The organism is Frateuria sp. GZRe14, assembly GCF_051900395.1.
In the GTDB taxonomy this organism is placed as follows: domain Bacteria; phylum Pseudomonadota; class Gammaproteobacteria; order Xanthomonadales; family Rhodanobacteraceae; genus Frateuria_A; species Frateuria_A edaphi.
This window is the reverse complement of the sequence record NZ_JBHZGJ010000001.1, coordinates 2,477,266-2,921,221: the sequence shown is the minus strand read 5'-3', so window position 1 is coordinate 2,921,221 and position 443,956 is coordinate 2,477,266. Positions and strand designations below refer to the sequence as shown.

At 67.8% G+C, this 443,956-nt stretch carries 406 protein-coding genes, 3 tRNA genes, 2 pseudogenes and 3 riboswitches (2 of these 414 running past the window's edge); of the genes and pseudogenes, 228 read left to right on the top strand and 183 right to left on the bottom strand.

The genetic code is table 11. From position 1 onward, the window contains the following. The 8 genes from ACFWZ1_RS13375 to ACFWZ1_RS13340 form a co-directional block, all read right to left on the bottom strand. Positions 1-705 carry the 5' portion of a M16 family metallopeptidase gene (locus tag ACFWZ1_RS13375; RefSeq protein WP_231321228.1) on the bottom strand. Its footprint begins 669 nt before the window's first position, so 705 of the gene's 1,374 nt are visible here — the first part of the coding sequence; it begins with the start codon at positions 703-705; the stop codon falls past the left edge of the window. A gap of 147 nt (positions 706-852) precedes the next feature. After that, on the bottom strand, positions 853-1,629 hold the full coding sequence (locus ACFWZ1_RS13370) for a lipoate--protein ligase family protein (protein WP_231321227.1): 777 nt from the start codon (positions 1,627-1,629) through the stop codon (positions 853-855). Further along, a complete protein-coding gene (locus ACFWZ1_RS13365) occupies positions 1,626-1,916 on the bottom strand; it encodes a biotin--protein ligase (RefSeq protein ID WP_231321226.1) in 291 nt (96 codons plus the stop codon). Before ACFWZ1_RS13365 ends, ACFWZ1_RS13370 begins: the two co-directional genes overlap by 4 nt. A 52-nt stretch (positions 1,917-1,968) precedes the next feature. Next, positions 1,969-2,385: a hypothetical protein gene (locus ACFWZ1_RS13360; RefSeq protein WP_439666759.1), complete on the bottom strand. Its 417-nt coding sequence runs from the start codon at positions 2,383-2,385 to the stop codon at positions 1,969-1,971. 275 nt (positions 2,386-2,660) lie between these two features. Next, positions 2,661-4,901: a DNA topoisomerase IV subunit A gene (gene parC / locus ACFWZ1_RS13355; protein ID WP_439666758.1), complete on the bottom strand. Its 2,241-nt coding sequence runs from the start codon at positions 4,899-4,901 to the stop codon at positions 2,661-2,663. Positions 4,902-5,086: 185 nt separating this feature from the next. Next, positions 5,087-5,956, bottom strand: coding sequence for a TraB/GumN family protein (locus ACFWZ1_RS13350; RefSeq protein ID WP_439666757.1), 870 nt, complete (start codon positions 5,954-5,956; stop codon positions 5,087-5,089). A gap of 7 nt (positions 5,957-5,963) precedes the next feature. After that, positions 5,964-6,989: a proline iminopeptidase-family hydrolase gene (locus ACFWZ1_RS13345; protein ID WP_439666756.1), complete on the bottom strand. Its 1,026-nt coding sequence runs from the start codon at positions 6,987-6,989 to the stop codon at positions 5,964-5,966. A gap of 81 nt (positions 6,990-7,070) precedes the next feature. Then, a complete protein-coding gene (locus ACFWZ1_RS13340; protein ID WP_439666755.1) occupies positions 7,071-7,763 on the bottom strand; it encodes an FMN-dependent NADH-azoreductase in 693 nt (230 codons plus the stop codon). Between the two features lie 127 nt (positions 7,764-7,890). On the opposite strand from ACFWZ1_RS13340, the gene gcvA reads away from it, so the two are divergent. After that, positions 7,891-8,832: a transcriptional regulator GcvA gene (gene gcvA / locus ACFWZ1_RS13335; RefSeq protein ID WP_439666754.1), complete on the top strand. Its 942-nt coding sequence runs from the start codon at positions 7,891-7,893 to the stop codon at positions 8,830-8,832. Here gcvA and cfa read toward each other — a convergent pair. The 3 genes from cfa to crcB all read right to left on the bottom strand — a co-directional run bounded on the left by cfa (position 8,783) and on the right by crcB (position 10,743). Continuing rightward, on the bottom strand, positions 8,783-9,907 hold the full coding sequence (gene cfa / locus ACFWZ1_RS13330) for a cyclopropane fatty acyl phospholipid synthase (RefSeq protein WP_231321219.1): 1,125 nt from the start codon (positions 9,905-9,907) through the stop codon (positions 8,783-8,785). The two genes, gcvA and cfa, sit on opposite strands and share 50 nt — an antisense overlap. A 28-nt stretch (positions 9,908-9,935) precedes the next feature. Next, positions 9,936-10,271, bottom strand: coding sequence for a DUF190 domain-containing protein (locus ACFWZ1_RS13325; RefSeq protein ID WP_439666753.1), 336 nt, complete (start codon positions 10,269-10,271; stop codon positions 9,936-9,938). A gap of 82 nt (positions 10,272-10,353) precedes the next feature. Then, positions 10,354-10,743: a fluoride efflux transporter CrcB gene (gene crcB, locus ACFWZ1_RS13320; protein WP_231321217.1), complete on the bottom strand. Its 390-nt coding sequence runs from the start codon at positions 10,741-10,743 to the stop codon at positions 10,354-10,356. A gap of 71 nt (positions 10,744-10,814) precedes the next feature. Then, positions 10,815-10,895, bottom strand: a riboswitch (Fluoride riboswitch). A gap of 94 nt (positions 10,896-10,989) precedes the next feature. Between crcB and ACFWZ1_RS13315 the strand changes: the two genes are divergently transcribed. The 4 genes from ACFWZ1_RS13315 to chaB all read left to right on the top strand — a co-directional run bounded on the left by ACFWZ1_RS13315 (position 10,990) and on the right by chaB (position 15,592). Next, positions 10,990-12,246, top strand: coding sequence for a multidrug effflux MFS transporter (locus ACFWZ1_RS13315; protein WP_439666752.1), 1,257 nt, complete (start codon positions 10,990-10,992; stop codon positions 12,244-12,246). A 135-nt stretch (positions 12,247-12,381) separates the two neighbouring features. After that, a complete protein-coding gene (locus ACFWZ1_RS13310; protein ID WP_439666751.1) occupies positions 12,382-14,601 on the top strand; it encodes a DUF5916 domain-containing protein in 2,220 nt (739 codons plus the stop codon). 81 nt (positions 14,602-14,682) lie between these two features. Beyond that, positions 14,683-15,297 (top strand): DNA-3-methyladenine glycosylase, encoded by a 615-nt coding sequence (locus tag ACFWZ1_RS13305; protein ID WP_231321214.1) that lies wholly within the window; start codon positions 14,683-14,685, stop codon positions 15,295-15,297. A 67-nt stretch (positions 15,298-15,364) separates the two neighbouring features. Further along, positions 15,365-15,592: a putative cation transport regulator ChaB gene (gene chaB / locus ACFWZ1_RS13300; protein ID WP_231321213.1), complete on the top strand. Its 228-nt coding sequence runs from the start codon at positions 15,365-15,367 to the stop codon at positions 15,590-15,592. Between the two features lie 134 nt (positions 15,593-15,726). Here the strand turns inward: chaB and ACFWZ1_RS13295 are convergent, their stop codons facing one another. The 5 genes from ACFWZ1_RS13295 to ACFWZ1_RS13275 all read right to left on the bottom strand — a co-directional run bounded on the left by ACFWZ1_RS13295 (position 15,727) and on the right by ACFWZ1_RS13275 (position 18,790). Continuing rightward, positions 15,727-16,188: a hypothetical protein gene (locus ACFWZ1_RS13295; protein WP_231321212.1), complete on the bottom strand. Its 462-nt coding sequence runs from the start codon at positions 16,186-16,188 to the stop codon at positions 15,727-15,729. A gap of 66 nt (positions 16,189-16,254) precedes the next feature. After that, positions 16,255-16,524 (bottom strand): cell division topological specificity factor MinE, encoded by a 270-nt coding sequence (gene minE / locus ACFWZ1_RS13290; RefSeq protein WP_231321211.1) that lies wholly within the window; start codon positions 16,522-16,524, stop codon positions 16,255-16,257. Between the two features lie 5 nt (positions 16,525-16,529). Next, positions 16,530-17,345, bottom strand: a complete 816-nt coding sequence (gene minD / locus ACFWZ1_RS13285) for a septum site-determining protein MinD (RefSeq protein ID WP_231321210.1) — start codon at positions 17,343-17,345, stop codon at positions 16,530-16,532. A 39-nt stretch (positions 17,346-17,384) separates the two neighbouring features. Further along, positions 17,385-18,152 carry a septum site-determining protein MinC gene (gene minC / locus ACFWZ1_RS13280; RefSeq protein WP_425600791.1) on the bottom strand — a complete coding sequence of 256 codons (768 nt, stop codon included), beginning with the start codon at positions 18,150-18,152 and terminating at the stop codon, positions 17,385-17,387. Between the two features lie 8 nt (positions 18,153-18,160). Beyond that, a complete protein-coding gene (locus tag ACFWZ1_RS13275) occupies positions 18,161-18,790 on the bottom strand; it encodes a GNAT family N-acetyltransferase (protein ID WP_439666750.1) in 630 nt (209 codons plus the stop codon). A 195-nt stretch (positions 18,791-18,985) separates the two neighbouring features. Here ACFWZ1_RS13275 and ACFWZ1_RS13270 point away from each other — a divergent pair, with 195 nt between their 5' ends. From ACFWZ1_RS13270 to ACFWZ1_RS13235, 8 genes are all read left to right on the top strand, one after another. After that, the gene (locus ACFWZ1_RS13270) at positions 18,986-20,215 is read left to right on the top strand and encodes a sensor histidine kinase (RefSeq protein WP_231321207.1); all 1,230 of its coding nucleotides are present in this window, start codon (positions 18,986-18,988) and stop codon (positions 20,213-20,215) included. Between the two features lie 96 nt (positions 20,216-20,311). Then, positions 20,312-20,953, top strand: coding sequence for a response regulator (locus ACFWZ1_RS13265; protein WP_231321206.1), 642 nt, complete (start codon positions 20,312-20,314; stop codon positions 20,951-20,953). Between the two features lie 330 nt (positions 20,954-21,283). Then, the gene (locus ACFWZ1_RS13260) at positions 21,284-22,696 is read left to right on the top strand and encodes a polyketide cyclase (protein ID WP_439666749.1); all 1,413 of its coding nucleotides are present in this window, start codon (positions 21,284-21,286) and stop codon (positions 22,694-22,696) included. Between the two features lie 273 nt (positions 22,697-22,969). After that, positions 22,970-25,495 (top strand): TonB-dependent receptor plug domain-containing protein, encoded by a 2,526-nt coding sequence (locus ACFWZ1_RS13255; protein WP_439666748.1) that lies wholly within the window; start codon positions 22,970-22,972, stop codon positions 25,493-25,495. A 126-nt stretch (positions 25,496-25,621) separates the two neighbouring features. Then, positions 25,622-26,548: an ABC transporter ATP-binding protein gene (locus ACFWZ1_RS13250; RefSeq protein ID WP_231321203.1), complete on the top strand. Its 927-nt coding sequence runs from the start codon at positions 25,622-25,624 to the stop codon at positions 26,546-26,548. Continuing rightward, positions 26,548-27,282 (top strand): ABC transporter permease subunit, encoded by a 735-nt coding sequence (locus ACFWZ1_RS13245; RefSeq protein ID WP_231321202.1) that lies wholly within the window; start codon positions 26,548-26,550, stop codon positions 27,280-27,282. The genes ACFWZ1_RS13250 and ACFWZ1_RS13245 overlap by 1 nt, the downstream gene beginning before the upstream one ends. A 1-nt stretch (position 27,283) precedes the next feature. After that, positions 27,284-29,155: a Gldg family protein gene (locus ACFWZ1_RS13240; RefSeq protein ID WP_231321201.1), complete on the top strand. Its 1,872-nt coding sequence runs from the start codon at positions 27,284-27,286 to the stop codon at positions 29,153-29,155. A gap of 411 nt (positions 29,156-29,566) precedes the next feature. Further along, positions 29,567-30,439 carry a cytochrome c oxidase assembly protein gene (locus tag ACFWZ1_RS13235; protein WP_439666747.1) on the top strand — a complete coding sequence of 291 codons (873 nt, stop codon included), beginning with the start codon at positions 29,567-29,569 and terminating at the stop codon, positions 30,437-30,439. 68 nt (positions 30,440-30,507) lie between these two features. Here the strand turns inward: ACFWZ1_RS13235 and ACFWZ1_RS13230 are convergent, their stop codons facing one another. Continuing rightward, positions 30,508-30,948, bottom strand: a complete 441-nt coding sequence (locus ACFWZ1_RS13230; RefSeq protein ID WP_439666746.1) for a copper chaperone PCu(A)C — start codon at positions 30,946-30,948, stop codon at positions 30,508-30,510. Beyond that, complete coding sequence (locus ACFWZ1_RS13225) at positions 30,945-31,544, bottom strand: SCO family protein (protein ID WP_231321198.1); 600 nt, start codon at positions 31,542-31,544, stop codon at positions 30,945-30,947. The genes ACFWZ1_RS13230 and ACFWZ1_RS13225 overlap by 4 nt, the downstream gene beginning before the upstream one ends. A 71-nt stretch (positions 31,545-31,615) precedes the next feature. On the opposite strand from ACFWZ1_RS13225, the gene ACFWZ1_RS13220 reads away from it, so the two are divergent. Then, positions 31,616-32,011, top strand: coding sequence for a DUF423 domain-containing protein (locus tag ACFWZ1_RS13220; RefSeq protein ID WP_439666745.1), 396 nt, complete (start codon positions 31,616-31,618; stop codon positions 32,009-32,011). A gap of 486 nt (positions 32,012-32,497) precedes the next feature. Here the strand turns inward: ACFWZ1_RS13220 and ACFWZ1_RS13215 are convergent, their stop codons facing one another. The 3 genes from ACFWZ1_RS13215 to ACFWZ1_RS13205 form a co-directional block, all read right to left on the bottom strand. After that, complete coding sequence (locus tag ACFWZ1_RS13215) at positions 32,498-32,701, bottom strand: Arc family DNA binding domain-containing protein (protein ID WP_231321195.1); 204 nt, start codon at positions 32,699-32,701, stop codon at positions 32,498-32,500. Between the two features lie 95 nt (positions 32,702-32,796). Further along, positions 32,797-33,663, bottom strand: coding sequence for an SPFH domain-containing protein (locus ACFWZ1_RS13210; RefSeq protein WP_231321194.1), 867 nt, complete (start codon positions 33,661-33,663; stop codon positions 32,797-32,799). A gap of 61 nt (positions 33,664-33,724) precedes the next feature. Then, positions 33,725-35,251, bottom strand: coding sequence for a transglutaminase-like domain-containing protein (locus tag ACFWZ1_RS13205; protein ID WP_439666744.1), 1,527 nt, complete (start codon positions 35,249-35,251; stop codon positions 33,725-33,727). Positions 35,252-35,362: 111 nt separating this feature from the next. On the opposite strand from ACFWZ1_RS13205, the gene purT reads away from it, so the two are divergent. Together purT and ACFWZ1_RS13195 are read left to right on the top strand one after the other, a co-directional pair. Next, positions 35,363-36,544, top strand: coding sequence for a formate-dependent phosphoribosylglycinamide formyltransferase (gene purT / locus ACFWZ1_RS13200; protein WP_439666743.1), 1,182 nt, complete (start codon positions 35,363-35,365; stop codon positions 36,542-36,544). 103 nt (positions 36,545-36,647) lie between these two features. Then, positions 36,648-38,183: an FMN-binding glutamate synthase family protein gene (locus ACFWZ1_RS13195; protein WP_439666742.1), complete on the top strand. Its 1,536-nt coding sequence runs from the start codon at positions 36,648-36,650 to the stop codon at positions 38,181-38,183. 9 nt (positions 38,184-38,192) lie between these two features. Here the strand turns inward: ACFWZ1_RS13195 and ACFWZ1_RS13190 are convergent, their stop codons facing one another. From ACFWZ1_RS13190 to ACFWZ1_RS13175, 4 genes are all read right to left on the bottom strand, one after another. After that, the gene (locus ACFWZ1_RS13190; protein WP_231321190.1) at positions 38,193-38,900 is read right to left on the bottom strand and encodes an arginyltransferase; all 708 of its coding nucleotides are present in this window, start codon (positions 38,898-38,900) and stop codon (positions 38,193-38,195) included. Positions 38,901-38,968: 68 nt separating this feature from the next. After that, complete coding sequence (locus ACFWZ1_RS13185; RefSeq protein ID WP_231321189.1) at positions 38,969-39,361, bottom strand: hypothetical protein; 393 nt, start codon at positions 39,359-39,361, stop codon at positions 38,969-38,971. 42 nt (positions 39,362-39,403) lie between these two features. Beyond that, entirely contained in the window at positions 39,404-40,270 is an 867-nt protein-coding gene (gene tesB / locus ACFWZ1_RS13180; protein WP_231321188.1) for an acyl-CoA thioesterase II, read from the bottom strand. A 476-nt stretch (positions 40,271-40,746) separates the two neighbouring features. Then, positions 40,747-41,301 carry an N-acetylmuramoyl-L-alanine amidase gene (locus ACFWZ1_RS13175; RefSeq protein WP_439666741.1) on the bottom strand — a complete coding sequence of 185 codons (555 nt, stop codon included), beginning with the start codon at positions 41,299-41,301 and terminating at the stop codon, positions 40,747-40,749. 66 nt (positions 41,302-41,367) lie between these two features. Here ACFWZ1_RS13175 and ACFWZ1_RS13170 point away from each other — a divergent pair, with 66 nt between their 5' ends. Further along, on the top strand, positions 41,368-41,886 hold the full coding sequence (locus ACFWZ1_RS13170) for an alpha/beta hydrolase (RefSeq protein WP_439666740.1): 519 nt from the start codon (positions 41,368-41,370) through the stop codon (positions 41,884-41,886). Further along, positions 41,883-44,072: a bifunctional 23S rRNA (guanine(2069)-N(7))-methyltransferase RlmK/23S rRNA (guanine(2445)-N(2))-methyltransferase RlmL gene (rlmKL, locus tag ACFWZ1_RS13165; RefSeq protein ID WP_439666739.1), complete on the top strand. Its 2,190-nt coding sequence runs from the start codon at positions 41,883-41,885 to the stop codon at positions 44,070-44,072. The genes ACFWZ1_RS13170 and rlmKL overlap by 4 nt, the downstream gene beginning before the upstream one ends. Before the next feature lie 3 nt (positions 44,073-44,075). Here the strand turns inward: rlmKL and ACFWZ1_RS13160 are convergent, their stop codons facing one another. Further along, positions 44,076-45,107 (bottom strand): YncE family protein, encoded by a 1,032-nt coding sequence (locus ACFWZ1_RS13160; protein WP_439666738.1) that lies wholly within the window; start codon positions 45,105-45,107, stop codon positions 44,076-44,078. Positions 45,108-45,224: 117 nt separating this feature from the next. Here ACFWZ1_RS13160 and chrA point away from each other — a divergent pair, with 117 nt between their 5' ends. The 3 genes from chrA (at position 45,225) to ACFWZ1_RS13145 (ending at position 47,702) form a co-directional block, all read left to right on the top strand. Further along, positions 45,225-46,616: a chromate efflux transporter gene (chrA, locus tag ACFWZ1_RS13155; RefSeq protein WP_231321180.1), complete on the top strand. Its 1,392-nt coding sequence runs from the start codon at positions 45,225-45,227 to the stop codon at positions 46,614-46,616. 61 nt (positions 46,617-46,677) lie between these two features. Further along, complete coding sequence (locus ACFWZ1_RS13150; protein WP_231321179.1) at positions 46,678-47,172, top strand: GNAT family N-acetyltransferase; 495 nt, start codon at positions 46,678-46,680, stop codon at positions 47,170-47,172. A 32-nt stretch (positions 47,173-47,204) separates the two neighbouring features. Continuing rightward, positions 47,205-47,702 carry an acyl-CoA thioesterase gene (locus ACFWZ1_RS13145; protein ID WP_231321178.1) on the top strand — a complete coding sequence of 166 codons (498 nt, stop codon included), beginning with the start codon at positions 47,205-47,207 and terminating at the stop codon, positions 47,700-47,702. Here ACFWZ1_RS13145 and ACFWZ1_RS13140 read toward each other — a convergent pair. The 3 genes from ACFWZ1_RS13140 to ACFWZ1_RS13130 form a co-directional block, all read right to left on the bottom strand. Continuing rightward, entirely contained in the window at positions 47,674-48,762 is a 1,089-nt protein-coding gene (locus ACFWZ1_RS13140) for an acyltransferase family protein (protein WP_439666737.1), read from the bottom strand. The genes ACFWZ1_RS13145 and ACFWZ1_RS13140 overlap by 29 nt on opposite strands. An 89-nt stretch (positions 48,763-48,851) precedes the next feature. Next, entirely contained in the window at positions 48,852-49,457 is a 606-nt protein-coding gene (locus ACFWZ1_RS13135) for an NADPH-dependent FMN reductase (protein ID WP_439666736.1), read from the bottom strand. Positions 49,458-49,475: 18 nt separating this feature from the next. Beyond that, a complete protein-coding gene (locus ACFWZ1_RS13130; protein WP_439666735.1) occupies positions 49,476-50,066 on the bottom strand; it encodes a LysE family translocator in 591 nt (196 codons plus the stop codon). A 95-nt stretch (positions 50,067-50,161) separates the two neighbouring features. On the opposite strand from ACFWZ1_RS13130, the gene ACFWZ1_RS13125 reads away from it, so the two are divergent. Beyond that, positions 50,162-51,052 (top strand): LysR substrate-binding domain-containing protein, encoded by an 891-nt coding sequence (locus tag ACFWZ1_RS13125; RefSeq protein WP_439666734.1) that lies wholly within the window; start codon positions 50,162-50,164, stop codon positions 51,050-51,052. Positions 51,053-51,058: 6 nt separating this feature from the next. Here the strand turns inward: ACFWZ1_RS13125 and ACFWZ1_RS13120 are convergent, their stop codons facing one another. The 4 genes from ACFWZ1_RS13120 to ACFWZ1_RS13105 form a co-directional block, all read right to left on the bottom strand. Next, a complete protein-coding gene (locus ACFWZ1_RS13120; protein ID WP_439666733.1) occupies positions 51,059-52,357 on the bottom strand; it encodes an amino acid permease in 1,299 nt (432 codons plus the stop codon). Further along, entirely contained in the window at positions 52,354-53,433 is a 1,080-nt protein-coding gene (locus tag ACFWZ1_RS13115) for an aromatic ring-hydroxylating oxygenase subunit alpha (protein WP_439666732.1), read from the bottom strand. Before ACFWZ1_RS13115 ends, ACFWZ1_RS13120 begins: the two co-directional genes overlap by 4 nt. A 59-nt stretch (positions 53,434-53,492) precedes the next feature. Beyond that, positions 53,493-54,983, bottom strand: coding sequence for a S10 family peptidase (locus tag ACFWZ1_RS13110; protein WP_439666731.1), 1,491 nt, complete (start codon positions 54,981-54,983; stop codon positions 53,493-53,495). Between the two features lie 142 nt (positions 54,984-55,125). Beyond that, on the bottom strand, positions 55,126-57,000 hold the full coding sequence (locus ACFWZ1_RS13105) for a 3'-5' exonuclease (protein ID WP_439666730.1): 1,875 nt from the start codon (positions 56,998-57,000) through the stop codon (positions 55,126-55,128). A gap of 179 nt (positions 57,001-57,179) precedes the next feature. Here ACFWZ1_RS13105 and ACFWZ1_RS13100 point away from each other — a divergent pair, with 179 nt between their 5' ends. Beyond that, the gene (locus tag ACFWZ1_RS13100) at positions 57,180-58,373 is read left to right on the top strand and encodes a GGDEF domain-containing protein (protein ID WP_439666729.1); all 1,194 of its coding nucleotides are present in this window, start codon (positions 57,180-57,182) and stop codon (positions 58,371-58,373) included. A gap of 41 nt (positions 58,374-58,414) precedes the next feature. Here ACFWZ1_RS13100 and ACFWZ1_RS13095 read toward each other — a convergent pair whose 3' ends face one another. After that, positions 58,415-58,840, bottom strand: a complete 426-nt coding sequence (locus ACFWZ1_RS13095; RefSeq protein WP_439666728.1) for an OsmC family protein — start codon at positions 58,838-58,840, stop codon at positions 58,415-58,417. Between the two features lie 142 nt (positions 58,841-58,982). Here ACFWZ1_RS13095 and ACFWZ1_RS13090 point away from each other — a divergent pair, with 142 nt between their 5' ends. Together ACFWZ1_RS13090 and ACFWZ1_RS13085 are read left to right on the top strand one after the other, a co-directional pair. Next, entirely contained in the window at positions 58,983-59,258 is a 276-nt protein-coding gene (locus tag ACFWZ1_RS13090; protein ID WP_231321165.1) for a GNAT family N-acetyltransferase, read from the top strand. 73 nt (positions 59,259-59,331) lie between these two features. Continuing rightward, the gene (locus ACFWZ1_RS13085; protein ID WP_439666727.1) at positions 59,332-60,012 is read left to right on the top strand and encodes a DUF1345 domain-containing protein; all 681 of its coding nucleotides are present in this window, start codon (positions 59,332-59,334) and stop codon (positions 60,010-60,012) included. A gap of 84 nt (positions 60,013-60,096) precedes the next feature. On the opposite strand, the gene ACFWZ1_RS13080 is transcribed toward ACFWZ1_RS13085, so the two are convergent. Beyond that, entirely contained in the window at positions 60,097-60,579 is a 483-nt protein-coding gene (locus ACFWZ1_RS13080) for a YajQ family cyclic di-GMP-binding protein (RefSeq protein ID WP_439666726.1), read from the bottom strand. A gap of 90 nt (positions 60,580-60,669) precedes the next feature. Here ACFWZ1_RS13080 and ACFWZ1_RS13075 point away from each other — a divergent pair, with 90 nt between their 5' ends. Continuing rightward, positions 60,670-61,845 carry an NAD(P)/FAD-dependent oxidoreductase gene (locus tag ACFWZ1_RS13075; protein ID WP_231321162.1) on the top strand — a complete coding sequence of 392 codons (1,176 nt, stop codon included), beginning with the start codon at positions 60,670-60,672 and terminating at the stop codon, positions 61,843-61,845. A gap of 88 nt (positions 61,846-61,933) precedes the next feature. Further along, a complete protein-coding gene (locus tag ACFWZ1_RS13070; protein WP_231321161.1) occupies positions 61,934-62,809 on the top strand; it encodes an NAD(P)-dependent oxidoreductase in 876 nt (291 codons plus the stop codon). A 63-nt stretch (positions 62,810-62,872) separates the two neighbouring features. Here the strand turns inward: ACFWZ1_RS13070 and ACFWZ1_RS13065 are convergent, their stop codons facing one another. Together ACFWZ1_RS13065 and ACFWZ1_RS13060 are read right to left on the bottom strand one after the other, a co-directional pair. Further along, entirely contained in the window at positions 62,873-63,337 is a 465-nt protein-coding gene (locus ACFWZ1_RS13065; protein ID WP_439666725.1) for a YaiI/YqxD family protein, read from the bottom strand. Then, complete coding sequence (locus ACFWZ1_RS13060) at positions 63,334-64,215, bottom strand: PhzF family phenazine biosynthesis protein (RefSeq protein ID WP_439666724.1); 882 nt, start codon at positions 64,213-64,215, stop codon at positions 63,334-63,336. The genes ACFWZ1_RS13065 and ACFWZ1_RS13060 overlap by 4 nt, the downstream gene beginning before the upstream one ends. 138 nt (positions 64,216-64,353) lie before the next feature. On the opposite strand from ACFWZ1_RS13060, the gene ACFWZ1_RS13055 reads away from it, so the two are divergent. The 8 genes from ACFWZ1_RS13055 to pncB all read left to right on the top strand — a co-directional run bounded on the left by ACFWZ1_RS13055 (position 64,354) and on the right by pncB (position 71,061). Beyond that, on the top strand, positions 64,354-64,956 hold the full coding sequence (locus tag ACFWZ1_RS13055; RefSeq protein WP_439666723.1) for a rhomboid family intramembrane serine protease: 603 nt from the start codon (positions 64,354-64,356) through the stop codon (positions 64,954-64,956). A 7-nt stretch (positions 64,957-64,963) separates the two neighbouring features. Then, positions 64,964-65,908, top strand: a complete 945-nt coding sequence (locus ACFWZ1_RS13050; protein ID WP_439666722.1) for a diacylglycerol/lipid kinase family protein — start codon at positions 64,964-64,966, stop codon at positions 65,906-65,908. Next, complete coding sequence (locus ACFWZ1_RS13045; RefSeq protein WP_439666721.1) at positions 65,905-66,708, top strand: metallophosphoesterase family protein; 804 nt, start codon at positions 65,905-65,907, stop codon at positions 66,706-66,708. The genes ACFWZ1_RS13050 and ACFWZ1_RS13045 overlap by 4 nt, the downstream gene beginning before the upstream one ends. Before the next feature lie 141 nt (positions 66,709-66,849). Further along, positions 66,850-67,683, top strand: coding sequence for a hypothetical protein (locus tag ACFWZ1_RS13040; protein WP_439666720.1), 834 nt, complete (start codon positions 66,850-66,852; stop codon positions 67,681-67,683). A 113-nt stretch (positions 67,684-67,796) separates the two neighbouring features. Beyond that, the gene (locus tag ACFWZ1_RS13035; RefSeq protein WP_231321149.1) at positions 67,797-68,195 is read left to right on the top strand and encodes a hypothetical protein; all 399 of its coding nucleotides are present in this window, start codon (positions 67,797-67,799) and stop codon (positions 68,193-68,195) included. 50 nt (positions 68,196-68,245) lie between these two features. Next, positions 68,246-69,322: an aminopeptidase gene (locus tag ACFWZ1_RS13030; RefSeq protein WP_439666719.1), complete on the top strand. Its 1,077-nt coding sequence runs from the start codon at positions 68,246-68,248 to the stop codon at positions 69,320-69,322. 127 nt (positions 69,323-69,449) lie between these two features. Then, the gene (locus ACFWZ1_RS13025; protein ID WP_439666718.1) at positions 69,450-69,836 is read left to right on the top strand and encodes a thioredoxin family protein; all 387 of its coding nucleotides are present in this window, start codon (positions 69,450-69,452) and stop codon (positions 69,834-69,836) included. Between the two features lie 43 nt (positions 69,837-69,879). Beyond that, positions 69,880-71,061 (top strand): nicotinate phosphoribosyltransferase, encoded by a 1,182-nt coding sequence (gene pncB, locus ACFWZ1_RS13020; protein WP_439666717.1) that lies wholly within the window; start codon positions 69,880-69,882, stop codon positions 71,059-71,061. A 4-nt stretch (positions 71,062-71,065) separates the two neighbouring features. Here the strand turns inward: pncB and ACFWZ1_RS13015 are convergent, their stop codons facing one another. Next, complete coding sequence (locus ACFWZ1_RS13015; protein ID WP_439666716.1) at positions 71,066-71,197, bottom strand: hypothetical protein; 132 nt, start codon at positions 71,195-71,197, stop codon at positions 71,066-71,068. A 100-nt stretch (positions 71,198-71,297) separates the two neighbouring features. Here ACFWZ1_RS13015 and ACFWZ1_RS13010 point away from each other — a divergent pair, with 100 nt between their 5' ends. Beyond that, the gene (locus tag ACFWZ1_RS13010; RefSeq protein WP_439666715.1) at positions 71,298-71,783 is read left to right on the top strand and encodes a glutathione peroxidase; all 486 of its coding nucleotides are present in this window, start codon (positions 71,298-71,300) and stop codon (positions 71,781-71,783) included. 32 nt (positions 71,784-71,815) lie between these two features. On the opposite strand, the gene dacB is transcribed toward ACFWZ1_RS13010, so the two are convergent. Beyond that, positions 71,816-73,321 carry a D-alanyl-D-alanine carboxypeptidase/D-alanyl-D-alanine endopeptidase gene (gene dacB, locus ACFWZ1_RS13005; protein WP_439666714.1) on the bottom strand — a complete coding sequence of 502 codons (1,506 nt, stop codon included), beginning with the start codon at positions 73,319-73,321 and terminating at the stop codon, positions 71,816-71,818. A 100-nt stretch (positions 73,322-73,421) separates the two neighbouring features. Between dacB and ACFWZ1_RS13000 the strand changes: the two genes are divergently transcribed. Beyond that, positions 73,422-73,904 carry an FKBP-type peptidyl-prolyl cis-trans isomerase gene (locus ACFWZ1_RS13000; protein WP_231321143.1) on the top strand — a complete coding sequence of 161 codons (483 nt, stop codon included), beginning with the start codon at positions 73,422-73,424 and terminating at the stop codon, positions 73,902-73,904. A gap of 51 nt (positions 73,905-73,955) precedes the next feature. On the opposite strand, the gene ACFWZ1_RS12995 is transcribed toward ACFWZ1_RS13000, so the two are convergent. Both ACFWZ1_RS12995 and ACFWZ1_RS12990 read right to left on the bottom strand, forming a co-directional pair. Continuing rightward, positions 73,956-75,044, bottom strand: coding sequence for a phospholipase A (locus ACFWZ1_RS12995; RefSeq protein WP_439666902.1), 1,089 nt, complete (start codon positions 75,042-75,044; stop codon positions 73,956-73,958). Between the two features lie 211 nt (positions 75,045-75,255). After that, positions 75,256-75,933: a hypothetical protein gene (locus ACFWZ1_RS12990; RefSeq protein ID WP_439666713.1), complete on the bottom strand. Its 678-nt coding sequence runs from the start codon at positions 75,931-75,933 to the stop codon at positions 75,256-75,258. A 121-nt stretch (positions 75,934-76,054) separates the two neighbouring features. On the opposite strand from ACFWZ1_RS12990, the gene ACFWZ1_RS12985 reads away from it, so the two are divergent. Continuing rightward, on the top strand, positions 76,055-77,329 hold the full coding sequence (locus ACFWZ1_RS12985) for a winged helix-turn-helix domain-containing protein (protein WP_439666712.1): 1,275 nt from the start codon (positions 76,055-76,057) through the stop codon (positions 77,327-77,329). Positions 77,330-77,384: 55 nt separating this feature from the next. Here the strand turns inward: ACFWZ1_RS12985 and ACFWZ1_RS12980 are convergent, their stop codons facing one another. Continuing rightward, entirely contained in the window at positions 77,385-77,873 is a 489-nt protein-coding gene (locus ACFWZ1_RS12980; protein WP_439666711.1) for a hypothetical protein, read from the bottom strand. 318 nt (positions 77,874-78,191) lie between these two features. On the opposite strand from ACFWZ1_RS12980, the gene ACFWZ1_RS12975 reads away from it, so the two are divergent. The 6 genes from ACFWZ1_RS12975 to ACFWZ1_RS12950 all read left to right on the top strand — a co-directional run bounded on the left by ACFWZ1_RS12975 (position 78,192) and on the right by ACFWZ1_RS12950 (position 82,435). Beyond that, positions 78,192-78,401 carry a cold-shock protein gene (locus tag ACFWZ1_RS12975; RefSeq protein ID WP_209614482.1) on the top strand — a complete coding sequence of 70 codons (210 nt, stop codon included), beginning with the start codon at positions 78,192-78,194 and terminating at the stop codon, positions 78,399-78,401. A 259-nt stretch (positions 78,402-78,660) separates the two neighbouring features. Continuing rightward, positions 78,661-78,870, top strand: a complete 210-nt coding sequence (locus tag ACFWZ1_RS12970; protein WP_091333775.1) for a cold-shock protein — start codon at positions 78,661-78,663, stop codon at positions 78,868-78,870. Between the two features lie 96 nt (positions 78,871-78,966). After that, positions 78,967-79,824 carry an alpha/beta hydrolase family protein gene (locus tag ACFWZ1_RS12965; protein ID WP_439666710.1) on the top strand — a complete coding sequence of 286 codons (858 nt, stop codon included), beginning with the start codon at positions 78,967-78,969 and terminating at the stop codon, positions 79,822-79,824. 103 nt (positions 79,825-79,927) lie between these two features. After that, a complete protein-coding gene (locus ACFWZ1_RS12960; protein ID WP_439666709.1) occupies positions 79,928-81,001 on the top strand; it encodes an NADH:flavin oxidoreductase/NADH oxidase in 1,074 nt (357 codons plus the stop codon). Positions 81,002-81,019: 18 nt separating this feature from the next. Next, complete coding sequence (locus ACFWZ1_RS12955) at positions 81,020-81,895, top strand: pirin family protein (protein ID WP_439666708.1); 876 nt, start codon at positions 81,020-81,022, stop codon at positions 81,893-81,895. Positions 81,896-82,132: 237 nt separating this feature from the next. Then, on the top strand, positions 82,133-82,435 hold the full coding sequence (locus ACFWZ1_RS12950; RefSeq protein WP_439666707.1) for an Mpo1-like protein: 303 nt from the start codon (positions 82,133-82,135) through the stop codon (positions 82,433-82,435). Positions 82,436-82,575: 140 nt separating this feature from the next. Here ACFWZ1_RS12950 and ACFWZ1_RS12945 read toward each other — a convergent pair whose 3' ends face one another. The 3 genes from ACFWZ1_RS12945 to ACFWZ1_RS12935 are packed head-to-tail and all read right to left on the bottom strand — an operon-like array spanning position 82,576 to position 85,373. Beyond that, positions 82,576-83,592, bottom strand: a complete 1,017-nt coding sequence (locus ACFWZ1_RS12945; RefSeq protein ID WP_439666706.1) for a response regulator — start codon at positions 83,590-83,592, stop codon at positions 82,576-82,578. Further along, on the bottom strand, positions 83,589-84,947 hold the full coding sequence (locus ACFWZ1_RS12940; protein ID WP_439666705.1) for a sensor histidine kinase: 1,359 nt from the start codon (positions 84,945-84,947) through the stop codon (positions 83,589-83,591). Before ACFWZ1_RS12940 ends, ACFWZ1_RS12945 begins: the two co-directional genes overlap by 4 nt. Before the next feature lie 30 nt (positions 84,948-84,977). After that, a complete protein-coding gene (locus tag ACFWZ1_RS12935; protein WP_231321133.1) occupies positions 84,978-85,373 on the bottom strand; it encodes a cytochrome c in 396 nt (131 codons plus the stop codon). 137 nt (positions 85,374-85,510) lie between these two features. Here ACFWZ1_RS12935 and ACFWZ1_RS12930 point away from each other — a divergent pair, with 137 nt between their 5' ends. Continuing rightward, entirely contained in the window at positions 85,511-86,296 is a 786-nt protein-coding gene (locus tag ACFWZ1_RS12930) for a tRNA threonylcarbamoyladenosine dehydratase (protein ID WP_231321132.1), read from the top strand. Positions 86,297-86,438: 142 nt separating this feature from the next. Here ACFWZ1_RS12930 and phbB read toward each other — a convergent pair whose 3' ends face one another. Both phbB and gluQRS read right to left on the bottom strand, forming a co-directional pair. Further along, positions 86,439-87,179, bottom strand: a complete 741-nt coding sequence (phbB, locus tag ACFWZ1_RS12925) for an acetoacetyl-CoA reductase (protein WP_231321131.1) — start codon at positions 87,177-87,179, stop codon at positions 86,439-86,441. A 161-nt stretch (positions 87,180-87,340) separates the two neighbouring features. Beyond that, the gene (gene gluQRS / locus ACFWZ1_RS12920) at positions 87,341-88,201 is read right to left on the bottom strand and encodes a tRNA glutamyl-Q(34) synthetase GluQRS (RefSeq protein WP_439666704.1); all 861 of its coding nucleotides are present in this window, start codon (positions 88,199-88,201) and stop codon (positions 87,341-87,343) included. Positions 88,202-88,291: 90 nt separating this feature from the next. Here gluQRS and ACFWZ1_RS12915 point away from each other — a divergent pair, with 90 nt between their 5' ends. From ACFWZ1_RS12915 to htpG, 4 genes are all read left to right on the top strand, one after another. Beyond that, positions 88,292-88,507, top strand: a complete 216-nt coding sequence (locus ACFWZ1_RS12915; RefSeq protein WP_439666703.1) for a hypothetical protein — start codon at positions 88,292-88,294, stop codon at positions 88,505-88,507. A 3-nt stretch (positions 88,508-88,510) separates the two neighbouring features. Then, complete coding sequence (locus ACFWZ1_RS12910; RefSeq protein WP_439666702.1) at positions 88,511-89,254, top strand: hemerythrin domain-containing protein; 744 nt, start codon at positions 88,511-88,513, stop codon at positions 89,252-89,254. Positions 89,255-89,368: 114 nt separating this feature from the next. Continuing rightward, on the top strand, positions 89,369-90,262 hold the full coding sequence (gene htpX / locus ACFWZ1_RS12905) for a protease HtpX (protein ID WP_439666701.1): 894 nt from the start codon (positions 89,369-89,371) through the stop codon (positions 90,260-90,262). Between the two features lie 148 nt (positions 90,263-90,410). Further along, a complete protein-coding gene (gene htpG / locus ACFWZ1_RS12900) occupies positions 90,411-92,279 on the top strand; it encodes a molecular chaperone HtpG (RefSeq protein ID WP_439666700.1) in 1,869 nt (622 codons plus the stop codon). A gap of 67 nt (positions 92,280-92,346) precedes the next feature. On the opposite strand, the gene ACFWZ1_RS12895 is transcribed toward htpG, so the two are convergent. From ACFWZ1_RS12895 to ACFWZ1_RS12885, 3 genes are all read right to left on the bottom strand, one after another. Further along, positions 92,347-93,231 carry an EamA family transporter gene (locus ACFWZ1_RS12895; RefSeq protein WP_439666699.1) on the bottom strand — a complete coding sequence of 295 codons (885 nt, stop codon included), beginning with the start codon at positions 93,229-93,231 and terminating at the stop codon, positions 92,347-92,349. Between the two features lie 326 nt (positions 93,232-93,557). Then, positions 93,558-94,499, bottom strand: a complete 942-nt coding sequence (locus ACFWZ1_RS12890) for an oxygenase MpaB family protein (RefSeq protein ID WP_439666698.1) — start codon at positions 94,497-94,499, stop codon at positions 93,558-93,560. A 78-nt stretch (positions 94,500-94,577) separates the two neighbouring features. Then, entirely contained in the window at positions 94,578-94,733 is a 156-nt protein-coding gene (locus ACFWZ1_RS12885) for a hypothetical protein (RefSeq protein ID WP_231321123.1), read from the bottom strand. 273 nt (positions 94,734-95,006) lie between these two features. On the opposite strand from ACFWZ1_RS12885, the gene ACFWZ1_RS12880 reads away from it, so the two are divergent. Together ACFWZ1_RS12880 and ACFWZ1_RS12875 are read left to right on the top strand one after the other, a co-directional pair. Beyond that, on the top strand, positions 95,007-95,468 hold the full coding sequence (locus ACFWZ1_RS12880) for a metallophosphoesterase family protein (protein ID WP_439666697.1): 462 nt from the start codon (positions 95,007-95,009) through the stop codon (positions 95,466-95,468). A gap of 445 nt (positions 95,469-95,913) precedes the next feature. Next, complete coding sequence (locus tag ACFWZ1_RS12875) at positions 95,914-97,482, top strand: DUF4034 domain-containing protein (protein ID WP_439666696.1); 1,569 nt, start codon at positions 95,914-95,916, stop codon at positions 97,480-97,482. A gap of 153 nt (positions 97,483-97,635) precedes the next feature. On the opposite strand, the gene ACFWZ1_RS12870 is transcribed toward ACFWZ1_RS12875, so the two are convergent. The 4 genes from ACFWZ1_RS12870 to ACFWZ1_RS12855 all read right to left on the bottom strand — a co-directional run bounded on the left by ACFWZ1_RS12870 (position 97,636) and on the right by ACFWZ1_RS12855 (position 102,321). Beyond that, on the bottom strand, positions 97,636-97,782 hold the full coding sequence (locus ACFWZ1_RS12870) for a hypothetical protein (protein WP_439666695.1): 147 nt from the start codon (positions 97,780-97,782) through the stop codon (positions 97,636-97,638). A 351-nt stretch (positions 97,783-98,133) separates the two neighbouring features. Further along, entirely contained in the window at positions 98,134-98,718 is a 585-nt protein-coding gene (gene pnuC, locus ACFWZ1_RS12865) for a nicotinamide riboside transporter PnuC (RefSeq protein ID WP_439666694.1), read from the bottom strand. Beyond that, positions 98,718-100,880 carry a TonB-dependent siderophore receptor gene (locus ACFWZ1_RS12860; RefSeq protein ID WP_439666693.1) on the bottom strand — a complete coding sequence of 721 codons (2,163 nt, stop codon included), beginning with the start codon at positions 100,878-100,880 and terminating at the stop codon, positions 98,718-98,720. Before ACFWZ1_RS12860 ends, pnuC begins: the two co-directional genes overlap by 1 nt. Before the next feature lie 61 nt (positions 100,881-100,941). Next, positions 100,942-101,039: riboswitch (TPP riboswitch) on the bottom strand. A gap of 148 nt (positions 101,040-101,187) precedes the next feature. After that, positions 101,188-102,321 (bottom strand): phosphotransferase enzyme family protein, encoded by a 1,134-nt coding sequence (locus ACFWZ1_RS12855; protein ID WP_439666692.1) that lies wholly within the window; start codon positions 102,319-102,321, stop codon positions 101,188-101,190. 84 nt (positions 102,322-102,405) lie between these two features. Here ACFWZ1_RS12855 and ACFWZ1_RS12850 point away from each other — a divergent pair, with 84 nt between their 5' ends. Both ACFWZ1_RS12850 and ACFWZ1_RS12845 read left to right on the top strand, forming a co-directional pair. After that, positions 102,406-103,305, top strand: coding sequence for an AEC family transporter (locus ACFWZ1_RS12850; protein WP_439666691.1), 900 nt, complete (start codon positions 102,406-102,408; stop codon positions 103,303-103,305). A 36-nt stretch (positions 103,306-103,341) separates the two neighbouring features. Further along, positions 103,342-103,746: an RNA-binding S4 domain-containing protein gene (locus ACFWZ1_RS12845; protein ID WP_439666690.1), complete on the top strand. Its 405-nt coding sequence runs from the start codon at positions 103,342-103,344 to the stop codon at positions 103,744-103,746. Between the two features lie 72 nt (positions 103,747-103,818). On the opposite strand, the gene mutS is transcribed toward ACFWZ1_RS12845, so the two are convergent. Further along, positions 103,819-106,392 (bottom strand): DNA mismatch repair protein MutS, encoded by a 2,574-nt coding sequence (gene mutS, locus ACFWZ1_RS12840; RefSeq protein WP_439666689.1) that lies wholly within the window; start codon positions 106,390-106,392, stop codon positions 103,819-103,821. Between the two features lie 238 nt (positions 106,393-106,630). On the opposite strand from mutS, the gene ACFWZ1_RS12835 reads away from it, so the two are divergent. The 6 genes from ACFWZ1_RS12835 to ACFWZ1_RS12810 all read left to right on the top strand — a co-directional run bounded on the left by ACFWZ1_RS12835 (position 106,631) and on the right by ACFWZ1_RS12810 (position 112,227). Continuing rightward, positions 106,631-107,140 (top strand): CinA family protein, encoded by a 510-nt coding sequence (locus tag ACFWZ1_RS12835; RefSeq protein ID WP_231321112.1) that lies wholly within the window; start codon positions 106,631-106,633, stop codon positions 107,138-107,140. A 131-nt stretch (positions 107,141-107,271) separates the two neighbouring features. Then, positions 107,272-108,306, top strand: a complete 1,035-nt coding sequence (recA, locus tag ACFWZ1_RS12830) for a recombinase RecA (RefSeq protein WP_231321110.1) — start codon at positions 107,272-107,274, stop codon at positions 108,304-108,306. A gap of 104 nt (positions 108,307-108,410) precedes the next feature. Then, positions 108,411-108,905: a regulatory protein RecX gene (locus ACFWZ1_RS12825; RefSeq protein ID WP_439666688.1), complete on the top strand. Its 495-nt coding sequence runs from the start codon at positions 108,411-108,413 to the stop codon at positions 108,903-108,905. Positions 108,906-108,958: 53 nt separating this feature from the next. Next, positions 108,959-111,586: an alanine--tRNA ligase gene (alaS, locus tag ACFWZ1_RS12820; protein WP_439666687.1), complete on the top strand. Its 2,628-nt coding sequence runs from the start codon at positions 108,959-108,961 to the stop codon at positions 111,584-111,586. A gap of 271 nt (positions 111,587-111,857) precedes the next feature. Beyond that, positions 111,858-112,064 carry a carbon storage regulator CsrA gene (gene csrA, locus ACFWZ1_RS12815; RefSeq protein ID WP_231321105.1) on the top strand — a complete coding sequence of 69 codons (207 nt, stop codon included), beginning with the start codon at positions 111,858-111,860 and terminating at the stop codon, positions 112,062-112,064. Between the two features lie 70 nt (positions 112,065-112,134). After that, a tRNA-Ser gene (locus tag ACFWZ1_RS12810) sits at positions 112,135-112,227 on the top strand. 114 nt (positions 112,228-112,341) lie between these two features. Here ACFWZ1_RS12810 and ACFWZ1_RS12805 read toward each other — a convergent pair. The 6 genes from ACFWZ1_RS12805 to ACFWZ1_RS12780 form a co-directional block, all read right to left on the bottom strand. Next, positions 112,342-112,806: a hypothetical protein gene (locus tag ACFWZ1_RS12805; RefSeq protein WP_439666686.1), complete on the bottom strand. Its 465-nt coding sequence runs from the start codon at positions 112,804-112,806 to the stop codon at positions 112,342-112,344. Then, positions 112,803-113,969 (bottom strand): sialidase family protein, encoded by a 1,167-nt coding sequence (locus tag ACFWZ1_RS12800; RefSeq protein ID WP_439666685.1) that lies wholly within the window; start codon positions 113,967-113,969, stop codon positions 112,803-112,805. The genes ACFWZ1_RS12805 and ACFWZ1_RS12800 overlap by 4 nt, the downstream gene beginning before the upstream one ends. A gap of 15 nt (positions 113,970-113,984) precedes the next feature. Then, positions 113,985-116,210, bottom strand: coding sequence for a TonB-dependent receptor (locus ACFWZ1_RS12795; protein WP_439666684.1), 2,226 nt, complete (start codon positions 116,208-116,210; stop codon positions 113,985-113,987). A gap of 213 nt (positions 116,211-116,423) precedes the next feature. Then, complete coding sequence (locus ACFWZ1_RS12790; RefSeq protein WP_231321075.1) at positions 116,424-117,002, bottom strand: response regulator transcription factor; 579 nt, start codon at positions 117,000-117,002, stop codon at positions 116,424-116,426. 70 nt (positions 117,003-117,072) lie between these two features. Further along, positions 117,073-118,341, bottom strand: coding sequence for an ATP-binding protein (locus ACFWZ1_RS12785; RefSeq protein WP_439666683.1), 1,269 nt, complete (start codon positions 118,339-118,341; stop codon positions 117,073-117,075). A 44-nt stretch (positions 118,342-118,385) separates the two neighbouring features. Then, entirely contained in the window at positions 118,386-119,942 is a 1,557-nt protein-coding gene (locus ACFWZ1_RS12780) for a peptide MFS transporter (protein WP_439666682.1), read from the bottom strand. A gap of 252 nt (positions 119,943-120,194) precedes the next feature. Here ACFWZ1_RS12780 and ACFWZ1_RS12775 point away from each other — a divergent pair, with 252 nt between their 5' ends. The 4 genes from ACFWZ1_RS12775 (at position 120,195) to ACFWZ1_RS12760 (ending at position 122,747) form a co-directional block, all read left to right on the top strand. Further along, positions 120,195-120,581: a diacylglycerol kinase gene (locus ACFWZ1_RS12775; protein WP_439666681.1), complete on the top strand. Its 387-nt coding sequence runs from the start codon at positions 120,195-120,197 to the stop codon at positions 120,579-120,581. A 134-nt stretch (positions 120,582-120,715) separates the two neighbouring features. Continuing rightward, positions 120,716-121,339: a LemA family protein gene (locus ACFWZ1_RS12770; protein WP_231321069.1), complete on the top strand. Its 624-nt coding sequence runs from the start codon at positions 120,716-120,718 to the stop codon at positions 121,337-121,339. A gap of 1 nt (position 121,340) precedes the next feature. Then, complete coding sequence (locus ACFWZ1_RS12765) at positions 121,341-122,243, top strand: TPM domain-containing protein (RefSeq protein WP_439666680.1); 903 nt, start codon at positions 121,341-121,343, stop codon at positions 122,241-122,243. After that, positions 122,244-122,747 carry a TPM domain-containing protein gene (locus ACFWZ1_RS12760; RefSeq protein WP_439666679.1) on the top strand — a complete coding sequence of 168 codons (504 nt, stop codon included), beginning with the start codon at positions 122,244-122,246 and terminating at the stop codon, positions 122,745-122,747. 60 nt (positions 122,748-122,807) lie between these two features. Here ACFWZ1_RS12760 and ACFWZ1_RS12755 read toward each other — a convergent pair whose 3' ends face one another. Further along, entirely contained in the window at positions 122,808-124,754 is a 1,947-nt protein-coding gene (locus tag ACFWZ1_RS12755; RefSeq protein ID WP_439666678.1) for an alpha/beta hydrolase family protein, read from the bottom strand. 184 nt (positions 124,755-124,938) lie between these two features. On the opposite strand from ACFWZ1_RS12755, the gene lgt reads away from it, so the two are divergent. Then, positions 124,939-125,817, top strand: coding sequence for a prolipoprotein diacylglyceryl transferase (lgt, locus tag ACFWZ1_RS12750; protein WP_439666677.1), 879 nt, complete (start codon positions 124,939-124,941; stop codon positions 125,815-125,817). A 69-nt stretch (positions 125,818-125,886) separates the two neighbouring features. Here lgt and ACFWZ1_RS12745 read toward each other — a convergent pair whose 3' ends face one another. Beyond that, the gene (locus ACFWZ1_RS12745) at positions 125,887-126,894 is read right to left on the bottom strand and encodes a TIGR00266 family protein (protein ID WP_231321060.1); all 1,008 of its coding nucleotides are present in this window, start codon (positions 126,892-126,894) and stop codon (positions 125,887-125,889) included. 131 nt (positions 126,895-127,025) lie between these two features. On the opposite strand from ACFWZ1_RS12745, the gene ACFWZ1_RS12740 reads away from it, so the two are divergent. After that, entirely contained in the window at positions 127,026-127,820 is a 795-nt protein-coding gene (locus tag ACFWZ1_RS12740; protein WP_439666676.1) for a thymidylate synthase, read from the top strand. Positions 127,821-127,879: 59 nt separating this feature from the next. On the opposite strand, the gene ACFWZ1_RS12735 is transcribed toward ACFWZ1_RS12740, so the two are convergent. Genes ACFWZ1_RS12735 through ACFWZ1_RS12725 form a run of 3 tightly spaced genes read right to left on the bottom strand, consistent with a single transcriptional unit; the run spans position 127,880 to position 129,884 of the window. After that, the gene (locus ACFWZ1_RS12735; protein ID WP_439666675.1) at positions 127,880-128,452 is read right to left on the bottom strand and encodes a GNAT family N-acetyltransferase; all 573 of its coding nucleotides are present in this window, start codon (positions 128,450-128,452) and stop codon (positions 127,880-127,882) included. Between the two features lie 4 nt (positions 128,453-128,456). Continuing rightward, the gene (locus ACFWZ1_RS12730) at positions 128,457-128,945 is read right to left on the bottom strand and encodes a GNAT family N-acetyltransferase (protein WP_439666674.1); all 489 of its coding nucleotides are present in this window, start codon (positions 128,943-128,945) and stop codon (positions 128,457-128,459) included. 36 nt (positions 128,946-128,981) lie between these two features. Beyond that, positions 128,982-129,884: a hydroxymethylglutaryl-CoA lyase gene (locus ACFWZ1_RS12725; protein ID WP_439666673.1), complete on the bottom strand. Its 903-nt coding sequence runs from the start codon at positions 129,882-129,884 to the stop codon at positions 128,982-128,984. Between the two features lie 226 nt (positions 129,885-130,110). Between ACFWZ1_RS12725 and rpmI the strand changes: the two genes are divergently transcribed. The 7 genes from rpmI to ACFWZ1_RS12690 all read left to right on the top strand — a co-directional run bounded on the left by rpmI (position 130,111) and on the right by ACFWZ1_RS12690 (position 135,122). Next, on the top strand, positions 130,111-130,308 hold the full coding sequence (gene rpmI / locus ACFWZ1_RS12720) for a 50S ribosomal protein L35 (protein ID WP_026635107.1): 198 nt from the start codon (positions 130,111-130,113) through the stop codon (positions 130,306-130,308). A 12-nt stretch (positions 130,309-130,320) separates the two neighbouring features. Further along, positions 130,321-130,680 (top strand): 50S ribosomal protein L20, encoded by a 360-nt coding sequence (gene rplT, locus ACFWZ1_RS12715; RefSeq protein ID WP_091333679.1) that lies wholly within the window; start codon positions 130,321-130,323, stop codon positions 130,678-130,680. A 263-nt stretch (positions 130,681-130,943) separates the two neighbouring features. Next, entirely contained in the window at positions 130,944-131,939 is a 996-nt protein-coding gene (gene pheS, locus ACFWZ1_RS12710) for a phenylalanine--tRNA ligase subunit alpha (RefSeq protein ID WP_439666672.1), read from the top strand. Between the two features lie 21 nt (positions 131,940-131,960). Then, the gene (gene pheT, locus ACFWZ1_RS12705) at positions 131,961-134,339 is read left to right on the top strand and encodes a phenylalanine--tRNA ligase subunit beta (protein WP_439666671.1); all 2,379 of its coding nucleotides are present in this window, start codon (positions 131,961-131,963) and stop codon (positions 134,337-134,339) included. Between the two features lies 1 nt (position 134,340). Further along, positions 134,341-134,640, top strand: coding sequence for an integration host factor subunit alpha (gene ihfA, locus ACFWZ1_RS12700; protein WP_091333672.1), 300 nt, complete (start codon positions 134,341-134,343; stop codon positions 134,638-134,640). Next, positions 134,621-134,977: a MerR family transcriptional regulator gene (locus ACFWZ1_RS12695; protein WP_209618439.1), complete on the top strand. Its 357-nt coding sequence runs from the start codon at positions 134,621-134,623 to the stop codon at positions 134,975-134,977. The genes ihfA and ACFWZ1_RS12695 overlap by 20 nt, the downstream gene beginning before the upstream one ends. Before the next feature lie 68 nt (positions 134,978-135,045). Beyond that, a tRNA-Pro gene (locus tag ACFWZ1_RS12690) sits at positions 135,046-135,122 on the top strand. 233 nt (positions 135,123-135,355) lie between these two features. Here the strand turns inward: ACFWZ1_RS12690 and serA are convergent. Beyond that, positions 135,356-136,588: a phosphoglycerate dehydrogenase gene (gene serA, locus ACFWZ1_RS12685; protein ID WP_439666670.1), complete on the bottom strand. Its 1,233-nt coding sequence runs from the start codon at positions 136,586-136,588 to the stop codon at positions 135,356-135,358. A 122-nt stretch (positions 136,589-136,710) separates the two neighbouring features. Here serA and ACFWZ1_RS12680 point away from each other — a divergent pair, with 122 nt between their 5' ends. Beyond that, entirely contained in the window at positions 136,711-138,096 is a 1,386-nt protein-coding gene (locus ACFWZ1_RS12680; RefSeq protein WP_439666669.1) for an FAD-binding oxidoreductase, read from the top strand. A 97-nt stretch (positions 138,097-138,193) separates the two neighbouring features. Next, positions 138,194-139,150 (top strand): prolyl aminopeptidase, encoded by a 957-nt coding sequence (pip, locus tag ACFWZ1_RS12675; RefSeq protein WP_231321048.1) that lies wholly within the window; start codon positions 138,194-138,196, stop codon positions 139,148-139,150. A gap of 116 nt (positions 139,151-139,266) precedes the next feature. Here pip and upp read toward each other — a convergent pair whose 3' ends face one another. Together upp and ACFWZ1_RS12665 are read right to left on the bottom strand one after the other, a co-directional pair. After that, positions 139,267-139,905 (bottom strand): uracil phosphoribosyltransferase, encoded by a 639-nt coding sequence (gene upp / locus ACFWZ1_RS12670; protein ID WP_231321047.1) that lies wholly within the window; start codon positions 139,903-139,905, stop codon positions 139,267-139,269. Between the two features lie 112 nt (positions 139,906-140,017). Then, complete coding sequence (locus ACFWZ1_RS12665) at positions 140,018-141,514, bottom strand: aminotransferase class III-fold pyridoxal phosphate-dependent enzyme (RefSeq protein ID WP_439666668.1); 1,497 nt, start codon at positions 141,512-141,514, stop codon at positions 140,018-140,020. Positions 141,515-141,783: 269 nt separating this feature from the next. Here ACFWZ1_RS12665 and ACFWZ1_RS12660 point away from each other — a divergent pair, with 269 nt between their 5' ends. The 5 genes from ACFWZ1_RS12660 to ACFWZ1_RS12640 are packed head-to-tail and all read left to right on the top strand — an operon-like array spanning position 141,784 to position 146,516. Further along, on the top strand, positions 141,784-142,710 hold the full coding sequence (locus ACFWZ1_RS12660; RefSeq protein WP_439666667.1) for an ATP-binding cassette domain-containing protein: 927 nt from the start codon (positions 141,784-141,786) through the stop codon (positions 142,708-142,710). A gap of 1 nt (position 142,711) precedes the next feature. Further along, positions 142,712-143,497: an ABC transporter permease gene (locus ACFWZ1_RS12655; protein ID WP_439666666.1), complete on the top strand. Its 786-nt coding sequence runs from the start codon at positions 142,712-142,714 to the stop codon at positions 143,495-143,497. Between the two features lie 39 nt (positions 143,498-143,536). Further along, positions 143,537-144,730 carry a sensor histidine kinase gene (locus ACFWZ1_RS12650; RefSeq protein WP_439666665.1) on the top strand — a complete coding sequence of 398 codons (1,194 nt, stop codon included), beginning with the start codon at positions 143,537-143,539 and terminating at the stop codon, positions 144,728-144,730. Then, complete coding sequence (locus tag ACFWZ1_RS12645) at positions 144,730-145,917, top strand: sensor histidine kinase (RefSeq protein WP_439666901.1); 1,188 nt, start codon at positions 144,730-144,732, stop codon at positions 145,915-145,917. Before ACFWZ1_RS12650 ends, ACFWZ1_RS12645 begins: the two co-directional genes overlap by 1 nt. Next, the gene (locus tag ACFWZ1_RS12640) at positions 145,914-146,516 is read left to right on the top strand and encodes a response regulator transcription factor (RefSeq protein ID WP_231321041.1); all 603 of its coding nucleotides are present in this window, start codon (positions 145,914-145,916) and stop codon (positions 146,514-146,516) included. The genes ACFWZ1_RS12645 and ACFWZ1_RS12640 overlap by 4 nt, the downstream gene beginning before the upstream one ends. Positions 146,517-146,588: 72 nt before the next feature. Here the strand turns inward: ACFWZ1_RS12640 and ACFWZ1_RS12635 are convergent, their stop codons facing one another. Then, positions 146,589-147,374 carry an enoyl-CoA hydratase-related protein gene (locus ACFWZ1_RS12635; RefSeq protein ID WP_439666664.1) on the bottom strand — a complete coding sequence of 262 codons (786 nt, stop codon included), beginning with the start codon at positions 147,372-147,374 and terminating at the stop codon, positions 146,589-146,591. A gap of 129 nt (positions 147,375-147,503) precedes the next feature. Between ACFWZ1_RS12635 and ACFWZ1_RS12630 the strand changes: the two genes are divergently transcribed. The 3 genes from ACFWZ1_RS12630 to ACFWZ1_RS12620 are packed head-to-tail and all read left to right on the top strand — an operon-like array spanning position 147,504 to position 149,895. After that, positions 147,504-147,746: a FeoA family protein gene (locus ACFWZ1_RS12630; RefSeq protein WP_231321038.1), complete on the top strand. Its 243-nt coding sequence runs from the start codon at positions 147,504-147,506 to the stop codon at positions 147,744-147,746. Beyond that, complete coding sequence (gene feoB / locus ACFWZ1_RS12625) at positions 147,743-149,593, top strand: ferrous iron transport protein B (RefSeq protein WP_439666663.1); 1,851 nt, start codon at positions 147,743-147,745, stop codon at positions 149,591-149,593. Before ACFWZ1_RS12630 ends, feoB begins: the two co-directional genes overlap by 4 nt. After that, a complete protein-coding gene (locus tag ACFWZ1_RS12620; protein WP_439666662.1) occupies positions 149,590-149,895 on the top strand; it encodes a DUF6587 family protein in 306 nt (101 codons plus the stop codon). Before feoB ends, ACFWZ1_RS12620 begins: the two co-directional genes overlap by 4 nt. 112 nt (positions 149,896-150,007) lie before the next feature. Here ACFWZ1_RS12620 and ACFWZ1_RS12615 read toward each other — a convergent pair whose 3' ends face one another. From ACFWZ1_RS12615 to ACFWZ1_RS12605, 3 genes are all read right to left on the bottom strand, one after another. Then, positions 150,008-151,615 (bottom strand): carboxyl transferase domain-containing protein, encoded by a 1,608-nt coding sequence (locus ACFWZ1_RS12615; RefSeq protein ID WP_439666661.1) that lies wholly within the window; start codon positions 151,613-151,615, stop codon positions 150,008-150,010. A gap of 212 nt (positions 151,616-151,827) precedes the next feature. Next, on the bottom strand, positions 151,828-152,244 hold the full coding sequence (locus ACFWZ1_RS12610; RefSeq protein ID WP_231321030.1) for a hypothetical protein: 417 nt from the start codon (positions 152,242-152,244) through the stop codon (positions 151,828-151,830). 158 nt (positions 152,245-152,402) lie between these two features. Then, on the bottom strand, positions 152,403-153,581 hold the full coding sequence (locus ACFWZ1_RS12605; RefSeq protein WP_439666660.1) for a thiolase family protein: 1,179 nt from the start codon (positions 153,579-153,581) through the stop codon (positions 152,403-152,405). Between the two features lie 198 nt (positions 153,582-153,779). Between ACFWZ1_RS12605 and ACFWZ1_RS12600 the strand changes: the two genes are divergently transcribed. Then, positions 153,780-156,602, top strand: coding sequence for a S8 family serine peptidase (locus ACFWZ1_RS12600; protein ID WP_439666659.1), 2,823 nt, complete (start codon positions 153,780-153,782; stop codon positions 156,600-156,602). A gap of 59 nt (positions 156,603-156,661) precedes the next feature. Here the strand turns inward: ACFWZ1_RS12600 and ACFWZ1_RS12595 are convergent, their stop codons facing one another. The 4 genes from ACFWZ1_RS12595 to ACFWZ1_RS12580 all read right to left on the bottom strand — a co-directional run bounded on the left by ACFWZ1_RS12595 (position 156,662) and on the right by ACFWZ1_RS12580 (position 160,764). Beyond that, positions 156,662-157,819 (bottom strand): isovaleryl-CoA dehydrogenase, encoded by a 1,158-nt coding sequence (locus ACFWZ1_RS12595; RefSeq protein WP_439666658.1) that lies wholly within the window; start codon positions 157,817-157,819, stop codon positions 156,662-156,664. Positions 157,820-157,997: 178 nt separating this feature from the next. Continuing rightward, the gene (locus ACFWZ1_RS12590; protein ID WP_231321024.1) at positions 157,998-159,101 is read right to left on the bottom strand and encodes a Glu/Leu/Phe/Val dehydrogenase dimerization domain-containing protein; all 1,104 of its coding nucleotides are present in this window, start codon (positions 159,099-159,101) and stop codon (positions 157,998-158,000) included. Between the two features lie 224 nt (positions 159,102-159,325). Further along, on the bottom strand, positions 159,326-159,658 hold the full coding sequence (locus ACFWZ1_RS12585) for a hypothetical protein (protein ID WP_231321023.1): 333 nt from the start codon (positions 159,656-159,658) through the stop codon (positions 159,326-159,328). Between the two features lie 308 nt (positions 159,659-159,966). Beyond that, the gene (locus tag ACFWZ1_RS12580) at positions 159,967-160,764 is read right to left on the bottom strand and encodes a M48 family metallopeptidase (protein ID WP_231321022.1); all 798 of its coding nucleotides are present in this window, start codon (positions 160,762-160,764) and stop codon (positions 159,967-159,969) included. Between the two features lie 166 nt (positions 160,765-160,930). Here ACFWZ1_RS12580 and ACFWZ1_RS12575 point away from each other — a divergent pair, with 166 nt between their 5' ends. From ACFWZ1_RS12575 to ACFWZ1_RS12555, 5 genes are all read left to right on the top strand, one after another. Beyond that, entirely contained in the window at positions 160,931-161,533 is a 603-nt protein-coding gene (locus tag ACFWZ1_RS12575; protein WP_439666657.1) for a TetR/AcrR family transcriptional regulator, read from the top strand. A 10-nt stretch (positions 161,534-161,543) separates the two neighbouring features. After that, positions 161,544-162,467 (top strand): alpha/beta fold hydrolase, encoded by a 924-nt coding sequence (locus tag ACFWZ1_RS12570; RefSeq protein WP_439666656.1) that lies wholly within the window; start codon positions 161,544-161,546, stop codon positions 162,465-162,467. Positions 162,468-162,607: 140 nt separating this feature from the next. Beyond that, a complete protein-coding gene (locus ACFWZ1_RS12565) occupies positions 162,608-162,952 on the top strand; it encodes an EF-hand domain-containing protein (RefSeq protein ID WP_231321019.1) in 345 nt (114 codons plus the stop codon). A 37-nt stretch (positions 162,953-162,989) separates the two neighbouring features. Then, positions 162,990-163,328 (top strand): hypothetical protein, encoded by a 339-nt coding sequence (locus ACFWZ1_RS12560; protein WP_231321018.1) that lies wholly within the window; start codon positions 162,990-162,992, stop codon positions 163,326-163,328. Between the two features lie 260 nt (positions 163,329-163,588). Further along, entirely contained in the window at positions 163,589-163,924 is a 336-nt protein-coding gene (locus ACFWZ1_RS12555) for a hypothetical protein (protein WP_439666655.1), read from the top strand. A 35-nt stretch (positions 163,925-163,959) separates the two neighbouring features. Here the strand turns inward: ACFWZ1_RS12555 and ACFWZ1_RS12550 are convergent, their stop codons facing one another. After that, positions 163,960-165,435, bottom strand: a complete 1,476-nt coding sequence (locus ACFWZ1_RS12550) for a PLP-dependent aminotransferase family protein (protein ID WP_439666654.1) — start codon at positions 165,433-165,435, stop codon at positions 163,960-163,962. A 121-nt stretch (positions 165,436-165,556) separates the two neighbouring features. Here ACFWZ1_RS12550 and ACFWZ1_RS12545 point away from each other — a divergent pair, with 121 nt between their 5' ends. The 6 genes from ACFWZ1_RS12545 to ACFWZ1_RS12520 all read left to right on the top strand — a co-directional run bounded on the left by ACFWZ1_RS12545 (position 165,557) and on the right by ACFWZ1_RS12520 (position 175,343). Further along, on the top strand, positions 165,557-166,504 hold the full coding sequence (locus ACFWZ1_RS12545) for a transporter (RefSeq protein ID WP_439666653.1): 948 nt from the start codon (positions 165,557-165,559) through the stop codon (positions 166,502-166,504). Positions 166,505-166,772: 268 nt separating this feature from the next. Then, positions 166,773-167,111 (top strand): hypothetical protein, encoded by a 339-nt coding sequence (locus ACFWZ1_RS12540; protein ID WP_439666652.1) that lies wholly within the window; start codon positions 166,773-166,775, stop codon positions 167,109-167,111. A 208-nt stretch (positions 167,112-167,319) separates the two neighbouring features. Next, on the top strand, positions 167,320-170,805 hold the full coding sequence (locus ACFWZ1_RS12535; protein ID WP_439666651.1) for a methylmalonyl-CoA mutase family protein: 3,486 nt from the start codon (positions 167,320-167,322) through the stop codon (positions 170,803-170,805). Positions 170,806-170,841: 36 nt separating this feature from the next. Next, positions 170,842-172,011: a DUF262 domain-containing protein gene (locus ACFWZ1_RS12530; RefSeq protein WP_439666650.1), complete on the top strand. Its 1,170-nt coding sequence runs from the start codon at positions 170,842-170,844 to the stop codon at positions 172,009-172,011. 110 nt (positions 172,012-172,121) lie between these two features. Then, positions 172,122-173,459, top strand: a complete 1,338-nt coding sequence (locus ACFWZ1_RS12525; protein ID WP_439666649.1) for an AAA family ATPase — start codon at positions 172,122-172,124, stop codon at positions 173,457-173,459. Positions 173,460-174,608: 1,149 nt separating this feature from the next. Further along, positions 174,609-175,343 (top strand): hypothetical protein, encoded by a 735-nt coding sequence (locus tag ACFWZ1_RS12520; protein ID WP_439666648.1) that lies wholly within the window; start codon positions 174,609-174,611, stop codon positions 175,341-175,343. Between the two features lie 133 nt (positions 175,344-175,476). On the opposite strand, the gene ACFWZ1_RS12515 is transcribed toward ACFWZ1_RS12520, so the two are convergent. Continuing rightward, on the bottom strand, positions 175,477-176,076 hold the full coding sequence (locus tag ACFWZ1_RS12515; protein ID WP_439666647.1) for a transposase: 600 nt from the start codon (positions 176,074-176,076) through the stop codon (positions 175,477-175,479). A gap of 233 nt (positions 176,077-176,309) precedes the next feature. On the opposite strand from ACFWZ1_RS12515, the gene ACFWZ1_RS12510 reads away from it, so the two are divergent. Beyond that, positions 176,310-176,567 (top strand): hypothetical protein, encoded by a 258-nt coding sequence (locus ACFWZ1_RS12510; RefSeq protein WP_439666646.1) that lies wholly within the window; start codon positions 176,310-176,312, stop codon positions 176,565-176,567. Between the two features lie 472 nt (positions 176,568-177,039). Here ACFWZ1_RS12510 and ACFWZ1_RS12505 read toward each other — a convergent pair whose 3' ends face one another. Next, positions 177,040-177,555: a hypothetical protein gene (locus tag ACFWZ1_RS12505; protein ID WP_439666645.1), complete on the bottom strand. Its 516-nt coding sequence runs from the start codon at positions 177,553-177,555 to the stop codon at positions 177,040-177,042. An 11-nt stretch (positions 177,556-177,566) separates the two neighbouring features. Beyond that, positions 177,567-178,289, bottom strand: coding sequence for a type II TA system antitoxin MqsA family protein (locus ACFWZ1_RS12500; RefSeq protein WP_439666644.1), 723 nt, complete (start codon positions 178,287-178,289; stop codon positions 177,567-177,569). Between the two features lie 1,203 nt (positions 178,290-179,492). Between ACFWZ1_RS12500 and ACFWZ1_RS12495 the strand changes: the two genes are divergently transcribed. Together ACFWZ1_RS12495 and ACFWZ1_RS12490 are read left to right on the top strand one after the other, a co-directional pair. Then, positions 179,493-179,639 carry a hypothetical protein gene (locus ACFWZ1_RS12495; protein ID WP_439666643.1) on the top strand — a complete coding sequence of 49 codons (147 nt, stop codon included), beginning with the start codon at positions 179,493-179,495 and terminating at the stop codon, positions 179,637-179,639. Positions 179,640-179,671: 32 nt separating this feature from the next. Then, positions 179,672-180,145, top strand: coding sequence for a transposase (locus tag ACFWZ1_RS12490; protein WP_439666642.1), 474 nt, complete (start codon positions 179,672-179,674; stop codon positions 180,143-180,145). A gap of 33 nt (positions 180,146-180,178) precedes the next feature. Here the strand turns inward: ACFWZ1_RS12490 and ACFWZ1_RS12485 are convergent, their stop codons facing one another. Together ACFWZ1_RS12485 and ACFWZ1_RS12480 are read right to left on the bottom strand one after the other, a co-directional pair. Continuing rightward, positions 180,179-181,498 (bottom strand): PQQ-dependent sugar dehydrogenase, encoded by a 1,320-nt coding sequence (locus ACFWZ1_RS12485; protein WP_439666641.1) that lies wholly within the window; start codon positions 181,496-181,498, stop codon positions 180,179-180,181. Next, the gene (locus tag ACFWZ1_RS12480) at positions 181,495-182,868 is read right to left on the bottom strand and encodes a transposase (RefSeq protein ID WP_439666640.1); all 1,374 of its coding nucleotides are present in this window, start codon (positions 182,866-182,868) and stop codon (positions 181,495-181,497) included. The genes ACFWZ1_RS12485 and ACFWZ1_RS12480 overlap by 4 nt, the downstream gene beginning before the upstream one ends. Here ACFWZ1_RS12480 and ACFWZ1_RS12475 point away from each other — a divergent pair. Together ACFWZ1_RS12475 and ACFWZ1_RS12470 are read left to right on the top strand one after the other, a co-directional pair. Continuing rightward, complete coding sequence (locus ACFWZ1_RS12475; RefSeq protein WP_439666639.1) at positions 182,761-184,122, top strand: GlxA family transcriptional regulator; 1,362 nt, start codon at positions 182,761-182,763, stop codon at positions 184,120-184,122. The two genes, ACFWZ1_RS12480 and ACFWZ1_RS12475, sit on opposite strands and share 108 nt — an antisense overlap. A 208-nt stretch (positions 184,123-184,330) precedes the next feature. Further along, positions 184,331-184,972, top strand: coding sequence for an HD domain-containing protein (locus ACFWZ1_RS12470; RefSeq protein ID WP_439666638.1), 642 nt, complete (start codon positions 184,331-184,333; stop codon positions 184,970-184,972). Between the two features lie 202 nt (positions 184,973-185,174). Here the strand turns inward: ACFWZ1_RS12470 and ACFWZ1_RS12465 are convergent, their stop codons facing one another. Then, positions 185,175-185,876 (bottom strand): hypothetical protein, encoded by a 702-nt coding sequence (locus ACFWZ1_RS12465; RefSeq protein ID WP_439666637.1) that lies wholly within the window; start codon positions 185,874-185,876, stop codon positions 185,175-185,177. A gap of 42 nt (positions 185,877-185,918) precedes the next feature. Beyond that, positions 185,919-186,725, bottom strand: a complete 807-nt coding sequence (locus ACFWZ1_RS12460) for a DUF3883 domain-containing protein (RefSeq protein ID WP_439666636.1) — start codon at positions 186,723-186,725, stop codon at positions 185,919-185,921. A gap of 184 nt (positions 186,726-186,909) precedes the next feature. Here ACFWZ1_RS12460 and ACFWZ1_RS12455 point away from each other — a divergent pair. Next, a pseudogene (locus tag ACFWZ1_RS12455) lies at positions 186,910-187,292 on the top strand (transposase); the annotation flags it as partial. Positions 187,293-187,399: 107 nt separating this feature from the next. Here the strand turns inward: ACFWZ1_RS12455 and ACFWZ1_RS12450 are convergent. Beyond that, a complete protein-coding gene (locus ACFWZ1_RS12450) occupies positions 187,400-187,747 on the bottom strand; it encodes a zinc ribbon domain-containing protein YjdM (protein ID WP_231320991.1) in 348 nt (115 codons plus the stop codon). A 211-nt stretch (positions 187,748-187,958) separates the two neighbouring features. After that, positions 187,959-188,780: a class I SAM-dependent methyltransferase gene (locus ACFWZ1_RS12445; RefSeq protein WP_439666635.1), complete on the bottom strand. Its 822-nt coding sequence runs from the start codon at positions 188,778-188,780 to the stop codon at positions 187,959-187,961. 444 nt (positions 188,781-189,224) lie between these two features. Here ACFWZ1_RS12445 and ACFWZ1_RS12440 point away from each other — a divergent pair, with 444 nt between their 5' ends. Further along, positions 189,225-190,301 (top strand): GGDEF domain-containing protein, encoded by a 1,077-nt coding sequence (locus ACFWZ1_RS12440; protein WP_439666634.1) that lies wholly within the window; start codon positions 189,225-189,227, stop codon positions 190,299-190,301. 88 nt (positions 190,302-190,389) lie between these two features. On the opposite strand, the gene ACFWZ1_RS12435 is transcribed toward ACFWZ1_RS12440, so the two are convergent. After that, positions 190,390-191,727, bottom strand: a complete 1,338-nt coding sequence (locus ACFWZ1_RS12435; protein ID WP_439666633.1) for a TolB family protein — start codon at positions 191,725-191,727, stop codon at positions 190,390-190,392. 279 nt (positions 191,728-192,006) lie between these two features. Here ACFWZ1_RS12435 and ACFWZ1_RS12430 point away from each other — a divergent pair, with 279 nt between their 5' ends. Together ACFWZ1_RS12430 and ACFWZ1_RS12425 are read left to right on the top strand one after the other, a co-directional pair. Further along, on the top strand, positions 192,007-192,840 hold the full coding sequence (locus tag ACFWZ1_RS12430) for an alpha/beta fold hydrolase (protein WP_439666632.1): 834 nt from the start codon (positions 192,007-192,009) through the stop codon (positions 192,838-192,840). 72 nt (positions 192,841-192,912) lie between these two features. Further along, a complete protein-coding gene (locus ACFWZ1_RS12425) occupies positions 192,913-193,515 on the top strand; it encodes a 2'-5' RNA ligase family protein (RefSeq protein WP_439666631.1) in 603 nt (200 codons plus the stop codon). Positions 193,516-193,623: 108 nt separating this feature from the next. On the opposite strand, the gene ACFWZ1_RS12420 is transcribed toward ACFWZ1_RS12425, so the two are convergent. Beyond that, positions 193,624-194,370 carry a lysostaphin resistance A-like protein gene (locus ACFWZ1_RS12420; protein ID WP_439666630.1) on the bottom strand — a complete coding sequence of 249 codons (747 nt, stop codon included), beginning with the start codon at positions 194,368-194,370 and terminating at the stop codon, positions 193,624-193,626. A 244-nt stretch (positions 194,371-194,614) separates the two neighbouring features. On the opposite strand from ACFWZ1_RS12420, the gene ACFWZ1_RS12415 reads away from it, so the two are divergent. Then, on the top strand, positions 194,615-196,696 hold the full coding sequence (locus tag ACFWZ1_RS12415; protein ID WP_439666629.1) for an alkaline phosphatase D family protein: 2,082 nt from the start codon (positions 194,615-194,617) through the stop codon (positions 196,694-196,696). Positions 196,697-196,769: 73 nt separating this feature from the next. Here the strand turns inward: ACFWZ1_RS12415 and ACFWZ1_RS12410 are convergent, their stop codons facing one another. Beyond that, positions 196,770-197,330 (bottom strand): hypothetical protein, encoded by a 561-nt coding sequence (locus ACFWZ1_RS12410; RefSeq protein WP_439666628.1) that lies wholly within the window; start codon positions 197,328-197,330, stop codon positions 196,770-196,772. A 239-nt stretch (positions 197,331-197,569) separates the two neighbouring features. Between ACFWZ1_RS12410 and ACFWZ1_RS12405 the strand changes: the two genes are divergently transcribed. The 4 genes from ACFWZ1_RS12405 (at position 197,570) to ACFWZ1_RS12390 (ending at position 204,366) form a co-directional block, all read left to right on the top strand. Continuing rightward, complete coding sequence (locus tag ACFWZ1_RS12405; protein WP_439666627.1) at positions 197,570-198,103, top strand: winged helix-turn-helix domain-containing protein; 534 nt, start codon at positions 197,570-197,572, stop codon at positions 198,101-198,103. Between the two features lie 110 nt (positions 198,104-198,213). Continuing rightward, positions 198,214-201,252 (top strand): TonB-dependent receptor, encoded by a 3,039-nt coding sequence (locus ACFWZ1_RS12400; RefSeq protein ID WP_439666626.1) that lies wholly within the window; start codon positions 198,214-198,216, stop codon positions 201,250-201,252. Between the two features lie 63 nt (positions 201,253-201,315). Beyond that, on the top strand, positions 201,316-202,833 hold the full coding sequence (locus ACFWZ1_RS12395; RefSeq protein ID WP_439666625.1) for a tryptophan halogenase family protein: 1,518 nt from the start codon (positions 201,316-201,318) through the stop codon (positions 202,831-202,833). Positions 202,834-202,908: 75 nt separating this feature from the next. After that, entirely contained in the window at positions 202,909-204,366 is a 1,458-nt protein-coding gene (locus ACFWZ1_RS12390) for a glucoamylase family protein (protein ID WP_439666624.1), read from the top strand. An 84-nt stretch (positions 204,367-204,450) separates the two neighbouring features. Here ACFWZ1_RS12390 and ACFWZ1_RS12385 read toward each other — a convergent pair whose 3' ends face one another. Then, positions 204,451-206,304: a family 43 glycosylhydrolase gene (locus tag ACFWZ1_RS12385; protein ID WP_439666623.1), complete on the bottom strand. Its 1,854-nt coding sequence runs from the start codon at positions 206,302-206,304 to the stop codon at positions 204,451-204,453. A 104-nt stretch (positions 206,305-206,408) separates the two neighbouring features. Here ACFWZ1_RS12385 and bglX point away from each other — a divergent pair, with 104 nt between their 5' ends. Both bglX and ACFWZ1_RS12375 read left to right on the top strand, forming a co-directional pair. Continuing rightward, the gene (gene bglX, locus ACFWZ1_RS12380) at positions 206,409-208,790 is read left to right on the top strand and encodes a beta-glucosidase BglX (protein ID WP_439666622.1); all 2,382 of its coding nucleotides are present in this window, start codon (positions 206,409-206,411) and stop codon (positions 208,788-208,790) included. A gap of 21 nt (positions 208,791-208,811) precedes the next feature. Next, a complete protein-coding gene (locus ACFWZ1_RS12375; RefSeq protein WP_439666621.1) occupies positions 208,812-209,708 on the top strand; it encodes a hypothetical protein in 897 nt (298 codons plus the stop codon). Positions 209,709-209,775: 67 nt separating this feature from the next. On the opposite strand, the gene ACFWZ1_RS12370 is transcribed toward ACFWZ1_RS12375, so the two are convergent. Further along, positions 209,776-210,642: an endonuclease/exonuclease/phosphatase family protein gene (locus ACFWZ1_RS12370; RefSeq protein WP_439666620.1), complete on the bottom strand. Its 867-nt coding sequence runs from the start codon at positions 210,640-210,642 to the stop codon at positions 209,776-209,778. Positions 210,643-211,253: 611 nt separating this feature from the next. On the opposite strand from ACFWZ1_RS12370, the gene ACFWZ1_RS12365 reads away from it, so the two are divergent. Continuing rightward, positions 211,254-211,853: a hypothetical protein gene (locus ACFWZ1_RS12365; protein ID WP_231320968.1), complete on the top strand. Its 600-nt coding sequence runs from the start codon at positions 211,254-211,256 to the stop codon at positions 211,851-211,853. 69 nt (positions 211,854-211,922) lie between these two features. On the opposite strand, the gene ACFWZ1_RS12360 is transcribed toward ACFWZ1_RS12365, so the two are convergent. After that, complete coding sequence (locus ACFWZ1_RS12360; protein ID WP_439666619.1) at positions 211,923-213,614, bottom strand: TPR end-of-group domain-containing protein; 1,692 nt, start codon at positions 213,612-213,614, stop codon at positions 211,923-211,925. A gap of 375 nt (positions 213,615-213,989) precedes the next feature. On the opposite strand from ACFWZ1_RS12360, the gene ACFWZ1_RS12355 reads away from it, so the two are divergent. Further along, positions 213,990-214,496, top strand: a complete 507-nt coding sequence (locus ACFWZ1_RS12355) for a hypothetical protein (protein ID WP_439666618.1) — start codon at positions 213,990-213,992, stop codon at positions 214,494-214,496. A 277-nt stretch (positions 214,497-214,773) separates the two neighbouring features. Here the strand turns inward: ACFWZ1_RS12355 and ACFWZ1_RS12350 are convergent, their stop codons facing one another. Continuing rightward, on the bottom strand, positions 214,774-215,184 hold the full coding sequence (locus ACFWZ1_RS12350) for an ExbD/TolR family protein (protein WP_439666617.1): 411 nt from the start codon (positions 215,182-215,184) through the stop codon (positions 214,774-214,776). A 151-nt stretch (positions 215,185-215,335) separates the two neighbouring features. Between ACFWZ1_RS12350 and ACFWZ1_RS12345 the strand changes: the two genes are divergently transcribed. Beyond that, positions 215,336-216,097 (top strand): hypothetical protein, encoded by a 762-nt coding sequence (locus ACFWZ1_RS12345; RefSeq protein WP_439666616.1) that lies wholly within the window; start codon positions 215,336-215,338, stop codon positions 216,095-216,097. A gap of 134 nt (positions 216,098-216,231) precedes the next feature. On the opposite strand, the gene ACFWZ1_RS12340 is transcribed toward ACFWZ1_RS12345, so the two are convergent. The 3 genes from ACFWZ1_RS12340 to ACFWZ1_RS12330 all read right to left on the bottom strand — a co-directional run bounded on the left by ACFWZ1_RS12340 (position 216,232) and on the right by ACFWZ1_RS12330 (position 218,200). Continuing rightward, on the bottom strand, positions 216,232-217,137 hold the full coding sequence (locus tag ACFWZ1_RS12340) for a hypothetical protein (protein ID WP_439666615.1): 906 nt from the start codon (positions 217,135-217,137) through the stop codon (positions 216,232-216,234). A 46-nt stretch (positions 217,138-217,183) separates the two neighbouring features. Continuing rightward, complete coding sequence (locus ACFWZ1_RS12335; RefSeq protein WP_439666614.1) at positions 217,184-217,528, bottom strand: 5-carboxymethyl-2-hydroxymuconate Delta-isomerase; 345 nt, start codon at positions 217,526-217,528, stop codon at positions 217,184-217,186. A gap of 153 nt (positions 217,529-217,681) precedes the next feature. Next, positions 217,682-218,200, bottom strand: coding sequence for a lipocalin-like domain-containing protein (locus tag ACFWZ1_RS12330; RefSeq protein WP_231320961.1), 519 nt, complete (start codon positions 218,198-218,200; stop codon positions 217,682-217,684). A 117-nt stretch (positions 218,201-218,317) separates the two neighbouring features. Between ACFWZ1_RS12330 and ACFWZ1_RS12325 the strand changes: the two genes are divergently transcribed. The 4 genes from ACFWZ1_RS12325 to ACFWZ1_RS12310 all read left to right on the top strand — a co-directional run bounded on the left by ACFWZ1_RS12325 (position 218,318) and on the right by ACFWZ1_RS12310 (position 221,382). After that, on the top strand, positions 218,318-219,211 hold the full coding sequence (locus tag ACFWZ1_RS12325) for a LysR substrate-binding domain-containing protein (protein ID WP_439666613.1): 894 nt from the start codon (positions 218,318-218,320) through the stop codon (positions 219,209-219,211). A gap of 142 nt (positions 219,212-219,353) precedes the next feature. After that, complete coding sequence (locus tag ACFWZ1_RS12320; protein WP_439666612.1) at positions 219,354-219,794, top strand: barstar family protein; 441 nt, start codon at positions 219,354-219,356, stop codon at positions 219,792-219,794. A 159-nt stretch (positions 219,795-219,953) separates the two neighbouring features. Further along, a complete protein-coding gene (locus ACFWZ1_RS12315; protein ID WP_439666611.1) occupies positions 219,954-220,847 on the top strand; it encodes a DUF5996 family protein in 894 nt (297 codons plus the stop codon). 64 nt (positions 220,848-220,911) lie between these two features. Further along, positions 220,912-221,382, top strand: coding sequence for a DUF1456 family protein (locus ACFWZ1_RS12310; RefSeq protein WP_439666610.1), 471 nt, complete (start codon positions 220,912-220,914; stop codon positions 221,380-221,382). 12 nt (positions 221,383-221,394) lie between these two features. On the opposite strand, the gene ACFWZ1_RS12305 is transcribed toward ACFWZ1_RS12310, so the two are convergent. Continuing rightward, positions 221,395-222,117 carry an rRNA pseudouridine synthase gene (locus ACFWZ1_RS12305; protein WP_231320955.1) on the bottom strand — a complete coding sequence of 241 codons (723 nt, stop codon included), beginning with the start codon at positions 222,115-222,117 and terminating at the stop codon, positions 221,395-221,397. Between the two features lie 370 nt (positions 222,118-222,487). Here ACFWZ1_RS12305 and ACFWZ1_RS12300 point away from each other — a divergent pair, with 370 nt between their 5' ends. Beyond that, positions 222,488-224,098, top strand: coding sequence for a S53 family peptidase (locus ACFWZ1_RS12300; protein ID WP_439666609.1), 1,611 nt, complete (start codon positions 222,488-222,490; stop codon positions 224,096-224,098). 90 nt (positions 224,099-224,188) lie between these two features. On the opposite strand, the gene pyrC is transcribed toward ACFWZ1_RS12300, so the two are convergent. After that, complete coding sequence (pyrC, locus tag ACFWZ1_RS12295; protein ID WP_439666608.1) at positions 224,189-225,229, bottom strand: dihydroorotase; 1,041 nt, start codon at positions 225,227-225,229, stop codon at positions 224,189-224,191. Positions 225,230-225,296: 67 nt separating this feature from the next. Then, on the bottom strand, positions 225,297-226,052 hold the full coding sequence (locus ACFWZ1_RS12290; protein WP_231320950.1) for a zinc-dependent peptidase: 756 nt from the start codon (positions 226,050-226,052) through the stop codon (positions 225,297-225,299). Positions 226,053-226,276: 224 nt separating this feature from the next. Here ACFWZ1_RS12290 and ACFWZ1_RS12285 point away from each other — a divergent pair, with 224 nt between their 5' ends. From ACFWZ1_RS12285 to ACFWZ1_RS12255, 7 genes are all read left to right on the top strand, one after another. Next, positions 226,277-226,948, top strand: a complete 672-nt coding sequence (locus ACFWZ1_RS12285; protein WP_439666607.1) for a glutathione S-transferase family protein — start codon at positions 226,277-226,279, stop codon at positions 226,946-226,948. Between the two features lie 201 nt (positions 226,949-227,149). After that, positions 227,150-230,059, top strand: a complete 2,910-nt coding sequence (locus ACFWZ1_RS12280; protein ID WP_439666606.1) for a PAS domain S-box protein — start codon at positions 227,150-227,152, stop codon at positions 230,057-230,059. 84 nt (positions 230,060-230,143) lie between these two features. Further along, positions 230,144-230,701 carry a DUF3228 family protein gene (locus ACFWZ1_RS12275; RefSeq protein ID WP_439666605.1) on the top strand — a complete coding sequence of 186 codons (558 nt, stop codon included), beginning with the start codon at positions 230,144-230,146 and terminating at the stop codon, positions 230,699-230,701. 84 nt (positions 230,702-230,785) lie between these two features. Beyond that, entirely contained in the window at positions 230,786-231,340 is a 555-nt protein-coding gene (locus tag ACFWZ1_RS12270) for a YdeI/OmpD-associated family protein (protein WP_439666604.1), read from the top strand. Positions 231,341-231,589: 249 nt separating this feature from the next. Further along, positions 231,590-232,408, top strand: a complete 819-nt coding sequence (locus tag ACFWZ1_RS12265) for a class I SAM-dependent methyltransferase (protein WP_439666603.1) — start codon at positions 231,590-231,592, stop codon at positions 232,406-232,408. Positions 232,409-232,532: 124 nt separating this feature from the next. Then, positions 232,533-232,772 carry a hypothetical protein gene (locus tag ACFWZ1_RS12260; RefSeq protein ID WP_231320944.1) on the top strand — a complete coding sequence of 80 codons (240 nt, stop codon included), beginning with the start codon at positions 232,533-232,535 and terminating at the stop codon, positions 232,770-232,772. Positions 232,773-232,843: 71 nt separating this feature from the next. Continuing rightward, positions 232,844-233,197, top strand: a complete 354-nt coding sequence (locus tag ACFWZ1_RS12255; RefSeq protein ID WP_439666602.1) for a hypothetical protein — start codon at positions 232,844-232,846, stop codon at positions 233,195-233,197. Between the two features lie 303 nt (positions 233,198-233,500). Here the strand turns inward: ACFWZ1_RS12255 and ACFWZ1_RS12250 are convergent, their stop codons facing one another. Beyond that, positions 233,501-234,220 (bottom strand): hypothetical protein, encoded by a 720-nt coding sequence (locus tag ACFWZ1_RS12250; RefSeq protein ID WP_439666601.1) that lies wholly within the window; start codon positions 234,218-234,220, stop codon positions 233,501-233,503. Between the two features lie 232 nt (positions 234,221-234,452). Here ACFWZ1_RS12250 and ACFWZ1_RS12245 point away from each other — a divergent pair, with 232 nt between their 5' ends. The 5 genes from ACFWZ1_RS12245 (at position 234,453) to ACFWZ1_RS12225 (ending at position 241,023) form a co-directional block, all read left to right on the top strand. Further along, positions 234,453-234,896, top strand: a complete 444-nt coding sequence (locus tag ACFWZ1_RS12245) for a lysozyme inhibitor LprI family protein (RefSeq protein WP_439666600.1) — start codon at positions 234,453-234,455, stop codon at positions 234,894-234,896. A gap of 27 nt (positions 234,897-234,923) precedes the next feature. Further along, positions 234,924-236,438, top strand: coding sequence for an XVIPCD domain-containing protein (locus tag ACFWZ1_RS12240; RefSeq protein WP_439666599.1), 1,515 nt, complete (start codon positions 234,924-234,926; stop codon positions 236,436-236,438). Positions 236,439-236,631: 193 nt separating this feature from the next. Further along, entirely contained in the window at positions 236,632-238,602 is a 1,971-nt protein-coding gene (locus ACFWZ1_RS12235; protein ID WP_439666598.1) for a M61 family metallopeptidase, read from the top strand. A gap of 214 nt (positions 238,603-238,816) precedes the next feature. After that, positions 238,817-239,914 carry a CapA family protein gene (locus tag ACFWZ1_RS12230; RefSeq protein WP_439666597.1) on the top strand — a complete coding sequence of 366 codons (1,098 nt, stop codon included), beginning with the start codon at positions 238,817-238,819 and terminating at the stop codon, positions 239,912-239,914. Between the two features lie 206 nt (positions 239,915-240,120). Further along, positions 240,121-241,023, top strand: coding sequence for an ATP-grasp fold amidoligase family protein (locus ACFWZ1_RS12225; RefSeq protein WP_439666596.1), 903 nt, complete (start codon positions 240,121-240,123; stop codon positions 241,021-241,023). Positions 241,024-241,099: 76 nt separating this feature from the next. Here ACFWZ1_RS12225 and ACFWZ1_RS12220 read toward each other — a convergent pair whose 3' ends face one another. Then, entirely contained in the window at positions 241,100-242,758 is a 1,659-nt protein-coding gene (locus ACFWZ1_RS12220) for a S8 family peptidase (RefSeq protein WP_439666595.1), read from the bottom strand. A gap of 330 nt (positions 242,759-243,088) precedes the next feature. Between ACFWZ1_RS12220 and ACFWZ1_RS12215 the strand changes: the two genes are divergently transcribed. After that, the gene (locus ACFWZ1_RS12215; protein ID WP_439666594.1) at positions 243,089-243,568 is read left to right on the top strand and encodes a hypothetical protein; all 480 of its coding nucleotides are present in this window, start codon (positions 243,089-243,091) and stop codon (positions 243,566-243,568) included. 88 nt (positions 243,569-243,656) lie between these two features. Here ACFWZ1_RS12215 and ACFWZ1_RS12210 read toward each other — a convergent pair whose 3' ends face one another. Further along, on the bottom strand, positions 243,657-244,223 hold the full coding sequence (locus tag ACFWZ1_RS12210) for a general stress protein (RefSeq protein WP_231320930.1): 567 nt from the start codon (positions 244,221-244,223) through the stop codon (positions 243,657-243,659). A gap of 12 nt (positions 244,224-244,235) precedes the next feature. Next, a complete protein-coding gene (locus ACFWZ1_RS12205; RefSeq protein WP_439666593.1) occupies positions 244,236-244,676 on the bottom strand; it encodes a BON domain-containing protein in 441 nt (146 codons plus the stop codon). Positions 244,677-244,890: 214 nt separating this feature from the next. Here ACFWZ1_RS12205 and ACFWZ1_RS12200 point away from each other — a divergent pair, with 214 nt between their 5' ends. From ACFWZ1_RS12200 to ACFWZ1_RS12185, 4 genes are all read left to right on the top strand, one after another. Then, the gene (locus tag ACFWZ1_RS12200; RefSeq protein ID WP_231320928.1) at positions 244,891-245,352 is read left to right on the top strand and encodes a helix-turn-helix transcriptional regulator; all 462 of its coding nucleotides are present in this window, start codon (positions 244,891-244,893) and stop codon (positions 245,350-245,352) included. Further along, entirely contained in the window at positions 245,349-245,795 is a 447-nt protein-coding gene (locus ACFWZ1_RS12195; protein ID WP_439666592.1) for a VOC family protein, read from the top strand. Before ACFWZ1_RS12200 ends, ACFWZ1_RS12195 begins: the two co-directional genes overlap by 4 nt. Positions 245,796-245,879: 84 nt before the next feature. Then, positions 245,880-246,278, top strand: coding sequence for a DUF1801 domain-containing protein (locus tag ACFWZ1_RS12190; protein ID WP_439666591.1), 399 nt, complete (start codon positions 245,880-245,882; stop codon positions 246,276-246,278). A 410-nt stretch (positions 246,279-246,688) separates the two neighbouring features. Beyond that, complete coding sequence (locus ACFWZ1_RS12185; protein ID WP_439666590.1) at positions 246,689-247,855, top strand: ScyD/ScyE family protein; 1,167 nt, start codon at positions 246,689-246,691, stop codon at positions 247,853-247,855. 240 nt (positions 247,856-248,095) lie between these two features. Here the strand turns inward: ACFWZ1_RS12185 and ACFWZ1_RS12180 are convergent, their stop codons facing one another. After that, positions 248,096-248,641 carry a peroxiredoxin gene (locus ACFWZ1_RS12180; protein ID WP_439666589.1) on the bottom strand — a complete coding sequence of 182 codons (546 nt, stop codon included), beginning with the start codon at positions 248,639-248,641 and terminating at the stop codon, positions 248,096-248,098. A 191-nt stretch (positions 248,642-248,832) separates the two neighbouring features. On the opposite strand from ACFWZ1_RS12180, the gene ACFWZ1_RS12175 reads away from it, so the two are divergent. Continuing rightward, positions 248,833-249,411 (top strand): redoxin domain-containing protein, encoded by a 579-nt coding sequence (locus ACFWZ1_RS12175; RefSeq protein ID WP_231320922.1) that lies wholly within the window; start codon positions 248,833-248,835, stop codon positions 249,409-249,411. Positions 249,412-249,518: 107 nt separating this feature from the next. Here ACFWZ1_RS12175 and ACFWZ1_RS12170 read toward each other — a convergent pair whose 3' ends face one another. After that, a complete protein-coding gene (locus ACFWZ1_RS12170; RefSeq protein WP_231320920.1) occupies positions 249,519-251,147 on the bottom strand; it encodes a S8 family peptidase in 1,629 nt (542 codons plus the stop codon). 518 nt (positions 251,148-251,665) lie between these two features. On the opposite strand from ACFWZ1_RS12170, the gene ACFWZ1_RS12165 reads away from it, so the two are divergent. Beyond that, positions 251,666-253,528, top strand: coding sequence for a hypothetical protein (locus ACFWZ1_RS12165; protein WP_231320919.1), 1,863 nt, complete (start codon positions 251,666-251,668; stop codon positions 253,526-253,528). A 63-nt stretch (positions 253,529-253,591) separates the two neighbouring features. On the opposite strand, the gene ACFWZ1_RS12160 is transcribed toward ACFWZ1_RS12165, so the two are convergent. Then, the gene (locus tag ACFWZ1_RS12160; protein ID WP_231320918.1) at positions 253,592-254,248 is read right to left on the bottom strand and encodes a helix-turn-helix transcriptional regulator; all 657 of its coding nucleotides are present in this window, start codon (positions 254,246-254,248) and stop codon (positions 253,592-253,594) included. A 229-nt stretch (positions 254,249-254,477) separates the two neighbouring features. On the opposite strand from ACFWZ1_RS12160, the gene ACFWZ1_RS12155 reads away from it, so the two are divergent. From ACFWZ1_RS12155 to ACFWZ1_RS12140, 4 genes are all read left to right on the top strand, one after another. Beyond that, the gene (locus tag ACFWZ1_RS12155) at positions 254,478-255,287 is read left to right on the top strand and encodes a hypothetical protein (RefSeq protein WP_231320917.1); all 810 of its coding nucleotides are present in this window, start codon (positions 254,478-254,480) and stop codon (positions 255,285-255,287) included. A 96-nt stretch (positions 255,288-255,383) separates the two neighbouring features. After that, on the top strand, positions 255,384-256,214 hold the full coding sequence (locus tag ACFWZ1_RS12150; protein WP_439666588.1) for an SAM-dependent methyltransferase: 831 nt from the start codon (positions 255,384-255,386) through the stop codon (positions 256,212-256,214). A 97-nt stretch (positions 256,215-256,311) separates the two neighbouring features. Beyond that, on the top strand, positions 256,312-256,584 hold the full coding sequence (locus tag ACFWZ1_RS12145; RefSeq protein WP_231320916.1) for a hypothetical protein: 273 nt from the start codon (positions 256,312-256,314) through the stop codon (positions 256,582-256,584). A gap of 14 nt (positions 256,585-256,598) precedes the next feature. After that, positions 256,599-258,377 carry a tetratricopeptide repeat-containing diguanylate cyclase gene (locus ACFWZ1_RS12140; protein ID WP_231320915.1) on the top strand — a complete coding sequence of 593 codons (1,779 nt, stop codon included), beginning with the start codon at positions 256,599-256,601 and terminating at the stop codon, positions 258,375-258,377. 51 nt (positions 258,378-258,428) lie between these two features. On the opposite strand, the gene ACFWZ1_RS12135 is transcribed toward ACFWZ1_RS12140, so the two are convergent. Beyond that, a complete protein-coding gene (locus ACFWZ1_RS12135) occupies positions 258,429-259,271 on the bottom strand; it encodes a class I SAM-dependent methyltransferase (protein ID WP_231320914.1) in 843 nt (280 codons plus the stop codon). Positions 259,272-259,584: 313 nt separating this feature from the next. Between ACFWZ1_RS12135 and ACFWZ1_RS12130 the strand changes: the two genes are divergently transcribed. Next, positions 259,585-260,268 carry a hypothetical protein gene (locus tag ACFWZ1_RS12130; RefSeq protein WP_439666587.1) on the top strand — a complete coding sequence of 228 codons (684 nt, stop codon included), beginning with the start codon at positions 259,585-259,587 and terminating at the stop codon, positions 260,266-260,268. Between the two features lie 38 nt (positions 260,269-260,306). Here ACFWZ1_RS12130 and ligD read toward each other — a convergent pair whose 3' ends face one another. After that, positions 260,307-262,865 (bottom strand): DNA ligase D, encoded by a 2,559-nt coding sequence (gene ligD / locus ACFWZ1_RS12125; protein WP_231320912.1) that lies wholly within the window; start codon positions 262,863-262,865, stop codon positions 260,307-260,309. A gap of 263 nt (positions 262,866-263,128) precedes the next feature. On the opposite strand from ligD, the gene ACFWZ1_RS12120 reads away from it, so the two are divergent. Together ACFWZ1_RS12120 and ACFWZ1_RS12115 are read left to right on the top strand one after the other, a co-directional pair. Further along, positions 263,129-264,124 (top strand): alpha/beta fold hydrolase, encoded by a 996-nt coding sequence (locus tag ACFWZ1_RS12120; protein ID WP_439666586.1) that lies wholly within the window; start codon positions 263,129-263,131, stop codon positions 264,122-264,124. 140 nt (positions 264,125-264,264) lie between these two features. Next, the gene (locus ACFWZ1_RS12115) at positions 264,265-265,059 is read left to right on the top strand and encodes a hypothetical protein (protein WP_439666585.1); all 795 of its coding nucleotides are present in this window, start codon (positions 264,265-264,267) and stop codon (positions 265,057-265,059) included. Here ACFWZ1_RS12115 and ACFWZ1_RS12110 read toward each other — a convergent pair. The 3 genes from ACFWZ1_RS12110 to ACFWZ1_RS12100 all read right to left on the bottom strand — a co-directional run bounded on the left by ACFWZ1_RS12110 (position 265,030) and on the right by ACFWZ1_RS12100 (position 266,787). Continuing rightward, a complete protein-coding gene (locus tag ACFWZ1_RS12110) occupies positions 265,030-265,215 on the bottom strand; it encodes a hypothetical protein (RefSeq protein ID WP_231320907.1) in 186 nt (61 codons plus the stop codon). The two genes, ACFWZ1_RS12115 and ACFWZ1_RS12110, sit on opposite strands and share 30 nt — an antisense overlap. Positions 265,216-265,397: 182 nt before the next feature. Beyond that, positions 265,398-266,108, bottom strand: a complete 711-nt coding sequence (locus ACFWZ1_RS12105) for a DUF899 family protein (protein WP_439666584.1) — start codon at positions 266,106-266,108, stop codon at positions 265,398-265,400. A 16-nt stretch (positions 266,109-266,124) separates the two neighbouring features. Next, a complete protein-coding gene (locus ACFWZ1_RS12100) occupies positions 266,125-266,787 on the bottom strand; it encodes a glutathione S-transferase family protein (protein ID WP_439666583.1) in 663 nt (220 codons plus the stop codon). A 127-nt stretch (positions 266,788-266,914) separates the two neighbouring features. Between ACFWZ1_RS12100 and ACFWZ1_RS12095 the strand changes: the two genes are divergently transcribed. From ACFWZ1_RS12095 to ACFWZ1_RS12085, 3 genes are all read left to right on the top strand, one after another. Continuing rightward, the gene (locus ACFWZ1_RS12095; protein ID WP_231320902.1) at positions 266,915-267,463 is read left to right on the top strand and encodes a hypothetical protein; all 549 of its coding nucleotides are present in this window, start codon (positions 266,915-266,917) and stop codon (positions 267,461-267,463) included. 165 nt (positions 267,464-267,628) lie between these two features. Then, positions 267,629-268,267 (top strand): glutathione S-transferase family protein, encoded by a 639-nt coding sequence (locus tag ACFWZ1_RS12090; RefSeq protein ID WP_439666582.1) that lies wholly within the window; start codon positions 267,629-267,631, stop codon positions 268,265-268,267. Positions 268,268-268,348: 81 nt separating this feature from the next. Continuing rightward, positions 268,349-269,074, top strand: coding sequence for a glutathione S-transferase family protein (locus ACFWZ1_RS12085; RefSeq protein ID WP_439666581.1), 726 nt, complete (start codon positions 268,349-268,351; stop codon positions 269,072-269,074). A 25-nt stretch (positions 269,075-269,099) separates the two neighbouring features. Here the strand turns inward: ACFWZ1_RS12085 and ACFWZ1_RS12080 are convergent, their stop codons facing one another. From ACFWZ1_RS12080 to ACFWZ1_RS12070, 3 genes are all read right to left on the bottom strand, one after another. After that, positions 269,100-269,654: a sugar O-acetyltransferase gene (locus ACFWZ1_RS12080; protein WP_439666580.1), complete on the bottom strand. Its 555-nt coding sequence runs from the start codon at positions 269,652-269,654 to the stop codon at positions 269,100-269,102. Between the two features lie 8 nt (positions 269,655-269,662). Further along, a complete protein-coding gene (locus ACFWZ1_RS12075; protein ID WP_231320895.1) occupies positions 269,663-269,959 on the bottom strand; it encodes a hypothetical protein in 297 nt (98 codons plus the stop codon). Positions 269,960-270,021: 62 nt separating this feature from the next. Next, positions 270,022-270,573, bottom strand: a complete 552-nt coding sequence (locus ACFWZ1_RS12070) for a hypothetical protein (protein ID WP_439666579.1) — start codon at positions 270,571-270,573, stop codon at positions 270,022-270,024. A gap of 86 nt (positions 270,574-270,659) precedes the next feature. Between ACFWZ1_RS12070 and ACFWZ1_RS12065 the strand changes: the two genes are divergently transcribed. From ACFWZ1_RS12065 to ACFWZ1_RS12035, 7 genes are all read left to right on the top strand, one after another. Next, on the top strand, positions 270,660-271,934 hold the full coding sequence (locus ACFWZ1_RS12065; protein WP_439666578.1) for a nucleotide sugar dehydrogenase: 1,275 nt from the start codon (positions 270,660-270,662) through the stop codon (positions 271,932-271,934). A gap of 90 nt (positions 271,935-272,024) precedes the next feature. Then, complete coding sequence (locus tag ACFWZ1_RS12060; RefSeq protein ID WP_231320890.1) at positions 272,025-272,480, top strand: SUF system Fe-S cluster assembly regulator; 456 nt, start codon at positions 272,025-272,027, stop codon at positions 272,478-272,480. Between the two features lie 23 nt (positions 272,481-272,503). Further along, entirely contained in the window at positions 272,504-273,940 is a 1,437-nt protein-coding gene (sufB, locus tag ACFWZ1_RS12055; protein WP_439666900.1) for a Fe-S cluster assembly protein SufB, read from the top strand. After that, on the top strand, positions 273,937-274,356 hold the full coding sequence (locus ACFWZ1_RS12050) for an ACT domain-containing protein (protein ID WP_231320888.1): 420 nt from the start codon (positions 273,937-273,939) through the stop codon (positions 274,354-274,356). Before sufB ends, ACFWZ1_RS12050 begins: the two co-directional genes overlap by 4 nt. Positions 274,357-274,367: 11 nt before the next feature. Then, positions 274,368-275,135 carry a Fe-S cluster assembly ATPase SufC gene (gene sufC, locus ACFWZ1_RS12045; RefSeq protein ID WP_439666577.1) on the top strand — a complete coding sequence of 256 codons (768 nt, stop codon included), beginning with the start codon at positions 274,368-274,370 and terminating at the stop codon, positions 275,133-275,135. Beyond that, complete coding sequence (gene sufD, locus ACFWZ1_RS12040; protein ID WP_439666576.1) at positions 275,132-276,436, top strand: Fe-S cluster assembly protein SufD; 1,305 nt, start codon at positions 275,132-275,134, stop codon at positions 276,434-276,436. Before sufC ends, sufD begins: the two co-directional genes overlap by 4 nt. A gap of 138 nt (positions 276,437-276,574) precedes the next feature. After that, the gene (locus ACFWZ1_RS12035; RefSeq protein ID WP_439666575.1) at positions 276,575-277,828 is read left to right on the top strand and encodes a cysteine desulfurase; all 1,254 of its coding nucleotides are present in this window, start codon (positions 276,575-276,577) and stop codon (positions 277,826-277,828) included. A 66-nt stretch (positions 277,829-277,894) separates the two neighbouring features. Here ACFWZ1_RS12035 and ACFWZ1_RS12030 read toward each other — a convergent pair whose 3' ends face one another. Then, on the bottom strand, positions 277,895-279,211 hold the full coding sequence (locus tag ACFWZ1_RS12030) for a PQQ-dependent sugar dehydrogenase (RefSeq protein WP_439666574.1): 1,317 nt from the start codon (positions 279,209-279,211) through the stop codon (positions 277,895-277,897). Between the two features lie 112 nt (positions 279,212-279,323). Here ACFWZ1_RS12030 and ACFWZ1_RS12025 point away from each other — a divergent pair, with 112 nt between their 5' ends. The 4 genes from ACFWZ1_RS12025 (at position 279,324) to ACFWZ1_RS12010 (ending at position 283,674) form a co-directional block, all read left to right on the top strand. Then, positions 279,324-279,872 carry a GNAT family N-acetyltransferase gene (locus tag ACFWZ1_RS12025; protein ID WP_439666573.1) on the top strand — a complete coding sequence of 183 codons (549 nt, stop codon included), beginning with the start codon at positions 279,324-279,326 and terminating at the stop codon, positions 279,870-279,872. Next, positions 279,869-280,195 carry a non-heme iron oxygenase ferredoxin subunit gene (locus ACFWZ1_RS12020; protein WP_231320878.1) on the top strand — a complete coding sequence of 109 codons (327 nt, stop codon included), beginning with the start codon at positions 279,869-279,871 and terminating at the stop codon, positions 280,193-280,195. Before ACFWZ1_RS12025 ends, ACFWZ1_RS12020 begins: the two co-directional genes overlap by 4 nt. 351 nt (positions 280,196-280,546) lie before the next feature. Continuing rightward, positions 280,547-282,766 (top strand): M1 family metallopeptidase, encoded by a 2,220-nt coding sequence (locus ACFWZ1_RS12015; RefSeq protein ID WP_439666572.1) that lies wholly within the window; start codon positions 280,547-280,549, stop codon positions 282,764-282,766. Next, positions 282,766-283,674, top strand: coding sequence for a hypothetical protein (locus ACFWZ1_RS12010; RefSeq protein ID WP_231320875.1), 909 nt, complete (start codon positions 282,766-282,768; stop codon positions 283,672-283,674). The genes ACFWZ1_RS12015 and ACFWZ1_RS12010 overlap by 1 nt, the downstream gene beginning before the upstream one ends. Before the next feature lie 72 nt (positions 283,675-283,746). On the opposite strand, the gene ACFWZ1_RS12005 is transcribed toward ACFWZ1_RS12010, so the two are convergent. From ACFWZ1_RS12005 to ACFWZ1_RS11995, 3 genes are all read right to left on the bottom strand, one after another. Beyond that, entirely contained in the window at positions 283,747-285,216 is a 1,470-nt protein-coding gene (locus tag ACFWZ1_RS12005; protein WP_439666571.1) for a sensor histidine kinase, read from the bottom strand. A gap of 167 nt (positions 285,217-285,383) precedes the next feature. Then, complete coding sequence (gene murU, locus ACFWZ1_RS12000; RefSeq protein ID WP_439666570.1) at positions 285,384-286,106, bottom strand: N-acetylmuramate alpha-1-phosphate uridylyltransferase MurU; 723 nt, start codon at positions 286,104-286,106, stop codon at positions 285,384-285,386. Next, on the bottom strand, positions 286,103-287,197 hold the full coding sequence (locus ACFWZ1_RS11995; protein WP_439666569.1) for an aminoglycoside phosphotransferase family protein: 1,095 nt from the start codon (positions 287,195-287,197) through the stop codon (positions 286,103-286,105). The genes murU and ACFWZ1_RS11995 overlap by 4 nt, the downstream gene beginning before the upstream one ends. Positions 287,198-287,366: 169 nt before the next feature. Between ACFWZ1_RS11995 and ACFWZ1_RS11990 the strand changes: the two genes are divergently transcribed. After that, the gene (locus ACFWZ1_RS11990) at positions 287,367-288,647 is read left to right on the top strand and encodes a DUF763 domain-containing protein (protein WP_439666568.1); all 1,281 of its coding nucleotides are present in this window, start codon (positions 287,367-287,369) and stop codon (positions 288,645-288,647) included. Positions 288,648-288,763: 116 nt separating this feature from the next. Here the strand turns inward: ACFWZ1_RS11990 and ACFWZ1_RS11985 are convergent, their stop codons facing one another. The 4 genes from ACFWZ1_RS11985 to ACFWZ1_RS11970 all read right to left on the bottom strand — a co-directional run bounded on the left by ACFWZ1_RS11985 (position 288,764) and on the right by ACFWZ1_RS11970 (position 293,312). After that, on the bottom strand, positions 288,764-289,870 hold the full coding sequence (locus ACFWZ1_RS11985; RefSeq protein ID WP_439666567.1) for a DUF1615 domain-containing protein: 1,107 nt from the start codon (positions 289,868-289,870) through the stop codon (positions 288,764-288,766). A 121-nt stretch (positions 289,871-289,991) separates the two neighbouring features. Further along, on the bottom strand, positions 289,992-290,312 hold the full coding sequence (locus ACFWZ1_RS11980) for a hypothetical protein (protein WP_231320867.1): 321 nt from the start codon (positions 290,310-290,312) through the stop codon (positions 289,992-289,994). 437 nt (positions 290,313-290,749) lie between these two features. Continuing rightward, on the bottom strand, positions 290,750-291,922 hold the full coding sequence (locus ACFWZ1_RS11975; protein ID WP_439666566.1) for a hypothetical protein: 1,173 nt from the start codon (positions 291,920-291,922) through the stop codon (positions 290,750-290,752). Then, positions 291,897-293,312, bottom strand: a complete 1,416-nt coding sequence (locus ACFWZ1_RS11970; protein WP_439666565.1) for an MBOAT family O-acyltransferase — start codon at positions 293,310-293,312, stop codon at positions 291,897-291,899. Before ACFWZ1_RS11970 ends, ACFWZ1_RS11975 begins: the two co-directional genes overlap by 26 nt. A gap of 202 nt (positions 293,313-293,514) precedes the next feature. Here ACFWZ1_RS11970 and ACFWZ1_RS11965 point away from each other — a divergent pair, with 202 nt between their 5' ends. The 3 genes from ACFWZ1_RS11965 (at position 293,515) to ACFWZ1_RS11955 (ending at position 297,648) form a co-directional block, all read left to right on the top strand. Next, positions 293,515-295,215 (top strand): AsmA family protein, encoded by a 1,701-nt coding sequence (locus tag ACFWZ1_RS11965; protein ID WP_439666564.1) that lies wholly within the window; start codon positions 293,515-293,517, stop codon positions 295,213-295,215. Positions 295,216-295,217: 2 nt separating this feature from the next. Further along, positions 295,218-296,813: a GMC family oxidoreductase gene (locus ACFWZ1_RS11960; protein WP_439666563.1), complete on the top strand. Its 1,596-nt coding sequence runs from the start codon at positions 295,218-295,220 to the stop codon at positions 296,811-296,813. Between the two features lie 385 nt (positions 296,814-297,198). Then, positions 297,199-297,648, top strand: coding sequence for a GNAT family N-acetyltransferase (locus ACFWZ1_RS11955; RefSeq protein WP_439666562.1), 450 nt, complete (start codon positions 297,199-297,201; stop codon positions 297,646-297,648). On the opposite strand, the gene ACFWZ1_RS11950 is transcribed toward ACFWZ1_RS11955, so the two are convergent. Continuing rightward, complete coding sequence (locus ACFWZ1_RS11950) at positions 297,638-299,137, bottom strand: diguanylate cyclase (protein WP_439666561.1); 1,500 nt, start codon at positions 299,135-299,137, stop codon at positions 297,638-297,640. The two genes, ACFWZ1_RS11955 and ACFWZ1_RS11950, sit on opposite strands and share 11 nt — an antisense overlap. A gap of 164 nt (positions 299,138-299,301) precedes the next feature. On the opposite strand from ACFWZ1_RS11950, the gene ACFWZ1_RS11945 reads away from it, so the two are divergent. After that, positions 299,302-299,874, top strand: coding sequence for a Maf family protein (locus tag ACFWZ1_RS11945; protein WP_439666560.1), 573 nt, complete (start codon positions 299,302-299,304; stop codon positions 299,872-299,874). Positions 299,875-300,106: 232 nt separating this feature from the next. On the opposite strand, the gene ACFWZ1_RS11940 is transcribed toward ACFWZ1_RS11945, so the two are convergent. The 5 genes from ACFWZ1_RS11940 to ACFWZ1_RS11920 all read right to left on the bottom strand — a co-directional run bounded on the left by ACFWZ1_RS11940 (position 300,107) and on the right by ACFWZ1_RS11920 (position 304,156). After that, positions 300,107-300,679, bottom strand: coding sequence for a hypothetical protein (locus ACFWZ1_RS11940; protein WP_439666559.1), 573 nt, complete (start codon positions 300,677-300,679; stop codon positions 300,107-300,109). Positions 300,680-300,698: 19 nt separating this feature from the next. After that, positions 300,699-302,132: a phospholipase effector Tle1 domain-containing protein gene (locus ACFWZ1_RS11935; protein WP_439666558.1), complete on the bottom strand. Its 1,434-nt coding sequence runs from the start codon at positions 302,130-302,132 to the stop codon at positions 300,699-300,701. A gap of 21 nt (positions 302,133-302,153) precedes the next feature. Beyond that, entirely contained in the window at positions 302,154-302,759 is a 606-nt protein-coding gene (locus tag ACFWZ1_RS11930; RefSeq protein ID WP_439666557.1) for a hypothetical protein, read from the bottom strand. Positions 302,760-302,867: 108 nt separating this feature from the next. Continuing rightward, positions 302,868-303,596: a lysostaphin resistance A-like protein gene (locus ACFWZ1_RS11925; RefSeq protein WP_439666556.1), complete on the bottom strand. Its 729-nt coding sequence runs from the start codon at positions 303,594-303,596 to the stop codon at positions 302,868-302,870. A gap of 164 nt (positions 303,597-303,760) precedes the next feature. After that, on the bottom strand, positions 303,761-304,156 hold the full coding sequence (locus ACFWZ1_RS11920) for an MAPEG family protein (RefSeq protein WP_439666555.1): 396 nt from the start codon (positions 304,154-304,156) through the stop codon (positions 303,761-303,763). A gap of 114 nt (positions 304,157-304,270) precedes the next feature. Here ACFWZ1_RS11920 and ypfJ point away from each other — a divergent pair, with 114 nt between their 5' ends. Next, positions 304,271-305,137, top strand: a complete 867-nt coding sequence (gene ypfJ, locus ACFWZ1_RS11915; protein WP_231320850.1) for a KPN_02809 family neutral zinc metallopeptidase — start codon at positions 304,271-304,273, stop codon at positions 305,135-305,137. A 240-nt stretch (positions 305,138-305,377) separates the two neighbouring features. Beyond that, positions 305,378-305,764 (top strand): YkgJ family cysteine cluster protein, encoded by a 387-nt coding sequence (locus ACFWZ1_RS11910; RefSeq protein ID WP_439666554.1) that lies wholly within the window; start codon positions 305,378-305,380, stop codon positions 305,762-305,764. Between the two features lie 5 nt (positions 305,765-305,769). Here ACFWZ1_RS11910 and ACFWZ1_RS11905 read toward each other — a convergent pair whose 3' ends face one another. Next, a complete protein-coding gene (locus ACFWZ1_RS11905) occupies positions 305,770-306,540 on the bottom strand; it encodes an anti-sigma factor family protein (protein WP_439666553.1) in 771 nt (256 codons plus the stop codon). Continuing rightward, positions 306,527-307,096 (bottom strand): sigma-70 family RNA polymerase sigma factor, encoded by a 570-nt coding sequence (locus ACFWZ1_RS11900; protein WP_439666552.1) that lies wholly within the window; start codon positions 307,094-307,096, stop codon positions 306,527-306,529. The genes ACFWZ1_RS11905 and ACFWZ1_RS11900 overlap by 14 nt, the downstream gene beginning before the upstream one ends. Before the next feature lie 151 nt (positions 307,097-307,247). Here ACFWZ1_RS11900 and ACFWZ1_RS11895 point away from each other — a divergent pair, with 151 nt between their 5' ends. Both ACFWZ1_RS11895 and ACFWZ1_RS11890 read left to right on the top strand, forming a co-directional pair. Continuing rightward, positions 307,248-308,186 carry a metallophosphoesterase family protein gene (locus ACFWZ1_RS11895; RefSeq protein WP_439666551.1) on the top strand — a complete coding sequence of 313 codons (939 nt, stop codon included), beginning with the start codon at positions 307,248-307,250 and terminating at the stop codon, positions 308,184-308,186. Beyond that, positions 308,183-308,521, top strand: a complete 339-nt coding sequence (locus ACFWZ1_RS11890) for a cupredoxin domain-containing protein (protein ID WP_231320843.1) — start codon at positions 308,183-308,185, stop codon at positions 308,519-308,521. The genes ACFWZ1_RS11895 and ACFWZ1_RS11890 overlap by 4 nt, the downstream gene beginning before the upstream one ends. Before the next feature lie 4 nt (positions 308,522-308,525). Here ACFWZ1_RS11890 and ACFWZ1_RS11885 read toward each other — a convergent pair whose 3' ends face one another. Then, on the bottom strand, positions 308,526-309,308 hold the full coding sequence (locus tag ACFWZ1_RS11885) for a dioxygenase family protein (RefSeq protein WP_231320841.1): 783 nt from the start codon (positions 309,306-309,308) through the stop codon (positions 308,526-308,528). Positions 309,309-309,387: 79 nt separating this feature from the next. Beyond that, the gene (locus tag ACFWZ1_RS11880) at positions 309,388-310,998 is read right to left on the bottom strand and encodes a sulfotransferase (RefSeq protein ID WP_439666550.1); all 1,611 of its coding nucleotides are present in this window, start codon (positions 310,996-310,998) and stop codon (positions 309,388-309,390) included. A 135-nt stretch (positions 310,999-311,133) separates the two neighbouring features. Here ACFWZ1_RS11880 and cysD point away from each other — a divergent pair, with 135 nt between their 5' ends. Next, positions 311,134-312,036, top strand: coding sequence for a sulfate adenylyltransferase subunit CysD (gene cysD / locus ACFWZ1_RS11875; RefSeq protein ID WP_439666549.1), 903 nt, complete (start codon positions 311,134-311,136; stop codon positions 312,034-312,036). Continuing rightward, positions 312,036-313,862, top strand: coding sequence for an adenylyl-sulfate kinase (gene cysC / locus ACFWZ1_RS11870; protein WP_439666548.1), 1,827 nt, complete (start codon positions 312,036-312,038; stop codon positions 313,860-313,862). The genes cysD and cysC overlap by 1 nt, the downstream gene beginning before the upstream one ends. Before the next feature lie 141 nt (positions 313,863-314,003). Here cysC and ACFWZ1_RS11865 read toward each other — a convergent pair whose 3' ends face one another. Beyond that, positions 314,004-315,851: a DEAD/DEAH box helicase gene (locus tag ACFWZ1_RS11865; RefSeq protein WP_439666547.1), complete on the bottom strand. Its 1,848-nt coding sequence runs from the start codon at positions 315,849-315,851 to the stop codon at positions 314,004-314,006. 152 nt (positions 315,852-316,003) lie between these two features. Between ACFWZ1_RS11865 and fghA the strand changes: the two genes are divergently transcribed. Further along, positions 316,004-316,843 (top strand): S-formylglutathione hydrolase, encoded by an 840-nt coding sequence (gene fghA, locus ACFWZ1_RS11860; protein WP_439666546.1) that lies wholly within the window; start codon positions 316,004-316,006, stop codon positions 316,841-316,843. Between the two features lie 80 nt (positions 316,844-316,923). On the opposite strand, the gene ACFWZ1_RS11855 is transcribed toward fghA, so the two are convergent. From ACFWZ1_RS11855 to ACFWZ1_RS11845, 3 genes are all read right to left on the bottom strand, one after another. Then, the gene (locus ACFWZ1_RS11855; protein ID WP_439666545.1) at positions 316,924-318,246 is read right to left on the bottom strand and encodes a DEAD/DEAH box helicase; all 1,323 of its coding nucleotides are present in this window, start codon (positions 318,244-318,246) and stop codon (positions 316,924-316,926) included. Between the two features lie 175 nt (positions 318,247-318,421). Then, the gene (locus ACFWZ1_RS11850; protein ID WP_439666899.1) at positions 318,422-319,108 is read right to left on the bottom strand and encodes a class I SAM-dependent methyltransferase; all 687 of its coding nucleotides are present in this window, start codon (positions 319,106-319,108) and stop codon (positions 318,422-318,424) included. A 216-nt stretch (positions 319,109-319,324) separates the two neighbouring features. Next, the gene (locus ACFWZ1_RS11845) at positions 319,325-320,878 is read right to left on the bottom strand and encodes a M4 family metallopeptidase (RefSeq protein WP_439666544.1); all 1,554 of its coding nucleotides are present in this window, start codon (positions 320,876-320,878) and stop codon (positions 319,325-319,327) included. A 222-nt stretch (positions 320,879-321,100) separates the two neighbouring features. Here ACFWZ1_RS11845 and ACFWZ1_RS11840 point away from each other — a divergent pair, with 222 nt between their 5' ends. After that, positions 321,101-322,330, top strand: coding sequence for an MFS transporter (locus ACFWZ1_RS11840; RefSeq protein WP_439666543.1), 1,230 nt, complete (start codon positions 321,101-321,103; stop codon positions 322,328-322,330). A gap of 36 nt (positions 322,331-322,366) precedes the next feature. Further along, complete coding sequence (locus tag ACFWZ1_RS11835) at positions 322,367-322,852, top strand: FKBP-type peptidyl-prolyl cis-trans isomerase (protein WP_231320831.1); 486 nt, start codon at positions 322,367-322,369, stop codon at positions 322,850-322,852. A gap of 151 nt (positions 322,853-323,003) precedes the next feature. Here the strand turns inward: ACFWZ1_RS11835 and ACFWZ1_RS11830 are convergent, their stop codons facing one another. Both ACFWZ1_RS11830 and ACFWZ1_RS11825 read right to left on the bottom strand, forming a co-directional pair. Continuing rightward, positions 323,004-323,561, bottom strand: coding sequence for a C40 family peptidase (locus tag ACFWZ1_RS11830; RefSeq protein WP_231320830.1), 558 nt, complete (start codon positions 323,559-323,561; stop codon positions 323,004-323,006). Between the two features lie 77 nt (positions 323,562-323,638). After that, the gene (locus ACFWZ1_RS11825) at positions 323,639-325,081 is read right to left on the bottom strand and encodes a hypothetical protein (RefSeq protein ID WP_439666542.1); all 1,443 of its coding nucleotides are present in this window, start codon (positions 325,079-325,081) and stop codon (positions 323,639-323,641) included. Between the two features lie 133 nt (positions 325,082-325,214). On the opposite strand from ACFWZ1_RS11825, the gene gorA reads away from it, so the two are divergent. The 3 genes from gorA (at position 325,215) to ACFWZ1_RS11810 (ending at position 327,749) form a co-directional block, all read left to right on the top strand. After that, positions 325,215-326,558: a glutathione-disulfide reductase gene (gene gorA / locus ACFWZ1_RS11820; protein WP_439666541.1), complete on the top strand. Its 1,344-nt coding sequence runs from the start codon at positions 325,215-325,217 to the stop codon at positions 326,556-326,558. A 30-nt stretch (positions 326,559-326,588) separates the two neighbouring features. Further along, positions 326,589-327,365, top strand: coding sequence for an N-formylglutamate deformylase (gene hutG / locus ACFWZ1_RS11815; protein WP_439666540.1), 777 nt, complete (start codon positions 326,589-326,591; stop codon positions 327,363-327,365). Positions 327,366-327,551: 186 nt separating this feature from the next. After that, positions 327,552-327,749: a hypothetical protein gene (locus ACFWZ1_RS11810; protein ID WP_231320825.1), complete on the top strand. Its 198-nt coding sequence runs from the start codon at positions 327,552-327,554 to the stop codon at positions 327,747-327,749. A 53-nt stretch (positions 327,750-327,802) separates the two neighbouring features. Here the strand turns inward: ACFWZ1_RS11810 and ACFWZ1_RS11805 are convergent, their stop codons facing one another. The 7 genes from ACFWZ1_RS11805 to asnS all read right to left on the bottom strand — a co-directional run bounded on the left by ACFWZ1_RS11805 (position 327,803) and on the right by asnS (position 333,943). Then, on the bottom strand, positions 327,803-328,228 hold the full coding sequence (locus tag ACFWZ1_RS11805; protein WP_231320823.1) for a RidA family protein: 426 nt from the start codon (positions 328,226-328,228) through the stop codon (positions 327,803-327,805). Continuing rightward, positions 328,225-328,893: a carbonate dehydratase gene (gene can / locus ACFWZ1_RS11800; RefSeq protein WP_231320821.1), complete on the bottom strand. Its 669-nt coding sequence runs from the start codon at positions 328,891-328,893 to the stop codon at positions 328,225-328,227. Before can ends, ACFWZ1_RS11805 begins: the two co-directional genes overlap by 4 nt. 12 nt (positions 328,894-328,905) lie before the next feature. Continuing rightward, positions 328,906-330,372 (bottom strand): aldehyde dehydrogenase, encoded by a 1,467-nt coding sequence (locus ACFWZ1_RS11795; RefSeq protein WP_439666539.1) that lies wholly within the window; start codon positions 330,370-330,372, stop codon positions 328,906-328,908. 122 nt (positions 330,373-330,494) lie between these two features. Further along, complete coding sequence (locus tag ACFWZ1_RS11790; RefSeq protein ID WP_439666538.1) at positions 330,495-331,283, bottom strand: SDR family oxidoreductase; 789 nt, start codon at positions 331,281-331,283, stop codon at positions 330,495-330,497. Positions 331,284-331,401: 118 nt separating this feature from the next. Further along, positions 331,402-331,734 (bottom strand): hypothetical protein, encoded by a 333-nt coding sequence (locus ACFWZ1_RS11785; protein ID WP_231320818.1) that lies wholly within the window; start codon positions 331,732-331,734, stop codon positions 331,402-331,404. Next, entirely contained in the window at positions 331,731-332,522 is a 792-nt protein-coding gene (locus ACFWZ1_RS11780; RefSeq protein WP_439666537.1) for a hypothetical protein, read from the bottom strand. The genes ACFWZ1_RS11785 and ACFWZ1_RS11780 overlap by 4 nt, the downstream gene beginning before the upstream one ends. Positions 332,523-332,527: 5 nt before the next feature. Next, positions 332,528-333,943 carry an asparagine--tRNA ligase gene (gene asnS, locus ACFWZ1_RS11775; RefSeq protein WP_439666536.1) on the bottom strand — a complete coding sequence of 472 codons (1,416 nt, stop codon included), beginning with the start codon at positions 333,941-333,943 and terminating at the stop codon, positions 332,528-332,530. A gap of 128 nt (positions 333,944-334,071) precedes the next feature. On the opposite strand from asnS, the gene ACFWZ1_RS11770 reads away from it, so the two are divergent. The 4 genes from ACFWZ1_RS11770 to rplI all read left to right on the top strand — a co-directional run bounded on the left by ACFWZ1_RS11770 (position 334,072) and on the right by rplI (position 335,850). Further along, positions 334,072-334,398, top strand: coding sequence for a HesB/IscA family protein (locus ACFWZ1_RS11770; RefSeq protein ID WP_439666535.1), 327 nt, complete (start codon positions 334,072-334,074; stop codon positions 334,396-334,398). Between the two features lie 219 nt (positions 334,399-334,617). After that, positions 334,618-335,052 (top strand): 30S ribosomal protein S6, encoded by a 435-nt coding sequence (rpsF, locus tag ACFWZ1_RS11765; protein WP_439666534.1) that lies wholly within the window; start codon positions 334,618-334,620, stop codon positions 335,050-335,052. 17 nt (positions 335,053-335,069) lie between these two features. Further along, positions 335,070-335,300, top strand: a complete 231-nt coding sequence (gene rpsR, locus ACFWZ1_RS11760) for a 30S ribosomal protein S18 (RefSeq protein ID WP_209619137.1) — start codon at positions 335,070-335,072, stop codon at positions 335,298-335,300. A 100-nt stretch (positions 335,301-335,400) separates the two neighbouring features. After that, a complete protein-coding gene (rplI, locus tag ACFWZ1_RS11755; protein ID WP_231320812.1) occupies positions 335,401-335,850 on the top strand; it encodes a 50S ribosomal protein L9 in 450 nt (149 codons plus the stop codon). A gap of 213 nt (positions 335,851-336,063) precedes the next feature. On the opposite strand, the gene ACFWZ1_RS11750 is transcribed toward rplI, so the two are convergent. Further along, positions 336,064-336,408: a hypothetical protein gene (locus tag ACFWZ1_RS11750; RefSeq protein WP_439666533.1), complete on the bottom strand. Its 345-nt coding sequence runs from the start codon at positions 336,406-336,408 to the stop codon at positions 336,064-336,066. A gap of 169 nt (positions 336,409-336,577) precedes the next feature. On the opposite strand from ACFWZ1_RS11750, the gene ACFWZ1_RS11745 reads away from it, so the two are divergent. After that, the gene (locus ACFWZ1_RS11745; RefSeq protein WP_439666532.1) at positions 336,578-337,276 is read left to right on the top strand and encodes a VIT1/CCC1 transporter family protein; all 699 of its coding nucleotides are present in this window, start codon (positions 336,578-336,580) and stop codon (positions 337,274-337,276) included. 84 nt (positions 337,277-337,360) lie between these two features. Next, positions 337,361-338,206 (top strand): DUF3014 domain-containing protein, encoded by an 846-nt coding sequence (locus ACFWZ1_RS11740; RefSeq protein ID WP_439666531.1) that lies wholly within the window; start codon positions 337,361-337,363, stop codon positions 338,204-338,206. 36 nt (positions 338,207-338,242) lie between these two features. Here the strand turns inward: ACFWZ1_RS11740 and ACFWZ1_RS11735 are convergent, their stop codons facing one another. Then, complete coding sequence (locus ACFWZ1_RS11735) at positions 338,243-339,142, bottom strand: NAD(P)/FAD-dependent oxidoreductase (protein WP_439666530.1); 900 nt, start codon at positions 339,140-339,142, stop codon at positions 338,243-338,245. 345 nt (positions 339,143-339,487) lie between these two features. On the opposite strand from ACFWZ1_RS11735, the gene ACFWZ1_RS11730 reads away from it, so the two are divergent. Then, the gene (locus ACFWZ1_RS11730) at positions 339,488-342,082 is read left to right on the top strand and encodes a response regulator (RefSeq protein WP_439666529.1); all 2,595 of its coding nucleotides are present in this window, start codon (positions 339,488-339,490) and stop codon (positions 342,080-342,082) included. Between the two features lie 14 nt (positions 342,083-342,096). Here ACFWZ1_RS11730 and ACFWZ1_RS11725 read toward each other — a convergent pair whose 3' ends face one another. Next, the gene (locus ACFWZ1_RS11725) at positions 342,097-344,127 is read right to left on the bottom strand and encodes a diguanylate cyclase (RefSeq protein WP_439666528.1); all 2,031 of its coding nucleotides are present in this window, start codon (positions 344,125-344,127) and stop codon (positions 342,097-342,099) included. A gap of 155 nt (positions 344,128-344,282) precedes the next feature. Between ACFWZ1_RS11725 and ACFWZ1_RS11720 the strand changes: the two genes are divergently transcribed. Next, positions 344,283-345,551, top strand: a complete 1,269-nt coding sequence (locus tag ACFWZ1_RS11720) for a diguanylate cyclase domain-containing protein (protein ID WP_439666527.1) — start codon at positions 344,283-344,285, stop codon at positions 345,549-345,551. 44 nt (positions 345,552-345,595) lie between these two features. Here ACFWZ1_RS11720 and ACFWZ1_RS11715 read toward each other — a convergent pair whose 3' ends face one another. Together ACFWZ1_RS11715 and ACFWZ1_RS11710 are read right to left on the bottom strand one after the other, a co-directional pair. After that, positions 345,596-347,809, bottom strand: a complete 2,214-nt coding sequence (locus ACFWZ1_RS11715; protein WP_439666526.1) for a putative bifunctional diguanylate cyclase/phosphodiesterase — start codon at positions 347,807-347,809, stop codon at positions 345,596-345,598. A gap of 76 nt (positions 347,810-347,885) precedes the next feature. After that, positions 347,886-350,765, bottom strand: a complete 2,880-nt coding sequence (locus ACFWZ1_RS11710) for a PAS domain-containing protein (RefSeq protein ID WP_439666525.1) — start codon at positions 350,763-350,765, stop codon at positions 347,886-347,888. 200 nt (positions 350,766-350,965) lie between these two features. Between ACFWZ1_RS11710 and ACFWZ1_RS11705 the strand changes: the two genes are divergently transcribed. Then, complete coding sequence (locus ACFWZ1_RS11705) at positions 350,966-351,553, top strand: YceI family protein (protein WP_439666524.1); 588 nt, start codon at positions 350,966-350,968, stop codon at positions 351,551-351,553. A gap of 188 nt (positions 351,554-351,741) precedes the next feature. Here the strand turns inward: ACFWZ1_RS11705 and ACFWZ1_RS11700 are convergent, their stop codons facing one another. Beyond that, on the bottom strand, positions 351,742-352,191 hold the full coding sequence (locus ACFWZ1_RS11700) for a cupin domain-containing protein (RefSeq protein ID WP_439666523.1): 450 nt from the start codon (positions 352,189-352,191) through the stop codon (positions 351,742-351,744). Positions 352,192-352,264: 73 nt separating this feature from the next. On the opposite strand from ACFWZ1_RS11700, the gene thpR reads away from it, so the two are divergent. After that, entirely contained in the window at positions 352,265-352,846 is a 582-nt protein-coding gene (gene thpR / locus ACFWZ1_RS11695) for an RNA 2',3'-cyclic phosphodiesterase (protein WP_231320794.1), read from the top strand. A gap of 65 nt (positions 352,847-352,911) precedes the next feature. Beyond that, positions 352,912-353,061 (top strand): hypothetical protein, encoded by a 150-nt coding sequence (locus tag ACFWZ1_RS11690; protein WP_439666522.1) that lies wholly within the window; start codon positions 352,912-352,914, stop codon positions 353,059-353,061. A 2-nt stretch (positions 353,062-353,063) separates the two neighbouring features. On the opposite strand, the gene ACFWZ1_RS11685 is transcribed toward ACFWZ1_RS11690, so the two are convergent. The 4 genes and pseudogenes from ACFWZ1_RS11685 to ACFWZ1_RS11670 all read right to left on the bottom strand — a co-directional run bounded on the left by ACFWZ1_RS11685 (position 353,064) and on the right by ACFWZ1_RS11670 (position 358,744). Next, on the bottom strand, positions 353,064-353,483 hold the full coding sequence (locus ACFWZ1_RS11685) for a PepSY domain-containing protein (RefSeq protein ID WP_231320792.1): 420 nt from the start codon (positions 353,481-353,483) through the stop codon (positions 353,064-353,066). A 212-nt stretch (positions 353,484-353,695) separates the two neighbouring features. After that, the gene (locus ACFWZ1_RS11680) at positions 353,696-356,419 is read right to left on the bottom strand and encodes a M14 family zinc carboxypeptidase (RefSeq protein WP_439666521.1); all 2,724 of its coding nucleotides are present in this window, start codon (positions 356,417-356,419) and stop codon (positions 353,696-353,698) included. 189 nt (positions 356,420-356,608) lie between these two features. Then, positions 356,609-357,394 (bottom strand): annotated as a pseudogene (xth, locus tag ACFWZ1_RS11675) (exodeoxyribonuclease III); the annotation flags it as partial. Between the two features lie 12 nt (positions 357,395-357,406). Further along, complete coding sequence (locus tag ACFWZ1_RS11670; protein WP_231320789.1) at positions 357,407-358,744, bottom strand: phospholipase D-like domain-containing protein; 1,338 nt, start codon at positions 358,742-358,744, stop codon at positions 357,407-357,409. A 186-nt stretch (positions 358,745-358,930) separates the two neighbouring features. Here ACFWZ1_RS11670 and ACFWZ1_RS11665 point away from each other — a divergent pair, with 186 nt between their 5' ends. After that, complete coding sequence (locus ACFWZ1_RS11665; RefSeq protein ID WP_231320788.1) at positions 358,931-359,983, top strand: mechanosensitive ion channel family protein; 1,053 nt, start codon at positions 358,931-358,933, stop codon at positions 359,981-359,983. Between the two features lie 30 nt (positions 359,984-360,013). Here the strand turns inward: ACFWZ1_RS11665 and ACFWZ1_RS11660 are convergent, their stop codons facing one another. From ACFWZ1_RS11660 to ACFWZ1_RS11650, 3 genes are all read right to left on the bottom strand, one after another. Further along, a complete protein-coding gene (locus ACFWZ1_RS11660; protein WP_231320787.1) occupies positions 360,014-360,328 on the bottom strand; it encodes a hypothetical protein in 315 nt (104 codons plus the stop codon). Between the two features lie 244 nt (positions 360,329-360,572). Further along, positions 360,573-362,402 carry a translational GTPase TypA gene (gene typA / locus ACFWZ1_RS11655; protein WP_231320785.1) on the bottom strand — a complete coding sequence of 610 codons (1,830 nt, stop codon included), beginning with the start codon at positions 362,400-362,402 and terminating at the stop codon, positions 360,573-360,575. A 212-nt stretch (positions 362,403-362,614) separates the two neighbouring features. Then, the gene (locus ACFWZ1_RS11650; protein WP_439666520.1) at positions 362,615-364,012 is read right to left on the bottom strand and encodes a GntP family permease; all 1,398 of its coding nucleotides are present in this window, start codon (positions 364,010-364,012) and stop codon (positions 362,615-362,617) included. Positions 364,013-364,275: 263 nt separating this feature from the next. Here ACFWZ1_RS11650 and ACFWZ1_RS11645 point away from each other — a divergent pair, with 263 nt between their 5' ends. The 3 genes from ACFWZ1_RS11645 (at position 364,276) to ACFWZ1_RS11635 (ending at position 370,994) form a co-directional block, all read left to right on the top strand. Further along, positions 364,276-366,444 carry a TonB-dependent receptor gene (locus ACFWZ1_RS11645; RefSeq protein WP_439666898.1) on the top strand — a complete coding sequence of 723 codons (2,169 nt, stop codon included), beginning with the start codon at positions 364,276-364,278 and terminating at the stop codon, positions 366,442-366,444. A gap of 175 nt (positions 366,445-366,619) precedes the next feature. Next, positions 366,620-367,642, top strand: coding sequence for an extracellular catalytic domain type 2 short-chain-length polyhydroxyalkanoate depolymerase (locus tag ACFWZ1_RS11640; RefSeq protein WP_439666519.1), 1,023 nt, complete (start codon positions 366,620-366,622; stop codon positions 367,640-367,642). A 46-nt stretch (positions 367,643-367,688) separates the two neighbouring features. Beyond that, positions 367,689-370,994, top strand: coding sequence for a PAS-domain containing protein (locus ACFWZ1_RS11635; RefSeq protein ID WP_439666518.1), 3,306 nt, complete (start codon positions 367,689-367,691; stop codon positions 370,992-370,994). Between the two features lie 84 nt (positions 370,995-371,078). On the opposite strand, the gene ACFWZ1_RS11630 is transcribed toward ACFWZ1_RS11635, so the two are convergent. After that, a complete protein-coding gene (locus tag ACFWZ1_RS11630; RefSeq protein WP_439666517.1) occupies positions 371,079-371,633 on the bottom strand; it encodes a YaeQ family protein in 555 nt (184 codons plus the stop codon). A gap of 60 nt (positions 371,634-371,693) precedes the next feature. On the opposite strand from ACFWZ1_RS11630, the gene ACFWZ1_RS11625 reads away from it, so the two are divergent. Next, entirely contained in the window at positions 371,694-372,569 is an 876-nt protein-coding gene (locus ACFWZ1_RS11625) for a pseudouridine synthase (RefSeq protein ID WP_439666516.1), read from the top strand. Between the two features lie 56 nt (positions 372,570-372,625). Here ACFWZ1_RS11625 and ACFWZ1_RS11620 read toward each other — a convergent pair whose 3' ends face one another. Beyond that, a complete protein-coding gene (locus ACFWZ1_RS11620) occupies positions 372,626-373,285 on the bottom strand; it encodes a response regulator transcription factor (protein WP_439666515.1) in 660 nt (219 codons plus the stop codon). A 204-nt stretch (positions 373,286-373,489) separates the two neighbouring features. Here ACFWZ1_RS11620 and ACFWZ1_RS11615 point away from each other — a divergent pair, with 204 nt between their 5' ends. From ACFWZ1_RS11615 to ACFWZ1_RS11565, 11 genes are all read left to right on the top strand, one after another. Then, positions 373,490-375,322, top strand: a complete 1,833-nt coding sequence (locus tag ACFWZ1_RS11615) for a 3-hydroxybutyrate oligomer hydrolase family protein (protein WP_439666514.1) — start codon at positions 373,490-373,492, stop codon at positions 375,320-375,322. A gap of 77 nt (positions 375,323-375,399) precedes the next feature. After that, entirely contained in the window at positions 375,400-376,407 is a 1,008-nt protein-coding gene (locus ACFWZ1_RS11610; protein WP_439666513.1) for a LacI family DNA-binding transcriptional regulator, read from the top strand. Positions 376,408-376,599: 192 nt separating this feature from the next. Next, complete coding sequence (locus ACFWZ1_RS11605) at positions 376,600-379,146, top strand: TonB-dependent receptor (RefSeq protein ID WP_439666512.1); 2,547 nt, start codon at positions 376,600-376,602, stop codon at positions 379,144-379,146. Between the two features lie 112 nt (positions 379,147-379,258). Then, complete coding sequence (locus tag ACFWZ1_RS11600; RefSeq protein ID WP_256445224.1) at positions 379,259-379,390, top strand: hypothetical protein; 132 nt, start codon at positions 379,259-379,261, stop codon at positions 379,388-379,390. After that, entirely contained in the window at positions 379,387-381,633 is a 2,247-nt protein-coding gene (locus tag ACFWZ1_RS11595) for a glycosyl hydrolase family 95 catalytic domain-containing protein (RefSeq protein WP_439666511.1), read from the top strand. The genes ACFWZ1_RS11600 and ACFWZ1_RS11595 overlap by 4 nt, the downstream gene beginning before the upstream one ends. Beyond that, complete coding sequence (locus tag ACFWZ1_RS11590; protein ID WP_439666510.1) at positions 381,630-384,008, top strand: glycoside hydrolase family 65 protein; 2,379 nt, start codon at positions 381,630-381,632, stop codon at positions 384,006-384,008. Before ACFWZ1_RS11595 ends, ACFWZ1_RS11590 begins: the two co-directional genes overlap by 4 nt. After that, a complete protein-coding gene (locus ACFWZ1_RS11585) occupies positions 384,005-385,081 on the top strand; it encodes an alpha/beta hydrolase (RefSeq protein ID WP_439666509.1) in 1,077 nt (358 codons plus the stop codon). The genes ACFWZ1_RS11590 and ACFWZ1_RS11585 overlap by 4 nt, the downstream gene beginning before the upstream one ends. Beyond that, positions 385,078-386,763: a trehalase family glycosidase gene (locus ACFWZ1_RS11580; RefSeq protein WP_439666508.1), complete on the top strand. Its 1,686-nt coding sequence runs from the start codon at positions 385,078-385,080 to the stop codon at positions 386,761-386,763. Before ACFWZ1_RS11585 ends, ACFWZ1_RS11580 begins: the two co-directional genes overlap by 4 nt. Before the next feature lie 76 nt (positions 386,764-386,839). Continuing rightward, positions 386,840-387,349: a peptidylprolyl isomerase gene (locus ACFWZ1_RS11575; protein WP_231320762.1), complete on the top strand. Its 510-nt coding sequence runs from the start codon at positions 386,840-386,842 to the stop codon at positions 387,347-387,349. A gap of 337 nt (positions 387,350-387,686) precedes the next feature. After that, a complete protein-coding gene (locus ACFWZ1_RS11570; protein ID WP_439666507.1) occupies positions 387,687-388,886 on the top strand; it encodes a pyridoxal phosphate-dependent aminotransferase in 1,200 nt (399 codons plus the stop codon). Positions 388,887-388,948: 62 nt separating this feature from the next. Next, a complete protein-coding gene (locus tag ACFWZ1_RS11565) occupies positions 388,949-389,935 on the top strand; it encodes a malate dehydrogenase (RefSeq protein ID WP_439666506.1) in 987 nt (328 codons plus the stop codon). Positions 389,936-390,271: 336 nt separating this feature from the next. On the opposite strand, the gene ACFWZ1_RS11560 is transcribed toward ACFWZ1_RS11565, so the two are convergent. After that, complete coding sequence (locus ACFWZ1_RS11560; RefSeq protein WP_439666505.1) at positions 390,272-391,288, bottom strand: MerR family transcriptional regulator; 1,017 nt, start codon at positions 391,286-391,288, stop codon at positions 390,272-390,274. 121 nt (positions 391,289-391,409) lie between these two features. On the opposite strand from ACFWZ1_RS11560, the gene prpB reads away from it, so the two are divergent. From prpB to ACFWZ1_RS11545, 3 genes are all read left to right on the top strand, one after another. Continuing rightward, positions 391,410-392,294, top strand: a complete 885-nt coding sequence (gene prpB, locus ACFWZ1_RS11555; protein ID WP_439666504.1) for a methylisocitrate lyase — start codon at positions 391,410-391,412, stop codon at positions 392,292-392,294. A gap of 123 nt (positions 392,295-392,417) precedes the next feature. Next, positions 392,418-393,563: a bifunctional 2-methylcitrate synthase/citrate synthase gene (gene prpC, locus ACFWZ1_RS11550; protein WP_439666503.1), complete on the top strand. Its 1,146-nt coding sequence runs from the start codon at positions 392,418-392,420 to the stop codon at positions 393,561-393,563. Between the two features lie 297 nt (positions 393,564-393,860). Beyond that, positions 393,861-394,634 carry a porin family protein gene (locus ACFWZ1_RS11545; RefSeq protein ID WP_231320751.1) on the top strand — a complete coding sequence of 258 codons (774 nt, stop codon included), beginning with the start codon at positions 393,861-393,863 and terminating at the stop codon, positions 394,632-394,634. A 39-nt stretch (positions 394,635-394,673) separates the two neighbouring features. Here the strand turns inward: ACFWZ1_RS11545 and ACFWZ1_RS11540 are convergent, their stop codons facing one another. Beyond that, positions 394,674-395,351 (bottom strand): TerC family protein, encoded by a 678-nt coding sequence (locus ACFWZ1_RS11540; RefSeq protein ID WP_439666502.1) that lies wholly within the window; start codon positions 395,349-395,351, stop codon positions 394,674-394,676. A 361-nt stretch (positions 395,352-395,712) separates the two neighbouring features. Here ACFWZ1_RS11540 and ACFWZ1_RS11535 point away from each other — a divergent pair, with 361 nt between their 5' ends. Continuing rightward, positions 395,713-397,164, top strand: coding sequence for a bifunctional 2-methylcitrate dehydratase/aconitate hydratase (locus ACFWZ1_RS11535; protein WP_439666501.1), 1,452 nt, complete (start codon positions 395,713-395,715; stop codon positions 397,162-397,164). A gap of 344 nt (positions 397,165-397,508) precedes the next feature. Then, on the top strand, positions 397,509-398,645 hold the full coding sequence (locus tag ACFWZ1_RS11530; RefSeq protein ID WP_231320748.1) for an OmpA family protein: 1,137 nt from the start codon (positions 397,509-397,511) through the stop codon (positions 398,643-398,645). A gap of 263 nt (positions 398,646-398,908) precedes the next feature. Here ACFWZ1_RS11530 and ACFWZ1_RS11525 read toward each other — a convergent pair whose 3' ends face one another. From ACFWZ1_RS11525 to ACFWZ1_RS11495, 7 genes are all read right to left on the bottom strand, one after another. Then, complete coding sequence (locus tag ACFWZ1_RS11525) at positions 398,909-399,991, bottom strand: SAM-dependent methyltransferase (protein ID WP_439666500.1); 1,083 nt, start codon at positions 399,989-399,991, stop codon at positions 398,909-398,911. Continuing rightward, entirely contained in the window at positions 399,981-400,778 is a 798-nt protein-coding gene (locus tag ACFWZ1_RS11520; protein WP_439666499.1) for a DUF1295 domain-containing protein, read from the bottom strand. The genes ACFWZ1_RS11525 and ACFWZ1_RS11520 overlap by 11 nt, the downstream gene beginning before the upstream one ends. Then, complete coding sequence (locus tag ACFWZ1_RS11515; protein WP_439666498.1) at positions 400,765-401,310, bottom strand: DUF2878 domain-containing protein; 546 nt, start codon at positions 401,308-401,310, stop codon at positions 400,765-400,767. Before ACFWZ1_RS11515 ends, ACFWZ1_RS11520 begins: the two co-directional genes overlap by 14 nt. Next, on the bottom strand, positions 401,307-402,560 hold the full coding sequence (locus ACFWZ1_RS11510; protein ID WP_439666897.1) for a class I SAM-dependent methyltransferase: 1,254 nt from the start codon (positions 402,558-402,560) through the stop codon (positions 401,307-401,309). The genes ACFWZ1_RS11515 and ACFWZ1_RS11510 overlap by 4 nt, the downstream gene beginning before the upstream one ends. A gap of 106 nt (positions 402,561-402,666) precedes the next feature. Further along, positions 402,667-403,437: a DUF1365 domain-containing protein gene (locus ACFWZ1_RS11505; RefSeq protein WP_439666497.1), complete on the bottom strand. Its 771-nt coding sequence runs from the start codon at positions 403,435-403,437 to the stop codon at positions 402,667-402,669. Continuing rightward, a complete protein-coding gene (locus ACFWZ1_RS11500) occupies positions 403,437-404,681 on the bottom strand; it encodes an NAD(P)/FAD-dependent oxidoreductase (protein WP_439666496.1) in 1,245 nt (414 codons plus the stop codon). The genes ACFWZ1_RS11505 and ACFWZ1_RS11500 overlap by 1 nt, the downstream gene beginning before the upstream one ends. A gap of 3 nt (positions 404,682-404,684) precedes the next feature. Further along, positions 404,685-405,629: an acyl-CoA desaturase gene (locus tag ACFWZ1_RS11495; protein ID WP_439666495.1), complete on the bottom strand. Its 945-nt coding sequence runs from the start codon at positions 405,627-405,629 to the stop codon at positions 404,685-404,687. A gap of 106 nt (positions 405,630-405,735) precedes the next feature. Between ACFWZ1_RS11495 and ACFWZ1_RS11490 the strand changes: the two genes are divergently transcribed. Continuing rightward, positions 405,736-406,494: a pseudouridine synthase gene (locus ACFWZ1_RS11490; RefSeq protein ID WP_439666494.1), complete on the top strand. Its 759-nt coding sequence runs from the start codon at positions 405,736-405,738 to the stop codon at positions 406,492-406,494. 137 nt (positions 406,495-406,631) lie between these two features. On the opposite strand, the gene kbl is transcribed toward ACFWZ1_RS11490, so the two are convergent. The 3 genes from kbl to ACFWZ1_RS11475 form a co-directional block, all read right to left on the bottom strand. After that, positions 406,632-407,825, bottom strand: a complete 1,194-nt coding sequence (kbl, locus tag ACFWZ1_RS11485) for a glycine C-acetyltransferase (RefSeq protein WP_439666493.1) — start codon at positions 407,823-407,825, stop codon at positions 406,632-406,634. A gap of 170 nt (positions 407,826-407,995) precedes the next feature. Beyond that, positions 407,996-409,030, bottom strand: coding sequence for an L-threonine 3-dehydrogenase (gene tdh / locus ACFWZ1_RS11480; protein ID WP_231320738.1), 1,035 nt, complete (start codon positions 409,028-409,030; stop codon positions 407,996-407,998). A gap of 79 nt (positions 409,031-409,109) precedes the next feature. Further along, positions 409,110-409,361: a hypothetical protein gene (locus ACFWZ1_RS11475; RefSeq protein WP_439666492.1), complete on the bottom strand. Its 252-nt coding sequence runs from the start codon at positions 409,359-409,361 to the stop codon at positions 409,110-409,112. A gap of 163 nt (positions 409,362-409,524) precedes the next feature. On the opposite strand from ACFWZ1_RS11475, the gene miaA reads away from it, so the two are divergent. The 7 genes from miaA to ACFWZ1_RS11440 all read left to right on the top strand — a co-directional run bounded on the left by miaA (position 409,525) and on the right by ACFWZ1_RS11440 (position 416,147). Beyond that, complete coding sequence (gene miaA / locus ACFWZ1_RS11470) at positions 409,525-410,463, top strand: tRNA (adenosine(37)-N6)-dimethylallyltransferase MiaA (protein ID WP_439666491.1); 939 nt, start codon at positions 409,525-409,527, stop codon at positions 410,461-410,463. A gap of 237 nt (positions 410,464-410,700) precedes the next feature. Then, positions 410,701-410,967, top strand: a complete 267-nt coding sequence (gene hfq / locus ACFWZ1_RS11465; protein WP_231320735.1) for an RNA chaperone Hfq — start codon at positions 410,701-410,703, stop codon at positions 410,965-410,967. A 166-nt stretch (positions 410,968-411,133) separates the two neighbouring features. Continuing rightward, positions 411,134-412,468 carry a ribosome rescue GTPase HflX gene (gene hflX / locus ACFWZ1_RS11460; protein ID WP_439666490.1) on the top strand — a complete coding sequence of 445 codons (1,335 nt, stop codon included), beginning with the start codon at positions 411,134-411,136 and terminating at the stop codon, positions 412,466-412,468. Positions 412,469-412,703: 235 nt separating this feature from the next. Further along, positions 412,704-413,744: an FtsH protease activity modulator HflK gene (gene hflK, locus ACFWZ1_RS11455; protein WP_231320731.1), complete on the top strand. Its 1,041-nt coding sequence runs from the start codon at positions 412,704-412,706 to the stop codon at positions 413,742-413,744. After that, a complete protein-coding gene (gene hflC, locus ACFWZ1_RS11450; protein ID WP_231320729.1) occupies positions 413,741-414,604 on the top strand; it encodes a protease modulator HflC in 864 nt (287 codons plus the stop codon). Before hflK ends, hflC begins: the two co-directional genes overlap by 4 nt. Before the next feature lie 4 nt (positions 414,605-414,608). After that, entirely contained in the window at positions 414,609-414,794 is a 186-nt protein-coding gene (locus tag ACFWZ1_RS11445) for a DUF2065 domain-containing protein (protein ID WP_439666489.1), read from the top strand. A 60-nt stretch (positions 414,795-414,854) separates the two neighbouring features. Further along, a complete protein-coding gene (locus tag ACFWZ1_RS11440) occupies positions 414,855-416,147 on the top strand; it encodes an adenylosuccinate synthase (protein ID WP_231320727.1) in 1,293 nt (430 codons plus the stop codon). A gap of 205 nt (positions 416,148-416,352) precedes the next feature. Here the strand turns inward: ACFWZ1_RS11440 and ACFWZ1_RS11435 are convergent, their stop codons facing one another. Continuing rightward, the gene (locus ACFWZ1_RS11435; protein ID WP_231320726.1) at positions 416,353-416,580 is read right to left on the bottom strand and encodes a hypothetical protein; all 228 of its coding nucleotides are present in this window, start codon (positions 416,578-416,580) and stop codon (positions 416,353-416,355) included. A 260-nt stretch (positions 416,581-416,840) separates the two neighbouring features. On the opposite strand from ACFWZ1_RS11435, the gene ACFWZ1_RS11430 reads away from it, so the two are divergent. Together ACFWZ1_RS11430 and ACFWZ1_RS11425 are read left to right on the top strand one after the other, a co-directional pair. Beyond that, positions 416,841-417,596 (top strand): histidine phosphatase family protein, encoded by a 756-nt coding sequence (locus ACFWZ1_RS11430; protein ID WP_231320725.1) that lies wholly within the window; start codon positions 416,841-416,843, stop codon positions 417,594-417,596. Between the two features lie 50 nt (positions 417,597-417,646). Beyond that, positions 417,647-418,474 (top strand): NAD(P)H-hydrate dehydratase, encoded by an 828-nt coding sequence (locus ACFWZ1_RS11425; protein WP_439666896.1) that lies wholly within the window; start codon positions 417,647-417,649, stop codon positions 418,472-418,474. A gap of 15 nt (positions 418,475-418,489) precedes the next feature. On the opposite strand, the gene ACFWZ1_RS11420 is transcribed toward ACFWZ1_RS11425, so the two are convergent. Beyond that, positions 418,490-419,002 carry a cupin domain-containing protein gene (locus ACFWZ1_RS11420; RefSeq protein WP_439666488.1) on the bottom strand — a complete coding sequence of 171 codons (513 nt, stop codon included), beginning with the start codon at positions 419,000-419,002 and terminating at the stop codon, positions 418,490-418,492. Between the two features lie 144 nt (positions 419,003-419,146). On the opposite strand from ACFWZ1_RS11420, the gene ACFWZ1_RS11415 reads away from it, so the two are divergent. The 5 genes from ACFWZ1_RS11415 to ACFWZ1_RS11395 all read left to right on the top strand — a co-directional run bounded on the left by ACFWZ1_RS11415 (position 419,147) and on the right by ACFWZ1_RS11395 (position 428,578). Beyond that, complete coding sequence (locus ACFWZ1_RS11415) at positions 419,147-419,566, top strand: hypothetical protein (protein WP_439666487.1); 420 nt, start codon at positions 419,147-419,149, stop codon at positions 419,564-419,566. Positions 419,567-420,012: 446 nt separating this feature from the next. Continuing rightward, complete coding sequence (locus ACFWZ1_RS11410) at positions 420,013-422,991, top strand: PAS domain-containing protein (protein WP_439666486.1); 2,979 nt, start codon at positions 420,013-420,015, stop codon at positions 422,989-422,991. 119 nt (positions 422,992-423,110) lie between these two features. Then, on the top strand, positions 423,111-425,189 hold the full coding sequence (locus ACFWZ1_RS11405; RefSeq protein ID WP_231320720.1) for a putative bifunctional diguanylate cyclase/phosphodiesterase: 2,079 nt from the start codon (positions 423,111-423,113) through the stop codon (positions 425,187-425,189). Between the two features lie 178 nt (positions 425,190-425,367). Next, entirely contained in the window at positions 425,368-428,142 is a 2,775-nt protein-coding gene (locus ACFWZ1_RS11400) for a TIM-barrel domain-containing protein (protein ID WP_439666485.1), read from the top strand. A 34-nt stretch (positions 428,143-428,176) separates the two neighbouring features. After that, complete coding sequence (locus tag ACFWZ1_RS11395) at positions 428,177-428,578, top strand: VOC family protein (RefSeq protein WP_439666484.1); 402 nt, start codon at positions 428,177-428,179, stop codon at positions 428,576-428,578. 81 nt (positions 428,579-428,659) lie between these two features. Here the strand turns inward: ACFWZ1_RS11395 and gcvP are convergent, their stop codons facing one another. Further along, positions 428,660-431,548, bottom strand: a complete 2,889-nt coding sequence (gcvP, locus tag ACFWZ1_RS11390; RefSeq protein WP_439666483.1) for an aminomethyl-transferring glycine dehydrogenase — start codon at positions 431,546-431,548, stop codon at positions 428,660-428,662. Positions 431,549-431,586: 38 nt separating this feature from the next. Next, positions 431,587-431,681: riboswitch (glycine riboswitch) on the bottom strand. Positions 431,682-431,883: 202 nt separating this feature from the next. On the opposite strand from gcvP, the gene ACFWZ1_RS11385 reads away from it, so the two are divergent. Then, on the top strand, positions 431,884-432,303 hold the full coding sequence (locus tag ACFWZ1_RS11385) for a VOC family protein (protein ID WP_439666482.1): 420 nt from the start codon (positions 431,884-431,886) through the stop codon (positions 432,301-432,303). Between the two features lie 102 nt (positions 432,304-432,405). On the opposite strand, the gene ACFWZ1_RS11380 is transcribed toward ACFWZ1_RS11385, so the two are convergent. Next, a tRNA-Leu gene (locus ACFWZ1_RS11380) sits at positions 432,406-432,490 on the bottom strand. Positions 432,491-432,626: 136 nt separating this feature from the next. Between ACFWZ1_RS11380 and rnr the strand changes: the two genes are divergently transcribed. The 3 genes from rnr to ACFWZ1_RS11365 are packed head-to-tail and all read left to right on the top strand — an operon-like array spanning position 432,627 to position 436,503. Next, entirely contained in the window at positions 432,627-435,476 is a 2,850-nt protein-coding gene (rnr, locus tag ACFWZ1_RS11375; RefSeq protein ID WP_439666481.1) for a ribonuclease R, read from the top strand. After that, positions 435,473-436,225: a 23S rRNA (guanosine(2251)-2'-O)-methyltransferase RlmB gene (rlmB, locus tag ACFWZ1_RS11370; RefSeq protein ID WP_231320713.1), complete on the top strand. Its 753-nt coding sequence runs from the start codon at positions 435,473-435,475 to the stop codon at positions 436,223-436,225. Before rnr ends, rlmB begins: the two co-directional genes overlap by 4 nt. After that, positions 436,222-436,503 carry a CBU_0592 family membrane protein gene (locus tag ACFWZ1_RS11365; RefSeq protein ID WP_231320712.1) on the top strand — a complete coding sequence of 94 codons (282 nt, stop codon included), beginning with the start codon at positions 436,222-436,224 and terminating at the stop codon, positions 436,501-436,503. The genes rlmB and ACFWZ1_RS11365 overlap by 4 nt, the downstream gene beginning before the upstream one ends. Before the next feature lie 125 nt (positions 436,504-436,628). Here the strand turns inward: ACFWZ1_RS11365 and phoU are convergent, their stop codons facing one another. From phoU to rnt, 6 genes are all read right to left on the bottom strand, one after another. Further along, positions 436,629-437,348, bottom strand: a complete 720-nt coding sequence (phoU, locus tag ACFWZ1_RS11360) for a phosphate signaling complex protein PhoU (RefSeq protein ID WP_231320711.1) — start codon at positions 437,346-437,348, stop codon at positions 436,629-436,631. A gap of 92 nt (positions 437,349-437,440) precedes the next feature. Beyond that, positions 437,441-438,247, bottom strand: coding sequence for a phosphate ABC transporter ATP-binding protein PstB (gene pstB / locus ACFWZ1_RS11355; protein ID WP_425600786.1), 807 nt, complete (start codon positions 438,245-438,247; stop codon positions 437,441-437,443). Continuing rightward, positions 438,240-439,103: a phosphate ABC transporter permease PstA gene (gene pstA / locus ACFWZ1_RS11350; RefSeq protein ID WP_231320710.1), complete on the bottom strand. Its 864-nt coding sequence runs from the start codon at positions 439,101-439,103 to the stop codon at positions 438,240-438,242. The genes pstB and pstA overlap by 8 nt, the downstream gene beginning before the upstream one ends. Beyond that, the gene (gene pstC / locus ACFWZ1_RS11345) at positions 439,103-440,110 is read right to left on the bottom strand and encodes a phosphate ABC transporter permease subunit PstC (RefSeq protein ID WP_439666480.1); all 1,008 of its coding nucleotides are present in this window, start codon (positions 440,108-440,110) and stop codon (positions 439,103-439,105) included. The genes pstA and pstC overlap by 1 nt, the downstream gene beginning before the upstream one ends. Before the next feature lie 153 nt (positions 440,111-440,263). Further along, a complete protein-coding gene (pstS, locus tag ACFWZ1_RS11340) occupies positions 440,264-441,301 on the bottom strand; it encodes a phosphate ABC transporter substrate-binding protein PstS (protein ID WP_439666479.1) in 1,038 nt (345 codons plus the stop codon). Between the two features lie 131 nt (positions 441,302-441,432). Further along, positions 441,433-442,092 (bottom strand): ribonuclease T, encoded by a 660-nt coding sequence (rnt, locus tag ACFWZ1_RS11335; protein WP_231320708.1) that lies wholly within the window; start codon positions 442,090-442,092, stop codon positions 441,433-441,435. Positions 442,093-442,286: 194 nt separating this feature from the next. On the opposite strand from rnt, the gene ACFWZ1_RS11330 reads away from it, so the two are divergent. Further along, a complete protein-coding gene (locus ACFWZ1_RS11330; protein WP_439666478.1) occupies positions 442,287-443,540 on the top strand; it encodes a porin in 1,254 nt (417 codons plus the stop codon). 281 nt (positions 443,541-443,821) lie between these two features. Then, positions 443,822-443,956, top strand: the 5' end (the start) of a protein-coding gene (locus tag ACFWZ1_RS11325; protein ID WP_231320705.1) for a TIGR01244 family sulfur transferase. The gene runs 291 nt beyond the window's last position; the window shows 135 of its 426 coding nt (coding positions 1-135); its start codon is at positions 443,822-443,824; the stop codon falls past the right edge of the window.

Genomic DNA, 443,956 nt, shown 5'->3' with positions numbered 1-443,956 from the left:
GTATTGCTGCGCCAGCGCGAAGGCCTGCTCGGGCGTGACGTCGCCGGCAATGCCCAGCACCGCGTTGGCCGGCTGGTAGAACGTGTCGTGAAAGGTCTTAACGTCCTCGATGGAGGCGTGGTCAAGGTCCTTGAACGAACCGTAGCCGTCGTGCTTGTTGGCCCACTTGTCGAAGGCCAGCGCGTTGAGGTCGGTCCAGAAGAACAGCCCATAGGGCTGGTTCTTCACGTTGACGCGGATCTCTTCTTTCACCACGTTCTGCTGGTTGGCCAGGTTCTTGGCGCTGAAGTCGAGCGACTTCATGCGGTCGGCCTCCAGCCAGAGGATCGGCGCCAGCGCGGAGGAGGGTGCCGAAGCGATGTAGTTGGTGTAGTCGGCGCGGGTCGATCCGTTGAACACGCCGCCGCCGCCCTGGATCACGCGCTCGAAGGTGCCCTTGGGCGCGTCCGGCGTGCCCTCGAACATCAGGTGCTCGAACAGGTGCGCGAAGCCGGTGCGGTTCTGCGGCTCCAGCCGCATGCCCACGTGGTAGACCATGCTGATGCCCACGGTGGGCGAGCTGTGGTCCTCGGAGACCACCACGGTCATGCCGTTGTCCAGCTTCTTGACGGCGACCGGCAGCTTCCATGTATCGGTGTCGGCCGCCTGTGCGGCCAGGGCCATGCCCAATCCCGCCACCAGGGCGGCCGTGCGTAAAACGCGCATCTGCATCTCCTTGTCCACGCGAATGGAAGCCCGATCCTGCGGCGGCGGGCGAGGGGGTGCAAGTGACGTTTGGGATGGCCGGAACGTAGGGCGGGCTTCAGCCCAGCGCATCCGGTGGGCGGCGGTGGGCCGAAGCCCACCTGCGCATCACGGGACGTCGGCGGTCCAGGCGGCGCTTGAAAACTTTTCCTGCGCCAGGACTTCGGCCTGCGCCAGCTCGCCGGCGCGCAGCGTGTCCTCGGCCAGGCCGTGCCGGTGGCGGAAGGTGGCGATCATGTGTCCGATGATCGCCGCGCGCGCCAGGCCGGTCTGGCTGCGCAACGGATCCACGCGCTTGCCGGCGCTCTGCGTGCCCTTGTCCGAGAGCTTCTCGCGGCCGATGCGCAGCACCTGGAGCATCTTGGTCGCGTCGATGTCGTAGGCCATGGTGACGTGGTGCAGCACCGCGCCGCCGCGATGCGCCTGCGCCGCGCCGGCGATCTTGCCGCCGGCGGACGTGATGTCGTTGAGCGGCTGGTACCAGGCTTCGATGCCGAGCTCCGCCAGCGCCTCGAGTGTCCAGGCGTCCATCCAGGCGTAGGCCTCCTGGAAGCTCATGCCCTTGATCAGCGACAGCGGCGCATAGATCGACCAGGTGATGGTGTTGCCCGGTTCGATGAACATGGCGCCGCCGCCGGAGACGCGGCGTACGACTTCGATGCCGTGGCGTCGTGCGGCCTCGGCGTCGACTTCATTGCGCAGCGACTGGAAGCGGCCGATCACCACCGCCGGTCCGCCCCATTCCCAGATGCGCAAGGTCGGCGGCCTGTGGCCGGCGCCGACTTCGTGGGTGAGCACCTCGTCCAGCGCCATGTGCAGCGCGGGCGGTTGCGGTTCGGTGTGGATCAGATGCCAGGCGTGGTCGCGCCAGAGCGTGCGGGTCATGGGGCCGTTCCCTGGTCGATGGCGCGGCGGACCGCGATCGCGATGGCTTCGGGGGAGATGCCGTACATCATCACGCCGGGCACGAGCTGGGCGCGGACCGCGGCGGCGAGCATGTGTTCGTCCGCGTCGGCGCTCTGGCCTTCCAGCGCGGCGTCGATGGCGCGCAGGGCGTCGTCCGGTTCGAGGAAGAAGTCGCCGCTGACCTGCACCCGGGCCAGGCAGCCGTCGAGGAGGTCAAGGTCGACCACGATCAGCTTGCCGCCAGGCATCTTGTATTCGCCGTGCATGGGTCCCTCCGCTCGGGCCGGCGGCAAGGCTAGCGCAGGGGCGCGCTGCGCGTCAGTGACCGCGACCGTGGAAATGCCCGCTGTCTGCGCCGATCGAGACGCTGACACCGCCGGTGGGGTGGTCGCAGCTGCCGAACGCCTTGCCGAGCGTCACCGTGCCTCGCTGGTAGTTGCCGTCGATGTGACGGCCGCTCATGACACCCACGCCCACGCTGCCGTGGACTTGCGGCTGGTTGAAGGTGGCGTCGTCGCAGTGGTCGGCGGCGACTTCGTCATCGGCAGCGGTGCTGCCGCTGGTGTCGCCGTAGTAGACGCCGGGCGCGGTCGCCGGTTTTGGAGCGGTGCTTGCCGGCGTCGGCAGGTTGCTGGGCGGGAGCTTCAGGTTGAGCGGCTGGTTGGCGCTCTGCGCCCACGCCGGTGCGGTCAGCAAGGAAGCGAGCAGGGCGGCGGCGGGAAGCAGGGGGAGCATGGCGGAATCCGGTGGGGCGGTGCCCATATCAACGGGCGGGGCACGGTCGCGTGTACCGGAGTTGGAGTGGTGGTGGGCGTGAAAGTTCTTGGTGAAACGAGCGACCGCTTTGCTTCCTCTCTCCTCAGGGGAGAGGGCCGAGGTGAGGGGCTGGGGCTCGTCGGACGGTCGATCGGGCCGCGCTCCGGCTCGAGATGGTCGCAAGAGTGACCCCTCACCCCAGCCCTCTCCCCGCGGGGGAGAGGGGGCCGGCGGGCGGCAGCTTGCAGTGCCCATCAACCGGTGGTTTCGATCCGCTCCACGCGCCGCAGGCCGCGCGGCAGCAGACCGCCGCGGGTGGCGCGGTTGCCGCCGTACTCGACCAGGTCGTTCCAGCGCAGGGTGAGCTTGCGCTGGCCGGCGTAGAGCGTGACCTCGCCCTTGCCCTCGGCCACCACGGCAATGCCGGCCACGCGCTCCTCGCCGCTGGCGAGCTTGGCCTTGGGCACCTCGATCAGCTTGTTGCCCTTGCCCTTGTCCAGCTCGGGCAACTCCGCCACCGAGAACATCAGCAGATGGCCCTCGGTGGTGACCACCACGATGCGGTCGCGCGCCGGGTCCGCGCTGGCCTGTGGCGCGAGAATCTTCGCGCCCTCGGTCAGGCTGATGATCTGCTTGCCGGCCTTGTTGCGGCCGGTGAGCGCCTCGAAGCGGGTGACGAAGCCGTAGCCGAAATCGGTGGCCAGGATCAGCCGCGTGTCGTTGTCGCCGGCCGTGAGCGCGTCGAAGCTCGCGCCGGAGGGCGGGCTGAAGCGTCCGGTGAGCGGATCGCCATTGCCACGCGCCGAAGGCAGGCTGTGCGCGGGCGTCGAGTAGCTGCGGCCAGTCGAGTCGATCACCGCGACCTGCTGGGTGGTGCGCGCCTTCACCGCCGTGAGCAGGCCGTCGCCTTCGCGGTAGTTCATGCTCTCGGGGTCGACGTCATGGCCCTTGGCCGCGCGGATCCAACCCTTCTGGCTCAGCACCACGGTCACCGGCTCGCTGGCCACCAGCGCGCTCTCGTCCAGCGCCTGCGCCACTTCGCGTTCGACGAGCGGCGCGCGTCGCGCGTCACCGTACTTGGCGGCGTCGGCCTGCAACTCGCCCTTGATCAGGGTCTTCAGCTTGGCGGGGGACTTGAGCAGCACGTTGATGCGCGCACGCTCCTCCTCCAGTTGGTTGCGCTCGGCCTCGATCTTCATTTCCTCGAGCCGCGCAAGCTGGCGCAGTTTGGTTTCGAGGATGTAGTCGGCCTGTTCATCCGACAGCTTGAAGCGCTTCATCAGCACCGGCTTGGGCTCGTCTTCCGAGCGCACGATGCGGATCACCTCGTCCAGGTTGAGGTAGGCGATGTGCAGGCCTTCGAGCAGGTGCAGGCGTCGCTCGACTTTTCCCAAGCGATGGGTCAGGCGCCGGGTCACCGTGTCGGTGCGGAAGGTCAGCCATTCGGCGAGGATCTTCCTGAGGTCCTTCACCTGCGGGCGGCCGTCCAGGCCGATCATGTTGAGGTTGACGCGGAAGCTCTTTTCCAGGTCCGTGGTGGCGAACAGGTGCTGCATCACCTCGGCCGAGTCCACGCGGCTTGAGCGCGGCACCACGACCAGGCGGATCGGGTTCTCGTGGTCGGACTCGTCGCGCAGGTCCTCCACCATCGGCAGCTTCTTGGCGCGCATCTGCGCGGCGATCTGCTCGAGGATCTTGGACGGGCTGACCTGGTGCGGCAGCGCGGTGATGACGATGTTGCCGTCTTCGACCTGGTACACCGCGCGGGCCCGCAGCGAACCGTTGCCGGTGGTGTAGATCGACAGCAGTTCCTTGCGCGGGGTGATGATCTCCGCCGCGGTCGGGTAGTCCGGCGCGGGAATGTGCTGGGCCAGGTCGGCGACGGTGGCGTCGGGGTTGTCGATCAGGTGGATGCAGGCGGCCACTACTTCGCGCAGATTGTGCGGCGGGATATCGGTGGCCATGCCCACGGCGATGCCCATCGAGCCGTTGAGCAGCACGTGCGGCACGCGCGCGGGCAGCCAGGAAGGCTCCTCCAGCGTGCCGTCGAAGTTGGGCACCCAGTCGACCGTGCCGTGCGCCAGCTCACCCAGAAGCGCCTCGGCGATGGGGCTCAGCTTCGACTCGGTATAACGCATCGCCGCGAAGCTCTTCGGATCGTCGGGCGAGCCGAAGTTGCCCTGGCCGTCGACCAGCGGGTAGCGGTAGGAGAACGGCTGCGCCATCAGCACCATGGCCTCGTAGCACGAGGTGTCGCCATGCGGATGGAACTTGCCGATCACGTCGCCGATGGTGCGGGCGGATTTCTTCGGCTTGGCGGTCGCGGCCAGGCCCAGTTCGCTCATCGCGTAGATGATGCGCCGCTGCACCGGCTTGAGGCCGTCGCCCACGAACGGCAGGGCGCGGTCCAGCACCACGTACATCGAGTAGTCGAGGTAGGCCCGCTCGGCGTATTCCTTGAGCGGGATCTGTTCGAAATTGGCTTGCAGATTCATGCGGGGGTTTCTTGCACGGGTAACCGGCCGATGGTGCCAGATCGGCCGCGGGCGGGACAGCAGGGAGGCCGGGGCAGGCGCCTGGACCGCACGCCTGCGGTGGTTGCCTCCCGCTACCTCGGGTGCGCTCCTGCGTGCGCTATCCGAGGTTTGCGCGGACTGCGGCGCCGACCGGGCACTGTCCCCTACAGGCGCTCGACGCTCTCGCCCTGTCTTTGTAGCTGTCGCTGCAGGCTGTCCGGCCCGGCCAGGTGCGCGGCACCCACCGCGATGAACACGGTGCCCGGTTGCTGCAACAGCGCAGCGACCTGCCTGGCCCAGGCCTCGTTCCGCTCGACCAGCAGGCGCTGGTAAAGCTCGGGCTCGTCGCGGCGCATCAGCTCGTTCTCAAGGCGGGCGAGTGCTTCGTCGTCGCCGTTCTTCCAGGCCTCGATGATCGCCTTGAGATCCACTGTCGCCCGATCGGTGTCGCGCAGGGTCGAACGCAGCATGGCCAGTTGCATCGCCTGTGGCATCCCGGCGAGGAAGCCGATTTGCTGTTCGGCCGTCTCCAGCGCGCGCACCGGCTTGCCGGCCTTCTCCATCGCTGCGCGCAGCTGCCTGTCCACGCCCTGGGCCGGGTCCAGCCCGGCCTGGGTGAGTGGCGCCACCGTGAGCGTGAGCGCGGCCAGCCACGGACGCATCATGTTGAGTGACGCGACGCCGCCGGGCACGTTGGCCAGCCGCGCTGCCCGTTCAAGCCTGCTACGGTCGAACGGCGAGAGCAGGCCGGTCAGCGGGTGCGTCATGTCCATTCCGTAACGCAGCACCAGCGCGGCCATGTTGGCCTGGTCGTCGTCCACGATTTCCACGTACAGCGTCTGGCTGTCGGCCAGTGCCCTGTCCAGCGCCGGGAAATGCCAATCGGTGTCCTGCGGCAGCAGGTGCACGGTGCCGAAGAGATAGATGGTGGTGTCGGCGTCCTTGACCACCCAAAGCCCTGGGTGCGCCAGCGCGGGACCGGCGAACAGGCCAAGCAGGAGGGTGAGCAGGAGGGCGCGGATGCGCGTGGCCATCAGTGGCTCACTCCACGCCGCGCAGGAAGCGGATCAGTCCATCGAAATACGCCTGCTGGTCGTCGTACATGGCCATGTGGCTGCCCTTGGGGCACAGCAGGAACTGGCCTTCGGGCAGGCGTTTGGCCATGCCGGCCATGTATGCCGGATCCATGGTGTCGTACTTCGCCGCGATCACCAGCGTGGGCACCCTGATGCGGTGCAGGTCGGCGCTGCGGTCCCAGTGTTCCAGCCGGCCGCTGGCGCCCAGTTCGCTGGGCCCCTGCATCAACTGGTAGATGTGCTCGTTGACGTGCCCGAAGGCGCGCAGCACGGGCTCGGGCCACTGTGCCGCCGGCATGCGCAACAGGTGCTTCTCGTAGTGCATCGGCATCAGGATCTGCATGTAGCGCGGGTCATCGGTGCGATGTTCCGCCTCCAGCTTCTGCACCTCGGCCAGCGCCTTCGGATCCATCGATGGCATCAATACCTTGTGCGCGTAGTCGTTGTACGCGGGGATCGAATCGACCATGTTCGAGATCACCAGGCACTTGAGGTGCTGCTGGTATTTCAGCGCGTACTCGATCGCCAGCACGCCGCCCCAGGAGTGGCCGAGCAGGCAGAAGTCGTCCTTGTCCAGGTGCAGCGCCTGGCGAACCTGCTCCACTTCCTCGACGAAGCGATCGGTAGTCCACAGGTCGTCGCTACCCGGGCCCTTGGGCTGGTCCGAATAGGCCGAGCCAAGCTGGTCGTAGTAGTAGTACTCGATGCCGGCGCCGGGGAAGTAACTGTCGAACGCCTCGAAATATTCGTGGGTCATGCCCGGGCCGCCGTGCAGGAGCAGGACCTTGAGCCGCGGGTTGTTGCCCACGCGCTTGGTCCAGACCTTGAAGTGGCCCCTGGGCGTGTCGATGGTGATCATCTTCACGCCGCCGCTCAGCACGTCGTCGTGGCCGGCGTGGGAGAAGTAGGCGGGAACGCCGTCGGCGGCGCGGCCGGTGCCGGCAGACGCGAACGCGAGGATGGCGAGCAGGCAGAGCAGGTAGTGCTTCATGGCGGGCCCCCGGTGATTTGCCGCACTATCCCCCGCCACCCGTGCCGCTTCAACCGGCGGGCCTCACGGCCCGCCGGGTTCTCATGCGGCCCGGCAGGGTGCCGGAACAGCATCCCGCATCAGCCGATCCGCCAGCTGGTCGACCTGCGCTTCCGCCTCGGTCAGCGAGCGGGCCAAGGACGGCCCGCCGAACTCGTCGTACTCGACGGCGACACCGTGCACGTCGGTGATGCCGATGTAGCCCAGGGCGGTCCGGATGCCGTCCTCGACGTGGTTCATCGCGCGCAGCCGGTCGGCGTAGCCGTAGTCGCCGCGCGAACTCAGGATCACCAGCCTTCGCGGCCGATCGGCCAGCAGCGGCCAATAGGGCGCGCCTTCGCGCGAGCGGTCGAACCCGAACGTGCGGCCGACGCGCACGATCTGGTCGATCCAGGCCTTGAACGCGGCCGGCATGCCGAAGTTGTACATGGGCACCCCGGCGACGATCAGGTCGGCGCCGATCAGCTCATCCACCAGGATCTCGCTGGCGGCCAGCGTCTCGTCCATCCAGGGCTCCCGCCGGTCGGGTGGCGTAAACGCGGCGTGGATCCAGTCGCCACTGACCGGTGGCGGGGGATTCGCTCCGACGTCGCGGTAAACCACCGGGTCGTGCGGGCGTGCCGTCTTCCAGCGCTCCACGAACCGGGCGCTCAACCGGCGTGTATGGGAGCCATGGGGTTGTTGATCGGAACGACCGGAGCGGGCGCTGGCATCAATGTGGAGCAGGGTGGTCATGCGACCTCGTTGGATGAGGCAGGCTCAGCTGCCTGCGTTGAACGCCAGCTTGAAACTGGAAAGTTCAACGGACAAACGATAGTTTTTCGCGCTATGGGTGAATTGAACTCACCCAGAGGGAGCGACCATGCGAAAACTTCCGCCGCTGGCTTCGCTGCGTGCCTTCGAGGCGGCGGTGCGCCACCTGAGCTTCAAGCGAGCGGCCGAAGAACTGGCGGTAACGCCCACCGCCGTCAGCCACCAGGTGCGCCAGCTGGAGGACCGGCTGGGCGTGCGGCTGTTCGAGCGGCATCCACGCCAGGTGGTCGCTACTGCCGCCGCGATGGAGCTTTACCCCGTGCTGCGTGATGGCTTCGATGCTTTTGCGCGCGCGTTGGACTCGGTGGCCGACCGCCGCGCCCGGCGCAGCCTGACGCTGTCGGCGACCAGTGCGTTCGCCGCGCGCTGGCTGGTGCCGCGCATTGCTTCGTTCCGCCGCGCCCACCCGGGACTCGACCTGCGCCTGCATGCCTCGGACGAGCCGGTACGCCTGGAGGGCCGCGACATCGACGCCGCCATCCGCTACGGCCGCGGGCCGTACCCAGGCCTCGTCGCGCTGCCGCTGGCGGCCGACCACTTCGCCCCCGTGTGCAGCCCCGCGCTGCACCTGCGCCGGCGCGCCGACCTCGCACGGTGGCCGCTGCTGCATTTCGAATGGCGGCACCGGCGCGCCGACAACCCGACGTGGCGGCGCTGGCTGGAACAGGCAGGCATGCGCGGCGTGCTGCCGGAATCGGGCGTGGTCTTCAGCGACGAGAACCACGCGATCCAGGCGGCGCTGGCCGGCCAGGGCGTGGCCTTGCTCAGCCTTCTGCTGGTGGGGCCGGACTTGCGCAGCGGTGCGCTCGTGCAGCCGTTCGGGCCGGTGCTCGAGGGCTACCGATACCATCTGGTCCATGCACCGGATGCGCCCAGGCGCGACGAACTGGCGGCGCTGGCGGACTGGTTGCAGGCCGAAATGAACGCCGAAGCGGTCGCTCCTACCGTGGCACGCGGTAGCCGCCGGGCACGCCGCGCGGGCTCAGCGTGAGCTGCCAGAGCTGGTCGCGGCGGCTGCGGAAGACCGCGGCGGAGACGGCCAGGTAGTAGTGCCACATACGGCGGAAGCGGTCGTCGTAATGGTGCGACAGCGCCGGCCAGGCGGCATCGAAGTTGGCGCGCCAGGCGGTCAGCGTCCTGTCGTAGTCGGCACCGAAGTTGTGCCAGTCCTCGACCACGAACAGGTCTTCGAGCGCCGTGGCGGTCTGGCTCATCGCCGGGATCATCGAATTGGGGAAGATGTATTTCTCGATCCACGGGTCGGGCCGCGATGGCCGGCCGTTGCTGCCGATGCAATGCAGCAGGAACAAACCGTCCTCGCGCAGGCAGCGCCGCGCGACCTCGAAGTAGCCGCGGTAGTTGAGCGCGCCCACATGCTCGAACATGCCGATCGACATGATCGCGTCGAACGGCTCGTCCAGCTCGTGGTAGTCCTGCAGGCGGATTTCCACCGGCAACCCGGCGCACAGCGCCTGCGCGTAGGCCGCCTGCTCCCGCGAGACGGTGATGCCCACGCCTTGGACACCGTAGGTCTCCGCCGCGTACTTGAGCGCCTCGCCCCAGCCGCAGCCGATGTCGAGTACACGCTGGCCGGGCTTGAGCTGCAGCTTGCGGCAGATCAGGTCGAGCTTGGCGACCTGGGCGTCGTCCAGGTTGGTCGCCTGGGCCCAGTAGCCGCACGAGTACACCAGCCGTTCCCCCAGCATGGCCTGGAACAGATCGTTGCCCAGGTCGTAATGCGCCTTGCCGATCTCGAAGGCGTGCTCGCCGCGCTGCAGGTTCACGAAGCGGGCTTTGAGGTGGGCGATCAGGGTGTCCAGGGTGCGCAGCTCGTCGTCGATCTGTGCGCGCAGCAGTCGGGTGAACAGGCCGGACAGGTCGTCGCTGTCCCACCAGCCGTCCATGTAGGCCTCGCCCAGACCGAGCGAGCCGTGCGCGAACACGCGGGCGTAGAGGCGATCGTCGTGTACGCACATGTCACAAGGCGGCTTGTCGGCCGCACGGACACCGGCCAGCGCGAGCAGATCGATCGCGCGCTGCTTGATGGACTGCTGGCGGAAGGGCATGCGGCGCTCCTTCAGATGGCGGCACGCCTCACTGCGCGCCCAGAACCCCAAAGCGTATGGTCGAGGTTGCATAGACCGCGTGGACGCCGGCCTCACGCACGCGAGCGAGCAGGGCGTCGGCCTGCGCCGGCCGGAGCAGGAACTCGACCTTCACCGGGAGGTCGTCCGCAAGGTCGAAAAACGCTTCCTCGTGCAACACGCCGTGGCGGCCGAAGCCGGCGGTGGCGCGGAATACCGAGCCGCCACCGATGCCCTGCTGCCTGGCCTGTTCCAGCAGCCATTCGGACAGCAACCTGCCGTCGTGGCGTGCACGCAGATGGACGTAGAAGCACAGCTGTACGCCTTCGATTGTCGTATCGCTCACGTTGGTCCTCCGTCGGATCTGCACGAACGCCCTTGGCGCGACCCACTGGCGGGCGTGTCTGGCGGTCACGCCGAGGCAGCTGCTAAAAGGCGCGCAGCAGCCCGCGGGTGAGTGCAATGCCGAGCAGGGTCAGGCCGATCGAGCCCACCAGGTGCACCATCAGATGCCCGCCGAACCAAAGGTACTGCTGGCGCAGCAGCAGGGTGGAGGATTCGGCCGAAAAGGTGGAGAAGGTGGTAAGGCCGCCCAGGAAGCCGGTGAACACGAACAGGCGCAGTTCCGGTGGCAGCGTCTGGAAGTGGTCCCACACGCCCATCGCGCCGCCCATCAGCAGGCCGCCGAGCAGGTTGGCGAGCAGCGTGCCTGGCGGAAGCGTGGGAAAGAGGTGGTTGAGAAGACTGCCGAGCAGCCAGCGCAGCCAGCAGCCGAGCGCGCCGCCGAAGCCGATGGCAAGGAATCCGATGTAACCCACGAGAGCGCCTCCCTGAAAGGTCGAAATCCCGGACCTCCGCGCCGCGGGCACGCACCCGCACCCGGGGCGTCCGGTGTGCAGGCATCATCAACCCCTCGCTCGGGGCGGTTCGTTCCGTGAAGAACGGGAGGCATGCCATCTCCCATCCGGCGGATGCTAGCCGATGGCCGTGTGCCAGGCCAACGGCGTCCCACGGGAGCAGCCGGGGAGCGTGGCATACTCGCCGCCGCTTCCCGGCGTGATCCGATGACCACGACTCCTCCCCCCATCCGGCGCAGTCTGCCCTGGCTGTTGGCCGGGCTGTCGATGATCGGCCCGTTCTCGATCGACGCGGTGTTCCCGGCCTTTCCGCTGATCGGCGCCCGCTTCGGTGTTGACGAGGTGGCGCTGCAGCAGCTGCTCAGCATGTACTTGCTGACCTACGCGGTGATGAGCCTGTTCCATGGCGCGATCTCCGACGCGATCGGGCGCAAGCCGGTCATCGTCGCGGGCATGCTCGGTTATGCGCTGGCCTCGGCCGGGGCGGCGCTGTCGACCTCCTTCGGCATGCTGCTCGTGTGCCGCGGCATCCAGGGCGCCTGCGCCGGCGCCGGCCTGGTGGTGGGCCGCGCGGTGATCCGCGACAGCCTCGAGGGGGAGGCCGCGCAGCGGCTGATGTCGCAGGTGATGATGATCTTCGGCGTGGCGCCGGTGATCGCACCGATGGTGGGCGCGCAGCTGCTTGGCCTGGGCGGCTGGCACGGCATCTTCTGGGTGCTGACCGGCTTCACCCTGATACTGGCGATGCTGCTGGTGTGGCAGCTGGACGAAACCCACCCGTTGGCGGCACGCAGTCGCTTCGCGCTGAAGCCGCTGCTGGCCGGCTACATCGCGTTCGGGCGCGACCGGCCGTTCTGGCCATTGCTGATTTCCAGTTCGGTCAACTTTGCTGGGCTGTTCCTGTTCATCGCCTCGGCGCCGCGGATCATCCGCGAGCTGCTGGGCCTGTCGGCGCAGGGCTTTCCCTGGTTGTTCATCCCGGTGGTGGCCGGCCTGGTCGCCGGCGCCTGGTTGTCCGGGCGGCTGGCCGGCCGGCGCGGCGTAGGCTTCACGGTAAACCTGGGCTATGCGGTGATGCTGCTGGCCTGTGCGCTGCATGTGGTCCTCGCACTCGCGCTTCCGCAACCGCGGCTTCCCTGGTCGATGCTGCCGCTGGTGCTGCACGGCGTGGGCGTGCAGCTGGCCTTCCCGACGCTGACCCTGCTGCTGCTGGACCGGTTCGCGCACAGGCGGGGCGGCATCTCCTCGGTGCAGGCCTTTGCCAGCCTGCTCCTCAACGGTGCCGTGGCCGGTGTCCTTTCGCCGCTGCTTTCGAGCGACCTGCTGCACCTGGCGCTGGGGGCGAGCGTGCTGACGACGGTCGGCGCGCTGTCGTGGGGCTGGTACCGGCGCGTCACGCGGACGCCGCGCACGCCGCCGCCGCGCGACATCGAACTGCAGGCGCAGATCGCCGAGCCACGCTGAGCGGCGCCGGCCTGTCCGCGGACAGGCGCGCCGCCATGACTTCCGCCAGTCGGCCGTATCGCGATGGCCCTCTATCCTGCGCGACATCCCTTCGCTTCCCGCCTCCCGATGCGCCCTTCCGCACGCCATTGCGCCATGCGCGCCCTGATCGCCTCGTTCGCCCTGCTGGCCCTGCCCGCCATGGCGGTGGAAGTGGACGGCCACATCGACCCGGTCGAATGGCAAGACGCCCGGCACATCACCGACTTCCGCAAGGTGCAGCCGCTCAACGGCGAACCGGGCAGCCTGCCGACCGAGGCATGGGTGCTGTCCACGCCGGATGGCCTGGCGATCGCGTTCCGCTGCATCCAGCCGCCGGGCGTGCCGCGCACGCACCAGCGCATCCGCCGCGATGAGCAGGCGCAGGTCGATCGCGTGAACCTGATGGTCGACTTCGACGGCGACGGGCGCACCGGCTACAACTTCATGGTCACGCTTGCCGACGACATCAACGACGCGGTGGTGACCCAGGAAACCCAGTTCAACACCGATTGGGACGGCAACTGGAAGCACGCCTCCAGCGAGGATGCGCAGGGCTGGAGCGTGGAGATGCTCATTCCCTGGTACATCGCGCCGATGCGCGGCGCGGTCGGCGGCGAGCGCACCATCGGCCTGTACCTGGATCGCGTGATCGGCTCGACCGGCGAGCGCGACGCCTGGCCGGTGGCCAGCTTCAACAAGCCGCGCTTCGTCTCCGACTTCAAGCCGGTGACGCTGCCGGCCTACACGCAGTCGCTGTTCGCGATCACGCCCTACGTTGTCGGGCTGCGCGACCAGGTGCACGGCGCGAACAGCTTCAAGGGTGGCGCGGACATCTTCTGGAAGCCGAACGGGCAGACCCAGCTCACCGCGACGATCAACCCCGACTTCGGCCAGGTGGAGAGCGACGACCTGGTAGTGAATTTCGGCGCCGAGGAAACGTTCTTTACCGACAAGCGGCCATTCTTCACCGAGAATCAGGGCATCTTCGACTTCGGCCTCCTGATCGACAACAGCCAGCTGATCTACACCCGCCGCGTGGGCGGCCCCGCCGACGATGGCAACGGCTCCGGCGACGTGACCGGTGCGGTCAAGCTCAACGGCAGCGTGGGCGGCACCCAGTATGGCGTGCTCGCGGCGCAGGAGAGTGGCGAGGCGGGGCGCACGTTCTCGGCGGTGCGCCTGATCCATGACTACGGCACGCAGACGCTGGGCATGATGGCCACGCGCGTGGAGCGCCCCTGGCTCGACCGCGATGCGGACGTGCTGGGCATCGATCACAAGTGGCAGCCGAACGCCCAGCTTACGGTCACGAGCAACGTGGTCGGCAGCGCGATCGACCAGCGTGGAACCACCGTACGCGGCATCGGCGCCACATCGATTGTCGAGTACGAAATGAACGAGCGCTGGAGCCAGCAGTGGATCGCCATGCACTTCGACGACAAGCTCGATCTCAACGACTTCGGCTACCTGCCACGCAACAGCCTCAACTACGTGCACTACGAGGTGCGCCGGCGGTTCGCCGAGCTGCCGGCCGGGTCACGCTACGCCTCCCATCTTTGGCATTGGCGCATCATCGGCATGGACAACGACCACGGGCTGTCGCTGCAGCGGCAGTTCCGCGTGATCCGCGAGAGCCAGCTGCGTGACGGTGGACAGGAAGACTGGCAGCTCAACCTCGATGCACCGGCGCACGATGACCTTCTCACCCGCGGCCACGGGGCGCTGCGCATTCCGCACAACGCGCTGCTGGACTGGGAGCGCCAGAGCCCGCGCAAAGGCAACTGGGCGTGGGAGTCGGAGGTGACGCTCAAGGGGAGCGATCGTGTCGGACTGAAACGGGTGGGCTATGCCGCGCAGTTCCAGCCAACCTATTTCATCAATGACGCCTTCAGCCTGTTCACCGGCATGACCTACGAGTTCGACCCGGATTGGCTGGTGTGGCAGCACGACAACCTGATCGGAAGCTTCGACAGCCACCAGATCCTGCTCGACGCGGGCGTCAACTGGAACATCGGCAACCGCCAGGAGCTGCGCGTGAAGCTGCAGGCGCTGGGCCTGGACGCGCGGCTGCTGCAGGCCTATCGCGTCAACGGCGACATGCGCGCGGTCCCGGCGGACGACCCCGTGAACGACTTCAGCGTGCGCAACCTTGGGTTCCAGATCCGCTACCGCTACGAGCTGGCGCCGCTGTCGGACCTTTACGTGGTGTACGGGCGTGGCGGCTATGCGCTCGACCCGCGCTACAGCGAAGCCGGTAGCCAGTTCAGCCGCAGCTTCGACCTGCGCGACAGCGAACAGTTGCTGGTGAAGCTCGCCTATCGGTTCGAGCTTTAACCTTGGGGCGAGGCGCCGGACGTCATGGCGCGCGTGTTGCCATGGTTGGCCCGTTGACGCTCCGCGCCGCATGCTGTGCGCATGACACCCGACTTCATCGCGTCACTGCTTGGCCGCCCGGCTACCGTGCTGCCGCGGGCGTTCTATGCGCGCGATCCGCGCGTGGTGGCGCCTGATCTGCTCAACAAGGTGCTGCTCGGCGCCGACGGGCGCAGTGGGCGGATCGTCGAGACCGAGGCCTACTGCGGCGCGATCGATCCGGCAGCGCACTCCTGGCGCGGGCGCACGGCGCGCAATGCGACCATGTTCGGGCCGCCCGGGCGGCTCTATGTGTATTTCACCTACGGCATGCACTGGTGCTGCAACCCGGTGTGCGGCGAGGAGGACCAGGGCGTAGCGGTGCTGTTGCGCGCACTGGCGCCTCTGACCGGGCTCACCGCCATGCGCGCCGCACGTCCCCGCTGCCGGCATGACCGCGACCTCTGCCGTGGCCCCGCGCGGCTCTGCCAGGCACTGGGCATCGGCGGAGCGCAGGATGGCGTCGATCTGGTCGAGGGTGCCGGTGGCTTCGTCTTGCTGGATGACGGCGTGGCGCCGCCAGCTGCCCCGGGGGTATCGACGAGGATCGGCATCACCCGCGCCGCCGAAGCGCCATGGCGCTGGTACGTGCAGGGCGATCGGCATGTGTCGCGCTAGGGCGGGGTTGACGCCCGCTTGATCCGCGCGGGCGGACGGTGAGGTGAGTCCACCGAGGAGAGCTGCCATGCCTTACAAGTCCACCAGCGATCTGCCCGACGCCGTGCGCGACAACCTGCCCGAGCACGCGCAGGACATCTTCAAGGAGGCGTTCAACAGTGCCTGGGACGAGTATGCGGATCCGGACAAGCGCCGGGGCAAGGAATCGCAGGAGGAGGTTTCGTTCAAGGTCGCCTGGTCGGCGGTGAAGAACGAGTACGAGAAGGGAAGCGACGACAAGTGGCACCGGAAGTAGAGCGTGCCGCTTGCTGCCCCTGGGACAGGGCAGGCAAAGGCGCGGGGCTTGCGGGAAAGGCCGCTGCCGGTTGATCTTCTTCCAGAAGGGATCGAGAGCTTTCCGCGAGCCTCGCCCCTCGTCAGCCGATTTGTTCAGGCCAGTCCACGGACCTTGAGGAACGCCAGCGCCTCGGCCGCGTCCTGCTCGAACCACGCCCGCGTCGATCCCAGCCGGAAGCTGTAGCCCCAGGTGTCCATGTCGGCCATCAGCCGTGCGCGACCGACGCCCGGCAGTTCGTCGGCGAGCAGGATCTGCAGGTAACAGGTGGCGTCTTCCTCTTCCACCGAATCGGTGGCGTCGGTATGTACCCGGGCGCGGCGATCGGACGGAAGCACCAGCAGGTGGCAGGCCTCGTGCAGCAGCGAGTGCACCGGCGTGTCGTCGCGTGCGTAGACGGCCGTGCCGATGATCCCGGCCTCTTCGTCGCCCCAGTAGCTTCCGGGGATGGGCTCGCCCGCAGGCACACAATGCAGCGCCAGGCCGTGGCGTGCGAGCAGGGCGGTGGGTGCGTCGAAGCCGATGTCGGCCAGGCGCAGGACGTCGGGAGTATTCATGGGCGTAGGGTGGGCTTGAGCCCACCGCTCCGGTGCCGCAAGGTGGGCTGAAGCCCACCCTGCGGGCTAGGGTGTGCTGGCGGCCTTGCCGTCGGGCAGGGCGACGGAAAGCTCCAGCACCTCATGGCCGCTGTCGCGCTCGACGTTGATGTTGATCGCGTCGATGTCGACGTGAACGTACTTCTTGATCACCTCGAGCAGCTCGTTGCGCATCAGCGGCAGGTAGTCCGGCGCGCCGCGGGTGGAGCGCTCCTGCGCCACGATGATGCGCAGGCGTTCCTTGGCGACCGAGGCGGTGGGTTCCGGCTTGCGCTTCAGGAAATCGAGAATACCCATCACCGTCAACCTCCGAAGACGCGCTGGAGAAAGCCCTTCTTGGCCACTTCCGTGAAACGCAACGGACGCTCCTCGCCAAGGATGCGCGCCACGGTGTCGCGATAGGCATGGCCGGCGTTGGAATTCTCGTCCAGGATCACCGGCACGCCGGCGTTGGAGGCGGCCAGCACGTTCTCCGATTCGGGGATCACGCCGACCACGAGTATGCCCAGGATTTCCTCGACGTCCTTGACGCTCAGCATCTCGCCCAGGGCCACGCGCGCGGGGTTATAGCGGGTCAGCAGCAGGTGCTGGGTGATCGGGCCCTCGTCGCGTTCGGCGCGGCGGGTCTTGCTGGCAAGCAGGCCCAGGATGCGGTCCGAGTCGCGCACCGAGGAAACCTCGGGATTGACCACCACCACGGCGTGGTCGGCGAAGTACATCGCCAGGTGCGCGCCTTTCTCGATGCCGGCGGGCGAATCGCACACGATGTAGTCGAAGCCGTCCTTGGAAAGGTCGTCGAGCACTTTCTCGACACCTTCCTGGGTCAGCGCGTCCTTGTCGCGGGTCTGGCTGGCGGCCAGCACGAACAGGTTTTCGTGGCGCTTGTCCTTGATCAGCGCCTGCTTGATCGTGGCCTCGCCGTGCACGACGTTGACGAAGTCGTACACCACGCGCCGCTCGCAGCCCATGATCAGGTCCAGGTTGCGCAACCCGACGTCGAAGTCGATCACCGCAACCTTCTTGCCGGCCATCGCCAGCCCGGTGGCCAGCGAGGCGCTCGTGGTGGTCTTGCCGACGCCGCCTTTGCCAGACGTGACGACGATAATCTCAGCGCTCAAGGGCTCTTCTCCGGAATGCTTGGGTGGGAATCGCGCCGGTCACAGCCGGGCGATCATCAATTTTTCACCATCGAGCCAGCATTGCACAGCCTGGCCTTCGAGGTCCTTGGGGATCTGTTCAAACACGCGGTAATGGCCGGCGATGGCCACCAGTTCGGCACGGAAATCGGAAACGAAGATGCGCGCCTTTTCGTCGCCCTGCGCTCCGGCCATCGCGCGCCCGCGCAGGCTTCCGTAAACGTGGATGGACCCGTCGGCGATCACCTCCGCGCCGTTGGCGATCGCGCCGGTGAGCACCAGGTCGCGGTCGCGCGCGTAAACCTGCTGGCCCGAGCGGACGGTGCCGTCGTGGTGTTGCGCGCCCAGTGCCGGTCCCGCGGGGGGCGCGGCGTGGATCGGTTCGCGCACCGGTTCGGCACGCGGCGCGGGGGCGGCCGCCGGCGCCGGAGCGGGCGGCGCAACACTGCCGCCATCGGCCGGCTCGTACGCGGCGCGGAATTTGGCGATCAGCGGCAGGCCCATGCGTTGGGCCAGCGCCTCGGTGGCGCTGGTGCCATAGGCCAGTCCGACGGGCAGCATGCCGGCGCTGCGCACCGCCTCGAGCAGCGCATCGACGGTGCCGTCGTCAGGCAGGTCGAGCAGGTGAGAAAGATCGAGCACCACGGCGGCGCGGGAGAACAATTGCGGCGCCGAGCGCACGCGGCGTTCGAGTTCTTCGCAGAGTGCAGCGGCATCCACGCGCCGCACGCGCACGCAGGCGATGCCGACCTGGCCGAAGCGCAGGTCGCAACTTTCAGTCGTATCCATCTTTACGGTCACGGGTGCCGCTCTCCGGCAAGGCGGCGCGGCTGGGAGGGGAGGGAAGAGTGGGGAGGCGGCAACTGGCGCTCGGCGAGCCAGGGTTCGTCCGGCAGGCCGCCGTTCTCGAGCCAGGTCTGGCGCACGTAGGCGTAGCTGGGCAGGTCCTTGGCCAGCAGGCTGACCTGCGGACCGGATTCGCCCATGCGCTGCTGGCCGACTTCCTGGAAGCCATAAGTGCCGTGGAACAACACGACCACGTCGTCGCGTGGCTCCAGGAACACCTCGCAGGTCAGCAGCGGCACGCGCACCTCGGCGTAGCTGGTGACGTCGCAATAGAGGATGCGGCCCAGGCCGTGGCGGCGGTACGCGTTGCCGATCACGATGCGGTCGATGTAGACGAAGGACTCGTAATGATCTGAAAACCAGCGGTAGTTGGGGCTGTCGTAGCTGCCGCCGTCGCGCAGGGCCATCAGGAAGCCGGCCAGCTGGCCGTCGATCTCGGCGACGCGGAAATATTCGGCACGCTCGAAGAAGTAGCGCAGCTGCGCGGCGTCCAGGGCGAGGATGGAGCGGCCGGCGGCGTTGTTGAGCGCCAGCACGGCATCCAGATCGTGCTCGCGCACGTCGCGGATGGCTAAGGCCATTCGTTGCTCCGCAGATAAACAGTCAGATCGGTGGGCCGCCGAGGGCGTCCCGCAAGGGCGCATTATGGCATGCGGGGGCGGGGCGCACACCCTGCGCGCGGCTGTAAAACCTTTGTAAAACGCGAGCCTGCGTGACCGGTGGCAGGGTGACTTTCCGCGCATTGCGCCGGGCTGGCGTGGGCCTATGATGCCGGTATGTCCTGGACCAATTTCAACCATATCCGGCTGCTGCGGCTGACCGGGCTGTTCACCTACCTCTGCGTGGCGCTGCCGCTGCTGCCCGGCAGCTGGAGCCTGGCCCAGGTCAACGCGTGGTGGAGCAATCCGAACATCTCCGGCTGGATCCTTTCCTACCTGGTGTTCGGACTCACCTACCTGCTGCTGACCGGCCGCTCGGGCATGAGCCGGCAGAGCGGTCGCGCGCAGGTGCTCAAGCTGTTCGGCCTGGTGGTGCTTACCGGTTCGGCGGTAGCGATGGGCTGGTTCAGCCAGAGCGGCTTGTCGGCGATGCTGATGCTGGTGATCGCGGTGGTCTTGCCCTGGCAGCTGCCGGTGGTGGCGGGGCTGGTGTGGATGCTGGCGCAGAACCTGATGCTGATTCCGATCATCGCCAGCTATATGGGCTGGACGATCGTCACCGCGTTCCTGCAGGTATGCATGTACCTGGGCATCTCTGCGCTGGCGTTCTTCACCTCGATGGTGGCGAGCCAGCAGACCGAGGCGCGCGAGGCACAGCGGCGGCTCAACTCCGAACTGCGCGCCACCCGCGCGCTGCTGGCCGAATCGACCCGCATCGCCGAACGCATGCGCATCGCGCGCGAACTGCACGACCTGATCGGCCACCACCTGACCGCCCTCAGCCTCAACCTGGAAGTGGCCAGCCATCTGGCCAACGACGCCTCTGCCGAGCACGTGCGCAAGGCGCAGGCGACCGCGCGGCATCTGCTGTCGGATGTGCGCGAGGCAGTCAGCGAGCTCCGCCAGGACGACGCCATCGACCTGACCCAGGCGCTGCGCAGCCTGATCGAGGGCGTGCCCGGGCTGTCCGTGCACGTGGACACGCCGCCGCGTTTCAGCGTGGAGGATCCGCGTCGCGCGCAGGTGCTGCTGCGCTGCGCGCAGGAGATCATCACCAACTGCGCCAAGCATGCGGGCGCGCGCCAGCTCTGGCTGACGTTCGCCTATGCCGATGCCAACCAGATCGGGTTGCACGCGCGCGACGATGGCCGCGGGTCCGCGCACTTCAAGCCTGGTAACGGCCTTTCCGGCATGCGCGAGCGGCTGGCCGAGTTCGGCGGCAGCGTGGCGGTCGATACCGCCGTCAGCGAGGGATTCGCGCTGACCGTGCGGCTGCCGCTGGGCGAAGCGCTGGAACTGGCCCATTCGCCCTCCCGGCTCGAACCGCCGGCGTTGAGCATGTCATGACGCCGGGCTGGCGTGTCCCATGCCAGAATGGCGGGCAGCGCCCGGCGCCACGGTCGCGCGGAAAGCGCACCATCACCGCACTATCGAGGAACCGCGATGATTTCCGTCTGTCTCGTCGATGACCAGAACCTGGTGCGCCAGGGCGTCCGTTCGCTGCTGGACCTGGCCGAAGACATCCGCGTGGTCGCCGAGTGCGTCGACGGCGCGCAGGCCGTGGCCGACATTCCGCGGATCAAGCCCGATGTCGTGCTGCTGGATCTGCGCATGCCCAACATGAGCGGGCTGGAAGTGCTGCAGGCGCTCTCGGCGCGCGGCGAGCTTCCGCCGACCATCATCCTGACCACCTTCGACGACGACCAGTTGGTGCTGCAAGGCCTGAAGGCCGGCGCGCGCGGCTACCTGCTGAAGGATGTCTCGCTGGAGCAGTTGGTCGAGGCGGTGCGCACGGTCGCGGCCGGCGGCTCGCTGGTCGCGCCGATGGTCACCCAGCGCCTGCTGGCCGGGGTGGGGCGCATGCAGAACCAGTTCACCAGCCTGGAGCAACCGGACCCGCTGACCGAGCGTGAGACGGAAATCCTGCGCCTGCTGTCGGGTGGCTACTCCAACAAGGAGATCGCCAACTCGCTGAAGGTCGCCGAGGGGACGGTGAAAAACCACGTCTCGAACATTCTTTCCAAGCTCGGCGTGCGCGACCGCACCCGTGCAGTGTTGAAGGCGCTGGAGCTGGGGATCGTCTGATTCATCAGGCTGCGCCGAGCGTGCAGGCGCAGCCCGTCGTTGGGAGCCGGGCGCGACGGGCCGGCGCTGCACTGGACTGGCCCCGGGGTCCTTTGCGTTCGTCCCGGGAAAGCGATCCTGCGAGCCGCCGGCAGCCCGCCCCAGGCCGTTTTCACGGCGCCCAGACAGGCCCCTGCGCGCCCGATGGCGTTCCAGCCCGCGAGCAAGTACCATCCCAAGCTTCGGTATTTCGCCGACCCTCGCCGTGCCTTCCTCCGGGGTCAAACCCGTGGTGCGGATCCGACGGGAACCTTATAGCGCTGCGCGGAAAACGCTCGGAGAACCCAGGTAATGATGCGTGTTCTTGAATTCATTGTGGCCCTGATCATCGTCGCCGTGGTCGGTGTCGTGGTAGGCGTGATCATGCCCGGCAGCGGCCATGTGGAACGATCGCTCGTCTTCGGCAAGGACATGCGCCAGGTCTACGACGTCCTCAACAACTTCCGCCGCTTCGAGGACTACTCCTCGCTGCGCCAGGAGGACCCGAAGATCCAGTTCAAGCTTTCCGGCAAGGCCTATGGCCCCGGCGCGGAAATCAGCTGGACCAGTGACAACGACCGCATCAGCGATGGCAAGCTGACCATCGCCAGCGCCGACCCCGATTTCTACAAGGTCGACAACACCGTCAACGAAGCCAAGGTCGTCTGGAACCTGGACAACGACTGGCGCGGGCAGGACAAGCACTTCACGCTGGACCTGGAGCGCCAGGGCAGCCGCCATCAGCTGACCAAGGTCACCTGGTCCTACGACGTGGCCTACGGCTTCAACCTGGTCAACCGCTACTCGAACCTGTACATCCACGGCGATCCGGATTCGTTGATCCAGACCAGCCTGGGCAACCTGCAGAACGTGCTGGCGGCGGTGCCGAACATCGACTACGGCAACCTGGTCCCGTACATCCGCCCGACCCAGCCGACCCCGATGTTGGTGGTTTCCAGCTCGATCCCGCGCAGCGGCGGCCTTGCCGCGCTGGACGATGCCACCGCCACCGCCGTCAAGCAGATCCAGGACGCTGCCAAGAAGCTGGGCGTCAACGTGGTCGGCCCGCGCGTCATCTTCACCACCAACTTCGGCGACCAGAACTACACCTTCGATGTCGGCATGCCGATCGACGCCACCAGCCTGACCGTGGCTGGCCAGAGCCAGGAGCTGACCGCACCGCAGCCGCCCAAGCTCGGCGACGAAGATGCGCCGGCAGAAGCTTCCAGCGCGCCGGCGAGTGCCAGCAGCGCCGCTGGCGCCAAGCCGGCCGGTCCGCAGCCGGGCGACCATGACCGCTTCGGTCGGCTGATCGTGGACAACAACGTGCGCGCCATGCTGGCCTTCGGCGGCCCCGCCCTGGTGGGCGTGTGGAACGGCACCGCCGCCGGCGTGCCGCAGACCCGCGAAATGCTCAAGGCCTACGCGCAGACCCACGGCTACAAGTTCGACGAAGTGACCAACCGCCTGTACGACATCGAAGTGCAGCCGGAGGCCAAGGACAAGGGCGGCAACATCACCACCTACGCCAAGTACGACGTCTACCTGCCGCTGCTGGGCGACGATGTGCCGGAGCAGACCCCCGAGCAGGCCGCTGGCATTCCGCAGCCGACCCTGGAGCCGGCGCCGGCCACCAGCGCTTCGGCGCCCGCCGCCAGCGCTTCGGCGCCTGCCTCGTCCGGCACTGCCACCGCTCCGGCCGAGGCCGCCAGCGCAGGCCAGTAAGCCCACGCGGTTCGTCCCTCGAAATCCTGCCCGCCTTGCGCGGGCAGGATTTTTTTTGTCCGCGAAGACGGCGCCTGGGCCACCCGCCTCCGTAGGTCGATGCGCGGCGCGTGGCGGCGCATAGACAGGGCCTCGGCGGGCATGGGTCAGTAGCCGCGTCAACCTGCCGAACCGCGCGGCAGGACACAACGCTCCCGCATGCCGCATGGCAGCCTGCTTCACGCAGGGGAAGCAGCGCCGCCTGGAGGCGGCCATTCGGGAGGGAGTGAACGCATGTCGCATCACCATCACGTGGCCCACAAGGGACGCGCAGGGTCTGTCGTGCCGCGCACGGGCCTGGCCGTCCTCGCACTGGGATTGTGTCTGCCCGCGCTGGGCCAGCAGGCGCCCCAGGGCGACGCGAAGGACAAGGGAAAGATCACCGAACTGGACAGCGTGCAGGTGATCGGATCTCGCGCCAGGGACCGCACGGCTGCCGAGGCGGTCGCGCCGGTCGACGTCATCAGCGCCGAACAGCTGCAGAACGCCGGCGTGGTGGAAGTGGGACAAGCGCTGCAGATGCTCGAGCCGAGCTTCAACTTCTCGCGCACATTCGTCAGCGACGGCACCGACATCCTGCGTCCGGCCACGCTGCGCGGCCTCGGTCCGGACCAGGTGCTCGTGCTGGTCAACGGCAAGCGCCGCCACCAGCAGGCGCTGGTGAACGTGCAGCAGACCGTCGGCCGCGGCTCGGCCGGCACCGACATCAACGCCATTCCGATCTCGGCGATCGAGCGCATCGAGGTGCTGCGCGACGGTGCGGCGGCACAGTACGGCTCCGACGCGATCTCCGGGGTGATCAACATCGTGCTGAAAAAGCAGACCGGCCAGACCAACGTCTCGCTCGAAAGCGGCCAGACCTACAAGGGCGACGGCCTGATGCGCCAGGGCAGCGTCAACACGGGGTTCAAGCTCGGCAGGGACGGATACCTCGACCTCACGCTCGAATACCGCAAGCGCGACGCCACCAACCGCGCCGGGCTGGACACGCTGCGCGTAGATCCGCCGCGCGTCACCCAGCGCCTGGGCGATGCCGACGCCAAGGATGCCTACTTCTGGCTCAACGGCGGCCTGCCGGTGGCCGGTGGCGAGCTGTACTGGTTCGGCGGCGTGTCCAAGCGCGACGGCAGCTCGTACGGCTTCTTCCGCCCGGCCGGCGACAACCGCACGGTGCCGGCGCTCTATCCGGACGGCTTCCTGCCCAACATCGTCACCACGGTCAAGGATGCCTCGCTGGCCGTAGGATTTCGTCATCCGCTCGGCGACTGGGACATGGACGTGTCGGTCAACCGCGGACGCAACCATTTCGGCTTCCACGAGGCCGACTCGGTCAATGTGAGCTGGTGGTACGAACCGGCGCCGGCCGGCGGCATCTACGCGCAATCGCCAACCGAGGCCGACACCGGCAAGCTCAAGCTTACCGAGACCACCTTCAACCTGGACCTGCGCGGCCCGGTCGACTGGGGCGTGGGCGCCAATCCACTGGACCTGGCCACGGGCGTGGAGTGGCGCAAGGACGAGTACGCGATCACCCCGGGCGATCCGGTGACCTACACCTACGGGCGGACCAACGACCGCGGCATTCCGATCTTCGGCCAGACCGGCGAGATCGCGCAGCCGGGCATGCAAGGCTTCCCCGGCTTCTCGCCCACCGAGGCGGTAAATGATGGCCGCCACAACTGGGCCTTCTACCTCGACGCCGAATCGCAGCTCACCGACCGCCTGCTGCTCGGCGCGGCGGCGCGCTACGAGAAGTACTCGGACTTCGGCAGCACCACCACCGGCAAGTTCTCGGCGCGCTTCGACGCAACCGACAGTTTCGCCGTGCGCGGCACGCTGGCCACCGGCTTCCGCGCCCCGGGCGTGCAGCAGATGTTCTACAGCCAGCGTTCGACGAACCTCGATCCGAGCGGCGTACTGGTGGACACGTTGACCGCGCGCCAGGACAGCCCGGTCACGCGCGCCTTCGGCATCCAGCCGCTGAAGCAGGAGACCTCGCGCAGCGGCACGCTGGGCATCGTCTACAAGCCGATGGGGGACTTCACGCTGACCGCCGACGTCTACCGCATCGACATCGACGACCGCATCATCTTCTCCAGCAACATCGTGCCCGAGACGGTCGGTACCGACGGGCTGGCCTGCGCGCCGGGCAACGCCAACTGCCCGATCCGCGCGATCCTCGATCCGCTGGGCGTGGGCCAGGTGCTGTTCTTCACCAACGCGATCGACACCCGCACCGAGGGCGCCGACGTGGTGGCACAGAAGGGTTACGCCTTCGATGGCGGCAGCAACATCGATCTCACCGCGTTGCTCAGCTACAACCGCACGGAGGTGACCGGGCGCAAGTCGCAGTCGGCCATCCTGCCGCCGGAGAAATTGTTCGACGACACCCAGGTCACCCTGGTCGAGCAAGGCCAGCCGCGCGTGCACCACATCCTGCAGGGCGTGTATCGCACCGGCGCCTGGGACTTCACGCTGCGCGGCAACTATTTCGGTCCGGTCAGCGGGCAGGGCTTCACGCCCGGCATCAAGCAGACCTGGGGCGGCAAGTGGCTGGCCGACGTGGCGCTGGGCTACCGCTTCTCCGACGCGGCCAAGCTCACCGTGGGCGCCGACAACGTGTTCGACACCTACCCGGACAAGTGGGATCCAGACACGGGCGCGCCGTTCCCGCAGCTGGGCTTTACCTATGGCTGGGAAACCATGCCCTTTGGCATGAACGGCGGGTTCTACTACGCGCGGCTGGATTTCCGGTTCTAGGCGAAGGCATGCCCGCCCGTCCTGGGCGCCTTCCCCCGTTCGCGGGGGAAGGCGCCGGGGGGGATCGACCTGCCGCAGCTGCGTACCGTGCGCTAGAGTGACGGGCCAGTCCAGGCCCCGCACCGCATGATCGAAGCCGACCGACTTACCCGCTGCTATGGCCGCCTCATCGCGGTGGACGCGCTGTCCATCCGTGCCGAGCCGGGCCAGGTGCTGGGGCTGCTCGGTCCCAATGGCGCCGGCAAGTCCACCGCCATGCGCATGATCGCCGGCTTCCTGACGCCCACCGCCGGCACCGCGCGCGTGTGCGGCCACGACGTGCAGCGCGAACCGCTCAAGGCCAAGCGCGCGCTCGGCTACCTGCCCGAGGGTGCCCCGAGCTACGGCGAGATGACAGTGCGCGAGTTCCTGACCTTCATCCTGCGCGTGCGTGCGCTGCGGGCCGAAGCAGGCTTCCGCCGCTTCGACGAAGTGGTCACGCACCTGCAGCTGGAGGACGTGCTCGAGCAGTGCATCGACACGCTATCCAAAGGCCTGCGCCGGCGCGTGGGCCTGGCGCAGGCGATCCTGCACGATCCGCCGGTGCTGATGCTCGACGAACCCACCGACGGCCTGGACCCGAACCAGAAGCACGCCGTGCGTCGCCTGATCGACTCGATGGCGCGCGAACGCACCATTCTGATCTCCACCCACCTGCTGGAAGAGGTCCACGCGCTGTGCAACCGGGTGGTGATCATCGCCCGCGGCAAGCTGCTGGCCGACGCCACGCCGGCGGAACTGGAAGCGCGCTCGCGCTACCACGGCGCGGTGTCCTTCAGCGCGCCCGGCAGCGGCGTGTCCCAGGAAATGCTCGGCCGCCTGCCGCAGGTGGCGGCGATCGAGGTCGATCCGCTGGACGGGCGCATCACCGTGTTCCCCAAGCCCGGCGCGCGCATCCTGGAACCGGTCGAGGACCTGCTGCGCCAGCAGGGCCTGGAGGTGTCGGAAATCCAGCTCGAGCGCGGCCGGCTGGACGAAGTGTTCCGCCAGATCACGATGGGGGAGGACGCCTGATGCACCCCGTCGCCGCGATCATGCGCCGCGAATTGCGCAGCTATTTCGTCACGCCGGTGGCGTACGTGTTCCTGGTGATCTTCCTGGTGCTGGCCGGGCTGCTCACCTTCTACGCCGGCGACTTCTACGAGCGCGGGCTGGCTGACCTGCAGCCGTTCTTCGTGATCCACCCGTGGCTGTACCTGATCCTGGCGCCGGCGCTGTCGATGCGCATGTGGGCGGAGGAGTCCAAGGCCGGCACGCTGGAACTGCTGCTCACGCTGCCGGTGACGCTGGTGCAGGCGATGCTGGGCAAGTTCCTCGCCGCCTGGCTGTTCCTCGGGCTGGCGCTTTTGCTGACCTTTCCGATCTGGGTCACCGTCAACTACCTGGGCGATCCGGACAACGGCGTGATCTTCGCCGGTTACCTGGGCAGTTGGCTGATGGCCGGCGGGTTCCTGGCGATCGGCGCCTGCCTCTCCACGCTCACGCGCAGCCAGGTGGTGGCTTTCATCCTCACCGCGCTGGTGTGCGTGCTGCTGATCCTGGTCGGGCAGCCGCAGGTGCTGGATTTCTTCCAGGGCGCGCTTCCGCGCAAGCTGGTCAATGGCGTGGCGCACCTGTCGATGCTGCGGCATTTCGAAGCAATCGCGCGCGGCGTGCTCGATGTGCGCGACCTGATGTATTTCCTGCTCACCATCCTCGCCTGGCTTACCGCCGGCGTGCTGGTGCTCGACCTGAAGCGGAACCGCTGACATGCGCCGCCTGCACATCGGTCGCCGCACCTGGCTGGTCACCGCGCTGGTCGCGCTGACCCTGGCTTTCATCGGCATTACCCTGGCCAGCAGCCGGTGGCTGCAGACGGCGCGCGTCGACCTGACCGCCGACCACCTTTACACGCTCACGCCCGGCACGCAGCACATCATCGACGACCTGCACCGGCCGCTGAAGCTCACGCTGTATTTCTCCGAACACGCCACCCGCGACCTGCCGCAGCTGCGCAGTTACGAACAACGCGTGCGCGAGATGCTGCAGGAGATGGTCGCCCGCTCGCGCGGCCGCGTCCGGCTGGCGGTGATCGACCCGGTACCGTACTCGGACGACGAGGCCAGCGCCGAGGGCGGCGGCCTGACGCCGATCAACGGCGGCAGCAACGGCGAGCGGGTGTTCTTCGGCCTGGTCGGCAACACCGTGCCGGGCAGCGAGGGCGAAGGCGAGGATCGCAACCTGTCGATCCCGTTCTTCGACCCGGCACGGGAGACCTTCCTCGAGTACGACATCGCCAAGCTGCTCTACGAACTGGACCAGCCCAGCAAACCCCATATCGGGCTGATCAGCTCGCTGCCGCTGGCGGGCAATCCGGCGATCGGCGAGCCGCCGTGGGCGGTCGTGCAGCAGCTGGAGCAACTGTTCGATGTCAGGACGCTCGACGCCGACACGCTCAACCGCGTGGGCGACGACATCCAGGTGCTGCTGCTGGTGCATCCGAAGCGGTTGCCGGACGCCGCGGTCTATGCGCTGGACCAGTACGTGTTGCGTGGCGGGCACCTGGTGGTGTTCGTCGATCCGGATGCCGAGCTGGACACCACGCCCTACGTAGACAGCAACGGCATGACCGACGACCACAACTCCGACCTGCCGCGGCTGTTTGCGGCGTGGGGTGTGGCCTTCAATGCGAGTTCGGTGGTACTGGATCGCTCGCGAGCGCTGCAGATCGAGCTGGCCGGCACGAACCTCAACCATCCGGCGATGCTTGGCCTGGGTCCGCAGGAGCTCAACCACAACGACGTGGTGACCGCCAGCCTGCAGCGCATCAACGTCTCCACCGCCGGCAGCTTCGACCTCGCGCCCGACGCGCAGACGCGCCTGCTGCCCTTGATCCAGAGCAGCGCCGAGGCCGAGAAGGTGCCCTCGCAGCGCGTACTGGAGGCGGTCAGCGACCCGACCTCGCTGCTGCAGGGTTACCAGCCGGACAACCAGCATTACGTGATCGCGGCGCGCCTGCGCGGCACCTTCCACAGCGCCTTCCCGCAGCGTGCCGGTACCCCGGGACACCTGGCCGAATCCAAACCCGATTCCGAAGTCGTGCTGGTCGCCGACACCGACATCCTCAGCGACCGGCTGTGGGTCGAGATGCAGAACTTCCTGGGCCAGCCGATGCTGTCGGCCTTCGCCAACAACGGCGACTTCGCCACCAACCTGGCCGACAACCTGAGCGGCTCCTCGGCACTGCTTTCCATCCGCGGGCGCTCGGCCTCGCAGCGGCCCTTCACCCGCGTGCGGGCGCTGCAGGCGGCGGCGGACCAGAAGTTCCTCGTGAAGAAGCAGGAGCTGGAACGGGAGCTGGCCGAGACGCGGCAGCGGCTGGACGAGCTGCAACCGGTCAAGGGCGGGCGGTCTGGTGGGGCCAGTGCGCAGCAGAAAAGCGAGATCGAGCAGTTCCAGCAGCGGCGGCTGGCGATCAACAAGGAGCTGCGTGACGTGCAGCACCAGCTCAATGCCGAGATCGATGCGCTCGGGTTGCGGTTGAAGGTGATCAACATCGTGCTGGTGCCGGCGCTGGTGACCCTGATCGGGCTGCTGTACGGCTGGCGACGTGTGCGCCAGAGCCGGTCGCGGCCGGGCTAGAGGCTTTAGGGACTCGTCGGAGGCGGAGCGGGTTCTTTCGATTGCCCCTCGGCTCGGAGCAAGAGCTTTCGGACACCTGTCGGCGCCCGAGTTACTTCTTTGCTTGCCCAAAAGAGAAGTCACCAGGAGAAAGGGCACCTCGATGGCGCGCCCTGCGGGCCTTCGGCCCTCCGGGTGCGCGTGCGGGCGGTGGGGCTTTTCGACGGAACTCCTGTCCCGACGAAAAACCGGCCGGCGTCCTGCCGGCCACCCTTCGGGCTGATCCGCCACCCATCCGCCGCGCCATAGGGGACCCGGAAAAGCAGCGCGCTTTCTGCGCGCTCTGACCGCCGCCAAAGCGGCAATCTGCCGCAAGCGCCCCGGCATCGTGCCGCGGGGACTATCCTTGCAGGCTGGTGGTCGTGCGGGCCGGTGATGGCGCTGTTGCTCAAGTGGATCGTGCCGTGGGAGTTCTCGTGGGTGTTCCTCGCGAGCTTCCTCGTGGCCGCAGTACTGTACTGGCGGGGTTCCCGCGCGCTCGGCGTGAGCCTGGGGCGGCGCCTGTCGTTCTGGAGCGGCATGGCGATCATCTACCTGTCGCTGCACACCTACCTCGACTACTACGCGGAGCACGAGTTCTTCATGCACCGCATCCAGCAGGTGCTGCTGCACCACCTGGCGCCTTTGCTGGTGGTGGCGTCCTACCCGGTATCGGTAATGCGGGCAGGCCTGCCGCTGGAGTGGCGTACGCGGTTGCTGCGGCCGGTGCAGCGATCGGCGCCGTGGCGGGCGGCGAGCGCCGTGCTGTTCAATCCGGCGCTGGCGACGTTCCTGTTCATCGCCTTCATCCTGGTCTGGCTGATCCCGTCGATGCAGACGCTGGCGATGCTGGACTGGCGCATCTACCGCTTCATGAACTGGACGATGCTCGGCAGCGGATTCATCTACTGGTCGCTGGTGCTGGATCACCGGCCGCGTCCGCCGGGACGGATGATCCCGGGCCTGCGCGTGCTGTCCCCGGCCATCACCATGACGCCGCAGATACTGGCCGGCGCGATCGTCACTTTTTCCAAGACCGACCTGTATCCGATCTTCGAGATCTGCGGGCGCGCGTTCACCTTCAACGTGCTGACGGGGCAACTGGTCGGAGGCGTGATCACCTGGGTGCCGGCAGCGATGATCGAGTCGATCGGCGCGTTGCTGGCGCTGCGCCAGTGGCTGGCGCTGTCGCGGCGCGGCCGGATCCGCCGCGAGCATCGCGTGCCCGCGCGGCCGGTCGCGCGCGATACGCAACGCGCATCGTAGGGTGGGCTTCATCCCACCGGCTTCTGCCGCGAACGCGGCGAGTGGGCGAAAGCCCACCCCACGTGGGTTTACAGCGCGTTGGCCGGTTTGGCGAGAAAGTCGGCGGCCAGCGTGCTGCCGTCGGCGAACTGCAGCGTGATCCGCACCGTCTGGCCTGGCTGCACCGCTTTGGCCGCGTCCATCAGCATGAAGTGGTAGCCACCCGGCGCCAAGGCGACCTGGCCGTGCGCGGGCACGGTCAGGCGATCGACCATGCGCATGCGGCCCATGCCGGTGTCGGTGGAGCTCTCGTGCAACATCACGCTGCCGTAGGCGGCGCTGCTCGCGCCATCGAGCACGACGGGCTGGTCGCCGTCGTTGCGCAGGGTCACGTAGCCGCCGGCCGGCAGGCTGGCGGGCATCACGCGGATCCAGGCGTCGCCGGCATGCACTTGGTCGGCCTGGCCCGCGTGGGCGGCGCCGGCGCCGAGCAGTCCGGCAAGCAGCAGGGGCAGCGAGCGCAAGGTCATTTTCCGGCTTCCAGCAACAGGTAGAGATCGTGGACGAGGTCGTCCTGCGACGCGGCGGGCGTGGCGAGCAGGCGCGCCTGGCCCTGGCGGTCGAACAGATAGATCGCCGAGCTGTGGCTGACCTCGTACTGGCCGTTGGCTTGCGCCGGCTCGCGAGTGAACGCGGAGCGGTAGCGCTTGCTCAGCGCCTCCAGCGCGCGCGGCGCGCCGGTCAGGCCGACAGCCCGCTTGTCGAAGGCATTGACGTAGGCATGCATGATCGCGGGCGTGTCGCGTGCCGGATCGACGCTGACGAACAGGATGCGCGCGCCGTCCGCCTTTGGACCGACCCTCTGCAACACCGCGTGCAGGTGCGCCAGCGTGAGTGGGCAGACGTCCGGGCAGTGCGTGTAGCCGAAGTACAGCAGCACCACCTTGCCGCGGTAGTCCTCGGCGGTCACCGGCTTGCCGTTGTCGTCGGTGAGCTGGAAGGCGAGGTCGGGCATGTGGCCGCTGATGTCGGTCAGCCGCCAGGGCAGGGCCTCCTCGCGGTGGCAGGCGGTCAGCAACACGACGCCGAGCAGCAGGACGAGGCGGGCCAGGCGCGAGGGCTTCATGCAAGAATCCGGGCGATGCATCCCGCCAGCATACGCCACGCGGCGATGCGGACGCCCGCAACGAGGAGCTTATGCGACAACCTGTCCCTCCCACGACGCGCGCGCTGCCCTGGCTGGTGGGCGCAGCGGGTGCCAGCGCGGTGCTGCTTGGCGCGTTCGGCGCGCACGCGCTGCGCGGCGTGCTCGATGCCGGCGGCCGCGAGGTGTGGCACACCGCCTCGCAGTACCACTTCTGGCACGCGCTGGCGTTGGCGATCACCTGCCAGGCGCCGCCGGGCAGGCCACGGCGCTGCGCGCTGGCGGCATTCGCGATGGGCATCGTGCTGTTCTGCGGCAGCCTCTATGCACTGGCGTTGGGTGCGCCGCGGTGGTGCGGGGCGATCACGCCGTTGGGCGGACTCGCCTTCATCGTCGGCTGGATCGCGCTGGGCCTGGCCCTTCACCGCACGGACAAGATCGCGTCATAGCCCCGTCATGCCCGCGCGCGAAGCTGCGGGCATGCGCCGATACATCTCCCTCAAGCAGTCGTTGCGTCGACTCGACGGTCGGGCAGGGTTTGCCGCCACCTTCCTGGCGGCGGCGACGCTGACCGGCGTGATCATGCCGCCATCGCCCGCGGCGCCGCCGAAACAACTGGTGCGCTGGACGGACGAAGGCCACGACTGGCTGCTGGTGGCCGACCGCCAGCACGATCGAATCCAGGCCTACGACGCGCGCGATGGACGTCCGCTTGGGACGCTGGACCGGCGCTCCGGCCTTGCCGATGTCGACCGGCTGGTGCTCGAAGGGCGCTGGCTGGTCGTGCTGGGGAATGACGGGCCGACGAGGGTGCGGTTGCCGGGATTGCGGCCGCAGCCCTGGCGCAGGCATCGCGCTGAAACTCGCGGTAGGAACGCCCCTGGGCTCGACCGTGATGCTCGCGGTCGAGCCCAGGCGCTCTCCAAAGCCGGTATTCAACGGCTATCCGCGTCCGGCTCGTCGTCCACTACCGGCTTGCTGGTCCCGGCCTTCAACCGCCCCGACTTGCGCAGCGCCTCGCGCAGCACATATTCGATCTGCGCGTTGACGCTGCGCAGCTCGTCGTCGGACCAGCGCTGCATGGCTTCGAGCACGCTGGCGCTGATCCTCAGCGGATAGGCCTTTTTCTCGGCGGGCATCGACTCAGTCGCGCTTGCGCCGCGCGGCGACGGCCACGGCAATGATCAGGATCACGACGATGACGGGAATGGCGTAGCTCATCACGTTGCCTCCTTCAGCCGTAGAGGGTGCCGGTGTTGACCACCGCCTGCGTGCCGCGCTCGCCGCACAGCACCACCAGCAGGTTGCTGACCATGGCCGCCTTGCGCTCTTCGTCCAGTTCGACCACGCCGCGGCGGCTCAACTGGTCGAGCGCCATTTCGACCATGCTCACCGCGCCTTCGACGATCCGCGTGCGTGCAGCGATGATCGCGCCGGCCTGCTGGCGCTGCAGCATGGCCTGGGCGATTTCCTGCGCATAGGCCAGGTGGCTGATGCGCGCCTCGATCACCTGCACGCCGGCCTGTTCCAGCCGCGCCTGGATCTCGTCGCGCAGGTGGTTGTTGATCACCTCGCCATGGCTGCGCAGCGACGGTTCGCCGTCATCGTGCGCGTCGTAGGGATAGCTCTGCGCCATCTGGCGCAGCGCCGATTCGCTCTGGATGTGCACGAAATTCTCGTAGTCCTCGACGCGAAACACGGCCTCTGCAGTGTCGACGACCTGCCACACGACCACCGCGGCGATCTCGATCGGATTGCCGTCGTTGTCGTTGACCTTGAGCTTCCCGCTTTCGAAATTGCGCACGCGCAGCGACAGCCGGCGCTTGGCATAGAACGGGTTGGTCCAGCGCAGGCCCTCCTCGCGCACGCTGCCGGCGTAGCGGCCGAACAGCTGCATCACCTGGGCCTCGTTGGGCGCGACCTGGAAAAACCCCTTGAGCAGAAACCCGGTAAACGCCAGCAGCAACATGCCCGGGACCACGTGCGGCGCCGGCTGCGCTCCATCGGTGCTCACCAGCAGCAGGACGCCAATGGCCGCCAGCACCAGGCAGACCCCGATGAAGGGGATGCCGGCGATCGAAAAACCCTTGCGTTCGTTCATGACGCTACCTCCCTCAGTTGCGGGAAGTAGATATCAAAAACATATCACCATGCAAGTGTCGTCAGTGGCCAGTGCTGCCATCGCTCCCGGTGTTGCCTCCCGGGTGGCCGGCGGGCGCCGCCTGACCGCCGCCGGCCGGCAGGCTCAGGTCGGCCCCGGGCTCGGCCTGGCGGATGTGCAGGTTGCCGAACAGCTGGGTGGTGGCGGCGAAGTGCCAGGGGTCGCCGTCGCCGCTGGCCAGCGCCAGGTGCGTGCTGTCGAAATGCCGCAGTGCGGCGTCGAAGCTCTGCCAGCGGCCGTGCACCCAGGCTTGGACCCATTCGTGCGGAATGAACAGCTGCGAGGCGCCGGCAAAGCGGTCGGCGTACACCATGCCGGTCACCACCCGCGCCGGGATGCCCTGCGCGCGCGCCATCGCCGCCAGCAGCACCGCATATTCGGTGCAGTCGCCCGCGCGGCTGTTCACTACTTCCAGCGCGGAGGCATAGCCGACGTCCAGGCCGTGGCCGGTGATGTAACGGCTCACGAACTCCCGCAGCCGGCGCATGCGCTGCAGGTCGTCGTGCGCACCGCCCACCGCCTCTACGGCCAGCCGGCGGATCGCCGGTGCGTCGGATTGCAGCCAGGCGTTGGGCTGTGTGTCGGTCGGCCGGGGCGGCGCCTGTCGGCCGACGTGGGAGTTGCCCACGTCCAGCATCCAGTCGGTACCGCCCAGTGGCGTGACCTGCTGTTCGTCGGTAGTGATGAAGGGCTGCCCGATGTTGCCGCTGATGCGGATGCGGTAGCGCATCGGCACCGCGCGCACATAGCTCGGCAACCAGCGCGGCGAATCGATCGTGGCCGCGCGCAGCATGTCCACCGGCTGGTTCGGGGCCAGCGCGCAGGCGCGGTCGCAGGCGAGCATTTCCAGCGGCTGGCCGAGCAGGCTCATCAAACCCTTGCGGGCAATCCCGCGGTCGTCGACCCACAGGTCCAGGGTCTGGCGTCCGTGCGCCAGCGAGAGGACCTGGCGCTGATGGCTCAGGCGCATGGCGCCGCCTGGCAAGGTCACGGTTTCGTCGCCAAGCACATCCACCCGCACGTGGACGACCTGCTGGCTGGACGGATCGAACTCGTGCAGCTGGTAACTGGTGCCCGGCGTGCGTCCGGCGGCGAGGGTCGCGAGGCGTTGCCCCTCGGCGAGCAGGGCGTCGCCGGGCCAGTCCATCAGCATCGTGCGTGTCTGCCCACCCACCGTGGTGGTGACTCGATAGCGACCGGCAACGTCCGGCATGGCATCGACCGTGCTGTCCATCGAGGACATCCGCGTGCGCGCCGCGAAGCCGAGCGGCTCACCTTCCGGGCCCTCGACGCTCTGGCTCATGTTGCCCAGGTGCATGGGCTTGCCCGAGCGGCTCAGGTCCAGCGACAGCGTCTGCGTGGTGGTGAGGATGTCGCCCTGGCGCTCGCGGTCGATCTGCACATGCCCGACCTTGCGCCCGCCGAGCAGCACGGTCATCCAATCGGTCTGGACCGGCACGGCCGCTTGCGCGGCACCCAAGATGCCCAGCCAGATCGCAGGCACCAAGCTGAGCAGGACGCGTCGCATGGTCAACCCCGGGGACGGATGACGAGCCCAGTGGAACGGTTGGCGGGGCCGGCGTCAATGCGCACTGCAGCGTAGCCCTACAATGCGCCCCATTCTTCCAGGGAGCTTTCCATGAAGCCTTTCGGCACGCCGCTTTCCGACCACGCCGTGCGCGTCCTGCTGCTCGGCTCGGGCGAGCTGGGCAAGGAGGTGGCGATCGAGTTGCAGCGTTTCGGCGTGGAGGTGATCGCGGTCGACCGCTACCCGGACGCACCGGCCATGCACGTGGCGCACCGCAGCCATGTGATCGACATGCTCGACGGCGCCGCGTTGCGCGCGCTGATAGCGCGCGAGAAGCCGGACCTGGTCGTGCCCGAGATCGAGGCCATCCACACGCCGACGCTGGTCGAACTGGAGAAAGAGGGGTTGCGCGTGATCCCGACCGCACGCGCCGCGTGGCTCACGATGGATCGCGAAGGCATCCGGCGCCTCGCCGCCGAGGAGCTGGGCGTGCCCACCTCGCCCTATCGCTTCTGCGACACGCAGGCGGAGTACCGCGCGGCAGCCGAGGCGATCGGCTACCCGTTCGTCATCAAGCCGGTGATGAGTTCCTCGGGCAAGGGACAAAGCACGGTGCGCGATGCCGGCGAGCTCGACGGGGCCTGGGACTATGCACAGTCCGGCGGGCGCGCGGGGCAGGGGCGGGTGATCGTCGAGGGTTTCGTCGACTTCGATTACGAGATCACCCTGCTCACCGTGCGCCACCGCGATGGCACCAGCTTCTGCCAGCCGATCGGCCACCGCCAGGAACACGGCGACTACCGCGAGTCGTGGCAGCCGCAGCCGATGAGCGAAGCGGCGCTGGCCCAGGCGCAGCGCCAGGCCGCGGCGATCACCCAGGCGCTGGGCGGTTGGGGCGTGTTCGGCATGGAGTTCTTTGTCCGGGGCGACAGCGTGATCTTCTCCGAGGTCAGCCCGCGTCCGCACGACACCGGACTGGTGACGCTGGTGTCGCAGGAACTTTCGGAATTCGCGCTGCACGCGCGGGCCATCCTCGGCCTGCCGATCCCGGTGATCCGCCAGTGGGGGCCATCGGCCTCGTGCGCGGTGCTGGTCGAGGGCGAAGGCCGTCATCCGCGCTACCACGGCGTGGCCGACGCGCTGGCCGAGCCCGACACGCAGTTGCGCATCTTCGGCAAGCCGGAGGTGAAGGGTCGCCGGCGGATGGCGGTGACGCTGGCGCGGGACGTCGATGTGGAGGCGGCGCGTGCCAAGGCGGTGCGGGCGGCGGGGTGCCTGAAGGTAGAGCTTTGAGAATCCGCATACTCGCCTGATGAAGCTCCCTCGCCCCTCAGGTGAGAGGGAGCTTGTCCGCGCGATGGGCTAGGCTCGTGGCTTCACCGGAAGGAGAGCAAATATGGCATCGGACGGCTTCGCGCACTGGCTGATCGTGCTGGTCGAAACATTGGCGGCATTCTTCGTGCTGATGCTCGCGCTGGCGGTAATGCTCGTGCTGGCCGTATGGATTGCCGACCGCTACCAGACCGGCAACGCGGTGCTGCGCAACTTCCCGGTCATCGGGCATTTCCGCTACGGATTCCTGCGCCTGGGCGAGTTCTTCCGCCAGTACCTGTTCGCCAGCGATCGCGAGGAGCTGCCGTTCAACCGCGCCCAGCGCGTGTGGGTCTACCGCGCAGCCAAGAACGCCGATACCACCATCGGCTTCGGCACCACGCGCGATCTTTCCGCCGAGGGCGTGCCGTTCTTCGTCAACGCGCCATTCCCGCGGCTGGAAGGCCACCATGTCGATCCCAAACCCGTGCGGATCGGCCCGTACGCGCGCGAGCCCTACGATCATGCAGCCTTCTTCAACATCTCGGCGATGAGCTACGGCGCGCTGTCGGCGCCGGCCGTGCGCGCGCTCTCGCATGGCGCAGCCAAGGCCGGCATCTGGCTGGATACCGGCGAGGGCGGGCTGGCGCCCTACCACCTGGAAGGCGGCTGCGACCTGGTGTTCGAGATAGGCACCGCCAAGTACGGCGTGCGCACCGCCGACGGCCAGCTCGACGACGAGCGCCTGCGCGCGATCTGCGCACACAAGCAGGTGAAGATGGTCAGCATCAAGCTCGGCCAGGGCGCCAAGCCCGGCATGGGCGGCCTGTTGCCGGGCATCAAGGTGACGGCGGAGATCGCGGCGATCCGCGGCATCCCGATTGGCGTGGATTCGCAGAGCCCCAACCGCCACCTGGACATCGCCAACGTGCCGCAGCTGCTCGACGCCATCGCACACGTGCGCGAAGTCGGTGGCAAGCCGACCGGCTTCAAGGCGGTGCTTGGCGACCCGGCGTGGATCGAGGAGCTGTGCGACGAGGTGTGGAGGCGCGGGATCGAGAGCGCACCCGACTTCATCATCGTCGATGGATCCGAAGGCGGCACCGGCGCGGCGCCGCAGACGTTGATGGAGGGCATGGGCCTGCCGTTGCACGAGGCGTTGCCGACGCTCATCGACACGCTGATCGCCAAGGGCCTGCGCGAACGCATCAAGGTGATCTGCTCGGGCAAGCGCATCACCGCCTACGACGTCGCCTGGGCGCTGTCGATGGGCGCGGATTTCGTCAATTCGGCGCGCGGCTTCATGCTCGCGCTCGGCTGCATCCAGTCACTGCAGTGCAACCGCAACACCTGCCCGACCGGCATCACCACGCAGAACCCGAAGCTGCAGCGCGGCCTGGTCGTCACCGACAAGAGCGAGAAGGTGTACCACTACGCGCGCAACCTGATGTACGAGGTCGGCATCATCGCCCACAGCTGCGGGGTCGACGATCCGCGCCAGCTCGATCGCACGCACTGCCGCGTGGTGGGGGACGACGGCCTCTCGGTGCCGCTGATCAAGCTGTTCCCCTATCCGGACGTCGGCTCGACGCGACGGGTCGAGCCACGCCCTTCAATCTGAAGCCCGGACCTATGACGCCAGCGGGGCCCAGCCCTCGCGCGTTCGCACCTGCAGCGGATGGAAGCGCCGCTTGTAATCCATCTTCTCGTGGCCTTCGATCCAGAAACCCAGGTACAGCCACGGCAGGCCGCGGCGCCGGGCCAGCTGCACCTGTTGCAGGATGGCGTAGGTGCCCAGGCTGCGCGCGCTCTCGTCGGGGTCGAAGAAGGTGTAGACCGCGGACAGTCCGTTGGCGCACACGTCGGTGACGGCCACCGCAAGCAGCCGCGCGTCGAGGCGGAACTCCAGGAACAGCGTGGGGCTCCACGGCGCGGTCAGGAAGCGGCGGAAGTCGCTGGCGTCGGCCTCGTCCATGCCGCCGCCGGCGTGGCGGGTGCGCAGGTAGCGCTCGTACAGCGCGTGGCGCTCGGCGTTGTAGCCGGCCATGCATTCGACCACCGTGAGATCCGCGTTGCGCTTGAGGCATCGCCGCTGCCCGCGGTCGGGCACGAAATGCTCCACATCGATGCGGCAGGGCGTGCAGGCGCGGCACTGCGGGCAGTTGGGGTAGTAGAGATGGCCGCCCGCGCGGCGGAAGCCACGCTCCAGCGCGGGACCGTAGAGCTGGTCCAGCCGTGGCGCGGCCGGGTCGATCACCAGGTTCTGCGCCGTGCGCTCGGCGTAGTAGCCGCAGGCATGCGGCAGGGTCTGGAACAGGCGGACGCGTTCGGAGCGCATGAGCCCGATTCTATGACCGAGCGCGCGGGCGGTTGCAAATATTCCGAGAAGACCGCCTTGATCGGGCGCTAGATCTTGCCCATGTAGCGCAGCATCAGCACGATGAAGGCCGCCGCCAGCGCCAGCAGCACGATGCGGCGCACGCGCGTGGCCACGCCCGAACGGCGCGACTCCGGTGTCGGATTGCGCGCCGCGGCCAGCTCCTCGCCGTGGCGTACCATCGGCTCGATGCCCAGCCCGCGCATCAGCGTGCGCGCCTGGGTGTAGTCGTCGGCGCGGTTGACCCACACCTGCGGCCAACTCTCGCGGCTTTCGTTGCGCTGGGCATAGCTGAAGCGCTGGTAGCTCGGGCGATTCCAGTTCGACCGCCCGGTGACGGTCGTTTCGATGCCGTGTTCGGCCAGCAGCGCGACCACGCGGTCGATGTTTTCCTGGCGGGGAGAGGTATAGAGCGGACGCATGGATGGAGTCTAGCCGTTCGCCGGGCTTCCCTGTGGGAAAGGCTAGCCGTTGCGCAGGCGGATCAGGCCTTCCTGCGCGGTGGAAGCGACCAGCCGGCCGTCGCGGCTGTAGATCTGTCCACGTGCCAGGCCGCGGCCGCCCTGCGCGGTGGGGCTGTCGAAGGAATACAGCAACCATTCGTCGACGCGGAACGGCCGATGGAACCACAGCGCATGGTCGAGGCTGGCCATCTGCACGTTGTGGGTGAGGTAGGAAATGCCGTGCGGCAGCGTGGCGGTGCCGATCAGGTGGAAGTCCGAGGCGTAGGCGAGCAGGGCGCGGTGCAGGATGGCCGAGTCGCCGATCGGCGCGGTCAGGCGGAACCAGATGTGCTGGATCGGCGGGCGCTTGGCCGGGTGCAATTCGTCGCGCGGCCAAACCTGGCGGAACTCGAACGGGCCATCGATGCCGAGCCAGCGCTGCAGCTTCACCGGCAGCTTGGACAACTCGTCCGGCGGCAGGTGGCGCATCGGTTCGAGATCCTCGGGCGAGGGCACTTCGGGCATGGCGCTCTGGTGCTCGAAGCCCTGTTCCGGTACCTGGAAGGAGATCGCGCCGTTGAGGATCGGCTGGCCATGCTGGATCGCCACCACGCGACGCGCCGAGAAACTGCCGCCGTCGCGCGCGCGTTCCACCGAATAGACGATCGGCGCGTCGATGTCGCCGGCACGCAGGAAGTAGGCGTGCAGCGAGTGCGCCTCGCGCTTCGGATCCACCGTCTGCTGCGCGGCTGCCAGCGCCTGGCCGAGCACCTGGCCGCCGAACACGAAGCGCGTACCGATGTCGCGGCTCTGGCCGCGGAACAGGTTGTCTTCCAGTCGCTCGAGCTGGAGCAGGTCGACCAGTTCCTTGACGTGTTCTTCCCGCATGGGGTGTCCGAGGTGCGTGGAGGGATGTGGATTATAGCTGTGCTCCCTCTCCCCTCCGGGGAGAGGCTGGGGTTGGGGGCGGGGGTTGCCTCGTGGCTTGAGAGCAAGAGCTTTCGGACGCCTGTCGGCGCCCGAGTCACTTTCTCTTGCTTGCCCAAGAGAAAGTAACCAAAGAGAAGGGCACCCCGATGGCGCGCCCTTCGGGTGCGCGTGCGGGTGTCGGGGTTTTTCGACGGGGCTTCCTGCCCCGACGAAAAACTGGCCGGCCTCCTGCCGGCCACCCTTCGGGCTGATCCGCCACCCGCCCGCCGCGCCATAGGGGACCCCGGTAGAGCAGCGCGCTTCCTGCGCGCACTTTTCAGATGAAGCTACGCAAAGCGGAAGGCCGGAGCGGAAGGCGGGGGCGTGCGCTGAAGTAGCTCCTCCCCCGCGGGGAGATGGGTGGGGTGAGGGGCGGGGCTCGCGGGACAGCTCGCTCAGGCCCTGATCCGCTCCAGCCCGCAGGAGGGAACGATCGCGTCCCACGGGAACAACGGGCCTGGATCGAGCTTGCGCGGAACCATCACCGCCGGGTCGTCACTGGCCGGCACGCGCGCGGTGTCCAGGTCCTCGTGCCCGGCGATGCCGCGCAGGTTGGGAAACTCCCGCCGCAGCTGCGCGAGCAGACCGCGCAGCGCTTCGATCTGCCCTTCGGGATAGGGCTCGCTCATCGACTGGTTCCCAGCCAGGAACCAGTCCGGATAACGGCCGCGGTTGACCAGCTCGATGCCGATCGAATCCGCATTGCGCCCCCGCACGTGGTGCGCGATGCGCGTGCCGGGCACGTAGCGCAGGATCGTGCCGTCGCGGTCGATGTAGTAATGCCCGCTGTTGCCGGCGCCGCTCTCGTACAGCACCTTCTCGCCGTACTCGCGCGCGGTGAGCAGGTCCGGCAGCTCGGTGCAGTGGATCACCACGAGCGTCACCGCCTCGGCGGGACGTTCGGGCAGGGAGTCGACGTAGGGCAGTGGCTGGTCGGTGATCGCGGGCATGTGAGGGAAGTCTCGCACGGCACCGGCTATCATGCCCGGTCCCACGGCGGTCCGGAGTTCCGAGCGATGCGCGGCACGATCCTTCTTTCGCACGGCTCCGACTCCAGCCCGGAAGCCACCAAGGTCAGCGCCCTTGCGGCGCTCGCCGAGGCGCGCGACTGGCGCACGCAGCGGCCGGACTATCGCGAGGACGACGCGCGCGGACACGCCGGCTCGGTGGCGCCGCGGCTGGCGCGCCTGAATGCCGCGATCGCGGACTGCAAGGCCCCGCCTATCCTGGTCGGTTCCAGCATGGGTGCGTTCGTCTCGGCGGTGGCCTCGCTGGAGCATCCGGTCGCAGGCCTTTTCCTGCTTGCCACGCCGGAAGCGATCCCGGGTGTCGAGACCGCGCTGGATGTCCGCCAGGACGTGCCGACCCTGCTGATCCACGGCTGGCGCGACGAGGTCTGTCCGCTGGATGGCGTCTACAGCTTTGCCGCCCGCCGCCAGCTGCCGCTGCTGGTGCTCGACGACGACCATCGACTGGGCAGCAGCCTGCCGGCGATCGAACGCCAGTTCGCCCTCTTTCTGGACACACTGGCATGAGCAACTTCTTCGCCACCTGCCCCAAGGGCCTCGAATACCTGCTGCGCGACGAGCTGCTCGCACTGGGCGCCGCCGAGGCGCACGAATCGCTTGCCGGCGTGCGCTTCACCGGCACGCTGGAAACCGCCTACCGCGCCTGCCTGTGGTCGCGACTGGCCAGCCGCATCCTGCTGCCGCTGGCCGAGTTCGATGCGGCGGACGACGAGGCGCTCTACGCGGGCGTGCAATCGATCGACTGGTCGGCGCACCTCGCGCCGCACGGCACGCTGGCGGTCGATGCGCACACCGCGCTGAGCAAGCTCACGCACAGCCAGTTCATCGCCCAGCGCGCGAAGGACGCCGTGGTCGACCAGTTCCGCCAGCGCGAGGGCGCGCGCCCGGGTGTGGATACGGAGGAGCCGGATGTCCGCCTGAACCTGCGCCTCAAGCGCGACCGCGTGACGCTCTCGCTCGACCTGGCGGGCACGCCGCTGCACCGCCGCGGCTGGCGCGAACAGCAGGGCGAGGCGCCGCTGAAGGAAAACCTCGCCGCCGCGATGCTGCTGCGCGCGCGCTGGCCCGAGGTATACGCCCAAGGCGGGGCACTGCTCGACCCCATGTGCGGCTCCGGCACGCTGCTGATCGAAGGCGCATTGATGGCCGCGGACTCGGCGCCGGGCCTGCGTCGCGAGTATTTCGGCTTCCTCGGCTGGAAGCAGCATGACATCGCGCTGTGGCGCGGCCTGCTGGAGGAGGCACGGCAGCGCGCCGAGGCGGGCCTGCGCAACCTGCGCGCAACCTTCTTCGGTTCCGACGCCGACCCGCGCATGGTGCAGACCGCCAAGCGCAACGCGCAGGAAGCCGGGGTGGCCGGCTTCCTCACGCTGGAGAAGCACGACGTCGCGCACGCCGCGCCGCCCCCGGGGCAGGAGCGCGGCCTGGTCATCACCAACCCGCCCTACGGCGAGCGCTTGGGCGACCGGGCGCAGATGCCGCAGCTCTACCGCGCGCTGGGCGATGCGCTGCGCGCGCGCTTCACCGGGTGGCGCGGCGCGGTGCTGGCGGGCGACGCCGAACTCGGCCGCGCGCTGGGCCTGCACGCGGACAAGCGCTATGCGCTCTACAACGGCGCGCTGGAAACGGTGCTGCTCACCTTCGACCTGTCCGCGAAGGAGACCGCGCCACGCGAGCGCAAGCCACTCTCGCCCGGCGCGGAGATGCTGAAGAACCGCCTGGAGAAGACCGTGCGCCACCAGCGCAAGCGGCTGGCGCGCGAGGGCATCTTCTGTTGGCGCGCCTACGACCAGGACCTGCCCGAGTACGCCGCGGCGATCGACGTCTACGGCCGCGCGGGCGAGGAGCCCTGGCTGCACGTCCAGGAGTACCGCGCGCCCGCCGACGTGCCGGTCGAGGTGGCGCGCACGCGCCTGCGCGAGATCGTGCGCGTGGCCGGCGAAGTGCTTGGCGTGCCGCGCGAGCGCATCGCGCTGAAGACGCGCGAGCGCGGCAAGGGCGGCGCCAAGTACGGCCGCTTCGACCAGCGCGGCGAGTTCCATGAGGTGGAGGAGGGCGGCCTGCGCTTCCTGGTCAACCTCACCGACTACCTCGACACCGGCCTGTTCCTCGACCACCGGCTGGTACGCGCGAAGCTGCGCGAGCTCTCGCGCGACAAACGCTTCCTCAACCTGTTCGCCTACACCGCCACGGCCAGCGTGTACGCCGCCGCCGGCGGCGCGCGCGACACCACCAGCGTGGACCTCTCCGGCACCTACCTGGAATGGGCCTCGCGCAACCTGGCGCTCAACGGTTTCACCGGCGCGGCGCACCGGCTGGTGCAGGCCGACGCCACGAGCTTCCTGCGCCAGGATCGCGGCCATTACGGGCTGATCTACGTCGACCCACCGACCTTCTCCAACTCCAAGCGCGCCGAGGACTTCGACGTGCAGCGCGACCACGCGGCGCTGCTGCTGGCCTGCGCCGACCGGCTGGCGAGCGACGGCGTGGTGGTGTTCTCCAACAACTTCCGCCGCTTCAAGCTCGACGTGGCAGCGCTGGAGGAGCGCTTCACCATCGAGGACTGGAGCGCCCCGAGCATTCCGTTCGACTTCGCCCGCCGCGCCGACATCCATGGCTGCTGGCTGCTGCGCCTGCACGCGCAGGCCTCGCCGTGGGAGGACAGCCTGCGGCACCTCCACAACCGCCGTTGAGGTTTACTTGCGCGGGGCGGCGGACGCCGGTTCGGTGATCCGCAACACGGGCCTGCCCTTCAAGTCATTCAGCGGGAAATAGGCCCGGTGCGTGGCAGGGTCCACCGCGACCACGTGCGCGTTCGGGCCCAGCATGCCCCGTCCCGATGCACGTACGGCGCGACCCTTCACTTCGAACAGCGCCAACTCGCCCGACTCGCTGGCCACGTAGAGCCAGCCTGGCCCCGGGTCGAAGGCGAGCACGTCGGGTCTTTCGCCCACCGCGAAAGAAGCGACCACGCGACGGTTGCGCAGGTCGAGCACCAGCAGCCTTGCGTTGTCCTCGCACGCGATGAAGGCGAGCCGCGCGGGAGCGTCGATGAGGAGGCCGTGGTTGCCTTCGGCGCCGGGCAACGGAATGCGCGCGACGACCTTGTCGGTGGCCGGATCGATTTCGGCCAGCACGCGACGCGTCTGCACGTTGGCGAAGACGTGCCCGGAAACCGGATCGTACTGCGTGTTGCCTACCTCGCCGCCGAGCGGGATGGTGGCGATCCGCCGGTTGCCGCGTACGTCGATCACCGTGTCGCTGCCGCCGTGCTCGTTGGAGACGTAGAGCTTGTGCGCACCCGGTGCGTAGGCCATGCCGTCGGGATAGTCGCTCGTGGGCATCCGGGCGATGACCTTCAGGCTCGTGGCATCGATCGCCACCACCTCGTCCGTGCCGGTGGCCGAGGCGTAGACGCGATTCAGCTCGGGAATCGCCAGCACGCCATGCACGCTGCTGACGCCGGATACGTCGGCGACCACCCGGTTGCCCCGCGTATCGAACGCGGTGACCACGCCGTCGCCCAGGTGGGCCAGGAACAGACGGTGGCGCACCGGGTCCAGGCTGGCGTAGTCCCAACGCGTGGCGCGGCCGGTCAGCGGTACATCGGCGACCGTGGTGAGCGGCAAGGGCGGTGTCGCTTGCCCGCCGGCGTTCGAGGTGACGGCCAGCAGTACGGTCACCAGTCCGGCGACGATGGGCCGGCACCGAAGGCTTCCAGGCGTCATGGCTCGCGTTCTCCGGACTTCACACAGGCGTAGGATGCGGCGCTTATAACACTGCCGTCGTGCACCTTTCGGGGGCAGGCAAACGGCGTCTCGAAAGCAGGCCAGCGGCATGGTGAAATGAACGAGCGGGCTCACACGGAAGCCGAAGACCTTTCGCCGGTTTCGTTGCGCGAAGCCACCCGCGTGTGGGCGAAGATCGGCCTGCTCAGCTTCGGCGGGCCGGCGGGCCAGATCGCCCTGATGCACCGGGAACTGGTGGACACGCGCCGCTGGATCAGCGATGCGCGCTTCCTGCACGCCCTCAACTACTGCATGTTGCTGCCCGGGCCGGAGGCGACGCAGCTGGCGATCTACATCGCCTGGATGCTGCACCGGACCGCCGGCGGACTGGTCGCTGGCGTGCTGTTCGTGCTGCCGGGTTTCGTCACGATCCTGGCGCTGAGCATCGTCTACGCGCTGTACGGCCAGGTCCCGCTGGTCCTGGCCGTCTTCCTCGGATTGAAGGCCGCCGTGCTGGCGGTCGTGGTCGAGGCGGTCATCCGGATCGGCCGCAAGGCGCTTAAGAACCGCGTCATGGTCGCGATCGCTGCGCTCGCCTTCGTGGCGATCTACTTCTTCCGCGTGCCGTTCCCGCTGATCGTGCTCGGTGCGGGCCTGTGTGGCCTGCTGGGGCGCTGGTGGGCGCCGCGAGACTTCCCGGCACCGGCGTCGTCCGCGGCCGATGCATCGTCCGACTTCCTCATCGACCGCCTGCTGGGCCAGGGGCGGCTGACGCATACGCGACCCTCGGCGCGACGGGCATGGCGGGTGTTGGTGGCCTGGCTGGCGATCTGGTGGATACCCGTGCTTGCGGCGATTGCCGCGTTCGGGCGCCAGAGCGTACTGGCGCGCGAGGGGTTGTTCTTCAGCCAGACCGCGGTGGTCACATTCGGTGGCGCCTACGCGGTGCTGGCCTACATCGCGCAGCGTGCCGTGGTCGGCTTCCACTGGATCACGCCAGGGCAGATGCTCGATGGCCTGGCCTTGGCCGAAACGACGCCCGGCCCGCTGATCATGGTGGTGCAGTTCGTCGCCTTCCTCGGCGCCTACTACCACCAGGCCGGCCTGTCGCCGCTGGCCGCCGGCGTGGCCGGATCGGTGCTCACCACCTGGGTGACCTTTGCGCCGTGCTTCCTGTGGATCTTCCTTGGGGCACCCTACATCGAGGCGTTGCGCAGCAATCGCGCGCTGCATGCGGCACTGTCGGCGGTGACAGCCGCGGTGGTGGGCGTGGTGTTGAATCTGTCGGTGTGGTTCACCGTGCATACCGTGTTCGGTCGCGTGGACGAGCGCCACTACGGCTGGTTGCGGCTGGAACACCCCGACTGGTCCACGCTGCAGTGGCCATCGGCGCTGATTGCCGCCGCCGCGATGCTTGCCATGCTCCGCTTCAAGGTGGGCATGGGAAGGGTGTTGCTGGGAAGCGGCGTGGTCGCGCTGCTCTGGCGATGGCTTGCCGGAGCGCTCTAGCCGCCGTGGCGTTCCGTCGACCGACCGAGCAAACTGCCGCCCATCGATGACAGGATTGCGCATGCCTGATCCAGCCCTGTACCTGCGCCTGGGGTGTCCCGACGATGCGCCCGCCATCAGCGCGCTGGCGCGACGCGTGGCCCGCCGGTGGATCCTGCCCGACCAGTCGCACGAGGCCGGCCAGGCATTGCTGGCGCGGCTGGGCACGCGCTCGTTGCGCGAGCGCATGCGGGATGGCCAGCGCTTCCACCTGGCCTGGCTGGACGACGTACTGGTCGGTATCGCCGGGATGCGCGACGACTGCCACCTGGTGCAATTCTTCGTCGGCACCCGTTACCAGGGCCGCGGGATCGCCACCCGGCTCTGGCGGCGGGCGATGGCCGACGCCGTGCGCCGCGCCGGCACGCGCCGCTTCACGCTCAATGCCACGCGCGTCGCGGTGCCGGTGTACGAACACCTGGGCTTCGTCGCGACCGGACCGGAAGGCTTCTCGCCCGCCGGTGTCCGCACCACGCCGATGGTGCTGGAACTCGCCGGCGAGTCGAGGCGGGCATAATCGACCGCTGCCACCGACACCACAGGAACGCCATGCCCGGCCAGCAGAACGAAGTCACTTTCCGCTTCCTCGCCCAGCCCACCGACGTCAACTTCGGCGGCAAGGTGCATGGCGGCATGGCGATGAAATGGATCGACCAGGCCGGCTACGCCTGCGCGGTGGGCTGGAGCGGCGCGTACTGCGTGACCGTGTCGGTCAGCGGCATCCAGTTCATCGCGCCGATCCTGATCGGAGATCTGGTGACGGTGCGCGCGCGGTTGATCCACACCGGTACCAGCAGCATGCACCTGGCGGTGGACGTGCTGGCGCAGGACCTGCGCAAGGGCGAGCAGCGCCTGGCAACCAGTTGCGTGATGGTGTTCGTTGCGCTGGACAGCCCCGACGGCAAGCCCACGCCGGTGCCGCGCTGGGAGCCGCAGACGGACGAGGACCGGCGCCTGCAGGACTACGCGCGCCGGCTGATGGAACTGTCCAAGACGATGGAGCAGCAGGTCGCCGTGCTCAGGCCCGCGGCCGCACCGGTGACTTGAGTTCCTCGGCGGCCGGCACCCGCCACAGGAATCGCTCCAGCCATTGCGGGCTGGTCAGCGGACTCAGCAGGCGGACGGCCGGCGCGCTGGCCAGCAGGCGCACCAGCAACCAGGCGACCAGCAGCAAGACCAGCGCGTTGACCAGCGGCGGCTCGCTGCCCTCCAGCCAGGCGAACAGCCCTGCGGCCGCCGCGAATTTCACGATGAAGCCGTGGGCGAGATACGCCTGCAGGCTGCGCCCGCCCACCGCCGTGGCGTCGAATTCGCGGCGCGGGACCAGCGCAAGGAAGGCGGCGCTGCCGGCGACGCCCGCGCCCAGCCGCAGCATGCGCCACAGCGTGCCGGCGGCGTCGTCCACGCCAAGCGCGGCGTAGCCGTTGCTGCCATAGAGCCAGCGCGGATCCGGCACGGCGCTGGCCGCCCAGCCCAGTGCGAGCAGCATGGCGAGCGCCAGTGCGCACACCAGCGGACCGCGCAGGCGCTCGCGCCATGCCGGCGCGTACACGTGTCCGATCAGGAAGAACGGGAAAAACGAGGCCGTGCGCGAGAGCGACATGCGGTACCCCACGTCGTCCGCCCAACCGGCCATCAGCGCGAACAGGCAGGCCAGCAGGAGCGGATGGCGCAGGCGCACGAACAACGGCAGCAGCAGGCGCCAGGCCGCCAGGCTCGGCAGATACCAGAGCAGCCAGTACGGCGTGGTCACGCCCTTGGGCCCGGCATCGGACCAGCCGGGTGCCTGCGCGGCCAGCGCATACAGCGCCTGGAACAGCAGGTAAGGGAGCAGCAGCTGGAACGTGATCCGCTTGAGCAGCTTCACGTCGACTTCCGTCCGCGCCACGGCACCGGACAGAAAAGCGAATGCCGGCATGTGGAACAGGTAGAGGAAGCGGTACAGCGCATCGATCGAGGCGACGCCGCGCAACGGCTCCAGGCTGTGGCCGAATACCACCAGCGTGATCAGGGCCAGGCGGGCGTTGTCCTTCCAGGCATCGCGCACCGGCCGGACGGGCGATGCGCTGGCGGGAACGTTGTCGATGGCGCGGGCAGATCCATACATCCCTCGCAGGCTAGCAACGGCTTTGTTCACGAGACGTCCCCGTCGCCCCTTCTGCGCGCCCGCCGTTCACCGTACGTTGCGTTGCCGGCTCACGCAGCGCCCGCTTCCACGGCGCCCGCTTCCACGCTGGGTGGCGCGACGCGATGGACCCAGCCGGCGAAAGCACCCATGAATCGTTGCAACGCCGCACGCGTCGCCTCATCGGCGAGCACGCCGTGTGCATCGAAGCGTTCCGCCGCGTGGGCGATGAACAGCGTGGGCGAGGGCATCACCAGCGCACCGCAGGTATGCAGGACCTGGCGCAGCGAGGCCTGTGCCAGCCGCGTTCCCCACGGGCCGCTGCTGGCGCCGAGCACGGCGACCGGGAGATCGGCCAGGGTCGCGTCTTCGCGCGAGAGCCAGTCCAGTGCGTTCTTCAGCACGCCGGGCAGCGCGTGGTTGTACTCCGGCGTGGCGATCACCAGACCGTCGGCCGCGGCGATCGCCTCGCGCAGCGCGCGTACGCCGGGCAGGCCGTCCGGAGAAGCGCGTTCCAGGTCTTCGTCGAACAGCGGCACGCGGCCCAATGCGTCGTAGACCTCCATCGTGGCGCCGGTCGGTGCCAGCGCGGCGGCGGACTGCAGCAGGCGGCGGTTCCACGAAGCGCGGCGCAGGCTGCCGGCGAGGCCGAGAAGTCGAAGGGATCGGTGGGTCATGGACGTTCTCTCCAGGAGTCAAAGGTCGATGAGCAGCAACGCCGCGCTGGCAAGCAGCAGCACGCCCATGGCGGCATCGATGCGCCGCCGCGAACGCGGACGCGCCAGGTGCACGGCCAGCCGTCGGCCAGCGAAGCTCCACAACAGCAGGCAGGCCAGCGGGATGGCGGTGAAAAGCACGACGAGCGGCAGATAACCGGCCGCATCGGCGGCGGGCCGGGCGGCGACGACCGTTGTCACCATCGCCCAGCCCTTGGGGTTGAGGAACTGGAAACCGAACAGGCCGAGCGCGCTTGTCGGCAGCGTCATCGCGTCGGCCGATGCGCGACCGGACGTGCTCCCCAGCAGGCGCACGCCAAGCCATGCCATGTAGGCCGCCCCGAGCGCCGCGAGCGACGCGCGCAGCGTGGCGTGCGTCGACAGCAGTGTCCCGGCACCGGTCGCGACCACGGCAAGCAGGGCCAGTCCGCCGAGCACGATGCCACCGATCGCGCCGGCGGCCGCGCGCACGCCGCCGTGGCCGGCCTCGTGCAGCACGACCAGGTTGTTCGGTCCGGGCGTGATCGCGGCGGCTAGCAGCAGGCCGGCGCAGGCGAACAGGTCGTGCATGGCGTTCCCGTGGCGTCGCTGCCATCGAGCAGCATCCATAGCCTGGCGCTTTTCGCTGGTCGGAAGGGTGCCGGCTATGGTCTAGAATTCCGACCATGGATCTGCCCCTCAACGCCCTGCGCGCCTTCGCCCTGGTCTACCAGCACCGTGGCGTGCGCGCCGCGGCGCGCGAGCTGGGCATGGCCCATTCGTCGGTGAGCCGTCATCTGCGCGAGCTCGACCGCTGGCTGGGCGTGCCGCTGCTGCATGCCGGCGCAGGCCGCGCGGGACTGGCGTTCACGCCGCAGGGCGAGGCGCTGGGGCGGGCCGTATGCGCAGGCCTGGGCGAGATCGAACGTGCCGTGGCGGTGTTGCGGGAGGCGCGCCCGGCGCATGCGGTCGCGCTGTCGACCACGCCCTCGTTCGCGATCCGCTGGCTGCTTCCCCGGTTGCCGGCGTTCGAGAAGGCGCATCCGAAGATCGAGCTGTCGGTGCTGGTCGACCAGAAGCTGGAGGGTTTCACCGATGGTCGCATGGACGTCGCGTTGCGCATGGGGCAGGGCCCCTGGCCGGAGCTGCACTGCGAGCCCTGGATGGGCGACACGCTGTACCCGGTGATGAGCCCTGCCTACTGGCAGGACCACGGCCGCCCCTCGCGGCCCGCCCAGCTGGCCGGATTGCGCCTGCTGCACGACCGCGACCCGCAGGCGGCGTGGGAATCGTGGCGTCGGGAGCACGGGCCGTCCCGGCTGTCGCTGCACGGTGGCGCGCGCTATGCGTCCTCGGACCTGGTACTGCGCGCCGCGCAGCAGGGACAGGGCGTGGCGCTGGCGCGCCATCGCCTGGTGGCCGAAGAACTCGCGGCCGGGACCCTGGTGCGCCCGTTTGGTGCGCTGGAGATACCGCTGGATGCCGCCTACTGGATCGTGCGCGCCGACGGCACGCGACCGCGCCCCGCGGTCGCGGCGGTCATCGACTGGCTGCGCTGGCAGGCCGCGACGCCATAGCGTCGCTTACGGGATGGCCGAGCGCCGGCGCTGCCACAGCAGCACCGGCAGGCCCATCGCCACCAGCACGCCCGCCCACATCAGCGACTCGATGCCCGTGCCGGCCAGCGCCCACAGCGCATAGGCGAGCGCGCCAGCGGCGACCAGCCGCCGCCACCACCGTGCGGCGGGCTCGATCCGCCACCATGCCAGCACGCTCACCACGTAGGGCAGCAGCGTGGTGGCGGTGGACAGCAGGATCGAGAAGGTGAACAGCGCGACCAGCGTGCGGCTGTAGTTGGCCACGATCAGCGCGCTGGCAAGGCCGCTGCCCACGACCAGGCCAAAGGCCGGCGTGCCGCGCGCGTCGAGCCGGGCGAAGCGCGCCGGGAACAGGCCATCCTGGGCCGCAGCCATTGGCGTCTGCGCCTGCAGCAGGACCCAGCCGTTGAGCGCACCGAAGCAGGAGATCGTCGCCACGGCGGCCAGTGCGAGGCCCGCGGCCGGTCCCCACACGCGCGCCGCCGCGGCGACCATCGGTGCGGCGGAGCGGCGCAGTTCGTCCGGCGGCAGCAGTCCGATCACCACCGTGCAGGCGAGCATCGTGGCCAGCCCGGCGACCAGCATGCCGATCACGGTGGCGCGCGGCACCGTGCGCTCCGGGTCGCGCACGACGCCGGTCGGCACGGTGGCCGCCTCGAAGCCGAGCATGGCCCACAACGTGAGTGCGGCCACCGAGGTGGTGACGCCCAGCAGCGGCAGGCCGCTCGGATTGAACGGCCGATAGGCGCCGGCATGCACCCAGCCCAGCCCGACCACACCGAACAGCACCAGCGGGACCAGCTTGAGCAGGGTGGTGAGCATCTGCATGCGCGCCGCCTCGCGCACGCCGGCCAGGTTCACCCCGGTGCACAGCCACAACGCGCCCAGCGCGCAGCCTGCGGAGAGAGCCGGCGTGGCGGTGGCGGCCGGCCACAGCGCGCCGAGGCTGCCGGCGAAGGCCACCGCGATCGCCGCGTTGGCGCTCCAGGTGCAGACCCAGTAGCTCCACGCGACCACGAAGCCGATGCCGTCGCCGAACGCACGTCGCGCATAGCCGTAGGCGCCGCCGTGGTTGCGGATCGCGCGCGCCAGCCAGGCGTACACCAGTGCCAGCAGCAGCGCGCCGGCGAGCGTCAGCGCCCAGCCCAGCAAGCTCGCCGCGCCGTACGGCGCCAGCGCCGCGGGCAGCAGGAACACGCCCGAGCCGATCATGTTGCCGACCACCAGGGCGATCAGCGCCAGCTGGCCGAGCGGTCGTGAAGCCGCGGCGGAGGGGTTGCTCACGCGTGCTCGCGGTAGGCGCGGCGCAGCAGTTCGTGGAAATGGTGGACCGCGTTCTCGCGCAGCGGATTGAGGCGACCGCTTTCGTAGGAGCCGGATGCCAGCCCGCGCTGCACGTCCTCGCAGATGGTCACGTCCTCGTCCTGTACCTCGTCGCTGAAGGCGATGTCGCGCTCGCGCCGGGCGCGGCCTTCGTCGCTCGTGTCCGGGGCATAGTAGAAGTCGAATTCCACGCGGCAGCGGTCCACGCCCAGCGGCAGCACGCGGTTGGTCTGCAGCCGGCCGGGCAGGATGTTGAGCATCGTGTTGGGATAGAGGAAGTAGTACAGCGCCTCGCCACTGCCGTAGAGCTCGTCGGCGCTTTCCAGCGGGCTGAACTGGTAGGAGTACCACCCCGCGGTCTCGGTGACGTAGCTGCGGTAGTCCAGCACGCTGTTCAGGCCCGGATGGATGTGCGGCACGTGGTAGCCCTCCAGGTAGTTGTCCACGTACACCTTCCAGTTGCAGGCCACTTCCCAGCTGGCGCGGTGGTGGAATTCGAAGCCGGCCAGCGAGCGGCCTTCGCCCAGGCGCTCATCGATGCCTTCGACGAATTCGGCGAACGGCGGCGCCTCGCCAGTGGCGACGAAGACCAGGCCCTGCCACACCTGCACGCGTGCCTCGGGCAGCCGGATCGTCGAGGGATCGAAGTCGGGCGTGCGACCCATCTCCGGCGCACCGCGCAGGACCCCGTCCAGGCCGTAGGTCCAGCCGTGGTAGCGGCAGCGCAACGCGGTCGCGCCCTTGCCATCGCAACTGGCGACCGGCCCGGCGCGATGGCGGCACACGTTGTGGAAGGCGCGGAGGGTGGTCTCGTCGCTGCGCACGACGACGATCGGCAGGCCGGCGATGGCGGTGACCAGGTGGTCGCCGACGCCCGCCAGCTGCGACTGGTGGCAGACCAGCTGCCAGCTCTTCGCGAACACGGACCGGGCATCGAGCGCCGGCATGCGCGGATCGGTGTAGCAACGCGCCGAAAGCGCGCACGCGTGATCGAGCGGCTGGGCGGCGAGGAGGTCGGGCGTGAGCAGCTCGGTCATTGGCAGGGCACCGATGGTGGTTGGGATGCGCTCGTCTGGCGCACCCCAAGCTACATCAATCAGCGGGCGCCGTAGAGCGCCTTGACGTCCTTCAGCAGCGCCGCCTGGCTGTCCGGACGGGCGTAGAACATGTGGCCGCCGGGGTACTCCCTGACCTGCACGCGGGTTGGGTCGCCCATCGGCGGCATCTGGTCGACGATCAGCACCGAGGCCATGAACGGGCAGGAGAGATCGTCCCACCCGTGCGCGATCAGTACGCGCAGGCCCGGATCGTTGGCCACGGATTCGCGCAGCTGCGAGACCGAGCCCTCGATGGCGTCATCGTCCTCGTGCCACAGGCGGTTCACGTCGTAGCTGAGCGCGTTGTAGCGGCCGGAGTACTTCCAGCCCACCGTGCGGGTGACGAAGTCGACCATCGCTGTGGTGGTCGGCGCGATGATGCCGTTGAGGATCGGGTCGCCGGTGCGCTGGCGAGGCGCGTAGGGGAAGGGATCCCACGCGGTGACATTGGAGTCGTAGCGGCTGCCCAGCTTGCCCTGCGCGCGGTAGACCTCGCGCAGGTAGGCCTGCGTCTCCAGGCGCCCACCGGAGCGGCGCACGAACAGCGGGTCCAGGCCGGTCAGCTCGGTGACCTTACTGATCACCCGCTCGGTCGCCTGCGGATCGGAGCGGCCGCGCATCAGGTCGGTGGCGTATTCGCCGCGGGTGTACTCGATCACCTGCGCCATCGCTTCGGGGCTGAATTTGTGCTCGCGCTCCAGGTGCGCCGCCGCGATCGAAGGCAGGGTCAGCATCCACGGCAGCGGCGAGACGTTCTCGTCGTTGGAGGCGGCCGGGTCCAGGTAGGGCGAGACCAGCACCACGCCCTTCATCGCCACGCCGAGCTGGGTCTGCAGGTAGTCGGTGATGCGCGGACCGCGGAAGCCGCCGTAGCTCTCGCCGACCAGGTACTTGGGCGACTGCAGGCGGCCGTTCTTCACCAGCCAGTCGTAGACGATGCGCGAGAGGTACTTGATGTCGTTGTCGGTGCTGTAGAAGAGCTCGGTGGCCTTCTTGTCCTCCACCAGCGCACGGCTGAAGCCGGTGCCGACCGGGTCGATGAACACCAGGTCGGTGAAGGGCAACCAGCTGCCGGGGTTGTCGTGCAGGGTGGCCGGATCGGACGGGTTGTCGCCCTCGACGCCGAAGTCCACGCGCTTGGGGCCGATCGCGCCAAGGTTGAGGTACACCGACGAGGCGCCCGGGCCGCCGTTGAGCGCGAAGGTCACCGGACGGTCGGCGCCGCCCATGGTGTAGGCGGTGTAGACCACCTCGGCCACGGTGTTGCCCTTCTCGTCGCGCACCGGCAGCGAGCCGACGGTGACGGTGTACCTGAGCGCGCGCCCGTCGATCTGCGCGGTCTGCTGCACGTGCGCGTCGGCGGGGAAGGGCGGCAGGTGGAAGTCGTCGTGGCTGGCGTCGGCGGCAGGCTTGTCGGCAGCGAAGGCAGGGACGGTAAAGCCGGCCAGCAGCGAGGCGGCCAGCAGGGTGGCCTGGAGGGTCTTGCGCACGGTGATTCCCCTGGGGCGAAAGCCCCAGCCTAGCGGCTGCCAGCTGGGCGGGAGTGTGCCCAAAGGCATGGGAGCCCCTGTAGGAGCGCCGTTGGGCGCGACCACCATCTTCCGGTCGTGCCCAAGGCGCTCCTGCAACCGGTCAGGCCGGTAGCGCCACCAATTGGTCCTGCACCTGGTTGATCGCGTCGCGGATGCGCTTGCTGAAGACCGAATCGTCGTGGTGGATCAACAGCAGCCGCTCGGTCGCGCGGGTCATCGCCACGTAGAGCAGGCGCGCTTCCTCGGCCTCGTCCTTGCCTTCCTTGGGCAGCGAGCCCAGGCCGGGGATGATCACGAACGGGAACTCCAGGCCCTTGCTCGAATGCATGGTCACCAGCTTGACCGTGTCGCCGACGGCGAACAGCGCGCCTTTGCCGCGGCCCTCGGCCAGCCGGCCGGGAATGTCTTCGCGGGCCAGCGCCTCGGCGAGCTTCTCGCCCTCCCACTGGTTGCGGAAGATCACCGCCATGTCCGACCACGGCCGCCCGTGCGCGTGTTCATCGCGCAGCTGGGCGATCAGCACGGTGAGCTGCGCCGGTGCGGTTTCCACGCGGATCAGCTCCGGCACCGCGCCGCGGCGGCCGGCGCTCTCGGGGGCAATCAGCGGCACGCCATCGTCGTCGTCGGCGCGGGCATCGAGCAGCTCGTTGGCGAAGCCGCGCGCGACGGCCAGGATTTCCAGCGTGTTGCGGTAGTTGAGCTTGAGGATGGTGGTCCGGCCCTGTGCCTGCACGCCGAGGCTCTTCCAGCTGACCTTGCGACGGTCGGCCTTGCCATAGATGTTCTGCGCGTCGTCGTAGAGCACCAGCAGCGAGTTGGTGGCCGGGTCGATCATCTGCACGATCAGCTTGTACCAGTCCGGCTCGAAGTCGTGGCCTTCGTCGACGAGCACCGCACCGTACTGGAAGCGCGGGATCTGGCCCTTGTCGACGCCGGCGATCACCCGCTCGACCATCTGCTCGAAGAAGCCGTCCGAGCCTTTCGGCGGCAGCTCCACGTGGTAAGCCGTGAGCATCTTGTGGCACCACTTGTGGAAGTTGTAGACCTGCACCTTGTCGGCCAGGCCGCGCTCGCCGATCAGCTGCTCCAGCCGCGCGGCCAGCGTCTTGTTGTAGCAGAGGATCAATATCGGCCGGTTCATCGCGCGCGCCAGCTGCATGGCGCGGAAACCCAGGATCATGGTCTTTCCGGAGCCGGCCACACCGTGGATGATCCGGTGCTCGTCGCCCAGCGAGCGCGCCAGCTGTTCCTGCTGCGCGTCCATTACCTTGACCAGCTCGGGAATCTGCAGCGGACGCACCGCCGCCTCGGTCGGGCCGAACAGGCCGAATTGCCCGCTGCCCGGTTCCACCCGCAGTTCGGGAAACAGGTGCCAGCGCACGCGGTCGATCTGCGGCAGCGTGAGGGCCACCGGGAAGGCGTAGGGGAACATCGCCCACAGCCGCTCCTGGAAGTCCTCCGACTCGACCGATTCGTAGAACTCGTCGCGGCAGATCGCCAGGTGCGGCGGGATTACCGCGTCCAGCCCGCCATCCTCGAACTGCTTGCGGCTGATGTTGGCCAGCACCACGCCCCAGGCCCACGGCATGATGATCTTGCCGGCATGGCGATGGCCTTCCGGGAAACGCAGCGCGGGGTCGCGCTCGAGCACCACGCCGATCTCCAGCGCGTACGCACGCGCCTGCAGGAGCGGATGGTTCTCCTTCACCAGGCCGCGGTCGGTGACCAGGGTGAACTGGGTGCTGTCCGCGTGCTGGATCGTCTCGGCCTTCCAGTCCTTCACCTCCAGCACCAGCAGGCCCCGGCGCGGGTGGAATACCACGAAGTCGGGGCGGCGCTGCTTCAGGCCCACCGGCACGTCGTACCAGAGCAGGTAGTCGTCCTCCAGCTTCTGTTCCAGCCGCTGGGCGAAGCGCTTTTCGCCCGCGGTCATGCGGGGCAGGCAGCTGTTGAGGGTCGGGATCTGGGTGGCCATCCGGCATCCGTTTGGGCGTTTTGCGTGGAAAGTAACGGACTCGGCCTCGCTGTCAACGCTAAAGTCGCGCCAGCCAGCGCCGATACGACGGGCGACGACCAAGCCGGGACGCCCATCGCGGAGACGCGACATCCACGGCGGGAGCCATCGTCACGTTCGGGCGCGGGGGAGAGCCCAGCATGCCCATGCATATCGAAACGCTGTCGCTGATCAGTGCCGTCCAGTCGCTCGTGCTGGCCGTCCTGCTCTGGGCCGGCACGCATGGCGGCCCGGGCTCGGCACGCACCAGCCTGAAGCTGCGTGCGGGCGCGCTGGCGGTCGAATCGGCCGGCTGGAGCATGCTGGCGGCGCAGGTCTGGCTGCACCCGGCGCAATTGGTGCTGGGCGGCAACGCGCTCAACCTGCTGGCACAGGGCATGTCGGTCGTGGCATTGCGCATGCTGCTCGGCGCGCCGCTGCGTTGGCGAACGGCGCTGGCGATCGGCGTGATCGGCTGGCTGGGCGTGGCCTGGTTCGGCGTGGTCGAGCCGGACTACCGTGTGCGCGTGCTGTGGGGATCGGCGGCGATCATGGCCGACATCGCACTGCGCATGTGGGCGCTGCTGAGCGGCGGCCCCAGCCGCAGTTCACGGGCGCGAGTGGTGCTGCTGGTCATGTGCTCGGCCTCGGCGCTGCTGCTGGTGTGGCGCAACGGCCAGCTATGGTTCGACCTGAACCCGCCGGCCGACATCATCCAGCCGGCCCTGGTCAATTATTTCTACGTGCTGCTCTCGGGCATGCAGCCGCTGTTCCTCAGCATCGGTTTCCTGCTGCTCTACAACGAGACGCTGCAGCGCGAGCTGCACCTGCTGGCAAGGGTCGATTCGCTGACCGGCGTGAAGAACCGCCTGGCCCTGACCGAAAGCGCCACCCGGATGCTGTCCCAGGTCAACCGCGGAGGACGGCCGTTGGGCGTGCTGATGATCGACGCCGACCACTTCAAGAGCGTCAACGATCGCTTCGGCCATGGCGGCGGCGACAAGGTCCTGCTGGCACTGGTCGCCAGCATCCGGGCCACGCTGCGGGCCGGCAACGTGATCGGGCGCATCGGCGGCGAGGAATTCGTGGTGCTGGCGCCCGATACCAGCCTGGAGCAGGCGCTGGTGCTGGCCGAGCGCATCCGCGGCACGGTCGAGTCCACGCCGTTGATGGTCGACGGGCATCTGCTGCAGTTGACCGTGTCGATCGGTACCGCCGCGGCCGAGCCGGGCGAGCACGATGTGGCGGCCCTGCTGCGGCGCGCGGACGCGGCGCTGTACGCGGCCAAGCATGCCGGCCGCAACCGGGTCATGGCAGCCGATCCGGAACTGGCGGTCCGACGCCTGCTGGCCTGACTCGCGGGATGGGCCGGAGCCCATCCTGCGCATCCCGGCAGTCAGCCCTCCAGCGCGGCGTCGAGCGAAATGTCGGCGCGCAGCACCTTGGATACCGGGCATCCCTGCTTGGTCTCCTGCGCGATGCGCTGGAAGGTGTCGGCGTCGGCGCCGGGCACGCGGGCGCGGCAGTTCAAGGCAATGGTGGTGATGGCGAAACCCTCGCCCTGCTTGTCCAGCGTCACCTCGGCCCGTGTCTCGATCCGCTCCGGCGTCAGCCCGGCATTGCCCAGGCCCAGCGACAGCGCCATCGAGAAGCAGCCGGCCAGCGCCGCGCCGACCAGTTCCTCCGGATTGGTGCCGGGGCCGTCCTCGAAACGCGACTTGAAACCGAACGGCGCCTCGCGCATCACGCCGGTCTGGGTGGAGATGGTGCCCTGGCCGTCCTTCAGGCCGCCGGACCATGTGGCGGAGGCGGATTTCTTCATGGGGTTCTCCCGTTGTTCGGATGGACGAACCAGTGTGGGCCTGCTGTCATTCAGGACGCGCGAACGCGCGCCCGCGCCCGCTTCACGCGCGTTTTGCCGCCGTCAGTCGTAAGCTCGCGGCTTTCCCTTCCCGAGCATCGGCATGAGCTTCGACATCCGGCACGACCCTGCCGCGCAGCGCTTCGAAACCGTGGTGGACGGCCAGCATTGCGAGCTGGATTACCGCCTCGCCGGCAAGGTCATGACGATCACCCACACCGGCGTGCCGGGGCCTGTGGAGGGCCGTGGCATTGCCTCGGCGCTGACCCAGGCCGCGATGGAAACCGCGCGGGCCGAGGGCTGGTCGGTGATCCCCGCCTGCGCCTATGCCGCCTCGTGGCTGCGTCGGCATCCGGAGTTCGCCGACCTGCGCGCCTGATTCCGCGCCCGATCGTTGTGTCCGCCTCGCCGCATCGGCCACACTGGGTTGACGCAACGACGGCGAGAGACCGATGAGTGGTTCCGATCCCCACGGCATGCAGCATCGTCGCCGCGGTCTCGTTCATGCCTTGCGCGCGCGTCGCTCGCTGGCCGTCGGTGGCGCGCTGCTGCTGATGGTGGCCGTGGCGGCATGGAGCCTGGGCATGCATCCGGCGCCGGCGTTCCTGCTCGGTTTCGATGCCGGCGCGCTGGCATTCATGGGCCTGCAGCTGTGGGAGTTCAACACGGCCACGCCGACCAGCATGCGCAAGAAGGCGCGCCACCAGGACGCCGGGCGCTGGGGCATCCTCTGGAGCGGCGTGGCGATCTCGACGGTGGTGCTGGTGGCGCTGGGCACCGAACTGGAGGCCGGCAAGACCGGCGGACTGGTCGCGATCGTGGTTTCCGCCGCGAGCATCATGCTCAGCTGGGGCTTCCTCAACACGCTGTTCGCGCTGCACTACGCGCACGGCTATTACGGCGACTACGGCGAGGAGCACAGGGGTCTGGACTTCCCCGGCGGCGGCGAGCCCGGCTATTGGGACTTCGCGTATTTCGCAGTGGTGATCGGCATGACCTTCCAGGTTTCGGACGTCCAGGTGACCAGCCGCGAGTTGCGCCGGATGGTGCTGGTGCACGGTGTGATCGCGTTCTTCTTCAACGTGTTCATCGTGGCGGTCAGCGTGAACATCCTGGCGGGGCGAGGCTTGTAGGCGAGGCTCCGCAAGGTGGGCTTCAGCCCACCCATCCTGGCCGGGGATCAGGGCGGTGGGTCGGAGCCCACCCTTCGCGCCACGTCAGTCGCGGAAGTTGTCGAACTGCAGCGGCAGCTCCACCTCGGACTTGCGCAGCAGCGCCATCGCCAGCTGCAGGTCGTCACGCTTCTTGCCCGTCACGCGCAGCTTGTCGCCGTTGATCTGCGCCTCGACCTTGAGCTTGGCGGCCTTGAGCTCAGCCACCAGCTTCTTGGCCATCGCCTGCTCGATGCCCTGCTTGACGGTGACCTTCTGCCGCGCACCGCCCAGGTTCACTTCCGGCTCGGCCACGTCCAGCGCGCGGATGTCGATTTTCCGCGAGGTCAGTCGTCCGCGCAGGATGTCCAGCATCTGCTGCAGCTGGAAGCCGCTCGGCGCGCGCTGGGTGATCACGTAGCCGTCCAGTTCGAACACCGCATCGGTGCCCTTGAAATCGAAGCGGCTGGCCAGCTCGCGGTTGGCCTGGTCGACCGCGTTGGTGAGTTCGTGCTTGTCCACTTCGGAGACGACGTCGAAGGAGGGCATGGTGGGGCACCTTGAGGGTTGGAAAGCGGAAAGTGTAAGCGCTCGGCCATAATGCGCGACCGGCGCCCGGTGCGCGCTCCCTGCCGATCCATGAAAACCGACGTCCTCATCATCGGCGCGGGTGCCGCCGGCCTCATGTGCGCGATCACCGCCGGCCAGCGCGGAAGGCGTGTGCTGGTGCTCGATCACGCGAACAAGCCAGGCAAGAAGATCCTGATGTCCGGCGGCGGGCGCTGCAATTTCACCAACCTGGGCGTGACGCCGGCCAATTACCTGTCGGCCAACCCGCATTTCGCCAAGTCCGCGTTGGCGCGCTACACGCCGGCCGACTTCATCGCACTGGTCGAGAAGCACCGCATCGCCTACCACGAGAAGGAGCTCGGCCAGCTGTTCTGCGACGACTCCTCCAAGCAGATCGTGCGCATGCTGCTGGACGAGTGCGCGGCCGCCGGCGTGCGGGTGGAGACCGGTTGCGCGGTGGAGCGCGTGCGCCACGGAGAGACCGGTTTCAGCGTGACCACCGCGCGCGGCGAGGTGCACGCCGAGGCGCTGGTAGTCGCCAGCGGCGGCCTGTCGATCCCCAGCATGGGCGCGACCGGGTTCGGCTACGAACTGGCGCGCCAGTTCGGCCACGCCGTGCGGCCCACGCGCGCGGGCCTGGTGCCGCTGACGTTGAGCGGCAAGCACCAGGAGCGCTACGCCGACCTGGCCGGCGTGGCATTGCCGGCCGAGGCGCGCTGCGGGCGGCAGGCGTTCCGCGCCGGGTTGTTGTTCACCCACCGGGGCATCAGCGGGCCGTCGATCCTGCAGATCTCCTCCTACTGGCAGCCGGGCGAGGAACTGCGGCTGGACCTGCTGCCCGACCGCGACGCCGCCGACTGGCTGCCCGGCCAGCGCGTGGCGCGTCCGGCGGCGGAACTGAAGACCGTGCTGGGCGACGCGCTGCCCAAGCGGCTGGCGCAGCGGCTGTGCGAACTCGACTTCGGCAACCGCCCGATGCGCCAGTACCGCGAGGCGGAGCTGGCCGCGATCGGCGCCCGCCTGAACGATTGGCCGCTGGTCGCCAGCGGCACCGAGGGCTACCGCACGGCGGAGGTGACGCTGGGTGGCGTGGACACCGACGGGCTGTCCTCCAGCACCATGCAGTCCAGGCTCGTGCCGGGGCTTTATTTCATCGGCGAGGTGGTCGATGTGACCGGCTGGCTGGGCGGCTACAACTTCCAGTGGGCGTGGGCTTCTGGGCATGCGGCCGGCGAAGTGGCGTGAGCCGTGCGCCGGAACCGGGGGCCGGCTTTTGCGCGCCTTCAACACCGCCGGTGTTCCATTACCGGGTCGCGCCAACAGGAGAACTTCCTTGAACATCGGCTTCCTCGGCCTGGGCGCCATGGGCAGCGCCATGGCCAGCAACCTCCTCGCGGCGGGCCACACGCTGACGGTGTGGAACCGCTCCGAAGGCCCCACCGAGCCATTGGCCTCGCTCGGCGCCAGGGTCGTCCGCACGCCCGGGCGGGCGGTGCAGGGCCAGGTCGTGCACAGCATGCTGGCCAACGACCAGGCGGTGCGGGAGGTGTTCCTGGACGGTGGCGTACTGGACGAAATGGACCGGGGCACCGTGCACGTCAACCACGCCACCATCTCCGTGGCGCTGGCGCGCGAGCTGGCGGTGGAGCACGCGCGGCGCGGGCTGGGCTACGTCGCCGCGCCGGTGTTCGGCCGACCGGACATGGCTGCGGCGGCCAAGCTCAACATCGTGGTGGCCGGGCATGCGCACGTGGTCGAGACCGTGCGCCCGTTGCTGGAAGCGCTGGGCAGTCGGCTGTGGCCGGTAGGCGAGGCGCCCGAGCGCGCGAACGTGGTCAAGCTCGCCGGCAACTTCATGCTGGCCTCGGCGATCGAAAGCATGGCCGAAGCCAGCGCGCTCACGCGGGCGCATGGCGTCAGTGCCGCCGACTTCCTGGAGATAATGACAAGCACGCTGTTCGCCGCGCCGGCCTACCAGGGCTACGGCCGGCTGATCGCCGAGGAGCGCTACACGCCGCCGGGCTTCGCGCTGCCGCTGGGGCTGAAGGACGTGAACCTCGCGCTCGCCGCGGGCGAGGCGGCACGCGTGCCGTTGCCGTTCGCCGGCGTGGTGCGCGATGCGCTGATCGAAGCGCTCGCGGGCGGCGGTGAAGGACTGGACTGGGCGGCGCTGGCGCAGGTGGCCGCGCGCCGCGCGCAACTGGAGTGACCGCAAGGCGAGCCTACCGGCACGGGTGGCGATCCGGGCCGCCCCCTGCGACCGCTACGCCACCTACGGATGCTTCGGGCGCTGTTGCAGCCAGCGGTCCAGTTGGTTGGCGAACGCCTGCCGGTCGCGCGCATGAAATGTCGCCGGCCCGCCGGTATCCACGCCTGCGCCGCGCAACTCGTCCATGAAATTGCGCATCGACAGGCGCTGGGCGATGGTCTCGCGGGTATAGAGCTCGCCGCGCGGGTGCAGTGCCAGCGCGCCCTTGTCGATTGCCTGCGCGGCCAGCGGGATGTCCTGCGTCACCACCAGGTCACCTGACGAGAGGCGCTGGACGATCTCGTTGTCCGCCACGTCGAAGCCGCCGGCGACCTGGATCGCGCGCACCCATCGCGTGGGCGGCGTGCGCAGCATCTGGTTGGCGACCAGCGTGACCATCACCTGTGCGCGCTCGGCCGCGCGGAACAGGATCTCCTTGATCGGCCCCGGGCAGGCGTCGGCATCGACCCAGATCTGCGCCGCGCTCACCCGCGGTTCCAGTGCAGCACACCATCGACCACCGTGCGTGCGCGGCCGCCGACCCAGATCGCGTCCGGTTCGATACGCGCCAGCAGCCGCGCGTCATGGCCCATCTCGCGGCCCTGGCTGATCGCATAGCCGCGCGAGAGCGCACCCTGCGGTTCGGCCTGCGCGATGTAGGCGGCGATCAGGCCGTTGGCGGCGCCGGAGGCCGGATCCTCGACGATGCCGACGCCGGCGGGAAACGCGCGCACCACCAGCGGGTAATCCTCCGACGAACTGCGCGCGAACACGCACAGGCCCATGCTGCCGGTGGCGCGTGCGAGCGCGCCGATGGCGCTATGGTCGGGCAGCCAGCCGCGCAGGCCCGCTTCGTCCGCGACTTCGGCCAGCCACCAGCGGCGGCCGCCATCGACCAGCGCCGGTGGCAGGGTGCCCAGGTCGATGCCGGCGAGCGTGGCCGCAAGCAAAGGGTGTGCGTCGCGCCCGGTGGCGAGCACTTGCTCGCCGGGCGACTTCAGCAGCAGGTCGCGCGCCTCGCCCTCGCCCTCGACGCGGATCGGCAGCACGCCGGCGCCACATTCCTGCCAGAGCACGCCATCGACCGGTTGTGCGAGTCCGCAGGCCAGCACCGCGTGCGCGCTGCCGATGCTCGGGTGGCCGGCGAACGGGATCTCGTGCTGCGGGGTGAAGATGCGCACGCGGTAGCTCGACCGCGGCGTCGAGGGCGGCAGCAGGAACGTGGTCTCCACCAGCGCGGTCCAGCGTGCGAAACGTTGCATCTCCTCGTCGCTCCATCCACGCGCGTCGGTGACCACGCCAAGGTGGTTGCCCCCGCCACAGGTGGCGGCAAAGACGTCCAGATGCAGGTAGCGGATCGGTGCCATGCGTTTCCGTGGGGAGCGGGGCGGATAAGGGCGCGCATGATACGCCCTGGTGTCGCACCGGTGGCCGCGCGAGTCGACAAGGGGCATGGGTGACGCCAAGATGGACGGTCCGCCGTTCATCAGGAAGCCCCAGCGATCATGATCACCCTGGCCATCATCGCCGTCACCTGCGTCGTCTCGTTCCTGGCTTTCAACAAGCCCAAGCTGATGGACGACCTGATCCTGTGGCCGCCGGCGATCCAGCGCCATCGCGAATACCACCGGCTGGTGACCTACGGGCTGGTCCACGCGGACTTCGGCCACCTCTTGTTCAACATGCTGACGCTGTTCTTCTTCGGGCGCGCCATCGAGAGCGTGTATGCCGAGGAGCTTGGCCGGTTTGGTTTCCTGCTGTTCTACATCGGCGGCCTGGTGGTCTCGATCCTGCCGACCTACATCAAGAACCGGCGCAACCCGAACTATCACAGCCTGGGCGCCTCGGGGGCAGTCTCGGCGGCGTTGTTCGCCTTCATCCTCTTCGCGCCGTGGGCCCGCATCATCGTGTTCGTGCTGCCGATGCCGGCCATCCTCTACGCGGTGCTCTACGTCGGCTACTCGATCTACATGGACCGGGCCGGCCGCGACAATATCAACCACAGCGCCCATCTGTGGGGCGCCGCCTACGGCGTGATCTTCACCTTGCTGATCAAGCAAGGGTTGTTTACTTACTTCCTTGCGCAGCTCGTGAATCCACGCATGTAGGAGGCCAATGCCCGCGCCAGGGAACAGCCAGCGACGACCCTTCTTCGTGGTGCTCAACCGCCGCTCCGGCAGCGGCGATGGCGGTGCCACGGAAGAGGCCATCCGCGGCGCACTCGATGCCACGGGGCATCCCTACCGGCTGTTCTGCGCGAAGCACCCCCGCCACCTGGGCGAGCTGGCGGGGCAGGCGGTGGAAGCGGCCCGGGCGCAGGGGGGCGCAGTGGTCGTCGCCGGCGGCGACGGCACCATCAACGCGGTGGTGCAGGCGGTGCTGCCCAGCGGCCTGCCGCTGGGCGTGCTGCCGCAGGGCACGTTCAACTTTTTCGGCCGGTGCCACGGCCTGCCCGAGGGCGATGCCGGCGAGGGGATACGCGGCCTGCTCGGCGCGCAGGAAAGGCCGGTGCAGGTGGGGCTGGTCAACGATCGCGTGTTCCTGGTCAACGCGAGCCTGGGGCTCTACCCCGAGCTGCTGGAACGGCGCGAACAGGACAAGCGCCGCTTCGGACGCCACCGCCTGGTCGCGCTGCTGTCGGGCCTGCGCGCGCTGCTGGGCAGCTACCCGGACCTGCGCCTGTCGCTCTGCGAGGACGGCCAGTGGCAGGTGCGGCGCAGCACCACCCTGGTCGTGGGCAACAACCGCCTGCAGCTGGAGAGCATCGGCATCCCCGAGGCCGACGCCGTGACCCGCGGCGCGCTGGTCGGCATCGTGCTGCCGCCCCTTGCACGCTGGCACATGATCCTCACGGCGATCCGCGGCCTGTCCGGCCATCTGGGCGACGTCGAGAAGGTCGACAACTTCGCCTTCACCGAACTCGAAGTGGCCTTGCCGCGGCGGCGGGAGCTCAAGCTCGCGATCGACGGGGAGATCGTCCGTCTGCCGTTGCCGCTGCGTTTCCGGGTTGCGCCGCAGGCGCTCCGGCTGCTGGTGCCGCGGAACCGGAGCGACCGGTGAGCGTGTTGTTGCACATGTCCGATTCGCATTTCGGCACCGAGCGCGCGGCGGTGCTGGATGCGCTGAGGGGATTGATCCGGGACAGCCGACCGGCACTGGTAGTGCTCTCGGGCGACCTGACCCAGCGCGCACGACCGGCGCAGTTCGCCGCCGCGCGCGACTTCGTCGCAAGCCTGCCCGCGCCGTTCCTGGCGATCCCCGGCAACCATGACATCCCGCTGTATGCCCTGGGCACCCGCCTGCGGGCACCGTACGCGCGCTATGCAGCGGCGTTCGGCAACGAGCTGGAGCCGGCATGGTCGTCGGCGGAATGGCTGGTGCTGGGGGTCAACACCACGCGTTGGTGGCGGCACAAGCAGGGCGAGGTGTCGCCGGCGCAGATCGAGCGGGTGGCGGCGCGCCTGCGCCAGGCCGCTCCGGGGCAGACGAGGGTGGTGGTCGTGCACCAGCCGATGGCGGTGATCGACGAGTCCGACCGGCGCAACCTGCTGAGAGGACACGCGCAGGCGGCCGGCGCCTGGGCAGCCGCTGGCGCGCAACTGGTGCTGGGTGGCCATATCCACTTGCCCTACGTGCGACCGCTGCCCGAACCGGGCGGCCGCCCCCTGTGGGTCGTGCAGGCCGGCACCGCGGTTTCGCACAGGGTACGGGGCGACATCCCCAACTCGGTCAACCTGCTCCGCCGCGATGGCAGCTCCGATACCTGCACGGCGGAGCGCTGGGACTACGACGCCAACTCCGGGGCGTTCGTCTGCCACGAGCGGCAGCCACTCGCGCTGCGCGTCCCGCATGCATCCTGAATTGCCAGGCGCTTCATGCCGCAATCGCGCATGACAGCGGAAGATGCCCGCGCAATACTGGACGTGCAGGTCTTTCCGCCGCGTGCTGGGAGCATGTCAACGCGGGCAAGGCTGCACTGACCACCGCAGGAGTGATGACGCATGGCAACGACCCGCACGTCGGCCGCGAAGAAATCCGCGGCCAAGAAGGCAGCCGCCGGCAGCAAGGCGACCAAGAAGACCGCCGCCGCGAAGGCCGGCATCAAGACACCGATCAACCGCACCGCCGCCCGTCCGGCCGCAAAGAAGGCCGCGGGCAAGGGTTCGGCCTCCCGGTCGGCAACCGCATCGAAGAAATCGCCGGCCAAAAAGGTGACGGCGAAGAAGGCGGCTCCGAAGAAGGCATCCGCCAGGAAGGCGGCTCCGAAGAAGGCAGTCGCGAAGAAAGCGGCACCGAAAAAGACCCTCGCCAGGAAGGCGGCACCGAAGAAGGCCATCGCCAAAAAGGCAGCATCGAAGAAGGCCATCCGGAAGCCGGCGGCGAAGAAAACCGCATTGAAAAAAGCGGCCACCAGGAAGAGCACGCCAGCGTCGGCCAGCAAGAAGGTCACCAAGCCCTCGCCGACCAAAGCGGCCACCCGCACCGGCGGCATGGCGGCGAAGGCCACGGGCAAGCCGGTGGCGAAGAAGGCCTCCTCCGCGTCGAAGCCCAGCCGGCCGGGCAGCGCCAAGCCCGCCGCCAGCAAGGCAGCGGCGCCGCGCAATGCCCCCCCCGCGATCCAGCACATCAGCCCGGAAGAGGCGGTGGCGCACATCCAGGCGCTGCTCGATGCGAAGCAGGAACGCACCCGGCAGGCGTCGAGCCGTCCGGCGGATGGACAGCCGAGGCCACACGGCGAATCGGCCATCCATACGCCCGAGAGCCCGCAGCTGCCCAGCGATGCGCCCAAGACCACCATTCCGGTGCACACCGGACAGCGCGGCGCCAAGGTCTGACGCCAGGTCACCCTGCCGCCGCGCCCGCGCATCAGCCGGGCGCGGCGCTCAGGGCGCATTCAAACCGCCGCGACTAGCGTGATCCCCGTGACAGCAGTCACGGAGGTGAGCCCATGAAACGCATGCTTGCAGGACTGGCGCTGGTGCTTGGCACGGCGGCGCTGTCGGGTTGCTATTACGACCCCGGTTACAGCTACGTGCGCAGCAACGGCTATCAGGGCGATGCCTACTACGGCGAGGGTCCCTCGGTGATCTACGAGCCGGACTACTACGGTTACGGCGGCTACTACGGGCCCGGCTGGGGCTATGGCTGCTGCTATTCCTCCGGCGTGAGCGTCGGCATCAGCGGTACCTGGCGCGGCGATTCGCACCACTACCGTGGCCGCGACTGGAGCCGCGAGCGCCATGACTACCGCGACGACAGGCATGATCGTCGCGAGTGGCGCGGCCGGGAAGACCGCGGCCATGACCGCGGCGACTGGCGCGGGCGACGCGGGCACGATCGCGACTGACCGGCGCGCCGCGACTCGTGCCCGAAGCGTCCGCTTGGCACAATCGCGGCATGCCTTCTCCAACCCTTCGCGGGCGCCCTGCGCGCCTGGCTACTGTCGCGTTGTGCCTCCTGCTCGGCGGCTGCGGCAGCCTGCGCTATTACGCCCACGTCGCTCATGGGCAGGCGTCGTTGCTGATGCACCGCCGCCCGATCGCCAAGGTGCTGCAGGACCCGGCCACCGACCCGACGTTGGCCCGTCGCCTGCGCCTGGCGGCCCAGGCGCGGCGGTTCGCTTCCGCGGCGCTGGCGCTGCCGGACAACCGCAGCTACACCAGCTACGTGGACCTGCACCGCCCTTACGTCGCCTGGAACGTGTTCGCCACGCCGCCGTATTCGGTCGAAGCCCTGCCGCAGTGTTTTCCCATCGCCGGTTGCGTGGCCTACCGTGGCTATTTCGACCAGTCCCGCGCGCGGGTTCGCGCGGCGGAGCTGAAGGCGCAAGGCGAGGATGTGTGGATCGGGCCCGTGCCGGCGTATTCGACGCTGGGCTGGTTCGCCGATCCGATCGTCTCCAGCATGCTGCGCTGGGACGACGACGACGTGGCCGGCACCATCTTTCATGAGCTCGCGCACCAGCGGCTGTACGTGAAGGGCGACACGGCGTTCAATGAATCCTTCGCCAGCTTCGTCGAGCAGGAGGGTCTGCGCCAGTGGCGCAAGGCGCGCGGCTTGCCGCCCCCCGGCTCGCGCGATCAGGCGATGGAGCACGGCTTCACCGCACTGGTGCTGGACCTGCGCGAGCGGCTAAGGCGGCTGTACGCAAGTCGGGACGATCCGGCCAAGCTGGCGCGCGGCAAGCAGGCGCAGGTCGACGCGTTCCGTCGCCGCTACGCGCAGTGGCGCGACAGCCGGTGGTCCGGCGACCGCCGCTACGACGCCTGGGTGGAAGCGCCGATCAACAACGCCAAGCTGTTGCCCTTTGGCCTGTACGACCGCTGGACGGGCGCCTTCGCGGTGCTGTTCGAACAGGCGGAACGGCAGTGGGGCGCGTTCTATGCCGCGGTCGGTACGTTGGCGGAGAAGCCCGAGGCAGAACGGACGCGCGAACTCGAGCATCTGGCTGCTGCGAAGAACCATGCTCCCTGATCGGCCCGCCCGCCGGCCGGCCCGCTCCGGCCTGCGGCCTGGCCAGGCGGTGCGGGCGGAGCAGGATGCCTGAGGCCTGCATGGCGCTGCGCCTTGCACCCGCCCGCCACGCCCCAACGTCGAAGCCATGGCCGATACCACCGTTCCCCACTTCTTCGAGCAGTTCCCCATGCGCCGCGTGCTCGAGTCGGAACTCGATGCCGCGCTGTCCGAATCCGCCCGGGACCTGACCGTCCTGTTCCTGTGGGGCCGCGATTGCCCCAATTGCGATATCGCCAAGCGAGCCATGCTGCTGGCGCGCGAACGCTTCCAGTGGTCGCGCGTGCAATGGCTGCACGACAACGTCTACGAGGATCCCGGCATGGCCACCCGCTTCGGCTTGCACGGCATCCCGGCGTTCTTCGTGTTCGCCGGTTCCCGCAAGCTCGGGCGCATCACCAGCTGGCCGGGCGCCGACGCCTTCGTGCATGCGATCGACACCCAGCTCGCCGCGCTGGCGTCGCCGCAGGGATAATGCGTCCGATCCGGCCATGTGCCGGTTCCCGCCAGGCCAGCGCATGATCGTCCAGTCCCTGCTCGACACCGACCTGTACAAGTTCTCGATGATGCAGGTGGTGTTGCACCACTACCCCGCGGCGCACGTCGAGTACCGCTTCAAGTGCCGTACGCCGGGCATCGACCTGGTGCCGTGCATCGACGAGATCCGCGCCGAGCTCGACGCGCTGTGCGGCCTGCGCTTCACGCGCGACGAGCTCGACTACCTGCGCGGCTGGCGCTACATCAAGAGCGACTTCGTCGACTTCCTGGGCTTGTTCCAGCTCAACGCCAAGTACGTGGAGATCGCCCCTTCGCCGGCGGCCAACGGCGAGATCGATATCCACATCCGCGGACCGTGGCTGCACACGATCCTGTTCGAGGTGCCGCTGCTGGCGATCGTCAACGAGGTGTACTTCCGCCGCACCCGCCCGGGCCTAGATCTCGCCGAGGGCCGCGCGCGGCTCGAGGCCAAGATCGAGCTGCTGCGCGCGGACCGGGAGTACGCCGACTGCCGCATCGCCGACTACGGCACGCGCCGGCGCTTCTCGCGCGAATGGCACGAGGAAGTGGTGCGCACGCTGCGCGACGGCCTCGGCGAGCAACTGGCCGGCACCAGCAACGTGTGGATGGCGTGGAAGCTCGGGCTCACTCCGCTGGGCACGCTGGCCCACGAGTACTTGCAGGCGCACCAGGCCCTGGGCCCGCGGCTGCGCGATTCGCAGCGCGTGGCGCTGGAAACCTGGGCGAAGGAGTACCGCGGCGACCTCGGTATCGCTCTATCGGACGTTTACGGTCTGGACGCCTTCCTGCGCGACTTCGACATGTATTTCTGCAAGCTCTTCGACGGTACCCGGCACGATTCGGGAGATCCGTTCGTCTGGGGCGAAAAGGTGCTGGCGCACTACCGCGCCAACCGCGTCGATCCGCGCACCAAGATACTGGTGTTCAGCGACGCGCTGGACATGCCACGCGTGATGCAGCTCTACCGCCACTTCCACGGACGCTGCCAGCTGGCGTTCGGCGTCGGCACCAACCTGACCAACGACGTGGGGCCCACGCCGCTGCAGATCGTGATCAAGATGGTCCGCTGCAACGACCAGCCGGTGGCCAAGCTCAGCGATTCGCCGGGCAAGAACATGTGCGAGGACCCGGCCTACGTGGCTTACCTGCGGCAGGTGTTCGACATCCCGCCGGAAGCCTGAGTCGCTACAGCCCGATGTGGCGCTCGCGGCGCGCACGCACGCGCACATGCCGGCGCGGCGCCTCGCGGCATGCCGCGTAGGCCAGCAACACGAGGGTGGCGAGCGCAACCAGGGCGGAAAGGACGAGGTGCATCACGGCAGCATCGCCTCCGGACCGCACGTCGGGAAATGACCATCGCTCATGTGCATATGCCGCTGGCGGCGTAGACTCGCCGACACCTTACGGGAGCCCGTGCATGAGCAGCGTCTACGACTTTTCCGCCCGCGACATCGATGGCCAGGAGCGCTCGCTCGCCGAGTGGCGCGGGCGCTGGCTGCTGGTCGTCAACGTCGCTTCCAAGTGCGGCTTCACCCCGCAATACACCGGACTGGAGGCGCTGTGGCGGGAGTGGCGCGAGCGTGGACTGACGGTGCTCGGTTTTCCGTGCGACCAGTTCGGCCACCAGGAGCCAGGCGACGGGGCGGAGATCCGCCAGTTCTGCAGCCTCAACTATGAGGTGAGTTTTCCGCTGTTCGCCAAGATCGAGGTCAACGGCGCCGATGCGCATCCGCTCTACCGCTGGCTCAAGCGCGAGGGCAAGGGCGTGCTCGGCAGCGAGGCGATCAAGTGGAACTTCACCAAGTTCCTGGTCGATCCCGAGGGGCAGGTCGTCAGGCGCTACGCGCCGACGGATACGCCGGAGAAGATCGGCGCGGATCTGGCGAAGCGGGTCAAGGGCTGATTCCTCCGCCGCGGTCGCGCCCGAGGGCGCTCCTACTGGGATCGTTCGCTCAGCTCGGCAAGCAGGACGGCGATCGCATCGACGTCCGCGCTGGCCGATACCCCCTGCGGCGGCACGTAGTCGTTGAGCAGGATCGCGAACGCCAGGTGTTCGCCCGCCGCGCTGGTGACATAGCCGGCCAGGCAGTTCACGTACGTCATGCTGCCGGTCTTGGCGTGCACGTTGCCTGCGGCAAGCGTGCCGCGCATGCGCCCGGCCAGCGTGCCGTCGACGCCGGCCACCGGCAGCATGTCGCGCAGGTGGCCGGCGCCCGCCCCGTTGGCGAGGAAGGCTAGCAGTCGCACCAGCGCGTTCGGCGTGGCGAGGTCGCGCCGGGACAGTCCGGTGCCTTCGCCGATCAGGCTGACCGAGGGCGGGATGCCGATGCGATCGAGCAGCTGATGCAGCGCGTGGATGCCCCAGTCGGCCGCACTGAGGAACCCGGTGGGTGCGGCCGGGTCGTTAGCCGCCGCGGCGTGGGCACGCGCGCCGGCCAGCTGCAGCAGGTTCTGCAGATAGAGGTTCTGCGAGCGCTTGAGGCCCTCGCGCAGCAATGTCGCCAGTGGCGGCGACTCCAGCTGGGCCAGCACGCGCGTGCCCGCCTGCAGCGTCGCATCCTGCTGCGGCCAGTAGAGCACGCGCACTTCGCCATCGACATCGATGCCGCGTCGCTCCAGCGCCCGCAGGAGCGTCTGGCCGGCCAGCCGTGCCGGGTCGGCGATGGCCAGATGGAAGCTTCGCGGTGATGACTGCGCCGGTACCGAGCCGAAGGCGTGCAGAAGCAGGTCGCCGGGATCGCGGTAAAGGTTGACGTCGCTCGCGGTGCCGGCCGGTACAGTGAGCAGGCGGTTATCCAGCGGCATCGCCGCGCCGGCGGGATCGAAAGCCAGTCCGGCCGGCTCGCCTGCGCGTGCCGCAGGCGTCACCGTCAGCTGGAACTGGTTTTCGTACACGCTCAACGCCGAGGCCGGGGCGGCGAAGCCGGCAAGCAGGTCGAACGCTTCCCAGCCGTTGCCGATCGCCGGTCCGGCGAAATAGGTGGCATCGGCCACCAGGTCGCCGTGTACGCGGCGTACGCCCTTGGCCGCCAGCTGATCGGCCAGCGCGTCGGCCCAGCCCGCGGTGGACGGATCGGTGCCGAGCGACGGATCGCCCATGCCGTAGAGCACCAGTGGCCCCTGCACGCGCCCGCGTTTTTCCGGGGTGGCGCCCAGCACGCGGGTGGGAATGCGGTAGCCGGCATCCAGGCTGTTCAGTACCAGCGCCGCGGTGAACAGCTTGGTGGCCGATGCGGGCTGGAAAAGCTTGTCGGCGTCGTGCACGTACAAGGTGCGGCCGCTGTCCAGCGAGACCACGGCGATGCCCCAGCGCGCGGCGGCGAAACGCGGTTGGGCGATGTGCGCATCGATGGCCGCGCGCGTGGCGTGCAGGTCCATCGCCATGGAGTGCAATGGCAACAGGACGAGGGCGAGCAGGAAAGGCAAGCGGGCAATCTTCATGCCCGAAGTATCGCAACCACGGCGCAACGGCGCAGGCCGGTGTGACAGGCCCTCGACCGTGAGCTGTTAAACTGGCCCATTCACCGACAACGAGAATGCCATGCAGATCGCAGACAACACCGTCGCCTCCTTCCACTACACGCTGACGGACGACGAAGGACGCGTCATCGACAGCTCCGAAGGGCGCGAGCCGCTGTCCTACCTGCACGGTACCGGGCAGATCGTCCCGGGCCTGGAGAAGGTGATGGCCGGCCGCCAGGCGGGCGATCAGTTCAAGGTCGACGTATCGCCCGAGGAAGGTTACGGCGCGCGCCATCCGGAACTGATGCAGGAAGTGCCGCGCGAGGCCTTCCAGGGCGTGGAGGACATCCAGCCGGGCATGCAGTTCCAGGGCCGCGGCCCGCAGGGCGCGATCAATGTGACCGTGGTGCGCGTGGACGACGACAAGGTGCACATCGACGGCAACCACCCGCTCGCGGGGCAGACCCTGCATTTCAACGTCGAGGTGACCGACGTGCGTGAGGCCAGCGCGGAAGAACTGCAGCATGGCCACGTGCACGGCCCGGGCGGCCACCACCACTGAGCCGGACCACCATGCAGGAGCCTGCAAACGGGCTCCTGCATGGCGTGAGGCTCAGTACCAGTCGAGCAGCGAAACGCCCAGCCCCAGGTACGTGGCGTTGTGGTTGTAGTCGATCAGGCTTTCGCCGTAGCCCTTGAACACTTCCATGTAGCCGCGCAGGTTGCCAGCCAGCGGGAAGCTCCAGGTGAACCGCGCCGCGCCGTGGCTGCGGCTGCCGCCCCGGAAGGAATGGCGCAGCATCATGCCGAACTCCTGGCCGTTCCACTCGCGCACGATCTGGACGTCGCCCCGACCCATGTAGTCGCTGATGTCCGGGTTGTTGTCGTCCGTGCCCCCCTCGGGAATGCGCCACCAGGGACGCAGCATCACCGTCCAGTCGCCGCGCTCGAAGCCCACGTTGGCGACCACGCGATTCCAGCTGCGCGAGAGCGGGTTGGATTGGCCGTTGGACTGGTGGTTGATGCCGATGCCGAGCAGGCGACCGTCCCATCCGAACACCTGGTAGTGGGTGTCGAACACGAGCATCGCCTCGGGCTCGTAGTTGGTCTCGCGGAACGGCCGCGAGGCATGGTCGTTGTAGACCTGCCAGCGCGAGGACTGGGTATAACCCAGCCACAGGTCGCCCGCGTCGCCGAACACGCCCTGCCATAACTTGGTCTTGAAGCTGATCTGGAACTTCGCCTCGATGTTCTCCAGCTGCTCCGGGTGGGTCACGGTGTTGAGCGGGTTGGGGCTTTGCGGGCGCTCGTTCTGGTTGCTGGTGGCGAAGACCGGCATCAGGAACACCGGCTTGTAGCCGCGTACGTTGTACGTCCCCAGCTTGGCTTCCGGCGCCAGTTCCCAGCGACTGTCCAGCAGTGACATCGGCGTGGACACCTCCGGATTTCCGCGTGCGGCGACCTGGCCCGGGAGGCGGTCGTGCCCGAACACGCTGGGCAACCGGGTTTCCTCGTCCGCGCGCTTCTTCGCCACAGGCAGGTTCACTCGGCCGGTGGCGTGGTCGTAGCAGGCCAGCCGCTGCGCGTCGCTTTCGATGGCGGTGCAGGCGCGGATGTCCATCGGATCGGGGTTCTGCGCGTGCGCCGCGCAGGCCCACAGGCCACCAAGTACCGCGACTACCGCGGCCGTACCGTGCTTGATCAAGGACGTCGCTCCCTACGGCAAAGGCGCGAGTCTAGCGAGCGGCATCCCAACCGGTCGTGACGGGAGGCAGGGGCCCACGCGGGAGATTCACGGCAACGCGGGAGGCGTCGCCCCATCAGGCACATGTTTCGCGCCGGCCGCGATCGGCCAAGACCGGCCAAAAAAAAGCCGGCTGCAGGCAGCCGGCGAGGGGAGTGTCGAGCGAAACTCAGTGCGACTGCCAGGCTTCGTACTCGCGCTGCGTGACGCGACCGTCGCGGTTCTTGTCGGCATAGTCGAAATCGTTGGCCAGCGGCGGATAGCTGGCCGCTTCCTGCAGGGTGATGGATTTCTTGCCGTTGGCCAGCTGGCTGAAGTCCGGCGCCGGGCCGGCGGAGGAAGCCGGCGGCATCGAGGACTTGAATTCCACGTTGGCGTTGCCACCGGCATTCATGCCGGCACCGTTCGCCTCGCCATTGGAGTTCATGTTGCCGTGGGAGTTCATGCTGCCGTTGGCATTCGCGTTGCCATTGGCATCCATGTTCCCGCTATGGTCCATGCCGCTTTGCATGCCCTGGTTGCCATTCATCCCGCCTGAATCGTTGCCCATCGGCGGAGGAGCGCTCGACGCCGGCGGCGGCATGGTCTGCATGCCGGAGCTGGTCGGTGGGGCAGGCGGCGTGGAATTCGGGTCGGGCGGCGGTGGTGGTGTCGGCGGCATGTTCGACTGCGGCGAGCCGGCCGGGGGAGGCGGCATCGGGGTGGTCGGCGGCGGGGGTGCGGGGGTCCCCGGATCCGTCGGCGGCGGCGGTGTCGGGGGCGTCGGAACGTCCTGCGCCATCAGGACCCCGGACGCCAGCAGCGAGCTGGCGACGAGGGCGGACAGCCATGGCTTGCGGAATTTCATTATCGATACTCCATGCCAGAATGCGGGTGCGCGGGTTGAACGCATTCGATGGGGTCGCCGCGCTTCCGGCACGCTAACAAACGATTTGTAAACGCGGCCTCATCTTGCGCAGCAGGGTTCCGTGAAGTCCCAGACCACGTTGTCTTCCGCTTTATCCAGCCAGATCGCGCCGTTGAGCCTGTCGCAGGCCCGTCGGCTGCACCTGGCCGCCCAGGGCCTGCTGCAGCCATTCGATCGCCGTCCGCGGCCCGCCGACGTGGTCGGGGCGATCGAGCGCATGCGCTTGCTGCAGATCGATTCCATCCATGTGGTGGCGCGCAGCCCTTACCTGGTGCTGCATGCGCGCCTGGGCGACTACGACGGCGCCTGGCTCGACGACGCGCTGGCCCAGGGACGCATCGCCGAGTGCTGGGCGCACGAAGCCTGTTTCGTGCCCGCGGCCGACCTGCCCATGCACCGCGCCTGGCGTGAGCGCGGCGCGCACTGGGCGCACCGCCATGCCGCGCGCATGCATCGGGACCACCGCGCCGACATGGACGAACTGCTCGAGCGGATCCGGGCGCAGGGCGCGGTGCGCGCGGCCGATTTCCCGCGCGCCGACCGCGGCGTCAGCGGCTGGTGGGAATGGAAGCCGGAGAAGCGCTGGCTGGAGGCCTGGTTCGCGCTGGGCGAGCTGATGATCCCCCGGCGCGAGCGTTTCCAGCGGGTCTACGACCTGGCCGAGCGCGTCCTCGCCAGGCTCGATCCGCCGTTCGTTGCGAGCCAGCTCGACACATCCGGCCTCCGTCGGCGCTTCATCCTCGACAGCGTACGTGCGCTGGGCATCGCCCAGGCACGCTGGGTCGCCGATTACTATCGGCTCAAGCCCGCGGTGGACGAGGCGGAACTGGCGCCTCTGGTCGCGGCGGGCGAACTGCTGGCGGTACCGGTGCAGGGCTGGAGCGTGCCCGGCTACGTGCATCGCGAGCATGCGCCATTGCTGGACAAGGCGCGCGCCGGCCGGTTGCGTGCCACCCATACGGCCTTGCTCTCGCCGTTCGACCCGCTGGTGTGGGACCGCGCCCGCGCGCAGGCCATGTTCGATTTCGAGTACGCGATCGAGTGCTACACGCCCGCGCCGAAGCGCCGCTACGGCTACTACGTGCTGCCGATCCTGCATCGCGGCAGCCTGGTCGGGCGACTGGATGCCAAGGCACACCGTGGCGAGGGCGTATTCGAGATCAAGGCGCTGTTCCTGGAATCGGGCCAGGAGGTTACCCCGCGCTTGGTTGCGGATGTGGGCGATGCGATCGCGCGCACGGCCACCTGGCATGGGACGCCGGAGATTCGGCTCGAGCGTAGCGAGCCGGCAGCATTCGGACGGGCCCTGCGGGCAAACTGGAAGGCGGCGCGTTAAGCGACCGGCGAAACCTCACCCGCCGGAGGACGGGCGGGCGAGCGATCAGGACAGATCAGTCGCTGCTGCGCGACGCGGCCGGCGCGCCTTCGCAGGACTTGCCGTGCAACGCCTGGCGCAACTGGCTCGCCAGCGAGTTGCAGCGCGTGGCCAGATTCGGGCGGATGGCCGGATCCTGCGAGTCGCGCAGCAGGCTGGTGCGCATGGCTTCGTAGCGCCCCTGGATCTCGTTGGGCTTGTAGACCTGCGCGGCGCGATGGCAGGCCATGTAGCTGGCGAGATAGTCGTCGCACGCCGGAATCCCGGTACTGTCGGGCAGTTTGCTCGCCTGTTCCGGTGTGCCGGCCGCGGCGGCGTGGTTGCCATGGCTGGCGTGTCCCGCACCGCGGCTTTCGCTCGGCTGGGCGCGGGGTGTCGCCGGGGTTTCCGATGCCGACTGCGACCCACTGGTCCCGGTCGAGCCGGAACGGGCCGGATGGTTTGCGCAACCGGTCAGCATCAGGCCGAGCAGGGTAATGGTCAGGCGTGGAAGGGCGAGCTTCATGGCGGGCGTTCCTCTGGCGACAGGCAAGGCCGGCAACGAGGCTGGCGACCTCTACACTAGACAAACGGCACTGTGAAGAAAATCTGAAATTTCCCGTGCTGGCGGGCCTTCCGCCGTTCAGCCATGTCGGTCGCACAGGGGATCGGTACCGGCTATGATGCGCCCACTGCGTTTGCCGGGGTCACCAGAGTCACGTGGCCCGATGCCGCCGACCGGCGCTTCATCGAATCACCCCTAGGGTTTTCCTTGCACACCAGTAAGTCGGCCCCGCACGTTGCGGCGGTCGAGTCTCTTTGATTAAACCTAGTGGAGTGTTTCATGTCTGATCGTCAGATCGGTACCGTCAAGTGGTTCAACGACGCCAAGGGCTTCGGCTTCATCAGCCGCGACAACGGTCCGGACGTGTTCGTGCATTTCCGTGCCATCAGCGGCACCGGCTTCAAGAGCCTGCAGGAAGGCCAGAAGGTCAGCTTCAAGGTCGTGCAGGGCCAGAAGGGCCTGCAGGCCGACGAGGTCATGCCGGCCTAAGCGGTTCCTCCGCGAAAGCTACGAAAGCCGGGCAGCGATGCCCGGCTTTTTTGTGTCCGAAAGGTCGGTTTCGCGGCCCGCTTGCCTTGGCGAAATTTCCGTTATGCTTGGGGCACTGTGTCTGCTCGGTCCACGTGCGTGCCCCGAAGCGGGATTCGTCCGAATCGCGCCTCGCTCCACCCGCTCCCTGCATGCCCAGTAAGTCGTCGGCCAAAGGGGAGGTCGACTTGTCTCAGCATCGTGCAGAACGGAGTGAGTCATGTCGGATCGTGAGATTGGCACCGTCAAGTGGTTCAACGACGCCAAGGGCTTTGGCTTCATCAGCCGGGAGAGTGGCCCCGACGTCTTCGTGCATTTCCGTGCCATCAGCGGCACGGGCTTCAAGAGCCTGAAAGAAGGGCAGAAGGTCAGCTTCAAGGTCGTGCAGGGCCAGAAGGGCCTGCAGGCCGACGAGGTCGCACCAGCCTGAGACAGGCGGAGTCTTTTCAAAAGGGCCGGCGCAAGCCGGCCTTTTTTTGTGCGTGCGCCGCGGCCTCGCTAGCCTTGGACTTTTCGGCAGGTTTTCATGGACGCCAATCCGACCGCTGCTGTGCGGGTCATCCGCGTGACTGCCTCCGACGGCGCGGCCAGCGAGTTGTTGCTGGTCGGGAAGCCGATGGGCGGGCGATGGCTTTACTGGTTGCCCGCGATGGGTGTGCCGGCGAAGCATTACCTACCGCTGGCCCAGGCGCTGGCGGCGCGCGGCCTCGGCGTGGCGCTTCACGAGTGGCGCGGCATCGGTTCCAGTGACCGGCGCGCGTCCAGGCGCCAGGACTGGGGCTACCGCACCCTGCTTCAGGACGACCTGCCGCAAGGATTCGCCGCCGTGGGCGCCGCCTGGCCAGGAACCACCGGCTACCTGGGTGGCCACAGCCTCGGCGGGCAACTGGCGACGATGTTCGCCGGAAGGCATTCCGCGCAGATCGCGGGACTGGTGCTGGTGGCCAGTGGCTCGCCCTACTGGAAGAACTTCCGCCGCGCCTGGCTGATCGCCACGGCATACGTGGCGGCGCCCGTGCTGGCCCGACTGTTCGGACATTTTCCCGGGCGTCGGATCGGCTTCGGCGGCAACGAAGCGCGCGGGGTGATCGTCGATTGGGCGCGCAGCGGACGCACCGGCCGTTACGCCGCCGCAGGCGTGGGCGACCTGGAGCCGGGCATGGCAACGTTTGCCAACCCGCTCCTTGCCCTGCGTCCGAGCGACGACTGGCTGGGTCCGGCAGCCTCGTTGGAATGGCTGCTCGGCAAGCTGTCCCGCGCGCGCATCACGCGCGGGGTGCTCACACCGGATGACCTGCATGGGCCGGCCGACCATTTCGGTTGGATGAAGACGCCCGAGCCGGTCGCCGCGCGCATCACGGGCTGGCTGGAATCGCAAGTCTAGGAGCCACGATGGGCCCGCACGAAGAGTGGGCGGCGGCCCTGCCTCTTGAAGCCCAGCCCACACGGCGTCATCTGATGGCATTGTCTTTCGACAAGGCCACCGCATGAAGCTGTTCACTTCCTTTGTGCAACGCAGCCTGACGCTGCGCAACCGCATCGTCGTCGCGCCGATGTGCCAGTACTCGGCGACCGACGGCGTGCCGCATGACTGGCACCTGGTGCACCTGGGCAGCCGTGCGGTGGGCGGTGCGGCGGCGGTGGTCGCCGAAGCCACCGCGGTCTCGCCGGAGGGGCGCATCTCGCCCGGCGACACCGGTATCTGGAATGACGCACAGGTGGCCGCCTGGAAGCCGATCACCGCCTTCATCCGCGGCCAGCACGCCGTCGCGGGGGTGCAGCTGGCGCACGCGGGGCGCAAAGCCAGCGCGCAGCGTCCGTGGGAGGGCGGCGGTCCGCTGGCGGCAGGGCAGGGCGACTGGCCAACGGTGGCGCCTTCGGCGATCCCGTTCGATCAGGGCTGGCATACACCGCAGGCGCTGGACGACGCAGGGCTGCGCAAGGTGGTGGACGACTTTCGTGCGGCCGCCAGGCGCGCGCTCGCCGCGGGCTTCCAGCTGGTCGAGGTGCATGCGGCGCACGGTTACCTGTTGCACCAGTTCCTCTCGCCGCTCAGCAACCATCGCACCGATGCCTATGGCGGCAGCTTCGAAAACCGCACGCGGCTGGTGCGCGAGGTGCTGGCGGCCGTACGCGAGGTTTGGCCGGACACGCTACCGCTATGGCTGCGCGTCTCCGCAACGGATTGGGCACCGGAGAGCGAGGGCGTACAGGGCTGGAACGTGGAGGAAAGCGTGCGGCTGGCGCGCGAGGTCAAGTCGCTGGGCGTGGATCTGATCGACGTGTCCAGCGGCGGCGTGGTGCCGCACGTGAGGATTCCGGTCGGCCCCGGATACCAGGTGCCGTTCGCCGCGCGGATCCGGCGCGAGGCGGAGATCGCCACGGGCGCGGTGGGCTTGATCACCGAATCCGCCCAGGCGGCAGGCATCATCGAGAAGGGCGAGGCGGATCTGGTGCTGATCGCCCGCGAGAGCCTGCGCGATCCGTACTTCCCCCGCCGCGCCGCACAGGAGTTGGGCGTGTCGCTGGTCGCGCCGGTACAGTATCAGCGCGCCTGGTAGCGCCCGGAGGACCGACACATGGACCACACGCCACGATTGATCGAAGGACGCAAACACGACCTGGGCGACGGGTTCACGGTGCGACGCCTGCTGCCCGCGCTGCTGGCGCGGCACGTCGGCCCGTTCGTGTTCTTCGATCACATGGGACCGGCCGACTTCGCGCCGGGCAAGGGCATGGACGTGCGACCGCATCCGCACATCGGCTTGGCCACCATCACGTGGTTGTTCGAGGGGGCGATCCGCCACCGCGACAGCCTGGGCAGCCTGGCCGACATCCGCCCGGGCGAGGTCAACTGGATGACCGCCGGCCGCGGCATCGTGCATTCCGAACGCACGCCGCCGGACGAGCGCCGCGACGGCCAGCGACTGCACGGCATCCAGCTGTGGGTGGCGCTGCCGCGCGAGGATGCGGAAGTCCCACCGGAGTTCCACCACCACGGCGCGGGGGAGCTGCCGCGCATCGGCCGGGATGGCGCCGAACTGCTGTTGATCGCGGGCACCGCCTACGGCGAGCGCTCACCGGTTAAGGTGTTCGCACCGATGTTCCTGATCGAGGCCAATCTGACCGAAGGCGCCACGCTGGAATGGCCGCGCGAGCACGCCGAGCGGGGCGTGTACGTGGTCGAAGGTGAAGTGGAAATGGGCGACGTCGTGGTCGGCGCCGACCGCATGGCGGTGCAGGGCGGAAACGCCGCGGTGCCGTTGCGCGCGCGCGCGCCAAGCCGGCTGATGCTGTTCGGCGGAGCGCCGCTGGATGGCGAGCGGCATCTGTGGTGGAACTTCGTGGCCAGCTCGCGCGAGCGCATCGAGCGTGCCAAGGCCGACTGGGCGACCGGGCACTTCGGCGTGGTGCCGGGCGACGACAAGGAATTCATCCCGCTGCCGGAGCACTGAGGAGACCGAGCGCTGGTTTGCGCTACCTGAACGACCGCTCGCGCCGTGCGTAGCTCGCCAGCGAGCGAAGTCGAAGCGCACCTGTGCGAGCGGTTCCAGGGCCTGGCTTGCCCTTCAACCCCTGCGCCGCGCCTTTGCGCTCCTGGCGATCGGAAATTTCGGAACACGGGTTGGCTTGTACCCGGTGCCGGGTAGGCGCACGCTCGTGGCATCGCTCGCCGGATACCGTTCTGCGCCATGTCCGAGTTCACCCGTTTCCGCGATTTCTACCCTTACTACCTGGGCGAACACCGCAATCCCGCCTGCCGCCGGCTGCATTTCGCCGGCAGTACGCTGGTGTTGCTGGTGATCGCCGTGGCGCTCGTGACCCGCGACGCACGCTGGCTTTGGTTGGCCCCGCTGGCCGGTTATGGCTTCGCCTGGGTCTGGCATTTCGTGTTCGAGAAGAACCGCCCGGCGACTTTCCGCCATCCGCTCTACAGCCTGGCCGGGGACTGGGTGATGTACTGGCAGATCCTGCGCGGCCGCCAGCGGATGTAGCGAACCGCCTGCGGAAACCGTTGTGGACCCTCGGGCGCGACCGCCGCCTCCTGGGTCCGGCCAAGAAAGTTACTGCAGGCTAGGATGGGCCTCGACCCGGCGCTTCGATGCCATGGCGGGCTGAAGCCCCTGCCAGGTCATCAGGCCCCCAGGGCCTGGTCCTGCTCACCCAGCCAGTCGTGGTAATTGCGCAGTTTGCCGAGCTGGAAGCGGGAGACGTCCTCGATCACCGCCAAGTGGTACCACTGCTCGCCGCGCACGGTCACGGCCGGGTGCAGCAGCGCTTCCGGTTCGCGGATGCCTTCGTGGAAGTAGCCGTCGCCCTCGCCGAACCATGGCAATCGGTCGCCTTCGCGCAACGCGGCCAGCAGTACTTCCGGGGCACCCAGGTCGCTGGCGATCTCGTAGTGCGCCCGCAGGTCCTCGTCGGTCTGCACCAGCACGAAGCGGCCGCGGCCGCGCTCGTCCAGCAGCAGCAGGCCGGTGGGGTTGACGTGCAGGTAGCACTCCACCGCCGGGAAGTCGCCGACCAGGCCGCGGAAGGCCTGCTGGAAGGCGCGGTCGCGCAGGAAGCGCACGTTGCCCAGCGCCAGTGCTTCGGCGACGAACCCGCCCACGCGCTCGAAGTAGCGCCGCTGCAGCGCGCGGATGGCCAGTTGCAGCTTGTCGATCGCCTGCGGATCGCTCTTGCGGATGAAGCGGTCGATCACGCCGGCGTTGAAGGCTTCGATGGCGGTGCAGTCGTCAGCGGTGCCGGTCAGCAGGATCTTGCCGATGTGGGGATTGGCCAGTTCGCGGCAGAACGAAATGCCATCCATCTCGGGCATGGTCAGGTCCACGACCACCACCGACACCTCGGCGAAACGCTCCGGGTCGAACATCACGCGGTGGATGGAATCGATGTCCAGTGCGACCAGTTCGCGCGTCTGCGAGGAGCGGTCCTTCCAGTGGTACATCCAGCCGCCACCCGGCACGGCGCGGATGCCGTGGCTGCCCAGTTCGGCCAGCGCCTTGCGCGGCGAGCTGTAGCTGCGCAGGCGCAGGGCCGGATCGAGCAGCAGGGGCATGCTGTCGAGGTATGTCTCGTGGTCGTCCACCAGCAGCGTGGTGGTGGGAAAGTGGAACGGCAGGATGTCGCCGTGAAAGTCGATGCTCATGCCGGAAGTCCCTGTCCTGTTGGCACGCATGGCGGGAACGCCACGAAAAACTCGGTGTATTCGCCCCAGCGCGAGCGGCAGCTGATTCGACCGCCCATGCGCTCGACGGCACTTTGGGAGAAAGCCAGGCCGATGCCCAGCCCGGTGCCGTCGCGGCTTTCGCTGTAGGAATAGAAGCGGTTGAAGATGCGCGGCAGCACGTCGGGCGGGATGCCGGGCCCGGTGTCCCGCACGCGGATGCAGTGGCAGCCCGCATCGCTGTCCAGGCTCACGTGGATCTCGCCCTTGCCGGCCCGGCCGGTGTGGAACAGCGCGTTGCGCAACAGATTGAAGAGCACGTGCGTAAGCAGCGTCTCCGAACCCATCAGCACGAAGTCGGTGGGCTCGGCCGACAGCTGCACGCGCTCGCGCTCGGCCTGCGAGGCATATGGATAGCGCGCCAGCGCCTGCGCCACGCAGGCGCGCGCCTGCAGTGGCTCAAGCTGCAGCGTACCCATCGGCCTGGCCGCCATCAGCAACATGTCGATCACGGTGTGCGCGTGGTTGACCTCGTGTTCGATCACCGAGATGCCGCGCTGCAGGGCCTGCAGGTGCGGGTTGCGCAGCGCGGCCACGGGCAGTCCGGCGCGCTCGGCCACGCGGTGGCTCTCCAGCAGGTTGGGCAGGTACCGGCCAATCGCGCGACCGGCCATCTGCACCGAGCCCAGCGGCGTACGCAGCTCGTGCGCGATGTTGTTGGAAGCGCCGATCAGCGCCTTGACCTTGGCCTCGTCGGCGAACTTCTGCGAGAGGCTGGCCAGCGGCCCAAGGATCAGCGTCAGCGCCAGCAGCGGTGCGTATTGCAACAGCGCGTGCCACGGCCAGGCCCCGTGCGGCCCGAGCTGGAACGCCAGCGCGGCCAGCGCCGTGCCCAGGCTGCAGATGAGCGCGAAGCTGGCCAGGTCGAACAGCATCATGGTGATGAAGATGGAGAACAGGTGCGCACCCATCCAGACGATCGTGCCGCCGTTGCGCAGCCACAGGTAGCCGAAGAAGAACGGCAGCACGAATGTGATCACCGCGTACCAGTACAGCGGCAGCCACGGCTTGAACGAGCGCGGCCACCAGCGTTGCCACGCCAGCGGCAGCAGCGCCGCGCAGCCGGCGAGGTGCAGGCCGAGGTTGCTGTAGGGCTGCGGCAGCACATAGGTCCACAGGAACCAGTACAGCGGCATGAACAGCCCGCCGAGCAGGCACATCACCGGCATCATCGGCTGCGAGTAGCGCGCGCGGGTGAACATCGCATTGTCCACCCGCCGCCGCAGCTGCTGCAGCCGCGAGCGGCGGCGGTGCGTCGTGTCGGTCGTCCCTGGCATCAATATGGCATCCGGCCGTTGGCGTTTGGCTTACCGGTATTGCTCGTGGCAGGACTGGCAGGCGTCGCCGACCGGCTTGATCGCCTGGGCGAGCGCCGCGCAGTCGGTCGGATGCGCCTGCACCGCGCCCTGCAGGGCCGTACGCAGGCGACCTGAATGGTCGAGGAAATCCTGCTCGGCGCCCGGGAAGGCGACGGGGATGTCCGATGCGGTCGACTGCAGCCGCAGCAAGTGGTCGTTGACCTGCGCGGCGTCGCACTGCTTGGTCTTGACCGCCTGGCCGAGCGCGCCCATGTGGTGGCCCATCACTGTCATCACCGCGTGCGGCATGGGGTTGCGATTGCCCAGCGCCTTCATGGCGAAGACGGTGCCGAGGACGCCGATGACCAGGCCGAGCAGGATCAGGAGTGCGGAACGTGCATTCATGGTGGACCGCCCTTGGAAGTTGTGAACAGCCAGAATACCGAAGCATTGGCGGCTTTCGTAGCCGTAAAATGGGCTTTTCCGCGTAGGAAACCGCACGCGATGGCAGGCAGCATCCACCTCGTCCCCGGGCAGGCCGCATGACCGGGCCGCACTATCCGGTCGAACGCTTCGAAGGCGTCGAGCGCCTGTACGGACGTGGAACCATCGAGCGACTGATGGGCGCCCACGTCTGCGTGGTCGGCATCGGGGGTGTCGGTTCCTGGGCGGTCGAGGCGTTGGCGCGCAGCGGCGTGGGCCGGTTGACCTTGATCGATGCCGACGATGTCTGCCTGTCCAACACCAACCGCCAGCTGCACGCGCTGGACGGCCAGTGGGGCAAGCCCAAGGTCGGCGTGATGGCCGAGCGCGCGCATGCGATCAATCCGCGCATCCGGCTGGAGGCGATCGAGCGCTTCCTCACCACCGCCACGCTGGACGACTTGCTGGACCGCGGCTACGACGTGGTGCTCGATGCCTGCGACGCCTTCCGCGTCAAGCTCGAGGCGATCGCCTGGTGTCGCCGGCGCAAGCTGCCGATGGTCACCGTCGGTTCGGCCGGCGGCCGAACCGATCCCACGCAGATCCGCGTGCGCGATCTTTCGCGCACCGAGCACGATGCGATGTTCAGCCTGATCCGCAAGAAGCTCCGGCAGGATTTCAATTTCCCGCGCAATCCGGACCGCTATTTCGGCGTATCGGCGGTGTATTCGCTGCAGAACGTGCAGTACCCGCAGCCGGACGGCTCGGTCTGTGGTTTGCGCCCGCCCGGTGGGGATTCGCTCAACCTGGCCTGCGGCGGCGGGCTGGGGGCGGCCACCCACATCACCGGGGCGTTCGCGTTTGCGGCGGTGGGAAAGGTGCTGGAGAAGGTGCTGGAGAAGTAGCTTGTCTTCCGCCTCCCTCGCTGGGAAGCGGACCGAGGTGAAGCGCCGTGGCTCGGGGGAAGCGCGCATAAGAGCGGCCGCTTTGCAGCTTTCCGTAAGAGTGGCCCCTCGCCCCAGCCCTACTCCCGAAGAGGGAGCTACATCACCACCCCATGTAATGCCCGCCGTTGATCGCCAGGTTCGATCCGGTGATCCAGCTGGCCTCTTCGGTGGTGAAGAACGCCACCGCGTGAGCGATCTCCTCCGGCTTGCCCAGTCGCCCGATCGGAATCTGCGCCACGATCTTCTCGCGCACCTCCTCGGGCACCGCCATCACCATGTCGGTCGCGACGTAGCCGGGCGAAACCGTGTTCACCGTGATGCCGAACTTCGCATTCTCCTGCGCCAGCGAGATGGTGAAGCCGTGCATGCCCGCCTTGGCCGCGGCGTAATTGGCCTGGCCGTACTGGCCTTTCTGGCCGTTGATCGAGCTGATCTGCACGATGCGGCCCCAACGGCGCGCGCGCATGCCCTCGATCACCGGACGGGTGACATTGAAGCAGGCGTTGAGGTTGGTGTTCACCACCTCGGTCCACTGCTGGTAGTCCATCTTGTGGAAGGTGGCGTCGCGGGTGATGCCGGCGTTGTTGACCAGGATCTGGATCGGGCCGCACTGCGCTTCCACTGCGCGCACCATGGCTTCGGCCGAGACCGGGTCGGCCACGTCGCCCGGCACCATGCACACGTCGATCCCTTCGGCTGACATGCGGGCGCGCCAGGCCTCGGCCCGGGTCGCGTCGCGGTAGTTGGTGGCGACTTTGTGTCCCTGGCGCGCCAGGTTGCGGACGATCGCGCTGCCGATGCCGCCCGTGCCGCCGGTGACCAGTGCGGTGCGTGGGTTCATTGCGTGCAGTTCCCGGTGAGAACACGCCGGTGCTGGCGTGCCCTTGCATGTATACCCCAACTTCATGACAACTGCTGCCGGCCTGCCAGTGAATCCAGTCGCGGCTGCTTTCGGCAAACGCTTCAGCCCCCGGCATCGGGGACGGCGGGCTGAAGCCCTCCCTACAGGGTGCGCGCAGCCAGGCGGGGCAGGCGGGCCGGGTCGAAACGCTCGAGCGCGGCCTGCAGAAGGGCTGCGGGGCTGTCCGCGCCCGCGGCCGTCTGGACGTCCAGGAATGCCAGCGCACGCCGCAGCGCCGGCAGCGGATCGCCCGGGTCCACCGGATGCGCCTGCCCGGATTTGGAAAGCTTGTGACCCTGCCCGTCCAGCGCGAGCGGCAGATGGCGATAGGCCGGCGTGGGATAGCCCAGGCAGCGCTGCAACAGGATCTGGCGCGGCGTGGAATCGAGCAGGTCGGTGCCGCGCACCACCTCGGTGATGCCCTGGAAGGCATCATCCACCACGCAGGCCAGCTGGTATGCGTAGTAGCCCTCGACACGGCGGATGACGAAATCGCCGGCTTCGTCGCGCAGGACCTGCCGCTGCGGGCCCTGCAGCGCGTCGTCGAAGGCGATGGTCCCGTCGGGAACGCGCATCCGCCAGGCCGGCGGACGGTCGGGGTCGGGCAGGGCGATGCAACGACCACGGTGCAGCCCGCCTTCGGCCGCCAGTTGTGCCCGGCTGCACCAGCAGGGAAACGCCAGGTCCGCCGCGCGCAACCGGTCGAACGCCACGTCATAGGCAGCCTGGCGCTGCGACTGGAACAGCGCGGGCGCATCGGCCACCAACCCGAACGCCGGCAGCGCGTCCAGGATCGCCTGCGCCGAGCCCGCCACCTCGCGAGGCGGATCGATGTCCTCCACCCGCAGCAGCCATCGCCCGCCCGCATGGCGCGCGCACAGCCAGCTGCCCACCGCGGCCACCAGCGAGCCGAAGTGCAGCAGGCCGGTGGGTGAGGGGGCGAAGCGGCCGCAGTAGGTCATCGCACGATTCTAAGGGCGCGGGCACCGGTTCACCCGCCGGCAACGGAAGCGGCGCGAGCATCCGTCCGTCCGGTGCCGAAGGAGAACGCGATGACCGATGCAACCGAGGGCCATGACGATCCGCGCGAGCACACCCGCAAGATCAAGGGCATGCTGCGCGAGGCCATGGATCACGTGCGCGGGGACGTGCCGAAGGTTTCCGATCCCAAGGCGCAGGCGCTGTTCGAGACTTCCGCCGAGGTGCTCGGCGGCTTGATCGCCGCCTACGAGCATTTCGAGCAGCGCAGCGAAGCGGCCTGGCGCTGAGCCATGGAAGGGCCCGAGCCCGGGAATGAAGCAACCGATCCGCGGCGCCGCCGCTGGCTGGCAGGCGCAGGCCTGGCCGCGCTCGGCGGCCTCACGGCCGCCCTGCCGCTTGCCGCCCGGGCGGAGGAGGAAAAATCCACCGACGTGCTGGCCGTGGAGGACCTGATGCGCGAACACGGCGTGCTGCGCCGCGCGCTGCTGGTCTATGCGCAGGCCGCCACCCGGCTACACGCCCGCGAGACGATACCCGCCGACGGGCTGCACCGGACGGCTGCACTGTTCCGCCATTTCGGCGAGGACTATCACGAGCACAGCCTGGAAGAGCGGCACGTCTTTCCCGCCGTGGTGGCGACCGGCGGCGAACCGGCGACGATTTGCCGCATCCTGGCCACGCAGCACGAGCGCGGCCGGCAGATCACCGATTACATCCTGGCCTCCAGCGCCGGCAAGGGCATCGACCAGGCCGACATGGCGCCGCTGGCCGAGGCGCTGGACGGACTGGTACGCATGTACCAGCATCACACGGCGATCGAGGACACGATCGTCTTCCCGGCCTGGAAGCGCATCCTGACGCCGGCCCGATACAGCGCGCTGTCCGAAACGTTCGAGGCGCTGGAGCGGCGCATGTTCGGCCATGACGGCTTCGAGGACGCGGTCGACGAGATCGGGCGCATCGAACGGGCCTTCGGCCTGGCCGACCTGGCCGCGCTGACAGCTCCGCCCCCGCCGGCATCGCCGGCGCGCTGAGCCTCCCGTCGCGCCGGCAAGCCTCTCGCCGTCCTCTTGAAACCATGGCACGCCGCCCCGAGTCTCAGGCTGCGGCGAAAGCCGCTTTTCCATGACTGCCAAAACGAGACAGCCGTGCGTCGAATCGTCCTTTTCCTTGCCACCAACATCGCCGTCCTGCTGCTGCTGAGCATCGTCTGCCGCCTGTTCGGCATCGACCAGTGGGCCGCCGCCCGCGGCTACGGCGGCATGACCGGCATGCTGGTCTTCGCCGCCGTGTTCGGCATGGGCGGCGCGTTCATTTCACTGGCGATGTCCAAGACCATCGCCAAGTACTCCACCGGCGCCCGGGTGATCGAGCAGCCGGGCACCGAGGCGGAGCGCTGGCTCGTCGACACCGTGCGCCGGCACGCCCAGGCCGCCGGCATCGGCATGCCCGAGGTGGCGATCTACGACGGGCCGGAAATGAATGCCTTCGCCACCGGCATGACGAAGAACAGTTCGCTGGTGGCAGTCAGTTCCGGCCTGCTGCAACAGATGGACCGCGAGCAGGTTTCGGCCGTGCTCGGCCACGAGATCGGCCACATCGCCAATGGCGACATGGTCACGCTGACGCTGATCCAGGGCGTGCTCAATACGCTGGTGATCCTGGCCGCGCGCGTGGTCGGCAGCCTGGTCGACAGCTGGCTTTCCGGCGGGCGCGACAATCGCGGCGGCGGCGGCATCGGCTACTTCGTCACCGTGATGGTGCTGCAGGTAGTGTTCGGCCTGTTCGCCTCGATGATCGTGGCCGCGTTCTCGCGCTGGCGCGAGTTCCGCGCCGACCGCGCGGGCGCGCAGTTGGCCGGGCGTGGATCGATGATCTCCGCGCTGCAGCGGCTCAAGAGCGACCACGGCGCCACCACGCTGCCCAAGGCCATGGCCGCGTTCGGCATCTCCGGCCACATGGCCGCGGGCCTGCAGCGGTTGTTCATGAGCCACCCGCCGCTGGACGAGCGCATCGCCGCGCTGCAGGCGGCCCGCGCCTGAACTTGAGCCCCTCTCCCTGGGGAGAGGGCTGGGGCGGGGTTCGTTGGCGCCGGGCAGATCGCCTGCCCGAGCCCTTTCCCGCCTTTGGCACCCGCTCCCCGGTGGGAGGGGACATGTCTTTTGTCGTTACCTGGGAAGCATCACCGCAATGACCGCATCCACCGAAACCCGTAAGTTCGAAGCCGAAGTCAGCCAGGTCCTGCACCTGGTCACCCACTCGCTCTACTCGCACAAGGAAATCTTCCTGCGCGAACTCGTCTCCAACGCCTCCGACGCCTGCGACAAGTTGCGCTTCGAATCGATCGCGCATCCGGAGCTGCTCGCCGGCGAGGGCGAACTGCACATCGACGTGAGCTGGGACGAGCAGGCGCGCACCGTCACCGTGCGTGACAACGGCATCGGCATGAGCCGCGACGAAGTAGTGGCCAACATCGGCACCATCGCCAGTTCCGGCACCCGGCGGTTCCTCGAAGCGATGAGCGGCGAGCAGAAGGCCGACGCGCGCATGATCGGCCAGTTCGGCGTGGGCTTCTACTCGGCTTTCGTGGTGGCCGACCGGGTTACGGTGCTTACCCGCCGTGCCGGCGCGCCGGTGGAAGAGGGCGTGAAGTGGGAGAGCGACGGCAAGGGCGAATATTCGCTGGAACAGGTCGAGCTCGGCGAACGCGGCACGACCGTGGTCCTGCACCTGAAGGCCGACGAGGACGAATTCCTCAAGCGCTGGCAGCTCGCCTCGCTGATCCGCAAGTACTCCGACCACGTCGCCTTCCCGATCCGCATGCCCAAGGAAGAAGCGGGCAAGCCGACCGCCGAGTGGGAAACCGTCAACGACGCCGGCGCCCTGTGGACCAAGCCCAAGAGCGACATCAGCGACGAGGACTACCAGAGCTTCTACAAGTCGCTCGGGCACGACTTCAACGATGCGCTGGCCTGGACGCACAACCGCGTCGAGGGCAGCCAGAGCTTCACCACGCTGCTTTACCTCCCCGCGCAGCCGCCGTTCGACCTGATGATGGGCGGCCGCGACGAGCGCAAGGGGCTGAAGCTCTACATCAAGCGCGTCTTCATCATGGACGCGGCCGAGGAACTGCTTCCCAACTACCTGCGCTTCGTGCGCGGCGTGGTCGACGCCGATGACCTGCCACTCAACGTCAGTCGCGAGATCCTGCAGCACAACCGCCAGCTCGACCGCATCAAGGCCGCCTGCGTCAAGCGCGTGCTCGACCTGATCGAGAAGCTCGCGAAGGACGAGCCGGAGAAGTTCGCCACCTTCTACAAGGCGTTCGGCAACACGCTCAAGGAAGGCATCGCGGAGGACGCCAACAACCGCGAGCGCATCGCCAAACTGCTGCGCTTCGCGTCCACCCGGGGCGAAGGCGCCCAGCAGGCGGTGGGTTTCGACGACTACATCGGCCGCATGAAGGTCGGTCAGGACGCCATCTGGTACATCACCGCCGACAGCTACGCAGCCGCCGCCGGCAGTCCGCAACTGGAAGCGTTCAAGGCCAAGGACATCGAAGTGCTGTTGATGTCCGACCGCATCGACGAGTGGATGCTCGGCTCGCTGAGCGAGTACGACGGCAAGAAGCTCCAAAGCGTCGCCAAGGGCGAGGTCCCGCTGGACGAGGCCGACAGGAAGAAACAGGAAGAAGCGGCCAAGGCTGCCGAGCCGTTGCTCGCGAAGCTCAAGGAACTGCTCGGCGATCGCGTCGGCGACGTCAAGGTTTCCGCCCGCCTCACCGACAGCCCTTCGTGCCTGGCGCTGTCCGACTACGAGATGGCGCCGCACCTGGCCCGGCTGCTGCGCGAGGCAGGCCACGACATGCCCGAGAGCAAGCCCACGCTGGAGGTCAATCCGAAGCACCCGCTCGTGAGGCGCGTTGAGACGGAGGGCGACCCGGCCAAAGCGAACGATCTGGCCATGTTGCTGCTGGACCAGGCCGAGATCGCGGCCGGTGCGCAACTGCCCGATCCGGCAGCGTTCGTGCAGCGGATGAACCGCGTTTTGCTCGGCTGAGCACCGCGACCAAAAAAAAGCCCGCCACATGGCGGGTTTTTTTTTGTTCCCGTACCGACCGAAACGATCAGTTCGCCAGCGGTTCCACCACCGTGGGTTGCTGCACGCTGACCGCCGTACCGGCCGCCGCCACGATGATCGCCAGGATCGCTGCCCACTGCATCGGGCTCAGCTGCTGGCCCAGCAATGCCGCGCCCGCCATCGCCGCGATGGCCGGTTCCAGGCTCAACAGCGTGCTGAAGGTGCGCGCCGGCAATCGGGTCAGTGCGACCATCTCCAGCGAATAGGGCAACGCCGAGCTGAGCAGCGCGACGCCCAATGCGTACGGCAGCAACGTCGGCGACAGCAACGCGGCGCCGGCGTGCGCGACACCGAACGGGATCACCAGCAGGGCGCCGATCGAAATACCCAGCGTCACCGCGTCTGCGCCGTGACTCGCGCCGACTTTTTTCCCCAACACGATGTACAGCGCCCAGCCCACGCCGGCGGCCAGCGCATACATCACGCCGACCGGATCGAGCGCCTGGGCCTGCGCCCGCAGCGGGAGCAGGAGCAACAGGCCGCCGACCACCAGCGCGATCCAGACGAAATCGAGCGGCCGGCGCGAACCGAAAAGCGCCAGCGCCAGCGGCCCGGTGAACTCCAGCGCGACCGCGATCCCCAGGGGGATCGTGCGCAACGACATGTAGAACACCAGGTTCATGGCGCCCATCGAGAGTCCGTAACCCCACAGCGCGCGCCAGTCGCGCCCGCTGCGCGGGCGCCGCCACGGCCGCCGCCACAGCAACAGGATCGCTGCGCTGAGCCCGAGCCGGTAGGCCGTCGCCCCCTGCGCGCCGACCTGCGGGAACAGATGCTTGGCCAGCGACGCACCGCATTGGTACGACACCATGCTGATCAACAGCGCGCCGATCGCAAGCACGACGGGCGCAATGGCGGAGCGGGAGAACATCTGGGCACCGGGACGGGGAAAATCACTCCGACCATGATGCGCGCCGGCCAAGTCAAAACCCACCGCCTTGGGCACGCTGTCGGCGCCATTGCTGACAGCATGCTGGCAGTAGAAGCAAAAGCGGAAGGTCCGGCACGTAACGCTGCCCGTGCAGTGGCGTAGCGCGAGCAGTGGCCGGCAGTGGCAGGTGACCGCCCAGGTGCAACGGCGGGCGCCGGCCCCGGGACCAGCTCGATGTCGCTCCTGGCGCCTGCTGCCTGCCGCGCAAGGGCGGCCGCTGGCAAGCGCGAAGGCAAGCTTGCATGGGCCGGGGCCTGAGCGGCGCGCTACCGATCGTCCGGCGCGGGCCAGCGGCGCATCGCCTCCGGCGCCACGCCAACGCGACGGCACGAGCGGCTGACCACGCCGCTCTCCTTCAGGGCGGCGCGGAAGGCCGGGGCCATCGACCACAACAACCGTGCGGCGACGCGGGCCTGCTGGCGCTGCCGGGGCGTATGGCGCAGCAGTTCGCTGGCCCATGGGGGCAGCAGCGCGATGCCGGCGTTGAGGAACACGTCGCGCGAAAGGCCGGCGAGCGGGACGGGCAGGCGCACGTCGGCGAGGATACGCAGGACCTCGCGCGAGCGATCGGTATAGGCCAGTTGCGGCCGGATACCGGCGAAGTAGTCGTTCGCCTCGCCCTCCGACGCCGGCACGTTGCGCGCGCCGAGCGCTTCGGCAACGCGCCGCACTTCGTCGTAGTAGCGGTCGGCGATCGCGCGGGGAACGGCGCGGTGGGCAAAGCGGCGATAGCCGGCAAGGAAGCTGTGCGCTTCGGTGACATGCACCCACGTGAGCAGGGCCGGATCGTCGGCCGAGTACGGTGTGCCGTCCTCGCCCGTACCTCGCACGAAACCGTGGATGTGGCGCACGCGCTCGATCAGCCCTTGCGCAGCCGCCCGCGGCGCGTAGGTGGTGGCGCCAACGAAGGTGGTGGTGCGGCGCAGGCGGCCGACCAGGTCGCCGCGGAAGTTGGAGTGGTCCCACACGCCTGCCAGCGCCAGCGGATGCAGGGTCTGCATCATCAACGCGGCCAGGCCGCCGGCGAGCATGCCGGGGAAGTCGGCGTGGATGCGCCAGGTCACGCTGTCCGGGCCGAACAGCCCGGGATCGCCACGCGGGTGGTCATAGTCCAGCGAGCCGCCGGGATCGCGCGGGAAGGCGCCCAGTACCCAGCGGCGAATCGGTTCGTGCGTGGCGCGGCGAAGCAGGTGCAGTGGCGAAGCCATGGGCGCAAGTATAGGGATGCGCCCTTCATGGAGGCCTTCGGTCGGTCTTGTCCGACTGGCGAAGGCTTCGCTTCGGCTTCAGCCTTCCGCGTTGGCGACCGCTGCGGCGTGCGCCTGGCTGGCGGCCGCCACGGCGGTCGGCGTCGGCAGGACCAGCATCGCGCTCATCACGGCCAGGCAAAGCAGCATGCAGGCGGCAAAGAAGCTCTGCAGCAGGATGGTTTCGAATTTCATGGTGGTTCTCCGCGTGGTTGAAGGGAAGCTTTCGCGGATTGGATGGCACGAGGCGTGCCAACGTTTAAAAGCACGGCGCCATGCGGTTTTCCAGGCACCGAGCCGGCGCGCAATGGCCGTCCGCGGACACCGGCTTCCGCGTCCGGACACACTCGCGGACGGACACGAACGCCTTTCCCGTGCGCTGCCGGTCCGTGACGGCACGGTCGCGCCGGGCGAGCTAGCGTGGAGCCATCGCCACCGAGGTCGGCAGCGCGAGAGGTGCCCGATACGATGTTCCGCGTAGGCCTGATTTCCGATACCCATGGCCTGCTGCGCCCCGCAGCGATGGATTTCCTGCGCGGGTGCCAGCGCATCATCCACGCCGGGGACATTGGCGGCGTCGCGCTCATGGAAGCGTTGTCGGCAGTGGCGCCGGTCACCGCCGTGCGCGGCAACAACGACCGCGGCGAGGCATTCGCCGACCTGCCTCCAACGGCGACGATCGAATTGAGTGGCGTGCGGGTGCACGTTCTGCATGACCTCAAGGAACTGGCCATCGATCCGCGCGCGCAGGGCGTGCACGTGGTGGTCTCGGGTCACTCGCACAAACCGCTGGTCGAGGAACGCGAAGGCGTGCTCTACGTCAATCCCGGCAGCGCCGGGCGACGGCGGTTCAGGCTACCGATCAGCGTGGGCGAGCTGCTCATCGACGGGTGCGAAGTGATGCCGCGCGTGGTTGAACTGGATGGGTAGCGCGAGTTGCCCTGAAATCCTACGAACCTGAAGCCAGGCACCTTGCGGGTGCCGCGCATCCGGGTAGTGCGCACGCCCCGGCTGGCGGAAGCCACCTCCGGGTCATTTTCCGCTGGAAGTCAAAGCTGCCACGGCGCTGACTTCCACGTGGCTCCTCGCACGCGTACCAGGGGACCACGATCGGCCCGGCGCCGTGCATCTGAAGATCCCGGCGCACGCAGACAGGCTTCCGTCCGCGTGTCGTTCCTGGAAGCCGCGGACCATGGCGCGCTGCTGCTTGACGGCCAGGGCGAGGCGCGGTGGAAGTCTGGCGAAGGGGACCGACCAGGCGCACGCCGCCGAGGATGCACAGGGCCCGCCACGGGACGGGACGCGGCAGGGATTGCGTCGGCGTGCATAATCCAAGATCACACCTGCGTTGGCAGGTGGATGCCGGAGGGGGCTCATGGACGTGAGGGGAAAGCGGCAGTTTCGAGCGGTCTTGCGGGTGATTTTGAGTTTTGTCTCGTGCGTGCCGATGGCGCACGGCGCCAGCGGGCCTTCGCGTCCACGTGCCTATCCCGGCGCACCGGATCAGGTGCGCGTGTTTCTCGCAGAGGCCAAGCGCGCTGAGGCGCTGCACGACCCGTTGGCGCGCTGCCTGGCCTATCCGGACTATCCGGGCAATGCCTGGCCCAAGGGCCTGGTCGTGGCGTATTGCCATTACGAGCACGACCCCGCCGTGACCCTCGCAATGGTGCGCCAAGCGCTGGACAAGCACGCGCTGATCGGTCTGGAAGCGCGCTTCAAGGCGGACCTCGATCGGCATTTCGCCAAGGAGGATTTCAGTGAAATCATCCATCGCGATTTCGACAGCTTCGATGATTCACAAGAGGCCGGCCAACTGAGCCAGCAGTGGCTGGAGCAGTCGCCACACAGCGCCTACGCGTTGACCGCGCGCGGCGAATACTTCCGGCACAGGGCCACGACGGCACGCGGGTACGCCTGGGCTAGCGATACGCCTTCGGAAAACTTGCGACTAATGTCGGCATTCGCGGCCCAGGCGATTCCCCTGTTCCAGCAGGCGATAGCCATTGAGCCGCGCCTGCAGGAAGCGTATGCCGGGCTGGGCGACGTCGCTACGCTCGAAAGCGACCATGCCGACATCGCACGACATGCCTACGAAAAAGGCATGGCGATCGATCCTGGCTGCCAGGTGCTCACCGCCTACTACCTGTCGGCACTCAGCCCTCGATGGGGTGGCAGCTATCCGCAGGTGGTCGTGTTGGCAGAAAAGCTGAAGGCACACGTTTCCGAGCGTCCGCTGTTGGCGCTTAACACCGACTGGCCGCAGGTGGACCTGGCCGACACCGTGAGTCGGACCAGTTACGAGCAAGCGGTGAACTTGATCAGGCCAGTAGTGTTGAGGACCGCCAGCGCCGACGTGCTCGCGACCGCTGCACTGTTTTCCGACCACGTCCAAACGTCCGATCGCTGGGAGCAACTGATGATGTTGCTGGAGGCTGGCCGTTTCGAGGATATCGGTCGAAGGGCGACGCTGTTGCGCGATCGACTCCTCGTGTCGGTGGCGCACGAACCGGCCTGGGCCCAGCCCAGCTTGGCCGCCTTGGTGCGGAAGGATCCGAACGATAGCTACGCCCGTATGCTGCTTGCGACCTCGTATGTCGAGGGCGGAGAGCCGGCGCGTGCGGAGGAGGACTTTGTAAAGGTGATGGAAGATGCTTCGATGCGTCACGATGCGTTGTACGACGTGACCGTGGCGATGCTACAGGCCGGGCGCGCGGCCAAGGCGCGCGGATACGTGGACCGGTTCAACAGAGAGTACCCGGGCGACGGCCCAGGCTGGTTTCTGCGGGTGGGGGTGCTGAGGGCGCAGGGCGTCAATGCCGACGATCTCAACGCTGCCCTGCGCAAATTTGTGGAAACCGCCGACCGAAGCGATCCCAAGCAGGCCATGGAAGTGCAATACGCGCAAAGCGTGCTGGGGCAGCCCGAGGGTTCGCGGAGGGATTGAAAGCCAATCCCTGAGCCACGACTGCCCCGAGGCGCCGCGCATCGAGCGCATGCGGCGTGTTTGCGCGTTGCCAGTAACGGCTGTCGGTTCCCGCTTGAGACCCTGCCATAACCCAGGGTCCGCCGTCCGTCCGTGCCGGCCAGGACAATCCGATCAGGCAGCGGCGTACGCCACCGTAGGCGCATGGGCAGCCGCAGTGGCCGTGGGCATCGGCAGCACCAGCATTGCGCTCATGACGGCGACGCACAGCAGCAGGCAGGCGGCGAACAGGCTGTGCAGGATCAGGGTTTCGAATTTCATGGTCGTGCTCCGCGGGCTTGGAAGAGACGTTCGCGGGTGAGATGGCAGGAATCGCGCCAAGGTTTGAATCCGCACAACCACGCCGGCTTCCAGCCGTCGCGTCCGTTGGAAAAAGCTGTCCGCGGACGAATGGACGTCTGCCCGGACGGCGGACACGGGTCTTGACGGTACGTCGCCGCCCCGCCCGGCGGCGCTGAATTTCCTGCGCGGCGTGTGCACACGCCCATCGTGGCGACATCGGCGATCGGGGTCGCCGGAAGCCTTGGGAGACCCGGACGCTGTAACCGCCGTCCGCGGCAAGGGGACCGAGTCACGGACGCGAGGGGCTGCCGATGAGCCGGATAGCGGAGCTCAGCCGGCGACTGGATGCGCTCCGGGTGCACTCTGCGACACACGGCGCCAGTCGCGCAGGCCGATGGCGGCCAGCACCACGAAGCCGGCATACAGCACGGCGGTGATCAGCAGGTCCTTGTAGACGTATTCGCCCACGTAGATCACGTCGACCACGATCCACAGCCACCATGCGGCAAGGTGGCGGCGGCCCTGCCACCACTGCGCGACCAGGCTGAAGGCGGTAAGCGCGGCATCCAGCCAGGGTAGGGCGGCGTCGGTCCAGCGGTGCATGGCGTAGCCGAGCGCGAGCGCGCCGGCGATGCCGAGCATCAGGTGCACGACGAACTGGCCTGGCGGGAGCGCCGCGATCTGTACGCGGCCGTCGCTGCCCAGGTGCTTGAGCCAGCGCATCCAGCCGTACACGATCAGCACGGCGAATGCGCCCTGCAGCAGGGCGTCGGAGTAGAGCTTCGCGTCGATGAAGATCCAGCTGTAGACCATCACCGAGGCGAAGCCCACCGGCCAGCACCACGGGCGACGCCGGGCGGTGAGCCATACCGCCCACGCGCTCAGCGCCGCGCCGATGAGTTCGACCGCGTCCATCAGAAGGCGAACGTCGCGGACAGCCGCGCGAGGCGGGGCGCGCCCGGGAACAGGTAGCTGTCGCCGTAGGCGCTGCCGGTGTCACGCCAGTAGAAGCGGTTGAATACATTGTCGATCGACAGGCGCAGGGTGAGCGCATGGCCGTCCAGCGTCGTGGCGTAGCGCACGCCGGCGTTGAAGACGTTGTAGGCAGGAACGCGCACGCGACCGTCCGGGATGGCGACGTTGGGCGAGGTGTAGCGCCAGCCGCCGAGCAGGCTCAGCTGTGGTGCGAACGGCAGGCGGTAGTCGGCGTACACGGCGGCGCGCACCCGCGGCACGTTGGCGACCTGGTGGCCTTCGTAAGAGGGCGTGCCGGTGTCCCGGGCGCGGGCGCGGATGAAGCTGGCGCTGGCGGTGACTTCGAGGTTGTCGCTGGCGTGGCCATGGGCACCCAGCTCCAGCCCCGTATGCACCTGTTCGCCTTGCTGCACGAAGGTGAAGCCGTAGGCGGAATCGTCCGGCTGCGCGAACTGGTAGGGCTGGCGGATGCGGAACGCGGCCGCGCTGACGTCGAGCGTGCTGCTCAGCGCGTACTTGACGCCCGCCTCGAGCTGGCGCGACAGGCGCGGCGCCAGCATCTGGCCGTCGTTGCTGGTCCAGTACGGCGCCTCCTGGCCGAGCGAAAGGCCTTCGCTGTAGCTGAGGTAGGTGGTGAGTGCTTCGCTCGGCTGCCACAGCACGGCCGCTTGCGGCAGCGCCTTGCTCAGGCGGGTATCGCGTTCGGGCAGGCCGTCGCCGTCGTACGCGCGCTCGTGCAGGCGTACGAAGCGGCCGCCGGCGATGAGCTGCCACTGCTCGCCCAGGTGCAGGCGATCGAGGGCGAACAGCGAGCGCTGCCAGCTGGTGAGCCGGCGCGCGGATGGGCCGGGCTGGTTGGGCGAGGGCGCGAAGTAGGGCGGGTCCACGTCATCGATGTTGGCGGTGCCGACGTAGTCGTAGACATCGGCGCGCTGGTCGTTGAGGCGGCGGAACGCACTCGCACCCAGCGTGAGCTGGTGGCTGACCGAGCCGATGGCGAGGTGGCCTTCCAGCGTCGCGCGAGCCTCGTCGTCGATGCGCGTGTCATCCGGGCTGCGGTAGTCGTAAACGTCGTAGTCGCCGTTGGGCGCGAAGAAGTTGCCCGGCGCGCCGTTGGCACAGGCGGGCGAGTAGAAGCAACCGTAGGCGAACGCCACGTTGTCGTCGATCACGCTCCGGCTGTGCCCGGCGGCCAGGCGCAGGCGCCAGTCGTCGTTGAAGGCGTAGCCGAAGCGCGCGCTGGTGTTGGCCGCATGGATGCTCACCGGCTGCTGCCACGGTTCGAAGCCCAGCATGCGGGTGGCGTCGGCACGTTCCGGGAGCGTGTCGCCGCCCAGCAACTGGTAGCCGGAGACCGAGCGTTGCGCGCTGGCCTGGTAGTCGCTGTCCAGCTCCAGCGTAGCGTCGGGGGTGAGGTGCCAGTCGGCAGCCAACGCGTAGAAGTTGCGCCGGCCGTCGGCGTGATGCACGTAGGAGTGGACGTCTTCCCAGGCCAGGTTGGCGCGCACCCCGAAGGTTGGCGAGAGCCAGCCGCCGAGATCCAGCGCGCCGTAGCGTGAGCCGTGCGAATCGGTGCCCAGCGTCACCTCGCGCACGTTCGCCGGGCGCTTGCTGACGAAGTTCACCACTCCGCCCGGCTCCATCACGCCCGCCTGCAATCCGGCCAGGCCCTTGAGCACTTCCACACGCTGCTTGTCCTCCAGCGCGACCGGATGTTCGCCGGCGATCGTGAGGTTGTTGAAGCGCAGGCCGGTGGCCAGGTCCAGCGGATAACCGCGGATGGCGATGTCCTGGTAGTAGCCGACCGGGGCGTAGTTGTCGCCCAGTGACGCGTCCTCGCGCGCCAGTTCGCTCAGCGTGCGGATGTGGCGATCGTCGATCTGCTTGCGCGTGACTACGGTGACGGCCGCGGGAGTGTCCTGCAGCGAGGCGTTGCCGTACGCGTCGATGGCCGTGCCGTGGCGGTCGTCATGCGTCAGGCCTTCCACGCGCACGGGCGCGAGTTCCTTGGCCTGGGTGGCGTCGGGCAGATCGGCGGCGTGCGTGGCCGGAGCCAGCGCAGTGATCAGTGCGAGCAGCAGGGGCGTGCGGGGAAAGGTCATCGTCGGCTCGTCGGCAAGGGAAAGGACGAAGCGACGGCGAGGCGCACGCCCGGACGGACGCGCGACTGCTTATCAAGCTCCCTACGCCGGTACAAACCGGATCAGGTTCCAAGGGACTCTCTCAGCCCGGCGTTTTGCCGGGCACCCCCGCTTCAAGACCGGTATTGAAACATGGAATGGACGTCCAACCCAAACTGTTCGCGCTGAGCGCAGGCCGCAGGCCGGCGTCGCAAGGGCACGCGCGCCTGCGTGGCCTGTCGACTTCGCCTGCTGGCGCGAACAATGGCCGCGCAACCGTCTCGGCGGATCAGGCGAGCGCGCGGATGGCATCCAGCAGCGCGCGTCCGGGCGGGGTGGCGAACCACGCCGCATGCCCGCGAAGGAACGTGTGGTACGCCACGTCGGCGTTGGCCGGCGAGCGCGTGATCGCGCTGAAGTACTCCACTTCCGACAGCGCGAAGTCCACGTGCACCAGTGGCAGCAGGTCGGCCAGCAGATGGACGTCCGCGGCGGACAGCGGCCGCTGTTCGCGGTAGCCGGCGATCAATGCACGCGCGGTGTCGGGATAGGCCGCATCGCCACGATCGAGCGCCAGCCAGGCGATCGCGTTGCGTTCGATCGCCGTGGCCAGGTCGAACAGCGCGAACGTGCGCGCCGCCAACCCGAAATCGAGCACGGCGGTGATGGACGCCTGCGAGCCCGCATCGCGCCAGCACAGGTTGGAAACGTGCCAGTCGCCGTGCGTCCACAGCGCGGGCTGCGCCGCCAGGCGGGGCTGCACCTGCGCATGGAAAGGGCCAAGCGTCTGCTCGAACTCCGTGCGCCAGTCGCGTTGCGCCAGGTACGCGGCCAGTCCTGGCCGTGCCGGCAACTGCGCGGCCAGCGTGTCGAGCGGATGAGCCGATGCGATCAGCTCGCTGCGGGCAACCAGCAGGTGCGTGTGGCGTTGTTCGGCCGGGTAGCCTTCCGCCGCTGCATGCAGCCTTGCCAGCATGGCGCCGGCGGTCCGCGCGTGCCCCAGATCGAGCAGTGGCGACCACGAGGTGGTTTCGCGGTAGAGATCCAGGCCTTCGGCGGCCGTGTGCACCTCGTACGTCCATTCGCCACGCGCGACGGCAGAGTTTCCAGCCGCATCGGCAAACACCGCCGGCACGGGCAGGCCGGCCGCCCGCAGCCGGGCCATGTAGGCGTGCTCCTCGGCCAGCGTAGCCGGCGTGCGGACACTGCGGTGGTGACGTTTGACGAACACCATGCGCCCGGCGACATCGACCAGCGCGGCGGCCGAAAGCGGGCGGGGGCTGCACCACCGGATCACGCCGGCCGAGCCGATCGATGGATAGCGCGCGAGGAGCGCGGTCACCTCCGCCGGAGCGATGGGGGGCCAGTCGGGCGGGACATCATCGGCGGCCAGGCCGTGGACGCGGTGGTCGGTGTCGTTCATCCGGGCATTATCGCGTCGGGAGCCGGAACCACAGCAGCATCCCGCTTCCGGCATGCTAGGCGCCCTTTCCCACCGGCCAGCTCGATGAGTGCCTTGCTGCTGCTGTTCACCTGCCTGGTGCTGGGCGCACTGGTGGCGCGCCTGGCGCGACCGCCGGCCGGGCTTGCGACGGGGCTCAACTGGTGGGTGATCAACGTGGCGCTGCCGGCGCTGGTGCTGGAACTGATTCCGAAGCTGCGTTTCGATCCGCAGCTGTGGTTCCCGATCGTCGCGATGTGGCTGACCTTCGGTGGGGCCTGGCTGCTGTTCGGGTTGCTCGGGCGGCGGCTGGGCTGGTCGCGCGGGCGCACCGGGGCGCTGATCCTGGTCTGCGGGCTGGGCAACACCTCGTTCATGGGCTACCCGCTCATGCAGGCGCTGTACGGCCAGCCGGGGCTGACGCTCGCCGTCGTGGCCGACCAGCTCGGTGCGTTCCCGGTGCTCGCCTCGATGGGTATCGTGGTGGCCTGCCTGTACGCCGGACGCGCGCCGGAGCCGGCGATGATCGTGCGACGTATCGCGACGTTCCCGGCATTCGTCGCATTGCTGGTCGGCATCGCCGTTGCCGTGTTCGGCGGCTGGCCGCGTGTCGTGGAGGGCGTGTTCGCGCCGCTGGGCGCGACGCTTACCCCGCTTGCGCTGTTCTCGGTCGGACTGCAGTTCCGCTTCCATCCGGGCGAGCGCCAGCTTGCGGCGGCGGGCCTTGGCCTGGGCTGGAAACTCTTGCTGGCGCCGCTGGCGTGCTGGCTGCTCGGTATGGCCACCGGCGTGGGCGGACTGGTGCTGACCGTGGGCGTGCTGCAGGCGGCGATGGCGCCGATGGTTTCGGCCACGATCCTGGCCGACGAATACGGGCTGGATCCACCGCTGGCCAATACCATCCTGGGCGCGGGCATCGTGTTGTCGTTGCTGACGGTGCCGCTGGGAAGCGCGTTGCTGGGATGATGCGCGCGCCTCACTGCAGCGCGGGATAATGAGGCCATGAACGACACGCAGAACAATCCGCCGGCCGTGCGGGCCGACGTGTGGCTGTGGGCCGCGCGGTTCTTCAGGACGCGCAGCCTCGCCAAGCAGGCGATCGACGGCGGCAAGGTCGACGTCAACGGCAGCGGCTGCAAGCCGGCGAAGGCCTTGCACGTGGGCGACCGTTTGCACATCGGCCGCGGCGAGGAGCGGCTCGAGGTGGTGGTGCTGGCTTTGTCCGAACAGCGCGGCCCGGCACCGGTGGCGCAGGCGTTGTATCGCGAGACCGCGGAAAGCCTCGTCGCGCGCGAGGCGGCGCGGGCGCAGCGCAAGCTGGGAGCCGCCGGCCTGCTGCGTCCGCCGACACGGCCGGACAAGCAGGCCCGGCGGCAGATCATGCGGTTCAAGGACGAGCAGTCGTAGGGCAGGGATCGCTTACAAGGCGCGCGCGTTCGGCTTCTCCCCCTTCACGGAGGCACTGGGATGGGCGTCCGCTCAGCCCGCCGCCTTCAGCCGGTACAGCGCCTCCAACGCCTCGCGTGGCGACATCGCATCCGGATCGAGCGCCTTCAGCGCTTCTTCCACCGCGGAAGGTTGTGCCGCGAACAGCCCGAGCTGGGGCGAGGCCGTGGGTGCGGGCGTCGGAGTGGCGGCGTGCCCATGCATCCCTCGCTCGAGTTCGGCCAGCGTGCGCCTGGCATCGGCGATCACGCTCTTGGGCAACCCGGCGAGCGCCGCCACCTGCAGGCCGAAGCTGCGGTTGGCCGGGCCTTCCTTGACCGCGTGCATGAACACCAGCTGCTCGCCGTACTCGACCGCGTCCAGGTGTACGTTGGCGATGGACGGATACTCGCCGGCCAGTTCGGTCAACTCGAAATAGTGCGTTGCGAAAAGCGTGAAAGCGCGGCTGGCGACAGCCAGGTGCACCGCGGCGGCGCGCGCCAGCGCCAGGCCGTCGTAGGTGCTGGTGCCGCGGCCGACTTCGTCCATCAGCACCAGGCTGTGCTCGGTGGCGTTGTGCAGGATGTTGGCCGTTTCGCTCATCTCCACCATGAAGGTGGACTGCCCGCGCGAGAGATCGTCGCCGGCGCCGATGCGGGTAAAGATGCGATCGACCGGACCGATGCACGCGCGCGATGCGGGGACGTAGCTGCCGATGTGGGCGAGCAGCACGATCAACGCGTTCTGGCGCATGTAGGTGCTCTTGCCGCCCATGTTCGGGCCGGTGATCACCAGCATGCGGCGCGCGTCGGTGAGGTCCAGGTCGTTCGGCTCGAACGGCTCGTCGCGCACCTTCTCCACGACCGGATGACGGCCGCGCTCGATGCAGACGCCGGGCGCGTCGGTGAGGTCGGGCGCGCGCCAGTCGAGTGCGTCGGCGCGTTCGGCGAAGTCGGCCAGCACGTCCAGTTCGGCGATGGCGGCGGCAGCGTCCTTGAGCGGGGCGAGGCGTTCGATCAGCGTGGCGAGCAGATTTTCGTAGAGCGCGCGTTCGCGCATCAGCGAGCGCTCGCGCGCCGAGAGCACCTTGTCCTCGAACGCCTTCAGCTCTTCGGTGATGTAGCGCTCGGCGTTCTTGGTGGTCTGCCGGCGGGTGTAGTGCGTGGGCGCCTTGTCCGCCTGCGCGCGGGTGATCTCGATGTAGTAGCCGTGCACGCGGTTGTAGCCGACCTTGAGCGTGCTGATGCCGCTGGCGGCCTTCTCGCGTTCCTCCAGCTCGACCAGGAACTGGTCGGCGTTGGTGGACAGGCGGCGCAGTTCGTCGAGCTCGGCGTCGTAGCCTTGGGCGATCACGCCGCCGTCGCGCTGCAGCACCGGCGGCTGCGCGACGATCGCGCGCTGCAGAAGCGCGGCCGTTTCGGCATGGTCGCCGATGCGCGCAACCAAGGTGTGCAGCAGCGGGCTGTCCAGTGCGGCCAGGCGTTCGCGCAAGACCGGCGCCGCGGCGAGGCCGTCGCGTAGCGTGGAGAGATCGCGCGGACGCGCCGAGCACAGCGCCACGCGGGCCAGGATGCGCTCCAGGTCGCCGATGCCGCGCAGTTGCTCGCGCAATGGCTCGCAGGCGCGCGCCTCGATCAGCGTGGCGATCGCCTGATGCCGAAGGCGCAACACGTCGCGCGAGCGCAGCGGGCGGTTGAGCCAGCGGCGCAGCAGTCGCGCGCCCATCGGCGTCACCGTCTCGTCCAGCACGCCAAGCAGGGTGTACTCGACGCGCCCGCTCGGATGGGTATCCAGCTCCAGATTGCGCCGGGTCGCCGCATCCAGCGCGATGGTCTCGCCGGCGTTTTCCACCGCCATGCCGGTGAGATGCGGCAGCGCGCTCTTCTGGGTTTCCTCGACGTAGCCGAGCAGGCAACCAGCCGCGGCGATCGCCAATGGCAATCCGTCGACACCGAAGCCGGAGAGGTCGCGTGTGCCGAAGAAGCGGTTGAGCTCGCGGCGCGCGGCGTCGACGTCGTAATGCCACGGCGGACGCTTACGCAGGCCGGGCAGGGCGGTGACCAGCTTCGGCCAGCCGCCGTCCTCGCCGACCAGCGTTTCGGCCGGCTGCAGGCGCGCGAGCTCGGCGGCGAGCGCCTCGGCGCTGGGCACTTCGCTCAGCAGGAAGCGACCCGAACTAAGGTCCACCCACGCCAGCCCGAAGGCGCCTTGCGCGCCGGCGTGGATCGACAGCAGCAGGTTGTCGCGCCGCTCTTCCAGCAGCGCCGAGTCGGTCACCGTGCCGGGCGTGACGATGCGCACCACCTTGCGCTCGACCGGGCCCTTGGAGGTCGCCGGGTCGCCGATCTGCTCGCAGATCGCCACCGACTCGCCGAGTTTCACCAGTCGCGCCAGGTAGTTTTCCGCCGCGTGGTAGGGCACGCCGGCCATCGGGATCGGCGCCCCGGCCGACTGCCCGCGCTGGGTCAGCGTGATGTCGAGCAGACGCGCCGCCTTGCGGGCGTCGTCGTAGAACAGCTCGTAGAAATCGCCCATGCGGAAGAACAGCAGCACGTCCGGGTGCTCGGCCTTGTGTGCCAGGTACTGGCGCATGAAGGGGGTATGCGAGGCGGAATCGTTGAGGTTCATGCAGGGAGTTTGGTCAGGCGGTCGCCGGCGGCGGTGATCGCGCCGGGAGGCTTAGGAGTGTACACGGCGTCGCCCTTGGCCCGGCGGCATGGGAACCGCGAACGGCCGCACTTCCCGTGGGAGCGTTCCGTGCGCGCGGCCGGCTGCGCGCATTCAAGAGGCCACGCCAGGAGGCATCGCTTGCCGCCGCCTCGCCCCAGCGGGTAGAAGGGGCCTTTGCACCACCGGGAAGCCCATCGTGCCCCTGTCCTCCTCACCCACCGATGCCGAGCTGTCTGCCCTGGCCGCCCAGGTCGCCATGGAAGTCCAGCAGCACAAGCTCATGCTGGTCACCGCCGAGTCCTGCACCGGCGGCTGGATCGCCAAGACGCTGACTGACCAGCCGGGCAGTTCGGCCTGGTTCGATGCCGGCGTCGTGGTGTACAGCTACGAAGCCAAGGAGGCCCTGCTGGGCGTCAATCCGCGCACGCTCGAACACGCCGGCGCGGTGAGCGAGGAAACCGTGCTCGAAATGGTTTCCGGCGCCATGGCGCGCTACGGCGCGGGTGTCGCGGTGGCGGTCACCGGCATCGCCGGGCCCTCGGGCGGCACGGCGGACAAGCCGGTCGGGACGGTCTGGATCGGCTGGAAACGCCGAGGCGGCTACGCCCACGCGCAGCTGTTCCATTTCGATGGCGATCGTGAGGCGATCCGCCGTCAAAGCGTGGCCGCCGCGCTCAACGGCGTGCGGAAAGCGCTGACGGGCTGAAGCGCCCTGCGCCGGCGGCGGGCCTTGACGGCTGTGGGATAATCAACGCCTTCGCAGACTTATCGCAGCCCGTGAGATTCGGACCGGGCATCATCCCTTCATTCCTAGCCACACCACCCGGGATTCCCACGATGGACGACAACAAGCGCAAAGCGCTGGCCTCCGCCCTTGGCCAGATCGAGAAGCAGTTCGGCAAGGGTGCCGTGATGCGCCTGGGCGACCGGAGCAACGAGGCCATCGACACGGTTTCGACCGGCTCGCTCGGCCTGGACATCGCGCTGGGCATCGGCGGCCTGCCGCGCGGCCGCGTGGTCGAGATCTACGGCCCGGAATCCTCCGGCAAGACCACGCTGACCCTGCAGGCCATCGCCAACTGCCAGAAGAGCGGCGGCACCGCTGCCTTCGTCGATGCCGAGCACGCACTCGACCCGACCTATGCCGAGAAGCTTGGCGTCAACGTGGCCGATCTGCTGATCAGCCAGCCGGATACCGGCGAGCAGGCGCTTGAGATCGCCGACATGCTGGTGCGCTCGGGCGCGGTGGACATGGTGGTGGTCGACTCGGTGGCGGCGCTCACCCCGAAGGCTGAAATCGAGGGCGAGATGGGTGATTCCCACGTCGGCCTGCACGCGCGCCTGATGAGCCAGGCGCTGCGCAAGCTCACCGCCAACATCAAGAAGACCAACTGCCTGGTGATCTTCATCAACCAGATCCGCATGAAGATCGGCGTGATGTTCGGCAGCCCCGAGACCACCACCGGCGGCAACGCGCTGAAGTTCTACGCTTCGGTGCGCCTGGACATCCGTCGCATCGGCGCGGTCAAGAAGGGTGACGAGGTGATCGGTTCGGAGACCCGCGTCAAGGTGGTCAAGAACAAGGTCGCGCCGCCGTTCCGCCAGGCCGAGTTCGAGATCCTCTACGGCGAGGGCACCTCGCGCGAGGGCGAGATCATCGAACTGGGCGTCAAGGAAAACCTGATCGACAAGTCCGGCGCCTGGTACAGCTACAACGGGGACCGCATCGGCCAGGGCAAGGAGAACGTGCGCCAGTTCCTGCGCGACAACCCCGCCATCGCCGACGACATCGACCAGCAATTGCGCGCGCGCCTGCTGGTCAGTGGCGGCAAGGCCGCGCCGGCCTCCGAAGAGGCGCTCGAAGAAGCGTGAGTCGTGCTCTTTCCTGATCGACGCTGCCCCTGCCTCGGCCATCGGCCGGGGCAGCGGGTTTGGGAGGGAGCCCGTCCTGCCGCTTTCGATGCGCATCGCGCGCCATGAGGCGTCGCCCGGATAACCCCGACAAGCCCAAACGCACCGCCTACGACAAGGCGCTCGGCTTGCTCGCCCGCCGCGAGCACTCGCGGCGCGAACTGAAGACCAAGCTGCGCCAGAACGGTTATGAGGGCGACGAAGCCACGGCGGCCGTCGACCGCCTTGGCGAACAGCAATACCAGGACGATGACCGCTTTGCCGAGATCCTGGTGCGCAGTCGCGCGGGCCAGGGTTACGGGCCCCAGCGCATCCGCGCCGAGCTCAAGACCCACGCCGTGCCCGATGTGCGCATCCGCGAATTGCTGGATGCGGCGGACGTCGATTGGGAAGCCTCGGCCGTGGACCAGCTGCGCCGCCGCTATGGCGGCAAGGGCCCGGTGGACCATGCCGAACGCGCACGGCGCGCGCAGTTCCTCTTGCGTCGCGGCTTTGCCGCCGCCACAGTACGACGTGCTACCCACGCCGAAGTGGACGACGCTGCCGACGAAATCGACTGATTTCGCGGCGGTGGCCGCCGGCGTGGCCTTTTTTGTCTAGCCGCCCGCCGCCCATGAAAACCGCCGAAATCCGTTCGACCTTCCTCGAATTCTTCCGCGCCAAGGACCACGCCATCGTGCCGTCCAGTTCGCTGGTGCCAGCCAGCGACCCGACGCTGTTGTTCACCAACTCGGGGATGGTGCAGTTCAAGAACGTGTTCCTGGGCAGCGAAAAGCTGCCGTATGCGCGTGCGGCCGATGTGCAGCGCTGCCTGCGTGCAGGCGGCAAGCACAACGACCTGGACCAGGTCGGTTACACCGCGCGCCACCACACCTTCTTCGAGATGCTTGGCAACTGGTCGTTCGGCGACTACTTCAAGCGCGACGCCATCGCCTACGCATGGGAACTGCTCACGGTCGTGTTCAAGCTGCCCGCGGAGCGGCTGTGGGTGACGGTCTACCAGACCGATGACGAGGCGTACGACATCTGGAACCAGCAGATGGGTGTGCCGGCCGAGCGCATCGTGCGCATCGGCGACAACAAGGGCGCGCCGTTCGCCTCGGACAACTTCTGGCAGATGGCCGACACCGGGCCCTGCGGTCCCTGCACCGAGATCTTCTACGACCACGGCCCGGGCGTGGCCGGCGGTCCCCCCGGCTCGCCCGACGAGGACGGCGACCGCTACATCGAGATCTGGAACCTGGTGTTCATGCAGTTCGACCGCGCGCCGGACGGAACGCTCTCGCCGCTGCCCGCTCCGTGCGTGGACACCGGCATGGGCCTGGAGCGCCTGGCCGCCGTGTTGCAGCACGTGCATTCCAATTACGAGATCGACCTGTTCGAACACCTCATTCGCGTGGCGGGCGAACTGACCGGCACAAAGGATCTGGGGAACAAGTCCCTGCGCGTGATTGCCGACCATATTCGCGCCTGCTCGTTCCTGATCGTCGACGGCGTGCTGCCGTCCAATGAAGGCCGCGGTTACGTGCTGCGCCGGATCATCCGTCGCGCCTTGCGCCATGGCTGGATGCTCGGTGTGCGCGGGGACTTCTTCTGGAAGATGGTCGCGCCGCTGGTCGAGGAGATGGGCGCGGCCTATCCGGAGCTGGCCGCCAGGCAGGCCTTCGTCGAGGACGCCCTGCGCACCGAGGAACAGCGTTTCGGCGAGACGCTCGAACACGGCATGCGCGTGTTCGACGAGGTCGCGAAGAAGGCCGGCAACACCATTCCCGGGGCCGATGCCTTCCGCCTCTACGACACCTACGGCTTCCCCGTCGATCTGACCGGCGACATCGCGCGCGAGCGTGGCCTTTCCGTCGACATGGCCGGTTTCGAGCAGGCCATGAACGAGCAGCGCGAGCGCGCCCGCGCGGCCGGCCGCTTCGAAGCCAAGGGCCAGATGCCGGCGGAACTCGCCAGCCGTCTCGCGCCGACGGTGTTCCTGGGCTACGACGCGCTCGTGGCCAGCGGCTGCAAGGTGGTGGGCATCGTGCGCGACGGCAGGCAGGTCGATGCGCTGGACGATGGCGAAAATGCCCTGGTGATCCTCGAGCGCACGCCCTTCTACGCCGAGTCCGGCGGCCAGGTGGGCGACACCGGCGTGCTCAGCCGCGCCGATGGCCGCTTCGAGGTCAGCGACACGCTCAAGATGGGTGGCGTGTTCTTCGGCCACGCAGGTCGCTGGCACGGCGTGGCGCTGCGCACGGGCGATACGCTGGCCGCCCACGTCGATACCGGCCGCCGACAGGCCACCGTGTTGAACCACTCGGCCACGCACCTGCTGCACGCGGCGCTGCGCCAGGTGCTTGGGGAGCACGTCACGCAGAAGGGTTCGCTGGTGGCACCCGAGCGCTTGCGCTTTGATTTCTCGCACTTCAAGCCGGTCAGCCGCGACGAGCTTGCCGCGGTCGAGGCCCTGGTCAACGCCGAGGTGCGCCGCAACGCGCCGGCGGAAGTCCATCAGATGGCCTACGACGAGGCGATTGCCTTCGGTGCCATGGCGCTGTTCGGCGAAAAGTACGGCGACGAAGTCCGCGTGCTGAAGATGGGTGATTTCTCCACCGAGCTTTGCGGCGGCACGCACGTGAACCGCACCGGCGACATCGGGCTGTTCAAGATTGTCAGCGAAGCCGGCGTGGCCTCGGGCGTGCGGCGCATCGAGGCGGTGACCGGTGACGGCGCGCTGGCCTACGTTGCCGACGAGGAGCGTCGCCTGGGCGAACTCTCGCACCTGCTTTCGGGCAGCGGCGATGACGTCGTCGAGAAGCTGCGGCAGCTGTTCGACCGCCAGAAGAAGCTCGAGCGCGAGCTCGAATCGCTGCGCAGCAAGGCAGCCGGCAACGCCACTGCCGACCTCGCCGGCCAGGCGCTCGAAGTGGGCGGCATCAAGGTAGTCGTGGCGCGCCTGGAGGGCTTCGATGCGAAGTCCCTGCGCGACAGCGTCGACCAGCTCAAACAGCAACTGGTCGATTGCGTGGTCCTGCTGGCTGGCGCGGCCGACGGTCGCGTGTCACTGGTGGCCGGTGTGCATGGTGCGGCGCTCGGTCGCATCAAGGCAGGCGACGTCGTGTCGCACGTCGCCGGGCAGATCGAAGGCAAGGGCGGCGGCCGTCCGGACATGGCCCAGGGCGGTGGCCTGGACACCGCCCAGTTGCCGGCTCTGCTGGCCTCTTTGCCGGACTGGATCGGCCAACAGATGTAGGCCTTCAGGCCTTTGTGAATCGCGGATTTATCGCCCTCGAAATGCGTTGCGCACGGCGCTCGCGCTCGGCTAGTATCGGTTGACTGTCGGCGGCATGGACCCACGATGTCGCCGCGAGGCAAGGGCATTCATGGCGAATGTCTTGGCTGTAAGCCGGGGAAGGCGGTAGGGCCTTCGACGGACTTTCGTCGAACTGACTGACGGGGAGCTCAGGGGTGAAGCTCCAGCGGCAGCAGGCCTGTGACCAAACAGCGTAATGGAGTAACACAACATGTTGATTCTGACCCGCAGGGTCGGTGAAACCCTGATGATCGGTGACGAGGTGACCGTTACCGTTCTCGGCGTGAAGGGCAATCAGGTGCGGATCGGCATCAATGCGCCCAAGAACGTGGCGGTGCATCGCGAAGAGATCTATCAGCGGATCAAGGGCGAGCACGAGTCCGGTGGCGGCGCGTCCGGCGAAGCCGGCGAGCACTGATCACCGACGCTTTACCTCGGCGGCGTCGGCCGGTATCCTTGCCGGCTCCGCGAAAGCGCGGAACATACCCGGAGAGATGCCCGAGAGGCCGAAGGGGCTCCCCTGCTAAGGGAGTATAGGGTCAAAAGCCTTATCGAGGGTTCGAATCCCTCTCTCTCCGCCAGACATGCAAAACGCCCCGTTCGGGGCGTTTTGCATGTCTGGCCACGGCTTTCCCAGGACGGGCTTCGGCCCTCCGACCTAGCCACGACGGAGGGCAAGGTGGGCTGATGCCACCCTATGGGTTGGGGGTGAGGGCTTGCAGCTGTTTTGTGGTCAGTTCGCCGCTGTAACCGTGGCGTGAGCCATCGGCGCGGATGACCAGCACGCGCGGTGTCTCGCCGCCCCATTCGGGATCAAGCAGATAGTTCAGACGCTCGGGCGTGGCGTCGGCGTAGGCGCGAGCGGGCCAGGCGGTCATGCCGGCGGCGGCGAGGCGCTTTTCGATGGCCGCTTCGTGCGTCATGTCGTCGGTGGCCACGGTGACCAGCTCGATCGCCTCCGGATGTGCCTGCTGCAATCGCGCGAGGGCCTGCAGGTTCGGTTCGCAATACGCGCAATCCAGCGCCCAGAGCGCGATCAGGCGTTCGCCGTGCGCGGGTGGTGCGAGCAGGGCAGGGACGTCGGCGGCGGCCAGCGGCTTCAGCGAACCGGCGGTCGCGAGGGCGGGAGCCAGCAACAGGATGGCGAGCCAACGCTTCACGGCGTGTCTCCCGCGGGCAGCAGGCGGAAGCCCGCTGCGGTATTCCAGGCGACGTAGGCGCGGCCGTCGTGCTGCAGCAACTGTGGCGAGCCGACTGCCGCGGTGCTGTTCGCCAGCGCGTGCGGCGGGCCGAAGTGCAGGCCGCCGTCATCCGAGCGTCGCAGCATCAGCGCTTCCCCCTGTGCGTCGACCTGGTTCCATGCGATCCACACGGAGGCGTCGTGCACGGCGACGTCGGCATGGCTCGCGCCTGCGCCGGCGATCGCCTGCGCGTGCGCCGCACGCTGGCCCGGCTGCAACTGGCCGTACCAGATCGTCGGCTTGCCGCTGGCCTCGTACCAGACCGCGTGGCGTGTGCCGTCGCTGCCGATCGCCAGGCCGGGACCGTGGTGCGGGCAGCCGGCGATGTGCCAGCCGCTGAAGGTGGCGCGTTCGGCTCGGGCTGGGCCGTCGTCCGTACGCAGCGTGGCATAGGCGTGATCGCGGATGTTGTCGCCGTAGATGGCGCGGAAGAACGCGACGACTTCACCGTTCGGGGTCTTCGAAAGCGCGATGCGGCAGCACTCGCAGCTGTGTGCGGCGAGCTTGCGTTCGGGTACGAAGCTTGCACCGCGGTCGCCGGACCAGGCGTAGTACACCGCGGCGCCCAGGTACGGCTTGCCCGCCGCCTCGGCCGCGGCCTGGTCACGCTTGTCGATCCAGGCGACTACGACGCGTCCCTTGCCGTCGACCGCCAGCGCATCGAAGCGATGGGTGATCTCGGCGCGGTCGCGGTGCACGGTGATGGGGATGGAGAAATGCGTGCCGCCATCCAGCGAGCGGGCGAAGCGCACGAAGCCGGTCCACGGTTTCGCGCGCGGCTGCGACCAGCTCACGTAGATCTCGCCATCAGGGCCGAACGCCAGCTTGGGCCGGTTCTCGCCTTCGGCGTAGATCGGCTCGGGCGTCGCGTTGACCGGCACCGGCGCGCTGAAGGTCTTGCCCAGGTCGTCCGAATGGCGCAGGCGCACGTGGCCGTCGGCCGCATCGACCACCCATAGCCGGCCCTGCGTGTCGAATGCCGCGCTGGCGCCGAGCGGCGGCTCCTTGGACATGGCCATGTGCTCGTGCGCGACGACCGGCGCGACGGCAAGGCAAAGCAGCAGGAGCAACAAGCGGCGCATGGCAGTCCTTCCTGTTTACATATCCCAGCGCACGCCACCGACCCAGGTGCGACCGGCATACGGGTGGTAGACCCAGTAGCGCGCGTTGGTGAGGTTGTCCACGCCCAGCGATGCGGTCCAGCGCGGGGCGAAGTGCCAGCGCAGTTTCGCATCGGCGACCGTGAAGGCACTGACGGCGCCGTAGGTATCGACGAAGTCGCTGTTGTCCAGCGTGCCGTACTGGCGCCCGGAACGGCGGATGCCGAGCGACGCCTCCCAGCCGTCGGCGAAGCGGTAATCGGCGAAGAGGCTCGCGCGCAGGCGCGGGATGCGCGGGAACCACTTGCCCTCGGCCAGCGGGTAGCGACGGTCGCGCAGGGTCTTGGCGTCGTTGAGTGCCACACTCGCGGTCAGATCCAGCCCGCTCGTCCACAGGTCGGTCAGTGCCAGCTCACCCTCGATGCCCCGCACGCGGGTGAGGTCGATGTTCTGCACGTTGGTGACGGTGGGCGTGACGGTGATGTCGGTCTGCGTGTAGAGCGCATCGGCGATGCGGTCCTGGAACAGCGAGATGCGCCAATGGCCGTTGGCGAGTTGCCGCTTGAGCGTGAGGTCGAGCGAGTTGTCGCGCTCGGGCTTGAGGTTGGGATCGTTGCCGACGATGGCGTTGTCGGAGAGGGCGCCCTGGAACAGTTCGGCCACGGTCGGATAACGCACCGCCTTGCCCCAGGCCAGGCGCAGCTGCCAGTCGGACGCAAAATCCCATTCGAGCGCGGCCTTGGGCGAGAGATCGCTGCGCTGGCGGTCGGCGTAACGCACGGCGTTGGCGGCATCCGAACGGCGTCCGCCGTAGGCGCGCCATTGCTCCCAGCGCGCGCCGAGCGTCAGCGCCCAGGCGTCGGCGAAGCTCCATACGTCCTGCAGGTAGCCCGCGCGGGTCTGCGTACGGCCGGCGAAAGCGGCGGTCAGCGGTCCGTCGGGAGCGCCACGCCAGTCGCTGGCCGCACGGGCGCGCGAGTCGAGCACGTAGCGGTCGCCGTGCAGGCCGGCGTAGAGCATGTGCGTGTCGGCCAGCGGGCCGGAGCTGCGCAGGTCGAACGTGTCCCAGCCCGAGCCTGCGTTGTCTGCCACGGTACCGGGGCCGTCGAGCGGACCGGCCGGCGGCAGCGACGCGCTGCGTGCCAGCGCGCGCGCGAAGTCGTAGTGGCTGGCGACGGCGGTCCAGCGCCAGTCGTTGGACCAATGGCCATTGAATTCGGCACCGTAGAGCAGGTGCGTATCTTCGCTGGCGGCCGGTGCCAGGCCGCTGGGCGGCAATGTCCAGAGGCCGCCGTAGGCGCTGACCGTGCCGGCGGTTACCGCTCGGCCATCCGCGCCGTGCAGGAAGCTGCGCGTGCGGTCCTCTGCGTGGTTGTGCCACCAGCCGAGCGTGAACAACGCGGCCACCCGATCGGTGAGGTCCACGCCGACCTTGAGCTTGGCCTGGGTCTGCACGGTGTGTTCGATGCTGTTGGCGCCATACACCAGGCGCGGGCTGCCGTTGGGGTTGCGGTCGAGCGCGGCGCCGTCCACCGCGATCGCCGTCGAGGGATCGCCGCCGGGCCGCGCCGTGGCGTACTGCATCGGCTGGCCGTGGTTGTCCAGGCGGTCCAGAGTGAGCAACCAGCTCCAGCGGCCCTGCCGGTCGCCGAGCGAGGCGGCAGCGTGACGGCCGTTGTAGTGACCGTCGGCGCCATAAGCGTCATGGAAATCCTGGCTCATCAACTGCACGCTCGCGCTGGCGGTCAACCGTTCGGGCAGGCGCGTGTGGATCAGCACCGTGGTGCCGATCGAGTTGCCGGGATAGAGCGCGGAGTAGGGCCCGTACAGCACGTCGACCGCGCCGATCTCCTCGGGCGTGACCATGCCCCAGCGCGGCGCGCCGTCCCAGCCGTTGGTCATCAGGTTGGAGAGCAGCAGGCCGTTGGAATAGACCAGGCTGCGCGCGCTCTGCAGGGTGCCCGCGTTGCGGCCGCTGATGATGGCGTTGGGGTCGCCGATGTAGCGCGCGCGCACCTGCAGGTTGGGAGCGAAGCGCAGCGCGTCCGCGCTGGTGGTGACGTTCTGCCGCGCGAGCTGCGCGCGGTCGATGCGCACGCTGACGGCCGGCGTCTCGGTCACGTGGGTGTCGCTGGCGTGCACCATCACCGGGGCGAGCGTGGTCGCCTGCGGTGGCGCGTCGACGGCGTGCAGCAAGCCCGGGAAAGACAGGATGGCGAGCACGCGGAGACCGGGCGATCGGGGCTTCACAGTCAACTCTGGACGTGGGTCGAGGCTTCGCAGCATAGCGGCGCCAATGTGCACGGCCAGATGACGCGTTGTCGCACGGGAGTGTGGAAAGCGCCTCTCGCGGGGAAACCGTGGGGTGGGCTCCGGCCACCATCGTGTGCGACGCGGACGGTCGGTGGGCTCCAAGCCCGCCTTACGATGGCACGATCACTCGCCCGCGTCGGGGCGTTCGCGTACCGGATGCTTGCTCAGTTTGCGCTGCAGCGTGCGGCGATGCATGCCCAGGCGCCGCGCGGTTTCGGAGATGTTGCCGTCGCATTCGGTGAGCACGCGCTGGATGTGCTCCCATTCCAGCCGGCGCAGGGCCAGCGGTGCCTCGGGCGCTTCCGGCGGCTCGTCGTCCACTGCCGAAGGGCCCTCGCCCTCGAGCAGCGCGCGCACTACCGCGTCGGCGTCGACCGGCTTGGCCAGGTAATCGTGCGCGCCGCGCTTGATCGCTTCGACCGCGGTAGCGATCGACGCGTAGCCGGTCAACAGCAGGATGCGCATCTCCGGCACCAGCGCGTGCAGTTCGGAGATCAGCTTCAGGCCGTTCTCCTCGCCCAGCTTGAGGTCCAGCACGCAGTAGCGCGGCTGGTGACGCCGGGCCAGTTGCCGCGCCTCGTCGGCGCGAGTGGCGCCGATCGCCTCGAAGCCGCGCGAGCCCAGCGCGCGTGAAAGCACGCGGACGAAGGTGGCGTCGTCGTCGACGATCAGCAGCTGGCGGGGAGCGTTGGCGTCGGTCATGGGCATGGTGGGAGCAAGGTCGGGAAAGACATTCTTGCCCGAGCGCGCCGCAGTTGCACGTTTCGCCGGATCAGCCGGCGCCAATCGCGGCCAGCGGCAAGCGCAGGCGCACCTGGGCACCTTGCCCGGTATTGCTCGCCATCAGTTCGCCATCGAGGCGTTCGGCGGTGGCTTCGGCCAGCGCCAGCCCCAGCCCGAGGCCGCCCTGCTTGCCGCTGCGGCCAAGTTCGCCCAGTTCGGCCTGGGTGTCGAAGCCGGGCCCGTGGTCGCGCACGGTCAGTTCCAGCCAACCGTGTTCACAGCGGATCTGCAATTCGACCGCATCCGATCCGCACGATTCGGAGGCATCGGCCGCGTTGTTGAGCAGGTTGATCAGCGCGTGGCGCAGGCCCGCCGGCACGCGCAGCACCAGTCGCGCGGTGGCGTCCGGCAGGTCCAGCGCCAGCTCGGCCTCCGGGCGGAGCAATTGGAAGCGCTCCAGGCAACCGTGCACGAATGCCTGCAGCGGCATCCGCTCGGCCTCCTGCGACAGCTGCGCCTGGCCGAAGGCGACCATCTCGCGCAGGATCGTGCGGCAGCGGTCCACCTGCTCCTGCAGCAGCGCGAGGTCCTCTTCCAGCAGGGCGTCCTGCGCATGTTCGCGGCGCAGTTCAGGCAGCAGCGTGCGCATGGTCGCGAGCGGCGTGTTGAGTTCGTGCGCGGCGCCGGCGGCCTGGGTGGCGATGGCGAGAATGCCTTCGTCGCGCAGCGCGCGCTCGCGCACGCGCTGTATCTCCATCTGCTGCATGCGCAACGCGCGCGCCAGGCGGTTGATGAAGAAGCCCAGCAGCAGCGCGGTGATCACGAAGTTCACGCCCATGCCGAGGATGTGCAGCGGGAAGCCGCCGCCGTGCATTGGCAGCGGCAACGGCTCGTAGCGGTAGAGCAGCAGCAGGTAGGCCACGCCGGCCAGGGTCGCCACCGCCAGCACGGCGGGCACCGACAGCGCGGCAGCGGTCAGCGCGATCGGCACCAGCAGCAGGGTCACGAACGGATTGCTGGCGCCACCGGTGAAGTAGAGCAGGTAGCCCAATACCAGCGTATCGATCGCCACGTGCAGGATGGTTTCCCACTCGCGCACCGGCCAAGGCTGGCCAAGGCGCCAGGCGGCGAACACGGCGAAAACCGCCAGCGCGCCGATGCCGGTCAGCAGCGGCAGCAGCGGGATGGGCAGGTGCATCCACAGCGCGCAGACCAGCACCGCCACGCTTTGACCGGCGATCGCGCACAGGCGCAACCACGCGAGCATGCGCGTGAGCGCGAAGGGTCCGATGCGTCGGTTGGCGTGCCGGTGTGGCATGGCGCAAAAAAGGGCGCCGCGGTGGTCCGCGGCGCCGTCTCAGATCAGCCCGGGAGTTCCCAGCCTTCTTCGCTGCGAACCGGTGGCAGCGGATCGGCCGCGGCGGCATGTTCAGCGTGGCTGTTGGAGAGCTTCTTCATCAGCGGCAGCACGGCGACGGCGATCGCCGTGCAGCCCAGGCCGACCCAGCCCAGCTTGGTGAACAGGCTGGTGTAGATGTCCAGGGACTGCAGCGGGTCGTTGAGCCCTTCGGGGATGTGCGCGAAGTTGGCCACCACGCTGCCCAGGTACTGCGAAATGCCCGAGGCGACGTAGTAGGCGCCCATCATGAAGCCGCCCATGCGCGCCGGCACGTAGCGGGCGATCATGGCAAGGCCCAGGCCGGACACCAGCAGTTCGCCCAGCGAGTAGAGGCCATAGCCCCAGACCATGGTCCACGAGGACACCTGGCCGGCAACGGCCCAGTGTGCGCCGATGCCGTACACGAAGAAGCCCGCCGCCACCGCGGCGAAGCCCAGTGCGAATTTGGCGGCAACGGACGGATCCTTGCCGACGCGGCCCAGCGAGTTGTAGATGAACACCAGCACAGGGCTGAGCAGCACGATCCAGATCGCGTTGAGGTTCTGGTACTGCTCCGGGATCCAGGTGAACAGGTGCATGCCGAACACGCTGAAGTCCAGGTTCACGTTCTTCTGCGCGAACAGGTTCAGCGAGGTGGACATCTGCTGGTAGAAGATGAAGAAGAAGATCGTCTGGACGGTGAGCACCAGCGCCGCGACCAGCCCGGCCCGCTCGCTGCGCTCGCTGGAGCGGATCAGGTGGATGAAGATGCCGAGGATCACCACGCCCGCGGCATACACGCAGATGCGCGCCACCGTCTGGCTCTGCAGAATGAAGGCCGAGACGAACACCATGCCGACGGCAGCGAGCATCACCATGCCGAAGCGTGCGAGGTTGAACGGCTTCTGGTCCGGCGCCGAGCCGATGTGCCGCAGCGTGCGGCTCATCAGCATGTAGTTGACCAGGCCCAGCAGAAGGCCGATCGCGCAGATGCCGAAAGCGGTGTGCCAGCCCCACGCGTCGCCGTAGCGCTCGCCCACGTAGTCACGCACCCACGGGGTCAGCGTCATGGAGATCATCGAGCCGACGTTCACCGCCATGTAGTAGATGGTGAAGGCGCTGTCGATCTTGGTGTCGTCGCCCTCGTAGATCTTGCGCACGAGATTGCCGGCGTTGGGCTTGAAGAAACCGTTGCCGACGATGATCACGCCTAGCGCGACGTACAGCAGGTAGGGGTTGTCCGTGGGAATCCACAGCATCGCGTAGCCCAGGCCCAGCACCACCGCGCCGGTTAGCATCGTGCGGCGGGTGCCGATCAGCTTGTCGCCGACCCAGCCGCCGATGGCGGGTGTGGCGTAGATCAGCGCGGCGGCCGCGCCCCACACCAGGTTGGCGTGGGTGTCGATGAAGCCGAGCTTCTTCATCATGTAGGTGACCATCAGCACCTGCATGCCGTAGAAGCCGAAACGCTCCCACATTTCGATCAGGAAGACGGTACTGAAGGAACGGGTTTTCGATACGGGCGGATTCTGGATTGCCATGAAATTTCCGAGCGGTTGAACACTGACTGCCGCGGCGCGGCCTGCTCTGCAACCCTGAACCGGGCTACAACCATTCGAGGGTAACCCATCCGGCACATGGGTAACGTTGCACTGCGGCATGCCGTCCGGCGACGGTCGCTGTGGCATCATGGCGCGCTTGCCGCCGACCGAATCGCGAGTAGCCGCCCATGTCGACAGCCCACTCTCCGCTGCCCGCCGACTCCGCCTCCGCGCGGACGGGCGCCTGAGCGCATGGCCGCCGAAGGCTTCCGCGGACCGCGGCAACTGTGGAACGCGATGCGCTGGTCGATGAAGGGCCTGCGCGCGGGCTGGCGCCACGAAGCGTCGTTCCGCTTCGAGGTATGCCTGGCCATCGTGGTGATTCCGCTGGGCCTCTATCTGGGCCAGGGTCCGCTGGAAAAGCTGGCGCTGGTGCTGCCGATGTTCCTGGTGCTGTCGGCCGAGCTGCTCAACTCGGCGATCGAGGCGGTGGTCGACAAGGTCAGCCCCGAATTCCATGAACTGGCCGGGCGCGCCAAGGACATGGGTTCGGCCGCAGTGTTCGTGCTGCTCGTCTTCATGGGTTTGAGCTGGGCGCTCATCGTCGGCCCCCGGTTGCCCGCGATCCTGACCATGTAGCGTGAAAGGGCGGGCTTCGGCCCGCCGGCTTTCCCGCGAACGTCATGCTGGGCTGAAGCCCACCCTATCGGGCTCGTTGACGCTGGCCGGAGCCTGACCCTACGCTGGCGTTCCCACCCATCCGGAGCGCCGCCATGAAGACCCTTCGCGTGATCGTGCTGTCGCTGCTGGCCGTGCTGCTGAGCGGCTGCGGCTACAACGCCATCCAGCGCCAGGACGAGGCGGTGAAGGCCGCCTGGTCGGAGGTGCTCAACCAGTACCAGCGCCGCGCCGACCTGGTGCCGAACCTGGTCAATACGGTCAAGGGCTATGCCCAGCACGAGGAGCGCGTGCTGACCGAGGTCACCAACGCGCGTGCCCGCGTGGGGAGCGTGCAGGTCACCCCGGACACCATCAACGATGCCCAGAAGCTCAAGCAGTTCCAGCAGGCGCAGGGTGAGTTGTCCAGTGCGCTGTCGCGGCTGATGGTGGTCAGCGAGCGCTATCCGGACTTGAAGGCCAACGGGTTGTTCCAGAATCTCCAGGCGCAACTGGAAGGCACCGAGAACCGCATCACCGTGGCGCGCAACCGCTACGTCCAATCGGTGCAGCAGTACAACTCGATGATCCGCACCTTCCCGAACAACCTCACAGCGAAGATGTTCGGCTACCAGGTCAAGCCGAACTTCACGGTTGAGAACGAAAAGGCGATCTCCACCGCGCCGACCGTCGACTTCGGCACGCAGGCACCGGCGCCGGCCGGCTCGGCCGCGCACTGACATGGCCCATCGCCTGCCACGGCTGGCGTGGTTGCTGCTCGGCCTGCTGCTCCTGGCGGCAGGCTGGGCGGCACAGGCCGCCGAGGTGCCCACGCTAAAGCGCCACGTCACCGACCTGACCGGCACGCTGAGCGCGCAGCAGGTCGATGAACTCGACGGCCAGTTGGTGGCGCTGGAAGAGGGCAAGGGCGCGCAGCTGGTCGTGCTGATGATCGGCAGCACCGGTGAGCAGGACATCGAGAGCTACTCGCTGGCGGTGGCCGAGCAGAACAAGGTCGGCCGCAAGGGCACCGACGACGGCGTGCTGCTGCTGGTGGCCAAGGACGATCGCCGGGTGCGCATCGAGGTCGGCTACGGGCTGGAAGGTGCGATTCCCGACGCAGCCACCGCGCGCATCATCCGCGAGTACATCGCGCCGAAGTTCCGCGAGGGCGACTACTACGGTGGCATCCGTGACGCCGTGGGAGCGCTTACCCAGCTGATCGACGGCGAGCCGCTGCCGCCGCCGGTGCAGGGCGCGCCGCGCGAGCACCGCGGCATAGGCTTCCAGCAGGCGCTGTTCATCGGCATATTCATCGCCTTCTTCCTGCGCAACCTGTTCGGCCGCGCCAACCTGTTCGTGCGCACGCCGCTGGGCGCCGGCATTACCGGCGGCATCCTCTGGCTGGTCGCTGCCAGCCTGGGGGCGGCGGCGCTGGGCGCACTCATCGGTGGCATATTCATGCTGCTGCCCGGCGGCGGTGGACGTTCGATCGGGCGCGGCGGATGGGGTGGCTGGGGCGGCTTCGGTGGGGGTGGTTTCGGCGGAGGCGGCTTCGGTGGCGGTGGTTTCGGCGGGGGTGGCGGCGGCTTCAGCGGTGGAGGCGGCAGCTTCGGTGGCGGCGGTTCGTCGGGGAGCTGGTAGATGACGCTCATGCAGCGATTGTTCGCCAACCTGTTCGGCGGCTGGTTCCAGCTGCGCCAGCGCTTTCCCGCGATGCTGCTGGACGAGCTGGCCGACGCGGTGACCGTAGGCGAGCGGGGTCACCTGGGCGAAGTGCGCTTCGCGGTCGAATCGCGCCTGACCGTGCGCGCCGTGTTGGCTGGCGTGGATGCACATTCGCGCGCGCGGGAGGTGTTTGCCCAACTGCGCGTGTGGGACACCGAGGACAACTGCGGCGTGCTCGTTTACCTGCTGCTGTCCGAGCAGCGGATCGAGATCGTTGCCGACCGGGGCATCGCGCGCCGCGTGGCGCAGGTGCAATGGGATGGCGTCTGCTCGCTCATGCGCGATCACTTCTCGGCTGCACGCTGGCGCGAGGGAAGCCTGGCGGGCCTGGCCGCCATCAACGCATTGCTGAGTGAGCATTTCCCGGCGGGCGATCGCGACAATCCCGACGAGTTGCCCGATCGGCCCGTGCTGCTGTGACGAAAACGGCCGCCCGAAGGCGGCCGTCCGGTTAGCGGGATCGCTACTGCGCGATACGCGTCAGGCACCTTTGCCGATGTGCTTCTCCAGAAACGCCTGCAGCGCGTTGTAGAAGTCCACGCGATTCTTCTCGTCGTAGAAGCCATGGCCTTCGCCCGGCTTGCTCATCCATTCGTATGGCTTGTGCGCAGCATCCAGCGCGGCGCGCATGGCCTTGGCCTGGGCGAATGGAGCGCGCTTGTCGTCCTCGCCGTGGATGAGCAGCACCGGGACCGAAATCTTGTCGGCAAGCTTGTCCGGCGAGTTGGCGTCGAGTTCGGCGTCGTTGCGGCCGATCACGGTGGTGAGGTAGCTGAGACCGCTCTTGCTCGACTGGATGTCCCCCTTTTTGTACATCATCTTCAGGTCGTAGATGCCTGCGTAGCCGACGGCGCACTTGAACATGCCCGGCGCGCGGATCACCGTCATCATCGCCGAATAGCCGCCGAAACTGCCGCCGTAGACGCACACGCGCGCCGGGTCGGCATAGTGTTCTGCGATCGCCCATTTGACGCCGTCGGTGAGGTCCTGCTGGATGCGCGTGCCCCACTTGAGGTAGCCGGCTTCCTGGAAGTCTTCTCCGCGCCCGCCCGAGCCGCGGTAGTTGACCTGCAACACCAGGTATCCGCGGCTGGCCAGGAACTGCGCGTCGTCGTCGTAGAACCAGTCGTCGCGCACGCCGATCGGGCCGCCGTGCGGCAGCAGCACCATCGGCAGGTTGGTTTCGGGGCGACCCGGCGGCAGGGTGAGGATCGCTTCCAGCTCCGTGCCGTCGCTGGCCTTGAAGCGCAGGGGACGGCGTTCAGCCATCTTGGTCGGATCGATCCATGGCGCCGCGTCGAACAGCTTGCGCACCTTGTAGGTATGCGTATCGATCAGGAAATACGAACCCGGGGTGCGGTCGCTGGCCACGCTGAAGAGCAGTTGCCCGCCATCCTCGCTGTAGTCGACGAAGTGCACGTACTGGCCCGGAAACTTCATTACCAGCGCGCGGTGCAGTTTGGCGGCCGGCAGGTTGGGATCGATGTAGCTCAGCTGCGGCAGGCCGGTATCGGGGATGGTGGCGAACGGCTGATGCGGCAGCGGCGTCCACTCGATGCCGCCGATGTCACCGAAGCCCGCGGCGGCAAGCAGCTTGCGGTTGCCGCCGTTCTCGTCCTGCTCGACCAGCGAGGAAGGGCCGCCGCCGGCGTCGTACATGGCATAGATGCGCTGGTGGTCGGGCGTGTAGTCGATCGGGGCGAAGGTGCCGCCGATCTGCTGCGCGCTCAGCGACTGCCAGTGGCCGTCCTGATGGTGGTAGACCACGTAGTCGAAGTTCTCGTTGCGGCCGTAGGCGTAGTGCGCCTGGCCATCGGCGCCGACCATGAAGGTCATGCCGCCCTCGCCGATGTCACCGATCAGGCGGCGGGTGTTGGCGCTCGCGTCGACGTCGTAGATATAGCTGTGGTCGGAGCTGTCCCACGGCGTGGCTCCCATGTAGAAGTGCCCGTTGGCGTGCTCGGGCATGCCGTCGACGGTGCCCCAGCCGCGGTCGGTGCCCCGCGTGGCGGCGCGCGAGCTGTACTTGACATCGTAGCCGTACAGGTAGTCCTGGTTCTTGCCATCGACGTCGGTGGCGATGATCTCGCCCGTCATGGACGGCTTGTCGATCGAGCCGTATTCCTTGCCTTTTTCGACCACCAGCCGCGTGGGGCTGACCCAGGTGATGCCGGCCGGCAGTTCGTATTTGGGCATGCGCAACATGCTGGCGGGCCGCGACATGTCGTCGACGTGATAGACGACCAGTGCGTGAGAGCTGCCATCGTCCCAGCGCACGGCGAGGTACTTGCCGTCCGGCGACAGCCGCGGCATCGACAGCGACGGGTGGCGTGCGAAATCCTCCACCGGCAGCAGATCGGCTGCGGCGACGATCGCCGACGCCCCTAACAGGGCCGCGCACAACGCGGCCCGCGTGAATCGGTTCATCATCCCTTCCCCCGTAAGCTCCCTGTGGCAGGCGCGGCCGCCGGGAGCGCGGCGGCAGGCCGGGCGGCGTCCCCCGCCGCATGCATTCGCCGCGATTCTAGTGAGAGTGGATCGCGGGCCGGAAGGGCCTGCGCGGGCCGGTCGGGCCCGGCTACACTTGGTCTTTGTCCGCCAGCCCTCCATCATGACCCAGCCTTTCACCGTCCACTTCGATCCGGTCGCCTTCCACATCGGGCCCGTGCAGGTGCACTGGTACGGTCTGATGTACCTGCTCAGCTTCCTGAGCGCGGGACTGCTCGGCGAGCGGAGGCGCAAGCAGGGACGGTTGCCGGTGAGCCGCGACGCGCTGAGCGACCTGGCGTTCTACGCGATGCTGGGCATCATCGTGGGCGGGCGCGTGTGGTACATGCTGTTCTACTACGCCGGCGGGCTGCACTGGATCTGGACCGACCCGCTGGCGCTGTTCAAGGTATGGGACGGCGGCATGAGCTTCCATGGCGGCCTGATCGGCGTGCTGGTAGCCGCCTGGTGGTGGTCGCGGCGGCATCGGCTGCACTTTTTCGACACCATGGATTTCGTCGCGCCGCTGGTGCCGCTGGGCTTGGGTCTGGGGCGGCTGGGCAACTTCATCAACGGCGAGTTGTGGGGCAAACCCAGCGACGTGGCCTGGGCGATGATTTTCCCGAACGCGAAGCTGGAAGACGTGCAGCTGGCGCACGGCCAGCCGGCGCTGGCCCAGCAACTGGCGCAGTTCGGCGGCATTCCCCGACACCCCTCGCAGCTGTACGAGATGGCGCTCGAAGGCCTGGTGATGTTCGCGGTGCTGTGGCTGGTATCGATGAAGCCGCGCCCGCGCTACCTGGTCTCCGGGCTGTTCGCGCTCATGTACGGCTGCTTCCGCTTCGCGGTGGAGTTCGTGCGCGTACCCGATCCTCAGCTGGGTTACCTGGCCTGGGGTTGGCTCACGATGGGGCAGGTGCAGTCGCTGCCGCTGATCGTGATCGGTCTGGTGCTGGTGGCGATGTCGCGCCGGGCGCCGACACTGGCGCCCGCCGCGCACTGAGTGTTTCCGCAGGGGTGGGCTCCAGCCCACCCTGCGTTCCGGCCTGGGGCCGATGGGCCTAAGCCCGCCTTAGAAGTTATTGTCACCGCCGATCAGATCGCCCAGACCACCGAGGATCGAGCCCTCGCCGCGGCGCTGGCCACCGCCCTGCGGCGCGGCGGCCAGCATGCGGCCGGCCATGCGCGAGAACGGCAGCGACTGGAGCCACACCTTGCCGGGGCCGGTGAGCGAGGCCAGGAACATGCCTTCGCCGCCGAACAGCATGCTCTTGATGCCGCCGACCGTATGCACGTCCATGTTGATGGTGTCGTGGAAGGCGACCACGCAGCCGGTGTCCACATCCAGCCGTTCGCCCGCCTTGAGCTCGCGCTCGACCACGGTGCCGCCGGCGTGCACGAAGACCCAGCCGTCGCCCTCGAGCTTCTGCATGATGAAGCCCTCGCCGCCGAACAGGCCGGTGAGGATCTTGCGCTGGAAATAGATGCCCAGCTGCACGCCGCGCGCGCCGGCCAGGAACGAATCCTTTTGGCAGATCAGGCGCCCGCCGTGTTCGGAGAGCTTCATCGCCATCACGGTACCGGGGTAGGGCGCGGCGAAGGCGACCTTGGCCTTGCCGCTCCCGGTGTGCGTGAACACCGTCGTAAACAGACTCTCGCCGGTGATCACGCGCTTGCCGGCGGACATCAGCTTGCCCATCAGGCCGCCGCCCTGGCTGGCGGTGGAACCGTCGCCGAACACGGTGTCCATCTGCACCGCCGACTCCTTGTACATCAGCGAGCCGGCTTCGGCGATCGCGCTCTCGCCCGGATCGAGCTCGACTTCGACGAACTGCATGTCGTTGCCGACGATGCGGTAGTCGACCTCGTCGGCGCTGCCGTAGCGGCCGGCCGGCACGGGCGGCGGCGCCACGGCCATCGCGGTGGCCGGCTGGAACACGCTGTGGATCGGCCGCCATTCGCCGAAGCCTTCTTTCCAGCAGTAACCGTCGGGACGGCTGCGCGCCTGCGCACGGGCGGCCTCGTCGTCCATCGGGCCGATGCGTTCGTTGTTGCCGTAGCTGAAATACCACTGCGTCATGTTGGCCGTCCCTTGGTGGAAGGGCACGAGTCTAGGCCGGCGCGGGGCGCGTGTGGGAGTGACGGATGTCACCGGGTGCGGCTGGGAGCCGTTGGGAAAACGCTGCGCCGGCGGTCCGCTAGAATCGTCCCATGCGCACCTACCTCGACCTGCTCGACCACGTCCTCCACCACGGCACGGAAAAAACCGACCGCACCGGCACCGGCACGAAAAGCGTGTTCGGCTGGCAGATGCGCTTCGATCTGGACAAGGGCTTCCCGCTGGTCACCACCAAAAAGGTGCACTGGAAGTCGGTGGTGCACGAGCTGATCTGGTTCCTGCGTGGGGACACCAACGTCGCCTACCTGAAGGAACACGGAGTCAGCATCTGGGACGAGTGGGCCGACGCGGAGGGCAACCTGGGCCCGGTCTATGGAAAACAGTGGCGCGCCTGGCCGACCGCCGACGGCGGCACCGTCGACCAGATCCGCTGGGTGGTCGACGAGATCCGTCGCAACCCCGATTCGCGCCGCCTGATCGTCAGCGCCTGGAACGTGGGCGAGCTGCCGAAAATGGCGCTGATGCCCTGCCACACGCTGTTCCAGTTCTACGTCGCCAACGGCAGGCTCTCCTGCCAGCTCTACCAGCGTTCGGGCGACATCTTCCTCGGAGTGCCCTTCAATATCGCCAGCTACGCGTTGCTCACCCACATGGTGGCGCACGTGTGCGGGTTGGGCGTCGGCGATTTCGTGCACACGCTGGGCGATGCGCACCTGTACAGCAACCACGTCGAGCAGGCCCGGCTGCAGCTGGGTCGCGAACCCAGGCCGTTGCCGCGCGTGGTGTTGAACCCGCAAGTGCGGGCGCTGGAGGATTTCCGCTTCGAGGACATCGCGCTCGAGGGCTACGTGCCGCATCCGGCGATCAAGGCTCCCGTCGCGGTTTAGGCGCGGCGGGGAGGGGCTTGGGTAAGCTCCAGTCCGCCATGGTTCCTGCGCAAGCCCGCCTACGGTTCGCGCGCCAGCAATGCCTCCAACGCAGGGCTGTCGCGCAACACCGCAAACGGCACCACCGGCGCCGGCGGCTCGGCCGGCGGTTGCAGGGTCTTCTGCCACACGCCCACGTCCCACCAGCGACCAAGCTTGTAGCCGCTCTGCCGCCACACGCCGGCGGGCGTGAAACCCATCGCCTCGTGCAGCCGCACGCTGGGCTCGCCCGGCAAGGTGATTACGCCGACTGCCTGATTGATACCCTGCAGGCACATCGCCTCGAGCAGCGCGCCGTACAGGCGCCGCGCGAGCCCCGAACGCTGCGCATCCTCGCGCACGTAGATCGAGGTCTCGGCGATCCAGTCATAGGCGGCGCGATCGCGAAAGCGGCTGGCGTAGGCGTAGGCCAATACCGCGCCTTCGCTTTCCCATACCAGCCAGGGGTAATGCGCCAGTCGCGTTGCGATGCGCTCGCGCATCGCCGGTACGCCGGGCGGCACGGTTTCGAAGGTGGCGACGCCGTGGGTGACCGATGGGGCGTAAATCGCATGGATCGCCACGGCATCGTCGGGATGGGCGATGCGGATCATGGCGTCAAAGATCGCGCAGGTAATAGCGGTCGCAGCCGTGGTGCCCGGTGCCGCCCATCGCCTGGCAGATCGGCGCGAAACCGCTGCGCCGGTACAGCGCCTGCGCGGCGTCCATACCGGTGAGGGTTTCCAGGTAGCAGCGGCGATGGCCCAGCGCGCGCGCCGCGTCCAGGCAGCGCTGCATCATCGCCGTGCCGGCGCCGATGCCGCGGGCCTGTGGCAGGAAGTACATCTTGCGCAGCTCGCACACGTCCGGTTCGCCGCCGTCCAGCGGCGCCACGCCAGCGCCGCCGATCACCACGCCCTCGCGTTCGACCACGAAATAGGCGCAGCCGGGGCGTGCGTAGGCTTGCGACATGTGGTCGACCTCGGGATCGTGGATGGCGAAGCCCGGACCGTCGGCGCCGAATTCGGGCATCACGGTGCGGATGATCGAGGCCACGGCAACATCGTCGCGCGGTTCGATAGGGCGGATCAGGAAGTTGGTGGTCATGATCTTGGATCTGGCGGTCGTCGAACTTGAGGGGTTTCAGGCGGCCGTGCGCGCACGGGTGACACGGCTGGCCGTTTCCTTGTGCAGTTGCGCCGAGAGCCAGGCCCCGGTGGCGATGAGCAGGTCCAGATCGACCCCGGTATGCATGCCCATGCCCTGGAGCATGTAAGCCACGTCCTCGGTCGCGACGTTGCCGGTGGCGCCCTTGGCGTATGGACAGCCGCCGGTACCGGAGACCGCGCTGTCGACCACGCGCACGCCTTCCTCCAGGCAGGCCAGGATGTTCGCCAATGCCTGCCCGTAGGTGTCGTGGAAATGCACGGCCAGCGCATGCATCGGTACCGCTTGTGCCACTGCGCGCAGCATCGTCCGCGCCTTGGCTGCGGTGCCCACGCCGATGGTGTCGCCCAGCGAAACCTCATAGCAGCCCAGCGCATGCAGCCGCTGCGCCACGCGCACGACGTCGGCGACCGGCACCTCGCCCTGGTAGGGGCAGCCGAGCACGGTGGAGACATAGCCGCGCACGGCCACGCCGTCGGATTTGGCGCGCTCGATCACCGGCATGAATCGCTCGATCGACTCGTCGATCGACGCGTTGATGTTCTTGCGGTTGAACGCCTCGCTGGCCGCGGTGAACACCGCGATCTCCTGCGCGCCCACTGCCCGCGCGCGCTCGTAGCCTTGCAGGTTCGGCACCAGCACGGGATAGCGCACGCCCGGCACCTTGCGGATGCCGCTGAAGACCTCCGCAGCGTCGGCCAGTTGCGGCACCCACTTGGGACTGACGAAGCTGGTCGCCTCGATGGTGGTCAGGCCGGTGGACGAAAGCCGGTCGATCAGCGCGATCTTCACCTCGGCCGGCAGCAGGGTCTTTTCGTTCTGCAGGCCGTCGCGGGCGCCGACTTCGACGATCCGGACGGTATCGACGGGGGCGGTCATGGCGGCTCCGGGTGCGGGGAAGCGCCCACTTTAGCCGGTCGGCCGCCCGACGAGGACAGATCGCCCGGCAGGCTGGCTTTGCCCCGAACTCCTCCGTATAATCGCCGGTTCGACCCACACGGACGGGTCGTGAACCGATGTCGGCAGGATGGAAAGCGTGGTTCCTCGGACCCACCGCCGAATCAGTCAGAAACCGGGCAACCAAGCCCACTCATGGAGCATTCCCATGCCCAAGATCAAGACCAACCGGGCGGCCGCGAAGCGTTTTCGCAAGACCGCGTCGGGCAAGTTCAAGGCCGGTCACGCCTTCAAGTCGCACATCCTGACCAAGAAGTCGACCAAGCGTAAGCGCAACCTGCGCGCGACCAATCACGTCAAGGCGTGCGACACCAAGGGTGTGGCTCGCATGTTGCCGTACGTCTAAGGGGAGAACACCATGGCTCGTGTAAAGCGTGGCGTTACCGCCCGTCGTCGTCACAAGAAGATCATCGGCCGCGCGAAGGGTTACTACAACGCCCGTCGCAAGGTCTTCCGCGTTGCTAACCAGGCCGTCATCAAGGCCGGCCAGTACGCCTACATCGGTCGCAAGCAGCGCAAGCGCCAGTTCCGCGCGCTGTGGATCGTGCGTATCAATGCCGCCGCCCGTCAGTTCGGCCTGTCCTACAGCCGCCTGATCAATGGCCTGTCCAAGGCCGGCATCACGATCGACCGCAAGGTGCTGGCGGACATCGCCGTGCACGACATCAAGGCGTTTGGCGCCATCGCGGAAAAGGCGAAGGCCAGCCTGGCCGCTTGATCGTCGTCACCGACGGTATGCTGTAAATCAAGCGGGGAGAAGGCCAACGCCTTCTCCCCGTTTTTATTTAATGATGTCGCTTTTCGCGTTCGCTTCCTCTCCCCATTTTTGATCAATGACGGGGGAGAGGATTGAGGTGAGGGGCCGAGGCTTGCCTTGGGCATTATCGAAGCCCGCTTCGAACCCGACTCCAACGCAAGAGCGACCCCTCACCCCGACCCTCTCCCCGGAGGGAGCCGGAAGCCAAAGCGGAAAACGCACCGATGGATGATCTGGAAAGCCGCGCAACCCAGGCCTTGGCCGACATAGCCGCCGCCGCCTCGCTCGACGCGCTCGAAGCCCTGCGCGTGGGCCTGCTCGGCAAGAGCGGCATCGTCACCGCCGCCCTGAAGTCGCTGGGCGCGCTCGCCCCGGACGAGCGCAAGGCCCGGGGCGCCGAGGTCAACCGCGTCAAGGACCGCCTGGCCGATGCGCTGTCGATGCGCAAGCAGGCGCTGGAACAGGCTGAACTCGACCGCCGCCTGGCTTCGGAGAAACTCGACATCACCCTTCCGGGTCGCGACGGCGAGCGTGGCGGCATCCACCCGATCACCCGCGCGCTCGAGCGCATCGCGGCGATCTTTGCTCGCCTGGGCTACCAGCGCGCCGAGGGTCCGGAGATCGAGGACGACTGGCACAACTTCGAGGCGCTGAACTTTCCACCGCACCATCCGGCGCGCGCCATGCACGATACCTTCTACTTCGGCGACGGGCGCCTGCTGCGCACGCACACCTCGCCGGTGCAGATCCGCTCGATGCAGGGTCGCCAGCCGCCGATCCGCATCATCGCGCCAGGCAAGGTCTACCGCAGCGATTCGGACCAGACCCACTCGCCGATGTTCCACCAGATCGAGGGGCTGCTGGTCGACGAGACTTCGAGCTTCGCCGACCTCAAGGGCACGCTGGCCGAGTTCGTGCGCGCGTTCTTCGAGCGCGATTTCGAGATGCGCTTCCGCCCCAGCTATTTCCCCTTCACCGAGCCGTCGGCCGAGGTGGACATCCGCTGGGAGACCGAAGACGGCCAGAGCCGCTGGCTGGAGGTGCTCGGTTGCGGCATGGTCCATCCGAACGTGCTGAAGAACTGCGGCATCGACCCGGAGCGCTACACGGGCTTCGCCTTCGGCCTCGGCGTCGAGCGCTTCGCCATGCTTCGCTATGGCGTCACGGACCTGCGCGCGTTCTTCGAGAACGACCTGCGCTTCCTCAAGCAGTTCGCGTAAGCCGGCAAGGAACCTAGTACCATGAAATTCTCCGAGAACTGGCTGCGCGAGCTGGTCGAGATCCAGGCCGACCGCGCCGAGCTGGCCCATGCGCTGACCATGGCCGGGCTGGAAGTGGAAGAGCTGACCGTGCTGGGCGAGGGCCTGGACGGCGTGGTGGTGGGTGAGATCGTCGCCGCCGAAAAGCACCCGGAAGCCGACCGCCTGCAGGTGTGCAAGGTCGCGGTCGGGCAGGGCGAGCCGCTGCAGATCGTCTGCGGCGCACCCAACGCCCGGGTGGGGCTCAAGGCTCCGCTGGCGATGCTTGGCGCCGTGCTCCCGGGTGGCATCACGATCAAGGCGGCCAAGCTGCGCGGCGTGGAATCGTCCGGCATGCTTTGCTCGGCGAAAGAATTGGGCATCGACACCGACGCTTCCGGCCTGATGGAGCTGCCAGCCAATGCGCCGGTCGGCCAGCCCCTCGCCCGGTTCCTTGGCCTGCCCGACGCCAGCATCGAACTCAAGCTCACCCCGAACCGCCCCGATTGCCTGGGGCTGGTCGGCCTGGCCCACGACGTGGCCGCGCTGTTCGGCAGCCGCGTGCTGGTGCCGGTGCAGGATCCGGCGCCGGTCGCCTCCGATGCGCGCCGCGGCATCCGCCTGGACGCGGGCAGCGACGCACCGCGCTACCTTGGCCGTGTCATCGAAGGCATCGACGCGTCGGCACGCTCGCCGCTGTGGCTCGCCGAGCGCCTGCGCCGTGCCGGCCTGCGTCCGATCAGTGCGGTGGTCGACGTCACCAACTACGTGATGCTGGAACTGGGCCAACCGCTGCACGCCTTCGACAATGACACGCTGGACGGCGACATCGTCGTGCGGCATGCGCGCGCGGGAGAAACGCTGAAGCTGCTCGACGGCAGTGACGCGAAGCTCGACGAGGGTTTCGTTTTGATTGCGGACGAACGCAAGGCGCTAGCCGTCGCCGGCGTCATGGGTGGCCACCACTCGCGCGTGACCGATGCGACCCGCAACATTTTCCTGGAGTCGGCGCATTTCGCCCCGTCGGCGATCATGGGCCGCGCGCGCAAGCTCGGCCTGCACACCGATGCCTCGCACCGCTTCGAGCGCGGCGTCGATCCGGAGTTGCCGAACCGCGCGCTGGAGCGCGCCACCGAACTGCTGCTCTCGATCGCCGGCGGCAAAGCCGGTCCCGTGCTGGTTGCGGAGAACCCGGCCGACCTGCCGAAGTCCGCCACGGTCGCCTTGCGGCGCGCACGCCTGGCCCGCGTGCTGGGCGTTGCCGTGCCCGACGAGGAGGTCACGCGCATCTTCACCGCGCTGGGCATGACCGTGCAGGTCACGGCTGATGGCTGGCGGATCACCGCGCCGACCAGCCGCTTCGACATCGACCGCGAGGAGGACCTGATCGAGGAGATCGCGCGCGTCCACGGCTATGACCGCATTCCCACCCATACGCCCGCCGGCGCGCTGTCGCTCGCGCCCGAGCCCGAGGCGCGCATTGGCGAACTCCCGCTGCGCGAACAGCTCGCCGCGCGCGGCTATTACGAGGCAGTGAACCTGTCTTTCGTCAGCACCGAACTGCTCGCGCGCTGGGGCCATGCCGAAAACCTCGTGCCGCTGGCCAACCCGCTGTCGGCCGACCTGGCCGTCATGCGCCCGTCACTGCTGCCTGGCCTTGTCGAGGCGCTGCGCCACAACCGCGCCCGTCAGCAGGAACGCGTGCGACTGTTCGAGGTCGCGCGCGTCTTCGCCGCCGGCGATCCGCCCGTGGAAACCCCGAGCCTGGCGATCGCCGCCTGCGGCGCCGCGCGCGCCGAACAGTGGGCCGAGCCGGGTCGTCCGTACGACTTCTTCGATCTCAAGGGCGAGTTGGACGCCCTGCTGGCCTGGGGTGGCGAGCCGGGGCGGTGGTCGCTGCATGCCGACGGGCTGCCGTCCTGGTTGCACCCGGGCCGCAGCGCCCGCGTCGCTCGGGACGGTGAGACTGTCGGTCACCTCGGCGCGCTGCATCCCCAATTGGCCAAGGCGCTCGACCTGGGGCCGGATGTGCACGTCCTGGAAATCGCCCTGGCGCCACTGCTGGACCGCCGCCTTCCCAAGGCCCGGCCGGTCCCGCGGTTTCCCTCGGTACGCCGGGATATCGCCGTGGAGGTGCCTGAAGAGGTGCGCTGGTCACAGATCGAGCAAACCGTCCGAGGCACGCTTGGCAGCGTGCTCAAGGAGCTCAAGCTGTTCGACCGTTACAGCGGCAAGGGCGTCGATATAGGCCGAAAGAGTCTCGCTATGGGCTTGATTTTGCAGGACGCTTCACGCACGCTTACCGACGACGACGCGGACCGCTGCGTGCGCGATGCGGTGGCTGCGTTGGAGTCGACATGCAAGGCAAAGTTGCGAGGCTGAGATGGCGCTGACCAAGGCGGAAATGGCCGAGCGCCTGTTCCTCGAGGTGGGCCTCAACAAGCGTGAGGCGAAGGAATTCGTGGATGCCTACTTCGAGGTCGTCCGCGAAGCGTTGGAAAGGGGCGAGCAGGTGAAGCTGTCGGGTTTCGGCAACTTCGACCTGCGTCAGAAGAACCAGCGACCGGGTCGCAACCCCAAGACGGGCGAGGAGATTCCGATTTCCGCCCGCCGCGTGGTGACGTTCCGTCCGGGGCAGAAACTCAAGGTGCGAGTCGAGAGCTATGCTGGACCAAGGGAATAACACCGAACTGCCCGCCATCCCGGCCAAGCGCTACTTCACCATCGGTGAGGTCAGCGAGCTTTGCGGGGTGAAGCCGCACGTGCTGCGGTACTGGGAGCAGGAATTTCCCGCGCTCAACCCGGTCAAGCGCCGTGGCAACCGTCGCTACTATCAGCGCCACGACGTGCTGATGATCCGGCAGATCCGTGGCCTGCTGTACGACGAGGGCTTCACCATCACCGGCGCCCGCGCGCGGCTGGAAGGCCCGCAGGCGCGCATGGAATCGAGCATGTCCCACCAGATCGTGCGCCAGGTGCGCATGGAACTGGAAGAAATCCTGACCCTGCTGCGTCGCTGAAACACGCGGGCATCTGTTATAGTTCGCCGCCTGTTTCATCGCGAACGCGGCGAACACACGAGTCACGTCGGGGCGTAGCGCAGCCTGGTAGCGCATCTGCCTGGGGGGCAGAGGGTCGTCGGTTCGAATCCGGCCGCCCCGACCAATTCGGTAACTGAAAACGGCGCCTTAGGCGCCGTTTTTGTTTTCGGGGCGCGGAGGTGCTCGAGCTGACCCAGATGCGCAGCGGCGAAGTCGCAGCGCCGTCTCTCAAGCTCCGCATTCGAATCTTCTTCCTTCCTGGGCAAGGGTGCTACAGGCGGGTGAGGGCACGGCCCGAAGAAGCGCTCACGAGGACAAAACGTCGTCGAGCCACGAGGCGACGGAGGTTTGTCTGGCTCAATAGAGCACGCGCGTCTTCAGCGTCCCCGGAATCGCCGCCATCCGCTCCTTCAACGCCTGCGCCTGGGCAACGTCGGCCGAAACGTCGATGACCACGTAGCCCACTTCACCATCGGTCTGCAGGAACTGCGCGTCGATGTTGATGTTGCCGGCGGTGAACAGCTCGTTGATGCGCGAAAGCGTGCCGGGCACGTTGCGGTGGATGTGCAGCAGGCGGCGGCTGCGCGGATGTTCGGGCAACGACACTTCGGGGAAGTTTACCGCCGAAAGCGTCGAGCCGTTGTCGCTGTAGCGCACCAGTTTGCTCGCCACCTCGATGCCGATGTTGTCCTGCGCTTCGAGCGTGCTGCCGCCGATGTGCGGGGTGAGGATCACGTTGTCCATCCCCACCAGCGGGGACACGAACGCGTCGTCGTTGCCCTTGGGTTCGGACGGAAAGACGTCCACCGCGGCACCGGCCAGGTGTCCCCTGAACAATGCCGCGGCCAGCGCGTCGATATCCACCACGCTGCCGCGCGAGGCATTGACAAGGAGCGAGCCCTGCCGCATGCGCGCGAGTTGTTCGGCACCGATCATCAACCGCGTCGCTGGCGTGTCGGGCACGTGCAGCGTGACCACGTCGGCCGCCTCGAGCAGGTCGTCCAGGCTCGCCGCGGCGCGCGCGTTGCCGAGCGCCAGCTTGGCCTCGATGTCGTGGAATACCACACGCATGCCCATGCTCTCGGCCAGTACGCCGACCTGCGTGCCGATGTGGCCATAACCGACGATGCCCAGCACCTTGCCGCGCGCCTCGTAGCTGCCGGTCGCGGATTTCGACCAGCCGCCGCGATGGCATTGCATGTTCTTCTGGGGAATCCCGCGCAACAGCATGATCGCCTCGGCCACCACCAGCTCGGCCACGCTGCGGGTATTGGAGTAGGGCGCGTTGAACACCGGCACGCCCAGCCGGCGCGCGGCGCCCAGGTCCACCTGGTTGGTGCCGATGCAGAAGCAACCGACCGCGATCAGGCGCCGCGCGTGTTCGAGCAGCGCGGGCGTGAGTTGGGTGCGCGAGCGGATGCCCACGATATGCGCCTCGGCCAGGCGCGCCTTGAGCTCGGCCTCCGGCAATGCCTTGGGGTGGACCTCGACCTGGGTATAACCGGCGAGGCGGAAGCTCTCCTCCGCGCTGCGGCTGACGCCTTCGAGCAGCAGCACGTGGATGTCCTGCCTGGGAAACGAGGTCTTCATCGGCGCAAATCCATGACGGGGCGTCGGGCTACTATGCCAGAGCTCCCGTGTTTTTGCGGCACTGCAGCACTGGACCGCGCCGGTCCCGCTCTGGCAGGCTGGCGGCTTCCCCCGGAGCCCCCATGACCGACCCCCGCCTCACCGAACTGACCGCCCGCGCGCCCTCATTGCGCCTGCTGACCGAACTTGCCGACCTGATCCACTACGGGCGCGACTGGACGCGCCGCTGGGGTCCTGCGCCGCTGGCCGTGGCCTTGCCTGGCTCGATCGAGGAGGTCCAGGCCATCGTGCGCTGGGCCAACGAGCGACAGGTCGCGCTGGTGCCCTCGGGTGGCCGCACCGGCCTGTCCGGCGGTGCCGTGGCGGCACGTGGGGAACTGGTGCTGAGCCTGGAGCGGATGAACCGCGTCCTCGGTTTCAGCGACACCGACCGCCTGCTCGAGGTCGAGGCCGGGATCACCCTGCAGGCGGTACATGAGGCGGCGCGCTCGCACGGCTTGCTCTACCCGGTGGACTTCGGCGCCCGCGGCTCCTGCACGATCGGTGGCAACATCGCCACCAACGCCGGCGGCATCCGCGTGATCCGTTACGGCACCACGCGCGAGTGGATCGGCGGCCTGACCGTGGTCGCCGGCAACGGCGAGCTGCTGGAGCTCAACCGTGGCCTGGTCAAGAACTCCAGCGGCTACGACCTGCGCCAGCTGATGATCGGGTCCGAAGGCACGCTGGGCGTGGTGGTCGGTGCGCAGCTCAAGCTCACCGATCCGCCGCCGCCGGCGCAGACCATGCTGCTGGCGCTGCCGCACATGGATGCGCTGATGAAGGTTTTCGCACTGTTCCGCGCGCAGCTGAAGCTGCAGGCATTCGAGTTCTTCACCGACGTGGCGCTCCGGCACGTGCTGGCGCATGGCGCGCAGCGCGCGATCGACGCCGACCAGCCGTACTACGTGGTGACCGAGTACGACGCGCTCGACGACGGCGACGAGCAGACGGCCCTGCTGGCGTTCGAGGACGGCGTGCGCGAGGGCTGGATCAGCGATGGCGTGATCGCGCAGAGCGAATCGCAGGCGGCCACGCTGTGGCGGCTGCGCGAGGGAATCACCGAAAGCCTGGCGCCGCGCAAGCCCTACAAGAACGACATCGCGCTGCGCATCGGCGCGATGCCCGCGTTCCTGCACGAGATGCAGGCGCTGCTGGCGCGCGAATATCCGCAGATGGAGGTCGTGTGGTTCGGCCACATCGGCGACGGCAACCTGCACATCAACGTGTTGCCGCCCGAGGACATGCAGCAGGCCGAGTTCATCGCCCATTGCGAACGCGTCACCCGCCTGCTCGCCGATACGCTGCAGCGCCACGGCGGCAGCATCTCGGCCGAGCACGGCATCGGGCTGGTCAAGAAACCGTATCTGGAAAGCACGCGCAGCGAGGCGGAGATTGCCCTGATGCGCGGGGTACGCACGGTATTCGACCCTAACGGCATCCTCAACCCGGGCAAGCTGTTCGATTGATCCGGTTACGCGATCCGCGGGAGCCCGCGCGCAGGCTCCTGCAAGGGCGGCGCGGGTGCTAGCCTTGAGGGCTTCCCATCCCCACGGAGAACCAGGCATGACCGAGGAACGCCGCGCGCTGTATCCGGAGATCGAACCCTACGACAGCGGCATGCTGCCGGTGTCCGGACTGCACACGATCTACTACGAGCAGAGCGGCAATCCGAACGGCAAGCCCGTGGTCTTCCTGCACGGCGGACCAGGCGCCGGGGCCAGCCCGCGCTGCCGGCGCTTCTTCGACCCGGCGGCCTACCGCATCATCCTGTTCGACCAGCGCGGCTGCGGACGCTCCACGCCGCACGCCGAGCTCACCGACAACACCACCTGGGACCTGGTCGCCGACATCGAGCGGCTGCGCGAGCACCTCGGGATCGCGCGCTGGCAGGTATTCGGCGGTTCCTGGGGTTCCACGCTGGCGCTAGCCTACGCGCAGACCCACCCGGACAAGGTGACCGAGCTGGTCCTGCGCGGCATCTTCATGCTGCGTCGATGGGAGCTGGAGTGGTTCTACCAGAAGGGTTGCGATGCGCTCTATCCGGATGCCTGGGAGCCCTACCTGGCGGCCATTCCCGAGGCCGAACGCGGCGACCTGATGAGCGCCTACCACCGGCGCCTCACCAGCCCGGATGCAGCGACGCGGCTGGAGGCCGCGCGCGCCTGGTCGACCTGGGAAGCCGGCACCAGCTTCCTGTTCCAGGACCCGGGCTACATCGCCAGCAGCGGCGAGGATGAGTTCGCGCTCGCGTTCGCGCGGATCGAGTGCCACTACTTCGTCAACGGCGGCTTCTTCGAACACGACGACCAGCTGCTGCGCAACGTCGACCGCATCCGGCGGATACCGACGGTGATTGTGCAGGGCCGCTACGACGTGGTGTGCCCGCTTCGCAGCGCGTGGGACCTGCACCGCGCCTGGCCGGAGGCGGACCTGCGCATCGTGCAGGACGCGGGGCACTCGGCGTTCGAGGCGGGAATCACGCACGAGCTGGTCGAGGCGACCGACCGCTTCAAAAGCTAGCGCCTGAGGCGCCTGAGCTTGCATCGACGCCCACGGTGCGACGTAGGGTGGGCTTCGGCCGGCGGGCAACCTCGCCGGCCAGCTGAGGTGGGCTCAAGCCCTGCGAAACGCGCCTTTCAACCCGGCAACTGCTTGGTGCCGAAGATCTTGTCGCCCGCATCGCCCAGGCCGGGAAGGATGTAGCCCTTCTCGTTGAGCCGCCGGTCGATCGAGGCGGTGTAGATCTCCACGTCCGGATGAGTGGCCGTGATGCGCTGCAGGCCTTCGGGCGCGGCGACCAGGAACAACCCCTTGATCCGCCGGCAGCCGGCCGCCTTGAGCATGTCCACCGTCGCCACCAGGGTGCCGGCGGTGGCGAGCATGGGATCGACGATCAGCGCGGTGCGCTCTTGCATGCTGCCGCTGAGTTTCTCGTAGTAGGCCACCGGCGCCAGCGTGGCTTCGTCGCGCTGCACGCCGACGACGCTGACCTTGGCCGAGGGAATCAGGTCCAGCACGCCCGGCAGCATGCCAAGACCGGCGCGCAGGATCGGCACGATGGTGATCTTCTTGCCCTTGATGCGCTCGACCGTCACCGGACCGGCCCAGCCCTCGATCGTCTCATCGAGCGTGTCCAGGTCCTTGGTCGCTTCGTAGGTGAGCAGGGCGGCCACTTCGGAAGCCAGTTCGCGGAATTCCTTGGTGCTGATGCCGGCGCGGCGCATCAGGCCCAGCTTGTGGCGGATCAGCGGGTGACGGACTTCGGTGACAGGCATGGTGGTTCCTTCTTGCATCGCGGTCGCGCCCGGGGCGCTCCTGCAGGAGTGTGTTCGCCAGGCATGAAAAAGGGCGCGCCGTTGCCGACGCGCCCTTCGATCAACCTGCCGGTCAGGCCGCCTCGGCGGTCTGCTTGCGCGGGCCCTTCAGCAGCGCCTGGCGCACGTGGTCGACCACCAGGTCCACTTCGGCGCTGGTCACGTTGAAGTGCGGGGTGAAGCGCAGCGAATTGGCTCCGCCGTGGATCACGCCCACGCCGTGCTCGCGCATGTACTCCTCGGTGGAATTGCTGCCATAGCACTTGAACTGCGGCGCGAGTTCGCAGGAGAACAGCAGGCCGGTGCCCTGGACCTTGGTGATCAGTCCACCCAGTTCGTCCTTGAGCTTCTCCAACTTGGCCACGAATTCCTCGCCGCGCGCCTTGATGTTGCCGCGCACCTCGTCGGTGAGCAGTTCCATCGTGGCCAGCGCCACGTCCAGCGCACGCGGGTTGGTGGTCATGGTGTTGCCGTAGATGCCCTTGCGGTACAGGCCGGCGGTGCGGTCGCTCACCGCCAGGACCGACAGCGGGTACTGGCCGGCGTTGAGCGCCTTGGAGAAGGTCTCCATGTCCGGCGCCGGCAGGTTCTCGAAGCCGGGGTAGTCGATGATCGACAGCACGCCGTGCGCGCGCAGGCCGGCCTGGATCGAGTCGACCAGCAGCAGCGTACCGTGCGCCTCGGTCAGTTCGCGCGCGGCCTTGTAGAACTCCGGCGTCACCGCGCGGCCCGGGTCGCCTTCGCCCATCACCGGCTCCAGGAACATCGCCTCGATGAACCAGCCGTGCTTGTCGGCGTCGGCGAAGGCCGCTTCCAGCTGCGCCACGTCGTAGGGCGCCACGGTGATCAGCGTGTCCTCGTGGCGGTAGCTCGCCAGATGCTGCTGGTAGGTCTTGCGCGAGGAATCGGAGTACAGCGCCGGCTTGTCGGTGCGGCCGTGGAACGCGCCGCGCACGGACAGGCGCTTGATCGTGCGGTTGGCGTAGCGGCCGCCGGCGTCGGTCATCAGCTTGGCGTTGACGTCGGCGATGCGGCAGGCGAGGCCCACCGCTTCGGAACCGGAGTTCAGGCACAGGTAGTGCTTGTACGGATTGGCGCCGCGGCTGCGGCCCAGTTCCTTGTCCATCGCGCGGGTGAAGCGCAGCTGCGAGACGCTGGGCGACATCACGTTGGCCATCACCTGCGGGCGGGCCAGCGCCTCCAGGATGGACGGCTGGTTGTGGCCGAAGCCGAGCATGCCGTAGCCGCCGTTGTCGTGCAGCACGGCGCCCTTGAGCGTCACGATCCACGGACCGCGCGCGGCGGCCGGCAGGTACGGATTGATCGCGTCGTCGGGATAGAAGTTGACGTAGCCGGCCTGGGCCTTGGCCAACTGCTCGGATTCGTCCAGCTTCAGGAAGTCGCCAAACTCGCCGCGCAGCTCGCGGTGACGGGCCAGGGCCTCGTCGATCGCCTGCACCAGCTCGGGCGCCTTGGCCGCCATGCGCTCGATGTTGGCGTCGTCCAGGCCAACGGTACGCGGCTTGCCGCCGAAATCGCGCATCTCGCGCAGCTGATCGATCACACCCATGGCAGTCCTCCTCGTGGCCGGCCGGCGCCCGATGGCGCCGCTGGCGGTGATTGCGGGCACGCGCGACCTGAAGGCGCATGCGGTTGTGCGGACCCGCCTTTTCGCGTCGAAAAGCGCGCCAGACGGGCCGGGGATAAACCCAAGGATACCGTGCGCCCGGCTCCGCCGTAACCCCGCATGACGGCTGTCACCAGCGCGGGCTGACGTCGACCAGTGTCCGCAAGGCCTTGCCGCGCCTAACGTTTGCGTCCATACCAAGGAGGCTGCCCATGGACATGTCCGCAATCCCGGTCGCGCGTTTGCGCGGTGCGGTCAAGCGCTACGGCGCGCTCGCCGCCGTCGATGGCCTGGATCTCTCGCTGCACCGGGGCGAGCTGCTCGCCCTGCTCGGGCCCAACGGCGCCGGCAAGTCTTCCGCCATCGGTCTGCTGCTGGGTCTGCACCGCGCCGACGCGGGCGAGGTCGAGCTGTTCGGGCTGGACCCGCAGCGCATCGAGGCGCGCCGGCGGATCGGCGTGATGCTGCAGAGCGCCACGCTGCCCCAGACCCTGCGCGTGCGCGAACTGCTGCGCCTGACCGCCAGCTACTACCCCAACCCCCGCGTGCTGCAGGAATCGGCCGAGCTGGCCGCGGTGGAGGATCTGCTCGACCGTTCCTACGGCAAGCTCTCCGGCGGCCAGCAGCGACGCGTGCAGTTCGCGCTGGCGTTGTGCGGACGGCCGCGGTTGCTGTTCCTGGACGAGCCCACCGTCGGCATGGATATCGAAGCGCGCCAGGCGCTTTGGGCGGCGATCCGGCGGCTGGTCGGCGAAGGGTGCTCGGTGCTGCTGACCACGCACTACCTGGAAGAGGCCGAGGCGCTGGCCGACCGCGTGTGCGTGATGGCGCGCGGTCGCGCCATCCACGAGGGCACGGTGGACGAGCTGCGCGCCCGCGTCGGCGTCAGGCGCATCCGCTGCATCAGCACCCTGTTGCCCGAAACGGTCGCCGCATGGCCCGAGGTGGCCGAGGTGCGCGTCGAAGGCGGTCGCCTGCAGCTGACCACCGCCGAGGCCGAAGTGGTGGTCCTGCGCCTGCTGCAGAACGACGCCTGGCTGCGCGAGCTGGAAGTGCAGCGTGCCGGCCTGGCCGAAGCCTTCACCGAACTGACCCGCGATCCCGAAGCATCGCCCACCGACCAGCGCGAGGCGGCCTGACATGGACACCCTTTCCTTCGATCCGTCCGTCGACAACGACGCGATGCCACCCGGCCGCGTGCTCGGCGCCTACCTGGCCGAGGCGCGCAGCGAATGCCTGCGCTACCTGCGTGCACCCAGCTTCATGCTGCCGATCACGCTGTTCCCGGGCATGTTCTACCTGGTGTTCGGCGTGCTGATGGCCAAGGGAGGCGGCACCGACACGGCGCGCTACCTGCTGGCCAGCTATGCCACCTTCGGCGTGATGAGCCCGGGCCTGTTCGGCTTCGGCGTATCGCTCGCGATCGAGCGCGACGGCGGGCTGCTCACGCTCAAGCGCGCGCTGCCGATGCCGCCGGGCGCCTACCTGATGGGCAAGATGCTGATGGCGATGGGCGCGGCGGCGTTCGTGGTGCTGCTCCTGTTGGGGCTGTCGCAGATCGCGCACGTGTCCCTGTCGCTGGCGCAGGCCGCGGCGCTGCTGCTCACCGGCGTGCTCGGCGTGCTGCCGTTCTGTGCGCTGGGCATGTTCATCGGTACGCTGGTCAAGGGGCAGGGAGGGCCGGGCGTGCTCAACCTCGTCTACCTGCCGATGTCGTTCCTGTCGGGCCTGTGGTTCCCGCTGCCGATGCTGCCCAAGGTCCTGCAGCAGATCGCGCCGCTGTGGCCCAGCTACCACTTGGACCGCCTCGCGCTCGCCGCGGTGGGCATGCGCCAGGACGCCTTGGCGGCGCACGTACTCGTGCTGCTTGGTTTCACCGTGGCGTTCCTGCTGCTCGCTGCCCGGCGGCTGCGCCGGCACGGTTGAAGTAGCATGGCCGCGTTCGTGTCGTGGGGACCCGGCTGGATGAACCGTCTTGTTACCTGGTTTGCGCCCGAGCCGGGCTCGCGCATCAGCGAGATCATCCAGCAGGGCAAGTCGCCGCGGATGGAGTCCGTCCACTTGTTGTGGTCGGCATGGATCTTCGTTACGCCCCTGTTCGACCGCGGATATACCTGGCGCTGGGCGATCCTGACCGCGCTGACCTATCCACTGTTCGTGGCACTTTTCGCCAAGTCGATGCTGGTTTCCCGCAACGTTGCCTCGCGCTACGGCGCGGCCCTGGCGGTGTTCGGCATCGCGCTGGTGCCGTTCTATTCGGGCAGCGTGAGCTACTTCATCTACGGCTGCGTCTCCTGCAGCGTGAACAGCCGGCGCCTGGCGCCCTTCCTGCTGCGCCTGCTCGCGCTGAACGCGCTGTTCCTGCTGGTCGCATGGAAGGTCGGCTATCCGTGGCAGGCGCTGGTCGCCTTCCCGCTGATGACGTTCATCATCGGGATGGTCACGCACGTGGAGCGGATCGGGCATGAGCGGGACGCGGCCCTCAAGCTTTCCCATGACGAGGTTCGCCGGCTCGCGGCAACCGCCGAGCGCGAGCGCATCGGTCGGGACCTGCACGATTTGCTCGGCCATACGCTTTCGCTGATCACGCTCAAGCTGGAACTCTCGCGCAAGCTGTTCGATCGCGATACCGAGGCGGCCCGGCGCGAGGTGATCGAGGCGGAGAACGTCGCCCGTCACGCGCTGGCGCAGGTGCGCGCGGCGGTCACCGGGATCCGCGCCACCGACCTGGCTGCCGAACTGGCCTCCGCGCGCCTGCTGCTGGAATCCTCCGGCGCGCACCTGGACTACGGCCAGCCGCCATGCCTGCCCGCGGAAACCGAACGAGGCCTGTCGCTGGTGCTGCGCGAAGCGGCCACCAACATCGCCCGGCATGCGGCCGCGACGTGCGCCAGCGTGGCGTTCGAATGCATCGACGGCGGCCTGTGCCTGACCATCTCGGACAACGGCCGCGGTGGCGTGCTGGAGGAGGGCAACGGCCTGACCGGCATGCGCGAGCGCGTGCGAGCGCTGGGCGGCCGCCTGCAGATCCATTCGCAGCAGGGGCAGGGCACGCGCCTGCGGATCGTGGTGCCGCTTCCGGCGTCGGCGATGCAGGTCGCAGCGGCGCCGGCCTTGCCGGCCGACGGGCTGACGCTCACGGCGGAAGCGTGCCCGTGATGCAGGTGCAGTGGTTCACGCCGCGGCCGGATTCGCTGCTGGGCCAGCTCCGCTCGCCGTTGTACATGCGCTGGCAGGCCGGCCTTTCGCTGTTCGCGCTGGTGGCGCTGTTCCAGGGACCGGCCTCGCTGCATCGCGCCCCCGGATCATGGCTGGCGCCCACGTTGCTGGCCGTGCCGGTGTTCGTGTACCTGTACTCGCGGGTCTACGTGGGCCCGCGCCGGCGCGTGGACTGGTACGTGGCCGGCATGGTCGCCACCGCACTGGCGCTGTGGGCGTGCAACCCGTTCGGATTCATCCTGCTGATCCTTGCCGGCGTCGTTTCGTCCTTCTCGCTTTCGTGGCGGCGCTGGCTGGTGAGCGTGGCGGTGATGGGCGCGCTCGCGCTGGCCAAGGCGTGGACCTTCGGCGATCCGCTGAGCGTGGCGTTGTGGGTCGTAATGTCCGGCCTGTTCGGCGGCTTCAGCAACGTTGCCTACATGCACAGCGCCCGCAAGGACGCCGAACTGCGCCTGTCGCAGACCGAGGTGCGGCGCCTGGCGACGCTGGCCGAGCGCGAGCGTATCGGCCGCGACCTGCACGATCTGCTCGGCCACACGCTGTCGCTGGTGGCGCTTAAGTCGGAACTGGCCCGGCGACTGGCGCTGGACGAGCCGGCGCGTGCGCAGCGCGAAATGGCCGAGGTCGAGCGCGTCGCGCGCCATGCGCTCGCGGAAGTGCGCGCGGCGGTGACCGGCATGCGCCGCAGCGACCTGGCGTCCGAACTCACTTCGGCGCGGCTCATGCTAGAAGCCTCTGGAGTGGCCTTCGAGGGCGGGTTGCCGGACGGCCTGGCGCTGCCCGATGCCATCGAGGCACCGGTCGCGCTGGTCCTGCGCGAAGCCGTCACCAACATCCATCGCCACGCGGGCGCTACCCAGGCCAGCGTCAGCGTTTCCTTCGAGGACGACATGCTCCAGATGCGTATCTGCGACAACGGACGCGGCGGTTTGGCCGCCCATGGCAACGGCGTGAGTGGCATGCGCGAGCGGGTGCGCGCGCTGGGCGGGACGCTGGCGATCGACTCGCCGCCGCGGCGCGGCACGGCGCTGTCCATCCGCGTGCCAGGTGCGGTGTCGGCGAGCGTAGCCGCGGAACGCGATGCGACGGCAACGGCCCTGGTTCCGGCCTCAGGGAGCGCCGCATGATCCGGGTGCTGCTGGCCGAAGACCAGGCGATGGTACGTGGCGCGCTGTCGGCGCTGCTCAACCTGGAAAGCGACATCGAGGTACTCGGCTCGTCCGCCGACGGCGAGGCCGCATGGCGCGACCTGCAGCGGCTCAAGCCCGACGTGCTGGTCACCGACATCGAGATGCCCGGCCTGACCGGACTGGAGCTGGCCCAGCGCATCCAGCGGCAGGAGCTGCCGATGAAGGTGATCATCGTGACCACCTTCGCCCGTCCCGGCTTCCTGCGACGCGCGCTGGACGCGGGCGTATCCGGCTACCTGCTCAAGGACGCGCCGGCCGAGAACCTGGCCGAGGCGCTGCGCACGGTGCATCGCGGCGGACGCGCCATCGATCCGCAGCTGGCACTGGAAGCCTGGACCGAAGCCGACCCCCTCAATGATCGCGAGCGGCAGGTGCTGCGGCTGGCGGGCGAAGGCCTTTCGGCCGGCGACATCGCCACAAGGCTCAACCTTTCGCACGGCACGGTGCGCAACTACCTGTCCGAGGCGATCGGCAAGCTCGGCGCCGGCAACCGCATCGAGGCGTTTCGCCTCGCGCGGCAGAAGGGGTGGTTGTAGGCCGGCGTTCCATCCAACCGACCCGGTAGGGCGGGCTCGCGCCTACCTGCCGACGATGGGCTCAAGCCCACCCTACGCGGTCCAGGCGGGCGCGCGCTTGTCGAGGAAGGCGCCGAGGCCTTCCTGGCCCTCGGCCGAAACGCGCAGACGCGCGATCAGTTCCGCGTTTTCCGCATCGATGCGGCCAGCGTCCTGTTCGTTGATGCCGCCCATGCGCAACGCCAGTTGCTTGGCCTCCCGTTGCGCCTGCGGGCCGGCCTTGGCCAGTAGCTTCAGCGCGAAGTCGACCGCCTCGTCCAACGCATCGGCCGCCACCACCCGGTGCAGCAGCCCGATGCGGCTGGCCTCGGCCGCGTCGATGATTTCGCCCGTGAGGAACAACCGCCGCGCCTGGCGCACGCCGATGGCGGCGACCACGTAGGGCGAGATCACCGCGGGCACCAGCCCGAGCTTCACTTCGGTCAGGCCGAATCTGGCGCCCTCGGCGCCGATGGCGATGTCGCAGGCGGCGATCAGTCCCACGCCGCCGCCGTAGGCAGCGCCATTGACGCGCGCGACGGTCGGCTTGGGCAGGAACTGCAGCGTGCGCACCAGTGCGGCGAGGCGCAACGAATCCTCGCGGTTCTCCTGCTCGCTCGCCGTCGCCATGCCGCGCATCCAGTTGAGATCGGCGCCGGCGGAGAAGCTGGCTCCGGTGCCAGTCAGAACCACGGCGCGCACCGCCTCGGCGCGGCCGGCCTCCACCAGCGCGGAGGTCAGCTCGGCGATCAGGCCGTCATCGAAGGCGTTGTGCACGTCCGGGCGGTTGAGGGCGATCTGGCGGACGGCGGCGCGGTCGGTGACGAGGATGGCGGACATGCGCGAGGTTCCCTGCTTGAAAATGGGAATTGTACGGGCGTGGCGCGTGGTCCCGTTCGGGTGCCGGGCTCAGCGCGGGCACAGGCTTTTGCCTTATAATGCGAACCATTCTTGTTTGAGTTGCCATCCGTGCGCCTCTCCGACTTGCCCAAAGGTTCGCCCGCCGTGGTGGACCGCGTGGACGATGCCCACGCCGGCGATCCCATCGCGCAGCGCCTGCGCGACCTCGGTTTCGTCGACGGCGAGCCGGTGCGCGTGGTCGCCCGCGGCCCGCTCGGCGCCGACCCCCTGCTGATCCAGATCGGCTCCACCCGCTTCGCGCTTCGGCGCAGCGAGGCATCGCGCATTTTCGTCAGGGCGGAGGCGGCATGAGCGCACAAGGTCTGCGCATCGCGCTGGTGGGCAACCCCAATTGCGGCAAGACGGCGCTGTTCAACCAGCTCACCGGTGGGCGCCAGAAGGTGGCCAATTACGCCGGCGTCACTGTCGAGCGCAAGGAAGGCCGCTTCGTCGCGCCGTCCGGTCGCGTGCTGCAATTGCTGGATCTGCCCGGCACCTACAGCTTCGATGCGGCCAGCCCCGACGAACAGATCACCCGCGACGTCTGCGAGGGCCGCTATCCGGGCGAGCCGGCGCCGGACCTGATCGTCTGTGTGGCCGATGCCACCAACCTGCGCCTGCACCTGCGCTTCGTGCTCGAGGTCAAGCGACTGGGGCGGCCGGTGGTGCTGGCGCTCAACATGATGGACACCGCGCGCCGGCGCGGCATCGTGATCGACGTGCCCGAACTGCAGCGCCGGCTCGGCGTGCCGGTGGTGGAAACGATCGCGGTCAGGCGCGGTGGCGCGAAAGCACTGATCGAGCGCGTCGATGGCGAAGTCCCGGTCGCCGCGCCGGTGCAGCCGGACGATCCTGCCAGCCGCCACGACCTGCATGCACAGGTGCGCGCGCTGATGGCTGCCACGGTGATCATGCCGCGTGCCACCGATGCGGTGGACGACGCGATCGACCGCTGGGCACTGCATCCGGTGTTCGGCCTCGGCATCCTGGCGGTGCTGATGTTCCTGATCTTCCAGGCGGTGTTCTCCTGGGCGCAGCCGATCATGGATGCGATCGAAGCGGGCGTGGGCACGCTGGGCACCTGGATGACCGCGGCGTTGCCGCCGCACAGCGCTCTGCACAGCCTGCTCAACGACGGCATCTTCGCGGGCCTGGGCGCCGTGCTGGTGTTCCTGCCGCAGATCCTGATCCTGTTCCTGTTCATCCTGGTGCTGGAGGAATCGGGCTACCTGCCGCGCGCCGCGTTCCTGCTCGACAAGCTGATGTTCAAGGCGGGCCTGACCGGACGCGCGTTCATCCCGCTTCTGTCGAGCTTCGCCTGCGCGATCCCCGGCATCATGGCCACGCGCAGCATCACCGATCCGCGCGACCGCCTGACCACCATCCTGGTCGCGCCGCTGATGACGTGCTCGGCGCGGCTCCCGGTCTACACGTTGCTGATCGCCGCGTTCATACCCCATCGCACCGTGTGGGGCGTGTTCAACCTGCAGGGCGTGGTGCTGTTCACGCTGTACGTGGCCGGCATCGTGAGCGCGCTGGCGGTGGCGTTCGTGATCAAGCGCTTCCGCAAGGACAAGAGCGAGCACGCGCTGCTGATGGAGCTGCCGTCCTACCGCCTCCCCAACGTGCGCGACGTGGCACTGGGCCTGTGGGAGCGCGCCAAGATCTTCTTGAAGCGCGTGGGCGGCATCATCCTGGCGCTGACCGTGATCCTGTGGTTCCTTTCCAGCTTTCCGGGGCCGCCGCCGGGCGCCAGCGGGCCGGCGATCGACTACAGCCTGGCCGGGCGGCTAGGCCACGCGCTGCACTACGTGTTCGCGCCGATCGGTTTCAACTGGCAGATCTGCATCGCGCTGGTGCCGGGTCTGGCCGCGCGCGAAGTGGCCGTGTCGGCGCTGGGTACCGTCTACGCGATGTCCGGCAGCGACGACACCATCGCCAACCAGCTCGGGCCGCTGATCTCGCACCAGTGGTCGCTGGCCACGGCGCTCAGCCTGCTGGCCTGGTACGTGTTCGCGCCGCAATGCATGTCGACGCTCGCCGTGATCCGCCGCGAAACCAACTCCTGGCGCAACGTGGCGATCACCGCCGGCTACCTGTTCGGCCTGGCCTACCTGGCTTCGCTGGTCACCTACCAGATCGCGCGGGCGCTCTCGTGAGCACGTTCGCCGTCGTGCAGGCGGTGGTGTTGATGCTGGTGCTGCTGGCCAGCCTGGTTGCGGCCTTCCGCAAGCTGCTGCCGCAGACGGCCAAGCGCGTGCAGGCCGGGGTGTCGGCGGCGCTGGACCGACCTGGCCGTGCCAGGGCCGTGCGGCGCTTCGGTGGCTGGCTGCAGCCGGCCGAGGCGAAAAGCGGGGGGTGCGGTAGCGGCGACGGCTGCTCCAGTTGCGGCGGCTGCGCCCCGGCACCCGCGTCGCGGGAGCCTTCCACGCCACTGCACTTCCGCCCCCGCGAGCGCTGAGCAGCGCTCCGATCCTTGCGTATCGCGCAGGGTGGGCTTGAGCCCACTGCCCCGTTTCCTCGCAGCGGAGCTGGTGGACTGAAGCCCACCCTGCGTGTGACCGCCTGGAGCGCTACATGCGGAACACGCCGTAGCGCTGTGGCTCGATCGGCGCGTTCATCGACGCCGAGATCGCCAGGCCGAGTACGCGGCGGGTGTCGGCCGGGTCGATGATGCCGTCATCCCACAGCCGCGCGCTGGCGTAGTACGGATGTCCCTGGCGTTCGTACTGTTCGCGTATCGGCGCCTTGAAAGCCTCTTCGTCCTCCGCGCTCCAGCTCTTGCCGGCCGCTTCCAGGCCGTCGCGCTTGACCGTGGCGAGGACGCTGGCGGCCTGCTCGCCACCCATCACGGAAATGCGCGCGTTGGGCCACATCCACAGGAAGCGTGCGCCGTAGGCGCGACCGCACATCGCGTAGTTTCCGGCGCCGAAGCTGCCGCCGATCACCACGGTGAACTTGGGCACGTGCGAGCAGGCCACGGCGGTGACCATTTTGGCGCCATCCTTTGCGATGCCGGCCTGCTCGTACTTCTTGCCGACCATGAAGCCGGTGATGTTCTGCAGGAACACCAGCGGCACATTGCGCTGGTTGCACAGCTCGATGAAGTGCGCGCCCTTGAGCGCGCTTTCAGCGAACAGGATGCCGTTGTTGGCGACGATGCCCACGGGATAGCCGTGGATGCGCGCGAACCCGGTGACCAGTGTCTTGCCGTAGCGCGCCTTGAACTCGTGGAACTCCGACCCGTCGACGATGCGCGCGATGACCTCGCGGATGTCGAAGGGACGGCGGGTGTCCTGCGGGATGACGCCGTACAGCTCTTCGGCCGCGTACTTCGGTTCGACCGGCGTCTCGAGCGCCAGCGGCATGTGCTTGCGGCGATTGAGGCTCGCCACCACGTCGCGCGCGATGGAAAGCGCGTGCGCGTCGTTTTCCGCGTAGTGGTCGGCGACGCCCGAGACGGAGGTATGGACGTCCGCACCGCCCAGCGTTTCGGCATCGACCACCTCGCCGGTAGCCGCCTTCACCAGCGGCGGGCCGCCCAGGAAGATGGTGCCTTGCTCGCGCACGATGATGGTCTCGTCGCTCATCGCCGGCACGTAGGCGCCGCCGGCGGTACAGCTTCCCATCACCACGGCGATCTGCGGGATGTTGAGCGCGGACATGCGCGCCTGGTTGTAGAAGATGCGGCCGAAGTGTTCCTTGTCAGGAAAAACCTCGTCCTGCAGCGGCAGGAACGCGCCGCCGGAGTCGACCAGGTAGATGCACGGCAACCGGTTTTCCAGCGCCGCTTCCTGCGCGCGCAGGTGCTTCTTCACCGTCATCGGGAAATAGGTGCCGCCCTTGACCGTCGCGTCGTTGGCGACCACCACCACCTCGATGCCGTTGACGCGGCCGATGCCGGTGATGATGCCGGCCGCCGGCGCGGCGTCCTCGTACATGCCGTGCGCGGCCAGCGGGGAGAGTTCGAGAAACGGCGAACCCGGATCGAGCAGGGCGCGGATGCGTTCGCGCGGCAGCAGCTTGCCCCGCGCGGTGTGCTTCTCGCGCGCCTTGGCGCCGCCGCCTTCGGCGTTGCGCGCCAGCTGTGCCTTCAAGTCCTCGACCAGCGCGCGCAGCGCGGCGCTGGAGGCCTGGAAATCGGGCGAACGGATATCGATCTGCGAAGCAATGGTGGTCATCGGGCTGAACTCTGGCTCATTCGTTCGGGACCGCCCGCGGCGGCGTTTCGTCCATGGGCGCGATCGCGATACGAAACCAAGCGCGCCGGCCAAACACCCGATGATAACCGGCCACTGCGGCCCGTGCGGTCAAGGTGTGCGACACGCAAAAAACGCGCATAAAAAAACCGGCCGCAAGCGGCCGGTTTTTTCCGATCAGACGAACCGAAGGATCAGTGACCCTTGTTCTTGTCGTCGGCAGCATCCTTGGCATTGTCGGCGGCGTCCTTGGCAGCGTCGGCAGCCTTGTCAGCCTGGTCCGAAGCGTTGTCGGCGGCGTCCTTGGCCTGCGACATGGCATCCTTCGACATGTCGTTGTTGGCGGGGGCGGCAGCCGAAGCAGCGGTGGCGGCCTGCTGGGCCTGATCAGCAGCCTGGCCGGCGGCGTTGGCAGCCGTGGTGGCCTGCTGGGCAGCCTGGTCGGCGGCCGGGGAGCCGGTCTGCGCGGCAGCCTGCTGGGCCTGGTCAGCGGACTGCTGAGCCTGGTCGGCGGACTGCTGGGCGTCCTGCGCGGAATCCTGCGCGCCGTTGCTGCAAGCCGCCAGCAGCGCGACGAGCGCGGAGGCGAGTAGGGTACGCGTCAACTTCATGGTGGATCTCCTTTGCCGTGGAATGCCGTTTTGGCCGCGTATTAATAGCGCTTTCGCCGTACACGCGCCATATGTTTTACCAACTGCCCTTCAGTACATATTAAAAAGCCGGTTAACAGGCTTTCATTCGTTCCGTCGACAGAAGGTGACGGGAAGCTTTAATCCAGTCGCTCCACCGCGATCGCCGTCGCTTCGCCACCGCCGATGCACAGGGACGCCACGCCGCGCTTGCCGCCGCGGGTCTTCAGCGCGTTGAGCAGGGTGACTACCAGGCGCGCGCCGCTGGCGCCGATCGGGTGCCCCAGCGCGCAGGCGCCGCCGTTGACGTTGAGCTTCGCGTGCGGCACGCCAAGCTCGCGCATCGGCGCCATGGCGACCACGGCAAAGGCTTCGTTGACTTCGAACAGGTCGACGTCCTCGACCTTCCAGCCGGCCTTGTCCAGCACCTTCTGGATCGCGCCGACCGGAGCGGTGGTGAACCACTCGGGCTCCTGGGAATTGGTGGCGTGGGCAACGATGCGCGCCAGCGGCTTGATGCCGCGGGCCTTGGCGTCGTCGGCCGAGAGCAGCACCACCGCGGCGGCGCCGTCGGAGATGCTGGACGAACTGGCCGCGGTGATGGTGCCGTTTTCCCTGCGGAATGCGGGTTTCAGGGTCGGGATCTTGTTGATGTCGGAGCGGCCCGGCTGCTCATCGGCGTCGACCACCACGTCGCCCTTGCGGCCCTTGACCGTCACCGGGACGATCTCGTCGGCGAATGCACCGGAGGCCTGCGCCGCCTGCGAGCGCTTGACCGATTCGATCGCGAAGGCATCCTGGTCCTCGCGGCTGAATTGGTACTTGTCGGCGCACAGCTCGCCGAAGATGCCCATCGCCTTGTTGTCGTAGGGGTTGGTCAGGCCGTCGTAGGCCATGTGGTCGACCAGCTGGCCATCGCCATAGCGGATGCCGGTGCGGGCGGCGACCATGTGCGGGGCATTGGTCATCGACTCCATGCCGCCGGCGACCACCACCGCGGCCGAGCCGGCCTTGATCAGGTCGTGGCCGAGCATGATCGCCTTCATGCCCGAGCCGCACACCTTGTTGATGGTGGTGCAGCCGACGGCGGGCGGCAGGCCGGCGCCGAGCGAGGCCTGGCGGGCCGGCGCCTGGCCGAGGTTGGCGGTCAGCACGCAACCCATGATGACTTCGCTGACCTCGGCAGGTGCCAGGCCGGACTGCTCCAGCGCCGCACCGATCGCGGTCGCGCCGAGGGTGGGCGTTGGCACGCCGGTGAACTGGCCGAGGAAGGAGCCGATGGCGGTGCGCTTGGCGCCCGCAATGACGACGTCGGACATGGGGTTTCTCCGCGAGGCTTGGGGGCGCGCGGCCTGCGCGCCGTGGACGATTGCCCATTATCGCAGTCAATGCGGCAGTGCGGCAAACCACGTCGCGCACGCCTCGCGTGCCCGCCGTTGTGGGAAACTGGCGCCGGGTTGCAGGCCGAGCCCGCGATCGCGGAAGCCTGCATGGGAACGGGTGTGGGGAGAGCGAGCATGAATACGCAGGCATTGCGCCACCGGGACGTGGCGTTGGGCATCCTTGTCGCATTGGGCCTGAGCGCCTGCGGGGGAGGCGGCGGCAGCAACGTCCGTCCCACCCCAGCACCGCCTCCGCCGCCACCCACCACGCCCTCGGACCAGCCGCCGGTGGATGCGCAACTGGCGTTGACCAACACCTACGCCGCGCACGCGCAAGGCTTTACCGGCCAGGGCATCACCATCGGCATCGTCGACAGCGGCGTGATGCGCAACCATCCCAGCCTGAGCGGGCGGGTGACCGACGAGCTGATTTACGTCGACCCGCAGGCCAACGACACCAGTGTCGACGACGTGGTCGGCCATGGCACCTGGGTATCGGAGATCGCCGCCGGCAAGGCGTTCGACCAGTTCCCCGGCGGCATCGCGCCAGGGGCTTCGCTGGTTTCGGCGCGCATCATCGCCGACAAGGAGCCGGTCGACGACGGTTCGGGCCAGGGCAACGCCGTTGGCGCCTCGGACGCCGATTTCTTCGGCCAGTACCTCAACCCGGCGCTGATCGCCGACGGGGTCAACATCCAGAACAACTCCTGGGGCGGCATCTACTGGGACACCACCGACCCGACCATCAACCAGGCCTTCGGCCAGGCCTACGACGACTTCGTGCTCAACCACGACGGGCTGGTGGTGTTCGCCGCCGGCAACGACGGGCGCGCCGATCCCAGCGATATCGCCGCGCTGCCCTACCTGGCCCCCGAGCTCGAGCGCGGCTGGCTGGTCGCGGTAGCGGCCGACAGCAACAGCGCCGCCGCCGGCGCCACTCACCTGGCCGACTATTCCAACGCCTGCGGCAAGGCCATGGACTACTGCCTCACCGCGCCGGGTGACGTGATCGTCAGCGACAAGGACGCCACCGCCACCGATCCGAAGGATTACTGGATCGTCACCGGTACCTCGTTCGCGGCACCGCAGGTGTCCGGCGCCGCCGCACTGGTGTGGGAGGCGTATCCGTATTTCAACAACGACCTGGTGCGCCAGACGCTGCTCGGCACGGCCAACGACCTCGGTGCGGCCGGCCCGGACGAGGTGTTCGGCTACGGCATGCTCAACGTCGGCAAGGCGGTCAACGGCCCAGCCAAGTTCGACTGGGGCGACGTCACCGTCAACTTCACCGGCGAATCGCGCTGGAACAACCCGATCTCGGGTGCTGGCGGATTGATCAAGCAGGGCACGGGCACACTTAGTCTCGGCGGGGTAAATACCTACATGGGCCTTACCCAGGTCCAAGGCGGCACGCTTGCCGTAACCTCGTTGGCCGGTGCCGTCGAAATCGGTGCGCAGGGCACACTGGTGACCTCCGATCCGGCCATTGGTTTGGTGATCAACAACGACATGACCAACGCCGGCGTGCTGGTGGCAGGCCCGGGCGGCGTAAATCTGCTCGGCAATTATCTGCAGCAGGGCAACGGCCGACTGGCGGTATCGCTGGGATCGCAGTTATCTGTCAATGGCACCGCGACGCTGGCGGGCGGCGATCTCTATGTGTACAGCGCCAATTCCAACTACACCATCGACTCGCACACGACGGTATTGTCGGCTTTTGGCGGCCTTACCGGCACGTTTTCAGCCCTGGATACCGCCCCTAGCGTGGCGCTTCAGGCCACCCTGAACTATGACGCCAACAGCGCCTGGCTCGACGTGCAGCAGGTGAACCTGAGCCAGATCCAGGGCCTGCCGTACACCACCGCCAGTTTCAGTACCGCACAACGCACGCAGCAGGCGTTCGAGCAGATCAACACCCAGTTGCAAGGCGGCAGCGGCTCGCCGGTGAGCGCAAGTTTCATCGCGGGGGCCGCCAACCTACAGCACACGGCGTCGACCGATGCCATGCAACACTCGCTTGAGAGCCTCTCCGGCCAGTTGCATGCAGCCAGCGCGGCGATGACCTTCGAGGCGATCGATGCGGGCACGCGTGCACTGTCGGATCGCTTCGACCGCCTTATCGACAGCAGCGGAACCGGTGGCTGGACGCAGAATCTCGGCTACCGGGGCGACATGGCGCGCAGCGGTTATGCGAGTGTCGGCGTGGACCTTTCCGGCACCCTGGTCGGACAGGACATGCGCATCGGCAGCAACGGCGTGGCCGGCTTCGCACTGAGTCAGTCCCAAGGCCTCGGCCGGCTGGTGGAAACCGCCGACCAGGGCCGCAGCCACGCGATGGAGGGCATGCTCTACGGTGGCCTGGTGCAAGGCAACGCGTACCTGCTGGGCCGCGTGGGCATGGGCAGCTTCCGCGAAGCGATGCGCCGCAACGTGCTGCTGGGTCCGGCCTTCGCGGGCGTGGCCAGCGACAGCCATGGCCGCTACGACGTGGCCTACGGCGAGAGCGGCTATCGCACCTCGGCGGGCCGGTTGACGCTCACGCCGTACGCCAGCCTGCAGTACGCGCGAATCCACAGCAGCGGCTTCAACGAGCCGGGCGCGTGGGGTTTTGGCCTCAAGGCCAACGCGCATGCGATCGAGCGCTGGCGGGCCGGGCTAGGCCTGCGCGCGGCGCGGCAGTGGAACCTCGCCGGCGGCGGCAGCCTGGATCTGCAGGGCCGGGTGGCGTGGCAGCGCGCATTAGTCACCCGTGGTGACGTATTCGAAGCGAGCTTCACGGGTATCGACCAGTGGGCGCCGCTGGGTGGCATCGGGCTGTCACGCTACGGCGGCGTCGCGGGCATGACGTTGGACTGGACGATGTCGCCTCGGGCGGGGCTCACGTTCGGCATCGACCACCGCTTCGCCCAGCGCGAGCAGGGCAGTATGGCGACGCTGGCGTACCGGTTGTCGTTCTGACGGCCGAAACACCCGCAAACGATCCAAGAAAAAGGCCCGCATCGCGGGCCTTTTTTTCGTTATGCCTTGCCGTGGAAAAGCTCGCGCCCGATCAGCATGCGCCGGATCTCGTTCGTTCCGGCGCCGATCTCGTAAAGCTTGGCATCGCGCAGCAACCGCCCGGCCGGGAACTCGTTGATGTAGCCGTTGCCGCCCAGCGCCTGGATCGCCTCCAGCGTCACCCTCACCGCGTTGGTGGACGCGTTGAGCAGGCAGGCCGCCGGATCGATGCGCGACTTGATGCCGGCATCGAACTGCTGCGCCACCAGATACGCGAAGCCACGCGAGGACTGCAGCGCGGTGTACATGTCGGCGACCTTCGCCTGCATCATCCCGAACGTGCCGATCGGCGCGTTGAACTGCTTGCGCTCGCGCACGTAGGGCAGGGTGAGGTCCAGCGCCGCCTGCATCAGGCCGAGCGGGCCACCGGAGAGCACCAGGCGCTCGGTGTCCAGGCCGCTCATCAGCACGCGCACGCCTTCGTTGACCTCGCCCACGATGTTCGCGGCGGGGATCTCGCAGTTGTCGAACACCAGCTCGCAGGTGTTGGAGCCGCGCATGCCGAGCTTGTCCAGCTTCTGGGCGGTGGAGAAACCCTTCATGCCCTTCTCGACGATGAAGGCCGTCATGCACCGGCTGCCTGCCGCGCGTGGGGCGGTACGCATGTAGACCAGCAGCACGTCGGCATCCGGGCCGTTGGTGATCCACATCTTCGAGCCATTGGCGACCCACACGTCGCCTTTCTGCTCAGCCTTGCAGCTCATCGAGCCGACCACGTCGGAACCGGCGCCCGGCTCGCTCATCGCCAGCGCGCCCACGTACTCGCCCGAGCACAGCTTGGGGATGTATTTGCGGCGCTGGTCCTCGTTGCCGTTGTGGAAGATGTTCTGCACGCAGAGGTTCGAATGCGCGCCGTAGGACAGGCCCACCGAACCGGACGCGCGCGAGATCTCCTCCATCGCCACCATGTGCGCCAGGAAGCCCATGCCGGTGCCGCCGTATTCGGTCGGGATGGTCATGCCGAGCAGACCCATCTCGCCGAACTTCAACCACAGGTCGTCAGGGAAGGCGTTCTCGCGGTCGATGCGATCGGCGCGCGGGGCGATCTCCTTCTCCGCGAAGGCGTGCACGCTCTCGCGCAGCAGGTCGATGTCTTCTCCGAGCGGGAACGGGCGCATCCGGGAACTCCTAGAGGTTGGGTGTCGATTTTAGCGCACAGATGTGTGGCGGCCGGTGAGACCCGGAGGTAGTTCTTTGCAGGCGCGGGGAAGCAGCGCCTGCTTCTTCTGTGCGGGGTCGAACAGAAGGCAAAAGAAAAGGCCGCCTCGCGGCGGCCCTTTCCCTGTGCTGCGATGCTTACTGCCCGCGCATGCGGCCCTGGAAGCGCGTACCGCCATTGCCCATGTGCGGCAGCTTGATCTTGCCGATGGACTCGATGCGCTCCTCCGCCAGGCGGTCGGCCGCCTTGTAGGTCGGCACGCCCTGCGTCTTGGAGATCTCGAAGATGCGGCCCAGGTTGTAGTAGATCGTGCGCATCATGCGCATCGCACGCTCGCGGTTGTAGCCGTCGATTTCCAGCGAGACATTCATCACGCCACCGGCGTTGACCGCGTAATCCGGCGCGTACAGCACGCCGCGCTTGTTCAACTCGTCGCCGATCGCGTCGGTCGCCAGCTGGTTGTTGGCCGCGCCGCAGATGATCTTGGCCTTGATGCGGTCGATGGTCTGCTCGTTGACCGTGCCGCCGAGCGCGCACGGCGAGTAGACGTCCGCGTCGACATCGTAGATCTCGTCCAGGCCCACCGCCTCGCAACCCAGCTCGTCGACGCAGCGCTGCACCGCATCCTTGTTGATGTCGGTGACGAACACCTTGGCGCCCTGCTCGCGCAGCAGCTTGATGAACTCCGAACCGACGTGGCCGGCGCCCTGCACGGCGTAGCTGTACTTGCCCACGTCCTCGTTGCCGTGCTTGAAGTTCAGCGCGGCCATCAGGCCCTGCAGCGTACCGAAGGCGGTGAACGGCGACGGATCGCCCGAGCCGCCGTGCACCTGGTGCACGCCGGTGACGTACTCGGTCTCGCGGAACACGTATTCCATGTCGTTGACGTCGATGCCGACGTCCTCGGCGGTGATGTAGCGACCGCCCAGCGAGTTGACGAAACGACCGAACGCGCGGAACAGGGCCTCGGACTTGTCCTTGGACGGATCGCCGATGATCACCGCCTTGCCGCCGCCCAGGTTCAGGCCCGCCACGGCGTTCTTGTAGGTCATGCCGCGCGACAGGCGCAGCACGTCGTTGACCGCGTCCTGCTCGGTCTTGTACGGCCACATGCGCAGGCCGCCGAGCGCGGGGCCCAGCACCGTGTTGTGGATCGCGATGATGGCCTTCAGGCCGGCGTCCTTGTTGTGGCAGAAGACGACTTCTTCGTGACCCGTCTTGGCGATGGTTTCAAAGATCATTGGAACGATGACTCCACGAGTTTGGCGGATGCCACGGGGATGGCATCCCGCAGAAAGGTGGCGGGCCGATCCAGTGCGGACCGCCTCAGCGGCAGAAAACGCTTGAAAGTCAAAGCCCCGGCAAGGGCCGGGGCGGTGAATTCAGTCCGCTAGTTTAATACGTCGGCGCTCCAGCCGTTTCCGCGGCGCAGCAAGCCGGGCGCGAGCGGCGCCCGGCTCCGCCCTCAGCGGTGCCAGTGGCCGCGGTGGAAACGCCAGTCGTCGCCGTGCCGTTCCCAGCGCGCCGGGCGGTAGCGATAACCGGGGCGCTCGCGCACCCAGTAGCCCTCGGTCCACAGGTGCCGGTGGATGCGCGGACTCCAGCGCCAGTAGCCGGGCGCCCACACGTAGCCGCGGCGCGGACGCACGTGCACCACGCGCACCGGCGGGGGCGGCACGCCGACGCGGACGCCGATCGTCACATGGGGGCTGGCCTGCGAGGCCGGCGCGTAGGCGGCAGCGCCCAAGGCCAGGCCGAGGCCGGCGAGCAGGGCGAGGGGGCGGGTGATGGCGGTCATCGTGTTCTCCGGTGAGCGCCGCGTGGGCGGCGTGCAACACGGAAAACGGGGTGGCCGGCCTGGTGTTGACGCGTTGCTCACGCGCATTCAGCAGGCAGCTGGCTTACCGCAAGGCACCCCGTCCGACCTCGGGCACCTTCCGCTATGGACGGGGGAAGGACCCCGGCTGCAACCCGTTGATCCATTCGCGAAAGTGATGGGGGAGAAGCGGACTTCGGCCCGTTGAGCCTTCCCCACAAACGCGGGAAAGGCGCCGACAGGTGGGCGGGGCGCTTCTGCCACGGCCCGCAATGCGGGTCGAAGACGCTTTACAGCTTGCAGTTGGGCGAATGCCCGCCCGCCCGCGCCTGCTGGTACGTCGGCATCAGCTTCTGCGCCTGCTCGCCCAGCACCTGCGCGCGCTTGTCCGGGGCCGGATGGGTAGACAGGAACGTCGGCGTGCCGCCGCTGCCCTGCTTTTCCATCTTCTCCCACAGGGTTACCGCCGCGCGCGGATCGAAACCGGCCTTGGCCATGTAGCGCTGGCCGAGCGTGTCGGCTTCGGATTCCTGCGTGCGCGAGAACGGCAGCAGCACGCCCACGGTGGCACCGGCACCCAACAGCGCCGCGACATTGCCGGCGTCACCGCCACGCGTACCGGCGTAGATGCTGCCGGCGGTTACCGCCGCCTGCGCGGCCATGTTGTCGGACACACGCTCCGCGCCGTGGCGCGCCACCACGTGCGAGAGCTCATGGCCGAGCACCACCGCCAGCTGGTCCTGGTTGCTCGCCACCTTGAACATGCCCTGGTTCACGCCGATGCGGCCGCCGGGAAGGGCGAAGGCATTGGCCGTGTTGTCCTCGATGATCTGGACTTCCCACTGCTGGGTGTTCCACGGCGGCGGCAGCACCGAGATCAGCGCCTGCGCGACACAGGTGGCGTAGGCGCGCTGTTTCGGCGCGTTGGCGAACTTGCCCTGTTGGCGCATCTGGTTGAACGAGGCCAGTCCCATCTGGCTCATCTGCGCATCGGACACCACCATCAGCTGCGAGCGTCCGGTCGGCGAGGTGGAGCAGCCGGCAAGCAGCGCGGCGAGGGCGGCGGCGGTCAGCAGGCGGGGCTTCATGGGCGTCTCCTTTGCGAATGGCAGCGGCCAAGCTTAGCCGCTGCGCCCGCCTAGGCCGCATGAAAGCCCGAGGCCCGTAGGGTGGGCTTCAAGACACCACCGTGGCGTCGCCGCGGCGGGCCGAAGTTCACTACAAAAGAACGAACGGTCGTGCTATTTTACCTGCATGACTGCCGCCACCTCACCCGCCAAGGGCCTCGCCACCCGCGAACTCATCCTGGAACACGCCTACGAACGGGCCTGTGTGGGCGGGCTCGAAGGCCTGTCGATCGGCACCCTCGCCACCGACGTGGGGATGTCCAAAAGTGGCCTGTTCGCCCACTTCGGTTCACGCGAGGACCTGCAGCTGGCGGTGCTGGACTCCGCGGCCCGCCGCTTCATGGCCCACGTGCTGCTGCCAGCGCTCTCCGCCCCGCGCGGCCTGCCGCGCCTGCGCGCGATCGTCGCCCAGTGGTGCGAGTGGGGCCGCATGCACAAGAGCGGCTGCGTATTGCTCACCGCCGCGGGCGAATACGACGGCCGCGAAGGCGCGCTGCACGACGCCGTGGTGGCGCAACAGGCCGGCTGGCGCGGCGAGCTGGAAAAGGCCATCGGCCAGGCCGTCGCCGCGGGCCACCTGCGGGCCGACACCGACGCGGCCCAGCTCGCCTTCGAGATCTACGCGCTGATGCTCGGCCTGCACCACGACGCCGGCCTGTTCGGCTTCGAGCAGGCGAGCCAGCGTATCCACGCTGCATTCGAGCGCCTGTGGCGCAGCTGGCAACCTTGAGGATCGACCCATGTCCACCGTGATGCGCCGCCCGGGGCTGGCCGCCCGTTTCAAGCTCGCCACCGTCCGTACCAGCTTCGCCCTTGGCGGTCGCCTGGCGCCGGGGCGCACTGCCGATCGCGCCGCGCGGCTGTTCGCCACGCCGTTCGCCAGCAGCCGCGTTCGCGCCCAGGCCGCCAGGCCCGATCCGGCCATGCGCCGCGAGACGCTGTCGATCGCCGGCCAGTCCATCGCCACCTATGTCTGGGGCGATCCGGCCACGCAGCCATACGTGCTGCTGGTGCACGGCTGGTCGAGCTTCGGCCTGCGCTTCCTGCCCTGGGTCGGACGCCTGCGCGCGCTCGGCTACGCCGTGGTGACCTTCGACCAACCAGGCCACGGCCTGAGTACCGGCAACTACTGCACGCTGCCGGAGTTCGCCGACACCGTGCGCGCCGTGGGCCGCCATTACGGCGGCGCCGAGCTCGCGATCGCCCATTCGCTCGGCGGCGCCGCCGTCGCGCTGGCCCAAGGCGAATGCTGGCGCGCCCGCAAGCTGGTGCTGATCGCGCCGGCCGCCGACATGCACGCGGCCGCCACCCGCTACTTCCGTTTCGTGCGCCTGGGCGAACACCTGCGTCGTCCCTTCTACGCCTGGCTGGTCAACCGCACCGGCGTCAGCGTGGACGAGTTGCAGATGCACCGCCACGTCACCGCACTCGGCCAACCCGGCTTGATCGTGCACGACCTGGACGACGCCGACGTGCCCTGGGAGGAGGGCGAGCGCTACGCCCGCCACTGGCCCGGCGCGCGGCTGCTCACCACGCAGGGCCTGGGCCACCACCGCGTGCTCGATGCGCCGGAGGTGATCGAATCCGTGCTCGCTTTCGCCGGTGGGGCAGTCGTGGGCGAGCGGATTGTTGCGTCCGTGAACCTCCCGTTCGGGATCGCCTGATCAGCCGACCGCACAAGCATCGTTCTGGCGGTGGCGCGCCAGTTCAATTTGACAATGGACGGTATCGGGCGCAGAAATGCGAACGGCTGGAGAGGATTTTGTCCAGCGTAGGGGACCCAAGGCAAAAGGGAGACAGCCTCATGCGTATGTGCACAGCTTTCTGCACGACAGGGTTGCTTGCAATTTCCACCCTGGTGTTCGCCGCGGACGAGCAGAAGCATCTGGACTTCCAGTCGTTGGACAAAAACCACGACGGTCGCCTCAGTCGCGGCGAGATACCCGACGATCTGGCACTTCTCAAGGCACGTTTCGCGTCCTTCGACCACGACAGTAGCGGCCGCCTGGACCAGGGCGAATTCATTGCCGCGATACGCAGCGTCGATCCGGACGGCAGCGATCCACGCCTCTATTTCTCGTCCAGTCCAGATCACGCCGCGCCGCCGAAGGATCCGATCGTTCGGATACCCAGTTCCAACGGCAATTAGCAGGAAGGTCCCACCCCCTAAAGCTAAGGAGAAGGAAATGCGTTTTCTTACATGTTCGATCGCGGGCCTGCTGGCGGGCATGGTCCAGATGGCGACTGCAGCTTCCCTCCCCGCGGATTTTCGCGGGTTCGACGCCAATCACGACGGCTTCCTGAGTCGTCCGGAACTGCCTCCCGCATCGCCCCTCAAAACGTACTTTGCCAATTTCGACCGGAATCGGGATGGGCAACTGGACACCGCGGAATTGGACAGCGCCAAGCAGGCGGTGCAGGTGCGCGGAGCCACCAATCCGACGCTGGTCGGTCTTCACACGACGCATGATGGCCCGGCGCTTGGACATCCGGTCGGTTACATCAACAACGAGCGCGGGCAATAGCTGCGCCCGTTGTTGTCAGGCAGTGCCATCAGACGCCCCCGGTTCCGGGGGCGTCGCCGTTTCGGGGCTCTCGATAACGTCCCGGGCACTTTCTCGTGTCGAGGTGTTACCGAATCGTCGACTCGGCCTGGCTGAACAGCCCTTCGCCCGTGTCGGATCATTGTCTGCGGCTAGAGCTGTGCTTCACCGCAGCCGGCGCAGAGTCGGGCCGGTGCCGCCCTCGTGAAGCGCGCCTTGCCCAGCTGCAGAGGAGATGTCCGGTGAAAAGCGAAAAATCGTTCCAGATCAGGTGTGGCGTCCTAGCGTTTGCGCTGTGCGGAATCGCGACCGTCGTGTCCGCGCAGCAAGCCCCAGCGCCGGCAACGGTGGACGCGGATTTCCAGGCGATGGACCAGGACCACGACGGTCGCCTGACCCGCTCGGAATTGCCGAAAGACATGGTGCTGTTGCGGACCCGGTTCTCGACATACGACCAGAACCACGACAACAAGCTCGACGCCCAGGAGTTCGCCGCGGCCCAGCTCGCCATGAAGGGAAGCGACAATGCCGCGGGCGGGGACGCGCCCGCGCGGCACGAACCGCCGCCGTCGCATTGATCCCGGTCGAGAGCCCGGGGAAGGGTTCGGCGGGCCTACAGGCAGTGCGCGAGCCTGCGGATAGCCTCGTCGACCGCGCGTGCATCCACGCCACCGTAGCCCAGGATGACGCCGCTTCGACACGCGGCTCCCCGGTAGCACTGCGATAGCGGTCGGATCGATACGCCGACCTGGGCGGCGCGACGCGAGAGTGCGATGTCGTCCATGCCGTCCGGCAGCAGCGCTGCCAGTTGCATGCCTGCTTCCGCGCCGACGACCCGCAGCCGGCCAGGCAGGTGCCGTTCGATCGCCTCCAGCAAGGCGGCCCGCCGCGCCGCATAGAGCGCGCGCATGCGCCTGGTGTGGCGCGCGAAATGCCCTTCGCGGATGAAGTCGGTCATCGCCCGCTGCGGCAGCATCGGCGAGCAGGTGTCCAGCGCATCGCGCGCGGCGCAGAACGCGGGCACCAGGTCCTTCGGCACCACCAGCCAGCCCAGCCGCAGAGCAGGGAACATCACCTTGCTGAAGGTGCCCACGTAGATCACCCGCCCGTCCGCATCGAGCCCTTGCAGCGACGGCACCGGTTTGCCGCCGAAGCGGTACTCGCTGTCGTAATCGTCCTCGACGATCCAGCGTCCCGCGCGCGTCGCCCATTGCAGGAGCTGCATGCGCCGCGAAGCGCTCATCGTCACGCCGAGCGGGAACTGGTGCGATGGCGTGAGATAGACCATCCGCGCCTCGGGCCCGCGACGGATGCCCTCGGCCACGTCCAGCCCGTCCTCATCGACCGGCACCAGCACCGCCTTCGCGCCGACGGCGGCCAGCGCCTGGTGCGCGCCGGGATAACCCGGCTCCTCCATCCACGCGCTGTCGCCGGCATCGAGCAGCACGTGGGTACATACCTGCACGCCGTGCTGCGCGCCGGTGGTGATCATCACCTGCGAGGCGTCGGCCCGCACCGCGCGCACGATGCGCAGGTAATCGGCGACCGCCTCGCGCAACGGCAGGTAGCCGAGCGGATCGCCGTAGACCAGCGATTCGGTGTCCACGCGGCGTGCATGCCGGCTGATCAGGCGTGCCCACACCTCGTGCGGGAACGCGTCCAGCGCCGGCAGTCCCACGCGGAAGGCGCCCTGGCTCTCGAGCCAGGTCTGCTCCGGGCCCGCCATCGCCTGTGCGCGCGCCGCGATCCGTCGGGCAGGCGAGGTCGCCGCCGGCGTCGCGTTGCTGCGACCGCGCCGCGGCTTCTCCGGCGCGCCCAGCGGAATGGTCCCGGCCACGCAGGTGCCGGCGCCGGTGAACGTTTCCAGGTAGCCCTCGGCGTGCAACTGCTCGTAGGCGCTGAGCACCGGCAGGCGCGAGACCTTCAGCTCGCCGGCCAACGCGCGCGTGGAGGGTACGCGTTGGCCCGGCTGGAGCTGCCCCTCTACGATGGCGCGCCGGAACCACTCCGAGAGTTGCCGGTAGATGGGCACGTCGGCACCGGGGTCGAGCGCGATTGGCGGCAACAGGCTGGCGGATACGCGTTTCATGCGCGGCTCCCAAGTGGTCATGCGGGATCATAGCGAAGTGGCTATTCGCGCGAGCCACTGTGGCACCTAAGGTGCATGCTTCCGAGGACACGGTGGGGGCGGCGTGGGCATTGAGCGGCTAGTGGCGAGACGGATCCGGCGACGCATCCTCGGCAGCGTTCTCGCCTGGCTCGTGGCCGGCACCGCATTCGCCCAGGACGCCCCGCGCCAGTCGCGCGACGACGCCTGGTGGACCGGCCCGATGCTCGCCAACTCGGCCGAGACGCTGCCGCGCGGGCACATGCTCATCGAGCCCTACGTCTACGACGTACAGACCCGCGGCAACGATGGCTTCGGCTCGCGCGCCTATGTGCTCTACGGCCTGACCGACGACCTCACCGTCGGCGCCATACCGATCATCGGCTACAACGGCCTGCACCACGGGCCGAACAGTTCCGGCATCGGCGCGGGGGACCAGATCCTGCAGGCGCAATACCGCCTGACCCGCTTCCACGAAGGCAGCTGGTTCCCCACGCTCGCCATCATGCTGCAGGAAGCCGTGCCCACCGGTCGCTACAAGCGCCTGGCGCGGACGGCCGACGGCATGGGCGCCGGCGCCTGGGCGACCACGCTCGGCCTCAACGCGCAGAGCTACTTCTGGATGCCCAACGGCCGCATCCTGCGCGTGCGCTTCAACGCTACGTGGACCTTCGCGCGCCATGCCGACATCGACGGCGCGAGCAGCTACGGCACCGGCCCCGATTTCCACGGCCGCGCCACGCCGGGCGATGCGTTCTACGTCGCGACCGCGTTCGAATACAGCCTCACCCGCCGCTGGGTGCTGGCGCTCGACCTGACCTACAGCCGCAGCGACGCCACCCAGGTGGCCGGCTACGACGACCCGCTCGGCCTGCCGGCGACACCCGTGCGCGCGAGTTCCGGCCGCAGCGAAGCGTTCGGCTTCGCGCCGGCGGTCGAATACAACTTCAACGCGAACGTCGGCGTGCTGCTTGGCGTGCGCGTGATACCGGGCGGGCACAACGTCACCCGCTCGGTCACGCCGGCGATCGCGATCAACATCGTCCGCTGAGTTGAGGCAGCACCCGCGCCTTGTGCGTGGTGCTGGTGTGAAGACGCTTTTCGTGCATTGACAAGCCCTTGTGCCGGGCTCATAACCACCATGCCAGCGCAGGCATCGTCCTTCAGGGCTGAAGAGAGACTGGCCTATCCGCACGGGAGCGGCTTCCGTGTCACCCATGCGTCTGCGGCCACCATGTTGCCGTGCCCGGCACGATCCATAGCTACCGATCGCTCGTGGACTGACAAGGAGACAGCCTATGTGGAATGGAAGAAGGTGGATGACAGTTGCCCTGGTTGCGGGTGCCGTTCCTTTGGCGGCAGCGGCGCAGCTCTCTGCGGACTACCGCAGTCTGGACACCGATCACGACCAGCGTCTGAGCAACAGCGAGCTGCCGCCCGCTTCCCTGCTCAAGGTGGAGTTCGCCCGTTTCGACAAGAACCACGACAAGCTTCTCGACTCGAAAGAGCTGGTCGCCGCCGAGGAGGCAGTGCGATGGCGTACGGAGCCGCACGCATATCCGTACCAGGGGAGCCACCTTGAACACGTAAGCCCGCCACCCTCGAGCCCCGTCGGTTACATCAACAACAACCGTGGGAGTAATGCCTCCGGACAATAGCGGTGGCCGGTAGTGCGTAAGGGTCATAAGACGCCCCCGATTCGGGGGCGTCTTCGTTTCGCGACTGGCCTGAAGTCTGCCGTTGATCTGTGGACGAGCCTTGGGCCCGATTGGCCGATGGCGGAGCATGCCTGGAGTGACTCCTGCGCGCTCATGCGCGAACCCACTAGAATCGAGGGGTTCAGAGCAGACCGATGTCGGAGTCCCCATGAGTTCCCCCGCCAGCCAAGTCCCCGCCGCCGCCGCGCAGGCCGAAACCACCCCGCTGCGTTTCGTCACCGCCGCCAGCCTGTTCGACGGGCACGACGCGGCGATCAACATCATGCGCCGCATCATCCAGAGCCAGGGCGCCGAGGTGATCCACCTGGGCCACAACCGCTCGGTGGAAGACGTCGTGCGCGCCGCGCTGCAGGAAGACGCCGACGCCATCGCGCTGTCCTCCTACCAGGGCGGCCACGTCGAATACTTCAAGTACATGGTGGACATGCTGCGCGAGCGCGGCGCCAGCCACATCCGCGTGTTCGGCGGTGGCGGCGGCACCATCACCCCGGAGGAAATCCGCGAACTGCAGGCCTATGGCGTCGAGCGCATCTATCACCCCAACGACGGGATGAAGATGGGCCTGACCGAGATGATCGAGGACGTCATGCAGCGCACCCGCGCCGCCCAGGCCGCTCGCCTGAAGGCCGAGCCCGCCGGCGTGCCCAAGGTCGACATCGACGACGAAATCTCCGTCGGCCATCTGCTCACCGACATCGAGGAAAGCCGCCTCGGCGACGCCGAGCTGACCCGCCTGCGCAAGGAATGGGGCCTCGCCGGCCGCAAGACCCCAGTGCTGGGCCTCACCGGCACCGGCGGCGCCGGCAAGTCGTCGGTGGTGGACGAACTGCTGCTGCGCTTCCTGCACGCCTTCCCCGAGATGCGCATCGCCGTGCTCGCCGTCGACCCGACCCGCCGCCGCTCCGGCGGCGCGCTGCTGGGCGACCGCATCCGCATGAACTCCCTGCGCTCCCACCGCGTGTACATGCGCTCCATGGCCACCCGCCGCCAGCACATGGCTACCAACGAGGTGCTCAAGGACTGCATCGCGTTCCTCAAGAGCCAGCCCTACGACCTGGTCATCGTGGAAACCGCCGGCATCGGCCAGAGCGACTCGGAGATCGTCGACCTGGTCGACTTCCCGCTCTACGTCATGACCAGCGACTACGGCGCCGCCAGCCAGCTCGAGAAGATCGACATGATCGACTTCGCCGAGCTCATCGTGCTCAACAAGTTCGACAAGCGCGGCGCCGAAGACGCCCTGCGCGACGTGCGCAAGCAGTGGAAGCGCAACCGCACCGCCTTCGCCCTGAAGGACGAGGACGTGCCGGTCTACCCGACCATCGCCAGCCAGTTCAACGACCCGGGCGTGACCTGGATGTTCGCCAACCTGTGCCGCCTGCTGCGCGAGAAGGTGAGCGCCAAGCACGGCCAGGCCATCGGCAGCCCGAGCTGCGACTTCGCCCCCGAGGTCGACACCGCGCTCAAGGAACCGCGCGCCACCGTCCTCATCCCCGGCAGCCGCGTGCGCTACCTCGCCGAGATCGCCGAGCAGGGCAGGGGCATCAACGCCTCCATCGCCCGCCAGGCCGAAGCGGCCAACAAGGCGCAGCACTACTACGAGTCGCTCAAGGAGCTGGACGACGCGCACCTGCCCAAGCCGCTGGACCGCTACCCGGTCGACAGCCTCAAGGCCGAAGGCGACCGCACGCTGACCCTGCTGCGCCAGCGCTACAACGAAGCGGTCAAGGAACTCTCCGCCGAGTCCGTGCACCTGCTGCGCGACTGGCCCGCCCTGCGCGAGTCGGTCACCAAGGACGTCAACGAATACCAGGTCCGCGGCAAGACCATCCGCGTGGAGAACTACCGCGAATCCCTGAGCCACCAGAAGATCCCGAAAGTCGCCCCACCCAAGACCGACAGCTGGGGCGACCAGTTGCTCTTCCTCGGCAAGGAAAACCTCCCCGGCCACTACCCCTACACCGGCGGCGTCTACCCGTACCGTCGTACGGGCGAAGACCCCACCCGCATGTTCGCCGGCGAGGGCACCCCGGAGCGCACCAACCGCCGCTTCCACTACCTGAGCCAGGGCGGCGCCGCCACGCGCCTGTCCACCGCGTTCGACTCGGTCACCCTGTACGGCGAAGACCCGGCCCCGCGCCCGGACATCTACGGCAAGATCGGCAACTCCGGCGTCAACATCGCCACCCTGGACGACATGAAGAAGCTCTACTCCGGCTTCGATCTGTCCGCGCCGACCACCTCGGTCTCCATGACCATCAACGGCCCGGCGCCGATGATCCTCGCGATGTTCATGAACACCGCGATCGACCAGAACGTGGAGAAGTACCTCAAGGCTGACGAAGCCCGCTGGGCCGAGGCCGAGAAGCAGATCGCCAAGCTCTACGAAGGCCGCGAGCGCCCGCGCTACTCGGGTGATCTACCGAAGGGCAACGACGGCCTGGGTCTCGGCCTGCTCGGCGTCACCGGCAACCAGCTCGTCGACGAGGAAACCTACGCCCGCATCAAGGCAGAAACCCTCGCCGCCGTGCGCGGCACCGTGCAGGCCGACATCCTCAAGGAAGACCAGGCGCAGAACACCTGCATCTTCTCCACCGAATTCGCCCTGCGCATGATGGGCGACATCCAGCAGTACTTCGTCGAGCACAAGGTCCGCAACTTCTACTCGGTGTCGATCTCCGGCTACCACATCGCCGAAGCCGGCGCGAACCCGATCAGCCAGCTCGCCTTCACGCTCAGCAACGGCTTCACCATCGTCGAGTACTACCTCGCCCGGGGCATGCACATCGACGACTTCGCGCCGAACCTGAGTTTCTTCTTCAGCAACGGCATGGACCCGGAGTACACCGTCATCGGCCGCGTCGCCCGCCGCATCTGGGCCCGCGCCATGCGCGAGCGCTACGGCGCCAGCCCGCGCAGCCAGATGATGAAGTACCACATCCAGACTTCCGGCCGGTCGCTGCACGCGCAGGAGATCCAGTTCAACGACATCCGCACCACGTTGCAGGCGCTCTACGCGCTGTTCGACAACTGCAACAGCCTGCACACCAACGCCTACGACGAAGCCATCACCACGCCGACCGAGGAAAGCGTGCGCCGCGCCGTGGCGATCCAGATGATCATCAACAAGGAACTGGGCCTCAACTTCAATGAGAACCCCTGGCAGGGCAGCTACGTGGTCGAGGAGCTGACCGACCTGGTGGAAGAGGCCGTCTACAAGGAATTCGAGGCGATCAGCGAGCGCGGTGGCGTGCTCGGCGCCATGGACACCATGTACCAGCGCGGCAAGATCCAGGAAGAGTCGCTGTACTACGAGCACAAGAAGCACGACGGCTCGCTGCCGCTGATCGGCGTGAACACCTTCCTGCCGAAGGAGCATGGCGGGGAAGTGGCCACCGAGATCGAGCTCATTCGTTCCACGGAGGAGGAGAAGGGGCAGCAGATTGCCAACGTGCGGGCGTTTGGGGAGGCGCGGAACGGGTTGGCGCCGGAGAGTCTGAAGCGGTTGCAGCAGACGGCGCGGGAGCGGAAGAACGTGTTCGAGCAGCTCGTTGAAGCCGTGAAGTACAACTCGTTGGGGCAGATTAGCCACGCGTTGTATGACGTGGGTGGGGAGTATCGGAGGAATATGTGATGCGCTCGAGTTACTGCGTCCTAGTTGGGCTCACCTATGCACCTTAAATCTTCTGATCCTGATATTCAGACGATTTGTAGCCGCATCATGGCGGGTGAGTTAGACCTTCAGCCGGAGTTCCAGAGGGGAGAAGTTTGGACGGAATCAAAAAGACAAAGACTTATAGATAGTATCCTCCGGGAATGGCAAGTTCCGCCGATCCATATAGTGGTCGACAACGAAAGTAACATTCAGTCCGTGTTGGACGGACAACAGAGGCTGGCTGCAATAAGAGATTTCGTCGCAAACAGGCTTTCGGTAAATGGAAGAACCGAGCCCCATGACTCAGAAATTGCTGCTCTTCACGGCTTAAGGTATGAATCTCTTCCCAATGAAGTTCGCAGGCGCTTCGACCGCTACTCTTTAAGGGTGTTTTACATCTATGACTACAGCCCGGAGGAGCCGGGTGAACTTTTTTATAGACTAAACCAAAACTCGGCATTGAGCCCCGCCGAGCAGCGAAACGCGTTCTTTGGCCATGCTCGGCGTCAAGTTAAAAATATCATCGAGGAAATTCAGTCCGGTCTCGTTGCCAAGACCTACTTTGGCTTCTCCAATGCGAGGATGGCCTACGACGATATTGTTGCGCGCGCACTCGTGATATTGGAAAACGGGACCCTTCGCCAGAGAGCGTCCTCTGGCCTGCTGGTTGATAAATACCGATCTACTGATGGTTTTTCCGATTCAGCCGTCATGAGGCTCCGTGAGGGGTTGGGCCTTCTAGCAGAAGCGTCCCCGTGGGTGGATTCGCCGATCAAGCTTAACAAAGCGACAGCTCTTAGCTGGTTAGTGTTTTCAGCCAGCGTCGCTCGCATCCTACTAATTTCGCCGAGTGAGTTCGGAAAGTACGTCTCGTTTTTTGAGGACGCGCGAGCGAAACGCAGTGCGAGCTATCACGATAGATGGCTGGCAACGTGGAGTAATCAGGCGCTGGACATATTTGAAGATAGGGCAACCTCGCGGGTCGGCGACGTATCTTCAGTTGTACTTCGTGATCTCGTTCTTTGGATGCACCTAATATGGTTCATTAAGCCGGACAAGACCTTTTTCCGACGGGCCGATTATGAGGCCAAATATATGCCCTTAGTCGAATATATCTCCGATGGAACCAAGGACGTCGATCTGGAGTTACTTGCCGAAGTTACCGCTTGGGGAACATTTCTTTGAAGCCAGCTCAGGTTGAAGATGCTTGGCGGGTTCTTCGGCGGAGTTCGTCTCGTCGGATAAGAAGGTTGTACGTAAAGTGGGCCGATGTGGCGCGCGTGTCTGATGGGTCGTTGGAGTTTTCCAAGCCGTTTTCCATAATATGTGGAGAGAACGGTGTTGGAAAATCAACAATTTTACATTTGGTTTACAGTTCACTTATCCAGCCTGAGAGGCGGTCCGAGGGGGTGGCTTATATACGTGAGGAGTATGGTGAAATCTCTTGCGTGCGCGTGGAACTTGGCCCGTGTCGATCACATGGCGCCCATTCCATCTTTAGCCTTGATGGGGCTCGGAACTATTTTTCCCCTGACGACGAGGGGCTGCGCGTAGCGCTTTTTGATCCAGCCATGCATCTACCGGCGATCCTAAATCTCATTAGAGGGGACGCAAATTTCGCCGAGCTGTTGGAGCCTCTTGGTGTAAGGCGTCTCAGTGAAGATGAGCTAGCGGATGTTTGCTATTTAGTGGGCAGGGAATACGACTCGCTAGACGTCCTGGAGGTTGAGGGCGTAGGGCACTTCGGCGTTTTCCCCTATTTCCGGGCGTCTGTTGCTGGAGTGCTCTATGGTTCTGAAGAAATGGGCTTCGGAGAGCTCTCCCTGCTTTTGATGTACTGGCTCCTTCTTCGATTGCAGGTTGGCTCATTATTGTTACTCGAGGAGCCTGAGACCTTTGTCGCACCAAAATCACAGAGACGACTGACGGAAGTGCTTGCGAGGATCTGTAAAGAGAAGGACCTTATGATTATCGCGACTACTCACTCTCCAATGGTCGCTGGTCACTTTCTAAAAGAGGAAATTACTCTCGTTAGCCGTGACGGCGGAGATGTGACAATCGCGAGTCCACCGCCTCCTGGCGTAGTCGATCGCAGGTTGGAGCTGGTTGAATCCAAGCGCGTTGTTTGGTTGGTGGAGGATGCGCTGGCGGCTCGGGTACTTAGGTTTTTTTTGACGCAGCTTGGTTTTGAGCGGTTCTCACAGATTGTGATAGCTGGTGATAGCCAGTCCGTTGTCTCGATGACGAAAAGTTTGGAGCCATTTTACGGGTCGAACAAAATTTCTTTCCGCGGCGTGCTGGACGGGGACGAGCGAGTTAGGTTGCCCGACCTAGACCAGACTAAATTCGCTTTTCTACCTGGAGAGGCTCGGCCTGAGAAGATTATGCGAGATGCCGTTCGTGCAGCTGAGATAGGTGCGCTCGCTGCACATCTCGGCATGGATGAAGGTCTGCTCAGGATTGCCCGTGGTGGGGCGGCTGGCGAAGAAGATCACGAATGGGTGCATGCTGTGTGTCGCGAGATAGGCATGTCATTAGACGATTTCACGCGCAAGGTCATGTCTTTCTGGTCGCGCGAGAAGAGAGGGGAGAGTTCGCGATTCTTGGAGGCGCTCGTTCTTCTTTCTTCGTAATAGCTAACGGGGCCACCATTTCGCCGCCGGGGTCAATAGGCATATAGCTCTTCTGCCCCGGCGGCGCGGGGTGAGGTACCCCGGTTGCTTAAGGCCCGCTGTCCGCTGCGTTCGATCGGCGCCAGGAGCGCGCCAGTCACCGTTCTGGTTAGGGCCGCGGTAGCGGCCTTTTTGCTGCCCAAACACTCGTCGGTTTTCGCAGTGACCGTCCAGGTGCGTGCGATGCGCTGCAAATCTAACGGGATCAGGTTCACTAACCGCGAGCTGGGCGCGCCAAAAAGGGGGCAGGTACATTTTGCCTCGGGTGTGGGCATCAAAAAAGGGGTCAGGTTCATTTTCCCTCGGGTGTGGGGGCTTTTCGGGGACGGCCGCGTGGGAGGACGCCTGCCGCCCGGCCGGTTAGTGCTTCGATTTGCTGCGCGACAAAAGGGGACGGAGGGAATTAAGCCTCGTCCTGCGAGCGGTCTGAGCGCGAGAACTAAAGGCGTCAGAGCCCCTTTCGCCCAGCGGATTCAGGTAACAACGGCGGTCGTTGTCATCTAGAAGCAGGGCAGGCGGTTGTTGCCGCGCTGGACGAGACGTACAAAAAGGGGTCAGGTTCATTTTTCCTCGGGGGCGAGAGGTTTTCGCTGCCGACCGCGGGGTCGGACGGTCGCCGCTCGCGACGTGCGTGCCTCGACCTGCTGGCGGAAGCGGTTGCTTCCCCATGCGCGCTGCTGCTGGGTATGCTGGCGTAGCTCGGACCACTCGGCATCGTCGACTGTGTTGGTGACCCACGCGCGGTAGGCGCTCTGGCGGGTGGCGTCGTTTTCGCCCAAGGCAAGGTATGTGTCGTGTAACTAACGGGGTCAGAGCCCCTTCCTGACACGAGCTGGAGCGATGGCCGATAGACGCAGTCATTGAGGCGCGGCACGCTGCGGTGTAAGGGGACGGAGGGAATTAAGGCTCTTCCAGCGAGCGATGTGAGCGCGCCGCGGCCAACCGCGATGCCGTACTTGGACCGGCGGCCCAGGGTCTTCAACTAACGGGGTCAGAGCCGCTTCCTGACATGGGAGATGGGGCGATAGCGGACAGAGGCTTTCGGTTGGGCCGCGGCACGCTGGACCTTAGAGAGGTGTTTAGTCATCAAGTGCGAGATAGGGACAATAAGTGGCTCTCAAGTTCGATGACGTCATTGGCACGCTGCGCAGGCTAGCGAAGCCGGCATATCTTGTGGCTATTCCCGCCATGTATTTGGCAGGCACTGCTTACCATCAGGGATATCTGGATGGGCTCGGCGTCAATACGACGTTGTTGCCGCTTGGTGTGAACGACACGTACCTTCAGGCATTTGTTGGTACTGTTACGCTGCTCACCCGTGTCATTGAGGTCTGCGAATCACATGGCATCGTTTCCGTTGCTATGCTGGTTGTATTGGTCGTATTTTTAACTCTGCTCCTCCATAAAAGAGATGTGCCTCTCGTGCAAGCCGATCTTCAGGAAGAAGTTCGCTTGGTCGACACCGCCGGAACACCGCTCCGAGATCGCTTCCAGAAGCGGGCGCTTGAGCATAGAAGACCATTGTCTGATGTGCTTGACTCTTTTTTTGTGGTTGGCGCGTCGACCTACTTTTTCTTGCTAGCGATAGCGGTATTTTTGCTGTTCTGTGTTTTGTTTGTGGCGCCCTATTTTTACGTCGGAAAGGCCGAGGCGGTAAAAGATTTGGGTAACAAGTTCGACCGGCAATCTACCGTTTCGCTCGCTACCGACGAAACTGGTGTACAGCTCTATTCTCTTGTTGAGTGTGGTCAGGAATTTTGCGTCGTCTACTCCACTTCGGCGGGGGTCGTAAGCGTGCCGAAGTCCGCCGTCAAGTGGGTGAATGCGGCCAAGCCGCGGAGCTAAGGGTTACGAGCAAAAAAAGGGGTCAGGTTCATTTTTCCTCTGGCGCGGGGCCTTTTCGTGGACGGCCGCGTGGGCGGACGCCCCCCGCCCGGTCGGTAAGTGCCTCGATTTGCTGGCGGAAGCGATCGCTTCCCTAGGCGCGTTGTTGTTGGGTGTGCCGGCGCAGTTCGTTCCACTCCGCTTGGTCGACCGTGTCGGTGACCCACGCGCGGTAGGCGGCGAGGCGGGCGGGGTTGCCTTCGCCCAGGGCCTGGTATGCGTCGTGCGGTGTCAGCAGGAGATTGGGCTGGCCTAGTGCATTGGCGTGATAGCTCGTCCATGGGTATTCGCCCGGTTCGGCCACCATGGACGCCCGCACGGGGTTGAGCTCGATGTAGCGGTAGCACGCCAGGACGTAGCGCGAAGTGTCGACCAAGGCGGCCTTGAAGCGTCCTTCCCACAGGGTGCCGGTGCGCCGGTAGCGCGCGTTGAAGCTGCCAACGTAACGTCTCCCCACCGCCTGCATCATGCGGGAGAGCGACCCGGGTTCGGCTGGGGTCGCAAGGAGGTGAACGTGGTTGGTCATCAGCACGTACGCGTGAATGGCACACGCGTGTTTGGCCGCGGCTTCGCGCAGTTCTTGCAGGTATTGGCCATAGTCGACCGGCGCAGCGAAACACGCCTGGCGGTCGTTACCCCGCTGCACCAGGTGTTGCGGGACGCCGGGCAAATCCAGTCGGGGGTGGCGGGCCATGGGCATCCTCTCGCGGGCGGAAGTTGGCAGGATGGCCGGGAGGATCTCGCACGTATGTCGGAACACACGGATCCAGGCAGGTCGCATCAGCGCGTCCACACGTCGGCGAAAACGAACCCGACCCCTTTGCTTTCTTCCATGCGCCCCCCGGGCGGTCAGTCGGCACCTTTCCCGGCAAGAGCCCATCGCGAGCCCGTAGTAGGCTGAGGCTGCAATTTGAAGAGGTGAGCCCCTTGCCTGCGCAAACGGTCGCGATCGTCATCCACGAGGGCGTGCAGGCGCTCGACGTCGCCGGCCCGGTGGACGTGTTCGCCGAGGCCAACGCCTACCTCCCGGCAGACGACCGATACGTGGTGTTGCTGGTGGCCGCCGACCGCCAGCCACTGCGTGCATCCAACGGCATGTGGATGCTCGCCGACCTGGGTCAAAAAGGGGTCAGGTTCATTTTCCCTCTGGCGCGGGTGCCCCAAAAAGGGGACGGAGGGAATTAAGCCTCGTCCCGCGAGCGGTCGGAGCGCCGCGGCCTACCGCGGTGCCGTACTTGCACTGGGCGGCCTAGGGCCTTTTCGATCATCGCCTGGAACTTTGCATCTCCCAGCGCACGCTCCTGTTCGAGGTGCGCGCGGATGCTCGTCAGTTCGTCCTCCCCGACACCCTCACGCAACCAGGTCCGGTAGGACGCCGCGCGCGTCTGGGAGTCGCGGTCCTGCGCCAGGAAGACCGGATGAGGGGTCACCAGACGGTCTTCCGACATGCCCAGGTTTGCGTGCACGCTTGACCAGCGGTACTGCTCTGGCGAAAAAGGGGACGGAGGGAATTAAGCCTCATCATTCAAGCAAACTGGAAGAGACACGAGATCGCGAGAGCCGCTGGTAGGCCTCTGGGCATTTATTGAAATGGATAGGATGCCGAGCGGTCTGCGCAAGGAGATACCCCAGCCGCTGGTTTAAAGTCAGGGTTGAGTTAGTCGGTCTTCAGTGCATCACTGCGCGCTTGGTGCTCCACTTCTGCTGCCGTGGGCCTCCGGTGGACCGGAGCCAAGAGCGGGATTGCAATTTGGGGAAGACTCGCTGCTTGCAGAGTTTGACTCACGTGCAGTCGCCAATACGGCCAGACAAGATGCGTGCCGTTTCGGTCTGCAAAGTCGGCTAAGTCATCCTGCTCGAAGGAACTGTCGACGATGTCGAACTCTACGGCATAGATCGCTTCGATTTCATAGATTGTTCGCCCATCGCCAGCCGTTTCATCTTGGGATGGTTCGAACAGGCGTATTCCGAAACCCACTTCCAATTTCAAGGCCTCGACAAGCTTCCCGTCGACGTCACTGGACAAGCGTTCCCAACCGTAGCCGCGTTTGGTCTGAACTTCAAAGGACTGATCATCGAACTCTATCGTTTCGACATCCTTTGCCGTCTCAAAGGTGGCCTTTCGAAGGCTTATCCTCTGTAGTTTGAAGTGCTTGTGTGGCGATTCGATCATTATCTTTTCAACTACGCGGCAAGACGCGGAGCGTCATCCATGTCCACGGCCGAATACTCGCTCCATTCGAGTGAGCCTTGCGTTGCTCGCTCGAACACGCGGTGTCCTGTTTCTATCGCCGACGAGTCGAGCACTTCGCATTCAAAGTGATTGAAGTGATCAAAAGTCCACGGCTGATCAGCAGTACGATCGACTGGCCAGGAGTTATTGCACGTGAAGGAGTTGTACTGCGGCACGCTAAAGTCATATGACCAACGGTCAGGGATGGATGTCTCCAAGGCGTGCGAATGCTCTTGGCCGTACCGCTCAATGATCCATCTGGCGGCCTCAGGGACTTCGCTGACGAGCCGGAGCAGACGATCCATGGGTTCGCTTTGCTTGCCCAATCCACATTCATACTTAGAAAACGCATTCGCCCCGCCGCCAAAAATGCCGGCGGCCGCCCGCTGCGTAATGCCGAGCAACTCGCGAATTTTCCTCACCTCTTCAGCTTGAAGCAGGCCGAGGGCACGCCTCTCTTCCGCAACCTTCTGAGCCTTCGCGTTTGCTATCGTCTCCGAGTTCGCGCGGAACTGCTGCTGCGTCATGACCTCTTCCCCGCAACTTGCGCAGGAATAGATGTGGAGGTCGTTCACTCGGAGCATGCCTCCTCGAAAGTCGACGTCGTCGCTGTATTTGACCAGATCAAGCTGCTGGCTCTCGCAATGGGGGCAGTGATCGAGATTGTTGATCATGACCAACCCTCTGGATGGCAGGAACATATCGTAAGTAGCGTGCCACTCGAAGAAAACTTGAATTTCACGAACATTGAGTAGTCATCGCCGTTCGGCGCACGCCACTTAGGAAGAACGTAGACATCTAGCCATGTTGGTTTGTTGTCGTACTGCACGCTGCAGACGAAGTGAGACCGCTGAAGTTGAAGAAGGAGCTTGCAAAGCACCGGCTCCTCACCCGGGCTCGGGAGCCCAAGTGCGGCGAACTGCCGTAAAGTCTTCCTAGCATCTCCGTTGATGCAGATGCTGTCCTTCGATGCGAGTGCATAGACATCAGCCAAGTCATAGGCGGGAGTCGTGTCGCGCGCAGTCTCGTTGTACGGGCTAACCATTATGGTTAGTCCTTGGCGTGGTCGTCAATATGGCCTCGCGCCCGGCGATATGCAAGCTGACCTTTGGCCAGCCCATGCAGGGGAGCTTCAGCAATGTGGAGATTGTGTCGGTCCATCGAGGTCGGTCGGGCGCTGTCAGGGAAGCATGCCCCAACATGATGGACGAACTCTACATCGTCTTCACCTTTTCACTGGGACCGACATGGCGCAGGCGCTAACGGGGTCAGGTTCACTTACCGCGAGCCAGGTGGGCGTGGTGGTCGACGGGCGGGGCGGACGTCGGCGAAACGGCGGGTCTTGGCCTCGACCATGGCGCGGAAGTCGTCCCGGCCCCATGCGCGCTGTTGCTGGAGATACGTTCGGATAGCGGCTAGGTCCTCGTCAGATAGTGCTTCGGGAGCAAACGGGGTCAGGGAGCAAACGGGGTCAGGTTCACTTACCGCGAGCTAGCCGGGCGCGGTGGGCGATGGGCCGGGCGGACACCGGCGAAGCGACGAGTCTTGGCTTCGACCATGGTGCGGAAGTCGTCCCTGCCTAATGCGCGCTGTTGCTGGAGATAGGCCCGGATGGCCGCAAGGTCGTCGTCTGATAGCGTTTCGCGAAGCAGGCATCGATAAGAAGAAAAGGGGTCAGGTTCATTTTTTCTCAGCGGCGGGAGGCTTTCGTGGCCGACCGCGGAAAACCCGTGCCGGAGTGCACTTTCCTGACAGGTTGATGCTGGCTCGGCCGATAGCCGTGAGGCGGGCACTCGCGGAAGCTTGGGGCTTTGAGCACGGAAGGCTCCATGCCACGTCGGCCAAGACTCGATTTGCCAGGGATACCGCAGCATGTCGTGCAACGGGGAAACGATCGCCAGCCCTGTTTCTTCCAGGAGGCGGACTATCTGCGCTATCTGCAGGAGCTGAACGAGCTTGCCTTGCGCCGATCGTGTGCCGTGCATGCCTACGTGCTGATGACCAATCACGTGCATCGCTTCTGACGCCGTCGGCGGTCGGGCAGGTGGCGTCGCTCATGCAGGCGCTCGGACGCAGGTATGTGCGCTACATCAATGACCGCTATCACCGCACCGGCACGTTGTGGGAGGGGCGCTACAAGGCCTGTCCGGTCGACCGCGAAAGCTATCTGTTGCACTGCTACCGCTATATCGAGCTCAACCCTGTGCGCGCTCGCATGGTCGGGGACCCGGGCGAGTACCGGTGGTCGAGCTACGGCGCCAATGCCAGAGGGCTACTGGACCGCCTGGTAACCCACCACCCGAACTTCCAGGCGCTTGGCACCGATCCGGAGTCACGGCAAGCCGCCTACCGTGAATTGGTGAAGCAGGCCATCTCCGACGACGACCTTGCAGCCATACGCCTCCAGCTGCAGCGCCAGCACGCGCTTGGCAGCGCGCGCTTCCGCAACGCGATCGAGGCACAGCTGGGTCGGAGCGCTGGGCCAGCGAAGATTGGGCGCCCTCGAAAAGCCGCGGAAAGAGCACTCTGACCCGGGTTTCGCGACCCGGCTTCGCAGACCCCGTCAACGCGCCGCCGGCGTCACCCGCCACACAACGTTGCCGACGTCGTCCGCGATCAGCAGGGCGCCGTCGTGGTCCTGCGCCAGTCCGACCGGTGCGCCATAGAGCTTGGACTCGTCCGGCGAATAGAAGCCGGTCACGACCGGTTGCGGCTTGCCAACCGGGCGCCCCTGCGGGAAGGCGACGAAGGTCACGCGGTAGCCGCTCAACGGCCGGCGGTCCCAGCTGCCATGTTCGCTGATGAACGCGCCATTGTGGTACTGGGCGGGCAGAGCGTTGGCCTGGGTCATCAGCAGTCCGAGCGGCGCGACATGCGAGCCGATCGCGTAGTCGGGCACGATCGCCTTGGCTACCAGGTCCGGCCGTTGCGGCTGAACCCGCCGGTCGACGTGCTGGCCCCAGTAGCTGTAAGGCCAGCCGTAGAAGCCACTGTCCCGCACGGAGGTGAGGTAGTCGGGCACCAGGTCGGCGCCCAGCTCGTCGCGCTCGTTGACGATCGCCCACAACTTGCCGGTCTGCGGTTCCCACTGCAGTCCGGTCGGATTGCGCAGGCCCGAGGCGTAGATGCGGCTGGCGCCGGTGGCCACGTCGACCTCGAGAATGTCCGCTCGGCGGTACTCCACGGCCAGGCCGTTCTCGGTGATGTTGCTGTTGGAACCCACGCCGACATAGAGCTTGCGCCCGTCGGGGCTGGCGAGCAGCGCCTTGGTCCAGTGGTGGTTTACGGTGCCGGGCAGGTCGGTGAACGGCTTGGCCGTTGCGCCGATGTGCGTTTCGCCGGTGGTGTAGGGAAAGGTCACGATGCCGTCGGTATTGGCAACGTAGAGCGTGTTGCCGATCAACTGCACGCCGAAGGGCGAGTTGAGGTGCTCGATGAAGACATGCTTCTCCCACTCGCCGGTGCCGCCGGTCGGACGCAGCAGCGTGATCCGGTTGCCGCCCTTGCCGCCCTTGCCCGAGCCGTTCTTGATCTTGCCGGCGATCAGTTGCTTGGGCGTGCTTACTTCCTCCGTGCCGGGGCTGTTCGCCTCGACCACCAGCACGTCGCCATTGGGCAGGGTGTAGAGCTGGCGGGGATGCATCAGGCCGCTGGCGATCTTGGCAATGGCCAGACCCTGGGCCACCTTCGGCGTCTGGCCGTTTTTCCAGCCCACGCCGTTGGGCACCTTCATCGGCGGCAGCAGGAATTCTCGTGGCGCGGGCAGCGGCGGCACGCCGGTGCCCGATTGCTCGGCCATCGAATACCCCGCCTTGTTGCCGCAGCCGCCCAGCAGGCCCACGCAGGCCATCGCAAGAACGCCCGTGTACAGTGTCTTGTTCATAGCCGGGCCTCCCCGGTGCGATAGGGCGCCAGCGCCATCACCACCTGGGCGATGACCAGCAGCAGTACGGTGAAGGACGACAGCCATACGTTTGCGGGAACGATGCCGTAGGCGTCCCGCGAGTGGACGAAGGCATTGAAGATGGCGAGCACGATCGCCACCAGGTTGAGCCAGAAATCCAGCTTGTCCGCACGCAGTGCGAAGCGGCGGCCGGTGATCCACACCTGCACCAGGTTCACGAGCCGCGGAATGACCGCGAACAACAGCCCGAGGGTCACCAGCCAAGCGGCGGCGTGGGCCCACAGGATCGCGGCGGTGTTTGCGTAGAGGATGTCGAAGATGAGCGTGGCGACGAAGCATCCATAGGGAATCGGGTTCAGCACGTCGTAGACGGCATTCGCCACGGGGTTGCGCGGTGGTGAGGCAAGGTAGCTCATGGGGCGGGTCTCCTTGGGGTCGCGGCCCATCGCTTGCTTGCTGGCATCCGGGTCGCGCGCATCAGGCTGTCGCGCGAACCTAGGCGCCCCGGCGTCGAGTGCGTGGGAAGCGGATGTGAGTTCCAGCCTCCAGCAAAGAAACCAAAAAAGGGGACGGAGGGAAATAAGCCTCGTCGAAAAAAAGGGGTCAGGTTCATTTTCCTCGGCGGCGGGAGGCTTTCGTGGCCGACTGCGGGGCCTGACGGTTGCCGCTCGCGACGCAAAAAAGGGGTCAGGTTCATTTTTCCTCGGGTGTGGGGGCTTTTCGGGGACAGCGCGTGGAAGGACGCCTGCCGCCCGGCCGGTTAGTGCTTCGATTTGCTGGCGGAAGCGATCGCTTCCCCAGGCGCGTTGTTGTTGGGTGTGCCGGCGCAGTTCGTTCCACTCCGCTTGGTCGAACGTGTCGGTGACCCACGCGCGGTAGGCGGCGCGGCGGGCGGGGTTGCCTTCGCCCAGGGCCTGGTATGCGTCGTGCGGTGTCAGCAGAAGATTGGGCTGGCCGAGTGCATTGGCGTGATAGCTGGTCCATGGGTATTCGCCCGGTGCGACCACCATGGACGCCCGCACGGGGTTGAGCTCGATGTAGCGGTAGCACGCCAGGACGTAGCGCGAAGTGTCGACCAGGGCGGCCTTGAAGCGTCCTTCCCACAGGGTGCCGGTGCGCCGGTAGCGCGCGTTGAAACTGTCAACGTAGCGTCGTCCCACCGCCTGCATCATGCGGGAGAGCGACCCGGGTTCGGCTGGGGTCGCAAGGAGGTGAACGTGGTTGGTCATCAGCACGTACGCGTGAATGGCACACGCGTGTTTGGCCGCGGCTTCGCGCAGTTCTTGCAGGTATTGGCCATAGTCGACCGGCGCAGCGAAACACGCCTGGCGGTCGTTACCCCGCTGCACCAGGTGTTGCGGGACGCCGGGCAAATCCAGTCGGGGGTGGCGGCCATGGGCATTCTCTCGCGGGCGGAAGTTGGCAAGATGGCCGGGGGGATCTCGCGCGTATGTCGGAGCACACGGATGCAGGCAGGTCGCATCAGCGCGTCCAAACGTCGGCGAAAACGAACCCGACCCCTTTTCTTTCGTTCAGGTGCCCCCGGGCGGTCAGCCAGCACCTTTCCCGGCACGAGCCCATCACGAGCCCGTAGTAGGCTGAGGCTGCAATTTGAAAAGGTGAGCCCCTTGCCCGCGCAAACGGTCGCGATCGCCATCCACGAGGGCGTGCAGGCGCTCGACGTCGCCGGCCCGGTGGACGTGTTCGCCGAGGCCAACGCCTACCTCCCGGCAGACGACCGATACGTGGTGTTGCTGGTGGCCGCCGACCGCCAGCCACTGCGTGCATCCAACGGCATGCGGATGCTCGCCGACCTGGCGTTCGAGGAAGCCCCGGGCACTTTCGACATCGCGTTGGTGGCGGGCGGGCCGGCCCTCCCTGACGCCGAGCCGGACCCGCGCATGACGCGGTGGATTCGCGCGATACCGGAGCGGGCAGGCATCTACGGATCGATCTGCACGGGAGCATTCCTGCTCGGTCACGCGGGGCTGCTCGATGCGCGGCGCGTCACGACCCATTGGCAGAACGCGCGTGCCCTCGCAGCCATGTTCCCGGCCGCCCGGGTCGAACCAGATGCGATCTACATCCGCGACGGCCGCCTGGTGACCTCGGCCGGCATCACCGCCGGGATCGATCTGGCGCTGGCGCTGGTTGGCGAGCGGCACGGCGCTTCAACGGCGTTGAGCGTCGCCAAGCGGTTGGTGGTCGTGGCCCAGCGCCAGGGCGGGCAATCGCAGTTCAGTCCCTTTCTGGTCGCCCCCGCGGATCCGGCTTCGCCGATCGCGCACATCCGCGATCACGTGATGGCAAACATGGCTGGCCGCCACACGTTGGAGTCGCTTGCCGCCATCGCGGGCATGAGTCCCCGCAACCTTGCCCGGCACTTCGTGCAGGAGGCCGGCCTGACACCGCACGAGTTCATCGAGCGCGTGCGCGTGGATGCCGCACGGATGCTGCTCGAGGGAAGCGACAGGCCATTGAAGACCGTGGCCTACGACAGCGGTTTCAGCTCGCCCGATCGCATGCGCATCGTTTTCCTTTCCCGCCTGGGCGTCACCCCGGCCCAGTACCGGGCGAGCTTCCGGCGGACCGGAACGGGCTAGGCCGCCACCTTGGGCGCGCGTCGCGCAGTACGGCCATCGGCTGGCATGAAACGACGTGCGCTTGTCCTGATCGGACGGCCCCTTTTGCTTGGCCCCCGTGGCGCACCGGCCAACAATGGACACGCCGCCCGCGGACCCCCGGCTCGGTTTTCCGATGCACGCGTGGCGGCCATCCGTATCCGCCACCGTGCCCCAGAGGAGGCCATCCATGTCAGAAACCATCGCCGGAGTTCGCGTGCCCGACAGTGCCATCGCGCGCGCGGCCACCCAGCTCGTCCGTGATACCGAGGACGACCTTTTCTACCACCACAGCCGCCGGGTGTTCTTCTGGGGCGCGCTCGCCGGCGCGCGGCGCGGTCTGAGGTCCGATCACGAACTTCTTTATCTCGGCGCCATGTTCCACGACATGGGCCTGACTCCGCGCCATGCGAGCCCCGACCTGCGATTCGAGGTGGACGGTGCCAACGTCGCGCGCGACTTCATGAAGAACCATGGCATGTCCGAGCGCGACATCGAGGACGTCTGGACGGCTATCGCACTGCACACGACGCCGGGTATCCCGGAGCACATGCGTCCGACCATCGCGCTGGTCACGGCCGGCGTCGAAATGGATGTGCTGGGCATTGCGTACCAGGACTTTTCCCGGGAGCAGCGCGACCACGTCTGTGCCCACCACCCGCGCGAGGCGAACTTCAAGGAGAACATCATCGACCACTTCGCCAGGGGCATCGCGAGTAAGCCCCTTACGACGTTCGGCAATGTCAAGGCGGACGTGCTGGCGTTGAAGGACATGGGCTACGTCCGCCAGAACTTCTGTTCGATGATCCTGGGTTCAGCCTGGCCCACCTGACGCAGGTTGTGCCCCAGAAAGGGACGGAGTGATCCGGCTTTCGCAATTCGCCACGTCCTTTGCCGCCACCGGTGAACTTGGCGCCCGATTTCGGTCAGCTGGCGGGTGCCGCGGCAGGCTCGGGTAGGACGTGCAGCCCCAGAATGTTTCGTGGCTTCGGCGGTTGGCGCGTAGCTGCATCGCCTTGCAGCAAAACCCCGGGTCAGAGTGCACTTTCCGTTCGACGCCGGCCCCAAGGCTTCAAATCTTGCGGTTGGATGCCATTGCTTTGACCGTCCAGCGCTTGCTTGAGCAGGGTGTCGTACAGCTCCAGGCGAAAACGCAGGCTTAGCTGCAGCACGCCCGCCCAGTAGCAGAGCATGAGGAATGCAATCAGAAGGATCTGAGGCCACTGCATCTGCATAGGCCTGGGCAGGTCCTTGAGTTGCAAAAAGACACCGGCGGCAAGAGGTAGGATGCCAAGCTTTTCCAAGCTGCCCGTCAGGAGAGGAAGCTTGCTCCGCATGCGGTCCAGCCGGTGGGCACAGTAAGCACTCAATAGCCCAATCCGTTCTCTTGGGAAACGGCCAAGCCAGGCGAGGATTTCGAGATGGTGAGGCATGTCGAAGTCCAGCGTCTCCGCGTACTGCCGACGTTCCTTGGCCGGGATCAGATTTGGAAAATCAGCAGTCCAAGCTATGGCAAAGGCAAGTAGTTCGACGGCGAGCAGCGCGGAAGTCACGAAAAGGACCACGCGGCTGGCGGGAAGTGAGTTAGCCAGGATAAGTCCGAGCAGAGCCGCAGCGATCCCAACGCCATTACCCCAGCGGGCTCGGCGGCTTGGAGACATGCGGTAGGAAGGGTGCTCGGGGGCCTGCTCGATGCGCCGTTCCAAGGCGCTGAACGTGAGTTCTTCTGCTTCCATACGCACAAGTGCTCCGTGCTATTTGGGGAGGTCGCGGCTGGGCTAACCGCCCAGACGGACCAAGTAGGTGGTTGCTTCCAGCTCACACGTAGCGTCGATCGCGCCTGGCACGGAAAATAGTCGCGGCCGATCGCGGAAGCCGAACACCCGATAAAGCTGGTAGCGGCTGGCGTCCGCCTTGGAACGGGCAAGCTCATTGCGACTGACATAGAACGGCGTCATTTCGCCAAAGGCGGTGGTCTTGACCTCGATCAGCCGCTCGCGCCCGTCTTCTTCGTACGACAGCACGTCGAACCCTAAGCCGTCCCCTTGAGTGGCCGCGACGTGCTCGATCCGCTCACTGAGTGCCTTCTTGCCCGCCAGGTGCAGCCGGCGCGCTTCGATCTCCAGAACGAACAGTTCGCCTGCTCGCCCTAGCGAACGGTTGCGCGCTTCCTGGGCCAGATAGTCACGCTTGGCAGGTGAGAAGCGGGGCGCATAATTTGCTGGCGTTTCGCGTATGCGTGAGGGTCTGGGAGTTGACACCCAGACAGCCTCATCGCTCCCACTGGCAATTACCGCTGCGGGCCGCAACACGGCTGCCTGCGCCGCTTCCTGAAGGTCGACTCGCAGCTGAGCTTGCGCTTCCACGGCATCGAGCAACGCGCCTTGGTAGTTGCTCCGAGGCTTGTAGCCATTGATGTAGGGGTAGCCAAGAGCAAGCAGCACTGCGCTGATGTTGCAGTGCTTGAACTCGAGGGATTGCCGACTGCGACCGTCGAGCCTTCGCAACAGCGCGTTGGCGTGTTCGGTCTTGTTGTAGCGCTGGCCATTGAGCTCGAGCGTCAGCATCGAGAGGTAGTCGGCCACGCAGGCCTCAACCTCCAACCTGGACCAGCCATCCCCTTTTGCCATGCATGCCCCCTAACACGTAAGGCCAAGCGTAGCTAAAACCCGAGCGAGAGTGCACTTTCCCGGCAGCGTACGGATGTCCTCGCTGACAGCGGAGCGCGATGGAGATAACGCAGCCTTTGGGGTTTACAGGGAGATTTCCATGCCACGCCAGCCAAGGCTCGATCTACCAGGTATCACCCAGCACGTCGTGCAGCGAGGCAACGATCGACAGCCTTGCTGCTTCGAAGATTCCGACTATCTGCGTTACCTGCAGGAGTTGAAGGAACTCGCCTTGCGCAGGCATTGCGCTGTGCATGCCTACGTGCTCGTGACCAACCACGTGCATCTGCTGTTGACGCCTAGCGGCTCCGGGCAGGTGGCGGAACTGATGTAGGCGCTCGGGCGCAGGTACGTGCGCTATATCAACGATCGCCACCATCGCACCGATGCTCTGGGAGGGGCGCTACAAGGCGTGTCCCGTGGACCGCGAGAGCTATCTCTTGCATTGCTACGTACATCGAGCTCAATCCGGTGCGCACCCGAGAAAAAACTCCGGTCAGAATGCATTTTCCCTAGTTGCCGACAGGCCAGCCGAGTGCACGGCCCTTTTTGAAACTACGCGGCGCGGCATTTCTCCCGCACCTTTGCCCTCAGGCCTTGCGCAGAAAGCAGGTCTTGAGCACCAGTCCCTTGATTTTGTCCGAGTTGCCTTCGATGTGCTCCGGGTCGTCGGCGACCAGACGGATGTTGCGGATGACGCTGCCCTGCTTCAACGGAATGGAGCTGCCGCGCACCTTCAGGTCCTTGATGACCACGACGCTGTCGCCCTGGGCCAGCGCGTTGCCGTTGCAGTCGCGTACGAGGAGAGGTTCGCCCGCGCCGGCGTCGGCCGCTTCGCCTGCCGCCCACTCGTGGGCGCAGTGCGGACAGACCAGCTGGGCGCCGTCCGGATAGGTATCGTCAAGACCGCACTGGGGGCAGGGAGGGAAGGTGGTCATCGCAAAGCCGTTGCCGGGAAGAGGGACGCATTCTAGAGCGTGCGGCTGCAGTGGCTGCCTGCGGCAACAAAAGGAGTCAGGGTCGTTTTCCCTCGGGCGCGGAGGCTTTTCGGGGGACAGCCGCTCGTCCGGGGGAATTGGGTTCGATGCGGCGATAGCACGCCACTACGTAGCGTGCGGTATCGACCAGGGCTAGTTCACGGGGTCAGGTTCACTTACCGCTCGCTCTGACGAAGCGCAGCGTCATCCGGTCCGATTCGCCAATCGCCTGCATTTTCTTGTGCTCGCTATCGGGACCGGCGAGATTGGGTGGGAGGCGATGGACGTTGACGTCTTCCGGGTCGGCCGGGTTGGCGTTGATCTCGGAGACGCCGTCGAGGCGGAAGCCGGTCTTCAACGCCAGCGCGATGAGGTAGTCCTCGGGAATGCGATGTAGCGTGCGGGAGCTTTGCTGTGCGTTGGCAAAAGGCCTGGCGCGGTGCTCGACCACCCCGAACACGCCGCCGGGCTTGAGCACGGCGAACGCGGCCTTGAACACCGCGGCAAGCGCATCCGGCCCCTGGTTGAGCCAGTCGTGCGTGTTGCGGAAGGTCAACACCATGTCGGCAGTCCCGTCAGGGCCCAGCCGCACCTGGTCCGGTGGCGCGAAGTCGATGACGGGGCCGACGTTTCCGTACACCGCTGGCGCCGCTTTGAGCTTGGCGACAAACGCAGTGGCGCCCGGAGCGGTCGCCTCGATCAGATGGCCGTGGGCGGCCAGATAGGGCGCGAGGATCTCGCTATACCAGCCGTCGCCCGGCGCCAGCTCCACCACCGTCATGTTTGGCTTGAGGCCGAAAAACTCCAGCGTTTGCACGGGATGGCGGTAGGTGTCGCGCGCCTTGTTGGCGTCCGAACGCCAGCTACCCGCGGCCGCCTGCGGCAGGGAGATGGCCGCGGGCGTGGCGGGTTCCGCGGCAACGGCAGGGGCGCACAGGACGACCAGCAGCGTGCTGGCCAACCACGGAAACAACCGGAAGGTGCGGCGGATCATGGCGTGGACCTCCGAGGGTGGGAGTCATCCAAGCCTACTCCCCGACGCCATTTCGCGATGTCCTCGCTTCGATGCCCCCGGGGTCCCACACATCCTCGAAATCACATCCACGAGACGGCGATGGACACGGACGCACGGGGAAAGGCGGCATTGGTGGGCTCCCGGGTGAGCGGCTACAACAGGAACTGGCATCGCCAGGAGGTGGGTGGTGGCGCGGATCGCAAGCGCGGGTTTTGCCCGTGAGAGAGCGTCACTACGCGCTGATGAGCCTCCCGAACCTGTCGATGTGAAGGCCCGCGCCTGGCGGGCGTAGCGTCCTTGGCCGCGTCCCGCTCCATGGTTCGCTTGAGTGAACGCGCGCCGTGCCGATAGCCCGGGGGTGACACGCCCGTCTGCCAAGGCGGCCTCCACTACACTCATCAGCAGACTTCTCGGACCTTCCGGATGCAAGCGCCTGACATCGACGATCGCTACGCACGGATGGCCGTGCTGTTCATGCTGTCGTTGGCGCTGCTGGGTGGCACCTGCGCCACCGTGATCCATTGGATGGCCCCGGTCCATCGGCCGATGGACCTGATCGTGCCGCCCACGATCAGCGCGCTGTACGCCGGCCTGATCATCGCCCTGACACGGCGTCCCCAATGGATGGTCGGCATCGCCCGGATCGCTCTGGTGGCGGCAGGCCTGGCGCTGGCGGCGCCGGCCTGGCTCTACACGCTGCAGGCCACCCTGACGCCCGGGACGCTGCTGGTCGACACCCTGCCGCCGGTGTCGTCGCTGTTCGTGGTGTTCCTGGTCATGCTGATGATCTTCGTCCCCGGCCGGCTGGCGTTCCTTCTGGCCGCGCTGGGCTGGACGACGATCGCGCTGCCGGTGCTGGTCTACCTGCTGTTCCATCGCGAGGAAATGTGGTCCGCGCGGGGCACGGATCTGCTGATGGCGTACGGGCCGGTCAGCATCATGGCGGTGGTGTTGCTGCCGGTGCAGCGTGGACTGGCCGGCAAGATCCGGCGTCTCTCGACGGAGCGGCAGCGGATGGAAGTGCTGCTTCATCGGGATCCCCTGACGGGCGCCCAGAGCCGGTTGCTCGGCGAGCGGATGCTGCGGGAAGCGTTGGACAGGGACACGCCCGCCGGCGTGATCATGCTGGACCTGGACCGGTTCAAGGCGATCAACGACACCTACGGCCATCCGGTGGGCGACCGTGTGCTGCAGGCGGTGGCGAGCGGTTGCAAGGACCTGTTGCGCGGAGACGAATGCATCTCACGCTGGGGCGGGGAAGAGTTCCTGGCGCTCGTGCCGGACATCGATGCGTCCGGCCTGTCGCAGGTCGCCGAGCGCCTGCGTTCGGCCATTGCCGGCTTGCCGGTGGCGCCGGTGCAGGCGGTCACTGCGTCGTTCGGGATCACCATGATCCAGCCTGATGACTCGCTCGATACCGTGCTGCAACGCGCGGACCGCGCGCTCTATCGCGCCAAGGAGCACGGCGGCAATCGGGTGGAGTCGGCGTCCGGCGAATAAAGCAAAGGAGACGCAGCGAATTGACCGCTTCTCCGCGAGGGTTGCTGCAGGCGCGCTTCCTTGCGCGCCTGCGGCATCGACCGCCGCCTCAGATGGCTGGCACGTGCCAGTCGTAGGCATAGCCATCGATCACGTAACGGGCGCTGGCAGTCTTGATATCCACGACGTAGATCTGCGTCGGATAACGGATACGGGGCGACCCCTGCTCGGAGTAGCAGTTGGCCAGCACCCGCTTACCGTCGGGTGAAAGGCGTACGGGATGCCAGTAAACACCGATGTTCCCGCTGTTGGGGTCCAACGGCCTGCAGGGCACGGTCAGCCTGCGCAACTGGGTTCCATCGGTCTTGATGACATAAAGCTCAATCGCGTTGGATATCCGGCTGCCGCCGTTCACGACGGCGTGGGAACCATCTGGCGTTAGCAGCAGTTGCCCGCCACTGAGCACCAGCGTGCGGTCGAGGTCGACCAGCGGTACCAGCTGGCCGGTACTCAAGGTCCTGACGCACAGGACCATCTGGTCCTGTTCCTGCGGTGCGCAGGCACCCGGAGAGTTGGTCTGGAACACGACCTTGTCTCCGTCATACGACAGATCTGCGGCCGCGCCATGCAGGGGCGACGTCACGTCGTTATGGACGAGTTGCGCCGACCCCACATTGAGATTGATTCGAAAGAGTCTGGTGTCGATCGTCTGGTTGGGATTATCCGGAGCCGTCACTTCCACATAGGCCAGCAGGAACCTGCCGTTGCCCGACCAACGAAGTCCCTCGATGGCTTGCTTGTTCGGGTAACTGCTCGGCGCACACCACAGCGTGCGCTTGCCATGGCCGTCAGGGTGCATCAGGCGGACGCAGGCGTTGCGCCGCGGTGTGCCATTGACCGAGTTGGAATACGCGATCAGGTCAGTGCCCGCCGGGCCCCAGGTGAGCCAGCCGTAGCTGGGGCCGTCCTTCGGCAGTTGCAGATCATTTCCACCGGGGAAAAGGGGCGGCGTGCGTTGGCCCCACGCGTTCATGATGAAGTATTTGCCGGACGCGAACGGGTGGTTGACCGTGGCTTCGCGAGTATGGGCTTTGAGGAACTGGCTATAGCGCCCGCTAGGGGAGAACGCATTGCCGACCCAGCTCTCCAACGAGTCGAAAGGCTGAAACCACGCGTCGGGGAGGTTGTACACGTCGTCGGCGAATGGTGTGAGCTGGCGCAGACCGAAACCGTTGTCGCGGACGCTGAAGATCGCGCTGCCGGTCACACGGTTCGGACTCGCGGGGTCGGTGAGCGGACGGACCAAAAGAATGGTGCCCGGTGAGCTGTCCCCCGCGTAGGTCGAAGGTTGGGTTCCTTCCTGTGAAAGAGTGCCCGGCCCGGCAACGGCGGCCGATGACCCACAAAGAAGGGCTGCTGCAAGGGTGGCGAGCGAGAAAACACGCATAAGCGTTTCCTCCATTTGGGGCAAAGCCCCTTCGCTGCCGCAGCGTTGCGCTGCGGCACTGGCTTGGTGCCTGGATGTCTCCCCTGGCAGTCAGCGTGCATTAATACGTGTATAGCTGCCGTGACAGCTATTGTTGGGGTCGGTCGCAAGCTGACCTCTTCCGCACGGTATCGATCGCACATTGCAAGCCTGTCGAACCGCACTGCTGCCAGATCGGTGCGGCGGTGACACTGCGTCCAGCGAACGCACCGCGTTCGGACGATGGGTCGGGGAAATCGCATGCGAATGGCTGTTGTGACGAAGACGTGGGCCCTGGCGGTGGCGCTGCTGGGGATGGCGGCGGCGCAGGCGGGCGAGATGCCGGTCGCGCGCGGTGCCTACACCTTGCAGGCAGAAGTGCAGGGCGAGGGCTCGACGACGGTCGTCTTCGAATCGGGTTTCGGCCAGGGCGCCGGCGTGTGGAAGGACGTCATCGCCGGGCTTGGCGCGGACTGCCGTTGCATCGCCTATGCGCGCGCCGGCGTCGGCACGTCCGGCACCGACGGCAAGCCCAAAACCATCGACGAGCACGTCGCCGACCTCGAGGCCGTTATCGACACCCTCGCGCCGAAGCGCAAGGTGGTGCTGGTTGGCCATTCCTACGGCGGCCTGCTCGCAACCGAGTACGCGCGTCGCCATCCCGATCACCTGCAGGGCCTCGTGCTCGTCGACCCGGCGACGATGGGCCAGCGCCACGCCTTCATGCGGGCCGACCGGGCCCGCGTGCAGGCGGATGACGCATCGCTGCTGAAGATGCTGCCGCCCGCGTTGGCGGCCGACTACCGCGCGCTGATAACGCAGCTCGATGCGCCCACCGCCGCCACACCGACCGCGATGCCCGACGTGCCGGTCGCGCTGCTCACCTCGACCAACGTCGCCGCCGACCCGTTCGTGTTCGAAGAGACCGCGCAGGGCAAGACGCTGTGGAAGGCGCAACACGCCGCGCTGTTCGCCGCGTTCTCGCGCGGCACGCATCGTTATTTCGCGACAGGACACAACATCCATCGCGAAGATCCAAAGGCCGTGGTGCAGGCGATTCGCGAGGTGGCCGCTCTCGCCGCCGACGCGAACTAGGGAGCCACCGTGTGCTTCGACATACGCGCGAAATCTTTGGGACTCCTCCCCTTAACCGGCAACATGTAGCCGATGGACCCGAGTTTTCGCCCCTTGCACGCGGACCTCTTCGGCACCGGTTGGAAGCCCGGTGACGGAGCGCAGGCGCTCTACTTCGCGCTCGTCCCCGACGATGTGGTCAAGGCGAAAATTGTGGCTGCCCAAAAAGCCTTCGCCCTCCGGTTCGGCCTGCGCGCCGTGATCCAGCGAGATCTGTTGCACTTAACGCTGTGCGCGCCCTCTCCGCGGTCACGCATTCGCGAGCCACTGCCGGTTGCGCTGGCGAAGGCGGCGGATCGGTTGGCGTTCTCCGCCGTCGATGTACGACTGACGACAGCGGCCCGATTCGGTGGCGCCTTGGGGCGCTCGTCCTGGGTGCTGAGAGCCGAGGGAGAGGCTTTGCTCGAGATGAGGAGAGCGCTCGCCAAGGCCATGGGGCTCGAGGGCATGCAAGTGGTAAACCCGCGCAGCTTCGCTCCGCACGTCACCGTGGCCTATTCGAATGCGCTTCCCAAGGAAGAGGTGCCCATGGAGCCAATTTGCTGGAACGCGCAGGACTTCGTGCTCATCCATAGCCACTTCGGCGGGAGCCGGCACGACGTGCTTGGACGGTGGGCGCTTGCCCATCAGGCGTGACGGCTTGCGTCGGGGGCCCTTCCTGACACGGGTTTGAGACAGCTGCTGACACGCGGTGAACGGCAGGGCGTTGGATCGTGGATCGAAGACACGCCTACCCGCTGACGATTACGCCACCGTCTGCGCCAATGCGCTGCGGCGTGTCCTGCTCGCAATCAGGTACAGCGCCAGCCCCAGCTCCACCGCCTTGATCGCCCACTCCACGCGCTGTAGCACCAGCGCACCCGCCGCTGCCTCGATGTTGGAGTACATGCTGGCCAGGTTGAGCACCATGTGCAGTCCGATGAGCAGCCAAAGGCTGCCGGTGCTTGCGCGTGCCGCGGCGAACATCATGCCGGCGCAGGAGCTCATCAAGGCCCACACCAGCGCATGGCTCCAGTCCCCGTCCATGTAGCCGTGGATCAGGTGCATCGAGCCGAACAGCAACCCGTTGAGGGTGATGGCCTGCCACAGCGGCAGGCGCAGCAGGACGAGAAAGATGACGCCGCGGAACAACAGTTCTTCGCCGAATGCGTTGAAGAACTGGATCAGCAGGTCGCCGCCGAGTCCTCCGGGCGCGGGCAGGCGTACGCCCATGGACGCGAACAGGATGACCGGCAGCAGGCAGGCGACGAAGAAACCGGTCGGCTTGATGCGATTGAAACCGACATCCCGCCATAACCCCAGCGCGTGGGTGAGCAGCAGCGGCAGGATCACCGTGGAGGCAAAGGCGAGCAGCTTGACCTTGCGGTACGCCTCGGGCGGCGCGTACTGCTTGCCTAGCGCCAGGATGAGCAGGGTCAGGCCGAACTGCAGGGCCGCACACAGGATGGCGGCGGGGATCGGATGCCGGTCAGCGTAAGGGCGAAACGTCATTGCGTTCTCTCTCAGGCAGCGCTGCCGGGATGGCTGCACTGTAGCGACGCGCCCGAAGCGGGGGCCAGCGCCCCCTTGGCACTTGACCCGGTAAAAACCCCCGAAGATTCCCCCGGACCGGCTGCCTGACGGCCAGGCCGGCGCGCTCAGCGCGTCCCCAAGTACTTCCGGCACACTCCCCAGGCCCCAACCAGGTCCAGCATCCCCTGCATCGATCATCACAATCGCCGCGGAAAGGGGCCTCATGCCAACCATGGACCGCCGACAGTTCCTGAAGCTTTCCGCGACGCTGGGCGCGGCGCTGGCCCTGGGTTGCACGCCCGTGCGCCCGTCGTCGAGCGGCTGGCGCGAGCGTCGCGACCTGTATCCGCAGGGAGTAGCCTCGGGCGATCCGGACGACAACAGCGTCCTGCTGTGGACGCGGCGCCCGTATGCGGACGCGCGCAAGAGCGCCACGCTGCGGGTCGAAGTGGCGGAGGATCCGGATTTCACGAGGGTGATCGCGAGCACGGCGGCGCGGGTGTCGGCCGCGTCCGACTGGACCTGCCGGGTGCTGGTCGGCCATCTCCCGTCGGCCCGCGAATACTGGTACCGCTTCGTGGACGAGGAGGGCAACGGCAGCCGGATCGGCCGCACGATGACGGCGCCCGGCCCCGACGATCCGCGAACGGCGCGCTTCGCCTTCGTCAGTTGCCAGGACGTCTGCGAGGGTGCCCTGAACGCCTATCGACGCATGATCTTCGAAGACGAGCGTGCCGCGCCCGAGGACAGGATCGGCTTCGTGCTGCACCTGGGCGATTTCGTCTACGAGGTCGTGCAATACCCCGACCAGGTCAAGGACGGCCATCGCTACGACCGCCGCATCACGTTCCCGGTCCACTACCCGACCGGCAAGACGGTCGCCGATAACCGTTACTGGGTGCCCGCCTCGCTCGAGGATTACCGCGCCCTCTACCACGGCTACCTGCAGGACCCGGATCTGCAGGATGCGCGCGCGCGTTGGCCGTTCGTGGCGGTCTGGGACAACCACGAATTCTCCTGGCAGGGCTGGCAGTCGATCCAGGAATTTCCCGGCACAGACGGCTTGGTTCCCGCGCAGACGCTCAAGGTCGCGGCCAACCAGGCCTGGTTCGAATACCAGCCGGCACGGGTCGCGCCGCCGGGCGCCCGCATGGACACTTTCGTGGCTCCGCACGTCGTCGATACCCCGGTCACGACGTTCGATGACGACGGACTGGGGCGCGAAGCCAACAACCTCGCCGCCATCGACAGCCTGATCGTGTATCGCGCCCTGCGCTGGGGCCGGCACATCGACCTGATCCTCACCGACCAGCACAGCTTCCGCTCGCGCGACCCGGGTTCGCACGAGGAGCTCGCTCCGCTGTTCGAAGGCGACGCGCTAGGCTGGGTGCCGGAAGAGCTGGCAATGCAGCTCGACGCGGGCCGCGACTACGCCGACGGCCATCCGCCGGCGAAGCTCTCTTTCCGCGGCAAGAGCGTGGCCAACTACCGCGCCCATGAGTCCGCGCAGACCCTGCTGGGGGCGAAGCAGAAGGCCTGGTTCCTCGAGCGCTTGCGCGGCGCGCAGGCTACCTGGAAGATCTGGGGCAATTCGCTGGGCACGCCCGACTGGCGCGTGGATCCGCAGCATCTCCCGCCGGCATTGGGCCCATGGTCAGGGGAGGGCTTCGCCGTCATGGCCACCAGCGACTGGGGCGGCGCGTACCACGAGCGCGCCGAGATCTTCGACACCGTGCGCGATGAGGGCATCACCGGGTTCGCGATCGTCTCGGGCGACCGCCACAGCTTCTGGGCCGGCTACGCGGCCAAGGCCTTGCCACCCGCTGCGTTCGAGCCCGTGGGCGTCACCTTCGTGGGCGGATCGCTCATTTCCCCGGGCATGCTCGAAGCTTCCGAGCACAACCTGAAGAAGGACGATCCGTTGCGCCCGTTGTACGTCGCCAATCCGGGCGACGGACCGACGCAGCCCACCGTCAACCTTCTGATGCACCATGGCGTTCGCTCGGCGCTGGAGTTCGCCAAGAGCGGGGATCTGAAGAAGGCGCACGCCGTCAGCAACCCCGACCTCGCCCCGCACCTGACCTTCGTCGACATGGGCGGCCACGGCTACGCAACCGTCCGCGTCGACGCTGGCACGATGGTCACCGAGTTCGTGTGCATCCCGCGCCCGATCGAGCGCAGTCCGCGTTCCGACGGCGGACCGCTGCGCTACCGCGTCCGCCACGAAGTGCCACTGTGGCAAGCCGGCGAGCGGCCGCGGATGCAGCAGACGGTGGTGGAGGGTGATCCGGGCCCGGCGGTGTGAAGCGCCCTCGAGCCCGCCCGGCGGCGCCCACCGCCGGGCGGGCTCGGCAAGACGTCCGTCTCCAGGTCGATCCTCACCAACTGCGTTTGGCCACGCCTTCGAAAACGTTGTTGAGTGGGTTGATCTGGATCATGTAGATCGTGTTGCCCCACGGGCCGACGTGGATGGCGAAGGCGGTGGCGTTCTGGTCCTGGAACAGTACGGTGCCGTTGCAGTCCGGTTGCACCGAATAAGTGCCGGGGACGTTCGTGCCCGGGACGATGTTGCCCAGGTCGCCGATCGGGTTGGCGGCCGTGAACGACAGGGCGGTCACGCCAGTGCCGCCATCGAAGCGCAGTGTTTCGACGATTGCCTTGGGCGTCCACGGCGTGCCGGGCGGCGCGAACGGCAGCCGCGTGAATCCGCTGGTCGCGAACGTGTAGCGGCCTTTCAGCGTGGCGTTGCTGCAGGTGTTGGCGAGCGCCAGGCTGGGCAGGCACAGTGCCAGCGCCAGCAACGCCGAACCGCGCAGCCGCCTGCGCACGCGTGCTTGCCGCGAGGCTGCTTCGCCGTCGTGGCCGCTGCCCGTTGCCGCGTTGGTTACCTGCCGCGAGCCAGCCGGCGCGGCGAGCCGTGTTTTCAGTGCGCTAGTCATGTGCGTGCTCTCCCTTTGGAGAAGACAAGTGGGCGGGGCGTTGCCCCGATGCCGCCGCGGGCGACCGAGCCGGCGACAGAGCCGGCCCTGGATCGGACAGGCGTCCGCAGACCGGATCGCGCAGTCTGGTCGTCGGCCGCGCACAGGTCCTTCGGGTTTTCTGGAGTTTTTCTGGAGGAGGTTGCTGGCGATGCCGGAACGAAAGGTCTAAGGTGCGGCGGCGATCGGGAGTTGGGGCAATGGGCAAGGTGGACACCACCGCATTGCTTGCGTCCGCCAACCCGGCAGGCCGGGCCGACGGGCGGCGCGTACGGATCGGTACCTGCCGCGTGGAGGCCGATCTCGACCGGATCGTGATGCCCGACCGGGAAGTCGCGCTCGAACCCAAGGCGATGGCCGTGCTGATGTACCTGGCGCACCACCCGGGTCAGGTGATCAGCGCGGGCGAGCTGATCGAGGCGGTATGGCACGGCCGGCCGATGGGCGACAACCCGGTGTACCGCTGCATCGCCCAGCTGCGGCGTGCGCTCGGCGACGATTCCCGCGCGCCGACCTACATCGCCACGGTGCCGACCAAGGGCTATCGCCTGATCGCGCCGGTCGAGCCGCTCGATTCCCTGACGCCAGCGGCCCGGTCGGATGCGGCAACCGTGGCCCGCGACGAAACCGCGGCGGATGTGTCGCCAACAACCAGGCAGCGCCTCGCAATGGGCGTGGTTGCGCTGCTCCTGCTCGTACTGCTGGCGGCCGTGGCGATCGTGGGCAAGACGTGAGCTGAAGCCGGGCGAGGGGGCGCGGTACCCGACGCCCGATCCGCCGACGCCATCATCACTTTGAATTAATAACTATCGTCGCAAACCTCCGGCCCTCAAGGGACGCAGCGATGAACAAGACATTGCGTTTGATGAAAAAAAGCCTGCTGGCGAGCCTCATCGCCGGCTCGATCGCCACGGTCGCCGTCGCCCCGACCGTGTCGTGGGCGCAGACCGCCAACGCCACACTGCGCGGCACCGGCCCGGCCAACGCCCAGGTCACCGCCCGCAACGTGGCGACCGGCTCGGTGCGACGCACGCGTACCGGCGCGGACGGCAGCTATGCGCTGCCCGGCCTGCAGCCAGGCACCTACCAGGTGGATGCCGGCCCGGGCACCGAGCAGACGGTGACGTTGACCGTCGCCTCCACCGCGACCTTGAACCTGCAGGCGCCGGTGGCGGCCGGTGCGCCGGTGGCCGCGGGTGCGCCTTCGCCGGCCGCCGCCACCACGCTTGGCGGCGTGTCGGTCACCGCGACCACGCTCACCGAGGTCAAGACGCCGGAAGTGGGCAATACCATTTCGCTGCGCCAGATCCAGACCATCCCGCAGATCTCGCGCAACTTCCTGGAGTTCGCCGACACCGTGCCCGGCATGGTGTTCAGCGTCGACTCCAAGGGCAACACGTCGTTGCGCGGCGGCGCCATGAACAACAGCTCGGTCAACGTCTACATCGACGGCGTGGGCCAGAAGAGCTACGTCAAGGAGGGCGGCGTCAGCGGCCAGAACGGCAGCCAGGGCAACCCGTTCCCGCAGCTGGCGATCGGCGAGTACAAGGTCATCACCTCCAACTACAAGGCCGAGTACGACCAGATCTCCTCGGCCGCGGTGACGGCGCAGACCAAATCCGGCACCAACGAATTCCACGGCGAGACCTACTACCGCTATACCAACGATGCGTTCCGCGAGCGCACGCCGGCCGAGCGCGACTCCGGGACCAAGACGCCGTCGGAGGAAAAGGAATACGGCTTCGCCATCGGCGGCCCGATCATCAAGGACAAGATGCACTTCTTCGCGGTGTACGAGGCCAAGCGCTTCGATACGCCGATCACCGTCGTACCAAGCGCCGACGGCGCTCCGGGCGTGGCCTACCTGCCCGCCGACGTGGCCGGGCTGTTCGGCCCGGCCGGACTGAACTTCAAGGAAGACCTCTACTTCGGCAAGCTCGACTGGGAGCCGACCGACCGCGACCGTTTCGAGGCCAGCGCGCAGATCCGCAAGGAAGACCAGCTCGGTGGCATCGGTGACCAGAACGCACCCACCTCCGGTTACAGCACCCGCAACAACGACAAGCGCTATGCGCTGCGCTGGCAGCACAGCGGCGAGGCCTACTTCAACGAGCTGCTGCTGACCTACGAGGACGCCTACAACGCGCCCACCGCGCTCAACTACGGCAACGGCCTGGTCTACACCTGGGAGCGCCCGACCGACGACCCGGTGATCATCCAGACCGGCGCGGCCAGCCCGCTTGCCACGCAGGACAAGGGGCAGAAGGGTCCGGCCATCCAGGATGACTTCACCTTCAACGACCTGCAGTGGCACGGCGACCACGTGATCAAGCTGGGCTTCAAGAAGAAGATGGTCACGCTGAACGCGGCCGACGCGGCCGACGTCAACCCGCAGTTCTATTACAACGTGACGACGGCCGGCACTGCGGGCACGCCGTACAAGGCCTTCTTCACCAAGCCGGTGACGGGACTGGGCCTCACGCCGTCGGTCTCCACCAAGAGCCACCAGTTCGGCGCCTACATCCAGGACGACTGGGACATCACCGACAAGTTCACGCTGAACCTGGGCGTGCGCTGGGACTACGAGCGCACGCCTTCGTACACCAACTTCGTCACGCCGGCGAACGTGGTGGCCGCGCTCAACAGCCAGGACCCGAACGGACCGCCGGGCCAGACCTACGCGCAGTCGCTGGCGCTCGGCGGCATCGACGTCAACGACTACATCAGCACCGGCAGCAATCGCTCCGCCTACAAGGGCGAGTGGCAGCCGCGACTGGGCTTTTCCTACGACCTCAATGGCGACGAGGCGCACGTGATCTTCGGTGGCGCCGGCCGCGCCTACGACCGCGACCTGTACGACTACCTGCAACTTGAAACGACCAAGTCGGCGCTGCCGCAGTACACGATCTACTTCCGCGATCCGGCGACCGGCCTGTGTCACCGCGAATCGACCCCCTGCTACGACTGGGACCCGAACTACCTCAACGGGCTGGCCAACCTGCAGGCGCTGCTCGGTCCGAGCAGCAACGCCGGCACCGAAGTCGACCTGATGAACAACCACCTGAAGGCGCCGTATTCGGACCAGTTCAGTCTCGGCATGCGCAACCAGGTCGGCGACTGGAACACGAGCGCGACGGTCTCGCGCATCCTCAGCCACGACGGCTTCGCCTTCACGCTCGGCAACCGCTACCCGGACGGCGCGTTCTTCCAGAACAACAGCCAGCCGTGGGGCAATGGCGTGCCCGGGTTCGGCGCGCTGATCGTCGGCAACAACGGCATCGCCACCCGCACCACTCAGTTGCTGCTCTCGGCCGAGAAGCCCTACACGAAGGAATCGCACTGGGGCGCGACGTTCGCCTACACCTTCACCCACGCCAAGCAGAACCGCGACATCAACGAGCATTACTCGTTCGACGAGGCGACCATCGGCGACTACCCGTTCATCACGTCCAACGCCGCGGCCAAGCATCGCTTCGTGGCGACCGGCAACATCGACGGACCGTGGGGCACCACGCTGTCGGCGAAGCTCACCCTCGCCACGCCGCTGCCGTTCAACGGCATCGCCTGCTACGACGGCGCGGTGTTCCCGGCCGGGAACAACTGCATCCCGCAGGCGGCGACGCCGGGCGGCTCGCGCTTCATCTTTGGCGGCAAGATCTGGGGCTACCGCGACATCGACTTCCAGGCGACCAAGAACTTCGACCTCGGGCATGGCGTGACGCTGTTCGGCCGGTTCGACGTGCTGAACGTGTTCAACTGGGACAACTTCGTCGACTACGTTCCGACCTACGCGAACGGGCAGGCGACGGTGGAGTACAACCGCCTGGGCAACATCACCTTCGTGCCGCGCACGTTCAAGTTCGAGGTCGGCCTGAACTTCTAGCGCAGCCCAGCGCCCCGGCACGGCTACGGCCGTGCCGGGAGCGCGCTCCCATCCGGGCCTTTTATGAGCGGACCCATTCGCGACATCGTCATCGTCGGTGGTGGCACGGCAGGCTGGATGGCCGCCGCCGCCTTCGCCAAGGTGCTCGGCGGACGTTTTGCGATCCGGCTGATCGAGTCGGACGAGATCGGCATCGTCGGCGTGGGCGAGTCCACCGTGCCGCACCTGAAACTCTTCAATAACCTGCTGGGCATCGACGAGGCCGAGTTCGTGCGGCGCACGCAGGGGACATTCAAGCTTGGCATCCAGTTCGACGACTGGGGCCGCATCGGCGAGCGTTACTTCCACAGCTTCGGCGGCCTCGGCCCCGACCTGGGGTTGCTCCCATTCCACCAGTACTGGCTCAAGGCACGCCGGCAGGGCAAGGCGGCCGACCTCGGAACCTACTCGCTCAACGCGTTGGCGGCAGGGCAGGGCAGGTTCATGGTGTCGGCCAGCGACGTGCCGCCGACCTCGCCACTGGCCAACATTGCCTACGCCTACCAGTTCGACGCCGGGCTGTACGCGCGCTTCCTCCGCGAGTACGCCGAACGCCACGGCGTGCAGCGGATCGAAGGCAAGATCGTGGATGTGGCGCTGCAGCCGGACAGCGGTTTCGTCGAGGCGGTCACGCTGGCCTCCGGAGCGCGCATCGCGGGCGACCTGTTCGTCGACTGCTCCGGCTTCCGCGGCCTGCTGATCGAGCAGACGCTGCACGCCGGCTACGACGACTTCAGTCGCTGGCTGCCGTGCGACCGCGCGGTGGCGGTGGCCTGCGAGAAGGTCGGCCCACCCACGCCGTACACGCGCGCGACCGCGCGATCCGCCGGCTGGCAGTGGCGCATCCCGCTGCAGCATCGCATTGGCAACGGCCACGTCTATTCCAGCGCGCACCTGAGTGACGACGAGGCGGCTGCCACGCTGCTGAAGCATCTGGACGGCCGCCCGCTCGGCGAGCCGCGTGTGCTGCGCTTTACCGCGGGCATGCGGCGGAAGTTCTGGGACCGGAACGTGGTCGCGCTGGGCCTGGCCAGCGGCTTCATGGAGCCGCTGGAATCGACCAGCATCTACATGGTGCAGTCGGGCATCGCCCGGTTCCTCAACCTGTTCCCGTGGAGCGATTTCGACCCGGTGTTGATGGACCGCTACAACGCGCAGTCGGTGTTCGAGTACGAGCGCATCCGCGATTTCCTGATCCTGCACTACCACGCGACCGAGCGCACCGACAGCGCGTTCTGGAACGACTGCCGCACGATGGCGATTCCGCCGTCGCTGGCCGAGACGATCCGCCTGTTCCGCGACAGCGGCCGCTTCTTCCGCCAGGGCGAGGAGATGTTCGCATTGGTCAGCTGGGTGCAGGTAATGATCGGCCAGGGCATCGTGCCCGAGCAGTACCACCCGCTGGTCGATCAGGTCGCCCAGTCCGATGTGGACGGCTATATCGCCAACGTGGGACGGGTGATCGCCAGTTGCGTGCAGGCAATGCCAAGCCATGCCGCCTTCATCGAGCGCTGCTGCGCCGCCGTCCCGGTGCCGGCCTGAGTCCCACCTTCCGTCCGTTCCTCGCCGTTCGGCGGTGGCCGGTTTTTTCCACCCCCCTCGACGGATGCCGTTCCCATGCCTTGCCGATTTTCGCTAGCACTGACGACCGCCTTCCTCGCGACGGCACTCGCAGCCACCCCGCCGGTCCGCGCCGCGACACCCGGGCCCGCCGCGACGACCTACGCCACGCTGCCGCCTGCGCAGCAGAAGCTCATCGACGATCTGGAGCGGCGCACCTTCGACTGGTTCTGGGACAGCGCCGATCCGAAGACGGGGCTGGTGCCGGATCACTACCCGGGCGAGTCGTTCTCCAGCATCGCGGCCGTCGGCTTCGGGCTGACCGCCTACGGCGTGGGCGTGGAGCGCGGCTACATCACGCGCGCGCAGGCGGCCGAACGCACGCTCGCCACGCTGCGCTTCTTCAGGGACGCGCCGCAGAATGGCAGCGAGGACGACACCGCCGGCTTCCACGGCTTCTACTACCACTTCCTGGACATGCAGACCGGCAAGCGCTTCGGGCGCTGGGTGGAGCTGTCCAGCGTCGACACCACGCTGCTGCTGGGCGGCGTGCTGTTCGCGCAGTCCTACTTCGACCGCGACACGCCCGCCGAGCGCGAGATCCGCGCGCTGGCCGACGCGATCTACCGCCGCGTCGACTGGCCCTGGATGCAGGCGCGCGCGCCGCTGATCAGCATGGGCTGGACCCCGGGCGGCCAGTTCATCCCGTCCGACTGGAAGGGCTACAACGAAGGCATGCTGGTCTACATCCTCGCGCTGGGCTCGCCGACGCATCCGGTGCAACCGGCCGCCTGGAAGGCCTGGACCTCGACTAACGACAAGACCTGGGGTGCGTTCTACGGGCAGACTTTCCTCAACTTCGCGCCGATGTTCGGCCACCAGTACAGCCATGTCTGGGTGGACTTCCGCGGCATCCGCGACGACTGGAACCGAAAGCACGACCTCGATTACTTCGAGAACAGCCGGCGCGCCACCTACAGCCAGCGCAACTACGCCATCGCCAATCCCGGCCACTGGACCGGCTACGGCGCCAACGTGTGGGGCTTGACCGCCAGCAATGGGCCGGGAGGCATCGTCGTCGAGCAGGGCAACAAGACGCTCACGTTCGAGGGCTACACGGCGCGCGGTGCCGGGCTCGATTACATCTCCGACGACGGCACCATCGCCCCCACCGCCGCGGGCGGCTCGATTGCCTTCGCGCCGGAGATCGTGGTTCCCGCGCTGGCGACGATGAAGCAGCGCTACGGCAAATCCATCTACGACCGCTACGGTTTCGTCGACGCCTTCAACCCGAGCTTCCATACCGACACCGAATTGCGCACAGGCCGGCTGGTGCCGGGGCTGGGCTGGGTCGACAGCGTGCAACTGGGCATCGACCAGGGCCCGATCGTGCTGATGATCGAGAACTGGCGCAGCGACTTCGTCTGGAAGGTGATGCGGCGAAACCCGTACATCCGCAAGGGCCTGGAGCAGGCCGGCTTCACCGGCGGCTGGCTGGCCGCGCCCGAACCCTGACCTACCGCCCTACCGGGGGGCTAGACGCCAGTTGCGCAGCGCGGCCATCCGAGAGGATCCCGCGCCTGCAAAGGCAGCCATCGATCAGGGTTCGAGCGTCGCCACCCGCGACAGTTTCGACACCCCATGCTCGTCGAACGCCTCCACGGCCACCACGTAACGCACGCCCTTGTTGAGCGAGCGCAGTTGCAGGTGCGTGGGCTGGTCGGCGAAGCGCTGGTAGGTCTCGTGCAGCCGGTCGGCGGACAGTCCCCAGCGCACGTTGTAGCCCACCGCGCCCGGTACCGGCTTCCACGCGATCTCGGCGTCGCGGGTGTCCGTATCGCGTTTGGCGGACACGAGCTCCGGCGGTGACGGCGGCGCGCCGTCCGCGTTGCCGAATACGCGCAGGTCGGAGATCGCCAGGTGCTTCGCGCCGACGTGCCCGTGCACGTAGCGCACGTAGCGGACGTGCGCGGGCCGGTCGAACTCCAGGTAGGCGTTGGGCCGGTCGCGCTGCTCGTGCGAGAGATCGGCAAGCACGGTCCAGTGCTTGCCGTCGGTGGAGCCTTCGAGCTTGAACTGCGTGACGATGTCCGGCGCGTCGCCGTAGCGGCCGGCCTTGTAGTCGGTGAAGTTCACCTGCACGGCGCGCACGCTGCGCGTGGTACCGAGATCGACGGTCAGCGTCTGGCCCGGATTGTCGTGCGCGGCGACCCAATAGGTGCGCGGGTTCTCGTCGGTGACCTCCGCCGGCCCGTGATCGGGCAACTGCGACGAGGCGGTGGCGGGCTTGCGCCAGGAGAGCAGCATCCAGCCGGTGAAAGTGCTCTCGCCGGGCTTGAGCTTGTGGTCGGGCATGCGCTGCGGGAAATCGCCGAAACGGGTGTCGACCCACATCTGGCCGTCGTCGTGGTAGCCGGCGGGAAACAAGTCGACACGCCGCTCGAAGCGCCAGTTCACCGCTACCCACATCGTGCCGGTGTTCCAGGTGTTGCCGTAGGTGTCCTCGAAGGTGGAACCGTGGCCGGCGCCGACCACGAATCCGCCGGGCTTGTAGCCGATGGGGTTGTACGGTGCGTAGTGGAACGGACCGAGCGGCTTGTCGCTGGTGTAGACGCCGGTGGCGTAGACGTTGAACTCGGTGCCGGGCGCGCCGTACTGCAGGTAGTAGGTGTCGCCGTGGCGGTTCATCCAGGCGCCCTCGACGTAGGGGTCGATGCTCTCGTCGGTGTGGTCCTGCCCGAAACGCTCCCAGCCGTGCTGGTCCGGATGCAGGCGCAGCAGGGCCTCGGGTTTGCCGACGAAGGTGACGCGCTTGCCTTCGCCTTCCTTTCCGTGGTCCAGCGCCAGGTCGATCTGCGCGCCGTAGAGCGGGAAGACGTTCGAGGAATCCCAGTACAGATAGGTCTTGCCGTCCTCGTCGCGAAACAGGCCCGGGTCCCACGGGCCGGGCGGCAGGTCGCCCGGCTTCATCTCGCTCTCGTGGCCGGCCCACACGGCGCCCGGGACCGGCGGCAACAGGCGCGTCCAGAAATTCCAGTGGCCATGCGCGGGATCGGTCGAATACAGCAGCGGCACCGGCTGCATCGCCGACTGCATCAGGAACAGCTTGCCATCGGCGACCAGCGTGGCCGGCGCCACCGGGCCGTCGAACGGCCAGCGGTCCGGCTTGACGAAATCCCAGTGCACCAGGTCGGTGGAGCGCCAGTAGCCATCGGCCAGGGTCAGGAACAGATAGTAGGCGTCGCCGTAGCGCACCACCGCCGGATCGGCGCCGGTACGGTAGGAGATGCCCTGGTTCATCTGCTCGTAGTTGTAGCGGTAGTCGACGTCGACCGGATTGGCCCAGGTGCGGCCATGCGGGTTCACGGCGGCGCGGGCACCCGTTGCGGCGATGCCCGCGGTAACCAGCAGGGCAAGCGTGAGACGGGAACGGGAAGGGCAGGCGTGTGGCATGGCATGCGGCCTCGGCCGGATCGGGAACATCTGATCTTTTCACACCCGGTCGTGTAAACGTCTTCACGCTCAAGCGGGCGCTGCCGCTCGCATCCCGTGCTGCCATGAACCGATCATCGATCTTCCGTTTGCGTCCCTCCGTGTTGCTGCTCGCAAGCACGTTCGCGTGCACAGTCGTCCAAGCGCAGGTCGCCGGCGCCCTGCCGCACGCCACGGCACCCTCGAACGCGCAACTGACCTCGCCCGGGATCGAACGGCGTGTCGAGGCGCTACTCGATCAGATGACGCTGGAAGAAAAGATCGGCCAACTCGTCCAGTACAACGACCAGGGCTTCAGCGCGCCGACCCCCACCACCGGCGACAAGGAGCTCGCCGCCAACCCGGAGACCAAGACCGAGGTCGACGCCATGGCGCTGGCCAGGCAAGGCCGTCTCGGCTCGATGCTCAACGTGATCGGCGCCGAGAAGACGCGCGCCTTCCAGGAGGCGGCGATGCACAGCCGCCTGCACATCCCGATCCTTTTCGGCGCGGACGTGATCCACGGTTATCGCACCATCTATCCGGTGCCGCTGGGCCTGGCGGCATCGTGGGATACGGCGCTGGTCGGGGACCTTTCGCACATGGCGGCGACCGAAGCCACCACCGCCGGCGTGAAATGGTTCTACTCGCCGATGGTCGACATCTCGCGCGACGCGCGCTGGGGCCGCTCGACCGAGGGCGCGGGCGAGGATCCGTATCTTGGTTCGGCAATGGCGCGTGCCTACGTGCGCGGCTACCAGGGCAACGATCTGTCCCGGCCGGACAGCGTCGCGGCTTCGGTCAAGCACTTCGCGGCGTACGGCGCAGCCGAGGCGGGGCGCGAGTACAACACCACCGACATGTCCGACATCCGCCTGCGGCAGGTCTACCTGCCGCCGTACAAGGCCGCGGTCGAGGCGGGCGCGGCGACGATGATGAGTTCGTTCAACGCGCTCAACGGCGTGCCGGCCACCGCCAACCCCTACGTGATGGACGAGATCCTGCGCAAGGAATGGGGCTTCAACGGCTTCGTGGTCAGCGACTACACCGCGGTGATGGAACTGACCCACCACGGCATCGCGCTCGACGCCGCCACGGCGACGAAGAAGGCGCTGGAGGCGGGCGTGGAAGTGGACATGATGTCCCACTTCTACGACACGCAGATCCCCAAGCTGCTGGCCGAGCACAAGCTTTCGATGGCCACCGTGGACGAGGCCGTGCGGCGCGTGCTGCGGGTCAAGTTCGCGCTGGGCTTGTTCGAGCATCCCTACGCGCAGGGCACCGAGGTGACGCACGCGGTGCCCGAGCATCGTCCGCTGGTGCGCCGTGCCGCCGAGGAGTCGTTCGTGCTGTTGCGCAACGCGTCGGTCGGCGGCAAGGCGGTGCTGCCGCTGGGCAACGAAGTGAAGTCGGTGGCGCTGATCGGCCCGCTTGCCGATGCCTCCAACGAGATGCAGGGCGCGTGGGGCGGCGCAACGCAGGCGTCCGACGTGGTGACGCTGCGCCAGGCACTGGAGCGGCGCATGCAGCAGCGTGGCGGCCACGTATTGTTCGCGCACGGCACGGACGTCCTGGGCGACGCGGCGGCGGGCTTCGATGCCGCGCTGCAGGCCGCGCGCCAGGCCGACGTGGTGGTCATGGCATTGGGCGAGTCGTCGGAAATGAGCGGCGAGGCCGGCTCGCGCGCGCACCTCGACCTGCCGGGCAACCAGCAGCAACTGCTGGAGAAGATCGCGGCGACGGGCAAGCCGGTGGTGCTGCTGGTGTTCTCCGGTCGCCCGCTGGTGCTGGATTGGGCGGCCAGGCACGTGCCGGCGATCATGGCCGTGTGGTTCCCCGGTACCGAGGCCGGCAACGCGCTGGCCAACGTGTTGTTCGGCGACGTCGCGCCCAGCGGCAAGCTGCCGATGAGCTTCCCGCGCGCGGTCGGGCAGGAGCCGTTGTACTACGCACAGTTCCCTACCGGCCGGCCCGCCGGCGACGCCGACTTGAGCAAGCCGCCCAGTGGCGGCGAAACGCGCTTCGTCTCGCGCTACATCGACGTGCCGAACGACGCGTTGTTCCCGTTCGGGTTTGGCCTGGGTTACACGAGCTTCGCGTACTCCGGCGTGCACGTTTCGCGAGCCACGCTGCCGCTGGCCGAGGCCAATCGGCCAGGCGCGAAATCGCTGGTCACAGTCACGGCCACGCTGACCAACACCGGCAAGCGCGAAGGCACGGAGGTCGCGCAGCTCTACGTGCGCAACCTCGGCGCCAGCGTCGAGCAACCGGTGCGCGGGCTGAAGGGCTTCCAGCGCGTGACGCTGAAGCCGGGCGAATCGCGGCAGGTGCGCTTCGAGCTCGGCTTCCCCGAACTGTCGTTCTACGACGTGCACAGCCGTCAGGTGGTGGAACCCACGCACTACACAGTGTGGGTCGGCGGCAGCTCGCAGGCGGCGGCGCAGGCCGACTTCGACGTGCGTCCATGACCTCGGGCCCGGCGGAACGCGATGCTCGCCTGTCCCGGCATCGTTCGTTTTCCCGGTGAACGCAGGCATGGTCCGATTGCCGGATCATCGGCGATCGGGCTACCGTTTCCGGACCCACCAGGCGGGGGCGTGGCGATGCGGATGGCAGGTCGGTACCTCGGATGGATATCTTTCGCCCTTATCCCCGCGAGCGGCGTCGCGCTCGCGCAGGGTGCCCCGGCCAGGCCGCTGCTGGACGGGATGGATGCCATGCAGACCTCTCTGGCGGCGCTTCGGCCCGAGATAGACGACGCCACGATTAGCGGCATCGAGTTCGATACAAGCCGCGGCGTATGGCACTTCCGGCTCGACCGCGACATCTCCAAGGCGCCGGCCTCGCTCGAGGTCACGTTGGACGAGGCGACCGGCGCCGTGTGCGCGCGCGATCCGGCGGTGAGGCAGTGTGTCGCGCAAGGCAGTGTGGCGGCTCACCTCGGGGAAGCCCGCGTCCGGCGCGCGGCGCAGCAGGACGCGGTGCTTCATCCCGCTCCGGACCTGCAGGGCATGATGGTCGCGCTTGTGCGCTACCAGGCCACGGCGAAGGACGGCTACGTGCGCGCCAACCGCATGCCGCTCTACGTGTCCATGAGCTGGCCGGACAGCGGGCTCCAGCGCGACCTCTCCGCCGATGCCATCAGGCAACTGGTCGACACCGGCCTGCGGTTGTTCCCCGGAAGCGCGTGGCCCTCCGGCAAGGCGCCGATGCAGCAGAGGATGCGGATGAACGTGGGCCTGCCGATGCGCCGCCCGGATGGCGACTACGACGTCCAGTACGGCTTCTGGTGTGGCGACCTGTGCGCCTCGTGGCATACCGCGGTGTTGCGGCATGACGCGCGGGGCTGGCACGTGCTGAGCTCGAACATGGAAGCCATTTCCTGACAGGCGCCCGTTGCGCTTGGCGCGACAGGTACACGTTCGGCCGGGGAGCCAACCCTCCTGCGGGCTCCTACCATCTGAAGTCCGCCACCACCGGGAAGTGGTCCGAAGGGTAGACCTTGCCCTCGTGCGTGGTGATCGTACGCACGTCGTCGGCTTCCAGGCCGCGGTAGAGGATCCAGTCGATGCGCTTGGTCGCATGGCCGGTGAAGTCGTGGAAGCTGCCCTCCGGGCCATCGTGTCGTGGCGACGACGTACGCGCATCGTGCAGGACTTCAGTCAGGGAAGCGTGCGTCCTGCTGTCCGGCGTCGTGTTGAAGTCACCGGTCAGGATGACGGGAACCGAGTCAGGCAGTCGCGCCAGGCGCTGCCGGATCTGCTCGGCGCAACGCTCGCGGGTCGCTTCGGCCTCCTCGCCGTCGCGGTAGGGAAAATGCGTGTCGTAGTAGTAGAAATCCTTGCCGCTGCGTCGGTCGTGGAATTTCGCCCAGGTGACCATGCGGGGCATCAACAGGCCGGCTCCGATGCTTCCGGGCTTGTCCGGGGTCTCCGACAGCCAGAAGTTGCCGGACTCGAGCACCTGCAGGCGCGTCCTGTCGTAGAACACGCCCATGTGCTCGTTGCCGTTCTCGTCGATCTCGTTGCCGTTGCGGCCCATGCCGAACCAGGTGTAGCCCGCCAGGTGTTGCTGCAGGTAGTCGCCCTGGGGCGAGAGCAGTTCCTGCGTGCCCATGATGTCCGGGTGTTCCTTGCGGATGACCCGGACCATCAGGTCACGACGCTTGGGCCAGGCGTTGATGCCGTCGTCGGCCGTGCCGTAGCGCACGTTGAAGGTCATCACGCGAAGGTCGTGCGTGCCCGGCAGCGCGGTGGCGCTGGCCATGCTGGAGGCGAGCGCGAGACCGGAAATCAGGAAAACGCGTGATAGCAGCCGCATGGAACAACTCCTGTGGGGAAGGGGTGACGCGCTGAACTTCAGAACTGGAGGCAGCCTCACTCGAGGCAGGTTCACGCGGTGCGAAACGCAGTGGCGCGCGTCATCGTGCGCCGGACACGTCATCGCGCTGGCCACGCCCGCGTTCCAGTATCCCGTTCGACCATGCACCCGACCACTCCCGCATGGTGCCGCGGTCATGGCTTCGACTTGTGGTTGCCGGGTCATCGCCGGTGTCCGCCGGTGATGGATCGGATCTCACCCAAGGCGTCGGGCGCATTGTCTGACAGCAGAAGGCTTGCTCGGATGACGGTTGGGCGCGTCCTGCGCTGATCGTGGTGGTCGCGGCGTCGGGTGATCCTGTCGGAGACGGCTCGGCCTCGGCGTTCCACTCGCTGGTGGACCGCGTGCCTGGCGCGGCGGCGAGGAGCCGCGCGTGTCCCGTAATGAGGGGCCGGCAGCGTTGGTTGCAGCACGCGTGGGGCAGGCGCGGTTGCGCTTTTACGCTCCGGCGCCTGTGCGCAACACGGGTCCTTCTCTTGAGCCTTCGAATCGCACCTGGCGTCGTCGCCAGAACGTCAGGCTCGCCATGGATCATCAAAAGGGAGTTACACATGATCGGTATCAACAAAAAGCGCTTGTTCGTGGTTGCCTTTGCGCTGGCCATGTCCGGCTGTACCACGCTGGACCAGTTGACGGGCCGAGGCGTGGTCACGGAAAGAACGTCCGGTTTCGACAACGCGACCCTCATCGAGGCCTCGCCCAACGCGCTTGCCAACGTGGATGGCACATGGACCGAGCCGCTGGAGCTCGGAGCCCGGTGGTCGAGCGCGGCACCAGAAAGCGTTGCGCTTGTCGTGGGTTGGGCCCCGGGTACTGCAGGCACGCTGGTTTTCAGCGATACACGCGCATTCTTCATCAACATCGATGGCGACATCTCGCAGTATTCGGCGGGCGAACCGACCAGTCGTGCTGCGTCCGGAGGCGGGTCGGCCGGCTCCAACCGGCTGTACGGCATGAACGAGGTCGTCATCCCGTACTCCGTGCTGGAGCGGATGACGGCGGCCAGGGACTGCCGGATCCGCGTTCAAACCAGCAACGGGTTCGTGGATTTCGACTTCACGCGGGCTCATGCGTTGGGCGGAAAGCCGACGGCGATCAACGCCATCAACCAGCTCATGGCCAAGGTTGCCGCCGTGCGCAACAAGGCCTGATCGAGCGCGCCTGGACGGCCATGCCCGGCTGACAAAAGCGGGTTCCCGGCAGCGGCCCCGCCGCGTGCCTCAGTTCAGGCTGGTCAGCAGCGCCTGGAAGCGGGGCTTGTTGCGCAGCGAGGCGAGGTCGCTGTCGTTCGCCATCCAGGCGCGGTCGCCCCAGCCGAGTTTCACCGCGCGTTCGAGCAGGTCGATGGCCCGGTCGTGTTCCTCCAGCACCGCGAACGTGCACGCGGCGTTGTAGAACACCATCGGCTCGTCTTCGCTCGATCGCAGTGCCAGGTTGGCCCACTCGATCGCCTTGGCCTTGTCGCCCATCGCCGCGAAATTCGCGGCCCCCATGTAGCGGGCCCGGGCGTCATCGGGGTTCACGCTCAACGCGCGTTCGATCAACTCGATCGCGCGATGACGGGATTTGCGTTCGTCCTCCTTGCGGCCCATCTCGCTGTACGCCTGGCTGAGGTAGACCAGCGGCAGGTAGTCGGCGGGACTGACTTCGGCCGCGCGCAGGTACAGCCAGGCGGCTTTCTGGAAATGGCCCAGCGAGCTGCAGATCATGCCGTACAGGAAATAGGCTTCCAGCAGGTTCGGGTTGAGCATCATGGCCGTCTCGAATTCCTGCTCGGCCTGCTTGAACCGCTTGCTGACGTACAGCGCCAGGCCGCGCGAGGCATGCGCCTCGGCCGAGTCCGGGTCCATCTGCAGGGCCCGCTCGCTGGCTTCCATGGCCTGCGCCACGTGCGCGGGATTCGCATCCAGGAAGCGATGCCGCATCACGTACGCATCGGACAGGCCGGCCCAGGCCGCGGCGTACTTCGGGTCCCGCGCGATGGCGCGCTCGTACATGTCGATGGCGCGCAGCGAATCGCGCCGGTTCCATGCATAGAAATACTTGCGCCCGCGCAGGTAGTCGTCATAGGCCTGCACGTCGGCGGTGGCGACGTACTGGATCGCGCGGCGCTCCTTCGGCGACAGGGTGACCTTCAGGGCATCGACGATGCTCTGGGCGATGTCGTCCTGGATGGCGAACACGTCGCGCAGTTCGCGGTCGTACGTCTCGGCCCACAGCGTCGAGTCCGACGCCACGTCGATCAGCTGCGCGGTGAGCCGCACCCTGTTGCCCGCCCGGCGCACGCTGCCTTCGAGCACGGTGCTGACGTCCAGCTTGGCCGCGATCGTCGGGAGGTCGATCTCCTTGCCCTTGAAGAAGAACGAGGAGGTGCGCGAGGAGACTTTCAGTTGCGGCAGCTTGGTCAGCAGGCTGAGGATTTCCTCGGCGATGCCGTCGCTGAAGTACTCGTTTTCCACGTCGCCGCTCATGTTGACGAACGGCAACACGGCGATGCTGCGGCGGTCGTGGTCGCCGTCCGCATGGCGCAGTGGACGGGGCACGGCGCTGCTGGCCCGGTTGGCATCCGTTGGGTTCCTGGCGGTGACGCCGGCGATCAGGCGATAGCCAAGCCCATGCACGGTCTGGATGTAGCGCGGCTCCGCCGCTTCGTCGCCGAGCTTCTGGCGCAACTGCGAGATGACCCGGCTCAACGATGCCGGCGTGACGCACTTGTGCCCCCACACGTGTTCCAGCAGGTCGTCGTGCTGGATCAGTTCGCCCGGATGGGTCACGAACTGCAGCAACACGGAGTAGGCCTTCGGCTCCAGTTCGAGTTCGTGGCCATCGCGCAACACGCGGTGGGCCGCCGGCTCGACGCGGATATCGCCGAACGCGTAGTCGACCCGCGGACTGTTCGAGTCACTGGCCACGCGGCCGCAATATCACAGGGGTGGTTAAAGATCGATAGAGTTCGCCGGCGAGTTGGGCGGTGGCGAAAAGCGAGCCCAGCGTCGCCATTCCGCTTGGCTCAAGCGCGCGTTGGCGTGCGATGCCAATGCGGCGCAGGCCCGGAGTAGGTCGTCAGTCATGCATCCTGTGAGTGCCGCATGGCGTCGGTCGCGGGCAAAAGGCCGGATCACGTTCGGCCGGAGGGGTAGCTGTCGCAGACCCTCCGCGATCGGCGCGGATCGCCGCTGGAAATCCTCATGGAATCCCCGTGGATTCCTCCGAAGTTCCTCAAGCAAGCGGCGTAGCCCCCAGCCCAGAATCATTCCACGGACATCGGCGTCCGTCTGGAGGCTTCCATGAAATACCTGATCAATGCCACCACACTTGCGTTCGGTCTTGCCTTCGCCGGCGGCGCCAGCGCGGCCCAGGACCAGACGCAGCCCACCAATTTGCGCGATGTCACAGTCACGGCGGTCCCCGGCCAGTACGAAACCTATGTGGCCAACCTGCACACGGGCTACACCCTGCATGCCCTCGTCGGCAATACGCACAAGCAGTACGTACAGGCACAGCAGGCGGCCGATCAGTCGGAGTCCGTGCGCAAGAGCGGCACCCCGGTGACGCATGTTGCCGTGGCCATCGACAACTCTTTGCGCCCTGGCGTGGCGAAACGCATCCTGTTGATGGACGCCGACCAGACCACGGTTGCCATCGTCAACGTCTATTGCAAGCGGACGATGCCCTCGGGCGCCGCGCGCTGCACCCTGGCGCCTCAGCTGATGAAGGCCGACAACGGGGGCCAGCGCGTAGCGTCGGCCCAGGCGGTATACCCGCAAGTCGCCGTGGTGAACCTGCGCGACTAGGCAGGGGATGTGCATGAAAAGGTGCCGGATGCACTGATCGTGCGGGCCTGCTGTCCCCCACTTGCCGGCCCGCCCGAGAGACCGGGGCAGACTCGACCACCCCATCGAGCGCTGCCCCGGCCGGTCATGAAGCCGCATCGGGCAGGAGCCTTTGTTGGCTGATGCCTCGGCCGGCGGGAGGGCGTGCGCTGTGCTTTGCACTGTTCTCGAGCGCGGCACGCAAAGCGAGCGCCTCATCCGCGAGGCGCTCGCCGCCACGTTGGATGCTTCGCGGAAATCAGTCCGATGCGAAATCGATGCCGGTGATGCCGTGCGCCTTCACCAGCGCCAGCACCCGCGCCACATCGTCGTATGACGCTTCATCCCGGGCGTGGAGCTCGACACGGGGAATGCTGGCCGGGTCATCCAGGCCGTGGCTTGCGGCAATGTCCAACTGCGTAGCGAGCGCGCCATCGCTCACCAGCGTGCCGTTGAAGAACACCATGCCGCCCGGGTCCACGGTGACTCGCAGCGGTTCGGGCCGGTCGTCGGATGCGTGGCCCGACACGGGCAGGTCGACGCGGTTCCTGTGCACAACGACCGGCGCCGTGATCATGAAGATGATGAGCAACACCAGCAGCACGTCGACGAGCGGCGTGACGTTGATGCCGGCGAAGGGGGACGACTCGATCCTCGCAGAGAAAGCCATACTTCCTCCTGACGTTTTCGATGTGGTTGAGCCCTGGTGCCGGCCAGTGGGGGATGCCGGCGGCCCGACTATGCCGCGCCGACGGGGACTTCCCGCAAGGGCCCGTGCGCGCGCATGATCGCCGGACCGGTTTTTCAGGGAGGAATCTCCAGTGAAGCGTTCTCTCTTCAGCGTGGTGATGGCCTCGCTCCTCGCTCTCACCGGTTGCGCGGGGCACCCAGGCGCCAAGCCGACCAGGACCATCACGTTGGCTGTGGACGATGCCGGGAAACCGGCTGCCGATGCCGACCGGCAGAAGGTGGACGATGCGCTGGCGATGATCCAGGCTGGCCATATCCAGCAGGCCGTCGACGGCCCGCTGGCGGAGGTCATCCGAAAATACGAGGCGCTCTACAAGGACAGCTCGGCCAAGGTCTTCTGCGCCCGCGGAATGGTCGATGCGCTTGCCTACGCCGCCTTGGGCGACAAGATGGCGGACGCGGATCCGGAGGTGTCCGTGAGCGTGATAGGCCCGGCGTGGGCCCTTGCCTATTGGGCACGCGGGTATGCCATGACGGAAATGGCACGTTACGCTGAAGCGCGCGCCGATCTCGAAAAGGCGCTCGCGCTGTCTCCGATGGACAGCCAGTACAAGATCGAACTGGCCTACACCTATCAGGAAAGCCGCGACTGGCAGAAGATGCTGGCTCTGGATCAGGAAGCGCAAGCCGACGCGGAGATCAGCGCCGCCCCCGAGCAGGCCGCCCCGCTGAAGTGCGCGGCCTTGCGCGGGCAAGGCTTCGCCCTGGTAGAGCTGGGCCGGCTCGATGACGCGACCGAGGCTTATCGAAAATGCCTGAAGCTGGTCCCGGGCGAACCCAAGTCGCTGGCTGAGCTGGAATACATCCACGGCCTGCGTGCGAAGGGTGGCTGACCGGCCATCGCCCCACGCAACGGGTAGCGCCCGAGGCAGCGGGGCATGACCGCGAGCATGTAGCGCCCTCTCATGTCAGGCACGGCGGGTGCGGAGGCGGCTTTCCGTCGCGGGAACCCGCCGCGCTTGGGCTCTCACACCGCGTACCCGAAATCGCGCAGGGGCAGGGCGTATTGCTCGGCCAGTTTCCGGTTGCCCTCCCGGTAGAGATCGCCCAGCTTTTCCGGCCATCCGGGGGGGAATTCGGCGCGTTGCGTGCCGCCCTGCGTCAGGAACCCACTGCCGAGGGTCCGCACCCCGCGCGGCAGGAGCGCCGCCATGCGGCCTGCAATGGGGAAGCGTTTGCGCAGGCGGTCGTAAAGGACGTAGCGCGAGGTCTCCTGCCCGTGCGTGCGCCGGTTGCCCAGCAAGTGCAAGGTGGTCGGGGCGTCGATGCCCAGGAGGGTCGACAGACGGTCGGCGAAAGCCCGGGGGTCGGCCATCCACTGTTCCAGCAGCAGTACCGATATGCGTTCGGCGCCGAACAGTGCGCGATAGATGTCGATGGTCCGCTGGTAATCCGCGACGCCGAGCACGCCTGCGGGGCGGTTCCGCCAGGCGTGTTCCAGCCAGGCGGCAAAGCGTACGTGCCTGTCGCGGTAGGGAACCGGAACGTTGACGAGCACCCGGCCGTGACGACCGTAGAAGGACCGGATCATGTCCTCCTGGCGGCGGATGGTGAAGAGGATCCGTGCCTGCGGGAAGTGATCATGCAGGCGCCGGGCGACGCTGGCGGTCAGGTGCGGATCGGCGGTGAGCGTCTCGTCGGAGAGGACAGGCACCCGATCGTCGGGGCGGGCGTCGAGCGCCGCTGCCAGCGCTTCGCGCAGTTCCTGCGGGTCATCGTCGAAGCCCTCGATCCGTCGCAGGGCCCGGGAAACACGGACATCCACATCCGACCCGTGGGGATGGCCGAACGCATGAATCCGGGGATGGACGAAGAGCAGGAAGTCCTGCAGCGATGTCGTGCCCGTTTTGATGAAACCGGGATGGATGATCATGGCGAAGAAAAACCTGGGCAGGCGTGCGTGGTCCGGCTTTTCGTGTCTACAACATGTCCCGATTGAAATAGGTCGCCTTCTCGAATTCCATCACGTTCATGGCGATCCGGTGGACGGCCGGAAACATGTCGGCCAGTTCGCCGACCACCCTTTTCGAGAGATCGGCGCGCTGCTCGACGGTTCGCCCCTGCATGATGTACGAAAACACGTGGATGAAGTCTTCCCTTGCGCCGCCGGCGGCGTGGATCCGGAAGGGATGGATCCGCACCTTGATATCGAATTCCTCGAACAATCCCGTCGAATTCACGGCGCGATGCAGGCGCGCGAGGATGGCTTCCTCGCTGTGCTGTCGCAGTATTTCCTGCGAACAATCGACGATGAAGTGCGGCATGTGTCTCCGGGCCTGGTTGGGAAAGGGCGGCGGCTTACCTCGGCCACCCGATCGTTGCCGCCACAGCGTTTTGGCAGGCTGCCATCCACCCGCGCGGCAACCGGGAGCTCGTTTCTTGCCCCCGGGCTTGGCGCCGGCGTCGCTGCATCCGGCTCAGTGGCCGATGCGCCGCCAGACCGATACGGGCACGTCGCCGTCCGGACGCGGCGGCACCCGGTAGCTGAGCGTGTCGCCGTGCAACTCGAAGGCGCGGCGTTGCTCCTGCCCCTCCCAGTTGGGGAAGGAGGCGCCTTCGATATGGAACACCAACTGGTGCCGATCCGGCTCGACCGCGACCGTGCCGTAGTGGGTGCTCGCGCCCATGACCGCCGCCCGGTATTCCTGCGCAGTGGCCTTGGCCTTGCTCGGATTGGCGAAACGCGGGCGGTCGGCGCGGTAGAGCTGCAGCGAGTAGTGGCCGGTGCGGTCGATCAGCAGCAGGCCCTTCGGCGCGTCCCCGTAGTCGTGCGAACGCGAGCCGTCCGGATGCAGTACGTCGGCCGCCACCAGCGTCCAGGTTCCGGCCAGCGAAACATCGCCGGTGTCGGTCGCACCGGCGCCGGATGACCAGGCCAGGCCCGGCAGCAGACAGGCGACGACAGCGAGGCGGAAGAAGGTGCGATGCAGGCTCATGGGGTTTTCCTCGTTCGAATCGGGGGAGGTCGTGGATGGGGCCTCGCCGATCGTACGGCTTGCCTGCATGCGGAAAAATCGAATAATTCGAGGACAAAACTTTCGAATTGCTTACTTATGTCGCTCCCCAATCTCGACATGGACGCGTTGCGCAGCCTGGTGGCGATCCTGCACATGGGCGGCCTGGCCCGTGCCGCGGAACGCATCGGGCGCTCGCCTTCGGCGGTCAGCCAGCAGATGCGCAAGCTGGAGCTGCAGCTGGGCGAGCCGCTGTTCCGCAAGCAGGGCCGCCGCGTGGTGTTGACCGAGGCGGGCGACCGGGTACACGCCTACGCGCGCCGCATCCTGGAACTGAACGATGAAGCGGTCCACGCGGTGCGCGGTGCGGCGGTCGACGGCGTGGTGCGCTTCGGCCTGCCGGGCGACTTCGCCGAGTCCTGGTTGCCGGCGGCGTTGGGGCAATTCAGGAAAGCCTATCCAGCAGTGCGGGTGGATGTCCTGGTCGAGCCGAACCGGCTGCTGCTCGAACGGTTAGATCGCGGCGAGCTCGATCTGGTGCTTGCCATGAACCAGGGGGGGCGGGCGGACGCCCAGCGCCTGGCCACGTTGCCGATGACCTGGATCGGCCCGGCAGGAACGGGCGAGGTCGTGCGGCCCGACGCGGTGCTGGATCTGGCGCTTTACCAGCCGCCGTGTTTCTTCCGACTGGCGGGTACGGCGGCGCTGGATCGGGCAGGCATCGCCTGGCGGCCCGCATTCGTCACCGCGAGTCTGCAAAGCCTGTGGGCGGGCGTGGCCGCGGGGCTGGGCATCACCGTACGCACGGGCACCGACCTCCCGGCCGCGTTGATGCGGCTGGACGAGCGCCACGGCCTGCCGTCGCTGCCGGGTGTGGATCTGTGCCTGCATGCCGCCTCCGACCCTTCTTCTGCGGCGCTGACACGGCTGCGCCAGGTGGTGGTGGAGCAGGCGCGAACGCATCTGGGTCGATCGGGACCTCGCGGGAAGTGACCGGATGCCGGGCTCTGCCGCGCTCCATGCATGGTCGCCCTCGAGGGGGTTATCGGGGCCTTTCGCTTCGCTGTGGGCTTTTTCGTTGCCCACACGCCCCTGGGCGTAAGAGGCGTTGATCCTTGCCTCTCACGTTCTGCCGATGACCAGCAAAGTTCTGCAGATCGATCTGCACGATGCCGGACGCGACGGCATTTATCGCGTCGTGCCCGACGACCCGATGACATTGGCCGATGACGCTGCCCGCGCCGGCCTGCGCCTCAGTCGCATCGATCTGCGCGAATGCACGAGCCACCACCGCGCGGTGCGGTGCCTGGCCCAGGCGTTCGAGCTGGCGCTACCCGGGGATGACTGGTCCGCGATCACGGCCAGCCTGCGCGATCCGGGCTGGCTGTCGGCGCCGGGCTGCGTGTTGGTGCTCGATCATGCCGACGTCCTGCGCGCCGAGGCGCCCGACGTCTACGCGGCACTTCGCGACCACCTGGCCGGCGTGGCCAAGGACTGGTACGCCCGCGGCGTGCCGTTTTTCGTTTTCATGGTGTTCCCGGACAGCGAGACGCTGGATGCCGCGATAGACGCCTGAGCCGGATGGACGGATCGGAGCCTTTTCGGGTCGAGCCCGAGGGATCCGTTCCGCGAGAGCCGGTCGAAAGCCCGGCGCAGGGCGCTTCCCTGGGAGCCGTTGGCGTCCCACTTTGCCGTGGCGGTTTCGGCGCCACGGCGAGCTTGCAGGAGGTATCGCATGCAAATCGACGAGGCCTGGCCCGAGCTCCCTTACGACGCGTGGCGGGAGACCTATGCCACGTTGCACCTGTGGTCGCAGGTAGTGGGCAAGGTCGCGCTGGCGCTGGCGCCGCCGCTCAACCACTGCTGGGGCATCGCGTTCCACGTCACGGCGCGCGGCCTGTCCACCCGGCTGCTGCCGTACGAGGCGCGGAGCTTCACGCTGGCATTCGACTTCATCGACCACGCGCTGGTGATCGACTGCACCGATGGGCAAACCCGCCGCCTGCCGCTTGAGCCGCGCAGCGTCGCCGACTTCCATCACGCGCTGATGGCCGCGCTGCGGGAGATGGGTTTGGCGGTTCGGATCTGGCCGGTCTCGGTGGAGATGCCCACGCCCGTGCGGTTGGACGAGGACACCCGCCATTGCAGCTACGAGCCCGCATGGGCGCATCGGTTCTGGCGGATCCTGGTGCTGGTCGAGCGCGAGTTCGCGCGCTGGCGTTGCAGTTACGTGGGCAAGAGCAGCCCGGTGAATTTCTTCTGGGGCAGCTTCGATCTGGCGGTGACGCGGTTCTCCGGTCGCCGGGCGCCATCGCGCGAGGGTCCGGCGTTCGAGCGCGACGCGTATTCGCACGAGGTGATCAGCCACGGCTTCTGGCCCGGCAGTGCGCCGTTGCTGGAGCCGGCCTTTTACGCCTACGCGGTGCCGCCACCGGATGGATTGGCCAAGGCGCGGGTGGAGCCGCGCGAGGCGTATTTCCATCCGTCGCTCAGCGAGTTCATCCTGCCGTATGAAGCGGTGCGCAAAGCGTCTTCGCCGGAAGCCGCGCTGCGAGCGTTCCTGCAAAGCACGTGGCACCGGGCCGCGACGCTCGGGCACTGGGACCTGGCGGAGCTGGAGCGGCAATGACTGGCCAGATCATGCATCCGCCACCGGTAAACTGGGCGGCCCGCCACGAACCTGCAGTCAATCGATGATCAACAACGACGTCCTGCGCAGCATCCGCTACATGCTCGACCTCAGCGACAACAAGGTGGTCGAGATCGCCCATCTGGCCGACCCGGCATTCGCCCTGGAGAAGGAGGACGTGCGCGCCTTCCTGCTGAAGGAAGACGAGCCCGGCTATCTGGCCTGCCGCGATGCCGTGCTGGCGCATTTCCTCGATGGGCTGATCGTGCATCGCCGTGGCAGGGACGAGAGCTTGCCGTCGCGGCCAGTGGAGAAGCGCGTCAGCAACAACGTGGTGTTGAAGAAGCTGCGGGTAGCCTTCGAGCTCAAGGACGTGGACATGCACCAGGTTTTCGAGGACGCGGGATTCCCCGTCTCCAGGCCGGAGCTCTCGGCGCTGTTCCGCCAGCCCGGACACAAGAACTACCGTCCGTGCGGCGACCAGTTGTTGCGCAATTTCCTCAAGGGACTGACGCTGCGCGTGCGCGGCGCCTAGGACGCCATCGCTTCAGAATCGCTCGCCGACGGGCAGGTAGCGCCACATGCCGACGGGCATCTTCGCCAGCGGCACCTTGCCGATGCGGATGCGCCGGATCGCCACCACGTCCAGGCCGACCTGCGCGCACATGTCGCGCAGTTGCCCCTCCTGCACGCCCTTGAGCGCGAAGCGCAGGCGGATCTCGTTCTGCCAGCTGACCTTGCACGGCCGCAGCGGACGGCCGCGATAGTGCAGGCCGTGGTTGAGCTTGTGCAGCCCATAGGGCGCGATCCGGCCGCCGACCTCGACCACGAATTCCTGCTCGATCTCGTCGCGGTCTTCGGTCAGCCGGCGCCACACGCGGCCGTCCTGGGTCAGCACCATCAGGCCGCTGGCTTCGGTTTCCAGCGGCACCAGCGGCGTCAGGCGATGGAAATGACGCTCGAGCAGGCGCACGCCCGAGGGATCGTCCGGCCAGCGTGTTTGCGGTTGCACCAGCCCCGCCGCGGCCTTGCGGCCCTTGATCGCGTCGTAGCCGACCGGCTTGTGCAGGAGGATCGTGGCCGGCTCGACGGCTTCCAGTTGCGCAGCCGGGTCGAGCGCGACGGCTTCGGTCGAGACCGGGTACGCCGGATCCTCCACCACGCGCCCGCCGACGGTCACCCAGCCGTTCTTGATGTACTGCTCGGCCTCGGTGCGTGAGCACCGGACCAGGTCGGCGACGTATTTCGCCAGTCGAACCGGATCGGACATGGATCAGTGCCGGAAATCGGGATGGCCAGTGTATCCGCCAGCATGCGCATTCTTGTGGAACGCGCGCGCCGTCGGGTGAGGTGCGATCACGCGCAGTCGTCGATTCGCCGCGTCGACTGCGTCCGGCGTGCACGGTCGGGGAGGAATCCCGGAATCGGTCTCCAATCCGCAGATACGAAATATCTTGCGATATTTCAAGAACTTGCGATTCGATTCTTCACCCGAAATTCGCCTTTTCCCGTGCTAGCGTCGACCGGTGGCGCGCGGTCGCAGTTGACGGCAAATGCCTCTGCATCGAATGCCACTCGTGGACGGCGGCGGGGAGCCGTGACGCACACGGTCATCATGATTCCTACGGGAGAGATGTTTCATGCAGACGAAGATTTCAATGCTGTGCCTGGCCTTGGGGGCGGCGCTGGGTGTGGCTGCGGTGCCGGCCATGGCCGCGCCCGCTGGTACCGCCTGGGTTGCCACCGCGACGCATGCTCACGCGCTCGCGGCGACGGCCTCGGCGAAAGACCTGGCCGAGCCAGGCATGCCCATCCATATCTCGGTCGCGCTCAAGCTGCAGAACCGCCCGGTTCTCGACGCCTTCATCGCCGACGCGCACAACCCTCACAGCGCGATGTTCGGCGCCAGGCTGCTGCCGCAGGACGTCACCGCCAACTTCTCGCCCAGCGCTTCGCAGGTGCAGGCTGTGGTCGATTACCTAGCCAAGTCCGGTTTCACCAACATCACCGTCGCACCGAACCGGCTGATGGTGTCGGCCGACGGCACGGCTGCCGGCGCACGGACGGCCTTCGGCGCGCGCCTGGTCCACGCGCGTGACAGCCAGGGCCATGCGGCCTACGCAAACATCGACGACGCCAAGGTGCCGGCCGCGCTTTCCGGCACGGTGCTGTCGGTGCTCGGCCTGCAGACGGTCTCGCACGCGCACACCATGATCCGCACGGCCGGCAAGCCGGGCGGCGGCGGTGGCGCGGGCACCATCACCGGCCACAACCCGACCACCTTTCCGAGCATCTACAACGCCGGCGGCACGCCGACCGCATCGACCGTGACGGTGGGCATCATCAGCGACGGCGACATGACCCAGCCGCTGAAGGACCTGGCCAGCTTCACCAGCAAGAACGGGTTGCCGGCGGTCAACACGCAGGTGGTGGTGGCCGGCGCGGCCGGTACCGACACCAGCGGCACGGCCGAGTGGGACCTGGACAGCCAGGACATCGTGGGCATGTCCGGCGGCGTGGGCAAGCTGATCTTCTATACCGCCACGTCGCTCAGCAACAGCGCGCTCACCACCGCCTACAACCAGGCGGTCAGCGACAACCAGGCGCGCGTCATCAACGTGTCCCTGGGCGAGTGCGAGACCTACACCTACCAGGACGGCACGATGGCGGCCGACGACCAGATCTTCGCGGTCGCGGTGGCGCAGGGGCAGACCTTCTCGGTGTCCACCGGCGATGCCGGCTCGAACGAGTGCGGAAGCAGCCCGCGCGGCACCACGCCGAGCTATCCGGCCAGCTCCCCCTACGTCGTGGCGGTCAGCGGCACCACGCTCGGTACCGGCAGCAACAACAGTTGGGCGAGCGAGACGCTGTGGAGCAAGGCCGGCGGCAGCCCGAGCACGGTCGAGCCCAAGCCGAGCTGGCAGACCCAGGGTGGCGGCACGACGCGCGACGTCGCCGACGTGGCGTTCGACGCCGATCCGAACTCCGGCTCGATCATCATCGTCAACGGCAGCAACGCCCAGTACGGTGGCACGAGCCTGTCGGCTCCGCTGTTTGCCGCCACTTGGGCGCGCATGCTGGCCGGGCATTCGTCGCTCGGCTTCGCTGGCCCGCACCTGTACCAGGTGCCCTCGAGCGTGTACCACGACGTCACCTCGGGCAGTAACGGTGGCGAGACGGCCACGACCGGCTGGGATTACGCCAGCGGCTTCGGCAGCATCATCGTGAGCAATCTCAACGCGAGCCTGTAAGACGAAGCTCGCCCGGTGGCTTCCGCCACCGGGCGAGTTAGCGCAAGGCGTGCGCCCCGCACCGCGAGAGTTCGGCGGTGATCCCGCTCTCTACCCTTCCATCCGCCAGCCGATGGTTTCGCCCGCGCGCATGGGTACGCCGGGTGTTCCGCCGAAATCCAGCTCCTCCGGTACGACCCACGGCTCTTTGCGAAGAGTGATCGTGGAGGTATTGCGCGGCAGGCCGTAGAAGTCGGCGCCGTGGAAGCTGGCGAAGGCTTCGAGCTTGTCCAGCGCGCCGGCGGCTTCGAAGGCCTCGGCATACAGCTCGATGGCGGCGTGCGCGGAATAGATGCCCGCGCAGCCACAACTGCTTTCCTTGGCGTGGCGCGGGTGCGGCGCGCTGTCGGTACCCAGGAAGAAGCTCGGATCGCCGCTGGTGGCCACTTCGACCAGCGTGCGGCGATGGCTTTCGCGCTTGAGCACCGGCAGGCAGTAGCTGTGCGGGCGCAGGCCGCCGGCAAAGATCGCGTTGCGGTTCATCAGCAGGTGCTGAGGCGTGATGGTCGCGCCGACATGGGCCGGAGCGTCGCGCACGAAGCGGGCCGCCTCGCCGGTGGTGATGTGCTCGAGCACCATCCGCAGCGCGGGGAAATCGCGCAGCAACGTGATCAGATGGCGCTCCACGAACACCGGCTCGCGGTCGAACACGTCGACGTCCGGGTCGGTGACCTCGCCGTGCATCAGCAAGGGCAGGTTGTGCTTCTGCATCGCCTCGAACACGGCGTAGCAGCGGCGCAGGTCGGTAACGCCGCTGGCCGCGTTGGTGGTCGCGCCGGCGGGGTAATACTTGACCGCGTGGACGAAGCCGCTGGCGCTGGCCTCGGCGATGTCGTGGGGTGTGGTGGCCTCGGTCAGGTACAGCGTCATCAACGGCTCGAAATCCGCACCGGCCGGCAGCGCGGCCAGGATGCGCTCGCGGTAGGCGCGCGCCAGCGCCACCGTGGAGACCGGCGGCTTGAGGTTGGGCATGACGATGGCCCGAGCGAAGCGGCGCGCGGTATGCGGCAGCACCGCGGCCAGCATGGCGCCGTCGCGCAGGTGCAGGTGCCAGTCGTCGGGGCGGGTCAGCGTGAGGTCGGTCGTGCTCATCGGCAAAGTTTAGCGGGATTGACGTTACGGGGAGCGCGACCGGACGAACGCCACGACGTCGACCGGACTAGTACGGATGCTGCCGGTAGAACTGCTCGAGCTGTCGATACACCTCGGGCAATTGGACGCGCAGGTTGGCCGGCTCCTCGAAAAACTGCTCGCTGGCCACCGCGAAGAACTCGGCCGGGTTTTCCAGTCCATACGGGTCGATCGGCAGGGGCAGGCCGTTGCGATGGTCATCGCGCAGGCGATCCCATGCTTCGGAGAAGACGCGTGTCCACCTCCGCCGGTCCATGCGCCGGTGCAGGGGCGGAAAGCCGTTGGCGTCCCCGTTGAGCATGTCCAGCTTGTGGGCCATTTCGTGGATGACTACGTTGTGCCCGGGTTTGCCCCCGGCATCGAGCACGTCCGCCCACGAGAGGATCACGGGGCCGCGGCCCCAGGCCTCGCCTGCCATCACGGTGCGGGTCTGGTGGACCACGCCTGCCGCATCGGTGTGCGTGCGCCGCGGAATGAATGCGTCCGGATAGACGATGACGCTGTGCCAGCCGTCGTACCAGTCCAGGCCCAGTTTCAGGATCGGTATGCACGCGTGGGCCGCGAGCAGCACCCGGTCGGCATCGTCGAGCTCCAGCCCCTGGGTTGGCTCGAGCGATTTGCGTTCCAGGAACAAGGTGGCCAGCACGCGCAGCGTGGCCTGGTCGGAAGCACCCAGGCGGCGAGCCGGCGCGCATCGGCGCAGCGCGTCCTGCCAAAGCGGTTCGGCGATGGGGCGGCGGGCGACGATGCGTCGCTCGCGCCAGTTTCTGATTTTGGCGAACATGGCCCTTCGAAATGGGTCTTTGCGTCTCCAGGCAATCAGGGCGATGGGCGCTTTCTCAAGCGCTTCCCGGAAAGAAGTCCCGGGGCCATGTCGATTCGTCGGGGACTGGATCGTCGTGGGAATGAGCCACCAAGGGCGAGGGACTGCCAGGATGCCAACGGCAGGGAGTCGCCGTTGACCTTGGCGGCGCGGCACACAGACCATCACCAGCGAGGAGCCTCACGATGACCATCACCATCACCGCCTTCGAACGCTCGCCCGATGGCGGCAAGGGGCTGGCGCGCGATACGCGCGTGCGCTGGGCGCTGGAAGAGGTGGGCCAGCCTTACGACGTCCGCCTTGTTTCGTTCCAGGCAATGAAGGAACCCGCGCATCTGGCGATCCACCCGTTCGGCCAGATTCCCACCTACGAGGAGGGCGACCTCCGCCTGTTCGAGAGCGGCGCGATCGTCTTCCATATCGCCGAGTGCCATGCGGGCCTGTTGCCGGACGATGCGGATGCCCGGGCGCGCGCGATCACCTGGATGTTCGCCGCGCTCAACACGGTCGAGGCACCGATCCTCGAACTGGTCATCGCCAAGTTCGTGGAGGGCGACAAGCCATGGACCCAGGAACGCCTGCCTCTGGTCGCCGAGCGCATACGCACCCGGCTGCGCCAGCTTTCCGCCCGCCTGGGCGATGCCGACTGGCTCGATGGCGCGTTCAGCGCGGGCGACCTGATGATGGTGTCAGTGCTGCTCAGGCTCAAACCCTCGGGCATGCTGGCCGAGTTCCCCAGTCTGGCCGCGTACGTCGCCCGCGGCGAAGCGCGCCCGGCATACCAGCGGGCCTACGCGGCCCAAGCGGCGGTGGCGGCCCGGGCTGAGAAGGTGAATGGAGGGCCCCGGCAAACGTGAACAGTCGCCCGGGGCCTGTACCGTGAAGAAGAGCCCGTTCCGCCCGTAGCCCCGGGCGTGGCAGCCACCGCCACGCATGGCGCGACCGGCGACGTTCCCTTTCTGCGCCCGTCACGCCCATCGGCGTAAGGAAATTGGTGCCGCGCCATGCGGGATGGATGCCCGCCCGCATGCCCCGCGGCGCGGAAGGGTGTCCTGCCCATGAGAAGCCTCACGCCATCCATGCGCGGCCTGCTGCCCGGCGAACAAGCCACGGTGCTCGGCCAGTTGCGCGAAGGCGTGATACTCACCGACCGCGAGGGGCGGATCACCTTCATCAACGAAGCGGCCGGGCGCTTCCTCGGCGTGTCGCAACTGGGCGTGCTGCCGGTCGACTACAGCCGCGTCTTTCATCTCCTTACCGAGGATGGCCAGCCCTATCCGGCCGTCGACCTGCCGCTGGCGCGTGCGGTGCGGGGGGAGACGGTTCCCCACGCGCGCTGGAGCATCCAGCGCGAGGACGGCACCCAGCGCATCGCCGGCGGCGCCGCGCAACCGCTTTTCGACGCCGAGGGCGTGATGACCGGCGCGGTGCTCACCTTCCACGACGACACCGCGCGGGTGCAGGCCGAGCGCGCGCTGAGCGATGCCGAGCAACGCTACCGGCTCGCCACCGAGGCCACGGAGGATGCGATCTGGGACTGGAATCCCCGGACCGATCGCACGGCCTGGAACGAGCGGCTGTTCGAGGCCTACGGCCATCGCTACACCGAGACCTCCTACGCCTGGTTCATTTCGCAGATCCACCCGGACGATCGCGGGCGCATCGATGCAGGCCTGCGGGAGGCGGTACATGCGGGCGGCGGTATGCATTGGACCGACGAGTATCGTTTCCGCCGTGCCGACGGTACCTACGCAAAGGTGTGCGACCGCGGCACCGTGGCGCGCGACGCCCAGGGACGCGCCATCCGCATGATCGGCGCGATGGTCGACGTCACCGAGCGCAAGCGGGCCGACCGCGCGCTGCGCCGGCGCACGCGCACACTCGAGATCCTCAATCGCACCGCCGCCGAGATGGCCGCCGAACTGGACCTTCCCCAGGTCGTGCAGCTGGCCACGGAGGCCGGCGTCGAACTGACCCGGGCAAGCATGGGCGCGTTTCTTTCCGAAACATTGGACGAAGCGGCTGGTGGCATGAGGCTGTGTGCACTGGCCGGCATCGATCGCGACGCGTTCGGCGGTCCGGCCAAGACGCGTGTGGCGGAGTTGTTCGGTCCGGTGATCGCGCACCGCCGGCTCTTTCGCTCGGACGACGTCACCGTCGATCCACGCATCGCGCACGAGGACATGTCGGCCACGCCCGCGCCGATACGCAGCGTGCTCGCCGTCCCGGTAACGTCGCGATGCGGCGAGCCGCTGGGCGCCCTGGTGTTCGTTCATCCGGAGCCGGCGCGCTTCAAGGCACGGCACGAGCGCCTGATGGTCGGCGTGGCCGCGCACGCCGCGATCGCCATCGACAACGCACGGCTGCTGGCCACCGCCCAGCGCGAGGTGGAGGAGCGCCGGATCGCGCAGGAGCGCCTGCGCGACTTGAACGAAACCCTCGAAGCCCGCGTCGAGGCACGCACCCGCGAGCGTGACCGCGCCTGGGCCATGTCGCGCGACCTGCAACTGGTCATGGACGCCACCGGCATCATCCTCGCGGCGAACGAGGCCTCCGACATCCTGGGCTATCGGCCTGACGAGCTGATCGGGCGCAGCGCCGAGGCCTTCGTGCACCCCGATGACGTGGCCATCCATCTGGAAGCGATGTCGATGGCCGCGCTCGACCGTTTCCCTCCGGAGGAGATCCGCTGCCTGCACAAGGACGGCAGCTATCGCTGGCTGTCCTGGGTCAAGTCCGCCGACCAGGGCGTGCTCTACGCCAGCGGGCGCGACGTCACGCAGCAGAAGGAACAGGCCCAGGCGCTTGCCGCGGCGGAGGAGGCCCTGCGCCAGAGCCAGAAAATGGAAGCGGTCGGCCAGCTCACCGGCGGCATCGCGCACGACTTCAACAACATGCTGGCGGTGGTGATGGGCTCGCTCGACCTGCTCAAGCGGCGCGTGGGCGACAACCCCCGCGCGGTCCGGCAGATCGAGAGCGCGACCGACGCGGCCGGCCGCGCCGCCCTGCTGACCAAGCGGCTGCTGGCGTTCTCCCGCCAGCAGGCGCTGAATCCGCAGCCGATCGATCCCAACCGGCTGGTGGGCGAGATGTCGGAGCTGCTGCGCCATTCGATCGGCGCGGGCATCCGCCTGCACACGACGCTGGCCGACGGGCTGTGGCCCATCCGGGTGGATGCCAACCAGCTGGAGAACGTGCTGCTCAACCTGGCGGTCAATGCGCGTGATGCCATGCCCGATGGCGGCTGCCTCACCATCGAGACGGGCAACGTGCAGCTGGACAAACACTATGCCGCCGCCAACGGCATCCGTGCGGGCGATTACGTCCTGATCGCCGTCACCGACAACGGCAGCGGCATGCCGCCCGACGTGCTGGCGCGCGCCTTCGATCCATTCTTCACGACCAAGGAGGTCGGCAAGGGCACGGGCCTGGGGCTGAGCCAGGTGTACGGGTTCGTGCGGCAATCCGGCGGCCACGTGAAGCTCTACTCGGAGCCGGGTCAGGGCACCACCGTCAGGATCTACCTGCCGCGGCTGCGCGAAGAACCTGCCGCCGGCTGGGTCGCCGACAGCGACCCGGCCACCGCGCCCGGCGGGTTGCAGGAACTGATCCTGGTGGTCGAGGACGAGCCGTCGGTGCGCCAGTTCAGCGTCGATGCACTGGAAGAGCTCGGCTACCGGGTGCTGCAGGCCGACGGTGCGCCGGCCGCGTTGCGGTTGCTCGACCGGCACCCGGATGTGGCTCTGTTGTTCACCGACATCGTCATGCCCGAGATCAACGGCCGCAAACTCGCCGACGAAGTGCACCATCGCCGGCCGGAGCTGCCGATCCTGTTCACTACCGGCTATACCCGCGACGCGGTCGTCCACCAGGGCGTGCTCGATCCGGATGTCGAACTTCTCGGCAAGCCCTTCACCATCGACGAGCTGGCGCGGAAGGTGAGGGCGATGCTGGATGGAGGCGAGTGACTGCAGGGCTGGCGTCGCCGGGGCGCCGACCGACGCCGCCGATCACGCGATAATCCCAGGCTCCCGAGCCACGGCCAGCGCCGCATGTCCATCGTCCTCACCGATTTCGCCCTCCCGCGGCTGTTCCCGCGCGAGCCTCGCCGCAACACGATCCAGGACTGCACGCCCGAAGCGTTCGAGCGCCACCTCAACACGGTCCCGCCGCTGAAGGTGCTCGATGGTTATGCGCCGTTCTGCAAGCTGCACGTGCATCGCAACTGGACGTCCACGCGCTGCCTGGCGGTGCCGGTGACCGACGCGAACCGGCACCTGCTGCGCTCGGACTACGAAGCGCGCACCCGCGACGAACTGCCCGTGCTGGTGCGCTGGTTCGAGGGGCTGGAGCCGCCCGTGGCCGGTTACCTGATCCCGATCCTCTACAGCCGCGAACAGCTGGCGAAGGAGGGCACGTCCATCGCGGCCGATTGGGGCGTGGTCGGCTGCATGTACACCGCCGAGCCGGAGGAAACGCCGATGGCCCCGATCACGATGATGCGCAATGCATTGGGCGTGGAGGAGGGCGGCTCCGGCGTGCCGCTGGATCGGGAAGCCTATCGCCGCGGCGTGGAGTTCTGGCGCACGCACGCCAACTGGCGGGGGTAGTCGAAGGCGGTATGGAGGCTGCCCCGCCGCTACCTGTCCCCGTCCCGGGACGGTACGCTTCGGATTCCCTGCGGACCCATCGATATGGCCAAGAAAAAAGGCGCTTCCCGATTCGACGCAAGGCTGCTGCGCCCGGCGCAGCCGCGCAACGCATCCTGGGCCTTCGTGGTCCTTCCCGAAGAAGCCAGCGCGCGATTCCCGCGACGGGGAAGGACGACCGCGGAAGGCACGATCAACGGGCAGCCGTTCGAGGCCACGCTGGAGCCGGATGGCCGGCTGAGCCATTGGTTCAAGGTGGATGCGGCGCTGTGCAAGGCCGCGGGCGCAACCGCCGGCGACATGGTCGCGTTGGAGATCGCGCCGGTCGCCAAAGAGCCGGAGCCGGAACTTCCGCCGGACCTGCGCCAGGCGCTGGACGACGCGCCCGAGGCGTTGGCGACCTGGCAGGACACCACCACGTTGGCCCGCGTGGACTGGATCCACTGGCTGACGTCGGCCAGGCAATCGGCCACCCGCGCCAAGCGCGTCGCCGACGCCTGCGACATGCTTGCATCGGGCAAGCGACGGGTGTGCTGCTTCGACCCTTCCGGTTACTACAGCAAGGCATTCGCGCCGCCGGAGCCTGCCGGCGAACCGTAGGTTATTCCGGTCGCGTGCCTGAAGTCTTGGCCGGGATCCATCAGCGGGCGGGCGGTACGCGATCGGACGCTTGAGCTGTCGCGATCCTTTCGCTCGTTGCCGCTGCCGTTGAATCGTTGCAGTGCACGGTGGGAGGTTGCGTTCCACCATCCGAGCGCGACCTCGACGGTGCCGTGCGGCTTCGCCTTGCTGCACCCGCTCCGCAACGGCGTAGGCTTCGCCCATCCGGTGGCCGGAGGAGCGCACGCCATGCAGATGCCCGGGAACGACAGGCGGTTCGGTCGGGACATCGCCGCGCTTTACCAGGAACTCCTGGTGCCGCTGATCTTTGCGCCGTATGCCGTGGATCTCGCGACCCGGCTTGCGACGCGGCCTGTGGCCAGCGTGCTGGAGCTGGCGGCGGGCACCGGCGTGGTGACGCGCGAAATGGCCTCGCGCCTGCCGCCGGGCGTGCAACTGGTCGCCACGGATCTCAACGAGACCATGCTGACCGTGGCGCAGAAGCTGGGGACGTCCAGGCCCGTACTCTGGCGCCAGGCCGATGCGATGGCGTTGCCGTTCGCCGATGCGTCCTTCGATGCCGTGGTGTGCCAGTTCGGGGCGATGTTCTTTCCGGACCGGGCGCGCGCTTTTGCCGAGGCGCGGCGGGTGTTGCACCCCGGCGGCACGCTGTTGTTCAACGTGTGGGACCGCATCGAAACCAACGATTTCGCGCGGGTCATCCAGGACACCGTTGCCGGGCTCTTTCCCGACGATCCGCCGCGTTTTCTGGAGCGCCTGCCGCACGGGTATGGCTCCCGGTCGGACATCGCGCGCGACCTGGCGGAGGCCGGGTTTGCAGGGAAGCCCGTGATCGAAACCGTCACCGCCGAAAGTACGGCCGAGACTCCGGCCATTGCTGCCGTGGCGTACTGCCAGGGCACGCCACTGCGCAACGAGATCGTGGCCCGCGATGCCTCGCGACTGGATGCGGCGACCGAAGCGGCCACCGCGGCCATGAGCGCGCGGTTCGGCACCGGCCCGGTCACCGGCCGGATCCAGGCGCTGGTGGTGCGTATCGAGCGTTGATGGATCGGCATCACGTTCGAGCCGGCTGGAAAAAGGACGGTTGACCGGGATCAAGGCGGGAAAGCGCGCGCGACCGGACCATGCGCGGGCCGGCAGCTGCCGGGATCCCCCCTTGGAGTCCACGATGCAATTCGAATTGTCCACCGCCCACCACGATGCGGCCTTGCTCACCACCGCCGTCCAGGCGCTGGATCCCCACGCCACGGTCGTGCTGGACTCAGGACGCGGTCGACTGGAAGTACTGGCCAGCGCGAGCAGCGCCCAGGTCCTCGACGCACTGCTCGGCATCGGGTGCGTGGCCAGACCGCTGGAGAAAGAGGTGCACATCAGCGGCGGAAGCACCTGTTGCGGTCACTGCGGCTAGCAATAACGCAGCGAGGCGCCGGCCACCGGTGTCTGGAAGAATGGGCAGACCGCAACCCGCGGTCTGCGCAGATGGATCTGCATGACGACGGTGGCCGCATCCGATGGACGTGGCGCGTGGCGCTCGTGCTGGCGGCGTTCGCGTTGGCCTGGCCGGCATGGCTGCGCCCGGTCGGACCTCGCGTCGGGCCGGTCCCGGCATCGCTGGGTGGCGACTGGCCGGTAGCTGCGCCGGCGACGCAAGGCCTCGACGATCGCACGCTCGAGAAGGCGGCACGCGCGCTGCTGGACGGACCGTTCAATGTCCACGCGATGCTCGTCGAACGTCACGGGCGGCTGGTGGTCGAGTACTACCAGGGCGGCCGGGACCGCTCGGTGTACGGGCTGGTGTCGTGTTCGTGGTGCCGCAGCTGGACCTTTCCATAGTCACCACCGCCGGCGCCTACGACGAGCTGCCGACGGCCATCGCGGTGAACCGGCTGGTGCAGGGCGTGGTGGCTTCGGTACGCGAATGACCGCCGTGATGAGACCGGTGGTCGGGCGCATCGCGTCAAGGGAGCGAGGAGGTGGAAGAGGGGCAGCGCTCCGGCTGGCGGATGGGGCCGGGGTCTCGCTTGCCATCGGCATGGTTCGGCAGCGTCGCGCGCGCATCCGCGCCGCGCTGCCGGCACCATCCCTCTTCCACCAGCGGGTTATGGGCCGGCGCGGAGCGGCGGATGTTGACCTCGATCAATTCGGAGCAGGATCTTCGAGCGCCTTGGGTGTGTCGAGCAGCATCACGCCGGGCGTGTCGCGCAGATGCCCGCGCAGCCAGTAACCGTGTTCGGCGCCGACAAGTACGACGATGCGCCGTCCCGGGTTTTCCCGTGCCGCGCGCTGGACGACCTCCAGGAAATGCCCGTTCCAGGCTTCCCAGCCGGTGTGCTCGGCCGGTCCCATCAGCGCCTCCTGCAGCGCGTGCTTGGCGCGCAGCGCGTCGTCGGTGACGTGGTCATTGACGGCGGCGGGCGAGGTCCAGCGCGCCTTGAGCACCGTGTACAAGCCATCGACGTATTGGCCGAACGCCTTGGCCTGCGCCGGCTCGCGCTCGTTGAACGCCATGGTGCTGGCGCGATAGGGCGCGAGCAGCGTGTCGTAGAGCGGCTCGGCCGGTTCCATCGCGTAGACGCGCAAAGGGTGGCGATCGATGAGCGGATAGATGACGGACGGATACTCCTGCTTGGTCTTTTCCGGCGGCCGGGCAGTGAGATCGTCCGGCTGCAGCTCGACGCACAACACGTCCGGCTTGAGCCGTTCGATGGCGCGACCGAGCGCCGCGTTGTCGTACGCCGGCACCTCGGCATGCATCTGGTGCAGCGTGTCCAGCACGACCACATTCGCCGGCCCGGTTTGCGCCATCGCTGCCATCGGCAGGGCCAGCCAGGCACCAAGAATCAGCCACCAACGCATTGCACGCTTCCGCAGTTTCGGGGTGCGTCAAGGTAACGGGTGGCGCGCGGTCGTCGCAGTGCCGGAAGCCACGCGTCGCGGGGCATGCGCCGGTATCCCATGCCGGAGAGAGCGGAAGTAGGCGGCGCCTCACAGCTGTTGATCTTCCGGTCACCGGGCGTAGTCATCGGCCGACAGACAGGCGCTGCATGCCGCGGCAAGCTTCGCTTCCGTACTCAAGCCCGGAGTTGCCATGGAACGCATCAGGACCACCGTCATCGCTTTGGCTCTTCTTGCCTGCGCATCAGCGGTATGCGCAGTGGAGCGCGCGAGCGATCCTGTCCGGCGCGACGCGCCAAAAGGAATTAGCGAGGCGTTCTATGCCTGTATCGACAAGGCTGATTACGACACCATCGCCGTAGCTGCCTGTCTATCTGCGGAAGCAGGCGTCCAGGACGCCCGTTTGAACCGCTCGTATCAGACACTCCTGGGCAAGCTTGATGGCAAAGCGAAGGAGCAACTGGTGGCTTCCGAACGCGCATGGCTGGCGTTCCACGACAAAAGTTCCGGATTGGAGTCCACGCTATACGGGAGCGAGATCATCGCAAATCTGGAAGTCGCCCAAAGGGACATGTTTCGCAAATGCGAACGCGCCAACACATTGGACACATACGTCTCGATGGTAAGCGACGAATAAGCGACCGCCAGTTCAGGGAAGAGCAGCATGCGAAAGCTCGATACGCACGACATCGATGTCATGGCCGGTGCCATTTATTTCGTCGTTGGGCGGGGAACGGAAGGTGGCCCCGCCTCCTATCGCCTATCCATAGCGGGGATTCCGGGCGGGACGGCTGATGCTGGTTGGGGAAAGGCCGAGCGAGTCAAGGCCGACAGCGGCTACTCGATCGGGGCAATCCAGGTGGACCTGGGTCAGCGGGGCAAGTGGCCGCTAGGGTCCACCAAGGAAACAGCACCGAAGCCCGGCGAGACCACTTTTGTAGACGCCATCATCGACGAATCAGCCAAGTTTGGGAGCGGCCATGACTTAAAATACACCGCGGACCGGTTGCGACTCCGAACAGCCCTGCTGACGCATGGGAACGGTCTGGATGGTCGGGACACATTGAAATTCCCCGACCGAGAAACCTTCGACACCATCAATGCTTGGGCATCGTCCGATGTAGGTGAGCAATGGATTCACAGGCACATCGACTATCCGCAGATAAAGCAAGCAACGCAGGCGGCCATGGACGTGCTTGATAAATTCGGACAAAACGTTCCTGAGACTCATCGTTTCGAAGCGATAGCTCTGCTGGCAAAGACCGAAAACCAGATGCCCGCAAAAATGAAATCGTTCGAAAAGATCCTAAAGAAGGGTGGCGATTACGACGACCTTCTGGCGGAAGCTGGCAAGCTGGCGGAGCGCTACGGATACTACGCGGGCCTCAAAGCTGTGCGTCTCGCTGGGGCATACGAGGTTGCGCATCAGGAAGACGCGCCTGCGATTGATCGTGCGCAAGCAAAGGTGAGCGACGCAAGTTTCAATCCGAGCTCTGGTGAAACCGATCCCGACATCCAGCTAGCGTTGAAAGCCATCGGCCAAGGTCGTCCTGTCCGGGTCCTCCGCCAGGGTTCCCATGGCGAAGAGGTTGTCTCTCTGCAGACCGATCTCGCCAGGTTGGGCATCACCGACGCCCACGGCCACGCGTTGAAGCCGGATGGCGATTTCGGCCCGAGCACCCGGCAAGCCGTCGTCGCGTTCCAGCAAGCGCATGGCCTGAAGGCTGACGGCCGTGTGGGCCCGAAGACGCTTGGCATCCTGGACGACGCCATCCAGCTACAAGCCGCGAGTCTGGCCGACCGCAGCCATCCCGGGCACCCGCTGTTTTGCCAGGCGCTGGAAAAGGTTCATCTGATTGACGCGAAGTGTGGGCGCACGCCAGACGAGCTGTCGAACAACGTGGCCGGTGCATTGGCCACGGCGGCACAGGCGCAGGGGCTTACCCGCATCGACCACGTGGTGCTGGGCGAGAACGCCACGCGCGCTTTTGCCGTGCAGGGCGCGCTCGATTCGCCGTTCAGGCGGTTTGCGGGCGTGTACATCCTGCAGGCGGTCGCCACGCCGCTGGCGCAAAGCAGCGCAGATTTCCTCGCGGCGGCGCCGCGAGCGGAAGAATCGCTGGCGGCTTTGCCTCAACAGACGCTCGCCCCGCCCGCGCTGCAGGACGCCCATCGCTAGCGGGCTACCGCCTTGGACGGCAAGGGCATGACGGGGCCCCGGATAAAGGCGTTCCTATCCCATGAGAGCCGCTGGGCGATACACCGCAAAGCGAACGGTCGATGCGCCAGCCGTCGCCATTGGCCGGCAAGAACCTGCGGCTCCGTTTGCTGCTAAGTTCCGAGGCTGTCCATACGCCTGCCGGAGGTCTTCCATGTCCCGTGTCGCTCTCGCTGGTTCATCGGTCGCTGCCCACCGCGGTCCGTGGCGCCTCGCGCTGGCCGTATCGATCGCCCTTGCGGCCGGCGTGGCCAATGCAGGGCAATCCCCGAGCGCCCACGTGCCGCCGCCGCAGGACACACCCTATCCGGGCACCGTTGCGATCCACGTCGATGCAAGCGACACGCGGCAGGGCATCTTCCGCGTCCACGAGACCCTGCCGGTGCAGGCTGGTGCGCTGACGCTGCTGTATCCGAAGTGGATTCCCGGCGACCACTCCCCGAGCGGCCCGGTCGCGATGCTTGCCGGCCTGAAACTCAGCGCGGGTGGCAAGCCGCTCAAGTGGACGCGGGACGAATACGACGCGTACGCGTTCCACGTGGACGTACCTGCCGGCGTGTCCTCTATCGAAGCGGATTTCCAGTACCTGTCCAGCCGCGATGGCGGCTACGAAATGACCGACCGCATGCTGGACCTGGAGTGGAACAAGGTGGCGCTGTATCCGGCCGGCCACTTCTCGCGTGGCATCACCTTCGCGCCCAGCGTGACGTTGCCGCACGGCTGGCAATTCGGCAGCGCGCTGGAGCCAGCGGGCCAGGCGAAGGTCTCGTCCGGAGGCGACACCACCACCTTCAAGCCGGTGCCGTTCAACACGCTGGTCGATTCGCCGATCTACGCGGGCCAGTACTTCAAACGCGTCGATCTCACGCCGAAGGGGGGCGCGCCGGTGCACCTGGACGTCGTCGCGGATGCTCCCAAGTATCTGGAGATGAGCCCCGAACAGGTGCAGGGACATCGTGCGCTGGTGGCGGAGGCCACGACGCTGTTCGGCTCGCACCACTACGACCACTACGACTTCCTGTTCTCGCTGTCGGACCAGCTGGGTGGCAACGGGCTGGAGCATCACCAGTCCAGCGAGAACGGGCTGGAGGCCGACTACTTCACCGCGTGGAAGGAAGCCGCGCCAGGGCGCGACCTGCTCGCGCACGAGTACACCCATTCCTGGAACGGCAAATTCCGCCGGCCGGCCGACCTGTGGACGCCCAACTTCAACGTGCCGATGGGCGACTCGCTGCTGTGGGTGTACGAGGGCCAGACGCAGTATTGGGGTTACGTGCTTACCGCGCGCGCCGGTCTGTGGACGCCCGAACAGTTCCGCGACGCGCTGGCCATGACGGCCGCCAACTACGACCGCAACCGCGTGGGCTTCCACTGGCGCACGCTGGAGGACACCACCAACGACCCGACGGCGGCGCATCGCACCGGCCTGCCGTATCGCAGCTGGCAGATGAGCGAGGAGTACTACAGCGCCGGCCAGATGATGTGGCTGGAAGTGGACGCCAGGCTGCGCGCGCTGACCCACGACAAAAAGTCGCTGGACGACTTCGCGCGCGCGTTCTTCGGCGTCGACAACGGCAGCTTCGTGACCAGGACTTACACCTTCGACGACGTGGTTGCTGCATTGAATGGCGTGGCGCCGTACGACTGGGCGGGCTTCCTGCGCGCGCACGTGGACACGCTCGACCCGCCGCTGCTCGATGGCCTGGAAGGCACCGGCTGGAAGCTCGTCTACACCGACCAGCCGAGCGACTACGAAAAACAGTACAACAGCCGGCCGCAGTCGCCGCGGCACCTGTACAACTTCGCCTGGTCGATCGGCCTGACGCTGGACGATCACGGGCAGATCAACGACGTGCGCTGGGATGGCCCGGCCTTCAAGGCAGGCGTCAGCACCGGCGCCACCATCGTTGCCGTGGACGGCAAGGACTTCTCGAACGACGTGCTGAAGAACGCGATTACCGCCGCAAAGGGCGGCAAGGCGCCTATCAAGCTGCTGCTCAAGTTCCAGGGCGGCTACCGCACCGTGCCGGTGGATTACCACGGCGGCTTGCAGTATCCGCACTTGGTGCGCATCGAGGGCACGCCGGATTACCTGAGCGAGATCATCACGCCGCGCACGAAATAGCAGCCGCGCAAACGGTTGCCTGGACGAAGGCGGGACGGCCCGGTCCGCCTTCAACACGGCATAACCGACCGCGATCTACCCTGCCGCCATGAAAGGGCGGCGGGCATTCCTCAAGCGATGGGGCCGCATCGCGTTGGGTGCGGTCGGGGGCATGGTCGTGCGTCGCGTGCCCGCGGAGAAGGCGACGGGTCCACCGGATCACGGAAGTCGAGCGGTGGTGACCCTGTTCCTGTGTGGCGACGTCATGCCCGGCCGCGGCATCGACCAGATCCTGGGCCATCCGTCGGATCCGGCCCTGCACGAGGACTACGTGCACGACGCGCGCCAGTACGTCGCGCTGGCCGAACGGGCCAGCGGCCCTATCCCGCGGAAGGTGGACGCCGATTACGTCTGGGGCGAGGCGCTCGCACAGTGGAAGGCGCGCCGGCCCGCACTGCGTATCGCCAATCTGGAAACCAGCATCACGCGCCACGGTCGCCCCTGGCCCAAGGGCATCAATTACCGCATGAACCCGGCCAACGTCGGCGTGCTGACGGCCGCGCGATTGGACTGTTGCGGGCTGGCCAACAACCACGTGCTGGATTGGGGTCACGAGGGCCTGGCGCAGACGCTGGCGGTGCTGCGGGCGGCGAGGATCGCGGTCGCCGGTGCCGGCGAGCGACTTGCAATGGCGCAGGCACCCGCGGTGCTGCCGCTGCCCGGCGGAAGGCGGCTGCTGGTTTTCGCCGCAGCCACGGGTGATGCGGGCGTGCCGGAGGATTGGTCAGCCGAGGCGAGACGTGCAGGGGTCTGGCGCCTGCCGGACCTGTCCGCGGAGACGATCGCCCGAATCGCGGCCGAGCTGGCCCATTACAGGCAGCCAGGCGACCTGGTCGCGTTTTCGCTGCACTGGGGTGGCAACTGGGGTTACGAGGTGGCCCCGGAGGAACGCGCGTTCGCCCACGCACTCATCGACGAAGCCGGCGTGCATTTGCTCCATGGCCATTCCTCGCACCACCCCAAGGCGATCGAAGTGCACCACGGACACCTGGTTCTTTACGGGTGTGGCGATTTTCTCAACGACTACGAAGGCATCGGCGGCTACGAGGCATACCGAGGCGACCTGGGCCTGATGTATTTCCCGCAGCTGGAGACCTCGCATGGGCGGCTGTGCGAGCTGGCGCTGGTGCCGACGCGCGTCCACGGCTTCCGCATCCAATCGCCGATGCCGGAGGACCGGCGCTGGTTGTTCGCCGCGTTGCGCCGCGAATACGGCCGCATGGGTTGCGATGTCGAGGAAAAGCCCGACGGCAGCTGGGCTCTGGTGTGGTGAAGTGGATGGCCATGCGGTTTTTGCGGGCCAGCGCACAGAGTATGAATGTTACATGCCTGGCTTACACCTGACTTGCCAGTCCCTTCACGCAGGGTGAAACAGGCTTCACGGCCATTGGGCCGTCGACTTTCTGGATGGCAATGCAGTGGTATTTCCGGCAGCGGTCCGGCCCCGGACCACGCGCCGATACATACAGGAAATCCTGAATGGTCAGTGTCGTCGCTCGCATAAAAAAAATAAGAAGAGCCATCGTCAAGAAAATGCCCGACCCCGTCTATTACCCCTATCGGTACTTCCAGATCTACGGGCGGGTAGGCAATCTCGCGCAACCGAAGCGCTATTCGGAAAAGATTTTCTACCGGATGCGGCATCCGTTGCCGATTTTCGGGATGCTGGCCGACAAGGTGGCGGTGCGCGACTACATCGCCGAAGCGGTGGGCGAGCAGTACCTGGTACCGGCCTTCTTTTCCTGTGGCCAAGTGACTCGCGAAACCTTCGACGCATTGCCCGACACCTTCGTCATGAAGGCGAACCACAGCGCGGGACAGACACGCATCGTCCTCGACAAGAAGTCCGAAGACCTGGACGCGCTGGCGCGTATTGCCAACGGCTGGTTGAAATCGGACTTCTCGATAAGGCAACGGGAAAAGCACTACCAGCAGATCCCGCGGAAAATCATTTTCGAAGAGGCGCTCCTGGGAGCCACGGGCGAACCCCCGGACGACTACAAGTTCAACGTGTTCAACTCCGGCGGGACGGGCGACCCGTTTGTCTTCGTGCAATACGTCCACGACCGCTTCAAGGACATGACGCAGGACTTTTACCTGGCGGACGGAAGCCCCGCGCCCTTCAGCTTCCGGGGCCTGAAGCCCAGCGGCAAGCCGCTGCCGCAGGTGCACGGGCTCGACGAGATGATGCACATCTCCAAGAAGCTGGCCGAGCCCTTCGGCTTCCTGCGCGTGGATTGCTACTACCACGCGGGACGGGTCTACGTCGGCGAGCTCACGGTCACGCCGGGCGCCGGCATGTATGCGCTGTCGCCGCCGCATTGGGACGAGATGCTCGGGGATCGGTTCCGCTGGCCCGAAACGGCAGGGCGGGGCCGATAGGCGTCGTACCTTCGCTGTTCCAACGAAAAGGGAGGCGGCATGCGCCACCTCCCCGCTTCGGTGACGGTGTCAGCGGTTACTTGTGACCGTGGCCCGTACCGGACCCCGTGTTGCCGCCATCGCTGCTGCCCGTGCTGCTTACCGCGGCCCGTACGGCGGCATTGGCATCCAGGATGCCGGCGCCGATCGAGGTCCGCCGCGACGGCTTGATGCTCGGCGCGTAGGCAGTGCTCTGCAGGATGCCCAGCACCGCGCTGGGCGAGAGCAGGGCCTGGCCCGATGCCAGGCGTGCGCTCTGCATCAGCGCGACCGCGCCGGCCACATGCGGCGTTGCCTGCGAGGTGCCGGCATAGCCGCCGTACGTGCTGTCGTTCGGCACCGGCGTGGTGGTGCCGCTGTTGAGGGCCTGCCAGATGAAGCCGTCGTTGGACTGCGTGCCGCTGCTGCCGTCGTTTGCGTAGATGCCGCCGCCCGGCGCGGCCAGTTCCACGGCCGAGCCATAGTTCGAGTAGAACGCACGACGGCTGGTGATGCCGGTGGCGGCCACGGTGATGACGCCCGGGCAGCTGGCCGGCGAGAACCGGGACGCGTCGGCGTTGGAGTTGCCCGCCGCGACCACGACCACCGCGCCCAGGCTGTTGGCCTGCGCCACGGCCAGGCCCTCGGGATCGGTGGCGCTGCACGTGCCCGAGCCACCCAGGCTCATGTTGATCACCTGCGCCGGATGGGTGTTGTCGGGCACGCCGTCCACGTGACCGCCGGCCGCCCAGACGATCGCGTCGCTAATGTCGCTGTCGTAGCCGCCGCAATGACCCAGCACGCGCACCGGCAGGATCTTCGCGTTGTACGCGATGCCCGCCATGCCCTGGCTGTTGTTGGTCAGCTCGCCGCCGGCCGTGCTTGCGACGTGGGTTCCGTGCCAGGAGCTGTCCTCGGGCGGATTGCTCGAGTTGGTGCACGCGGAGAGGTACGGCTCGGTGGTGGTCCAGTCGCCCAGGTCCCAGCCGCCCGGCGCACGACCGTCGGTCGCGCGACCCGAAACCATCGAGTCGGTGATGAAGTCGTAGCCCGCGTCGGCCAGCGAAGTGTCCACGTCGACGTGGCTGGTGATGCCGGTGTCGAGCACCGCGATCGTGATGCCGGTGCCGTCGGCCACGTCCCAGGCGTTGTTGACGTTGCTGCCGCCGTGGTTGGCATCGCCGAACGCGGTGACCGAGCCGTCGGCCGCCTTCAGGTCCCACTGGTAGTTGCCGTAGTAGGTGTCGCTCGGCGTGAAGGTCGCCGGTTGCAGCGCCTTGGGCGCGGAGAAGTCGCGTACCGGGTGGCGCAGCACGTCGGGTGCGACGCTGAGCACGGCCGGGTCGGAAGCGATCTGCTTGATCAGCGCGGTCGCCTCGGCCTTGTCCAGCTTGCGCGAGGTATGCACCAGGTCCGAACCGATGGCCAGTTTGCGCTGGTAGACGGCACGGGGCATGGCCCGGCCAGCGACAGCCTGCGCCAGGCCGGCGCGGCTGATCGCCGCCTGGACGTTCTGCGCGGCCGCGGCGTGGTCGGACCGCTCGGCGGCCCCCTTGCGATAGGTCACGATGAACCGGTCGTACTGCCCGCCGTCCTTGAGCGAGCTGATGTTGTAACGGGTCGTCGTCGGCGCCGTGTTGGCGGCGTTGGCCGAAAACGAGAGTGCAACCGCAATGGAAGCGCCAAGCAGCGCCTTGATTCCGAAACGATGATGCATGCGTGTTCCTCTGACAGTGGCAGCCGCGCTTGCGCGGCCGCCCAGGGTGAGGCGGATGCGTAGACCGAGATGGACAGCAATCCCCCATGGCACCCGGCCCCGACCTGCAGTGCCGGCCCCTCCGGGTGTTGGTTTCGACGCTAAGGCAGGTGGGCGTCCGTGGTTTGTGAAACACGGCCATTAAAAACGGGACACAGTTCACCGAATCGTCCGTGCCGCCGGGGATCCGCTTTTTCGTCGATGTCAGCAGACGTAATGGCCGGCTGCCGGGCGCGTTGCCGTTGCGCGCAGTACGCTCGAGGCGTCGATGCGACGCGTGGAGGCAAAGACATGTACGAGGCAATCCGAACCGGAACTCCGGCCCAGGTCTGGCAGGCGCTGGTGCAGGAGGCGGGCGAGCGCAACCGGCGGCCGCTGGACGAGACGCACGAGAGCTACCTGGTGTTTCTGCTGCTGCGCTACCAGCGTGAACCCTGGCTGCTGTCGCACGTGCATGGCATGGACTGGATGGAAGCGCTGCAGAGGGTCGGCCATGCCCGCGCCGAAGGCCTGCGCGAGGTAGGTGATCGCTGTCTGGTGGTGGCCGGCCTTTTTCCCGAACTGGCCGAGCGGCGGCGCGTGAGCGTGGATTACTTCATGGACATCGGTCGCAGCGCCTATTTGGGCGTTGCCGAGGCCAGCCGGCAGGCCTATGCGGCGCTCTACCGCCAGCTTTCGCAAAGCTACCGCGAACTGGTCGGCACGTTGCAGGCCATGCGCCTGCTGTCCGGACCCGAACTTATCCAGGTGCGGCGCGGAGAAAACGGCTAGCCGGTACCCGGCACGGGTTTGCGCCGGATGCCGGGTATCTCCAAGCCCGCCTCGAAGGCCGGCAACGGCCTTCGAGGCAGCCGTTGCTTCAGAAGCGCGGACCGGTGTTGAGGTTGTTGCCGGTGGTGCCGCGGGTGGCGCCGAGGCCGGCGCCCGTGCCGGTGGCGATGTCCGTCGCGCCGTGGCGCTCGAAGACCGCGCGGGCGCGATCGCGCTCGGCCACATCCTCGGTGCTCACGGTTATCAGGGCGTTGCCTTCGCGGACGCGCTCGTCGTAGTGCTTGGCCTCAACTTCGGGAATGCCCATGCCGATCAGCGCGCCGACGATGCCGCCGGTCGCGCCGCCGACCGCCGCGCCGCCGAGGGCGGCCATGATCGGGCCGGCAGCGATGAACGGGCCCAGGCCCGGAATGGCCAGGGTGCCGATGCCCACCAGCCAGCCCAGTCCGGCACCGACGCCCATGCCGGCCACGCCGCCGGTGGTCGCGCCTTCGGGCGCCTTGGTGTTGTGCTCGGTGGCGAATTCCCGCGTGCCGCGGCGGTCCTGCATCAGCACGGAGATGTCGTTGCTGGAAAAGCCGGCGTCCTTCAGGTCATCGACGATGGCTTCGGCCTTGTCCTGATTGGGGACGGTGCAATAGACGGATGCGTACATGGTGGTGTCTCCTCAATCGGAATCGGTGGCGATATCGAGCTGGTTGTCGACGCGGGTAACGCCGCGCACGCTGGCGGCATCGCGTTCCACGCGCGCCTTTTCCTGGGCGTCGGCCACTGGGCCGCGCAAGGTCACCACGCCGTTGTTGACCACGACCTTGACGTTGCGGGCTTTCACCGAAAGGCCGTCGTCGTCGACGATGGCCTTGCGGACGTTCGCGACCATATCCACCGCGGGCGAACTGTTGGACTGGTCCGTCGGCGTGGTGGTGGCATCGTTGCGGTCACGCCGGTTGAGGCGCGTGTTGTCGGCATCCGCGCCGGCCACGCCGGCGGCCGACTGGCTGGTCGCGGGCGAAGACATGGGCGCGGCCTGCTGCGCGAAGGCGCCGGTGCTTGCCGCGAGCGCTGCGAACACGCCCACGGCCAAGGGTCTGGGCAATGCGAATTTCATGCGTTCCTCCTCGTTGGAGAGCCATGCGGGGGCTACCCGCACTCTGGGTCCGGCATTGGAATGGGCCGGGAAGGTCACGCTAGGGAACGGGGGGTAAAATGGTCGTGTCATCGGAGTGAGCGGACTCGACGATTCGAGCGCTCGCGACGCGGCGCAACGCAGGGCGTTCACTTCGCCGCGGCCGTCTGCTATGAGTTCATGATCCAAGGTCGGCATGGACGATCCAGTGACCCTCAGCCCGCTCGCACCGCAGCACCTGCGCGATCTGGCGCGATTGCGTCGCGTGCGCGATCGCATCGACCGCGAGTACGCGCAGCCGCTCAACGTCGAGGCACTCGCACGCGGGGTTCACATGTCGGCCGGACACCTCAGCCGGCAGTTCAAGGCCGCGTTCGGCGAGTCGCCGTACAGCTACCTGATGACCCGGCGCATCGAGCGCGCCATGGCGCTGCTGCGCCGGGGCGATCTCAGCGTCACCGAGGTCTGCTTCACCGTCGGGTGCGCCTCGCTGGGCACTTTCAGCACGCGCTTCACCGAACTGGTGGGCGTGTCGCCGAGCGTCTACCGGCGGGATGAGGCCGGTGCAACCGCGGGCATGCCTTCCTGCGTCGCACGCCAGGTGACCAAACCGATCAGGAATCGAGAAGCGCCCGATCGCGAGCCCGACCTAGCATGAGCGCTCCTTCCACACCGAGCGTCACCGCCATGGACATCACCATCCACGCCAGTTTCCTCCCGCACACCGATCCGGAAGCGTCGCTGGCCTTCTACCGCGACGCCCTGGGCTTCGAGGTGCGCAACGACGTCGGCTACAACGGCATGCGCTGGATCACGGTCGGTCCGGCCGACCAGCCGGGCACGTCCATCGTGCTGTTCCCGCCAGCGGCGAGCCCAGGCGTCACTGACGAAGAGAAGCAGACCATCGCCGGGATGATGGCCAAGGGCACCTACGCCATCATGCTGTTGGCCACGCCGGACCTCGATGCCGCATTCGAGAGGCTCCAGGCCAGCGGCGCGGAGATCGTAGAAGAGCCGACCCACCAGCCTTACGGCGTGCGCGATTGCGCGGTGCGCGATCCGGCCGGGAACCTGCTTCGCGTCCAGGAGCGCGCGCCGTAGGGAGAGCGCCGGTCCCCTTTCCCGTATCTCCGCCGGTGGGCAAAGCCACGGCAAGACCCGACAACACACCAGAGAAGACGAACGATGGCGACCATGCGCAAACCGGCCACTTCGGCGGCGGGACTCTCGTCTTCCGAGCTCATCGACGCACGGATCGAGGAACTGGGTGACTGGCGTGGCGAAACCCTAGCCCGCGTCCGCGCGCTCATCCGGCAGGCCGATCCCGCGATCGTCGAGGAATGGAAATGGCGGGGCGTGCCGGTGTGGTCCCATGCCGGCATCGTGTGTACCGGTGAGACCTACAAGAACGTCGTGAAGGTGACCTTCGCCAAGGGCGCGAGGCTGGAAGACCCGGCGGGGCTGTTCAACGCCAGCCTCGAGGGCAACACCCGGCGTGCGATCGACATCCACGAGGGCGAAACCGTCGACGAGGCCGCCCTGGCGGCGCTGGTGCGCGCGGCCGTGGCCCTCAACACGCACTGAGGCTCGACTGTGCGATGGCGTTCCGGATGGCCGGGACGCCGTGCAGCGCTGCCGTACGACGACGAGTGCGGGCCGCCCTGTCGGATGCGTCGCCCTCCAGGACCATCAGGTCGCGGTGGCGTTGCGGTATCGACGTGTCGAGCACGGCTTCACCCATTGCCACGCGGATGTCACGGCCGGGTTACCGCCGGCGAGTAGGATCGCCGCCCTGGTGCGGGAGCAGAGGTAAGGCCCTGGCTGGGGAGGGCAAGCGCAACGCGTGCCGTGCCCCGAGCCCGCACCACCGCGCACGGGACGGGCGACAACACCCGCCGCCCGCTTCGTGCAACAGGGCCGGACGACGGCCCGGGCTTGCGAGGCGCACGCGGCACCGCCCGATCCTGCCGCACTCTCCCTGGAGGGTTCCCCTCATGACTGTTCGTAAGCGACTCCTGGTCGGCGCGCTGGCGCTTGCCCTCTCGTTTGCCGTCGCTCCGCCGGCGTTCGCCGTGGATACCGTCGCGGCGCCCGGCGCAGCGGACATCGTCAGCCTGGTGCAGACGCACACCGGCTATCCGGTGAAGGTGTCGGTCTACGCTACGGGCCTGAACAATCCGCGCGGCCTCAAGTTCGGGCCGGACGGCTATCTCTACGTGGCCGAGGGCGGCCGCGGCGGATGGCACCAGACCACCGCGATGGACTGCACGCAGGTGCCGGAAGTCGGCCCGTACAGCGGCAGCTACACCGGCGGGCGCATTTCGAGGATCGACCATCATGGCCATCGCGTCACGATCACCAACAAGTTCCCGTCAAGCCAGACCAGTGCCCAGACCGGGTCGCTGGTCAGCGGTGTCGCGGACGTCGCCTTCATCGGTCACACCCTGTATGCCATCACCGCCGGGGCCGGCTGCTCGCATGGCCTGAAAGGCACCTACAACGGCATCGCGCGCGTCGATCCGGACGGTTCGATCCACTGGATCGCCAACCTCAGCCGCTACCAGAAAAACCACCCGGTGCAGAACCCGGAGGAAGAGGATTTCGAGCCCGACGGCACCTGGTACAGCATGGTGGCGCTCCATGGCGAACTGTTCGCGCTCGAGCCCAATCACGGCGAACTGGTGAAGGTGAGTCTCGATGGCAAAGTCCGGCGCGTGATCGATGTGTCGGCCAGCCAGGGCCACATCGTGCCGACGGCGCTGGCGCATCGTGGGCGATTCTTCATCGGCAACCTCGGCACATTCCCGATCACGGCCGGTTCGTCGAAAGTGCTCAAGCTGACCCGCAACGGGCAACTGTGGCCGGTGGCGGACCGGTTGACCACGGTGCTCGGGATCGCCTTCGACCGGCGCGGATGCATGTACGTGCTGGAAGACACCACCGGCAAGGACAACCTGGCTCCCACGCCGGGCACCGGCAAGGTGGTGCGCATCGAGCCATCCGGCGACCGCCACGCAGTGGTTACCGGGCTGGTGTTGCCATCGGCGATGACGTTCGGGCCTGACGGCGCGCTGTACGTGTCGAACGCGGGCTTCGGCCTGCCGCCGGGCATGGGGCAGGTGCTGCGCTTCGACTTCGATGGATGGCGCCATTCGCCCTAGCGTGACCGTGCTGGCGCGGTCCTGGTGGGGCCGCGCCAGCGCCGGGTGACACGAGGATTCATGGTCGCGGAGACCCGGCCTGGCCTGCCTTTGCCGGAGCCATGCATCGAGCATGCTCGACGTATTTCGGTTCGGTCAGCGAGCGCGAGTCGTCCGGGATCGGCACGGTCCCACTCCTGTGGACGATCGATGCCCGACCGGACGCCGGCCGGGCAAGGGCTGCAACGCGACGCCGGTGGCTTATTTCTCCAGCGCCTTCACCGCATCGAGCGTTTCCTGCACGTGCTTGTTCGGCTTCAGGTCCGAATAGACGTGGGCGATCTTTCCCGAAGGCGCGATCACGTAAGAGGTGCGGTCCGACCAGCCGGGGCGCATCGTCAGCAGGGCGTCGTATTCCTTGGCGATCTTCGCGTCGGCGTCCGCGGCGACCGGGAACTTGCCGCTGCAATGTTCGGTTTCCTTCGAGAAATCGGACAGCTGGTCGGTATTGCCGGCGGTCACGCCGATGACCGTGGCGTGCAACGCCTTGAACTGGTCGATGGCCTGGGAGAACAGGTGGGCTTCGAGGTTGCAGCCGGAGGTGTGCGCGGCGGGGAAGAAGTACACCACCACCGGGCCTTTCTTCAGCGCATCGGCCAGGTTGAAGGTGAAGGCCTTGCCGGCGAGATAGGCCGACGCGGTGAAGTCTGGCGCCTGCGTGCCTTCCTTAAGGGCGGCGAAGGCCGGTGAGGCCAATGTGGCGGTACCGACGAGGGCGAGCGCGGCGAGCTTGAGCGGGGACTTCATGGCGGTGCTCCTGGGGGGCGTGGAAGCACCGTTTATACGCTACAAACGCGACGGCGGATGTCGGTCGGGGAAACACGTCCGGGTCGTCGATGAGGGCCCAACTTTTTTCCGCATTCGTTGCACCAACGATATCGGCTTGCGCGCGAGCCGTGGCACGCGCAGGATTTCGACAGGGGAACGGGGGAATTCCGATGAGACTGAACGCACCTTCCAGGGCGCCGCTGCTGCACTTCGTCGACATCTACGGCCGTCGCGTCGATATCGGCGGCTCGGGGCGGCGCACGCTGCTGTGCTTCTTCCGTGACGCGGCGTGCCCGTTCTGCAACTTCCGCATCTACGAGCTGACCAACCACCATCCCGCGCTGTCGTCGCTGGGGCTGGACATCGTCGCCGTGTTCACCTCCACGCCCGAAGCAGTGCAGCGCTTCGTCGCGCGCAAACCGCGGCCATTCAGCGTGGTGGCGGACCCGACCTCGCACGCGCACGAAACCTACGGGATCGAGCGCTCGCTGTGGCGCAAGCTCAAGGGCATCCTCACCCGCGTGCCGACGCTGATCAAAGGCCTGCGCATCGTCGGCCTGGCCGGCTTGAACACCACCAACCTGATGCCGGCCGATTTCCTGATCGACGAGGAAGGCAATATCGCCGAGGCGTACTACGGCGGCGATGCAGGCGATCGCATACCGCTGGAGCGGGTGGAGCTGTTCCTGGCGCGCGGCATGCTCGCCAGGGCCGGAGTGAAGCCCGCGCAGGCGGTTGCGCATTCCTGAGGCGCCGGGGTCCGGGCAAGGAAAAAGGCGGGCTCGTGCCCGCCTTTTTCCTGTTTTGGTGGATGAAGCCGAAGATTGCTGCGATGAAGGACGCAGCTCGCGGCGGCTTATTTGTGCGGATCGAAGTCGACCGCAGCCTCCACCGCGGCCGCGGAGTCCAGGATGCCCGCGCCGATGGAGTACTTGCCCTCCGGCCGGATCATCGGCGTGTAGGCCGTCTTCTGCAGCAGCTTGAGCACCTGTTTGGGCTTGAGCAGCGGCAGGCACAGCTCCTTGCGTGCGCTCTGCATCAGCGCGACCGTGCCGGTGACGTGCGGGGCGGCCTGCGAGGTGCCGGCGAAGCCGCCGTACGTGGTGCCCTCGGGCACCGGCGTGGTGTCGCCGTTGTTGAGCGCCTGCCAGATGAAGCCGTCGTAGGAGATCACGCCGGTGTTCGGGTCGTCGTCCTGGTAGACGCCGCCACCGGGCGCGGCGATCTCCACCGCATGGCCCCAGTTGGAGTAGAAGGCGCGCTGGCTGGTGATGCCCGTGGCTGCCACGGTGATCACGCCGGGGCAGCCGGCAGGCGTGTACTTGGCCGCGTCGTCGCCGCTGTTGCCGGCCGAGACCACCACCACCGCGCCGAGCGAGTTCGCCTTGGCCACGGCCTTGGCGGTCACGTCGCTGGGATTGCAGCGGCCTTCGCCGCCCAGGCTCAGGTTGATCACCTGCGCCGGATGACGGTTGCGCGGCACGCCGTCGACCTTGCCGCCAGCCGCCCACACGATCGCGTCGGCGATGTCGCTGGTGTAGCCGCCGCAATGGCCGAGCACGCGCACCGGCAACACCCTGGCGTGGAAAGCGATGCCGGCCATGCCCTGCGCGTTGTCGGTGATTTCCGCGCCGGCCGTGCTGGCCACGTGGGTGCCGTGCCAGGAGCTCGCCTCCGGCGGATTGTTCTCGTTGGTGCAGGCCGACAACCACGGTTCGGTGGTGGTCCAGTCGCCCAGGTCCCAGCCGCCCGGCACGCGGTCGTCGGTAGCGCGGCCGGAGACGAAGGCGTCGGTGATGAAGTCGTAGCCCTGGTCGGCCAGGCCGGTGTTGACGTCCACGTGGCGGGTGATGCCCGTATCCAGCACGGCGATGATGACGCCCTTGCCGTCGGACAGGTCCCACGCGTCATTGACGCGCGTGCCACCGTGGTTGGCGTCGCCGAAGTAGGTGATGGTGCCGTCGGGCGCCTTCAGGTCCCACTGGTAGAACGGGTAGTAGGTGTCGCTGGGCGTGAAGGTGGCCGGTGCGAGGCTGGCCGGCGCCTGGATGTCGCGCACGCGATGCAGCATCACGTCCGGCGCCACGAAGGCGACAGCGGGATCGGCCGCGATCTGGCGGATCAGGGTGGCCGCTTCGCCGCTGTCGAGCTTGCGCGAGGTGTGCACCAGGTCCGCGCCGGTGGCGAGCTTGCGTTGGTAGGCCGCCTGCACGCCTGCGCTGCCGCCGGCGGCGGTGGCGCGGTCCAGGCCCGCGCGGCTGATCGCCGCGCCGACGTTCTGCAACAGCGCGGCATGGTTGCTGCGTTCCGTGCTGCCGTCGCGATACGTCACGATGAACCGGTCGTAGTGCCCGCCGGGCGCGAGGCTGCTGATGTCGAATCGTGTGCCGGACGGTCCCTGCGGCGTGGCCGCGTGGGCGGACAGAGACAGGGCAAGGGCGATGGAGGCGCCCAGCAGCGCCTTGATCGCGTAACGATGTGTCATGCGGTGGTCCTCCGGTGGTGGCGCCTCGCGTGCGGCGCGTCAAGCGACGACAGCGCCGGATGGCGCCGCCTTGTCACGGAAACCCTGGTGCCGGAGAGCCCCCGCCCCCGGCTGAAACCCTGACCGCGGCCTCCCCGCGGACAAACTGGGCATAGACACTAGGCAGACGGTTGTAAGGTTGTCGTGAAAGCGGCAGGCGCGAAGGGGACGGTGGCCCGCGGGGCGCCAACCACCGGCCCGAACGTCCCCGACCGCTGCGTCCCGTAGGGCGGGGCGGAGCCCACCAGGCCCATTTGCCGGGACGTGGCGGTGGGCCGAAGCCACCCTGCGGGGCGGTCCGGAGGGGAGCGAACTCTTCCAAAAATCCTGTGGCAAGCGGCCGAACCCGGGCGTATCGTCCGCGCACGCACACCCCATGTGTGCGTACTTGCGTAGACGCTCGTCGGCCTGTTCGACGGCGGCGCCTGTCAGGGGGACGCGGTCACCTAACCGATTCACGGATTGACAGGAGACCGTCCATGAAAACCCGACTGCTCATCGCCCTCGCGGCGATGGCGTTTGCCACCTGCGCGATGGGGGCAACCCCGGTCACGCTCAAGCTCCAGAAGGGGACCACCACCACCCCCCACACCACGCCCATCGGCGGCGCACCACTCACCAGCCTGGAACAGGATCCGGCGATGGCGGCGGGCGACGCCGATTCGGGCGATGGCGAGGACGACCTGGGCGGTGAGCCGGTGGTCAACCGCACCATCCATCACGGTCACCACGGTGGCCTCAACAGCGTGGGCCACGCCTTGCGCACCAAGTCGAACCCGCAGCTCGCGGGCGGCTTCGAAGGCCTGAACTTCCACGATCAGCGCTACGCCAACGGCGGCAACCAGTTTTCGGTGGAACCGCCGGACCAGGGGCTGTGCGCAGGCAACGGCTTCGTCGTGGAGAGCGTCAACGATGTGCTGGCGGTCTACGACCGCGCCGGCAACGAGCTGGTCGGGCCGGTCGACCTGAACACGTTCTACGGCTACCCGGCAGCGATCAACCGCACCACCGGCGCCTACGGGCCGAGCATCACCGACCCCTCGTGCTACTACGACGCCGACACCCGCCGCTGGTTCCACGTCGTGCTGACGCTCGATCGCGTCGGCACCTCCTCGGCACTCTCGGGCACCAACCACCTGGACATCGCGGTCAGCCAGAGCGCCGATCCGACCGGCGCCTGGACCGTGTACCGGTTGCCGGTGCAGAACAACGGCAGCGACGGCACGCCGGACCACGGGTGCACGGCCGGCTTCTGCCTGGGCGACTATCCGCACATCGGCGCCGATGCCAACGCGATCTTCCTGACCACCAACGAGTTCTCGCTGTTCGGTCCGGGCTTCTACGGCGCGCAGATCTACGCGATCTCCAAGCGCGCCCTGGTGGCCGGTGATGCCTCGCCCAACGTGGTGCTGTTCAACGCGGGCGATCCGAGCGTTCCGGCTCCGGCGTTCACGGTGTGGCCGGCGATCTCCACCGGCGGGCAGTACGCCGGCGCCCATGGCGGCACCGAGTACCTGCTGAGTTCCGATGCGGTGTTCTACGAGGAAGGCACCTCGGACACGATCTGGCTGTGGTCCGTGTCGAACACCAGCGCCATCGACAGCGCGCCCAACGCGCTGACCCTGGATGTCTCTGCGGTCGGCGTGCAGACCTACGCGGTGCCCACCAGCCTCGCGCAGCAGAAGCCTGGCGTGGCACCGCTGCGCGACTGCTTCGCCCTCACCGGTTGTGCGCCGACGTACCTCGGTTACCCGAACATCGTCTATCCGACGCCGCGGCCACTCGCGGTCAACGACTCGCGCATGCAGCAGGTCAGCTTCGCCAACGGCAAGCTGTGGGGCACGCTCGACACCGACGTGCTGCTGGGCGACGGCAGCCATGGATCGGGCGTCTCGTATTTCGTGATCGATCCGAAGTCCGGTGGCGTGTTCGCCAACGGCACGCTGGCGCTGCCGGATGCCAACCTGACCTACGGCACCTCGGCGGTGACGCAGAGCGGGCGCGGCGTGATCGCCTTCACCGTGGTCGGGCCGAACGACTGGCCCAGCGCAGGTTATGCCAGCTTCGACGCGAAGCATGGCGCTGGCGAAGTGCACATCGCGGCCGCGGGTGCAGCGCCGTGGGATGGCTTCACCGGCATCCCCTACCTGGGAGGCGACCGTCCCCGCTGGGGTGACTACGGCGCGGCGGCGGCCGAGGGCAACACGATCTGGACCGCCTCGGAGTACATCGCGCATTCGTGCACGCTGGCCGAGTACCTGAGCCCGCCGCTGTTCCAGTGCGGCGGCACGCGTGGTGCGCTCAGCAACTGGTCGACGCGCATCTCGCGGCTCCAGCTCTGAGATAGGACCAGGCCGGCGATGAACGCGGGAAACCGCGTCCATCGCCGGCCCACGCCATCGGGTTCAGTTCACTTCCTGCTCGGTGCCGGTGGTCCTGAGCGCACGCACGGCCAGCTGCTGTCGGCCATTGATCCCGGCGCGCTCGAAGATATTGTGCAGATGCGTCTTCACCGTGGTCGGGCTGATCCCCAGGTGCCGGCCGATTTCCTTGTTGCTCATGCCTTGCGCCACCCAGCGCACGATTTCGCGTTGGCGATCGGTGAGCGATCCGATACCCGCCGCGGGCGGCGGCGCCCATTGCAGCAGATGCCTGAAGTCGGACAGTGCCGCGGCCATCAGCGCGCGGGGAATCCAGGCGTCGCCTGCATGAATGGCCAGGATCGCGCGGCGCCACGCCGGCAGGAGGGAGTGGCGGGGCAGGCAGCCGTGCACGCCCAGCTTCACGGTAGCCAGAACTTCCGGCCGTGCCAGCGTATCGGCGTAGGCCAGGATGCGCGGCCCGGCGGGGCGGGTCAGCAGGTAGCCGAGCAATCCGGGACTGGCCTGGGCCCAACACGCTTCGATCACCACCACGGCGGGTCGTTGGGTGGCGACCAGCATGGACAAGTGCTCCGGCGCGCCGCTGTCGCCGAGCACCCGCAGCTCGTCGAAGTGTTCGAAACCGGCGGTCAGCGCACGCCGAAGGGCAGGGTCCGGACCACCTAGCACGATGCTGATCACGCGGCCCTCCCATGGTCCCGCGTTTTTGTCACCGCGCAAGGATTGGTTCGGTGGCGTGAGTGCGATGTGTAACGGCCGGGCCATGCTGCTGGCTCCGCTTGCCGGCGTTCGGCCGGACGGGACGCCGGCGTACTCCGTCCGGAGTATTCAACCGGCGTGGCGCGCACCGCATGCTGCGGTCCCCCGCTGCGGCGGTCCCCGGGAGTACATGCTCATGAAGTCCAGGCTCATGAAAATCACTAGCTTGCTTGGCATGCCACTGCTCGCCCTGCTGCTGACCCTGGTCGGGGCCGCACCGGCGTGGGCCGCCACGGTCGTTACCTATACCGGCCAGGGCTACAGCTTCGACGGCAACACGCACAATCTCCAGGACGAGCGCTGCGGCCTCACGGGGCAGGACGATGCCGACGATGGCGGTACCGGCCTGTTCGCCAACTGGAATGGAACGGGCCAGCCCTACCAGACCGGACAGGGCTACCTGGTCTGGGTGCTCACCGCCAATGGCGCGACGTCGGCCACGCTGACCCTGCCGGACCGCACCGTGCAGATGATCCAGGTCGGCGGCACCTTCAAGTACGCGAGCAAGTACTACCGCTACAGCAAACTGGTCGGCTTGCCGGTGACGGCCACGTACGAGGGTGAGGTCGCCCACGGCAACGTGCAGCTGGTCGTCAGCCACGGTTGCCAGCCGATGAAGACTCCGGGCGCGTGGTGCTCGCCGGGCTTCTGGAAGAACGCCTCGCAGGATGCCTGGAACCTGGTCGGCGTGGACAAGTACGCCGCCTTCAACGACACCGTCGTGCCGAGCTTCTACATCACGCCCTCGGCCGCCCAGCCGACGCTGTGGCAGGTGCTCACCACGCCCGGCGGCAACACCTTCGGCTCGGCCAAGCCGCCGTACGGGCTGAATGCCTACAAGGCTACGGCCGCCTATCTCACCAGCCGCATCCCGGGCTACCACTTCGCTCCCAAGCAAGTGGGTAACGAATGCTCCTGCCCGATCGACAACCACGGCAATTACAAGGTCCCGCTGGACTGACCGCCTTGCCCCCGCACGCCCCCGGTCCATGGCCGGGGGCGTGCGCGTGATTGAAGTCCGCCCGCTGCCGCGTCGGGTTTGCTTTACCATCACGCGATGGATACGTTCTCTGCGGTAGCGCACAAGACACGCGGCAGCCTGGCATGCGTCGGCATGGGCATGACCCTTGGGTCGCACCTGACGCCGCTGGCGCGCAGCCATATCGAGCAGGCCGACGTGGTGTTCGCGGGGCTATCCGATGGCATCGTCGAGAAATGGCTCGAGCGCATGCACCGCGACGTCCGCAGCCTCCAGCCGTATTACCGCGAAGGCAAGTCGCGCCTGAAGACCTACCGCGAGTGGGTCGAACTGATGATGGTCGAAGTGCGTGGCGGCAAGCGCGTATGCGGGGTGTTCTACGGGCACCCGGGCATCTTTGCCTGGTCGCCGCACAAGGCCATCGCCACGGCGCGGGCGGAAGGTTTCCAGGCGCACATGGAACCGGGCATTTCGGCGGAGGATTGCCTCTATGCCGACCTCGGCATCGATCCGGGCCGGTTCGGCTGCCAGCATTTCGAGGCCAGCCAGTTGCTGTTCTTCGAACGGCGGATCGATGTCACCGGCTACCTCGTGCTCTGGCAGGTCGCGCTGGTCGGCGACCGCTCGCTCGGGCGCTTTGCGACCGGTCCGGCATACCGCCAGTTGCTGGTGGAATTGCTGCAGCGGGACTACCCGGCCGACCATGAGGTGATCATCTACCGCGCCGCCACCCTGCCCATCGAGGCGCCGAGGGTCCGGCGTGTCGCCCTGCAGGAACTGCCGCAGACCGCATTGACCGCCGAGGAGACCGTCGTGCTGCCGCCGGCATATGCACTCAGGGAAAACCACGAAATGCAGGCGCGATTGGCCGAACTGGACGCGTTGGACAGGGCGGCGAGAGTCGGATAATCCTAGCTAGGGCTTTGCGCCGACTGGGGCTCACGCGCGTTGCATCGACCGTAAGCTCGCGGGCTTCCGTCACCATTGATCAAACAGGGGCAAGAACATGAAGGACACGATCGATCTGCTGGAAACGATTGGCGGCAACGCCTCTTTGCGCCACGCATCCGCTGACGAGATGGCGCGGCTCCTGGAGCAGGGGCAGGCTTCTCCGGCGCTGGTGGCGGCGGCGGCCTCCAGCGACCGTTCGATGTTGTCGGCGGAATTCGGGCAAGCGTCCAATCTGTCGCCCCAGTCCGTCCAGATGCCTGCCCGCGAAGAGGAAGAAGAGCCTCTCGATGAGGAACCACTCGGCGGTCCTGCTCCCGCCCAGTCGTAACCAGGGCTTTTGCCGTGGCACGGCTGCCAAGCCGCACCGTCGCCTGGTCCGCATGGCTGGGACTGAGCTGGTGCCTGCTTGCGCAGGCTGCTCCGGCGGTGGAGTCGATCACGGAGCCGGGTCGGTTCCTCGACCGGGCTGAGAGCCTGCGGACCAAGGACCATGCCAGGTTCGTCGAGATGTTGGCCCGGATCCATCGTGAACGGCCCCGCCTGACCCCGTCCGAGCAATGGCAGCTGCGGTATCTCGACGCCTGGGAAACGATGTTCGAGGGCGAGTACGCCAAATCGGAATCGGCGCTGCGCGATGTAATCGATCACTCCGGCAACGAGCTCCTGGCCGCCAAGGCGTCGGGCTTGCTCGTGAACAACCTGACGCTCAACCGTCGCTACGAGGATGCCTTCACCCTGGCCAACAAGCTTGCGGCCAGCTTTCCCCGGATCAAGGATCCACAGGCCCGCTACTACCTGGCGTCGGATCTCTCGCAGACGCTCAACTTCGCCGGCGAAATCGACCTGGCGGTCCAGTACGCAAAGATGGCGGAGGAGGCCGTGCCGCCAGGCGAGAGCCTGTGCCGGCCTTACTCCCGAGAGGTCGCGGCCCTTTACAACGGCAAGCGGCTGACTTCGGCCAGCCCGGAAATACAGCGCGCCATCGAGATCTGCGAAGCCGCGCATGAGCCGGTGATGTCCAATTCCATATGGCTCCTCCTGGCGAGCCTTTATTTGGAAGAGAATCAGCCGGCCAAGGCTCTGGCGCTGATCGATCGGCGTGAGCCCAGCATCCAGGCCAATGACTACTACCCGCACCTGCTGTCCTCGCAGGCGGAACGGGCGCAGGCCTATGCCAAGCTGGGCCGCGATGGCGAGGCCAGGAAAGCCGCACTGGCCGTCGTGGCGAAGGTCCCGCAGGGAAGCTTCAACGATTGGTTGGACGATGCTTACGAAGTGCTCTACCGGATCGAAAAGCGCGGGGGCAATTCGACGGCCGCGCTCGCGTACTACGAACGGTATGTCGCCCAGGACAAGGGATATCTCGACGAAGTCCGCGCCAGGACGCTGGCGTACGAATCGGCCAAGCAGCACATGCTTGCCCAGAAGTTGAAAACCGAAAGCCTGAGCAAGCAGAACAAAATCCTGCGCCTGCAGCAGGCACTGGCCACCAAGGCGGCCGAAACCGTTCGGCTCTACAACGTCCTGCTGCTGCTGGTCATCGGTTCCATCGGCTTGTGGATGCTGCGCCTGAAGCGTTCCCAGTTGCGCTTCAAGAAGCTTTCGCGACTGGACGGTCTGACCGGCATCCTCAATCACCAGCACTTCATCAGCAAGGCGGAGCGGGCGCTGCACCACCTGGACAAGAGCGTGGGCCATGCCTGCCTGATCGTGCTGGACCTGGACCACTTCAAGCTCATCAACGACACCCATGGCCATGCCATGGGCGACACGGTGCTCAAGCGCACGGTCGCCGCCTGCCAGCGGCAGTTGCGCCCCACCGACCTGTTCGGCCGGCTGGGCGGCGAGGAGTTCGGCATCCTGCTTTACGAGTGTTCGCGCGAGCAGGGCATGGACATCGCCAACCGTATCCGCGCGGCGATCGTCGAGGAGCCGATGGCCAACGAAGGCTGCGACATCACCGTGTCGGCGAGCGTCGGGCTGGCCTCGACCGCCACCTCCGGCTACGGCGTGCAGCGGCTTTGCAGGGAGGCCGACGCTGCGCTCTACCGCGCCAAGCGCGCGGGGCGCAACTGCGTGATGGGCGACGTCGAGGTGGCCAGCGCGCTGACCCACGCCTGATCTTCGTTTCGTCCCGGCCGGGCACCCACCGGTGCCACCTCGGCGTGAAGCCTAGCGACGCGTCGCCAGTACGCCATCCAGCGCCAACCGAGCCTTGAATCCGGCCTTCTCCAGCCGCGCGGCCACCTCGCGCGGCACGTCGCGGCCGCTGGTGAGCTTGTTCGGGCTGCCGGTGTAGTGGAACAGCCGGCCGCCGCGGCGGAGGACGCGCGCCAACTGGTCGTAGAACGCCCGCGAATAGAGCTCGCCGGCGATGCCGAAGCGGGGCGGGTCGTGCAGCAGCGCGTCCACCGAGGCGTCGGCGGTCTGCGCAATCGCGACGGACACGTCGGCGTGCGCGAGATGCAGCCGGCCGCCGCTGGCGGGCGCGTCGGGATCCGGTGACCACGGGTTGATCGTGCGCAGCCAGAGCACGTCCGGGTTCTTTTCGAACGACTGGATGCGCGCCACGCCCGCGTCCAGGCAACAGGCGGCGAAGTAGCCCAGCCCGCCGCAGGTGTCGAGCACCACCTTGCCATGGGGTTCCACGAGCGCCACCTTGCGGCGCGCGTCCTCGACCGGCGAGTCCTTCGCGGTGGGCAGCATCTTGATGCCGTCGATCTCGAATGTCGGCGCGCCCCATTCGGTCGGCACCAGCTTGATCAGCGAACCGGAGAAGCGCGACACGGGCGCGAACGCCTCGCCGTCCCAGTAATAGATCGTGCGGTCCTTGAGCTTCGCCGGATACGGATAGTGCGAGCCCTGCCACTGCCAGGCGTCCGGTTGCAACGGCACGACCGTGCACGAGCGGCCCAGGTCCAGCGATCCGCTCCAGGTGCCAGCGCCGGCATCGCGCGCAGCGATCAGCGCGTCGGTAACCGAACGGGTAAGCAGGGGACCGGTGTAATGCGACACGAGAAGCTTCCTGGCGCGGCGATGCCGCGGCGTGGAGCGCGACCATAGCGAATCGGCGCCAAGGCGGCCATTCCCGCCGCGTCCCTGCAGCAACGCATTTGTGCCCGGGCGCCACCCCTTGGCGGACACGCCCGGATTCCCTCGAGACCGCCACCTTGCAGGCGCGCACTTGTGCGCGACGGCCTGTCAGGCATCGCCGGACGCCACGCCTCGCCTCGACCTCCGGTCGCGCCCAAGTGCACCCCTCGGGCTCGGCCGGTTGCAACGCATCGACCACGGTCTGCATCCAAGACAATCCAACCCGGAGCCGACCATGCGGACCCAGCGCACGAACGAAGACACCCATTTTCCCTGGCGCTGGCTGGTCGCGCTGGTACCGCTGGTCATGCTGGTGCACGAAGCGCACGAATTTGCGCATACGCTGACCGGGCGACTGGTCTGTGGGCGCTGGGCCGAGCGCGATTTCAACCGCTGGTCGATCGACAGCTGCGACAGCTGGCTGCCCACCGCGGCCGGGCCGGTGTTCTCCTACCTGCTGATGGCGATCGGTGCGCTGCTCGCCCTGCGGCGCGGGCGCGCCTGGCCGGGGCTGGCGCTGGTATTCGCTGCCAATCCCCTGGCGCGCCTGGTGACCGCGCTGAGCGGACATGGCGACGAGATGCTGGTGGCGCGCACCTGGGCCGGCACGCAGGCCGATGCCGTCTGGGTGCACATGGCGGCGGCTGCGGTCGTGGCCGGGTTTTGCGTGATCGTGCTGGCCGTGGCTTGGCGGGCCCTCGCTTGTACGCAACGGCGGCCCGGGATCTTCCTGCCGGCGCTGGTGGCGGGAATCGCCATCACCGGTCCGTTGCTGCCGCTGCTCAACCGGTTGCTGGACGCCGGGATCCTGGCCGGGCCGGTCGCCGGCGCACCGTGGCTGGTGCACATGGTGACCCTGGCCAGCGCGCTGGGCGTGTTACTGGGGATGCGTTGGCTCGCACGCCCCACGCGCGCGTGACGCCGCCCCAAGCGAAGAACGAGCGGGCGCCAGGTCCGTCAGCCGCCGAGCTTCTCGAACACGTTGCCCAGGCTCTGCCTGACCTGGTCGATGCCGGCCCACGGGTCCTTGCGCAGGCGCTTGAGCCGGGCGGGCAGGGTGCGGATGTCGAATTGCGCGCCGCTCTTGATCTTGCCCAGTTCCTCCCAGCGCAGCGGCACCGCCACCGGCGCGCCCGGGCGCCCGCGCAGCGAGTAGGAGGCCACCGCGGTCGCGCCGCGGCCATTGCGCAGGTAGTCCACGAAGATCTTCTGGTTGCGTATCGACTTGGTACTGACCGCGACGAACTCCAGCGGATGGATGCCCGCCAGCGCGCCGGCGAAACCCTGCGCGAACTGCTTGACCGTGCCCCAGTCCGACGGCGGATCGAGCGGCACCACCACGTGCAAGCCCTTGCCGCCGGTGGTGCGCAGGAACGATTCGAGCTCCAGGTCGGCGAGCAGCTTGCGCACCAGCCGCGCGGCGGCGACCACGCGCTCCCAGGCCACGTCCGGGCCGGGGTCCAGGTCGAACACCACGCGGTCGGCCAGGTCCGGCGACTGTACCTTGGCACCCCAGGGATGGAACTCCAGCGTGCCGTACTGCACCAGTTCCATCACCGAATCGGCGGATTGCGGATACAGGTAGACGGCGGCGGCGCCGGTTTCCTCCTTCAACTTCACGCTGCCCACGTATTTCAGGCCGCCCGAAGGAATGTGCTTCTGGAAGAACGAAGGTTTTTCGATGCCGTCCGGGAAGCGGATGATCGAGGTGGGCCGGTCGATCACGCCGGGCAGGAACCACTCCATCACCGTGCGGTAGTAGTCGGCCACGTCCTGCTTGGTGTAGCCGTCGGCCGGGTAGACCACACGCTCGGGGTGGGTGATGGTGATGCCGGCCGGCTCGGCTGCCTGCGTTGCGCGCGTCGATGATTTGCGCCTGGTCGCGGGCGGTTCGGCCACGGGTGCCGCGCGGTCGCTGTCGTGCAAGTCGGCAGGCGTCTTGTCTGCGCGCATCGTCTTCAGGCTCGGCTGGCGCAGCAGGCCCTGGTTGCCGATGCCGCGGAAGTTCACTTCCGCCACCGCGGTGGGCTCGATCCACTTCACCCCGCGCGGGGCGTCTTGGGGATTGCGCACGATCGGCTTGCTGCCACCGCCGGTGGCCAGCGTGCGGCTGAGGTCCAGCAACTGCTTGTGGCTGAAGCCGCTGCCCACCTGGCCCATGAAGTGCCAACCGCCCTCGGCTGCCGGCTTCGCCAGCAGCAGTGCGCCGAAGCCCTGGCGCCCGCCCTTGGGCGCGGTGTAGCCGACCACCGCGAATTCGTCCGACTCCACGCGCTTGATCTTCAGCCAGTCGTCGCCGCGGCCGGCGCGGTAGTGCGACTCCACGCGCTTGCTGAGGATGCCCTCGAGCTTCTGCTCGCTGGCCATGGCGAACACCTGGTCGCCGTTGCCCACCACGTGGCTGCTGTAGGAAAGGTGCGTCGGCGGATCCTCGAGCAATGCTTCGAGGATCGCCTTGCGCGCGTGCAGCGGGGTTCGGGAGAGGTCGTAGCCTTCCAGGTACGGCACGTCGAACAGCATGTAGGCGAGCGGCGCGCTGGCCTCGCCGGAGAGCGTCTTCTGCAGCGCGTTGAAGTCGGCCTGGCCTTCCGCGTTCAGGGCGATCAGTTCGCCGTCGAAGCGGGCCGAGTCCACGCCCAGTGATTCGATCGCCTGGCGGATGTCGGGGATCCTGTCCGTCCAGGACAGCCCATTGCGCGACCACAACTCCACCCGGCCCTTGGCCATCGTGGCAAGGATGCGGTAACCGTCCCACTTCACCTCGTGCAGCCACTGCTCGCCGACCGGTGGGTTCTCGCGCAAGGTCGCCAGCTCGGGTTTGAAGAAGTCAGTGCTGGCCTTGGCCTTCTTCGCGCCCTCCGCGGCAGCGGCCAGCTTGCCCGCCTTGCTGGCCGGGTGACCGGCGACCGGGACCTGCTTGCGCTTGCGCGTGTCCAGCGTCGCGGCCACCTCCTTCGCGCCGCCGGAACGGCCGGCGGCGGCCTTGGTACTGGCGATCATCCGCGCGTCCAGCAGGTCGTCGGCTTCCACGTCGCTGGCGTAGGCGTCCTTGTCGTGCATCAGGAACCATTGCGGCTGCTTCGCCGGCTTGCCGCTGCGCACCAGGTGCCAGCTGCCCTTGAGTCGCGTGCCGAACAGTTCGAAGCGCAGGTGGCCTTTTTCCAGTTGCGCCTCCGGGTCGTACTGCGTCGACCACACGCCGCTGTCGAAGGTGTCGACGTGGCCCCCGCCGTACGCGCCCGCGGGAATGTCACCCTGGAACTTGGCGTAGGAGATCGGGTGGTCTTCCACCTCCACGGCCAGGCGCTTCACGTTCGGGTCATAGCTGGGTCCCTTGGGGCAGGCCCAGGATTTGAGCGTGTCGCCGACCTGCAGCCGGAAGTCGTAGTGCCGCCGACTGGCGTGATGCAGCTGCACGACGAAGATCGGCCGCCCGCCCTGCGCCGCCGAACCCTCCGGCCGGGGCTCCGGCGTGGTGTCGAAGCGACGCTTGCGATCGTATTCCCTGAGACTCAACCGATGGCTCCGCGACAGTGGTCCGGATCGTTGTGGCACCGGGGTCGTGAATCCCGGGTGGAGCGCAGCACCGACACCACGCCTCCGCCGCTTTTGCTGTGGCGCCCGCAGTGGCGACGCACGTGTCCCCCAGGACACGCCAGAAAGCATCGCCCGCAAGTGGGCTGCTACGAAGGGCAGGCCGTGTCAGTAGACCAACGGCACTTATCCGGTGGCGGCGACGGGACGCAAGATTGCGCAATCCCCCTTCGACTGGACCCGTCATGCGTCTGTTGCTTGTCGCCGCCGCGCTCCTTGCCGGCCTGCTTGTTCCGCCATCGCGCGCGTGGGCCTCGGAGATCCGCCACGACGCGGTGATCAACGGCGTCCGGCTGGCCTACTGGACCTCGCGCCCGATCCGGCAGACGGACGTGCCGGTGGTGTTCCTGCACGGCGGGCCGGGCTACAACTCCTACAGCTTCCGCATGACGGCCGGCAAGGCGCTCGATGCGCGTTACCCGATGGTCTACCTGGACGAGCGCGGAAGCGGGGAGAGCGAGCGGCCCTGGCGGGGCGACTATGCGCTGGCGACGCTGGTCGAGGACATCGAGGGCCTGCGGCGGCAGCTGGGCGTCGAACGGATGGTGGTGGCGGGGCACAGCTTCGGCGGCACGCTGGCGGTGGAGTACGCGCAGACGTATCCCGGGCACGTGGCGCGCCTGATACTGATCGATGCCGCGGTGGACCTGCCGGGCGCGATGGAAAGCTGGGTGCAGACGCTGGCCACGCAGTTCCCGGAGGCCTACGCAGCGGCCGAGCGTTCCGACGCCGGCAAGGCGCTGCGTGCCGTCCCGCCGGGCGATGTCTGCGCGCTGGCCCGCGCCCGCATGGCTTTCGTCGGCGCCGGGACCGCGACGCTGCCGGACGGACACGTGTTCCATGATCGCCAGCAGTTCCACGTGGCGGCCGCCAAGCTGGAACAGGAGCGGCTGGATGCACAGAGCGGCCTGCACAACACCGGCGAAATCGGCGCGGCGCTGATGGCGCCCGAATCGAATTTCATCTGCTACTCGGTGCGCCATCCGGAGCGATTGCGCATGCCTACGCTGGTGCTGGTCGGCGCGCACGACCAGGCGGTCGGGGTAGCCCCGCAGCGCGCGCTGGCCGGACGTCTGGCGCAGGCAACGCTGGTGGTCCTCCCCGACAGTGCGCACTTTCCCTACCAGGAACAGCCAGCGGCGTTCCTCGAGGCCATGGAAGGTTTCATGCAGCACCACTGACTGGCGTGGTGGAACGGGCCGGATTTGCTTCAGCCGGAGCGAAGCCACAGACTCGCGGGCCTTGCCTTGTCAGCCATCGCCGGTGTGTTTCACAGCGAAGTCGAAGCCGAAGCGGATGGTGGGCGCAAACCGATAGAACCATGCGGCACATCGTCGTCCATTACCACCTCTTCAAGAACGCAGGTACCACGCTGGACGCGGTACTGAAACAGCACTTCGGCGAAGCATGCGGCGCCATCGAGGGCGCCCATCCGTGGGAAACACTGGCGCCTGAGGACCTTGCCGCGTATGCGCTGGCCAACCCGGGCGTGCGGGCGATTTCCAGCCACCAGGCCCGGCTTCCCTTGCCGGAAGCCGGCGGGGTCGTGTTCCATCCGATCGTCTTCCTCCGGCATCCGATCGACCGCGTGGGCTCGGTCTTCGAATTCGAGCGGCGCCAGCCACCGCAGAGCCCGAGCCTGGGCGCGCGCATCGCCAGGGAGCAGGACTTCGCCTCGTATGTCCGGTGGCGGCTCACGCCGGGCAACGGCGCGGTGATCCGCAACTTCCAGACCACCCACCTGAGCGCACGCGAGCGCGACATGCGCACGGCGCAAGCCATCCCGTCCGACCTGGAGCTCGCCCGCGACCGCCTGGCTGCGCTGCCGTTCTTCGGGCTGGTGGAGCGCTTCGAGCGATCGCTGGAGAAGATGCGCGCCTGTCTTTCACCCTACGTTGGTGACTTGTCGACCCGCCATACGGCGGCCAACAGCAGCGAGGGCCGGAAGGCTACGCTGGAGGAGCGTTTGCGCGACATCGAGGCGGAACTCGGCAGCGGGCTTTATGCCCGGCTGCAGGAAGAAAATGCCTTGGACCTCGATCTCTACCGGCATGCCTCGCGGCTGTTCGGCGACGGGCCCGCTGCGTCAGCGGATCCGTTTCTTGCCGTCCGGTAGCTGCCGCGGCGGCGGCGCGCCCGGATGGCCGGCCTCGCGGACCGAAAAGGATGCCTTGCGGTAAGTCGCCGAGCCCTCGCTCTTCGGAGCGGGGCGTTCGCCGCCGTAGATGTCATGCAGGTCGGCGACGGAAACGGGGCGTTGCTTGTGCGGCATAGGGCGCTCCTTGCAGCGGTAACGGAAAGGCCGCACGCATGCGGAAGGCGGGCACCCATCCGGCAGGCGGCCCGTGAAGGCATCGTTCTGGACGATGCGCCTGTGCGCGTTAGAAACAAGTAATCCATCCACACCGCTGGCCCAGGACGAGGGAAATCGCGCCAGGCCGGCGACTGGCTGAGTCAGTCGCTGTACGCGAGGCTGGGATACCAATCGGTGCCGCGTCCCTCGGGCGTGCAGTCGAACACGGTCCACAGCGGCATCAGGTCGGGCGCGCCGCGGGGATCCTGGCCGGGGTCGGCCGATTCGAAGCCCATCTCGCCGCTCCAGAAGTGGCGGATGATGCCGTCTCGCCGGGTGAACACGTTGATGGCCGCCTGGTCGCCGTCGCCGCCGTCGGCGGTCATGCCGAAGTAGTCGCGGCTGTAGGCGCCGTCGACGTCCGAATAGAGCTTGAGGTGGCGCCAGCCGCGTTCGCGCTTGAAGGCCGCGAGCCGCTCGATCGGCGAACGCGCCACCACCGCCAGCGCGATGCGCTGTTCCATGTCGCGCGCTTCGCCGTCCCATGCACTGAGCAGCGAGGTGCACATGGGGCAGGGACGCTCGCGCTGCGGGCCGAACATGTAGCTGTAGACCACGAGAGTCTGCTTGTCCCCGAACAGGCCGGCGAAACCGGTCGGCGCGATCTCGCCCTCGAAACGGTAGTTGCCAGTGACCGCGCCGCCCGGAGGCAGTGCGCGACGGAGTTCCGCCACGCGCTCGATCTGCCGGCGAAGTTCGATTTCTTCCGCCAGCAATGCCTGGCGGGCCTGGCGGTAGGCGGCGCTTTCGTTGGGAAAGCGCAGGTGGTTGCGGGCGGCCAATTCGGCGGCGGGCACGAGGTCTTTTGTCATGGGGGTCTCCATGGGGTCAGTCGCGATCGGGCGCGCCGAGCGGGAAATAGCCGCGATAGGGTCTGGCTTCGTCGACCGCGCGTGCGAACGAGGGCCGCGCCAGCAGGCGGGCGCGATACGCATGCAGGGTGGTCAGTGACGGGTCGATCGGATGGGTCCAGTCGGCGTAGAACAGGAAGGGCGCGGCGGCGCAGTCGGCCAGGCTGAAGTCTTCGCCGGCGGCCCATTCGCGTCCGGCCAGGTGCCGGTCCAGCCAGGCGTAGGCGGTCTCCAGCGCGGTCCTGGCCTCCGCCACGCCGTAATCGTCGCGGCTGTCCGCCGGACGCAGGCTGTCGAGCACCACCTTCTGCTGCGGCGTCGACACGTAGTTGTCGAACACGCGATCGAGCATGCGCACCTCCAGCGCCGTCGCGGGATCGGCGGGGATCAGCCGCACCGGGCCGGGATGGTGGAGATCCAGGTATTCGACGATGCAGCTCGCCTCCAGGATCGTGCGGTCCTGGTCGACCAGGACCGGAAAGCGCCGCATCGGCCACAGCGCGGCCAGTTCCTGGCGGGCTTCCGGTTCTTCCAGTGAGCGGTACTCGAAGGCGGTGCCGTTTTCGTAGAGGGCGACGAGCGCCTTCTGCGAATAGGAGGAAAACGGGTGGGCGTAAAGGCGGGGAAGGTTCGGCGGCATGGTGCGCTCCAGTGGTCTGCATCCACGACGAACCACCGGGAGCGGAATCGACAATGCCCCCGCTGGCAGGCCGGACGTCGCAGGACTACCATCACCTGTGGAGGGCAACGATCCCCCGGAGGTCCTCATGAAACCGTTCTGCGCGTTCCTTCTGTTGGGCACGCTGGCCGCCGGGCAAGGCGCGTTGGCGACCTCGATGTCGATCAACCAGTTCACGCCCAAGGTCCTGCCCGTGCTCGTGCAGGTGGACAGCCACGGCAAGGTCACCCAGGTATCGCCCTCGGTCGAACTGGCGCCGCGCTATGACCGCCTGCTGCGCCAGACACTGGACGAGATGATCACCAAGCCGGCGAACGACCACGGGCGTCCGGTGGCGAGCCAGTTCGTGATCAACCTCGGCCTGCAGACGATGGCGCGGCCCGACGGCAACTTCGACGCGAAGTTCGTGTACGTCTCCACTTCGCCCGTGCCGCCGGGCTCCTGGTATTGGGTGCATGTGGATGGCCACCGGTTGGCACTGAGGAGCCAGGGCGCCGATTCGACGCGGCAGCGCTTCTTCCGGCAGCCGCCCGGCTACTACTGGCCGACCCCGTCGCAGCGTTACGACCCGCCGGTCCAGAACAGCGCAAGCAAGCCCGCCAGCCGACCGCCGTCGCATCCGCCGGGTCATCGCTGAGCCCGGCAACCCCTTCCCGGGGGATCGGAGTCGACGGTGAAACCCTGCCGTTGACCACGTCCGTACCTGGCGGTGCCGCCGTTCCGCCGGGGTGATAGCCCGTCTGGATGCAGCGAAGACGGGCGTTGTCCTACATTGGCGCGACCCGCCCCATGGACGCCCGCCATGCTGGACCAGCCCCGCCTCGTCGGCCGCAGCAGTTCACACTTCACCCGGCTCGCGCGGATGTTCGCCGAGGAGCTGGACATCGCCTATGCGTTTGCTCCCGTGTACGACTTGGCTTCGCGCGACCCGGCCGATTACGCCGGCAACCCGGCGCTGAAGCTGCCGGTCCTGGTGCTGCGGGAAGGGCCGGTGTTCGGCACCGAGAACATCTGCCGCACGCTCGCGGAGCGAGCGGGCGAGCCGCGACGCATCCTCTGGACCGAACACCTGCCCGACCTGCGTGCGCGCAACGCCCAGGAGCTGGTCTGGCACGGCATGGGCGCGCAGGTGCAGCTGGTGTTCGGCATGCAGGTGGCGCGACTGCCGGCGGAAAGCGTATATTTCGCCAAGGCCACCGACGGTTTCCGCGACGCGCTGGCGTGGCTGGATGCAAACCTGGAATCGGTGCTGCAAGCGCTCCCGCCGCGCGATCTGAGCCTCCTCGAAACATCCCTGTTCTGCCTGCTCGAACACCTGGCCTTCCGCGACACAGTGCCGCTCGCTCCGTATGGCCACCTGTCCGCCTTCGCCGCGGCCTGGCGCGAGCGGCCAGCCGCGCAGCGCACGGCCTACGCCTTCGACGTGGCGACCTCCGGCTGAAGGCGCTCGGGCTTTGCCTGCTGACATGATGCTGTCAGCAGGCTCATCCCATGCTGCGGGGCACCTTCCCCGGAGTCGCCCGTGTCCGCCTCACGCCTGACCCTCTACGCCACCCGCGCCGGCTTCGGCCTGCCCGATACCAGCCCGTTCGTGCTCAAGACCGAGGTCCAGCTGCAGATGGCTGGGGTGGCCTACGAGCGGGCTTCCGCGATTCCGCCGCAGGCGCCAAGGGGCAAGCTGCCCTACATCGACGATCGCGGCGTGGTGGTGACCGACTCGACCTTCATTCGCGCGCACATCGAGCGCACCTACGGCATCGACCTCGACGCGGGCCTGGACCCATCGCAGCGCGCGCAGGCCTGGGCCATCGAACGCATGCTCGAAGACCACCTGTATTTCGCCATGGTGTGGTTTCGCTGGTTGGAACCGGCGAACTTCGCCAAGGGGCCGGCCCACTTCGCCGATACCGCACCGGAGGGCCAGCGCGAGCAACTGCGGCGCGACCTGCAGGCGCGCAAGCAGGCTGAGCTGCACGCGCAGGGTTTGGGTCGGCACGCACCCGAGGGCATCGCCGAGCTGGGCACGCGCTCGATTGACGCACTCGCCACCCTCCTGGACGACAAGCCCTGGCTGATGGGCGATGCACCCAGCGGCGTCGATGCCACCGCCTTCGGCATGCTGGCCTGCGTGCTCACGCCGTTCTTGGACACCCCATTGAGGCGCGCCGCGGAGGCGCACGCCAACCTGGCCGCCTATGTCGCCCGCATGATGCGGCGCCATTACCCCGGGCATCCGTGGGCGGAATGAGCATGCGTGCGCGGGTCGGTCCCGGTCAGCGCTGATCGCGAACCCTGGCCGGATTGCCGACGACCGTGGCGCCATCGGGGACGTCGCGGGTAACCACGCTGCCGGCACCGACCAGTGCATCGTCGCCAACGGTGACGCCGGGCAGGATGAGCGCGCCGGCACCGATCCAGACGTTGCTGCCGATCCGCACCGGCCGCCCGAATTCCAGGCCGGTGGAGCGTTTGGCCGGATCGCGCGGATGGTCGGCGGCGAGGATCTGCACGCCCGGGCCGATCTGCGTGCGCTCGCCGATGTGCACCGCCACCACATCCAGGATCACGCAGTTGAAATTGAGGAAGGCACCGGCGCCCAGGTGGATGTTGAAGCCGTAGTCGCAGTGGAAGGGCGGACGGATCACCGCGCCTTCGCCGACCGCGGCGAGGCGTTCTTCCAGCAGGGTGTGCCAGCGTACCGGGCCCTCCGCCAGGGCGGCGTTGTAGCGCGCCAGCCAGCGATGGTTCTCGGCCAGTTCCGCCTGCAGCTCGGGTGCGCTGGCGTCGTAGAGGTCGCCCGCCAGCATCTTTTCCTTTTCGCTGCGCACGCCTGTGGTCAGTCCTTCAGTGCGCCTTCCTTCGGGTCGGTCGCGGCGTAGACCGAATCCGGATACTCGGCGTCATGCGGGTGCCTAAGGGCCTGGCGCACGGCCTGCGGCAGGTGGTCGACATCCAGGATCACCTTGCCTTCGTGCACGTCGCGGATGGCATCGGCCGGCAGCGTGAAGTCGCCGCCGTTCTGGATGTTGACAACCAGCTCCCTGCTGCTGGCATGCACCTCGCGCACGGCGCCCACGCCCAGTTCGCCATCGGCGACGAACACCATGAAGCCCGGTTCGATCGGTTCTTGCATGAGGTTGACCTCGCTGTGGGACGGCCCAGTGTCGCGCCCGGCCCGTGCGGGCCGGGTGATGGTCAGGGCATCACCTCGCGGACCCGCAGCGACGCCAGCGCGCGCGCATCCGGCACGCCGATGCCGTTGGGGTCGCCCCGCACGTAGTGGGTCACGTGCGGCACCGGGTCGGCGAGGGTCGGGCCGAGCTGGCGGGCCAGCTCGCCGCGGAAGGCGTGCATCGCGGGAAGATCCAGGTGTTCGATCAGCGACCAGCAGTCGAGCGTGCCGGTATCGGTCGGCTTGGCCTTGTGCAGCAGGGCATAGCAGCCGGTGCGGCGGGGCGTCCATGCCAGCGATTCGTAGAGCGCACGAAGCGCACCTTCGCCAAGGTCGGCGGCCGCGGCGCGCGACATGTCCTGGCTCAGCACGGTGACGTGGAACTCGGACTTGCGCCGCAAGCGCACGCCATCGATCTCGCACATGTCGCCAAGGGACGTAGCCATCCGACCGGCCGGCAGCGGCAGCACGAATGCGCGTTCCGGCGAAAAGCCGGGCCAGGGAATCGCGGGGAGGCGGGTCTCGTCCATGCGGCGCATGCTCGGGCGGCGCGCGTCGATGATGGGCGAACGCAACGCCTCCTGTCGCGTGCGCCCGACCGGGGACCGAAGCTGGCGGCATCCTGTACGCTCAGCGCATTTCACGTTGCCCGCCAGGAACCATGGACCCGAACACCTCCGCGCACATCGGCATCATCGGACTGGGTTACGTCGGCCTGCCGCTGGCGGTGGAATTCGGGCGCCATTTCGACACGCTGGGCTACGACATCGATGCCGCGCGCGTGGCCGAATTGCGTGGTGGCAATGACCACACGCTGGAGACCTCGCCCGAACAGTTGCGCGCCGCCACCCGGTTGTCGTTCACCGACCGCGCGGGCGACCTGGCGCGCTGCAACGTCTACATCGTCACCGTGCCCACGCCGATCGACGAGGCGCAGCGGCCGGATCTGAAGCCGCTGGAGGCGGCCTGCCGCATGCTCGGACCGCAGCTCAAGCGCGGTGACCTGGTGGTGTTCGAGTCGACCGTCTATCCGGGCACCACCGAGGAAGTCTGCGTGCCGCTGCTGGCGGAAGGTTCGGGCCTGGCCTTCAACGTCGACTTCTTCTGCGGCTACAGCCCTGAGCGCATCAACCCCGGCGACCACGCGCGGCGCGTGACCGACATCGTCAAGCTGACTTCCGGTTCCACGCCGGAAGCGGCCGGCCGGGTCGATGCGCTCTACCGCACGATCATCCGCGCCGGCACGCACAAGACGTCCTCGATCCGTGTGGCGGAGTCGGCCAAGGTCATCGAGAACGTGCAGCGCGACGTCAACATCGCGCTGGTGAACGAACTGGCGCTGATCTTCCACCGGCTGGGCATCGATACCGAGGAAGTGCTCACCGCGGCCGGCACCAAGTGGAACTTCCTGCCGTTCCGGCCCGGCCTGGTCGGCGGCCACTGCATCGGCGTGGACCCGTACTACCTTACCCACAAGGCCGAGGTCACCGGCTACCACCCGGAGCTGATCCTGGCCGCTCGGCGGATCAACAGCCGCATGGGCAGCGTCGTGGCCGACCGCGTGATCCGCCTGATGAGCGAGCGGCGCCTGCACATCGTCGACGCGCGCGTACTGGTGCTGGGCTTCGCCTTCAAGGAGAACTGCCCGGACCTGCGCAACACGCGGGTGATCGACATCGTGCGGGAACTGGAGTCCTCCGCCGCAAAGGTGGACGTGTACGACCCTTGGGTGGATGCGTCCGAGGCCGAGCGCGCCTACCGCGTGCGGCTGGTGGACCAGCCCGGCGAGGGTTACGACGCGATCATCGTGGCGGTGGCGCACCGGCAATTCCAGGAGATGGGCGCCGAACGCATCCGCGCGCTGGGCAAGCCAGGCGCGGTGATCTACGACGTGAAGTCCGTTCTGCCGCAAGAAGCCGTCGACGGGCGCTTGTAGGGCGGGCTGAAGCCCATCTGCGAGCGACGCGGTTGACCTCAACCCGCGTAATCCGTACCATTTTGGTCTGGATTTGACGAGGCTTCCCCCATGCTTCGCGTCAGCCGCCTGACCGACTACGCCGCGGTGGTGATGACCTGCATCGCCGCCCACCCGCACGACGTGCTCAGCACCGCGCAGATCGCCGATGAAACGCGGCTGGAAGGGCCGACCGTGAGCAAGCTCCTGAAATCGCTCGGCCACGCCGGCCTGGTCGAGTCGTTCCGCGGCGTCAACGGGGGCTATCGCCTGTCGCGCCCGGCGCGCGAGATCAGCCTGGCGCAGATCGTCGAGGCGATGGAAGGGCCGATCGGCATGACCGAATGCAGCGTCGAAGGGCAGTGCGATCGCGAATCGCAGTGCGGCGTGCGCGGCAGCTGGCGGCGCATCAGCAGCGTGCTGGACAACGCGCTGCGCGCGGTCAGCCTGGCCGACATGCTGCAACCGCCGCGCCCGGCGGTCGCCACCGTGGCGCTGAGCGAACTGAAGGGCAGGACCCACGCGTGACCGAGAACACTGACAACACCGTCTTGCGCGACAACGCCGAGGTCGCCGAAGCCCTGGGCCGCAACTACGCGGCCGGCTTCGTCACCGAGATCGAGAGCGACAGCCTGCCGCCGGGGCTCGACGAAGGCACCATCCGCCAGCTCTCCGCGATCAAGCGCGAGCCGGAGTGGATGACCGAGTGGCGCCTGGCCGCGTTCCGCCACTGGCAGACCATGCCCACGCCCGACTGGGCCAAGCTCAAGATCGACCCGATCGACTACCAGGCGATCAGCTACTACTCCGCACCCAAGGCCGGCCCCAAGTCGCTGGACGAGGTCGACCCGGCGCTGCTGGAAACCTACGAGAAGCTTGGCGTGCCGCTGCACGAGCGCGCCGCGCTGGCCGGCGTGGCGGTCGATGCAGTGTTCGACTCGGTGTCGGTCGGCACCACGTTCCGCAAGAAGCTCGCCGAGGCCGGCGTGATCTTCTGCTCGATGAGCGAGGCGATCCGCGAGCATCCGGAGCTGGTGCAGAAGTACCTGGGCAGCGTGGTGCCGCAGGGCGACAACTACTTCGCCGCGCTCAACTCGGCGGTGTTCTCCGATGGCAGCTTCGTGTTCGTGCCCGAGGGCGTGCGCTGCCCTATGGAGCTGTCCACCTACTTCCGCATCAACGCGCAGAACACCGGCCAGTTCGAGCGCACGCTGATCGTCTGCGAGGACCGCGCGCACGTTTCCTACCTGGAAGGCTGCACCGCACCCCGGCGCGACGAGAACCAGCTGCACGCCGCGGTGGTGGAGCTGGTCGCGCTGGAAGGCGCCACCATCAAGTACTCGACCGTGCAGAACTGGTACCCCGGCGACGAGAACGGCGTCGGCGGCATCTACAACTTCGTGACCAAGCGCGGCGACTGCCGCGGCGCGGACAGCAAGATCAGCTGGACGCAGGTCGAGACCGGTTCGGCGGTGACGTGGAAGTATCCGTCCGTGGTGCTGCGCGGCGACCGCTCCGTCGGCGAGTTCTACTCGGTGGCGCTGACGCACCATTTCCAGCAGGCCGACACCGGCACCAAGATGATCCACATCGGCCGCGACACGAAGTCCAAGATCGTCTCCAAGGGCATCTCCGCCGGACGCAGTTCCAACAGCTACCGCGGGCTGGTCAAGGTGGAGAAGGGCGCCGAGCGCGCGCGCAACTACACCCAGTGCGACTCCCTGCTGATCGGCAAGAAGTGCGGCGCGCACACCTTCCCCTACATGGAAGTGAAGAACCCCACCGCGATCGTCGAACACGAGGCGACCACCTCGAAGATCTCCGACGACCAGCTCTTCTACTGCCGTTCGCGCGGCATCGGCGAGGAAGACGCCGTATCGATGATCGTCGACGGGTTCTGCAAGCAGGTCTTCCGGGAGCTGCCGATGGAGTTCGCGGTCGAGGCCAAGAAGCTGCTGGAAGTCTCGCTGGAAGGCGCGGTCGGATGAACACCGCTGCCACCAGCTCGCACCCGGGCGGAACTGACCTGCGAGCCCTGCTCGCCGGACTGAATCCACGCCTGCATCCGATGCCGCGCCGCTTCCTGTTCGTGTCGCACGACAAGGCGTTCGGGCGCATGCACGAGGCGCTGATGATGTTCCGCGAGGACGAGGGCGTCACGCTGATCGTCGACCACGACCTGGAAGGCCCCGAGCTGGTCGCCGACCGGTTGCTGTGGGCGCAGATCACGCTGGGCGTGGAATCGAGCCTCGACGCGGTCGGCATGATGGCTGCCGTGTCCGCCGCGCTGGCCGCGCGCGACATTTCCTGCAACCCGGTTTCCGCGTTCCTGCACGACCACGTGTTCGTGCCCTGGAACCGTCGCGAGGACGCGCTCGACGCCCTCGCGCACCTCTCTGCCTGATGGACACGACCATGCTCAAGATCGACAACCTGCACGCCCGCGTCGAGGGCAAGGACATCCTCAAGGGCCTCTCGCTCGAAGTGAAGCCGGGCGAGGTGCACGCCATCATGGGGCCCAACGGCGCCGGCAAGTCCACGCTGGGCAACGTGCTGTCCGGCCGCGAGGGCTACGAGGTCACCGAAGGCACGGTGCTGTTCGAGGGCCGCAACCTGCTGGAGCTGGAGCCGGAGGAGCGCGCCGCTGCCGGCGTGTTCCTGGCGTTCCAGTATCCGGTCGAGATCCCGGGCGTGAACAACACCTATTTCCTGCGCGCGGCCTTCAACGCGCAGCGCAAGGCGCGCGGCGAAGCCGAGCTGGACTCGATGCAGTTCCTCAAGCTGGTGCGCGAGAAGCTCAAGATCATGCAGCTCTCGCCGGACCTGCTGAACCGCGCCGTGAACGAAGGTTTCTCCGGTGGCGAGAAGAAGCGCAACGAGATCTTCCAGATGGCGCTGCTGGAGCCGAAGCTCGCGATCCTGGACGAGACCGACTCGGGCCTGGACATCGACGCACTCAAGCAGGTGGCCGAGGGCGTCAACGCGCTGCGCTCGCCGGAGCGCTCCTTCATCGTGGTGACGCATTACCAGCGATTGCTCGACTACATCGTGCCGGACTTCGTACACGTGCTGGCCGGCGGGCGCATCGTCGAGAGCGGCGACCGCAGCCTGGCGCTCAAGCTCGAAGAACACGGCTACGCCTGGGTCGCCGAGCACGGCGAACCGGCCGGGGCGTCGGCATGAGCCAGCCGGCCCGTACGCCGTTCGTCGCCGCGCTGGCCGACGCGCCGCTGCCGGCCAGCGGCATTGCCTGGCTGGACCAGGCGCGTCGCGAGAACCTCGAGTCCTTTGCGGATGCCGGCCTGCCGGACACGCGCGTGGAAGCGTGGAAATACACCGCGCTGCGCGCGCTGGCGCAGCGCAGCTTCGCCGCCGGCGACGCGCAGGCGGCCAGTCGCCCGGTCGACCCGGCCGCGATGGCGCTGCCGGGTATCGACGGACCCGTGCTGGTGTTCGTCAACGGCGCTTTCCGCGCGGACCTTTCCACGCTCGACGCGTTGCCGGCCGGGGTGAGCATGCTGCCGCTGTCGCGCGCGCTGGCCGAGGATGCGGAGCCGCTGCGCTTCGCCCTCTCGCGGCACTTCCGCGAGCCGGGCGACGCGTTCGCGCGCCTCAACAGTGCCTTCGCCCACGATGGCGCGGTGTTGCGCGTGGCCGCCGGAACCCGGGTCGCCGCGCCGCTGCGCCTGCTGTTCGTCGGCGCCGCGGCGGACCGGGACGTTTCCTGGCACGTGCGCAATCTCGTCGAGCTGGGTGAGGGCGCCGAACTCACGCTGATCGAGCAGTACCTCGATGCCGGCGAACAGGCACATCTGGGCACGCAGCTCGCCGGCTTCACCCTGCGCGCCGACGCGACGTTGCACCATGCGGTGCTGCAGCAGGCGGGCACCGGCAGCAGCCTCGTGCGCCGCAGCCATTACCGGCTGGATGCGCGCGCGCAAGCGCACCTGCACGTGCTGGAGCTCGGTGGCGCGCTGGCGCGGCACGACCTGTGGGCCGAACTGGTGGGCGACGCGGCCGCTTTCCATACCCATGGCGCCTTCCTGCCCGATGGCCGCCAGCACATGGACACCCAGCTGGCGATCCACCACCGCGCGCGCGATACCGTCTCCTCCTCGACCTGGCGCGGCGTGGCCAGTGGCCGTGGGCGCGGCGTGTTCCGTGGTGCGATCCTGGTGGCGGCCGGGGCCGACGGCGCGGACGCCTCGCTGGGCAACAAGAACCTGTTGCTGTCGGCGCAGGCCGAGATCGACACCAAGCCGGAACTGGAGATCTACGCCGACGAGGTGAAGGCCGCGCACGGCGCCACCGTCGGCCAGCTGGACGAGCGCGCGCTGTTCTACCTGCGCTCGCGCGGTATTCCCGGCGCTCAGGCGCGCACGCTGTTGACGACCGCCTTCGCCCGGGCGCCGTTCGAGTCGCTGCCGCACGAGCCCCTGCGCCAGCATATCGACCAGTTGCTGCTGTCCCGACTGCCCGCCTGACGCGATCTGCCGCCTCTCCCCTCGGGGAGAGGTTGGATTGAGGGCGGCTGCCGGGAAATCAGGGCTCGGCAACCCAACTTTTCTTCACATCCGGCAGGCTAAAACCTCGTGATCCCTTCTTCACAAAGCGAGTCACCGATGTCCGCCACCGCCGCCCACGCACACCCGGCGCCTGCCCTCGACATCGAGCGCATCCGCTCCGATTTCCCGTTGCTCGCCCGCAGCGTGCATGGCAAGCCGCTGGTCTACCTGGACAACGCCAACACCAGCCAGAAGCCCGCGGCGGTGATCGAGGCGGTGGACGCGCACTACCGGATGCACAACGCCAACGTCTCGCGCGCCGTGCACCAGCTCGGCGAGGAAGCGACGCTGGCCTACGAAGGCGCGCGCGACAAGCTGGCCCGTTTCATCAACGCCCCCTCGCGCAATGAGCTGGTGCTGACCTCCGGTACCACCCAGGCGATCAACCTGGTGGCCTACAGCTACGCATTGCCGCAGCTCAAGCCCGGCGACACGATCCTGACCACCTTGATGGAGCACCACGCCAACATCGTGCCGTGGCAACTGGTCGCCGGGCGCAGCGGCGCTTCGGTGAAGTTCGCGCCCATCGACGAGCGCGGCGAACTGGACGTCGAGCGGTATCTGGAGATGCTCACCCCCGAGGTGAAACTCGCCTGCGTGGCGCACGTGTCCAACGTGCTCGGCACCGTGAACCCGGTGCGCGAGATCGCCCGCGAGTGCGCGCGCCGCGGCATCCCTCTGCTGGTGGACGGCTCGCAGGCGGTACCGCATCGGCCGGTCGACGTGCAGGCGCTCGGCTGCGATTTCTACGCCTTCACCGGACACAAGATGCTCGGCCCCACCGGCACCGGCGCGCTGTGGGCGAAGCGGGCGCACCTGGACGCCATGCCGCCGTTCTTCGGCGGCGGCGACATGATCCGGCAGGTACGCGTGGACGGCACCACCTTCGCCGATCCGCCGCACAAGTTCGAGGCGGGCACGCCCAACATCGCCGGGTTCGTCGGCCTGGGCGTGGCGGTGGACTACTACGGCACGCTGGACCTGGCGGCGATCCATGCGTGGGAGCAGCAACTGCTGGCCTACGCCACCGAACGCCTGCGCGACGTGCCAGGGGCGCGGCTGTTCGGCGAGGCAGCGGAAAAGGAGCCGGTGATCTCCTTCCTCATCGAAGGCACGCAGTCGACCGACCTGGCGACGCTGCTGGATCTGGAAGGCGTGGCCGTGCGCTCGGGCCACCACTGCGCGCATCCCCTGATGCAGCACTTCGGCGTGCCCGCGACGTTGCGTGCATCGCTGGCGTTCTACAACACGATGGAAGAGGTCGACGTGTTCGTGGCCGCGCTGCAGAAGGTCCGCAAGCTGCTGATGTGATCCTCGGCCGTCGCAGGGTGGGCTCCAGCCCGCCGCGGTCGTCGGAGCCCATGGGCTGAAGCCACCCTACGGGTTGGTCGGCGCCACCCGCCATATCGTATTGCCCACATCGTCGGCGACCAGCAGGGCGCCGTCGCGCGCCACCGCCACCCCGACCGGGCGTCCACGCGCGTGGCCATGCCCGTCGACGAAGCCGGTCAGCACGTCCTGCGGCGGACCGATGGGTTTGCCGTCCGCAAACGGCACGAAGATCACCCGGTACCCGCTCAGCGGCTTGCGGTTCCACGAGCCGTGCTGGCCGACGAAGGCGCCGTTGCGATACTGCGGCATCAACCCGGCGTCGTAGAACGCCAGGCCCAGCGACGCGGTGTGCGGGCCCAGTGCGTAGTCGGGCACGACGGCGCGGGCGACCAGCGCCGGATCCTGCGGCTTGACGCGCTCGTCCACGTGCGCGCCGTAGTAGCTGTACGGCCAGCCGTAGAAGGCGCCCTCGCGCACGGCGGTCATGTAGTCGGGCACCAGGTCGCTGCCCAGTTCGTCGCGTTCGTTGACGGCGACCCACAGCGCGGCGCTCTGCGGCTGCCAGGCCATGCCGACCGGGTTGCGCAAGCCGGTGGCGTACGCATGCGTGGCGCCGGTGGCCGGATCGATTTCCAGGATGCGCGCGCGGTCCCGTTCCACCGCCAGGCCGTTCTCGCCGACGTTGCTGTTCGAGCCGACGCTGACGTACAGCCGCTTGCCGCCGGGGCTGGCGACCACGTTCTTGGTCCAGTGGTGGTTGATCGGTCCGGCGGGCAGGTCGGCGACCTTGGTGCCGCTCGCCTGGATGTGCGTTTCGCCGTCGCGGTAAGGAAAGCGCAGCAGCGCGTCGGTGTCGGCCACGTACAGCGCGTTCCCGACCAGCACCATGCCGAAGGGCGAGTGCAAATGATCGAGCAGCACGCTGCGGGTTTCGGCCGCGCCATCGCCGTCGGCGTCGCGCAGCAACGTGATGCGGTCGGCGCTGGGCACGCCGGCGCCCGCGCGTTTCTGCACCCGCCGCATGAACCAGCCCTTCAATCCGCGGGCGTCCTCCGGTCGTTGGGGCGCATTGGTCTCGGCCACCAGCACATCGCCGTCGGGGAGCACGTAGAGCCAGCGCGGGTGATCGAGGTTGCTCGCGAATGCCTGCACTGCCAATCCGGGTGCGGCGACGGGGCCGGCGTTGGGCGGCCAGGCCCCGGCCGGGGCGATGTTCACCGTCGGTATCAGCGAAGGGTTGGGCGGTGGCAGCGCAGGATCGGAACCGATGCCAGCCGTCACCGGCAGGCGCGCACGTACACCGCAGGCGGTCAGCGACAGCAGGCAGGGAAGAAGCCACAGCGTGCGGCGGATGAGCGACACGGGAACGCCTCCACGGAAGTGGCCAGTGGAACGGTTGCGGCAGCAAGCCTGCGTGAACCGCCGGCCTGTCCCAGGTCATCGACCGCGGTACGCCCGTCGTTATCATGGGCGCATGACCACGCTATCCACATTCACCTTTCGCGCGGCCACCGAAGCCGATATCCCCGCCATCGTCGCGCTGGTCGAATCGGCTTATCGGGGCGATTCGGGCCGGCGCGGCTGGACCACCGAATCGGACCTGCTCGACGGCCAGCGCACCGACGCAGCCGATGTCGCCGACGCCATGTCCCGCCCCGACAGTCGCATCCTGCTGCTGGAGCGCGACGATCGTCTGCTCGCCAGCTGCCATCTGGAGCGCAAGGGCGAGGCCGCGTACTTCGGCATGTTCGCAGTCGATCCCGCGCGGCAGGCCGGCGGCCTGGGCAAGCAGTTGCTGGGCGAGGCCGAGCGTCTCGCACGGGAGGACTGGGGTTGTCGCCTGATGGAGATGACGGTGATCGTGCAGCGCGAGGAGTTGATCGCCTGGTACGAACGCCGCGGCTATCGACGCACCGGCAGCTACAAGCCGTTCCCTTACGGCCAGGAGCGCTTCGGCATCCCGCGCCGCGACGACCTGCGTTTCGAGCTGCTCGTGAAGGAACTGGCGGAGGTCGCCGTATGAGCCTGGCAGCGCAGGGCTGGGTGCGCGTGTGCGGGCAGGGCGGTTTGCTGCCCGGCGAATTCACCGTAGTGTTCGACGGCGACACGCCGATCGCGGTCTACAACATCGATGGCCAGCTTTACGCGATCGAGGACGTGTGCACCCACGATGGCGGCGATCTCGCCGGTGGCGAAGTGTTCGGCTTCGAGGTCGAGTGCCCTCGCCACGGCGCGCGCTTCGATGTGCGTACCGGCGCCGTCACGCGTCCGCCGGCCTACGAGCCGATCGCCAGCTTTCCGGTACGCGAGGATGAAGGCGCCGTCTGGACCCGCGACGACCGCTGAAGTGCCACACGGTCTGACCCTCTCCAGAGCCGGGAGGAGCGCAGCGTAAGGGTTGGGCTCGCCAGGACGGAGAGCCGGGCAGGAAGCGTTGAAGCGAAACCCTCGCGCGGAGCCAGCTGCCCGCAACCACGACCCTCAACCCCCTTCGGAGGGGCGAAGAGGCCCGCCGTCTGGACGCACCACGGGAACCCTCCTCCGAAGGACAAGGACACCCGCGTCCATGACCTTTGGCCTATGTGCCCTCACGAGCGGATGCCGCACGCTGCGCGCCTGCGGCGGCGCTTTGGGGATGGCCGCCAGCGTCTTGGATTGCGGCGGGCCGGGGGCCTGCCAGGACAGGGGGATCGTCAGATGAAACCGACCTTTACCGGGTGGCTGGGCGCGCTTGCACTGTGCAGCGCCACCGCCATGCCGGCGCTGTTGCATGCACAGGCCCAGCCCGCGGCGCCCACGCCCGCGTCGAGCGTGGCGGCGCCACCCGCGCCGATCACCTTCGCGCCGGCCAACGCCTCCGCGCCGCACGTGCCCAGCGCACCGGACGCCTGGGGCGGTCCGCGCACCGGCAACGAACCGACGCTGTCCGATCGGGTGGTGGACTACCGCATCGATGCGTCCCTCGACGCCGCCAGGCATGCGGTGAGCGGCAAGGAACAGCTGACCTGGCGCAACCGCAGCGACCGCGAAATACGCAGCATCTACGTACACCTGTACCTCAACGCCTTCCAGAACGAGGGCAGCACCTTCTTCACCGAACGCGAGGTGCTCACTGCGCACAGCGGTTCGCGTGGCGCGGCCAAGCTGGAGAAGGGCCAGTGGGGCTGGATCGACCTCAAGCAGGTCGCCCAGAACGGCAGCGCGCTCAAGTGGACGTTCGTGCACCCGGACGGCGGCCCCAAGACCGACCAGACGGTCGCGCGCATCGACCTGGCGCAGCCCGTGCCAGCCGGTGGCACCCTGACGCTGGACATCGACTTCCTGAGCCAGCTGCCGCGCGTGGTCGAGCGCACCGGCTGGTGGGGCGACTTCAACCTGGTCGCGCAGTGGTTCCCCAAGATCGGCGTGCTGGAGCTGCCGGGCGAGCGCGGCGCGACGCAGGTGCGCTGGAACGTCCACGAGTTCCACTTCAACAGCGAGTTCTACGCCGACTTCGGCCGCTTCGACGTCACCATGACCGTGCCCAGCGACTACACCGTCGGCGCGGTGGGCGAGCAGCAGGGCGCGCCGGTGGTCGCCAACGGCAAGACCACTTACCACTACGTGCAGGGCGACGTGCACGACTTCGCCTGGGTCGCGGCCAAGGGCTACAAGGTGCTCGACGGCAGCTGGCAGGGACCGGGCAGCCCGAAGGTCGCCGTGCGCGTGCTCTATCCGCCCGAGTACGCCGCCAGCGCGCAGCCGGTGCTCAAGGCGAGCACCGATTCGCTGACGTATTTCTCCGACACGCTCGGTGCTTATCCCTACCGCACGCTCACCGCGGTGGTGCCGCCGTACAACGCGGGCGAAGCCGGCGGCATGGAGTACCCGACCTTCTTCACCGCCGAAGGCTATGACGAGGTCACGCCCGGCACCGCCACCCAGTACGCGATCGACTTCGTGACCATCCACGAGTTCGGCCACGGTTATTTCTACGGCCTGCTCGCCTCGAACGAATTCGAGGAGCCGATGCTCGACGAGGGTCTCAATGAGTATTGGGACCAGCGCATGCTGCGCGCGCGCGGCCAGGCCATCGACATCACCACCGAAGGCCTCAGGCGGCTGGGCTTCGCGCCCTCGATCAGCGGTTTCGCGATGGAACGGGCAGCGGCGGGCCTCAAGCAACCCTATGACCCCCTCGGGGAAAACGCCTGGGACCGGCTCTCCAGCGGCAGCTATGGCACCGTCTACTCGCGCACCGCCACGGCGATGCACGACCTGGAAGAGCGCCTGGGCAAGGACGTCACCGAGCGCGCCTTCCGCGAGTACTACCGGCGCTGGCACTTCCGTCACCCGTCGGCCGCCGACCTGCGCGCAACGCTGATCGACGTGTCGGGTGACGCGAAGAACGTCAACGAGGTGTTCGACCAGTACGTCTATGGCACCGCGCACATCGACGACCGCGTGGCCAACATCGACAGCGAGGAAGTGCTGCCGCCGGCCGGCAGCACGATCGCCAATGGCAAGCGTACCGATGGGGACAGCGCTGCGCTGGACAAGCGGATCGACAAGCAGCGCGAGGACTGGAAGAAGGCCCATCCGAACGCCAAGGCCGGCACCGGGCCGTTCCCCTGGCACAGCACGGTGAGCGTGGTGCGCGAGGGTGCACCGGTCCCGCAGACCCTGCGCGTGACGTTCGCCGACGGAAGCCACCAGGACCTGCGCTGGAATGACGACCGGCGCTGGGCACGCTTCGAGTTCACCGGTCCTAGCAAGGTCGTTTCGGCCGAACTCGATCCCGAGCGGAAGATCTACCTCGACGCGAACAAGTTGAACGACAGTCGCACGGTCGAGTCCGATGGCGCCGCCTCGCGTCGCTGGAGCGCCGATTTCGCTGCCCTGGTGCAGGCCTTCTACTCCTTGCTGGTGTCGCTGTGATGATGACCTCGACCCGACGTACCGATGTGGGCGCCGTGATGCTCGCGCCCGTGGCGGCGCTGCAGTGGCGCCTGTTGTTGCTATGGCTGCTGTTCCTGCTGCTGCCCACAGCAGTAGCCGCGCTGCCGGCATGGCGGACGCTGGCCGACCTGCTCGACCGCTCCGTGCACGCCGCCGACTGGGCGCAGCGCTTCGATGGGCTGGCCTTCGGCGACGTGATCGGCAAGCTGGGCGACAGCGGCGCCGCACTGCACGGCTCGCTGCTGTTGGCGACCGTGTTCGCGCTGCTGCTGGGCCCGTTCCTGACCGGCATGACGGTGGCCACCGGCCGCGCCGGTCGCGCGCTGGGCTTCGGCCAGCTGTTGCAGTCCGGCGTGATCGAGTACGGGCGCATGTTCCGCCTGATGCTGTGGTCGCTGCTGCCCTACGCGGTCGCCATCGGCCTTGGCGCGATGGCGATCGGCGCCGCGCACAAGTCAGGCGAGCACGCGGTGCTGCAGAGTACCGCCGACCGCTATGCGCACACCGCACTGTGGGTCCTTGGGGTGCTGTTCGTGCTGGCCCATGCCGTGGTCGAGTCGGCCCGCGCGGCGTTCATCGTCGACCCGGGCCTGCGTTCGGCGACCCGCGCGCTGGGGCGTGGCTTCATGCAGCTCCTGCGCCGGCCGCTGGGCACGCTGCTGAGCTATCTGCTGATCGGCGCCATCGGCTCGGCGATTGCGCTGGCCTGTGGCGTGGGCCGCGTGCATACCCCGGCAGTGGGCCTGGGCGGCTTCCTGCTGGCGCTGCTGTTCGCCGAACTGGCGGTGCTCGCGGTGGGCTGGATGCGCATCGCGCGATTGTTCGCGCTGGCCGCGGTGGGGCGTTCGCTGGCGCCCCGGCGTGGCGGGTTCGCGCCCGCCCTGTAGCCCTGTGGCTGGAAGCGCGGCCCCGAGCGGGGCCGCGTTTTTTTTTTTGGCCGGTCGCCGCCGCGCCCGGACCTACTCGTCGTCCACTTCCGGCAGCGGCACCGCCATGTGGCAGGCCAGGCCGCTTTCGCGATAGTCGATGCTGACCGCGCCGTTGCGCGCGGGATTGAGGCTGCGTTCGACCAGGCGCGTGCCAAACCCCTTGCGGGCCGGCGGATGCACCGGCGGCCCGCCGTGCTCGATCCAGTCCAGATGCAGGATGCGCCGTCCGTTGGCTTCGCCGACGCGCCAGTGGATGCGCACGCCGCCGCCCCGATCGCCCAGCGCGCCGTACTTGATCGCGTTGGTGGCCAGTTCGTGCAACGCCATGGCGAAGGACAACGCATTCTGCGGCGACAACCGCACGCGCGGCCCCTCGATGTCGAAGCGCTCGCTGCCCCGGAAATTGTGGGAATGCGCCATCTGCTCGACCAGGTCGCTCAGCAGCGCGCTGCGCCAGTGCTCGCGGGTGAGCACGTCGTGCGCATGCGAGAGCGAGATCAGGCGGGCGTTGAACACCTCCGCCGCGCTCTCCACCGACGGGGCGCCGTTGAACGATTGCGCGGCCAGCGACTGCACGATCGCCAGGGTGTTCTTCACGCGATGGTTGAGCTCGTTGATCATCGTGCGCTGCTGCTGTTCGGCCAGCTTGCGCTCCTGCACATCGACCATCAGCCCGGGGAAACAGGTGGGCTTGCCGTCTTCGTCGAACTCGCAGCGCCCGGATGCCTCCACCCAGAGGTAGCTTTCGTCGGGCTGGCGGATGCGGTATTGGCAACGGTATGGCACGCCGTGATCGATGCTTTCCTGGATGCGCACCTCCACCTCCGGCAGGTCCTGCGGATGGATGCGTTCGAGAAAGGTTTCGAGGGGCAGGCCGGCTGCGCCCTCCACCGGGTCCAGCGAGAAGGCGCGGGCCAGGCGGCAATCGACCACGACGCGATTGCCGGGGATGTCCCACAGCCAGGTGCCAATCGCCGCACCCGCATTGAGCGCCAGCTCGACCTGTTCGCGGGCGCGATGGTAGGCACGCTCGGCTTTCACGCGCGCGGTGGTCTCGACCACGGTGGCGAGGAAGCCACGCGGTACACCGTCGGCATCGCGCACCGGGGTGTAGTCCAGGTCCATCCAGACGTCTTCTGCGTGGCCATGGCGGAACAGCACCAGCGGTTGATCGGTGTAGGAAAGCGGCTGGCCCGCGAGCGTCACCTCCAGCACGTGCTGGTTGAACTCGGCGACCTCAGGCCAGGCGGCCAACAGATTCAGGCCGAGCAGGTACGGGTGGCGTCCCCCGGCGAACACCGCGTAGGCGTCGTTGTAGATCAGCTGCGCGTCCGGCCCCCATGCCATCACCATCGGCAGGTTGGACGACAGGACGATGTCGACCACGGTGCGCAGCGGCTGTGGCCAGGTGTCCATCGCACCCATGGCGGTGGCGCCCCAGTCGTAGGCGCGCACGCGCTGGGCCATCTTCGGTTCGGCTTGCATCCGTTCGTCGTCCATGGGCCGCCATGCTTGTTGGTCTTGTTTTTCTCGACTGCGGGCACATCGATGTGGCGATGTCGTCGCGTGCCAGCGGGGCGCAGTCTTGTCCGGCGCCGCGCGGGGCAGGGCGATGCCGGAGCTTAATGCGGCAGCGTGTAGGCGTGCGCCGACACCGGTCGCGCCAGTCAGGTGGCGGTAGCTGGCCGTTGGCGCAGGTGCCTGTCGAGCTCGGCCAGGCGCTCGGGCGTGCCCACGTCGGTCCATGCGCCGCGATGATGTACGCCGTGCACGCGTCCGTCGGCCATGGCCGCGCGCAGCAACGGCGCGAGCTTGAAGCGCGGCGGGTTGGCGTCGACGCCGGGCGCGTCGCCGATCACCCGGCGCCAGTGCTGCAGCAGTTCGCGCCGATAGACGCCGATGCCGCTGAAGGTCAGCCGTGGCGCGCCCTGGGCGTGCAGCAGGCCGTGCGCGTCGAGCAGGAAATCGCCCTCCGGGTGGTGTGCCGGGTTGTCGACCATCACCAGGTGCGCGTCGCCCTGGGGTTCGGCCGGCAGGCATGCGTAGTCGAGGTCGCTGTGGATGTCGCCGTTGACCGCGATGAAGGGTGCCTCGCCCAGCAGCGACAGCGCGTTGAGCATGCCCCCGCCGGTCTCCAGCGGCGTCGGGCCTTCGTAGGCATAGCGGATGCGAAGGCCCCAGCGGCTGCCGTCGCCAAGCACGTCGGGAAATTGTTCGGCCAGGTGAGAGGTGTTGATGACCACATAGTGCACGCCGGCGGCGGCGAGCTTCTCCAGATGCCAGGCGACCAGCGGCTTGCCAGCGGCTTCGAGCAGGGGCTTGGGCGTGCGGTCGGTGAGCGGCCGCATGCGCTCGCCCAGGCCCGCGGCGAAGATCAGCGCATGCCTCATGCGGAGGCCGGTGCGGTGATGTCGCGCTCGCCCACGCAGCGTTCGATCAGCGCCGCCAGGTCGGCCAGCTCGGGATAGCGACGCGCGACGGGGAGCACGTAGCCGAGCACGCGCGGCAGGTCGGCGAGGTAACCGCGCTTGCCGTCGCGGTACCAGAGCCGGCAGAAGATGCCGAGCACCTTGATGTGGCGCTGCAGGCCGATCAAGTCGAACCAGCGCTGGAAACGCTCGCGGTCGACCGTGGCGTCGAGCAGGCCCGCCTGCTGCGCGCGCTGGCGGTATTGCTCGACCCACTGCGCCACGCAGGTTTCGTCCCAGGCGATGTAGCAATCGCGCAGCAGCGAGGCCAGGTCGTAGGCGAGCGGGCCGTGCAGCGCGCCCTGGAAGTCGATGATGCCGGGGTTGCGCAGTCGCGGCAGGGCTTCCGCGCCTGCGGGCTGGTAGGGGGCGACGAAGGGCGTCAGGCAGGGCATGCGGAAGGGGCCGGAACGGCTGCTCTCCAATTGCATCAGGTTGCGGCTGTGGAAATCGCGGTGCACGAACACGCGCGGCTGTTCGGCGGCGTTGTGCAGCAGCACGGTGAACGCCTGCTCGATCACGTCCCATTCCTCGCACGCGGGCGTGTATCCCAGGTGGCGCTGCAGGAACCACTCGGGCATCAGTTCCAGTTCGCGCTGCAGGAAGGCATGGTTGTAGGGAGGCAGGTCGGAGCCGTCGACGTTGACCTGGATGCGCAGCAGCGCGTCCATCGCCTGGGCGTAGAGCGCGTCGGCCGTGTCCGGGTTCAGGCACGATAGGTAGTCCTGCCGGCCAAAGTCCTCGATCACCAGGAAGCCCTGCGCCAGGTCGTGTGCGAGCACCACTGGCGCGTGCAGGCCGGCGTCTCGCAGGCGCTGGCCGATGGCCAGCCAGGGCGCGGGATCTTCCAGCGCCGGCGGCGAGTCCATGACGATCCAGCTGCCCTCGCCCTGCGTACGCCAGTAGCTGCGGAAGCTGGCGTCGGACGAAGCCGGCGCCAGGGTCAGCGTGTCGTCGTGCAGCGTGGCGCGGGCCCAGGCAAGTCGGGCGGCGGCGCGGTCGGAGGGGGTCATGGGCGGGTCGGTCTCGGGCATCGCATCAGCTTAGCGAGCCGGCGCGCACGCGGTCCATCCGCTTGCGCCGACGCCGGCTGGCGGAGGTTCATCCGATGAGACAGCCGTTTGCGATACTCGATACCTTGGGTTTTGCACACTGCCTGACCGTATTTTCGCTGGAGCCACGATGACCCGACGATCCGGAAGCGCCGACCTGCCGCTGCATGGCGGGCGCGTGCCGCGCTGGCTGGCGGACCGAATGACGCGGCTGGGCGCGCTGACGGCCGAGGCGATCGTGCGCGAGTACGGACGCGACGAGTTCCTGCGGCGGTTGGCGCACCCGTTCTGGTTCCAGTCCTTCGGCGCGGTGATGGGCATGGACTGGCATTCCTCCGGCATCACCACCAGCGTGATCGGTGCGCTCAAGCGTGGTCTCGCGCCGCTGTCGGGCGAGCTGGGCATCCACGTCTGCGGCGGGCGCGGCAAACACTCGCGCGCCACGCCGGGCGAGCTGGTGGCCATCGGCGAGAAGGTCGGCTTCGACGGCGCTGCGCTGGCGGGCGCGAGCCGGCTGGTGGCCAAGGTGGACAGCGCCGCGGTGCAGGACGGCTTCGACCTCTACCTGCACGGCTTCGTGGTCACCGACGATGGCCAGTGGGTCGTCGTGCAGCAGGGCATGAACGGCGAGCGCCGGCAGGCACGCCGTTACCACTGGCTGTCGGAGAACCTCAAGAGCTTCGTGGATGATCCGCACGCGGCGGTCGACGGGCCGGGGCAGGGACGCATCGTGAACCTGGCCGACCACCGCGCGCAGGCCTCGCGCCTGGCGCAGATCGAACTGCTGCGGACGCTCGGTCCGGACGGCATCGCGCGCGAGATGGCGCAGATCGAGGGCAAGGCCGCACCCGTGCAGTCGCCGTCCGACGGGCCGCTGCAACTCGGCCTGCTGCCGCACCTGATGATGCCCGACCACCACGACGTGCGCGGCAGCGACGTCGTGACGCGCCGCCTGCACGGCGCGCTCGCCGCCGCGGTGGAAAACGGTCCGCGCGATTTCACCGAGCTGCTGCAGGTGCCCGGCGTGGGTGCGCGCACGGTACGCGCGCTGGCGATGGTGGCCGAAGTGGTCCACGGTGCCCCGTGCCGCTTCAGCGACCCGGCGCGCTTCTCGCTGGCGCACGGCGGCAAGGACCGCCACCCGTTCCCGGTGCCCACGCGTGTCTACGACCACACCATCGGCGTGCTGAAGTCCGCGGTGGAGAACGCCAGGCTCGGCCGGGACGAACAACTGGCCGCGCTCAGGCGGCTCGACGAGCAGGCGCGTCGGCTGGAGCGGCACGCCAGGGGACCGTCGGTGGAGCAGTACATCGCCGGGGAGCGCCTTCGCTCGCACGAGTACGGCGGTCGCAGCGTGTTCGGTTGGGAGCCGCCGGCAACCGGTCCGATCGGGCAGAAGAAGGCCTCATAGCGAGGCGGAGGGCGGGCCTCGCCCGGCGCCTCCGGTACCTTTTGGCGATCGGGCCGGTGGGCTGAAGCGACTTGCGGGTCGCGGCCGACGCGCTTCAGGCGATCGGTTTGCGCGGCTCAGCCACGCGAGGCCTGCGCCAGGCAGCGCTGGTAGCGCCCGTCGACGCGTTTGGCGAACCAGGCGGTGGTGAGCTTGCGGGTGATCTTGGGGCTTTCCAGTCGGATGCGCGGCAGCATCTCGCGTGGCAACGGCTTGCGCGCACCGGCGTCGGCAAGTTCGAACACGCGCGTGTACAGGGCGGTGCGCACGAAATCGGGGCCTTCGCCTTCGGCCAGTGCGTCGTGGATCTCGCCCGGTTCGAGGTCCAGGCGCCTGGCAAGTGTGCGGGCGGCGCGTTCGGTGGCGCCCAGGCCACCGTCGTAGCGGATCAGGTCGCCGTCGAAGTCCAGCGCAATGCCGGTGACCTCGCTCAGCGCGTTCTGGAACGCCGCGTTGCGGCTGGCGTACCAGCCCGCGTTGTAATCGGCGAAGCGGTAGAGCATCTGCCGATAGTCGACCGGGTAGGCGAGCAGATGGGCGATGCCGAAGTACAGGCCACCGCGGCGGCTGAATACCTCGTGGCGGATCGAGCCATCGACCGGATAGGGATAGGTGTGGTCGTCGGCGTAATCCTCGGCGAAGGCGACGCTCACCTGCATCGGGCCGCCGGTGTGCACCGGGTTGTCGTCGCCCAGCAGGCGGCGGCCCAGCGGCACCATGCCGATGAAGTCCTCGTACAGGCGGCTCAGTTCGCGTTCGGTGCGCACGCTGGCCAGGCGGTCGCCGTAGCGCTTGCCGTCCGGCGACTTCAGCGCCAGCGCGGCGCGCACCAGAAACTGCGGGACGTGGTGCTGCGCGGCGCGGCGGTCGATCTCCTTGCGCGCGATGGAGCCCAGGCCCGGCACCACCGGTTCGGCGTGATAGTTCGATTCCTGCGCGGCGACGGCGAGCGCGGCGCAGAGGTTGCTGTCGGTCGGCGGGATGTCCAGCGCGGAGAACGCCGCGTACATGTCGTAGGCCCAACCCGCGCGGTCCGCGGTGTCGCCGGGCAACAGGCGCACGATCTGCGCGCGCACCTCGTCGGGTCGGCGCTGCGGCGCTTCCACGCGCGGACGCGCGCAGCCGGCGGCCAGGGCCAGCAGCGCGAGCAGGACGACGGGACGGGTGGCCGTTCGGATACGCATCCGGCATAGGGTGCCGTAGCGCTCGCCAATGGCGACTGAAGCCCGAGTCGGGGCTTCGAAGGGTGGGTTTCAGCCCACCCGGGGTCCTGCCGCGGATTGCGGTGGGCTGAGCCTACGAAGGTTACGACGACCGCCGGGCCTGGCGCCGGCGCCGCTTCCAGCGCAGCCATTGGCGTTCCAGCAGGATCAAAGACCAGCGCGTGGGCCGGCGCAAGAACGGCAGGTCCTGGGCGAGCAGCAGCACACCCAACGGCAGCATCCACAGCCCGAGCAGCGGCAGGAAACTGAAAAAGCCGGCGACGATAAGCAGCAGGCCCACCGGGATGCGCACCCAGCGCGACGAGGGCGCGCGCAGCCAGCGCAGGGGCGACGCGATCCAGCGCGGCAACCGACGCTCGAAGCGATCGAGATGGCGGTTCAGTCGGTCGATGTCCTTGATCACCTGTAACTCCGGTGGAGACTGCCGGCCATTCGACTACGCGCCGGATGGAAAGGCCAGTGCGCGGGCCGCGGCCGGTTCAGCGACGGCCACGCATGAGGGTGATCATCGATGCCATGCCTGCGATCTGCACGACCAGCCCGGCGCCGGCGCCCCAGCTCGTCCTGCGAGCCGTCGACGGCGTAGCGATGCCAAGGCGGTGCACGAAGCACGCGGAACGGGAAGGCAACCCACCGGCGCACGCCGCCGTTGCTCAGTCGCGGCCCAGCAGGCGCTGCGCCACGAAGGTGCTCGCGCAACCGGGACGCGCGGTCATCGACGCGCAGAAGCGGGCGCATGGCGGACTCCGGCAGGGCAGGAGTCGCCAACGCTAACCGCCTGGGTGCCTTTGCAGGCTCAATGATCCGTGATGAAGAGGTCCGTCGCGTGCCTGCCCGGAACTACGGCTTCGTCGATGCCAGCCGGGCCGGTGGGGCGGGGGCGAGTTGGCCCTCGACCAGCGGCACCAGTGCCGTGGTGAACCGACGGGCATCGGTGGCCGCGATATGCGACCACTCCGGCTGCTCGTAGCCGCGCAACTGCGGATGATCCTCGAAATGGATGCCCGGCGCGCCGGTGCGCCTGAGCAGCACGTCCCAGGTCTGTGCGCGCGGCAGCACCTTTTCCTCGAATGCATGGAACGGACCGATGCTCGGCGGGCGCACGAATACCACCTGCACGCCACGGGCGCGCAGCGTGGCGACCGCCACCACTGCGCGGCGGATCTGTTCATCGACCACGGTGCGCTGCTTGGCCGGCGTGTCCATGTTCGGCGGTGGCGGACGGTGGAACTGCTGCGCCCAGATGCGTCGGGCCAGTGCGCGGTAGCCGGCGTCGGTCTGCAGCTTGGTCCACATGTGGGTGTCGCGGTCGGCGCCCGTGTCCGCGAGCTTGCGCACGGCGATGTACGGGTGGGTACCGTCGCGCGCCGGCCAGGCCTGGCGCTTGACCACCGTGGCCAGGGCGAAATCGGGGTCGTCGAAGGCAAGCCAGGGCTCGATCAGGTGCATCGACAGCCAGTTGCCGATCTTTTGCGACGGCGTCTGCTTGTGCGTATAGGGCACCACGTCGCCGCGGTAGGCGTAGCCGGTGAAGAAGAGCAATGGCGCGACGCCGACCACCAGCCGGCCCTTGAAGTTCGGATCGGCGGCCAGGTCTTCGAGCATCGGCAGCGGCGACGTACCTTCCATCGCCAGCTGGATCGGCCGTTCGCCGGTCAACCGCTGCCACTGCGTCAGCTGCACGTCGAACAGCACGCGCGAGGAGCCGATCAGCACGGTCTTGCCGCCTTCGCCCTGGTCGATGCGCCGCCGCTGCATGGCCCATTCGCCGTTGCTGTTGCGATAGCCCGGGGTGACGCCGTAGGCGCGCCATTGCCACTCCCATGCGCCGGTCAGCAGCAATGCCAGCACCGCCGCACCGATCCAGATCCAGCGCCACGGCTGCACGGGAATGTCTCGCACGGGCACCGGTTGCGCGACGCCGGGACGATCGGCTGCCGTCAGCCGCACGAAGCCGGCGCGCAGCGGTTGCGCGCTGGACGTTTCGTCAGAACTGGAAATAGATGAAGGCATTGCCTGTGCCCTGTGCGATCACGATGGCGAACACCATCACGCCCAGCCCGGTCGACAACGCCAAGGCGGGCGCGCGCTGCAGCATGGATTCGAGCGTGTGCCTGCGCATCAGCCAGTGCGCGAATACGAGCCCGCCGACGATCAGTGCCGTGGTCACCAGCGACACCATCGGCAGGATCGGCGTGGCGGCCCCGTTGCCGCCGGCCATGCCCCGCAGCACGTCCCACGCCTTGCCGAAGCTGTGCGCGCGGAAGAACACCCAGGTCACGTTGATCAACACGTAGGTGAGCAGGCCAAGGGCCAGCAGCATGCCCGGCCCGGGCCGGTAGCCGGCGAAGTGCGTGCGCAGCGCACGCTCGCCCGACAGGTACAGGCCGTGCAGGCCGCCCCACACGACGAAGGTCCAGCTCGCGCCGTGCCAGAGACCCCCCAACAGCATGGTCGCCATCAGAGCCAGGTAGGTGCGCGCCGCGCCGTGGCGGTTGCCTCCCAGCGGGATATAGAGGTAGTCGCGCAGCCAGGACGACAGGGTGATGTGCCAGCGCCGCCAGAAGTCCGAGAAGCCGATCGCCGCGTACGGGAAGCGGAAGTTGTCCGGCATGGCGAAGCCCAGGCACATCGCCGCGCCGATCGCGGTAGTGGAGTAGCCGGCGAAGTCGCAGAAGATCTGGCCGCTGAAGGCCAGCGTGCCGATCCAGGCATCCAGCGTGCCGGGCGCCTGGTCGGTGTCGTAGATCGCCTCGGCCACGCCCGCCAGGAAGCTGTCGGCGAGCACGATCTTCTGGAACAACCCCAGCGTCATCAGCACCAGCCCGAAGCGCAGCTGGTCGGCGCTGGCCTTGTGCGGTTGCTCGAACTGCGGCACCAGCTCGGTCGGGCGCATGATCGGCCCGGCGACCAGGTGCGGGAAGAATGTCACGAACAGCGCGTAGTCCAGGAACCGGTTGGCCGGCACGGCGCGGTGCAGGTACACGTCCAGCGTGTAGGACAGCGTGGCGAAGGTGTAGAAGGAAATGCCCACCGGCAGCACGATGTCCCAGGCCGGCGGCACGTAGTGAACGCCAATCGCCGCCATCGCCGCGCTGAAGTTCTCCAGCAGGAAATGGCCGTACTTGAAGTAGCCGAGCATTCCCAGGTTGGCCACTACCGACAGCAGCATCCAGGCGCGGCGCACCAGCGGCCGCTGCGCGCGCACCAGTTGCTGGGCTGCAAACCAGTCGACCACCGTGGAGATCCAGAGCAGGATGACGAACGGCGGGTTCCATGCGGCGTAGAACAGATAACTGGCGACCAGCAGATTGATCTTCTTGGTCGTCCAGCGGAAGGGCATGGCGTGCAGCGCCAGGACCACGGCGAAGAACGCGATGAAGGCGAGCGAGTTGAATACCATCGCATTGGGCCCGGGGCGCAGCAGCCGGCGTGGTCTAGCATCAGGCGGTGCCCGATGCAAGCGCCGGTGCGTTACGGCCGCGCGAGACCGGCCTGGCGTGGCGCGGCGCACGGTCCGGGCATTGCGGCGGGCTCAACCGTGTTACCCGCGCTAGTATCCCGAGGCCCGGCCGCGTTGCCGTCGATTCCGCGGAGAAAACCCCATGAAGCGCCTGCTCATCGGTGTATTTGCCGTCGTGATTGCGCTTGTCGTGCTCGGCGCCGCCGCGCTGCTGCTGGTGGACGCCAACCACTTCCGCCCGCAGATCCAGGCCTCGTTGGGCAAGGCGCTGGGTCGCGAGGTGAGCATCGGCAAGCTGCACATGGCGTTGTGGACTGGCTCGCTCGAGGCGGACGAGATCCGCATCGGTGATGACCCGGCGTTCGGCAAGCAGCCATTTGTCAGCGCGCGTTCGCTGGACCTGGGCGTGGAGCTGTGGCCGCTGTTGATCCACCGCGAACTGCACGTCACCTCGCTGACGCTCGAGCAGCCGGTGGTGCGCCTGCTGCAAAACCGCAAGGGCGACTGGAACTTCGCCGGACTCGGCGGCGGTCCGGCGCCGTCCGAAGGCGCCGGGGCCGGCGTGCCCTCGGGACTCACGGTCGACCGGCTGCGCCTCGACGATGGCCGCATCGAACTCACGCGCATGGCCGGCGACCGCAAGGTGTACGACCACGTGCACCTGAGTGCGGATCACGTCGGCACGCAGGCGGCCTTCCCGTTCGAACTGAAAGCCGACATTGCCGGCGGCGGCACCTTGGCGCTGGACGGCAGGCTCGGTCCCTGGCAGTCCGGCAACGCCGTGTCGACCCCGGTCGATGCGCATCTGGTCATGCGTGACCTGAATCTCATCGGTGCCGGCCTGATGGCGCGCGGCAGCGGCGTGGGCGGCGTGCTCGACCTGGACACGCACATCGCTTCCGCCAAGGGCGTGCTGCGCTCGAAGGGACGCATCGATGCACGCAAGCTGCAACTGGTCGCGTCCGGCTCGCCTTCGCCGCAACCGCTGCGCATCGACTACCAGGCCAACTACCGGCTGGCTGCCGGTACCGGCCAGATCGCCAACACCACGCTGCACGCGGGCGCGGCGCGCCTGTCCATCGGCGGCAGCTTCGACAATCGCCCCGCGGTGATGCGCATGGACCTGAAGGTGAAGGGCCAGCGCCAGCCGATCGATGACCTGCAGCCGCTGTTGCCGGTGTTCGGCGTGATCCTGCCGAAGGATTCGCGACTGGCCGGCGGCACCGCCAGCATGGATCTGGGCGTGCGCGGGGCGCTCGATGCGCTGGTCATCCACGGGCCGGTCTCGCTCGACGGCACGCGGCTGGCCGGCTACAGCCTCGGCGACAAGCTCGGTGGCGCACTGGCGCTGGCTGGCATCAGCGCGCCGAAGGACACCGTGATCCGCCATGCCGAGGCCATGCTGACCATCTCGCCCAAGGGCATCGACGCCGACCCGGCCAAGGCGCAGATCGCCCAGCTCGGTAGCTTCACGGGCAAGGGCCGCATGGCCGCCGACGGCGCGCTCGATTTCCGCATGCTGGTCAAGCTCGACCAGGGCGTAACCGGCGCGGGACAGGCGGGCCAGGGCCTTGCCGGCCTGCTGGGCGGATCGAAAGCCGGCGGCGCGCTCGGCGGCCTGATCAAGGGCATGAGCACCAACGGCGTAGGCGTGCGTGTGGGAGGCACGGCCAGCGCACCCAGCTTCAAGGTCGATCCCAAGGCGGCGGTCGGCCTGCTGGAGGCCGGCGCGCGCGGCAAGGGCACGCAGCCGGCGGCGAAGCAGCCCGCCAGCACCGAGGACGCGCTCAACAACCTGCTGCAGAACGCGCTCAAGCCCAAGCAGCCGACCTCGGGGCATTGAGCATGAGCGACCGGGAGAGCGCCGATTTCATCGTGGTCGGCGCCGGCCCGGCCGGCTGCGCAGTCGCCGCGCGGCTGGCCGATGCACCCGGTCGGCCCACGGTATTCCTGGTCGAGACCGGACCGGCCACGCCTTCATGGCTGAGCCGCGTGCCGATGGGCATCGCCGCGCTGGTGCCTTTCCGTAGCCGGCACAACTACGCCTACGAGACGGTGCCACAGGCGCACCTGGGCGGACGCCGTGGCTACGTGCCGCGTGGTCGCGGAGTCGGCGGCAGCAGCCTGATCAACGCGATGATCTGCACCCGCGGCCAGCCCGAGGATTACGACGGCTGGGCCGCGCTCGGCTGTGCCGGATGGGCCTGGGACGACGTGCTGCCGGTGTTCCGCGACATCGAGGACAACCAGCGCGGCGCCGATGCGTGGCACGGCGTCGGCGGGCCGCTGCCGGTGAGCGACCTGCGCTCGCCCAGCCCGATGAGCCGTGCGTTCGTGGAGGCGGCGGTGCAGTGCGGTTACCCGCGCAACGACGACTTCAACGGCCCGCGCCAGGAGGGCGTTGGCCTGTACCAGGTGTACCAGCGCGACGGCCGCCGGATCGACGCCGGACGTGCATACCTCGGCGACGGCAAGGCGCGGCCGAACCTGCGCGTGCTGGCCGGGCGGCCGGTGCAGCGCATCCTGTTCGAGGGGCATCGCGCGCGCGGGGTGCTCGTCGGAGGGAGGCGACTGCTTGCGCGGCGCGAGGTGATCCTCTGCGGCGGCGCGATCGGCTCGCCGCAGTTGCTGATGCTTTCCGGCATCGGGCCGGGAGCGCACCTTCGCGAGCTCGGCATCCCGGTGCTGCAGGACGCGCCCGACGTGGGCGGCCGTCTGCAGGACCACATCGACTACACCGCCAACCTGCGTGTTCGCGCCGAAGGCCTGTTCGGCATGAACCCGACGACTCTTGCACGGATGGTCGCCAGTGGCGGCGCCTACCGCCGGCGGGGCGAGGGCATGCTGACCAGCAACGCGGCCGAGGCCGGGGGTTTCATCCGCAGCCGGCCCGAGGTCACGCGACCGGACCTGCAGCTGCATTTCTGCATCGGGATGGTCGATGACCACAACCGCCGCATGCACCTATCCACTGGCATGGCGCTGCATGTCTGCGTGTTGCGACCGTCGAGCCGGGGACGCGTGCGCCTGGCGCGTGCGGATGTGGCGGCCGCACCGCTGATCGATCCGGATTTTCTCTCGGCGCAGCAAGACACGGAGCTGCTGGTCGAGGGGGCGCGCATCGTCCGGCGCATCCTGGCGGCGCCGGCGCTGGCGGCGTTCGGCGGGCAGCTGTTGTACGGCACCGGCAGCGAGGACGACGATGGCCTGCGCGCGCTGATCCGCGCACACGCCGATACCATCTATCACCCGGTGGGCACCTGCCGCATGGGCGCCGATGAGGGGGCGGTGGTCGATCCGCAGCTGCGCGTGCGCGGCATCCAGGGGCTGCGCGTCGCCGACGCCTCGATCATGCCCACGTTGATCAGTGGCAACACCGAAGCCCCCTCGGCGATGATCGGCGAGATGGCCGCGCGGTTCGTGCTGGCCGATAACCCATAGCAGACCGGGCGCCCCGGCGCGAGCTTCTGTAGCAGCGCTTTCGGAGCGACCGCCATTTGGACGCCGAGACGGCCATCACCCGAGTTACCGCACCGGCTTGCGCACGTGCCCCGCGGTCGCGCCCAAGGGCGCTCCTACAGTTCGCGCGGTTCCTCATTCCCCCGATGGCATGTGCGCTCCGCGGGCCAGGCCGCGAGCTAGGAAGGTTGGCAGGGAGGGCAGCTCATGGGCCGGTCCGGCCGATGCGGAATGCCGACGCCAGCCGCGGTACCGGCACGTCCGCTCCAGGCCCCGGAAACGCGTGGGTAGCGCCAAGCCACGAGGCAGGCTTGTGCGGCCGCCATCAGGTCGATACGGTCGCACTTCCACCTTCTCCGGAACTGCCATGACCGTCCAGGTTCGCCAGGCTACCGTCCATGACCTCGACACGCTGGCGCCGTTGTTCGACGGCTACCGGCAGTTCTACGGCAAGCCGTCCGACCTCGAAGGCGCACGCGCCTTCCTCGGCGCGCGCTTCGCGCACCACCAATCGGTGATCCTGCTGGCGCTGGGCGCCGAGGGCGCCGGGCTGGGCTTTACCCAGCTCTATCCGCTGTTTTCCTCGGTGCGGATGGTGCGGACCTATCTGCTCAACGACATGTTCGTGGCGGCCCGGGCGCGCCGGCAGGGCGTGGCTGCAGCGTTGCTGCGGGAAGCGGCGGCGCATGCGCGTGCACTGGGCGCGGCCAGCCTGTCCTTGTCGACCGCGCTCGACAATGCGCCCGCGCAGGCGCTGTACGAATCGCTGGGCTGGGAGCGCGATCGCCAGTTCTGCGAGTACACGCTCACGCTTTAGCCGGCGGCGCCGCCACGACGGCCGCGCGGCGGACCTGGTTGCGTCCCCCGCGCTTGGCCGTGAACAGTGCCTCGTCGGCGGCGCGCAGCAGTTTTTCGCTGGCCAGCATGGTGCCCGCGGCCATCACGGCCACGCCGGCGCTGATCGTGACCGCGCCGTGGGCCGAGTTGATGTGGCGAACCTGCAGCGCTTCCACGCGCAGCCGCAACCGCTGCACGACCGCTTCGGCGCGGTCGATGTCCAGGTCGCTCAGCAGGATCACGAACTCCTCGCCGCCGTAGCGCGCCGCCACCACGCCCGGCTGCATGCCGGCCTCCTGGCGCAGCGTGTGGGCGACCAGCGACAGGCAGTCGTCCCCGGCGAGGTGACCGTAGGTGTCGTTGAAGGACTTGAAGTTGTCCACGTCCACCACGGCGATCCCGAACGCCCGCCGTGCACGCACCGCTTCCTGCCACGAGCGTCGAAGTACCTGCCGGAAACCGGCGCGGTTGAGCAGGCCGGTCAGCTCGTCGCGGACGCTCTTGTGGTGCAGGTTGCGGCGCAGGCTGCGCAGTTCGTCCTCCACCGCCTGGTGGTAACCCAGCAGCACGGTGGTCCGCACGCCGTAGGCGGCGACGGCCAGGATCAGCGCGCCCATCGCCAGCGGCCGGTCCGCGCCGAGCTGAGCGAAGCCGAGCAGGCACAGCGCCAGACTCAGCATCAACGGGGCGATGCTGGCCGCCACCTGGCGGGTGCGCGGCGTCGGCCGGTAGCCGCGCAGCCACACCGTTCGGCGGCGGCTGAGCAGTAGCCCCAGCATCACGAAGGGCCATCCCAGCAGCCACTCCGGCAGCCACGATTCGCTTGCCAGAATGAAGCGGCTGTGGATCGCCGGAAGGATCGCATCTACCCACGCGAAGGCGGCCAGCACGAAATGGAATCGCCGTTCGTCCGCGCGCCGCGTGGCGACGAAGCGAAGCGAGGTGAACAGCGCCACGAACAACCCCATGCCGTCGAACATCAACATGACGTAACGGCCCGTGGCCTGCGCCGGCTGGCCGGCGGCGAGCAATCGGACCAGCATCAGGTAGAACAGTGCCACGATGGCGCACGCCAGCACGCCGTCGATGGCGGTGGTCCACCGACGCACCGGGGTCAGCGGGTTGTAGGCCGCCGCGGCGATCAGCCAGAAGCTTCCAAGGCAGAAGTAGAACGTGGGATCGAACGCCACCAGCGTGCCCTGGGGGTGATGCAGGGCATCGACCAGCAACAGTACGAAGGCGGCCAATTGCGCCAGCAGCGCGCCGAGCAGCAGGCCCCACAGTGGCGTGTTGTGGTTGACGCTCAGGTGCAGCCGGCGCCAGCACAGGATCACGGTGAAAGCCAGAATCGCCAGCACGAACGCGTAGCTGGACGCCAGGATCCAGCGCTCGCCGACGAACAACAGCACGCCGAGATGGCCGAGCAGGAGCGGCGCGTAGATCCTGGGCGTCCAGCTCTGAAGTTTCACGAAGCCCTCGGTGGTAGCCGCGCTGCCGGGGAGCAGGGAGGCCCGATTGTGGAAGCGGGCGGGGTCGCCGCACAACGCTGCCGCGGCCGCAGTGCCGACTGTGTCGCGGTAAGCGCAGGAGCGGATGCCGTTATGCTGGTTTCTTCGCCTCGTCCCGACACGCCATGCTTTATCTCGCCTCGCAATCCCCCCGCCGCCGCGAGCTGCTGCAGCAACTCGGCGTTGCCTACACCACGCTGGACGTGGACGTACCCGAGATACGCGCCAGGGACGAGTCGCCGGAGCAGTACGTCGGCCGGGTCGCCCGCGACAAGGCGCAGGCAGGGTTAGCCCTGGTGGCGAATGTTGCGGGCGCGCTGGTGGTCGGTTCGGATACCGAGGTCGTGCTGGAGGGCGAGGTGTTCGGTAAGCCGTCGGACGCGGCGCAGGCTGCCGCGATGTTGCGTCGCTTATCGGGCCGGACCCACGCGGTGATCTCGGCGGTATGGGGCGTGGATGCGCAGCAGGCGCGCCGCGAGCTCTGCATCTCGAAGGTGCGTTTCGCACCGCTGGACGAGGCGGCCATCGCCACGTATGTCGCCACGGGGGAGCCGTTCGGCAAGGCGGGCGGCTACGCGATCCAGGGGCGCGGTGCCGCGCTGGTGGAACATCTGGAGGGGAGCTACTCCGGAGTGATGGGGTTGCCGCTGTTCGAGACGGCGCGCCTGTTGCGTGGCTTCGGCGTCTTGCCAGGCTGAGCCAGCTCCTCTCCGGCCACGGTTTGTCGCTGCTGGGACCGCGCGGCGCGGTCGCTGATCTCCTGGGGTGGAAAGATTGGCGCGGAGGTGGGGATTTCCCTCGCCCGACCCATCCGAGCCTCCATCCAAAAGCGGCGGACGGTTCTGGCTGCCTTCGATCCTTCGGGCGCGCGTTCGATGACAGAGGGCGCCTGGGGCGCGTGGCATTCCCTTTATGCCCGCCTTCGCCAGGCTACGGCTGGACCACCAGGTATTCGCCCCCAGCTCCGCTTCGGTGCGGCCGGGTACCTATCCTTACGCACAGCGACTGGCTGTCCGGGCAACGTACGAGTGCGCCCGAGCGCACGGCCTCCAGCACATCATCACCGAGAGCGGCGCTGTGCATGTTGCGCCAGGCCAGGTAGCCGCTGCCGCCTGCCGCAAGCACCGATCCCACCAGCAGGGCGAGCAGACCCCTGCGGACCAGTGACTGCTGCGCCTGGGTGAGCAGCTTGCGTTGTTCGGCCAGCGCGTCTGCCGCCCATTTCGCCGCTTCGGCGGCGTGGCGCAACTGCGCGTCCAGCGGGGCCAGCGCCTGGCGGGTGGCGCCGGCAATGCAGTCGCGCGCCTGCGCGCCGATGGTTTCCAACGCCTTGCGGGAAAAATCCTCGCCGCCTTCCGTCCAGCGTTGCGCGCTGCGATCGAGCGCCGTAGCGCTGGTATCGATGCGCTGCAGGGCACCGCGGCTGCGCGTGTCGAGCTGCTCTGCGATGACCGCTAGCTTGACCAGCAGTTGTTTCACGTCGTCGATATTGCCGCCGTCCATGGCATCTCCTCGGGTTGGGTCAGCGCTGCATGCCGGCCGTCATCGCCGGCTCCGCCGCCTGTCCCTGATAGGCGAGCACTGGATCCGGGACCTGCATCGCCTGGCTGTATTGCTGGATCTCGCGCCACCAGGCGGTCCCTTGCGGTGATTGCAGATAATCGCCCGCCACGGCGTCCATCGCGCCAGCGTCCCGTTTGAGGGCGGCCTGGTAGAGCCGCTCGACCATCGCGTCGACCGGATCCGCAGCAGCGGCCTTGGCAGGCTCCCCCGCGGTTTCCGGGGCAGCGCCCGGCACGGGACTGATCGCCACGGCGCGAAAATCGAACTCGCCGCTCAGGGCCTCGTTGCGGGGTTCGGCGTTGTAGGGATCGCCCATCACGCGATGACCGTGGTGATGGTGACGAGGTGCTTCCAGGGTGTTGTACCCCTCCGGCTTGAGCCGGTCGATCTTGTCCCACACCCGGTAAAGCCACAGGCCCTCGGTCGAGCGGTGCACGACGTTGAGGCGGGGGTCGATCGGCTCGGGCGACTTTTCGAGGAACGGACGGTCGCTCAGCGCATTGAGGTAATCGACCATCAGGTTGCCGCTGCGGATGGACAGGCCATTGCGCAGGTAGCCTCCACCGACGTCAGAGTGCGCGCCCGGCACCAGGACGCCGAGAAAGCGCCCGTCGGGCGTCAGGCCCGGATCGATGATGTGGTCAGACTTGAACAGGCCGCGGTGTTCGTCCTTGGAAAAGATCTGCACGCCCGAGATCACCGACGGCGGCAACCGCCGGTCGTAGTCGTTCACCGGGGCGCCCGTGCCCACCGCGTCGAACAACCCGACGACCTGGGCCACCTTGCCTGGTTCGATCAAGGGCGGTTTGGTGTATTCGACGTGGGTGATGTTGCCGTGGGAGTCGCGGGTGTAGACGGCGCCCGCTGGATTTTGGATGCCGCGTTCCTGCACGATTCTAGCGAAGCTCGCGACTTCCTCACCCCCGCGGCTGAAACCAATGCCTACCACTCTAATTTGAGCATCGGGATCTTCACGCATCCAATCGCGGGCTTTCCTAATGAACATGTCATAGATTTTCTCGACGCGGGCTTCGTGCGTGTAACCGATCGCACCGTCCAGGATGCGGGTGACCCGATTTTCTTGAGTTCCAGGGCCAGGGAGGTAGCCCTCCGCGATTTCTGTGTTGCCTCCGGCCACAAGCTCTTCTATTTGTTCATCGATCTTCGCCACGTTGGTGGCGTGTAGCGGGTCGTTGTTCTTATCGTTACCGGTGCCATCGAGGGCCGCAAAATAAAGGCGTTCGTGCGGGTTGCCATGGTGCAGGAGAACCGGTGCTTTGAAGAGAGACAGCTGTTTACTGGCGCTACTATACAACTGCATGTCGCTTGCGTTGGCCGTATAGCTGGAAACACCATCCTCAGGTAAATCATCGCTAACGTTCTTGTTTCCCATCCTTGGCTCCGATTCCCGCTATCAGTACGTTCGTGTCCAGACCAAGATCAGGTCTTGCCGGGAGTCGCTGTATTTGTTGCCGGGGATTTGCTCCTTCTTTGTAGGAATGAAAGATCGCGTGAATACGTTAATGGTGCGATCGTTAACCTCGAGAAAAATGCTTGGATCGGTGGCGGGACCCGGGCCTGGAAAGGCTCCTTCAGGAATTTCGTCGTTTGCTACGCTATATCTGACCAGTTCGTCCTTGAAGATGGCGCCAATGTCGATATCGGCTTCGTGGGATACGCCGTCCAACGACCTCCATCGCACGCGGGCTGGCGGTGGAAAATTTGGTATTCCACCATAGGAGGCAAACCCCCACTTGTCGCGATAATCCGCAGATGGAGGTGGCGGGCTCACAACGTCACCAGAGCGCAACCGAGTGAAGTTATTGTTCGCGTAGATCACCTCGCACCCGATGGTGTTGTAGCAGTAGGCGCGAAAATCATGCCGCTTGAACTTCAGCGGAAAATGGTTTGTCGCCGGATGCGTGGTCGAGGTATCGGAAGGAAGTGCCATGGCAGATAGACATCCTGTCAGTGCGATAAGAATCAGCAAGGCGCGGGAGGCAAGGCGGGCGTGTCGCATGATCGGGCGTCCTGCTCGATGCGGAAAAGGGAAGGTCGAATCTAGGCGATGCCGGCGCGAGACCGCAATGGACGATCCCCTACAAGCGGGACGGGGATCGCCGATTCCCTAGTGGATGCCCGAGGACGCCACGAACCAGGCGACCACCGCCAGCAGGTTGTTCACGCCATGCGCGACCACCGCGGGCCATAACGAGCCCGATCGCAGCCGCAGCCAGGCCAGCGCCGCGGCCAGCAGGGCCAAGTTGGGAACGGCGTACCAGAGGAAGCCCAGGTCCGGCAGGTGCACGCAGGCGAACAGCAGGGAGCTGATCGCGATCGCCCAGCCGGCATGCGTCCGCCGCAACAGCGCCGAGAGCAGGGCGCCGCGGAAGAGCAGTTCCTCGACCAGCGGGCCGAGGCTGACCACCACCAGCGCCAGCGGCAGGCGCAGCAACAGCGAGGCGGCGCCGCCGATCTGCTTGACGTCCTGGGTGACCTGGTGGCCGTGCGCCACCCAGCGGGTCAGCCAGCCACCGGCGATCGGCAGGGCGAGGCCTAGCAGCACCGCCGCCAGGTAGAACAGCGGACGGCCCGGGCGCGTCAGGCCGAGGCCAGGCGGCGCGCCATGCGACCAGGCCGCGGGCCAAAGCCTTCGCACCAGCACGATGGTCACGCTGGCAGCCAGCAGCAGCGTGAGGATCACCATCAACGCATTGGTATCCGGCTGAGCCAGCACCGCCTTGATGCGCGCGGCCATACCGGCCGCCGGCGCGCCGGAGACGCCAAGCGCAAAACCCAGCCCGACCCCAACCAGGCCGCTGGCGAGGAACTGCAGCGCGAAATAGAGAACGATCATGCCGATCGCGCTGCCCAAATGAGGCAATCGCGCATCGTGCAGCGAGGGGTGGAGCGGGCGGGAGGGCATCGGCCGGAAACAACCTGCGGGGAATGGACGGACGGACGCGGCCCGGTCGCCCACGCTAGCCGTGGGGCGGGGCACGGCGCAATCCTGCGGACCGTTCAACCGGCCAGCAACGCGCGACCCAGGCCGGTCAACGCCATGAGCAGCGTCGCCGCCCATGCGGTCATGCCGAGTACGAAGCCGCCGCCACGCCTGGCCGCCTCCTGCAGGTAGGCCAGCGCGTACCAGGTCCGCGCGGCCAGCCAGACCAGGCCGGCGATTCCTGCCCAGAATGCGAAGCCGTAGTGCGCAGCCAGCCACAGCGTGGGCAGGAACAGCAGCGCGGCCTCGAGCGTGTTCATCTGCACGCGGAACGCCCGCTCGAAGGCCGGGTGGCCGCTGGTCGCCGGCGCGTGGACCTGGTAACGGCCGCGTGCACGGCCCACCGCGAAGGCGGTGCCGAACATCAGCAGGACGGCGAGCAGGGTGACCAGGGCGGGCAGGTTTTCTTTCATGGAGGGCTGCGCAGTTGAACGGTGGCCTACTGTAGCGGCAACGTCCACGCGCGGGAGACGTGCCGGCGGGTAGTGTGCCCTGACCGCGCTGCGGCGCATGGCGAGGCGGACGGCATGGACTGGCAGAAGGGCGAGCGTAGCCGGAACGTGGAAGTCGACAGCGGGCGGGGTGGCGGCGGTGGTTTCGGCTTCGGTGGCGGCCGCGGGATGGGCATCGGCGGCCTGATCGTGCTGGCCATCCTGGGCTGGGTGTTCTTCAAGGACCCGACGGCGCTGCTCGATCAAGGCGGTCAGGCCGGCCCAGCCACGAGCCAGGTCAGCGAGCCGGCCCAGGTCGACCCGCAGCAACGCGACTTCGTCAGCGCGATCCTGGGGTCGACCGAGAAGACCTGGGGCGACATCTTTGCCGCCAACGGGCGCCAGTACGTGGATCCGACACTGGACCTGTTCAGCGGCGGCGTGCGCACCGCCTGTGGCCTGGCTTCCACCGCGGTGGGTCCGTTCTACTGCCCGGGTGACCAGAAGGTCTACCTCGATCTGTCGTTTTTCCGGGAACTGCAGGATCGCTTCGGCGCGGCCGGCGACTTCGCACGCGCATACGTGATCGCGCACGAGGTTGGCCACCATGTCCAGAAGCTGCTGGGCGTGTTCGATCAAGTGCAACAGGCGCGCGAACGGGGCGCGCCGATGGAGGGCGCCAACGGTCTTTCGGTGCGCCAGGAGCTGCAGGCCGACTGCTTTGCGGGGGTGTGGGCCAACCGCAGCGAACAGCGGTTGCACTGGCTGCAGGCGGGGGATGTCGAAGAGGCGTTGAACGCCGCCAGCAAGATCGGCGACGACACCTTGCAGCGCGAGACCCAGGGGACGGTGGTGCCCGACTCGTTCACCCACGGCACTTCGGCGCAGCGGGTGAAGTGGTTCAAGGCGGGACTGGAGAGCGGGCAGGTCTCCCGTTGCGACACGTTCTCCGGAGATATCTGATTCGGGTTGCCGCGGCATGTCGGCCCTCTGACTTCGGCTCTTTCGGCATCTGGGGAACGGTTCGGAATTGCGGTTCACCCTGATCGTAGAAGTCGAAGGGGCCTCCCCGCCGAAACCCAACCCGCGCTAAACGGCTGCCGGCAAAGCGTTTTTTGCCGGCATCCGCATCTTTCGCCGGACCTCGCCACGCCCTAGAATCCGCGCGCTGCGCGCCAGGGGGTGCGCCTTCCCGTTCGGTCCATGGCCCATCCCTGCCTGAGTTGCGGCGCCTGCTGCGCCTTCTTCCGCATCGCTTTCCACTGGTCCGAAACCGATCCCTTCCTGGGCGGCACGGTGCCGGTGGAATTCACCGAAAAGCTGGATCCGCACCGCGTCGTGATGCGGGGTACGCAGTCCAAACAGCCGCGCTGCGTGGCGCTGAAGGGAACCATCGGCGAGGCGGCCTATTGCGGCATCCATCCGATCAAGCCGTCGGTGTGCCGGGAGGTCGAGCCATCGTGGGAGTTCGGCCGGCACAGCCCGCAGTGCGACAAGGGCCGCATCGCCCACGGCCTGCGCCCGCTGACGCCGGAAGACTGGCTGGATTCCGGTGGCGACAGCGCGCCGCCGTTGCCGCAGAGCGCCTGAAGGCCTCAGCGCAGCGGCGCACCCTGGCGGAACTCGCGCACGAACTGCCGCAGTTCCGCCTCGTTGAGGTCCGACACGGCCACGTACCGCATACCGCCGCCGCTCCACTCGATCGCGGTGTAGCCATGCTGGCGATACGGCTGTGGGTCGGCAGCGGCCACGCCCGGCCACTGGAAAACGTTGATGACGTGCAGGTGCCGCCGGTAGACCAGCGCCGCGACGGTGCGTCCGCCGACCACGTCCAGGCGGCCGCCCGCCAGCGGGAAGCCCTGGCTGGCCAGGTCCTTCACTTCGGGCGAAAAATCCAGACGACCCTCGAACCATGGCTTGACCGTATGCCGGTCGGTGGATGCCACGTCCATCAGATGCTGCGGCTGCAGTGAACGCAGGTGGCCGGAAACGGCCTGCGCGACCAGGATGTCGTCCGTCGTGCCGGGAGCGCGCAGGTTACCGATCCAGGCAGGGCTGGTGAGCAGCAGCGCGCCGGCAAAGCCCGCGGTCAGTGCAAACGCGAGTGGGCTACGTCGCGGCCTGGCCGCGGAAGAGGCCGGTGCGGCGACCGGTGCTGTCGCTCGCCACCGTGCGCGCAGCGCATCCGGTGCGCGACGGTACAGGGCTGGCTGCGCCAGTGCCGTACGCAGCTGGGCGTGGTCCGCGTAACGGGCGGCGCAGGCGTTGCAGGCACCCAGGTGTGCCAGCAACGACGCGCTTTGCGCCGCGTCCAGTTCGTCGTCCAGGTAGGCATGCAGCAGCAGCCGGGTTTCATCGCACGTCATGGCGGCCTGCCTCCGTCGGGGGTGGGGAGAGGTCGGCGCGGAGCCGTTCGCGCGCCCGCGCCAGCCGGGACATCACGGTGCCGATCTTCTGTCCGGTGACCGCCGCGATCTCCTTGTAGGAACACTCCTCCAGTTCGCGCAGCACGATCACCTCGCGCAGCGGTGGCGGCAGGCGTTCGAGCGCCTGCTGCAGCGACCCGATGTCCACCGCCAGCAGCGTGCGTGCCTCCGGCGAAGGTCCCTCGTCGGGCAGCGCCAGGACCTCGTCGTCCAGACTCTCGCGCTGGCTTTCGGGTGCGTGCCTGGCATGCAGCGTGTAGCAGGTGTTGCGCACGATCGCGAGCAGCCAGACGCGCGCGTCGCCGCCGCGAAAGCTGCCGAAATAACGCAACGCGCGCAGCAGCGATTCCTGCACGACGTCCTGGGCGTCGGCGTCGTTGCGCACCAGCCAGCGGGCCAGGTTGTAGGCCGCGTCGAACCACGGCAATACCACGGCTTCGAAGCGCGCCATGGTGACGGCATCGGTGGGCGCGGCGGCGAACGAATCGGCGGACATAAGGTAGTTACCTCGCTCGCGGCGACTTTATTCCCGTCGCGCGAGGGCCGGAATAGGCGGCCTGTCCACGCGGTAACGCAGGAAGGAACGCGCGGATTGCCCTCGCGTCCTGCGCGCGCCATCCGGCATGCGCTCCACCGGAGCCCCCGACATGAGTGACCCCCGCGACGACGCGCCGATCGACCGGCGCCATTTCCTCAAGTGCATGGCCTGGGCCGGTACCGGCACCCTGTGGCTGATGAAGGGCGGCGTGCTGCAGGCGCGCACGCTCGACGCCGGCGCCCGGCCGGATCCGGATGCCAGCTTCAGTTTCGTCCAGGTCAGCGACTCCCACATCGGCTTCCACAAGGCGCCCAACCCCGACGTGGTGGGCTCGCTGCGCGCCTCGCTGACGCTGGTCGATGCGCAGCCGCGGCGGCCGGATTTCCTGATCCATACCGGCGATCTCACCCACCTGTCCCGCCCCGAGGAGTTCGAGACGCTCGCCGGCGTGATGGGCGAGCGCCGTGCGCGCCAGGTGTTCTACGTGCCGGGCGAGCACGACGTGATCGGCGACAACGGCGCGGAGTTCTTCCGCCGTTTCGGCCAGCACCAGCAGCCCGGTGGCTGGTACAGCTTCGACCATCGGGGCGTGCACTTCGTCGGCCTGGTCAACGTGCTCAACCTGAGGGCGGGCGGGCTCGGGTACCTGGGACCTGACCAGCTGGCCTGGCTGAAGAAGGATCTGGCGCCGCTGTCAGCGGAGACACCGGTGGTCGTGTTCGCGCACATGCCGATGTGGCCGCTGTACCCGCAGTGGGGGTGGGGCACCGACGACAGCGCGCAGGCGATGGGCTACCTGCGCCGGTTCGGCTCGGTCAGCGTGCTCAACGGGCACATCCACCAGATCCAGCAGAAGGTAGAAGGCACGATCACGTTCCACACCGCGCGCTCCACGGCGTACCCGCAGCCGCCGCCCGGCGTAGGAGCGGGGCCTGGCCCATTGAAGGACGTGCCGCCCGGCCGGTTGCACAGCTACATCGGTGTGCGCGAGGTGCGGCACGTGCGCGGGCGCCAGGCGCTTGCCGTTACCGAGGAGGTGTTGCCGTGAGCGGTCGGTGGCCTCTGCTCGGCGCGTTCGCCGTCGCCCTGGCGTCGGGCTTTCTGCCGGCGTCCGCCGGTGCAACGCAGTCGACGACCGTGAAAGTGGAGATACGAAATTTCGCGTTCGGCCCGAAAGCGCTCACCATCCACGCGGGCACGCGCGTGGTGTGGACCAACCTGGACGAGGAACCACACACCGTCACCAGCGCAGGTGGAGCGTTCAAATCCTCCGCGGCGCTGGACACGGACGACAGCTACGCGGTCACCTTCGCCAGGGCCGGCACCTACACCTACTACTGCGCCATCCATCCGATGATGGTCGGCACCGTGGTGGTGCAGTAGCGCCTCAGCCGAAGCGGTAGATGTCCATCGCCAGGATGCCGTAGTCGATACCGGCCTCGATGCGCTGCGCGCGCGGTTGCGCGCCCGCGGCGCCGAGTGCCACGAACAGCGGCAGCAGGTGTTCGTCGGTCGGATGGGCGCGCTGGGCGAAGGGCGCCTGGCGGCGGTAATCGAGCAGTGCATCGACGTCGCCGGCGGCCAGGCGCTCTTCCACCCAGGCGATGAACGGGCGCACGTACGGCGCCTCGCGCTCCGCGCCGTAGCCCATGCGCAGGTCGCCCAGGTTGTGGGTAATGCTGCCCGAGCCGATCACCAGCACGCCTTCGTCGCGTAACGATGCCAGCGCGCGGCCGACCGCAAGGTGGTGGGCCGGATCGCGTCCGGGCTGGATCGAGATCGGTACGACCGGTATGTCGGCGGCGGGATAGAGCAGGCGCAATGGCACCCAGGCGCCGTGGTCCAGCCCATGTTGCGGGTCGAGGCGGGCGTCAAGGCCGGCCTGCGAGAGCATCTCCAGGACCCGATCGGCCAGTGCCGGGGCGCCCGGAGCGGGGTAGTGGATCTGATAGAGCTCGGCGGGAAAGCCGAAGAAGTCGTGCACCGTTTCGGGCTGCGCCGCGCCACCCACCTGAGGGCCGTCGCTCAGCCAGTGGGCGGTAGCGATCACGATCGCCTGCGGGCGCGGCAGCTCGGCGGCCAATTCGGCCAGGCGCTCGCGCACCGGCCCCGGCTGCAGCGCGGTCATCGGCGAGCCGTGGGAGATGTAGAGGCTGGGCAGGGTGGTCATGTTCCCGGAACCTTTTGGGCCCATTCGCGGGCGATGTCCTTCCGATAATCGGGGCGAAACCTGCGCCCGCAAGCGGCCGTTACGCCAGCGGTCGGCCCAACCCCAGGCGCAGCGGATCGAGCAGGCGGCCATAGTGCCCGGCGCGTGCGGTGTCGCGGTTGAGCGGCTGGCGGACCTGCGCGGCGCTGGGCGTGCGGATGGCGCGCATGGCGCGGTGGAAGTCCAGGCATGCCGCGTCGAACGGCAGGCCGCAGAAGTCGAGCAAGGCGCGGATCTCGCCCTCCGGATCGGCCAGCAACGCCTCGTAGCGCTGGGTGCGGATGCGCTCCGGCGCCGTGGCCTGCCACCGATCCAGCGCCGCCTCGTAGTCCCGCACGTAAGCGGCGATGTCGGTCAACGTGCACGCGAAGTGCGGCAACCGGTAGAACTGCTGCTTGAAGCACGACCAGCCGGCCTCCAGCGCGTCGCGTCGCACGTCGACGATGCGTGCGCCCGGCAGCATCGCGCCGAGCACGCCGGCGTAACGCCAGTTCTCCGGCAGCTTGTCGGTGAAGCGAGGACGCTGCCGGCGCCATCGTGCGGTGCGCTCGAGGTAGCGCTGGCCCAAGCGCTGCCAGTCCTGTGCCGTGGCGGATGGTACCCACCGCGGAAACGGCTGGCCGCGGCGGCTGGACTCTTCCACCAGCACCTCGCCGAGGTCCGGCAGTTCGCTGGCGCCCTCCACCATCGGGTGCGCGGCGAGGATCTGTTCGAAAAGCGTGGAGCCCGAGCGCGGCAGGCCGACGATGAAGATCGCCTCTTCGCCCTGCACCGAGTCGACCGCCGCCGGCAGCTTCGCGCCGGCGGCGACCACCGATTCCACGAACGCATGGAAACCGCCGGCCTGCCACGGGGCCAGTCGACGCTGGCGCGCGTTGGCGTCGCCGAAGGCGGCGAACGCTTCCTCGTATCGACCCTGGTCTTCGTTCGCCTTGCCGAGTGCAAAACCCATGGCGATGCGATCGGGTTCGGCCACGTCGGTGCGTTCGAGCATTGCGGCGAGCCGGGCCCGGTCGTCGTCCGAAAGCGGCTGCGTCTTGATGTTGGCGAGTCCTCGCCAGGCATCCCCGCAGGAAGGGTGCAGCGCGAGCGCCGCCCGGTAGCGCTGGTCGGCTTCCCCGAAACGGCCCAGGTGCACGAGCGCATCGCCGAGCAGCACGTGGGCGGGGAGCAGAGTCGCCTCCAGCGAGCAGGCGCGCTCCAGCGCCTCCGCCGCCGGCTCGGTGTAGCCCAGCACCTGCAGGTTGCGGCCCAGGTTGAACCAGCCCATCGGATAGTCAGGCGCCAGTGCGCAGACCTGCCGCCAGTGCGCGAGCGCCGCCTCGACGTCGCCGGCCGCCTGCTCGGCGTTGCCCAGGTCGGTGAGCGCCAGGGGATCGTCCGGCCACTGCCGCAGCACCGCGCCCAGCACCTCGCGCGCGGCGTCGTATTGCCGGGCACGGGTATGCAGGATGCCGAGCATGCGCAGGGCCTCGGGATGTTCCGGTGCGCCCGCCAGCACGGCACCGAGCATCTGTTGCGCGGGCGCCAGCGCGCCATCGCGGATCGCCCGCGCCGCCGCCTCGAGCTGCTGGCGCTGTCCCGGCGACAGGCCGGCAACACGCGTGGCCATGTCGGTCGGGCGCTCGGGACGTGGCCAGGAAGCAGACATCGGGAATCTCGCCGGGTGGAAGGGCGATGGTACGTCCTCCGGGGCCCGCTCGAGACAAGAGCTGGTCACGCAGGCTGGGGCAAGTCTGCTAGCGTGCACACTTCGCCCGTGCGCGGGCCAGGAAAACGCCGTCTCATGCAACGCCTGTCCCACCTCGACGATCTGGAAGCGGAGAGCATCCAGATTCTTCGTGAAGTGTTCGCCTGTTTCCGACGCCCGGTGATGCTCTATTCCATCGGCAAGGACTCCACCGTGCTGCTGCATTTGCTGCGCAAGGCCAGTCGGCCGGCGCCACCGCCGATGCCACTGCTGCACGTGGACACCACCTGGAAGTTCCGCGAGATGATCGCCTTCCGCGATCGCGTGGCGGCGCAAGAGGGCGTGCAGATGCTGGTGCACGTCAACCAGGACGGCGTGCGCCAGGGCATTTCACCGCTCACCCATGGCGCGGCGGTACACACCGACGTGATGAAGACCCAAGCGCTCAAGCAGGCGCTGGATCAACACAGGTTCGATGCGGCGATCGGCGGTGCACGGCGCGACGAGGAAAAGTCGCGCGCCAAGGAGCGCATCTTCTCCTTCCGCAGCGCGCAACACCGCTGGGACCCCAAGCAGCAGCGACCTGAGCTCTGGCGCACCTGGAATACGCAGATCCGCAGCGGCGAAAGCGTGCGCGTATTCCCGCTGTCAAACTGGACCGAACTAGACGTGTGGGAATACATCCGCCGTGAGCGGATCGACGTGGTGCCGTTGTATTTCGCGAAGCAGCGCCCGGTGGTCGAACGCGACGGCGCGCTGATCATGGTCGACGACGGGCGCTTGGTGTTGCGCGAGGGCGAGCAGGTGGAACGGCGTTGCGTCCGCTTCCGCACGCTGGGCTGCTATCCGCTTACCGGCGCGATCGAATCGGAAGCCGATTCGCTGGACGCGATCATCGGGGAGATGCGTGCCTCGCGCAGCTCCGAGCGCCAGGGCCGCATCATCGACCACGACGGCGCCAGCTCGATGGAGCGCAAGAAGCAGGAGGGCTACTTCTGATGGCCACCGGCATGCTTCGCTTCATCACCTGCGGCAGCGTGGATGATGGCAAGAGCACGCTGCTGGGCCGCCTGCTGTACGACGCCGGCATGCTCGCCGACGACCAGCTCGAGGCGTTGCACCGCGACAGCCGAAAGCGCGGCGAGTCGCTGGATTTCGCGCTGGTCACCGATGGGCTGGATGCCGAGCGCGAGCAGGGCATCACCATCGACGTCGCCTGGCGTTACTTCCACACGGCGCGGCGCAGCTTCATCGTCGGCGACTGTCCAGGCCACGAGCAGTACACGCGCAACATGGCCACCGGTGCCTCGCAGGTGGACCTGGCGGTGGTACTGGTGGATGCGCGCAAGGGTCTGCTGCCGCAGACGCGCCGGCACACCTACATCTGCGCCTTGCTGGGCATTCGCCGCATCATTCTGGCGGTGAACAAGATGGATCTTGTCGGGCTTGACGCGGACGTCTATGCGTCCATCGTCGAGCCCTATCACGAGCTGGCCGCGGCGATGGGCATCGAATCGGTCGATGCGCTGCCGGTGGTGGCCCCCAATGGCGACAACGTCGGTTTGCGCTCGACGCGCATGCCCTGGTACCAGGGGCCGAGCCTGCTCGAGTTGCTCGAGACGCTGGATGCCGAAATGGCGCCGGCCGAGCAGTTCCGCCTGCCGGTGCAATGGGTAAACCGGCCCGACCAGCACTTTCGCGGTTACGCCGGTACCGTGTGTGGCGGGCGCGTGACGGTCGGCGACGAGGTGCTGGTTCAGCCAGGCGGGCAGCGCGCGCGGGTCGAGCGCATTGTCGGGCCCTCGGCTGAGCTTTCCGACGCAGGTGCCGGGCAGGCGGTCACGTTGTGCCTGGACCGCGAGCTCGACATCAGCCGCGGCGACGTGATCGCCGCGGCTGCGCAGCCTTCGCCGGTGGCCGACCAGTTCGGCTGCCACCTGGTCTGGTTCGGCGATACTCCGCTGCTGCCCAACCGCGGCTATTTGTTGCGTCTTGGGACCGTCACGGTCAACGCGCGGGTCACCGCGATCAAGCACAAGATCGACGTCAACACGCAGGCTCCGCTGGCCGCGCGGCGGCTGGAGCTCAATGAAGTTGGCTATTGCAACGTCGATCTGGATCGTCCGGTCGCGTTCGAGCGTTATGCCGAAAATCGCGTGCTGGGCGGCTTCATCCTGATCGACCGCCAGAGCAATGCCACCGTCGCCTGCGGCATGCTCGACTTCGCCCTGAACCGTGCTTCCAACATCCACTGGCAACACACCGACGTGGACAAGGCCACGCGCGCGCTGGCCAAGGGCCAGCAACCGCTTTGCCTATGGTTCACCGGACTGTCCGGCGCCGGCAAGTCGACCATCGCCAACCTGGTCGAGCGCAAGCTCGCGGCACAGGGCTTCCATACCTACCTGCTGGACGGTGACAACCTGCGCCACGGACTCAACGTGGACCTAGGGTTCACCGCCGAGGCTCGCGTGGAGAACGTGCGCCGCGTGGCCGAAGTGGCGCACCTGATGGTCGACGCCGGACTGGTGGTGCTGGTGTGCGTGATCTCGCCCTTCGCCGGGGAACGGGATTTCGCGCGCGGGCGTTTCGGCGAGGGCGAGTTTGTCGAGGTGTTTGTCGATACGCCGCTGGCCGACTGCGAGCAACGCGATCCGAAAGGTCTCTATGCCAAGGCGCGGGCAGGGCAGATCAGCAACTTCACCGGCATCGATTCGCCGTACGAGCCACCCCAGGCGCCGGAGTTGCATCTGCAAACGGAAGGGCGGCGGGCTGAGCAGCTGGCCGAGCAGGTGCTTGCCTACCTGCAGGAGCGATTGATCTAAAGAACGGACCTACGGCGACGCTTCGGTTCCGCTGGTTGCGCGCTGCGCGAACGGGGTCGGGCGGGCTTGTAGACAAACCCACCCTTCCCTAAGCCACTCACCCTGAGCGCAGGCCGCAGGCCTGAGGGCCCGCCCGACGCTTCATTTGTGCCGCGGCGGCTTCCCACCCGGGCGGGGCTTGAATCCGCCCGGCCGTGGCCGGCGCGGTGGCGTGGCGCCGGCCGGCTCTTCCGTGCCGTCCCATTCGCTGATGCGCAGCTGCTGCTGGCTTACCCAGACCTTCTTGAGGTGATCGAACACCTCCTTGGGCATGCCGTCGGGCAGGTCGATCAGGCTGTAGTCGCCGCGGATGCTGACGCGGCCGATGAATCCGCTTTCCAGGCCGGCTTCATTGGCAATGGCACCGACGATGTTGCCGGGTTTGACGCCATGTTCGTGGCCGACCTCGATGCGATAGGTGCGCTTGCCCGGCTCCGGTGCGCTGTGCGGGCGCGGCGGGCGGCTGTCGAAGTTCCGCGGCGGGGCGCCTTCGCGGGCCTCGCGCGGCTTGCGCTCGTGCGGCGGGCGGCGTTCGCCATCGCGCTCGCGCGCTTCACGCGGCGCCGGCTCGCGGCGCTCGTACTCGCGCTTGGGTGGCGGCGCCAGCAGCAGCGGGCGGTCACCCTGTGCGATCCGCGCCAGCGCGGCGGCGATCTCGAGCGCCGGCACGTTGTGCTCCTGCTCGTACTGCTCGATCAACTGCTGGAACTGGCCCAGTTCGCCCTGCGCCATGGTGTCGGTGATGCGCTGCTTGAAGCGGGCGATGCGCACATCGTTGACCGCCTCGACGGTGGGCAGCTTCATCTCTTCGATCGGCTGGCGGGTGGCCCGCTCGATCGCGCGCAGCATGCCTTTCTCGCGCGGCGTGACGAACAGGATCGCCTCGCCGCTGCGACCCGCGCGGCCGGTCCGGCCGATGCGGTGCACGTAGCTTTCGGTGTCGTAGGGGATGTCGTAATTGAACACGTGGCTGATGCGCTCGACGTCCAGACCGCGCGCGGCCACGTCGGTGGCGACCAGGATGTCCAGCTTGCCTTCCTTGAGCTGCTGGATCACGCGCTCGCGCTGCGGCTGGGCGATGTCGCCATTGATCGCGGCGGCGGCCAGTCCGCGCGCGGTGAGCTTTTCGGCCAGTTCCTCGGTCGCCTGCTTGGTGCGCGCGAAGATGATCATCGCGTCGAACGGCTCGGCTTCCAGGATGCGGGTCAACGCATCGAGCTTGTGCATGCCCGAGACGAACCAGTAGCGCTGGCGGATGTTCGCCGCGGTGGTGGTCGAGGACTTGATGGTGACCTCGACCGGCTCCTTCAGGTGGCGTTGCGCGATCTTGCGGATCGGCGCCGGCATGGTCGCGGAGAACAGCGCGACCTGGCGCGTCGGCGGCGTCGCCTCGAGGACTTTCTCGACGTCGTCGATGAAGCCCATGCGGAGCATCTCGTCGGCTTCGTCGAGCACCAGATACTTGAGGTCGGAAAGATCCAGCGTGCCCTTGTCCAGGTGGTCGATCACGCGGCCCGGCGTGCCGACCACGATGTGCACGCCGCGGCGAAGCGCGTGCAACTGCGGGCCGTAGCTCTGGCCGCCATAGATCGGCAGCACCTGGAAGCCGGGAATGTGCGCGGCGTAGCGCTGGAACGCTTCGGCCACCTGGATGGCCAATTCGCGCGTGGGCGCCAGCACCAGCGCCTGCGGCTTGCCGGGCCTGGCCTCGATGCGCGAGAGGATCGGCAGCGCGAACGCGGCGGTCTTGCCGGTGCCGGTCTGCGCCTGCCCGAGCACGTCGCGGCCTTCGAGCAGCGGCGGGATCGTGGCGGCCTGGATCGGGGAGGGCGACTCATAGCCGACGTCGGCGAGCGCCTGCTGGATTTCGGGACGCAGCGCGAGCGCGGCAAAACCGGCCGGCGCCGGGTCGTGGTCGGCCGGCGTGGGACCTGGAACGGGGGATGACATGGGAACCTCGGATATGGGCAGCGGCGAGCAAGGGCGGCGCCGCGCAGCGCGGCATTCTAGCAGCCTCGCCGCAGTGGCGTCGGCGTCGGGTACACGTGGCGTGGGCGGGCCGTGGTTATGATCGGGCGCTTGTGTGGTTGGAGAGCGAAGCGATGACAATGGTCGAAACGCTGTCGGAGCAGCGTTGCCACGGCGGCGTGCAGGGTTTCTACCGGCACGTGTCCGAGGCGTGTGGCCCGATGCGGTTCGCGGTCTTCCTGCCGCCGCAGGCGGAGCGCCAGGCCTGTCCGGTGCTGTATTTCCTCGCCGGGCTGACCTGCACCGAAGAGACCGCCACCATCAAGGCCGGCGCGCAGCGGCTCGCGGCCGAGCTGGGCCTGGCGTTGGTAATGCCCGACACCAGCCCGCGCGATACCGGTTTTGCCGGCGCCACGGGCGACTGGGAGTTCGGCGAAGGTGCGGGGTTCTACCTCGATGCCACGCAGGCGCCATGGGCGTCGCGCTTTGCCATGCGGAACTACATTGTCGATGAACTGCCTGCGCTCCTTGCGAAGCGGTTTCCGCTGGACGTCGCCCGCGCGGGCGTGTGCGGCCATTCGATGGGCGGCCATGGCGCGCTCACCCTGGCCTTGGCATACCCGCAGCGTTACCGCTCGGTGTCGGCCTTCGCGCCCATCGTGGCGCCATCCCGGGTGCCATGGGGACAGAAGGCGTTCGCCCGGTACCTGGGCGACGACCGGCAGTCCTGGTCCGACTACGACGCCTGCGCGCTGGTGGAACGACGAACCTTTCCCGGCACGATCCTGATCGACCAGGGCGAGGCCGACCGCTTTCTCGCCGAGCAGTTGCGTCCGGAGCTGTTCGAGAAGGCCTGCGCCGGGGCCGGCCAGTCACTGGTCCTGCGCCGGCAGCCGGGCTATGACCACAGCTACTGGTTCATCAGCACGTTCATCGAGGATCACCTGCGCCATCACGCACAAGCGCTGGTGTAGCAGTCGGTCCCAGAGCGCCTGTCGGAGCCTTCCCCCGCCTTGGGTGGAAGGCTCGAAGCGAGCGCGTCGAACGCTTTCGGTCAGCCGCGCGTTTCCGGCCGCGTGGCGCCGCCGGCGGGGCGGCTGCGGCGACGGTTGTTGCGGCCGGCGTTGGCAGGCGCACGGCCCTGGCCATGGTTGCCGCCATGGCTCGCATGACCGTTGCGCGCGGGACGCGGCTGGCGCTGGCCCTGCACCGGACGCGGCGCACCGGCGTCGAGGCGCAGCGGGGTGGAGGGTTCGAAGCCCGCCACGTCGCTGATCGCGATTTCCTGCTTGAGCAGCTTGCGGATGTCGCGCAGCAGACCCGATTCATCGTGGCTGACCAGCGACACGGCCATGCCCTCGGAGCCGGCACGGCCGGTGCGCCCGATGCGGTGCACGTAATCCTCGGCGACCATCGGCAGATCGTGGTTGATCACCATCGGCAGCTGGTCGATGTCGATGCCGCGGGCGGCGATGTCGGTGGCGACCAGCACCGTGATGCGGCCGCTCTTGAAGTCGCCCAGCGCCTTGGTGCGCGCGTTCTGGCTCTTGTTGCCGTGGATCGCGGCGGCACGCAGGCCGGAGGTTTCCAGGAACTTCACCAGCTTGTCCGCGCCGTGCTTGGTGCGGCTGAACACCAGGCTCTGGCGGCGGCTGTCCTGCGAGAGCACGTGCAGCAGCAGGTCGCGCTTGCGCGAGGCATCGACCGGATGCACGTGATGGGTGACGGTCGGCGCCACGGTATTGGGCGGCGTGACCGACACCTCGCGCGGCGAGCGCATGAACTGCATCGCCAGCGCCTTGATCGGCTCGGCGAAGGTGGCCGAGAACAGCAGCGTCTGGCGCTGCTTCGGCACGGACTGGAGGATGCGCTTGATCGCGGGCAGGAAGCCCATGTCGAGCATGCGGTCGGCCTCGTCCAGGATCAGCACTTCGACGCCGGAGAGGTCGACCGAGCGCTGCTGCATGTGGTCGATCAGGCGGCCGGGCGTGGCGATCACCACGTCCACGCCGCGGCGCAGCGCCTGCATCTGCGGGCCCATGCCGACACCGCCGAAGATGGTGGTGCTGGAGACGCGCAGGTGCTTGCCGTAGTCGCGCAGGTTGTCGTGCACCTGGGCGGCCAGCTCGCGGGTCGGGGTCAGGACCAGTGCGCGCGGACGGCGGGTCTGCGTGGCGCCGGCGGTGGAAAGGTGCTGCAGCAAGGGCAGCGCGAAGGCGGCGGTCTTGCCGGTGCCGGTCTGCGCGGCCGCGAGCAGGTCGTGACCTTCCAGCACCAACGGGATGGCGCCGGCCTGGATCGGGGTGGGCTGGGTATAGCCCTGGTCGGCAAGCGCGCGCAACAACGCGGGCGCAAGGCCCAGCGATTCGAAAGACATGAAAACACTCCTGTGCAACCCGGAGCGTTCTTTCAGAACCGCGTTGCGATATGGGGAAGGGGCGGTTGAAGACCGCAACGGCTGCTAAGCCGTCCGCGCAGTATAGCGCAAGCGGCACGAGCCTGCCTGTGGGGCCGCTGGCCTGAACTGGAGGCGGTCGTCCCCGGGGGCACGCCTACGGCGAAGACGCGGCAGCCGGCCGCCGGGCCACGATCAGGTAGCTGTTGAAGGGGGTGCGTCCCCACAGCGGGGTGAGCGTGGTGACGAGGCCTGCGCGTTCGAGCGGCGCGGTCACCTCTTGTGCGGAAGGGTAATGGTCCGCGCCCACGCGCATCCAGCCGGTGGCATGCAGCACGTGCTCCTCCAGCACGGTGGCGTGGAAGCGCCAGTGCTTCGCCCGCAACACGTTGCGGATCATCAACTGCGCTCCGGGAGCCACGTGGGTGGCCAGCTGTTCGAGCAGCGGGGACTGGCGCGCCGCCGGCAGGTAATGCAGGACGTCGAGCAGGCTGACGTGGCCGCGGAAATCCGGAAGGTCGGCAACGTCGGCGCAGCGCAGATCCAGCGCGTCGCCGATCGCCGCCGCGGCGCGGCGGCCGGTGGCGATCTTGCGCTCGTCGTGGTCGATCCCGACATAGCTCCGCAGCGCGCCGCAGCCATGCAGGTAGTGCCCGAGCAGGCCGATGCCGCAACCGACATCGAGCAGCGGGAAGGGCGGGGCTTCCTGCAGCAACCGGGCGACGGCCCCGTACACCGGGTCGCTCGCCAGTTTGCCGCGCACGTATTGTCGCTGGTTGAACCCGGTGAAGCGCGCCGACAACGTGGCGCGCATCGACCGGTCGAGGTGATGCCGCGGGCGCACCGTCAAGGCTGGCGCTCCGGCGGCATGGCCGGGTGTCGGAACGCGTGTCGGGACGATCGTGGCATGGCCGGGCTCCGGGGGCGGGAAGCCAGTATAGGCAGGCTGCAAGCGCCGGATGTGCAAGTAGCGCATGTGCGGGCGGGCGGACGCGTGCCGGGTGAAAAGAACGAGCCCGGCGCAGGGCCGGGCTCGTGGGTACAACCATGGATGACAGCTTTACTGGCAGGTCACGCCCACCGCATTGAACGCGGCCACCACGTCGCTGCGCGAGTAGCCGTAGTCGTCCGCCGCGTTCTCCACGCCACAGGCGCCGGAGTTGAACGTGGCGGTGGCGGTCCAGTACATCGCGTTGGCACGCTCGAACACCTCGAACGCCTTGCGCGTGTTCCAGGTCGAGGTCTTGGCCAGCGTGCAGAACGCCTTGTTGTAGACGCCACTGGAGTAATGCACGTCAAGCCCGCTGTAGTACTGCGAGGCGTTGTCGATCGAGCCGCCATCCTTGCTCGGCGTGCACATCCAGCGCAGTGCCGGGTCGGTCTTGGTGATGTCGGCGCCGACCAGCCAGTCGTTGGCACCGCGGTCGTAGTACTCGGCCGCTTCGCCGGCCATGTCCGAGAAGGCCTCGTTCATGCCGCCGGACTGGCCGGAGTACTGCAGGTTCGAGTGCTGTTCGGTGAAGCCGTGGCTGATCTCGTGGCTGGTCACGTCCAGCGCGGTGAGCGGGTAGAAGTAGCTCGCGCCGTCGCCGAAGTTCATCGACGAGCCGTTCCAGAACGCGTTCTCGTAGTTGCGGCTGTAGTGCACGTTCATCACCAGCTGCATGTTCAGCGGCGGCGCGCCGAACCAGGCGTTGTACATGTCGTGCACGACGGCGCCGAAGTGGTGCGCGTCGTTGATCGGCGAGTAGGCACCATTGATGCCGTCGCCACTGCTGGTCGGGCAGGTGAAGGTCCACAGGGTCGCGCGGGTGCGACTCTGGTTCATGTTGTTGGTCTTCACGTTCGGGTTGACCATCGAGCAGGTGCTGCCCGACTGGGTAACCGCCAGCGCCGGATAGTCGGTGCCGTAGAAGTACTGGCCGGTCTTCTGGTTGCCGCCCGGGCCATTGGCGCTGGCCGCCGTCCCGGTGCCGCCACCACCGCCGCCACCGGGCTTGCCCTTGGTGGTCAGGCCTTCCCAGCTCTTCACCACCGCGCCCGTGTTGGCGTCGATGATCGCGGTCGGACGGGTCGGGCGGCCGTTGTGGTCGTCGAAGAACGAGGTCAGGTAGACCAGCCGCGCCTTCTTGCCTTCGGCGTAGACGTAGAGCTCGTGCTTGACGTTCTGCAGGCTGGCATCGGAGATCGCGTGGGCGCCGATGCCGTAGGGCAGGAAGCCGGCATGCTGGCGCAGCGCGGCCAGCGCCTGGGCGCCGCTCAGGCGCGGCGTGACCGAGGCCAGGTCGAAGCCCAGGCCATTGGACAGGTGGCCATCGACGCTGCGCACGTTGCCGGCGGCATCGCGTTCGACCACCACGCTGCGGCCGTACACCGGCACGCCGCGGAACATCTGGTGCTCACGGGTCTTGATCGTGCCGTGGGCGGTGCGCAGCTGAAGGCCCGGGGCCAGCGAGGCCTGCGGGTCCATGCCCAGACGCTGGTTCAGCGCGCTGGAACTCAGGTGGCCCAGCGCGGGCGCATGGATGTGGCTCGGCGTGGCAGCCTGGGCAGCGGTGGCCACGAGCAGGCCGAGGGCGCCCAGCAGAGCGCCGGCAAGCGGTTTTTGCATCATTGGTGTTTCCCTCCCAAGGAAATGGATGGGCGGTCGGGGGCGTCCTGCCTCGTCGCGCCGTCACATCGGCACTCGCCGATCCTCCCCAGGAAGCGAACGTGCCGACAGGGCAACCTACGCCGTTCCGGGAAGCATGTCATCCTGCCGCGCAGCATCCTGGCGGCGGCCCCCCTGGGACCGCGTGCTAGCCTGATGACCGGTCTCGATGCTGGGAGCGGCCGCATGAGTGTTCTGTCCACGTTGCGTGAGCTGGACCATGACCAGCGCCACACCGTGCTGGCCAGCTTCCTGGGCTGGACGCTGGACGCCTTCGACTACTTCCTGCTGACTTTCGTGATCGTCGGCGTGGCCAACGAGTTCGGGGTGGACAAGACCGACGTCACGCTGGCTCTGCTGCTCACGCTGGCCGCACGGCCCCTCGGCGCGCTGATCTTCGGGCGATTGGCCGACCGCTACGGCCGGCGGCCGATCCTGATGCTGGATGTGGTGCTGTTCTCGCTGTTCGAGCTGGCCACCGCGTTTTCCACCTCGCTGACGATGCTGCTGGTGCTGCGCTTCCTGTTCGGCATCGCCATGGGTGGCGAGTGGGGCATCGGCGCGTCGCTGGCGATGGAAGCGATTCCGCCGAAGGCGCGCGGCATCGTTTCGGGCCTGCTGCAGAGCGGCTATCCCTGCGGCTTCTTCCTCGGCGCGCTGGCCAACTGGCTGCTGATCGACCACATCGGCTGGCGTGGGCTGTTCGTCGTGGGCGCCGCGCCGGCGTTGCTGGTGCTGTACATCCGTCGCAAGGTGCCCGAGTCGCCGGTATGGAAGCAGCAGCGTTCCGCACCACGGCGTGGTCTGCGCGAGGCCATGCGCGGGCACTGGAAGCTGGCGTTGTACCTGATGCTGCTGATGACCGCGTTCAACATGTTCAGCCATGGATCGCAGGACCTCTACCACACGTTCGAGGAGGTCAACCTGCACTTGCCGACGGGTTCCACCGCTGCGTTCGTGCTGGTGGCGCTGCTGAATCTGGGTGCGCTGGTGGGCGGGCTGTTCTTCGGCGCGTTGTCGGAGCGGATCGGGCGGCGGCGCGCGATCGTGATCGCCGCACTGCTTTCGATCCCGGTGATTCCGTTGTGGATGTACGGCGGCACGCTGGTGCTCTACGGCGCGGGCGCGTTCCTTATCCAGGTGATGGTGCAGGGCGCCTGGGGCGTGGTGCCCACGCATTTGAACGAGCTCTCGCCGGGCCACGTGCGCGGCACACTGCCAGGCTTCGCCTATCAGACCGGCAACCTGCTGGCTGCGGTCACCGCCACGGCGCAGGCCTGGATCGCCAAGGCGCACGGTGGCGATTACGCCTTCGCCATGGCGGCGTGGATCGCGGTGGTGGCAGTGGTGCTGGCGCTGCTCGCCTGGCTGGGCCCGGAGGCGCGTGGGGTGGGCTTCGTCCGGGCGCCGGACTGATAGAATCGCGGTCTTTGCACCCCAACGAGACAGGCAATGAAGGCAGGCAAGGACAAGGTCATCGCGTTCCACTACACGCTCACGGTGGATGGCGACAAGGTGGAGAGTTCGCACGACAACGGCGAGGCGCTGTGGATCCTGCTTGGCCACGGCCAACTCATTCCTGGTCTGGAAAAGGCGCTGGAAGGCCACGAGGCGGGCGAGACGCTTGCAGCGGACATCGCCCCGGCCGAGGGTTATGGCGAACGCGAGGACGGACGCATCCAGCGCGTGCCCAAGAAGTACTTCCAGCAGGCGAACAAGCTCAAGCCGGGGATGGCCACGGTGCTGTCGCTGAAGGAGGGTGGCCATCGCGCCGTGACCGTGCACAAGGTGGGCATGAGCACGATCGACGTGGACCTCAACCATCCGATGGCCGGCAAGACGCTGCATTTCGACGTGGCAATCGAGGAAGTGCGCGACGCCACCGAGGACGAGATCAAGCACGGTCACGCGCATCCGCCGGGGCAGGAGGCGCACTGAAGCGCGCCGGGCTGCGCTTCAAACGATGACCGAAGCGGCGCCCTCGGGCGCCGTTTTCTTTGCCGTTCTTCCGCCGGAGCATCGGGATGAGGAACGCTCCTGTCCCCGCCGTTCTCTTTGCTCCCTCCTGCGGAAGAAGGCTGGATTCACCTCAATCCAGCAACCGCTTCCCGAACGCGAAGTGGTCCCGCCAGTACGGCCCGTCGATGTCGTCCAGCCGCACCGTGCCGCCGCTGTTGGGCGCGTGCACGAAGCGTCCCTTGCCGACATACACGCCCACGTGGCTGATGTCCCCGCCGATGTCGAAGAACACCAGGTCGCCACTGGCCAGGTCGGTCATGCGCCTGACCTTGCGGCCGTCCACGTCGGACATGGCGCGCGAGCTGTGCGGCAGCAGGATGTCCGCCGCGTTGCGATAGATGTAGTCGACCAGCCCGCTGCAGTCGAAACCGCCCTCGGGAGTATTGCCGCCCCAGTGGTAGGGCGTGCCGACCAGCGCGATCGCGCGGAACAACACATCGTTGGCGGTTCCGGCGCTCGCCGCCGATGGCGCCTTCGCGGGCAGGTCCGCCAGCGACGAATGCGAGCTCTTGAACGTAGGCTCGCGCCGATGCGGGGTGCCGGCGCAGGCGGCCAGCAGCAGCACTGCCGTCCCGACCATGGCCAGGCGCAGTCGCGCGGCGGCGGTACGGCATCCGGACGCAGTCATGGCAACCTCGGCAGTGTTTTACCCGAGCTTAGCCAATCAAGGGTTTGCGTCAAGCTCGTGAGGCCAGGTTGCAAGTTTCAATGCGTCGCGTCGACCTGTATTGGGCGTTCGGCCAGCACCTTGCCCGCGGCATTCATGGTGCGCAGGCGGTAGCGCCCGGGACGCAGCCAGAGCGTGTTGTCGCTGCCGCCTTCCAGGAACACGTAACGGTCGGCGGCCACGGCGTCGTCCGCCTCGTCGGCGTAGTGGGCTTCCACCAGGCAGGGAAAAGCCCCTTCGCAAAGGCCGGGACTGACCGCCACCGCCACGCGCCTGCCATTCAGCGAGAGCCAGTCCGGACGATGCCCGTCGGCGGCCGGAGGAAGTGCGATGGTGGCCTTGCCGCCGATCTGCAACGAGATCACGCGGTCGCGCACGTAGGAACTGACATGCTCGTTGGCCGGCGGCAGGATCACGTTCATGTCGTAGAGCCGCGGGCGCGCGCTCCACAGCCGTCCATCCCCCACGTGGCGCAGCACGATGGCCCGCTGCGGGTGGAAGGCCGCGACAAGCTGGTGGTAGGGCTCGCGCAGGGCGACACGCGTGTCCAGCTGGGGCGTCAGGCCGTTCTGCGGCACGCCACGCAGGGAATCGCCGGTACGCACCGCGTTCTTGACGATCCGGTACGCCTCGAGCTCGTTGAAGGGTTCCTCCTCGCGGAGCTCGGTCTGGTCGATATTGAGGATGTCCAGGCCGGTCAGTGCCTGCAAGCGTGCCGCCATCGGCAGCACGTCGCCCAGTCGCCCCTTCGCCTTGTCGATGTGCGCATAACCGGCGTGGACGAACAGCTTTGCTTTCGGGTTCCCCGCCAACACTTTCCGGTAGAGCGCGCGTGCTTGTTCCGCTTCGCGGTCCTGCCCGCCGAGCGTGGTCGACTCGTAGGGCACCAGCACGTAGCCCAGGCGCAGCGCCTCGCGCACGATTTCGCCGTACACGGGCTCGCGCACGTATTCGGTGCCGCTATGACCGGTCGGGTAGCCGCGCTGGCGCAGCGCATCGCCGTCTTCCAGCAGTGCCTCGATGGCCAGATGGGTGAAGCCGAGCGCGCGCAGCCGCGGCAGCAGCGCGAGCGTGAGCAGTCGTGTATGGGCGTCGTGGTGCGCCTCGTTGACCATCACCACGCGCCGCCGCGCGGCCAGGTCGACGATGGTGTCCACCGCATCGGCGGCCTGCCATTCGAGGGGCGAGGGCAGCACGGTATCTGCGGGCAGGCGCGCCTTCAGCGGGAAATCGCGTACCGCCTCTCCATAGAGCCCAAGCTCGCTTTCGCTGAAGGCGAAGTATTGTTGCGCCGTCGGCTTGTCCTGCGCATCGAGCCGCGGGATGGCCTGCAGCAGATAGCCGTAGCGACCCAGTTCGTTGGTGCCGCGCATCGCCTCCAGCAGCTGCCGCGAGGAGACCTCGCTGGCGCGCGCCGGCATGGCGTGGATCGACGCAGCAACAAGCACGAGGGCAAGGACGGTGGAGAAGCGAAAGGGCATTCGGCTTTCCCTCGAAGGGTCAGGGCCAGACTAGATTTCACCAGGCCTTCAGGCAAGGGGCACGCGGACGTGCCTGCTCACGTCCGTCACCGTCAGGAAGGCATGCTGGAAAACGCAAGCCAACGGAGGCGGCATGACTAGCGATTTCGACCTGATCGTGCTAGGCGCCGGGTCCGGCGGACTGACGGTGGCCCAGCGCGCGGCACGGTACGGCGCCAGGGTGGCGCTGATGGAACCGGGCCCGCCGGGGGGCACCTGTGCGAACCTGGGTTGCGTACCGAAAAAGGCGCTCTGGTTTGCCTCGCAACTTGCGCATGCGCAAGCGCTGGCGGTCGACTACGGTTTCGACCTCACGCCCGGCCGGCTGGACTGGAACCATTTCCGCCTGCTGCGCGATCGCTACATCGCAGGCATCCGCGAACGCTACACCGCGCGATTGCAGGAAGCCGGCGTGACGTGGATCGGCGCGGCGGGTCGCCTGCTGGCACGCGATACCGTGCAGGCCGGCGACAAGCAGTACCGCGCGTCGCAGATCACCATCGCCACCGGGGCACGACCGCGGAGGCTGCCCCTGCCGGGCTTCGAGCTGGGCATGGTGTCGGACGACATCTTTTCGATGCGGACCCTGCCGCGTTCAATCGGCATCGTCGGCGGCGGCTACGTCGCGACCGAATTTGCCTGCCTGCTGCGCGCGCTGGGCTGCGAGGTCGAGCTGTTGATCCGCAAGCAGCTGCTCGACGGCTTCGATGCCGAGGTGGTGCAGGCGCTCGCCGCGCAGATGCGCGCACAGGGCATCCGCATCACGCCGCAGAGCAACGTCAACGGCGCCCGCGGCGAAGCAGGCGCGCTGCTGCTGGATGATGCCCGCGGCGCCGCGCACGGACCGTACGAGGCGGTGCTGTGGGCGGTCGGACGGGAGCCCAATAGCGATGCGCTCGGACTGGAGGAGGTCGGCGTGGCGCGCGACGAAAAGGGTTTCGTCCAGGTCGATGCACACCAGAACACCACGGTCGCGGGCATCACCGCCATCGGCGACGTCACCGCCTGTCCCGCGCTGACGCCGGTAGCGGTTTCGGCGGGGTATGCGCTCGTCGAGCGGCTGTTCGGCGGCCAGCCGGAAGCCTCGTTCGACTATCAGGCGATCCCCACCGTGGTCTTCGCCGATCCGCCGCTAGGCAAGATCGGCCTGACCGAGGAAGAGGCTAGGACGCGCCACGGCGATGCGGTGCGGGTCTACAGCAAGCGCTTCGTGCCGCTTCAGTTCGCGGTGGCGGGCCAGCGCGAACCGACCGTCATGAAGCTCGTCTGCACGGGCGACGACGAGCGCGTGCTGGGCCTGCACGTCCTGGGACCGGGCGTGGACGAAATGCTGCAGGGCTTCGCCGTGGCGATGCGCCAGGGCCTCACCCGGCGCGAGTTGCGCAGCGCGGTGGCGATCCACCCGACCTCCTCGGAGGAACTGCTGCTGATGCACTGAGGGTCGCGGTGCCGGCGTTACACTGCTCCGATGGACATCTTCCGCCTCGACCAGGGCAGCGTCCCGCTGCTGATCAGCCTGCCCCACGATGGCAGCCACATTCCCGACGACATCGCCGCGCGCATGCATCCGGCGGCGCGTCGTTCGCCCGATACGGACTGGCACGTCGCGCGCCTTTACGCACCGCTGGCGCAGGTGCTCGGCGCGAGCCTGCTGCGCCCGCTCGCCTCGCGCTACGTGGTCGACCTCAACCGGCCGGCCGACGGCCACGCGCTCTATCCGGGCAAACGCGAAACCGGCCTTGTTTCGACCATCGGCTTCAATGGCGAGCCGTTGTACCTGGAGGGCGAGCCGGAGGCGGCGGAAGTTCAACGCCGCGTGAACGATTACTGGCGTCCCTATCACGCCGCGCTCCAGCAGGAACTTGCGAGGTTGCGCTCGTTGCACGGACGCGTGGTGCTGTGGGAAGGCCATTCGATCCGCAGCCGCGTGCCGATGCTGTTCGACGGGCGCTTGCCCGACCTGAACCTCGGTACCGCCGACGGTGCGAGTTGTTCGCCGTCGCTGCAGCAGCGGCTGGAGGACGTGTTGGGTGCGCAGGACCGCTTCGATTACGCGGTGAATGGCCGCTTCAAGGGCGGCTACATCACGCGGCAGTATGGACGTCCAGACGACGGCGTCGATGCAGTGCAGCTGGAGATGACCCAGCGCAACTACATGGACGAGGACAGCTTCGACTGGGACGAAATCAAGGCCGCGGTCTTGCGTAACGCGATCGAGCCGCTGCTGCGCGCCTGCCTCGCCTGACGCAAGTTTTTTCGCGAAAAAAGCGGCGCGTCGCAAGTCAAGGGGCCGATGCGCGCGGCGTGCATGTCCGGGGGCTGGATGTTCAGTCGCCGTATCCGGCGGCCGCCGCATCGTGCATCCGCCGCGCCGCCCGCGATGCCGGGTTCCGGCCGGGTCCGCGGCTCATTCCAGTTCCGAGGTTTCCTTATGCGTAAGCTCGTGATCGCTTCCCTGCTCGTGGCGGGCGTGGCTCTTTCCGGTGTTGTGCTGGCCCAGGACGCTGCCCCGAAGGCGGCGACCAAGACCGAGCAGGCGGCCGCGGCCCCGAAGAAGACGATGACCCATCATCATCACGCCCACAAGGCGATGAAGAAGTCGGCGGAGAAGCCGGCTGCCGGCAAGTAATCCGGTCGATGCCGTCGTTGGCCCCGTCGGCGTTGCCGGCGGGGCCTTTTGTTTCAGTGCTCGGCGGGCAGTGCCGCGATGCACTTGAGTTCGATCGCGATCGGCGTCGGCAGGGCGTCGATGCCCACGGTGGTGCGGCAGGCGTCGACGCCGGCGAAGTACTCGGCGTAAAGCTTGTTGTAGACAGGGAAGTCGCGCGCCATGTCGGTGAGGAACACGGTCACGTCGACCAGGTCTTCCCAGCGCGCGCCGCTCGCTTCCAGCACGGCGCGTACGTTGGCGAACACCTGCCGGCATTGCGCCTCGATGTCGTAGGCGGCGAGGCTGCCGTCGTGCTCATGGACGTTTCCCGGCACCCGGTTCGTGCCCGGTTCGCGCGGGCCGACCCCGGAGAGGAACAGCAGGTTGCCCACCCTGCGCGCGTGCGGATAGGCGCCCACCGGCGCCGGTGCCGCCTCGGTGCGGATGCCCCCGCTCATGCTTTCTGCTGCCAGCGCTCTGCCATGCCGTCCAGCGCGGTGCGGTAGGCCTCGGCCATGCCTTCGCGGCCGGTGACGATCAGCCCAAGATCGTGCATGTGGCCGTCGGTGAGGCCGTAGACCCAGGCGTGCACGGTGAGTTTCTGGCCGCGCTCCCAGGCGTCCTGCACGATGCTGGTGCCGCAGACGTTGAGCGCCTGCTCGATGGCGTTGAGTTCGCACAGACGCTCGTGTCGTTCCGTGAACGGGACCTGCGGCTGCAGCGAGGCCTCATGCTTGAAGGCGACGTCCTTGACGTGGCGCAGCCAGTTGTCGATCAGGCCAAGCTTGTCCTTGCGCAGCACCGCGCCCACGCCGCCGCAGCCGTAATGGCCCACCACCAGGATGTGTTCCACCTTGAGCACGTCCACCGCGAACTGGATGGTGCTCAGCGCGTTGAGGTCGGTGTGCACGACGACGTTGGCCACGTTGCGGTGGACGAAGATCTCGCCCGGTGGCAGGTCGACGATCTGCGTGGCGGGCACGCGCGAGTCGGAGCACCCGATCCACAAATACTTGGGCGCCTGCTGCTGCGAAAGCTGCTCGAAGAAGTGCGGATCCGCGGCGGTGACGCTGGCGGCCCAGCGGCGGTTGTTGGCGAGCAGGTCCTTGAGGGTGTGCGGCATGGTTTTTCCCGATCAGTAGCGGATGCAGATGTTCTTTGGCTCGGTGAAGAAGGCCAGCGCCTCGGTGCCGCCTTCGCGGCCAAGGCCTGACTGCTTCACGCCGCCGAACGGCGTGCGCAGGTCGCGCAGCAGCCAGCAGTTGGTCCAGACGATGCCGAAGTCGAGCGCGGCGGCGACGCGATGGGCGCGGGAAAGGTCCTGCGTCCACAGCGACGCGGCCAGGCCATAGCGGCTGTCGTTGGCGAGTGCGACCGCCTCGGCTTCGTCCTCGAACGAAATGAGGCTCACCACCGGGCCGAAGATCTCGGTCTGGTTGGTCGCCGAGGCGTTGGACAACCCCTCGATCACGGTGGGAGCGACGAACCAGCCGTTGGCGCAGCGGCCCGGCATGGACACCGCTTCACCGCCGCACAGCACGGTAGCGCCATCGGCTCGAGCCTGGGCGATGCAGCCCATCACCTTGTCGAAGTGCAGCTGGGAGACCAGCGCGCCGAGGTGCGTGGAGGGTTCGTCCGGATCGCCCACCACCAGTTGCCGCACGCGTTCCAGATAGCGTTCCCGGAAACGCTCGTAGATCGAGCGCTGCACCAGCAGGCGCGATCCGCACAGGCAGATCTCGCCCTGGTTGGCGAAGCCCGAGCGCACGATCGTGTCGAGGTTGGCGTCGGAAAGGTCCGCGTCGGCGAACACGAGGGCCGGATTCTTGCCGCCCATCTCCAGCGACACTTTCTTGAAGCGCGGCGCCGCGGCGGCGGCGATCGTCGCGCCGGTCGCGGTGCTGCCGGTGAAAGAGATTGCCTTGACCTGCGGGTGTTCGACCAGCGGCTGTCCCACGCTCGGGCCACGACCCTGCACGATGTTGAGCACGCCGGGCGGGAAGCCCGCCTCGATGCTGAGCTCGGCCAGGCGTGCGGCGGTGCAGGGCGTGATTTCCGAGGGTTTGGCCACCACAGTGTTGCCGGCGGCGAGCGCGGGCGCGATCTTCCAGGTGAACAGGTACAGCGGCAGGTTCCACGGGCTGATGCAGCCGACCACGCCCAGCGGCTGGCGCAATGTGTAGTTGACCGCGCCGATGCCCGGCTGGCCGAGCGCCATGGCGTGCGACTGGCTGTCCCAGCCCTGGATCGCGGCGGCGAAGTAGCGCAGGTTGCTGACCGCGCGCGGAATGTCGAGGTTGCGTGCCAGCGTGAGCGGCTTGCCGCTGTCGCGCGATTCGAGCGCGGCGAAGGCATCCAGGTTCTGCTCGATCAGGTCGGCCAGGCGGTTCATCAGCCGGGCGCGCTGTTCGACCGGCGTGTGCGCCCAGGCGGGTGCGGCGCGATGTGCGGCGGCTACGGCATCGGCGACGTCGTTGGCGTCGGAATCGGGGCAGTGCGCGAAGACTTCGCCGGTGGCCGGTTCGTACACGTCGAGCCAGCGGTCGGCCCTGGGAGCCACGAGGCGGCCGTCGATCAGGTTGGCGAGGCGCAAGGAAGGCATCCGGACAAGCTTACGACCTGGGACGAGGGATTGCACCGGACGGAGGCGTATGCACACGCCTTCGTGGAATGGGCATCAACCCGCCGTGCGGAGAGCTGGCGGGCCGAAGCCCACCTGGCGAGCTAGCTCAGCGCGCGCGTGCGACCGCCGTCGACAGCGATGCTGACGCCGTTGACGTAGGCGGCGGCCGGCGTACAGAGGAAGGCGATCACCGCGGCGACCTCGGCGGGTTCGCCGAAGCGGCGCGCGGGAACGGTCGCCATCAGGTCGTGCGCGATGTCGTCCTCGCTGCGGCCGCTGTTCTTCGCCTGCGTGCCCAGCAAGCTGTCCAGCCGGCCGGTGCGGGTGTAGCCGGGCAGCACGTTGTTGACAGTGATGCCATCGGCGGCCAGTTCGCCGGAGAGCGTCTTGGCCCAGGCGGCGACCGCCGCGCGCACGGTGTTGGACACGCCCAGGTTCGGGATCGGTTCCTTCACCGAGGTCGAGATGACATTGACGATCCGGCCGTAGCCGGCCTCGCGCATGCCCGGCAGCAGGGCCTGCACCATTGCCTGGCCGGCGATCAGGTGCTGGCGGAAGGCGGCCTCGAACGCGGCCGGGTCGGCGGTGTTCGCCGGGCCGCCGGGCGGGCCTCCGCTGTTGTTGACCAGAATGTGCACCGGGCCGATCGCGGCGATGTCGGTGACCACGCCCTGCAGGCGCGTGGTGTCGAGCATGTCGACCGCCTGCCAGCGGTGGTCCTGTTCGCGCGGACGCGGCAGTTGGCCGGCCAGCTCTTCCAGCGGACCAGGCGAGCGCGAGAGCAGGGTGACGGTCGCGCCCAATTCGGCCAGTTCGATGGCGCTGGCGCGGCCGATGCCCTGCGAGGCGCCACAGACCAGTGCATGACGGCCCGTGAGATCCAGTTGCATCGCATGCCTCCTTGGATTGGACGTGATGTTGCGAGGATGCCGCCGAGGGAGAGAAGTCTTTCTGGCCCTGCACCTGAAAGTGCCGCCCGCAACCGTACCTATGAGGGTCGGGACGGGGTCAGCGCGCCTTCCACTGCAGGAACATCGCGGCGAACCAGCAGCCCCAGGCCAGCCACGGCGAGACCCGCCACAGGCCGAACCAGCGGGTGATCGCATCGTCCTGCAGCAGCTCCGGCAGGCGCGGTTGCGAGGAGCGCAGCACGTGCTGCATGCGCATCCAGGTGCGCATGCCGCTGGGTCGCCCCTGCTCGGGCTCGGCAATGATCTTCCACTGCTGCGGGTGACGCTCGCGCAACAGCCGGGCGATGCGGTACTGCGCCAGGTAATACAGCACGAAGCAGGCGATGCCGCCGGTCAGGAGCAACAGGTAAAGTTCGACGAGGGGGTTCACGTGCCGCTCTTGCTCCAGTGCGTGGGCAGGGCGGTGCGCAGCGTGTTGAGCAGGCCCTTGCCTTCGGGCGCCTTGTCGCAGATCCCGTTTTCCACCGCCTTGGCGTAGGTCTCGTTCATCATGCCGATCCAGATCGTGCCGTCAGGCCCGTGCGGGATGCGGAAGCTGCCGTTGGAGGTCATGCGCACCGGCGCCTCGGCCGAGAACGTGGCCGGTGACTGCTCCCAGTAGGTATCGCTGGCCTGCTGGTCGGCCGAGCTGTAGACCACCAGGTAACGGGCCTTGTCGCTGGTCACCTTGAGCTGGCCGAAGGCACCGGTGGTGGCGCTGCTCCAGCCCATGTACTCGCACAGCGGGATGTCCTGCGAGTCGACCGGCTGGAACGCGGCATCCAGCAGCACGGTGGTCGGCGCGAACAGATAGCTCGAGTGCAGCCAGCGGCCGTTCAATTCGGATTTCAGCGCGACCCGGTAGGGCAGCTTGACGTCGGTGGGCAGGCGGAAGGCGAGGAAGTAGCTGCGCACGCCATTCAAGCTGGCCACCATGCTGCCGGGGCCCAGTTCGAACTTCTTCGGGCGCCACGGCAGCGGCGTCAGGTAGGAAAAGTCCGCGAAGCTGCCGCAGCAGGGCGTGGCCTGCTGCAACTGCAACTTGGCCTGCGCCAGCGCATTGCCGGAGTCGGTCGGCGCGCGCAGGTTCGGCGGCACCAGCACCTTGACGCTGTGGCATGCGCCAAGCAGCAAGGTGAGGGCGACCAGCAGGAGAGTCAGCGGAAGGCGACGGTGCATGGCGATCAGAAATCAGCAGATCCGGCGGCGCGCGGGTAGGGGATGGCGTCGCGGATGTTGGAGAGGCCGCACACATAGCACAGCAGGCGCTCGAAGCCCAGTCCGAAGCCGGCGTGCGGGACGGTGCCGTAGCGGCGCAGGTCGCGGTACCAGCTGTAGGTGTCGAGATCCAGGCCGAACTTGGTCATGCGCCGGTCGAGGTAGTCCAGCCGCTCCTCGCGCTGGCTGCCGCCGATGATCTCGCCGATGCCCGGCGCCAGCACGTCCATCGCCGCGACGGTCTTCTCGTCGTCGTTCAAGCGCATGTAGAAGGCCTTGATCGCCTCGGGATAGTTCATCACCACCACCGGACGGCCGACGTGCTTCTCGGCGAGGTAACGCTCGTGCTCGGTCTGCAGGTCCACGCCCCAGGCGACCGGGTATTCGAACTTCTGGCCCGAGTTCTTGAGGATCTCGATCGCGTCGGTGTAGTCGATGCGCTCGAACGGCTGGGCGATGAAGTTCTCCAGGCGCGCGATGGCGTCCGGCGTCACGCGCTCGGCGAAGAACGCCATGTCGTCGGCGCGCTCGTCCAGTACCGCCTTGAAGATCGCCTTGAGGAAACGCTCGGCACAATCGGCGTCGGCGGCGAGGTCGGCGAAGGCGATCTCCGGCTCGATCATCCAGAACTCGGCCAGGTGGCGCGGCGTGTTGGAGTTCTCCGCGCGGAAGGTCGGGCCGAAGGTGTAGACCTTGCTCATCGCCAGGCAATAGGCCTCGACGTTGAGCTGGCCGGAGACGGTCAGGAATGCCTCGCGCCCGAAGAAATCCTTGCGGAAGTCGATCTTGCCCTCGGGCGTGCGCGGCAGGTTGGCCAGGTCCAGCGTGGACAGGCGGAACATGTCGCCCGCGCCTTCGGCATCGGACGTCGTGATGATCGGCGTGTTGATCCAGAAGAAGCCTTCGGACGTCAGGTGGCGGTGGATCGCCGTCATCATCGTGTGGCGCACGCGGGTGACCGCACCGAACAGATTCGTGCGCGGGCGCAGGTGGGCGACTTCGCGCAGGAACTCCATGGAGTGCTGCTTGGGCTGGATCGGGTAAGTTTCCGGGTCGTCCACCAGGCCGGTGACGTCCACGTCGGTCGCCTGGATCTCGAACGCCTGGCCCTTGCCCTGCGAGGGCACCAGCGTGCCGGTGACGATCACGCCGGCGCCGGCGGTCAGGTGCCGGATCTCGCTCTCGTAATTGGCCAGCGTGGCCGGCGCCACCGCCTGGATCGGATCGAAGCAGGAGCCGTCGCTGACGTTGACGAAGGACAGGCCCGCCTTGGAATCGCGCCGCGTGCGCACCCAGCCGCGAACGGTCACGGTGCTGCCGGCTTCGATGGCGCCCGAAAGGGCCTGCTTCACGCTAGACAAGGTCGGGCTGACTACCGCCATGGGTTGAAACTCCTGCGCGCGCGCCGCATCTGGACGCTGTCGTGTTCGATTCGCGCGCCGTACTCGGCGCGCCGGGGCAAACCGACATGATAATGTAGGCCCGCGACCTACTTCACCTTCAGGCGCCCATGAGCATCTCGATCACTCCCCCCGCCCGCGAGCGCATCCGCCAGTTCCTCGCCCAGACGCCCAACGCCGTGGGCGTTCGCTTTGGCGTCAAGCGCACTGGCTGTTCCGGCTTCGCTTATGTGGTGGACCTGGCCGAGGACGCGCGCCCGGACGACCAGGCGATGGAGGTGGATGGGATCCGCCTGATCATCGATGCCAAGAGCCTGCCCATGGTGGAGGGCACGGTGATCGATTTCCGCCGCCAGGGTCTCAACGCTGCATTCGTGTTCCACAATCCCAATGCCACGGGGGAGTGCGGGTGCGGGGAAAGCTTCACCGTCGGCTGAACGGCACGGTTTCCCCATAGGGGAGCCCTCGACCGTCATGCGTCGTTGGCCGCGCCCAACGGCCCGCGGAATCACGTCCGCTTTACGCCACCCGCCGCGTCGCGATACACTTCCGCTTCTGTCCATGCCCGATCGGCGCGGACGGGTACTTGCCTCACCGCCGCGCGCGGGAGGCTGCGAGGCCCCTCGGGGCCGCATCCACAAGGAGCCAACACCACAATGACCATGCGTCATTACGAAATCGTGTTCCTGGTCCACCCTGACCAGAGCGAGCAGGTCCCGGCCATGATCGACCGCTACAAGGCGCTGATCGAGGCCGACGGCGGCAAGGTCCACCGTCTCGAGGATTGGGGTCGCCGCCAGCTGGCCTACCCGATCGAGAACCTGGCCAAGGCGCACTACGTCATGCTCAACATCGAAGTGGGCCAGAACGCGCTGAACGAGCTCGAGTCCGGTTTCCGCTTCAACGACGCGGTGCTGCGTCACCTGGTCGTCAAGCGCGACGAGGCCGACACCGAGCCGTCCTTCATCCTGAAGTCCAAGGAAAAGGATGACGCCAAGTCCTCGCGTCGCCGCGACGACGATGGCGACGGTGACGAGCGTCCGGCGCGCCGCGAGCGCGATGACCGCGACAACGATCGCGACAGCGACTGATCCAGGAGCACATACCCATGTCCAAGTTCTTCCGCCGCCGCAAGTTCTGCCGCTTCACCGCCGAAGACGTGAAGGAGATCGACTACAAGGATCTCAACACGCTGCGCCAGTACGTCACCGAGAACGGCAAGATCGTTCCCAGCCGCATCACCGGCACCAAGGCGCGCTACCAGCGCCAGCTGGCCACCGCCATCAAGCGTGCCCGCTTCCTGGCGCTGCTGCCGTACACCGACAACCACGACGTCTGAGCTTGATCCTTCTTCCTTCCGGGGAAGAAGGGCAGACGCAACTTCGGACAACCGTCCACGGCTGCGCCGGCCTCACCGGCGCTAACGAAAGGAAAGACCCATGGAACTGATTCTTCTCGAGAAAGTCCGCAACCTCGGCAACCTGGGCGACAAGGTCAAGGTCAAGCCGGGTTACGGCCGCAACTACCTGCTGCCGCAGGGCAAGGCCGTGCCGGTCACCGCTGCCAACCTCGAAGCCTTCGAGAAGCGCCGCGCCGAGTACGAAGCCAAGGCCAACAACCTGTTGTCCGAAGCGGAGTCGCGCAAGGCCAAGCTGGAAGGCGCCGAGGTGACCATCACCGCGCACGCCAGCCCGGAAGGCAAGCTGTACGGCTCGGTCGGCCCGCGCGAAATCGCCGAGGCGCTGGAAGCGGCCGGCCACAAGGTCGGCAAGGGCGAAGTGATCCAGGGCGAAGGCCCGATCCGCAACACCGGCGAGTATGACGTCGTGATCAGCCTGCACGCCGACGTGCAGACGCAGGTCAAGGTGATCGTGGTCGGCGAGAAGTAAGCCGATTCGTCACCGCGGTAAACGGACGGGCGCCTTAGGGCGCCCGTCTTGTTTTGAGTTCTTCACCAGCGTGCGGGAAAGATCGCATGCCAGCTGGTGGTGCGGTCTGTTCAGGCGCGTCCGTAGCCGTGACCGTGGTTGTCGATGTGGCAAGGCGGTCGCACTCAGGGCGCTCCTGCAAGTGCGCGGGCACGTGCTGCGGGACTCCGGACGTCAGCGCCCAGCGCGTGATCGCTTGTAGGAAGGGTCGTCCGGTTCGATCGGCGCACCGCCGATACCCAGCGGCTTTTCATCCATGCCGGGGGCACCCGCCGTGGCGGCGTCACCCATCCGGTTGCCCCGCTCGGGCACCACCATGCCGCTGCCCAGGCTTGGGTCGGCCGCGTCGCCAGTGCTGCCACCCTGCGCGGCATCGTTGACAGTGCCGGCCTGCACGCCGCCAACGACATCGGGGCCAGACGCATTGCCCGCGCCCATGCCGGTGCCGGCACCGCTGATGGCGGGATTGCTGGTTGTCTTGCCTTGACCGGGGCCGGTCGGTGGGGTCGATCGGGACATGGGGACGCCTCCGCGAAACTGGCCCCATGCTGCCCATCGGGCAGTGATCACGTCGTGGAACCGGCCGCAGCGGTGTGCCTGCCGCCCGGGTCGGGGCGGCACTCGCCACCAGCGGTTGGGCGAAGGCTGGCAACGGTATGCTCGCGTCACCCGCCTCCGAGGAGCGCCTATGCGCCGCCATCATCACCCCGAACGCCACCGGACCGGCCACATGGGTTGGCTGCGCGCCGCCGTGCTGGGCGCCAATGACGGCGTCGTCTCCACCGCCAGCCTGCTGATGGGCGTGGCGGCCGCGCACGCCGACCGTCACGCGGTGCTGCTTGCCGGGGTCGCCGCACTGGTGGCCGGGGCGATGTCGATGGCGGCGGGCGAGTATGTCTCCGTGCATTCGCAGGCCGACAGCGAACAGGCCGAGCTCGCCCGCGAACGCGAGGAACTGGCCACCGACACGGATGCCGAGCACCGCGAACTGGCGAACATCTACGTGGGCCGCGGACTCGAACCTGCGTTGGCGCGGCAGGTTGCCGAACAGTTGATGGCGCATGACGCGCTCGATGCCCACGCACGTGACGAACTGGGCATCACCGAGGTATTCCGCGCCCGCCCGCTGCAGGCGGCCGCAGCCTCGGCGGCGAGTTTCGCGATCGGCGCCATGGTCCCCCTGCTGGTGGCGGCGCTGGTGCCCGCGTCGATGCAGCTGGCCCTGGTGTTCGCCATATCGCTCGCCTGCCTGGCGCTGCTCGGTGCCGCGGCTGCGCGGATGGGTGGCGCCGCGACCGGCGTCGGGGCGATGCGCATCGCATTCTGGGGTGCGCTGGCGATGGGCGTGACGACCGGCGCGGGCATGCTGTTCGGCGCGGCTCCCTGAGCGCCGGCCACCGTCGCGCGGGTTGCACATCGCGCCCACCGGCGTTATGCAGGGAGAAGGCAAATCACACGGCGGGATGCGCAATTGAAAAAGAAGCAGTCTTCGATCGGTACGTGGCTGGTCTCGGGCGTGGTGGTGATCGTGGCCATTGCGGTAGCCGTGGTCATCTGGCGCAAGGCCACCCAGGCCGGCGGCGAGCCCACGCCGGTGGCGACGTCGACGATGCCCGGCAGTGCCGGTACGGGCCCGGCCGCCGCGTCCACCGCGGTCCAGCATCCCATTGCACAGGCCGGCCCGGCGCCGGCCACGACCGCGCCGCTGCCGGCGCTGGACGCCAGCGATACCGACGTTGCCAGCGCGCTGCTGTCGCTGGGCGGCCACTCGCTCGACGGGCTGCTGCAGCGTGACCAGATCGTCCGTCGCGTGGTGGCCACGGTCGACGCATTGCCGCGCCAGAGCGTGGGCACCAACATCCTGCCGCTGAAGACGCCCAAGGGCGCGTTCCTGGTCGAGCAGACCGATGGCGCGGTCACGCTGAGCCCGCGCAATGCCGAGCGCTATGCGCCGTACATGCAGGTGCTCGAGGGCGCCGACCCCAAGGCGCTGGTGGCCTGGTACGTCGCGCACTATCCGCTGTTCCAGCAGGCCTACCGCGACCTGGGCTATCCGAAGGGCTATTTCAACGATCGCCTGGTGGTGGCCATCGACGACATGCTGGCCGCGCCGGTGCCGGATGCGCCGTTGACGCTGGTGCAGCCGAAGGTGTTCTACCGCTATGCCGACCCAGGCCTGGAGGCGCGCTCGGCGGGACAGAAACTGCTGATGCGCCTGGGCGCGGACGACGAGGCGAAGGTGAAGGCGAAGTTGCGGCAGATCCGCGATCTGCTCACCGGCGCCACGCTGCCGGCCGGCACCGCGTCGGCACGATGAAGGGTAGGGTGGCTCCAGCCCACCCTACGTGGTTTCCTAGCAGTGGTTGGGCGGAAGGCGCCGGTGGACGGTGGTTGCGGCGATAGCCGCATGGCCCACCGCAACGCTGATCTGGTTCAGCGCGCTGACCACGTCGCCGATGGCATAGATGCCCGGCACGCTGGTCTCGAGGTGATCGTCCACCACAAGCGCGCCCTCGTCGTCCAACCGGGCACCGAGCGCCGATGCGAGCTCCGACTGCGCGTCGGCGCCGAGCACCGGATAGAGCGTTTCCAGCCGCAGCCGGCGGCCGTCGGCAAAGAAAGCCTGGCAGGCTCCGTCGATCAGTTCCAGGCGTTGCGGGCCAGGCCACAGCTGCACGCCGCAGTCGGTCGCGCGCCGCTGCATCGGCTCGTCCAGCGGTGAGTCGTCCGCGACCAGTGCACAGACCTGGCGGGAGAAGGTGCGCAGGAACGCCGCGTGTCCGATCGCCGTGTCGGCCGGCCCCAACACGCCGATCACGTCGTCGCGCGCCTCGTAGGCGTCGCAGACCGCGCACAGGCGCACGGTGCCGGCGGCGATCGCGTCCTCCACGCCCTCCAGCGACGGCAGCCGGTCGACCACGCCGGTGGCCAGCATCACCGTGCGCGCGTGCCAGTGGCGCTGGCCGTCGCTGGCGGTAAAGCCGTCCGGGTGGCGGTCGAGCTGGGTGATGCGCGTGCGTACTTCCGGCACGTTGTAGGCCTGTGCCTGCAGCCGGAAGCGCGCCAGCAACTCGTTGCCGGCCACGCCGAACGGAAACCCCGGGCAGTTGTGGCTTGCCGGGATCCATCGCGCACGGCTGGCTCCCGCGTCGGCCACCAGGATGCGGCGTCGGAAGCGGGCCAGATAGGTAGCCGCGGTGAGGCCGGCCGGGCCGGCCCCCACGATCAGGCAATCGAGCATTTGTTCGGACATGCGGGTGCGCCATGGGGCGCCAGCATGGGTGGCCGGCGCGTGAAGCCCTATCCGGCTGCAGCGGGCACGACGAGACAGCGCCCTCACGGACCCTTGCCAACGCGGCGACAGTGGGAGACCGATAGTGTGACTTGCGTCACAGGTTGCGGCCTGCGGCGGGCCCCCGACTGCCTTGGTGGGTCGCGCGGGCGGCGCGCGGGGAGTCGACACGGATCGCACGAACTGCCGGAAACCGACACTTCCAATCACCAGCCCGGCGCGCAGGGAGGCTCGCGAGGAGTGCGCTTGCCAGGATCCTCCACGCCAGCATCAGCAGGGGGCGATTTCATAGCCGGTAGCGGCGAGATGGCGGCGAGCATCCGCTCTTTCGACTGGTCCACCACCCCGCTGGGCCCGTTCGAGCGATGGCCGGGTTCGCTGCGCACGCTCGTATCGATGATGCTGGAGAGCGAACTGCCGATCGCACTTGGCTGGGGCCCGGAGCTGACCTGCCTCTACAACGATGCGTACCGACCGCTGCTGGGCAGCAAGCCGGAGGCGTTGGGGTGGCCCTTCCGCGAAGTCTGGCCGGAAGCGCCCGACATCACCGAGCCGGTGATCCAACACGTCCTTGACGGCCGGCCCAGATGTTTCCGCGATGCGCGTTTCCTCCTGGAACGGGACGGTTTTCGCGAGGTCGCCTATTTCGACTACTGGATCGGCCCGGTCCGCGACGAAGGCGGGCAGGTGCAGGGACTGATCAATGAAGCGATCGAGACCACCCAGCGCGTGCTGGCCGACCGGCGCCTGCGCTTCCGCACGCGGCTGGGCGACACCCTGCGCGACCTGACCGACCCGCGGGACGTGATGGCCGCTGCCGCGCGCAGGCTGGGCTGGCACCTGCGGGCCGATCGCGTGGGTTACTGCGAAGTGGACGAGACCGGCGAATATTTCACCGTCGAGCGTGACTGGACCCGTGGCGGCATGCCCACTGGCGTGGGCCGGCACCGCCTGTCCGAGTTCGGGCCGAGGCTGATCGCCGAAGCGCTGACCGGCGTCGCCATCCGCGTCGACGACCCCTTCGATGACCCGCGGGTCGATCCGGAGGCGGCCAAGGTGCACAACGCGCTCGGCGGCCTGCGTGCGAGCCTGACCGTGCCGCTGGTCAAGGGCGGCCGGCTGGCCGCCTTTCTTTCGGTACAGCAACGCGAGCCGCGGCGATGGACGGACGAGGACGAGGCGGTCGTGCGCGAGGTGGCCGAGCGCACCTGGGCCAACGTCGAGCGCGCGCGCGCCGAGTCCGCGCTGCGCGCGACCAGCAACCGGCTCAAGCTGATTCTCGAAAGCACCACCGGCTACGGCATCCTGACGCTCGACCTGGAAGGGCGGATCACGCTCTGGAACCCCGGCGCGCAACGGCTCCTGGGGTGGCGGGAGGACGAGGTACTGGGCAAACGGATCGATATCATTTTCACGCCGGAGGATCGCAACCAGGGTGTGCTGGAAGAGGAAATGAAGTGCGCCGCCGAGACCGGGCGCGCGCAGACCGATCGCCAGCGCGTGCGCAAGGACGGCTCGCGCTTCTTCTCCAGCGCGTTGATGATGCCGCTGCGCAATGGTGGCGGCCGGCTGCTCGGCTACCTCAAGGTGTTGCGCGACCGCACGCTCGAACACCATGCGCAGGAGGCGCTCGAGCGTGGCGTGGCCGAGCGCACCGCCGAACTGGCCGCGACCAATCGCCAGCTGCTGGCCCAGATCGAGGAGCGAGAGCGGGTGGAGGCCACGCTGCGCCAGATGCAGCGGCTCGAGGCGGTCGGCCAGCTCACCTCGGGCGTGGCGCACGACTTCAACAACCTGCTGACGGTCATCACCGGCAACATCAGCATGCTCGAGCGGGTATGCGCCGAAAAGCTCGAAGACGACCCGCGGATTGGCCAACGGCTGACCTACATGAAGGACGCCGCCTCGCGCGGCGCCAAGCTGACCGCGCAGTTGCTGGCGTTCTCGCGACGGCAGCGGCTGGAGGCCAAGGCGGTGGACCTCAATGGCATCGTCGCCAGCATGCGCGACCTGTTGCAGAGCTCGATGGGAGGCTCGGTGCAGCTGACCATGAAGCTGCAATCCGGCTTGTGGTCGGCGCTGGTCGATCCGACGCAGATCGAACTGGTGATCCTCAACCTGGCGATCAACGCGCGCGATGCGTCGGCCGTGGGCAGCGAGCTGATCGTCGAAACGGCGAACGTCTCCTTGCACGACCTGGCTTCGCGGCCGGAGGAGCCCGCGCCGGGCGATTACGTGATGGTCGCGGTGACCGATCACGGCAGCGGCATGGCGCCGGACGTGCTCGCGCGGGCGTTCGAGCCGTTCTTCACCACCAAGGAGGTCGGCAAGGGTTCCGGGCTCGGCCTGGCGCAGGTGTACGGCTTCGCCAAGCAGTCCGGCGGCGGCGTGCGGATCGCCACGCGGCTCGGCGAAGGCACCTCGGTCAAGGTTTACCTGCCGCGCGCGACCGGTGCCATCGTCCAGGCGGAGGACCTGCCGCACGCGCCGGTGCACCCGGCCGGGGGCGCGGTGCGACAGTGCATCCTGCTAGTCGACGACGATACCGGCGTGCGCGAGGTCACCGCGGCGATCCTCGCCGAGCGCGGCTACGAAGTGATCGAGGCCGGCAGTGGCGGCTCGGCGCTGGACGTGCTCGACCGCGAGGGAGGCGAGGTCGACCTGATGCTGATGGACTACGCCATGCCCGGCATGAACGGCTCGGAGGTGGCGCGCGAGGCGCACGCCAAGCGGCCGTCGCTGCCTGTCCTGTTCCTTACCGGCTATGCGGACTTCGGTGCCTTCAAGGACATCGGCGACGACCGCATCGTCAGCAAACCGTTCCGCGACGAGGACCTGCTGGCCAAGGTGCGGAACATGCTTGGTGCTGACCGCCGGGATGCCCCGGCTCGCCGCGCATGAGCGTCGCGCGCTCCTCAGGCCGACACCGCCAGGCGTTCCCTGGCCGCGACCGGAACTTCACGGGCGGGCGGGCCGGGCACCATTTCCAGATCCACCTCGCCGGCATCGCGCGCCTTGGCCAGGTCGCGGGCCAGCCGCGAGGACTCGGCATCGGCCGAGACGCGAGTCACGCAGAAGGCGCGATTGCGGCCGCTGGCCTTGGCCTGGTACAGCGCCAGATCGGCCAGGCCCAGGGCGGCCTCCCAACCCTGGCCCGGGCTTGCCGGAAAGCTCACCGCGCCGATCGAGGCGGTGACGATCAACGCCTGGCCGGCGACTATCACCGGGGCGTCGCCGATCGCGTGCAGCACGTGACGGGCGAGCGCCGGCAACGCGCCGGCGGGCGTGTCGGGCAGCACCAGCACGAACTCCTCGCCACCCCAGCGCGCGATCGCGTCGCCCTGGCGCAGCAGGCCGCGCAGGCGTTGCGCGACCGCGACGAGCACGGCATCGCCGGCGGCGTGTCCCCAGCCATCGTTGATGTGCTTGAAGAAATCGAGGTCCAGGATCATCAGGCCGGTGCCGTCATTCCATGCGCTGTCGTCCGCGCGCCGGCGCACCGGCTGCTGCAGGCGATCGAGGAGCCCTTGCGTATGCCGCCGGTTGTACGCGCCGGTCAATGGATCGATCGAGGACTGCCGGGCCAGACGGCGATTGGCCTGGCGAGCACGCCGTATCGAATGCATCAGCCATACCGAACCCAGTGCGAGCATGACGGCCAGCGCGATCCACAGGCGATTGCGCCAGCCCTCGGCAGCCAGCTGGGCCTGCTTGAGCTGGTTCTGCGCCGACAGCTGGGCGATCTGCTGGCCCTTGCGCTCGGCCGCATATTTCTCCTGCAGGTCCAGCACTGCCTTTTCACGCTGTTGGCGGGTGAGATCGGCCTCCAGCGCGTCGGCCTTGTGCAATTGCGCCAGCGCTTCCCGGTCGCGACCGGCACCTTCCAGGATCCGCACCAGCTCCTGCGTGATGCCGATGACGTAGGTCGTGTTGCCGTGGCGCTCGGCGATGTCGATGGCCTGCCGCAGCGTGGCCACGCTTTCATCGAGCTTGCCTTGCCGGCCGAGCGCGATGCCAATGTTGGCCAGCGGTGCGGCGCGGTCGATCTCGCTGCCGGCGGCGCGGGCAAGGTCATCCGCCCCGTGCGCATAGTCGAGCACGCGTTGGTCCTGCCCGGGCTGGCTGAGGTAATAGTCGGAAAGGTTGTTGAGCGCCAGGATCCGGGTGTCGAGCTGGTCGGGGTCGTGTTCGGAGATGGCCAGGGCACGTTCCAGTGCGACCCGCTGGTGCGGACGATCGTCCAGCAGCGAATAGGCGTGGCCAAGATCCAGGGCGATGGTGCCCATGAGCGCCCGGTAGTTCACCGCGTCCGCGCGTGCATAGGCCTCCTCGCCCACCTGAATGGCACGACGGGGATCGCCCAGGTCGGCATTCGTGCCGATCATGCTGGCAAGCAGGCGGATCTGCGCCGCCTCGTCGTGGCGGTGAGCTGCCAGCGCGTAGGCCTCCAGGGCCAGTTCGATGGACTGGTTGAAGCGCCCGTCCACCGCGCCGTTCCAAGCCTGGGCGGTCAACAGGGCCTCGCGTGCGCCATCGTCATGCAATCGCGCCAGCAGGGCGGCAGCCTGGTCGAGATGGGGCCGGCCCGCAGCCGGCGTGGAGGCGCGTACGGCAAGCTGGGCTCTGGCCAGCAGCACGTCGAAGCGGCAGCGGACGCAGCCCTCGTCGGTCGCCATGGTTTCCAGGGCGGCCATGCTCGCCTTCACCGACGCAGCCTGATCGCCCCCCAGAGCGAGATCGAGCATGGCGCTCTGGTAGCGCCAGCGCCGGTCCAGCGGCGCGTCCGGCCCCGGCGCGTCATCGACATTGCGCAGGCGCTCCATCGCAGCAGCCACCGAACGGAACCCGTGCAGCCGCTGGTCGCGCAACACGTCCTCCAGATGCTCGCCCGCGACCGCGCGGAGCGGCAGCAACAGGAACAGGCACAACAGCAGGAGACTCTTCATCGCCCTGTATCGGCCGGGCCCGACGGGCGCTTGAGCAGACTCGTGCGTGCAGTTGCGCCCTGCCGCGGGCCGATTCAAGCTTGCGCACGCATGGCCGATAAGCGATCAGGAGTCTTTTTGCCGAACGCGCCTGCCCACGGCGCGGAGAAACACGCTTGAACCTGTCTGTCGTCCCCGACTTCCTCGCCATTGGCGGCCTGGTGCTGGTTTTCGCCGGACTGCTCAGGCGGACACGGCAGACGCGCCCGCGCCTCTGGCTGGTCGGTTGGGCGATGATCCTGGTGCACATCGTGGCCCAGTTCGTCGAACGCAATCTCGCGCCGGGAGCTGCGGCGGACGCCGCGCTGGCCGTCTCGCTGTCGATGCTGCTGCTGGCCAGCGTCGCCTTCGTCTGGGCCGGTTCCGACGCCCGCCTGGCGTGGTGGCGGGACCTGGGCGTCACGTTGCTGGCGGCGACGCCCGACGTGGCGTTCTTCGTGCTGGCTGCCTACGGATCGGAAGTGCGCTTCCCTTATCTCCTGTGCACCGTATTGGGCCTGGCCTCGACCGCCTGGGTGTTCCGGCGCGATCGGCGCAAGCCGTCCTGGTGCGTGCCGGTGGTGGTCGGAATCTATGCGCTGCAGGGCATGTTCGCCTGGCACGGCGCGATCGACCGGGCGCTCGACTGGATGCTGTTCTGGCACTACCTGGCGGTGGCGTTCTGCTTCTACCGTGGCGCGGTCGGACCGTCGGTGGGCGTGGTGTTCACCACGGTGAGCTTCGTCGCCTGGGCTGCGGTATTTCCGGTGGCCGCCGCGCTCGCTCCGTGGCTGGCCGGCTGGGGCATCGAGAACGAGGCATGGAACCTGCCCAAGTTCCTGGTTGCTACCGGCATGATCTTCACGCTGCTGGAGGAGCAGATCGGCCACGCCGAGCATGCATCCCAGCACGACGCGCTGACCGGCCTGCCGAACCGGCGCGTCTTCGCGAACCGGCTGGAGCAGGCGCTGCGGCGTGCGCGCGAGAGCGGCGGGCGCACCGCGATGCTGGTCATCGACCTCAACGACTTCAAGCGCATCAACGACACGCTCGGCCACGCGGCGGGCGATGCGCTGCTGCACTTCGTGGCGCAGCGCCTGCAGCAGGGCATCCGCGCGGGCGATACGCTCGCCCGGCTGGGCGGCGACGAGTTCGCCGCGATCCTGCCCGAGGTGGCCGATCGTGCCGCCGCGCAGGTGCGTGCCGAACGCCTGGCGCGCGCCTTCGACGCGAGCACCGAGTTCCAGGGCCAGCAGCTGTCGATCGGCGCGAGCATCGGGCTGGCGCTGTACCCCGACGACGGCCAGGACGAAACGCGCCTGTATGCCGCGGCCGATCGCGCGATGTACGCCAGCAAGCTGGCCGAGCGCGGCGGACAGGGGGACGTGGATCCGGAAATGGCGTAAGCACGGATGTCCGGGTCCCTGTGGCCCGCGCCCCCGGCAACCGCCTACTCTCCCGACGAATTCCTGTCGCGCGAAGCCAGGTCGCGCGCTTCCGGCGCATCGGGCACGTTGCGTTGCGCCTGCGGCAGCGTGCGCGCCTGCCGATGCTCGGCGAGCCAGCGGCGGAAGCCGGGTTCGTCCACCGGCCGGCAGATCAGGAAACCCTGCAGGCCATCGCAGCCGATCCGTTCCAGGGCGAGGCGCTGCGGCACGGTTTCCACGCCCTCGGCCACGGCGGCGATGCCCAGGCGGTGCGCCACGTCGATGATGAAGCTGGCCAGCGGATTGGCCGCGTTCGGGCTCAGTCCGCTGACGAAGGCCCGGTCCACCTTGAGCACATCCAGCGGAAGGCGCTGCAGGTAACTCAGCGAGGAATACCCGGTGCCGAAGTCGTCCAGCGCGAGCCGGAAGCCGGTTTCGGACAATTGGTTGAGGGTGTCCAGCGCGCTGTCGAAGTCCTGCAGCAGCGCGCTCTCGGTCAGTTCCAGGGTCAGCCGCGATGGCTCGATGCCGGCCGCGCGTACCTGTGCCTCCAGTTGCGCGGCGAAATGCGGATGGTTGAGCTGCCAGGCGCTCACGTTCACCGCCAGGCGGCCACCGAAGGCCACGCCGTCGCGGTCCCAGGCGCGTATATGCGCGCAGGCCTGGCCGATCACCCAGGTGCCGAGCGCGTGGATCAGCCCGGTTTCCTCGGCCAGCGGAATGAACACCGACGGCGAAAGCTCGCCCAGTTGCGGATGCTGCCAGCGCAGCAACGCCTCGGCGCCCAGCAGTTCGCCACGGCGGTTGACCTGCGGCTGGAAGTGCAGGGCGAATTGCGTGGGCATGCGGTCCTGTTCGAGCGCGGTACGCAGGCCGCGTTCCAGCGTCAGCCGGGTGTCCGCCTCCTGCTGCATCGGCTCCAGGAACAGGCGCACCGTATTGCGCCCGGCGGCCTTGGCGCGATAGAGCGCGATGTCGGCGCGGCGCAACAGGTCGGCCACGCCCTCTTCGCCGGCGGGGAACAAGGCCACGCCCACGCTGGCCCCGACCGCCAGGATGCGGCTGTCCACCGTCACCGGCTCGGCCAGGCGCGCGACCATGCGTTCGGCCGCCTGCTCGGCCTGCGCCTGCACCGCCGCGGGCGCGCCCGCCAACGGGCCCAGCACCAGCACGAACTCGTCGCCGCCCAGTCGCGCGAGCATCGCGTCCGGTGGCGCGGCGGCGAGCAGGCGGTCGGCGATGGCCTCCAGCATGCGGTCGCCGATCGGATGTCCGAGCGCGTCGTTGATGGTCTTGAAGTTGTCCAGGTCGATCAGCAGCACGGCGCCGTGCTGGCCCCGCGCCAGCGTGTCGGCATGCAGCTCGGCCAGGTGGTCGAGCGCACGCAGGCGGTTGGGCAGCCCGGTGAGGCTGTCGTGGTAGGCAACGTGGCGCAGGTTGAACTCGGCCTCGCGACGGGTGTGCGCTTCCGCTTCCAGCCGGCGCGTGGTCTGTTCCAGCTGCACCGTGCGCTGGTGCAATTGGGCGGCCAGCGACAGACCCATCAGCAACACGAAGGGCAGGAACGAGAAGGCGTCCAGGTAGGGATAGTGATGGTCGAGCGCGTCCACCACGACGTCGCCCCAGAGCAGCGCGGCGAATTGCGCCAGCAGGCAGATCGCCAGCAGCGCGCCGCGCAGGCCCTCGCCTCCGCGCATCTGTTTCACCGCGCGCGCCAGCGCCCAGAGGAAGGCGACATAGGTCAGCGCGTGGAACAGCAGACCCCACGGCGAGGCGGTGCCGGCCACGTCGTACAGCCGTTCGCCCCAGGGCAGGGCGATGCCCGTGCCGGGCGCCAGCCGGGTGAAGAAAAGAGTGCCGGGCTGGGCCAGGTTGAGCCAGACGAAGAGGCTGGCCATCACGCCCACCGCCAGTTGCAGCCGTGGCTGCGGCGGTCCGCCGGTGTAGGCGCGGATGAAGATCACGAAAGGCAGGAAGGAAATCGCCGCCGAGCCGATCATGGTACGCAACGCGCCGGTGGCCATGGCCAGGCTGGTCGCCGTGTGCAGCAGGGCATTGGCGAAGGCGAGGGTCGCGATGCACAGGCACAGCGACGCGTAGGAGAGATACATCGCCTCGCGCCGGCGCCAAAGTCCGACGACGGCGAACTGCGTGCCCGAGGCGAGCGCGATGCCGGCGGTCGCTACCAGCGCGGCGGTGTAGTAGCCGAACGTGATCGGGCTTGCGTCAACCACCATGCTCCCCTGCGCCTAAGGGCTGCCCGCGCACGATAACCGAACTGTGTCCACGCGCACAGCAGGCGCGGCCGGCGGGTCAGAAGCGATCCAGCGGTTCCAGGCCGTCCAGCGGCACCTCGATGGTGCAGATGACGCCCTCGGGTGCGAAACCCAGCGCCACGCGTCCGCCGATTTCGTGCCGCAGGCCGCGCTCGATCAGTCGCGAGCCAAAGCCGCGTCCCGTCGGCGGTTCGACCGGTGGGCCGCCGGATTCGGTCCATGTGAGGCGCAACGTTCCGTTGGCCTGCCAGTCGATGTCGATCCGGCCTTCCTGGTTGGAAAGCGCCCCGTACTTGACCGCGTTGGTGCCAAGTTCGTGCAGCACCATGGCAAAGGCCAACGCGTGGCGCGGAGGAAGCCAGACCGGCGGCCCGGTCGCCCGCAGGCGGTCGTGGTGCTGGTCGCGGTAGGGCGCGATCGCCTCGCGCACGATCTCCGCCAGCGGCGCGCGCCCCCAGCTTTCGCGGGTGAGGATGTCGTGCGCGCGCGACAGCGCCATCAGGCGTCCCTCGAACTGGAGCCGCGCCAGTTCCGGATCGACGCCGGGTCGGTAGCTCTGCATCGCCATGGACTGCACCGTCACCAGCGTGTTCTTGACCCGGTGGTTGAGCTCGTGCAGCAACAGCCGCTGGTGCTGCTCATGGCGTTTGCGTTCGGTGATGTCGTGGAAGAGCACCGCGACGCGCCGATGCGTGCCGTCGTCCAGGCGACAGGCATAGACGTCGAACACCCGCCCGCGGCTGACCATGCCGTGCTCGAAGCGGAAGGCATCGCCGCTGCCGATGACGCTGTCGAAGGTGTCGTACCAGAATGCCGAAGCATCCGGAAACACCTCGCGCATCGTCCTGCCGACCACCCCGCCGATGCCGGTATGCGTCACGAACGCGGGGTTGGTGACCAGGTAGCGATAGTCGGACGGCTGGTCCGGCGCGGTGTCGACCCTTTCGAGCAGGCAGAACCCCTCGTCGAGCGCGTCGAACAGGGTGCGATAGCGCCGCTCGCTTTCGCGCAGCGCGCGCTCGGCGCGGGCCCTTGCCACCGCCGCCCAGATGCGTTCGGCCACTTCGCCCAGCAACGCGACCTCTTCGTCGCGCCAGTGGCGCGGGCGGCTCTGGTGCACGTAGAACGCAGCCACGAAGCGGCCCCCCTTGAACAGCGGCACGCCCACGCCGGCACGCACGCGGCCCGTCTCTGCATATTTTTGTTCGGCACCACGCGTGCGGGCGTCTTCCAGCGTGTCGTCGAGCACGACGGTCTGGCCGGCGCGGTACTGCTCCACCACCGCGGCACCGAAATCCATCAGCCGCACGCGTCCGGCCAGGCTCGGCATCCGGCCGTCGGTCCAGTCGCGCTCGACCATGAAGAACTGCCCGCAATCGGTCACCTCGCCGTAGCCGCAACGGCCCACGTCCAGGTGGCGACCGACCATTTCGCCGACGGTGCTGGTGATCTGCGCGGCGTCGGTGAGCCCGCGGATGCGATCGCCCAACTGCAGCAGGAACGACTGCCGTGCCTCGCCCAGGCGCAGGCGCTCCTCCATGCGACGGCGCTCGCTGGTATCGCGCGAGACGCCCACTACCTGCTCGATGCGGCCGCTGTCGGCGCGTACCGGCCCCCACACGAACTGGAAGTAGGCCCGCGGTCCGGTCGGGCCGGTGAAGAAGACCTCGTCCTCGACCGTTTCGCCGGTCTCGAAGATGTGCCGCAGGTGGCCGTCCAGCCGTTCCGCGAGCGCGGGCGGATAACCGAGTTCCTGGAACGTCTTGCCGACGGGGTTGTCGGCGGCCCCGAACAACTGGTGCATGGCGCGATTGGCGTAGGCGAAGCGGTGTTCGCGATCGAACGCGTAGATGTAGTCGGGAATCGAGTCGAGCATCGCGGTGAACAGGCGCGACGGTCCCGGCGCGGTCCCTTCGTGCCCGGCCACGCCGGCGTCGCGCAGGCGCGCCATCAAAGCCTGCTGGTCGCGGTCCAGTTGCGCCTGTGCTTCGCTGGCACTGCGCAGGCGCACAAGTTCGGTCACGTCCTCGCAGCGGTGGAGCACCAGCGCGACCTGGCCATGCGTGTCCATCACCGGGGTGTTCATGATGGTCCAGAAGCGCGGGCTGCGCTGGCCCGAGCGCCTTCGCTGGACCACCATCGGCAGGGTGTCCGGAACGCGGTGAAGGAGCACCCGTCCCAGCGAAAGGCGCAGCTGTTCCTCGACCTCGGCGTGATTGGGCCAGGACGCGAGCAGGTCGAATCCCGGACGGCCCAGCAGGTTCTCGCTCGACTGGCCGCTGGCGCGCAGCATGGCATCGTTGGCGGCGACCACGCGGAAGTCCGGCGGAGCGAGCATCAGCAATGGCGCCGGTGCTGCCTGGAACAGCGCACGAAAGCCCGCGCTCAGGCCGGCTTCGCCCATCACGTCGCGCAGGCGGTCTTCGGCACTCAGCCGCGAGGTGTTTTCCACGGCGGTGTGGAAGGCGCCGGTCACCCGGCCGTAGCGGTCGCGGATGGCCGAGAAGGTGAAGGTGAAGAACCGCTCGGTCGCGGCCCCGGACTCGTTTTTCAGCAGGACCGGCCAGTTCTCCGCCTCGCTCGGCTCCCCATGGGTGAACACCCGGTCCAGCATGGGGCCGATCAGTTCGCGCGCCTCGGTCCAGTTCTCCAGCACCGGCCGGCCCAGGATCGAAGGATGCCGATGCCGCGCGATGGCGCAGTAGGCATCGTTGTAGATCTGCAGACGCTGTTCGCCCCAGAGGATCGCAATGGGCAATGGCGAGGCCAGGCAGATATCGACCGCGGTGCGCAGATGCGGCGGCCAGCCGGCAATCGGCCCCAGCGCGGTGGTGGCCCAGTCGTGCCGACGGATGCACTCGGCCATCTCGCCTTGGCCCACCGGCCACGTGGAGGAGTGCCGCGTGCTCTGGACCATGGAAGGCTCCGAGGTGTCGACCGCGCAGGCATCATGGCAGCAAGCTTTCCCGGCAAAAAGCTGACGCGGTAGGTAGTTCCCGCGGCGATTTTCGTGGCCGCCCGGCTGCCTTTGGGGCGGTCCCGTTTGTCGATTCCAGGCCGGGTCGCGCGTCGGTCTCCATGCCGGCGCCGAGGGCGCCATCCATCGAAGGAGACCCCATGCGCATTCCATCCCGCCTTGCTCGCCGACTGCTGCCCGCCGCGCTGTTGTTGGCCGGCGCCGCCAGCGCCGCGCCGGTGCGCTACACGCTCGACAAGGACCACACCTACCCGAGCTTCGAAGCCGACCACATGGGCATCTCCACCTGGCGCGGCAAGTTCAACCACAGCGAGGGCTGGGTGGAACTGGACAAGGCCGCCGGCAGCGGCAGCGTCGAGGTGAGCATCGCGCTGGACAGCATCGATTTCGGCCAGGAGGCGCTCAACACCTGGGCGCGCGGCAAGGATTTCCTCGACACCGCGCACCATCCCCGCGCGGTGTTCAAGGGCCATCTGGCGGGCTTCGTCGATGGGGCGCCGACGCGGCTCGAAGGCAGCCTGACGCTGCATGGAGTGACCCGGCCGATGGCGTTGCGCATCGACCACTTCAAGTGCATCCCGCACCCGCTGTTCAAGCGTGACTACTGCGGCGCCGACGCGCTGGGCAGCTTCGACCGCAGCGCGTTCGGTCTGGATGCGGGCAAGGACTACGGCTTCGACATGCAGGTCGCGTTGCGCATCCAGGTCGAGGCGTTGCGCGACAAGTGACGCACGCTGCGCGCTTCCTCGCCGGCGTCTTCACGCGCGGGTGGGCAAGCTCGCGTCCGCTGGCGCATCGCGTCCTTTGCCGGGTGGCACCCCGGCTCCCGCCCCCTTGCGGTGGCCCATGGCGGAGCCAGGGCAAGGAAGCGCGATGCGCCGCATTGTTTCCACGAATCGCAAGGCGCGCCAGCGGGCTAGTAGGGCGTACCGTCCTTGTGGACGTACCCCCGGTTGCCTTCGACGTACAGGTCGATGTCCGGATAGTGGCAGGCGTCGTCGGCCGATCGCGTGCCGACCTCGAGATAGACGGCCACTTCGCTGCCGCGGTTGATCAGGTGGTGGCCGTCGGCCACGTTCTTCGGAAAGGCGGCGCATTCGCCCGCGCGCAACGGCTGCTCGCCCGCGTCGGTGACCAGCACCAGCTCGCCCGACAGCACGTAGACGAATTCGTCCTCGCGCGCATGCCAGTGGCGTTGGCTGGACCACCCGCCCGGCGGCAGCCGCGTGAGGTTGACGCCGAAGTCGGACAGCCCGCCGGCATCGCCCAGCGCCTGCTTGACGCGATCCTTCGCCGCCGCCGCGTAGGGAGCCGGATAGCCTGAGCCGCGGCGTTCGGGTACCTTCGGGACATCGATCTTGGGCATGGGGACGCTCGTCATGGAAGGCGCTCCATTCTGCACCGGCTCCTACAATGGTGCTTTTCCTCCTGACGACACCATGCACCAGAGCTCCTTCGGCGGCTTTGCCGAGCCGCATCCTACCGATCGGCTGTTCTTTGCCGTCATGCCGCCGCCAGACGTGGCCGAGCGGGTCGCCTCGCTTGCGGGCCAGCTGCGCGAACAGCTCCGGTTGCGCGGCCGACCGCGGCCTACCGGGCACCTGCACGTGACGCTGCATCACCTGGGCGACTTTGCCGGCCTGCCGCAGCAGCTGGTGGATGGGGCGTGCGCGGCCGCGGCCAGCGTGGCGCTGCCATCGTTCGAGGCGCGTTTTGATCGCGTCGGCAGTTTCCGCGGACGCGTCGGCAAGCACCCGTTCGTGCTGCTCGGCGCCGAGCGGGCGTCGGGCCTGGCCGGGTTGTACGGGAGTCTTGGGATGAGACTTGCGGCCGCTGGTCTGGCGCGGCGCGAGCCGGCGTTCGTGCCGCATGTCACGCTGCTCTATGACGCCCTCACCATCGCACCGCAGCCGGTCGAGCCGTTCGAATGGACAGTGCGGGAGTTCGTGCTCATCCACAGCCTGCTGGGGCGCACCGAATATCGCGTGCTGGGCCGCTGGCCGCTGGCCGCCGGTGCGTAGGCATGCGCACGCGGCCACGACAACGGCGCGGATAGCGTGGAGCGGTCGAACTCTGGGGGAATGCCATGAAGGGCAAACGTCGACTCGGATTGATTCTTCTGCTGGTGGCAACGCTCGTGCTGCTGGTGCTGGGTGCGCTGCGCTGGCGCCAGCAGTTCCAGCCCGCGCCCGCGGACCCGGGGCTCAGCCCGGCCGCGAGCGCGCCGACGCGCTGAGCTCAATCGTCGCTGTCGACCACGCGGCCGCTTGCCGGATCGATGATGAGCTTGACGCGGTGATCGGCCTTGTCGTCGGCCTTGGCGTGCCACACGCCATCGTCGAAGTCCACGTCATGCACGTTGGTGTAGCCCTGCGTGGCGAGCGATGCGCGCACGTCGTCCTCGCTCAGGCGCGAGACCTTCTCGTCCGGATAGACCTTGCCGCTCTTTGGGTCGATGCGCAGCGACACATCGTTGCCGTCGGCGCTCTCGGCATCGGCACGCCACATGCCGCCGTCGAACTTCAGGTCGTCGATGTCGGTGTAGCCCTGGTGGATCAACGATTCGCGCACCTGGGCCTCGGTCATCGCCTGCTGCGCCATCACTGCACCGGAGGCGCCCAGGGCCAGCGCGAGGGTCATCGAAGCGAGCTTTTTCATGGCCGTTTTCCGTGGGATGGTGCGCCCGAGTCTTCAGGCGCAGACGGCAATGGGTGATGAAAAGGCTGTGAGACGCGGCGGATTTGTTCAGGCAGGCGGGTGTTCGAAAGCCCCGCCCGCCCCGGAAGGGGAAGGGTTCGGCAAGGCCTCGCCCGAATCCCCCACCGGCCTTTCGGCTGGCCCCGTGAAGCAGGTCGATGCTGTCTCGGGGCTCAGCGCCCCTGGTCCAGCCGATCGAAATGCGTCAGCGCGTTGAGCACCAGCGGATAGCTCCCCATGGTCTCCCCGCGCCAGATCGGATTGCCGGCAAACAGCAACACATGCCCCTTGCCGTAGCGGGCATCCACCACCGCCGCGCGCTCGGCCATTTCGCCGCCGCCGTCGAGCAAGCCGGAAACCAGCAGCCGCCTGGCATCGGCAAAGCGCAGGATCACGCGCGGGCGCTGGTCGTGCGGAATCACCCACGGGTTGTTGTAGGCCTGGTCCTCGTTGAGCGGCAATGCCTGCCAGGGCTTGGCGTCGGGCAGGGCGGGCGGCTGGGCGAACGGGCGGCCTTCGGGCATGTCCTCGTCCTGCGGGCCGCCGCGGCCGGTGGGTCGTTCGGCATCGCGGGCGTTGGGCAGGCCACGGTCGCCGGTGAGCAGGTTGGCGACGGTGAAGGACTGGCCCTCCGAGCTGTACAGCGCCAGGTGGTCGCCATAACCGGCGGCGACCGGGCTGTCGTGGTCGACGAAGTCGGCCTGCAACACGCTGCCGACCACCTTCAATTTGGTCTTGGGCGTAACGAACACGCCAGGCGCCAGGCCGGCATCGATCGCGAACCGCGCGGTGTCTTCGGCGGTGACCAGCAATCCACCCTCGCGCACGAAGCGCTTGAGGTTGGCGAGGCCGGCCTCGCCCAGGCCGGGGCGGATGTCGGGCGTGCTGTCGATGTGGCCCAGGTTCGGCGTCAGCGGGCCGGTCTGCCAGGGCAGCGGCGGGCCCCACATCGGCAGGCCGTCGACGATATGGCACAGGCTGGCGCCGCCGACGGGAGCGAACAGGATCGCGTCGTACTTCGCGTGCAGATCCGGGATACGCGCCACGTCCTGCGTGCTGATGTAGTCGTAGTGCACGCCCAGCTGGTCCAGCGCCATGCGCCACCAGCCCTCGGTCTGCGTGCTGAGCCAGGTGTGCATGAGCGCGACGCGGGGCAGCTTCGCGTCCGCCGCGTCGACGCCGGCCAGGCCCGGCGGGACGCTGACCGGCTTGTCCAGCCGCGCCATCGATGCCTTCAGCACGTCCGGATCGGTGACGCGCACCACCTCGACATCGAACAGGTCGCCCATCGACCAGCCGGTGTCGTCGTAGGGATGCTGCTGCGGGTCCTTGGGCGACCAGTACTGGCGGTCGAGCAGGGTGTCGGCGATGCGCGAGTAGGGCTGGTCCATGCGCACGACGTAGCTGCCGGCGGGGAAGCGGCGCGTGTGCTTCTTGCCGTCATCGGTGGCCGGCAGGGTCACGCTGAAGGGCGCGCTGGCGCGGCTGATCTCCACGTGCTGGCGCTCGAGCACGCGCAGCAACTGGGCCTGGGTGCCGGATCGCTTGTCGTCGCCCGGCAGCACGTACGCGGCGGGGCCGGCTTCGGTGGGCTTCTCGATCGAGCGCTTGCCCTTCAGGTAGAAATTCTTGAGGAACGCCTGGCCGTTGTGCGCGAAGTAGTCCAGCGCGGTAAGCACGCCGGTCTGCTCGTAGTTGTTGTTGTTGCGCTGCGACCAGGTCACCTCCGGCATCGGCGGGTTGGGCCGGTACCAGGTGCGCGCGTATTCGGACGGATCGAGGATGCGCTTGCGCGTGTCGGCGCCGCCGTTGCCGAAGGTCTCGTACAGGCGGCTGATGCCGTTGTGCATGGCCGCGATGAACATCAGGTACCCGGGACTCCAGGTGTCGAAGTCGCCGTGCGTGAACACGCCGGGCAACCCGAGCTGGGTCATTTTCTGCACGTTGTCCCAGCCCAGCTGTTGCCACTCGCTGGTGAGGATCGGGTCGATCCAGGCGTTGTAGGGGCCATCGCCGACGGTGTTGTCGTAGAGGAAGGGCACCGACTCGTGCAGGTCGTGCAGCACCTGCGCGTGCCAGCCGAGGTAGGTGTCGGCGACGTTGCGGGTGAGCGCGAGGGTCATGCCCATCGCATCGCGGTTGTTGTCGTGCGCAACGTAGTGGCCCCAGTAGAGCAGGTCCGGATAGTCCTGGCCCGGGTGCGCCTTGTGCCAGTTGTAGAGATCGACCATGCGGTCGCGGCCGTCCACCTCGACGATCGGCGTGATCAGGGTGATCACGTGCGAGCGGATGTTCCTGATGTACGGCGCATCGTCCACCGCCAGCCGGTAGGCCAGCTCCATCAGCGCGGTGGGCGCGCCGGTTTCGTCGGAGTGGATCGAGCCGGTGACGTAGTAGACCGGGGTGGTTTCCCTGATGAGCGCATCGGCCCTGGCGTCGTCCAGGTCGATCGTGCGCGGATCGGCCAGTTGCGCCAGGCGTGCGTCATTGGCCTGCAGGTTGGCCAGCAATGCTTCGTCGGCGATGGCCACCGCGATCATCTCGCGGCCTTCCTCGGTCTTGCCGATGCTGAACACCTTCACCCGTGGGCTGGCGGTGTCCAGCGCGCGGAAGTAGCGATACACGTCGGCCGAGTAGGGTAGCCAGTCCGCCGCGCCGGCAATGTGGCCGAGCACCTGCAGGGGTGTCGGCACGCCGGGCGAGGCAGGGAGATAGTCGGTCAGCGGCGTGTTGAACTTCGGATCGGTGGTGAACCGCGCGATCTGCGCGGTGTAGGCCTGGTCGACCGGCTGGGCCGGGTCGCGTGCGAAGGCGCTGGCGGCGAGGGTGTCGGCGGCCTGGGTGGCGAGGCAGGTGGCGGCCAGCGCGAGGCCGGCGAGGCAGGGCAGGAGGCGCATGGATTCCCCGGGTTGGGCGGACGGCCGGGCCACTTTGCCAGAAATGGGGCGCGTTGCATTTGTGGCATCGGGGAATGCCCATCCCTGCCCGACGCTGCCCTGGAAGGGCGGGTGTCGGAACGCCGCGAGCCGCTCCCTTCCGCAAGCGTTAAGTGGGAACGGTTCTCCCCTGGCGCAGGCCACCTACCGCCGCAACGAAATCCACGTGGGCGCGTGATCGCTCGGATGCGGCAAGGCGCGCACCCACCGGTCCACCCCGGCATCCTTCAACCGAGGCGCCAGCTTGCGGTTGAGCAGCAGGTGGTCGATCCGCAACCCCGAGTTGTGTTCCCAGTGCTGCCGGAAATAGTCCCAGAACGTGTACACCCGTTCCTCGCCGAACTGCTCGCGCAGCGAGTCGGTCCAGCCCTGCGACAGCAGGTCGGCGTAGCGCTCGCGACTCTCCGGCTGCAGCAGCGCGTCCTTGCGCCAGGAGCGCGGGTTGTAGATGTCCTCGTCGGTGGGGACCACGTTGTAGTCGCCGGCCAGCACCACCGGGTGTTCGCTCTCGACCAGGCCCTGCGCATAGTCGATGAAGCGATCGAACCAGGCGAGCTTGTAGTCGAACTTGGGACCGGGCTGGGGGTTGCCGTTGGGCAGGTACAGGCAGCCGACGATCAGGCCATGCGCCGCCGCTTCCAGGTAACGGCTCTGCACATCTGACGGATCGCCCGGCAGGCCGCGGCGGCTTTCCAGCGGATCGGCGCCGCGGGCCAGGATCGCCACCCCGTTCCACGAACGCTGGCCGTGCCAGATGGCGCCGTAGCCGGCATCGCGGATCGGCTCGACGGGAAAGGCCTCGTCGGGCGCCTTGAGCTCCTGCAGGCAGACGACGTCCGGCGCCTCGCGCTCCAGCCAGGCCAGCAGCGAGGCCAGGCGCGTGCGCACGCCGTTGATGTTGAAGGTGGCGACCTTGAGCGGTTTTCGCGCGGCCATCGGGAGCCTGTCCTAGTACTGCGCCGCGCCCAGCGCGGAGAGCCAGTCCAGCACGCGGCGCGTCCACGGCCGGTGTTGCCACTGTTCGAGCGACAGCTCCTTCGAGCGCCCGATGTCGCGATCGACGACCTCGGTCATGTGCGCCGCAAAAGCGTGGTCGAACACCAGCACGTTCGACTCGTCGTTGAGGCTGAAGGAGCGATTGTCGAAGTTGGCGCTGCCGGCGATGGTGAGGTAGCCGTCCACGATCATCAGCTTGTTGTGGAACAGCGCCGGCTGGAAGCGGTAGATGTGCGCGCCTGCCTGGAGCATTTCACCCCAGCGCGTCTGCGAAGCGCTGTTGATGATCTCGCTGTCGGTGTACGGACCGGGCACCACCAGCCGGATGCGCACGCCGCGCGCGAGCGCGCGCTTGAGCGCGGCCATGGTGAGGTCGTCCGGCACGAAATAGGCGGCCTCCAGGTCGATCGCCTTGCGCGCGCCGTCGATCGCCATCAGGTACATCAGCTGCAGGTTCTCGCTGCCGCCTTCGGGCGAGCTGGCGACGGTCTGCACCGCGACGTCGCCGGCCGGCGCCACGTCGGGGTAGTACTCCGAGCCGAGCAGCGCCTGGCCCGTGGTGGTGATCCAGTTGTCCTCGAACACCGCCTGCATCTGCAACGCACCGGGGCCGGTCACGCGGATCTGCATGTCGCGCCAGATATCGGGCTTGTCGCCATGCCCGTTCCACTCGTCGGCGATGCCCACGCCGCCGGTGTAGGCCACGCGTCCGTCGACGATCAGCAGCTTGCGGTGGGTCCGGTTGTTAAAGCGATCGATGTCGTACCAGCGCAGTGGGTGGAAGTATTCGAAATGCACGCCGCCGGCGCGCAACGCGTCGACGACGTCCTCCTTCATCTTGGAAGAGCCGACCCAGTCGGCGATCACGTGCACGCGCACGCCGGCACGGGCGCGTTCGGTGAGCGCCTGCACGAATTCGTCGGCGACGTGGCCGGACCAGTAGATGTAGGTCTCCATGTCCACGCTGACCTTGGCCGAGCGGATCGATTCGAGCATCGCAGGGAAGATCTCCGCGCCGTTCTGGAAATCCGCGACCGCGTTGCCGTCGACGATCGTCGGCCCGAGCAGGTTGCCGATTTCGCGGCGGAACTGCGGGCTCTCGACCGGGCTCAACGGACCCAGCGGATGGACCAACTGCTGGGTCTGCGGGACCAGATTGAGCACCAGCACACCGAGCACCAGCGCCGCGAACGCGCCCAGGCTTGCCCACAACAGGCGCCGCTTCCAGTGCGGCCGGGGCGGGGAGGCCTTGCCGTTGTCGCGGGTAGGGCGGGCGGGTCCGGCGGGCATCGCGACTCCTGGCTGGTGGTTGCACGAGCGCCCCTCGGCGCGACCGGGGGCTCCGGGTCGCGCCCATGACGTTCGTGCGAAAACCAGGCTCATCATCCGGCGCGGGCGTGCAGCCGGGGTCAACGCCTTCACTTGGCCGGCACCGCCGCGGTTGTCTGCTGTGCGTGGACCGCCCCGGGAGAACGCATGACCGACAAGGCCGTACGCAAGGTCGAACGCCGCGCCGACGTGCGTCGCGCGCTGGCCACCAGCACAGCGACGCACCACAAGCACCAGCGCGCGGTGCGCTCGGGTCACAAGCTATGGCTGGTCGTCTACGCATTGGTGCTGGCGGCGCTGGGTGTGCTGTTCTACCTCTTGCGGCTGGAGTTCTTCGGCATCCTCGGCCGCTACCTCCCGATGGCGCGGCGCGCGACCGTGGGCGCCATGGCGATCGTGTTGACGCTGGTGGCTTCGCGGATGGTGCGGGCGTTCGCCATCGAGCGCGCACAGACCGCGGTCACGCGCTACAACCTCAAGCGCATCCTGCGGCTGGTGATGTACGTGATCCTGGCGCTGATCGTGGTGTCGGTGCTGTTCGCCAACTGGTACGCCGCGGTCGCTTCGCTGGGACTGATCTCGCTGGTGCTGGGTTTCGCATTGCAGACGCCGATCACCAGCTTCATCGGCTGGGTGTACATCCTGGTGCGCGAGCCCTATCGCGTGGGCGACCGCATCCAGATCGGCGACGCGACCGGCGACGTGATCGACGTGACCTACCTGGACACCACGCTGTGGGAAGTCGGCGGGCCGTACCTTTCCTCGGACCACCCGAGCGGACGGATCATCAAGTTTCCCAACGCCAACGTGCTGACCAGCCCGGTCTACAACTATTCCTGGCCCGTGTTCCCGTATGTCTGGAACGAGATCAAGTTCCAGGTGGCCTACGACAGCGACTTCGCGTTCGTGGCGCAGGTGATGCGCGAGGCGGCGGAGGACGAGCTTGGCGAGGCCATGATCGAGCGCGTACGGACCTTTCGCGAGGTGCTCGCCAAGACGCCCGTGGACGAGCTGCAGGTCAACGAACGGCCCTCGGTATTGTTCCGCATCGACGCCAACACCTGGGTGGACGCGATCGTCCGCTACGTGGTCGACCCGCGCCAGGCGGGCAGCGTCAAGACGCGGCTGATCGGCACCATGCTCTCGCGGCTCAACGCCGAGCCGGAACGGGTGAAGTTTCCCAAGGGCGACAACCGCTAGGCCGCCGTGGGCCGCGGCCGGCGCGGATCCCTACCCCAGCCCTCTTCCCGGCGGGGAGAGGGAGCCTGATATCTCGGCGCTGTGTACCGTGTGCGACCAGCGCTGCAGCGTCTGGTACAGGCGCTCCCGCCGGGTCAGTACGCCCTGGTGGCAACCCTTGGGGCGGGTCTGCTCGATCGGCTCGCGACTGAGTTCGCGCCAGCGCTTGACCAGTTCGGCCGGCGCCGGATGCGATTCGACCAGCGCCCGCAGCACCAGCGACATCGCTTCCACTTCGTTCTTCAAGCCATCCAGCTCGTTGCCGACCTGGGTGAAGGACACCGGGCGGCTGCTCGAAATCTCCATGACTCTCCCTCGCATCGCTGGCGCCCCCGCGCCAGGCTCGGATCGACGTTGCGCGCATCGTCGTGGTCGCCGCGTGCATGGCATACCGCTCGCCGGCCACTCCCTGTCTCTCGCAGAACACTTGTGAGCGATGTCTCGTTTTGATGGTGCGAGAGGGAATCGCCCACAACCTGGCTCCTGCAAAAGCGGGAGAAAAAAAAGCCGCCTTGCGGCGGCTCTTTTTGTCGACCGGGATCGAACGCGGTCAGGCTGCGCGCGAGGCGCGCTTGCGGTCGTTCTCGGTCAGGTGCTTCTTGCGCAGGCGGATTTCCTTCGGCGTGACCTCGACCAGCTCGTCGTCGTCGATGAAGTCCAGGGCCTGCTCCAGCGAGAACTTGATCGCCGGGGTGAGCTGGATCGCATCGTCCTTGCCGGAGGCGCGCATGTTGGTCAGCGGCTTGGGCTTGATAGCGTTGACGGTCAGGTCATTGTCCTTGGCATGGATGCCGACCAGCTGGCCTTCGTACACCTGGTCGCCTTCGGCGGCGAACAGCTTGCCGCGCTCCTGCAACGGCCCCAGCGAGTAGGCGGGGGTGGTGCCGCCAGCGTTGGCGATCATCACGCCGTTCTGGCGCTTGGCGATCTGACCTTCTTCCTTCGGACCGTAATGGTCGAATACGTGGAACAGCAGGCCCGAACCCTGGGTCAGGGTCTTGAACTGGTTCTGGAAGCCGATCAGGCCCCGCGCCGGGATCATGTACTCCAGGCGCACGCGGCCCTTGCCGTCGGGCTCCATGTTCTTGAGCTGGCCCTTGCGGATGCCCAGACGCTCCATCACCGGACCCTGGTGGATTTCCTCCACGTCGACCACCAACTGCTCGATCGGCTCCATCTTCTGGCCGTCGATCTCCTTGATGATCACTTCCGGACGCGACACGGCGAGCTCATAGCCCTCGCGGCGCATGTTCTCGATCAGCACCGACAGGTGCAGCTCGCCGCGGCCGGAGACCAGGAACTTGTCCGCGTCCGAACCCTGCTCGACCTTCAGCGCGACGTTGTGCACCTGCTCGCGGTCCAGTCGGTCCTTGAGCTGGCGGCTGGTCAGGAACTTGCCGCCGGAGAGGTCCTTGTTGCCGGCGAACGGCGAGTTGTTCACCTGGAAGGTCATGCTGATGGTCGGCTCGTCGACGGTCAGCGCCGGCAGCGCCTCGGGGGTGTCGAGCGCGCAGACGGTGTCGGAAATGGTGAGTTCCGCAATGCCCGAGATGGCGACGATGTCACCGGCCTCGGCGCTGTCCTGCTCGATGCGCTCCAGACCCATGAAGCCGAGCACCTGCAGCACCTTGCCCTGGCGCTTCTTGCCGTGGCGATCGATCACCGCGACGGGCATGTTCTTCTTCAGCGTGCCGCGCTGGATGCGGCCGATGCCGATCACGCCCACGAAGTTGTTGTAGTCCAGCTGGCTGATGCGCATCTGGAACGGGCCTTCCGGATCGACTTCCGGCTTGGGCGCGTGCTGCATGATCGCTTCGTACAGCGGGGTCATGTCGCCTTCGCGGGCGTTCTCGTCCAGCGAGGCGTAGCCGTTCAGGGCCGAGGCGTAGACAATCGGGAAGTCCATCTGCTCGGGCGTGGCGCCCAGGCGGTCGAACAGGTCCCACACCTGCTCGACGACCCATTCGGGGCGCGAACCGGGGCGGTCGATCTTGTTGATCACCACGATCGGCTTGAAGCCCATCGCGAAGGCCTTCTGGGTCACGAAGCGCGTCTGCGGCATCGGGCCGTCCATCGCGTCGACCAGGATCAGCACGGTGTCGACCATCGACAGCACGCGCTCGACCTCGCCGCCGAAGTCGGCGTGTCCGGGCGTGTCGACGATGTTGATCCGGTTGCCCTGCCAGGTGATGGCCGTGTTCTTGGCCAGGATGGTGATGCCGCGTTCCTTTTCCTGGTCGTTGGAGTCCATCACGCGCTCGGCCAGCACGGTACGCTCGTTGAGCGTGCCCGACTGTTTGAGCAGCTGATCGACGAGGGTGGTCTTGCCGTGGTCGACGTGGGCGACGATGGCGATATTGCGCAGTTTTTCGATGGACATGGCACAGGCCCGGGCGGCGCTTGGTCAGCCGCCACGTAAGTTTCGGAGGGGTAAACTCCGCAATTATACGGATTTGCGGGGGTTTTTGCCCGTGCCGCGCATGAACGCCCCGCGCCAGGCCCGTTCGCAGGTGGGGAGCATCCCGTTGGGCGGGGCGTCAGCCACCGGCCACCTGCCGGGAAAGGGGCGGTGGGGCCCAAGCCCATCCGGCGTCAGGTCAGGCCGGTCAGCGCAAACAGCGCGATCACCACGAAGACCGCCAGCGTCTTGATCACCGTGATGGCGAAGATGTCGCGGTAGGACTGCCGGTGCGTCAGCCCGGTCACCGCCAGCAGGGTGATCACCGCGCCGTTGTGCGGCAGGGTGTCCATGCCGCCGGACGCCATCGCGGCCACGCGGTGCAGCACTTCCATCGGAATGCCGGCGGCCTCGGCATTTGCGATGAACGTATGCGCCATCGCCGCCAGCGCGATGCCCATCCCGCCTGACGCCGAACCGGTGATGCCGGCCAGCGCGGTGACCGTCACCGCTTCGTTGACCAGCGGGTTGGGGATCCCGTGCAGCGCGTCGGCCACCAGCCTGAAGCCGGGCAGGGCGGCAACCACTGCGCCGAAGCCGTATTCGGACGCGGTGTTCATCGAGGCGAGCAACGCGCCGCCCACGGCGCTGCGGCTGCCCTCGGCGAAGCGTTCGACCACCGGCCGCCAGGCGGACGCGAGCACGCATACGATGCCCACGAGCAACGCTCCCTCCACCGCCCAGATGGCGGCGAGCTTGGAGACTTCCTGGACCACGGGCTCGGCCTTGCCGACCACGCTGGGCGCGAATGAAGCGGTTTCGCCGTAGGCGCGCGGTATCCAGTCGGTGAACAGCTTGTTGGCCACGCCCACCAGCACCAGCGGCAACAGCGCGACCAGCGGATGGGCGAGCTTGCCGTGCTCGAATGGCGCCGGCTCGTTGACCAGGTCGCTCCCGTAGCCCTCGCCCGCGGCGGCGGCCTTGCGCCGGCGCGATTCCAGATAGGCCAGGCCCACGACCAGGATGAACACCGAGCCGATCGTGCCCAGCCACGGCGCCGCCCAGGCGGTGGTGCCGAAGAACGACGTCGGGATGATGTTCTGGATCTGCGGCGTGCCGGGCAGCGAGTCCATGGTGAAGGTAAACGCGCCCAGTGCGATGGTGCCGGGGATCAGCCGCTTGGGGATGTCGCTGGCGCGGAACAGTTCGGCCGCGAACGGGTAGACCGCGAACACCACCACGAACAGCGACACCCCGCCGTAGGTCAGCAGCGCGCACACCAGCACGATGGAAAGGATCGCGCGGCCGCGCCCGACCAGCCCGATGGTCGCCGCCACGATCGCCTTGGAGAAACCCGACAGCTCGATCAGCTTGCCGAACACCGCGCCGAGCATGAACACCGGGAAGTAGAGCTTGAGGAAGCCCACCATCCTGTCCATGAACAGGCCGGTGAACATCGGCGCCACCAGCGCCGGATCGGTCAGCAGCACCGCGCCCAGCGCCGCGATCGGCGCGAACAGGATGACGCTGTGGCCGCGGTACGCCGCCACCATCAGGAACGCCAGCGCGACCAGAACGATCAGGAATGCCATCGACCTTTTTTCCCCGGCGGCGCGCAGCCGCGCCGCAATGACAGTGCCCGGCGAGTATCGGCAGCGCGCCGCCGGCCGGGCACTGTACGAAGGTACAAGTGCCCCGTTGCGTGCCCATGCCTAGGATCGGTGCATCAAGGCACCCATCGTCGATGGCTGCGTCCACAGGCAACCCTCGACGGTTGCGTCCAAAAGGGAGGGGAGTCATGCAACGCACGCATCTGAGTCTGGCCATCGGCATGGTGATCGGCCTGGCGTTCGCCATGCCGGCGCTGGCGCGGCAATCCGGCGGCGCATCGCCGCAGGACAGCGGCAAGCCGGTCAACGCCAAACAGCTGGAACAGGTGACGGTCACTGCCCGCAAACGCGAGGAAACCCTGCAGGACGTGCCGATCGCGGTCAGCGCCTTCACCGCCCAGGCGCTGGAAAAGCAGAACGTGCAGAACCTGTCCGACCTGCAGGGCAAGGTGCCCTCGCTGCAGATCTACGCCGCGCGCGGCTCCAACACCACGCTCACCGCCTACATCCGCGGCGTCGGCCAGGCCGATCCGACCTGGGGCTTCGATCCGGGCGTGGGCATCTATCTCGACGACGTGTACCTCGCCCGTCCGCAGGGCGCGGTGCTGGACGTGTTCGACGTCAGTCGCATCGAGGTGCTGCGCGGCCCGCAGGGCACGCTGTACGGCAAGAACACCATCGGCGGCGCGATCAAGTACGTCTCCAACCCGTTGCCGGTGAAGACCGAAGGCTCGCTGGAAGTGACCGCGGGCACGCACGGCGAGAAGGACATCAAGGCAAGCATCGGCGGCGCCAGCGCCGACCAGATGTGGCGCGGCCGCATCGCCTACGCCAGCGGCCACAATGACGGCTTCGGGGAAGACATCCTCACCGGCAGCCGCAACGGCAACAAGAACACCAACGCCGCGCGCGCGACGATCGGTTTCTTCCCGACCAGCACGTTCAACATGCAGCTGTCGGTGGACGGCGTGCGCGACAACTCCAATCCGCGCGGCGCCAAGATGCTCACCGTCAACGCGCTGGAACCGGCCTACCCGCCGCTGGGGAGCGACTTCGACACCCGCAGCGGCTTCGCCCAGCTCAACCACACCAAGCTCTACGGCACCGCGCTGACGATGAACTGGATCGCCAGCCAGGACTGGTCGCTCAAGTCGGTCACTGCGGTGCGCGGCTCCTCGACCGACACCAACATCGACTTCGACACGCTGCCGGAAAAGATCGCGGACGTGAACGCGGTCTACACCGACCACCAGTTCAGCCAGGAATTGCAGGCCAACTACGACGCCGGCGGCACCGTGCACGGCGTGTTCGGCGCGTACTACTTCGACGGCACTGCCAACGGCCACATCCACAACATCTTCCTGGGCTCGCCGCCGTACTCGACGCTGGGCCTGACCCAGTTCGGCGGCACCGGCGGCAGCATGGGCACCAAGAGCTGGGCCGGCTACGGCGACTTCACCTGGGACCTGACGCCCGACTGGAGCCTGGACGTGGGCCTGCGCTACACCCACGAGACCAAGACCGCGCTGATCCAGAACTACGGCTACTCGGACGACACCTTCACCACGCCGATCGCCACGCTGGCCGACTTCAGCGGCTCGCACGCCACCAGCAACTTCTCGCCCAAGGTCTCGCTGGACTGGAGCGCGAGCGACCACATCAAGCTGTACGCCAGCTATTCGGAGGGTTTCCACTCCGGCGGCTACAACATCCGCGCCAACTGCGTGGCGGTGCCGACCTCGTGCCGTCCGATCGACGACGAGAAGGTGCAGTCCTACGAGGTCGGCAGCAAGATGACGTTCTTCGACGACGCGCTGATGATGAACACGGCGCTGTTCCGCAACGTCTACTCCAACATCCAGCTGTCGGTGTTCAGCTCCTACACGCTGCCCAACGGCAGCCAGGGCTTCTTCGGCGACTTCACCAACGCCGGCAAGGGGCACATCGACGGCATCGAGGAAGAGTTCGCCTGGAAGCCGTCGGAGAACTGGACGCTACGCGGCAACGTTGCTTATTTGCATACCAAATACACCCAGTACATGACCGGCGGCGTCAACATCGCCGACCAGCAGAAGTTCACCAATGCACCGAAGTGGTCCGGCGGCCTGTCGCTGGAAAACACCACGCCGCTGGCCAATGGCGGCAGCATCTCGGCGCGGGTCAACTACACCTACCAGACCATGGTCTATCCGGAGACCACGCTCTCGCCGCTGATCGCACAGCCGGCCTACGGCCTGTGGAATGCCGGCGTGATCTGGCAGATCAACGATCCCTGGTCGCTCAGCCTGCAGGGCACCAACCTGGCCAACAAGTCCTACCGCACCACCGGCTACAACGTCGGCGCACTGGGCATCTACACCGGCTTCTACGGTGCGCCGCGGATGGTCACGCTGAGCGCGAAATACCGGTTCTGACGTCGCACCTTTCCTTCTGCAGCAGGGAAGGCGCCGGGATGCCACCTCCCCGCCGCCCGGCTCCTTTCCTGCCTGCGGGGGATGCCATCCTGTAAGAGCGCACCCTGCGCGCGACCGCCATCTACTGGTCGCGCAGGGTGCGCTCCTTTAAAAAAAGACCGCGCCGGAGATCGATATGCGCAAGATCCTCAGCCTGCTGGCCCTCCTTTTCGCCAGCGCGCTCGCCCATGCCGGCGATGCCCCGTCGCTGCCAAAGCTCCAGCTCGACCCCGCGCGCGTCGCCGTGGCCGGCCTCTCCTCCGGCGCCTACATGGCCGCCCAGGCGCAGATCGCCTATCCGGAAATCTTCCATGGCGCCGCCCTCGTCGCCGGCGGCCCGTACGGTTGCGCCGGCGGCCAGCTCGCCACGGCGATTGGAAGCTGCATGAAAGGCGCGCCGGCGCCCGACGTGGGCGCGCTGGTCGCACGCGCACGGAAGCTGTCGGCCGACGGGCGTATCAGACCGCTCGCGCAGTTGGCGGGTTCGCATGTCTATCTGCTGCACGGCAAGGCCGACGCCATGGTCGTGCCGTCGGTGGCCGAGGCGGGCGCGCGCTTCTACGAAAGCCTGCGTGACAGCGTGCCGGGCCTCGAGGGCATGCGGGTACGCGACGACGGCGCGCGCGCCTTCGCGCACAACCTGCCGGTGGCGGGTAAGGGCGACGATTGCAGCACGTCGGTGTCGCCGTTCCTCGGTCACTGCGGTTTCGATGCGGCAGGGACGATCTTCGCCGAGCTGTTCGGCAAACCGGCCCACGCCGTGACCGCGCCACGCGGCGAGCTGCGCACATTCGGCCAGGATGCGCTGCGCCCGGACGGCAAGGATGCTTTCCTCGCCGCCGAGGGCTATGTCTACCTGCCGCCCTCCTGCGCCGCCGGCAAACCCTGCGGCCTGCTGGTCGCGCTGCACGGCTGCAAGCAGAACGCCGAGGCGGTGGGCGAGGCGTTCGTGCGCGACGCCGGCTTCAACCGCTGGGCGGACGCCTACGACGTGGCCGTGCTGTACCCTCAGGCACGCGCGAGCTTCGCGCCATTGAATCCGCAAGCATGCTGGGACTGGTGGGGATACTCCGGAGCCGACTACGACACCCGCCAGGGCGTGCAACTGCGCTGGCTGGTCGACGCCGTGCGCGCGCTGGGACTGCCCGCCAAGCGATGACTTTCGTTCTGCCCCGTCCCGCAATGGATAGGGATCTCAGCGCGTCATGCCCAGCCCCACGCTGATCGCGCTCGCCGCCGCCTGCTGGCTCGGCCTGCTGTTCGGCTTCGCGCTGCTCGGCGAGCGGCGCCCGCGGCTGTTCGAGAAGCGCTGGGCGATCGTCTATGCGCTGTCGCTGGCGATCCACTGCACCTCGTGGACCTTCTACGGCACGGTGACCCAGGCCAGCCGCTCGGGCTGGTGGCTGCCGCCGACCTTCGTCGGCGCGATCCTGATGTACCTGCTGGCGATCGCCGTGCTGCGGCGGCTGGTGGAGCTGGCGCGCGAGTACAACGCCGGCTCGCTGGCCGACCTGATCGCGGTGCGGCTGGGACGCCACTCGGGACTGGCGGCGCTGGTCACCGCGGTGGTGGTGCTGGGCATCGTCCCTTACATCGCGCTGCAGCTGAAGGCCGTGGCGATGAGCTACATGCTGCTCAGCCACGGCCAGCTCGCCGAGTCCGAGCCATGGCAGGACAGTGCGCTCTACATCGCGCTGCTGATGGCGCTGTTCGCGATGCTGTTCGGCACCCGCCGCGCGTCCACCACGGCCCACAACCGCGGGCTGGTGCTGGCGATGGCGTTCGAATCGCTGTTCAAGCTGGGCGCGATGCTGGCGCTGGGCACGCTGCTGTTCACCCCACTGCCCGCCGGCCTGCCGCCGGTGCCGGTGCCGCCGCACGAGAGCACCGGCTTCCCGGCCCTGATCCTGCTCGGCGCGCTGGCGATGTTCACCCTGCCGCACCAGTTCCATGCCGGCGTGGTCGAGTGTCGCGACGGCGGCCACCTGCGCACCGCGCGATGGTTGTTCCCGCTGTACATGCTGCTGATCGCGCTGCCGATCCTGCCGCTGGCGAAGCTCGGCGACGCGTGGCTCGGGCCCAGCGGCGTACCGTCGGACCTCTACGTGCTTGCGCTGCCGCTGGCGCGCGGGCAGCACACTCTGGCGCTGGTGGCGTTCCTCGGAGGCTTGAGCGCCGCCACCAGCATGGTGGTGGTCGCCACGCTGGCGCTCAGCCTGATGATCGTCAACCACTTCATCGCTCCGCTGCGCGTGCGCGCCGGCTGGGGCCGCGACGAGCGTGGCGACCTGCGTGGCGAGGTCATCAACCAGCGCCGCGTGGCGATCGTGGTGGTGATCCTGCTGGCATGGGGCTACAGCCGCGTGCTGGCCAGCCACGAGGCGCTGGCGGACATCGGCGCGATCTCGTTCTCCGCGCTGGCGGGGCTGGCGCCGGCCTTGTTCGCCGCCGTGTACCGGCCGCAGGTTGGGCCGCGTGCGGTGACCGCGGGGCTGGCCTGCGGCACGTTCGTGTGGCTCTATGTGGTGCTGCCCTCGCTGTGGCCGGCGATGCCGGCGGGATTGCTGCACGGCCCGTTCGGGCTCGGCTGGCTGTCGCCCGCCGGGCTGCTCGGGCTGGGCGACTGGAGCCAGTTGGGCCGCGCCGTGGTGTTGAGCCTGGCGGCGAACGTGGCGGTGACGTGGCTGGTGGCCCAGTCGCGCTTCGGCCAGGCCACGCGCGTGGCGGGCGTCGGCGACGTTGGCGTGGTGGAGCTGCGCGCATTGGCCGAGCGTTTCCTGCCGCCCGAGCGCGTGGCGCACCTGTTCGCCGCCGCGCCGGAGCAGGGTGCCGCCGGCCATGCGCGGGTCGACGCGGTCGAGCACGAACTGGCCGCGGTGATCGGCGCGGCGTCGGCGCGGCTGCTGCTGGAAGTGGTGCACAAGCAGGGCCGCGCGCAACTGGACACCGTCGCGGCGATCGTCGGCGAAGCCACGCAGGACCTGCGCTTCAACCAGCGCGTGCTGGAGGCGGCGCTGGAGAACATGAGCCAGGGCATCTGCGTGGTCGACGCGGAGCTGCGCGTGGTGGCCTGGAACCGCTGCTACGCGCGGCTGTTCCAGTACCCCGACGACATGCTGCAGATCGGCCGCCCGGTCGCCGACCTCGCGCGCTTCATCATTGGCGAGGGCCTGATCGGCGAAGGCGACGTGGAGACGCGCGTGCAGCGCCGGCTGACCCATATGCAGGCCGGCACGCGGCACCTGTCCGAGCGGCGTTTTCCCGATGGCACGATCGTGGAGATCCGCGGCAATCCCATGCCCGGCGGCGGCTTCGTCGCCACCTTCACCGACGTCACCGCATTCCGCCGCGCCGAGGACGCCCTGAAGAAGGTCAACGAGACGCTCGAATTGCGCGTGGAAGAGCGCACCCGTGCGCTGGCCGCCGCCAGCGCCGAGGCCCAGCGCGCCAACGAGGCCAAGAGCCGCTTCCTGGCCGCCGTCACCCACGACCTGATGCAGCCGTTGCACGCGGCGCAGTTGTTCGCGCATACGCTGACCGAACACGGGGCCGACGCGGCCATCGCCGGCAACCTCAATGGCGCGCTCACCGCGACCGAAGGCCTGCTCGCCGGCCTGCTCGACATCGCGCGTCTGGAGGGCGGCCGCCTGCAGCCGCAGCCGCGCATCTTCGCTTTGGCTGAGGTACTCGATCCGCTGGCCGCCGAGTTCGGCGCCATCGCCCAGGACCGCGGCGTGCGGTTGGACGTGGTCGGCACGCGCGCCTGGGTGCATTCGGATCCGCAACTGCTGCGCCGGGTGCTGCAGAACTTCCTCTCCAACGCGTTGCGCTACGCCGAACGCGGCCGCGTACTGCTGGGCGTGCGCCGTTGCGGCGCGCAGCTGCGCGTGGAGGTGTGGGACACCGGCCCGGGCATCGCGCCGCAGGAGCGCGCGATGATCTTCCAGGAGTTCCGTCGCGGCAGTGCCGCGGGCGGGCAGGGGCTGGGCCTGGGCCTGTCGATCGCCCGGCGCATGGCTGGTCTGCTCGGGCATCCGCTGGGCCTGCGCTCATGGCCGGGCCAGGGCAGCGTGTTCGACCTGGGTGTGCCGCTGGCGCGGATGCCGGCGAGCGTGCCGGCAGCCGCGGCTACGCTCCAGCCGCTGCCGGCCGGGCGAGCGCTGGTGCTGGACAACGAACCGGCGGCGCTGGCCGCGTTGAGCGCGCTGCTTACCGGTTGGGGCTGGCAGGTGCATGCCGCCCGCGATGCGGCCCAGGCGCTCGCGGCGCCGTGGCAGGCGGACCTGCACATCCTCGACTATCACCTCGACGCGGGGCGTACCGGCTGGGACGTCTGGCGCGAACTGAGCGGGCGCCACCCGGACGTGCCGACGGTGATGCTGACCGCCGACCGTGACGGCGAATTGCGCCAGCGCCTGCTCGATGCGGGGATCGGCGTGCTCTACAAGCCGCTCAAGCCGCTGGCGTTGCGCCAGTTGCTGCAGCGCGTGGCGGCGGCGGTGCGAGTGTAGGAGTGCACCTGTGCGCGACCGCGGGAAACGGTTGCGCATGGCAGTCCCGGACAGCCCCGCTCCTGCGCGGGGAAGCCCTGTCCGTCAGGCGGCGGCGTATTCGCCCATGCGTGCGCGGGGACGGATCGCGACGGTGGTGTCGCCGCTGATCAGCTGCAGTTCGCCATCCTGGATCAGGCACTGCAGCCGCATGCCGCGCTCGCACAGTGCGGTGAGCTGGCGCACGGTGGCGTCGTCGATGTCGAGCACGGTCAGGTTGTCGTTGCGCGAGAGCGCAGTGCCGACCTTGTCCCACCAGATGTCGGCGACGCGTCCGCCGTAGTTGACCACCACGACCTGCCGCGAGCGCCCGCAGGCCTTGCGGATGCGCGCCTCGTCCGGCTGGCCGAGTTCGATCCACTGCTCCACCTCGTCGGTGTACGCGCGTCGCCAGAGTGCTGGTTCGTCCTCGTCGCTCAGGCCCTTGCCGAACTCCAGCCGATCGTCCGCGTGCAGCGCGAAGGCGAGCAACCGCACCATCAGCCGCTCCTCGGTTTCGGAGGGATGGCGGGCCAGCGTCAACGCGTGGGTCGCGTAGTAGTGCCGATCCATGTCGCTGATCGACAGCTCGGCTTTGTGGATGGTGGCGTTGAGGGCCATGGTCGTGCCTGCTGCGGGTAATCGGCCATTGTACGCCGCGGCCGGCGCTAAGCTGGCCGGATGATCCATGCGACCGCGCCCAGCACCGTGCACCTGCCCGAAGGCGATTGGGCGACCGCGCTCGACGGGCTGTGCGCCTGTTTTCCGCGCATCGGCCGCGCGCAGTGGCTGGACAGGCTCCGCCGTGGCCGCGTGCTCGATGCCGGCGACATGCCGATCGATGAGCACACGCCCGGCCGCGCCGGCATGAAGCTGAAATATTTCCGTGAGGTCGAGAGCGAACCGGCGATCCCCGGCGACGAGGTCGTGCTGCATGTCGACGATCACCTGGTGGTGGTCGACAAACCCCACTTCCTGCCGGTGGTGCCGGCTGGCGGCTACGTGCAGCAGACCTTGCTGGGGCGCCTCGTGCGCCGGCTGGGCAATCCGGCACTGGTGCCGTTGCACCGGCTCGATCGCGAGACTGCCGGGCTGGTGCTGTTTTCGGCGCAGCCGGCCACGCGGGATGCGTATCTGTCGCTGTTCCGCGAGCGGCGCATCGTCAAGCGTTACGAGGCACTGGCCGCGCCCTTGCCGCAACTTGCGCTACCGCACGTGCACCGCTCGCGGCTGGAGGCGGGCGAGCCGTTCTTCCGCATGCGCGAAGTGGAGGGCGAAGCGAACAGCGAGACGCGCGTGAGTGTGATCGAACGTGGCGCGCAGCTTTGGCGCTACGCGTTGGAGCCGCATACCGGGCGCAAGCACCAGTTGCGCGTGCACATGGCGACGCTGGGCGCACCCATCCGCAACGACCACTTTTATCCGCAGCTGCAGGAACGGCTGGAAGATGATTTCAGCCGGCCGCTGCAGTTGCTGGCGCGCGGGTTGGCATTCGTCGATCCGTTGAGCGGGCAGGCGCGGGAATTCCGCAGCAGGTCGTCGCTCGAAGCCTTGTAGAAGTGCAGCGTCAGTCCGCGGTGCCGGTCCGCCGCGGTCGCGCACAGGGTGCGCTCCTACAGGACCCGCGCCGGCTCGCCCAGGTCCAGCGAACGCAGCAGCAAGCCGGCCTGCGTGCGGTTGCGCACGCCGAGCTTTTCGAAGATCGCCGTCACGTGCGCCTTGACGGTGCGTTCCTGGATGGCCAGTCGATCGGCAATCTGCTTGTTGAGCAGGCCTTCGCCGATCAGCGCCAGCACGCGGTACTGCTGTTCGGTCAGGCGCGCGAGGCGGGCGGCGAGGTCGGCGTCTCTCGGGTCGGGCGCGAGCGCGCCGACTGCGCTGGCCAGGCCCGGAGGGACCCAGCTGCCGCAGTCGAGCACGGTGCGGATCGCTTCGCCGATCTGGGCGGGAGTGGCGCTCTTGGGGATGAAACCTGCCGCACCGTGGTCGAGCACGCGGCGCACGGTGCGCGGCTCGTCATGCGCGGATACCACCAGAACTGCCACGCCCGGATGCTGGCCTCGCAGCGCGGCCAGGCCGGACAGGCCCTGGCTGCCGGGCATGTGCAGGTCCAGCAGCACCAGGTCGGTGTCGGGGGCTGCCGTCAGCGCGGCGAGGGCATCGGCGAGGTCGGCCGCTTCGCTGACCCGGCAGTCTGCGACACAGGCGATGGCCGCCTGGCGCAACGCGGCGCGGAACAGCGGATGGTCGTCGGCGATCAGCAGGGAAGGCATGCCATGCAAACTAGCGGGTGCGCGCCATGGCGTCGAGTTCACCTCCATGCCGGAGCGCATCCGTGCGCGACGCGGACGTGACGCAAGCGGGGCGACGGATGGTCGGGGACCGGGCGGTCGCGCACAGGGTGCTTTCCTGGAAAACGGTACCGGCATGGACCTTCGTACGATGGCGTCCGCGCGCGTGCTTGCTAAGGTGCCGGAATGAACGCGTTCCTGAAGCGGCTGACCCTGATGCTGGTGCCCGCCCTGGCTGGCGGCGCCGTCCACGCCGCGGCCGCGGAGCCTGCCATGCCATCGATCGATTTCGTTCCGGGTGAGGTGCGGGTCACCACCCACCGCGACCATGACGACCTGCTCAGCGCCGGACTGGGCCTCGCAGGCCTGGCCGGCGCACCGGTTCCTTTCGCCGATCCAGCTCGCCCCACGCCGCAGGAACTGCGTCGCCGCGCGATCCAGATGAACTGGAAGGGCATCGCCGACCTCGGACCCCTCGGTGGTTACGGCCAGGTCTACGGAGGCGTCCCGGCGGTGCCGGGGCGCGAATACCAGGCCTTCGCCTGGATACCGGGAGCGCATCAACCCCATCGCGTGCTGCTGCAGGCGCCGGACGGCTTCGACAAGGACAAGCGTTGCCTGGTGGTCACCGCATCGTCCGGCTCGCGCGGGATCTACGGCGCGATCGCACTGGCCGGTGCCTGGGGCCTGCCGAAGGGCTGCGCGGTGGCCTATACCGACAAGGGTGCCGGCAGCGGTTTCTTCGATTACACCGACGACAGCGGCGTGGCGCTCGATGGCCGCCGCGCGAAACGCGGCGAGGCGCCACTGGAGTTCACCCCGCCACCGCTGCCGGCCGGCGCGGGCATCGCGGTCAAGCATCTGCACTCGGGCGACAACCCGGAGGCCGACTGGGGTCGCCACGTGTTGCAGGCGGCGCGCTTCGGGCTGGCCATGCTCGATCGCGCCTATCCGGAGCTTGCGCCGTTCACGGCGAAGAACACGCGCATCATCGCAACAGGGCTTTCCAACGGCGGCGGCGCGGTGCTGCAGGCCGCGGGCCTGGACGACGAGCAACTGCTCGACGGCGTGGTCGCGCTGGAGCCCAACGTGCAACTGGCCGGGCAGGGTCGCAAGCTCTACGACTACGCCACCGAGGCGGCGATCTGGCTGCCTTGCGCGCTGACCGGCGCGCGCTTCGATGCGGTGCCGTTCGCGCGCGCGCCGATGACCAGGGATTGGCCGCAACGCTGCGCCAGCCTGCACGCACAGGGCCTGCTCGAGTCCGCCACGCCCGCGACGCAGGCGGCCGAGGCGTACGAACATCTCCGCGCATCGGGCTGGACCGAGGCGGCCATGCAGGTGGCGGCCACATCGACCGCGTTCGACCTGTGGCGCGCGATCACCGCCGGCTACGCCTCGGCCTACCTGCGCCGCGGCACGGCCAACATGCCTTGCGGCTTCCACTACGCCGCGGCCACGCCGGAGGGCACGCCCGGCATCGCCGACGCGGCCAGCCGTGCGGCGTGGTGGTCGGACAGCGCGGGCATTCCGCCTGGCAACGGCATCGGCCTGTTCGGTGGCACCGACGGTTCGGCCGATCCCACGCTCGTCGGCGAACAATGCCTGCGCGCGCTCTGGGACGGCGACGACGCCACCGCGCAGGCGCTGCACGCGGGCGTCGAGGCGACCGTGGCGCGGCTGCCGCGCGAGGACCTGCCGCTGTGGGTGGTGCACGGAGCCGACGACGGCCTGCTGCCGACCGCCTTCACCTCCGAACCGTACATCGCCTGGCTGCGCGCCGCAGGGCGACGGCCGCTGTACTGGAAGGTGCCGCACGCGCAGCACTTCGATGCGTTCCTGCCGTTGCCCGGCTTCGGCGAACGGCACCTGCCGCTGCTGCCCTACGGCTACGCCGCGCTGGACCGTCTGTGGGCGCACCTGTTCGAAAACGCGCCATGGCCGGTCGACATACGCACGCCATCGGGACACCCGCGGGGCGAGCAGGTTCTTACGCGGGCGGCGCTCGACCTGAAGTAGCCGTCCAACTTCCGCTTGTGCCCGGCCGGCGCAGCACGCATAGTCGACCGCCACCAGCTGTCGATGCAGGACGCGCCATGCGGGTTCGCCTGGAAGATGTGGCACGCGCCGCGGGGGTGTCGCCCAAGACCGTCTCCCGCGTGCTCAACGACGAAGCGAACGTGCGTGGCCCCACGCGCGAGAAGGTGCTTGCCGCGATGGCGGCGATGGACTATCGCCCGCACCAGCCGGCGCGCAGCCTGGCGAGCAACCGCTCGTTCCTGATCGCGATGCTCTACGACAACCCTTCGTCGAACTACCTCACCGAGATCCAGGCCGGCGTGCTGGAGGCCTGCGACCTGCACCACTACAGCATGATGGTGCGGCCGCTTCACGTGGAGGAAACCGGCTTCGTCGATCGCGTCGACCGGCTGCTCTCGCACCACCGCCCCGACGGCCTGTTGCTGACGCCGCCGATCACCGACAACCCCGCCTTGCTGCAGCGCCTGCTCGAGCGGCGCGTGCTCTATGCCAGCGTTTCGCCGATCGAGCGCGCCGGCACCATCGGCGCCTTCATCGACGAACCGGAAGCGGCGCGTCAGATGATGGCGACGCTGCTGGCGCTGGGCCACCGGCGCATCGCGCACGTCATCGGGCATCCGGACCACGGCGCCAGCCAGTGGCGTCTGGCCGGCTATCGCGCGGCGCTTGCCGAGGCCGGACTGCAGCGCGACCCGGAACTGGAAGTGCCGGGCGACTTCTCCTTCGGCAGCGGCGTGGCGGCGGCGCGGCGGCTGTTCTCGCTGCCACGCGGACGCGGGCCGACCGCGGTGTTCGCGGCCAACGACGACATGGCCGCCGGCGTGATCTGGGCGGCCGGCGAGCACGGCCTGTTGGTGCCCCGGGACGTTTCGGTCTGCGGCTTCGACGACACCCCGATCGCGCGCCAGATCTGGCCCACGCTCACCACCATCCACCAGCCCAGCCGCGAAATGGGCCGCATCGCCGCGCTGCAGTTGCTCGACACCCTGCGCGGGCGGCCCGGCGCGATGGTGCAGGCCACGTTCTCGCTGGAAGTGCGCGAGTCCACCGCCCAGGCGGCGTGAGGGAAAGAACGTGTAAGAAATTTGTTGCAAGGCAAATTGACAGCGCTGTCAAAGCAAGGCAAACATGTGCCCCGCTTGCGGCAAGATGCCCGCGGGTGCAAGGCACACAAGTGGGGCGCAACAAGGGCGAAGCGGCAGGCCGCGCGCGCGGTCCATGCCGTCTGAACATCACTTATGCGGGGAGCGAAGCTGATGAACAAGCACGTGCGACTGGCCTTATCCGCGGCAATAGCCGCCTGCCTGATGCCCAGCATCGCGCTGGCGCAGAACGATGATCAGGCGCAGAACACGGCGCCGCAAACCGACGCCACCCAACCGGCCAATGCCCAGGCGCAGCAACAGCCGCCCAGCAAGGCGAGCGCCAAGAACCTCGAGCAGGTCGTGGTGACGGGCAATACCGCCACCGGCGGCCTGCGCAAGATCGACACCAGCTACTCGGTCACCACGGCCACCGCCGAACAGATCCGGCTGGCCAATCCCAAGAGCACGGCCGACCTGCTGAAGATCTCCCCCGGCCTGTGGCCCGAGTCCACCGGCGGCCAGACCGGCGCCAACATCGAAATCGCGGGCTTCCCCGGCGGCGGCGATGCGCCGTACTTCAGCACCCAGATGATGGGCTCGCCGCTGTACGGCATGCCCACGCTGTCGTTCTTCGAGACCACCTCGATCTTCCGCCTCGACGACACGGTCGACCGCGCCGAGATCGTGCAGGGTGGCCCGTCGGTCGTATTCGGCGACGGCCAGATCGGCGCGACCGCCAACTTCATCCTCAAGCAGGGTACCGAGGTGCCTTCGGGCAGCATCGGCGTGACCTACGGCAACGAGAACCTCAAGCGCGTCGACGGCTTCTTCGGCTTCCCGATCGCCAAGAACACCTACGGCAGCATCGGCGGCTTCTACCGCGACTCCGACGGTGTGCGCGATCCGAAGTTCGCGGCGGACAAGGGCGGCCAGCTCACCGGCACGTTCACCCACGACAGCGACAACGGCTCGATGACGCTGTACGCGCGCTACCTCAACGACCGCAACCAGTTCATCACGCCGATCCCGCTGATCCAGAGCGGCACGGACAACTTCAGCGCCTACCCGGGCTTCGATCCGCTCACCGACACCTACAACGGCCCGGCCATCCAGCACGTGTTCCTGCGCGGCTATCCGGGCGGCGGTCGCGACGCCAACCTGGCCAACGGCCGCGGCGCGAAGTTCGGCTTCTTCGGCGGCAACTTCGACTACGACCTGGGCAACGGCTGGAACCTGTCCGACAAGTTCCTCATCGACGGCGGCGACGTCGACACCAACGCGCTGTTCTCCGGCACGAACCCGGGCAGCCTGAACGACATGCTCTACACCGACCAGAGCCAGATCGGCGCGTTCAACCTGGTGCCGGGCTCGGCCACTGCGACGTATGTCGACGGCGGCGCGGTCGATCCCAACCAGAGCGTGATCCACCAGGGCTGGTGGTTCATCCACAAGCACCTGAAGAACATCAACAACGACTTCCGCCTGAGCAAGGAAATCTTCGAAGGCAACACGCTCACCGCCGGCCTGTACCTGGCGCACTACACGATGGACGACGAATGGGCGCTGGGCAACCAGATGCTCATGACCAACACGCCCAACGCGCGGCCGATCACGGTCAGCTACGTCGATGCCAATGGCGTCAACCAGCTGACCGACAACCAGGGCTTCCTGGACTACGGCGGCTACAACATCGCCCAGCATGGCACCGCCAACAACAAGGCGTTCTACCTGTCCGACATCTGGCGCGTCGGCAAGTGGCTGATCGACCTGTCCGGCCGCGTGGAGAACCAGAACGCGGTCAACGACGTCTGCAACCTGACCAACCAGAACCTGGACGGCAACGACAACACGATCTACGACAACAACGTGCCGGTGTGTAACGGCACCTTTGCCCACACCCGCTACGACAAGACCCACCCGTCGTGGACCTTCGGCGTGAACTACGAGCTCGCCGACAACATGAGCGTGTACTTCCGCGCCAACCGCGGTGCGCACTTCGACGACTTCGACAACGGCATCCGCGGCAACGTCACGGGCAACACCGCGCCGATCCAGAAGATCCAGAACTTCGAAGGCGGCTTCAAATACCAGAGCGAACAGTTCTTCGCGGACATCACCGTGTACCACCGCCAGTTCAACGGCCTGCTGTACCAGCCGACCGACGAGCAGGGCGTGCCGAACGGGCCGCAGAGCACCTACGGTTCGGATTCGAAGGGCGTGAACATCAACACCGCCTGGAGCCCGATCGAGCACCTGAAGTTCCAGCTGGTCGGCAACTACCTGGACGGTGTGTACTCGCACAACCGCTCGTGCCTGCCCTACACCAACCCGGTCGCCGGCGACGGTTGCGCGAACATCAACGGCGTGCAGCTGCAGCGCCAGCCGAAGGTGCGCTACATGTTCACGCCCAGCTACGACATGCCGTTCGGCTGGGGCGACGTGCTGGCCTTCGTGACCTTCACGCATGTCGGCCCGCATACCCAGGACATCTCCGGGCTGCAGCAACTGGGCAGCTACCACACCTGGGACTTCGGCATCGTCGCCAACATCCAGCAGAGCTGGCAGGTGCGCCTGCAGGGCACCAACATGACCAACGAGCTGGGCCTGACCGAAAGCAACTCGCGCATCTTCGGCTCGGCCGCCGGCACCACCGGCGTGATCCTGGCCCGTCCGCTGGAAGGGCGCGAGGTCAACCTGCAAGTGAAGTACATGTTCTGAAGCACCCCGGATTGCCTGCGCCCTGCCGGTGGCGGGCGCAGGCGCCTTTTTCGGGTTCCCGGGATGGAACCCGGAACGGCCCGGGCGTCATTCTCGCGAAAGCGGGAAATCCATGGCCGCCCTCGACGAGCGTGGCATCGAAGACCAGCAGTCGCAGTTGAAAGGCGCCTCCCGCTTCCGCGGGAATGACGGCCAGGCGGTGCCGCCCTTGCACAAGCCCGGCAGCAAAGAGGAGTGCCCATGAAGCGCTTTCCCGTCGGACTCGCGGTGTTCCCGCTCGTCGTTGCGTTGGTTGCCACGCCGGCCTTCGCCGCCACGGATCCAAGCTTCCAGTTCACGGCGACAGCCAAGGACTTCGGCAACTACTTTCCGAGCTACCTGGCCAACGGCTACTTCTCCACCATGACCTCGCCGCGCGGCACCGAGCCCAGCGCCGCGTACATGGTCGCGTTCATGGACTACAAGCCGGGCGATATCTCGCGCCCGGCGGCGATCCCCGGCTGGAGCGAGATCGACTACAACCCCGGCGGCGGCTGGCTCAACCGCACGCGGCTGGACGCGGGCATCTTCCAGCACTACGCGCAGACGCTGGACATGCAGGGCGCCACGCTGACCACGCGCTACCGCTTCGCCTATGCGAACAAGGCCAGCGACATCCAGGTCACCTCCTTCGTCAGCCAGGCCTCGCCGCACCTGGCGGCCACGCAGATCGCCATCACCCCGCAGTTCGACGGCCCGGTGCAGCTGAGCTTCCCGCTGCGGCTGTGGTCCGAACACCAGCCGCGCTTCCCGATCGCCAGCATGGGCGGGGAGGAGATGATCGCGGCGGTGATCGCCAGCGGACAGAGCCTGGACAACAAACCGGTGCCCACGCCCGACCGTGCGCCGGTCTGGTATCCGGGCTACACGCAGGTGCTTTCCGCCGACGGCGATGCCAGGGCGCTGACGCTCGCGCTGAAGGGCAGGGCGCAGCATGGGCTTGGCATGGCGGAGGCCGCCGCGATCGGCCTGCCCGAGGGCCTTTCGCCCGACACGGTGAAGCTGGAACGGACGCCGACCAAACTCTCGATCGAGATCACCGCGACGTTGCACAAGGGCAAGCGCTACGTCTTCACCAAATACCTGGCGCTCTCGCGCGACGGCTGGGGCGACGACAAGGACGTGCTTGCCCTGGCGAGCGCCGCGCGCATGACCGGTTTCGATCGCCTGCTCGCCGACCACCAGGCCGCCTGGCACGCGCTGTGGCAGTCCGACATCGTGATCGACGGCAACCCGGCTGTGCAGAAGGCGGTGCATTCGGACCTCTACTACCTCTTGTCCAACAGTACCGTCGGCACCGCCTGGCCGATGGGCGCCTGCGCGCTGACGCCCAACTACGCGGGCCATGCGTTCTGGGACAGCGACTCGTGGGTGTTCCCGGCGCTGTTGCTGCTGCATCCGGAGCGCGCCAAGCCGATCGTGATGTTCCGCGACCGCACCACCGAACCGGCGCGGGCGCGCGCCCGCCAGTACGGCGTCAAAGGCACCATGTACCCGTGGGAGGCCGATCCGCAGACCGGCGTGGACGTCACGCCGCACTTCGCGTGGGAGGTCTACCGCGAGGTACACGTCAACGCCGACATCGCCATCGCGCAGTGGCAGTACTACCTCGCCACCGGCGACGAGGCGTGGCTGAAGACGCAGGCCTGGCCGGTGCTGGAGGGCATCGCCACCTTCTGGACCAGCCGCGTCACCTATGACAAGGCGCACGACCGCTACGAGATCCACCACGTCACCTCGCCCGACGAGGCCTACAACGACGTGCCGAACGACTCGTTCACCAATGCCGCCGCGCGCAAGGCGCTGCAGATCGCGGTGAAGGCGGCGCGCGTGGTCGGCGCCGAGGCCGACCCGCGCTGGAGCGAGATCGCCTCGAAGATGTACATCCCCTTCGACGAGGCCGAGCAGCGCCACCTGGACTTCGACAAGTCGGTGCCGCACGACAAGATCACCTGGATGGGCTCCTCGCTGGTCTGGCTGATGTATCCGAACCTCGACCTTCCGATGTCGCCGCAGGTGCGCCGAAACGACTTCCAGTTCCAGTTGCAGGAACTGAAGAGCCACGGCGACGACCCGAACGAGATGATGATGGTGATGATGGCCGTCGGCGCCGCGGAACTGGGCGATGCGGCCGCCGCCGGTGCATGGATCGAACGCAACCTGGTCGGCTTCCTCAAGGCCCCGTTCAACGTGCGCACCGAAACCGCCGCCAACAACGCCGGGTACATCCTCGCTACCTCGTCCGGCTTCCTGCAGAGCATGCTGTACGGGCTCACCGGACTGCGCATCGACGATGACGGCCTCAGCGAGAGATACGCGCCAGTGCTGCCGCCGGGCTGGAACGGCCTGACGCTCAAGGGCGTGCACTTCCGCGGGAAACGCTTCGACATCCACGTCGGGCGCGGCGCCGACGGCAAGGTGAAGCTTGTGCGCAAGGCGGTGCCATGAACCGCGATCCCTGCAGGAGCGCCCTTGGGCGCGACCGCCATGCCCGGGTCGCGCCCGGGGGCGCTCCTGCAGCCACGCTGTTCGGCAAGGGATCGCTCGAGGGCATCGCCCTCTGGATGCTGTGGCTGATCGCCTGCGCCGCCCTCGCACTTTCCGCGCCGGCCGCCGCCACCGATCCGAGCTTCCTGCTCACCGCCACCGCCCGCGACTTCCCCACGTACTTTCCGACCCAGCTCGGCAATGGCTATGTCGCCACGCTCAGTGCCCCGCGCGGCACCGAGGACAACCTGTCCTACATGGCCGCCTTCATGGACTACGCCGAGGGCGACGTCTCCCGTCCCGCGGCGATACCCGGATGGAGCGGCATCGACTACAGCACCGGCACTTCGTCTTCCGGGCATTTCTGGCTCAACCAGGTCGCGCTCGATCCGGCCGTGTTCGGCGACTACCGCCAGGTGCTGGACCTGCACGACGGCACGCTGACCACGCGCTACCGCTACGACGACCACGGCCGCGCCACGCGCATCGAGGTGGTCTCGCTGGTCAGCCAGGCCTCGCCGCACCTGGCGGCAACACAGCTGTCGATCACGCCCGAGTTCGACGGCGAGGTGGAGCTGTCCTTTCCGCTCGCGTTGTGGGCGCCGCACCAGCCGCGCTTCGACCTGGCCCGCCTCACCGGCGAGCAGATGCAGGAGGCGGTGGCGGCGAACAACCTCAAGCTCGAGCCTATCCCGCCGGCCACGCCCGACCGCGCCCCGCTGTGGTACCACGGCGACACCCACGTGCTCGACGCGCACGGCGATGCCAAGGGGCTGACCCTCTCGCTGGACGGTCGCGCCGAACAGGGACTGTCGATGGCCGAGGCGGTCGCCGTGGCGCTGCCCGAAGGCCTCGCGCCGAGCGGTGCCCGCGTCTACCGCAGCCCTTGGCGGCTTTCCCTCGAACTGAAGGCCAGGGTGCGCAAGGGCCACACCTACACCTTCGGCAAGTTCGTGGCGCTGTCGCGCGAGGGCTGGGGAGGTGACGCCAGGGCAGACCTGGCGCTGGTGCGGCAGGCGCGAGGGAACGGCTTCGCGCGCTTGCGCGCGGACCACGTCGCCGCGTGGCACGACCTGTGGCGCTCGGACATCCGGATCGAGGGCGATCCCGAATCCCAGCGCATGGTGCACTCGGACCTGTACTACCTGCTGTCGAACGTCACGCCAGGCACCGCCTGGCCGAGCGGTGCCTGCGGCCTGACTCCGGGTTATGCCGGGCACGTGTTCTGGGACAACGACACCTGGGTGTTCCCGGCGCTGCTGCTGTTGCATCCGGAGCGCGCACGATCGCTGGTCGATTTCCGCAGCCGCACGTTGCCGGCTGCCGAAGCGCGCGCCCGAGAAAGGGGACTGCGCGGGGCGATGTATCCGTGGGAATCCGATCCGCAGCACGGCACCGAGCAGACGCCGCACCCGGCTTATGTGCTCGGCGAGCGCGAGATCCATGTCACGGCGGACGTGGCCATCGCGCAATGGCAGTACTGGCTGGCCAGTGGCGACAAGGGCTGGCTGCGCGACCATGGCTGGCCGGTGATCCACGCGGTCGCCGACTTCTGGGCCAGCCGCGCGACCTGGGTGCCCGAACGCAAGCGCTACGAAATCCCGCACGTCACCTCGGTGGACGAGGACTACAACGACGTGCCCAACGACACCTTCACCAACGTCTCGGCCCGCAAGGCGCTACAGCTGGCGGCGCGGGCCGCCGCGGTTCTGGGCGAGAAGGCCGATCCGCGCTGGGCGGAGGTCGCGGACAAGCTGTTCGTCCCCTTCGACGCGAGGGCCGGGCATCACCTGGACTTCGACCCGTCAGTGCCGCACGACATCGATTCCTGGGGCGGCAGCTCGTTGCCGATGCTGGTCCTGCCTTCGCTGGACCTGCCGATGGAGCCGGGCGTGCGGCGGCGCGACTATGACTACGCGCTGGCGCCGATCACGCAATCGCACCGCGATCCGAACAGCATGGGCCTGGCGCCGCTGGCGATCTACGCGGCCACGCTGGGCGATGCCGCCGGGGCCAATGCGTGGTTCCAGCGCAACCTCCACGCCGGCGTGATGCAGCCGCCATTCAACGTGCGCACCGAGACGCCGAACAACAACACCGGTTACTTCATCACCGCCGCCGGGGGGCTGCTGCAGACCATCGAGTACGGTTTCACCGGCCTGCGCCTGCAACCCGGCGGCCTGGTCGCAGCCTATCCGCCGGTGCTGCCGCCGACGTGGCACGCCTTCACGCTGACCCACGTAGCGTTGCGTGGTGCGTACTACGACATCACCGTGAGCCGCGATCGGAACGGACGCGTCGCGCTCACGCGCCGACCCGCGGAGGACCGGCCATGAACGCCCGCGCCTTGTTCACGGTTCTGGCTTGCCTGTTCGCGGTCGCGGCTTGGGCCGATGAGCAGGCCGGGGTAAGGCCCGACGGCACGGTGACCGCCGCTTCGGTGGCGATCCCGTATTCGCAGTTCGCTTCGCCGCAGGCGCGCGCGTTCTTCCCCAGGATGCTGGCGGCGGGTGCCCAGTCGCCGCCTCTCAGCGCGCCGATCGAGCAGAGCCGGCGCTTCTACGATCGCCTCAACAGCGACCGCGCCGCGCGCATGCGCAAGCTCTATCCGGTCACCGTCCGGCACGAAACCATCGCCGGCGTCGGCGCCGACGTGGTGCTGCCCGAACAAGGCGTCAGCGCGGCCAATCGTCATCGCGTGCTGGTCAACCTGCACGGTGGCGCTTTCCTTTGGGGCGCCGGCAGTGGCGGTCTCGTCGAAGCGATTCCGGTCGCCAGCCTGGGCCGGATCGAGGTCATCACGCTGGATTACCGGCAGGGGCCCGAGCACACCTTCCCCGCCGCCAGCGAAGACGTCGAGGCCGTCTACCGCAAGCTGCTCCAGACCCATCGGCCAAGTGAGATCGGCATCTACGGCTGCTCGGCCGGCGGCATCCTGACCGGCGAGGCGGTGGCCCGCTTCATCGCCGACAAGGTGCCCGTGCCCGGCGCGATCGGCACCTTCTGCGGCTCGCTGGTGACTATCGCCGGCGACTCGGCCTACGTCGGGCCGTTGCTCAACGGGCAGGGCGTGCCGGCGGAGCCGCTGGACCTCGCTACGTTGCCGTATTTCCACGGCATCGACACCAGCGACCCGAGGGTGCAGCCGGGCCTCTCGCCCGAATTGCTCAAACATTTCCCGCCGACCCTGCTGATCACCGGCACGCGCGACATGGCGATGAGCTCGGTGGTGCACAGCCAGACGCTACTGACCGAGGCCGGCGTCGAGGCCGAGCTGCACGTGTGGGAAGGCATGTGGCATTCGTTCTTCTCCGACCCCGAGCTGCCCGAGTCGCGGCAGGCCTACCGCACCATCGTGGCGTTCTTCGAGCGCCACCTCGCCCCACCGCAAGAGGAAGCCCATCCATGAAGACCCGTCCGCGGATCGTCTCCCTGCTCGGCGCCATGGCGCTCGTGCTCTCCACCGCGGCGAGCGCCGCCAGCCCCAGCCCGGCGAAGACAGAGGCCTACATCCACAAGGCCTGGGACACCCTCACGCGCTCGCTGGACGATTGCTCGGCGCTGCACGATCCGAAGATGGACGCACGTCCGGTGCTCTACCTGCCGGCGGGCCTGGACAAACCCGCGGGGATCGACGACATCGCCAGGCGCTGCAAGGTCGAAGTACGCACGCTGCCCCGGCGCATCGAGCGGCTCGGCGACCTGATGCCTTCGAAGCTTCCGGCCGAAGGCCTGCTCTACCTGCCCAGGCCCTACGTGGTACCGGGCGGGCAGTTCAACGAGATGTACGGCTGGGACAGCTATTTCATCCAGCTGGGCCTGCTCGCCGACCACCGCGATGACCTGGCGCGCGACATGACCGACAACATGCTGTTCGAGGTCGAGCACTACGGCGGCGTGCTCAACGCCAACCGCACCTACTACCTGACCCGCTCGCAGCCGCCGTTCCTCAGCCGCATGGTCGCCGACGTGCTGGCCGCCCACGGCGCCTTCAAGGACGAGGCCGAGCGACACGCCTGGCTGGTGCACGCCTATCCGCTGGCGGTGTCGAACTACCGCATCTGGACGCGACCGGAGCACCGCGCGGGCGACACCGGACTGGCGCGCTACTTCGACCTGGGCGCCGGCCCGGTGCCGGAGATGCACGGCAGCGAGTACTACCGCGGCGTGATCGCGTGGGTGCTGGCCCATCCGAAGGCCGATCCCGGCTATCTGGTGAAGGCCTCGGAACATCCGGATGCGACGGAAGCGGCGAAGCTCAAGACCGCGAGCTGCGATACCGGGGCGTCCGACGTCTGCGCCGGCGCCTGGGCCCAGGGCTACCGGCTGAGCGCCGACTACTACCTGGGTGACCGCGCGATGCGCGAGTCCGGCTTCGACACCAACTTCCACTTCGGACCCTACGGTGGCACCACGCACCACTACGCCGGCGTGGGCCTCAACAGCCTGCTCTACCGCTACGAGCGCGACCTGCACGACCTTGCCCTGCAACTGGGCAAGGTGGCCGAGGCGCAGCAATGGGCCGAGGCCGCTGCGCGGCGCAAGGCGGCGATGAACAAATACCTGTGGCAGCCGCAGCAGGGCATGTACATGGACTACGACTTCATCGCCGGCAAGCCATCGACGCAGCCTTATGTCACCACGTACTGGCCACTGTGGGCGGGGCTTGCCTCCAGGGAGCAGGCCGCCTCGCTGGACAAGCACCTGGCCGTTTTCGAACGCAAGGGCGGCCTGTCGATGGACAACCTGAGCAGCGGCGCGCAATGGGACGAGCCGTTCGGCTGGGCGCCCACCAACTGGCTGGCAATCTCGGGCCTGGACGCCTACGGCTTCCGTGACGATGCGCAACGCCTGGCGCACAAGTTCATGGCCACCGTGGAGACCGGCTTCGCCCACGACGGCACGATCCGCGAGAAATACAACATGGCGCTCGGCAACGCGGACGTCAAAATCACTGCCGGCTACACCACCAACGTGATCGGTTTCGGCTGGACCAACGCGGTCTACCTCAAGCTGCATCAGCTGCTGCAGGGCGCGCCGGCACGGGTGCCTGCCACCGCGCGCAGCGCCGAGGCGCCGGCGGTGCACTGATCAGGCGGTTCACGGGCGACGGCCGGCTGCTGCGCTATCCTTGCCGGCCTTTTCGCCCACGTCCCAAGGGATTGCCATGACCATCAACGTCACGTTCGAGACCAACCGCGGCCCGATTCACCTGCGCCTGCACGAGGACAAGGCGCCGGTGACCGTCGCCAATTTCGTCAACCTGGCCCGCCGCGGCTATTACGACGGGCTGTCGTTCCACCGCGTCATCAACGATTTCATGATCCAGGGCGGTTGCCCGCTGGGCACCGGCACCGGCGGCCCCGGCTACAAGTTCGAGGACGAGTTCCACCCCTCGCTGCGCCACGACAAGCCGGGCGTGCTGTCCATGGCCAACGCCGGCCCGCGCACCAACGGCAGCCAGTTCTTCATCACTCACGGCCCGACCCCGTGGCTGGACGGCAAGCACAGCGTGTTTGGCGAAGTGGTCGGCGGTGACGACCAGAAGGTGGTCAACGCGATCCGCCAGGGCGACACCATCGAGCGTGTGGCCGTCGAAGGCGACGTCGACGCGCTGATGGCCGCGCAGGCCGACCGCATCAAGGAATGGAACGAAAAGCTCGACCAGCGCGGTTGAGCCTTGTCGCGTGATCTGGTTTCCCTCCCCGACGCGATCGGGGAGGGAGAGGCCCGTCGCCTGGATCGAGCCCTCTCAGCTCTCCGGGACGAGATCGACGCCACGCGTGCGATGTAGGAGCGCCCTTGGGCGCGGCTGCGGTGCGCCCAATCGCGCCCTGCAACTCAGCTCGGCTCCGCCGTCCCATCCCCAGTGCCGTTGGGCTTCGGGCCAGCGTGACGACCGAACCCTCCGGCTTTTCCAACCATCTCCCCCGAGCTGCATCCGGGGAAGAAAGAGCTTTCCGGCCGCGTGCTAAAATCCGCCGGTTACCTCACCCACACCCCCCGAGGAAGCCATGCCCCAGCTCGCCCAGCGTGTCGGTCGCGCCAAGCCCAGCGCGATCATGGTCATCGCCGAAAAGGCCAGGCAGTTGAAGGCGCAGGGCAGGGACATCATCAGCTTCTCGATCGGCGTGCCCAACTTCCTGCCCGGCGAGCACGTCTACGCCGCGGCGCGCGAGTCGCTCAGCCACGACTCGGGCCAGTACGGCAGCAACCGCGGCGCCGAGCCGCTGCTGGATGCCTTCCTCAAGCACATCGAGGCGCTGGGTTTCTCCGGCTACGGCCGCATGAACCTTTCCATCGGCATCGGCGCCAAGCAGGTGCTTTACAACCTGGCCGAGGCGCTGCTCGACGAGGGCGACGAGATCTGCTTCGCGGCGCCGTACTGGACGACCTACCGCGACATCGCCGACATCGTCGGCGCGAAGATGAACGTGCTGCCGTGCCCGTCGACGCAGAACTACAAGCTCGCACCGGCGCAGCTCGAGGAAGCCCTCAAGCGCAAGCCGAAGGTGTTCCTCTTCAACAATCCGTCCAATCCGACCGGCATGGTCTACACGGCCGAGGAAATCGCCGCGCTGGCCGACGTGCTCGTGCGCTATCCGGATACGTGGATCATCACCGACGACATCTACAACTCGATGGTGTTCGACGGTATCGGCTACCACAACTTCGTCTTTGCCCGACCCGAACTGCGCGAGCGGCTGGTGTTCGTCGATTCGGTGTCCAAGACCTACGGCATGCCCGGTTGGCGCGTGGGCATGCTGGCCGGCCCCGAGTCGGTGGCCAAGGCGGTCACTACGCTCAATTCCAACCACATCACCAGCGTGCCGGAAGTGATCACCGCCGCGGCGGTGGCCGCCTTCAGCGGTCCGCAGGACGTCCCGCAGGCCAAGTGCGCCGAATTCGCCGCCAAGCGCGACGTCGTGGTCGCCGCGCTGCGCGCGATTCCCGGCGTGGTCTGCCCGCGCCCGCAGGGTGCGTTTTATGCCTTCCCGGACATCTCCGTCGCCTTCGGCAAGTCGCACAACGGCATGCTCATCAACAGCGACGTGGACGTCTGCGCGGCGCTGCTCGAAGCCAAGGGCGTCGCCTGCGTGCCCGGCTCGGCCTTCGGCGAACCGCGTTCGCTGCGCATTTCCTACACCTGCCCGACCGCCCAGCTGGAGCCGGGTTTGAAGCGCATCCAGGAATTCTTCGCCGAACTGGCGTGACCTTCTCGATTACCAGCCTTGGTGGGCCGCAGTCCACCTCTTGAACCTTAAGGAGTGAAGTGATGAAAGCCCCCGTCCGAGTTGCCGTCACCGGCGCCGCTGGCCAGATCGGCTACGCGCTGCTGTTCCGCATCGCCGCAGGCGACATGCTGGGCAAGGACCAGCCGGTCATCCTGCACCTGCTGGAGATCACCCCGGCGCTGCCCGCGCTGCAGGGCGTGGTGATGGAGCTCAACGACTGCGCGTTCCCGACGCTCGCCGGCGTGGTGGCTACCGACGACCTCAACGTCGCCTTCAAGGACGTCGACTACGCGCTGCTGGTCGGCGCCCGTCCGCGCGGCCCGGGCATGGAGCGCAAGGATCTGCTGGAAGCCAACGGCGCCATCTTCGGCCCGCAGGGCAAGGCGCTGAACGACCACGCCAAGCGCGACGTGAAGGTGCTGGTGGTTGGCAACCCGGCCAACACCAACGCGCTGATCGCCCAGCAGAACGCGCCGGACCTGGACCCGAAGTGCTTCACCGCGATGGTGCGCCTGGACCACAACCGCGCGCTGTCGCAGCTCGCGGAGAAGACCGGCAAGCACTCGACCGACATTAAGAAGATGACCATCTGGGGCAACCACAGCTCCACGCAGTACCCGGACATCCACCACGCCACCGTGGACGGCAAGCCGGCGCTGTCGCTGGTCGACCAGGCCTGGTACGAAAGCGACTTCATCCCGACCGTGCAGCAGCGCGGCGCGGCCATCATCAAGGCCCGCGGTGCTTCGTCGGCCGCCTCGGCCGCTTCGGCCGCGATCGACCACATGCGCTCGTGGGCGCTGGGTACGGAAGAGGGTGACTGGGTCTCGATGGGCATTCCGTCGGACGGCTCGTACGGCATCGCGCCGGGCGTGATCTACGGCTATCCGGTGACCGTGAAGGATGGCAAGTACGCCATCGTGCAGGGTCTGGAGATCGGCGATTTCTCGCGCGCCCGCATGGACGCGACCGACAAGGAGCTGCGCGAGGAGCGTGGCGGCGTCGAACACCTGTTCGCGAAGAAGTAAGGCTTCCGGGCCTGGTCAAAAAAGGGGCGGCCTTGGCCGCCCTTTTTCTTTTCCGGAGTGAGCAACGACGAAGCTTTCCACTGCTAGGCCGGAACTCCCCGCAAGCCCTGGCTGCTCACTCCAGCCCTCTCCCCGGAGGGAAGAGGGAGCGCGTCGGTAGCCGACCGGGATGCTTCGCGCGCCCGGAATCCACGCCCTCTCCCCTCTGGGGCGAGGGTTGGGGTGAGGGGCCACGCTTGCGACAGCGCATGGAAGTTCGGCGCATGCTCTTGGCAGTCACGCGGGAAACCTCCCCGTCACCTGCGCCGTCGCGAATGGCCGGTTGTGCGGGTGCGCCTATCCCATCGCCTCGATCGCCGAGCGCACATACGCAAGCATCGCCGGATCCACCGAACTGCCGCTGCGCAGATCCGGCTCGTTCGCGTAGGCCTCGCGGATGCGCGCGTGCGTGGCCGGATCGTCGCCGGCATAGGCGCGGAAGAGTTCCATCCAGCGCCGCGCCAACCGTTGGGCATGGGGATCGGTCGGCGGCACGCCCGCGTTAATGGCGCCACGCACTTCCGCAATGAGCGGCGGCCAGTCGTACATGTGAGCGCCGTAATTCGCGCGCATGCGTTCCATGTCCGACGGACCCAGGTAACGCTCGAAGATCACCAGCCTCGCGTCTACCAGTGCCCGCTCGATGAAACGCTCCAGCGCAGGCGTGATGCCGTTGCGTTCGCGTATCCCCGGCTCGTTGTCCTGCATCGCCTTCAGGCGGGTGATGAAGCCGGGGTTGTTGCACGTGCCCCGTTGGACCGCTTCCATCCACTGCAAGGCCAACGCATGCGCATACGGCGCCTCGGGCGTGACTCCGCGATCCATGGCGGCCTGTACTTCGCCGATCAGCGCATTCCAATGCGCCAATACATCCGGGTCGTTGTGCAAGGGCAGGCTTTGCAGCTCCTCGGGGGAGAAATATTTTTCGTACATGGTCATCAGTTCCAGCGTGTCCAGCCACTCGGCCAGGTCGGGAGACTGTCCGGCGGCCAGCTGCCCGCCAAGTGCAACCAGGCGGCTGCGCAGGCGGGCAGCGCGGTCGAGCTCGCGGTCGAGCTGGGCGATCTGGCGATCGATCAGCTCGCCCAGCGGTTGCTCGGGCCCGGACAGGACGGTTCCGATGTCGGCCAGCGGCAGGCCGAACTGGCGCAACGCCTGGATACGGTGCAGGCGTTCCACGTTGGTCCGGTCGTACAAGCGATAGCCGGCATCGGAGCGCAGCGAGGGCTTGAGCAGGCCGATGGCGTCGTAGTGGTGCAGCGTGCGGACGGTCAGTCCACAGCGGCGGGCGAGTTCGCCGACGGTCAGCGGCATGGTGGGTCTCCTCGGTGCGTGCCGGCAGGTTCCGGCCTCACGTTACGTGAGGGTCAAGCGCCGGGACAGGGGGCAAAGGCGAGCGGTGCGCTAAAATGGCCCTTTTCCCGCGGAGCCTTCCATGTCCCCCACCGCATCCCCCGGCGCCCGCTTCCGCGCCGCGCTGGCCGAAGAGCAGCCCCTGCAGGTGATGGGCGCGATCACCGCCTACGCCGGTTTGATGGCCAAGCGCGTCGGCTACAAGGCGCTTTACCTTTCCGGCGGCGGCGTGGCGGCCAATTCGCTGGGCATGCCGGATCTCGGCATCAGCACGATGGAGGACGTGCTTACCGACGCGCGCCGCATCGTGGACGCCACCCAGCTGCCGTTGCTGGTCGACATCGATACCGGCTGGGGTGGGGCATTCAACATCGCCCGCACGATCCGCTCCTTCATCAACGTCGGTGTGGCCGCCGTGCACATGGAAGACCAGGTGGGCCAGAAACGCTGCGGCCATCGTCCCGGGAAGGAAGTCGTGTCGAAGGCGGAGATGGTCGACCGGGTCAAGGCGGCGGTGGATGCGCGTACCGATGCGGGCTTCGTGATCATGGCGCGCACCGACGCGGCGGCCGTGGAAGGTATCGACGCGGCGATCGAACGCGCCTGCGCCTATGTCGAGGCGGGCGCCGACATGATCTTCCCCGAGGCGATGAAGACGCTGGACGACTACCGCCGGTTCAAGGCGGCGGTGAAGGTCCCGATCCTGGCCAACCTCACCGAATTCGGTTCCACGCCGTTCTTCACGACCGACGAGCTGCGCTCCGCTGGCGTGGACATCGCGCTCTACTGCTGCGGCGCCTATCGCGCGATGAACAAGGCGGCATTGAACTTCTACGAAACCGTGCGCCGCGAAGGCACGCAGAAGGGCATCATCGATACCTTGCAGACGCGCGAGGAGCTGTACGACTTCCTGGGCTACCACGCCTACGAGGACAAGCTCGACGCATTGTTTTCCAAAGAGAGCTGATCAGGCTCCCTGTAAAGCGCACCCTGTCCGCGACCGTTCTGCCGAACATCCGGTCGCCGCACAGGATGCACTCCTACAAGAGTCCCCGCCTGGCACCCAACCCTTGCATCCAGGAGATACCCGATGACCGAGCAAGTCCTCCCCAAGGCCAAGAAATCCGTTGCGCTGTCCGGCGTGCCGGCCGGCAATACCGCGCTGTGCACGGTCGGCCGCAGCGGCAACGACCTGCACTACCGCGGCTACGACATCCATGACCTGGCGGCCAAGGGCAGTTTCGAGGAAGTGGCCTACCTGCTGGTGCACGGCGTGCTGCCGAGCTGGACGGAGCTGCAGAACTACAAGGCCAAGCTCAAGCGCCTGCGCGGCCTGCCGGCACCGGTCAAGTGCGCGCTGGAGCTGTTGCCGGCCGCGACCCACCCGATGGACGTGCTGCGCACGGGCTGCTCGGTGCTGGGCACGGTGCTGCCGGAGAAGGAGGACCACAACGTTACCGGCGCGCGCGACATCGCCGACCGCCTGATGGCGAGCTTCGGCTCGATGCTGCTGTACTGGTACCACTTCAGCCACAACGGCAAGCGGGTCGAGACGGAGACCGACGACGAGTCGATCGCCGCGCACTTCCTGCACGTGCTGCATGGCAAGGCACCGAGCGAGCTGCATGCGCAGGCGCTGGACAAGTCGCTGGTGCTCTACGCGGAGCACGAGTTCAATGCCTCGACGTTCACCGCCCGCGTGATCGCCGGCACCGGTTCGGACATGTATTCGGCCCTCACCGGCGCGATCGGCGCGCTGCGCGGTCCCAAGCACGGCGGCGCCAACGAGGTGGCGATGGAGATCATCGCGCGCTACCGCAACGCCGACGAGGCGGAAGCGGACATCCGCGCGCGCGTAGAAAGGAAGGAAATCATCATCGGTTTCGGCCATCCGGTGTACACGGTGTCCGACCCGCGCAACGAGATCATCAAGGAAATCTCGCGCAAGCTCTGCACCGATGGCGGCAATCCGACCCTGTTCGAGGTCTCCGAGCGCATCGAGAAACTGATGGGGGACCTCAAGAAGATGTTCCCCAACCTCGACTGGTACTCGGCCAGCGCCTACCACATGATGGGCGTGCCGACCGCCATGTTCACGCCGCTGTTCGTCATCGCGCGCACCTCCGGCTGGAGCGCGCACGTGATCGAGCAGCGCCGGGACGGCAAGATCATCCGTCCGAGCGCGAACTACACCGGTCCGGAAGACCAGACCTACGTGCCGATCGAGAAGCGCTGAGCGCCCGACTGGAAGTCCCTCCCCGTCGGGAGGGACTTCGGCGGAAAGGGCTCGCGCTGCGCGCATCCCTTGCATGCGCCCCTGGTGGGCGATGCTCCTAAGGCATGGCCCCAAAGGGGACTCCCGCACAAGCATGCGATGGTCATGGATCGGCGCTGTCCACGGCCTGTCCACGGGGACGCTGGCTACCATGGCCCGCCATTCCGAGAGAGCCTCCGCATGCGACATCCCGCCAAGCGTTCGTCGTGGTCCCCGCTTCTTGTCCTGGTCCCGCTCGCATTGGGGAGCACCGCCGCGATGGCACAGGATTCCTCCCCCGTCCTGGACCGCGCCAGCGTGCGGCTGGGTGGCTACTACGCCGGCGTGGACACGGACGTCAGGATCGCCGACCCGAGCGACACGCTCAGCGGCACCATCAACCTCGAGGACGACCTTGGCTTCGACAAGAACAAGGCCGTGCCGCGCGTGCGCGCCGACTTCCTGTTCGGCGAACACCAGGGCCTGGCGCTCGACTACTACAACATCGACCGCTCCAGCCACCAGGTGCTCGCGCGCGACATCACCTATGACGGCGTGAACTACAGCGCCAACGCGGACGTCCGCGCCAAGCTCGATTTCAACTTCGGCAGCGTCGCCTGGCGCTGGTGGTTCGGACAGGGCAACGACGCCTATGGCGTCGGCCTGGGCGCGGGCTGGTATCGGGTGAAGACCGCGCTGGCGGGCGATGGCGCCTACGATCTGGGGCAGGGCGGCGAGCAGGTGGTATCGGTCGCCACCACCAGCAACGACAGCGCCTGGGCACCGATGCTGCAGCTGGGTTGGCGCCACATGTTCAACGACCAGTGGCGCATGTACCTGGACGCGTCGGGCGTGCGCAAGAACGGCGGCCGCATCAGCGGGCATATCTACAACGCCGCGCTCGGCGTGGAATGGTTGCCGTGGCGGAACCTGGGCTTCGGTGTCGAATACGGCTACAGCCAGATCAAGCTGCACTGGAACCGCAGTGCCTACGACGCGGACCTGGACATGACCCTTAGCGGACCGTCGGCGTTCGCGAAACTGCGCTGGTAACGGAAGGACCGCAGCCGCTCCGGTTGCGGTCCCTCGCATTCACCCCAGCCGGGCCCTGCGACGCTGGGCCAGCCAGCCGCCGCCGCACACCAGCGCGATCAGCAGGAGGTCCAGCGCGTAGCCTTGCCAGGGATGCGCATCGAACCAGCCGCGCAGCAGATGGTCATGGGCGATCATGCGGCCGGCGGTCCAGGCGATCGCGCCTGCGCCCAGGTAGACGATGAACGGGAAGCGCTCGATGAGTTTCAGGATCAGCGTCGAACCCCACACCACCAGCGGCACGCTGATCAGCAGGCCAAGCACGACCAGTCCCAGATGGCCTTTCGACGCGCCGGCGATCGCCAGCACGTTATCCAGGCCCATCAACGCATCGGCCACCACGATCGTGCGCAGCGCGGCCCAGAAGCTGTCGGCCGCACTGACTTCGTGTCCGCTTTCCGCCTCGGGCTTGATCAGCTTCCAGGCGATCGGCAACAGCAGCACGCCGCCGGCCAGCATCAGGCCGGGCAACTTGAGCAGGTAGACGACGACCGCGGTCAGCGCCACGCGTACGGCCACCGCGCCGAAGGTGCCCCAGAACACCGCTTTCCTCTGCAGCGCCTTGGGCAGGTTGCGCGCGGCCAGCGCGATCACGATCGCGTTGTCGCCGGCGAGCACGAGGTCGAGCAGGATGATGGCCAGGAGGCCGGAGACGAAATCGGTACCGCTGATGTCCATGCAAAGCTCCCGCGCGTGACTCATGGCGATGACGACGGACACGCGCACAGGCCCGTCGCCACCGCAAAAGTCTCGTTCGCGAAAGGCCTCGCCGGGGTGACCGGGACGCGAAGGCGTCCGTGATGACGATCACCGCACGGCACCGCGTGGAAAAACCGCGGTGCCGGAACTACTCCCCTTTGGGTGTGCGGCGATTGTCGAGGTGGCGCCGGCGACGGTCAAGCTCGGCATTGCCCTGCAGGCGGGCACCTGTGCGCGACCGCCATATCCAGCAGCCGCGCATGAGGCGCCCACCGGGAATGGAGCAACCATGCGGTCGGCCGGATACAATGGCCGTTTTTCATCCCGCGAGAAGCCCTCCATGAGCGCCCACGACATCCGTTCCGCCGTTCGCCCCGATCCCGACCAGCCGATGGTCGACATCGCCAACTACGTGGCCGACTACCGGATCGAGTCGAAGGAAGCCTACGACACCGCCCGCTACATGCTGCTCGATTCGCTGGGCACCGCGATGCTGGCGATGAAGTTCCCCGAGTGCGTCAAGCACCTCGGGCCGCTGGTGCCGGGCGCCAACCTGCCGGGCGGCACGCGCGTGCCGGGCACCAGCCACGAGCTCGATCCGGTGCAGGGCGCCTTCGCCATCGGCACCCAGATCCGCTGGCTCGACTTCAACGACACCTGGCTGGCGGCCGAATGGGGCCATCCGTCGGACAACTTGGGCGCGATCCTGTCGGTGGCCGATTATCTCAGCCGCAAGGCCGAGCGCGAGGGCGGCCAGCCCTTCACCGTGCGCGACGTTCTCGGCTACGCCATCAAGGCACACGAGATCCAGGGCTGCTATGCGCTCAAGAACAGCTTCAACCGCGTCGGCCAGGACCACGTGATCCTGGTGCGCCTGGCCTCCACCGCGGTCTCCACCGCTATGCTCGGCGGCTCCAAGGAGCAGATCACCACCGCCGTGTCGCACAGCTGGATCGACAACGGCGCGCTGCGCACCTACCGCCACGCCCCCAACACCGGGCCGCGCAAGAGCTGGGCCGCGGGCGACGCCTGCCGCCGCGCCGTGACCCACGCGATCAACGCGGTCTACCGCGGTGTGGTCGGTTACCCGTCGGCGCTCAGCGCCAAGACCTGGGGCTATTACGACGTGGCCTTCAAGGGCAACGCATTCGAGTTCGAGCGTCCCTTCGGCAGCTACGTGATGGAAAACGTGCTGTTCAAGATCAGCTTCCCGGCCGAATTCCACGCGCAGACCGCGGTGGAATGCGCCATGCAGCTGCACGCGCAGGTGGCCGGCAAGCTCGACCAGATCGAAAAGATCGTGCTTGAGACGCAGGAAGCGGGCGTGCGCATCATCGACAAGACCGGTCCGCTGGCCAATTACGCCGACCGCGACCACTGCATCCAGTACATGGTGGCGGTGCCGCTGATTTTCGGCCGCCTGACCGCCGAGGACTACAACGACGACGTCGCCGCCGACCCGCGCATCGACGCGCTGCGCGACAAGATGGAAGTGCGCGAGAACCCGCAGTTCACCAAGGATTATTTCGATCCGGACAAGCGCTACATCGGCAACTCGGTGCAGGTGTTCTTCAAGGACGGCACGTCCACCGAGAAAGTCTCCACCGACTATCCGATCGGTCACCGCAAGCGTCGCGCCGAGGGCATCCCGGTGTTGCTGAAGAAGTTCGAGGCGGCCCTGCGCGGCCACCTGCCGGCGCACCGTGTGAAGGCCATCCTGGACGCTGCCGCCGATCCGAAGGTGCTGGACGCCATGCCGATCCAGCGTTTCCTTGGGCTTTTCACGCTTTAACTACAATTAGCCGCGCCAATGGCATTGGGGCGGCAATGAAAACAGGCTAACGCCTGGAATGCCTTTCACGAAAAACCCGGTCCAAGCGGCCGGGTTTTCTCGTATTCACGCCATTTCGACGCCATTCGGGCGGCAATGGGCGTGGGGCTTTGCTGAACAAGGCCTCACCGGGGGACCTGCGCCGTTGTGAGAACGGCTTAACGGTTTTGCTACACTCGTGCCGCTTGCCCGTAGGGACTAAAAGCGAGGGGGCGGCTCAAGCTTCCGGAAGTCAAAGTGAGTTTGACGCGCGGTCCGTATGAGGTGAAACGGCTGCGAACACCAATAATTGAAGGAGACACCTGATGAAACGTAAGGGCTTGTATTTCCTTATTGCCTTGGCCCTGGGCGGCGTAGGTGCCGTTCACGCGCAGGACAATACCGCTGACGCCGCCGCCGATACCGCCCCGATGACCACCACGGGCGATTATGACGGCCGTTGGTATATCGCCCCGACCATTGGCGGCTACTACAACGATACCGATCGCAACACCAACAGCCGCCAGTTCTACTACGGGCTCGGTATCGGCCGTTTCATCGCTCCGAACGCTTCGATCGACCTGTTCATCGACCGCACGCAGCGTGACCGCGATGCCGCCGTGGGCGGTGGCAACTGGTCCAACAACAACTTCGGCGTCACTGCGCGTTTCTACGGTGGCGACTGGAATGCCTGGCGTCCGTATGTTCTCGCCGGCGTGATGGGCAGCTACCACCAGAACGCGATCGACGATGGCTGGTCGCCTGCCGCCCAGCTGGGCGTGGGCGTGTCCAAGACTGTCTCCGACAGCTCGGACATCCGCATCGAGACCGGTTACCGCTACGACTGGGACGACAAGAGCCAGCCGACGGAAGACGGTTACGGCGACTGGTTCCTGGGCTTCAGCATCGTGTCGCGCTTCGGCGAGCCGGCTGCCGCTCCGGAACAGGCTGCCCCGCCGCCGCCCCCGCCGGCCAATGACTGCTCCACGCAGGACAGCGACAACGACGGCGTGAACGACTGCGAAGACAAGTGCCCGGCCACCGCCGCCGGCACGATCGTCGGTCCGGACGGTTGCCCGCAGAAGGTCGTGATCGACTTGCGCGGCGTCAACTTCAAGTTCGACCGTCCGTCGAAGGGCGAAACGGACATCAGCAAGGCGCTCGCCGAGCCGACCTCCGACTCGCTGGCCATCCTCGACCAGGCCGTCGATACCCTGCAGCGCTACCCGCAGGTGCACGTGACTGTCGCCGGCTACACCGACTCGGTCGGTACCGACGCCTACAACCAGTCGCTGTCGGAGCGTCGCGCGAAGATCGTGTACGACTACCTGACCTCGCACGGCATCGATGCCAGCCGCCTGGAAGGGCCGATCGGCCACGGCGAAGCCGACCCGATCGATTCGAACGACACCAACGATGGCCGCGCGCGCAACCGCCGCACGGAGCTGCAGGTCCAGCAGTAAGCGGAACTGCCATGCAACAGGAAAAAGCCCGGCGCAAGCCGGGCTTTTTTTTTTCTTACCGGATAAGGGGAGCGTAGTCATCTCCACGCATCCGTGCGTCGCAACCTCTCTCCGCGGGAGCGCACAGGGCGCGACCGCCAAGCCACATGCAACCCCATGGTCTCGCCCAAAGGCGCTTCAAGGATGAGTGCATATTCCCCCGGGTGGTGGCGGCCCGCACTGCGACTTCAGCCGGAGGTTGCCGGGTCCGCCTTGCGGACGCGTCAGTCGCGCCGGCTGAAACGGTAATGGCCGACCAGCCATTCGTGGCCGTCGTCGTAACCGAACAGTTCCGCGCAGGCCATCCAGAACATGCGCCAGCGCTGGTGCCACAAGGCGGCGGCGGACTTGCCGTAGGCATCGGCCAGCACTCGCAGCACCTGCCCGCGGTTGGCATCCTGGCGTTCCAGCCAGGCGTTGGCGGTGCGCTGGTAGTGGGTGCCGGGAAGACGCCATTGATCCTCGATGACGAGGTGCTGCTGGAAATGCAGGAAGGTATCGGCCGCGGGCATCAGCCCGCCGGTAAAGAAGTGTCGCCCCATCCAGTTGTCGCCACCGGCCGTTTCGAACGGATACATCAGTTCGCGATGGCAGAAGATGTGCACGAACAGCTTGCCATCCGGCCGCAGCCATTGCGCGACCTGCTCGAACAGGCGCTGGTAGTTGCGCACGTGCTCGAACATCTCCACGGACACGACGCGGTCGAACGCCGCCCCTTGCAGCGCCAGGCGGTTGACGTCGCAGGTGATCACCGTGACGTTGGCCAGTCCCCGCTCACGACAGCGCGCCTCGATGTGCTCGCGCTGCAGGCGCGAGTTGGAGACGGCGGTGATGCGTGCGCCAGGATAGCGTTCGGCCATCCACAAGGTCAGCGAGCCCCAGCCGCAGCCCAGCTCCAGGATGTCCTGGCCGTCGGCCAGCTGCGCGCGACGCCCGTAAAGCCCGAGCATCGCTTCCTCGGCCTGGTCCAGGTTCTCGGTGCCGAGCGGGTAATAGCAACTGGAGTATTTCAGCCGCTTGCCCAGGCAGAGCTGGAAGAACGGCGGGGGCAATTCGTAGTGCTGCGCGTTGGCCGCGTCGGTATGCAGCGCCAGCGGGCTGTGGCGCAGCTCATCCAGCAGGGCGCGGAAGCGCTCCCAGCTCGCCTCCACGCCGCCCTGGCGCTCGTCGCGCAACCGCTGGGCGCACAGGCGGCGGATGCCCAGCCGCAGCAGGGCGTCGGGAACCAGCCCGCGCTCGGCGAGCTGGATCAGGCCGCGCTCCGGGACGGCGGCGATGGGCGCGTCGAGCACGAGACTATCGGTCATGGCGGGGATCCTTGGGGAACCAGGGGAAGAACGGGCTGGTGCGGCGCTGGTAGTCGCGGTAGTCCTCGCCGCGGCTGCGCAGGGCCTGCGCTTCGGTGAACGGGATGCCGGTGACCCAATACAGCGACACCAGCATCAGCACGGGACCCAGCAGCGCCAGCCACCAGAGCATCGAGCCGACCGCGAGCAACAGGTAGGCGAACCACTGCAGCCACTCGAAGAAGTAGTTGGGATGACGCGAATAGCGCCACAGGCCCCCCCGGCAGGTAAGGCCGTGGTGGGCGGGATCGGCGCGGAAGCGTGCCAATTGGCGATCGGCGAGGCTTTCGCCGCCGATGGCGAGGAGCCATACGGCGATGCCCAGGCTGTCCCAGCCCGACCAGGGCGCGCGATTGGCGGCCGCCGCCAGCAATGGCAACGAGAACAGCGCAACCAGCCAGGCCTGCGCCTGGAAGAACAGGAAGAACTTCACCTGGTTGTCGTGCCAGTGTCTGCGCAGATGGCGATAGCGGCCGTCCTCCGCTTCACCCAGGATGCGCAGGCCCAGGTGCCATCCCAACCGGGCGGCCCACAGGCTGCCGAGCAGCGCCACGGCGAGACGGCGGTCGGGCAGTCCCTCGCCCGACGCGGCGTAATAGAGCGCGCCGCCGCCCAGACCCGCCGTCCAGATCGCATCGACGACACCCGCGTTGCGCGTTCGCCGCTGCACCATCCAGCCCAGCGTCATCGCGAGGGCGCTTGCCGCCCAGACCCAGACGGGCTGATGCCAGAGTTCAGACGTGGACATGCGTTGCCGTCCGCGAGCGTGTTTGGTGTTCGATGGTCATGGCCAGGCGCAGCAGCAGGGGAAGTACGAACGCCCAGCCCAGGGCAAGCGCTCCTATCGCGACCACGACCCCTTGCGGAAATCCGACCGCCTGCCAGCTGCGGGCTGCTGCAACGTAGGCCAGTGGCGCTCCTGCGGCGCCGAACGCCATCGCCAGCAGCCAGCGTCCCTGCAGGAATCGCAGGCTGTGCCGCAGCGTCAGGGCGAACGCGGCCCACAGGGTGATGATCCACGCCGGGGCGGCGTGCCCCGACGGGAAGGGCGAGGCATACTCAATCGTCCCGGTGGCCGCGTAGAGCGAATCGAGCACTGTCCCGCAGCCCGCGGCGGCAAGCAGCAGCCACGCGTCCAGCCGTCCGTCGCGACGGCGCAGATGGATCGACGCGAACGGCAGGAGCGCCAGCGGACCAAGCCAGGCCCGTTCGTGCGAGGCGCCCCAGACGGTGGCCAGCCACACAAGTTGGTAACCGACGATGTTGAACCAGACGTTCATCGCAGGCCCAGGTCCGGCAGGTAGGACTCGCGCCGGCAACCTGGCCGGGTCAGCAGCATCTGTACATCGCCGATCGAACGCTCGCGGAAACCGCCTTCGCAATAGGCCAGGTAGAACTCCCACATGCGGATGAAGCGCGCGTCGTAGCCGGCCGCCAGCACGTCGGCGCGGCGGGCCATGAAGCGTTCGCGCCACGCCTTCAGGGTGAGGGCGTAGCTCGGGCCGATGTCCTCCAGGTGGAACAGGCGCAAGTCGCTCGAGCGGCGCGCAGCCTCCAGCATCGCGCTCACCGCCGGAATGAAGCTCCCCGGGAAGATGTAGCGCTTGATGTAATCGACCGACTTCAGCGCCTGCGCGTAGCGGTGGTCCTCGATGGTGATCGCCTGGATCAGCGCCAGGCCGTCGTGTTCCAGCAGGCGCGTGATGGCGGCGAAGTACGCTGGCATGTACGCCGCGCCGATCGCCTCGATCATCTCGATCGAGACGAGCTTGTCGTACTTGCCCGAGAGATCGCGGTAATCCTGGAGCAGCACGGTGACGCGATCGTCGAGCCCGGCGTTCCGCACGCGCTGGCGTGCCAGGTCGTACTGTTCCTGCGAGATGGTCGTGGTGGTGACGCGGCAGCCGTGATGCGTGGCTGCATGCACCGCGAAGCCGCCCCACCCGGTGCCGATCTCCAGCACGTGATCGTCGGGGCCAAGCGCGAGCTTCTGGCAGATGCGCTCGAGCTTGCGGCGCGAGGCCGATTCGAGCGATTCGTCCGGCCGGGCGAAGATCGCCGAGGAGTACATCAGGTCCTCGGAGAGGAACAGGCCGAACAGCCGGTTGCCCAGGTCGTAATGCGCGGCGATGTTGCGCCGGCTGCCGTTTTTCGTGTTCCGGTTGAACGCGTGCCACGCCTTCAGCGCCAACCCGCCAAGCCGCGCCAGTCCGCTCTCCATGCCATCGAGCAGGTCGCGGTTGCGCACCATGATGCGGACCAGCGCCACCGGATCGTCGCAGCGCCACAGGCCCTCGATATAGGCCTCGCCCGCGCCGACGCTGCCGTTGGCGGCGACCAGGCGGTAGAAACGCGGATCGTCGACCTGCAGTTGCACGCGCAGCAGGGATTCGCCTTCGGCCGGCTGGCCCAGCTCGACGCGGCCGAGTGCATCGACCAGCACGAGCCGGCAGCCGCGCAATTGCACCATCTGCGCGAGCAGGCGGGAGCGCAAGGCGCGGTCGAGTGCGCCGTAAGTCGCGGTCGGCATCCGCTCCGCTTCCGTTGCCCCGGTCGGCAGGTCGGCATGGTGGAGCGCCTGGTCGAGGGTGCCGGCGACGGCGCGCTCGTCGGATGGGCTCAGTTCCAGATCCATGTCAGGTCCCGTGGTGGCGTGGATGGTCGTAAACCGGATTGCGCTTGAGCCAGAGCCTGAGCGCCTCCCAGTGGATGGCGGCGACGACCTTCAGGGTCATCAGCGGGAAGCGCCACAGCACGCGGGCCAACTGCGTGCCGTCGAAGGGGCGGCGCTGGAGCACGAGCGTGGCGTCGAAGTCGCGGGCGCCGCTGCGCAGCACGTTCATGTGCACGCGCAGCGCTTGCGACGGCTCGGAGAAACGCCAGTCGTAGGCGCGCTCCATCGGCATGAACGGGGACACATGGAAGGTCTTGTTGAAGCGCCAGGCGTGCACGCTGCCGTGTCGCTCGCCCTCGCCCAGCGGCAGCACGTAGGCGTGGCGCTCCTTCCAGGGCGTGTTGGTGATCTCGGCGAGGATCGCTTCGAGCGTGCGGCCATCGGCGCCGTAGCAGTAGTAGAAGCTGACCGGGTTGAAGCAGTGCCCGGCGTAGCGCAGGTGGGTGAGCAGGCGGATCGGTCCCTCGGGACGGCGTCCGGTGTGCTCTGCCACGCGGCGGCGAACCGCCTCGTCCAGCGGGAGATCGGTCGGTCCGAGGTAATCGCCGCGGCGGAACTGGGCCACGTTGGCGCGACCGTACGACCACAGCCAACGACCTTCGAACAACCGGGGCAATTCGGCCAGGTCCAGGTAAAGCATGGCAATGCGGTAACGGAACGCATGCGGCCGCGGCGCGAAGCGGCGGTGGCGCACCCACCCTTCGTAGACCGCGCTGGCGAGCGGTGCATCCATCACCAGCGCACTCCAAGCGCTTTGGCCACGGCGACCGCGCTGCGCATGCCGTCTTCGTGGAAGCCCCAGCCCCAGTAGGCGCCTGCGTACCAGAGCCGGTCGACACCCTGGATGTCGGCCTTGCGCCGCTGGGCGGCGACCGCGGCGTGGGTGTATTCCGGGTGTGCATACGTGAGCCGGCGCAGGATCTTCGCCGGGTCGATCCGGTCAGTGCAGTTGAGCGACACGCAGAAGGTTTCCGGTGCCTGGATAGACTGCAGGAGGTTCATGCAGTAGGTGACCGTGCAGGCATCGTCCCTGTCGCCTGGCACCAGTGCATTCCAGGCCGACCACGCGCTGCGCCGGCGCGGCAGCAGGCGCGTGTCGGTGTGCAATACCGTGTCATTGGACTGGTAGGTGATTGCACCGAGCACCTCGCGTTCGGCCGCGCTCGGCTGGGCCAGCAAAGCCAGGGCCTGGTCGCTGTGGCAGGCCAGCACGGCCTGGTCGAAGCGTTCGGATCCAGCCAGGCTCTGCACCTCCACGCCGCCGACCGCCGGCCGGTGCACGGCCAGCACCGGGCAGGCGATCCGCTCGCGCACCCGCCAGCGCATGCGCAGCGCGTCGACGTAGCGGCGGGAGCCGCCACTGACCACCCGCCATTGCGGCCGGCCTTCCACCTGCAGCATGTGATGGTTGGCCATGAAGGCGACCAGGTATTTGGCAGGGAAGGCGAGGATCTGCCGGGAGGGCGACGACCACAGCGCCGAGGCCATCGGCACCAGGTGATCGTCCCGGAACGCCGCGCCATAGCCTTGCCCGGCGAGGTAGTCGCCGAGCGTGGGGCCTTCGCCTGCCTGATCGAGCAAGGCAGGTGCCTCGCGGTAAAAGCGGTAGATGTCGCGCACCATGGCGAGGAAGCGGGGCGAGACCAGGTTGCGTCGTTGACAGAACAGGCTACGCAGCGAGGCGGCGCCGTATTCAAGTCCGCTGCGCTCGTTGCGCACGGCGAAGCTCATCGTGGTCGGCTGCGACAGCACGTCCAGCTCCTCGAGCAGCCGGCCGAGCAACGGGTAGTGCTGCCGGTTGAAGACGATGAAACCGGTATCCACTGCGTAGCGGCGTCCGCCGAGCGCCACGTCATGGGTGTGCGTATGGCCGCCGATATAGGCATTGGCCTCGTAAAGGGTGACCTCGTGCTGGCGCGAGAGCAGCCATGCACTGGCCATTCCGGCGATGCCTGACCCGATGACCGCGATACGCATGGGTCAGTCTCCGCGGCGCTTGAGGCCGGCCGGGACCGCCTTCAGTTGGCTCACCACGCCGAGGAGGGCGAGCAACCGCAGCAGGTAGAAGGTCAGGTCCACCTCCCACCAGCGGAAGCCCTGCCGCGCGGAGCCGGGGAAGAAATGATGGTTGTTGTGCCAACCTTCGCCAAAGGTGAGCAATGCCAGCAGCCAGTTGTTGCGGCTGTTGTCGCGCGTGACGAAACGCCGGCTGCCGAAGCGGTGCGCCAGGGAGTTGATCGTCACGGTGACGTGGAAAAGCACGATGGTCGATACGAAGAAGCCCCACACCAGCAACTGTGGGCCGTCCGTGCCGAGCTCAGGGTGCGTCGTGCGCAGCCGGTCCCCGAGCATGAACAGCCACACGGCCAGCGCTACCGGTACCAGCAGGTCGAAGCGGTCGAGCAGGCGCAGTTCGGGGAAGCGCGCCAGGTCCGGGATCACTTTCCAGTCGGTGCGGAAGCCGCTGCGGCTCAGGAACCAGCCGACGTGGCTGCGGAAGAACCCATGTTGCACCGGGGAATGCACGTCCGCCGGGGTATCGGCGTGGCGATGGTGGTTGCGGTGGTGCGCGGCCCACCACAGCGGCCCGCGCTGGACGGCACTGGCGCCGATCACCGCGAAAGCGAACTGCACCGGGCGCGAGGTTCGGAAGGCATGGTGCGAGAAATAGCGGTGGTAGAAGGCGGTGACCGCGAACATCCTGAGCGCGTAGAGCCCCACCGCCACCCAGAATGCGAACCACGAGAATCCCACCCAGAGCACGCCGACGCAGGCCACGTGCATGCCGATGAACGGCAATACGCGCGCCCAGTCGATGCGATCGTCGTCGGACGCCTCGACGGCACGGGTGTCGAACCAGCGGAGCACGCCGGTCGCCAGGCGTCGGGCGAATCCGGGTACGGCAGCTTGAGCGGTTTCGTTCATGGGTGGCCCTGTCGATGCGTCTTGCCCATGTGAATACGGACGAGCCGCACAGGCGGATGCACCGTCAGGCTTGCCGCGGTTCCAGCGCGGTCGATACGCTTCGCCGATGCCCCCGCCGCGCCGCCCTTCGACTGCCTCCGTCTCCACCGGTCCCCGCTACGGATTGGCGCGGGTCCTGTCCAAGCGTGGCGTGTGTTCGCGCAGCCAGGCCGAGCAGTGGGTACGCGCGGGCAGGGTGGCGATCGGTGGCCGCGTGGTGCGCGATCCGGAATGCCCGACCGCGCCGGAGCAGGGCGGCATCACCGTCGATGGCCAGCCGATCGGCGGGACGACGCCGGTCTACGTGATGTTCAACAAGCCGCGCGGACTGGTCGTCAGTGCGGCGGACGAGCGTGGACGCGCCACTGTCTACGACGCGCTGGCTGCGGCGGGATTGCCCTGGCTCGGGCCGGTCGGGCGGCTGGACAAGGCCAGCGAGGGCTTGCTGTTGCTGAGCAACGACACGGTGTGGGCGGCCGGCATCACCGATCCGGCCACGCACCGCGAGAAGACCTATCACGTGCAGGTCGACTGCGTCCCCGACGCGACGTTGCTGGCTCGCTTGGGCGAGGGCGTGATCGACCAGGGCGAGCGGCTTGTCGCTCGACGGGTCGACCTGCTGCGCACCGGGGAGAAGAACGCATGGCTGGAGGTCGTGCTGGACGAGGGGCGCAACCGGCACATCCGGCGCCTGCTGGCGGCGCACGGCATCGGCGTGCTGCGGTTGGTGCGCGTGGCGATCGGCAACCTTGCTCTGGGCGAGCTGCCCAAGGGCCAGTGGCGCCACCTTTCAGCCGAGGAAGTCCGGGCGCTGCGGCTCGCTTGAGCCCTCTAGCCCTCCCAAGGGGAGGGCTTGCTGCGGGGCCGGGCTCGCGGAGTAGCCCGATCTGAACATGGTACGCGGGCGCTTTCGCAAGAGCGCCCTCCCACCAGCCCTCTCCCCGAAGGGGAGGACTCGCAAGCTCAGATCACGCCCAGCTGCTTGCCGATCTTGGTGAACGCCGCGATCGCCCGGTCCAGGTGCTCGCGGGTGTGCGCCGCGCTCATCTGCGTGCGGATGCGGGCCTGGCCCTGCGGCACCACCGGGTAGAAGAAGCCGGTGACGTAGATGCCTTCCTCCAGCAGCGCCGCGGCCATCGCCTGTGCCTTGGGCGCGTCGTAGATCATCACCGGGACGATTGGGTGCACGCCCGGCTTGATGTCGAAGCCGGCGTCGGTCATCGCCTTGCGAAAGTAGGCCGTGTTCTCCTGCACGCGCGTGCGCAGCTCGCCGGCCGAGACCAGCATGTCGAACACCTTGATCGCGGCGGCGACCACATGCGGTGGCAGCGAGTTGGAGAACAGGTAGGGCCGCGAGCGCTGGCGCAGCAGCTCGATCACTTCCTTCGGTCCGGTGGTGAAACCGCCCAAGGCGCCGCCCAACGCCTTGCCCAGCGTGCCGGTGAAGATGTCGATCCTGTCCATCACGCCGTGCACCTCGGCCGAGCCGCGGCCGGTGGCGCCCAGGAAGCCGGTGGCATGGCATTCGTCGATGTGCACCATCGCACCGTACTTCTCGGCCAGGGCCGTGATCTTGTCCAGCGGCGCGATGAACCCGTCCATCGAGAACGAGCCGTCGGAAGTGATCAGCTTGGTGCGCGCGCCGACGGCGTCGGCCGCCTGCAACTGCTGCTCCAGGTCAGCCATGTCGCTGTTGGCGTAGCGGAAGCGCTTGGCCTTGCACAGGCGGATGCCGTCGATGATCGAGGCGTGGTTGAGCGCGTCGGAGATGATCGCGTCCTCCTCGCCCAGCAGCGGCTCGTACAGGCCGCCGTTGGCGTCGAAGCAGGCGGCGTAGAGGATGGTGTCCTCGGTGCCGAAGAACTCGGCGATCTTCGCCTCCAGCTGCTTGTGCAGGTCCTGCGTGCCGCAGATGAAGCGAACCGAGGCCATGCCGAAACCGTGCGTGTCCAGCGCTTCCTTGGCGGCGGCGATCACGTCCGGATGGTCGGCCAGCCCCAGGTAGTTGTTGGCGCAGAAGTTGAGGACCTTGCGGCCATTGGCCAGCGTGATCTCCGAGGACTGCGGTGACACGATGATGCGCTCGCCCTTGAACAGGCCCTGGTCACGGATGGAGTCCAGCTCGGCGGCGTAGCGGTCACGGGCGGTATAGGTCACGAGTGGTCTCCGATCTGAGGTAAATGGCCTGGGCTTGCGACGCCGCCTGGCCGTCATTCCCGCGAAAGCGGGAGTGACAAGTGTGAAGGGGAGGGCGCGGCCGATGCCGGTGTGGGTCCTGTGCCGGCGCCAGCGTCAACGCTGACAACGCCGGTAGCGGACGCGCCGGTTCAGGTCCAGCTGCAAACCACTTTGCCGCAGGTGCCCGCATCCATCAGGTCGAAACCCCGCTGGAAATCGTCGATGGCGATCTGGTGGGTCAGCACCTTCTGCAGCGGGAAGCCGGTCAGCACCATCTGGGTCATCTTGTACCAGGTCTCGTACATGCGCCGGCCGTAGATGCCCTGCAGCGTGAGGCCCTTGAAGATCACCTTGTCCCAGTCGATGCCGGCACCCTTCGGCTGGATGCCCAGCAACGCGATCTTGCCGCCGTGGTACATCACGTCGAGCATGTCGTTGAAGGCGCGCGGATTGCCGCTCATCTCCAGGCCGACGTCGAAGCCTTCCATGTGCAGGTCCTTGACCACCTCGCGCAGCGACTGGTTGGCCACGTTGACCACGCGGGTCGCGCCCATGTCGGCGGCGAGCTTCAACCGGTAGTCGTTGACGTCGGTGACCACCACGTTTCGCGCGCCCACGTGCTTGGCGATGCCCGCGGCGATGATGCCGATCGGGCCGGCGCCGGTGATCAGGACGTCCTCGCCGATCAGGTCGAATTCAAGCGCGCAGTGTGCGGCGTTGCCGTAGGGGTCGAAGAACGCGGCCAGCTCGGACGGAATCTGGTCGGGGATAGGCCACAGGTTCGACGCCGGTACCGCCACGAACTCGGCGAAGGCGCCGTTGCGGTTGACGCCGATACCCACGGTATTGGGACACAGGTGCTGGCGCCCGGCGCGGCAGTTGCGGCAATGCCCGCAGACGATGTGGCCTTCGGCCGAGACGCGGTCGCCCACCTTGTAACCGGTCACCGCGCTACCGAGCTCGGCGATACGGCCGACGAACTCGTGGCCGATGGTCAGACCCTGGGGAATCGTGCGCTGGGACCATTCGTCCCACTTGTAGATGTGCAGGTCGGTGCCGCAGATGGCGGTCTTCTCGACCTTGATCAGCACCTCGTTGGGGCCGATCTGGGGAACCGGCACCTCTTCCATCCAGATGCCCTGTTCGGGCTTGCGCTTGACCAGGGCTTTCATCGTCTGCGGCATGGGACCACCATCGTCTGGCCCGCGTAGGCGGGCGGGGAAGCTGACGATTATAAGGCCTCGCCGCGGGGGCGGCCGAGCCTCAGCCGAGGGCGTGCCAGGCGATCGAGAAGACGAAGCTGATGAGGACGCACACTGTCAGCCAGAAGCCGAAGTTGTCCTTGTCCCACACCGGCTTGCGAGCCACCGGAGGCTTTCCCTGCGGCGAACGCGAAGGAGCAGGCTGGGCCGCCGGGCGAACGCGCGGCAAAGACGTGGCGGAGGCGGGTCGCAGCATCACGACGCCCCCGTGCCCACCGTCCTGGTCGTGTTCCGCGTCGATCGAGTGCACCATGGCGTGAATTCTATGTGGTCGCCTGCCAGCATGGTGCGCCCGCGGTGGTTCTTAGGCAAGTCATGAAGGGCCGCGAGGAGCCTGCGAATGTGACCGGCGTCACTAACTGGTCGCAGTCTGTCCCTGTGCCGATCAGGCGCCTGTGCCGCCTACAATGGCCGGAATGCCCGCCGATGCGCGCCCCCTTGCCGTGTTCCTCATGGGCCCCACTGCTTCGGGCAAGACGGCGCTCGCCTGTGCGTTGAGTGAACGCTTCGCCCTCGACCTGGTGAGCGTGGATTCGGCGCTGGTCTACCGCGGACTGGATATCGGCGCGGCCAAGCCCGATGCGGCCACGCTGGCCCTGCATCCGCACGCGCTACTGGACCTGCGCGACCTGTCCGAGCCCTATTCCGCGGCCGATTTCCGGGCCGATGCGCTGGCTGCCATGGCGCGCATCCATGCGCGGGGGCGGGTGCCGCTGCTGGTGGGGGGCACCGGGCTGTATTTCCGTGCGCTTCAGCGCGGCCTTTCGGCGCTGCCCGACGCGGCGCCCGCCATCCGCGCGCGGCTGGCCGACGAGGCAGCGGCACTTGGCTGGCCCGCGCTGCACGCGCGGCTGGCCGCGTGCGATCCAGTCGCCGCCGGTCGCATCGGTCCCAACGATGCCCAACGCCTGCAGCGCGCGCTGGAGGTCATCGAGCTGACTGGACGACCGCTCTCCGAGCAACAGACCGGGGGCCGCGGCGAACGCTTTCCCTGGCGCGTGCTCAAGCTGGCGCTGTTGCCGGCCGACCGCGCCGAGCTGCACGCCCGCATCGCCCGGCGTTTCGACGCCATGCTGGCTGCCGGCTTCCTCGACGAGGTGCGCGCCTTGCGTGACCGCCAAGACCTCGATCCGGACCTGCCGGCGTTGCGCGCCGTCGGATACCGGCAGGCGTGGGAGCACCTGGACGGCGCCAACGATGCGGCCGTCTTTCGCGACAAAGGCATCTTCGCCACCCGGCAGTTGGCCAAGCGGCAGATGACCTGGCTGCGCACGGAGCTGGACGCGAGGACGCTTGATCCAGACCGGGCCGGCCTGTTCGATCGTGCATGCGGCGCGCTGGAGCTCTTCCTGTAGCGCCCGCTGCTGCGAGCGCGCCCTTGCGGAACCCACTTGTGGGTGCTGCCCATTCGGAGCAAACGCATTGCCCGCCACTGGGCTCCTGCGTCGAGGCGGCGATCCGGGGATGTATGTCGTGGTTCCCGTGCTTTCGCCCATCATTTAAAAGCGGTTAATATCCCTTCGACTTGGGCCGGCGCGTCATGCGCGCGTTTTTTCTCCGGCCCGCGCAGGTTCGCGAGGGGGTACAACAACATGTCCAAAGGGCAGTCATTGCAGGATCCGTTTCTCAACGCACTTCGCCGTGAGCGCGTTCCGGTGGCCATCTATCTCGTCAACGGCATCAAACTGCAGGGCACGATCGAGTCGTTCGACCAGTTCGTGGTGCTGCTGCGCAACCAGGTGAGCCAGATGGTCTACAAGCACGCCATCTCCACCGTCGTGCCCAGCCGCAACGTGCGCATGGGCAATGGCCATGAAGGCCATGTCGACGCCCACGCGCCCGCCGAAGGCGAAGACTGATTTCACGGATGGTTTGACGTGCCGCTGGCGGGCCGCCCGGTCCGCCGGCGGTTGTCGCCCATGGGCCTTGCCGTCGACCGCCTGCTGATGGGCATACAATGCCGACCCCATGCCACCGGCGCGCTGCCGGTGGCGCAAATCCGCTTCCTCAGGCCACGCCAACCCAGTGTTCGATAGACAGAAGAAGGGCGAGCGCGCCGTACTGGTGCTGCCGCACGCCCGCGGCGAGGGCGACACCGCCCGCCGCGCGGAGGAGTTCGCCGAGCTCGTGCGTTCGGCCGGCGCCGAAGTGCTCGCCAGCGTTTCCGCGCGCGTGGAAGATCCCAATCCTCGCTATTACATCGGCACGGGCAAGGCTGAAGAGGTGGCCGAGGCCGTGCGCGCCACCGAAGCCGACGTGGTGCTGATCGACCACCTGCTCACGCCGGTGCAGGAACGCAACCTGGAAAAACTGCTGGCCGTGCGCGTGGTCGACCGCGCCGGACTGATCCTGGACATTTTCGCCCAGCGCGCGCGGTCGCACGAGGGCAAGCTGGAAGTGGAACTGGCTCAGCTCAAGCACCTGGCCACGCGGCTGGTGCGCGGCTGGACCCACCTTGAGCGGCAGCGCGGCGGTGCCATCGGATTGCGGGGTCCCGGCGAAACCCAGCTGGAAACCGATCGCCGCCTGCTGGGCGAGCGGGTCAAGATGCTCACCCGGCGCCTGGAGAAGGTGCAGGTGCAGCGCACGCAGCAGCGCCGTGCGCGCCTGCGCAACACGGTGCCGCGGGTCGCGCTGGTGGGCTACACCAACGCCGGCAAGTCGACGCTGTTCAATGCGCTGACCGAAGGCGAGGTGTTTGCCGCGAACCTGCTGTTCGCCACGCTCGACCCGACGGTCCACAAAATCGAGGACCTTTCCTGCGGTCCGGCCGTGCTTGCCGATACCGTGGGCTTCATCCGCGAACTGCCGCATGACCTGGTCGCCGCGTTCCGCGCGACCCTGGCCGAGGCGCGCGACGCCGACCTGCTGCTGCACGTCAGCGACGCCGCCGACGACGAACGCGTGAGGTTGCACCGCGTGGTCGACGGCGTGCTGGAGGAGATCGGCGCCGGTGACGTGCCGCAGCTGCACGTCATGAACAAGATCGACATGCTGCGCGAAGGCGAGGACGAGCCGCGCTCCGGCACCGAACCACGCATCGTGCGCGATGGCGAGGGGCGGCCGACCCAGGTCTGGCTGTCGGCCCACACCGGCGAGGGACTGGACCTGCTGCGCCAGGCGCTGGGCGAACTGCTCGGCGGCGAACGCGTGCAGACCGAACTGCAACTGCCGCTCTCCGCGGGCCGGCTGCACGCGCGCCTGCGTGCAGCCGGCGCCATTGCCGGTGAATCGGTCGACGAACACGGCTGGCGGCTGCAGATCGATGCGCCGCGCAGCGTGATCGCGCCGCTGGGCGGCGGCCATCCGCAGGACGCGGCGCTGCTGCGGGGCGTGCTCGGGTCGACGGACGGCCTGTAGGTCTCCGCGCCGGGGACCGACAGCGGCCAGGGCCACCCCAACCAGGCCACGCCCGAATTCACCTCTGCTAGACTAAGCGGCGTTTGTGCGGCGTTTTCCCGCCCGCACCGAGATCGACCGCGGCGCGCCGCGGTTCACCCATCCCCGACCTCGACGCCGCGCCCCATGCCCCTCATTCCGCAACGCACCCACCGGCTCGTCCCGCCGGCCTGCCCCTTGTCCCAAGGAGACTGACATGGCCTGGAACGAACCCGGCAACGGCCAACGCGATCCCTGGAACAGCAAGCGTCCCGGCAACAACGGTAACGGCCTGGACGACGCCCTCCGGCGCCTGCGCGCGCGCCTGGGCAAGCACGGCGGCCCCGGCGGCATCATCACCATCGTGCTGGCATTGGTGCTGGCCTGGCTGCTGCTGAGCAGCTACACCATCGTCGATGCCCGCCAGGCCGGCGTGGTGCTGCGCTTCGGGCAGTACAGCCGCACGCTGCCGCCAGGCTTCCATTTCAAGCTGCCGCAGCCCGTCGAAACCATCACCAAGGTCGAGACCACCCGCGTGCGCTCGCTGCAGGACAGCGTGCGCATGCTGACCCGCGACGAAAACATCATCACCATCGATTTCACCGTGCAATACCAGGTGTCCGACGCGCGTGCCTACCTGTTTGCGGTGGACGACGTGGAAGACACCATTGCCGCCGCCTCCGAGGCCGCCGTGCGCTCGGTGATCGGCCGCAGCGACATGGACACGATCCTCTCCGGCGAAGGCGCCGCGCTGGTCGGCGAGGCCGGCCAGGCCCTCCAGAAGACGCTGGACAGCTACCACTGCGGCCTGCAAGTGACCGCCGTGAGTTTCCAGAATGTCTCGCCGCCGGCCGAGGTGAAGGACGCCTTCGACGACGTCAACAAGGCGCGCGAGGACAAGCAGAGCATCGAGAACAATGCGCTGGCCTACGCCAACAAGGTGGTGCCGGTCGCGCGCGGCGATGCTTCGCGCATCGCCGCCGAGGCTGCGGGCTACAAGGCCGAACGCATCGCCCGTGCAAACGGCGACGCCGCGCGCTTCGACCTGCTGCTGAAGGAATACAAGGCGGCACCGGAAGTGACCCGCAAGCGCCTGTGGCTGGAGACGATGGAGCAGGTGATGGCCGGCAACCGCAAGGTGATCGACGGCTCCAGCGGACGCACCATCATCAACCTGCCGCCGGCCGCGCCGGCGAGCCCGCCGACCGCGGCCGCCGTCACCACCGATGACGCAAGCGACAAGGGGAACCAGCCATGAAGATCGTCTGGACCGTGATCGTGGTGCTGCTGGTGCTGCTGGGCCTCAACAGCGCGTTCGTGGTGCGCGAGGGTCAGAGCGCGCTGCTGCTGCAGTTCGGCCGCATCGTGCAGACCGACTACACGCCCGGGCTGCACTTCAAGGCGCCGGTGATCCAGCAGGTGATGCGTTTCGACAGCCGCATCCAGGGCCTGGACGCGCCGCCGGAGCGTTACTTCACCTCCGAGAAGAAGAGCGTCAACGTCGACTTCTACGTGAAGTGGCGCATCGCCGACAACGCCGCCTACTACCGCGCCACCAGCGGTGACGCCAACCAGGCGGCGCAACGGCTGAGCCCGGTGGTGAAGGACGCGCTGCGCTTCGAATTCAATTCGCGCAGCCTGCAGGACCTGATCGCCGGGGGCCGCAAGGACATCACCGAGCGCGTGCGCAAGCAGACCGACGCCGCCGCGCGAAAGAATCTCGGCATCGCCGTGGTCGACGTGCGCATCAAGCGTATCGACCTGCCCGAGGAGGTCAGCGAATCGGTCTACAAGCGCATGCGCGCCGAGCGCCTGCAGCTGGCCAACGAACTGCGCTACACCGGCCAGGAACAGGCCGAAAAGATCCGCGCCGATGCCGACCGCCAGGGCCAGGTGCTGCGCGCCGACGCCGATCGCGACGCCGCCACCGTGCGCGGCCAGGGCGACGCCCAGGCCGCCGCCATCTATGCGGGCGCCTACGGCCAGGATCCGGAGTTCTTCGCGTTCTATCGAAGCCTGTCGGCGTACAAGACCGGTTTCGCCGATGGTCACGGCACCCTGGTGCTCAAGCCGGACTCCGAACTGCTGCGTTACTTCGAGGACAGCGCCAAGCGCTGAAGCCATGCCGCACGAATTGTCCGTCGCACTGTGCCTGGTGCTGGTGATCGAAGGCCTGATGCTGTTCGCCGCCCCGGCCCACTGGCAGTCGATGGTGCGCCAGGCGCTGGAACTCAAGCCGCGCAGGTTGCGCGTGTTCGGCGCGGTGGCAGTGATCGCGGGGCTGGCCGTCCTGCAGCTGGTGCGCTGAAGCTTTCCTGTTTCCCAAACTCACGGCTCCCCCGGGAGCACCCAACGAGCGAGAACTTTCATGGGCAAGTCAGTCGTCATCCTTGGAGCCCAGTGGGGCGACGAAGGCAAGGGCAAGATCGTCGACCTGCTGACCGAGCGGGTCAGTGCCGTGGCGCGCTTCCAGGGCGGCCACAATGCCGGCCACACGCTGGTGATCAAGGGCAAGAAGACCGTACTGCACCTGATCCCCTCGGGCATCCTGCGCGACGACGCGTTGTGCCTGATCGGCAACGGCGTGGTGCTTTCGCCGGCGGCGCTGATGGAAGAGATCGCCGAGCTCGAAGGCAATGGGGTGGACGTGCGTTCGCGCGTCAAGATCAGCCCGGCGACGCCGCTGATCATGCCGTACCACATCGCCGTGGATAAGGCGCGCGAGGCCGCCGCCGGCAAGGGTGCGATCGGCACCACCGGCCGCGGCATCGGCCCCGCCTACGAGGACAAGGTCGCCCGCCGTTCGATCCGCGTGGCCGACCTGATGTACCCGCACGAGCTCCCGGCGCAGATCAAGGCGGCGGTCGAATACCACAACTTCATCCTGACCCAGTGGCTGAAGGCCGAGCCGGTCGATTACCAGAAGGTGCTCGACGACGCGCTGGCCTGGGGCGAGTACATCCGCCCGATGGTCGACGACGTCGCCACCATCCTGCACGACGTGCGCGCCGAGGGCGGCAACATCCTGTACGAAGGCGCGCAGGGCGCGCTGCTGGACATCGACCACGGCACCTATCCGTACGTCACCTCGTCCAACACCACCGTTGGCGGCGCGCTGGCCGGCACGGGCGTGGGCGCCCGCGACATCGACTACGTGCTGGGCATCTGCAAGGCCTACGCGACGCGCGTGGGCGGCGGGCCGTTCCCGACCGAGCTCAACGACGAGATGGGCGAACGCCTGCGCAAGGTCGGCAACGAGTTCGGCGCCAGCACCGGCCGGCCGCGCCGCTGTGGCTGGATCGACCTGGTGGCGTTGAAGCGCGCCGTCCAGATCAACGGCATCAGCGGTCTGGCCATCACCAAGCTCGACGTGCTCGACGGCCTGCCGTCGATCAAGGTCTGCGTGGCCTACGAATACCGCGGCAAGCGTCGCGAGCTGGCACCGCTGGACGCCGACGGCTGGGCCGAGTGCAAGCCGGTGTATCTGGAATTCCCCGGCTGGGAGGAATCGACCGCCGGCATCCGCGACTGGAACAAGCTGCCTGCCGCGGCCCGCGCCTACCTGCGCGCGGTCGAGGAGCTGTCCGGCTGCCGCCTGGCCATTGTCGCCACCGGCGCCGACCGCGACGACACCATCGTGCTGGATGATCCGTTCGCTTGAGCGATTGCCCCGCACGGCTCGACGGAAGAAGCCCGCCTCGGCGGGCTTTTTCGTCTGAGGCGTCGTTGGCAGCCGTCGGCGGATGCCTGTTCGAAGGCGTGGGCCTACGGCGTCTGGGAGGTCACCCGGGCATTGGCTGCCGATCCGATCGACGGGCGTAACAGGCCGCCGGGAAGGAACTGCGCTCCCCGGTTAATACGTCCGGTCAATACATCCGCATCGACGAAGCGCGGATCACGAACGGCGCCTGCTCCGCATCCGGGCCGGAGGCGATGCGTGCCAGTTCATCGTCGAGACGCTGCACCGACTGGCCAGCTCCCTGCATCCGTTCGCGCAACATCGCGTTCTCGCGCATCAGGCGGTCGCATTCGTCGTGCAGGGCGCGCATCGAGCGCTCCAACTGGTTGCAGCGCAGTTGCAGGGGATTTCGCATGGCTTGGGTCTCGTTCGACGGTCAGGCGCGGGTGGGCTGGCATGCGTTGCGAGCGGTCGGCCAAAAGACCGCCACTCGTGGGGTGATGTTGGCCGAGGGACCGTGAGGCCATCGTCTAACTGACGCTAGGAAAAAGCTCAGGCGCGGGGCGCCCAGGGCGGGCGTGACGCCTGCCCGCCGCCGGTCGACCGGCCATTCACGCGCTGCGTGCCAAAGCTCGCGCTGTTGCAAAGCGGGAGAGCGGCGTGGGAGCAGCGGTCATGCAGGGCAATGTGGGCTGGCCTCAGCGGTTGTGGGTTATTCGCCACGGCGAGAGCGCGGGGAATATCGCGCGCGACCATGCGGAATCTTCCGGCGCGACGCTGATCGAGCTGAAACACCGCGACGCCGACGTGCCGCTGTCGCCGCTGGGCCTGGAGCAATCGCAGGCACTGGGCGCCTGGGTGCGGGCGCTGCGGGAGGACGACCGGCCGACGACCTTCATGGCCTCGCCCTACAAGCGCGCGAGAGAGACCGCCGTGGCGGTCGCCGCTGCGCTGGGGCGCGCGCGCGAGGACGTGGTCGTCGACGAGCGCCTGCGCGAGAAAGAGTTCGGCGTGCTCGACCGTTACACCCGCGCCGGCATCCGCAGCAAATTTCCCGAGCTGGCCGAGCAGCGGCAGCTGGTGGGCAAGTTCTATTTCCGCCCGCCCGGCGGCGAGAGCTGGTGCGACGTGGTGCTGCGGCTGCGCAGCATGCTCGGCGATCTGCAGCGCAACCATGCGGGCGAGCGTGTGATGATCGTTGCGCACCAGGTGATCGTGAACTGCTTTCGCTATCTGCTGGAGCGCATGGACGAGGACACCATCCTCGCGATCGATCGCAACGGGGACGTGCCCAATTGCGGCATCACCGAATATGCCGAGGCCCCGGACGGTTGCGGCCTGCTGCTCCAGCGCACCAACTTCGTGGCGCCGCTGGTGGAAGCCGGCTCACCGGTGACGATCGAGTCGGACCGACCCAAGGGAGCGCGGTGAGCGCGACAGGCGCCAAGCCGCAGCGTCTCACGGCGAGGCTGCTGCGCGGCATGCCGCTGCCCGATCCGGACGGAGGCAAGGAACGGCGCGGGCGCGTGCTGGTCGTCGGCGGTTCCAGTCGCGTGCCCGGCGCGGTGTTGCTTGCCGGCACCGGTGCGCTGCGCGCCGGTGCCGGCAAGCTGCAGGTCGCGACCGCCGATGACGTCGCATTGCCGCTCGCGGTGGCCATGCCCGAGGCGCTGGTCATCGGCCTTCCGGTGAATGCCAAAGGGGAGATCGTGCGTGGCAACGCGGCACTGGACGAGGCGGTCGAGGGCTGCGACGCAGCGCTGATCGGTTCGGGAATGAACCCCGCGCCGGCCAGCGCCCCGCTGGTGCAGCGGGTGCTGCGGCAGGCCGGCGGCACGCTGGTCATCGATGCCGGGGCACTCTCGGCGGACTTGCGCGCGCCGCCGGGGCGGCCGTACGTGCTCACCCCGCATGCCGGCGAGATGGCCAAGCTGTCCGGACGGGAGAAGGCGCGGGTCGAGCAGGAACCGCAGGCGCTGGCGTGCACGTTCGCGCGGCGCACGCGCAGCGTGCTGGTGCTTAAGGGAGCCACCACCTGGATCGCCGCGCCGGACGGTCGCCTGTGGATCCATGCCGGCGGCTGCCATGGGCTGGGCACCTCCGGTTCCGGCGACGTGCTGGCAGGCGTGATCGCAGGCCTTGCCGCGCGTTGCGGGGATGCCGTGCAGGCGGCGTTGTGGGGCGTGTTCGTGCATGCCCAGGCGGGGCTCGCGCTGGAAGCCTCGGTCGGTTCGCTGGGCTTCCTGGCGCGGGAGATCCCCGGGCCAATACCAGGCATCCTGGACCGCCTCCGGCCCAGGTCCGCATAACCGCGACGAGGGACGTCACGTCTCGGGCGGCTGGCTCCAGCACGCGAGCATCGGCCCATGTTCACCGCTGACCGGATCGCACGCCGGGAAGGGCAATTGCGCGATGCGATCGAGCATCTCCTGCGTGGGCGCCTCGCGGCGGATGTCCCACTTCTGCCCGGGCGGATAAGCGCCGACCACCAGGAAGCCGTCGCTCGATCCGACGCTGCAGTGGCCGGTGCCGGCAGGCAGCAACACCACGTCGCCTGCGCCTACCTCGACCTCGCGCCCGCCCGGTCCGCCCAGCACGAGCCGTGCCGTGCCCCTGGCCACGCCGAGCACCTCGTGCGCGGTGGAGTGATAGTGGTGGAAGTCGTAGATGCCCGCGCGCCATTGCGGCGGCCAGCCGTTGCCATCGAAGCGCGCCTCGAAGGTGGTCGCGGCATCGTTCCCCGGATCATCGAGCGCCTGGTGGTAGAGCAGCACGGGCAGGCGCGGATGGTTGGGAACCCAGTCGTGGCGAGCGAGCCGGAAGGCTTCGGTCTGCATGGTCGTTGGCCTGTGCATGGCATCGCGGAAGCTTGCCCCTGCACATGTGCACGAATCGACTAACGCTCCGGCCATTGTCGCTGCACGCCCCGCTGACCTTCGCTCGGGCACGATCCCTTCCAGCAACCGGAACCGGAGAACCCCATGGGCAGCATCGACGATCCGCGCGGGCGCACCAACGAGAACCTGCAGGACGCCATCGGCAAGCGCGCCGGGCAGAACCAGGTAGAGGTTCAGGGCGAAACCGGCGAGGCGGTCGAGCCGGCAGGTGGTACCGGCGGGGAAAGCGGCAACGGCCAGATGCGCCCGCACCACGGCTTCGGCGACCCGCTTGGGCAGAAGGCGATGGGCGAGCCGGTCGATCCGGAGGCGATCATGCCGATGCCCGAAACCGGTCCGACCTACCAGACCGGCGGCGTGGGGCAGGATCGCGCGCAGCACATACAGGAGCGCAAGCACCGCGAGAGCGGCGTGGGATCGACCAAGGGCCACGGCGTCGGCGGCAAGGGCGACGGCGGGCTCGATCCTCCGCCCGGTGCGCCAAGCAGCGGCGGTCGCGCCTGACGGACCGGACCGTAAGCCGGGCCTTCCCCCATTCTCCGGCGGTCGGAGGCCCGACGCGTGCGGGTGCGTCGGCAATTCCTTGCCACCACCCACACGCCCGCTGCACTGGCAGCCAGGCAAGCTGGTGCGACCGAAACTCTGGAACCCGCCGTCATGCCCATCGACGAGTCCCTGCCCAGCTCCCGCCCGCCGACGAGTGGCGCCAGCGCTCCCACCGGCATCAAGCCTCCCGTGTTGGCGAAGGGTTCGACCACGCCCGGTGGGGGGGTGCCACCGATGTTCCTCAGTCCCGTCGCGCGGCCCCTGGTCCCGCGCGGTGATGCGCTGGAGCATTGACCTCGCGTGCCACGCCCGGTCGGCGGCCCTGCCTGGCTGCGGGAGGCAGCCAGGGGACCGCACGGTAGAGTGCAGGCGCTAAGCTGGTTATTTCCGGACATTGCGACGCCATGCACAGCGAACCGACGACTGCCTCCCTGGGAGCCGACGAGGCGATCGAGATGGCGCCCGACGGGCGGTCGATGCCGGCGCTGGTTCGCGGACATGACTGGTCGTCGACCCCGCTGGGTCCACCCGCGAACTGGCCGCAAGGCCTGAAGACCACGGTCGGGATCGTGCTGGAGGCGTGCCAGCCGATGCTGATCATGTGGGGCCCGCAGCGTACCTGCATCTACAACGACGGCTACCTGCCGATCCTCGGCAGCAAGCACCCCGCGGGATTGGGCCAGCCAGCGGCGCGGCTGTGGGCCGAGATCTGGGAAACACTCGAACCGATGGTCGCCGAGGTGTTCGCCGGGCGGTCGCGATGGGTGGAGGACATGCCGTTCGCCTTGGCCGGCGGTCCCACCAACGACCTGCGCTGGTTCAGTTTTTCCTTCACGCCGTTGCGCGACGACAATGGCGCCGTCGCCGGGTTGCTCACCTCGGCCATGGAAACCACCGGCAAGATGCTGCTGGAGCGCCAGCGGGCGGCCGCCCGCGAACGGCAGCGCAAGCTGTTCGAGCAGGCACCCGGATTCATCGCGGTCCTTCGGGGTCCGCAACACGAGTTCGAGTTCGTCAACCACGCCTTTTACCGGCTCGTCGGCCAGCGCGAATTGATCGGCAGCACGGTACGCGACGCCTTCCCCGAGGTGGAGGGGCAGGGCTTCTACGAACTGCTGGACGAGGTCTACCGGAGCGGCGAGCGATACATCGCCTCGCACGTGCCTATCCGCCTCTCGCCGGCGCCCGGCCAGCCTGCGGTCCAGCGTTACCTCGATTTCGTGTACGCGCCGACCGTCGACGGGTCCGGCCAGGTCACCGGTATCTTCGTCGAAGGCCACGACGTGACCGAGGCCCACCTGTCACAGGAAGCGCTGCAATCCCACGCGCGTCGCCAGGCGCTGCTGATCGAACTGGGCGACCGCCTGCGCGACGTGCAATCGCCGGCCGAGCTTTCGCACGCGGCCGGGGAAATCCTCGGCCGGACGCTGGGGGTGAGCCGTGCCGGTTACGGCACGATCGACCTCACCGAGGAAACCATCACCATCGAGCGCGACTGGAACGCGCCGGGCATCCGCAGCCTGGCCGGCGTGTTGCACTTCCGCGACTACGGCCGCTACATCGAAAACCTCCGCCGCGGCGAAACGGTGGTGTTCGCCGACGCCGAGAAGGACCCGCGCACCGCCGCCCGCGCCGAGGCGCTCAAGGCGATCAGCGCGCAGTCGGTGGTCAACATGCCGATCACCGAGGACGGCTGTTTCGTGGCGTTGCTGTACCTGAACCACGCCACGGCGCGCGAATGGACCGACGACGAACTGGCCTTCATCCGCGAAGTGGGCGAGCGCACCCGGGCGGTGATCGAACGCCGCCGCGCCGAGCAGGAGGTGCGCGAACTCACCGCTTCGCTCGAGCGCAAGGTGGAGGAGCGCACCGCCGAGCGCGACCGGATCTGGGAGAACTCGCGCGACCTGCTGGCAGTGGTCGACTCGGCCGGCCTGTTCCTGCGCATCAACCCGGCATGGACCGCGATCCTCGGCTATGCCCCGGAGTCCCTGGTGGGGCAACACTTCCTGCAGTGGGTCTGGCCCGAGGACCAGACCGCGACCCTCGACGCGGTGGCTGCCGGCCCGCGCCTGACCGGCTTCCAGAATCGCTACCGGCACCAGGACGGCACGGCGCGCTGGATCTCCTGGAGCACTTCGGCCGAGGGGGGACTGGTCTATGCCTACGGGCGCGACGTCACCGCCGAGCGGCAACAGGCCGAGGCGCTGCGCCAGGCACAGGAACAACTGTTGCAGGCGCAGAAGATGGAGGCGGTCGGCCAGCTCACCGGCGGGCTCGCGCACGATTTCAACAACCTGCTGGCGGGCATCAGCGGCAGCCTGGACATGATGCAGGTGCGCGTCGAACAGGGGCGCACCGCAGACTTGCAGCGCTATCTGGGTGCCGCGCAGGACGCATCGCGCCGCGCGGCCGCGCTGACCCACCGTCTGCTGGCGTTCTCGCGGCGGCAGACGCTCGATCCGCACCCGGTGGATGCCAACCGGCTGATCGGCGGGATGGAGGAACTAATCCGGCGCACCATCGGCCCGGCGGTCACGCTCGAGGTCGATCACGCCGACGAACTGTGGGTCACCCTGGCCGATGCTCACCAGCTCGAGAACGCGCTGCTCAACCTGTGCATCAACGCGCGCGACGCGATGCCGGAAGGTGGCCAACTGCGCATCGGTACGGCCAACCGCTGGCTCGACGAGACGTCTGCCCGGGCGCTGGACCTGGTGCCGGGCGATTATCTGGAGTTGAGCGTGAGCGACACCGGTACCGGCATGCCGGAGGAGGTGGTCGCGCGCGCGTTCGAGCCCTTCTTCACCACCAAGCCGCTGGGCCGCGGCACCGGCCTGGGGCTGTCCATGATCTACGGCTTCGCCAAGCAGTCGGGTGGGCGCGTACAGATCCAGTCGCGGCTGGGCGAAGGGACGCGGGTGAGCCTGCTGCTGCCGCGACACCTGGGCGAGTTCCCGGTGGAGGAAAAGCAGGCTGCGTCGGCGGGTGTTTCGATCCTGCCGCGCGGCAGGACGGTATTGGTGGTCGATGACGAACCGACCGTCCGCATGCTGGTGGTCGACGTGTTGGGCGAGCATGGCTTTACCGTGCTGGAGGCGTGCGACGGCGCCGCAGCACTGGAAATGTTGCGCGCGGGTATGCGCATCGACCTGCTGGTCACCGACGTCGGCCTTCCCGGCGGGCTCAACGGGCGTCAGCTCGCCGACGCGGTGCGCGAGCGGATGCCGCGCTTGAAGGTGCTGTTCATCACCGGCTTTGCCGAAACCACCGTGATCGGCAGCGGCCAGCTCGAGCCGGGGATGCAGGTGCTGACCAAGCCGTTCGTGATCGATCAGCTGGTGGCGCGGGTCAAGAGCCTGGTCGAGGCCGGCGGCGACTGAGCAAGCGCACGCGCGCGGAGGCAGAATGCGCGGTCGCACCCGCGGGCGGGCAGCTAAAGAAATACCCCGCGCGGCCGCTAAGACCCGGAGATTGCCGGCTCGTCGGCTTCGAGAACGCCATGGTCGGTAGCTTTCGCCTCAGTCTGGAGCTGTTCTCCCTGCTCATCGGCGGCCTGGTCGCCTATCAGGCGATCGATGCCACAGGACGCATCGCCGCCTCGCGCGCGGCCGCGCATCGCCTGATCTGGTACGGCGTGGGCGCGTGGATGTTGGGCGTCGGCCTGTGGTCGGTGCATTTCGTGGGCATGCTGGCGCGCCTGCCGCGGGCGGTGGGCGCGTTCGATCCGGTATTGAGCACGGCGTCCGCGTTCGCGGCACTGGCCGTCGGGCTGGGCCTGTTGTGGGTGGCCGACTGCCAGGTCATGGGCCGGCTGCGCTGGTTGGGCGGTTCGCTTGCGCTTGGCGTGGGCGTGGCGCTCATCCACATGTTCAGCGAGGGCGCGCTGCACGTCGCCGGTGGCATCAGCTACCAGCCGCGGGTCTGGTTGTACTGGGTGCTGCTGTGCACCTTCGGAGTGGCCTGTGGCCTGCGCCTGATGCACGCGTTCCGCCCGCGTCCGATGCGCGCACTGTACGGTCGCCGGGCATACCTGTCGGTGCTGATGGGCGTGCTGATCGTGGTGTTGCTGAACCTCTCCACGCGGCTGTCCTACGGCGACCGGCCGGAGCTGTCGCTGGTGGCGTCTTCGGGGACGGTGTGGCTGGGCAGCGTGGTCAGCATGGTCGCGGTGCTGGCGATGGGAGCGACGCTGGCCCTGTCCGAGATCGTCGCGAGGCTGTACGTGCGTGCCCAACGGCTTTCCGGTTCGCTGGACCATCTCAACAACCGCCTGCATCACCTGGCCACGCATGACGCACTGACCGGGCTGCCCAACCGCCACCTGCTGACCGAGCGCATGGAGCAGGCGCTGGCGCGCGCCCGCGCCGGGCACGGCCATCTGGCCGTGCTGTACATCGACCTGGACGGCTTCAAGGCCATCAACGACACGCTGGGCCACGGCTTCGGCGACGAGCTGCTGCGCGCCGTGGCCGGACGGCTGGCCGGCGTGTTGCACATCAACAGCCTGGCGCGCCTGGGTGGCGACGAGTTCGTGGTGGTGCTGGAACACATGCGCAGTCCGGACTCGGCGCTGCGCATCGCCCAGCAACTGATCGGGCTGATGCAGGAAAGCTTCGACGTGCGCGACACCGCGCTTCGGGTCACCCCGAGCATCGGGGTGGCCTATTACCCGCGCGACGGCGAGAGCGTGGAAGAACTGGTCGCGCACGCCGACGCGGCGATGTACGAAGCCAAGGAGGGCGGCCGCAACGGCTACCGTTGCTACGACCGCTCCATGCGCGATCGCGCGATGCGCGTGCTGGCGATCCAGCGCGGCCTGCAGACGGCGCTGGATGACGGCAGCCTCTCGCTGCACTTCCAGCCCAAGCACCACGGCGACACCGGCGCCCTGGTCGGCGCCGAGGCGCTGCTGCGCTGGTGCCATCCCGAACTCGGTACGGTCCCGCCGCTGGAATTCATCGGCGTCGCCGAACGCAGCGGGCAGATCGCGCGGCTCGGCGAATGGGTGATCCGCGAAGCGTGCCGGCAACTGCGCGACTGGCACGACCGCGGCCTGGCGCCCGTGCGCATCGCGATCAACCTGTCGCCCATGCAGATCCAGCAGCCCGGGTTGGTACAGACCGCGGCCGGCATCGTCGGCGCGGCCGGGCTGGATACGTCGCAGATCATGTTCGAAGTGACCGAGACCATGGCCATGCGCGACGCCGAGCGCACCACCGCGATCCTCCAGGATTTCCGCGCGCACGGCTTCGAGTTCGCCATCGACGATTTCGGCACCGGCTATTCCAGCCTGGCGTACCTGCAGAAGTTCCAGGTGCGCCAGCTGAAGATCGACCAGTTCTTCGTGCAGGCGCTGGACCAAGGCGGACACGAACCGCGCGCGATCATCGCCGCGATCATCGAACTGGCGCACACCCTGGGCATGGAAGTGGTGGCCGAAGGCGTCGAAACGCCCGCGCAGGCCGCCGCACTGCGCGCGCTGGGTTGTGACCAGATACAGGGCTACCTGCTGGCCCGGCCGATGCCGGCGGCGGAGTTCGAACGCCGCTGCCTGCCCGCGGCGATGGCAACGAGCTGACCTTTCCGGGCGCGAGGCCCGCAGGTCGGCGGATACCTTGGCGGATGCCGGGTGTTGTACCTTCGTCAGGCCGTCCGCTGCAGGGGATGCGGGCGCCTGGCTCCCCTCCCGCGCGAACGTGGGACACGACGAGCCAACCCCGCCTGCTTCGTCGCAGGCAACCCGGGAGGCTTTTCGCATGAGCGTTCGTCGTTTCGCGTGTCTGATGGTGGCGTGGCTGGCCGTCGCGCTGGTTCCCGTGGCGCAGGGAAAGGACGTCGCCGCGTCCGCGGTCGTCGTCGGCAAGGCGCGCTTCGAGTTCCTGACGCCTTCCCTGGTGCGGCTGGAATACGAGCCCTCGGGACGGTTCGTCGACGCACCGACCGCCGTGATCCGGCAGCGCGACTGGCCCGCGGTGCCGATCCGGCGTGCCCGGCAGGACGGCTGGGTGGTCCTGGCGTCCAGCGCGATGACGTTGCGCTACCGGCCAGGCACGGGCCCCTTCGCGCCCGGCAACCTCGAGGTCACCTGGCGCGGTCCGGACGGGCGGGAAAGCGACTGGCATCCGGGCGACGTGGACCATCGCAACCTGGGCGGGCTGACGTATTCCCTGGACGACCTGCGCGGATCGAACCTGCCGGCGAACGGCGATGGCACCGAAAGCCCGGTCGGCATCGTCATCCCCGGCATCGAAGTGCACCTGCAGCCGGCCACCCCCGGCTTGCTCAGCCGCAGCGGCTGGGCCTGGATCGACGACAGTCGCACGCCGCTGAGGAATACCCGGACGCAATGGATCGAACCGCGCCCGGATGCCACCGGCCAGGACGGCTACCTGTTCACCTATGGGCACGCCTACGCACGTGTTCTGCGCGATTACGCCCGATTGAGCGGCCCGATACCGATGGTGCCCCGCTACGTATTCGGGCCCTGGATCACCGACTTCAACTTCGAGTACTTCCCGCGCACCGCGCAGGCCGACAGCCCGGTGTTTCGCCGCTACGACCAGCAGGCCCTGCAGCAGGAAGTCTCGCGGCTGCGCGACAGCGGCATACCGTTCGACACGCTGGTACTGGATTTCGCGTGGCACAACTACGGCTGGGACGGCGGCTACGACTGGAGCCCGCTGATCCCGCAATCGCAGTCGTTCATCGACTGGCTGCACGCGCGAGGCATCAAGCTCTCCCTCAACGATCATCCAGGCTATGCCAACACGGAGGAAAGCATCCTCTCCTTCGGCGACAGCCACGCACCGCAGGTGCTAAGGGACCTTGGCCGACGGTTGCCTCCCGCGGCCGCCTTCGATCTGGACATCGGCAGCCACTGGCGCTTCGCCACCGACCCGCGCGATCAGGGACTTGATCGGCACTGGTCCTCGGCCGCCTTCGACGACGGCCACTGGGCGCCTGTGCGCACCGACCGCCCCTGGCAGGCACAAGGCTGGCCGGCCTACGAGGGGCCAGCCTGGTACCGCACCTCGGTGCGGTTGCCGGCACGGCTGCCGGCGCATTTGTATCTGTACCTGGGTGAGGTTGAGGAGGAGTACCGCCTCTTCGTCAACGGCACCGAGGTGCCGCACAGCCATGTGCCGTGGCCGCAACGGCTTACCACCGCCGACATCGCGCCCTATGCGAAGGCCGGCCAGGCCAATCTCATCGCCCTGCGCGTGCAGGCCGGCAAGCGTGCCGGGGGCATCCTGCGCGGACCGGTCGCGCTGCGCGATGTGCCGCCGCCCGGGCGGATCGCCTTCGACCTGTCGGACAAGGCGCAGGCGGAGGTCTTCATGCGCGACCTGCACCTGCCGCTGATGCGCCAGGGCGTGGACCTGTGGTGGGTCGATGGCGGCAGCGGGGCGGCCGCCATGCCGGGGCTCGATCCGCAGCTGTGGACCAACAAGGTGTTCTACGACTACACGCAGCGCGCCACGGGCGAGCGCGCTTTCATCCTGGGTCGCTACGGCGGTTGGGGCAGTCAGCGCTATCCGGGCTTCTTCACCGGCGACACCTGGTCGCAATGGCCCGTGCTGGCTTATGAGGTCGCGTACACCGCGCGAGGCGGCAACGTGGGCGTGGCATACATGAGCCATGACATAGGCGGTTTCCACGGCGGCAGGATCGACTTCGACCTCTACGCGCGCTGGATCGAATTCGGCGCCTTCAGCCCGATCCTGCGCATGCACAGCGCCCACGCCAACCCGCTCGAGGGCAACCTGCGCATGCCGTGGGTGTATGGCGAGAAGGGCGTGGCGCTGATGCGCAAGTACTTCAGGCTGCGCACGCAGCTGATCCCGTATCTGTATACCCAGGCCTGGCTGGCGCACCGCGACGCGATGCCGATCCTGCGGCCGCTCTACCTCGCGTGGCCCGAGCTGGACGAGGCGTATCGCCATCCGCACGAATACCTCTTCGGCGAATCGATGCTGGTGGCGCCGGTGCTCGCGCCCGACGGCGACGTCACGGTCTGGCTCCCGCCCGGGGGGTGGATCGACTTCTTCACCGGCAAGCGCCACGAGGGCGGGCGCAGCTTCACTGCCCATTACGCGGTGGACGAGATACCGGTGTTCGTGCGCGAAGGCGCGATCGTGCCCGAGCAGCCGCCCAGCGCCTATTCGGACGCAAGGCCGCTCGATCCGTTGATCGTCAACGTCTACGGCAGCGGCAACGGGCACATGGAGCTGTACGAGGATGATGGCCACTCCCTCGGCTACGCCAGACGCGAGTACGCGCTGACGCCGATCACGCATGCCACCGATACGCAGGGCAGGCAGCAACTGGTGATCGGCCCCGCCCGTGGCCGCTTCCCTGGGCAGCTGAAGGCGCGCGCCTATGAGTTGCACATTCACGCCGGCGCCCGGCCTGCGGACATCCACGTCGACGGCCGGGAGGTCGATGACTGGACGTGGGACCAGGGGAGCTCGACCGCGGTGGTGCGCGTGCCGAGCCAACCGGTGCTCGATACGCTTACGGTCCGTTGGTGACGGACGCTCTCGGATTACAGGACAGGAGTTCGCCATGCCGATCCAGCTCGACCACGTCATCGTTCCCTCGCGCGACCGGAAGGCGGCAGCCAGGCTGCTCGCCAGCCTGCTGGACGTACCCTGGTCGGAGGACACTCCGGCGGGCCCGTTCTCCCCGGTCTACGTGAACGACGGGCTCACCCTGGACGTCGGCCAGATCGGCGAGTTCTCGATGCAGCACTACTGCTTCCGCGTCAGCGAGGCCGAGTTCGATGCGATCTTCGCCCGGTTGCAGGCCAAGGGCATCGCCTACCGCAGTACGCCGATGGGCGAAGTCGACATGCAGGTCCGGACCGGGCAGGGCGGCGGCCGCAACGTGTACTGGAGCGAGCCGGACGGGCACGCCTGGGAAATGCTGACGGTGAGCTACGCCCGGAGGCCCTCGCAGGAGGCGTGAGCGCAGGCCGTCCCGGGACCAACGAAAAACGCCGCCGATAGTGCCGGCGGCGTTCTTTCGTTGCGATCCCGTGGCGCGGTGTCAGGACACGTTCGGTTCGCTGAACGCCTCGATCTCTTCCTTGAAGTCGTTGATCGGCACGCAGCTGCAGAACACGTTCTTGTCGCCGTAGATGTTGTCCACGCGGGCCACCGGCGACCAGTACTTCTGGAACTTCAGGCTCGGCAGCGGGAAGGCGGCCAGTTCGCGCGGGTAGGCGTGGGTCCACTCGGTCGCCGACACCTGGGTGGCCGTGTGCGGGGCGTGCTTGAGCGGGTTGTCCTCGCGGTCCAGGCGGCCGTCCTCGATCGCGCGGATCTCGTCGCGGATCTGGATCATCGCGTCGATGAAGCGGTCGAGCTCCTGCTGCGATTCGGACTCGGTCGGCTCGACCATCAGCGTGCCCGCCACCGGGAAGCTCAGGGTCGGCGCGTGGAAGCCGAAGTCGATCAGGCGCTTGGCCACGTCCTCGGCGCTGATGCCGGTGGAATCCTTCAATGGGCGAAGATCGAGGATGCACTCGTGCGCCACCAGCCCGTTGCGGCCGGTGTAGAGCGTCTCGTAGTGATCGGCCAGCCGCCTGGCGATGTAGTTGGCGTTGAGCAGCGCGACCTGGGTGGCGCGGCGCAGGCCTTCGCTGCCCATCAGCGTGATGTACATCCAGCTGATCGGCAGGATGCTCGCGCTGCCGAAGCTCGCGGCCGAGACCATGCCCACCGGCGTGTCCTCGCCGAGCTTCCTCGGCAGGAACGGGGCGAGATGCGACTTGACCGCGCACGGGCCCACGCCCGGGCCGCCACCACCGTGCGGGATGCAGAAGGTCTTGTGCAGGTTGAGGTGCGAGACGTCCGAACCCCACTTGCCCGGCTTGGCCACGCCGACCAGCGCGTTCATGTTGGCGCCGTCGGTGTACACCTGGCCGCCGTGCTGGTGGACGATGTCGCAGATGGCGACGATGTCCTCCTCGAACACGCCGTGCGTGGACGGGTAGGTGATCATCAGCGCGGCGAGGCGGTCGGAGTACTTCTCCGCGTTGCGGCGCATGTCCTCCAGGTCGACGTTGCCGTTGGCGTCGCACTTGGTCACCACGACCTGCATGCCGCACATCTGCGCGGAAGCGGGGTTGGTGCCGTGGGCCGACTCGGGGATCAGGCAGATGTCGCGATGGCCTTCGCCGCGCGAGCGGTGGTAGGCGCGGATCGCGAGCAGGCCGGCGTATTCGCCCTGTGCGCCGGAGTTCGGCTGCAGGCTGACCGCGTCGTAGCCGGTGCATTCGACCAGCATGGCCTCGAGGCCATCGATCAGTTCCTGGTAGCCGTGGGTCTGCGAAGCCGGCGCCAGCGGGTGGATCTGGCCGAATTCGGGCCAGGTCACCGGGATCATCTCCGCGGTGGCGTTGAGCTTCATGGTGCACGAGCCCAGCGGGATCATCGTGCGATCCATCGCAAGGTCCTTGTCGGCCAGCGCGCGCATGTAGCGCAGCAGCTCGTGCTCGCTGTGGTGGGTGTTGAACACCGGATGGGTGAGGAACGCGCTCTGGCGCAGCAGCGTGCGCGGCAGGGCGTCGTGCACGGCGGCGTCCAGTGCGTCGATGTCGGCCTCGGCGCCGAACAGGCCCGCCAGCGCGACGACGTCGGCGCGGGTGGTGGTCTCGTCCAGGCTGATGCACAGGCTGCCGGCGTCCACTTCGCGCAGGTTGATGCCGGCGCCGCGGGCGTTCGCATGGATGGATGCGGCATCGATGCCGGTGACGTGCAGGGTGTCGAAGAAGTCGTTGCCGATCTTCACTCCGGCCCGGCGCAGCGCGACCGTCAGGATCACCGCCAGGCGATGCACGCGGCGGGCGATGCGGGTCAGGCCTTCGGGGCCGTGGTAGACGGCGTACATGCTCGCCATCACCGCCAGCAACACCTGGGCGGTGCAGATGTTGGAAGTGGCCTTCTCGCGGCGGATGTGCTGCTCGCGCGTCTGCAGGGTCAGGCGGTAGGCCTTCTTGCCTTCGGCGTCGATCGAGACGCCGATCAGGCGGCCCGGCATCGAGCGCTTGTAGGCGTCGCGGCAGGCCATGAAGGCCGCGTGCGGGCCGCCGAAGCCGTAGGGCACGCCGAAGCGCTGGGTATTGCCGACCACGATGTCCGCACCCCAGTCGCCCGGCGCCGCGATCAGCGTGAGCGCCAGCAGGTCGGTCGCCACGCAGACGATGCCGCCGCGCGCGTGAACGGTGTCGGCCAGCGCCTTGTAGTCGCCGACGTGGCCGAAGGTATCTGGGTACTGCAGCAGCACGCCGTAGCTGTCGACGGTCGTTGCGTCGGCATCCGGGCCTACGTGCAGGTCGATGCCCATCGCCTCGGCGCGGGTCTTGAGCACCTCAAGCGTCTGCGGGTGCACGCGGTCGGAGACGAAGAACACGTTCGACTTGGACTTGCCCGAGCGCTTGGCCAGCGTCATCGCCTCGGCCGCCGCGGTGCCCTCGTCCAGCAGCGAGGCGTTGGCGATCTCCATGCCGGTCAGGTCGGCGCACATCGTCTGGAAGTTGATCAGCGCTTCCATGCGGCCCTGCGAGATCTCCGCCTGGTAGGGCGTGTAGGCCGTGTACCAGGCCGGGTTCTCCAGGATGTTGCGCAGGATGACGTTGGGCGTGTGGGTGCCGTAGTAGCCCTGGCCGATGAAGCTCCTGAAGACCTTGTTCTTGTCGGCGATCGCGCGGATCTTGGCGAGCGCCTCGACTTCGCTGACCGCCATCGGCAGGTCCAGCGGCGCGGGCGACTTGATCTTGCCCGGCACGATGGCGTCGGTCATCGCCTCGAGCGAGTCGTAGCCGATCGTGCACAGCATCTGCGCGATCTCGGCATCGTTGGGGCCGATGTGCCGCGCGATGAAGGCGTCGTGGTTTTCCAGGTCGCGCAGCGAGGGAGTGGGGATGTGGCTCATGACGGGCGTCCGAAGGCAACGCGTGCGTGCCGCACGCGGGGCGCCCCTCTGTCCTTTTGCCTGAGAGTTTGGAAGCGGAACGCTTCGTGCCCCTTCGGCGGCGGATCGAACCGCTCTCTCCAGAGTTTTTGCACGCGGCGGTATCGGGCCTGAGCGATTACGGGCGTTGCGTCTTCGGCAGCGGGCTATTCCCCGCTTCTCCCGCCGCGTGCGAAGGGTCGATTATACAGGCCGGCCATCCGCGCGCGCGGAATCCGGCTTAACGACAGGAGCGCGTGGGCGTGTGCCCGGCCGCTCCCTGTACCATCGCATTTCCCCATCCGGCAGCAACGCCCATGCCTCCCTTCCGACTCCAGCGGATAGACCACCTCGTGCTGCGCGTCTACGACTTGGCCGCGATGCAGGCGTTCTATTGCGGCGTGCTCGGCTGTACGGAGGAACGGCGCCAGGACGCCATCGGCCTGGTGCAATTGCGTGCGGGCGATTCGCTGATCGACCTGGTGCCGGTGGACGGCAAGCTCGGCCGCCTTGGCGGCGCCGGGCCCGGCGCGCAGGGCCACAACATGGATCACCTGTGCCTGAGCGTGGAGGGCTACGACGAGGCCGCCATCGTGGCGCACCTGGAGGCGCATGGCGTGCGCGTGGGCGATATCGGCTCGCGCTACGGCGCGCAGGGCGAAGGGCCGTCGATCTATTGCTACGACCCGCAGGGGAACATGGTGGAGTTGAAGGGCCCGCCGACCGCCGCGGACTGAGCCCTCTTCCTTCGGAGGTGGCGGGCGCGAAAGCGAAAAGCTCGAGCGCTGCGGAAAGCAGAAAACGAAAAAGCCCGCCTTGCGGCGGGCTTCATCTACAATTGGTGCCCAGGAGAGGACTCGAACCTCCACGGTTTTACCCGCTAGTACCTGAAACTAGTGCGTCTACCAATTCCGCCACCTGGGCAGGTGTCGCGCGAGCCGTTCGGGCTGCGCGAGCCGCGTAGAGTAGGCACCTCCCCCCAGCTTGTCAACACTTCGTTGATAGGAAATTCATTGCACCGTGCGGCATGCTGCGCGGCGCTCCACCACAAGGATCTTTTGTGACCAGAAAGAAGACATCCCGCACCGGCAAGGGCGGCGATACGGGTGCAGGCCCGCGCACTCCGAAGCCAGGCGCACGAGGCGGTTCGCGGCGCACGCCGCCGGCCGGCGCGCCCCCGCACGCGAAGGGCGGACGCGATCCGTTCGCCGACCGCGAGGCGCAGCGTTACGAGCGGCCGATCCCCAGCCGCGAGGCGATCCTGGCGCTGCTGGACGACCGCGGCGAGATGCTGAGCGAAGCGCGCATCGCCGAGGCGCTGGAGCTCCACGACGAGACCGACATCAGCGCGCTGCGCAAGCGCCTCGGCGCGATGGTGCGCGACGGCCAGCTGCTGCAGGGCCGGCGTGGCGACTACGCGCCGGTGCGCAAGCTGGACCTGATCCCCGGCGTGGTGCTGGCCAACGCCGAAGGCTACGGCTTCCTGCGTCCGGACGAGGGCGGTGACGATCTTTACCTTTCGCCGCAGCAGATGCGCATGGTGCTGCACGGCGACCGTGTACTCGCCAGCGTGGTCGGCATCGACCGGCGCGGCCGGCGCCAAGGAGCGATCGCCGAAGTACTGCAACGGCGTTCGCCACGGCTGGTCGGGCGCGTCGTGGTCGAGAACGGCGTGACCCTGGTCTCGCCGGACGACCGGCGCCTGCACCAGGACGTGATGGTTCCACCGGGCCAGGAGCAGGGCGCCCACGCCGGACAGATCGTGGTTGCCGAGATCACCGATCCGCCGACGCCGCATCGCGGCCCGCTTGGCCGGATCGTGTCGGTGCTCGGCGAACGTTTGCAGCCCTCGCTGCTGGTGGAGATGGCCATCGCCAGCCACGACCTGCCGCATGAGTGGCCGGCCGAAGTGCTGCGCGACGCCGCCCAGGTCGAGCCTGAGGTAACGGCCGCCGAGCGACAGGGCCGCACCGACCTTCGCAAACTGCCGTTGGTGACCATCGACGGCGCTGACGCGCGCGACTTCGACGATGCGGTCTTCGCCGAGCCGCGCCGTGGCGGCGGCTGGCGGCTGATCGTGGCGATCGCCGACGTGTCGCACTACGTCAAGGTCGGCAATGCACTGGACCGCGAGGCCTACGAGCGCAGCACGTCGACCTATTTCCCGGGCTTCGTGGTGCCGATGCTGCCGGAGACGCTGTCCAACGGCATCTGCTCGCTCAATCCCAAGGTCGAGCGGCTGTGCATGGTCTGCGACATGCAGATCACCGACGATGGCGAGGTCGTGAAGTCGAAGTTCTACGACGCGGTGATGCGCTCGCACGCGCGCCTGACCTACGACATCGTGTGGCAGGCAGTCGGGCTGCTCGATCCGGAGGCGCGCGACCAGGTTTCCGACGTGCTGCCCCAACTGGAACACCTGCACACGCTGTACAAGGCGATGGCCGCCCAGCGCAAGCGCCGCGGTGCGATCGACTTCGAGACGCCGGAGGTCAAGTTCCGTCTCGACCAGCGCGGCGAAGTCGAGGCGATGGGCGCGACCGAGCGCAACGACGCGCACAAGCTGATCGAGGAATGCATGATCGCCGCCAACGTGCAGGCGGCCACGTTCCTGTCGAAGAAGAAGATCCCCGCGCTGTTCCGCGCGCACGAGCCGCCGCCGGCCGAGAAGTACGAGGACCTGCAGCAGTTCCTGCGCGAGTTCAAGCTGCGCATGCCGCCGGTCGAGGAGGTCACCCCCGGCGACTTCGCGGACATCCTGCGCATGGTGCACGACCGCCCCGAGCGCGAGCTGATCCAGTCGGTGCTGCTGCGCTCGCAGAGCTTGGCGGCCTACCAGCCGGAGAACCGCGGGCATTTCGGCCTCTCGCTGGATGCCTATGCGCACTTCACCTCGCCGATCCGCCGCTACCCGGATCTGCTGGTACACCGTGCGATCCGCTACGCATTGACCGGCGGCAAGCCGAGCGACTACGTCTATTCGCCCAGCGACATGGCCTCCATGGCGGTGCATTGTTCGCAGCGCGAACGCCGCGCCGAAGAGGCCGAGCGGGACGTCGATGAGCGCTTCAAGACCGCCTGGCTGTCCAAGCACATCGGCAGCGAGTTCGACGGCGTGATCACCGGCGTCACTTCCTTCGGGTTGTTCGTGGAGCTGGAGGAATCGCGCGTGTCGGGCCTGGTGCACATCAGCCAGCTGGCCAACGACTACTACCACTTCGACCCGATCAGGAAGCTGCTCAAGGGCGAGCGCAGCGGCGATCAGTTCCGCCTGGGCGACCACGTGCGGGTACAGGTGCTGCGCGCGAGCATCGAGGATCGCAAGATCGACTTCCGGCTCGCGCCGCGGCGAGAGCAGGCCAAGCCGGCGACCCCTGCCCGCAAGGCCTACGATTACAACGCCAGTGGCGAGCGTTACTCGCTGCCCAAGCCGGCTGCGCCGGCCGCCAAGCCGCCCGGGATGTTCGGCCGCGCCGCTAGGGCAGTGGGCCGGGCGTTCGGGCGCGGCGCGCCGGCACCGGCACCGGTCGAGGCAGCGCCGCCCGCGCCGGTGATGGGCGATAATCGCGCCCCTCGCGGCAAAGCCGCCAAGGTGGCGTCCGAAGCCATGGGGCGGCAGGTGGTTCCGTCCGAGGGCGGCTCGCCGAAGACACGCAGCAAGGCGACCAAGCTTGCATCCGAGGCGCTTGGCCGGTCGGCCCTCCCGCCCGAGGCCAAGCGGCAGGGCGAGGGTAGCCAAGGCAGGGGCCGCCAGGCCAAGGGCGAGCAGGCCGCGAGCGCCAAGGGCAATCGTGGCAAGAGCAATCCGGCTGCCGCGGCCAAGAGCGGCGGCAAACGCAAGGCGCTGGAGGCTGCTTCCTCGGCCGCCAAGCGATCGGATCGCAGGGGCAAACCGAAGGGCAAGGCATGAGCGAGAGTTGGATCGTCGGTATCAACCCGGTCGAGGGCGCGCTCGCCAACGACGCCTCGCGCGTGCGCGAACTGCTGGTCGATATCGCCACTGCACAGCGCAACGCGCGCATCAAGGAACTGATCGACCAGGCGCGCAGCCACCACATCCCGGTGCACCACCGTCCGCGCGAGCAGCTGGACAAGCTGGCCGGCGAGGCACGTCACCAGGGCATCGTCGCGCTCTACGAACCCCCGCCGATGACCCACGAGGACGATCTGGCCGCACTGATCGAACGCGACGGCATGGAAACGCTGGTACTGGTGCTCGACGGCATCACCGATCCGCACAACCTGGGTGCCTGCCTGCGTTCGGCGGCCGCGGCGAAGGTGACCGCGGTCATCGTGCCGAAGGACCGCGCGGTCGGCCTGACGCCCGTGGTGCGCCGCGCCTCGGCCGGCGGCGCCGATCGCGTGCCGCTGGTGGCGGTCACCAACCTGGCCCGCACCCTGCGCGAGCTCAAGGATGCCGGCGTCTGGATCACCGGACTGGCCGGCGACACGGAGACGTCCGTGTATGAGGTCGATTTCCGTGGACCCGTGGCGCTGGTGCTGGGGAGCGAGGGTGAAGGCATGCGCCGGCTCACGCGCGAGCTGTGCGATTTCGTGGCGAAGATCCCGATGCCTGGCGTGATGGAGAGCCTCAACGTGTCGGTCGCCACCGGCGTGGTGCTGTTCGAGGCGCTGCGCCAGCGCGGAGCGAAGCGATGAGCACGCTGTTCTGGTACGACTGGGCGGGCTTTGTCGGGGTGGTGCTGGTGCTGCTGGCGTTCCTCTTGCTGCAGGCCCACAAGCTGCACGGCAACGGGCTGACCTATCAGTTGATGAACGTCTTCGGCGCGTTGGGAGTGACGCTGTCGTTGCTGTTCGGCAGCTTCAACGTGTCTGCGTTTGCGCTGGAAATCGCGTGGATGGCCATCGGCATCTTCGGCATCGTGCGGAGCGCGCGACAACGGCGGGCGGCAAGGGTGACGGGGCCGGACCTGTAGTCTGCAGGTTGCCCCCGTCGGCACCTCCCGGGCGAACGGGAGGGCGCGCAAGGAAGCAACACGCCAGGGTTGTTTCCTGCCCCCTTTTGTGGAGAAAGGGCTCCGAAGGGAGGATGGGCCTTGCCTCAGCCTCCCAGCTTGGGCATTTCCGGATTTGACGTCAGGTCGCGCTTGTCCCGCTGCTTGTCCAGCGGCTCGCCATACACCTGGTACCAGAGGTTCTCGGCGATGTTGGTCGCGTGGTCGCCGATGCGCTCGATGTTCTTGGCCATGAACAGAAGGTGCGTGCAGGGCGTGATGTTGCGCGGATCTTCCATCATGTAGGTCAGCAACTGGCGGAAGTAGCCGGTGTAGGCCTCGTCCAGTCCGGCGTCGCGCTTCCACACCTGGTAGCCCTGCTCGGCGTCCTGCCGCGCGTAGGCGGTCAGTACGTCGCGCACCTCGGCCGCGGCCAGTTTGGCAAGCAGCCCCAGGCCGCTGGTGGGGGTCACCGGCGCCACCATCGAGAGCGGGATCGAACGCTTGGCCACGTTGGCGGCGTAGTCGCCGATGCGTTCGATGTCGGAGGCGATGCGCAACGCGGCGAACACATTGCGCAGGTCGCCCGCCATCGGGGCGCGCAGGGCGAGCAGGCGCACCACGTCGTGGCTGATCTCCTGTTCCAGCGCGTCGATGGCATCGTCGTTGGCGACGACGCGCTGGGCCGCACGGTCGTCGCGGCGTTCGACGACGTCGATTGCCGCCTCCAGCTGCGCGGCCGCCAGTTCGCCCATGCGCACGATTTCGCCGGTCAGGCGCGCCAGCTCGCTGTCGTAGCTCTTGATGATGTGGTCTTTGCTGCTCATGGGAGCCTCATGGTGGTCGCGCTGTTTGCATCGTCCGTGCGTCATTCCCGCTGCGCGGGATGGACGTCAAGGCGTGGTGCAGGTTCCAGGCATCAGCCGAAGCGGCCGGTGATGTAATCCTCGGTCTGCTTCTTGCCGGGCTTGGTGAAGATCTTCTCGGTTTCGTCGAACTCGATCAGCTCGCCCAGGTACATGAAGGCGGTGCGGTCGGATACGCGCGCGGCCTGCTGCATGTTGTGCGTCACGATCACGATCGTGAACTGGCTCTTCAGCTCCTCGATCAACTGCTCGATGCGACCGGTGGCGATCGGGTCGAGCGCGGAGGTGGGTTCGTCCAGCAGCAGCACCTCGGGGCGCAGCGCGATCGCGCGCGCGATGCACAGTCGCTGCTGCTGGCCGCCGGAAAGGCCCAGCGCGTTCTGCTTGAGCTTGTCCTTCACCTCGTCCCACAGCGCCGCGCCGCGCAGGGCCTGCTCCACGCGCGCCTCCATGTCGGCTTTGGACAGCCGCTCGTGATGGCGGATGCCATAGGCGACGTTCTCGAAGATCGTCATCGGAAACGGCACCGGCTTCTGGAACACCATGCCGACCTTGCTGCGCAGGCGGTTGAGCGAATAGCGCGGGTCGAGGATGTTCTCGCCGTCCAGTTCGATCGAACCGGTCGCCTTCAGCTTCGGATAGATCGCGTAGATGCGATTGAAGATACGCAGCAGCGTGGACTTGCCGCAGCCGGAAGGGCCGATGATCGCGGTGACCTGCTTCTCGGGAACGTCCATGGCGATGTTCTTCAGCGCATGGAAGCTGTCGTAGTGGAAATTCAGGTCGCGGACCTTGAGCTTGGGCTCGGTCACGGGCGGCGCCATCGACGGCGCCAGGGCGAGGGCAGCGGCATTAATCATGTGACACCTTGCGGGTAAACAGCAGGCGGGAGGCGAGGCTGAGCAGGAGCACGAAAAGCGTGACCACGAAGGCGCCGGCCCAGGCCAGTGCATGCATCGCCTCGCCCGGGTCGTTGGCGTACTGGTAGATCACCTGGGGCAGGCTGGACATCTTGTCCATCGGGTTGAGCGTCATGAAGTTGTTGCCGAAGGCGGTGAACAGCAGCGGCGCGGTCTCGCCGCTGATGCGCGCCAGGGCCAGCAGCACACCGGTGACGATGCCCGAACGCGCCGCGCGCAGCAGGATCTGCGAGGTGAGCTTCCACTGCGGCACGCCCAGCGACAGCGCCGCCTCGCGCAGCGTCGAAGGCACCAGTCGCAGCATCTCGTCGGTGGTGCGCACGATGACCGGCAGCGCGATCAGCGCCAGCGCCACGCCGCCGGCAAAACCGGAGAACGTGGTGTTGCCGTGGGTCAGCGCGGTGCTCGGCAACACGATGATGGTGTAGACGAACAGGCCCATCACGATCGAGGGCGCGGAAAGCAGGATGTCATTCAAGAATCGGACGGTTTCGCCCAGTCGCGTGCGGTTGGCGTACTCGGCCAGCCATGTTCCCGCCAGCACGCCGATCGGCGTGGCGATGGCGATGCCCACGAAGTTGATGATCAGGCTGCCGACCATCGCATTGGCCAGGCCGCCCTGGTCGCCGTAGGCGGTAATCCTGGTGAACAGCTTGAGGTCCAGCGCGGCGATCCCCTGGCGAAGGGTTTCCCACAGGATCCAGGCGAGGAACGCCAGGCCGATCAGCGTGGCGAGCGTGCTCAGGATGAGCGCCAGCGCGTTGGTCAGGCGGCGACGCAGGTACAGCATGTCCATCAGCGGCCCTCCCGGCTGGCCAGTCGGCGCAGCATCAGCCGCGCTATCAGCAGCACGATGAAGGTCACCACGAACAGCAGGAAGGCCAGCGCCATCAGCGCCGATTTCTGCAGGCCTACCGCCTCGCTGAACTGGTTGGCGATGGTCGAGGCGATCGAGGCGCCCGGGTCGAGCAGCGAGGCCGACAGGTCCATCGCGTTGCCGAGCACGAAGGTCACCGCCATCGTCTCGCCCAGTGCGCGACCCAGCCCCAGGAAGATGCCGCCGATCACCGCCGAGCGCGTGTACGGCAGCACGATGTCCCAGGAGACTTCCCAGGTGCTCGAGCCCAGCGCATAGGCCGACTCCTTCAGGCGCGTGGGCACGGTCTGGAACACCTCGCGCATCACCGAGGAAATGAACGGGATGATCATGATCGCCAGCACGATGCCGGCCACCAGGATGCTGGCGCCGAACGGATAGTCGCTGGCGAACATCTTGCCGACGAACGGAATGTGCGTGGCGATCCATGAAGGATTGCCGTCATCGGGGTTGTTGCCCAGGTAATTGGTCAGCCACGGCTTGATGTGTTCGGCAAAGAAGGGCGCGAAGACGAACAGGCCCCACATGCCGTAGATGATCGAAGGGATGCCCGCCAGCAGCTCGATCGCCGAGGCGACCGGCGTGCGCAGCCAGCGCGGTGCGACTTCGGAAAGATACAGAGCGATGCCGAAGCTCACCGGCACCGCGATCAACAATGCGATGAACGAGGTGGCCAGCGTGCCGTAGACCGGCACCAGCGCGCCGTATTCCTGGCTGCTCGGGTCCCACGCGGAACTGGTGAGGAAGTGCCAGCCGAACGTGCCGAACGCCTCGCGCCCACCCCACAGCGTGGCGAACGCCGCACCCAGCAACGCCGCCAGGACGATCATCGCGCAGGCCTTGAGCAGGCCGGCGAACAGGCGATCGTGGCGGGCGTCGTGGCCTGCCCGCTGTTCGGGCGCGACGGAAGCGGGGATAGTGGACATCAGTAGGGGTCAGCCGTGCGGGTCAAAGGCGAGGGGTACTGTTGCGTCCCCCGTGGGGGCTGGAAGACCGATGGGGGCGTATCGCCAGGATCGCCCCCGATCGGCCCGGCCGGCGCCTTCCCCCGTGGCGCGGGGGAAGGCATCGGTCGTCGCTCAATGCTTGTATTCGGACGCCCAGTAGGCCTCGATCTTCTGCACCAGGCTCTGCGGCAGCGGCACGTAGTCCAGCGCGGCGGCCTGGTCCTGGCCGTTCTCCAGCGCCCACTTGAAGAAGTCGAAGGCGACCTTGCTGTGCTCGGCGTTCTTCGGCTGCTTGTACATGATCACCCAGGTGGTCGCGGTGATCGGCCAGGCCTTGGCGCCCGGGGCGTTGGTCATGATCAGGTTGAAGTCCTTCGCGCTGGCCCAGTCGGCGGTGCTGGCCGCGGCGGCGAAGCTGTCGGCGTTGGGAGCGACGACGTTGCCGGAGGCGTTCTTCAGGTCGATCCAGCTGATCTTGTTCTTCACCGCGTAGGCGTATTCGACATAGCCGATCGAACCCTTGATCTGCTTGACGTACTGCGACACGCCCTCGTTGCCCTTGCCGCCCACGCCTGTCGGCCAGTCGACCGAGGTGCCGAACTTGACCTGGCCGGCCCATTCGGGGCTCACCTTGGACAGGTAATTGGTGAAGTTGAACGAGGTGCCCGAACCGTCGGAGCGGTGCACGACGGTGATCTTGCCGGCCGGCAACTTGAGCCCGCCGTTGAGCGCGGCGATCTTCGGATCGCTCCAGTTCTTGATCTTGCCCAGGAAGATGTCGGCCAGCGTCGGGCCGTCGAGCTTGATCTGGCCAGCCTGCACGCCGGCGATGTTGACCACCGGCACGATGCCGCCGACCACCACCGGGAATTGGCCCAGGCCGAACTTCTGGAGGTCCTCGGCCTTCATCGGCGCATCGGAGGCGCCGAAGTCGATCGTGCCTTCCTTGATCTGCGCGATGCCGGCACCGGAGCCGACCGACTGGTAGTTGAGGTGGTTGCCGGTCTTCTCGGCATAGTTCGCCGACCAGCGTGACAGCACGGGGTAGACGAAGCTCGAGCCGGCGCCGGTGATGTCGGTCGCCTGGGCGCCGTTGGCACCCAGCAGCGTGGCGGCAGCCAGTACGGCAGCCGTACCGAGGCGGGAAACGGTGGTGGTTGCATTCAACACGGTCAGTCCTCTCAAGATGGTGCGTCGCGGGCGGATTCCCGGCGGACGCATTTGAGGTCAGCGGTGTTGCAATGAGATGAGATGAATGTTGCAGCGTGATGACACGCCGCATCCGGCTGTCATGAAATCGATCAGGTCAGCGTCAGTCCGACCTGGTCGCGCTCGAGCGTTTCCAGGCGCCGCCAGCGGTTGACGATCGAGCAGAACAGTTCCGCCGTGCGCTCGGCGTCGTAGATGGCCGAATGCGCCTCGCGTCCGTCGAATGCATGGCCCGCTGCCTGCACCGCCTTGCTCAGCACGGTCTGTCCATAGGCCAGGCCGCTCAGCGTGGCGGTGTCGAAGCAGCTGAAAGGATGGAACGGGTTGCGCTTGTGCCCGCAGCGGCGCACGGCCGCGTTGAGGAAGGCCAGATCGAAGGCCGCGTTGTGGCCGACCAGTACGGCCCGCTGGCATTCGCTCTCGCGCATGGCCTGGCGGACCGGATTGAACACGTGGTCCAGCGCCTGCCGCTCCGACAACGCGCCGCGAAGCGGGTTGTCCGGGTCGATGCCGGTGATCTCCAGCGAGCGCGGGTCGATGCGGGCGCCGGGGAACGGCTCGACGTGCGTGAACACCGGGGCGCGCGGGTGCAGGTACCCCTCGCCGTCCATCGCCAGGGTGACCACGGCGATTTCCAGCAGCGCGTCGTGCTCGGCATCGAAGCCGCCGGTTTCCACGTCCACGATCACCGGCATGAAGCCGCGGAACCGCTGGCACATGCGGGCGGCCATGCTGTTGCTTACGTATTCCATCGACGAAGCATATCAGCGCCCGGTGGCGCGCTCGCGAAGTCCGCGTCTGCGCACGATGCGCACTGTCTTCGTTCTGTCACGCAACCGGCACGGAACCGTAAACGACGCGCCGCATCCTGCCGCCTGTCCCTGCTTGGCCATCCAGGATCGAAGGGGGCGGTCGAGTGGTTCCTACCAACAGTGGAGAGAATTACATGCGTTCGAAGATGCTCGTGGTGGCGGTCGCCGCCGGTCTGGGCCTGGCAGCCGCCGGCGTGCACGCGGCACCGGTCCCGCAGGATGCGCAGTCCTCTGCGCGCAGCGCCGAGGTCGAGCAGCTCAAGGCCCAGCTGGCCGCCCTGCAGGCCAAGATGGACGAGCTGGAACAGCGCACCGATGCGCAGTCCGACATCAATGTGAGTACGGGCCAGAACATCGAGGCGCTGCAGAAGTCGCAGGCCAGCTCGGCCTCGTCGCTCGACAAGGCGCTGGCCGACACCAAGTTCTCCGGCAAGATGTTCTTCGACTTCTCGAACATCGACCAGAAGAACAGCGACGCCGGCAAGACCGATGCCTCGGGCACGGGCCTGGACGTCAAGCGCTTCTACCTGGGCGTGGACCACCAGTTCAACGACATCTGGTCGGCCAACCTCACCACCGACTTCAACTATGTCAGCGCCGACGGCGAGACGAACCTGTTCGTGAAGAAGGCCTACGTGCAGGGCAAGTTCGACCAGGCGGCGGTGCTGCGCATCGGTTCGGCGGACATGCCGTGGATCCCGTTCGTGGAGAGCTACTACGGCTTCCGCTACGTCGAGAACACCCTGACCGACCGCCTGAAGTACGCCAACTCGGCCGACTGGGGCCTGCACCTAGGCGGTGACCTCGGCGCGAACAAGGTCGCCAACTACGCGGTGTCGGTCGTCAACGGCGGCGGCTACAAGAACCCCAGCCGCAGCAAGGGCGTGGACATCGAAGGTCGCGTGGGCTTCGTTCCGTTCGAAGGCATGATCGTCGCCGTCGGCGGCTACAGCGGTCACCTGGGCAAAGAAACCGAGAGCATCGATGCGCCGAACACCGCGCAGCGCGGCGATGTGATGGTCGCCTACCAGGACAAGAAAGTGCGCGTGGGTGCCGAGTACTTCACCGCCAAGAACTGGGGCAACCTGGTGCTGAGCCCGGTCGAGGACAAGGCCGACGGCTACTCGCTGTGGGGGTCGGTGGCGCTCACCGATGACGTCGCACTGTTCGCCCGCTACGACAACGCCAAGCTGAGCAAGGACCTGGACGATGGCGCGAAGGACGTCTACTACAACCTCGGCCTGCAGTACCAAGTGACCAAGGGCTTCAAACTGGCCGCGGTGTGGAAGCACGAAAAGGCCGAACATTCGGTCGCCGATCCGGTGCCGCCGCATGTACAAAACGTCAAGACGAACGAAATCGGCGTGTTCGGCGAGGTCGCGTTCTAGGCGGGCGCTGCGTTTGGCGCTTCTTGAACAAACCTTCACGCGGCCCGTGGATCATTAGCCGCGTGTCAAGGAGTGGTTATCGGAAGGGAGTTCTACCCAGGGAGGGACAACGGCGGGCCGCAAGCCCGCCGTTATTTTTTTGAGGGTTGCGAGGTTGTCTTTGCAGGAGCCCGCTCGTGGCGATGCTCTCTTCCTGATGCGCCATCGAAGCTCAGGTGTCGCACACGAATGGGCTCCTGCGAAAAGCGACCTGCGCTCACCGTCGACCACAGGAGCGCTCCATGCACATCCGCAAGTTGACCGACCAGATCAGCGTGTCGCCGCAGATCCTGCCCGGCGAGATGGCCGACCTCGAAGCCGCCGGGTTTCGCAGCGTGATCAACAACCGGCCGGACGGGGAAGCGGACGACCAGCCG

What these genes read in the sequence shown, in the direction of transcription:
- ACFWZ1_RS13370 (WP_231321227.1), bottom strand. Translation starts at nt 1,629, where the DNA reads ATGACCCGCACGCTCTGGCGCGACCACGCCTGGCATCTGATCCACACC.
- ACFWZ1_RS13365 (WP_231321226.1), bottom strand. Translation starts at nt 1,916, where the DNA reads ATGCACGGCGAATACAAGATGCCTGGCGGCAAGCTGATCGTGGTCGAC.
- ACFWZ1_RS13360 (WP_439666759.1), bottom strand. Translation starts at nt 2,385, where the DNA reads ATGCTCCCCCTGCTTCCCGCCGCCGCCCTGCTCGCTTCCTTGCTGACC.
- parC (WP_439666758.1), bottom strand. Translation starts at nt 4,901, where the DNA reads ATGAATCTGCAAGCCAATTTCGAACAGATCCCGCTCAAGGAATACGCC.
- ACFWZ1_RS13350 (WP_439666757.1), bottom strand. Translation starts at nt 5,956, where the DNA reads ATGGCCACGCGCATCCGCGCCCTCCTGCTCACCCTCCTGCTTGGCCTG.
- ACFWZ1_RS13345 (WP_439666756.1), bottom strand. Translation starts at nt 6,989, where the DNA reads ATGAAGCACTACCTGCTCTGCCTGCTCGCCATCCTCGCGTTCGCGTCT.
- ACFWZ1_RS13340 (WP_439666755.1), bottom strand. Translation starts at nt 7,763, where the DNA reads ATGACCACCCTGCTCCACATTGATGCCAGCGCCCGCTCCGGTCGTTCC.
- gcvA (WP_439666754.1), top strand. Translation starts at nt 7,891, where the DNA reads ATGCGAAAACTTCCGCCGCTGGCTTCGCTGCGTGCCTTCGAGGCGGCG.
- cfa (WP_231321219.1), bottom strand. Translation starts at nt 9,907, where the DNA reads ATGCCCTTCCGCCAGCAGTCCATCAAGCAGCGCGCGATCGATCTGCTC.
- ACFWZ1_RS13315 (WP_439666752.1), top strand. Translation starts at nt 10,990, where the DNA reads ATGACCACGACTCCTCCCCCCATCCGGCGCAGTCTGCCCTGGCTGTTG.
- ACFWZ1_RS13310 (WP_439666751.1), top strand. Translation starts at nt 12,382, where the DNA reads ATGCGCGCCCTGATCGCCTCGTTCGCCCTGCTGGCCCTGCCCGCCATG.
- ACFWZ1_RS13305 (WP_231321214.1), top strand. Translation starts at nt 14,683, where the DNA reads ATGACACCCGACTTCATCGCGTCACTGCTTGGCCGCCCGGCTACCGTG.
- chaB (WP_231321213.1), top strand. Translation starts at nt 15,365, where the DNA reads ATGCCTTACAAGTCCACCAGCGATCTGCCCGACGCCGTGCGCGACAAC.
- ACFWZ1_RS13295 (WP_231321212.1), bottom strand. Translation starts at nt 16,188, where the DNA reads ATGAATACTCCCGACGTCCTGCGCCTGGCCGACATCGGCTTCGACGCA.
- minE (WP_231321211.1), bottom strand. Translation starts at nt 16,524, where the DNA reads ATGGGTATTCTCGATTTCCTGAAGCGCAAGCCGGAACCCACCGCCTCG.
- minC (WP_425600791.1), bottom strand. Translation starts at nt 18,152, where the DNA reads ATGGATACGACTGAAAGTTGCGACCTGCGCTTCGGCCAGGTCGGCATC.
- ACFWZ1_RS13275 (WP_439666750.1), bottom strand. Translation starts at nt 18,790, where the DNA reads ATGGCCTTAGCCATCCGCGACGTGCGCGAGCACGATCTGGATGCCGTG.
- ACFWZ1_RS13270 (WP_231321207.1), top strand. Translation starts at nt 18,986, where the DNA reads ATGTCCTGGACCAATTTCAACCATATCCGGCTGCTGCGGCTGACCGGG.
- ACFWZ1_RS13265 (WP_231321206.1), top strand. Translation starts at nt 20,312, where the DNA reads ATGATTTCCGTCTGTCTCGTCGATGACCAGAACCTGGTGCGCCAGGGC.
- ACFWZ1_RS13260 (WP_439666749.1), top strand. Translation starts at nt 21,284, where the DNA reads ATGATGCGTGTTCTTGAATTCATTGTGGCCCTGATCATCGTCGCCGTG.
- ACFWZ1_RS13255 (WP_439666748.1), top strand. Translation starts at nt 22,970, where the DNA reads ATGTCGCATCACCATCACGTGGCCCACAAGGGACGCGCAGGGTCTGTC.
- ACFWZ1_RS13250 (WP_231321203.1), top strand. Translation starts at nt 25,622, where the DNA reads ATGATCGAAGCCGACCGACTTACCCGCTGCTATGGCCGCCTCATCGCG.
- ACFWZ1_RS13245 (WP_231321202.1), top strand. Translation starts at nt 26,548, where the DNA reads ATGCACCCCGTCGCCGCGATCATGCGCCGCGAATTGCGCAGCTATTTC.
- ACFWZ1_RS13240 (WP_231321201.1), top strand. Translation starts at nt 27,284, where the DNA reads ATGCGCCGCCTGCACATCGGTCGCCGCACCTGGCTGGTCACCGCGCTG.
- ACFWZ1_RS13230 (WP_439666746.1), bottom strand. Translation starts at nt 30,948, where the DNA reads ATGACCTTGCGCTCGCTGCCCCTGCTGCTTGCCGGACTGCTCGGCGCC.
- ACFWZ1_RS13225 (WP_231321198.1), bottom strand. Translation starts at nt 31,544, where the DNA reads ATGAAGCCCTCGCGCCTGGCCCGCCTCGTCCTGCTGCTCGGCGTCGTG.
- ACFWZ1_RS13220 (WP_439666745.1), top strand. Translation starts at nt 31,616, where the DNA reads ATGCGACAACCTGTCCCTCCCACGACGCGCGCGCTGCCCTGGCTGGTG.
- ACFWZ1_RS13215 (WP_231321195.1), bottom strand. Translation starts at nt 32,701, where the DNA reads ATGCCCGCCGAGAAAAAGGCCTATCCGCTGAGGATCAGCGCCAGCGTG.
- ACFWZ1_RS13210 (WP_231321194.1), bottom strand. Translation starts at nt 33,663, where the DNA reads ATGAACGAACGCAAGGGTTTTTCGATCGCCGGCATCCCCTTCATCGGG.
- ACFWZ1_RS13205 (WP_439666744.1), bottom strand. Translation starts at nt 35,251, where the DNA reads ATGCGACGCGTCCTGCTCAGCTTGGTGCCTGCGATCTGGCTGGGCATC.
- purT (WP_439666743.1), top strand. Translation starts at nt 35,363, where the DNA reads ATGAAGCCTTTCGGCACGCCGCTTTCCGACCACGCCGTGCGCGTCCTG.
- ACFWZ1_RS13195 (WP_439666742.1), top strand. Translation starts at nt 36,648, where the DNA reads ATGGCATCGGACGGCTTCGCGCACTGGCTGATCGTGCTGGTCGAAACA.
- ACFWZ1_RS13190 (WP_231321190.1), bottom strand. Translation starts at nt 38,900, where the DNA reads ATGCGCTCCGAACGCGTCCGCCTGTTCCAGACCCTGCCGCATGCCTGC.
- ACFWZ1_RS13185 (WP_231321189.1), bottom strand. Translation starts at nt 39,361, where the DNA reads ATGCGTCCGCTCTATACCTCTCCCCGCCAGGAAAACATCGACCGCGTG.
- tesB (WP_231321188.1), bottom strand. Translation starts at nt 40,270, where the DNA reads ATGCGGGAAGAACACGTCAAGGAACTGGTCGACCTGCTCCAGCTCGAG.
- ACFWZ1_RS13175 (WP_439666741.1), bottom strand. Translation starts at nt 41,301, where the DNA reads ATGCCCGCGATCACCGACCAGCCACTGCCCTACGTCGACTCCCTGCCC.
- ACFWZ1_RS13170 (WP_439666740.1), top strand. Translation starts at nt 41,368, where the DNA reads ATGCGCGGCACGATCCTTCTTTCGCACGGCTCCGACTCCAGCCCGGAA.
- rlmKL (WP_439666739.1), top strand. Translation starts at nt 41,883, where the DNA reads ATGAGCAACTTCTTCGCCACCTGCCCCAAGGGCCTCGAATACCTGCTG.
- ACFWZ1_RS13160 (WP_439666738.1), bottom strand. Translation starts at nt 45,107, where the DNA reads ATGACGCCTGGAAGCCTTCGGTGCCGGCCCATCGTCGCCGGACTGGTG.
- chrA (WP_231321180.1), top strand. Translation starts at nt 45,225, where the DNA reads ATGAACGAGCGGGCTCACACGGAAGCCGAAGACCTTTCGCCGGTTTCG.
- ACFWZ1_RS13150 (WP_231321179.1), top strand. Translation starts at nt 46,678, where the DNA reads ATGCCTGATCCAGCCCTGTACCTGCGCCTGGGGTGTCCCGACGATGCG.
- ACFWZ1_RS13145 (WP_231321178.1), top strand. Translation starts at nt 47,205, where the DNA reads ATGCCCGGCCAGCAGAACGAAGTCACTTTCCGCTTCCTCGCCCAGCCC.
- ACFWZ1_RS13140 (WP_439666737.1), bottom strand. Translation starts at nt 48,762, where the DNA reads ATGTATGGATCTGCCCGCGCCATCGACAACGTTCCCGCCAGCGCATCG.
- ACFWZ1_RS13135 (WP_439666736.1), bottom strand. Translation starts at nt 49,457, where the DNA reads ATGACCCACCGATCCCTTCGACTTCTCGGCCTCGCCGGCAGCCTGCGC.
- ACFWZ1_RS13130 (WP_439666735.1), bottom strand. Translation starts at nt 50,066, where the DNA reads ATGCACGACCTGTTCGCCTGCGCCGGCCTGCTGCTAGCCGCCGCGATC.
- ACFWZ1_RS13125 (WP_439666734.1), top strand. Translation starts at nt 50,162, where the DNA reads ATGGATCTGCCCCTCAACGCCCTGCGCGCCTTCGCCCTGGTCTACCAG.
- ACFWZ1_RS13115 (WP_439666732.1), bottom strand. Translation starts at nt 53,433, where the DNA reads ATGACCGAGCTGCTCACGCCCGACCTCCTCGCCGCCCAGCCGCTCGAT.
- ACFWZ1_RS13105 (WP_439666730.1), bottom strand. Translation starts at nt 57,000, where the DNA reads ATGGCCACCCAGATCCCGACCCTCAACAGCTGCCTGCCCCGCATGACC.
- ACFWZ1_RS13100 (WP_439666729.1), top strand. Translation starts at nt 57,180, where the DNA reads ATGCCCATGCATATCGAAACGCTGTCGCTGATCAGTGCCGTCCAGTCG.
- ACFWZ1_RS13095 (WP_439666728.1), bottom strand. Translation starts at nt 58,840, where the DNA reads ATGAAGAAATCCGCCTCCGCCACATGGTCCGGCGGCCTGAAGGACGGC.
- ACFWZ1_RS13090 (WP_231321165.1), top strand. Translation starts at nt 58,983, where the DNA reads ATGAGCTTCGACATCCGGCACGACCCTGCCGCGCAGCGCTTCGAAACC.
- ACFWZ1_RS13085 (WP_439666727.1), top strand. Translation starts at nt 59,332, where the DNA reads ATGAGTGGTTCCGATCCCCACGGCATGCAGCATCGTCGCCGCGGTCTC.
- ACFWZ1_RS13080 (WP_439666726.1), bottom strand. Translation starts at nt 60,579, where the DNA reads ATGCCCTCCTTCGACGTCGTCTCCGAAGTGGACAAGCACGAACTCACC.
- ACFWZ1_RS13075 (WP_231321162.1), top strand. Translation starts at nt 60,670, where the DNA reads ATGAAAACCGACGTCCTCATCATCGGCGCGGGTGCCGCCGGCCTCATG.
- ACFWZ1_RS13060 (WP_439666724.1), bottom strand. Translation starts at nt 64,215, where the DNA reads ATGGCACCGATCCGCTACCTGCATCTGGACGTCTTTGCCGCCACCTGT.
- ACFWZ1_RS13055 (WP_439666723.1), top strand. Translation starts at nt 64,354, where the DNA reads ATGATCACCCTGGCCATCATCGCCGTCACCTGCGTCGTCTCGTTCCTG.
- ACFWZ1_RS13050 (WP_439666722.1), top strand. Translation starts at nt 64,964, where the DNA reads ATGCCCGCGCCAGGGAACAGCCAGCGACGACCCTTCTTCGTGGTGCTC.
- ACFWZ1_RS13040 (WP_439666720.1), top strand. Translation starts at nt 66,850, where the DNA reads ATGGCAACGACCCGCACGTCGGCCGCGAAGAAATCCGCGGCCAAGAAG.
- ACFWZ1_RS13035 (WP_231321149.1), top strand. Translation starts at nt 67,797, where the DNA reads ATGAAACGCATGCTTGCAGGACTGGCGCTGGTGCTTGGCACGGCGGCG.
- ACFWZ1_RS13030 (WP_439666719.1), top strand. Translation starts at nt 68,246, where the DNA reads ATGCCTTCTCCAACCCTTCGCGGGCGCCCTGCGCGCCTGGCTACTGTC.
- ACFWZ1_RS13025 (WP_439666718.1), top strand. Translation starts at nt 69,450, where the DNA reads ATGGCCGATACCACCGTTCCCCACTTCTTCGAGCAGTTCCCCATGCGC.
- pncB (WP_439666717.1), top strand. Translation starts at nt 69,880, where the DNA reads ATGATCGTCCAGTCCCTGCTCGACACCGACCTGTACAAGTTCTCGATG.
- ACFWZ1_RS13010 (WP_439666715.1), top strand. Translation starts at nt 71,298, where the DNA reads ATGAGCAGCGTCTACGACTTTTCCGCCCGCGACATCGATGGCCAGGAG.
- dacB (WP_439666714.1), bottom strand. Translation starts at nt 73,321, where the DNA reads ATGAAGATTGCCCGCTTGCCTTTCCTGCTCGCCCTCGTCCTGTTGCCA.
- ACFWZ1_RS13000 (WP_231321143.1), top strand. Translation starts at nt 73,422, where the DNA reads ATGCAGATCGCAGACAACACCGTCGCCTCCTTCCACTACACGCTGACG.
- ACFWZ1_RS12990 (WP_439666713.1), bottom strand. Translation starts at nt 75,933, where the DNA reads ATGAAATTCCGCAAGCCATGGCTGTCCGCCCTCGTCGCCAGCTCGCTG.
- ACFWZ1_RS12980 (WP_439666711.1), bottom strand. Translation starts at nt 77,873, where the DNA reads ATGAAGCTCGCCCTTCCACGCCTGACCATTACCCTGCTCGGCCTGATG.
- ACFWZ1_RS12975 (WP_209614482.1), top strand. Translation starts at nt 78,192, where the DNA reads ATGTCTGATCGTCAGATCGGTACCGTCAAGTGGTTCAACGACGCCAAG.
- ACFWZ1_RS12970 (WP_091333775.1), top strand. Translation starts at nt 78,661, where the DNA reads ATGTCGGATCGTGAGATTGGCACCGTCAAGTGGTTCAACGACGCCAAG.
- ACFWZ1_RS12965 (WP_439666710.1), top strand. Translation starts at nt 78,967, where the DNA reads ATGGACGCCAATCCGACCGCTGCTGTGCGGGTCATCCGCGTGACTGCC.
- ACFWZ1_RS12960 (WP_439666709.1), top strand. Translation starts at nt 79,928, where the DNA reads ATGAAGCTGTTCACTTCCTTTGTGCAACGCAGCCTGACGCTGCGCAAC.
- ACFWZ1_RS12955 (WP_439666708.1), top strand. Translation starts at nt 81,020, where the DNA reads ATGGACCACACGCCACGATTGATCGAAGGACGCAAACACGACCTGGGC.
- ACFWZ1_RS12950 (WP_439666707.1), top strand. Translation starts at nt 82,133, where the DNA reads ATGTCCGAGTTCACCCGTTTCCGCGATTTCTACCCTTACTACCTGGGC.
- ACFWZ1_RS12945 (WP_439666706.1), bottom strand. Translation starts at nt 83,592, where the DNA reads ATGAGCATCGACTTTCACGGCGACATCCTGCCGTTCCACTTTCCCACC.
- ACFWZ1_RS12940 (WP_439666705.1), bottom strand. Translation starts at nt 84,947, where the DNA reads ATGCCAGGGACGACCGACACGACGCACCGCCGCCGCTCGCGGCTGCAG.
- ACFWZ1_RS12935 (WP_231321133.1), bottom strand. Translation starts at nt 85,373, where the DNA reads ATGAATGCACGTTCCGCACTCCTGATCCTGCTCGGCCTGGTCATCGGC.
- ACFWZ1_RS12930 (WP_231321132.1), top strand. Translation starts at nt 85,511, where the DNA reads ATGACCGGGCCGCACTATCCGGTCGAACGCTTCGAAGGCGTCGAGCGC.
- phbB (WP_231321131.1), bottom strand. Translation starts at nt 87,179, where the DNA reads ATGAACCCACGCACCGCACTGGTCACCGGCGGCACGGGCGGCATCGGC.
- gluQRS (WP_439666704.1), bottom strand. Translation starts at nt 88,201, where the DNA reads ATGACCTACTGCGGCCGCTTCGCCCCCTCACCCACCGGCCTGCTGCAC.
- ACFWZ1_RS12915 (WP_439666703.1), top strand. Translation starts at nt 88,292, where the DNA reads ATGACCGATGCAACCGAGGGCCATGACGATCCGCGCGAGCACACCCGC.
- ACFWZ1_RS12910 (WP_439666702.1), top strand. Translation starts at nt 88,511, where the DNA reads ATGGAAGGGCCCGAGCCCGGGAATGAAGCAACCGATCCGCGGCGCCGC.
- htpG (WP_439666700.1), top strand. Translation starts at nt 90,411, where the DNA reads ATGACCGCATCCACCGAAACCCGTAAGTTCGAAGCCGAAGTCAGCCAG.
- ACFWZ1_RS12895 (WP_439666699.1), bottom strand. Translation starts at nt 93,231, where the DNA reads ATGTTCTCCCGCTCCGCCATTGCGCCCGTCGTGCTTGCGATCGGCGCG.
- ACFWZ1_RS12890 (WP_439666698.1), bottom strand. Translation starts at nt 94,499, where the DNA reads ATGGCTTCGCCACTGCACCTGCTTCGCCGCGCCACGCACGAACCGATT.
- ACFWZ1_RS12885 (WP_231321123.1), bottom strand. Translation starts at nt 94,733, where the DNA reads ATGAAATTCGAAACCATCCTGCTGCAGAGCTTCTTTGCCGCCTGCATG.
- ACFWZ1_RS12880 (WP_439666697.1), top strand. Translation starts at nt 95,007, where the DNA reads ATGTTCCGCGTAGGCCTGATTTCCGATACCCATGGCCTGCTGCGCCCC.
- ACFWZ1_RS12875 (WP_439666696.1), top strand. Translation starts at nt 95,914, where the DNA reads ATGGACGTGAGGGGAAAGCGGCAGTTTCGAGCGGTCTTGCGGGTGATT.
- ACFWZ1_RS12870 (WP_439666695.1), bottom strand. Translation starts at nt 97,782, where the DNA reads ATGAAATTCGAAACCCTGATCCTGCACAGCCTGTTCGCCGCCTGCCTG.
- pnuC (WP_439666694.1), bottom strand. Translation starts at nt 98,718, where the DNA reads ATGGACGCGGTCGAACTCATCGGCGCGGCGCTGAGCGCGTGGGCGGTA.
- ACFWZ1_RS12860 (WP_439666693.1), bottom strand. Translation starts at nt 100,880, where the DNA reads ATGACCTTTCCCCGCACGCCCCTGCTGCTCGCACTGATCACTGCGCTG.
- ACFWZ1_RS12855 (WP_439666692.1), bottom strand. Translation starts at nt 102,321, where the DNA reads ATGAACGACACCGACCACCGCGTCCACGGCCTGGCCGCCGATGATGTC.
- ACFWZ1_RS12850 (WP_439666691.1), top strand. Translation starts at nt 102,406, where the DNA reads ATGAGTGCCTTGCTGCTGCTGTTCACCTGCCTGGTGCTGGGCGCACTG.
- ACFWZ1_RS12845 (WP_439666690.1), top strand. Translation starts at nt 103,342, where the DNA reads ATGAACGACACGCAGAACAATCCGCCGGCCGTGCGGGCCGACGTGTGG.
- mutS (WP_439666689.1), bottom strand. Translation starts at nt 106,392, where the DNA reads ATGAACCTCAACGATTCCGCCTCGCATACCCCCTTCATGCGCCAGTAC.
- recA (WP_231321110.1), top strand. Translation starts at nt 107,272, where the DNA reads ATGGACGACAACAAGCGCAAAGCGCTGGCCTCCGCCCTTGGCCAGATC.
- ACFWZ1_RS12825 (WP_439666688.1), top strand. Translation starts at nt 108,411, where the DNA reads ATGAGGCGTCGCCCGGATAACCCCGACAAGCCCAAACGCACCGCCTAC.
- alaS (WP_439666687.1), top strand. Translation starts at nt 108,959, where the DNA reads ATGAAAACCGCCGAAATCCGTTCGACCTTCCTCGAATTCTTCCGCGCC.
- csrA (WP_231321105.1), top strand. Translation starts at nt 111,858, where the DNA reads ATGTTGATTCTGACCCGCAGGGTCGGTGAAACCCTGATGATCGGTGAC.
- ACFWZ1_RS12800 (WP_439666685.1), bottom strand. Translation starts at nt 113,969, where the DNA reads ATGCGCCGCTTGTTGCTCCTGCTGCTTTGCCTTGCCGTCGCGCCGGTC.
- ACFWZ1_RS12790 (WP_231321075.1), bottom strand. Translation starts at nt 117,002, where the DNA reads ATGACCGACGCCAACGCTCCCCGCCAGCTGCTGATCGTCGACGACGAC.
- ACFWZ1_RS12785 (WP_439666683.1), bottom strand. Translation starts at nt 118,341, where the DNA reads ATGCCACACCGGCACGCCAACCGACGCATCGGACCCTTCGCGCTCACG.
- ACFWZ1_RS12780 (WP_439666682.1), bottom strand. Translation starts at nt 119,942, where the DNA reads ATGGCAATCCAGAATCCGCCCGTATCGAAAACCCGTTCCTTCAGTACC.
- ACFWZ1_RS12775 (WP_439666681.1), top strand. Translation starts at nt 120,195, where the DNA reads ATGGCCGCCGAAGGCTTCCGCGGACCGCGGCAACTGTGGAACGCGATG.
- ACFWZ1_RS12770 (WP_231321069.1), top strand. Translation starts at nt 120,716, where the DNA reads ATGAAGACCCTTCGCGTGATCGTGCTGTCGCTGCTGGCCGTGCTGCTG.
- ACFWZ1_RS12765 (WP_439666680.1), top strand. Translation starts at nt 121,341, where the DNA reads ATGGCCCATCGCCTGCCACGGCTGGCGTGGTTGCTGCTCGGCCTGCTG.
- ACFWZ1_RS12760 (WP_439666679.1), top strand. Translation starts at nt 122,244, where the DNA reads ATGACGCTCATGCAGCGATTGTTCGCCAACCTGTTCGGCGGCTGGTTC.
- ACFWZ1_RS12755 (WP_439666678.1), bottom strand. Translation starts at nt 124,754, where the DNA reads ATGAACCGATTCACGCGGGCCGCGTTGTGCGCGGCCCTGTTAGGGGCG.
- lgt (WP_439666677.1), top strand. Translation starts at nt 124,939, where the DNA reads ATGACCCAGCCTTTCACCGTCCACTTCGATCCGGTCGCCTTCCACATC.
- ACFWZ1_RS12745 (WP_231321060.1), bottom strand. Translation starts at nt 126,894, where the DNA reads ATGACGCAGTGGTATTTCAGCTACGGCAACAACGAACGCATCGGCCCG.
- ACFWZ1_RS12740 (WP_439666676.1), top strand. Translation starts at nt 127,026, where the DNA reads ATGCGCACCTACCTCGACCTGCTCGACCACGTCCTCCACCACGGCACG.
- ACFWZ1_RS12735 (WP_439666675.1), bottom strand. Translation starts at nt 128,452, where the DNA reads ATGATCCGCATCGCCCATCCCGACGATGCCGTGGCGATCCATGCGATT.
- ACFWZ1_RS12730 (WP_439666674.1), bottom strand. Translation starts at nt 128,945, where the DNA reads ATGACCACCAACTTCCTGATCCGCCCTATCGAACCGCGCGACGATGTT.
- ACFWZ1_RS12725 (WP_439666673.1), bottom strand. Translation starts at nt 129,884, where the DNA reads ATGACCGCCCCCGTCGATACCGTCCGGATCGTCGAAGTCGGCGCCCGC.
- rpmI (WP_026635107.1), top strand. Translation starts at nt 130,111, where the DNA reads ATGCCCAAGATCAAGACCAACCGGGCGGCCGCGAAGCGTTTTCGCAAG.
- rplT (WP_091333679.1), top strand. Translation starts at nt 130,321, where the DNA reads ATGGCTCGTGTAAAGCGTGGCGTTACCGCCCGTCGTCGTCACAAGAAG.
- pheS (WP_439666672.1), top strand. Translation starts at nt 130,944, where the DNA reads ATGGATGATCTGGAAAGCCGCGCAACCCAGGCCTTGGCCGACATAGCC.
- pheT (WP_439666671.1), top strand. Translation starts at nt 131,961, where the DNA reads ATGAAATTCTCCGAGAACTGGCTGCGCGAGCTGGTCGAGATCCAGGCC.
- ihfA (WP_091333672.1), top strand. Translation starts at nt 134,341, where the DNA reads ATGGCGCTGACCAAGGCGGAAATGGCCGAGCGCCTGTTCCTCGAGGTG.
- ACFWZ1_RS12695 (WP_209618439.1), top strand. Translation starts at nt 134,621, where the DNA reads ATGCTGGACCAAGGGAATAACACCGAACTGCCCGCCATCCCGGCCAAG.
- serA (WP_439666670.1), bottom strand. Translation starts at nt 136,588, where the DNA reads ATGAAGACCTCGTTTCCCAGGCAGGACATCCACGTGCTGCTGCTCGAA.
- ACFWZ1_RS12680 (WP_439666669.1), top strand. Translation starts at nt 136,711, where the DNA reads ATGACCGACCCCCGCCTCACCGAACTGACCGCCCGCGCGCCCTCATTG.
- pip (WP_231321048.1), top strand. Translation starts at nt 138,194, where the DNA reads ATGACCGAGGAACGCCGCGCGCTGTATCCGGAGATCGAACCCTACGAC.
- upp (WP_231321047.1), bottom strand. Translation starts at nt 139,905, where the DNA reads ATGCCTGTCACCGAAGTCCGTCACCCGCTGATCCGCCACAAGCTGGGC.
- ACFWZ1_RS12665 (WP_439666668.1), bottom strand. Translation starts at nt 141,514, where the DNA reads ATGGGTGTGATCGATCAGCTGCGCGAGATGCGCGATTTCGGCGGCAAG.
- ACFWZ1_RS12660 (WP_439666667.1), top strand. Translation starts at nt 141,784, where the DNA reads ATGGACATGTCCGCAATCCCGGTCGCGCGTTTGCGCGGTGCGGTCAAG.
- ACFWZ1_RS12655 (WP_439666666.1), top strand. Translation starts at nt 142,712, where the DNA reads ATGGACACCCTTTCCTTCGATCCGTCCGTCGACAACGACGCGATGCCA.
- ACFWZ1_RS12650 (WP_439666665.1), top strand. Translation starts at nt 143,537, where the DNA reads ATGAACCGTCTTGTTACCTGGTTTGCGCCCGAGCCGGGCTCGCGCATC.
- ACFWZ1_RS12645 (WP_439666901.1), top strand. Translation starts at nt 144,730, where the DNA reads ATGCAGGTGCAGTGGTTCACGCCGCGGCCGGATTCGCTGCTGGGCCAG.
- ACFWZ1_RS12640 (WP_231321041.1), top strand. Translation starts at nt 145,914, where the DNA reads ATGATCCGGGTGCTGCTGGCCGAAGACCAGGCGATGGTACGTGGCGCG.
- ACFWZ1_RS12635 (WP_439666664.1), bottom strand. Translation starts at nt 147,374, where the DNA reads ATGTCCGCCATCCTCGTCACCGACCGCGCCGCCGTCCGCCAGATCGCC.
- feoB (WP_439666663.1), top strand. Translation starts at nt 147,743, where the DNA reads ATGAGCGCACAAGGTCTGCGCATCGCGCTGGTGGGCAACCCCAATTGC.
- ACFWZ1_RS12615 (WP_439666661.1), bottom strand. Translation starts at nt 151,615, where the DNA reads ATGACCACCATTGCTTCGCAGATCGATATCCGTTCGCCCGATTTCCAG.
- ACFWZ1_RS12610 (WP_231321030.1), bottom strand. Translation starts at nt 152,244, where the DNA reads ATGAAGTTGACGCGTACCCTACTCGCCTCCGCGCTCGTCGCGCTGCTG.
- ACFWZ1_RS12605 (WP_439666660.1), bottom strand. Translation starts at nt 153,581, where the DNA reads ATGTCCGACGTCGTCATTGCGGGCGCCAAGCGCACCGCCATCGGCTCC.
- ACFWZ1_RS12600 (WP_439666659.1), top strand. Translation starts at nt 153,780, where the DNA reads ATGAATACGCAGGCATTGCGCCACCGGGACGTGGCGTTGGGCATCCTT.
- ACFWZ1_RS12595 (WP_439666658.1), bottom strand. Translation starts at nt 157,819, where the DNA reads ATGCGCCCGTTCCCGCTCGGAGAAGACATCGACCTGCTGCGCGAGAGC.
- ACFWZ1_RS12590 (WP_231321024.1), bottom strand. Translation starts at nt 159,101, where the DNA reads ATGATCTTTGAAACCATCGCCAAGACGGGTCACGAAGAAGTCGTCTTC.
- ACFWZ1_RS12585 (WP_231321023.1), bottom strand. Translation starts at nt 159,658, where the DNA reads ATGACCGCCATCACCCGCCCCCTCGCCCTGCTCGCCGGCCTCGGCCTG.
- ACFWZ1_RS12580 (WP_231321022.1), bottom strand. Translation starts at nt 160,764, where the DNA reads ATGAAGCCCCGCCTGCTGACCGCCGCCGCCCTCGCCGCGCTGCTTGCC.
- ACFWZ1_RS12575 (WP_439666657.1), top strand. Translation starts at nt 160,931, where the DNA reads ATGACTGCCGCCACCTCACCCGCCAAGGGCCTCGCCACCCGCGAACTC.
- ACFWZ1_RS12570 (WP_439666656.1), top strand. Translation starts at nt 161,544, where the DNA reads ATGTCCACCGTGATGCGCCGCCCGGGGCTGGCCGCCCGTTTCAAGCTC.
- ACFWZ1_RS12565 (WP_231321019.1), top strand. Translation starts at nt 162,608, where the DNA reads ATGCGTATGTGCACAGCTTTCTGCACGACAGGGTTGCTTGCAATTTCC.
- ACFWZ1_RS12560 (WP_231321018.1), top strand. Translation starts at nt 162,990, where the DNA reads ATGCGTTTTCTTACATGTTCGATCGCGGGCCTGCTGGCGGGCATGGTC.
- ACFWZ1_RS12550 (WP_439666654.1), bottom strand. Translation starts at nt 165,435, where the DNA reads ATGAAACGCGTATCCGCCAGCCTGTTGCCGCCAATCGCGCTCGACCCC.
- ACFWZ1_RS12540 (WP_439666652.1), top strand. Translation starts at nt 166,773, where the DNA reads ATGACAGTTGCCCTGGTTGCGGGTGCCGTTCCTTTGGCGGCAGCGGCG.
- ACFWZ1_RS12535 (WP_439666651.1), top strand. Translation starts at nt 167,320, where the DNA reads ATGAGTTCCCCCGCCAGCCAAGTCCCCGCCGCCGCCGCGCAGGCCGAA.
- ACFWZ1_RS12530 (WP_439666650.1), top strand. Translation starts at nt 170,842, where the DNA reads ATGCACCTTAAATCTTCTGATCCTGATATTCAGACGATTTGTAGCCGC.
- ACFWZ1_RS12515 (WP_439666647.1), bottom strand. Translation starts at nt 176,076, where the DNA reads ATGGCCCGCCACCCCCGACTGGATTTGCCCGGCGTCCCGCAACACCTG.
- ACFWZ1_RS12505 (WP_439666645.1), bottom strand. Translation starts at nt 177,555, where the DNA reads ATGATCGAATCGCCACACAAGCACTTCAAACTACAGAGGATAAGCCTT.
- ACFWZ1_RS12500 (WP_439666644.1), bottom strand. Translation starts at nt 178,289, where the DNA reads ATGATCAACAATCTCGATCACTGCCCCCATTGCGAGAGCCAGCAGCTT.
- ACFWZ1_RS12490 (WP_439666642.1), top strand. Translation starts at nt 179,672, where the DNA reads ATGCAGGCGCTCGGACGCAGGTATGTGCGCTACATCAATGACCGCTAT.
- ACFWZ1_RS12485 (WP_439666641.1), bottom strand. Translation starts at nt 181,498, where the DNA reads ATGAACAAGACACTGTACACGGGCGTTCTTGCGATGGCCTGCGTGGGC.
- ACFWZ1_RS12470 (WP_439666638.1), top strand. Translation starts at nt 184,331, where the DNA reads ATGTCAGAAACCATCGCCGGAGTTCGCGTGCCCGACAGTGCCATCGCG.
- ACFWZ1_RS12465 (WP_439666637.1), bottom strand. Translation starts at nt 185,876, where the DNA reads ATGGAAGCAGAAGAACTCACGTTCAGCGCCTTGGAACGGCGCATCGAG.
- ACFWZ1_RS12450 (WP_231320991.1), bottom strand. Translation starts at nt 187,747, where the DNA reads ATGACCACCTTCCCTCCCTGCCCCCAGTGCGGTCTTGACGATACCTAT.
- ACFWZ1_RS12445 (WP_439666635.1), bottom strand. Translation starts at nt 188,780, where the DNA reads ATGATCCGCCGCACCTTCCGGTTGTTTCCGTGGTTGGCCAGCACGCTG.
- ACFWZ1_RS12440 (WP_439666634.1), top strand. Translation starts at nt 189,225, where the DNA reads ATGCAAGCGCCTGACATCGACGATCGCTACGCACGGATGGCCGTGCTG.
- ACFWZ1_RS12435 (WP_439666633.1), bottom strand. Translation starts at nt 191,727, where the DNA reads ATGCGTGTTTTCTCGCTCGCCACCCTTGCAGCAGCCCTTCTTTGTGGG.
- ACFWZ1_RS12430 (WP_439666632.1), top strand. Translation starts at nt 192,007, where the DNA reads ATGCGAATGGCTGTTGTGACGAAGACGTGGGCCCTGGCGGTGGCGCTG.
- ACFWZ1_RS12425 (WP_439666631.1), top strand. Translation starts at nt 192,913, where the DNA reads ATGGACCCGAGTTTTCGCCCCTTGCACGCGGACCTCTTCGGCACCGGT.
- ACFWZ1_RS12420 (WP_439666630.1), bottom strand. Translation starts at nt 194,370, where the DNA reads ATGACGTTTCGCCCTTACGCTGACCGGCATCCGATCCCCGCCGCCATC.
- ACFWZ1_RS12415 (WP_439666629.1), top strand. Translation starts at nt 194,615, where the DNA reads ATGCCAACCATGGACCGCCGACAGTTCCTGAAGCTTTCCGCGACGCTG.
- ACFWZ1_RS12410 (WP_439666628.1), bottom strand. Translation starts at nt 197,330, where the DNA reads ATGACTAGCGCACTGAAAACACGGCTCGCCGCGCCGGCTGGCTCGCGG.
- ACFWZ1_RS12405 (WP_439666627.1), top strand. Translation starts at nt 197,570, where the DNA reads ATGGGCAAGGTGGACACCACCGCATTGCTTGCGTCCGCCAACCCGGCA.
- ACFWZ1_RS12400 (WP_439666626.1), top strand. Translation starts at nt 198,214, where the DNA reads ATGAACAAGACATTGCGTTTGATGAAAAAAAGCCTGCTGGCGAGCCTC.
- ACFWZ1_RS12395 (WP_439666625.1), top strand. Translation starts at nt 201,316, where the DNA reads ATGAGCGGACCCATTCGCGACATCGTCATCGTCGGTGGTGGCACGGCA.
- ACFWZ1_RS12390 (WP_439666624.1), top strand. Translation starts at nt 202,909, where the DNA reads ATGCCTTGCCGATTTTCGCTAGCACTGACGACCGCCTTCCTCGCGACG.
- ACFWZ1_RS12385 (WP_439666623.1), bottom strand. Translation starts at nt 206,304, where the DNA reads ATGCCACACGCCTGCCCTTCCCGTTCCCGTCTCACGCTTGCCCTGCTG.
- bglX (WP_439666622.1), top strand. Translation starts at nt 206,409, where the DNA reads ATGAACCGATCATCGATCTTCCGTTTGCGTCCCTCCGTGTTGCTGCTC.
- ACFWZ1_RS12375 (WP_439666621.1), top strand. Translation starts at nt 208,812, where the DNA reads ATGCTCGCCTGTCCCGGCATCGTTCGTTTTCCCGGTGAACGCAGGCAT.
- ACFWZ1_RS12370 (WP_439666620.1), bottom strand. Translation starts at nt 210,642, where the DNA reads ATGCGGCTGCTATCACGCGTTTTCCTGATTTCCGGTCTCGCGCTCGCC.
- ACFWZ1_RS12365 (WP_231320968.1), top strand. Translation starts at nt 211,254, where the DNA reads ATGATCGGTATCAACAAAAAGCGCTTGTTCGTGGTTGCCTTTGCGCTG.
- ACFWZ1_RS12355 (WP_439666618.1), top strand. Translation starts at nt 213,990, where the DNA reads ATGAAATACCTGATCAATGCCACCACACTTGCGTTCGGTCTTGCCTTC.
- ACFWZ1_RS12350 (WP_439666617.1), bottom strand. Translation starts at nt 215,184, where the DNA reads ATGGCTTTCTCTGCGAGGATCGAGTCGTCCCCCTTCGCCGGCATCAAC.
- ACFWZ1_RS12340 (WP_439666615.1), bottom strand. Translation starts at nt 217,137, where the DNA reads ATGATCATCCATCCCGGTTTCATCAAAACGGGCACGACATCGCTGCAG.
- ACFWZ1_RS12335 (WP_439666614.1), bottom strand. Translation starts at nt 217,528, where the DNA reads ATGCCGCACTTCATCGTCGATTGTTCGCAGGAAATACTGCGACAGCAC.
- ACFWZ1_RS12330 (WP_231320961.1), bottom strand. Translation starts at nt 218,200, where the DNA reads ATGAGCCTGCATCGCACCTTCTTCCGCCTCGCTGTCGTCGCCTGTCTG.
- ACFWZ1_RS12325 (WP_439666613.1), top strand. Translation starts at nt 218,318, where the DNA reads ATGTCGCTCCCCAATCTCGACATGGACGCGTTGCGCAGCCTGGTGGCG.
- ACFWZ1_RS12320 (WP_439666612.1), top strand. Translation starts at nt 219,354, where the DNA reads ATGACCAGCAAAGTTCTGCAGATCGATCTGCACGATGCCGGACGCGAC.
- ACFWZ1_RS12315 (WP_439666611.1), top strand. Translation starts at nt 219,954, where the DNA reads ATGCAAATCGACGAGGCCTGGCCCGAGCTCCCTTACGACGCGTGGCGG.
- ACFWZ1_RS12310 (WP_439666610.1), top strand. Translation starts at nt 220,912, where the DNA reads ATGATCAACAACGACGTCCTGCGCAGCATCCGCTACATGCTCGACCTC.
- ACFWZ1_RS12305 (WP_231320955.1), bottom strand. Translation starts at nt 222,117, where the DNA reads ATGTCCGATCCGGTTCGACTGGCGAAATACGTCGCCGACCTGGTCCGG.
- ACFWZ1_RS12300 (WP_439666609.1), top strand. Translation starts at nt 222,488, where the DNA reads ATGCAGACGAAGATTTCAATGCTGTGCCTGGCCTTGGGGGCGGCGCTG.
- pyrC (WP_439666608.1), bottom strand. Translation starts at nt 225,229, where the DNA reads ATGAGCACGACCGACCTCACGCTGACCCGCCCCGACGACTGGCACCTG.
- ACFWZ1_RS12290 (WP_231320950.1), bottom strand. Translation starts at nt 226,052, where the DNA reads ATGTTCGCCAAAATCAGAAACTGGCGCGAGCGACGCATCGTCGCCCGC.
- ACFWZ1_RS12285 (WP_439666607.1), top strand. Translation starts at nt 226,277, where the DNA reads ATGACCATCACCATCACCGCCTTCGAACGCTCGCCCGATGGCGGCAAG.
- ACFWZ1_RS12280 (WP_439666606.1), top strand. Translation starts at nt 227,150, where the DNA reads ATGAGAAGCCTCACGCCATCCATGCGCGGCCTGCTGCCCGGCGAACAA.
- ACFWZ1_RS12275 (WP_439666605.1), top strand. Translation starts at nt 230,144, where the DNA reads ATGTCCATCGTCCTCACCGATTTCGCCCTCCCGCGGCTGTTCCCGCGC.
- ACFWZ1_RS12270 (WP_439666604.1), top strand. Translation starts at nt 230,786, where the DNA reads ATGGCCAAGAAAAAAGGCGCTTCCCGATTCGACGCAAGGCTGCTGCGC.
- ACFWZ1_RS12265 (WP_439666603.1), top strand. Translation starts at nt 231,590, where the DNA reads ATGCAGATGCCCGGGAACGACAGGCGGTTCGGTCGGGACATCGCCGCG.
- ACFWZ1_RS12260 (WP_231320944.1), top strand. Translation starts at nt 232,533, where the DNA reads ATGCAATTCGAATTGTCCACCGCCCACCACGATGCGGCCTTGCTCACC.
- ACFWZ1_RS12255 (WP_439666602.1), top strand. Translation starts at nt 232,844, where the DNA reads ATGGATCTGCATGACGACGGTGGCCGCATCCGATGGACGTGGCGCGTG.
- ACFWZ1_RS12250 (WP_439666601.1), bottom strand. Translation starts at nt 234,220, where the DNA reads ATGCGTTGGTGGCTGATTCTTGGTGCCTGGCTGGCCCTGCCGATGGCA.
- ACFWZ1_RS12245 (WP_439666600.1), top strand. Translation starts at nt 234,453, where the DNA reads ATGGAACGCATCAGGACCACCGTCATCGCTTTGGCTCTTCTTGCCTGC.
- ACFWZ1_RS12240 (WP_439666599.1), top strand. Translation starts at nt 234,924, where the DNA reads ATGCGAAAGCTCGATACGCACGACATCGATGTCATGGCCGGTGCCATT.
- ACFWZ1_RS12235 (WP_439666598.1), top strand. Translation starts at nt 236,632, where the DNA reads ATGTCCCGTGTCGCTCTCGCTGGTTCATCGGTCGCTGCCCACCGCGGT.
- ACFWZ1_RS12225 (WP_439666596.1), top strand. Translation starts at nt 240,121, where the DNA reads ATGGTCAGTGTCGTCGCTCGCATAAAAAAAATAAGAAGAGCCATCGTC.
- ACFWZ1_RS12220 (WP_439666595.1), bottom strand. Translation starts at nt 242,758, where the DNA reads ATGCATCATCGTTTCGGAATCAAGGCGCTGCTTGGCGCTTCCATTGCG.
- ACFWZ1_RS12215 (WP_439666594.1), top strand. Translation starts at nt 243,089, where the DNA reads ATGTACGAGGCAATCCGAACCGGAACTCCGGCCCAGGTCTGGCAGGCG.
- ACFWZ1_RS12210 (WP_231320930.1), bottom strand. Translation starts at nt 244,223, where the DNA reads ATGTACGCATCCGTCTATTGCACCGTCCCCAATCAGGACAAGGCCGAA.
- ACFWZ1_RS12205 (WP_439666593.1), bottom strand. Translation starts at nt 244,676, where the DNA reads ATGAAATTCGCATTGCCCAGACCCTTGGCCGTGGGCGTGTTCGCAGCG.
- ACFWZ1_RS12200 (WP_231320928.1), top strand. Translation starts at nt 244,891, where the DNA reads ATGGACGATCCAGTGACCCTCAGCCCGCTCGCACCGCAGCACCTGCGC.
- ACFWZ1_RS12195 (WP_439666592.1), top strand. Translation starts at nt 245,349, where the DNA reads ATGAGCGCTCCTTCCACACCGAGCGTCACCGCCATGGACATCACCATC.
- ACFWZ1_RS12190 (WP_439666591.1), top strand. Translation starts at nt 245,880, where the DNA reads ATGGCGACCATGCGCAAACCGGCCACTTCGGCGGCGGGACTCTCGTCT.
- ACFWZ1_RS12185 (WP_439666590.1), top strand. Translation starts at nt 246,689, where the DNA reads ATGACTGTTCGTAAGCGACTCCTGGTCGGCGCGCTGGCGCTTGCCCTC.
- ACFWZ1_RS12180 (WP_439666589.1), bottom strand. Translation starts at nt 248,641, where the DNA reads ATGAAGTCCCCGCTCAAGCTCGCCGCGCTCGCCCTCGTCGGTACCGCC.
- ACFWZ1_RS12175 (WP_231320922.1), top strand. Translation starts at nt 248,833, where the DNA reads ATGAGACTGAACGCACCTTCCAGGGCGCCGCTGCTGCACTTCGTCGAC.
- ACFWZ1_RS12170 (WP_231320920.1), bottom strand. Translation starts at nt 251,147, where the DNA reads ATGACACATCGTTACGCGATCAAGGCGCTGCTGGGCGCCTCCATCGCC.
- ACFWZ1_RS12165 (WP_231320919.1), top strand. Translation starts at nt 251,666, where the DNA reads ATGAAAACCCGACTGCTCATCGCCCTCGCGGCGATGGCGTTTGCCACC.
- ACFWZ1_RS12155 (WP_231320917.1), top strand. Translation starts at nt 254,478, where the DNA reads ATGAAAATCACTAGCTTGCTTGGCATGCCACTGCTCGCCCTGCTGCTG.
- ACFWZ1_RS12150 (WP_439666588.1), top strand. Translation starts at nt 255,384, where the DNA reads ATGGATACGTTCTCTGCGGTAGCGCACAAGACACGCGGCAGCCTGGCA.
- ACFWZ1_RS12145 (WP_231320916.1), top strand. Translation starts at nt 256,312, where the DNA reads ATGAAGGACACGATCGATCTGCTGGAAACGATTGGCGGCAACGCCTCT.
- ACFWZ1_RS12130 (WP_439666587.1), top strand. Translation starts at nt 259,585, where the DNA reads ATGCGGACCCAGCGCACGAACGAAGACACCCATTTTCCCTGGCGCTGG.
- ACFWZ1_RS12120 (WP_439666586.1), top strand. Translation starts at nt 263,129, where the DNA reads ATGCGTCTGTTGCTTGTCGCCGCCGCGCTCCTTGCCGGCCTGCTTGTT.
- ACFWZ1_RS12115 (WP_439666585.1), top strand. Translation starts at nt 264,265, where the DNA reads ATGCGGCACATCGTCGTCCATTACCACCTCTTCAAGAACGCAGGTACC.
- ACFWZ1_RS12110 (WP_231320907.1), bottom strand. Translation starts at nt 265,215, where the DNA reads ATGCCGCACAAGCAACGCCCCGTTTCCGTCGCCGACCTGCATGACATC.
- ACFWZ1_RS12105 (WP_439666584.1), bottom strand. Translation starts at nt 266,108, where the DNA reads ATGACAAAAGACCTCGTGCCCGCCGCCGAATTGGCCGCCCGCAACCAC.
- ACFWZ1_RS12100 (WP_439666583.1), bottom strand. Translation starts at nt 266,787, where the DNA reads ATGCCGCCGAACCTTCCCCGCCTTTACGCCCACCCGTTTTCCTCCTAT.
- ACFWZ1_RS12095 (WP_231320902.1), top strand. Translation starts at nt 266,915, where the DNA reads ATGAAACCGTTCTGCGCGTTCCTTCTGTTGGGCACGCTGGCCGCCGGG.
- ACFWZ1_RS12090 (WP_439666582.1), top strand. Translation starts at nt 267,629, where the DNA reads ATGCTGGACCAGCCCCGCCTCGTCGGCCGCAGCAGTTCACACTTCACC.
- ACFWZ1_RS12075 (WP_231320895.1), bottom strand. Translation starts at nt 269,959, where the DNA reads ATGCAAGAACCGATCGAACCGGGCTTCATGGTGTTCGTCGCCGATGGC.
- ACFWZ1_RS12065 (WP_439666578.1), top strand. Translation starts at nt 270,660, where the DNA reads ATGGACCCGAACACCTCCGCGCACATCGGCATCATCGGACTGGGTTAC.
- ACFWZ1_RS12060 (WP_231320890.1), top strand. Translation starts at nt 272,025, where the DNA reads ATGCTTCGCGTCAGCCGCCTGACCGACTACGCCGCGGTGGTGATGACC.
- ACFWZ1_RS12050 (WP_231320888.1), top strand. Translation starts at nt 273,937, where the DNA reads ATGAACACCGCTGCCACCAGCTCGCACCCGGGCGGAACTGACCTGCGA.
- sufC (WP_439666577.1), top strand. Translation starts at nt 274,368, where the DNA reads ATGCTCAAGATCGACAACCTGCACGCCCGCGTCGAGGGCAAGGACATC.
- sufD (WP_439666576.1), top strand. Translation starts at nt 275,132, where the DNA reads ATGAGCCAGCCGGCCCGTACGCCGTTCGTCGCCGCGCTGGCCGACGCG.
- ACFWZ1_RS12035 (WP_439666575.1), top strand. Translation starts at nt 276,575, where the DNA reads ATGTCCGCCACCGCCGCCCACGCACACCCGGCGCCTGCCCTCGACATC.
- ACFWZ1_RS12025 (WP_439666573.1), top strand. Translation starts at nt 279,324, where the DNA reads ATGACCACGCTATCCACATTCACCTTTCGCGCGGCCACCGAAGCCGAT.
- ACFWZ1_RS12020 (WP_231320878.1), top strand. Translation starts at nt 279,869, where the DNA reads ATGAGCCTGGCAGCGCAGGGCTGGGTGCGCGTGTGCGGGCAGGGCGGT.
- ACFWZ1_RS12015 (WP_439666572.1), top strand. Translation starts at nt 280,547, where the DNA reads ATGAAACCGACCTTTACCGGGTGGCTGGGCGCGCTTGCACTGTGCAGC.
- ACFWZ1_RS12010 (WP_231320875.1), top strand. Translation starts at nt 282,766, where the DNA reads ATGATGACCTCGACCCGACGTACCGATGTGGGCGCCGTGATGCTCGCG.
- ACFWZ1_RS12005 (WP_439666571.1), bottom strand. Translation starts at nt 285,216, where the DNA reads ATGGACGACGAACGGATGCAAGCCGAACCGAAGATGGCCCAGCGCGTG.
- murU (WP_439666570.1), bottom strand. Translation starts at nt 286,106, where the DNA reads ATGAGGCATGCGCTGATCTTCGCCGCGGGCCTGGGCGAGCGCATGCGG.
- ACFWZ1_RS11995 (WP_439666569.1), bottom strand. Translation starts at nt 287,197, where the DNA reads ATGACCCCCTCCGACCGCGCCGCCGCCCGACTTGCCTGGGCCCGCGCC.
- ACFWZ1_RS11990 (WP_439666568.1), top strand. Translation starts at nt 287,367, where the DNA reads ATGACCCGACGATCCGGAAGCGCCGACCTGCCGCTGCATGGCGGGCGC.
- ACFWZ1_RS11985 (WP_439666567.1), bottom strand. Translation starts at nt 289,870, where the DNA reads ATGCGTATCCGAACGGCCACCCGTCCCGTCGTCCTGCTCGCGCTGCTG.
- ACFWZ1_RS11975 (WP_439666566.1), bottom strand. Translation starts at nt 291,922, where the DNA reads ATGCCTTCATCTATTTCCAGTTCTGACGAAACGTCCAGCGCGCAACCG.
- ACFWZ1_RS11970 (WP_439666565.1), bottom strand. Translation starts at nt 293,312, where the DNA reads ATGGTATTCAACTCGCTCGCCTTCATCGCGTTCTTCGCCGTGGTCCTG.
- ACFWZ1_RS11965 (WP_439666564.1), top strand. Translation starts at nt 293,515, where the DNA reads ATGAAGCGCCTGCTCATCGGTGTATTTGCCGTCGTGATTGCGCTTGTC.
- ACFWZ1_RS11960 (WP_439666563.1), top strand. Translation starts at nt 295,218, where the DNA reads ATGAGCGACCGGGAGAGCGCCGATTTCATCGTGGTCGGCGCCGGCCCG.
- ACFWZ1_RS11955 (WP_439666562.1), top strand. Translation starts at nt 297,199, where the DNA reads ATGACCGTCCAGGTTCGCCAGGCTACCGTCCATGACCTCGACACGCTG.
- ACFWZ1_RS11945 (WP_439666560.1), top strand. Translation starts at nt 299,302, where the DNA reads ATGCTTTATCTCGCCTCGCAATCCCCCCGCCGCCGCGAGCTGCTGCAG.
- ACFWZ1_RS11940 (WP_439666559.1), bottom strand. Translation starts at nt 300,679, where the DNA reads ATGGACGGCGGCAATATCGACGACGTGAAACAACTGCTGGTCAAGCTA.
- ACFWZ1_RS11935 (WP_439666558.1), bottom strand. Translation starts at nt 302,132, where the DNA reads ATGGGAAACAAGAACGTTAGCGATGATTTACCTGAGGATGGTGTTTCC.
- ACFWZ1_RS11930 (WP_439666557.1), bottom strand. Translation starts at nt 302,759, where the DNA reads ATGCGACACGCCCGCCTTGCCTCCCGCGCCTTGCTGATTCTTATCGCA.
- ACFWZ1_RS11925 (WP_439666556.1), bottom strand. Translation starts at nt 303,596, where the DNA reads ATGATCGTTCTCTATTTCGCGCTGCAGTTCCTCGCCAGCGGCCTGGTT.
- ACFWZ1_RS11920 (WP_439666555.1), bottom strand. Translation starts at nt 304,156, where the DNA reads ATGAAAGAAAACCTGCCCGCCCTGGTCACCCTGCTCGCCGTCCTGCTG.
- ypfJ (WP_231320850.1), top strand. Translation starts at nt 304,271, where the DNA reads ATGGACTGGCAGAAGGGCGAGCGTAGCCGGAACGTGGAAGTCGACAGC.
- ACFWZ1_RS11910 (WP_439666554.1), top strand. Translation starts at nt 305,378, where the DNA reads ATGGCCCATCCCTGCCTGAGTTGCGGCGCCTGCTGCGCCTTCTTCCGC.
- ACFWZ1_RS11905 (WP_439666553.1), bottom strand. Translation starts at nt 306,540, where the DNA reads ATGACGTGCGATGAAACCCGGCTGCTGCTGCATGCCTACCTGGACGAC.
- ACFWZ1_RS11900 (WP_439666552.1), bottom strand. Translation starts at nt 307,096, where the DNA reads ATGTCCGCCGATTCGTTCGCCGCCGCGCCCACCGATGCCGTCACCATG.
- ACFWZ1_RS11895 (WP_439666551.1), top strand. Translation starts at nt 307,248, where the DNA reads ATGAGTGACCCCCGCGACGACGCGCCGATCGACCGGCGCCATTTCCTC.
- ACFWZ1_RS11885 (WP_231320841.1), bottom strand. Translation starts at nt 309,308, where the DNA reads ATGACCACCCTGCCCAGCCTCTACATCTCCCACGGCTCGCCGATGACC.
- ACFWZ1_RS11880 (WP_439666550.1), bottom strand. Translation starts at nt 310,998, where the DNA reads ATGTCTGCTTCCTGGCCACGTCCCGAGCGCCCGACCGACATGGCCACG.
- cysD (WP_439666549.1), top strand. Translation starts at nt 311,134, where the DNA reads ATGCAACGCCTGTCCCACCTCGACGATCTGGAAGCGGAGAGCATCCAG.
- cysC (WP_439666548.1), top strand. Translation starts at nt 312,036, where the DNA reads ATGGCCACCGGCATGCTTCGCTTCATCACCTGCGGCAGCGTGGATGAT.
- ACFWZ1_RS11865 (WP_439666547.1), bottom strand. Translation starts at nt 315,851, where the DNA reads ATGTCATCCCCCGTTCCAGGTCCCACGCCGGCCGACCACGACCCGGCG.
- fghA (WP_439666546.1), top strand. Translation starts at nt 316,004, where the DNA reads ATGACAATGGTCGAAACGCTGTCGGAGCAGCGTTGCCACGGCGGCGTG.
- ACFWZ1_RS11855 (WP_439666545.1), bottom strand. Translation starts at nt 318,246, where the DNA reads ATGTCTTTCGAATCGCTGGGCCTTGCGCCCGCGTTGTTGCGCGCGCTT.
- ACFWZ1_RS11845 (WP_439666544.1), bottom strand. Translation starts at nt 320,878, where the DNA reads ATGATGCAAAAACCGCTTGCCGGCGCTCTGCTGGGCGCCCTCGGCCTG.
- ACFWZ1_RS11840 (WP_439666543.1), top strand. Translation starts at nt 321,101, where the DNA reads ATGAGTGTTCTGTCCACGTTGCGTGAGCTGGACCATGACCAGCGCCAC.
- ACFWZ1_RS11835 (WP_231320831.1), top strand. Translation starts at nt 322,367, where the DNA reads ATGAAGGCAGGCAAGGACAAGGTCATCGCGTTCCACTACACGCTCACG.
- ACFWZ1_RS11830 (WP_231320830.1), bottom strand. Translation starts at nt 323,561, where the DNA reads ATGACTGCGTCCGGATGCCGTACCGCCGCCGCGCGACTGCGCCTGGCC.
- ACFWZ1_RS11825 (WP_439666542.1), bottom strand. Translation starts at nt 325,081, where the DNA reads ATGCCCTTTCGCTTCTCCACCGTCCTTGCCCTCGTGCTTGTTGCTGCG.
- gorA (WP_439666541.1), top strand. Translation starts at nt 325,215, where the DNA reads ATGACTAGCGATTTCGACCTGATCGTGCTAGGCGCCGGGTCCGGCGGA.
- hutG (WP_439666540.1), top strand. Translation starts at nt 326,589, where the DNA reads ATGGACATCTTCCGCCTCGACCAGGGCAGCGTCCCGCTGCTGATCAGC.
- ACFWZ1_RS11810 (WP_231320825.1), top strand. Translation starts at nt 327,552, where the DNA reads ATGCGTAAGCTCGTGATCGCTTCCCTGCTCGTGGCGGGCGTGGCTCTT.
- ACFWZ1_RS11805 (WP_231320823.1), bottom strand. Translation starts at nt 328,228, where the DNA reads ATGAGCGGGGGCATCCGCACCGAGGCGGCACCGGCGCCGGTGGGCGCC.
- can (WP_231320821.1), bottom strand. Translation starts at nt 328,893, where the DNA reads ATGCCGCACACCCTCAAGGACCTGCTCGCCAACAACCGCCGCTGGGCC.
- ACFWZ1_RS11795 (WP_439666539.1), bottom strand. Translation starts at nt 330,372, where the DNA reads ATGCCTTCCTTGCGCCTCGCCAACCTGATCGACGGCCGCCTCGTGGCT.
- ACFWZ1_RS11790 (WP_439666538.1), bottom strand. Translation starts at nt 331,283, where the DNA reads ATGCAACTGGATCTCACGGGCCGTCATGCACTGGTCTGTGGCGCCTCG.
- ACFWZ1_RS11780 (WP_439666537.1), bottom strand. Translation starts at nt 332,522, where the DNA reads ATGCACCGTCGCCTTCCGCTGACTCTCCTGCTGGTCGCCCTCACCTTG.
- asnS (WP_439666536.1), bottom strand. Translation starts at nt 333,943, where the DNA reads ATGGCGGTAGTCAGCCCGACCTTGTCTAGCGTGAAGCAGGCCCTTTCG.
- ACFWZ1_RS11770 (WP_439666535.1), top strand. Translation starts at nt 334,072, where the DNA reads ATGAGCATCTCGATCACTCCCCCCGCCCGCGAGCGCATCCGCCAGTTC.
- rpsF (WP_439666534.1), top strand. Translation starts at nt 334,618, where the DNA reads ATGACCATGCGTCATTACGAAATCGTGTTCCTGGTCCACCCTGACCAG.
- rpsR (WP_209619137.1), top strand. Translation starts at nt 335,070, where the DNA reads ATGTCCAAGTTCTTCCGCCGCCGCAAGTTCTGCCGCTTCACCGCCGAA.
- rplI (WP_231320812.1), top strand. Translation starts at nt 335,401, where the DNA reads ATGGAACTGATTCTTCTCGAGAAAGTCCGCAACCTCGGCAACCTGGGC.
- ACFWZ1_RS11750 (WP_439666533.1), bottom strand. Translation starts at nt 336,408, where the DNA reads ATGTCCCGATCGACCCCACCGACCGGCCCCGGTCAAGGCAAGACAACC.
- ACFWZ1_RS11745 (WP_439666532.1), top strand. Translation starts at nt 336,578, where the DNA reads ATGCGCCGCCATCATCACCCCGAACGCCACCGGACCGGCCACATGGGT.
- ACFWZ1_RS11735 (WP_439666530.1), bottom strand. Translation starts at nt 339,142, where the DNA reads ATGTCCGAACAAATGCTCGATTGCCTGATCGTGGGGGCCGGCCCGGCC.
- ACFWZ1_RS11730 (WP_439666529.1), top strand. Translation starts at nt 339,488, where the DNA reads ATGGCGGCGAGCATCCGCTCTTTCGACTGGTCCACCACCCCGCTGGGC.
- ACFWZ1_RS11725 (WP_439666528.1), bottom strand. Translation starts at nt 344,127, where the DNA reads ATGAAGAGTCTCCTGCTGTTGTGCCTGTTCCTGTTGCTGCCGCTCCGC.
- ACFWZ1_RS11715 (WP_439666526.1), bottom strand. Translation starts at nt 347,809, where the DNA reads ATGGTGGTTGACGCAAGCCCGATCACGTTCGGCTACTACACCGCCGCG.
- ACFWZ1_RS11710 (WP_439666525.1), bottom strand. Translation starts at nt 350,765, where the DNA reads ATGGTCCAGAGCACGCGGCACTCCTCCACGTGGCCGGTGGGCCAAGGC.
- ACFWZ1_RS11705 (WP_439666524.1), top strand. Translation starts at nt 350,966, where the DNA reads ATGCGCATTCCATCCCGCCTTGCTCGCCGACTGCTGCCCGCCGCGCTG.
- ACFWZ1_RS11700 (WP_439666523.1), bottom strand. Translation starts at nt 352,191, where the DNA reads ATGCCCAAGATCGATGTCCCGAAGGTACCCGAACGCCGCGGCTCAGGC.
- thpR (WP_231320794.1), top strand. Translation starts at nt 352,265, where the DNA reads ATGCACCAGAGCTCCTTCGGCGGCTTTGCCGAGCCGCATCCTACCGAT.
- ACFWZ1_RS11690 (WP_439666522.1), top strand. Translation starts at nt 352,912, where the DNA reads ATGAAGGGCAAACGTCGACTCGGATTGATTCTTCTGCTGGTGGCAACG.
- ACFWZ1_RS11685 (WP_231320792.1), bottom strand. Translation starts at nt 353,483, where the DNA reads ATGAAAAAGCTCGCTTCGATGACCCTCGCGCTGGCCCTGGGCGCCTCC.
- ACFWZ1_RS11680 (WP_439666521.1), bottom strand. Translation starts at nt 356,419, where the DNA reads ATGCGCCTCCTGCCCTGCCTCGCCGGCCTCGCGCTGGCCGCCACCTGC.
- ACFWZ1_RS11670 (WP_231320789.1), bottom strand. Translation starts at nt 358,744, where the DNA reads ATGCCCGCCGGACCCGCCCGCCCTACCCGCGACAACGGCAAGGCCTCC.
- ACFWZ1_RS11665 (WP_231320788.1), top strand. Translation starts at nt 358,931, where the DNA reads ATGACCGACAAGGCCGTACGCAAGGTCGAACGCCGCGCCGACGTGCGT.
- ACFWZ1_RS11660 (WP_231320787.1), bottom strand. Translation starts at nt 360,328, where the DNA reads ATGGAGATTTCGAGCAGCCGCCCGGTGTCCTTCACCCAGGTCGGCAAC.
- typA (WP_231320785.1), bottom strand. Translation starts at nt 362,402, where the DNA reads ATGTCCATCGAAAAACTGCGCAATATCGCCATCGTCGCCCACGTCGAC.
- ACFWZ1_RS11650 (WP_439666520.1), bottom strand. Translation starts at nt 364,012, where the DNA reads ATGGCATTCCTGATCGTTCTGGTCGCGCTGGCGTTCCTGATGGTGGCG.
- ACFWZ1_RS11645 (WP_439666898.1), top strand. Translation starts at nt 364,276, where the DNA reads ATGCCGGCGCTGGCGCGGCAATCCGGCGGCGCATCGCCGCAGGACAGC.
- ACFWZ1_RS11640 (WP_439666519.1), top strand. Translation starts at nt 366,620, where the DNA reads ATGCGCAAGATCCTCAGCCTGCTGGCCCTCCTTTTCGCCAGCGCGCTC.
- ACFWZ1_RS11635 (WP_439666518.1), top strand. Translation starts at nt 367,689, where the DNA reads ATGCCCAGCCCCACGCTGATCGCGCTCGCCGCCGCCTGCTGGCTCGGC.
- ACFWZ1_RS11630 (WP_439666517.1), bottom strand. Translation starts at nt 371,633, where the DNA reads ATGGCCCTCAACGCCACCATCCACAAAGCCGAGCTGTCGATCAGCGAC.
- ACFWZ1_RS11625 (WP_439666516.1), top strand. Translation starts at nt 371,694, where the DNA reads ATGATCCATGCGACCGCGCCCAGCACCGTGCACCTGCCCGAAGGCGAT.
- ACFWZ1_RS11620 (WP_439666515.1), bottom strand. Translation starts at nt 373,285, where the DNA reads ATGCCTTCCCTGCTGATCGCCGACGACCATCCGCTGTTCCGCGCCGCG.
- ACFWZ1_RS11615 (WP_439666514.1), top strand. Translation starts at nt 373,490, where the DNA reads ATGAACGCGTTCCTGAAGCGGCTGACCCTGATGCTGGTGCCCGCCCTG.
- ACFWZ1_RS11610 (WP_439666513.1), top strand. Translation starts at nt 375,400, where the DNA reads ATGCGGGTTCGCCTGGAAGATGTGGCACGCGCCGCGGGGGTGTCGCCC.
- ACFWZ1_RS11605 (WP_439666512.1), top strand. Translation starts at nt 376,600, where the DNA reads ATGAACAAGCACGTGCGACTGGCCTTATCCGCGGCAATAGCCGCCTGC.
- ACFWZ1_RS11600 (WP_256445224.1), top strand. Translation starts at nt 379,259, where the DNA reads ATGGCCGCCCTCGACGAGCGTGGCATCGAAGACCAGCAGTCGCAGTTG.
- ACFWZ1_RS11595 (WP_439666511.1), top strand. Translation starts at nt 379,387, where the DNA reads ATGAAGCGCTTTCCCGTCGGACTCGCGGTGTTCCCGCTCGTCGTTGCG.
- ACFWZ1_RS11590 (WP_439666510.1), top strand. Translation starts at nt 381,630, where the DNA reads ATGAACCGCGATCCCTGCAGGAGCGCCCTTGGGCGCGACCGCCATGCC.
- ACFWZ1_RS11585 (WP_439666509.1), top strand. Translation starts at nt 384,005, where the DNA reads ATGAACGCCCGCGCCTTGTTCACGGTTCTGGCTTGCCTGTTCGCGGTC.
- ACFWZ1_RS11580 (WP_439666508.1), top strand. Translation starts at nt 385,078, where the DNA reads ATGAAGACCCGTCCGCGGATCGTCTCCCTGCTCGGCGCCATGGCGCTC.
- ACFWZ1_RS11575 (WP_231320762.1), top strand. Translation starts at nt 386,840, where the DNA reads ATGACCATCAACGTCACGTTCGAGACCAACCGCGGCCCGATTCACCTG.
- ACFWZ1_RS11570 (WP_439666507.1), top strand. Translation starts at nt 387,687, where the DNA reads ATGCCCCAGCTCGCCCAGCGTGTCGGTCGCGCCAAGCCCAGCGCGATC.
- ACFWZ1_RS11565 (WP_439666506.1), top strand. Translation starts at nt 388,949, where the DNA reads ATGAAAGCCCCCGTCCGAGTTGCCGTCACCGGCGCCGCTGGCCAGATC.
- ACFWZ1_RS11560 (WP_439666505.1), bottom strand. Translation starts at nt 391,288, where the DNA reads ATGCCGCTGACCGTCGGCGAACTCGCCCGCCGCTGTGGACTGACCGTC.
- prpB (WP_439666504.1), top strand. Translation starts at nt 391,410, where the DNA reads ATGTCCCCCACCGCATCCCCCGGCGCCCGCTTCCGCGCCGCGCTGGCC.
- prpC (WP_439666503.1), top strand. Translation starts at nt 392,418, where the DNA reads ATGACCGAGCAAGTCCTCCCCAAGGCCAAGAAATCCGTTGCGCTGTCC.
- ACFWZ1_RS11545 (WP_231320751.1), top strand. Translation starts at nt 393,861, where the DNA reads ATGGCACAGGATTCCTCCCCCGTCCTGGACCGCGCCAGCGTGCGGCTG.
- ACFWZ1_RS11540 (WP_439666502.1), bottom strand. Translation starts at nt 395,351, where the DNA reads ATGGACATCAGCGGTACCGATTTCGTCTCCGGCCTCCTGGCCATCATC.
- ACFWZ1_RS11535 (WP_439666501.1), top strand. Translation starts at nt 395,713, where the DNA reads ATGAGCGCCCACGACATCCGTTCCGCCGTTCGCCCCGATCCCGACCAG.
- ACFWZ1_RS11530 (WP_231320748.1), top strand. Translation starts at nt 397,509, where the DNA reads ATGAAACGTAAGGGCTTGTATTTCCTTATTGCCTTGGCCCTGGGCGGC.
- ACFWZ1_RS11525 (WP_439666500.1), bottom strand. Translation starts at nt 399,991, where the DNA reads ATGACCGATAGTCTCGTGCTCGACGCGCCCATCGCCGCCGTCCCGGAG.
- ACFWZ1_RS11520 (WP_439666499.1), bottom strand. Translation starts at nt 400,778, where the DNA reads ATGTCCACGTCTGAACTCTGGCATCAGCCCGTCTGGGTCTGGGCGGCA.
- ACFWZ1_RS11515 (WP_439666498.1), bottom strand. Translation starts at nt 401,310, where the DNA reads ATGAACGTCTGGTTCAACATCGTCGGTTACCAACTTGTGTGGCTGGCC.
- ACFWZ1_RS11510 (WP_439666897.1), bottom strand. Translation starts at nt 402,560, where the DNA reads ATGCCGACCGCGACTTACGGCGCACTCGACCGCGCCTTGCGCTCCCGC.
- ACFWZ1_RS11505 (WP_439666497.1), bottom strand. Translation starts at nt 403,437, where the DNA reads ATGGATGCACCGCTCGCCAGCGCGGTCTACGAAGGGTGGGTGCGCCAC.
- ACFWZ1_RS11500 (WP_439666496.1), bottom strand. Translation starts at nt 404,681, where the DNA reads ATGCGTATCGCGGTCATCGGGTCAGGCATCGCCGGAATGGCCAGTGCA.
- ACFWZ1_RS11495 (WP_439666495.1), bottom strand. Translation starts at nt 405,629, where the DNA reads ATGAACGAAACCGCTCAAGCTGCCGTACCCGGATTCGCCCGACGCCTG.
- ACFWZ1_RS11490 (WP_439666494.1), top strand. Translation starts at nt 405,736, where the DNA reads ATGCCCCCGCCGCGCCGCCCTTCGACTGCCTCCGTCTCCACCGGTCCC.
- tdh (WP_231320738.1), bottom strand. Translation starts at nt 409,030, where the DNA reads ATGCCGCAGACGATGAAAGCCCTGGTCAAGCGCAAGCCCGAACAGGGC.
- ACFWZ1_RS11475 (WP_439666492.1), bottom strand. Translation starts at nt 409,361, where the DNA reads ATGGTGCACTCGATCGACGCGGAACACGACCAGGACGGTGGGCACGGG.
- miaA (WP_439666491.1), top strand. Translation starts at nt 409,525, where the DNA reads ATGCCCGCCGATGCGCGCCCCCTTGCCGTGTTCCTCATGGGCCCCACT.
- hfq (WP_231320735.1), top strand. Translation starts at nt 410,701, where the DNA reads ATGTCCAAAGGGCAGTCATTGCAGGATCCGTTTCTCAACGCACTTCGC.
- hflK (WP_231320731.1), top strand. Translation starts at nt 412,704, where the DNA reads ATGGCCTGGAACGAACCCGGCAACGGCCAACGCGATCCCTGGAACAGC.
- hflC (WP_231320729.1), top strand. Translation starts at nt 413,741, where the DNA reads ATGAAGATCGTCTGGACCGTGATCGTGGTGCTGCTGGTGCTGCTGGGC.
- ACFWZ1_RS11445 (WP_439666489.1), top strand. Translation starts at nt 414,609, where the DNA reads ATGCCGCACGAATTGTCCGTCGCACTGTGCCTGGTGCTGGTGATCGAA.
- ACFWZ1_RS11440 (WP_231320727.1), top strand. Translation starts at nt 414,855, where the DNA reads ATGGGCAAGTCAGTCGTCATCCTTGGAGCCCAGTGGGGCGACGAAGGC.
- ACFWZ1_RS11435 (WP_231320726.1), bottom strand. Translation starts at nt 416,580, where the DNA reads ATGCGAAATCCCCTGCAACTGCGCTGCAACCAGTTGGAGCGCTCGATG.
- ACFWZ1_RS11430 (WP_231320725.1), top strand. Translation starts at nt 416,841, where the DNA reads ATGCAGGGCAATGTGGGCTGGCCTCAGCGGTTGTGGGTTATTCGCCAC.
- ACFWZ1_RS11425 (WP_439666896.1), top strand. Translation starts at nt 417,647, where the DNA reads ATGCCGCTGCCCGATCCGGACGGAGGCAAGGAACGGCGCGGGCGCGTG.
- ACFWZ1_RS11420 (WP_439666488.1), bottom strand. Translation starts at nt 419,002, where the DNA reads ATGCAGACCGAAGCCTTCCGGCTCGCTCGCCACGACTGGGTTCCCAAC.
- ACFWZ1_RS11415 (WP_439666487.1), top strand. Translation starts at nt 419,147, where the DNA reads ATGGGCAGCATCGACGATCCGCGCGGGCGCACCAACGAGAACCTGCAG.
- ACFWZ1_RS11410 (WP_439666486.1), top strand. Translation starts at nt 420,013, where the DNA reads ATGCACAGCGAACCGACGACTGCCTCCCTGGGAGCCGACGAGGCGATC.
- ACFWZ1_RS11405 (WP_231320720.1), top strand. Translation starts at nt 423,111, where the DNA reads ATGGTCGGTAGCTTTCGCCTCAGTCTGGAGCTGTTCTCCCTGCTCATC.
- ACFWZ1_RS11400 (WP_439666485.1), top strand. Translation starts at nt 425,368, where the DNA reads ATGAGCGTTCGTCGTTTCGCGTGTCTGATGGTGGCGTGGCTGGCCGTC.
- ACFWZ1_RS11395 (WP_439666484.1), top strand. Translation starts at nt 428,177, where the DNA reads ATGCCGATCCAGCTCGACCACGTCATCGTTCCCTCGCGCGACCGGAAG.
- gcvP (WP_439666483.1), bottom strand. Translation starts at nt 431,548, where the DNA reads ATGAGCCACATCCCCACTCCCTCGCTGCGCGACCTGGAAAACCACGAC.
- ACFWZ1_RS11385 (WP_439666482.1), top strand. Translation starts at nt 431,884, where the DNA reads ATGCCTCCCTTCCGACTCCAGCGGATAGACCACCTCGTGCTGCGCGTC.
- rlmB (WP_231320713.1), top strand. Translation starts at nt 435,473, where the DNA reads ATGAGCGAGAGTTGGATCGTCGGTATCAACCCGGTCGAGGGCGCGCTC.
- ACFWZ1_RS11365 (WP_231320712.1), top strand. Translation starts at nt 436,222, where the DNA reads ATGAGCACGCTGTTCTGGTACGACTGGGCGGGCTTTGTCGGGGTGGTG.
- phoU (WP_231320711.1), bottom strand. Translation starts at nt 437,348, where the DNA reads ATGAGCAGCAAAGACCACATCATCAAGAGCTACGACAGCGAGCTGGCG.
- pstB (WP_425600786.1), bottom strand. Translation starts at nt 438,247, where the DNA reads ATGATTAATGCCGCTGCCCTCGCCCTGGCGCCGTCGATGGCGCCGCCC.
- pstA (WP_231320710.1), bottom strand. Translation starts at nt 439,103, where the DNA reads ATGGACATGCTGTACCTGCGTCGCCGCCTGACCAACGCGCTGGCGCTC.
- pstC (WP_439666480.1), bottom strand. Translation starts at nt 440,110, where the DNA reads ATGTCCACTATCCCCGCTTCCGTCGCGCCCGAACAGCGGGCAGGCCAC.
- rnt (WP_231320708.1), bottom strand. Translation starts at nt 442,092, where the DNA reads ATGGAATACGTAAGCAACAGCATGGCCGCCCGCATGTGCCAGCGGTTC.
- ACFWZ1_RS11330 (WP_439666478.1), top strand. Translation starts at nt 442,287, where the DNA reads ATGCGTTCGAAGATGCTCGTGGTGGCGGTCGCCGCCGGTCTGGGCCTG.